Raw genomic sequence first — 455228 nt, 5'->3', positions numbered from 1 at the left:
GAGCCGATCACCACGACCCTCTTGCCGCGATATGCGTCGGGGCCGGGGTGCTGGCTCGAGTGCTGCTGCTCGCCGCGGAACACGTCCTGTCCGGGAAGCACGGGAACGTTCGGCTTCCCGGACATGCCGGTCGCCAGCACGAGGTGCGTCGGGGTCAGCGTCAGCGCCTCGCCCTCGCGCTCGATCTCGACGGTCCATCGTCCGGTCCCCTCGGAGAAGGACGCCGAGGTCGCGACGGTCGAGGACCAGTACGGCACCTCCATGACCTTCGTGTAGGACTCCAGCCAGTCACCGACCTTGTCCTTCGGCGCGAACACGGGCCAGTTGTCGGGGAACTTCAGGTAGGGCAGGTGGTCGTACCAGACCGGGTCGTGGAGGCACAGCGACTTGTAGCGGCTGCGCCACTGGTCCCCCGGCCGGGGGTACTTGTCGATGACCAGGCTCGGGACGCCGAGCTGGCGGAGCCGAGCACCGAGCGCGATGCCGCCCTGGCCGCCGCCGACCACGAGGACGTAGGGCTGCTCGGTGCGTCCGAGTGACGCGTCCTCCGCCTCCCGGCGCTCCGTCCAGGTCGTTCGATCCTTCGTCGCACCGTGCTCGGCGCCCATCGGCCGCCGGGAGCCGCGCGGCTCCTCGTGCCCCTTCAGCTCGTAGAGCGTCGTGAGGAACGTCCAGGCCCTCCAACGGCCCTCCTCCTCACGCAGGCGAACGAGACCACGACCGCGGCCGACCGCCGTCTCGAACACGAACCAGGCGGTGATGACGCCGTCCTCCTCGGTGGCCTGCTCCTCGAGGACGAACCGGCTCGGGTCGGTGCGCTCGAGCGTGTCGGTCAGCAGGCCCTCGACGCCGGATCGATCCTCGACCGTCGTGATGTTCCAGCTGAAGGCGACCAGGTCGCGCCAGAAGCTCTGGGTGGCGAACTGCGCGGCGGCGCGGTGGACGTCGCGCTCGCGCAGGGCGGCCTCGAAGTCGGCGAACCATCCTTCGGCTGCGACGGTGGGATCGGGGTTCGCCGCCTTGTCGACGGGTGGTTCCAGAATCTGGGTCATGATCGCTCCTCGAATCGCTGAGGCCGGTGGGGGACGGACCTCAGGACACCGCCGGGGCAGGTCGGCCGGGTAGCGTTGCACGACGTTGCACGTGACGGGCGTCACACTGGCTGCCTATGCTGGCGACGACCCAGGAGGTGGCGAGGTGAACAGCTTCAGCGCCGTCGCGCCGGGCACGGACCTGCCGCGCCATGCCCGAGACCTGCGCCGGATGCACGACCTGCTGTTCTCCGGCGGGCGCGCACCCGCCCTGCCACGGCCCGTGGTCGCGCGATCGTGGCAGCGGATGCTGGCGCTCGGCCTCAATCCCACGGGCGCGGGCGCGCGCGACCCACTCGGCCGCGACGAGGTCGAGCGGCGCCGCCGCGCCACGCCGCTGCGCTGGGTGATCGACGACCTCCGGCTCGCCCTCACGAGCGTCGCCGACGCGTCCCGCTTCCTGCTCGTGGTGACCGACGCCGACGGGATCATCCTGTGGCGCGAGGGGGCGAGCACCGTGCGACTGCAGGCCGACCGCCTCGGCTTCGGCGAGGGCGCTCTGTGGACCGAGGGCCAGGTCGGGACGAACGCCATCGGCACCGCGATCGCGGAGCAGGCGCCGGTCCAGCTCTTCTCCGCCGAGCACTTCGAGGAGCAGCAGCACCCGTGGTACTGCACCGCCGCGCCGCTGCACGACCCGCGCACGGGCGAGCTGCTCGGCGTGGTCGACGTCAGCGGACCTGCCCTGACGCTGCACCCGGCCATCACCGCCCTCGTCGAGACCGCCGTGCGGCTGGCGGAGGCGCGGCTGTCGCAGGTGCACACCCATCAGCTGGAACGGCTCCGTCGCTCGGTCGAGCACGTGGTCGCGTCCTCGAACGGACCGCTCCTGGTGGTCGATCCCGACGGCTGGGTCGCCGTGCGCTCCGGCATCGCGGTGCGTGACCGGATCGCCGCTCCACGGCCGGACACGTCACTGGCCGTCCCGGGGATGGGTCTGTGCCTGCCCGAGCCCATCGACGGCGGCTGGCTCGTGCGTCCTGCGACCGCCGACCGGCGCGTGCGGGGTCGACTCGACCTCACGGGCGGCGAGCCGGTGCTCGAGGTGACGTCCGCCGACTCGACCCTGCGCCGACCCCTGAGCGCCCGCCATGCCGAGCTCCTGGTCCGGCTCGCGGACGCCGGACCCGCCGGGACGTCCGCCGCCGCCCTCAGCCGGGCGCTGTTCGGCGACAGTGGGCACGAGGTGACCGTGCGCGCCGAGATCTCGCGGCTGCGACGGCAGGTCGGGGCGCTGCTGACGACCTCGCCCTACCGCATCGCCGACGAGGTCGACCTCGTCGTCGTGCGGTGAGGAGGGTCCGACCGGTCAGAGGCCGACGACCGACCGGACGGTGGTGATGACGCCGTTCTCGTGGTTCGGCGGGGCCGTGTAGTTCGCGACGTCGAGGATGTCGGGGTGGGCGTTGCTCATCGCGAACGACCAGTCGGCGGCCTGGAGCATCTCGTAGTCGTTGAGGTAGTCGCCGAACGCCATCGTCTGCGTGGCGTCGATGCCCATCTCGGCCTGCAGCTCGCGGACGGCGAGCCCCTTGTTGACGCCCTCGGCCATGACGTCGACCCAATGCGCCCCCGAGATCGCGACGGGGTTCTGCTCGGCGTGCTCCTTGAGGAACGGCGCGGTGACCGCCTCGAGGTCGCCGAAGTCGTGCACGGCGAGCTTGATGATCGTGTCGTCGACCGAGGTCAGGTCCTCGGTGACCTTCAGGCGGCGGTAGTACGGCTCGACCTGGTCGAGGAACGGCTGGTCGGTGCGGTCGATCCACGCGGACTCGATGCCGCACACGACGATGCCGACGTCGACGCCACGGTCGGCCAGGCCCTGCGTCTTGCGCACGGCGCCCGACACCCACGCGGGATCCAGCGGGTGGGCGGCGACCTCGACGCCGGCGTGGGTCACGTAGGCGCCGTTCTCGGCGATGATGACGAGATCGTCGGCGACCTCGTGGAACATCGACTCGATGGTCGCCCACTGGCGGCCACTGGCGGGGGCGAAGGCGACGCCGGCGGCCTGCAGGTCGCGGATGAGGGCGAACGTCTCGGCGGGCATCTGCTTGCGCTCGTCGAGCAGGGTGCCGTCGAGGTCGGCCACGACGAGGCGGATGTCGGGCGCGGTCATGCCCTCAGTCGATCACACTCCGGTGGAAGTTCGCGTGGGACCGCGATGCCGTGGGACCGCGCTGCCCCTGATAACGGGAGCCGTACTTCGCCGAGCCGTACGGGTTCTCCGCGGCCGAGGTGAGACGGAAGAAGCACAGCTGGCCGATCTTCATGCCCGGGTAGAGCTTGATCGGCAGCGTGGCCACGTTCGCCAGCTCGAGGGTGATGTGGCCCTGGAACCCGGGATCGATGAAGCCGGCGGTGGAGTGCGTCATGAGGCCGAGACGGCCGAGGGACGACTTGCCCTCGAGGCGCGCGGCGACGTCGTCGGGCAGCGTCACGTACTCGTACGTGGAGCCCAGCACGAACTCACCCGGGTGCAGGATGAACGCGTCCTCGCCGGCGACCTCGACCTCGCGCGTCAGGTCCGACTGGTCCTGTGCGGGGTCGATGTGGGGGTACTTGTGGTTGTCGAAGACGCGGAAGAACTTGTCGAGGCGCACGTCGATGCTCGATGGCTGGATCATCGAGGCGTCATAGGGGTCGAGCGCGACCCGCCCGGCGTCGATCTCGGCGAGGATGTCGCGGTCCGAAAGCAGCACAAGGAGAACCTAACGCATCGTCTCTTCGCCCTGCGGTTCCCGACCTCGAGCGCTTGGCCCCTTCGTGTGCCAAGGTGCAGAGAAGGCAACTGTGAGGAGCACCACGTGTACAAGACCATCCTCGTCGGCGTCGACGGCAGCGACACCGCGTCCCGCGCGGCCGAGGTCGCGGCGGAGCTCGCCTCGGCCACCGGCGCCGCCCTCCACATCGTCACCGCGGTCGACGAGAAGGCCACCGCGGCCACCGACCTCCCGCCGGGCATGCACCCGCTGAGCCCCGGCGAGCGGGCCGAGGCGATCGCCCGCCAGGTCGCCGACGGCCTCTCCTACCAGGGCACGGTCGAGTCCAGCCCGGCTCCCGGCAAGCCCGCCGACGCCCTCGTGCACGTGGCCAAGGAGATCGGCGCCGACCTCATCGTCGTGGGCAACCGGCGGGTGCAGGGCATCAGCCGACTGCTCGGCAGCGTCGCCACCGACGTCGCCCACCACGCGCCCTGCGACGTCTACATCGTCAAGACGGTCTGAGAGTCGGGCGCCGGTTCAGTGGAGCCGGTGACGGGAATCGAACCCGCGTATCTTGCTTGGGAAGCAAGCGCTCTGCCATTGAGCTACACCGGCGGTGTGCCCCGATCGTAACGACTCAGACCACGATGATGCATTCGGGTACCGGAGCGGGGCTCAATGCCTCATCGTTCGTCAGAACTGGCGCAGGAAGTCGCGGACGTGGCCGACGAGCTCGGCGGGGCGCTCCTCGGGGATCCAGTGGCCCGTGCCCAAGATCTCGGTGACGGTCACGTTCGGCGGGCCCTCGGCGCGGCGCACGAGCGCGGGCGCGAGGACGAGGTCGCCGGTGCCCGGGAGGAAGAGGAGCGGCACGTCGTCGACCCGGCGGGCGTAGCCGCGGCCCAGCTGCGGGATCTCCTTGAGCAGGAAGGCCCGGTACATCGACTGCCCGGCCCGGGCCCGCGCCGGGTCACGGAACCGCGCCAGGTACTCCTCGCGGACGCCGCGCTCCCAGCGGAACCGCCGCGACGCACCCGCGCGGAAGATCGTCTTCAGCAGCACCTGCCCGGCGCGGCGGTGCAGGAGCGCACCGCCGGGACCGCCCGCGATCGGCTGGTAGGCGAAGCGCCACATCTGGTACCAGGGCACGTCCTCCCACGGCGCCACGATCGCCGCCGCGACGACACCGCGCACCAGACCCTGGTGACGGCTCGCGACGAGGAGCGAGGTCCACGCACCCCAGTCGTGCCCGACCAGCACCGGCCGGTCGAGGCCCAGCACCTCGATCGCTCGGGCGACCTCGTCGGCGATGACGCGCTTGTCGTAGGCCTCGGTGCCCTCGGGGACGTCGCTCCAGCCGGCACCGCGCAGGTCGAGCGCGATCACGTGGTGCGTCTCGGCCAGCGCCGGCATCACGTGTCGCCAGCAGAACCAGTGCTGCGGCCACCCGTGCAGCAGCACGAGGGTGGGGCGGTCGGCCGAGCGGTGCGCCTCCCCCGCCTCGGCCACGTGCAGGCTCACGCCGTCGACGTCGATCCACCGGTGCTCGACGCCAGGCACCACCGGCAGGGTCCGTTCGGTCATGGGCTGATCGTAGGGTGATCCGCATGACACTCGTCGAGCTCACGCGCGAAGACTCCGTCCGCACGATCACGCTGAACGCCCCCGAGCGCCTCAACGCCCTCGACTGGCCGCTGCTGGAGGAGCTGCGCGCCGCCGTCGAGTCGGTCGCCGCCGACGAGGAGGCCCGTGCACTGGTCGTCACCGGCGCTGGCAAGGCCTTCTGCTCGGGCGCGAACCTCGAGAGCCTCTTCGGCGACACCAGTCGTCCCGCCGACGTGCTGCGCGAGCACCTGATGAACGTCTACGCCTCGTTCCTGGGCATCCGGAACCTCACGATCCCCACCGTCGCGGCCGTCCAGGGCGCTGCCGTGGGCGCCGGACTCAACATCGCACTCGCCTGCGACGTCATCATCGCCGGGCCCGAGGGCGGCTTCGGCCCCACCTTCAGCAAGATCGGCCTGCACCCCGGCGGCGGCTGCACGTGGATGCTCACCCAGCGCATCGGCTCGGCGAACACCGCGGCCGCCCTCTTCAACGGCGACATCATCAAGGCCGACACCGCGCTGCGCCTGGGCATCGCCCAGGAGATCGCCGACGATCCGAAGGCCCGCGCCGCCGAGCTGGCCGCCACGTGGGCGAAGCGCAACCCCAAGCTGATGGCCGACATCAAGAAGTCGGTGGGCGTCGCCGCACGGTCCGACCTGCATGAGTCGCTCAACTTCGAGTCCTGGGCGCAGGCCGAGTCGCTCAGCAGCGAGGAGTTCGCCGCGTTCGCGGCCAAGTTCGCCTCCCGCTGACCCGCGCGACGGCCGTCACCGGCCCGTGAGAAGGTCAGGTTCCATGTGGACCCTGCACGGTGACGGCCAGAACGTGAAGCCCGACGCGATCGTCATGCCCGAGGAGCGGCTCTCGTGGCCGCGCACGCTGGGCTTCGGCGCGCAGCACGTGGTCGCGATGTTCGGCGCGACCTTCCTCGTCCCGATCCTCACGGGCATGCCGCCCACGACCACGCTGTTCTTCTCGGGCTTCGGCACCCTGCTGTTCCTGGCGATCACCCGCGGCAGGCTGCCCAGCTACCTCGGCTCCTCGTTCGCCTTCATCGCCCCGGTCCAGGCGCTCGTCGCCGACGGTGACATGGGCGCCGCACTGTTCGGCATCATGTGCACCGGCGTCCTGCTGGCGATCATCGGCTTCGTCGTCCAGGCCACCGGCTCCAGGTGGCTCGATGCGCTCATGCCCCCGGTCGTCACCGGCGCGATCGTCGCCCTGATCGGCTTCGCCCTGGCGGGCGCGGCCACCACCAACTACGCGGTCGCCCCGTGGCTGGCCACGCTGACGCTCGCCGTGATCTGCCTGTCGGCCGTGGTGCTGCGCGGGTTCGCCGCCCGCCTGTCGATCCTGTTCGGCATGGTCGTCGGATACGCGGCCGCGGCCATCAGCGGTCAGCTCGACTTCGGCAACGTCGAGAAGGCGGCCTGCTTCGGCCTCCCCGACTTCCACACCCCGACCGCCGACTGGTCGGTGCTGCCGATGTTCCTGCCGATCGTGCTCGCGCTCGTCGCCGAGAACGTCGGCCACGTGCGCAGCGTCGCCCACCTCACCGGCCGTCCCGCCATCAACGACGAGTCGGGCCGCGCGCTCATCGCCGACGGCCTCGCCACCACGCTGGCGGGCGGCTTCGGCGGCTCGGCCACCACCACGTACGGCGAGAACATCGGCGTCATGACCGCGACGCGCGTCTTCTCCACCGCGGCCTACGTGGTCGCCGGCGTCGTCGCGATGCTGCTGAGCCTCTCGCCGAAGTTCGGTGCCCTGCTCATGACGATCCCCGAGGGCGTCATCGGCGGCGTCACCGTCGCGCTCTACGGCCTCATCGGCCTGATCGGCGTGCGGATCTGGATGGACAACCGGGTCGACTTCGCCAACCCCGTGAACATGTACACGGCCGCGGCCGCCCTGATCATCGGCATCGGCAACCTCACGCTCACCAGCGGAGACGTCTCCGTCGCCGGCATCACGCTGGGCTCGGTCGCCGCGATCGTGATCTACCACGTCATGCGGGTGCTCCAGCGCGATCCCGACGCCGAGCTGTCCAAGGAGACGTTCGACCCCGGCGCCTGACCCTGTAGACATGGGCGGGTGGACCCCGCTCTGGTGCTGCTCGTCGCGGCGTGCGCGTTCGCGACGTCGGCGCTCACCGCGGTCCTGGGCTTCGGTGGCGGCATCGTCCTGCTCGCGGTGCTCGTCGCGTTCCTCGACCCGCTCGTCGCGATCCCGCTGCACGCGGCGATCCAGGTGGTCTCGAACGGCACCCGCACGATCGTCCGCCGGCGCGACGTCGACTGGCGCATCGTCTGGCGCACCTCGCTGCTGCTCCTGCCCGCCGGACTGCTGACCCTCAGCCTGGCCCGCCAGGCGCCCGACGCGGTGCTGCAGATCGCGATCGCCGTCACCGTCCTGGCCGCGACCTGGCTGCCCGTGTGGCTCTCGAGGCCGCTGCCCGCCCCCAGCTCGGGCGGCTGGATCGCGATGGGCGGCGTCCTCGGCGCGCTCAACCCCGTGGTCGGCGCCACCGGTCCGCTCGCCGCGCCCTTCTTCCGCGCGGGAACCCGTGACCGCCTCGGCTTCGTCGGCACGTTCGCCGCGTCCCAGGTGGCCGGGCACCTGGCGAAGCTCGTGCTGTTCGGGGCGATCGGGCTGCTGCCCGCCGCCCAGGCGCCGGCGGCCGCGGCCGGCATCGTCGGCGTGATCGCCGGCACCTGGGTGGGCAGTCGCGTGCTCGACCGCATGCCCGAGCGCCGCTTCGACCGGATCTACCTCGTGGCGATCACGGCCGTCGCGGCCTGGCTGCTGCTCGACGCGCTGGCCTGAGCCTCAGCTGTCGCCGGGGCCGGGAGGCCAGGGGTACGACGTGTCGCCCTTGAGCGCCTTCCAGGTGACCTTCTCGCAGGACGCGTCGACGGTGGCCGTGCCCACGAGCCCCTTGTAGGTCATGAACGTCACGACGTCGTACCCGTCGCCGCAGTCCACCCGGGCGCCGCGCGCCACCTGGCTGATCGTGAACGTGTCATCACCCGGGCCGCCGTAGGCCTGGTCGGAGTCGCTGACCCCGATCCCGTCGTTGCCCTCGTCGCCGCGGATCGTGTCCACGCCGACGTCGCCGGACAGGGTGTCGTTCCCCGGTCCACCGTCGACGATGTCGTCGCCCGAGCCGCCCTTCAGCAGGTCGTGTCCAACCCCGCCGTAGAGCCAGTCGGCACCCTCGTCACCGTCGAGCCAGTCGTCGCCGTCGCCGCCGTCGAGTCGATCATTCTCGGTGCCGCCCGTGAGCGTGTCGGTCCCGAGGGCTCCGTAGAGCTCGTCGGCACCCGCCTCGCCGTGCAGGCTGTCGTCACCGTCCCATCCCTGGAGGATGTCCTGGCCGTCCCCGCCGCTGAGGCTGTCGTTGCCGGCGTCGCCGCGCATCCAGTCGTCGCCCGCCCCGCCGAGGAGCTGGTCGTTGCCGTGCTCCCCTCCGAGGCTGTCGTTCCCGCCCTCGCCGAAGAGCCGGTCGTCCCCGCCGCTGCCGAGCAGGGCGTCGTTCCCGTCACCGCCGTAGAGCCGGTCGACGCCCCCGAGCACGGCGTTGCTGTCGGCGTCGCCGATGAGCGTGTCGCTCCCCGATCCCCCATAGACGATGTCGTCGCCACCGAGCGCGGCCGTGTGGTCGTCGCCGCCGAGCAGCTGGATCGTGTCGGCCTCGTTCGTGCCGTCGAACCAGTCCGGTCCTTCGGTGCCGGTGAGCGAGGCCGCGAAGGCCGGCGCACCCGCGGCGAGCACCACGGCGGCAGCGAGGCCGGCCGGCCAGAGTCGACGACGCCGGCGGCTGGCGGCGTGCATGGCTGAGCTCATCTGATCCCCCGATCGAATGACGCGACCGACTCGCTGCCGGCGCGTGTGAGTGGGCTCAGCGTATGGCCTCGTCGAGGGGGCGCAAGCGGAATCACGGCGCGCCGTGGCGATCGGCCACCGCGCGAGCCTCCTCGCGCAGCGCCTGCACGCAGAACCGCACGCTCGGCCGCTCGAAGCGGTCGGGTCGCAGGACGGCCGTGATCTCGCGCCGGGCGCGGATCCCGACGAGGGGCCGAGTCACGAGTCCGTTGTCGCGCGTCCGGGTGGTGAAGCGCGGAAGGATCGCGATGCCGTGACCCGCAGCGACGACCGCCTCGACCACACCGTTGTCGTCGAAGCGCTGCGCAATGCGCACGGACTCGCCCGTGACCGCGACGAGCTGCTGCAGCACGCGGTCGTAGGGGTAGCCGTGCGGCGCGCCGATCCACGTCTCGCCCACCACGTCCTTGGGCGAGAGGCTCGCCTTGGAGGCCAGGCGGTGGTGCTCGGGCAGCGCCACGTCGAGGGGCTCGCGCATGAGCGAGACCAGCTGGAGGCCGCGCTCGTGCCACTCCTCGGTGGCGGCCGGCGAGTCGGCCACGACGACGTCGAACTGGGCCACCATGTCGAGCACGTCGAACCGCAGCGTGGGGTCGCGGTCAGTGCAGATGAGGTTCACCGCGGGCTCGGCCGTGACGCGCGACAGCAGTCCCGGCAGCAGCATCTCGCCGCCGGTGGGGAAGACCGTGAGCGTGACGTCGCCCGCCGGTCCTCCGAGGTACTCGCGCCACCTGGCCTCGGCGCGCGCCAGGGCGACCGCCACCTCGGTTGCGGTCTCGGCCAGCGCGCGTCCCGCCGCGGTCAGCCGGACCCCGCGCCCGGCGGGCTCGAGGAGCGGCACGCCCGCCTCGGCCTCGAGCAGCTTGAGCTGCTGCGACACCGCCGAGGGTGTGACGTTCATCTCGTCCGCGACGGCGCCGACGGTGCCCCGTTCGGCCAGTTCCCGCAGCATTCCAAGGCGTCGAGGATCCATGTAGACAAACTACACGTTAGTCATAGTTTCGTTGGATTGTGCTTGACAATTGAAGAGTCCACGATGGAGGAAACGAAAGGAGCTGCACCATGACCTTCCTCGCCCTCTCCGGCGCCCTGGCCCTCGTCGCCGGCACGGTCCACACCGCGTACCTCGTGGCCACCGACGGCCTGCAGCGCGTCCCCGCGCGTCGCGCCTGACGCACCCTTCCGAAAGCGACCCGACTCCCCCGCGGAGACGGGTCGTTTCTCTTTTCACCGAACACCTTTTGCCTGCGCGTGACAGCGGGCTACTATGTAGTTACTGACCAGTAGAACCGGCCAGTAACACTGGCAGTCCCCTTTCCCGGAGGTCCCACGGCCCATGAGCCACTACAAGAGCAACCTGCGCGACGTCGAGTTCAACCTCTTCGAGCTGTTCGATCGTCAGTCGATCCTCGGCACCGGCCCCTTCGACGAGGTCGACGTCGACACGGCGAAGAGCATCCTCTCCGAGGTCGAGCGCCTCGCGCGTGAGGACCTCGCCGCGTCCTTCGTCGATGCCGACCGCAACCCGCCGGTCTTCGATCCCGCCACGCACACCATGACGCAGAACCCGGCGTTCAAGGAGAGCTACCAGAAGTGGATCGACGCCGAGTGGTGGCGCCTCCAGCTGCCCACCGAGCTCGGCGGCCAGCCCGCCCCCTCGTCCCTCGTGTGGGCGATGGGCGAGTTCGTGCTCGGCTCCAACCCCGCCATCTGGATGTACGGCGCCGGCCCGGCCTTCAGCCGCGTCGTGTGGGAGAACGGCACCGAGCGCGACCAGAAGATCGCGCAGATCATGATCGACCGCAAGTGGCTGACCACGATGGTCCTCACCGAGCCCGACGCCGGCTCCGACGTCGGCGCCGGCCGCACCAAGGCCTTCCCCAACGAGGACGGCTCGTGGCGCATCGAGGGCGTCAAGCGCTTCATCACCTCCGCCGTGAGCGACCTCGGCGAGAACACGATGCACCTCGTGCTCGCGCGCCCCGTCGGCGTCGAGGGCGTCGGCGGCCCGGGCACCAAGGGCCTGTCGCTCTTCCTCGTGCCCGAGCACCACTTCGACCACGAGACCGGCGAGCTGACGGGCGAGCGCAACGGCGTCTACGTCACCAACGTCGAGAAGAAGATGGGCATCAAGGTCTCGGCCACGTGCGAGGTCACCTTCGGCGACCCGCAGCTCGGCGGCCAGGCCACCGGCTGGCTGCTCGGCGAGGTGCACGACGGCATCAACCAGATGTTCCGCGTCATCGAGAACGCCCGCATGATGGTCGGCTCGAAGGCGATCGCGACGCTGTCGACCGGCTACCTCAACGCGCTCGAGTACGCCAAGGAGCGTGTCCAGGGTGCCGACCTGACGAACCCCGCCAAGGACGCCCCGCGCGTCACGATCACGCACCACCCCGACGTCCGCCGCTCACTGCTCACGCAGAAGGCGTTCGCCGAGGGCCTGCGCTCGCTCATGCTCTACACGGCCACGTTCCAGGACGAGGTCCAGATCAAGAAGGAGTCGGGCGAGGACGCGAGCCTGGCCGCCTCGGTCAACGACCTGCTGCTGCCGATCGTCAAGGGCTACGGCTCCGAGCGGTCGTGGGTCCTGCTGGGCACCGAGTCGCTGCAGACGTTCGGCGGCTCGGGCTTCCTGCAGGAGTACCCGCTCGAGCAGTACGTCCGCGACGCCAAGATCGACACCCTCTACGAGGGCACGACGGCGATCCAGGGCCAGGACCTGTTCTTCCGCAAGATCGTGAAGGATCAGGGCCGCGCGCTGGGCTACCTGTCCGAGCAGATCAAGTCCTTCATCGACAACGAGGCCGGCAACGGTCGCCTCAAGGTCGAGCGCGACCTGCTCGCCCAGGGCCTCGACGACACCACCGCGGTCATCACCGCGATGTTCACCGACCTCATGGCCTCGAACCCGGCCGACGAGAACGGCGACATCCGCAACGTCTACAAGGTCGCGCTGAACACCACGCGCCTCGTGTACGTGCTCGGCGACCTGGTCGTGTCGTGGCTGCTGCTGCGCGGCGCCGAGGTGGCGCAGGCCAAGCTCGACGCCGGCGCCTCGGGCGCGGACAAGTCGTTCTACGAGGGCAAGGTCGCCGCGGCGTCCTTCTTCGCCAAGACGGTCCTGCCGCGCCTCGCGGCCGAGCGTGCGATGGCCGAGACCGTCGACCTCGACGTCATGGAGCTCGACGAAGCGGCCTTCTGAGCCAGCCTCCTCCGCCACCCCTTCCCTACTTTTGGAACGCGATGCACGCTTTCCGGCGCGCGAACGGTGCAACTCGTTCCAAAAGTGGAGAGGGGGAGGGCGCGCGGGGTGACCGGCGCCGCGCGTGAGTCCCTCTAGGCTGGGCGGGTGGAGCTGACCCGACGACGCTGGTACCTCGTGGCGGGCCTGCTCGCCGCGCTGGCGTGGATCGCCGGCACGGCCTTCGCCGCGTCCGCGTGGGACCCGCTGCGCGAGGCGGAGGTCGTCCCCGTGGGCCAGCCCATCCAGGCGAACGGGTCCGACGACCTCGCCGTCCTCACCGACCTGCCGCAGCCCGAGCGCGCGATCTCGTGCGTGGCCCGCAACGGCAAGGAGCGCACCCCGGTTCCGCCGGCCACGGTGGACATCGTGGTCGACAGCGACGGCAGCCGCTGGCACCTCATCGGCGTCCTGTCCGACGCCCCCGACGAGACGCGCATCGTGTGCCGTCCCGACGACAAGCAGACCGACACCGCTCGCTACGGGACCGCCCTGGTGGACCTCGAGAGCCGCGTCGGGACGGGCCGGGCGATCGCCTGGACCGGGCTCATCGCGGGACTGGGGCTGGCCGGTGCCACCCTGACCGCACGCACCCGCAGGATCCTCGCCCATGACTGACCTCAGCCTCTACGTCGCCGCCTGGCGGCAGTCCGCCGCCGCCGTGCTCGCGCTCGAGCCGGCCGACTGGGACGTCCCCACCGACCTGCCCGGCTGGACCGCGAAGGACGTGCTCGCGCACCTGGTCCACCTCGAGCGCGTGATGGTCGAGGGCGAGACCGACGTGATCGGCGGCGGCAGCGTGCCGGCCGACTACACGAACGCCGGCGTCGCCGCCCTGCGCGACGTGCCGGTGGAGCAGCTGCGCGCAGACCTGGCCGACCTCGTCGCCCGGCGCGCGAAGACCCTCGAGGAGCTGCCCGACCCGCAGGCCGCCGCCGTGAACACCCCGGCCGGTGTCGAGTGGACGTGGGACGTCGCGCTGCGCAACCGGGTGATCGACCTGTGGTCGCACGAGCAGGACATCCGTCGCGCCGTGGGACTGCCCGGAGGCCTCGACGCGCTCGGCGCGCAGGTGACCGTGGGCACGTTCGCCGCGGCGCTGCCGTACGTCCTGGGCCGCAAGGCCGGGGCGCCCGTGGGCAGCGTGGTGCGCTGGGTCGTCACCGGTCCGGTCCCGCTGGACTCCACGATCGGCGTGGGCGACGACGGTCGTGCCCGCCGCACCGATGCCGAGCCCACCGCCACCGTGCGGATGGACACCGAGGCGTTCGCGATCCTCGCGGCAGGTCGCCGCGGCCCCGACGGGGTCGAGGTCGAGATCGACGGCGACCGGGAGCTGGCCGAGCGCGTCCTGGGCGCCATGGCCGTCACCACCTGATGCGTCCCGGGCCGGCAGTCCCCGTCGCGCGGCTGGTCCGCCTGGCGCGACGCGGCCTCGCCCGGCTCCAGCGCAGTCCTCGCACACCGCGGAGGTTCGCGGCGGCCCCCGTCCTCGCCCCCGAGTTCGCGCAGCGACTTCGCGAGCGCATCGAGCAGCTGACCCCCGCCGATCGCCGCGCCCTGGATCCCACGAGCCATCCGCGCGACTTCCGCCAGCCCAACGACACGTCGTGCGGCGCGGCGTCGCTCGTCGTGTCGCGGATGCTGCACGACGAGGCCTACGCACTGTGGGTGACCACGGGCCACGACGTCCGCAGCGGCGCCACCGACGCCGCGCCATTCGCCGAGCGCTGGCCCGCGGAGGTCGTGCGGATGCACCGCCGCGTCTCCGGCCTGCGCGACCACGACGGCGACCTCCAGTGGCCGTGGCTGCGCGTCGTCGGCACCTCGCCGTGGGGCGCCGCCCGCCAGATGACCGGCGAGGGAGGCTCGGGACTCCCCTGCCACTCCTACGAGGCGCGCACGCTCGACCCCGACGACCTGGCCTCCGCCTTCGACCTCGTCCTGACGGCCGTCGAGGCCGGTCACACCGTGCCGCTCTACGTGGGCGACGAGGTCCGCCCGGCGCACGTCGTGCTGGCCGTGTCCGCCCGTGACGGCGCGGTGCGCGTCTTCGAGCCGAGCGCGGGCCGCCTCGTGCGCGTCGACCGCGACGCGTTCGCCACCGCAACCCTCCGGCTCGGCGGCTGGTCCGTGCCGTGGTTCGCGGTGCTGCCGCGCTGACTGGGGCACCTTCGGGCACACTCGGGGCCATGACCTGGAGCACCGAGGACATCGGCGACCTGACCGGAAGGCGCGCGCTCGTCACGGGCGCCACGAGCGGCATCGGGACCGAGACCGCACGCGAGCTGCTGCGTCACGGCGCCGACGTCACGATCACGGCGCGGGACGACCGGAAGGCGGCCGCCACCGTGGCCGACCTCGGCGGCGACGTCGAGGTGGTGACGCTCGACCTGGCCGACCTGCCGGGCACGATCGCCGCGGCGCAGGGACTGGTCGACGCCGGCGAGCGCTTCGACGTGCTGGTGAACAACGCCGGCGTCATGGTGCCGCCGTACACGCAGACGATGGACGGCTTCGAGCTGCAGATCGCCACCAACCACCTCGGGCACTTCGCGTGGACCGCCACGCTGTGGCCGCTGCTGCGTGAGGGCGCCACGCGGGTGGTGACCGTGTCGTCGCTGGCGCACGCCTCCACGAAGGGCATCGACCTGCGGTCGCTGGAGCCGAACGGCGACCCGCGCCGCTACAGCCGCTGGCGGTCCTACGCCGAGTCGAAGCTGGCCAACCTGCTGTTCATGAAGGAGCTCGACCGGCGGGTGAAGGCCGTCGGCCTCGGTCTGGTCTCGGTCGGCGCGCACCCGGGTCTGACGTCGACGAACCTGACGAAGACCACCGGGTCGGCGATGCACCACCTCGCCGGTGCCTTCAGCCAGTCGTCGCGAGCCGGGGCGTGGCCGTCGCTGCGCGCCGCGACCGATCCGACCTTCACCGGCGGCGAGTACGTCGGCCCCGCGCGCCTGCGTCAGACCCGCGGACGACCGAAGACCGTGGGGATGACCTCCGCGGCACGCGACCCCCGCCTCGCCGCCGAGGTGTGGTCGGCCAGCGAGTCCGCCACCGGCGTCGTCTTCGAGGTCGCCTAGCCGTCCGCCCCTCCGAGATGTGCTCCGATTTCGACCTTTCAACCGTCTTGAAAGGTCGAAATCGAAGCACATCTCGGCAAGGGGCAGGTCAGCCGAGGCCGGCGTGGCGGGCCCAGCGCTCGGGGTCGTCGCGGACCAGGCGGGCGCGGGTCTTCACCCGGTAGCGCCACACCTGCACGAGCCCGAGTCCCCACAGGACGTACTGGAAGCTCATGGCGGCCTTGTAGTTCTGGTCGGTGTGGTCGAGGATCACGCCCACCGCGACCACGGTGACCAGGCTGGCCAGGAATCCCGCCTGGTTGACGATCCCGGTCGCGGCGGAGAGCCGGTCCACCGGGTTCGAGGTGCGCACGAGGTCGAAGCCGATCATGGCGGCGGGTCCACCGACGCCCACCGCGATCACCAGCACGACGAGCATCCAGCGGGGCGCGTCGCCGGGCCACGCGAGGACCGCCGTCCACGCGGCCATGATCGCCAGGACGATGCCCATGACGAGGGTGGACCGGTGCCACGGATGGCTCGCGATGAAGCGGCCGAGCACGGGTCCGGCGAACATGACGGCGACGACCATCACGGTCAGCAGCGTGCCCGCGAAGTTCTCCGAGGTGTGCTCGCCCTCGACGAAGAACGGGTAGCCCCACAGCAGACCGAGCACGGTCGAGCTGAACTGCGTGACGAAGTGCATCCAGAACCCGAGCCGGGTGCCGGGGTGCTCCCACGAGTCGGCCAGCGACCGCCGGATGTTCGTCCACGACAACGCCGGCCCGCGCACCGAGCGCGAGTGCGGCTCGTCGCGCACGCGCAGCAGCACCGCGAGCGTGATGATCAGGCCGAAGGAGGCGGCCAGGAGGTACGCCCGCGTCCAGCCGAACGTGCTGAGGGCCCAGGTCATCGGCACCGCGGCGATGATCGCGCCCAGCTGCCCGATCGGGCCGGTCATCAGCGTGATCTGCGGGATCTGGCGTGGCGAGAACCACGAGGTCACGAGGCGCAGCAGGCACACGAAGGTCATCGCGTCGCCCATGCCGACGAAGAACCGGGCCACGAGCGCGGTCGGGTAGGACTCGGCGAACGCGAACGCCGTCTGCGACAGCGTGAGGAGCACCGCGCCCGCGAGCATCACGGCGCGTGGGCCGAAGCGGTCGACCGCGAGCCCCACCGGGATCTGCATGCCCGCGTAGACCAGCAGCTGCAGCATCACGAACGCCGAGAGCTGCGCGGCGCCGATGTCGAAGCGCTCGGAGGCGACGAGGCCGGCGACGGCCAGCGAGGAGCGGTGGAAGACCGCGAGCAGGTAGGCGGCCAGCCCGATCAGCCAGACGGTGTAGGCGCCCGGATGGTGTCGGTCCTGGACGCTCACCGATCCAGTGTGCGCCTGCAGCGCTGGGCGTGACGTTTCGGGGGTCGATTCGCGCCTTTCACCCCGCGAACGTCACGCCCAGTGCTTCAGAAGGCCAGCGCCAGGCCCGGGTCCTCGAGGATCGCGGCGATGTCGGCGAGGAAGCGCGAGGCCTGCTCGCCGTCGGCGACGCGGTGGTCGAACGTGACCGCGAGCGTCGTGACCCAGCGCGGGACGACCTCGTCGCCCACGACCCACGGCCGCTTCGCGATCTGGCCGAGCGCGAGGATCCCCGACTGTCCCGGCGGCAGGATCGGCGTGCCGCCGTCGATCCCGAAGACGCCGATGTTCGTCAGCGTGAACGTGCCGCCGGCCATCTGGTCGGGCTGGATCCGCCCGGCGCGCGCGGTGGCGACGAGCTCGTCGATCGCGCGACCGAGGTCGGGCAGCGCCAGGCCGTCGGCCTCGCGCACGACCGGCACCACGAGCCCCCGCTCGGTGGCCGCCGCGATGCCGAGCCCCACCGAGGCGGGGTGCTCGATCGTGGACTCGTTCCACCGGGCGTGGAGGTCGGGTGTGCGACGCAGGGCGAGGCAGACCGCGCGGGCCGTCAGCAGTGTCGTGGTGACCCGGACGCCCTCGAACCGCCGGTCGCGCTTGAGCCGCTCGACGAGGTCGACCGAGGCCGACACGTCGACCGTGACCCACTCGGTGGCCTGGGGGACGGCGACCGAGGCGATCATCGCCTCGGCCGTCGCCCGCCGCACCCCCGAGACCGGAGCCGCGGTGACGGCGTCGGCGCCGTGGCCGCGGGCGAACGCCTCGACCTCCGCACGCGTGACGACCGCACCGCTGGACGGCACCTGGGTCAGGTCGACGCCGAGGTCCTTCGCGAGCTTGCGCACCGGCGGCTTGGCCAGCACGCGCACCGAGGCGCGCGGGGCGCTCTCGGCCGCAGGCGTGGCGCGGTTCCGCCGGCGGCGGCGACCCGTGCTCGGACCGTAGCCGACGAGGACCTCGAGCCTCTTCTCCTCCGGTGCGGGCGCCTCGACGGGCTCCTCCGCGACGGGCGTGGCGGTGGCCTCACCCGACCCGATCCGCACGATCGGCGTGCCGACCGAGACGGTCTGGCCCTCGGAGACCAGCAGCTCCTCGACCCGGCCCGCGAACGGACTGGGCAGCTCGACGATCGACTTCGCCGTCTCGATGTCGACGAGCGGCGCGTTGACCGCGACCTCGTCGCCGACCTTGACGTGCCACGTGACGATCTCGGCCTCGGTGAGGCCCTCGCCGACGTCGGGCAGGCGGAACTCTCCGGACGTGAGCGTGCTCATCAGAACTCCCCCGTGACGTCGACGGCGTCGAGGATCCGCTCGACGCTGGGCAGGTGGTCGTGCTCGACCCGGCAGGGCGGGTAGGGCATGTCGTAGCCCGTGACGCGCTGCACCGGGGCCTCCAGCGAGTAGAAGCACTCCTGCGTGATCCGCGTGGCCAGCTCGGCACCGAGGCCGAGCGTGCGCGCGGCCTCGTGCACCACGACGACGCGACCCGTGCGCTTCACCGAGTCCATCACCGGACCGAGGTCCAGCGGCGACAGCGAGCGCAGGTCGATGACCTCGAGCGACGCCTCGGCCTCGTCGGCCGCGGCCAGGCACGTCTTCACGACCGGGCCGTAGCCCACGACCGTGACGTCGGAGCCCTCGCGGGCGACGCGGCTCTGGTGCAGGCCGATGCCGGCCTCGTCGCCGACCTCGCCGGTGTCCCAGTAGCGCTGCTTCGGCTCCAGGAAGATCACCGGGTCGTCCGACGCGATCGCCTGGCGCATCATCCAGAAGGCGTCGTGCGCGTTCGACGGCGTCACCACCGTGAGCCCAGGCGTCATGACGAACTGCGCCTCGGGGCTCTCGGAGTGGTGCTCGACCGCGCCGATCCCGCCGCCGTAGGGGATCCGGATGACGAGCGGCACCTTCACGGCGCCCTCGCTGCGGAACCGGAGCCGCGCCACCTGGTTCACGATCTGGTCGTAGGCCGGGTAGACGAACCCGTCGAACTGGATCTCCACGACCGGGCGGAAGCCGCGGTAGGCCATGCCGACCGCGGCGCCGACGATGGCGGACTCGGCCAGCGGCGTGTCCATCACCCGCTGGTCGCCGAAGTCCTTCTGCAGGCCGTCGGTGACGCGGAAGACGCCGCCGAGCCGGCCGATGTCCTCGCCCATCAGGACGACCTTCGCGTCGTCGTCCATCGCTGCTCGCAGGCCCGCGTTGAGGGCCTTGCCGATGCTCAGCTCCATGACCGCACCTCCTCGCGCTGGGCCACCAGCTCCGGTGGCAGGTCGGCGTACACGTGCTCGAAGAGCTCCGCGAGATCGGGATCGGGCAGGTTGCGGCAGACGTCGCGCAGGTGGGCGCCGAGCTCGTCGGCCTCGGCCTGCACCCGGGCGTCGAACTCGGCGAAGCCGGGATCGGTCCGCTCGAGCAGGGTCCGGAGCCGCAGCAGCGGGTCGCGCTCGGCCCACGCGTCGGCCTCGTGCGGGTCGCGGTAGCGGCTGGGGTCGTCCGACGTGGTGTGCGCGCCCATCCGGTAGGTGACCGCCTCGATGAGGGTGGGCCCGCCGCCCGAGCGCGCCTTCGCCAGCGCCTCGGAGGTGACCTGGTGCACCGCGAGCACGTCGTTGCCGTCCACCCGGACGCCCTCGAAGCCGAAGCCCGCGGCGCGCTGCGCGATCGGCACGCGGGTCTGGCGCTCCAGCGGGATGCTGATCGCGTAGTGGTTGTTCTGGCAGAAGAAGACGACCGGCGCGTGGTACGACGCGGCCCAGGCGAAGGCCTCGTTCGTGTCGCCCTGACTGGTGGCGCCGTCGCCGAAGTACGTGACGACCGCGTCCTCCTTGCCCTCGAGCGTGAGGCCGATGCCGTAGCCGACCGCGTGCAGCGTCTGGGCGCCGATGATGATCGCCGGCAGCGCGTAGCCGTACTGGGCGGGGTCCCAGCCGCCCAGGCTCGTGCCGCGGAAGAGGCCGAGCAGCAGCGCCGGGTCGAGTCCGCGGCACCACGCGACGGCGTGCTCGCGGTAGGACGGGAAGACGAAGTCGTTCGGCGCGAGGGCGCGGCCGCTGCCGATCTGGGCGGCCTCCTGGCCGAGCATCGGGGCCCACAGCCCCAGCTCGCCGTGCCGCTGCAGGGCGAACGCCTCGGAGTCGATGCGCCGGGCGAGCACGAGGTCTCGGTGGAACCCGCGCAGGTCCTCGGGGGTGAAGTCGTGCGCCGCGACGAGCTCTCCGTCTGGCGCCAGGGTCTGGGAGATGGGTAGGCCCATGACTGCCTCCTTGCCGGGGGCGGGATCACCGCCCTCATGACACGGCCAGCGCTCGATGGTGGTGAGCGCGCGGCCGTCGATGTGACAGGCATCACATCTGTTCCGAGGCTAGCAGGTGCGGCGGTGCCCCCGGCGGGCGACCGAACGAGGTTTCCTGTCACTTCGCGAGGTTCGCGAACCTCGTGAAGTGACAGTTTCCCCGGTTAACCGGGGAAACCGGCGGGGTCGTCAGCGCCGGAACGCGGCGGCGCGCGCGAGGAAGGCGTCGTTGATCTCGGGCGTGCCGATGGTGACGCGGACGCCCTCGGGGAAGGGGCGCACCGAGATCGGGTGGGCGTGCTCGGCGAACTCGGCCGAGCGCTCGCCGAGCGGCAGCCACACGAAGTTGGCGTGGCTCGACGGCACGTCCCAGCCCTGCTCGCGCAGCGCGTCGAACACGCGGGTGCGCTCGGCGACGACTGCCTCGACGCGCTCCTCCAGCTCGGCCTGCGCCTCGAGGGAGGCCAGCGCCGCCGCCTGCGCGATGTCGGTGACGCCGAACGGCGGCAGCGCCTTGCGGATCGCCTCGGTGATCGCGGGGTGGGCCATCGAGTAGCCGATCCGCAGGCCCGCGAGTCCGTACGCCTTCGAGAACGTCCGCAGCACGACGACGTTCGCGTGGCGCGCCAGCGCGGCGGCGCCCGCGAGCGCGTCGGGGTCGCGCACGAACTCCACGTACGCCTCGTCGACGACCACCAGCACGGTGGTCGGCACGCGCGCCATGAACTCCTCGAACTCGGCCTCGGTGACGACCGGGCCCGTCGGGTTGTTCGGGGTGCAGACCAGCACGACCTTCGTGCGCTCGGTGATCGCGTCGGCCATCGCCGGCAGGTCGTGGCGGTGGTCGGCGGTCAGCGGCACCCGCACCGAGGTGGCGCCGGGCAGGTCCACCGCGATCGGGTAGGCCTCGAACGAGCGCCACGGGTAGACGACCTCGTCGCCCGGCCCGCACCACGCGTCGAGCAGGCCGAACAGCACCGAGACCGACCCGGTGCCGAACGCGAAGTGGTCGGTCGACAGCCCGTGGCGCTCGGCGAGCGCCTCGCCCAGCGCGGTCACGCCGGGATCGGGGTAGCGGTTCATCCGTGCGAGCCCCGCGGCGGCGCGCTCGACGACACCGGGCAGCGGGGGGAACGGGTTCTCGTTGCTCGAGAGCTTGTGGCTCTCGTCGAGGGCCGGACGGCCCGGGCGGTAGGCCGGGATGGCGGCCAGGACCTGGCGGGGTCGGGGGTCGGTCATGGCATGACCTTACGACCGCCGGGTCGCCCCCACCGACCGCCCGTCCGGTGCGAGAATCGTCCGGTGTCCCAGCCCCACGTGCGCCTCGGGTTCGCGCTCGTCGTCACCGCGGCGGTGTTCTTCGGCATCAACGCCGGCGTCACCCGCATCCCGATGGAGGCGGGCCTGCCGACCTCGACGTACACGACGATCCGCGTCACCTTCGCGTTCCTGACGTTCCTCGTGCTCGCGGTGGCGTTCGACCGCTCGGCCCTGCGTCCGCCGCGTGGCCGCGACCTGCTGCTGATCGTCGCGCTCGGCGTCGTGGGCGTCGCGTTCGTGCAGTGGACCTACAACGTCGCGATCATGCGACTGCCGATCGGCGTGGCGCTGCTGCTGGAGTACCTCGCGCCCGTGCTGGTGGTGCTCTGGGTGAGGTTCGTCCGCCGCGAGCCCGTGCACCCGCGCGTGTGGCCGGCCATCGGGCTGGCCCTCGTGGGACTCGCGCTCGTCGGCCGTGTCTGGGACGGGCTGAGCCTCGACGGGATCGGCGTGCTGGTGGCGCTCGCGGCCGCCGTCTGCTTCGCCGCCTACTTCCTCATCGGCGAGGAGCTGACCGCCACCTCGGCCGAGCCGCTGACCGCGCTGCGCACCGTGGTCTGGTCGTTCGGCGTCGGCGCGATCGTCATGAACCTGCTGGGCGGCTGGGAGGGCTCGAGCGCCCTCGCTCACGACGCCTCGATGCTCGGCCGCCTCTCCGAGTTCACGATTCCCGCATGGGCCGCGATGGTCTTCGTCGTCGTGTGCGGCACCGTGCTGCCGTTCTTCCTCTACCTCGCGTCGCTGCGCCACCTCTCGAGCTCGAAGGCGTCGGTGACGGCCATGCTCGAGCCCGTCGTCGCGGTGATCGTCGGGTGGCTCTGGTTCTCCGAGACGCTCGACCTGCTGCAGACGATCGGGGTCCTCGCGGTGGTGTCCGGCATCGTGCTCGCGCAGACGGCGCGCCATGTCCCGGCGGAGGAACTGCCTCCACCCCTCTAGGGTGAGACGCATGGAACGCTTCCTGTCCTCCTGGTTCGTCAGCAGCGTCGCGCTCGCCCTCGCAGCCCTCCTGCTCGGCAGCCACATGACGATCGGCGACGCCGACGAGACCACCGTCAACCGCGTCCTGGCGCTCGTGATCGTGGGCCTGGTGTTCACGCTCGTGCACCTGTTCGTCGGCCAGATCGTCAAGCTGCTCACGCTGCCGTTCATCGTGCTGACGCTCGGCCTGCTGCTCGTCGTCATCAATGCGCTGCTCCTGCTGCTGACCGAGTGGATCACCTCGGCGTTCGGCGTGGAGTTCGCCGTCGACGGCTTCTGGTGGGCGTTCCTGGCCGCCATCGTCATCTCGGTCTGCCAGTCGATCCTGTCGGCGATCGTCGACTGATGCCGCGCCGCGTCGCCCTGGTCTGCCTGGGCAACATCTGCCGCTCCCCCATGGCCGACGTCGTGCTGGAGCACCAGCTCGCCGAGGCCGGCGTCGACGACGTCGAGGTGTCCTCCTCGGGCACCGGCGACTGGCACGTGGGACAGCCGATGGACGAGCGCGCCGCCGCCACCCTGACCGCGGCCGGCTACGACGCCTCGCGCCACCGCGCCCGCACGTTCACCGCCGACTGGTTCGACGAGCAGGACCTCATCCTCGTGATGGACTCCTCGAACCAGGCCGACGTGCTGGCCCTCGCGGCCTCGGACGACCACCGCACGAAGGTGCGGATGTACCGATCCTTCGACCCCGAGGCCGACTCGCCCGACGCCGAGGTGCCCGATCCCTGGTACGGCGGACCCGAGGGCTTCGACGAGGTCCTCGCGATGGTCGAGCGCACCACGCGCGAGATCGTCCGTCACCTCGCCGACACCGCGTGACCACGCCCTGCCTGCGGCTCGTCACGCCGGACGACGCCGAGGAGCTCGCCGCGGTCTACGTGGAGAACCGGGAGTTCCTCGCGCCCTGGGAGCCCGTCCGCGAGGACGAGTTCTTCGAGTCCGACAGCCAGCGCGCCGCCATCGAGCGCATGCTCGACGAGCACGCGGCCGACCGGATGGTCCCGTTCGTGATCCTGGGACCCGCCGGCGAGATCGCGGGACGGCTCACCCTCAACAACGTCGTCCGCGGGGCCTTCCAGTCGGCGTCGGTGGGCTACTGGGTGCGCGAGGACCTGAACGGCCACGGCCTGGCCACCCGCGCCGCTCGTGAAGCGGTCGACCACGCCTTCACGGCGCTGGGTCTGCACCGCCTGGAGGCCGGGACCCTCCTGCACAACGTGGCCTCCCAGACGGTCCTGCGACGGGCCGGGTTCGCCCCGTTCGCCGTCGCGCCCGAGTACCTGAGGATCGCCGGACGCTGGCAGGACCACCTGCTGTTCCACGCGTTCGCGCCATCCCCGCGTCCCTGACCGCTGAGGGCTCCGCACTGGTCACCGGGCGGTAAGTTCAGGGCATGGCACGAATGGCGGGAACCGCGGCGTTGGCCGAGCAGCTGCTGGAGGTCGCCGTGGTGTCGACGACCTCGGTGGCCGGCGGCGACATCTGCACCACGACGCGACTGCGACTCACCGACGGGCGCAGCGCCGTCATCAAGACCCGCCCCCAAGCTCCCGCGGGGTTCTTCACCACCGAGGCCGAGGGCCTGCGCCGGCTGCGCACCGCCGGTGGCGCCCCCGTGCCCGAGGTCCTCGCGGCCGACGACGAGTGCATCATCCTGGCCTGGATCGAGCCCACGAAGCCCTCGGTCGACCTCGCCGAGTCGCTCGGGCGCAACCTGGCCGCGACGCACTCCTCCGGCGTGGGCGGCTTCGGCGCTGATCACGACGGCTGGATCGGCCTGGCTCCGCTGCCCAACCGCCCCTCCCCGACGTGGGAGGAGTTCTACGCCGGCCGCCGCGTCATGCCCTACGTGAAGGCCGCCGCCGACCGTGGCTCGCTGTCGCTCGAGCAGGCCGCCGTGATCGAGAAGGCGATGAAACGGCTGCCGTCGCTCACCGCCGATCCCGAGCCCCCGGCGCTGCTGCACGGCGACCTCTGGTCGGGCAACCTCGTGTGGTCGTCCGACGGTGTCCACCTGGTCGACCCGGCCGTCCACGGTGGCCACCGCGAGACCGACCTCGCGATGCTCTCGCTGTTCGGCGCGCCTCACCTGCAGCGGATCCTCGACGCGTACCACGAGGCCGCTCCCCTGCAGGACGGCTGGATGGACCGCGTCCCGCTGCACCAGCTGCACCCCCTGCTCGTGCACGCCGTGATGTTCGGCGGCGCCTACGGGGCGCGAGCCGCGGCTGCCGCCCAGAGCCTGCTCGACGGCCGGGCGTGACGGCATGAGGATCCTCGTCGTCGACGACGACCGCGCGGTGCGCGACTCGCTGCGTCGGTCCCTGGAGTTCAACGGCTACACGGTCGAGGTCGCCGGCGACGGCGCCGAGGCCCTCGCGAAGGTCGCCCAGTCGGGCCCCGACGCGATCGTGATGGACGTGATGATGCCGCGCCTGGGCGGGCTCGACGCCACCAAGGCGCTGCGCGCCGCCGGCAACGACGTGCCGATCCTCGTCCTCACGGCGCGCGACGCCGTGAGCGACCGCGTGGACGGCCTCGACGCGGGCGCCGACGACTACCTGACCAAGCCGTTCGCGCTCGAGGAGCTGCTCGCCCGCGTGCGCGCCCTGCTGCGGCGCGGCGGCCGCGCGCGCGACGACCTCGACGACGAGCCGGCGCTCACCTTCGCCGACCTCACGCTCGACCCGAACACCCGCGAGGTGCGCCGCGGCGAGCGCTCGATCTCGCTCACCCGCACCGAGTTCGCGCTGCTGGAGCTGTTCATGCAGCGGCCCAAGCGCGTGCTCGAGCGCTCGTTCATCCTCGAGGAGGTGTGGGGCTTCGACTTCCCCACCACCGCCAACTCGCTGGAGGTCTACGTCGGCTACGTCCGGCGCAAGCTCGAGGCCGAGGGCGAGTCGCGGCTGCTGCACACCGTCCGCGGCGTCGGGTACGTGCTGCGGGAGACGCCACCGTGACCATCCTCGACCGGGTCCATGCACGCGCCCACACGCTGCTGGAGCCGATCACGAAGCGACTCTCGCTCGCCGGCCGCGTCGCCCTGCTGACCACCGCGGCCGTCGCCACGGTCCTGACGATCATCAGCATCAGCATCTTCGTCCTCGTGCGCCAGGAGGTCGTCGGCGCGCTCGACGACTCGATGATCAAGCGCGCCAACCAGGCCGTGAAGGCCGGCTACACGCCGCAGAACCTCACGGTCGACGAGGCGAACATCCTGGCCATCGCCGGCATCCAGCTGCTGACGATCAAGAGCGGCGGCGGCGAGTTCCTCGTGCACTCCGAGGACGCGTTCCCCTACGACAACCGCGAGCGCGAGGTGGCCCTCGGCATCGCCGAGACCTCGGCCCGCACGGCGCACGTCGACGGCGTCACGTACCGCGTCGTCGCGGTCCAGGCCGGTCCCGGGCAGGCGTTCATGCTGGCGCAGTCGATGGAGTCCACGCGGCGCGCGCTCGAGCGGCTCACGGTCGTGCTGGTGCTGTCCACGCTGTCCGGCATGATCCTGGCCGGTGTCGCGGGCTGGGCCGTCGCCAGCAACGGCCTGCGGCCCGTGCGCCGCCTGACCAGCGCCATCGAGCGCGTCGCCGAGACGCAGGAGCTCACCCCGATCGACGTCCCCGGCAAGGAGGACGAGCTGGCCCGGCTGACCCGCTCGTTCAACGCCATGCTGCTGGCCCTCGACGCCACGCAACGCCGCGAGCGCCAGCTCATCGCCGACGCGGGCCACGAGCTGCGCACGCCGCTGACCAGCCTGCGCACCAACATCGACCTGCTCCGGCAGGCCAGCAGCCAGTCCGAGCGCCGGCTCGACGCCACCGCCTACCGCGAGCTCATCGACGACGTGGGCGCCCAGCTCGACGAGCTCTCCACGCTCGTCAGCGACCTCACCGAGCTGGCCCGCGACGAGCCCCTGCACCGCGACCCCGAGCCGCTCGACCTGGCCGACGTGGTGCGACGGGCGATCGACCGTGTCGAGCTGCGCGCCGCGAGCGCCACGTTCGACGTGCTGCTCGAGCCCACGTGGGTCGTCGGCGACAGCCAGCTGCTCGAGCGCGCGGTCACGAACCTGCTCGACAACGCCGTGAAGTGGAGCCCGCCGGACGGCACCGTGCGGGTGCGGCTGAGCCACGGCACCGTCACCGTGGCCGACGAGGGCCCGGGCATCGCGCCGGAGGACCAGCCGCACGTGTTCGACCGCTTCTACCGCTCCACCGAGGCGCGCACGCTGCCCGGCTCGGGCCTCGGCCTGGCCATCGTGCGACGCGCGGCCGACCGCCACGGCGGCACCGTGAGCGTCACCTCCGTCCCCGGCGAGGGCGCCACGTTCACGTTCCGGATCCCTCCGGACGAGGCGTGACCCCGGGAGCGGTGAGTCCTCAACCGATAGGGACCTCGGTACGGTTGACGACGCACCGCCAGCGCGCGGGAAGGGTTGACAGCTCACCGCTCAGCCAGGGTTTCGGAGCGCGGAGTCTGAAGGTGGCGCCCAGCACGTTCACAAGCAACTCTCAGGTCCTCGCGGGAAGGTTGAACCATGACAGACCAGCGTGATCCGTACGCCGACCGCCCCTACGTGCCCCCGACGGCGCCGCAGGAGCCGCAGCAGCCCGCGCAGCAGGCCGAGACCGGTTGGCCCTTCTCCGAGCCCCGTGCCGACGAGCACCGTGCCGAGGAGACCCGCGTTGAGGAGCCTCGCGCCGACGAGCGCCCCGTCGATCCGTGGGCGACCACGGACGACCACGAGCCGACCGTGTCGGTGAACGAGCCCACCCGCACCTTCGCCGGCGCGCCCGCCGACCCGAACGGCCCCACCGGCCCGGGCGGACCCGGCGGCCCCGCCGCCTTCGGCTACCCCATGGCCTCCCCCGAGCCCCAGCCGCGCAAGAAGCGCCGCGCCGGCCGCCTCGTGGCCGCCGCCACCGGCGTCATCCTGCTGGCCGGTGCGTCCGCCGCCGGCGGCGCCGCGCTCTACGACGCGATGCAGGACGACTCCAGCACCTCGACGAGCGTCACGGGCACGTCCTTGGACCGCCCGGCCTCCTCGACCGGCGCGCAGAGCGACGTCTCGGCGGTCGCCGACGCCGTCCTGCCCGCCACGGTGAAGATCAACGTCACGGGTGGCGGCGAGTCCGGCACCGGCACCGGCGTGGTCATCAGCAAGGACGGCAGCATCCTGACGAACAACCACGTCGTCGAGGCCGCCGCGGACGGCGGTTCGATCACCGTCGCCTTCAACGACGGCCGCATCGCGAAGGCCGAGATCGTCGGCCGCGACGTGGCCACCGACGTCGCGGTCATCAAGGCCGAGGGCGTCAGCGACCTGCCCGCCGCCACGCTGGGCGACTCCAAGCAGGTCAAGGTCGGCCAGACCGTCGTGGCGATCGGCTCCCCGTTCGGCCTCGAGTCCACGGTCACCACCGGCATCGTCTCGGCCCTCAACCGTCCGGTCTCCCCCGGCGACCAGAGCGCTGACGGCCCCAGCACGACGTTCCCCGCGATCCAGACCGACGCCGCGATCAACCCGGGCAACTCGGGTGGCCCGCTGGTCAACCTCGAGGGCCAGGTCATCGGCATCAACTCGGCCATCAACACCGGCGGCCAGGGCAACGGCTCGGTCGGCCTGGGCTTCGCGATCCCGATCAACCTGGTCAACAACGTGGCCACGCAGATCCTCGACGGCGACACCGTGGAGCACGCCCAGATCGGCGTCCAGGTGCGCAGCGCCACCGGCGACGACCAAGTCACGACGATCGGCGCGGAGATCGGCGAGGTCAGCTCGGGCGGCGCCGGCGACAAGGCGGGCCTGAAGGCCGGCGACATCGTCACCAAGGTCGACGGCAACCCGGTCTCCGACAACCAGGCGCTGGTCGCCACGGTGCGCGGCTACAAGCCCGGCGACACGATCGAGCTGACCGTGCTGCGGGGCGACAAGACCCAGGAGATCGAGGTCGAGCTGGGCAGCGACGGCGGAGCCGCCGCCCGCGCCCAGGAGTGACGCTCAGCCCAGCAGCGCCGCGGTGAGGTCGCGCAGGATGGCGTAGCCGTTCTGCGTGAGCACCGACTCGGCGTGGAACTGGATCCCGCGGTAGTGAGGCCCGGCCACCAGGTGGATGTCACCGGTGGCCGGGTCCGTCTGCGCCGTGACCCCCTCGGGCAGGCCCGACTCCGGGACGCGGCCGACGAACGTGTTGTAGAAGCCCACGGTCTCGGTGCGGTCCAGCACCGGCAGCGCGCTCTGCGTGCCCTGGAAGACGATGTCCTTGTAGTCCAGGTCGAGCCCGAGCTCGTGGCACAGCGTCTGGTGGCCCAGGCAGATCGACAGGAACGGCTGCTCCCGCTCGAGCAGGCGGCGGGTGGCACGGCGCAGCACGGCGATCTTCGCGTCGTCGCCGTCGCGCGGGTCGCCCGGACCGGGACCGATCACGACGAGGTCGTGCCCGTCGAGCGCCTCCTCGGTCCACTCGTCGTGGCGGACCACGTCGGTGGTCATGCCCATCACGCCGAAGACGTGCGACAGCATGTTGACGAAGTCGTCCTCGCCGTCGAGCACCACGACCCGCTTGCCCTCGAGCGCGGGTGTGGGCGCCGTGCCCGACTGGTCGCTGAGCCAGAACTGGCTGAGCCGCTGGTTGCGCGAGCCGAGCGCGATGAGCACGTCGTCCTCGCGCGTGAACGCGTCGAAGCCCTCCACGGGCTCGGGCGCGGCCTCGACCAGGCCGAACGCGCTCAGCACGCCCGAGGCCTTGGCCCACGTCTCGTTCGTCTCGTAGTCCGCGTCGGAGTCGCGCACGAGCGTGGCGCCCGCCGTGACCGTGAGGTTGCCGTCGAGGTCGACGTCGGCCGTGCGGATGAGGATGGGGGCGTCGAGCCGGGCCGTGCCGTTCTCGTCACGGCCCACCAGCGCGGCCACGCTGGCGTAGTAGCCGCGACCCTGCGGCTCGTACTGCTTGATGAGGCGGCAGGCGTTCTCCACCGGGCTGCCCGTGACGGTGGCGGCGAACATCGAGTCGCGCAGGATGTCGCGCGGGTCGCGGTCGGTGCGGCCGGCCAGCAGGTACTCGGTGTGCACGAGGTGGCTCATCGGCTTGAGGTACGGCCCCAGCACGAGGCCGCCCTCGTGGCACAGGTCGCACATCATCTTGAGCTCCTCGTCGACGACCATGAAGAGCTCGTAGATCTCCTTCTCGTCGGACAGGAACTTCAGCAGCTCGCGCTTGCGGTCGGCGTGCGTCTCCAGGCCGCGCATGCGGAACGTGCCGCTGATCGGGTTCATCCGCAGCTGGCCGTCGTCGAGGCTGACGTGCCGCTCGGGGCTCGCGCCGATCAGGTAGCGGTCGCCGGTGAAGATGCAGAAGGTCCAGAAGGCTCCGCGCTCGCGCTCCAGCAGGCGCCGGAAGACCGTGAGCGCCTTGGCGTGGTCCCAGTCGGACACGGTCGCTCGGTAGCGGCGGCCGATGACGAGGTTCGCGCCCTCGCCCTGGCCGATCTCGTCGTCGATGATGCGGCGCACCATCGCCGCGTACTCCTCGTCGGAGGTCTCGAATCCCCCGCGGTCGGCCAGGTCGATCGCGCCGTTCGGCAGCACCTCGAGCAGGTCGGCGAGGGCGACGTCGTGGTTCGAGCGTGCCTCGATCACCGACAGCGGCGTGCCGTCCTGGTGGGCCTCGAAGCCGCGCTCGGCGACCTGGGCGAACGGGACGACGACGAGGTGGTCCCAGGCGGGGCCGGGGCCCTCGGCGAGCGGGATGTCGGCCAGCCGCTCGATGTCGGTGCGCGGGCCGCCCAGGAGCGTGACGCGATCGGCCTCGCGCCCGCGGATCAGCGCGAACGCCGGCTGGGCCAGCACGTCGTCGAGGAGCTCTTTCGTCATCGTGGTCTTCTTCCCGCGGTCGGACGAACGACGCCCAGACCGCCATGTGGGGGTCTGGGCGTGGGTACGTCGACAGTCCTCCTCAGCGGAGGGGCCACCAGGTGCTGGTCGTCGACATGCGCACAGCGTAGCGGGCCCCGGGCGTGCCCCGGCGATCGAGTGGCCGGGGCAACACCGGAGTCAGTCGGCGACGGGGACCGGGAGGGTCGTGTAGTCGCCGACGTCGATGACGGCGCCGGGCTTGAAGGTGACGATCTGCAGGCCGACGACGCGGCCGGCCTCGAAGGTCAGCACGGCCACCTGCGCGTCGCGGCGCAGCTTGGTGCCGAGCGCGAACGCGTAGACCGCGCCGCCCGTGGAGCCGATCGACACCTCGGTGGAGGTGCCCTGCGGGCCCTCGGTGCTGGTGGGGCCGACCTGACGGTGCAGGTGCCCGCTGATGGCGAGGTCGACGCAGCCCTCCTGCACGGTGCGCTTGGCCGACGCGGCGCTGTGCGTGACCATGAGCGACACCTCGCCGTCCTCGCACGCGGCCTCGGCCAGCTTCTCGCTCTGCTCGGTGATCGCGGCGATGTTGTCGCCCTCGTTGCCGTTGTAGCCGGCGGTCAGGCCCGAGCTGCGTGGGTCGCTCTCACCGATCATGCGGATGCCCTCGACATCGGTGGGCTCGCCGTCGAACACGAGGAAGTCGTTGCGCTCCATCTCGCGCAGGATGTACTTGCCGGTGTCGTGGTTGCCCGCGACGGCGAGGATCGGCAGGTCCTCGAAGGTCTGGCGCAGCGACTTGATGCTGAACGCCTCCCACGAGGCGCCGTTGGACGTGTCGTCGCCCAGGTCGATCACGAACGACGCGTCGGCGGCGCGGGCCACCTCGCGGGCGACGGGGTCCATGCCGATGTTGTCGTGACGGTCGGTGACGACGAGCGCGGTGGTCTGGCCCGGCTCGGGCGCGCGGACGGGAACGTCCTTGGTCTTCTCGGCGAGCGAGGAGTAGAACGCCAGCGACTCCTCGTAGGTGTCGAGCGCACCCTGGACGATGGCCTTGCTGGTGGCGGTGGCGGCGCCGCGTGAGATCTCCACGTGGGCGAGGCGCGCCTCGTCGGGCAGCTCGGGGAACTCCTGCCGGATCGGCACCCACGCGACCTCGCGCTTCGTGCTGGGGTCGGGCGCGTAGGCCATGACGGCGCCGAGCACCACGATCGCGAGCACGCCGCCGACGAGGGCGGTGCGCGGCTCGGGTGGCCACTGGTCGCGCAGCTCGCGGCGGCGGCGCGGCCCGACGGCCACCCAGCCCACGCCCACGACGACCATCGCGATGACCCCGGCGGCCAGGCCGCGCTGGAGCGCCGCCAGGCCCATCTCGGTGATCTCCGAGGTCATCGCCGCGATCTCGCCCTCGGGCTGGCTGGCGATCGCCGCGTCCTGCGCGAGCACGCTCTCAAGGTCGGTGGCGGGACTGTCGCGCAGGACGACCTCGGCGCCGATCCCCAGGACGGCATCTGACGGCATCCGCAGCTCAGGCAGGAGCGGGCCGGTCACGAGCGTCACGTGCCCGTCGAACGTGGGACGCGCGGTGGCGTTGTGGGCGCCGATCGTGACGGTGCGCTCGGTGTCGACGAACGTGGCGGCCGTGACCGGCACCGCCACCGCGAGGCCGACGCCCAGCAGGGCCAGACCCGCGACGATCCGGTTCACTCGGCCACCCGATCGAGCCACGTGTGGCTGGTGCCGACCGTGACGAGGCGCTGGGTGGCGCGCGTGAGCACGACGTAGAGGGTGCGCCAGCCGGCGGCGGCCTCGGTGACCACGCCGTCGGCGTCGACCAGCACGACGCCGTCGAACTCGAGGCCCTTCGTGTCGAGCGGGTCGAGCACGCGCAGGCGCTCGTCCTGCGGCATCACGGCGCGCAGCCGGTCGAGGCGGCCCGAGGGCGCGACGACCGCGACCGTGCCGTCGACCTGGCCCAGCATCGCGGTGGTCTCGGCGACCGCGCGGTCGAGCAGCTCGTCCGCGGCGACGACCTCGTGGCGGGGGTCGACGCCCGTGCGGCGGACCGCGTCGGCGAGGTCGGGGTGGGCGATCGCGTGGCGGGCGACCTGCGCGGCGAACTCGTAGATCTCGGCGGAGTTGCGGTAGTTCGTCGACAGCCGGAAGCGGTGGACGGCGAGCGTGCCGAGGGCCTCGTCGCGGGCGGCCGCGGACTCGGCGGGGACGGGCCACGAGGACTGCGCCTCGTCGCCGACGATCGTCCAGCTGGCGGTGCGGCCGCGGCGGCCGAGCATCCGCCACTGCATGGGCGACAGGTCCTGCGCCTCGTCGACCAGCACGTGGGCGAAGCCCTCGTCGTCGATGCTGCCGGTGGCCTGGATGCGGTCCTCGCGCTCGCGCTGCTCGAAGCTCATCAGCTGCTTCGGCGACGCCCAGTCGTCCTCGGTGCGCACGGGCGCCTCGCCCAGCAGGTGGCGCAGCTCGTCGATGAGCGGGATGTCCTCGATCGTGGGCTCGTCGGCCCACTCGCGGCGCAGCACCTGCTGCTCGAACGAGGTGAACAGGTCGGAGGCGACCTCGCCCAGACGCGAGGGCACGGTGCGCCACACGTCGACCGGGTCGAGCTCGGGCCACCACGACTCGACGAAGTCCTCGAAGGCCTCGTCACCGTCGAGGTGGTCGCCGAACGCCTCCTCGCCGCGGTCGAGCGCACGGTCGCCGGTGACCTTGTCCCACAGCGCCTTCCCGAGCTCCTCGCGCGCGGAGGACAGGGTGGTGTTGGGCAGGCCGTTCGAGAGGACGCGCTTGCGGATGCGCGCGAGGTCGGAGGCCTCCAGCACGAGCCGGTCGTCGCGGTAGAACAGGTCGAGCCGCTGGGGCGAGCCGGGCTGCGGGGCCTTGGCGATGCGTGCGAGCGCGGTGGCCATCTGGCTCGCGCCGAGCAGCGCGGCGGCCTCGGGCGAGGCGTGCTCGGTGGCGCGGATGCCGTCGACGACCTCGCCGATCGAGCGCAGCACCACGCTGGTCTCGCCGAGGCTGGGCAGCACGCGCTCGATGTAGTTCATGAAGACGCCGGACGGGCCGACGACGAGCACGCCGCCGGACTCGAACCGGCGCCGGTCGGTGTAGAGCAGGTAGGCCGCGCGGTGCAGCGCCACGACCGTCTTGCCGGTGCCGGGGCCGCCGCCGATGATCACGGCGCCGCGGGAGGGCGCGCGGATCGCCTCGTCCTGCTCCTTCTGGATCGTGGCGACGACCGAGTGCATCGAGCTGTCGCGGGCGCGGCTGAGGCTGGCCAGCAGCGCGCCCTCGCCGATCACGACCATGTCGTCGGGCGCGGCGTCGGCGTCGAGCAACTCGTCCTCGATGCCGATCACGCGGTCGCCGCGGCAGCGCAGCACGCGCCGGCGGACGACGCCGGCCGGGTCCTGCGCCGTGGCCTGGTAGAACACCGAGGCCGCCGGGGCGCGCCAGTCGACGAGGATGATCTCGCGGTCGGCGTCGCGCACGCCGATGCGGCCGATGTAGCGGGCCTCACCGCCGTCGAGGTCGAGGCGGCCGAACACCAGGCCGTCGTGGGCCGCGTGCAGGGCACTCAGCCGGCGCGAGGCCTGGTAGACCATGGCGTCGCGCTCGACCAGGCCGCCCTCGTGGCCGATGTGGCCGCGCGCCATCCCCTCGGCGACGAGCGACCGGGCCACCTTGGTGGACTCCTCCAGGCGCTCGTAGACGGTGTCGACGTACGCCTGCTCGTGCGCGAGCTCGCGTTCATCGGGAGAGGGGTTGCTCATCGACGTCCTTCGGTGGCGTGGGGGAACTCTCCATTCTAGGCACCGCGGACCAGCCGTGTGGACGCACCGCCGCGCCGCGGACGCCGTCAGGTTCTCGGGGACCGACGTATCAGCGCGCCGGTGACGGGCTCATGGGAGGCGTCGGCCACTCGGGACCGACGCAAGCGCCGCGCGGACGCCGACCGCCAAACGGGGGTCGGCCGGCGTCCGCGGGCGCGTCACGCGTCATCGCACGCGGTGCGTCACCCGGATCTTCTTCAGGTAGGTGACCTTCGCGCCGTCGAAGCCGCGCACCACGATCGTGCGCTTCGCCGACTTCAGGCCCTTGCCGTAGCGGACCTTCCGGACGACGCGACCGTGCGAGTCGGCCTTGCCGGTCACCATCTGGTGGCGCAGCGAGATCCGGTAGCGCTGACCCGGGGCCAGGCCCTGGGCGCGGACCGTGAACACCTCGCGGTCACGGACGACCGTGCGCGACGTGGAGGCCTTCGCGATCTCCGTGACCCGGCTGGTCCGCAGGGTCGTCGACCACTCGACGTAGCCCGGCGCCGTCACCGTGACCCGCACGCAGACCTCGCGCCCGGCCATCGCCGACGTCACGCGGTAGGAGCCGGCCTTCGTGACGGGACGGCAGTCCTTGCCGGCCTGCGCGAGGCCCCACGTCGTGGTGGTGCTCGCGCCCTCCGGCAGGACACCGGCCATCACCGGCGCCGTGAGCGTCGTGCCGACCTTCGGGGTCCTCGTGCTGAGGATCGCCCGCATCGCCGGCAGCGTGCCCCGGACCACGGCGTGCTCCGGGACGAAGACCCCGGCGAGAGGCTCGTAGCCCTCGGCCGTGACGCCGGCCTCGACGCACAGGGTCTTGCCGACGAGGTCGGCCGTGGGCGTGAACGAGGCTGACGTCGCACCCGAGATGGCGACACAGTCCTCGTCCGCGGCCACGCCCCACTGCCAGTGCGCAGCGGCCTCCTCCGGAGCCTCCGAGAGGTCGATCGGCAGCGAGATCGGCTCGCCCACGCGGGGGCGGTCGCTGCTGGGCTGCGGGCTCGGGACGCGCAGTGTGCCCACGCCCACCTCCACCGCGTCGGAGGTCGTCACGTCGTCCACGAAGCCGCGCGCGGAGGACGTCACGGTCACCGACAGCTCATGACCGCGGTGCGCGCCCTTCGGCGTGAAGGCGGCCTGCGTCGCGCCGTCGATCGGCTCGCCGTCGAGGTTCCACTGGTACGCCCGCTCGGCGTCCGCCGGATCGCCGCCCGTGACGGTGGCCGTGGTCTCGACGCCGGCCTCGACCCAGCCCGGGATCGAGACGGCGGGCGACTCCGCGAAGTCGCCGGCGCCGACCTCGCCGACCGCGTGGGTGGTCGTGGCATCGGCGTGGTGCGGTGCGCTCACCGTGACGGTCACGCACAGCGACTTCTCGAACTCGGCGACCTCCGGGGTGAAGGCGGCCTCGTCCGCGCCCTCGATCACGGCGCAGTCCTCGCCGTCGACCAGGCCCCACTGCCAGGCGGTGACCTCGGCGCCCTCGGGCGCGTCATCGAGGTTCACCGCGGCGGTGACGGTCTCGCCGACCCGAGGCTCCTCGACGTCGGTCGTCGGCGTCGGGGCGGTGAAGGCGCCCACCGCGAGGTCGGACGCCGCGGCGCCCACCACGAGCGTGTCGTAGCCGGTGGCGAGGTACATCAGGCTGACGCAGATCGTCCGTCCCGCGTCGGCGTTGCTCACGTCGTACGTGACCGAGCCGTCGAAGTCGTCGCGCGTCACGCACTCCTGCTCGTCGTCCAGGTGGCCCCACCGGGTCTGGACCCGTCGGCCGCCCTCGGGGATCTTCGACTCGTCGGGCACGACCGTGAGCACGTCACCGGACGTGGGCGGCGTGGTCGGGGTCGAGTCCGTGAGGGTCGCGCCGGCCGTCATGAGGGCCGGCAGGACCTGCTGCTGCGCCACACCGGAGCGGTCGGCGGGCTCGCCGTCCACTCCCTTCGCCGTGACGGTCACCGTGACGAACTCGCCGACATCGGCCAGGGTCGGGGTGAACGTCGCCGCCGTCGAGCGCACCTCGTCGCTGCCGCCGACCGTCCACGCGTACGTCCACGAGGCGGGCTCGGGCGAGGTCGACGCCGTCACGCTCAGCTCGTCCCCGGCGCGGCCCGAGCCCTGGATCGTCGGGGTGAACGTCTTGAACGTGGGCTCCAGCTCGAACTGCTGGATGCTGCGCTGGAAGTCGGCGACGTACACGCGACCGGTGTCGTCGAGCGAGATCCCCGTGGGCTGCTGGAACTGGCCGGCGCCGGTCCCGCGCGAGCCCCACGCGACGAGGGTCCGCCCCTGCGGGTCGAGGACCGCGGCACTGGGGCCGTAGAGCTCGGCGACGGCGATCCGGCCCGCCGAGTCGACGGAGACTCCATAGGGTCCCGCCATCGCCCGGCCGGAGACCTGGGTGAAGTCGGCGACGTGCGTGCCGTTCGTGTCGTACTTGCGAATCGCCCCACCATGGAGGTCGGCGACGTAGACGTAGCCGTCGCGCGTCGCGATGCCGAAGGCGCTGTTGAGCTGGCCGGGGCCGTCCGTGTTCCCCCAGGAGCCGACCTGCTCGCCCTGGAGCGTCAGCTTGAGGACGCGGCCCGTGTTGACGTCGGTGACGAACAGGTGACCTCCTGATGCGGCGATCTGGAACGGGATCGACGCGTCGACGTGGAAGCTCGAGATCAGGGCCCCCTCCGGGTCGAACGTGCTGATCCGGCCGCTCGACTCCGTGACGTGGACGTTGCCGGCGGCGTCCACCGCCGCACCGTAGGGCGAGCTGAGGTGGCCGTGGCCGATCGTCCGGAGGAACTCGCCGTCGGCGCTGTAGACCTTCACCACCGCGGCCGAGTAGTCGGCGGCGTAGACACGGCCATCGGCGTCCTTGGCCAGCGCGTAGAACCAGCCTGTCGCCCCGTCCCCCGATCCGGCTTGCGCGAACGTCCTGACGAAGGTGGCCTCTTCCGCGGCCTGCGCGGGCGTGGCGACCGACACGAGACCGGCGAGGGCGATGACGAGCGCGAGCACGGCGGCGAGCGGCCGTCCGGCGCGGCGCGCAGGAGCTGTGAGACGCGTGGGGAGGGAGTTCACTTCTGCAACGTATGTCGCACTTCTGCGGCCGCGGGGCGTAACGAGCGCATGTCATCCCATGTGACTATGCCTCGGGCCCGCGAGTTCGCTCATTTCCCCTCAGTCACATGCGTCACGGCCCTACGCTGTCGTCGCTGCATCTCCCCACGACGTAAGGAACAACCGCATGCGCGTGCGCGCCATCGCCCTCACCGCGACGACCGGACTGGTCCTCGCTCTCGCCCCCACCGCGGCCCAGGCCGCCCCCAAGCCCACCTACAAGGTCGCCATCGCGATCAACACGACCGCCCCGACCGTCGGCACCACCGTCAAGGTCACCGGCAAGGTCGCCGGCCCGAAGGCCGCGAAGAAGAAGCTGCTCGTCCAGCGCAAGGTCGGCACCGGCGCCTGGAAGACCGTCGCCAAGGTCCGCACCAGCACGAAGCGCACCTACTTCGCCCGCGTCCGGGTGCTGACCGCCGGACAGCAGTACGTGCGCGTCGTCGCGCCCAAGTCCACGAAGGCCAGGGCGGGCTCCAGCTCGCGCCGCGGCTACGTCGGCTACCGCTGGTTGGACCTGACCACGCAGCCGAGCGAGAAGGCGGGCCCCGTCGAGAACGGCCCCGTCACCATCGCCGGCAAGACCTACCCGAAGGCGCTCACGTTCTCGGGCTCGGGCATCTACTTCAACACCGCCGGGAAGTGCACGACGCTCCGTGGCTCGGTCGGCGCCCCCGACGCGGAGGCCGGCGAGCTGCTCGTGATCTCGATCCCGACCAGCGACAGCGAGGAGGCCCAGGAGTTCCGCACCGCCGCGCCCGCCGGTGCCGCCCCGAAGGCCGCGAGCTACGCCATCACGAAGCGCCCGATGATCGCGTTCGGTCACGGTGACGCCGCGGGGCGCGTCTCGTTCGTCGCGCCTCAGGTCCGCTGCTCGGTGAACGCGCTGTCCGCCGTGCCGGAGGATTCGCCCATGGCTCCGTGAGCCACCCACGACGAACGCCCCCTCCCGGCCGGGAGGGGGCGTTCGTCGTTCCGGGTCAGCGCTTGCGGGACAGGAACGCGAGCATCGCCTCGCGCGCCTCGTCGCTGCCGAAGAGGCGCGCCGACTGCTCGGCCAGCCGGTCGCCGAGGCGGTCGATCCGCTCGACGAGGTCGTGGTTGAGCAGCGCCTTCGTCTCGCGGAAGCCCTGCGGGTAGCCCTGGCCCAGGTCGTCCAGGACCGCCTGCAGACCGGTGTCGAGTGCGTCGTCCTCGACGACCCGCGTGACGAGGCCGATCTCGGCCGCCTCGGCGGCGTCGAAGGTGCGGCCGGTGAGGAAGAGGTCGGAGGCGGCCCGCGGGCTCAGCCGCGGCAGCAGCGACAGGCTGATCACCGCGGGGGCGAGCGCGAGTCGGACCTCGGTCAGCGCGAACGTCACCGACCGCGTGGCCAGCACGATGTCGGCCGCCCCGACGAGTCCGAGGCCGCCCGCGCGCACCGGGCCGCCCAGCACGACGACCACGGGCTTGGCGCTCGTGGCAATGCGGCGCTGGAGGCCGATCAGGGTGCTCGCCCCCTCCTGCATCGAGCCCTCGGCGGCCTCGGACAGGTCGGCTCCCGAGCAGAAGACGCGATGCGCCGAGCGCAGCACGATCACCTTCGCGTCGGCGTCGGACTCCGCGCTGTCGAGGTGCGCCCCCAGCTCGGTCACCAGCTGGCGGCTCAGGGCGTTGCGGTTGTGCTCGCTGTCGAGCGTGATCGTCGCGACGCCGTCCGCGACGTCGAGGTGGACGAGTTCGGTCATGGTGCTCCGTTCGGGCTCAGTAGGACTTCGGTAGGCCCAGCGAGAACTGGGCGACGAAGTTGAGGGCCATCTGCTTGCTGACCGGCGCGATGTTGGACAGCCGCGAGGACGCGAGCGCCTGGACGAGACCGTACTCGTTGGCCAGGCCGTTGCCGCCGTGCGTCTGGATCGCGGTGTCGACCGCCTTGGCCGCGGCGTCGCCGGCGGCGACCTTGGCCATGTTGGCGGCCTCGCCGGCGCCCATCAGATCCCCGGCAGCGTAGAGCGCGGCGGCCTTCTGGGTGAGCAGGCGGGTCATCTCGATGTCGATGTGCAGCTGCGCCAGCGGGTGCGCGATCGCCTGGTGCGCGCCGATCGGACGCCCCCACACGTCGCGGTCCTTGGCGTAGGCGACGGCCTTGTTCAGCGCCCAGCGCGCCGTGCCGGTGCCCATCGACGCCGCCATGATCCGCTCGGGGTTCAGCCCGGCGAACAGCTGCTCGAGGCCGGCGTCCTCGCTGCCGACGAGCGCGTCCGCGGGCAGCCGGATGTCGTCGAAGAACAGCGTGAACTGCTTCTCGGGGCTGGTCAGGCCCATGTCGATCTCCTGGGCGTTGAAGCCGTCGGAGTCGGTCGGGACCATGAACAGCGCCGGCTTGAGCTTGCCGCTCTTGGCGTCGGCGGTGCGGCCGACGACCAGCACGTGACTGGCCTCGTCGACGCCCGAGATGTACGTCTTGCCGCCCTTGAGGACCCAGCCGCCGTCCTCGGTCTTCGTCGCCGTCGTGACGAGGTTGTGCGAGTTCGACCCGGCATCCGGCTCGGTGATGCTGAAGGCGTAGGTCTCGGTGCCGTCGGCCAGGCCCGGCAGCCAGCGCTGCTTCTGCTCCTGCGTGCCGTACTGGGCGATGACCGTGCCGACGATCGCGGGCGAGACCACCATGAGCAGCAGCGGGCAGCCGGCGATCGCCAGCTCCTCGCAGACCGCGGCGAGGTCGCCGATGTCACCACCGCCGCCGCCGAACTCCTCGGGGATCGAGACGCCGAGGTAGCCGAGCTTGCCGGCCTCCGACCACAGCTCGGTGGTCTTGCGGCCCTCCTTCGCGGCCTCGTAGAAGTAGTGCTCGCCGTACTTGGCGCCCAGGGCCGCGACGGCCTTGCGCAGCTCGCGCCGCTCCTCGGACTCCGTGAAGTTGCTCATTCGCTCTCCTCCTCGATGACGGCGAGGACCGCTCCGGCCTCGACCTGCTGACCGACGCTCACGGCCAGGCCGCTGACGACGCCGTCGGAGGGCGCCGAGATGGTGTGCTGCATCTTCATCGCCTCGAGGACGACCACGGGGTCGCCCTTCGCGACGCGATCGCCGTCGGCGACCTTGACCGCGGTGACCGCCGCCGGCATCGGCGCCAGCAGCGAGCCCTCGGCCACCACGTCGGCCGGGTCGACGAAGCGCGGCACCGGCGTGAGGCTCGTCGAGCCCTCCGGGCCATCGACGTCCACGCGGCCGTCGGTCACCGCCACGAGGTAGCGGCGGGTCACGCCGTCGACCTCCAGCAGCACCTCGGCGCTCGCGTCACCGGTCTCGATCGAGACGACCGTGGCCCCGTCGACCGCGAGTCGTCCCTGCCGGCTGCCGTAGGCGACGGCCGGGTGGCCCTCGTACTCGCGCGTGAGCGGCTGGCTCGGCACGTTGCGGAACCCGGCCGGGATGCGGCTGAGCACCCGCGCCGAGGTCGCCGCAAGGCTCGCCTCGGCCAGCGCGGCCGCGACGGGGACCAGCGGGTCGCCGGCCTCGTCGCCGAACCATTCGCCGGCGTTCTCCTCCAGCATCGAGGTCCACAAGTCGGCCTCGCGCACCTGCTTCGCCTCGAGGATCTGGCGCAGCGCCGCCGCGTTCGTGGTCACGCCGTGGACGCGCGAGCGGCGCAGCGCGTCGACGAGGGTGCGCAGCGCCGTACCGCGGTCGGGACCGTGCGCGATGACCTTCGCGATCATCGCGTCGTAGTGGATGCCCACGACGCTGCCGACCTCGACGGCCGAGTCCACGCGGACCGAGTCGGGGAGCTCGAACGCGCGGATCGTGCCGGTCTGCGGAGACCAGTCGTCGGCGGGGTCCTCGGCGTAGAGGCGAACCTCGATCGCGTGGCCCCGCGGTGCGGAGACCTCGCCCGTGAGCGGCTGGCCCTCGGCGATCGCGATCTGCGCGGCGACGAGGTCGATGCCGTGCACCTCCTCGGTGACGGGGTGCTCCACCTGCAGGCGGGTGTTCATCTCGAGGAAGAACACGCGGTCGCCGTCGACGAGGAACTCCACCGTGCCGGCGCCGCGGTAGGCCACGGCCTCGGCGGCCTGGCGGGCGGCGGCGTGCAGCGTGGTGCGCGCCGTCTCGGAGAGGTTCGGCGCGGGCGCCTCCTCCACGACCTTCTGGTGGCGGCGCTGGATCGAGCAGTCGCGGTCGCCCACGGCCCAGACGGTGCCGTGCGTGTCGGCCAGGACCTGGACCTCCACGTGGCGGGCTCGCGGCAGGTAGGGCTCGACGAACACGGTGCCGTCGCCGAACGCCGACGCGGCCTCGGCCCTGGCCTTCTCGAGCTCGCCGGGGAGGTCCTCGAGCCGCTCGACGACGCGCATGCCGCGGCCGCCGCCGCCGGCGCTGGCCTTGACCAGCAGCGGCAGGTCGGACTCGGACACCGCGTCGACGTCGACCGAGAGGATCGGGACGTCCGCGGCGGCCATGATCTCCTTCGCGCGGATCTTGCTGCCCATCTGGTCGATGGACTCCGGGCTCGGGCCGATCCAGGTCAGGCCGGCGGCCTCGACGTCGCGGGCGAAGTCGGCGTTCTCCGACAGGAAGCCGTAGCCGGGGTGGATCGCGTCGGCACCGCTGCGGCGCGCGGCCTCGATGACGAGGTCGCCGCGCAGGTACGTGTCCGACGGTGCGCTGCCCGGCAGTCGCACCGCGACGTCAGCCTCGGCCACGAACGGCATGCCGGCGTCGGCGTCCGAGAAGACCGCGACGGTCTCGATCCCGAGCTCACGACACGTGCGGAACACGCGCCGCGCGATCTCGCCACGGTTGGCGACCAGGACCTTGCGAATCGTGCTCAACGGGGGCCTCCTGACGGGGACGGAACGAACGATGATGCATTCGGGTACTGGATCGGGGCCAAGGGCCTCATCGTTCGTCTCACAGGCGGAACACCCCGTAGCCCCGCGCGCCCTCGACGGGCGCGTTGGCGATCGCGGACAGGCAGATGCCGAGGATCGTGCGGGTGTCGCGCGGGTCGATGACGCCGTCGTCGTAGCCCAGGCCGCTCGTGAAGTACGCGAGCGACTGCTCCTCGATCTGCGCCTCGACGAGGTCCTTGATGCCCTGGAACCCCTCGGCGTCGAACACCTGGCCCTTCGACTCGGCCGACTGCCGCGCGACGATCTCCATCACGCCGGCCAGCTGCGCCGGGCCCATCACGGCCGACTTAGCGCCGGTCCAGCTGAACATGAACCGCGGGTCGTACGCGCGTCCGCTCATGCCGTAGTGGCCGGCGCCGTACGACGCGCCCATCACGATCGAGATGTGCGGGACCTTGCTGTTCGAGACCGCGTTGATCATCTGCGCGCCGTGCTTGATGATGCCGCCCTGCTCGTACTCCGCGCCGACCATGTAGCCCGTGGTGTTGTGCAGGAACAGCAGCGGCGTGTCGGTCTGGTTGGCCAGCTGGATGAACTGCGCGGCCTTCTGCGCCTCCTGGCTGAACAGCACGCCCTGGGCGTTGGCCAGGATGCCGATCGGGTAGCCGTGCAGCTGCGCGAAGCCGGTGACCAGGCTCTGGCCGTAGAGCGGCTTGAACTCGTCGAACTCGCTGCCGTCGACGAGGCGCGCGATGACCTCGCGGGGGTCGAACGGCACCTTCAGGTCGGTGGGCACGATGCCCAGCAGCTCCTCGGGGTCGAGCACGGGCTCGGCGTAGACCGAGGCCGGCACGGGGCCGGCCTTGCGCCAGTTGATGCGGCGGATGATCTGGCGACCGAGGCGGATCGCGTCGCGCTCGTCCACGGCGAGGTAGTCGGCCAGGCCGGACTGCTTCGCGTGCATCTGCGCGCCGCCCAGCGACTCGTCGTCGGACTCCTCGCCGGTGGCCATCTTCACCAGCGGCGGGCCGCCGAGGAACACCTTCGCGCCGCCGTCGACCATGACGACGTAGTCGCTCATGCCGGGCACGTAGGCGCCGCCGGCGGTGGAGTTGCCGAACACGAGGGCCACCGTGGGGCGCCGGTCCTCGCTGGCGTTCGTGATGTTGCGGAAGCTGGCGCCGCCGGGGATGAAGATGTCCTTCTGCGTGGGCAGGTCGGCGCCACCGGACTCGACGAGGTTGATCGTCGGCAGCCGGTTCTCCGCGGCGATCTGCGCGGCGCGGAAGCCCTTCTTGACCGTGACGGGGTTCGACGAGCCGCCCTTCACGGTGGGGTCGTTCGCGATGATCATGCACTCGACGCCCTCGACGACGCCGATGCCGGTGATGATCGAGCCGCCCACGGTGAAGTCGGTGCCCCAGCCGGCCAGCGCGCCGAGCTCGAGGAACGGGGAGTCCTGGTCGACGAGCAGCTCGATGCGCTCGCGCGCGGTGAGCTTGCCCCGCTGGTGGTGTCGCGCGACGTACTTCTCGCCGCCACCGGCCAGCGCCTTGGCGTGCTGCTCCCCGAGGTCGGCCACGCGCTCGAGGGCGGCCTCCCGGTTCTCCCGGTAGGCGGCCGTCGTCGGGTCGACGGCGGTCCTGACACTGCTCATGCGGGGTCCTTCCACTGCAGGTCGACAGGGATGTCGAGGTGGTCGATGAAGGCGAGCGCATCGGCGTCGATGCGGTCGCGGTCGGCGCGGGTCAGGGCCCGCACGGGGGTGATCTCGAAGAGGCCGTTGCCGTCCTTGCGCTTGGGCTTGGGCTTGAGGCTGCGCCACGTCGCGGCGACCACGCCGTCGAGCAGGACGAGGTTGCCGCCCCACACGTCGATCGTGCCGCCGCCCGCGATCGGGACCTGGCAGTGCGAGCGGTCCTGGTAGGCGATCACGAGCTCGTCGAAGAGGCTGAGGATGAACGCCGTGCCGTCGGAGGTCGTCGGGGCGACCTCGTCGACCTCGACCTGCTCGAACGCGCGCTTCGCGTCGGTGAGGGTGAGGCCCGCCCACCACGCGAAGTCGCGGGCAGTGGCGGGCGCGTGGCCGGCGAGGTACATCGTCGCGAGGCGGACCAGCGCCTCCTCGCGGTCGAGCTCGACCGTCGGGATGCGCGAGGCGAAGGGGACGAACGTGTCCCAGCTGCCGCGGCGCGGGCCCGTGGTGACGACCTTGTCGAGCTCGGCGCTGACGGTGATGTGTCCGAGCGCCTGGCCCTTGAGCTCGACGCCACGCTCGGCGAGGGCAGCGCCGATCTCCTTGCGGGTCAGCGGCCCCTCGGCCGACTCGACGATCTCGCCGACGAGGCCGACCAGACGGTCGCGGTCGTCGAGTACACCGGTGGCGCGCATCTGCGGCCGCGACTGCGCGCGGATGCGGTCGGCGGTCAGGTCGAGCATCCAGCCGAGGTCCTCGATCCGGACGACGTGCCAGGTCGGGCGCAGCACGTGGTGGCGGACGAGACGGCCCTCGGCGATCTCGGCCGCGATCGCGTCGCGCGCAGGGCGGTCGTGGGTGCGACGCGCGAGCGACCACAGCGAGTCCTCGAACTCCTGGAACTGCACCGCGCCGAGCGTGCCGACGCACGACACGAGGTCGGGGAACGGCTCCCCGACCAGTCGCTGCCGCGCCATCCGCTCCCCGCGGACCTCGGCCGGGCTCACGTCGCCCACCCCTCTGCACTCTTGGAACGGTTTGCACGCTTTCGCGGCGCTAGAGCGTGCAACGCGTTCCAGAAAAGGGTGGCGGGCGGGCGCTCGACGGACACGTCAGTACCCCAGCAGCTTCGCGGCGAGGTCCTTCATGACCTCGGTGGCGCCGCCACCGATGCCCAGGATCCGCGCGTCGCGGTAGTGGCGGTCGATCTCGGACTCGCGCATGTAGCCCATGCCGCCGAAGATCTGGACGGCCTCGTGCACCACGAACTCGACGCAGGCGACGGCCTCGTTCTTGGCCACGACGGCGTCGAGGATCAGGGTCGGGTCGGACTTCGAGGTGTCGACCGCCCGCTCGACGACCCCACGCGTCAGCGCGCGGGCGGCCGCGGTGCGCGAGTGCATCTCGACCAGCTTGTGGCGGATCACCTGCCGCGCGATGAGCGGCTTGCCGAAGGTCTCGCGCTCCTTCGCGTAGGCGACGGCGAGGTCGAGCGCGCGCTGCGCGGTCGCGTACGCCTGCGTGGCGAGGTTGATCCGCTCACCCACGAACTGCTGCGCGATGTAGTAGAAGCCGGCGTTCTCGTCGCCGACGAGGTTCTCCGCCGGCACGCGGACGTCCTCGAAGGAGAGCTCGGCGGTGTCCGAGCAGTGCCAGCCCATCTTGCGCAGGCTGCGGCCCACGGTGAACCCGGGCGTGCCCTTCTCGATGACGAGCAGGCTGATGCCGCCGTGTCCCTCACCGCCGGTGCGGACGGCGGTGGTGACGAAGTCGGCGCGGACGCCGCTCGTGATGAACGTCTTGGCGCCGTTGACGACGAAATGGTCGCCGTCGCGCACGGCCCTCGTGCGGATGCCCGCGACGTCGGAGCCGCCGCCGGGCTCGGTGACGCCGAGCGAGCCGATCATCTCGCCCGCGAGCGTGGGCCGGACGTACCGGTCGATGAGGTCGGTGTTGCCCGAGTCGATGATGTGGGGCGTCGCGATCGAGTGCGTGAAGAGACTCGCCTGCAGGCCGGTGGAGCCGCCCGCGGACATGATCGCCTCGGTGGCGATGCAGGAGTCGATCATGTCGCCGCCGTCGCCGCCGACCTCCTCGGGAAAGCCGATCGCGAGGAAGCCGGCCTTCGCGGTGGTGCGGTGGAGGTCGCGCGGGAGCTCGCCGTCGTCCTCCCACTGCGCGAGGTGCGGCACGATCTCGGCGCGCGTGAAGTCCTCCACGGCGGTGCGGAGCGCGTCGCGCTCGGGGGTGTTCCAGGCGTTCATGCGAGCAGCTCCTCCGGGATGGTGACGACGCGGGCGCGCAGCCACTCGCCGAGCGCCTTGGCCTGCGGGTCGAAGCGGGTCGACGAGGCGACGCCCTCGCCGAGCAGGCCGTGCAGGACGACGTTCAGGCCGGCCAGGTTCGGCAGTGGGTGGACCTCGATCTCCAGGTCCGTTGTTTCCGGGAGGAGCTCGCGGAGGCGGTCCTCGGTGAGGAAGCCCGCGAGCCAGGCGTAGGCCTCGTCGCGGCGCGGGTGCGTCGACGGGATCCACACGCCGACGTTCGCGTTGCCGCCCTTGTCGCCCGACCGGGCGTGCACGAGGCGGCCGAGTGGCGCCCGGGCCCCCTCTCCACTCTTGGAGCGCGTTGCACCGCTCTCGCGCCCAGAAGCGTTCAGATCGTTCCACAAGTAGTCGGCGGGGGCGGCGGTGACGGAGGGCGGCGCGACGTCGGCGCGGGAGCCGTCGGCGTGGACGACGACGTGCGGGACCTCGGCCTGCGGCACGTAGGCAGCGCGGTAGATGCCGTAGGGCGCGCCGCGTCCGGGCGGCGCGGTCATCGTGAAGCCCGGGTACGAGGCCAGCGCGACCTCGACCGCGGCGCCGCTGAACGCGCGGCCGACCTTGTCCTGGTCGGCGTCCTTCACGTGGCAGCGCAGCATCGCGGCGGCCTCGGGCTGGGACGTGGGATCGGTCTTGTCGGTGCGGGCGAGGTCCCAGACCAGCTCGGCCGGCGGGTCGGTGAGCGCGGCCTCGATCTGCGCCTTCACCCACGCGGCCTTGTCCTCGATGTCGAGTCCGGTCAGCACGAACTCGACGCTGTTGCGGAAGCCGCCGAACGCGTTGAGGCAGACCTTCGTGGTCGCCGGGGGCGCGCCGCCGCGGACACCCGAGATCCGCACGCGGTCGTCGCCGTCGGGAGCGAGCTCGATGCTGGTCAGGTCGACGACGACGTCGGGGTTCAGGTAGTGCTGGTCCTGGATCTCGTAGACGAGCTGCGCCGTGACGGTGTCGACCGTGACCGCTCCCCCGGTGTTCGCGTGCTTCGTGATGACGACGACGCCGTCCTCGCCGATCTCGGCGATCGGGAAGCCGAGCGGCCGGCTGGTGTCGATGTCGCGGAAGCCGCTGAAGTTGCCGCCCGTGGCCTGCGCGCCGCACTCGATGACGTGCCCGGCGACGACGGCACCGGCGAGGCGGTCGAAGTCCTCGCGGCCCCAGCCGAGCTCGGCGATCGCGGGGCCGACCACGACGGAGGCGTCGGTGACGCGCCCCGTGACGACGATGTCGGCTCCGGCCTTCAGGGCCTCGGCGATGCCGAACGCGCCGAGGTAGGCGTTGGCGGTGAGCGCGTCGCCGAAGCCGAGCTCGGCCGATCGCGCGAGCAGGTCGTCGCCCTTGACGTGGGCCACCGCGACCTCGAGGCCCTGCTCGGCGGCGACGTCACGAATCGCGGCGGCGAGGCCGGCGGGGTTGAGGCCGCCCGCGTTCGCGACGATCCTCACGCCCTGCTCCTGCGCGAGGGCGAGGTTCTCGGTGAGCTGCTTGAGGAAGGTCTTCGCGTAGCCGAGGTCGGCGCTCTTCATCCGGTCGCGGCCGAGGATCAGCATCGTCAGCTCGGCCAGGTAGTCGCCGGTCAGGTAGTCGAGCTCGCCGCCCTCCAGCATCTCGCGCATCGCCGAGAAGCGATCGCCGTAGAAGCCGGAGCAGTTGCCGACACGAAGGGTGCGCACCCGACCAGTGTCGTGCCTCACATAGAAACAGTCAAGCCTGATTGTAAGTGCCTTTGCCCGCGACCCAGCGCGGTGCATACACTTGGGTATACGTATCGCGAAAGGTGCCCCATGACCGTCCTCCTCTCCTACACCCCGACCCCGCAGGGTGAGGCCGCCGTTCCCGTGGCGATCCGCCAGGCAGAGCTGCGACAGGTGCCGCTCGTCGTGCTGAACGTCGTCCGCGGCGGTGCCCTCGTCGAGTCGACGGCCACTCCCTCGGAGGACCTGGAGAAGATCGTCGCCCGCGCCCGCGAGGCCGGCGTCGAAGCGACGGCCGCTCAGGTCCAGGAGGACGACGTCGTCACCGGCGTGCTCCAGTCGGTCGACGCCCACGACGCCGAGCTCCTCGTCCTCGGCCTCCGCCGCCGCTCCCCCGTGGGCAAGCTGCTCATGGGCAGCATCGCGCAGCGCCTCCTGCTGGAGGCGCCCTGCGAGGTCCTCACCGTCAAGCCCTCCGCCTGACCAACCTCGCGACTTCACGAGGTTTCCTGTCACTTCACGAGGGTTGCGAACCTCGTGAAGTGACAGTTTCCCCGGTTAACCGGGGAAACTGTCACCCTCTAGGCTCGCGCCATGGTGACGACCGCCGCGGCAGCGGCCTGCGTGGTCCTGGCGGCGCTCGCGGTGTTCCAGGTGGCCCTGGCGCTGGGTGCGCCGATCGGTCGGTTCGCGTGGGGCGGCCAGCACGAGGTCCTGCCGACGCGCCTGCGGATCGGAAGCGCGGTGTCCGTCGTGCTCTACGCCGCGATCGGCGCGATCCTGCTCGCCCGCGCGGGCGCGATCTCGATCGGCCTGTCCGACCGCGCGGTGGAGATCGCCGCATGGGTCGTCACGGGCTACTTCGCGCTCGGCGTCCTCATGAACGCGATCTCGCGCAGCAGGCCGGAGCGCCTCCTGATGACGCCGACCTGCGCCGTGCTGGCCGCACTCTCGGCCGTGGTCGCGACCTCGTGACTCAGCGGGCGATGCCCACGTACTGGTGCTCGAGGTACTCGTCGATGCCCTCGCGGCCACCCTCGCGGCCGAGGCCCGAGTGCTTCACGCCGCCGAACGGCGCGGCCGGGTCGGACACGACGCCGGCGTTCACGCCGAGCATGCCGAACTGCAGCCGCGGCGCGACGCGCATGACGCGCTCCAGGTCGGGCGTGTAGACGTAGCCCACGAGTCCGTACTCGGTCGAGTTCGCCAGCGCGACGGCCTCGTCCTCGTCGGAGAACACCTGCACCGGCGCGACCGGGCCGAAGATCTCCTCGGTGACGACCCGCGCCTCGGCGGAGACGCCCGCCAGCACCGTGGCCGGGTAGAAGTGGCCGGGACCGTCGGGCAGGTCGCCGCCCACCACGACCCGCGCGCCGCGCTCGACGGCGTCGGTCACGAGGCCGTGCACGCGCACGCGGCTGCGGTCGTCGATCAGCGGGCCGAGGTCGGTCGACGGCTCGTCGCCGGCGCCCACCCTCAACGCACCCATGCGCGCGGCGAACCTCTCGACGAACTCGTCGTGCACGTCGCGGTGGACGAGGAAGCGGTTGGCCGCCGTGCAGGCCTCGCCGATGTTGCGGGTCTTGGCCGCGATCGCGCCCTCGACGGCCGCGTCCAGGTCGGCGTCCTCGAACACGATGAACGGCGCGCTGCCGCCGAGCTCCATCGAGCAGCGCAGCACGCCCTCGGCGGCCTGCGCCAGCAGCGCCTTGCCCACCGGCGTGGAGCCCGTGAACGAGAGCTTGCGCAGGCGCAGGTCGGACAGCAGCGGACCGGCGGTGGCCGCGGGATCGGTGGTGGTCAGCACGTTGATGACGCCGGCCGGGACGCCGACCTCCTCGAAGACCTTCGCCACGGCGAGGGTGGTCAGGGGCGTCAGCTCGGCGGGCTTCACGATCGTGGTGCAGCCGGCCGCGAGGGCGGGACCGAGCTTGCGGGTGGCCATCGCGAGCGGGAAGTTCCACGGCGTGATGAGCAGCGAGGGGCCCACCGGACGGCGGTCGACCATCATCTGCAGCTTGCCCGACGGCAGCGTGCCGTAGCGCCCGTCGATGCGCACGGCCTCCTCGGAGAACCAGCGCAGGAACTCGGCACCGTACGCGACCTCGCCGCGCGCCTCGGCCAGCGACTTGCCCATCTCGGCCGTGATCAGCCGGGCGAAGTCGTCGGCGTGAGCGGTGATGAGGTCGAACGCGCCGCGCAGGATGTCGGCACGCTCGCGCGGAGTGGTGGCGCCCCACGCGGCCTGGGCGGCATCGGCGGCGGCGAGGGCGGCCTGGCCGTCGGCGGCAGTGCCCTCGGCGACCTCGGTGATGACCTTGCCCGTGGCGGGGTCCTCCACCGCGAACGTGGCGCCACCGGACGCGGGGGTCCAGCGGCCGTCGAGGTAGAGGTCGGCCGTGCGGCCGGCGAGCAGGGAGTCGATGAACTCGGCGACGCTCACGGTCACTCCTGGGTGAAGTCGATGATCTGGCGCAGCTCGGACCCGTCGGCGAGGTCGTCCATGGCGCGGTTGATGTCGTCGAGCGCGATCGTCGAGCTGACGAGGTGCTCCAGCGGCAGCTGGCCGGCGCGCCACATGTCGACGAAGACGGGGATGTCGCGCTTCGGGACGGCCGAGCCGAGGTAGCTGCCGACGAGCGTCTTGCCCTCGGCGACGAGGGCGAGCGGCGACAGCTCGATCGTGTCGTCGGGTGCGGGCAGGCCCACGGTGATCGTCTTGCCGCCCGGCGCGGTGAGGGCGATCGCCGAGGCGAACACCCGGCCGCTGCCGACGGCCTCGATCACGGCGTCGGCCTTGAAACCGGAGGCGGCGGCCTCGTCGGGGGTCAGCGCCTCGTGGACGCCGGCTTGGAGCGCGGCCGCGCGCTTGTGGTCGAGCGGGTCGATGCCGACGACGCGCACGCCCTCGTAGGACAGCGCGGTCAGCGCGGCCGCGAGGCCGACGCCGCCGAGGCCCACGACCGCCACGGTCTGGCCCGGCCTCGGCTTCGCGACGTTGATGACGGCGCCGCCGCCGGTGAGCACGGCGCAGCCGAGGACGGCCGCCACGTTCGGCGGCACGTCGTCCTCGACGGGGACGAGCGAGCGGTGGTCGACCACGGCGTGCGTGGCGAAGCCCGAGACGCCGAGGTGGTGCGTGACGGGCGAGCCGTCGCGGCTCAGCCGGCTGCCACCGGCGAGCAGCTCACCGCCGCCGTTGGCCACCGAGCCCGGCACGCACGGCGCCATGCCGTCGGTGGCGCAGCCGGCGCACTCGCCGCAGCGCGGGAGGAAGGTCATGATGACGCGCTGGCCGACCGCGAGGTCCGTGACCTCGGCGCCCACCTGCTCGATCCGACCGGCGGCCTCGTGGCCGAGCAGCATCGGGACGGGACGCGGTCGCTTGCCGTCGACGACGGAGAGGTCGGAGTGGCACACCCCGGCGGCCTCGACCCGGACCAGCACCTCGGTGGGCCCGGGCTCGGCGAGGTCGAGCTCGGCCACCTGCAGCGGGCGGGACTGGTCGAACGGGCTGGGAGCCCCGATGGACTCCAGGACGGCGCCACGAATCTTCACTTCTGCTCCTCGTCGTTCGGGGGGACGATCAACGGCCGGTGAACACGGCGTCGCGACGCTCGAGGTTCGCACTGATGCCTTCGGCGCAGTCCTCGGTCCGCCACAGCCACGTCTGCTCGCTGATCTCGTGGTCCAGGACCTGGGCCACGTCGTCGGCGAGCGACCCACGCAGGGTCTTGCGCATGGACGCTACCGCGAGCGGCGCCCGGCTGGCGATGGTGTCCGCCAGCGCGATCGCGGCGTCGCGGATCTGGTCCGGCTCGACGAGCTCGTCGACGAGGCCGATCTCGAACGCCTCGGTGCCGGTCAGGCGGGCCGAGGTCAGCAGCAGCCGCGAGGCCTGCTGCTCGCCGACGATGCGCGGCAGCGACACGCTCAGGCCGAAGCCCTGGTGGAAGCCGAGGGCGGAGAAGTTCGCGTGGAAGCGGCTCGTGTCGGCGGCCACGCGGAAGTCGGCTGCGCACGCGAGCCCGAGGCCGCCGCCGACGGCGGACCCCTGCACGGCGGCGACCACGGGGATCGGGATGGTGAACATGCGGGCGGCGGCGGCGTAGATGCGTCGCGAGGACTCCACGCGGGCCTCCGCCATGTCGCCCTCGGCGAAGTTCGCGCCGGCGCAGAAGTGCTTGCCCGCGGAGGCCAGCACGATGGCACGCACGCCCTCCTCGGCCAGTGCGATGCCGGTGTCGGCGAGGAAGGTCAGCACCTCGACGTCGAAGTAGTTCGTCGGCGGTCGGTTCACCTCCAGGATCGCGATGTGGCCCTGGCGGATGACGTTCACGGCGTCGGTCATGCGACGACTCCTTCTTCACGGTGGCGGGCGATCAGCCCGGAGAGGGACGGGGCCTCGAGCGCCCAGCCGGCGACGGCGTCCTCGACGTCGGTCTGCGACTGCCAGCGCTGGCGCCACGCCTGGACACGGCGGGTGAGGAACTGCAGGGCGTACTCGCGCGTCATGCCGATCGCGCCGTGCGCCTGGTGCGCCGAGCGGGCGCCCTGCACGGCGTTCTGCGCGGTGACGGCGGCGGTGGCCAGCACCTCGAACTCGCCACCGCCGATGGACAGCGCGCCGGCGGCGCGGTCGACGCAGACCTGCGACATCTCGGCGGCCTGAGCCAGCGTGACGACGTGCAGCTGCACGGACTGGAACGAGCCGACGGGCTTGCCGAACTGGTGGCGCTCGGCGGTGTAGGACTGCGTGAGCTCGAACATCGCGCGGGTGAGGCCGGCGAGCACGGCGCTGCGCAGCAGGAGGGCGCGACGCCGCACGTCCTCGGCCGTCACCGACAGCGGCGCGACCACGACGGGCGCGTCCGAGGCGACGACGGTCGGGACGGGCGTGCCGTCGATGTCGGCGTGCGGCTCGAGAATGGCGTCGGCGGGACGCAGCACGGCCACGACGTCGGCGCCGTCGGACTCGGCGAGCACCACGACGGCGGAGGCATCGCCCGCGAACGCGACCTCGGGGAGGGTCGCGGTCAGGCGGTCGCCCGAGACCTCGACCGTCTCGGTCAGCCCGGACACGGTCAGCGGACCCTCGATGCGATCGAGGCCGGCCTGCGCCACGAGCCACGCGGCGAGGTGGTGCTCGACGAACGGCGCGGGGGTGGCCCGGCGTGCAGCCTCGGCGACGAGCGCCACGAGGTCGGCCAGCGAGCCGCCGGCACCCCCGCGCTCCTCGTCGATGCCGATCCACGGCAGGTCGAGCGACTCGGCCTTCTTCCACACGTCGGCGGCGTACGTGCCGGCGCGCTCGGCCTCCTCGACGACCACGGGGGTCACCTCGGTGGCGAAGAAGTCCTCCAGCATGTCCCGCAGATCGGGGTCGACTTCGGTGCTCATGCGTTCTTCCTCAATCCCTTGGAGATGACCGAGCGGAGGATCTCGTTCGTGCCGCCGCGGATGGTCCAGGCCGGCGCGACCTGGACGGCCGTCGCGAGCAGGCGCTCGTACGGATCGTCCGAGTCGGGGCGCGGCGTGCGGCCCCATCGGCGCACCATCAGGTCGGTGCAGTCCTGCTCGAAGCGCGTCGCCATCTCCTTGATGAGCGCGGCCTCGGTGACGGGGTACTGCCCGGCGTCGACCATGCGCGCGACGGCGAGCGACATGCCGCGGAACGCCCAGGCGCGGGCGGTCAGCGCGCCGAGCTCGGCCGCGTGGCCGCCCGGACGCTGCGCCTCCTGGCGCACCCAGCGGTCGAGCAGCGCCATGACACTCATCCAGCGGTCGACGCCGCCGCGCTCGAGCGCGAGCTCGCCGGTGTTCTGCGACCAGCCCGCGCCGACCTCGCCGAGGCGGCGGTCGTCGGGCACGAAGACGTCGACGAACGAGAGCTCGCAGAAGTCCTTGGTGCCGTCGATGAACTCGATCGGCGAGACGGTCAGGCCGGGCGTGTGGCGGTCGATGATGAACTGCGTCATGCCGCGGTGGCGGTCCTCCGACGTGCGCAGCAGCGCCACGATGTGCGTGGCCGTGTACGCGCCGGTGGTCCAGATCTTCGTGCCGTTGATGCGCCAGCCGCCGTCGACCTGCTCGGCACGGGTGCGCACCGACGCCAGGTCGGAGCCGGAGTCGGGCTCGCTCATGCCGATGGAGAAGGAGTACTCACCCGACGCGATGCCCGGCAGGAACGTCTCCTTCTGCCACTCGGTGCCGTTCACCGCGATGCCCGGACCGAACTGGCGGTCGGCGATCCAGTGGTAGCCCACCGGGGCGCCGCGAGCCAGCAGCTCCTCGACCACGACGAGGCGGTCCACCGCGGTGCGGCCGTGGCCGCCGTACTCACGGGGCAGGGACATGCCGATCCAGCCCTGCGCGCCGAGGTCGCGCGAGAACTCGGGGTCGACGGCGCCGCCCATGCCCAGGCCCAGCGGGTACGAGCCCTCGGGCAGGCGCTCGTCCAGCCACTCGCGCACCTCCTGCTTGAGCGCGCGCTCGGCGGGCGACAGCTCGGTCGCGGTCAGTCTCATGCCAGCCCCTTGACCGTGTCGGACTCCCCCGCACCGGACGGCCGGCCGGCGACGGAGTGGACGAGCTCGTCCAGGACTTCGGTGGTGTGCTCGCCGATGAGCGGCGCGGGACGCCGCACGCTGGCGGGCGTCTTCGAGAAGTTCGCGAGCTGCGGGATCACGCGCCAGCCTCCGGCGGTGGGGTGCTGCGCGATCTCGAGGTCGTCGATGAGGTCCTGCAGGCTCGCCACGCGGGTGGCGGGGATGCCGACCACGCGGCAGAACTCCAGCCACTCCTCGGTGGTGCGCTGCGGCGCGACCTTGCGGACGTCGCGGTAGAGCGAGTCGGAGTGGATCAGCGTGGCGCGCTGGTCGACGTAGCGGGGATCGGACTCGGCCCCCTCGACGCCGGCCTCGGCGAACAGCTGCGCGTAGTGGCGCGGCAGGTAGGGGAAGAGGTGCACCATCCCGTCCTTGGTCGGGTGCGGGCGGCGCTCGGGCGAGAGCACGCGCGGGTAGCCCGAGGCCGGGCGGCCCTCGTCGTTCACGGGCGGCTCGGCGATCGCGCCGCTGCCGTGCTCGGCGAGCATGAACGCCGCGGTGGCCTGCTGCATCGGCACCTCGATGTGCTGGCCCTCGCCGGTGCGCTCGCGGTGGAAGAGGGCGGCGCTGATGGCCTGCGCCATGACGAGGCCGCACACCTTGTCGGCGAAGATCGTGGGCAGCAGCGAGGGGGTGCCGGTGACGCGCTCGACCATGTCGGCGACGCCGCTGGCGGCCTGGATGATGTCGTCGTACGCAGGCTCCTCGGAGCGGTCGCTGGCCAGCGGGAAGCCCTGGGCCTGGCAGTAGACGAGGTCGGGGCGCAGCTGCTTGAGCGAGTCGTAGTCGAGGCCCAGGCGCGTCAGCACCTGCGGGCGCATCGTGGCGACGACGACGTCGCACTGCGGGACGAGCTCGACGATGATGCGCCGGCCCTCCTCGGACTTGAGGTCGATGTCGATCGAGCGCTTGTTGCGCAGCAGGTTGAGCGCGATGCCCGAGAGCTCCTTGTGGGGGCCGGGGCCCATCACGCGGTTGGTGTCGCCACCGGGCGCCTCGACGAGGATCACGTCGGCGCCCTGGTCGGCCAGCACCTGGGTGGCCAGGGGGCCCATGACGACACGCGTCAGGTCCAGGACACGGACGCCTGAGAAGGGTCCTGAGGGAGGGGTGTCCTCAGCGGCCATCGTGTTCGCCTTTCGTGGGGTACCGAAGTTCATGCATGAATGTATACTATTGTGAATGCTACCCTCGGAACGTCCGAGAGATCAAGGCGGGAGGCCCGATGACCATCGAGGAATCACGATCCCTGGACGCGACCTTCCGGTCGCGGCTCGAGGCCGGAGCGCTGGCGTTCCAGCGGTGTTCGGAGTCGCACGCGGTGTTCCCGCCGCGGCCCGTGTGCCCCTCGTGCGGATCGACCGAGCTGGCCTGGGGCGACAGCGAGGGTCGCGGCACCATCTACTCCGCCACGACGATCTCCCCGCGCGGGGTGGACCCGTACACGGTGGTCGTGGTCGACCTCGACGAGGGATTCCGCATGATGTCGCGTCTCGACGGTGACGACGCGCTGGCCGCGAAGATCGGCGACCGCGTCGAGACCGAGATCCGCCCGCTGGTCGCCGACGGCGAGCTGCTCCCCTTCGTCCGCCTGGAGGCCACGGCATGAGCACCACTGAGAAGGAGCTGCGCGGCAGCACGTCGATCGTCGGTGTCGCCGAGGCCGGTCTGGGCGAGGTCGGCCCGGGCGTCTCGGCCCTGCAGATCGCCGGCGAGGCCTCGCTGGCCGCGCTCGCCGACGCCGGGCTCAAGCCCTCGGACGTCGACGCCGTCTTCTGCCACTCCGCCTTCTTCACGTTCCCCGCGACGACGCTGAGCGAATACCTCGGCCTCACGCCGCGGTACGTCGACACCACCGCCACGGGCGGCAGCTCGTTCGTCGCGCACCTGCGCCACGCGACCGCCGCGATCAACTCGGGCATGGCCGAGGTCGCGCTCATCGCGTACGGCAGCAACCAGCGCTCGCACTCGGGTGGGCTCGCGACCTCCGGCGCGAACCTCGTGCCGTCCTACGAGAATCCGTTCGGCCCGCGGATGCCCGTCTCGGGCTACGCGCTGGCGGCCGCGCGCCACTTCCACGAGTACGGCACGACGCGCGAGCACCTCGCCGAGATCGCCGTGGCCGCCCGCAAGTGGGCGCAGCTGAACCCGGCCGCGTTCATGCGCGACGAGCTCACCCTCGACGAGGTGCTCAGCGCGCGCATGGTCTCAACTCCCCTGTCGGTGCGCGACTGCTGCCTCGTCACCGACGGCGCGGGAGCCGTGATCGTGACCTCCACCGAGCGAGCGCGCGACCTCGGCAAGCCGCTCGTGCCGGTCCTGTCGGTGGCCGAGGCGTCGCGCCACATGAACATCTCGACCACGCCCGACCTGACGACCACGGCGGCCAAGGAGTCGGGCGCTCGCGCGTTCGAGCTGGCCGGACTGGTGCCGTCGGACGTCGACGTCGTCGAGGTCTACGACGCGTTCACGATCAACACGCTGCTGTTCCTCGAGGACCTGGGCTTCTGCGCCAAGGGCGAGGGCGGCGAGTTCGTGTCGGGCGGCGCGATCGCGCCCGGCGGCCGGCTGCCGGTGAACACGAATGGCGGCGGGCTCTCGTACACGCACCCGGGCATGTACGGGATCTTCCTCATCATCGAGGCGGTCCGGCAGCTGCGCGGCGAGGCGGGCGACCGCCAGGTGGCCGACGCGCACGTCGGTCTCGTCCACGGCAACGGCGGCGTGCTGTCGAGCCAGGTGACGGCCCTGCTGGGCGACGCCACCACCCTCTGACCTCTTCCCACTCTGCACTTTTCACACGACGTAGGAGCACATTCATGACTGGAGTTCTGCAGGACCGCGTCGCGGTCATCACCGGCGCCGGCCAGGGCATCGGCCGCGCGATCGCCGAGCGGTACGCCGCCGAGGGCGCGAAGGTCGCCGTCACGGACATCGACGGCGCCCGCGCGCAGGAGGTCGCCGACGCGATCAACGCGAACGGTGGCACGGCCATCGGCGTGGCCAACGACGTGGCGAGCCGCGAGTCGGTCAATGCCGCCGCGGCCGAGATCGCCGAGAAGCTCGGCACCATCACGATCCTGGTGAGCAACGCCGGCGTCACCCGCCCGGCGATGCTGTGGAAGATGACCGACGAGCAGTGGGACATCGTGCAGCAGACGCACGTCAACGGCTCGTTCTACTGGCTGCAGGCCGTGGTGCCGGGGATGCGCGAGCTGAAGCAGGGCCACATCATCCTGACCAGCTCGGCCGCCGGCATCAACGGCACGATCGGCCAGATCAACTACGCCACCGCCAAGGCCGCCCTGCTCGGCATGGCCCGCTCGGCCTCGAAGGAGCTCGCCCCGGCGAACATCATCGTGAACGCGATCGCCCCCGCCGCGTCCACGCCGATGACCGAGACGATCCGCACCGACGAGCGCTTCAAGGACAAGTACCTCGAGTCCATCCCCATGGGCCGCTGGGCCGAGCCCGAGGAGATCGCCGGCGTCTACGTCTTCCTGGCCTCCCCGGACTGCAACTACATGACCGGCCAGACCTTCTCCGTCGACGGCGGCCGCGTCCCCGTCCGCTGACGTTACGTTTCGAAGGGCCCGCGCGTAAGCGCGGGCCCTTCGTGTTTCCGGTGGTCGAGGGCCGGTGTATCGAGACCACTCGAACCCGCGGTCGATCAAGCTCGGCGAAACCTCATGTCCGGTCCGCCGTTAGAAAACGATCAGCTCGCATCCTTATCCAACGGCTGACACTGACTCCGCATCGCCCGACAGGTGTGTCGGCTCACGGGCAACGCCACTCGGCCTACCCCGCCGATTCACATGCGCGCCATTGCAGACACATTCGTCATCAAGCAGTTGCCAAGTTCGGGCGAGCACGAGACGTGACCGCCTGAGGCGCTGGGGCAGATCACTCAACTGCATAGGCCCGCGGCACGCGGTCGCCGTACCCTTACGACGTTCCGTCCGCCGCGGGTCCGCACACAATCGACCTAACGTCTCCGCCCCGACGCCAACCCGCCACCGATAGGACAACAGTCCTGCGCGAGACTCTGCGCGGAATAGGATCCGACGGTGAGCGCGCTTACCCCCCACGAGTTCCTGAGCGACCATCTTCGCCATAGGGCATCGCCGTATCTGTTCGTAGGCTCGGGGCTTTCACGTCGTTATGCTGACCTGCCCGACTGGGAGGGCCTGCTGCGCCACTTCGCAGCGTTCACGGACCAGCCCCTCGAGTACTACCGCGGTCTAGCTTCTGGTCACCTTCCGTTAACGGCGACTCTCCTAGCCGAACGATTCTACAAAGTGTGGTGGGAGGACAAACGCTTTGCGGACTCGCGCGAGATGTACGGGAGTCTCGTCACCACCCCAGCTTCCTCACTCAAGATCGAGACAGCGAAGTTCTTCGAAGATGCCGTCTCTTCGTTCCGAGTACCGAGACGGCACCGGACTGAGTTCGATGCTTTGTCGAGCGCCAACGTAGAGGGCATCGTAACGACGAACTACGACAACCTGTTGTCTGTCGTCTTCCCGGACTATACCGTCTATTCAGGGCAGGACGAGTTGCTTTTTGCGAATCCTCAAGGGATCGCGGAAATCTACATGATTCACGGCTCGTCCCGGGACCCAGGTTCGCTTGTCCTGACACAGGAAGACTATGACGACTTCCGGGACCGCGACGCCTATCTCGCGGCCAAATTGATGACTTTTTTCGCTGAGCACCCCATCATCTTCATCGGTTACGGCATGAACGATGACAACGTCCTCGCGGTCTTGAGGTCACTCGTTCGGGCGCTCCGCGGGAAGAACGCCGAACGATTGAAGGACCAGTTAATTCTGATCAACTGGGATCAGTCATCGAGCGGAGAAGTCCGTTCTCGAACCATTCAAGTCGAGGACGCCTCGATTCAAGCGTGGGAATTGGTCGTTCCCGATTTTCTAGGTATTTTTCAAGCCTTAGCGAGCAAGGACAGAGCACTTCCCGCGCGCGTCCTTCGACAACTCAAGGACCAAATCTATGAATTGGTCAAGAACAATGACCCCGATGGGCGGCTCGTTCAGGTCTCCGATATCAACTCAGGCGATGACCAGCTGGACGTCGTCTTCGGAGTTGGAGCCAAAATGACCGTGAAGGGACTAATCGGCCTATCACGCTGGGACCTCGTTGACGACCTACTCGGCTGTCCTGACAGAGACCTTCCGAGCGAGCAGATCATCCGTGAGGTTTTCGCACGATCATTCGCGAGCAACTGGTACGTGCCTTACTGGAAGCACCTTCGGAAGGGTAACTTTCTCGACGCTCATGGCGGAGTCGGTGACATTGACCGACTCCCAAAGAAAGTCCAGACGTACGTCGAACGTGACCTCGCGAATCTCGGTGCTCGCCGAACTACACGATCAGGAGCGTTCGTGGATGCCTTGGCCGAACTTGGCGAAGAGGCCATGTTGTCTGATCCTTGGATGGTGCTGGAACTGACGAAGGACGCGGACGGCCTTCGGGACTACCTAGTCGCGAACCGGAACCTGAGGCAGCAGAAGAATCTCGGAACGCCGTACGCAAAGCTCGCAATCGTGTTCGATTGGCTGGCGTACGGACCACCCGCTGGAGCCGGCAAATGAAGCAGCGTCCTGAAGCTCGCGCGGCGGCAGCGCTTCTGTCTTCTGCTGTAATTCGCTCGGTGATTTCAGACTCAGAGCCACACGCGAAGGCAGACGCCGCCGTTGCGCGTCTTAACCGGTTTGGAATGACCGCCGGAGTCACGTCGATGCGTTCCTTGGTCTGGCGTTGCGATCGCTACCTCAGGCAGCACTACCGAAGTGATCACGTTTATCGGACGGCCGTGCTGCGGGACGTTTCCGGGCAAGGGAGCGTGGTGTTACCTGAGTTCAGGGCCGGGGAATCTCTTGCCGATATGCTTTGCGTCTCCGATGTCGCCCATGCGATCGAAATAAAGAGCGAACTCGATGGAATCGGACGGCTCAGGAAGCAACTCGATGACTACCGACTTATCGCTCCGAGAGTGACGGTTGTTGGCTCTCGCAGACTAATCGATCGCATCTCGGACGATCCCGAGCTTCGGATGGTAGGGCTTGCGACCCTTACGGACCCGGGAGACGGCCTCGTGCATCTCCGGGTCGCTCGCGATGATCCCACTCGGCTTGATCCAGTCACGATGTTCCGGTCCCTCCGGCGCGCGGAGTACCTCAGCGCGTTGAGCAACATTGGGGTTACTATTCCAGCACTTCCAAACACCGCTGTCTTTTCTTTCGCAAAGCAAGCCGTTTCTACCGTCGATTCAGCTAGATTCAATCGCGAGTTTGTCCGTGCGCTCTCAACCAGGGCACCCAAGCTCACCGTGAGGACGTTCGGACGCGCTCCTCTTCCTCTCAGGCCTGCATTACTGCGACTCAACCCGAGTGGGGAGCAGGTCCGAAGGTTGCACACATGGCTCGAGACGGAGATCCCACATGTACATGCCTAGGCTGCGTGCGTCGCAGCATGAACTCTTCGCCGTACGGACCTGCGCGAAGGCGTTTTCCGCGCGCGGAACGGTGACCCCTGTTCTTGAGCCAGTGAAGAAGCTGGACGCGCTCACGGTGCGGAGAATCAATGCGATCGCTGAGGACGGCCTCAGATGCGCGCTCGTACTCAACCCATCGGTCGGACTCCACAGCCGGGCTGGAGACTGGCGTGACGTGGGGCGGTTCTACCTGGACAACGGCATGCTCGCGACCCACGGAATCGCCGTTCTTTCGAATTCGGCGGCGGAGCACACGGAGATGTCAGGTTGGATCGAGTCCGTTCGGACCAAGCAGAACGACCTGACGCTAGATGTTATTCACGAGCGAGACCTATCGCCGACTCTCCGTGGAAACCTGTACACCGATGTGCGTTACAACATAGCAATCGACCGATCCGTGCCGAGTTCTTATGGATTGCCACTCAGCGGATTACCCGTCATCTGGTTCGACGACCCGTTCCCACTCGTCGAGAAGAACGCTGAGTTCGTCGGGCGCGGCGAGAGCATCTTCTCCGCACGCGTGGCCACCTTCCGTAGCGCAGGGTATGCCGGCGTCTCTGACTTCTTGACAATCGGCGGCCGCTACCAGAAGGGCGGCGGTCCGGCCTACGCGGTCGCTTTGCACCTTACGTACCAAGTCGGAAACGACATTCGAATGCGTCACTTCTGCTCGCACACCAACGATTCCCAAGACGACCCTGCGGGAAAGTTTTTCGAAGCGTTAGACAAGTTGGTGGCGTTCGCCAGCGAACAGACTCTCCCCGCGAATCCTGGGCTGGATGAGTTCCGCGAACTGCACGCGCGAAGGCATTTCCCAGGCCTCGGCAAGGCTAAAGAACATTCGATGGTTAATCACTTGTCAGTCATGGAAGCGGCCATCCGGCGATGAGCGGGTTCAGCCCGCACGAGAATCCCGCAAGCTCAGTTCTGCATGGATGCGAGATCTCAGTGAGTTGACGAGAGCGCGATCGGTTGCGGTCATCGTCGCGCATTTGTTTCGCTCTCACGCTCGCGCGAGTTCCCGCGGGCTCACCCGTTCAGCGACCAGGTTCTACTCAACCCGGAAACATCGCGCTTCCCGATACTGCTTGGCGTCCTCCCTCGGCGAGCTGTCCACTGCGCCGCAGTTCATCTCCTCGCCCTGAGGGGCTCGCAACCGGTCGCCTCGACGGCTCGGTCTCTCAAGTCCCAAAGCGTGACGACTTCCTTTAGTTATTGAACCGGTGAGCATCTGGACGCCACCGGCACCGCGTCCGTCGTAGGCAGGAGACTGCCTTCTGTGGCGACAAGCCATTCGGCGGACGAGTGCACCAGGTGGAACGCATAACCGAAACAGCTTGACAGCCGGTTTCAACGGTACGATCGCCGGGAACAACTGCGTAACAGCGCAGGTCGCCTCGGGTGGAAAGGGTAGGGCGCTTTGAGACCGGGGCGGTGCGACGCCCCCGAGCGATTCGTTGACGCTGGCTGCGAGTCAAGTACCAGCCGACACTCGCCATAGCCCATAAGCCTCTAACACGTCCAGCAGGCCTTCGCGTACTCGGAAAGCGACCCGCGGTCCGGCGCCTAGCTAAGCGCGCGATAGGGCACCGCCGCACTCAGCCGAGCTCGTCCCTGAGGCCATCAATAAGCGAATCGGCTCCTGCCTCGCCTCGCACGATTGCTTCCACTTCAGTTTCGAATCGATCGTCCGCAAGCGGTGTGGACCAATCAATATACTTTTGGGCAAACCGGAGCAGATCACATTGATAGATCGTCTTCTTGCCTTTTACTGTTTTGCCAACATAGACGTGTCCGCTATGGGCGATATGATCGTCATATGCATCAAAGTGTGGATGAATAATGTTGAACGCTTCTGCCTTCGCGGGGTAGGTCTTTCTCTTGGAGTTGACCAGCACGGACGCATCGCCCTTCGCGACGTTGCAGTCGGGACAGCTGGCCACCAGATTCCTTGGCTCGAACGTGAATGCTGGGTGCGTTGAACGAGGCACCACATGGTCAATGTCCCAGACGCGGTGATTTTCTGTGCCCTGATGCCTATCACAGTAAGGACATACCGAACCTTGCTGTTCAATATAGTGAGACTTTATTCGAGCACGTATGGTCTTCAACAGCTCGTCTGACCAATCCCTGTCGACGCCTTTCTCATCGCAACGAATGTTAGAATAGTCTGCGTCGGTGAAGACTATTGATTCCACGAGCCATGCCCCTTCTCCACAGATTGCGCTTGGAGAAGCTCCAAGATCAGGGACCGCACCGGGCTGCTACTCTTCAGGTTTGGCAAGGCGATTTTGAGAGGCGCTAAAGTCGCATCGAATTCGTCCGATGCGATTCGTCCGTCCGCTGCAAGACGGAGAGCTTCAACCAACCGCTGCTTCGCGAACAGGTTTCCGTCGCCCAGGACACCAAACTCTCTGACGAGAACCTCGTCAATTGAGTCACCCGCGTACTGGTCGCCCATCACAGGTCGACCGCTTGGCTGGTCTACTGAGACGACGTTCGACGCCCGCGGCGGAACCCCCGACACGACGAGGGGCGAATGGGTCGCGACGATAAAATGGCAACCTCGGTAATCTCCGAAAGTCTGCATAAGCAGTCGTAGGAAATCTGCCTGCCATTCCGGATGAAGACCCACTTCTGGTTCGTCGATCAACACTAGAGACCCGTCTTCGATCACTGCCGCCAAGCCCAGGAAAGCACTCGCCATCGACAGCTCGCCTGAGCTGGTCTCCCGGAGGTCAATCTTCAACCCGTCGGCCGCCCTCTCGACTTCGACAGCGCGTAGATCGACTAGCCCAGCTCGCTTGAGCAGTTGGATGTCCCGGAATCGCGCGACCTCATCGGTTCCTACCCGCCTAAAGTCCGCCTCCATCTGAATTCTCCCGGCTGCGTCGGTTTGAGACATCACACGGGCCGCCGCATTTCGCACGGCAACTGCCACCGATGGGTCATTCGCGACCATGCGTCGCAGTTTTATCGCCCGGAGCGTCGAAGACCCGCGCGAGACGGAATCGTCGAGAAGCTCATCTAGAGCTTCGAGCCCGCCGGCTGGAATCCGGTACCGCCATCCGTACGTATGCTCGACACGCGGCGCGTACCGAAGAAAGCCAAACACGTCCGCGATCTTCGCGCGGCGTTCCAAAGTGCCTGCAGTTGCGGCGACAAGAACTTCGAGAGCGCGAAAGGCAACGGCGGTCGCCGAGGCCCGCCCCGACCGATCGCGGAGCCCCATGTAGCGGTAGCGAGACTCGTCCGCAATTTCCTCCTGATCCACCCGAGACGGGAGTGGGAATTTATCAGTCGCGGAGGTACTCAGGGCGATGACGCGACGTGGAAGGGGCGCATCGGACTCGAACCCCGACTCGGCTTGAACTGTCCATCCACCATGTTGACGCACGCTCCCCTCGTATATGGCCCCGCCCGAGGCATACCGGAGACGCGCCTCGCCCCCAGGGAGTGTCCGCTTGCGACCGCTGGGTTGGGACCCGTCCGCCACCCAGAAAGCGGCTGCGATAGCAGCTAGGGCCCTGCTCTTTCCGGTGCCGTTTCGTCCTGTGATGACGGTGACCCAGGACAGACCGAGCGAGTCTGCATCAACACCGTCCGGGACAAGACTCAGAGGGAGCGTGTTGGTCAGCGATTGGCCATTGCGTCGGCGCTCCTTCGCGATAGACGCATCGGCGTGGAAATCTAGAAGGCGGAAATCACTCACTCCGGAGCTCCAGACGTTTCACGAAGAGAATGCTAACGACTTCGGTCGCTCACACCTGTCAAACGGGAACTTCCTTGAGCACCGGCACGCACTCACAACGTCAGACGATGTAGCCCACCCGCCGGCCGCTGGTGATCTGCTCGGCGCCGGAGACCATGGGCTCGACGGGCTCGCGGGCCGAGGGGACGTCCTGGACGAGACCCTGGACCATGCCGGCGGACCAGCCACTGGGGTCAAGGTCGCCGGACTCGTAGACCTCGGGGCCGCGGATACCAGCGACGAGCTCGCGAATGTCCTCGAACGGAGCGCCCTCATCGAGCATCGAGACGACCTCTGTGCTGATCTCGTTGCGCGCGCGGGCGCGGTGTTCCGCAGCGGCCGGAAGATCAACAAGGTCTCCCCCTGCGTGGCCTCGACGGATCGGTCTTTGACGTTCTGGTGGATCCTCGACTCCTGCGTGCCCATGGAGCGGGTGCCCATGCTCACGCCGTCGGGCGCTCAGCACTCGACCAGGCACGCGCCTCGCGACGATCGAGACGGGCTGGCTGTTCGGGTACGGAAATTCCATCACGCGGCTCTCCAGTGGCAACCCAGCGGCTCGCCACGGATGGAGAACGTCATGCCCAGTCACCACACTTCGAACACCGAACCCGCCTCCGGGACGAACCGTCGGCGCTGGCGCGGCGTTCTTCTGTCCCTCGCGTTGGTCGTTGGCCTGCTCAGTGCTGCGACGAGCGCCCAGGCACGCGAGGCCACGACAACGGATCCCGCGGGCGGCGGGTCGAGCGCCTTCGACCTCTACAAGGTCAAGGTCGTCAACAACGCCAAGGGCGTGCGGGTCACCGTGAGGATGAAGCCGGTCGACTGGAACGCGGAGTCCACTCCGGTCGGGGAGTTCCGCCTGCTGCTCGACACGAACCACAAGTCGGGGGGTGCCGAGTTTGCCGACGAGGTCGGCATCCCGGGCGACGGTGGCTTCCGCGCGCTCAAGGGATCCACGGCGCACCGCGAGAGCTGGGTGACCTATCCGTTCCCCGGTACGTGCGGCAAGACGGTGCGCGAGCGGTACGACCTCGAGAACGGCGCCGTCGTGGTTCACGTCAAGCCGAAGAAGGGCTGCCTCTACCACCCGAAGTACGTCCGGGTGAACGTGCGGAGCATCCAGTCCGGGTACATCGACGACTCCGGCTACCACGCGTACACGCCGGCGCGCATCGACCACCTCCCGTACAAGAACTCGTTCACCCCGTGGGTGAAGTACTCGAAGAAGTAGCCGAACCCGCGAACAGGCGGCGAGGACGAACCTAGGCTCTCGTGAGTGAAGTCCGTTCTCGCCGCCGTCGCCGTTGCGTCCGCCCTGGTCCTCGCAGCGTGCGGACCCTCCAGCCCGGACGTCGACCCGAAGAAGTACGGGACCGTCGTCGAGGAGGCCCCTCGCAAGCTCCTCTCGGAGGACCAGATCGAGAAGGCGCTGCTCACCGTGAAGGACCTTCCCGACGGATGGAGCGTCGCCCCCGCTCCCGACCCCGCCGGCGGGTCCGACGTGCGGAGGGACTCCTCTCACCCGGCGTGCAAGACGCTGACGCAGACCTTGGACGACGACATCTCGGCGTCCGGCACGGGTGACGTCTACTTCTCGCTGAGCGAGAACGGCCCCTTCCTGAGCCAGTCGGTGCTCTCGCGACCGAAGCGCGAGGTCCTGAAGGAGATGAAGTCGCTCCGGAAGGTGCTCGAGGACTGCCCCTCCTACACCGAGACGGCTCAGGGCATGACCATCACGTACCAACCCTCCAGCATGGCCTTTCCCAAGCTCGGCGACGACACGGTGGCGCTGAAGCTGCGCTCCAGCTCGGGCGGGCAGGTCATCGACGTCCCGATGGTGATCGTCCGGGTCGGCCGAACTCTCGTCATGCTCGCCACGTACGAGATCGGCGGCAGCATGTCGCCTCAGGACTTCGAGGTCGTGGCTCGCAAGGCCGTGAAGAAGGCCCAGGCCGCCGCGAAGTGAGCCCTGCCGGAACGCGCCCCGGATGTCCGCCGACGGCCCTAGCCTTTCCTCATGCTTGATCCGGAACCGTCGCTCGGCGGAAGCCTGAAGTTGGGCCACGTCCTCTCGAGCATCGGCGCTGAGCACGATCCACCGATCGACTTGGAGGACATTCACGTCATCCGGCACAGCTTCAAGCCCGGCGGACATGACGGGCTGCAGGGTCCTGAGGACCTCACACCCGAGCGAGTCCTCGCGTACACGCGGGAACAGGACCTTTCGACCCGACGGTTCCCCGCCGAGCCGCCCCGCTACTGGGTAGTGCTGATAGCCGACGGCAAGCGCAGGTCGAGGCTGTACGGGACGTTCGAGAACTCAGGTGAAGTCCTGTCCGAACGGACCGACACGAACCGCTCCTTCGACCTTCAACCCAGCGAGTTCCTTGCTCCGCTCCGTGATCGGCTGGTCGTCGAATGGAGCAACCCTCGCAACTGGCACCGCCGCGCGTCGAGCGCGGCCGGCCTGCCCGTGTTGGAGATCGCGGACCGCGACAAGGTCGCCTTCCCCGGATTCGACCGCGTGCGGCTCACTTTCCACGAGATGCAAGACATGGTGGACGACCACCGGTACGAGGACTGGCGCGCTGCCCTTAGAGAGGTCCAGGGGATCTACCTGATCACCGACTCGACCAACGGGAAGCACTACGTCGGCAAGGCGGATGGAAGCGAACGCATCCTCGGTCGTTGGACCAGCTACGCGAAGGACGGTCACGGCGGAAACGTCGCGCTGAGGGAGTTGGCTTTCGAGAGCGTCGGCACCGACAGGGTCAGGACGGACCACGCGAGAAACTTCGTCTTCAGCATTCTGCGGGTGTTCGGTCCCAGCACCTCCACCTCCGAGGTTGACGCCGCCGAGTCGCACTACAAGAGGGCACTGCTGACACGCGAGTTCGGACTGAACCGGAACTGATGAACGTGACTCTCAACGCAGATGCACGCGTCGCTCGATGGGAGCGTCGCACGGAGGTCCCGCTCATAGGCCTGGCTCTGGCGTTTCTCGTCGCCTACGCCTGGCCCGTGCTCGACCCCCGCATGGACAACGACCTGCAGGCTTTCTTCACTGTCGTCACGTGGACGGTCTGGGTGGCCTTTGCCGCCGACCTCGCCATCCGCCTCGCCCTGGTGCCCCGCGGCCACCGCGCCGAGTACGCGATCCGCCACTGGTACGACGTCGCCCTGGTCGTGGTCCCGATGCTCAGGCCGCTTCGCATGCTGCGCCTCCTTGCTCTGGTGCGCATTCTCGACCGTTCCGCAGCGAACTCTCTTGCCGGGCGAGTCCTCGTATACGTCTCCGGCGCCGCCGCCGTCTCGGTGGGACTCGGCGCACTCGCTGTCCTCGACGCCGAGCAGGACGCGACCGGCGCCAACATCACCACCTTCGGCGACGCAGTCTGGTGGGCGTGCACGACCGTCACCACGGTGGGCTACGGCGACCACTTCCCGGTGACCCTCGAAGGACGAGTCGTCGCAGTCGTGCTAATGGTCGTGGGAATCGGACTGGTCGGGGCGGTCACCGCCTCGGTGGCCACGTGGCTCATCGGTCGGGCTCAGGCGGAGCGCGAGTCCTCCCTCGATTAGCGTCGTGGCATCGGCACAGGTTCTCCGGCTCGCCTCAAGTCTTCGATGACTTCCCGCACCAAACATTTGAGACCCAGAAGAGCACTCTCCGGCGATGTCGCCGCCCAGGACAGCGACGGGAACTCGGCACACGTTGCGACGAAGGCCGCGTCGTCGGCTGACCATTCCAACCGATAGTCGTAACGGTCTGCGTCATCGTTTGGCAGCGCCGCGACCCAGTTCGTCGCACGCTCCGCCTCCGATGCGTGTTCCTCGGGGACCATCCGCAGTCTGTCGATGAGCACGTCTGCAGCCACCAAGCGCGCGTCAAGAAGCGCCGCCACGAAGTTGAGGTCCTTCTCGCGGTAGGCACAGAGCTTCGAAACGCACAGGTCCTCCTTGTCCAGACACCAGCCCGTGAACTGCGGCTGGCCACCCGGCGCGGCCGTGTTTGCGTTCTGAACCTTGACGAGCCGCTCCCTCCAACCTTGTGGGAGCACGGCCGTGGTCAGGTCGACACCGTCGATGCTGAAGCCGTGCTGTTCCTCGAAGGACGACCACTCTCCGGCCACGCCCTCGATCTGGTCGGCGAGCGCGGCGATCTCTTCGTTGGTCTCCGCGATCGGGAGAGCGTCGACCTCAACCGACATCGTCGCCGCCGCGGGAAGTTCGTCCTCGTTGAAGGTCCCCAGGATCGCCTGGGAACCGACAATGATGATCTCTGAAGTCCCGATGATCTGGCACGCGGTGCGGATCGCGTGCTCCAGCTGATCCCGGCGCATCAGGCTGCAAGCGCCTCCCGGCGCTCCTCCTGGCTCAGGATGCCGCCGAGGGGCGAGACCTCGCGCATCTCGATCGAATCCGTGTCGAGTCCGGTCATCACACGGCGGATCCGTGGCAGGTCCCCTTGGCTCACCAACTCACGCCAGCGCTCCAGATTGCGCTCGTGCGGCTGGCCCTGAACGCTGCCGCTCAAGCGACCAAGGTTGCGTTCGATGACGGGCATCCACTCGTCAAAGGAGTCCCGTGTCAGATGAGTCGAGAGCTGGCGGTGGAGACGCCAAGAACGCTCCGAGGACCGGGTGAGCTCGGGTCGGACAGGACGCCGGACGACCTCGAGCTGATATCCCAAGCAGGACAGCAGGCGATCGAGCATGTCGTCACTCATATCGACCCTCCCCGACAGGAAGCCACTGATGCTGGGTTGGTGCACGCCGGACATTCGCGCGAGACCACTTTGCGTCGTGCGCGTCTCGCGCATCACCCTCCGCAGCGCGTCGCGTCCGTCGCTCATGTCACGAGCATAGCACTTTTTGCTATACCCACCGAGCGAGTCCGTCGCCTTTGCTGTGTGATCGTGCGGCGAACCACTCACGGTGCTCACCACCACCAATTAGCCTCGAACAACACACCGAGCGAGCGGGGACCAACGACCGATGAGCGAACTAGTCGCGTAGTACGAAGACAGACCTGTCGACCTCAAGGGTCGAATGGAGCTGCATCAAGTACCTCTGGACTCCGCGAACGGCATCCGTTCCTCCGAAGGTGTGATTCGCCCCGGGCTCGTCTATGTGCCCGTCCAAAGCGAGGCCGGGCCCTTTCTGGTGCCATTCGGTGAGTACGACGAGTGGTCTCTTCGCGACCGGTACAACGAAGCCATACGCATCATGAACACCCTCGGCGCGTCAACGATCGTCTGCGAGACCTTTCAAGAGGTCGTCGTCCGGCGCGGCGTGCGAGCAAAGGTCTTGCGCAAGGGAGCGGAACTGAAGCAGCGTCGGGTGGAGAACAGCGGATTCGACTTCCGCCATGAGGGCGCTGGAAGCTCGCCGCGTGACCCGCGCCCCCTGCGTAGGCCGAACGAACCCGGCTTTGCAGCAGCGGTCAGCAGTGTCCTGGAGAACGGCGCCAGGGAGATCGTGATCAACATCAGGAACAGCCGCACGCACTCGGTCGACGGAGCGCTCGGCCTGCAGCTCAAGAAGGTCGGATTCGACCTGAGCGGCGGCACCCAGCGTTCCGATGCGACCAGCCTCCACATCCGTGCGGGGTTCCCACCGGCCCGCAAGATGTGGAAGTAGCGCCGGTCCACGAATGATCGACACCACGTTCGACGTGCGGCTCGACGCTGGCGGAAGGGACCCAGACTCCTTCAGCGCGACGTTGCGCGGCTACCACCAGTTGTTGTGGAGCAGGCCGCTCCCCGACGGCACCGCGTTCGACCTGGACATCAGCACGCCTGGCGTCTACCTTCACCACGACTCGGCGATTGGTGAGTTCTGGTTGTCCAGCGATTCGATCATCCCCACGTTCACGACCCAGGCTGCGATGCAGCCAATCGTCGGACAGTGCGAGGAAGCGGACGTCGCGGACTTCGTCCGGCTCGCCTACACGGTGGGCGGCTTCATCGTTTGGCCTGCACATCGTGTCGGCGGGAAGCAGACCCTGAATGGTGCACGCGGATTCCATCCCCGCATCAAGGACCGCATGGATCTCACCCTGGAGTGCATCCGCCGGCATTACCTGGGACTTCCCAGTCCGCTGTCGGACACGTTGAACAGATACGCGGACTTCTTCAATCTCTTCGGTGAGTTCCGCGGCTACGTGGATTCCTTCCTCTTACAAGACTTGGTGTCGCCAACAGGAGCGGTCGAATTCTTCTTCCCATTCGACGACTTCCGAACCCCGGCCCTACCGCGCGACCTTGCTGCCTACACCGCTTACCGCGAACGCACCGTGCTGTTCATCACTGGGAGAAATGCCCGCATAGAAATCGCCGCCCTACAGACGCGAGACCAGCAAGACTGGCGACATGAGTGAGTTCATCGATGTCTGGGAGCGCATCCGGCGCTGCGCCGGCGAGGAGTTCACGACGGCCACCGGGCTGCCGTTCACCTACCGAGTCCCGGGCGACTACCTCCGAGTGACGAGGGACGGGCGCGAGATCAACCGCTCACTCTCACGCACCAACTTCGCGAAGGCCACCGCCGCGATGCCCGCCGACCGTCCGAGCGACATCAAGGACCGCCAGGGATCCGCGTACACCTGGGCGATCCTCATGGACAAGCGGGTTCGCCGTGACGACTGGTAACGGGCGCGACGACTCTCTCAACGCCGAGGCGGATGACCTGTTGAAACACATCATTGACCTCGAGGGCGACTTCGCCGAAGGCGACCCGCGTGAATACGACCCTGTCGAACTCATCAGGTACGCGTTGGCGTGGCCCATGGACTACTGGCCTGCCCACGCCATGAAGTGGCTCGAACAAGGTGTTCCTTCCGAGGCACTCAGCGTTGAGCTCGGCAATATCGCTACGGACGCCCGACGGCCGCAGGCGCTGCGTCATCGCGCTGAGCGACTCCGCAGGTCTCCGCACACGGGTTGAACGACGAAGGGCCCGGCCGTTTCGGCCGGGCCCTTCGTTCGCAGCGTCAGTTGACGAAGCCGGCCAGGCGGCCGTTGATGATCTGCTCGGCGCCGGAGACCATGCGCTCGACGAGCTCGCGGGCCGAGGGGACGTCCTGGATGAGGCCCTGGACCATGCCGACGGACCAGACGCCGGCATCCAGATCACCAGACTCGTAGACCTCGCGGCCGCGGACGCCGGCGACCAGCTCGCGGATGTCCTCGAACTGGGCGCCCTCGTCGAGCATCGAGACGACCTTGGTGCTGATCTCGTTGCGGGCCACGCGCGCGGTGTTGCGCAGCGGGCGGAAGATCAGCGAGGTCTCGCGCTCGGTGGCCTCGACGATGCGGTCCTTGACGTTCTGGTGGATCCACGACTCCTGCGTGCTCATGAAGCGGGTGCCCATGTTCACGCCGTCGGCGCCCAGCGCCAGGGCCGCGACGAGGCCACGCTCGTCCGCGATGCCGCCCGAGGCGATGATCGGGATCGAGAGCTTGTCGGCGGCCGCCGGGATCAGCACGAGGCCGGGGATGTCGTCCTCGCCCGGGTGGCCGGCGCACTCGAAGCCGTCGATGGAGACGCCGTCGACGCCCACCTTCTCGGCGCGCAGCGCGTGCCGGACGCTCGTGCACTTGTGGAGGACCTTGATGCCGTGGTCCTTGAAGAACGGCATGTGCGGCTCGGGGTTCGCGCCCGCGGTCTCCACGATCTTCACGCCCGACTCGGCGATCGCGTGACGGTACTCGTCGTACGGCGGCGGGTTGATCGACGGCAGGATCGTCAGGTTCACGCCGAACGGCTTGTCGGTCAGCTCGCGCGCCTTCGCGATCTCACCGGCCAGCGCCTCCGGGGTCGGCTGCGTCAGCGCCGTGATGATGCCCAGCGCGCCCGCGTCGGAGACGGCGGCGGCCAGCTCGGCGCGCCCCACCCACTGCATCCCGCCCTGGACGATCGGATGGGTGACACCGAACGTCTCGGTGAAACGGGTCTTCAGCATGAGGGCTCCTTCGAGGGGGGATTCAGTCGGCGGCCGGGCGGACCGGCCAGTCGGGAACGGCATCGGGCAGGTCGGTGTCCAACCTGCCGGTGAACACGGCGTCGCGCTTCTCGAGGAACGACGCGACGCCCTCCTTGGCGTCGGGTCCCTGCTTGAGTGCGGCGATCGTCTGGGTCTCCAGCTTGTGGGTCTCCCACAGGTCGTCCTGCGTCAGCTGCGACCACAGCATCCGGCGCGTGGCCGCGACGGCGACGCCCGAGGTGTTGTCGGCGATCTCGCGCGCGATGGAGTGCGCGGTCGGGAGCACGTCCTCGGGCTCCACGACGCGCGACACCAGCCGCCCGCGCAGCGCCTCGTCGGCCTCGAACACGCGACCCGTCAGCGCCCACTCCGAGGCCTGCGAGATCCCGACGACGCGCGGCAGGAACCAGCTCGAGACGGCCTCCGGCGCGATGCCGCGGCGCGCGAACACGAAGCCGAACTTCGCCTTCGTCGACGCGATCCGGATGTCCATCGGCAGGGTCATCGTGATGCCCACGCCGATGGCAGCGCCGTTGATCGCGGCGATGACCGGCTTCGGGAACGAGGCCAGGCGCAGCGTCACCACGCCGCCGCCGTCGCGCGGCAGACCCGCGATCTCGTCGGCGTCCGAGCGGTCGTTGCGCATGCCGTCGCCGCTGTAGGAGAAGGGCTTGTCGCCCGCGCCACCGAGGTCGGCGCCGGCGCAGAACGCCCGCCCCTCCCCCGTGACGATGACGACGCGCACGTCGTCGTTCGCCTCGGCCCAGTCGAGGGCCTCGACCATCTCGGTGCGCATGACCGGCGTGAACGCGTTCATCCGATCGGGCCGGTTGAGGCGCAGCTCCAGGACGCGGTCGGCCAGCGTCAGCGTGATCTGCTCGAACTCGGGAACGCTCACGTGATCGACCACTTCCCGGTGAACTCGGCCTCGGTCTTGTCGGCGAAGGCCTTGAACGCGGCCGGCGCGTCGTCGGTGGCGTAGTTGATCGCCTGCGCGCGGGCCTCGTTGTCGAGCACGTCGCGGAACGACTGGACCACGCCGTTGTGCAGGAGGTCCTTGTTCTGCGCGATCGCGATCGGGGGCATCGCGGCGAGGCGGTCGGCGAGGTCGGCGACGAAGCCGTCGATCTCGTCGGGCTCCTTCACCCAGGTGACGAGGCCGAGCTCCTTCGCCTCCTCCGGGGTGACGAAGTCGGCGAGGAACGCCAGGCGCTTCGCCTGCTGGAGACCCGCGAGCCGCGGCAGCAGCCACGCGCCGCCGAAGTCGAGGCTCAGGCCGCGCTGGGCGAAGATCTCGGAGAACTTCGCGGTCGACGACGCCACGACGAAGTCGCAGCACAGCGCCATGTTGAAGCCCGCGCCGACCGCCGCGCCCTTGACCTTCGCGATCGTCGGCTTGTTCAGGCTGTAGAGCGCCTCGGGCGTGCGGCTGATGTTGCGCACCCGCGTCAGCGGGTGGCCCGCCGCCGGTCCGCCGCCGATGTCCGCGCCCGCGCAGAACGCGTCGCCGGCGCCCGTCAGCACCACGGCGCGGATCGAGTCGTCGTAGGAGATCGTGCGGAGGTGGTCGTGGAGCAGCGCCCAGCCGTCGGCCGTCTGCGCGTTCTTGCGGTGCGGGCGGTTGAGGGTGATCGTCGCGATCTGGTCCTCGACCTCGAGGAGGATGTCGTCGTTGCTCATGCGGTCTTCCTCTCGAACGTGATCTCGATACGACGTCTCGCTGCGCTCGCCGTCACTCGATCGCCGGGGGTCATGCGGTGGCCTTCGCGGAGTCGATGGTGGCGCGGCCGAGGGCCGCGGTGAGCTCGGTGAGGCCGCCGTGGGCCTGCTCGAGCGCCTTGCCGCGCTTGAGCCACAGCTGGAGGTGGTGCTCCCACGTGAAGCCGATGCCGCCGTGCAGCTGGAGCGAGGCGCGGTTGGCCTCGAACTCGGCCTCGACCGCCACGATGCGGGCGGCCAGAGCGGCGGTGAGCGCGTCGGGCGCTCCGTCGGCCACCTTCGCCGCGGCGGCGTGCACCGCGAACGCGGCCAGCTCGACGTTCGCGACCGCGTCCGCCAACTGGTGCTTCACGGCCTGGAACGAGCCGATGACGCGACCGAACTGCTCGCGCACCTTCGCGTAGGCGACGGTCTCGTCGAGCATCCGGCGGCTGAGGCCGATCAGGACGCTTGCCGACGCCGCGGCCTCGTGGGCGAGGACGGCCTCGACGCCGCCACCGGGCAGCACCTGGGCCGCGCCCTCGGGCACGGTCACCGCGAACTGGCGGCGCGACGGGTCCATCGACCGCAGCGGGGTCAGCTCGCACGCGGACGTCTCGACCAGCTTCAGCTCGTCGCCGTCGCGGAAGATCAGCACGTCGCTGACGTGCGCGTCCGGCACCGAGGCCAGTCCACGCAGCGCGACCGTCGCCGTGGCCGAGCCGTCGGCCAGCCTCGGCAGCCAGGCCGCCTGCTGCTCGGGCGAGCCCGCGACGGTCAGCGCGACCGGCGCGGTGACGAGCGACTCGACCATCGCGGCCGGCACCGCGTGGTAGCCGACGCGCTCCAGCACGAGGGCGAGGTCGACGAGCGTGCCGCCGTAGCCCTCGAACTCCTCCGGAACGAGGATCGTGGTCAGGCCGAGCTGCGCGATCGTCGCGCGGAGCTTCTCCGATCGACCGGTCTCGGTGGTCCACAGCGCCCGCAGGGCCTCGACGTCGACCTCGGCCGCCACGGCCTGGTCGAACGACGTCGCGAGGTCCTGCTGCTCGGGTTCGAATGCGATCTTCATCCGCGCGGCTCCTTCGGCAGTCCGAGCATCCGCTCGGAGATGATGTTGCGCTGGATCTCGTTGGACCCGGCGTAGATCTCGGCGCCCCGCCCGTGCCAGTAGTTGCGGCGCATGCCGAACATCTCGCCGTCGGGACCGTGGTCGGTCATGACCTCGGCGTCCGCGCCGAGCACCGCGAGGTGCTGCTCGTGGACCGCCGTGTGGATCTGGGTGTAGAGCATCTTCTGGATGCTGGAGACGTCCGGGCCGGTGCGGCCCGTGGCGATCTCGTGCGTCGCCGCGTACGTGGCCTGCTCGTACGCGAAGGTCCAGGCGGCGAGCCGGCCGAGCTCCTCGACCTGGCCCTCCGAGCCGCGCTCACCCGTGTCGCGGGCGAGGTCGACCAGCGCCTGCTCCAGGCGCGTGTGCGTGCCGCGGCCCGTGCCGCGCTCGAGCTGCAGCGACGTTCCGGCCACGCGCCAGCCGTCGCCGACCTCGCCGATCACGTTCTCCATCGGCACCTCGACGTTCTCGAAGAACACCTCGGCGAAGCCCGGGTTGCCGTGCAGCTGCCCCAGCGGCCGGATCTCCACACCCGGCGAGCGCAGGTCGATGATGACGAACGTCAGGCCCTTGTGGCCCTTGGCGGCGGGATCGGTGCGCACGAGCGCGAACATCGTGGTGGCGATGATGCCCTGCGAGGTCCAGATCTTCTGGCCGTCGACCACCATCGTGTCGCCGTTGATGCGGCCCGTGGTGCGGATCGCGGCCAGGTCGCTGCCCGCGCCGGACTCGGAGAAGCCCTGGCACCAGATGTCCTCGCAGTTGAGGATGCCGGGCAGGAAGCGCTGCTTCTGCTCGTCGGTGCCGTGCGCCTCGACGGTGGGGCCGCCGTGCACGAGGCCCATCTTGTTGAGGCGCTCGGGCAGCCGGAACCGCGCGTACTCCTCGTCGTAGATCAGCTGGTCCCAGGCGTCGGCACCCATGCCGCCGACCTCCTTCGGCCAGCCCGGCGCGGCGTAGCCGGCCTCGAAGAGCGCCTTCTCCCACTCCAGGTGCTGGCTGAATCCGGGCTCGGAGTACGGGCTGTCGAGGCGACCCTTCGGGCCGTTCGCGGCGAACCACTCCTGCAGCTCCGCGCGGAACGCCTGCTGTTCGGGGGTGAAGTTCAGGTCCATGGTTTCAGTCCTCCGCGAGCTGCTTGGTCATGTCGATGATCCCGTTGCCCTGACCGCGGCGACGGCGGATGGCGCCGACGACCGAGGTCACGATGACGAGTGCGACGACGGCGATGATGGTGCCCGAGATCGGGCGGGTGACGAAGATCGACAGCGAGCCGTCCGACATCAGCAGCGACTGGCGGAACGCGATCTCCATGACGCTGCCGAGCACGAACGCCAGCACCAGCGGCGCGGGCTCGAAGCCGGTCTTGCGCATGAGGTAGCCGACGAAGCCGGCGATGATCATGACCCACATGTCGAACTGCGTGTAGCTGATCGTGTAGACGCCGATGAGCGTGATCAGCAGCGCGACGCCGCCGATGATGCCAATGCGCACGCGCAGCAGCTGCACGAACAGGCCGACGAACGGCAGGTTGAGCGCCAGCAGGATCAGGTTGCCGATGAACATCGAGGCGATGACGCCCCAGAACAGCTCGGGGTGCTCGTCGATCATGCCGGGGCCGGGCGTGATGTCCTGCATCATCAGCGCGCCGAGGATCAGCGCGAGGACGGCGTTGGACGGCAGGCCCAGCGTCAGCAGCGGGATGAACGCCGAGATCGACGAGGAGTTGTTCGCGGTCTCGGGACCGGCGACGCCCTCGATCGCGCCCTTCCCGAAGCGGCTCGGGTCCTTCGCGACCTTCTTCTCCACCGCGTACGAGGCGAGCGAGCTCATGACGCCGCCACCGCCGGGCAGGATGCCGATCGGGAAGCCCAGGATCGTGCCGCGGGCGATCGGTCCGCGCGAGTCCTTCCAGTCCTGCTTCGTCGGCAGGATGCGGTCGATCGTGCCGATCGTGCCCGAGCTGGTGAGGCGCTTCTCGAGGTTGTACATGATCTCGCCGATGCCGAACATGCCCATCGCGATGGCGACGAGGTCGAGGCCGGAGATCAGCTCGGGCATGTCGAAGCTGAAGCGCGACGTGCCCTGGATCGGGTCGGGGCCGACGGCGGCGAGCAGCAGGCCGAACAGCGCGGCGATGACGCTCTTCACCGTGGACTTGGTGCCGAGGTAGGTCACCAGCACCAGGCCGAGGATCGTGATGGCCGCGTACTCGGGCGGTCCGAAGCGCAGCGCGGCGGCGGCGACGGCCGGGGCGATGAGCGCCAGACCGATGATGGCGATCGTGCCGCCGATGAAGGAGCCGATCGCGGCGATGCCGAGGGCTGGTCCGCCGCGTCCCTGCTTGGTCATCTCGTAGCCGTCGAGCGCGGTGATCGCGCTCGCGGCCTCGCCCGGGATGCGCAGCAGGACCGAGGTGATCGTGCCGCCGTACATCGAGCCGTAGTAGACGCCCGCGAGCATCATGATCGCGGCCTCGGGCGTGATCGAGTACGTGATCGGCAGCAGCAGTGCGATCGTGGCGGTCGGACCGAGACCCGGCAGCACGCCGATGATCGTGCCGATCGTGACGCCGAGGAAGACGAAGAGCAGGTTCTCCGGGGTGAAGACGACCCCGAAGCCCGACATGAGGTTGGTCAGCGAGTCCATGGGTCAGCGACCTCCCCACAGGCTGGCGACGATGTCCTCGGGCAGGCGGACGCCGAGCGCGGTGACGAAGAGCAGGTAGCTGGCCAGCGGCGCGACGACGGCGATCGCCAGCGACATGCGCCAGCTCTCGCCGTTGAGGCCCTTGAGCCAGAGCATGAGGAAGACGAAGCCCGCCAGGATCGAGCCGGTCTGCTCGAACATCAGCGTGAAGACGACGAGCGTCGCGAAGCCCCCGAGCACGCGCGCCGTGGCGCCGAGCTCGAACGTCTCGATCCCGTCGCTCATGTCCATCACGAAGCCGAGCAGCGAGACGACGATGATGCTGACGATCAGCACGCGGGGCCAGTAGCCGGGGCCGGGCTCGGTGAGCGTGCCGACCTCCATCTCACTGGTCTGCAGGTGGAAGACCACCGCGATCGCGATGGCGACCACCAGCGGCACCTTGGAGGCGAGCCAGCCGGTGCCGCGCGTGGTCGCGGGAGGGCTCTCGGGCACCGCGGCCTGCTCTTCGGTCATGTCGGTCATGTCGAGGTCCTGTCAGGTGGAATCGGGAACGGTGGGCCCGGACCGCGCACGGTCCGGACCCACCACGGCTGATCAGCCGAAGAGCTGCTTCAGGACCGGTGTCAGGTCCTTGACCTCGTCGTCGATCTTCTGCTGGAGCTCCTCCGAGCCGATGAACTCGGAGGGGACGTTGAGCTCGCCGGCGGCCTTGCGGGTCGCGGGATCCTCCAGCGCGGTCTCGAGGGAGTCCTCGAGCTTGGTGACGATCTCCTCCGGCGTGTCCTTCGGCGCGATGATGATGAAGGACGAGATGCCGTAGGTCAGCTTGTCGAAGCCCGACTCGGCCAGCGTGGGCGTGTCGCCGAGGTACTCCTTGCGGTCGGGACCCATGACCGCGAGCGGGCGGATCTTGCCGGCCTCGTGCTGGGCGCGGACCTGCTCGTTGTACGACGGGATGATGACGTCGACGTTGTCGCCGAGCAGACCGGTCAGGGCCGGGGCGTCGCCTTGGAACGGCACGAGCTTGAACTCGGTGTCGTACTCGGTGCCCATGCGCAGCAGCTCGACGGCCTGCGGGGTCTGGGCGCCGGCGGCGCCGACGGTGATCTTGCCCGGACGCTTCTTGGCGTCGGCGAGGAGGTCGTCGAACGTCTTGTAGGGCGAGTCCTCCTTGACGAAGAAGACGCCCGGCGACTCGGTGACGACGCCGATCGGGGTGCCGTCGCCGGCCTCGAAGCCGACCTTCTCGATGGTGGGGACGCGGCTGATGGCCGACGCGGTGGTCGTGCCGAGCGTCAGGCCGTCCGGCTTGCTGTTGATGACCTTCGCCGAGCCGACGGCGCCGGAGGCACCCTCGAGGTTCTCCACGACGACCGAGACGCCCAGGTCCTTCTCGAACTGCTTGGCGACGGCGCGACCGGCGAGGTCGGTCGGGCCACCGGCGGCGTACGCGACGACCATGGTGATGTCACCGGCCGGGTAGTCCTCGGCGTCACCGCTGGAGGCCGAGTCGCCGCACGCGGCCATCGACACCGCCAGCACGCCGGCGAGGGCTGCGAAGCTGAGTTTCTTCATCGTGTTTCTCCTGTGATGGGTGGGGGGATCAAGGTGTCGCCGGATGGCGATCAGGGGGTGACGCGCTCGGTGATGAGGGCGTCGAGGGCTGCAGCGCCGTGGCCCTGCGGACGCACGAGGAAGGGGTTGACCTCGATGCTGTCGAAGCGGCTGCGGTGTTCCGCGGCCACGTTCGAGAGGGCGACGAGTGCGCCCGCCAGCGCGTCGACGTCGGCCGGGGCCGCGCCCCGCACGCCGTCGAGCATCGCCGAGCCGCGGATCTCGCGGATCATCTCGTGTGCGGTCTCCAGACCGAACGGGGCGAGTCGGTAGGTGACGTCCTTGAGGACCTCGACGAAGATGCCGCCGAGCCCGAACATGACGACCGGGCCGAACGTGGGGTCGTCGACGACGCCCAGGATCGTCTCAATGCCGTCGGTGATCATCGGCGCGACGAGCACGCCATCGATGCGGGCGTCGGGCTCGTGGCGGCGGGCCGACTCGAGGATCCGGTCGTGCGCCTCCGCGGCCTCCTCGGGGGTGGCCACGCCGAGGACGACGCCGCCGACCTCGGTCTTGTGCGCGATGTCGGGCGAGACCACCTTGAGCACCACGGGGCCGCCGACGCGCTCCTGCGCCGCGGCGGCCTCGGCGGCCGACGACACGACGACCTCGGGGGCCACGGGCACGCCGGCCTCGGCGATGAACGCCTTGGCGGTGACCTCGGTGAAGACCTCGGGCAGCGCGGGGACGGACGCTGCCGGGGCCTGCGTGGCCTCGGCGGCACGCGACTTCTCGAAGCGCTGGCGGCGCAGCGCGTAGTCGGTGACGCGGCCCATGATCTGCACGGCCTTGGTGATGTCGTCGAAGACGGGGATGTCCAGCTCCTCCACGGCGCGCTTGACCTCGGGGGTCGAGAGCGTGGTGGCGAAGATCGGCGCCTCGGGGTGCGCCTCGCGGGCCAGCCTCAGCGCGCGGACGACGAGGTCGGTCCACGGCTCGAGCAGCCCCATGTAGGTCAGGCCCATGACGATGGAGTCGAACGCGCCGTCCTTGAGGCACGCGTCGACGAACGACGGCAGCAGGTTCTCGTCGTTCATCAGCTGCGCGGTGAGGTCGATCGGGTTGCCGACGCCGGCCGGGGGCCAGATCGCCTTGAGCTCGTCCTGCAGCGCCTGCGACGGCGTGGGGACCTGGAGGCCCTGCTCGGCGGCCTCGTCGGCGGCGATGATGCCGATGCCGCCCGAGCCGGTGAGGATGCCGAGGCGGTCGCCCTGCGGAAGCTTCCCGACCGAGAGGGCGTAGCAGACGTCGAAGAGCTCGGCCATGGAGTCCACGCGGATGACGCCGTACTGGTCGAACAGCGCGTCGAACACCTGGTCGGAGCCGACGAGGGACGCGGTGTGCGATGCGGCGGCGGTGGCGCCGACCTCGGAGCGGCCGACCTTGAGGACGACGACCGGCTTGCCGTTCTCCTGCGCGACCGCGAGGGCCTGGCGCAGCCGCTCGCCGTCGCGGCAGCCCTCGAGGTAGGCGGCGATGATCTCGACGGAGTCGTCGGCGGCCAGGTGCGCGAGCACGTCGGCCAGCTGGATGTCGGCCTCGTTGCCGGTGGACAGCCACGGGTCGAAGTTCAGGCCGGTCTGCTTGCCGTTGACGACCCACTCGCTGGCGATGGCGCCGCTCTGGCTGACGAGCGCGACCTTGGCCAGCGGCTCGACGGCGAACGGGACACCCACCGAGGCGGCGAAGGTGCCGACGGCACCGTTGGCGGCGTTCATGCTGCCGATGCAGTTCGGGCCGAGCACGCGCATGCCGTAACGGCCGGCGATCTCGAGCACCTGGCCCTGCAGGGCGAGACCCTCGGCGCCCATCTCGGCGAAGCCGGCGCTGAAGATCGTGACGACCTTGACGCCCTGCTTGCCGCAGGACTCCACCGAGCTGAGGACGTGCTTGGCGGGGAGGGCGATCACGGCGAGGTCGACGACGCCGTCGACGTCCTCGATCGAGGCGTAGGCCTTGACGCCCTGCACCTCGTCGGACTTCGGGTTGATCGGGTAGATGCCGCCCGTGTACCCGGACTCCTTGATGAAGCGCAGCGGACGGCCGCCGATCTTCGTCGGGTCGGACGAGGCGCCCAGGATCGCCACGCCGCGCGGGTCGAACAGCGCGTCGAGGCCGCGGGTGTTGGCGGCCGTGGCGGGAGCTTCGGCAACAGGATGGGGCACGGGGGACGTCCTTCCGTCACGTCTCGGGGTGTGGCTTGGACCACACGTTCCGCATTCAACCATGAATGCGTAATGACATGCAAGAATGTATATCCTTGACTCCTGGAAGGTGTCCCGAACCCATGTATACGCTTCGGAATGCACTGACCACCGACCGACCCACCTGCTGAGAGGCCGTTCCGATGGCGAAGACCACCCCGACCGCGACGGGAGTGCAGCGCTGCCTGACCGAGATCCGGCAGATGATCATCTCCGGCACTCTCCTGCCCGGACAGAAGGTGCACCAGGGCGAGATCGCGGCGCAGCTCAACGTCAGCCGCATCCCCGTGCGCGAGGCGCTGTCGACCCTGCAGGCCGAGGGCGTCCTGGACTACAAGCCCAACACGGGCTTCACCGTCGCGCGGTTCAGCGGCGAGGACCTCGCCGAGATCTACCTGATGCGTCGCCTGCTGGAGACCGAGGTCGTCCGCACGGTCGACCTCGCGGCCGTCGACGTCGACGAGCTCAAGCGGCTCAACGACCACCTCAAGACTCTCAGCGCGAACACCGACCCCGACGAGTGGCAGTCGACGAACTTCGACTTCCACTTCCTCATCTTCGAGCCGAGCCCGCTCAAGCTGGTCCGCGAGGAGATCCGCCGGCTCTGGTACATGTCGAGCTTCTACCGCTCCCTCTACATCCAGCAGGCCGACTCGCGCCTGCGCGTGCACGAGGACCACGACAAGATCATCGAGGCGGTCAAGGCGCGCGACAACGAGGCGCTCATCAAGCTCTCCGACGAGCACCGCGGCAGCACCGAGCACCTGCTCACGCAGCGGCTCGGCTGGTCGCGTCCTCGCTGACCCCTCAGTCGCGGGTCAGCCGGCGCAGCACCACCGGCAGCGACGCGATCGCGACGGCGCCGACGATCACGGCCATCATCACCATCGCCCAATCGGGGCCGAGGGTGTCCGCGACGATGCCGTTGAGCACCGACGCGAGCGGGCGCGAGCCCATGAACGCGATGACCCACAGCGACATCACGCGACCGCGCATGTGCGTGGGGACGACGTGGTGCAGCATCGCCGTGCAGCCGGAGAACGCCACGGTGAAGCCGATGCCGGCGAGGAAGAACGCCACGCAGACCGCCGTCGGCGAGTCGAGGAACGGCACGGCGAGCGAGCCCAGCGCGAGACCGGTGAGGCCGATGGCGGGGGCGCGCTGCACCCGCAGGCCGCCGTTGAAGAAGGTGGAGACGCCGCTGCCGATGAGCGCGCCGACGCCGAACGCCGACCCGATGTAGCCGACGAAGGCCTCAGGGGCGTCGAGGTCGTGGGCGATCGCGGGCGCCAAGGTCACCACGGGATCGGCGCCGAGGCCGACCGCGGTGACGCCGAGCAGCAGCATCGCGACCACGGGGTTGCGGCGGATGTAGCCCAGGCCGGCGCGGAAGCTGCCGCCCTCGCTCGTCGCGGCGATGGGCTTGTCGCCGCGCGCGATGAGGACCGAGATGACGCCGAAGACCACGTGGCCGCAGGCCGCCACACCCAGAGCGGCTGGCGGTCCGAACGCCGCCGCCAGGAGCGCGCCGATTGCCGGGCCCGCGGCGCGGCCGAACATCGTCGGGACGGAGTCGATCGCGACCGCGCGGCCCACCTCGTTCGGGTGGACGAGGTCGGACACCATCGCCTGCATGGCCGGGCCGCTCACGGCGAAGCCGATACCCGCGATCAGCGAGAAGATCAGGACGCCCGTGATCCCGGTGCCCTCGGCGCCCACGAGCCAGAGCCACAGGCCGAGGCCTCCGGTGCCGGCGATGCAGAACAGGCGGCCGTAGGCCACGAGGCGGCCTCGGCTCGAGCGGTCGGACAGCGGTCCGATCACCGGGGCCAGGACGACCTGCGGGATGAAGTGGACGACGCTGACCGCGGCCACCCACACCGCCGAGTGGGTGAACTGCCAGGCCAGCACCGCCGTGACGACGTGGTGGATCCACACGCCCGTGAACGCCAGGCCCTTGCCCAGCACGAACGGGCCGAACCGGCGGTCGGCCAGCAGCTGCCAGGTCGAGCGGGGGGCCGCGGGGGTGCCCACGCTCAGAAGTAGACGCGGGTGATGTTCTCGGCGATGCAGGCCGGGCGGTCCTCGCCCTCGCGCTCGATCGTGGCGGCCCAGGTCAGCTGGAGCCCGCCGCCCTTGACCTCCTCGGCGTTCGCCAGGGTGAGGCGACCGCGCAGGCGCGAGCCCACGGGGACGGGCGAGGTGAAGCGGACCTTGTTGAGGCCGTAGTTGACCGCGTGCTTGCGGTTCTCGACGCGGTAGACCTCGAGCATGAACGGGACCATGAGGCTGAGCGTCAGGTAGCCGTGCGCGATCGTCGTGCCGAACGGGCCCTCGGCCGCGGCCTCGGGATCGGTGTGGATCCACTGGTGGTCGCCGGTCGCGTCGGCGAAGAGGTTCACGCGCTCCTGCGTGATCTCGAGCCACTCGCTGACGCCGATCTCCTCACCGACCGCCGCCTGGAGCTCCTCGGGACCTGAGAACACGCGCATTAACTCGACCTCCATCTGATACTTTTTTGTATACATCGGACCATAGCAGACGAAACGGGGTTCACGGTGCGCGCGACCGTCCTGACAGCACCCGGCCGGGTCGGCCTCGAGCAGCGGCCCGACCCCGTCGTCCTCGAGCCCACCGACGCCGTCGTCGAGGTCGTCGCAGCCGCGGTGTGCGGCTCGGACCTGTGGTGGTTCCGCGGCGACAACGCCTTCGACGAGCCGCGCCGCATGGGGCACGAGTTCGTCGGTCGCGTGGTGTCCGTCGGGTCGTCGGTGGCGCTGGCACCCGGCGACTTCGTGCTCTCGGCGTTCACGTTCGGCGACAATACGTGCCCGGCGTGCCGCGACGGGTTCACCTCGAACTGCACCCACGGCGGGTACTGGGGCGCGGTCGACGGCGCCGGTCGTCCTCTCGACGGAGGCCAGGGCGAGCGTGTGCGCGTGCCGCTCGCCGACGGCACCCTCGTGCGGGTGGACGCCCCCGTGACCGAGGACCTCCTACCCCACCTGCTCGCGCTCACCGACGTCATGGCGACCGGTGTCCACGCGGCGCGGTGCGCCGGTGTCGTGCCCGGCGCCGACGCGGTCGTGATCGGCGACGGGGCGGTGGGCCTGTGCGCGGTCGCCGCCTGCCGCCGCGAGGGCGCGCGGCACGTGACGATCCTGTCGCGGAACCCCGACCGTCAGCGCCTCGCGCGGCTGCTCGGCGCGGACGAGGTGATCGAGGTCCGCGGCGAGGAGGCCGTGCGGCAGCTGCGCTCGCGCGACGGCGGACCGGCGCACGTCCTCGAGTGCGTCGGCACGTCCGAGAGCCTCGCGACCGCGATCGACGCCGCCCGCGTCGGCGGCCAGATCGGCATGGTCGGCATCCCGCACGGCGACGACTTCCACCCGCGGCAGCTGTTCGCGAAGAACCTCGGCCTGCGCGCGGGCGGCGCCCCGGCCCGCGCCCTGCTGGACGAGCTCCTGCCCGAGGTCCTCGCCGGCACCCTGCGCCCGGGCGTGGTCTTCGACCGGCAGTACGACCTCGCCGACGTCGCGCAGGCCTACGACGACATGGCCGACCGCCGCACCACGAAGGCCCTCCTGCGCGTCTCGCCCCTCGACTGAACGAGGTTTCCTGTCACTTAACGGGGTTCGCGAACCCCGTTAAGTGACGGTTTCCCCGGTTAACCGGGGAAACCGTCAGCGGTCGGCGAGCGGCTTGGGGTCGTTGCCGGGGAGGCCGGCGAAGGCCTGGACGATGTCGAGCCAGTGGTCGGCGGCGGGGCCGGTGGCCGTGACGTCGACGTCGGAGCGGTGGCGGCGGCGCGTGGCGAGCAGCGCGAAGTCCCAGCCGTCCCCGATGACGCGCTCGGCGGCGTCCTCGGGACCCCACGTCCACAGCTCGCCCGACGGGGCGGTCAGCTCGACGCGCACCTCGACGGCAGGCACCTCCTCGCCGCGCATCTGGTGCGTGAACCCGAACGTGCGGACCCCGATGTGGCACACGTGCTTGGCGCGGTCGGTGCGCGGCACCGAGATGTCGAGCGCCTCGGCGACGTCGTGCCCGTGCGCCCAGGTCTCCATCAAGCGGGCGGTCGCCATCGACACGGGGCTCATCGGCGGACCGAACCACGGGATCCTGTTGCCCTCGGGCACGGACTGGAGCGCCTCCACGAGGTTCGTGCGACCTTGGCGCCACGCCGGCAGCAGCGACTCGGGCGGCTCCTGCGCGAGCTCGTCGGTCGCCTCGTCGACGTAGCCCTCGGGGTTCTCCAGCGCCGCCACGATCAGCGCGTCGAACGCCTCCTTGTCGCTGATGGCGTACGTGGAGGTGACGTCGGTCCAGTGCAGGTGCGCGACCTGGTGGGCGACGGTCCAGCCCTCCGGGGTCGTGACCGTGCCCCACTGGTCGGGGGTCAGTCCGGCGACCCAGCCGTCCAGCTGGGCCGACTCGGCGGCGAGGTCGTCGAGGACGGCGTCCAGCTTGTTCATCGTTCCAGCTCCCGGTCGAGGGTGTCGGCCCAGGCGTCGAGGATCGAGGCCCGGCGTGCGGAGTCGTCGGTGAGGGTGGCCGCGAGGCCGAGGCCGCGCAGCAGGTCGAGGGTGGCCTGCACGAGCTGGCGGTTGCGTCCGCGCGACTCGTCCACCTCGAGGAGGGTCACGGCGTGGGCGTGGATCTCGCGGCCCACGCGGCGCTCGAACGGGGCGACCTTGGCCAGCAGGTCGGAGTCGGTGCGCGCCGCCACCCAGAGCTCCAGCGCGGCGAGGAAGACCGGCGACGTGTACTGGCTCACGAGCAGGTCCAGCACCGCGCGCGTGCGGCCCTCCTCGGGCAGGGCGTCGATGTCGACCGCGAGCTCCTCGCGGCGACGCTCGGCGAGGTACTCCACGGCCGCGACCACCAGGTCCTGCTTGCTGGGGAAGTGGTGCAGCTGAGCGCCGCGGCTGACGCCCGCGCGCTGGCTGACCACGGTGGTGGAGGTTCCGGCCCAGCCGACCTCCACGAGCGAGTCGATCGTGGCCTCGAGGAGGCGCTGCCGCATGAGCCGCGTGCGCTCGGGCTGGGGCATCCTCGTCGGGCTCTCGGTCACCGGCCCAGCATGCTGGACCGTGCATTTACAGTCAAGCCTGTTGGTTTTTGCGGACCCGAGCGAACCGCTCACCTAGTCACTTGTGACGGTTGTGAAGCAAAAGCCCGTGTGTGACGGACGTGAAACCTAGTGTCGCTCACGCGGGGTGGAGCGCTCCGTGTCCCCATGCGAGAGCGAACCCCATGTATCGACGCGTCACCTCCATCGCGACCAGCGCGGCCGTCGGCCTCGCCGCCGCGGTGGCCCTCCTCCCCGCCACGGCCCACGCGGCCCCCGAGACCTACAGCGGCCGACTGCAGCTCATCTCCGGCGACACGATCGTCGGCTGTGCGGGCGCGTACGACGGGCAGGGTGTCGCCGGTGCCGCAGCGGTCTCCACCGACCCGGAGTCGGCCCACCGCTTCTCCATTCCCGCCGGGACGCAGCAGGATCTCTCCCTGCAGGACGGCTCCCAGGTGCTGGGAGTCGACGACAACTACTCCGCGGCTCCGATGGGCGGCCGGTACGAGTGGGCGTTCGGTGTGCTGGGTGCTCCCGTAGCCGCCGGCTCGCCCTCGGTGAACCGCCGGCAGACCGCGGTCTGGTCGATCGACCCCGCGACGAAGACACTCTCCACCGTCTACGTCCGCCCCGACAGCACGGTCGTGCCACTGACGCACTTCCTGTACGGGGAGTTCCGCGGCCACTTCCTGATGACCCCCGACCTCGCCCTTGCGGCGAACGGCATGCGGCCGTCGGTGCCCACCGCGCTGACGCTGCGCCTCGGCGAGGCCTGCTCCGGCCCGGTCACGCCGCCGGACGTCGAGCAGACCATCACCTTCACGTCCACCGCACCGGAGACCGTGCACCCCGGTGACACGTACGAGGTCACCGCGACCGGTGGCGAGTCCGGCAACCCCGTGACCTTCTCGTCCTCGACGCGTGACGAGTGCACGATCGAGGGCGCGACCGTGACGTTCCACCGCGCCGGCACCTGCACGATCGTCGCCGACCAGGCGGCCGCCACGGGCTTCCTCGCGGCCGACCCGGTCGAGCAGGACGTCCAGGTCGACGCCTTCGAGACCTCGCTCGACCTCTCGTTCGAGCCGGCGAACCCGGTGACCGGCCAGGGCACGACGGCCACCGCGCAGCTGGGCACCGAGGGCACCCTCGGCGACGCCGGCGGCGTCGTCCAGTTCCGTGTGGACGGCGACATCGTCGACCACGTCGCCTACGACGAGGCCGGCCGCGCGTCCACGGCGCTCGATCTCGGCGTCGGCACGCACCAGGTCGACGCGACCTGGTGGCCCGAGGCGAACTACCAGTACGGCAGCAGCAGCGACAGCGACACGGTCACCGTCTCGGCCGCCGGCACGACCACGAAGGTCTCGGTGAAGCCGCGTGAGCTGTCCGCCACGGTCGCGCCCGTCGCTCCCGGCGCGGGCACGCCCACCGGCGAGGTCACGTTCTTCGTCGACGGCAAGAAGGTCGGCGCCGCCGCCCTCCACCACGGCACCGCGAAGCTCGCGCACTCCGTCCCGACGGACGGCGCGCACGCCGTCTCCGCCGCGTACGCCGGCAGCACCGAGTTCACCGCCTCGTCGGGCTCGACCTCGCGCAGCAACCCCGCGGTCACGGCTCGCGTCATCTCGTCGCAGAAGTCGCGCGGCGGCTGGTACCGCCACCCGGTCACGATCTCGTTCGGCTGCGACGCCAAGGGCGCCGAGCTGACCACCGCGTGCCCGAAGCCGGTCAAGGTCTCGCGTCAGGGCTCCAGCACCGTCACCCGCACGATCCACACGGCCGACGGCGGCATCGCCACCGTCACCGCCGCGGTGAAGATCGACCGCAGCAAGCCCCGCGTCGGCATCCGCGGCGTGAGGTCCGGGCGCAGCTACTTCGACGCACCGAAGCCGACCTGCTCGGCGAAGGACTCGCTCTCGGGCGTGAAGACCTGCAAGGTCACCACGAAGCGCAGCGGCAGCCGGGTCGTCGTCACCGCCAAGGCCACCGACGTCGCGGGCAACGTCCGCACGAAGCGCGTCGCGTACCGCCTCGCGGCCTACAAGATCGAGGGCGCGAAGCTGAAGAACGGCGTCTACCAGGTCCGCCACGGCGAGACCTACACGATCGTCGTCCGCGGCTCGAAGGCCCGCTACGTCTACGCGACGCCGGCGCCCGGCAAGCCGCACCGCGGCTCGGTCCCGTTCAAGAAGGCCGGGAAGGACCGCTGGGCCCTCGGCGTGAAGATGTCGATGACGACGAGCCGCACCCGATCGTGGAACCTCGGCTACACACAGAACGGCAAGCTGCACGTGATCAAGGTGAAGGTCGTCGGCTGACCGCCACTCACTGACGGAGGTTTCCTGTCACTTAGCGAGGTTCGCGAACCTCGCTAAGTGGCGGTTTCCCCGCTTAACCGGGGAAACCGTCAGGCCATCTCGCCCTCGAGGGTCTCGGGCTGGGCGTCGAGGTCCTCGACCTCGACGGCCGGGGGCTCGCCGATGTGCGTGAGGGCGAACTCGGCGGCGAGCTCGATCGCGAGGTCGGCGTCGGGCAGGTGCCCGGCCATGATCGGGAAGGCGTGCAGCTGGCCGCGCCACAGGTGCACGTCGACCTCGACGCCCTTGTCGTCGAGCAGCAGCGCGAGCGCCTCGACCTCGGGACGCAGGAACTCGTCCTCCACGGCCACCAGCTGCGTGGGCGAGTGGATGTAGGCGCTCGCGTGGAGCGGGTCGGCGAAGCCCTCGATCGCGGCGCCGTCCTCAGGCAGCCAGAGCCGACGCAGCGCCGCGACGCGCGCGATCGGCAGCACGGCCTCCCGCACCTTGTCGACGCGCATGACGTTCTTGTCCTGGCGGTCGGGCTCGAGGCTGAGCAGCGGCGAGAACGCGATGAGCGCGGCCGGTGCGGGCAGGCCCCGGCGCGTGGCCAGCTCGGCGACCTTCATCGTCAGGTAGCCGCCGGCGGAGTCGCCCGCGACGACCACCTTCGAGGCGTCGGGCGCCCGGTCGAGCACGCCGGCGTAGGCGGCGATCGCGTCCTGCACCGACTCGGCGATCCCGGCGTCGGGCAGCTGGCGGTAGTCGATCGCGTAGATCGTGCCGCCGGTGGCCCGCACGATCTCCTCGAGCATCGAGCGGTAGGAGTGAACGCTGCCGGTGAAGAAGCCGCCTCCGTGCAGGTAGAGCAGGTGCAGTCCCGTGGTGGGGCCGTCGCCGGGCGTCATCACCTCGCCCGGGACGCCGCCGATCTCGCACACCTCGACGGCGATGTCCTCGGACGCGCCGCGGTTCACGACCTCGGAGAACCGCTGGATGCGTCGGATGGTGCGGACGTCGACCGGAGCCATCCTCAGCAGGGGCTTCACGGTCATCCGCGCGCCGCGCCCGACCATGCGGGCCAGGGGCGTGGGGCTGTCGTGCAGGACCGCCGCGGTGTGCACCGCCCGCATCGGGCGGCGGCGCCCGCGTCCGGATCGGGAGCCGGCCTGCGTGTCCACGTCCCGAGTTTAACGACCGGGTGGACATCCGCGTGCCGATCGCAGATCCTCGGCTCCGATAGCCTGTCACCGTGGTGACGCTCGAGGAACTGCAGGTCCGCACCCTCGGCGAGTGCACGTACGACTCGCCGCTGGCCGACTACGTCGCGGCCCGGAGCACGAACGCCTACTACGTCGCCGAGACCGACCGGGTCCTCATCGACGACACGATCTCGCTGCTGCAGGCCCGCGGCGGCATCCCGCTCGACGAGGTCCCCTCGTTCGAGCCCGGCGGTCCGCGCCGCAAGCTCTTCTTCGACCCGAAGAAGACGAAGGTCGGCATCGTGACGTGCGGCGGCCTGTGCCCCGGCCTCAACGACGTCATCCGCGCCATCGTGCTGGAGCTGTTCGAGCACTACGGCGTCACCGACATCACCGGGTTCAAGAACGGCTACGCGGGCCTCGTTCCCGGCAAGTCGCCCGACCCGATCACCCTGACCCCCTCGTTCGTCGAGACGATCACCGACCGCGGCGGCACGGTGCTGGGCTCCTCCCGAGGCGGCCAGAGCGTCCCGCAGATCGTCGACAATCTCGTGCACCGCGAGATCGACATCCTCTTCGTCATCGGAGGCGACGGCTCGATGCGCGGCGCGCACGCCATCGCCGAGGAGGCGCTCGAGCGCAACCTGCCGATCGCGGTGGTCGGCGTGCCCAAGACGATCGACAACGACATCCCGCTCATCGGCACGAGCTTCGGCTTCCAGACCGCCTACGCGAAGGCCGCCGAGTCGATCAAGGGCGCGCGCGTCGAGGTCGAGGCGGCCATCGGCGGCGTCGGCGTCGTCAAGGTCATGGGCCGCGCCGCCGGCTTCATCGCCTGCTACGCCGCGCTGGCCAACCACGACGCCGACTTCGTGCTGATCCCCGAGGTGCCGTTCAACCTCCAGGGCGAGAACGGCCTGCTCGCCACGCTGCGCAAGCGCGTGAAGGAGCGCGGCAGCGCCGTGATCGTGCTGGCCGAGGGCGCCGGGCAGGACCTGATCCCCGCCAGCCGCCGCACCGACGCGAGCGGCAACACCGTGCTCGGCGACTTCGCCGGCTTCCTGCGCGCCCAGATCGCGCGCGACTTCAAGGACCACGACGAGCCGCTGACCCTGCGCTACTTCGACCCCGGCTACATGATCCGCTCGGTGCCGGCCGACCCCGCCGACTCGGTCTACTGCACGCGCCTCGCGCAGGCCGCCGTGCACGCGGCGATGGCCGGCCGCACCGACATGGTGATCGGGCGTCCGCGCCACCGGTTCGCGCACGTGCCGATCTCGGTGGTCGTGAAGAACACGCAGAACGTGAACCCCGACGGCGACCTGTGGCTCTCGGTGCTCGAGTCCACCGCGCAGCCGTTCGACATGTCCTGAGACCCGCTCTCGCATGGTGAGACTCCCGGAAGGACCCGCCGAACGGTGACAGGCTCGGGCTGACACCCGACGTCGAAGGAGCATCCATGAGCGAGCACTGGTCGTTCGAGACCAAGCAGATCCACGCCGGCCAGACGCCCGACCCCGCCACGGGTGCGCGCGCACTGCCGATCTACCAGACCACCTCGTACCAGTTCCGCGACACGCAGCACGCCGCCGACCTGTTCGGCCTCGCGGAGCCCGGCAACATCTACACCCGCATCATGAACCCGACGCAGGACGTCGTCGAGCAGCGCCTCGCGGCCCTCGAGGGCGGCGTCGGCGCGCTGCTCGTGGCCTCGGGCCAGGCCGCCACCACCGGCGCGCTCACCAACGTGGCCGAGGCCGGCGACCACATCGTCGCGTCCGCCAGCCTCTACGGCGGCACCGACTCGCTGCTGCGCCACACGTTCCCGAAGCTCGGCATCGAGGTCAGCTTCGTCGAGGACAACAACAACCCCGAGGCCTGGCGCGCGGCCGCCCGCGAGAACACGAAGGCGTTCTTCGGCGAGACCATCGGCAACCCCAAGGGCGACATCCTCGACCTCGAGGCCATCAGCGCCGTCGCGAAGGAGGTCGGCGTCCCGTTCATCGTCGACAACACCGTCGCCACGCCGTACCTGCTGAACCCGCTCAAGCACGGCGCCGACACGGTGATCCACTCGGCCACGAAGTACATCGGCGGCCACGGCACCGCGATCGCCGGCGTCGTCATCGACGGCGGCACGTTCGACTACGCCGCCCACGGCGACAAGTACCCGGGCTTCAACACGCCCGACGCGAGCTACCACGGTCTCGTCTTCACCGAGGCCCTCGGCCCGGCGGCGTTCATCGCCAAGCTGCGCGTGCAGTACCTGCGCAACGTCGGCCCGGCCGTCTCGCCGTTCAACGCCTTCCTCATCGCCCAGGGCATCGAGACCCTGAGCCTGCGCGTGGAGCGCCACATCGAGAACGCCCGCAAGGTGGCCGAGTGGCTCCAGGCGCGCGAGGACGTCGCGAAGGTCACCTGGGCCTCGCTCGACGGCAACCCCTACAAGGAGCTCGCCGACAAGTACACGCCCCGCGGCTCCGGCGCGGTGCTGACGTTCGAGCTGCCCGGCGGCGTCGACGCCGGCCGTCGCTTCATCGACGCCCTCGAGCTCTTCAGCCACGTGGCCAACATCGGCGACGTGCGCTCGCTGGCCATCCACCCGGCCAGCACCACGCACTCGCAGGGCACGCCCGAGGAGCACGCCGCCACCGGCGTCACCCCCGGTCTGGTCCGTCTGGCCGTCGGCCTCGAGGGCATCGACGACATCCTCGCCGACCTGGACGCCGGGTTCCGAGCCGCCAAGTGACCACGATCCAGCCGCTGGGAGACCTCACCCTCGAAGGGGGTGAGGTCCTCCCGCGTCTGGAGGTCGCGTACGACACGTGGGGCGAGTTCACCGGCGACAACGCGGTCCTCGTCCTCCACGCCCTCACCGGCGACTCGATCGTCGCCGGACCCGACGGGTGGTGGAACCAGGTCGTCGGCCCCGGACTCGGCATCGACACCGACCGCTTCTTCGTCGTGGCCGCCAACATCCTCGGCGGCTGCAAGGGCACCACGGGTCCGGCCTCGCCCGGACCCGACGGACGCGTGTGGGGCAACCGGTTCCCCGCGATCACCGTCCGCGACCAGGTCGCGGCCGAGCTGATGCTCACCGAGCACCTCGGCATCGACCGCTGGCACGCGGTGATCGGCGGATCCGCCGGCGGCATGCGCGCGGTCGAGTGGGCGGTCACGCACCCCGAGCGCGTCGAGCGGCTGTTCCTGCTCGCCTCGTCGGCCTACGCCTCGGCCGAGCAGATCGCCTGGACCTCGACGCAGGCGGACATCATCCGGGCCGCCGGGCCCGAGGCCGGTCTCGAGCTGGCCCGCCGCATCGCCCACACGACCTACCGCAGCGAGGCCGAGCTGGCCGAGCGGTTCGGTCGCGAGGTGCAGGCCGACGGCCAGTTCGCGGTGCAGTCCTACCTGCAGCACCACGGCGACAAGCTGGTGAAGCGCTTCGACGCGTGGTCGTACATCGTGCTCGGCGATGCGATGAACAGCCACGACGTGGGCCGCGGCCGCGGCGGTCTCGAGTCCGCGCTCGGCCGGGTCACGGCGCGCACGGTCGTCGCCGCGATCGACTCCGACCGGCTCTACCCGCCGTACCAGCAGCAGGAGCTGGCCGACCTCATCCCCACCGCCGAGCCGCTCGCCGTGGTGCACTCGCCGCACGGCCATGACGGCTTCCTCATCGAGCACGAGCAAGTGGGCGCGCTCGCCCGCGCCCTGCTCGAGCACTGACCGTCCGGTCGCGGGGAGCCGCGGGTCGTGGTGTCGTGGGATCGAGAGGAGATCCCATGGCACCGAAGAAGAAGACCCCGTCGAGCATCAAGAACCCCGACCTCTACGAGGAGCTGCGCGACGACGGCGCCTCGAAGTCGAAGGCGGCGCGCATCTCGAACGCCGCGGCCCGCGACGGCAGGAAGACCGTCGGCAAGCGCGGTGGGTCGTCACCCGCCTACGAGGACTGGACCGTCGCCGACCTGCGCCAGCGCGCCAAGGAGATCGGCCTCAGCGGCTACTCCGGCAAGAGGAAGTCCGAGCTGATCGACATGCTGCGGAACTCCTGAAGGCGTCAGCGGAGCATGATCCAGACGTCGGGGCCGGCGCTCTCGACCTGCTCGACGACGCGGAACCCGAGTCGCTCGTAGAGGCGCACGTTCGCCTCCGATGAGGTCTCCAGCAGGACGCGGGCATCGCCGAGGTCGGCCAGCGCCGCCTCGAGGACCGTCGTGCCCAGTCCGCGGCCCTGCTGCGCCGGGTCGACGCCGACGGTGGCGAGCAGCCAGTCCGCCTCGGGACGCCGTGGACCGATCGCGACCTCGTGGTCGACGAGGCGCTGCCAGCCGTCGCCGTGCAGGGCGACGATCCGCTCCCCGACCTCGGGTGACGGGTCCGGCAGCGAAGTCGGGATGAGCACGGCCACGGCGTCGAGTTCCGGCGTCGTCCAGACGCGTCCGCCGTGGGCGGCCGCGTGGGCGAGGTATACGCCCTGGATCTCGGTCAGCCGCGCGAGCCGCCCGTCACCCGGGAGGGTCCAGCGGGTCCACGGGTAGTCGGCGAAAGCCTCGCCGAGGACGGAGGCGAGGGTCGGCAGATCGGCGTCGGTGGCGAGGCGGGTGGGCATCGCGCCACCCTACCCACCGCCCCGGCGCACTTCTGGAACGCGTCGAACCGTTCGCGAGAGGAGAACGGTCTAGCGCGTTCCAGAAGTGGAGTGGCGTCGGGGCCGTCCCCCCAGTCCGGCCCCGACGCCCCGTGCTCACTGGATCCGGTAGTCCGAGATCCCGTTGGTCAGCGACGGGCTCGGGCCCGGGCTGATGAACTGCTCGTAGCGGGTGTCGTCGTCGACGAACCGCTTGAGCCAGGCGATCGTGTACTTCGCGATCGTCGTGTTGCTGGTGTTCGGGGCGAAGTGGCTGGCGCCACGCAGCTCCAGGTACGCGCGCCGCTCGGCGTTCGTCAGCGAGTTGTAGAACGGGATCGCGTGCGAGCCGGGGGGCGCGACCGTGTCGTTCTGGGCACCGATCTCCAGCGACGCCGCCTCGACCTCGGGCCACGTCTTGTCGAGGTTCCAGGGCGTCAGGCCGACCGTGGCCTCGATCGAGCGCCGGGACTTGGCGGCCTCGAGCGTGCCGCCGCCGCCCATCGAGTGACCGACCACGGCCTGGCGCGAGGCGTCGATGCGCGAGCGCACCGTGGTGTCGGCGATCGTCTGGTCGAGCGCCGCGAGCAGCTGCGTGCCGCGCGAGCCCGGCTGGTCGAGTCGCGTGTTGGTGTCGATCGTGATGACCACGAAGCCCTGCGACGCGATGCGCGGGCCGAGCCACTGGATCGTCGACTGCGCCGCCGTGTAGCCGGGCGAGATCGCCACCACGCCGAACGTGCCGTCGGCCGTGGACGTCGGGTAGTAGATCGTGCCTCCCCCGAAGCCACGCGCGGACAGCGACGAGATCGTCTTGGTGCTCACGGCGTACGGACCGCGGGTCGCCTCGATGCTGCTGTTGGTCGGGGCCGGCCCGCGCTCGTACGGGTTCTCGGCCGCGACGACCGGCTGGATCGCCGTGCCTGCGGTGAGGGCCGCGCCGGCGAACGCCATCGCGATCAGTCTGGACAGTTTCATGCTCGTCTCCTTCGACGGTCTGGATCGAACCGCTGGGACGAGCTCGTCCAAACACATCGGCTTGCCCCCCGATGACGGGCCGATCCAAGGTATATGCACAGGTAGTGCACATAGTTGGTGGACCCACCATGCGCGAGGGTCCCCGAGCCTGTCAAGAGGCAGGTGTGATCCAGCCCACATGTCGCTAAGGTGAGTTCACCTTCAGTTACGACGGGAGTCCCCCATGCCCACGATCGACGTCAACGGCACCACGCTCTACTACGAGGACGAGGGGCCGCGCGACGCGCCGGCCCTGCTGATGAGCGCCTCGATGTTCTTCGACGCGCGGATGTTCCAGGCCCAGGCCGACCGGTTCTCCGACCGGTACCGCGTGGTCCGCTACGACCACCGCGGCCAGGGTCGCAGCGCTCGCGCACCGCGGGAGCAGCTCGACTACGACACCCACACGGCCGACGTCGTGGCGCTCATCGAGGCGCTCGACCTCGAGCCCGTCGTGTTCGTCGGCAACTCCATGGGCGGGTTCATCGGCCTGCGGCTGGCCGCCCGCCACGGCGACCTCGTCCGATCGGTCGTCGTCATGGGCACGTCGGCCGACGTCGAGGAGCAGGCCGACCAGATGGACGCGCTGATCGAGGTGCTCGCCGCGCACGGCATGGAGCCGGTGCTCGAGGGCGTCCTGCAGTTCATGATGGGCACCACCACGCTGACCGATCCGTCCCGCGCCGAGGTGTTGAAGGGCGTCCGCGAGCTGCTGCTGAGCCGCGGACCCGAGTACGCCGACGCCGCGTGGAACATCGCGCACCGACCGGGCGTGCTGGACGAGCTCGGCAAGATCCGGGTGCCGCTCGTCGTGGTCGCCGGCACCGAGGACGCGACCTACCCGCCGGAGAAGTCCGAGCAGATCGTCGCCGGGGTCCCCCATGCCGAGCTGGTCGTCATGGAGAACACCGGGCACGTGCACGCCCTCGAGAACCCCGAGGCCGTCAACGACGTGCTGGAGCGCCACCTCGCGGAGGTCGCCCCCGTCTGAGGGTCACCGCGCGTCCCGAGATGTGCTCCTTTTTCGACCTTTCAACGGGTCTGAAAGGTGGAGATTGGAGCACATCTCGGGAGGCGGCGGTCAGTTGCTGCGAGCCGGGGGGCGCGAGCCGCTGCGGCGGTTGCGGTTCCGGTTGCCCTGCGGGCGACCGCCCTGGCCACCACGACTCTGGCCACCACGACTCTGGCCGCCACGGCCCTGGCCGCCACGACCGCCGCGGGCCGGGGCCGAGCCGCCGCGCGAGCGGTTGTCGGCGGGCAGCTCGGGCGCCTCGGTGCCCGAGGTCGCGAGCGACTCCGCGGTCATCGGCGACGGGGCCGACCCGGCCTGGTGGTGGCGGGCGGTGACGCCGGCCTTGCGCTGCAGGACCATGACGTCCTTGAGCGCGTCGGGGGTGGTCATCGTGACGACCGAGCCCGACTCGCCGGCGCGCGCCGTGCGGCCCGAGCGGTGCAGGTACGCCTTGTGCTCGGCGGGAGCGTCGTAGTGGACGACCAGGCCGATGCCGTCGACGTGGATGCCGCGGGCGGCCACGTCGGTCGCGACGATCACGGTGGCGTCGCCGCGCGTGAACTGCGCGAGGTTGCGCTCACGGTGACGCTGCGAGAGGTCGCCGTGCATGTCGACGGCCGTGACGCCCTTCTGGGTCAGCTGCTTCGCCAGGCGCGTGGCGCCGCGGCGGGTGCGGGTGAAGACGATGCTGCGCGGGTTGGCGCTCAGCAGCTCGTAGGCCGTGCGGGTCTTCTCGGTCGGCTCGGTGACGAGCACGTGGTGCTCCATCGTCTCGACCTTGTCCTCGACCTGGTCGACCTCGAACAGCGCGTGGTCGGGCAGGTGGCGGCGGACGAGCTTGTCGACGTCGCCGTCGAGCGTGGCCGACAGCAGCAGCCGCTGGCTGTGCTTCGGGGTGCGCGAGAGCAGGGCGTCGATCGGCTTGAAGAAGCCGAGGTCGCACAGGTGGTCGGCCTCGTCGAGCACCGTGATCTCGATGCCGTCGAGCGTGAGGCAGCGACGGTCGAGCAGGTCGGTGAGGCGGCCGGGCGTCGCGATGACGAGGTCGATCGAGCCCTTGAGGGTGTTGATCTGCTTGTTGATCGGCACGCCGCCGTAGACGGTGGTGTGCTTGAGACCCATCTTCTGCGCGAGCGGCAGCAGGGCGGTGTGCACCTGGATCGCGAGCTCGCGGGTGGGCAGCAGGATCAGCGCGCGCGGCGCCTTCGGGCGGCTGGTGCCGCCGGCGAGGCGGGCCAGCACGGGCAGGCCGAACGCGAGCGTCTTGCCCGAGCCGGTGCGGGCACGGCCGAGGACGTTGCGGCCCTCGAGGGCGGCCGGGATGACGGCCTGCTGGATGGGGCTGGGGTTGACGATCTCCTGCTGCGCGAGCTTGCGCACGAGGCCGTCGGGGAGGGAGAGGTCGTCGAAGGTGGGCAGCGAAACGCCGCGGTCGATCTGGGTCAAGGGGTCTCAATCAGTGGAGGTGCCCGCTTGCCAGGGGCGCGATTCTCCGCGCAACATCGTCGGGCCGGACGGCGCTCGAACGGCGCGTCCACCTGTCGAGCCTAACAGCCGGACGCCCGCGGACCCCCATCGTGACGACGTGACCCCGGACTCCCCCGACGCAGCAGGGCCCCGGTGGTTCGCACCGGGGCCCTGCGCTCTCGAGTGGGAGGATCACTCGAAGTATCGGCGCGGGTTCTTGACCAGCATCGTGTCCACGTCGTCCTCGCTGACGCCCTTCTCCAGGAGCATCGGGACCACGTCGTCGGGGATGTGACGGAAGTTCCAGTTCGGCTGCATCGCGACCTTGTCCTCGGGCGTGAAGTAGTCGATGTAGCACGAGGCGTCGTGCGCCAGCGTGATCTTGTCGACGAAGCCACGGCGCACCAGCTCGACGATCGTGTCGACGCGCTTCTCGGTGCTGAGGTAGACGTCGAGGCCGAAGCGGTCCATGCCCAGCAGCGAGCCGTTCTCGGCCAGCTCGGTCAGGTAGTCGACATCGTCGGAGTCGCCGGAGTGACCGAGCACGATCTTCTCCGGGGCGACGCCCTCCTCGCCGAGGACCTTCTGGGCCACGAGGCCCGAGCGGGTGTGCGGGTTGGTGTGCACCGTGACGGGCGCACCGGTCTGCGAGCTGGTCTGGCCGACGGCGCGCATGACGCGCTCGACGCCCGGCGTCAGGCCCGGCTCCTCGATGACGCACTTCAGGAACGCGGCCTTCACGCCGGTGTCGAGGATGCCCTCGGTGATGTCCTTGACGAACATCTCCACGAGCGGCTCGGGCTGGTCGAACAGCAGGCCGGGGCCGCGGTGCTCGAACTGGTGGGGCAGGTCGTTGTACGTGTAGAGGCCGGTGGCCACGACGATGTTGAGGTCCGTCTGCGCGGCGACCTTCTGGATGCGCGGGATGTACCGGCCGAGCCCGAGGACGGTCGGGTCGAAGATCGTGTCGATCCCGGCGGCCTTGAGGTCGTTGAGGTCGCGGACGGCGTCGGCGACCTTCTGGTCCTCGTCCCACTCGCCGTCGTAGTTGATGCGGAACTCCTCGCCGAGGACGAAGACGTGCTCGTGGACGAGGGTTCGACCCAGCTCGCTGCTGTCGATCGGGCCCTTGACGGTCTGCACGGTGGCCATGGCACTCCTTGGATGCTCAGTTGATGTGGCTTGTGTCACACCCTTAGGATCACAGTACTGAATTTGAGATCGGATTCAACTGCCTTTCGAGAGGATTTTTCGTGACCCACACGAAGCGCATCACCCTGGCCCAGCGACCGACCGGTCTGCCGGACGACTCCACGTGGTCGGCCGAGGAGGTCGACCTGCCGGCGCCCGGCGACGGCGAGCTCCTCGTCAAGGTCGACCACATCTCGCTCGACCCCGCCATGCGCGGCTGGCTGAACGACGTGCGCTCGTACCTGCCGCCCGTGCAGATCGGCGAGGTCATGCGCGCCGCCGGCACCGGAACGGTCGTCGAGTCGAACCACCCCGACTTCGCGGTCGGCGATGCGGTCACCGGCACGCTCGGCGTGACGGAGTACGCCATCTCGAACGGCGAGGGCCTGCAGAAGATCGACACGTCGGTCGCCGGACCGGCCACGTGGCTGGGCGCGCTCGGCATGCCGGGCCTCACGGCCTACCACGGCCTGCACGAGGTCGGTGAGATGAAGGAGGGCGACATCGTCGTCATCTCCGCCGCCGCGGGCGCGGTGGGCAGCGTCGCGGGCCAGCTGGCCAAGGCCAAGGGCTGCACGGTCATCGGCATCGCCGGTGGCGCCGAGAAGTGCGCCTGGCTCAAGGAGATCGGCTTCGACGAGGCGATCGACTACAAGAACGAGAACGTCCTGAAGCGCCTGCGCGAGGTCGCCCCGAAGGGCATCGACATCTACTTCGACAACGTCGGCGGTGACATCCTCGACGCCGCGCTGGCGAACCTGCGCCACGGCGCCCGCGTCATCATCTGCGGCGCCGTCTCGACGTACAACGACGAGAAGCTGGCTCCGGGCCCGAAGCGCTACATGTCGCTGCTGGTCTTCCGCGCCAAGATGCAGGGCTTCCTGGTCTTCGACTACCCCGAGAAGGACGCCGCGGCGATCGCCGACATGTCCGACCTCATCGGCTCGGGCAGGCTCGTCGCGCGCGAGACCGTGGTCGAGGGCGGCGTCGAGGACTTCGGCCAGACGCTGCTGGGCCTGTTCGAGGGCCGCAACACCGGCAAGCTGGTGCTGAAGGTCGCCTGACCCCCGCACGAGAACGGCGCCGGAGCGAGATCGCTCCGGCGCCGTTCGTCGTCTCAGGCGTGCGCGGCGAGGAAGTCGAGCACCTTCGGCTCGACCGTGTCGGGAGCCTCGAGCAGCGGGCTGTGGCCGACCTTCGGCACCATCACGAGCTCGGAGTCCGGCAGGCCGTCGGCCAGCTCGGCCGCCCAGTCCGGCGGCCGCACGGGGCACTCCTCGCCCGAGACCACGAGCGAGGGCACGGCGATCGACGGGAGCAGCGGCGTGGCGTCCTTGCGCCGCATGACCCCGACCATGGCGGGCAGGAGCTCGGCGGGCAGCTCGCTCATCCGCCCGGACCACAGGTCGACGACGTCCTTCTTCTGCGGGTCGGCCAGGGTCGACTGCCCGAGCATGACCTGCTTCAGGAACTCCAGCGTGTCGCCCACGAAGCCGTCCTGCGCGGCGCTCGTCGCGAACGCGACGTACTCCTCGACCTTCTCCGGCGGCTCCGCGCGCACGGACGAGCCGACGAACGCCAGCGCACGGACGAGGTCGGGACGGTAGGCGGCCAGGCGGGCGGCGACGTCGCCGCCCATGGACGAGGCGACGACCAGCGCATCGCTGATCCCGAGCGCGTCGAGCACGGCCGCGGTGTCGCCGGCGGCCTGCTCCATCGTCACCTCGTCGGTCTCGGCGGGGGCACTCGCGCCCTGCCCGCGGAACTCGGGACGGACGAAGCGGAACCGGCCGCGGCCCGCCTCGACGAGGCCGTCGAACATGCGGTGGTCGAGGAACAGGGAGTGGAGGCACACCACCGTGGGGAGGTCGTCCTCCCCCGTGTCCTCGACGTGGAACGTGCTGCCTGCTGCGTGGATGGTCGTCATCTGGGGGGATCCTCTCGTGTGACCTGTGTCACGGCCTTGGGTCACACTAACCTGAAACCGAATATGATTTCGACTATGAGTTCCGAGAGCGCCCTGTCCCCCGCCCGCGCCGGCTCGCTGGAGCAGCAGGCCCTCGGCGCCGGACCGGAGGCGCCGCTCGCCGACCTCCTCCGTGGCCGGCGCAGCGTCCGCGGCTACCGGCCCGATCCCGTCCCGGCCGACGTCATCCGCGACGTCCTCGCCGACGCGATCCTCGCGCCGTCGTCGATGAACACCCAGCCGTGGAAGTTCCACGTCCTCTCGGGCGAGGTCCTCGACCGCATCCGCGAGGAGAACACGCGGCTCATGCTGGCGGGCGCCCCGATCCAGCGCGACGTGACCGTCTCCGAGCGCTACGAGGGCGTGCACCGCGACCGGCAGGTCGACATCGCCAAGCGCCTGTTCGGCGCGATGGGGATCGCCCGCGAGGACCAGGACGCGCGGCTGGACTGGACGATGCGCGGCTTCCGCCAGTTCGACGCGCCGGTGTCGATCGTCATCGCGCACGACCGCAGCCTCGAGGCCGTGAGCCCGATCGCGCACTTCGACCTCGGCGCCGTCGTGCACGCGCTCGTCCTGTCCGCGTGGTCACGCGGGCTCGGCACCGTGATCAACAGCCAGGGCATCATGCAGGGCGCCGCGGTGCGCCGGGAGGCGGGCATCCCCGACGACCACGTCATCTTCACCGCCGTCGCGATGGGCTATCCCGACGAGGACTTCGCCGCCAACCACGTGCGCTCGGCACGCGAGTCGGTCGACGAGGTCGCTCGCTTCGTGGGATTCGACTGAGCGTGGGATTCGAGTAGGCCTCAGGCGCGCTTGGAGCCGTCCAGCGGGACGCCGAGCGCGTCCATCCAGACCCGCGTCGCCGTGCGGACGATCGCGTCCTCGCTCATGCCCGGCTCCTCCAGGGCGAACACGTGGTACGCCATGCGCCCCAGGATGGGCGAGAGCGCGCGTGCCGTCATGTACGGATCGAGCTCGGGGTTGGCGTAGCCGGCGTCCTGGAGCCGCTTGATCCACCGCGCGTTGCGCTCGGCGAACGCCTTGCCGCGCTCGAGGCGCAGCTTGCGGAAGTCCGGGTCGATCGTGGCCACCTGCTCGAGCAGCAGGTTGAGCTTCGCGTTGCGCTTGTACGCCTCGACGTAGGCGCGGTTGCTCGCCTCGAGGATCCCCGCCACGTTGCTCAGGTCGTCGTCGACGCGGGACAGGCCCGGGTGCAGCATGTCGTCGGCGGCCGCCTGCATGACAGCGGTGAAGATCTCCTCCTTGCTGTCGAAGTAGGTGTAGAAGGTGCCGATCGAGCAGTTCGCCCCGGCCGTGATGTCGGCGAGCCGCGAGTTGATGAACCCGTCGCGCTCGAACACCTGGCGGGCGGTGGCCACCAGCGCGGCGCGCGTGCGCACGCCGCGCGCGGTGGTGGGCATCTCGCGGACCCGGGAGGTGTCGACCAGGGTCGGCAGCTCGCGGACGACGTCCTCTGCTTCTGCTTCGCTCATGACACGTCGATCCTACTGTCCGGTAACTGTTTGTCGCCCGGACTCACCGGATCACCACGGGATTGACGGGCGCTCCGGTGCCGCCGACGACCTTCAGCGGGGCCGCCGTGTAGAGGAACGTCCACCGCCCGTCGGCAGCACAGGCGGCCGCCAGGTCGTCGAGCCAGGCGATCTCGGTGAACGTGACGCCGAGGTTGCGCATGAGCGCGCTGTGCAGCGGCAGCACCACGCCGTGGTTCGGGTCCATCGTGACCTCGTTCGCGATGGTGTCGGTGACGAGGTTCGGGATCTCCATCCGCTGGAACCACGAGACGAGCTCGGGCGAGTAGGTCAGGCCGGGCTCGCAGAAGTCGGCGTAGAAGTCCTCGGGCGTCGTCTCGTACCAGTGGCCGATGAAGCCGGTGCGGATGAGGAGGACGTCGCGGGGCTGGATCTCCTGACCCTGCGCCTTCGCCGCCTCGACGAGGTCGACGTGGGTGAACGTCTCGCCCTTGTCGAGGTGGTCCTTGCCGCGGTGGCGGGCCATGTCGATGAGGATGCCGCGGCCGACGATGCCCTTCTGCGCGATGGGCAGGACCGAGGCCTTGCGCATGTGGCCGACCGTCTCGGTGGCGTCGAACCCGTTCCAGATCTTGCCGCCGTACCAGACGTGGCCGAGGGCGTCGTACTGCGTGGACGCCTGCAGGTAGATCGTCGCCTTGTCGTCGGCGTAGTGCGCGCCACCGGGGGTCTCGTCGCCCTCGCCGCGCTGGAAGAAGCCCTCGTCCATGACGTTCTCGCGCTGGATCTGCTCGCGGCCGGGCCACACCGGGTCGCCGTGGCCGGGCGAGCCCATCGGCACCTGGAGGGTGAAGGTCTCGCCCGAGACGATCGCCGCGGCGCCGCGGACGGCCTCCTCGGGACCGAGGTAGTTCAGCGAGCCGACCTCGTCGTCCGGGCCCCACTTGCCCCAGTTGGTGGGCGACTCGGCCAGCACGGCCTCGGTGTCGGGCGCGGTGGTCTCGGTGGTGGCGTTCTCGGTCATGGTCGTCCTCTCGGGGTGGTGAGCCGACGGCCGGCCAGTCCGGTCGTCTCGGCGACGTGCCAGGCGTGGTCGATGATCGCCTGGATGCGTTCGGGGGTGGGCGCTCCGCCCTCGGCCGTGTTGGCCGGGTTGTCGAGGGTGCGCCGGTAGACGCCCTCGCAGATGATCGCGACCTTCCACACGCCCAGGACGTGCCAGAAGGCGAGCGTGTCGCCATCGCGCCCGGAGGCGTCGAGGTAGGCCTGGGCCAGCTCGGCGCGGGTGGGGAACCCTGGCAGGGTCGAGGCCTCGAAGAGACCGCTCGCGGTCTCGCCGGTCTCGGGCCAGTAGGCCAGGGTGCTGCCGATGTCGGCCATCGGGTCGCCGAGGGTGGACAGTTCCCAGTCCAGCACCGTGCGCAGGGCGCCGGTGTCGCCGTCGACGATCACGTTGCGGATGTGGAAGTCGCCGTGGACCAGCGAGAGGTCGCCCGGCGGCGGCACGTGGGCCTGCAGCAGGGCGGTCAGCTCGTCGAGGTCGGGGCGGTCGGCGGTGCGGCTGGCCTCGAACTGACGGGTCCAGCGCTTGAGCTGGCGCTCCGCGTAGGGCGACCGCGACGCGAGGTCGCCCAGGCCGACGGCGTCGACGTCGACGGCGTGGATCGCCGCGAGGGTGCGCGCGATGCCCAGGCCCACCTCACGCCGGACGGACGGGTCGAGGGACTCCGCGATCTCCATGGTGTCCAGCACGATGCCGTCGACGTGCTCCATCACCACGACCGGCACGTCGGAGACGGCGGGGTCCTCGCAGACCCCCACCATCCTCGGCACCGGGACCGGCGTGTCCTGCAGGGCCGACAGGATACGGTGCTCCCGCACCACGTCGTGGGCCGAGGCGAGCAGCTCGCCCAGCGGGGGCCGGCGCGCGATCCACTGCCGGCCCTCCTCGTCCCGGAGCCGGTAGGTCAGGTTGGACTGGCCGCGGCCGACGCGGGTCGCGGAGATCGTCCCGCCCACGTCGATGCCGCGGCCACGCATCCAGCCCGCGAGGGCGTCCAGCTCCAGGGCGACGGTCACCGTCCGCTCCCCCAGCGCTGGCCGCCGTCGATCACGAGGGTCTCCCCCGTGATCCAGCTCGCGGTCGTGCCGGCGAGGAAGGCGACGGCGGACCCGATGTCCTCGGGCTCGCCGATCCGGCGCAGCGGGGTGTTCGCCGCGACGGCCTCCTCGTGCTCCTTCCACAGCTCCTCGGCCAGGCGCGTGCGCACCACGCCGGGAGCCACGGCGTTGACCCGGATGCCCGGGCCCAGCTCCTGCGCCTGGTGGCGCGTCAGGTGCACCAGCGCCGCCTTCGAGGCGTGGTAGACCGCCAGGTTCGGGCCCACGGCGAACGCGCCGAGCGACGCGGTGTGCACCACCGAGCCGCCGTGCTCGCCCATCCAGAGCTCGTGCGCCAGCTGGGTCCACAGCGTGGGACCCCACAGGTTCACGTCGAGCGTCTTGGCGAAGCGCGAGTGCTCCTGCTGCACGAGCGAGCCGAAGGCCGGGTTCGTGCCCGCGTTGTTGACCAGGACGTCGATGCTGCCGAACCGCTCCAGCGTGCGCTCGAGGCACGTGCGGGACGCGGCCTCGTCGACGACGTGGGCGCCGATGCCGATGGCACGCTCACCCACCTCGCGAGCGGCGGACTCGGCGTCCTCCTCCTTCCGCGCGGTGAGGACGACGTTCGCGCCCTCGTCGTGCAGGGCCCGGGCGATCGCGAGGCCGATGCCCCGCGATGCGCCCGTCACCACAGCGGTCTTGCCGGCGAGTCCGAGATCCATCAGGCGTCACGCTCCGAGGCGCGGCGGCGCAGCTCGACCCGGGCCAGGGTGCGCTTGTGCACCTCGTCCGGTCCGTCGGCGATGCGCAGGGTGCGCTGGTGGGCGTAGAAGCTGGCGAGCGGGAAGTCGTCCGTCACGCCGCCGCCGCCGTGCACCTGGATGGCGCGGTCGATGATCTTGAGCGCGATCTCGGGCGCCTTGACCTTGATCGCGGCGATCTCGGTGCGGGCCTTCTGGTTGCCGACCGTGTCCATCAGCCACGCGGTCTTGAGCACGAGCAGGCGGGTGGCCTCGATCTCGATGCGGGCCTCGGCGATCCAGTCCTGGATGTTGGAGCGGTTCGCGACGGGCTCGCCGAACGTGGTGCGCGCCTGCGCCCGGTCGATCATGAGGTCCAGCGCGCGCTCGGCCATGCCGATGGAGCGCATGCAGTGGTGGATGCGGCCGGGGCCGAGGCGGGCCTGGCTGATCATGAAGCCGTCGCCCTCGCCCGCCAGGAGCGCGGTCTTCGGGACCCGCACGTCCTCGAACAGGATCTCGGCGTGGCCCTCACGGTCCATGTAGCCGAACACGGGCAGACCGCGCACCACGGTGACGCCGGGGGTGTCGATCGGGACGACCATCATCGACTGCTGACGGTGCGTCTCGGCCTCGACGTTCGTCTTGCCCATGACGATCAGCACGCGGCAGTTCGCGTGCAGCGCGTTGGAGGCGAACCACTTGCGGCCGTTCAGCACGTACTCGTCGCCGTCGGCCACCATGCGCAGCTCGACGTTCGTCGCGTCCGAGCTGGCCACGGCCGGCTCGGTCATGCAGAACGCCGACGCCATCTCGCCCGCCAGCAGCGGCTTGAGGTACTTCTCCTTGTGCTCGTCGGTGCCGAAGAGCTGGAGGACCTCCATGTTGCCGGTGTCGGGGGCGTTGCAGTTGATCGCCTCGGGCGCCAGGTAGGGGCTGCGACCGGTGATCTCGGCCAACGGCGCGTACTGCAGGTTCGTCAGGCCGGGCGAGCCCCACTCCTCGTTCTTGTGGGGGTGGAACAGGTTCCACAGGCCCAGCGAGCGGGCGGTCTTCTTGAGGTCCTCCAGGACCGGCGGGTGGAAGTTCGGGTTGCCCGACTCCGCCATCTGCTGGTGGTACACCGCCTCGGCCGGGTACACGTGCTCGTCCATGAAGGCGTTGAGCTTGTCCTGGTACTCACGCGTCATCGCATCGGGCTCGAAGTCCATCGATCTGTCTCCTCAGGGTGGGGGTGCGGGGCGCCGGCGTCCGGCGCCCCGCGGGAAGGGTTTCGTGAAGTGGCGACGCTAGGCAGCCGCGCGCCGGCGGGCCAGCGTTCCGACGCCGACGCCGAGGATCAGCAGCAGTCCCTGGAAGAAGTACTGCCAGTAGGTCTCGAGTCCGATCAGGGCGATCGAGTTGAAGCCGACCGAGACGGTGATGACGCCGACGAGCGTGCCCAGGATGTGGAACTGCCCGTCGCGCAGGACGGCCGAGCCGAAGAACGACGCGGCGAACGCGCTCAGCAGGTAGGTGTCGCCGGCCGAGACCGCCGCGCTGCCCGTGCGGGACGCCAGCAGGAAGCCGGTGACCGCCGCGCACATCGAGCAGACGACGAACGCGATGACGCGCACGCGGTCGACCCGGATGCCCGACAGCTCGGCCGCCACGCGGTTGCCGCCGACGGCCTGCATCGACTGGCCCAGCACCGTGCGGTTGAGCAGCCACCACAGCAGCGCCGCGATGACGAGCATGATGTAGACGGGGTAGGGGATGCCCAGGAAGCGGCCGAACGTGATCTCCAGGAACGCGTCCGGATCGCCGAGGGCGACCGGGGCGCCGTCGGAGATCATGTAGTTCACGCCGATGACGATCGTGCCGACGCCCAGGGTCGCCACCAGGGCCGAGACGTTCATGAAGGTGACGACGAACCCGTTGATCAGGCCCACGATGCCGCCGACGACCAGGATGGCCACCAGCGCGAGCGGGATCGAGAAGTCCTGGTTCACCATGAGCCAGCACGCGGCCACGCCGGCGAGGCTCGCCGTGTTGCCGATGCTGAGGTCGAACTCGCCCGTCACCAGCACGAACGTCAGACCCATCGCGATGATGGCCGAGAGCGCGCTCTGGTTCAGGATGTTGATCGCGTTGTCGACCGTGGGGAAGGTGTTCGGCGCCAGGATCGACGTGACGATGATGAGCGCCGCCAGCACGAGCAGCGCGCCGTAGCGGCCGAACCACTCGAAGTAGTGGGACTTCGAGGCCGGCGCCTCCGCGGTCGGCTCGTTCTCCATGAGCGTGGTCATGCTTCCTCCGTTTCGGTGGTGCCGGAGCTCTCGTGGCTTCCGAAGCACAGTGCGGTGAGGTGGTCCTCGTCGAATTCGCTGGCCGGGACCTCGGCGACCAGCTGTCCCCCACGCATCACGAGGACGCGGTCGCAGATCGCGAGCTCCTCGAAGTCACTGGAGATGACCAGGACCGAGGTGCCCTCGGAGGCCAGTCCGGTGATGATCCGGTAGATCTCGGCGCGAGCGCCGACGTCCACCCCCACGGTCGGCTCGTCCAGCACGAGCAGACCGGGACTGGTCCGCACGTACTTGCCGACGACGACCTTCTGCTGGTTGCCACCACTGAGGTGGTGGGCGGTGTCGCGGATCGAGCGGGCCTTCACGGAGAAGCGCTCCATGAGGGCCTGCCCGGTGGCCCGGGACGACTTCGGCCGGAACCGCGAGCGCATGCTCGGCGACGAGCCGTGCTCGGCCATCGCGAGGTTGTTCTCGACCGTGTCGGTCAGGACCAGCCCCTGGCTGCGCCGCTCCTCGGGCACGAGCGCGATGCCCGCGCGCAGTGCCTCGTGCGGCGACTTCGGCGCGTACGGCGCGTCGTTCAGCGTCATCGTGCCGCCGGTGGCCCGGTCGGCGCCGATGAGCAGCCGCGCCAGCTCGGTGCGGCCCGCGCCGACCAGGCCGGCGATGCCCACGATCTCGCCCTCGTGGACGTCGAACGAGGCACCGATCACCCGCGGCGCACGGCTCAGGTTCCGCACCGACAGCCGCACCGGCCGGGTCTCGGCGACGGTCTCGTCGGCCTCGGCCTCGAGTCGCGACACCAGCTTCTCGACCTCGCGGCCGACGATCTGGGTGGTCAGCTCCTGGCGGTCGGTCTGCGCCGAGTCCAGCGTGGCGACCTTCTGCCCGTTGCGGAACACCGTGATCGTGTCGGAGACCTCGAGCACCTCGTCGAGACGGTGGGAGATGTAGAGGATGCCCACGCCGTCGGACGTCAGCTCCTCGATCACCGCCATCAGTCGGCTGGCCTCCTCGTCGGTGAACGAGGCCGTCGGCTCGTCCATCGCGATGAACCGGGCATCGCGCATGAGCGAGCGTCCCAGCGAGACCATCCACCGGTCCGAGACCGACAGCTGCTCGACCTCGACGTCCAGCGGGATGTCGAACCCGAGCCGCTCCTGCACGGCCTTGGCCTCGCGGCGCAGGCGACGCAGGTCGAGGATCCCGAATCGTCCGGGATGACCCGATCCCATCGCCATGTTCCGCAGCACCGAGAACTTCGGCACCAGGTTCAGCTCCTGGTGGATGAAGCTCAGGCCGAGGTCGGCCGCATCGCGCGGATTGGCGACCTCGACGCGCCGGCCGTCGAGGAGGATCTCACCCTCGTCGGCCCGCTCGAGGCCGGCGAGGATCTTGACCAAGGTCGACTTCCCGGCGCCGTTGGCCCCGCACAGGGCGTGGACCGAGCCGGGCTCGACCTCGATCGAGACGCCGTCCAGAGCCCGACTGCCGCCGAACGACTTGGAGATGCCACGCATCTGGAGCAGCCCCGTCGTCGTCGGCTCCGGTCCGGGCCGGACGCTGTCAGTGGCTCCGGTCATCTTCTCCCCCTCGTCGCCCTGCGCGGGCACGTCGAGCTCTGGACGGATCGTCATGTCAACCAGCCCTTCAGGACGCGTCCGCGCCGGGGTTGTCCTTCAGGTACTGGTCGAGCGTCTCCGGCGTGATGATCGGGAAGGGGATCTCCTCGGTCTTCGGCTCGGCGTCCACGCCGCCCTTGATCACGTCGGGCGTCGCGTCGAACAGCATCTGGGCCGAGCCCGCCGTGTCCGGAGCCGCGGTGGCCGCGAGCTGGCCCTCCTTGAGCGCCTTCAGCGCGGGCGGGGTGCCGTCGTAGCCGTAGATCTTCACGTCGTCACGACCGGCCTGCTTGGCCGCCACGATCGCGCCCATCGCCGGGTCGTCGAAGCAGGCCCAGATGGAGAGCGGCTCGGAGCCCTTCGGGTTCTTGGCCAGCCACGTCGTGGCGAACTTCTGGCCCGACTCCAGCTGGCCCGGAATCAGGACCTCCTGGCGGTCGACGGTGATGTCGGTGCCCTCGACGGTCTTGTTGAAGGCATCCTCGCGCAGCTGGCACGGCAGGCCCGGCTTGTAGCCCAGCGCGAGCACGCGGCCCTTGCCGCCCATGTTCTTCACCATGGCCTCGGGGACCTCGGTGCCCGGCGAGACGACCAGGTCGAACGTGACGCCGTCGGCGCCGCCGCCCGCGATCGACGCGACGGGGATGCCCGCGGCCTTGGCGGACTTCAGGCCCGCCGTCAGCGACTTCGACTCGATGACCGAGACGATGATCAGGTCCACGTCCTTCTGCACGAAGTCCTGCATCGCGCCGATGGCCTTGTCGACGGCACCGTCGGGGTTGGCCGTCGTGACCTCCCAGCCCTCGTCCTCGGCGAGCTTCGTGTACTTGTTGATGACGGCCTCGGTCGTGACCTCGCTCGGCGCGAAGCGAACGATGCCGACGGAGTAGCTGTCGTCTCCGCCGTCGGATCCGGAGGACGAGCCTCCACAGGCGGCAGCGGTGCCCAGGGCGAGAGCCATGGTCGCTCCCAGTGCGATGCGTCGGAACTTCATCGAGCCTCCTCAAGCTCTTGACCACCTACGGGGTGGTTCACCGGTCCCCCTGTGGCGAGGCCGGATGCGGTGCATCCGGTCGACGCCCGACGGCCGCGCGTGCGGTCGCCGTCGTGCAGTCGTCCGAGCGGGCGGCTCCACGCATGCCGCGACGCGAGGTCGCGGCGATGTCTGAGATCCCTCGTCACGCGAGGGAGTCCTGATAGCGGCGCATGCCGCGCAGCCAGCGGTCGTAGTCCGACCCCTTGCGGTGGTAGAACTCCAGGACGTCGGGGTGCGGCAGGATCAGGAACTCGTCCGTGCCCAGCGACTCGACGACGATGTCCGCCACCTCGAGTGCCTCCAGGACGAGTCCCGCCTGCGTGACGGCCTTCGCGCCCTGACGCGCCGTCGCGCTGTCGGAGTCGGCGCCGCTGTTGAGCATCGCCGTGTTGACGCCCATGGGGCACAGGCAGCTGACGCCGATGCCGCGCGACCCGTAGGTGACCGACAGCCACTCCGCGAAGGCGACCGCGGCGTGCTTCGTGACCGAGTAGGTCGCCGAGCCGATCTGGGTCAGCAGGCCGGCGGCCGACGCCGTGGACAGGAAGTGGCCGCTGCCGCGCTCGAGCCAGCCCGGGACGAGCAGCTCGGCCGCCCGGACGTGCGCCATGACGTTGACGTCGATCGAGGTCTGCCAGTCCGACGGCGTCGCGTCGAGGTTCTCGCCCAGGCCCACGCCCGCGTTGGCGGCGTAGAGGTCCACGGGGCCGAACGCCGACTCGGCGAGTGCGATCGTGGCCTTGATGTGCTCGACATCCGAGCAGTCGCCCGCGAGCGCTTCGATCGTGCCGGGGTGGTCGGCGGCGATCGCGTCGACCTCCTCCTTGAGGCGGCCCTCGTCGAGGTCGGTGGCGACGACGCGCGCACCGTGCTCCACGAAGCGCCGGCACAGGGCCGCGCCGATGCCGCCACCGGCGCCCGTGACGATCGCGACGCTGCCGTCGAGCCTCATGCGCGGTTCCCCTGCGCGGCCACCGAGCGCAGCTCGTCGCGGTCGATCGCCCGCTTGAGGATCTTGCCCGTGGCGCCCTTCGGGAGGGCGTCCACGAACGCGAACAGGTGCGGCACCTTGTAGGCCGAGAGCCGCTCCTTGGCCCAGGCGCGGATGCTCTCGGTCGTGGCCTCGGAGCCCTCGGTCAGCACGGTGACCGCGGCGATCTCCTCGCCGTAGTGCTCGTCCGGCACGCCCACCACCGCGACCTCGACGATGTCGGGGTGCTCGTACAGCACCTCCTCGACCTCGCGCGGGTAGACGTTGTAGCCACCGCGGATGATGAGGTCCTTCACGCGGTCGACGATGCTGAGGTAGCCGTCGGCGTCGAGCGTGCCGATGTCGCCGGTCTTGAGCCAGCCGTCGCGCAGGTCGGCGGCGGTCGCGTCGGGCCGGTTCCAGTAGCCCTTCATGATCGTCGGGCCCTGGATGTAGACCTCGCCGGGCTGGTCGGCGCCGAGGACGTTGCCCTCGGGGTCGCGGACCTCGATGGTCGAGCCGGGCAGCGCGGGTCCGACCGTTCCGGTCTTCTGCTCGCGGTTGATGTCGTTGAAGGTCGCGGCGCCCGTGGACTCGGTCAGCCCGTAGCCCTCGAGGATCGCGCAGCCGAAGCGGTCCTTGAACGCCCGGATGACCTCGACCGGGAGGCTCGCGCCGCCCGACGTGGCCAGTCGCAGCGCGGTGAAGTCGTCGGCCGTGTAGTCGCCCCCGACGTGCAGCATCGCGTTCCACATCGTCGGCACGCCGGCCAGCGTGGTGAGCTCGTCGGCCACCATCACGTCGAGCATGACCTTCGGGTCGAAGGGGTGCACCAGCGAGAACGAGGCGCCGGTCGACAGCGTCGTGTTCATGCAGACGGCCTGTCCGTAGACGTGGAAGAGCGGGAGCCCGGTGCCGAAGCGGTCGTCGGGATCGATGTTGAGCACCGGCTGGAACGACGTCACCGTGTCGACGAGGTTCGCGGCGGTGAGCTCGGCGCCCTTCGGGCGGCCCGTCGTGCCCGACGTGTAGAGGATCAGCGCGGTGTCCTGGGCCGCGTGCTGGTGCGGCTCGGTGAGCGGCTCGGCGTCGAACGAGAAGCCGGCGTCGATCTGCCAGAAGTCCAGGCCCCTGTCGGCGGCGGCGGCGCGCGCGTTGTCGGCGCACTCGTGCCAGGCGATGACGAGCGAGGCGCCCGAGTCGTCGAGCACGTAGCCGATCTCCGGCTCGGTCGACATCGTGTTCATCGTGATGACCGTGACGCCGGCGGCGTGCAGGCCGTAGTAGATCTCGGGGAACTCCGGGATGCTCGGGGCGATGAACAGCACCCGGTCGAGCGGCGCGGCGCCCGCGGCGCGGACGGCTCCGGCGACCTGCTCGTTCGTCCGGCGCAGCTGGCCGAAGGTGATGGTGCGGGGCGAGCGGATCGCGACGCGATCGGCATCGGACTCGGCGTGAGCCCAGACATCGGCGGCGATGTTGACCATGCGGGGGGACCTTTCGACGCTGCGTGTGACCTATGTCACCGAGCAACGTATGTGAAACCGATCACAGGTTCAATAGGAATCTGAACTCAATTTCAGAAATCTTTTCGGGCCATGGACAGCGACCCTCCAGGCCGCGTCGAACAGCCGGGACACGCGGAAAGGCCCGGCACCGCAGGGCGGTGCCGGGCGCTCCGGCGTGCTCACGGACGGGTGGAAGGACGGTGAGCCGTCACTTCACCTCGTCCGGGTACTTCTGCGCGAACTCGTCGTAGGACTCCTTCGTGACCACGAACGTGGGGATCGGGATGTCCTCCGGCTCGGCGTCGACGCCGCCCTCGATCACCTCGGGCGTGCGCTCGGCCAGCTCGCGGCCGGCGCCGGCGACGTCGATGAACGCCGTCGCACGCATGGCGCCGGACTGGACCGCCGTCACCGCGGCCGGCGTGCCGTTGATGCCGTAGACCTTGACGTCGGTCCGGTCGGCCGACCGCAGGGCGCTGACCGCGCCGAGCGCCGGGTCGTCGAAGCACGCCCAGATCGCGAGGTTGCCGCTGTCCTTCGGATTCTTGGCCAGCCACGCCTGGGTGAACTTCGTGCCGCTCTCGACCTGGCCGGGGATGGCCACCTCCTGGCGCGTGACGGTGATGTCGCTGCCCTCGAGCGCCTCGTTCAGCGCCTCCTCGCGACCGATGCACGGCAGACCGCTCTTGTAGCCCAGGAGCAGCAGCTCGCCCTCGCCGCCCATGTCCTCCACGAGCTGCTTCGACAGGTCGGTGGAGACCAGCGCGCCGGAGTCGGCGTTGAGCGGCACGCCCTCGCCGGAGCCGCCGCTGAACGAGATGATCGGGATGCCGGCCTCGGTGGCGGCACGGACGCCGCCGGTGATCTGGTCGGTCGGGAAGACCGTGACGATGATGAGGTCGACGCCCTTCTGGACGAAGTCGTTGACGGCGCTGATCGCCTTGTCCACCGAGCCCTGCGGGTCGACCTTCGTGACGTTCCAGTCCTGCTCGTCGGCGTAGTCGATGTAGGAGTTGATCGCCTTCTCGGCGGTCTCGTCGGTGGCCGAGAACTGGACGATGCCGATGTCGTAGGAGTCGTCTCCCCCGCCACCGTCACCGTCGCCTGTCGAGTTCCCGCACGCGGCGGCTGTCGCCAGCGCCGCGACCATCGTCGCCCCGAGAGCCATGCGTCGAACGTTCATCGAGCCTCCTCAAGCTCGAGTCCGCTCACCGATGGGCGGACTCATGACCTCCTCCCCGGCGTCTCGGACGAGCCCGATGTGAGGTAGGTCACGCTGAACCTAGGTGAAGTCAAACTCAACTTCAATAGTGCCGACGAGTCATCCAGTTGCCCCTTCCGTCGGGGAGCGCTCAGACGAGCTTGCGCACGACCGACAGCGGAGCGTGCTTCATGACCTGGCCGATCGGCGCCCAGGGCCAGGCGGGGACGGCGGCGTCGACGACCTCCTTCTCGATGTACTTCACCATCGCGGCGGTGCCCGTCTCGGTGTCGACCATCAGCCGCTGCTCCTGCGCCACCTGCTCGTTCATCTCGCTGGCGATGTAGCCGGGGTAGAGCGTCGTGACCTTGATGTCGTGACCCTTGCGGCCGATGAGGTCGGAACGGATGCCCTCCGCGAGGTGGGCCACGCCCGCCTTGGTCGCGGCATAGGTGGTCATCGACGAGGGCATGCCGCGCATCGCCGACATCGACGAGATCAGCACGAGGTGGCCGGCGTTCCGCTCGTAGAAGTGCTGCATCGCGGCCTCGGACTGCGCGAGCGCGGCGACGAAGTTGGTCATCGCGGTCTGCCGGTTGGCCTCGAACTTCCCGGTGCCGATCCGGCCGCCCTTGCCCAGGCCCGCGTTGACGACCACGCGGTCGAGTCCGCCGAGGGCGTCGGCCGCCTCGCCGAAGACGCGGAACACGGCGTCGTGGTCGTTGACGTCGAGCGCGTGCACCGAGACCTCGATCCCGGGGTGCGTGGCGACGAGCGCGTCGCGCAGCGCCTCCAGCCGCTCGACCCGCCGGGCGGTGATGGCCAGGTGGTGTCCCGACGCGGCCAGGTGCCGGGCCATGCCCTCGCCCAGGCCCGAGCTGGCGCCCGTGATCAGCGTGTTCCGTCGCATGTCGCTCCTCGTGGTGTCAGCGGAAGGTGACGTCGGCCGCGGGCAGGTGCCCGTGGTCGTTGAACGTCAGCACCCGCGGGCCGGTCGCGCCCACCATGAGCGTAGTGACACTGCTGTTCACCACGACGTCGTTCAGCTTCTGGAACGCCGAGTCGTCGCCGGTGATGAGCTGCGAGGCGACCATCGCGATGGGTCCGCCGGAGGTGAACACCAGCACGCGGCGGCCCTTGCCCGAGGCGAGCCGGACGGCCTCCTCGAAGCCGGCCAGGACCCGCTCACGGAACAGCTTGTAGGGCTCGGCGAAGTCGCCCTCGCCGCGACGCCACACGTCGATCGCCTCGTTCAGCGCGGCCTGGAACTCCTTGGAGTTCTTGGTCAGCGCACCCGGGTCGAAGGCCGTGGCGACGGCGAGGTGGTCGTACTCGTTCCAGCGCGGGTCGATCTCGTACCCCGACAGGCCCGGGTCGGCGTCCTCCTCGCCCAGGCCACTGGCGTCGATCGCGGCGATCGCCGTCTGGGCGTGCCGCAGCATGCCCCCGGCGATGGCGTCGGTGAACACGACTCCCCCGGCCTCCCAGGCCGAGCCGAGCGCGGCCGACTGGCGCGTGCCCAGCTCGCTGAGGCGGTCGTAGTCGTCGGTGCCGAAGGACGCCTGACCATGACGCACCAGGTGCAGGGTTCCCACGTGCTCAGACCTCCAGCACGAGCTTGCCCGTGGCCTGCGCGCGGTCGAGCGTCAGCAGGGCCTCGGAGGCGTTCTCGAGGGGGAACGACTGACCGACGACCGGCTTGAGCGCTCCCGACGCGAGGTGCTCGGCCATGGCCTCCCACTGCTGCTTGATCAGGCCCGGGCGCTTCATCGCGTAGGCGCCCCAGCCGACGCCGACCGCCGACAGGTTGTTCAACAGCAGGCGGTTCGCGGCGATCTTGGGGATCTCGCCGGCGGTGAAGCCGATGATCAGGATGCGGCCGTCGTCGACGAGGCAGCGCAGCGAGTCGGTGAACCGGTCGCCGCCCGCCGGGTTGCCCACGGGGTCGACGACGATGTCCACGCCGCCGGACGCCTTGACCGCGTCCTTGAAGCCCTCGGACAGCACGTACTCGTCGGCGCCCGCGGCCACGGCGATCTCGCCCTTCGCGTCGGTGGAGGTCACGGCGATCACGTGGCCGGCGCCGAACGCCTTCGCCACCTGGATCGCTGCCGTGCCGATGCCGCCCGAGGCACCGTGCACCAGCACGCGCTCGCCCTCGGCGAGACCGCCGCGGTTGACCAGGGCGAAGTAGACGGTGCCGTAGTTGAAGATGAACGAGGCACCCTCGGCGAACGAGACCGAGTCGGGCAGCGGGAAGGTCAGCAGCACGTCGGCGACGACCTGCTCGGAGAAGCCACCCAGCATCGGCAGCGCGGCCACGCGATCACCCGGGGCGAAGCCGGAGTCGGCCGGGGCCTCGACCACGACGCCCGCCACCTCGGAGCCCGGCGTGAACGGCAGCGGCGGCTTCAGCTGGTACATGCCGCGGCTCTGCAGCAGCTCGGGGAAGGAGACGCCGGCCGCCTTGACGTCGATGAGGACCTGGTCCTCGCCGCGCTTCGGGGCCTCGACCTCGAGGAGTTCGACGGCCTCGGGACCGTCGAGGGACGTGATCTGGATCGCTCGCATGGAGCGAGCGTAGCGGATATCTAAGCGCTTGCTTAGCCCCTCGTCCACAATCTGAGGATATCCTCACGTTATGGCCACCGGAGTCCGCTTCCCCACCGACAGTTCCACCGCCACCGCCCGACAGGTCGTCGCCGACGCGCTCCGGAAGGTCGATCCGGTGGGCGCCCGCGCCGCGGAGCACGAGACCAACTGGCGCCGTGGCTACCTCACCCACTTCTCGCGTCTCGTCGAGGCGGGACTGGGCGAACCGGCCGACGCGGTGACGATCGCGACCGAGGGTCTGCGCAGCATCTCCGAGCAGATGCGCTGCGGCGACGCGAGCCTGGCGGACGCGCTGGTCGCACCGGCCGAGGGCGAGCCCTGGACCACCGTCGAGATCGCCGGCGAGGGCGAGGCCGAGACCGAGCTCAGCGTGCCGTACCACGGGCGCCGGCTGACCGGAGCCGAGCTGGACGCGCAGCTCGACGACTGGGTGGCGCGCGGCGTCGTCGAGCCGACGTTCTCCGACGCGATCCGCGAGGTCGCCGCGCACCCCGAGTGGCTGCGGCTCGAGGGCGACACGGTCGTCGTGCTGGGCGCGGGCGCGGAGATGGGCCCGTACCGCTCACTGCTGCGCTGGGGCGCCGACGTCGTCGCGGTCGACCTCCCGCGCGCCGACATCCAGAAGCGGATCCGCGACCACGCCCGTGAGGGCGCGGGACGCGTGAGGGTGCCGGTGGGCGGCAAGGAGACCGGCGCCGACCTGCTGCACTCGCTGCCCGAGCTGGGCCGCTGGATCGAAGGGATCGACGGCCGCCTCGTCCTCGGCACGTACTGCTACGCCGACGGCGCCACGCACGTGCGCGTGTCGATGGCCGCCGACGCGCTGGCGGCGCGGCTGCTCTCGCAGCGGCCCGACACCGCGCTGGCCTACCTGGCCACGCCGACCGACGTGTTCGCCGTGCCGGCCGGCGCCGTGACGACCTCGAACGAGAACTACGCGAGCGGTCGCAGCCTCGTGCGCGCGCCGTTCCGGATGCTCAGCGGCGGACGACTGCTGCAGCGGAACTATCCGCCGGACGTCGAGATCGGCGTGTGCGACTCGCTCGTGCCGCAGCAGGGACCGAACTACGCGCTGGCGAAGCGCGTGCAGCGGTGGCGCGCCGCGGCCGCCCGCCACGACGGTGCGACGGTCTCGCTCAACGTCGCCCCGGCCACCCGGACGGCCTCGGTCGTGAAGAACCGCGCCCTGGCCGCGGCCTACGCCGGCGCGCACCGGTTCGGGGTCGAGGTGTTCGAGCCCGCCACCAGCAACGTGCTGATGGCGGCGCTGCTGGTTCACGACCTGCGCAGCGGCCACGCGCCCTCGGACGAGCCGTGGCGCGAGGAGGCCTACGCCGCCGCCCACGGCGGACTGTGGACCGCGGCCTACCACCCGCGCTCGGCCCTCGGCCTCGCCGCGGTCCTCGGCTTCGCCGGCTCGCGCGCCTGACTCCGCCCGCTCTCCGTGAGTGGCACTCGCCGGGGCCGAGGAGCCGGAGAGCCGGGACGTGAGGCCGTCGGACCGGTAGAACGGTGGGCATGAGTCGACCTGCGGTCCTGCCCGTCGTCCACCTCGCCGCCGGCACGTGGCTGCTGGTCGACCTGTGGCGCGCGTGGACCCCGACCCTCATCACGATCTTCGGCCAGGCGGCCTCGACGCCGCCCGAGCTGATCGGCGCGTTCGCGCTCGGCTGCCTGCTGGTGCCGGTGGTCGTCGTCGCGATCGCAGCGCGCACCCGCCACGCGTTCGTCGTGGCGACCGCGGCGCTCGTGGTCGCGCTGACCTGCCGGGTCGCGCTCCAGCTCACCGAGGGCGGCCGGCCGCACCTGACCGTCGCGTCGATCGGCACGGTGGCGGCGATGACGTGGCTCGCGCTCGCACTCCCCCGCGTCCGAGACGCCGCCGTCACCGGTGTCGTCACGGGACTCGCACTGTCCGTCACCACCCACGCGGCCCTCGGCACCTGGGGCGCGGTGTGGCGCGACGACGCCTGGGCGTGGGCGCTCCTGGTCGTCCAGGTCGCCGCCTGCCTCGCCACCGCGCGGGTCGATGGCGACGGAACGCGGATCGGTCGCCGCCTCGCGTGGACCCTCCTGCCCGGCCTGTTCCTCGCCGGCGTGATCGTGGCCAACGCCGGTCGCGCGTCGGCCACCCTCGACGAGGCCGGACTCGCCGCCGTGGCGTTCGGGGCGACGGCGGCGATCGCCCTGACCCTCGTCCGGGTCACCCGGTGGTCGTCGATCCTGGCGTCGGTCGTCCTCGTCGCGGCGGTCGCCGCCTCGGCCGTCGTCACCGACGCGGACGGGCTGCTGCCGAGCTGGACGGTCCTCGCGTTTGCCGTCGGCATGCCCGCCCTCGCCCACCTCTGGTGCGCCGCCGATCAGGGCGATCGGGGCACGCCAGTCGTCGTCGCGCTCGGCGGCGTCCTCTGGGGCGCACTGCTCTTCGCCTACTACGCCGGCTACGACCTGGGCTATCGCGCGGACTGGCTACTTGTCGTCCTCGCCGCGGTGATCGGCGTCGCCGCCGCCTCCGCACCAGCACGGAACGGGACCGCGGCGAGTCCGAGGACCCTCGGCGGGATCGGGGCCGCTGCCGTCGCGGCGGCCCTCGCCGCGGCCTTCGCGCCCGCGCTGACGATCCGGACCTTCCACACCGACGGCCCACGCGACGGCGAGCTCCGGGTGGCCGCCTACAACCTGCGCATGGGCTACGGGATGGACGGCGACTTCCGGCCCGAGGCCGTGGCCGCGATCCTCGTCTCCGCTGACGTGGGACTGATCAGCGAGATCGACCGGGGCTGGCTGTTGAACGGCGGCCAGGACCAGCTCGCGATCCTCGAGCGACTCACCGGCCGGACGGCGTGGTTCGGCGCCGCGGCCGACCCGGTCTGGGGTGACGCGGTCCTCCTCGACGCCGAGGCAGCCGACGTCGAGCGCATCGCGCTGCCCTCGCACGGCGCCGTGACCGGAGCGCAGGCGATCGCGGTGCGCCCGAAGGCGCCATGGGACGCCCGCTGGCTCGTCTCCACCCACCTGCAGCCGGTGGGCGACGACGAGGGCGTGACCGAGCAGTCGGCCGACCTCGCCGTCTGGCTGCGTGGGCTCGGCGGCCCGATGGTCGTGGGCGGCGACTTCAACATGCAGGAGGGCAGCGAGGCCCATCGCCACGTCACGGGCATCGGCCTCGTCGACGCCGCTCCGGGCGGCGCGAGCACGAGCGAGGCCGACGACCCCGTGAAGAGGATCGACTACGTGTTCTCGACGGCCGACCTGGTGGCCGTGGACGTCGACGTGCCCGGCCTGCGGGCGTCGGACCACCTGCCGGTGGTCGCGACGCTCAGGCCCCGGTGAACTTGGCCTGACGCTTCTCGCTGAACGCGGCGACGCCCTCGGCGAAGTCGTGCGAGGCGCCCAGGACGCCCTGCTCGACCGTCTCGGTGGCGAGCGTCTCGTCGAGGTGCAGCAGGGCCGCGGCGTTGATCGCGGACTTGATCCGCGCGTACGCCATCGTGGGGCCCGACGCCAGCTTCTCGACGAGGCCGTCCACCGTGGCCTGCCACTCTCCCGCGGGCACGCAGTGCGTGATGAGGCCGGCGGCGTACGCCTCGGGGTTCGGCAGCCGCTCGCCCAGCATGAGCATGCGGGTGGCACGGGCGCGGCCGATGGAGGCGGCGATCAGCTCGTGCGCGGCGCCGTCGCCCATCAGGCCCACGTTGACGAACGCCTGCAGGAAGTAGTCGTCCTCATTGGCCACCTGGAAGTCCGAGGCGAGCGCGAGCGACGAGCCGATGCCCGCCGCGAGGCCGTTCAGCGCCGCGACCACGGGGAACGGCGCGCCCGTGAGCGCGTGGATGAGGCGGTCGGCGGCCTCGAGGATGCCGGTGTTCGTCGCACCCGGCGCCATCACGGCACCCGAGCAGAACGCGCGGCCCTCGCCCGTGAGGACGGCGACGCGGACGCCCTCGGCGTCCTCGAGCGCGTCGCTCATCTGCTCGAACATCTCGGTCGTGACCGAGTTGAGCCGCTGCGGGGCGTTCAGGGTCAGCGTCAGCACGCCGTCCGTGCGGTCGACCAGTAGGTCGGTCATCGATTCCTCCATTGTCCGAGCAGGGTCTGCAGCACCGCGATGAGCGCGGTGGGCTGGTCCAGCATGATGTGGTGTCCCGAGTCGGGGATCACGGTGACGGGCACGTTGCCGCCGAGCCGCGAGCGGATCTCCTCGGTGATGTCGGTGGTGGCCATGCCGCGCTCGCCGCGCAACAGCGCCACCTCGCACGCGCTGCGGGCCACGTCGGCGGGCTCCATGCTCGAGCGCAGGAAGACGCGCGGGTCGAACTTCCAGGTCCAGCCCGAGCCGTCCGCCCGGACGACGTGGTGGATCGAGCCGCGGGCGATGTGGTCGCGGATGTACGGCAGGCACGAGGGGTCCTCGGGCAGCGTGCGGAAGCGTGCGACCATCGTGCGGGCGTCGGGGTAGAGCGGCATCGAGAGGTCGGCGCGGTCGTTGCGCCACGAGCGCGCCTCGGCCGAGACCTCCTTGACCGGCGAGTCGATCGCGGCCGCGCCCAGCATGTCGGCGCCGTGCTCGCGCGCGGCGGTGAGGGCGACGAAGCCGCCCATGCTGTGGCCGAAGACGACGGGCTTGGCGCTGGTCTCGGAGGTGGCCACCGCCATGACCTCGCGGGCCCAGGCCTCGAGCGTGTACGCGTCGCGGCGGCCGCTGTCGCCGTGGCCGCTCAGGTCGAGCGCGAGGACGCGGTGGTCGACCGCGAGGTGCGGGCCGACGTGATCCCACCAGCCGGAATGCGCGGCGCCACCGTGCACGAGGACCACCACCGGTGCGCCGGGCTCGCCCCACGCGCGGTACGCGATCGGGACGTCGTCGACCTCGATCTCGAGGTGCTGGGGCTTCTCGTCGAGCGCCCACGTGAACCACTCGGGAACGGTCACCGATGGAACCTCGTCACTTCGTGCAGGGGGGCCCGGCCGGCCCGGAACGAGTTGGCCGGATGGTCGGGGTCGGCGTGGCCGAAGGAGATGCCGCAGACGATCAGGCGGTCCTCGGGCAGGCCGAGCCACTCGCGCAGGAACTGCGACTTCTGCGCCAGGGCGGCCTGGGCGACGGTGGCGACGCCGCGGGCCTGCGCGGCCAGCAGGAACGACTGCACGAACAGGCCGCAGTCGATCGCGGCGTAGACACCGAGCGGGGCGGGCGCCGAGACCACCGCGACGTGCGGGGCGCCGAAGAACTCGAAGTTCCGCAGCATCTCGCGGGCCGAGCCCTCCCGGTCGCCCTTCGCGACGCCGACGGCCTGGTAGAGCTGCCAGCCGACCTCGCGGCGTCGCTCGGCGTGCACGCCCTCGTAGCCGGGCGGGAAGGGGTAGTCCGAGCCGAGCGAGGCGTCGGCCATGAGGTCGTGGCGGAGCCGGACGAGCGCCTCGCCGGACACGATGTCGACGTGCCACGGCTGGACGTTGCACCACGACGGGGTGCGCGACGCGGAGGCCACGATCGCCTCGATCTCGGCCTCGGCGACGGGCTCGTCGGTGAAGCCGCGGCAGCTGAAGCGCGAGGCCAGCAGCCGCTCCAGGACCTCGGCGTCCGACTCGTCGACCATGGGGACACCGTACCCGCAGCGAACTTCCCGTCAACCGTGACGGTTTGTTCGCGGTGTGGCTGGTGGGGCGGTGAGTCCTCAACCCCTCCCGCTCACGGGCGGTGAGTGGTCAACCGTTCGGGAGGGTCATTCGGTTGACTGGTCACCGCGCCTCATGGGGAAGGGTTGAGGGCTCACCGCTCTCCGCGGGCTCAGGCCTCGGACGTGCGGACCTGCACGACGCGGATGGGCGTCGGCGCCTCGACCGTGCGGCTCACGGTGCACAGCTGCTTGTGGGTGCGCTCGATGGCGTCGGGCACGCGGTCGGCCATCTTCTGACCCATCTCGTCGTGGTCGAACGAGATGTCCACCGTGACGACGAGGTCCTCCATGATGTTGCCGCCCGAGGCGTCCTTGACCTTGTGGCCCTCGACCGAGATGTCGAAGCGCTTCGGCTCGGCGCGCTTGGTCAGCGCCTCGACCGTGACGCCGGTGCAGCCCCCGAGCGCGACCAGCAGCAGCTCGACGGGGGTGAAGTCGGTGTTCTGGCCCTCGCCGATCGAGATGACGCCGCCGCGGCCGTTCTCGGCCCGGTACTCCATCTGTCCGGTGCGGACGAGGTGGACGCTGCGCAGGGTGGTGGACTCATCGCTCATGCCACGACCCTAGGCCGCGACGGGACGACCCGCCGGACAGCACGACCGGCCGCCGGAGACGTGGATTCCGGCGACCGGTCATGCGACCCGGCGGGTCAGGCGTCGAGGTCGGCCTCGACGAGCGCGGAGATCTTCTCCAGGACGGCGGCATCGTCGCTCTCGACGGTGACCTCGGCCCCCTGGCCGGCGCCGAGGGTCATGATCATCAGGGCGGACCCGGCGTCGACGGGCTCGCCGCCGGCGACGGCGAGGGTGACGGGCACCCCGGCCTCGGTGACGGCCGCGGCGATCGTGGCGGCCGGGCGGGCGTGGAGGCCGACGGCCGATCCGACGGTGACGGTCTTGCTGGGCATCTGCTGTCCTCTCAGACGGTGACGGGGTCGTCGGCGGCGAGCGCCGCCTGCTTCTTGTCGTGACCGACCTGCTTGAGGACGGTCACCAGGAATCCTGCCACCAGTGTCCCGATGATCAGGGAGACGAAGAACCACAGGACGTTGTCGACGGCGAAGAACACGAAGATGCCGCCGTGCGGGGCCACGCAGGTGACGCCCATGGCCATCGAGAGCGCACCGGTGACGACACCACCGGCCATCATCGCGGGCAGCACCCGGAACGGGTCGGCCGCGGCGAACGGGATCGCGCCCTCGGAGATGAACGAGGCGCCGAGCAGCCAGGCGGCCTTGCCGTTCTCGCGCTCGGCCGGCGCGTAGAGCTTCGGCCGCAGCGCCGTGGACAGCGCCATCGCGAGCGGCGGCACCATGCCGGCGAGCATGACCGCGGCCATGATCTTGGACTGCGACGAGCCGGCGTCGAGCGCGCCCGCGGTGGACAGGCCCGTGACGGCGAAGACGTAGGCCGCCTTGTTGACCGGGCCGCCGAGGTCGAAGCACATCATCAGTCCGAGCACCGCGCCCAGCACGATCGCCGAGCTGCCGGTCATGCTGTTCAGCCCGTCGACGAGGGCCTCGTTGAGCCAGGCGAGCGGCTTGGCCAGCACGAGGATCATCGCCATGCCGACCACCAGCGTGGAGACCAGCGGGATGACCACGACCGGCATCAGGCCGGCCAGCCAGCGCGGGACGCCGCGGTGCGCGAACCACGCGGCGACGAGGCCCGCCAGGAGGCCGCCGACGATGCCGCCGATGAAGCCGGCGCCGTTCGGGTTGGTCTCGGTGACGCCGATCTGGCCGGCGGCGTAGCCCATCACGAATCCGGGCGCGATGCCCGGACGGTCGGCGATCGCGTAGGCGATGTAGCCCGCGAGCGCCGGGACGAGGAAGCTGAACGCCCACGATCCGAGCAGGAAGACGAGCGCGCCGACGTAGTACAGGAAGGCGCTGCCGAACAGGGCGTGGTCGCCGGCCTCGGGCAGGTTCGTCAGCGAGTTGTTCGCGAGGATGTCTCCGGCCGTGTCCGTGACGTCGTAGCCCGCGAGCAGGAAGCCCAGGGCGATCATCAGGCCGCCGGCCGCGACGAACGGGATCATGTAGCTGACGCCGGTGAGCAGCCAGCGCTGGAGCTTCTTGCCGATGTGCTCGTCGTCGCCGGCCGCATCGGCGGTGGTGGCGTCGGCGTCGCCCTCGACGCGCTGCGCCGACGGGTCGGCCGCCGCGGCGAGGGCCGCGTCGATCATCGCGCGCGGCTCGTTGATGGCGCGCTTCACGCCGCTGCGCACGACGGGCTTGCCGGCGAAGCGGGCCTGGTCCTTGACGCCCACGTCGGTCGCGAAGATCACCGCGTCGGCGCTCGCGATCTGCTCGGAGGTCAGGGGCGTGCTGCCCGAGGAGCCCTGCGGCTCGACGGCGAAGTCGACGCCCGCGTCGGTCGCGGCCTGCGCGAGCGCGTCGGCGGCCATGTAGGTGTGCGCGATGCCCGTGGTGCAGGCGGTGACCGCCACGACGCGCTGGCGCGCCGCCGTCTCGGCCGTGCTCCCGGCGGGCGCCTCGGCGGCGGCCGAGGCGGGGGCCGCGGGCTGCTTCACGTCGACGCCGGAGGTGGCCTCCTCGACGAGCGCGATCACGTCGTCGGCCGACTGCGCGTCGCGCAGCGCCTGCGTGAAGTCCGAGCGCACGAGCGCCCGCGCCAGCGACGAGAGCAGCTTGAGATGGGCGTTCCCGGCGCCCTCGGGTGCCGCGATCATGAAGACGATGTCGGCCGGGCCGTCCGGCGCACCGAAGTCGGCGCGGTTCGACAGCCGCGCGAACGCCAGCGTCGGCGCCGTGACCGTGGCGGTCCGGCAGTGCGGGATCGCGATGCCGCCGGGCACGCCCGTGCCCGCGAGCGCCTCGCGCTCCTTGGCGGCGGCCGCGAGGTCCACGGCCGAGCCGGCGCGTCCGGCGGCCACCACCTGGGCCGCGAGGGCCTCGATGACGCCCCCGGCCTCGGTGCCGAGATCGACGTCGAGCGACACCAGCTCGGGAGTGATGAGCTGTTCCATGTTGTCCTCCATCAGGCGGGATCCACGGCTTCGACGTGGGGTGCTGCGGGTAGGTCGGTGGGGGTCGGCAGCGCCGATCCGGGCAGGGCCGCGGCGGCGGCACCGTGGACGGCGGCGCTGGCCAGGCACTCGGCGGGCGAGGCGCCGGCGGCGTGCGCGACGAGGTAGCCGGCGAGCGAGGAGTCGCCCGCGCCCACGGTGCTGCGCACCGAGATCGGGGCGGGTGGGCAGAACCACGAGCCCTCGTCGGTCGCGAGGACGGCGCCCGCTCCCCCGAGGGTCAGCAGGACGGCGCCGACGCCGTGCTTGTCGCGCAGCTCGTGGGCGCGGGCGGCGGCGTGGCGCGGGTCGCGCTCGATCTCGTCGGGGTCGCAGTCGAGCAGCTCGGCCAGCTCGTCGGAGTTCGGCTTCATGAGGTCGGGAGAGGACTGCTCGACGGTGAGGCCGAGCGCGGCGCCCGAGGTGTCGACGGCGACGCGCGCGCCCGCCTCCTGGAGCCGGCGCGTCGTGGTGGCGTACCAGTCGAAGGGCACGCCGGGCGGCAGCGAGCCGCTCAGCACGGCCCAGTCGCCGGCCGAGACCGCGCCGACGAGGGCGTCGGTCAGGGCCGTCAGCTCGGTCGCGTCGAGGCGCGGTCCGGGCGAGTTGACCTTGGTCGTGGTGCCCTCGGGCTCGGCGAGGGTGAGGTTCACGCGCAGGCGACCGCCGACGGGGACGGCGCGGTAGTCGAGGCCGAGCCCGTCGAGGGCGGAGAGCAGCGGCTCGTCCGCGGCGGCCGGGAGGACGGCGGTGACGGGCACACCGGCGGCGTGCAGCACGCGGGCGACGTTGATGCCCTTGCCGCCGGGATCGTCGTGGGCCGCCTCGCTGCGCACGACGCCGCCGCGCTCGAGCGGCTCGAGCAGGCCGACGAGGCGGTCGATCGCAGGATTCGCGGTGACGGTGACGATCACGACGGCTCCTTCCGGTCCTGGTAACCAGCGTCACACGTCCGGGGTTCGCGTGCGCTGTGGATTCTTGTGGCTTTCAATGTTGTCTTGTATTGATTTATGTCACATCGTGGGACCTTGTCAAGACCCCGGTGTCTCCTGGATCACGTGGGCGTTACCGTCGAGAGGTGAGCACCGTGTACTCCGGAACCGCTGTCGTCCCAGGAATCGGCGTCGGCCCGGTCGTCCGACCGGCCCCCCGCCCGACCGCTCCGGAGCACGAGGACTCCGCCGACGCGTCGGTCACCACCGTCGCCTTCGGAGCCGCCGCGGCCGAGGTCGCACGGCGCCTGCGCGCGCGGTCGCAGTCGGCCAGCGGCGCCGCCTCCGAGGTGCTCGCCGCCACCGCCGGCCTCGCCGAGGACCGCGGACTGGCCACCTTCGTCGCGAAGCACGCGGCCCAGGGCGCCGGCCCCGCCACCGCCACGACGGCCGCGATCGAGGAGCTCGCCGCGATGTTCACCGCGGCCGGCGGCCTCATGGCCGAGCGCGTGACCGACCTCTACGACGTCCGCGACCGCATCGTCGCCGAGCTGCTCGAGCTGCCCGAGCCCGGCATCCCCGTGCCCGACGAGCCCTCGGTGCTGCTGGCCGACGACCTCGCCCCCGCCGACACCGCGGGCCTCGACCCGTCGCGGATCGTCGCGATCGCCACCGAGCTGGGCGGCTCGACCAGCCACACCGCGATCATCGCGCGCCAGCTGGGCATCCCCTGCGTCGTCGCCGTCACCGACCTGGCCGCCGTCGAGGCGGGCGCCCGGGTCGCCGTCGACGGCACCACCGGCACCGTCACCGTCGACCCCGACGAGGCGCAGGTCGCCGAGCTGATCGAGGCCGACCGCCGCACGCGCGAGGCCGCCGCCGGCTGGACCGGCCCGGGCCGCACCTCCGACGGACACGCCGTGCAGATCCTCGCGAACGTGCAGGACGGCGCCGGCGCGCGCGTCGCCGCCGAGCAGCCGATCGAGGGCGTCGGCCTGTTCCGCACCGAGCTGTCGTTCCTCGACCGCGCCACCGAGCCCAGCGTCGACGAGCAGGCCGCGATCTACGCCGAGGTCTTCGAGGCGATGGGCGACAAGAAGGTCATCGTGCGCACGCTCGACGCCGGCTCGGACAAGCCGCTCGCGTTCGCGAACCAGCCCGACGAGCCCAACCCGGCGCTCGGCGTGCGCGGCCTGCGGATCGGTCTGGCGACCCCCGAGATGCTGGACCGCCAGCTCGACGGCATCGCCGCCGCCGCGGGGCGCACCGGCGCCGACGTGCGCGTCATGGCGCCGATGGTCACCACCGAGTCGGAGGCGCAGTGGTTCGCCGAGCGCGTCCGCGCCCGCGGCCTCCAGGCCGGCATCATGATCGAGACGCCGTCCACGGTGCTGCTGGCCGACCGTCTGTTCCGCCACCTCGACTTCGTCTCGATCGGCACGAACGACCTGTCGCAGTACACGTTCGCGGCGGACCGCATGGCGCCCACGCTGAGCGACCTCACCGACCCGTGGCAGCCCGCCCTGCTGGCCTCGATCAAGCTCGTCGCCGACGCGGGCCGCCGGGCGGGCAAGCCGGTGGGCGTGTGCGGCGAGGCCGCTGCGCACCCGCTGCTCGCGTGCGTGCTGACGGGCCTCGGCGTGACCTCGCTGTCGTGCGCGGCCACCGCCGTGCGCCCCGTCGGCGCGAAGCTCGCGCAGGTCACGCTGGCGCAGTGCGAGGAGGCCGCCGAGGCCGCCCTCGCCGCCTTCGACGCCAGCCGCGCCGCCCAGGCCGCCGCCGAGATCCTCGCCTGACCGGTCCGCTCGGGCCACTTCACGAGGTTTCCTGTCACTTCACGAGGTTCGCAAACCTCGCGAAGTGACAGTTTCCCCGGTTAACCGGGGAAACTGTCACGCCCGAACCGCCAAAAGTCGCGAGGGGCCGCGGTGGGCCGTTGACTGTGGGCATGCGCTGTCTGGTCACCGGGTCCACCGGCTACGTCGGGGGACGGCTCGTCCCGCAGCTGCTCGAGGCGGGCCACGAGGTCCGCGTGCTGGTGCGCGACGAGCGCAAGGCGCGGGCGCACCCGTGGGCCGAGGACGTCGAGATCGTCGTCGGCGACGCGACCAGCCGGGACGACGTCCGCCGCGCGTGCGAGGGAGTCGACGTCTTCTACTACCTGCTTCACTCGATCGGCTCGTCCGGCGACCTCGTGCGCACCGAGCACGAGATGGCCTCGACGATCGCCGAGGCCGCGCAGGAGGCCGGGGTCGGCCGGTTCGTCTACCTCTCAGGCATGGTGCCGCAGGACGAGGAGCTGTCCGAGCACCTGAGGTCGCGCGACGAGGTGGCCCGCGTGCTGCTCGACTCGGGCGTGCCCACGGCGGTGCTCCAGGCGGGCATCATCATCGGCTCGGGCTCCGCCTCCTTCGAGATGCTGCGCTACCTGACCGAGCGGCTGCCCGCGATGGTCACGCCGCGCTGGGTCGACTCGCGCACCCAGCCCATCGCGATCCGCGACGTCCTCCACCTGTTGGTCGGCAGCGCGGAGCTGCCGTCCGACGTGAACCGCCGCTTCGACATCGGCGGCCCCGACGTCCTGACGTACCTCGAGATGATGCAGGGCTACGCGAAGGTCGCGGAGCTGCCGCGGCGACGGATCCTGCGCGTCCCGGTCCTGTCGCCGAGCCTCTCGAGCCACTGGGTCGGCCTCATCACCCCCGTGCCGGCGAACCTCGCGCGCCCGCTCGTCGAGAGCCTGCGCAACACCGTGGTCGCGCAGGAGGACGACATCTGGCGGTACGTCGAGCGCCCGCCCGGCGGCCTCACCGGCTTCGAGCGCGCGGTCGAGCTGGCGCTCACCAAGATCCGCGACCTCGACGTGCCCACGCGGTGGACCTCCGCCGCCACGCGCGGCGCCCCGTCGGAGCCGCTGCCCGAGGACCCCGACTGGGCGGGCGGCTCGCTCTACACCGACGAGCGCACGCGCGAGGTCGCCGCGACGCCCGAGGACCTGTGGGCCGTCATCGAGGGCATCGGCGGCGACCACGGCTGGTACTCGTGGCCGCTGGCGTGGGAGGTCCGCGGCCTCATCGACCGGGCGTTCGGCGGACCCGGCCTCCGGCGCGGCCGACGGGACCACAGCAAGCTCGTCGTCGGCGACGCCGTGGACTTCTGGCGCGTCGAGGAGGAGGACGAGGGCTCGTTCCTGCGGCTGCGCGCCGAGATGAAGGTCCCGGGCCTGGCGTGGCTCGAGCTGCGCGTCGGCTCGGACGACGCGGGCACCACCTCGTTCCACCAGCGCGCGCTGTTCCACCCGCGCGGGCTGCTGGGACACCTCTACTGGTGGGCCGTGTGGCCGTTCCACGGCATCGTCTTCGGCGGCATGCAGCGCAACGTGGCGAAGGCGGCCGAGGCGCGCGCCTGAGCGCAGCCGGGGGCAGGACCTCGCACCCGCGGTGTATCAGAACCGCGGCGCCGGGGTCATGGGATGGCGTGCCCGACAGGGCTCCAAGTCACCCCCAAGTCGGGCGCAAGGTCTCGGACCGACAGTCGGTGGCACGGAACGACCCTCCCACCGAAGGAACCGAGACACATGTCCTCCCTCTTGTACCGCTTCGGCCGCACCACGGCCCTGCACCCCTGGCGCACGCTGGTCGGCTGGCTGATCGTCGCCGCCTGCGTGTTCGCCGCCGGCTCCGCGTTCGGGGGCACCACCCAGGACGACTGGAACGTGCCCGGCGCGGAGTCCCAGCGCGGCATCGACCTGCTGCGCGACCACCTCCCCGACGCCGGCAACGCCTCGGCGAACATCGTCGTCCACGACGACACGGCGATCCCCGCGAGCATCCTGGCCTCGCTCGGCGAGCGCCTGCAGGACGTCGCGCACGCCTCCAGCGTGAGCCCGCCCCGGATCAGCGAGGACGGCCGCACCGCGGTGCTGCACCTCGCCTACGACACCGAGGTCACGCACCCCGACCTCATGGGCGACGTCGACCCGCTCGACGAGGCCGTCGAGTCCACGCGCGACGCGGGCTACCAGGTCGAGCTCGGCGGCGACCAGCCGTCGACCGCCTCCGCCCCGATCGAGGGCTACGGCGAGCTCATCGGCGTCGGCGCCGCCCTGCTGATCCTGCTGATCGCGTTCGGCTCGGCCGTCGTCGCGGGCCTGCCCGTGCTGGTGGCGGTGTCCGGCCTCGCGGTCGGCTCGGCCGGCGTCACCCTGCTGGCCGCCACGATGGACGTCTCCACGTCGGCACCGATGGTGGCCACGATGGTCGGCCTGGGCGTCGGCATCGACTACGCCCTGCTGCTGGTGAGCCGGCACGCCGAGTTCCTCGCGCAGGGCCATCCCGTCGAGGAGGCCGCCGGGCGCAGCCTCGCGACCGCCGGCAAGTCGGTCGTGTTCGCCTCGCTCACCGTGCTGATCTCGCTGCTGGGCCTGGGCCTGGCGGGGCTGCCCACGTTCTCGACGTTCGGCTGGGCGACCGCGATCTCCGTCGTGGCCGTCATGCTCACCGCGATGACGCTGGTGCCCGTGCTGTGCCGGTTCGCCGGCCGCAAGGTGCTGGCGCGCGGCCTGCGCCGCGGCGCGGTGCGCACCGAGCGTCCGCTCACCGCCCGCTGGGCCGAGCGTGTCACGCGGCGTCCGCTGCTGTGGGCGCTCGCCGGCACGACGGTCATGATCGCCCTCGCGGCTCCGGTGCTCGACATGCGCACGTGGCCGCAGGACGACGGCAACCAGACGACCGAGGCCACCACCCGGCGCGCGTACGACCTCACGTCCAACGCGTTCGGGCCCGGCGCCACCGGCCCGATCACGGTCGTCGTCGACCACGCGAAGGTGCCCGCAGGCGAGGTGGCCGACGTCCGTGCCGCCCTCGCGTCCAACGACGACCTGGTCGCCGTCTCGCCCGCGACGACCTCGCCCGACGGAGCGGTCAGCGTGCTGACGGCCGAGCCGGCGTTCGGACCCGCCGACGAGCGCACCTCCGGGCTCGTCGAGGAGCTGCGCGCCGACCTGCCGGCGGGCGTCGAGGTCACCGGCCAGACGCCGCTGTTCGCCGACATCGCCGAGATGCTGTCGCACCGCCTGTGGGTGGTCATCGCGTTCGTCGTGGCGGTCTCGGTGCTGCTGCTGATGCTCGTGTTCCGCTCGATCGTGATCCCGCTGAAGGCGGCCGTCATGAACCTGCTGTCGATCGGTGCCGCCTACGGCGTCATGACCGCGGTGTTCCAGTGGGGCTGGGGCGCGAGTCTGCTCGGCATCGATCACGCCGCGCCCGTGTCCAGCTGGGTGCCGATCCTGATCTTCGCGATCCTGTTCGGCCTCTCGATGGACTACGAGGTGTTCCTGCTGAGCCGCATCCGCGAGAAGTGGCTCGACACGGGCGACGCCACCGGCAGCGTGGTGCACGGCCTGTCCGCCTCGGGCAAGGTCATCACCGCGGCCGCGGCGATCATGGTGGTCGTGTTCCTCGGCTTCGCGACCGAGGGCGACCTCGTGGTCAAGATGCTGGGGCTGGGCATGGCGACCGCCGTGTTCCTCGACGCGACGATCGTGCGGATGATCCTGGTCCCCGCCACGATGACGCTGCTCGGGAAGTGGAACTGGTGGCTGCCGGGCTGGCTGGACCGGGCCCTGCCGCAGGTCGACGTCGAGGGCGACGAGCGCGCGCTCGAGCCCACCCGCTGAACGGCTAGAAGCCGAACTGGTCCCGCTGGTCGCGCAGTCGCTGCGCGGCCAGCGGGATCTCCCACTGCTCGCACAGCTCCTCGGCGCGGTCGGCGTGTTCCCTCGCTGCGTCGAGGTCGCCGAGGGCCGCGTGGGCACAGGCGACGTAGTGGTCGACCGGCCCCGAGGCGTTGCCCGACCCGGCCGAGCAGCTGGAGCCGAGGAAGGGCGCGATCCGCTCCAGCGCCGCGGCTGCCAGCACGCGGTCGCCGACGTACATCGCCGCCTCGGCCGCGTTGCACCACGCCAGCATCGAGAACCAGTCGTCGTGGTCGAGGTCCACGGCGTACCGGCGCAGGTGCTCACGGGCGTCGTCGACCCGGCCGGCGCGGCACAGCAGCGCGGCGGTGACCGACGTCAGCGGCAGCGGGTCGGTCTCCTCCATCGCGACGAGCACGTCGACGACCTCGCCCGCGTGGCCGCTCCACACGGTCAGCACGAGCTCGGCGCCGAGGATCGCGACGTCGGACTGCGGCAGCGTCACGGTGCGCTCGACGCGGCGCATCCGGTCGAGCATCGCCGCGCACTCCTCGAAGCGGCCGGCCATCGCGAGCCACGGGATCTCGAGGCCGTCGAGGACGAGCTGCGCGTACGCGAGCCGCAGGCGGTCGGCCTCGGCGCGCGCCCGGGCGATGACCTCGCGCATCTCCAGCGGGCGCCCGGCCTCGCCCAGCGCGACGGCCTGCAGCGTCGCCGAGATCACCACGTCGCGGTCGCGGCCCAGCTCACGGGCCAGGCGCACGGACTCGTGCGCCCACTCGGCCCGCTCGACGGCCGTGTCGGCCTTCCACAGCGCGGCCACGCCGACCTGTGCGACGTCGACCATCAGGCCGGGGTCGCCGAGCTCCTCGGCCATCGCGCGCGCCTTCGCAACCAGCTCGGCGCGCTCGTCGAAGGGCGAGGTGTAGTACTGCTCGCTGGCCAGGGCGACCAGCGCGCGGCAGCGCAGCGCCGACGGCTCGGGCGGCAGGTCGTCGAGGGCGTCCCGCAGCGCCGTGACCACGACGTCGTTGACCTCGCCGTGGTTGGTGGCCTGCCACAGCGCGCCCTGCGTGGTGGCGAGGGCGGCCGCGGCGAGCAGCTCGGGGTCGCCGATCGTCCGGGCCTCGCCGATGGCGGCCGCGACGCCGGCGGCCAGCTCGGTCCAGCGCGCCGACCAGCGATGCGCGTCGGCCAGCTCCATCCGCGCGTCGAAGCGGTCGCGGGCGGTGGCGGCGGGGTCGTCGGACATCGCCTCGAGGGCCGCGGTCAGCAGCTCGGCCCGGTCCTCGTGGGCGTGCAGCGCGCGGGCGTCCTCGGCCGCGCGCTCCGCCGCGCGCCACGCCGTGGCCGCGTGGGCCGGGCCCGCCGCCAGCCAGTGGCGCGCCTCCTCCGACGCCCGGTCGGTGTCGGCGATCGCCGCCGCCACCGCCGCGTGCCGGCGGGCCCGCCGGGAGGCGGAGAGTCCCGCGTAGAGGCTGTCGCGCACGAGCGCGTGGGCGAACGCGTACCGGTCGATGCCCTCCTCGACGACGAGGCCCGCCCCGACCGCCGGCTCCAGCAGGTCGAGCGCGCCGTCCTCGTCCGTGCCGAGGACGGCCGCCAGCGTCGGACCGTCGAACTGGCGACCCACCACGGCCGCCGTCGCCAGCGCGGCGCGGGTCTCCTCGGGCAGCCGCGCGAGGCGCCGCGCCAGCACGTCGTGCACGGCGCGGGGCGTGTCGTCCTCGGCCAGCAGGGTGGCGAGGTCGCCGCGCTCGCCCGCCAGCCGGGCGTACTCGACGAGGAAGAACGGGTTGCCGTCCGTGCGCTCGTGCAGGGCCGCCGCCTCGGCGGGCGACGGCGCCGCCTCGGTGACCCCTCCGACGACCTCCGCGACCTCGTCCGGACCGAGCCCCGTGAGGTGCAGGCGGAGCGCGTGCCGACGGGCCAGCGCCTCGGCCGCGTCGGCCAGCAGCCCCGCGGGCTCGGGGTGGTCGCGCCACGTCGCCAGAACCAGCAGGCGGGCGTCGGTGACGGACTCGGCCAGCAGCAAGAGGCCGCGCAGACTCGCCGGATCGGCCCAGTGCAGGTCCTCGAGGACCACGACGACAGGCTCCTCCCGTGCCTGCGAGCGCAGCGCGGCGAGGATCGCCTCGCGCACCCGGAAGCCGTCGGCCGCGTCGGTCACGTCGGGGAAGTCGAGCCCGAGGGACTCCAGGACCGAGCGCCACGGCCACAGCGGCGGCGCGCCCTCGTCGCTGGAGCACCGGCCCACGGCGACCCGCGCGCCCGCGGCGACCGCCCGCCGTCCCAGCTCGGCGGCGAGCCGGCTCTTCCCGATGCCCGGCTCCCCCGTCACGGCGGCGAACGAGGTGGTCCCGGCGAGCGCCGCGTCGAGTCCGCGGGCGAGCGCGGCGAGCTGCTGGTCGCGACCCACCATCGGCCACGGCGTCGCGACGGCCACCGCGGTCTCGACCGGGTCCTCGGGGGGCGGGGTCCAGTCCAGCTCGGCGTCCTGACGCAGCAGCGCGGTCTGCAGGCGGCGCAGCTCGGGACCCGGCTCGATCCCGAGCTCGTCGTCGAGCACCTCGCGGACGCGCCGGATCACCTCCAGCGCCTCCGCCTGCCGTCCGGACCGCGCGAGCGCGAGGGCGCGCAGCCCCCAGAGCCGCTCCCGCAGCGGGTGGGCCGCGGTCAGCGCCTCGAGCTCGGCGGCGGCCGTCGCGTGACGACCGAGGGCGAGTGCCGCGACCGCACGGTCCTCGAGCGCGACGACCCGCAGCTCCTCCAGCCGGGCCCGCTCGGCCACCGCCGCGGGGGCGTCGCCGAGCTCCGCGTAGGGCGTGCCGCGCCAGCGCGCCAACGCGGCGCCGATCAGCGCGTCGACCGACTCGAGCTCGGCCCGGGTCGGGCTGGGCGCCTCCAGCCGGCGGTGGCCGTCGGCGACCGCCAGCTCGAAGGCGTGCGCGTCGATGTCCTCGGCCGGCACGCGCAGGGCGTAGCCGGCGCCGACCGTGACGAGCACCTCCGCGGGCGCCCGTCGGGCGCGGCCCGGCTCGAGCACCTTGCGCAACCCCGAGACGTAGGCCTGCAGCGTCGTCACGACGCCGGGTGGCGGGGCGTCGCCCCACAGCAGGTCGACGATCGTGTCGACGCCGACGGGCCGGCCGCCGGACAGCGCGAGGGCGGCGACGAGGGTGCGCTGCTTGGGCGTGCCGAGATCGAGCTCGACACCCTCCGCCGAGACCGCCACGGGCCCCAGCACCCTCAGCTCCACAGTCGCAGCATAGGGACGCGCCGGGGCCCCGGACAGATGTTCGGCGCAAGCGGTGCGGGCGACTCCAAGTCAGGTCCCAGTCGGTATCAAGCGGTCCGGCCGATGCTCTCGGGGACCGGAAACACCGACAGAACCAAGGAGCACCACCGTGTCCATCCACGAGACCCTCGACCAGCTCGAGCGCCCGGCCGACCGCCTGCGCGGGCTGATCGGCGGAGCCGTCCACCTGCCCGGCGACCCCGGGTACGACGCGGCACGAATCGCCTGGAACCTCGCCGTCGACCAGCGTCCCGCCGCCGTCGCCCTCCCTCGCGACGCCGACGAGGTCGCCCGGATCGTCCGCGCCGCCCACGCCGCCGGCCTGCGGGTCGCGCCGCAGAGCACGGGCCACAACGCCGGGCCCCTCGTGGCCGGTGGCCTCGACGACGTCGTCATCGTCCGCACGAGCGAGCTGTGCGACGTGAGCGTCGATCCCGAGCGACGCCTCGTCCGCGTCGGCGGCGGCACCGTCTGGCTGCCGGCCGTGAAGGCGGCCGCCGAGCACGGCCTCACCGTCCTGCACGGCTCGTCCGTCGACGTCGGCATCGCCGGCTACAGCCTCGGCGGCGGCATGGGCTGGTACGCCCGCCGGCTGGGCCTGGCGACGAACAGCCTCACGGCCGTCGAGATCGTGCTGGCGAACGGCGACCTCGTGCGCGCCGACGAGCAGACGAACACCGAGCTGTTCTGGGCCGTCCGCGGCGGCGGCGGCAACTTCGGCATCGTCACGGCACTGGAGTTCCGCGCGTACGACTTCAGCACCGCGTACGCCGGGATGATGATGTGGGACGTCGAGATGGCGCCGCGCGTGCTGGACATGTGGCGTGCCTGGGCCCCCGTGGCCCCCGACGAGGTGACGACGTCGTTCCGCATCATGAGGATCCCCCCGATCCCCGAGATGCCCGACTTCGTCCGCGGCCGCACGATCGTCGTGATCGACGGCGCCGTCATGGCCGATGACGAGCGCGCCGCCGACGTCCTCGCGCCCCTGCGGGCGCTGGAGCCCGAGCTCGACACGTTCGGCCGGGTGCCCACCGAGACCCTCGTGCACCTGCACATGGACCCGGAGGAGCCCGCTCCGGGCGTCATGCGCTCGACGATGCTGCGTGAGCTCGACGACGCAGGGGCCGACGCGTTCCTGGCGCTCTTCGGCCCCGGCGTCGAGACGCCGCTCATGGTGGCCGAGCTGCGCCAGCTCGGCGGTGCCGTGGGACGTCCTCACGAGGGCGGCGGCGTGCTGACGCACCTCGAGGGCGAGTTCGCCTTCATCTGCGGCGGCATCGCGCCCACGCCCGAGCTGGCCGCGATGGTGGCCGCGCTCGGCGAGCAGGCGGTGGCGGCCCTCGGGCCGTGGACGAACGGACGGTCGTACCTCAACTTCGCCGAGGAGCCGACCGACGCCCGCACGGGCTACGCCGACGACGCGTGGCTCCGGCTGGCCGCGATCCGCTCGGCGGTCGACCCCGAGGGCGTGTTCGTCGCGAACCACGCGATCCCGCGCCTCTACGAGGACGGCGTACCGACCCGCTGAGCCGTCCCCCGGGCCGAGCCCGCCGAGACCCCCGCGGTCTCGGCGGGCTCGTTCGTCGAGGCCCCACTTGCCGGGCAGCCCGCGCGGGTCCAGAGTCAGGGCCATGAGCCTGTTCCGGACGAAGAGCATCGAGCAGTCGATCGCGGAGACCGACGAGCCGGAGCACCAGCTCCGCCGGGACCTCAGCGCCAAGGACCTCATGGTCTTCGGCGTCGGCGTCATCATCGGCACCGGCATCTTCGTGCTGACCGGCCAGGAGGCCCATAACCACGCGGGTCCCGCGATCGTCATCAGCTTCCTCATCGCGGGAGCGGTGTGCGCCCTCGCCGCCCTCTGCTACGCCGAGTTCGCGGCGACCGTCCCCGTGGCGGGCAGCGCGTACACGTTCAGCTACGCCACCCTCGGCGAGTTCATCGCGTGGATCATCGGCTGGGACCTGCTGCTGGAGCTGGCCCTCGGCGCTGCCGTCGTGGCGCGCGGCTGGTCGGGCTACCTGCAGGAGCTGCTCGAGCTGCCCACGCAGATCGCCGGCGACGAGGCCGTGGTCGACGTCGCCGCCATCGGCATCGTCGTGCTCCTGTCGTTCCTCGTCATCGCGGGCACCAAGCTGTCCAGCTCGGTCACGAGCGTCTTCGTGCTCATCAAGGTCTCGGTCGTGCTGTTCGTCGTGGTCGCGGGACTGTTCTTCATCAAGGCCGCGAACTACACGCCGTTCATCCCCGAGGCGCAGAAGCAGGAGCTGGAGAAGGGCGCCGACCAGCCGCTCATCCAGGCGGTCTTCGGCATGGCGCCCACCGCGTTCGGCGTCATGGGCATCATCGCCGCCGCGTCGGTGGTCTTCTTCAGCTACATCGGCTTCGACGTGGTGGCCACGACCGCCGAGGAGACCAAGAACCCGCAGCGCGACGTGCCGCGCGGCATCCTCGGCTCGCTGCTGATCTGCACCGTGCTCTACATGGCCGTCTCGTTCGTGATCACCGGGATGCTGCCCTACACCGACGACCGCATGAACACCGGCGCTCCACTGGCCGAGGCGTTCTCGGCCAACGGCATCGACTGGGCCGCCAACCTCATCTCGCTGGGCGCCGTCGCCGGCATGACCACGACGATCCTCGTGCTGCTGCTGGGCCAGTCGCGCATCCTCTTCGCGATGTGCCGCGACGGGCTGCTGCCACGCGGACTGGCGAAGGTGCACCCCACCTTCGGGACGCCCTACCGGATCACGATCATCACCACGGCGTTCGTCGCGATCCTCGCGGGCTTCGTGCCCCTGGCCGAGCTGAGCCACCTGGTCAGCATCGGCACGCTGTTCGCGTTCGCCCTGGTCTCGGCGGGCGTGCTGATCCTGCGTCGCACCCGCCCGGACCTGGAGCGCGCGTTCAAGGTGCCCTTCGCGCCGCTCGTCGCGGGCGCGTCGATCCTGACGTGCATCTGGCTGATGCTGAACCTGTCACTGCTGACGTGGGAGCGCTTCCTGATCTGGATGGCGATCGGCGTGGTCATCTACGCCGCGTACGGCCGCCGCCACGCGCGGCTCGGGCAGACCGCCAGGGACGACGCCCGCTGAGGGGTCAGAGCAGCTCGATGGCGTAGGAGAGCTCCTCGCGGCCGCCGGGGGCCACGACGGCGACGCCCGGCTTGCCGGCGAGCTCGCCCACGTAGTCGGCGGGGGCGGGACGGCCGCGCCACGGCTCGATGCAGACGAAGCGGGCGCCCGGCACCGACCACAGCGTGATGCCGGTGAAGCCCGTCCAGGTGAGGCGGACCTGGCGGCCGGCGCCCGAGGAGTAGACGAGGCCGCGGCTGGCGACCTCGGGCAGGATCACGGCGCCCTCGGTGAACCACGAGTCGTTGAGCGTGACGACGCGGTCCCACGCGGGGTTGTCGAAGCGCTCGTCGGTGAGCAGGTTGTCCACGACGCGGCGCGCGGGCGCGGTCTCGGGCTCGTCGAACCGCACCTGATGCATCGACCGCGGCTGGTCGTCCTCGAGCGGCCACACGAACGCGGGGTGCGAGCCGAGGTCGAACGGCATCGGCACGTCGCCCCGGTTCTCGACCGTGTAGTGCACCGAGAGGCTGCGCCCCTCGACCACGTAGGTCACCGCGAGGGCGAAGTCGTACGGGTAGTGCTCGCGGGTCTCGTCGTCGGCGACGAGCACGAGCGAGGCCCGGTCGTGGCCGCTGTCGACGACCGACCACTCGCGGTCGCGGGCGAAGCCGTGCTGCGGCATCGGGTAGGTGCGGTCGCCCACGCGGACACGGTCGTCCGGCACCCGGCAGATCACGGGGAACAGCACGGGGGCGTGGCGCCGCCACGGATCCTCGCCCGACCACAGGTACTCGTGGTCGTCCTCGTCGCGGATCGAGACGGGCTCCGCCCCGTGGAGCGCGACGGCGACGCTGATCTCGCGGTCGCGCAGGACGAGGGAGGCCATGTCACCGACGGTAGACACCCGACCCCTCCTCGCGCATGCCGAACGCGGATGACATCGCGAACGTCACATCATCGGTCCGTGCGGGAGGCGCGGTCCCCCAGCAGCGACCGCCTGCGCGCGCGCCGGGCGGTCTCGGGCTCGTAGCCGTACCCGTAGCCATAGCCGTATCCGTATCCGTAGCCCCGCCGGCGCTTGCGCGGCTTCGGCGACATCGTCACCACCGCACCGCACAGCCGGGCGTCCACGCTGGCGAGCCGGTCCAGGGCGGAGGCGTACTGATCGGTCGTCGTCGAGCCGTGCCTGATCACCATGATCGCGCCGTCGGTGGCGGCGGCGAGCGGCGCCGCGTCGGTGACGGGCAGCAGCGGCGGCGCGTCGACGAGGACCACGTCGTAGTCCAGCCGCAGCCGGTCGAGCAGCTTCAGCATCGCGGCCGAGCCGAGCAGCTCGGCGGGATTCGGGGGGATCCGTCCCGAGGGGAGCAGGTCGAGCGTGCCGCCGACCTTCTGGATCGCGTCCTCGGGCTCGACGCGGCCGAGCAGGATCGTCGTGACGCCGACGCTGCCCTCCAGCTTGAGGTACTCGGCGAGCTTCGGGCGGCGCAGGTCGGCCTCGACCAGCAGCACGCGCTGGCCGTTGTCGGCGATGACCTGGGCGAGGTTGGCCGCCGTGGTCGACTTGCCCTCCGACGGCACGGCGCTGGTGACGACGTAGCACCGGTTGGCGGCGCCGGCGTCGATGAACTGCAGGTTCGTCCGCAGCACGCGGAACGCCTCGACGCGCGGATCGTGTCCCGACCGTCCGCGCACGAGCGGCTGCTTCACGGCGTCGCGCTCGAAGTGGATGTCGCCGAGGACCGGCACCTCGCGACCCGACACGGCGGTGATGTCCTCCTGCGACGTGATGCGGTTGTCCATCAGCTCGCGCAGGACGGCGAGGCCGTACCCGAGCAGCAGGCCCAGCAGCAGCGCGATGCCGAGGTTGCGCGCGGGCTGCGGCGACACGGGCGAGCCCGACACCGTGGCCCGGTCGACGATCGAGGCCTTGACGGGAGCCTCCTGCTGACCGTCGGGCGTCTCCAGCTCGCGGACGTAGCCGGCGAACGCCTCCGCGACCGTCTGGGTCAGCTCCTGGGCGCGCTCGGGCGACGGGTCCGTGACCGAGACCGACAGCACGACCGTGTCGAGCTCGATGCTCGTGTCGATCCGCTCCATGAGGTCCTGCGGCGTCTCGTCCAGGCCGAGCTTCTCGACGACGCGGCTGGCGACCTCCTCGCCCTTGATGAGGGTCGCGTACGACTTCACGCGCTGCTGGCTGAACTGACCGCCCTGCTGCAGCTCGCCGCCGTCGGCGCTCTGGGGCGTCTTGACGAACAGGCGCGCCGTCGACTGGTACTGCGGCGTCACCGAGACCGTGTAGAAGCCTGCCGCCGCGACCGTCAGGACGGCCACGACGGTGATCAGCAGCCACCGCTCCCGCGCGATGCGCAGGTAGTCCTTCAACTCCATGTGGGCCTCCGAGTGGGAAGACGATCGGCAGTAGGCTCCTGCGCGTGAGCCCCCGGATCCTGGTCGTGTGCACGGCGAACGTGTGCCGCTCGCCGGTGATCGAGGCGATGCTGGGCCAGCCGCTCGGGCCCGGCTTCGAGGTGACGAGCGCCGGGGTGCGCGCGCCCGTGGGTCGTCCGATCGACCCCGACTCGGCCGATCAGCTGCGCCGCCGCGGCCTCGACGTGCCGCAGCACGCCGCGCGGCAGCTCACGCGTGAGCTCGTCACGGAGTCCGACCTCGTGCTGACCGCCACGCGGGCGCACCGCGCCGAGGTGCTCGACCTCGACCCGCGGGCGCTGCGCCGCACCTTCACGGCGCTCGAGCTGGCGGGACTGGTCGAGGACGCGGAGGCCGACAGCGTCGCCGAGCTCGTGGCGGACGCCGCCGCACGCCGGTCGCAGGGCCCCGTCGACGTGGACCTCGTCGACCCGATCGGCCGCTCCGAGCAGGTGCACGCCGAGGTCGCCACGCGGATCGAGGCCGCGGTGGCGTCGATCGCGTCCGCGCTCCAGCGCGTCCGTTCCTAGGACCGGCGACATGCGCTCGGCACCCTGACGTCGTTGCTCGAGGTGTCGATCCCCGGCGTCTCGAAGTAGCGGGCGTCGCCGTCGGCGCCCGCTGCGGTCTGCACGCGCCAGGTCACCGAGATCTCGTCGCCCGGCGGGATCGTGAGGGTGCCGTACTGGACCGCGCGACCCTCGTACGTGACGTCGCTCGAGGCCAGCGGACGCTCCTGCCCGTCGATCGTGAAGCCCACGACCCGGCCGCCACGCGGCGCGAGGAGCCGGTACGTCAGCAGCTGGTTGCCCTTGGCGGTGCGGGTGCCGCGCCCGGTGACGTACCAGGGCGACTTCTCGGGATCGCCGCTGAACTGGTTGCGGAACGACGTGGTGACCAGCACGACCTGGCTGCGGTCGGCGCGGCACGTGGTGGCCTTCGCGCGAGTGTCGTAGCGCAGGAACCACTGCATCTTCGACTGCGCCGCGTCGGTGACGTAGAGGCCGATGTGCGGCGTGTCGTCGTCCTGCGCGACCCGGCCGGCCACGGCGGTGTCGGCGATGACCTGCTGGCTGTCGTCCTCGCGGAACCACACCTGCAGACGACGCTCGGAGGCGGCCTCGGACAGGGCCGAGACGATGCGCGTCCAGTCGCCGCGCCCGTTCATGACGGCCTCGAAGGTGCGTCCGGTGGCGGACTCGAAGTAGGCGTCCTGCGCGGACGGGTCCTCGAAGTCGACGTAGACGCCGTGCAGCAGGCGCTGGACGGCGTTGTCGGCCGTGAGGGAGGGTCCACCCTCGACCTTGACCGTGCCGACGCCCCGCAGGACGTAGGACATCGCCACGGCGTCGAGGCTGACGACACCGTCGACGTCCTCGCCGAAGGCCCGCTCGGCGCGGTCGGCCCAGATCCGGGCCACGCGCGGGAAGTCGGGCGAGATGTTCGTCGAGCGCACGTCGTGCCCCATGATCGTGCCGAACGCCGCGCGCTCCTCGCGGGTCAGCCGCGCGTCGGTCTGCCGGGTGCCGTCGGCCGCGAGGTTGAGCTCGCCCGAGGCCGCCTGCGCCGACAGGGTGATCCTGCCGTCCTTCGTGGTGAGCAGGACGAAGACGCCCGCGAGGCCACCGGTCGAGCGGATCTCGGCGTTGGTCTGGAACACCAGCAGCAGGTGCTGCTCCCCGGTGGCGCCCAGCGCGGCGGGCGCCAGGCGCATGACGCGGCCGGCCGCGTCGGCGGCACGGTCGGCGTCGTCGACCTGGCGCTGGAGGTCGAGCACCGGCCGGACGAGCGGGCCCAGCAGGCTCTCGGCGTCGATCGCGCGGATGTCGCCGGCGTTCTCGGCCAGCACCCGGCTCGCCTCGGTGACGGCAGGAGCGAGGGCGGCCAGCGCCTTCACGTCGACCTGGCCGTCGCGCGGCTTGAAGCTCTGCACGGACAGGGTCGACCCGGCCTCCACGAGCGGCGGCAGGCCACGCGTGGCGATGTCGTCGATCGAGGCAGACGTGACCTGCACCGCCTCGACGTTGCGGCCCAGCCACGGCACCTTCGCCGCCGCGTCCCACAGGCCGCCGCTGCTCGTACGGTGCGCGTGCGACGCGCTGGCCTGCAGCCGCTCGAGGGTCGCTGCGGCCGCCTCGGCCTCGCCGGAGGCCATCTGGTCCTTGAGGGCGACCGCCTGGTCCTGGGCGCGCAGCAGGCTCGACGCCACGTCCTTGGCCTCCAGGGCCAGCGGCACCACCGCGAGTCCGGCGACCGCCAGGCCGAAGCCGACGGACAGCCAGACGACGGCCGACCTCCGCGAGGTGCGCCTCATGGCCGCACCGCGAGGTCGGCGCGCCGTCGCGTCCGGCCCGCCGTCCCTCTCACCGCGGTCAGGCGGACGTGCGGCGTCGGGCCGCGACGACGGCGACGCCGCCGCCGATCACGACCAGGGCGCCACCGAGCGCGAGCAGCTGCCAGTTCGAGCCACCGGTGTCGGCCAGGGCGCCGTTGTCGGCGCTGGCCGAGGTCTCGTCGGCCGAGTCGTCGCCCGCGTCGGCGGCATCGCCCGCCACGACGACCGTGAAGGTCTGCCTCGTGGTCTGGTCGCGCGTGGCGGCCCACGTGGCGTCCTCGCTGTAGGAGACCGGTCGGAACGGGCCCTCCGTGGAGTAGCGGCACACGACCCGGCCGGTGTACGTGCCGGGATCGGTGGGCGCCGCGAAGGTGGCGGAGTAGTCGAAGTCGACCGAGCCGGGGGCCGTCGTGCCGTTGAAGCGGGCCGACCAGGCGCACTCGACGTTGGAGGAGAACGACACGGTGAAGTCCTCGCCGGGGACGACCTCGACCGTGGAGTCACCTCCGTCGGGCACGATCACGGGATCGCCGTAGCCCTCCGAGGAGGCGGGGCCGGCGAGGGCGAGCAGGGCGAGCGCCCCGAGGCCGAGCAGGTAGGAGAGTGGGCGAATCAGTCGGGCAGCCATGTCGTGTTTCCCCTCGAAGCGGCCAGCGGAATGGTGACGCACACCAAATGTAAGTGTTTACTTACAGGTCTGTCGAATGGTTTTCTTGGCAGGTGTACCCGGGGAGTCGTCCTCGGATCGGGACGAGGGGGTGCTTCGCGACATGACGACTGATGGTTCTGGTGTGACGGGAGTGACTTTCCGGCGACGTTCCGGACTCGCTCCCGTGGCCCGCGCGGAGGACGCGATCCAGCGCCTCCTGCGGCCCGAGGGACTCAGTGCGACGCGCCGCCAGTACGTCCGCCGCGTGGCGGTCAGCGACCTGCTCGTCCTGCTCGTGGTGATCTTCTCCTCCGAGTACGCCTGGCTCGGTCGCGAGGCCGACCAGATCGACGCGCAGTTCGGCCTGGGCTACACGAAGTTCGGCATCCTCCTCGCGCTCGGCTGGTGGCTCGCGCTGCGCCTCGCCGGCACCCGGGAGCGCCACGTCATGGGCTCCGCCGCGGAGTACCAGCGCATCGTGCACGCCACCGTCACCGTCTTCGGCGTCATCGCGATCGTCGCCGTGCTGCTCGAGTTCAACCTCTCGCGCGGCTACCTCGCGCTCGCGTTCCCCTGCGGCCTGCTGGGACTGCTGCTCACGCGGCGGGCGTGGCGGCGCTGGCGCCGCCGCCAGGTGCTGCGCGGCCGCTTCGTCGAGAACGTCCTCGTGGTCGGACTGCCCGACAACGCCCGCGAGATCGCCGGCTGGTTCTCGCAGCACCCCGCCGAGGGCCTGCGGGTGACCGGCGTGTGGCGACCCGCCGACGCCACCGAGAGCCAGTGGCTGCGCGTGGGCCAGCAGTTCATCCCGGTCATGGGACGGGCGCGCTCGCTGCAGTCGGCCGTCCACCTGTCCGGCGCCGACGCGGTGATCGTGTCGGCCACCGACGAGCTCGGGCACCACGGCCTCCGCGACCTCACGTGGGACCTCGAGGCCGCAGGCATCGAGATGCTGCTGTCCCCCAACCTGCTGGCCGTGGCCGGCTCGCGCATCAGCATGCGCGAGGTGGCGGGGATGCCACTCGTCGCCGTGAAGGAGCCGCAGTACGCCGAGGCCGGCAACTGGCCCAAGCTCGTCTTCGACTGGTGCGGCGCGGCGGCACTGCTGATCGCGACCTCACCGCTCTTCGTGGTGACCGCGCTGGCGGTCAGGCTGTCGAGCCCCGGGCCCGTCTTCTACCGCCAGGAGCGCGTGGGCCGCGACGGCGCGCCCTTCCACATGATCAAGTTCCGCTCGATGCGGGTGGGCGCCGACGCCGAGCTGGCCCGGCTGCTCGAGGAGCAGGGCACCGCCGACCGGCCGCTGTTCAAGGTCGAGGACGATCCCCGGATCACCCGGGTCGGGCGCTTCATCCGTCGCTACTCCATCGACGAGCTGCCCCAGCTGCTCAACGTGATCCGCGGCGACATGAGCCTCGTGGGCCCGCGGCCCCAGCGCGAGGGCGAGGTGGCCCTCTACGACCGTGCCGCCCTGCGCCGCCTGCGCGTGCGCCCCGGCATGACCGGACTGTGGCAGGTCTCGGGCCGCTCGAACCTCTCGTGGGACGAGGCCATCGCGCTCGACATGCACTACGTCGAGAACTGGACCCTCATGGGCGACCTGCAGATCCTCACCCGCACCGTCCGCGCGGTGCTGGCCAAGGACGGCGCGGTCTGACCCCTCCACGACGACGCCCCGGTCCGAGCGGACCGGGGCGTCGTGCGGGCAGGAGGGTCGATCAGGCGATCTTCTCGCCCTTCTCGGCCTTCTCCAGCAGCAGGGCCGGCGGGCTGAAGCGCTCGCCGTACTTCTCGGCCAGCTCCTGCGCGCGCTCGGTGAAGGCCTTGACGCCGATCTCACCGTTCGCGGCCACGTAGCCGTTGACGTACTGCAGCGCGCCACCGTGGACCGGCGGGAAGCCGATCCCGAAGATGGAGCCGATGTTGGCGTCGGCCACCTGGCGGATGACGCCCTCCTCGAAGCAGCGGACCGTCTCGATCGCCATGATGAACGTCAGGCGCTCCTCGATGTCCTCGAGCGGCACGTCGACGTCATCCTTGACGAACAGGTTCCACAGCTCGGGCCACAGGTACTTCTTGCCGCTCTCGGGGTACTCGTAGAAGCCGGCGCCGCCGGCCTTGCCCGGGCGACCGAGCTCGACGAGCTGGTTGACGACCTCGGACGCGGGCGTGACGGGCAGCTCCTTGCCCTCGGCCGCGGCGGCCTTGCGGGCCTCGCCCTCGATCTTCTGCTGCAGCGTGAGCGAGACCTCGTCGGACATCGCGAGCGGCTGGCCCGGGAAGCCCGCGAGCTGCGCGGCACGCTCGATGACGACCGGGTCGACGCCCTCGGCCAGCATCTCGACGCCCTCCATCACGAGCGTGCCGAACACGCGCGAGGTGAAGAAGCCGCGGCTGTCGTTGACGACGATCGGGATCTTGCGGATCTGCTTCGTGAAGTCGATCGCGCGTGCGAGGGCCTCGTCGGAGGTCTTCTCGCCCACGATGATCTCGACGAGCTGCATCTTGTCCACGGGGCTGAAGAAGTGGATGCCGATGAAGTCCTCCGGCCGCTGCACGCCCTCGGCGAGGGTCGTGATGGGCAGCGTGGAGGTGTTCGAGCCCAGGAGCGCGTCGCCGTTGACGATCGGCTCGAGCTCGCCGAACACGCTGTGCTTGAGCTCGACCGACTCGAAGACGGCCTCGACGACGAAGTCGCAGCCGGCGAGATCGGCGTAGTCGGCGGTCGGGTGGATCCGGCCGAGGATCTCGGCCTTCTTCTCCTCGGTGAGGCGACCGCGCTGGACCTGCTTGGCCAGCAGGCCCTCGGAGTAGCCCTTGCCCTTCTCGGCGGCCTCGACGCTGACGTCCTTCAGGACGACCTCGATGCCCGCGCGCGCCGCCTCGTAGGCGATGCCCGCGCCCATCATGCCGGCGCCCAGGATGGCCAGCTTCTCGGCCTTGCGCTCGGCGATGCCGTCGGGGCGCGAGCCACCGGCGTTGATGGCGCCGAGGTCGAAGAAGAATGCCTGCGTCATGTTCTTGAACTGCTGGCCGATGAGCAGGTTGACCAGGTAACGCGACTCGATCCGGCTGGCCGTGTCGAAGTCGACCTGGGCGCCCTCGACGACGGCGCTCATGATGTGGCGCGGCGCGATGTACGGCGCACCCTTGAGCTGCTTCTTCAGGTTCGCCGGGAAGCTGGGCAGGAAGGCCGCCAGCTTCGGGTTGCTGGGCGTGCCGCCGGGGATCTTGTGACCGGGGCGGTCCCACGGCTGCTTGGCCGCGTCCTCGTCGCCGGCGTTCGCCTCGACCCAGGCGCGGGCCTTCGAGATCAGCTCGTCGGCCGGCACGATCTCGTCGATCAGGCCGATCTTGAGCGCCTTCTCGGGCTGGTTGCGCTGGCCCTGCAGCAGGACGTTCATGAGCGCGTCCTGGATGCCGAACATCCGGGTGGTGCGGGTGACGCCGCCACCGCCGGGCAGCAGGCCGAGGGTGACCTCGGGCAGGCCGATCTCGTAGCGGCCCTCGGCCGCGATGCGGTGGTGGCAGGCCAGGGCGATCTCCAGGCCGCCGCCGAGGGCAGCGCCGTTGATCGCCGCGACGACCGGCTTGCCCAGCGTCTCGAGCTTGCGCAGCGTGGCCTTGATCGACTCGACGTTGTCGAACAGCGCCTGCGCGTCGGCCGGGGTGGCCTGGGTCATCAGCTTGAGGTCGCCGCCGGCGAAGAAGGTCTTCTTCGCGCTGGTGACGACGACGCCCTTGATGGCGTCGGCGTCCTGGGCGATCTCGTCGGCGAGACGGTTCACCGCGGCCTCCATGGAAGCGCGGTAGGTCTCGTTCATCGTGTTGGCGCTCTGGCTCGGGTCGTCGATCGTCAGGGTGACGATGCCGTTCTCGACCTCGTAGCGCACCGCGTCGGTTGCAGTCATACGTATTCCTTCTCGGGTCTCGGGTCGGGAGGTCAGATGCGCTCGACGATGGTCGCGATGCCCATGCCGCCGCCGATGCACAGCGTGGCCAGGCCGTAGCGCTTCTCGCGACGCTCGAGCTCGTCGACGAGGGTGCCCAGGATCATCGCGCCGGTGGCACCCAGCGGGTGGCCCATCGCGATCGAGCCGCCGTTGACGTTGGTGCGGTCGTGCGGGAAGTCGTCGAGGTCGCGCATGAGCTTGAGCGCGACGGCGGCGAACGCCTCGTTGATCTCGAGCAGGTCGATGTCCTCGATCGACAGGCCGGCCTTGTCCAGCGCCTTGCGGCAGGCGGGGCCGGGGCCCGTCAGCATGATCGTGGGCTCGGAGCCGATGACGGCGGTCGAGACGATGCGGGCGCGCGGCGTGAGTCCGTGGCGGGCGCCGGCGTTCTCGTTGCCGATCAGGACCAGCGAGGCGCCGTCGACGATGCCCGAGCTGTTGCCGGCGTGGTGGACGTGGTTGATCTGGTCGACGTCGACGTAGCGCTGGAGCGCGACGGCGTCGAAGCCGCCCAGGTCGCCGATGTCGGCGAACGAGGGCTTGAGGCCCGAGAGCGACTCGACGGTGGTGCCCTCGCGGACGAACTCGTCGTGGTCGAGGACGGTCAGGCCGTTGAGGTCGCGGACCGGCACGATCGACCTGTCGAAGTACCCGTTGGCGATCGCCTTCGCGGCACGCGCCTGCGACTCGGCGGCGAACGTGTCGACGTCCTCGCGGCTGTAGCCCTCGATGGTGGCGATCAGGTCGGCGCCGATGCCCTGGGGCGCGAAGCCGGTGTCGAGCGAGGTCTTGGGGTCCATCGCCCAGGCCCCGCCGTCGGAGCCCATGGGCACGCGGCTCATCGACTCGACGCCGCCGGCGATGATGAGGTCCTCCCAGCCGGACTTGACGCGCGAGGCGGCCTGGTTGACCGACTCCAGGCCCGAGGCGCAGAAGCGGTTGAGCTGCACGCCGGCGACCTGCTGGCCGAAGCCGGCGGCCAGCACGGCGGTGCGGGCGATGTCGGCACCCTGGTCGCCGACGGGCGACACGACGCCGAGGACGACGTCGTCGACCTGGTTCGGGTCGAGGTCGGGGTTGCGCACCTTGATCTCGTCGAGCAGGCCGGTGACCAGCGAGATCGGCTTGACCTCGTGGAGCGACCCGTTCTTCTTGCCGCGCCCGCGCGGGGTACGGATGGCGTCGTAGATGAATGCCTCGGTCATGGATGTCCTCACAGCCGGTGGAAGCGTTGGCGATGATTCTGACACCATTACTGTCAGAGTCGCCACATACCCCCAGTATTCCACCCGGGCGAAGATCGATCCATGCCTGACTTCCCGGTCAGGATCCGGACACGACGAGCCCGGTCAGGAGCACCGCGAGGACCCCCACGGTGACCACCGCGAGCGCCCAGGAGCCCGTCCGGGCCAGTCGCGAGCCACCCGCGGCCGCGCGCATCGCGGCGAAGCCGAGCACCGCGCCCACCACGTCGGCGGCCACGTCGAGCACCGAGGCGGTGCGGTCGATCGGTCCCTGCCACTGCGCGATCTCGATGACGAGGGCGACCGCGCCACCGAGCAGGGCGGCCACCAGGATCGAGGCGCGCGGGAGCGCCCACGCGACCAGGACGCCCACCGGAACGAAGAACACGACGTTGGCCAGCACCTCGGCCGCGTCGACGACCCGGTCGGTCGAGATCGAGAGGGCGTCGGCGATCGCGGAGGTCAGTCGCCAGTCCTGGACGGCGAGCCCGGAGTCGACGTGGCGCGGCCACAGCCCGATGGCCGCCAGCAGCAGGACGTAGAGCGCCGCGAGCACGATCACGGCGCGCGTCGGCCTGCGGCGCTGCTGCACCTGCCCGAGCGTAGGGCAGCGCGAGGGCGAGCGGGACTACTCTCGACCACGTGAACGACGCCCCCGAGTCGATCGGCATCGAGCAGCTGGCCGAGCGCGTCGGCATGTCCGTGCGCACCGTGCGCTTCTACGCCGGCCGCGGCCTGATCCCGCCGCCGCGCCGCGAGGGCCGCAACGGCTACTACGGCGCCGACCACATCGTCCGCCTCGAGCTCGTCCGCGAGCTGCAGGCCCACGGCTTCACCCTGCAGGCCATCGAGGGCTACCTCGACAAGATCCCGGGCGACGCGACGCCCGGCCAGGTGGCGCTGCACCGCACGCTGCTCGCGCCGTGGATGCCCGAGCTGCCCGAGACCCTCCAGCGGGCCGAGCTGGAGCGCCGGGCCGGTCGCGAGCTGACCGACGACGCGCTCGAGCTGCTCATCGCCCTCGGCGTCATCGAGCCCACCCCCGACGAGGACGTCTTCAAGCTGGCGCCCGCGCACCTGGCCGTCGGCATCGGGTTCCTCGAGGCCCAGCTGCCGATCGAGGCGGCGCACGCGGCGCGCAAGCTGATCCTCGCCCACGGCACCGCCCTGGCCGACGAGCTGACCGCCCTGTTCCGCACGCAGGTGTGGCCGCACCTCACCTCGTCGGGCCAGCCGCCCGAGATCATCACCTCGATGATCGAGCGCTTCAAGCCGCTCACGATCCAGGCGCTGGTCACGGCGTACGAGCAGGCCGTGGACGAGCAGAAGCGCGAGACGGTGCGTCGCCGGAGCTGATCCACGCGTGGCGGGCGGGGCTTATGGGGCGGGAGTGACTCGCACTATGCTGGCCGCCAGCCCACAGCTCAGGTCGGGGGGACCGTGTCAGCGTCGTTCACCAAGGGACAGGCCGTCCGCCGGGCCGTCCGCCGGCGCTGGGACCTCTACACCGATCCCGCTCGCCGCGAGCGCGTCGCCGCGGTCCGCGCGCTGGGCACCTCCCTCAGCACCGACCCCCGGGCGCGCGTGCCCCACGCCGGCCCGGCCGAGCTGCGCGAGCTGGCGCAGCGGTACCGGCTCGCCGCGGACGCTTTCCTCGTCGACGGCCACGTGCCGCTCGTGTGGTGGAGCCACACCCCCAACTTCGGCGACCTGCTCTCGCCCTGGCTCGTGGGGCTGCTGACCTCGCACCCCGTGACGTACGCCCCGGCGGACGGGCCCTCGTACCTCGCGGTCGGCTCGATCGTCGGCGAGGCCCGCAAGGACTCGGTCGTGTGGGGCTCGGGCGCGTTCGGCTCCGAGGGCAAGTGGGGCATCACGCCCGCCGCGGAGTACCGCGCCGTGCGCGGTCCGCTCACCCGCAGCCGGCTGCGCAACATCGGCCTGCCCGTGCCGCGCGTCTACGGCGACCCGGCGCTGCTCAGCCCTCTCGTCCACTGGCCCGACGTCGAGCCGGACGCCGAGGTCGGCATCGTCGTGCGCTGGTCCGAGAGCCAGTGGGCGCGGGCGCGGGCCGGCGAGGGCGTGCGGATCATCGACCTCGGCAGCAGCGACGTGACCGGCACCCTGCGGGACCTCGTCTCGTGCCGGCGCATCGTGTCGTCCTCGCTGCACGGCCTGATCCTGGCCGACGCGTACGGCATCCCGAACGCGTGGCTGGACTCCGACGACGGTGCCGGCGGCAGCCGCCCGGCCGGCGGGGAGTTCAAGTTCTACGACTACATGGCGTCGGTGGACAAGCTGCGCCACGCGCAGTCGCTCACGCTGGGCGACGAGCCGATCGAGGCCGGGTGGCTGCTCGACCGGCTGGACTTCGCGGACGAGCCGATCGCCTTCGACCACGCCGCCCTGCTGGACGCCTGCCCCTTCCTGGAGCGCATCCCCGCATGACCGTCTCCGATCCGGGCATCGCGCAGATCCAGGTGCTGCTGCGACGGGCGCTGGCCGAGGTCGACCGCGTGCTGGCGCCGTCGGGCTGCCGGTACTTCCTCGCCTACGGCACGGCCCTCGGCGCCCGGCGGCACGGCGACCTCGTCCCGTGGGACGTCGACGCCGACCTCTACGTCCCGTCGGCGGACCAGCCACGCGCGGTCGAGGCGCTGCGGGCGGGCCTGGCCGGCACGGACTTCGCGGTGGAGGCGCCCGGCGACCCGGGCTACGAGTACCTCTTCCCCCGCGTCGTGCTGCGCGGGGTGCACCACACGCTGATCCGGGTCGACCTGTTCCCGCTCGACGTCGCGCCCGACTCCTCGGGCGCGCGCCGGGTGCTGACACCGCTGCTCAAGCTCACGGCGCAGCTGCACATGCTCCGGGTCATGGACCTGGCCGAGCGGCGGCACTACGACCGGCGCAAGGCGACGGTCGCGCGGCTGGCGCGCGCGGTGCTCTCGCTCGTGCCGGCCCGTGCGATCGCCGGCGCCCATCGCGGTCTCGTCGCGAGGGCAGGCCGGCTCGGCAGCGGCGCGCTGTGGGTGAACACCTGCGGTTCGTACGGCGCGCGGGAGTACGTGCCGGCCCGCTGGTTCGCGGGCGGGACCTCGCTCGACCTCGGCGGCCTCGCCCTGCCGGCGCCCAGTCCGGTCGACGAGTACCTGCGGCACGTCTACGGCGACTTCCTCACCCCGCCGCCCGACGACCGGATCGCGCACGAGGTCGCGTTCGCGCGCGAGCACTACGTGGAGCCGCTGCGCTCCGCCGGGGTCCTGGACCGGTAGCCGTGCCCACCCTCACCCAGCTCCGACCGCCGCGCTCCGGCCCGCCGCCCGGCCTCGTCGCCACCGCCGTGGCCGGCGCGATCGGCTGCGGGGTGCTGGCGGCGGCGCTCCCCCGGCTCGGCCTCGCGCTCGCCCTCGCGCTGGTGGCGCTCCTCGCGGTGCGGCTGCTGCGGCTCAGCACCGTCGAGCTCGTCGTCGTCACGATGCCGTTCATGTTCTTCCCGCCGATCGGCTTCCTGCTGAACGTGTCGGTGGCGGACTTCCTGATGCCGGTGCTCGTGGTCGTCACGTGGCCCCGCGTGCGCGACGCGCTCGACCCGTTCCGTCACGGCGTCCTGCGCCGGTTCACCGGGCTCTCCGCCGTCCTGCTGTTCGTCATGGTCCTGTCGGGCCTGGTGGCCGCGCTGACGCTGCCGGTCTTCGACGCGCGCGACGCCGTGCTCGACACGATGAAGCTCGTCGTCGTCCTCGTGTACTTCCTGACCCTGCTCGCGGCGTTCCTGACGCTGCCCGAGCGACGGCTGTTGCGGGTCGCGCGGCTGTGGGTCTGGTGCGCCGTGGCCCAGGCGGCGGCCTCGCTCGCGGGACTCGCGCCGTCCGACGGCACCCGCGCGCTCGGCTGGTTCCAGGACCCGAACCTCTACGCCGGGTACCTGCTGACCTCGGTCGCGGTGGCGTTCTACCTCGTGGCCCGCGACCGGCTCGCGGCCTGGCCGGTGCTCCTGCTGGTCCTGCTGGCCGGCGTGCTGGCGACGGGCTCGCGCGGAGGACTGGTCGCGATGGCCGCGCTGCTCGGGCTCGCGGTCGTCGCGCTGCTGTCCAGCCGGATCGGCACCCTGCTCATGGCCGGCGGCGTGGCGGGCCTCGCCGTGCTGCTGTTCGTCCCCGACATCCTGTCGCGCTCGCTGCTGCCCGGCGTCGAGCGGCTGCTGACGTCGTCGGAGGCCGCCGACACCGACCCGCGCTGGCGGCTGTGGAACCGGGCGTGGGAGCTGTGGACCGACCACCCGCTGCTCGGGGTCGGCATCGGCCAGTACCCCGAGTACTCCGCCGGCCTGACGCCGTTCCGGAACTGGACCGAGGGCCAGGTCGCGCACCACACCTTCCTCAGCTTCGCGGCCGAGGGTGGCATCGCGGGCCTGCTCGCGTTCGGCGCGGTGATCGGCGCGACGGCGCTGCAGGTGCGCCGGGCGGCCCACCTCACTCGGATGCAACGCGCCGCGTTGCTGCTCGGCGTCGTCGTGATCGTCACGATGATGCTGACGCTGAACCTGCAGAACCTGCGCTACGTCTGGGCGTTCTTCGCCTTCGCCGTGGCCGCCGCCGTGACGCGCGACGCCGCGCCGGACGACGTCCCGGAGGAGCAGCGATGACGGCCGAGCGCGCCATCGTCCACCTCGCCCAGCCCACCACGGGTGGGGTCGCCGAGGTCGTCCTGCAGCTGGTCGAGATCGGCGTGGCCGACGGCCGCCGCGTCGTGGTCGGCTGTCCGGCCGACGGCTACCTCGCCGAGCGGGCCAGGGCCCTCGGCGCCGAATGGCTCCCGATCGAGCTGCGGCGCGCGCCCGGGCCGTCCGACGTGGCCGCCCTGCGCCGCACCCGCGCGGCGATGCGCCACGCCGACGCGGTGTTCGCGCACTCCAGCAAGACCGGGGCCCTGGCCCGGCTGGTGCGGCCGCGCGGGACCCGCCTCGTGTTCGTGCCGCACGGCTGGTCGTGGCTCGTCGGCGGCCGGCTCGCCGGGGCCTACCGCACGGTCGAGCGGCTGCTGGCCCGGCGTGCCCACGTCACCGTGGTGGTGGGCCGCGACGAGCTCGCGGAGGGACGCCAGGTCCTCGGCCGACGTCCCGCCCTGGAGGTGATCGAGAACTCCGTCGACCTCGAGCGCTTCCGCCCGCCGGAGGTCCCGCGGCCCACCGACGGGCGCACCGTCGTGTGCGTCGGGCGGCTCACCCGGCAGAAGGGCCAGGACCTGCTGGTCCGCGCCGTCGCGCAGGGCGGCCTCGACGTCTCGGTGCGGCTGGTCGGCCCGGGCGATCCCGCGGAGCGCGAAGACCTCGAGACCCTCGTCCGCGAGCTCGGCATCGCCGAGCGGGTGGAGCTCGTCGGCGCGGACGACCCCGTCCGTCACCTGCAGGAGGCCGACCTCGTGGTCGTCCCGTCGCGCTGGGAGGGCCTGCCGCTCGTCCTGCTGGAGGCGATGGCGTGCGGCGCTCCGGTCGTGGCCAGCTCGGCCGCCGGGGTGGACGCGCTGGCCGACGCCGGCGTGGTCGTCCCGCTCACCGAGGAGGACGCGTTCGTCGAGACGCTCGCGAAGGCGATGCGCGACCTGCTCGCGTCGCCGGAGCGCCGGGTCGAGCTGGGGTGTCGAGCCCGCACCCGCGCCGAGGAGCGCTACGGCCGCGAGCGGATGGCCGAGCAGTACCGCGCCCTTTGGTCCTGACTCAGAGCGCGCGCCGCAGCAGGACCGCCCCGGCGACGGCCCGCGCGGCGACGCCGGCCAGCACGACGTACCCGGCCGAGAGCAGGGTCGCGTCCCCGTACGTGAGGGCGGCGAGCACGAGGGCCGCCGCGAGGCCGACGACCGCGACGCCCACGCGCGAGCGGTAGCGGTTGAGGACGAGCTGCGGCGCGGTGGTCGCGTAGTCGACGCTGAGCGCCACGACGGCCAGCGCGATCGGCAGGAACTCCCAGCGCGTGAGCGTGAACTCCTCGCCGAACACGAGCGGCAGCACGGGCGGGAACGCGAGCAGCGCCAGCAGCGCGACGCCGAGCCCCACGCCGACCTGCCGCAGGCCCACGCCCAGGGAGAGCGCCCGCAGCCGCGCGACCCCGCCGGACTCGAGGCCCGCCCGCAGCGCGCGCAGCTGCGTCTGCTGGATCGAGCTGAGGAAGAGGTTCGCGAACGTGACCACGTACTGGGTGACCGCGAAGACGCCGACGACGGCCGCGGAGGCCGACGCCGCCAGGTAGATCGTGGGCAGGTAGGTCATCGCCGAGGCGAGCCCCTGCGACACCCCGAGGCTCGTCCCGGCACCGAGGATGCGTCGCGCGTCCGCGCGGTTCGCCCGCCACGGAGCCGGGTCGATCGTCCGCAGGCACCACGTGGCCACCGGCACGAGCACGACGACGGAGGCCACGAACGACCCCCAGATCGCGGCCTCGGCCGGAAGCTCGAACGCCAGCGGCACGGCCACCGCGACGACCGTGAGCAGCGTGTTCGTCCACATCCAGCGCGCGACGGCGCCGATGCGCCCGGCGGCCTGGAGGCAGCCGTGGCAGATGTCGAGCAGCGAGTCGGCGGCTCGCAGGCCGAGCAGCGGCACCAGCACGGCGGCGGGCGGGAACGAGTCGGTCCACAGGGCTGCGAGGCCGATGCCCGCGACGGCCAGCGCGACCGCGGCGATCCGCAGCGCCAGGTAGGCCCGGAACGGCGGCCCGCCGCGCAGGGTCTGCAGGACGTTGCGCAGGCCCAGCTCGGCCAGGATGAAGACGGGGAAGGTGACGGCCATCGCGTAGGCGAACTCGCCCGCGCCCTCGGCGCCGCTGAGCCGCGCGAAGCCCCACAGGATCAGCAGGGTGGTGGCGGACTTGCCGGCGTAGCCCGACAGCAGCAGCAGCGAGTTCTTCAATCCACCGGTCCTTCCGGGTCCCGTCCGTAGAACCCTAGAGGCCGGGACCGCTCAGGTCAGCGCGGGCACGCGCAGCCGCGCGAGCAGCAGCATGCTGACGTCCTCGGACGCGAGATGCATCGGCGCGAGGATCGGGCCGGCGGCCGGCGGCAAGTCGCCCAGCAGGAGGGAGTCGCCGTCGGACAGGACGACGCTGCCGCGGGGATCGGCCAGCGCGCACGCCAGCCAGCGGCCGTCGGCGTCGGGGCTGCCGGTGGCGATCGAGCCGATCAGCGCCGCGGCGGCGCGGGCCGGCGGCACGAACGCGAAGCGACGCCAGCCACACTCGTCCACGGTCTCGACGAGCGTCTCGGACCCGGCCGTGGCGTACCAGTGCATCGTGCGGCCGTGCATGAGCGTGATGTCCTCGGCCGAGGTCTCGTAGAGGCTCAGCGGGGTCACGTCGGCGACGGTCGCCAGCACGTCGGCCAGGCGCGGCCACAGGGTCCGGCCCGAGGGACCGGGCTGGACGCGCTCACGGTCGACGAAGCGGGACGCGCGCACCGATCGCGGGCCGAGCTCACCGTCGGGGGCCACGAGGATGTCGGGGTTCGCGGTGTGCCACCAGGACTGCATCCAGATCACCTCTCGTCCGGCGCGGGGTGCGCCGTCAGGGAGGAGACCGGGTTGTGAGTCGGGCGTGACGCGATTCGACTCAGGATTCTCAGGAGTCGCGTGCCGTCACGCGAGTGAGGAAGGCAACCGAGGCGCCCATGACCTTCTCGCCCTCGGGGGTCCTCAGGTCGAACTGGAACTCGTGGCCCAGCTCGGGGAAGAACAGGGGCTCGTGCTCCACGCCCAGCTCGCCGAGGCGGGTCGCGAGGGCGCGGCCCTGCTTCGTCAGCGGGTCCCCGTCGCCGCCGCTGAGCAGCGTGGGCGGGTAGCTCGCCGTGGCGTGACCGACGATCGAGGCCTCGCGCACCCGCGGGTCATCCGCGTCCTTCGTGCCGAGGTAGGCCCACGCCACGGTGCGCACGAACCAGCCGCCGATGCCCTCGTCGTCCATCGCCATCGGCGGGTCGTAGGGGCCGCAGTGCAGCATCGCCCCGCGCAGCTGGCCGGGCCGGAGGGCGGGCTCGATGCCGATCAGGCGCGCGTACGCCGGATCGGCGACGAGAGCCGCGTACTGGGCCGCGATCTGGGCGCCCGCCGAGTCGCCGGCGAGCACGATCCGGTCGGGATCGACGCCCAGCTCGTCCGCGTGCTCGCGGACGAACGTCAGCGCCTCGCCGAGCTGGCGCAGGGGCGTCGGGTAGTGGTGGTCGGGCGCGAGGGAGTAGTCGAGCGAGACGCCGACGTAGCCCTCCTGCGCCAACAACCGCAGGTACGGCGCAGGCTGCTCCTTGTCGCCGCCGATCCACGCGCCACCGTGCACCCACACGACGGCGGGCAGCGGCCCGCTGCGGTCCACCGGCGACCACACGTCGAGGACCTCGTCGGGGCCGTCGCCGTAGGCCACGTCGGTGCGCCCCTCGACGCCCTCGGCCTCGTCGCCGCGGAACTCGCCCGTGTCGGTCAGCGAGAACAGCCAGTTGATGACGTACACCCCCGGTCGTGGGCTGAGCTGCGCCCAGACCACGACCCCGAGGGCGGCCACCAGCACCGCGAGGAGCACCCGCAGGGCCCAGCGCCCGACCGCCCGCACGACTCGCACGCGCCCGAGCCTATGCCTCCCGCGCCGTGCCGGCGGGCGATCCGGTCACTCCCCCGACCAGGTGACCAGCGCGTCGAGCGCCTCGATCCGGTCGGCCGAGGCGCGCAGCGGGTTCACCTCCAGCGCGACCAGCTCGTCGCCGAGGGCGTGCGCGACCGCGCCGATCCGCGTGATGACGCGGGCCAGCTCGTCGAGGTCGACCGCCTCGGTCCCGCGCGCGCCCTGGAGCGCCTGCACGCCGCGCAGTGACCCGATCGCGCGACGGACCTCGTCCTGCGCGACCGGCAGCACCCGCAGGGCGCTCTCCCCGAGCAGCTCGACCCACACGCCGCCGAGGGCGACCGCCATCGTCAGTCCCCATGCCGGGTCGCGCACCACGCCGACCAGCAGCTCCGAGCCGCCGCTGCGGTGCGGCTGCACCAGCACCCGCGCCCCATCGTGGCCGGCAGCCGCCACGGCCCCCAGCACCTCCTCGACGGCCTCGCGGACCTGGTCGGCGGACGCGAGCCCCAGCTTCACGCCGCCGATGTCGCTCTTGTGCTCGAGGCCGTCCACCGCGGCCTTGACCACCACGGGGTAGCCCATCGAGTCGGCCGCCGCGGCCGCCTCCTTGGGGGTCGCCGCCAGCTCGGACGGCACCATCGGCACGCCGTTCGCCGCCAGGAACGTGGCAGCGGGCTGCTCCGCCCACGAGCCGCGACGCTCCGGCAGCCCGTCCGGGAAGACCGGCTCCACGCGCGGCGGCTCCTGGTGACCCTCGCCGTGACGACGCACGACCTCGGACCAGCGCACCGCGTGACCGAGCGCGGTCAGGCCGTGCTCGATGCCGCCCGCGACCTGCGGGTACTGCGACCCGGCCTGGATCATCCGGCCCGTCTCGTTGATGTCCGTCAGGACGTTGCCCACCGGGATGATGGGCGTCGGCGACTCGCGGATCGTCTGCGCGTTGCGCGTGTACAGCTGCAGCGCGAGGTCGGGGTCGGCCGTCTGTCGGGGCAGGTCCTGGAGCATCATGACGAAGTCGATGCCCGGGTCGGCCGCCACGATCCGCAGCGCGTTGCCCATGAGCTCGCGGTCGAGCAGCACGTAGCCGGTGACGTCGAGCGGGTTGTTCGGCGTCGCGAACGACGGCAGCACCTCCGTGAGCTGCGCCATCGTCTCGGGCGTGAACTCGGCCAGGTCGAGGCCCTCGTCCTCCGCGCGGTCGGCGATGATCTCCGACGCGCCGCCCGAGGGGGTCACGACGCCCACCCGGCGACCCGGCAGCGGACCAGTCTCGGCCAGCAGCCCCGCCGTGATGATGAGGTCCTCCAGCGAGACGACGCGGATGACGCCGAGTTGCGCGAACGCCGCGTCGACCGTCTTGTCGTCGCCCACCAGGGCACCGGTGTGCGCCTGCGCGGTGCGCGAGGCCTTCACGCTGCGCCCGATCTTGAGCGCGACGATCGGCTTGCCCGCCGCCAGCGCCATCCGGGCGACCTCGGCGAACTCCTCGGGCCGGCGCACCGACTCGAGGAACAGCGCGATCGCCTTCGTCTTCGGGTCGTCCACCAGCCCGCGCACCACGTCCGTGACGGACATGATCGTCTCGTTGCCCATCGCCACGAGCAGCGAGATGCCGATGTTGCGCGACTGCGCGAACGACAGCACGCTGCTGGCCAGCGCGCCACTCTGCAGCACCACGCCGACCGAGCCGGCGATGAGCGGCTGCGGGATCGGCAGGCCGTACGGCGTGATGCCGTCGGCTGCGTTGATGAAGCCGTTGCCGTTCGGCCCGAGGATCGTCACGTCCAGCTCGGTCGCGAGGTCGAGCAGCTCCTGCTCGCGCACCGCACCCTCGCCGCCCACCTCGCCGTAGCCGGCGGTGAGGACCACGTAGTGCCGCGTGCCCCGCTGCGCCCCGAGCCGGATCACGTCCGGCACGACGTCGATCGGCGTCATGACGTAGACGAGGTCGACCTGGCCGGGGATGTCCGCCAGCGACGCGTACGCCTTGGTCCCGTGGACCTCCGGGGACTTCGGGTTCACCAGGTACACGTCACCGGTGAACCCGTTGACCTGCAGGTTGGCGAACGTGGCGACCGACCAGCCCGACTTGTCGGTGGCGCCCACGAGGGCGACCGACTTCGGGCGGAAGAACGCCAGCGGATCGATGCGCGAGCCGGGATCGGTCATGACAGCGAGGCCCCCACCTTGACGTGACCGCGCAGCAGGTTGCGCGCGATCGTGCGCTTCTGGATCTCGTCGGTGCCCTCGAAGATGCGCAGCAGGCGCAGCTCGCGGTACCAGCGCTCGAGCGGCAGCTCCTTCGTGTAGCCCATGCCGCCGTGGATCTGCAGCACGCGGTCGACCACGCGGTTCGCCATGTTCGTGCCGTAGAGCTTCGCGACCGAGGAGGCGTGGCGCGCGTCGCGGCCCTGCTCGACCTCCCACGCGGCGTGCAGCGTGAGCCAGCGCGCGGCGTCGAGCTCGACCGCGCTGTCGGCGATGTGCCACTGGATCGCCTGGTACTCCGCGATCGGCTTGCCCATCGAGATGCGGCTGTTCGCGTGCTCGACGGCCATCTCGATCATGCGCTCGGCGGCACCGAGGGCGCCGGCCGGGATCATGTAGCGGCCCTGGCCGATCCACTGCATCGCGAGGTCGAAGCCGTGGCCCTCCTCGCCGAGGATGTTGCGGTGCGGCACGCGGACGTCCTGGAAGCTGAGCGAGGCCGGACCCCACTCGCCCATCGTCGGGATCGGGGTGGACTCCCAGCCCATGGCCCGGTCGACGAGGAAGCACGTGACGCCGCCGTTGGCGCCCAGCTCGGGGTTCGTCACCGCGAAGACCATGACGAAGTCGGCCTCGTTGCCGTTTGTGATGAAGATCTTCTCGCCGTTGATGATCCACTCGTCGCCGTCGCGCACCGCACGGGTGCGGATGCTGCGGGCATCGGAGCCGGCACCCGGCTCGGTGATGGCGAAGCAGCTGCGCCGGTCGCCCTCGATGGTCGGCAGCAGGAACTCCTCCTGCTGCTCGCGGGTTCCCGCGTAGAGGATGTTGTCGGCCGAGCCGCCGAAGCGGAACGGGACGAAGGTGCGACCCGCCTCGCCGGCGATGATCGCCGACATCACCGGGCCCACCGCCATGCCGCCGTACTCCTCCGGGGTGTTGATGCCCCAGTAGCCGTGCTTGCGCGCCTTGGCCTGCAGATCGCGGAGGGTCTCGCGGTCGATGCCCGGCCGCCCCTCGCGCTCGTTCAGCAGGACCTGGCTCTCCAGCGGCATGACCTCCTTGGTGATGAACTGGCGCACCGCACTGCGCACCGCGCGCTGTTCCTCGCTGAGCTCGAAGTCGATCATCATCTCTCCTCTGAGAATGTGTTTCTAGAATCGTCCTCTAGAATTGTGTTTAGCATCACGTACGGATGGTGTGCCGTCAAGGGGCGAAAAGGTCCTATGCTGTGTCAGCACCGCAGGCCGAGATCACGAGGAGCCGTCCATGTCCGCCACGGAAGCGCCCCGCCCCCCAGGGCGCCGATGGGCGAAGACGGAGGAGACCCGTCGCCAGGTCCTCGACGCCGCCGCCGAGGTGTTCATCGAGCAGGGCTACACGCGCGCCGGCATCTCCGACGTCGTCGACCGGGCCGGCTCCAGCGTCGGCAGCGTCTACCACCACTTCGGCGGGAAGGCCGAGCTCTACTTCGCCCTCTGGGACGAGTACGTCGGCCGTCTCGCGCGGGCCGCCGCCGACGCGGTCGCCAAGGTGCGCGCCTCGGGCGACGCCGACCCGCTGGTGCAGTTCGAGGCGGGCATGCTGGCCTACCTCGAGGCCGGCTGGCGCGACCGGCGCCTCTACCCCGTCTTCTACTCCGGGGACGCGCCGCCGGAGTTCGAGACCCAGCGGCGCGATCGCAGCCAGGAGTGGATCCGGCGCAACGTGATGATCCTCGGCCTGGGCAACACCGTGGAGGACCGGCTGACGGTCGCCGCGCTCACCAGCGTGGTGGGCGAGGCCGCCCGCGTCGCCGTCGGCTGCGGGACGGCCGCCCAGGCCAAGCGCGTGGCACGGCACGCCGTCGTGCTGGTCCGGCGGCTCTACCCCGACGCCGACTGACGCGCGGGCCTCAGTCCAGCGCGAACCGGGCCCGGCCACGGTCGATCACCACCGTGCCGTCGGCCCGGCGCACGCGGAACGCCACGTCGCCGGTGTCCACGTCCCACAGCTCGACGCTGAGGTCGTCGCCGGGCAGCACGGGCGCGGAGAACCGCCCCGCCATCGAGCGCATCGCGTCGCCGTCGCCCTTCGCCACGGCCGACACCAGCACCCGCGCGGTGATCCCGTAGGTCGCCAGGCCGTGCAGGATCGGTCGCTCGAAGCCGCCACGCGCCGCGAACGAGGGGTCGCTGTGCAGCGGGTTGCGGTCGCCGCTGAGCCGGTAGAGCAGGGCCTGCCCCGGCCACGACCCGGTCGCCACGACCTGGTCGGGCTCGCGGTCGGGCACCGGTGCGAGACCGGGCTCGGCCGCGGTGCCGCCGAAGCCGCCCTCGCCGCGGATGAAGACGCCCGACCGCGCGGTCACGAGCGGCTCGCCCGTGTCCGCCAGCACGGCCTCGGCCTGCGACCGCACGAGCGCGCCACTGCGCTTGTCCTCGATCCCCGTCACCATCGAGGTGATCGAGACGGTCCCCGAGGGCGGCAGCGGCCGGTGCAGCTCGAGCTGCTGCTCGGCGTGCACCAGCATCGCCGGGTCGAAGTCGCCGAGCTTGCGCCCGCGGGCGCCCCACGTGAGCATCACGCCGTACGACGGCATCACCTTCTGACCGTCGCCGCCGGGCTCACCGTGCTCGGTCGTGTACGCCAGGTCCTCCAGCGGGTTGTCGTGGCCGGCTCCCACGCCCAGGGCGTAGAGCAGCGCGTCGGTGCTGGTCCAGGACTTCTCCACCGGCTCGGACAGGACGCCGACGATGTCGTGGTTCAGGCTCATCGGGTCGCCTCCTGGGGAACCTTGCCGTTCATGACCGCGTTGGGCCGGGCCTGCGCGAGCAGGTCGGGGAGGATCCCGTCGAGGTCCTCCACCGTGAGCCGCCGCTCCTCCTCCACGCCGGGGCCGGCGATCCAGCCCTCGGCCACGCTGACGTGGCCGCCGCGGATGTTGAAGACCCGTCCGGTCACGTCGGCGGCCGCCGGGCTGGCGAGCCAGGCCACGAGCGGCGAGACGTTCTCGGGTGCCCCGGGGTCGAACTGGCCCTCGGGGATCTCGGGCCGGTCGGTCCGCAGGCCCTCGGTCATGCGCGTCAACGCGGCGGGCGCGATCGCGTTGACGGTGATGCCGTAGCGGGCCAGCTCGCGCGAGGCGATGATCGTCAACGAGGCGATCCCCGCCTTCGCGGCGCCGTAGTTGCCCTGGCCGGGGTTGCCGTAGATGCCGGACGAGGACGTCGTGTTGATGATGCGCCCGTCGACCTGCTCCCCCGCCTTGGACAGCTCGCGCCAGTGTTTGGCCACCGCGCTCATCGGCGCGAACGTGCCGCGCAGGTGCACCTTGATGACGGCGTCCCACTCCTCGATGGTCATGTTGACGAGCGTCCGGTCGCGCAGGATGCCCGCGTTGTTGACCAGGACGTCGACCCTGCCGAAGGCGTCGAGCGTGGCGGCCAGGAGGCGCTGGGCGCCCTCGGGCTCGCTGATGTCGTCGCCGTTGACGAGCGCGAGTCCGCCACGGGCGCGCACCTCCTCCGCCACCTGCTCGGCGGGGCCGGGCTCGTGACCCGTCCCGTCCAGCGAGGCGCCGAGGTCGTTCACGACGACCGCTGCCCCCCGGTCGGCGAACTCGAGTGCGTGGGCACGCCCGAGCCCGCGCCCCGCTCCCGTGACGATGACGACCTGACGATCTCCTGCAGACATGCGTTCTCCTCTGGTGGTGGGTCGGTGGGCGGTCATCCGCGGGTGAGGACGAGGGTCGCGGCGCTCATGAACATGCCGCCGTTGCCGAGCACGAGGCTCGTCTCGACGTCGTCGACCTGCGCCTCGGCCTGGCCGCGCAGCTGGCGCACGGACTCCTGGATCGCGAACATCCCGTACATGCCCGTGTGGGTGTAGGACAGCCCGCCGCCGTTCGTGTTCATCGGCAGCGAGCCGCCCGGGGAGGTGTTCCCCTCGGCGACGAAGGCCCCGGACTCGCCGCGGCCGACGAAGCCCATGTCCTCGAGTCCGTACAGCGGCACGTGGGCGAAGGCGTCGTAGATCATCAGGTGGTCGATGTCGGACGGGCCCATGCCCGCCTCGCGGAACGCGGCCTGGCTCGACAGCGTGAACTGCCGGCACGTGCTCATGTCCTCCATCTGCGACACCATCGGCGTCGTCGCGGCCTCGCCCGTGCCGGCCACGTTGACCAGCGGGAGGTCGCTGCCGTGGGCCTCGGCGAACTCGCGCGAGGTCACCACCAGCGCGCCGCCGCCGTCGGTGACCAGGCAGCACATCAGCAGCGTGAACGGCCAGGCGACCATGCGGGCGCCGAGCACCTCGTCCACCGTGACCTCGTCGCGGTACATCGCGCGGCTGTTGCGCGACGACCAGCGCCGCTGCGCCACCGCGACCTCGGCGAGGTGCTCCAGCGTGTTGCCGGTCTCCTGCAGGAAACGCAGCGCCGGGATCGTGAACGTGGTGGGCGGGCCCAGGACGCCGTAGGGCATCTCGAACTGCGCCATCGACGAGTCGGGCTGGCGCGCCCACGGGGCGGCGCCGACGCGCGACCGACCGGACTCGCCGTGCGTGATGAGGACGGCGGTCGCGTGACCGGCCCGGATGGCCGCGACGGCGTGCCGCACGTGGAAGAGGAAGGACGAGCCGCCCACCGACGTGCCGTCGACGTAGGTCGGCGTGATGCCGAGCGCGTGGGCCACCGCGACGGGGCCCGGCCCGCCGGTGGAGACCGTGGCGATGCCGTCGATCTGGTGCAGGCCCAGGCCGGCGTCCGCGAGGGCACGCCGCGCCGACTGCACGTGCAGCTCCAGGGTGGAGGTCTCGGGCAGCCGTCCGACCTCCTCGGTCTCGGCGGCGCCGAGGATGACGACGTCGTCCCTCATCGCACGACCTCCGACTCCGACGGCTCGAAGACCGGGATCGCGAGATCGCCGCGCTGCTCGAACGTCACCTGCAGCGGCAGGTCGAGGGGGAGGAACTGCGGCTCCGGCGGGACCCCGACGATGTTCGTCATCATCCGCGGGCCCTCCTCGAGCTCGACGACGGCGATCACGGTGGGCGGCTCGAAGCCCGGGGCCGGTCGCTGCGAGATGACGTAGGAGTACAGGGACGCCCGGCCCGAGCAGGTGATCCACTCCAGCGCCTCTCCCCCGCACCGGGGGCACGACGAGCGCGGGTAGAAGAACGGGCGGTCGCAGTCGGTGCACGACTGGATTCGCAGCTCGCCGGCCTCGGTGCCGTCCCAGAACGGCCGGGTCTCCGGCGAGGCCTTCGGGACGAAGCGGTCGGCGACGTCCGCTCGTGGCTTGGTGTCGGTGATGGGCATCAGCGAGGTGCCTTTCTGGTGGAGGGGCCGACGTCGGCCCGCGAGTCGTCGAGGTAGTGCAGGATCGCCTCGACCGACGCCTGGGCGGCGCGCAGTCGCAGCGAGTTCAGGTGGGGGTGGATCGCGCGGGCGATCTCGGCCGGGCCGCGTCCGGCGGCGGCGTGGGCCGCCACCTGGTCGACCCGGCGCAGCCGGTCGCTCACGCGGTCCTCCAGGTACTGGCGCGGCTCGCGCACCACCGGACCGTGACCGGGCAGGAACACCCAGTCGTCGTCGACCACGTCGGCCAGGCGCCGCATCGACGACAGGATGTCGACGATCGTGCCGTCCGGGTGGCTGATGAACGGGTTCACCCGCGCCAGCACCGTGTCGCCGGTGAGGACGAGCCGGTGGTCCGGCAGGACCAGGCTCACCCCGTCGGCGGTGTGGCCCGGCGTCCGGATGGCCCAGGCCTCGCTGGCGCCGAGGTCGAACCGCGTCCCCTCGGCGATCACCCCCCGCTGGACCCGCGGCCGGATCGGCGCGGACCAGCGCTTCGCGAGGGGCGCGGCCGCCTGCGAGTGGTCGCCGTGGTGGTGGCTGAGCACGACCTCGCGCAGCCGGCTGCCGCTCGCGTGCACGACCTCGTCGATCGCCTCGAGGTGCTCCGGGTCGTCCGGCCCCGGGTCCACCACGATGGCGTCCCCGCCACCGGTGAGCACCCAGGTGTTCGTGCCCTCGAAGGTCCACTCGTTCGCATTCGGCGCGAGCACCAGGTGGATCCCCGGCGCCACCTCGAGGGGCTCGCCCGGCCGTGGTGCGGTGCCATCGACATCCCACATGTCAGTCCTGCTTCAGCCAGATGTTCTCGTACTCGCGGGCCGAGTAGTCCGGGTGCGGGTTCCACGAGCGCACGCGGGGCGAGAGCAGGGTCTGACCGTCGTAGACGTACAGCGGCAGGGGCGTCAGGACGTTCTCGAGGATGTACCGGTCGATCTCCTGGAGCGCCTTCTCGCGCTCGCCCGTGTCGGTGATCGCGCGCTGCGCCTCGATCTTGGCGTCCAGCTCCGGATCGTTCACGTTCGACCAGTTGCGGCTGCCCTTCGAGTGGTACTCGGTGGTGAGGTACTCGTCGGCGGTGAGCATCGGCGTCTGCAGTCCGTAGGCGATGTCGTACTTGCCGTTGGGCCACGTGTCACCGGCGTAGGTGGCGTAGTCCTGGACGTCCAGCTTGACCTTGACGCCGATCTTGGCGAGGTCCTCCTGGACCCACTGCGCCTCGCGCACGATCGTCTCGCCGTAGCCGGTCGTGACGACCATCGTGGCCTCGAAGCCGTCGGGGAAGCCGGCGTCGGCGAGCTGCTTCTTCGCCTCGTCCGGGTCGTACGGGACGAGCTTCTCGACCTCCTCGGTCGGCAGCGCGCCGAAGATCGTCGGGGTGATCGGGCCGGTGACCGTGCCGCCGGCGCGGATGCTGTCGATCATGCCCTGCTTGTCGATCGCCATGGCCACGGCGCGACGCACCTCGACCTGGTCGAACGGCTTCGACTCGGCGTTCATGTAGACGCGGGTCTGCGTCGTGCCGGCCTCCTGGCTCTTCTGCAGTCCCTCGACCTGGCTGAGCAGCTGGTCGACCTGGCGCTTCTCGGTGGAGAGCGTCGTCATCATGTCGATCTTGTTGCTGCGCAGCGCGGCGATCTGCGCCTGCGCGTCGGGCATGATCGTGGTCGTGTAGCCGTCGAGGTACGGCTGGTTCTCCACGAAGTAGTCGGGGTTCTTGACGTAGACGCGCTCCTGGTCGCGCTTCCACGACTCGAGCATGAAGGGCCCGGTGCCGATGGCCTCGGTGGCCGGGTCGAAGCCGCCGTCCTTCGCCTCGCAGGGCAGGATCGCCAGGAACGGGTTGGCGAGCGTCTCGTCGAACGCCGAGAAGCCGGACTTGAGCGTGAACACCACGGTCTGGTCGTCGGGCGCCTCGATCGAGTCGACGTTGCCGATCAGGCCCAGCGCGTGGCCCTGGATGTCCTTCATCCGGTCGAACGTGCAGAGCACGTCCTTCGAGGTGAACGCCCGGCCCGACACCGGGGGCTTGTCGTGCCAGACGACCCCGTCACGGAGCGTGATGGTCCAGGTGCGGTTGTCCTCGCTGGTGTCCCACGACTCGGCGAGGTCGCCCTCGACCTCGTTCGTGCCGTACTCCACGTCCTCGCCGGTCTTGAACGCCAGCAGCCGGCTGTAGACCGCACCGATCGCGGAGTGCACCGAGTACGCCGGCTCCTTCTGCAGGTCCAGCGACGGCGCGTCGGCCGTGCCGGCGATGTGGAACGTGCCGCCCGGCTGGGGCGGGCCGTCGTCCGTGACGAGCGCGCCCTCGGCGGAGGACTCGGACGAGCCGCCGCCGCTGCCGAAGCAGGCGGACGACACGGCCGCCGTCGCGACGAGGATCGCGGCGAGCTTCGCCGGTCTGCGGGTGGTGGTCATGGTGTCTCCTTGGGTCGCGGCACGGGGTGATCGGCGGGAACGGGTGGTCATCGACGTTGCTTGGGGTCGAGGAAGTCGCGCAGCGCGTCGCCCAGCAGGTTGAACGCGAGCACGGAGATGGACAGGGCCAGACCGGGGAACAGCGCCATCCACGGCGCGATCTCCAGCTGGCGCGAGGCCTCGCTGAGCATCCGGCCCCAGGACGGGGTCGGCGGAGGCGTGCCGATGCCCAGGAAGCTCAGGGCCGACTCGGCGATCAGGACGATCGCGAACAGCAGGCTGGTCACGACGAACAGCGGGGCCATGAGGTTCGGCAGGCCGTACTTCACCAGGATCCGCTTCGTGCTGCACCCGACCGCGCGGGCCGCCTCGACGTAGGTCTCCTCGCGGATGCGCAGCATCTCGCCGCGTGCCACGCGGTTGAAGGCGGGGATCACGAGCAGCGCCAGCGCGAGGATCGTGTTGCGGATGCTCGGGCCGAGCAGGGCGGCCACGAACAGCAGCAGGACGATCGACGGGACCGCCATGAGCGAGTCCATGATCCGCTGGATCACGGTGTCGACCCACGTGCCGCCGAAGTAGCCCGACACGATGCCCAGCACCAGGCCGGCGACGCCGCCGATGGCGAGGGTCGCGACCGAGATGAGCAGCGAGGTCCGGGCCCCGTAGAGGACGCGGCTGAGCACGTCGCGCCCGAGGTCGTCGGTGCCCATCAGGTGGTCGGCGTTCGGCGGGACCATGATCGCCGCGCGGTTCTGCGCCAGCGGGTCGTACGGCGAGATCAGCGGCGCGAGGATCGCGAGCGCCACGAACACGAGGATGATCGCGGCCGCGACGGCGCCGAAGGGCTGTTCGCGCAGGTAGCGCCACATCCCGCGGCGCCGGCGGGCGCCACGCGACAGGATCGGTGGGGGCAGCGCGCCCGTGGCGGCGGCGGACGCGAGACGGGGTTCGGTGGTCGTCATGACGAGGGCCTCTCAGTACCGGATCCGCGGGTCGACGACCGCGTAGAGGATGTCGACGAGCAGGTTGACGAGGATGAACAGGCCGCCGTAGACGATCACGCAGCCCAGGACGACGGGGTAGTCGCGGTTCTGCACCGCGTCGAAGATCAGCGAGCCCATGCCGGGGATGCTGAAGATCGACTCGAGGATCACGGTGCCGCCGAGGATCGCGCCGACCTGCAGGCCGAGCAGCGAGAACACGGGGATGAGGCTGTTGCGACCCGCGTGCTTGGCCAGCACGGTGAACTCCGAGGCGCCGCGCGAGCGGACCGTCCGGATGAAGTTCGAGCCGAGGACCTCGAGCATCGAGGAGCGCAGCATGCGGGCCACGCCGGCCATCGACCCCACCGCGAGCGCCAGCGCCGGCAGGGCGAGGTGCGTGAGGTTCTGGGCCAGGTTCTCCCCCGGCCCGACGTAGACCAGCGGTGGCGACCACCCGAACCACTGCGCGAGGTAGGTGATGAGCAGCAGCGCCAGCCAGAAGTTCGGGATCGACATGCCCACGACCGCCAGGACGCGCAGGATCTGGTCGGTCAGGGAGTTCGGCTTCAGCGCCGAGATCACGCCCAGGGGGATGCCCAGGGCGAGGCCGAGGAACAGGGCCAGCAGGCCCAGCTCGAGCGTCGCGGGCAGCCGCTCGGCGATGTGGTCCACGACCGGGCGCCCGTCCTGGAACGAGGTGCCGAAGTCCAGCCGCATCGCGTCGGTCATGAAGGTGAAGAACTGCGAGACCAGCGGCTCGTCGAGACCGAGTTCGGCGGAGCGCTGGGCGACCTGCTCCTCCGTCGCGCCGGGTGCGTCCGCCAGCTGGAGGCGGACGACGTCACCCGGGATGAGCCGCAGCGTGAGGAAGGTGAACGTGGCGACGAGCCCCAGGACGAGGAGTCCGTAGCCCACGCGACGGCCGGCGAAGGTGATCATGCGTCGACGACCTTCCGCTCGTCCACGAGGTGGCAGGCGACCTCACGCTGGCCCAGCTGGAGCAGCTGCGGCTCGTCGTGGTCGCACGGCTCGAACCGGCGCGGGCACCTCGTGTGGAAGTGGCAGCCCGACGGCGGGCGGCTCGGACTCGGGATCTCGCCGGCGAGTGGCGAGCGCAGGTGACCGCGGTTCTCCAGCGACGGCACCGCCTCGACCAGTGCCGCCGTGTACGGGTGCTGCGGCGCGTTCATGAGGTCGTCGGTCGGGCCGGACTCGACGACCTTGCCGAGGTACATCACGCAGATCCGGTCGGACATGTAGCGCACCACGTTGAGGTCGTGCGCGATGAAGAGGTAGCTCAGCCCGAGCTCGCGCTGGACCTCGCGCAGCAGGTTGAGGATCTGCGCCTGCACCGACACGTCGAGCGCGGACACCGCCTCGTCGCACACGATGAGGTCGGGGTCGGTGGTGAGCGCGCGGGCGACGCCGATGCGCTGGGCCTGGCCGCCGGAGAACTGGTGCGGGAACCGCTCGAGCGCCCGCGACGGCAGGCCGACGAGGTCGAGCAGCTCGAGGCAGCGCCGGTGCCGCGACTCCGGGGTGCCGATCCCGTGGACCACCATCGGCTCGGTCAGCACCTCCTCGATCGTCATGCGCGGGCTGAACGAGCTGACGGGGTCCTGGAAGACCAGCTGCATGCGGCGGCGGAGTCGGGCGAGGTCGCGGCGGCCCAGCCTCGAGACGTCGCTGCCGTCGAACGAGACCCGGCCGGAGGTCGGCTCCAGCAGGCTCAGCGCGAGCCGGCCGAGGGTCGACTTGCCCGAGCCGGACTCGCCCACGAGGCCCACGGTCTCGCCGCGGCCCACCGAGAGGCTCACGCCGTCGACGGCGCGCACCGGAGGCTGGCGCTTGCGGCCGGGAAAGTGCTTCACCACGTCGCTCAGCTCGAGGATCGGACCGGTCGACGGCGTCACCTCCGGCACGACGCTGACGGGCGACTCGGTCACCGGCGCGACCGGCGTCCCGGCGCTCATCGCGCCACCCCCGCCGCGAGGGCCGGCTCGTCGGCCTCGGCCACCCGCCAGCACCGGGCGTTGCGCCCGTCGATCTCGAGCAGCTGCTGCGGCTCGTCGCACCGGCCGGCCTCCGACAGCGGGCACCGGGTCGAGAAGCGGCACCCGGTGGGCATCGCCTCGAGCGACGGCACCACGCCGGGAATGGCCGGCATCGGCTCGTCGCGCGGCGTGTCGGGTCGGGGGATCGCTCGCAGCAGGGCCTGCGTGTACGGGTGCTTGGGGTCGGTGAGGATCTCCTCCACCGTCCCGGTCTCCACGACCTCGCCGGCGTAGAACACCGCGACCCGGTCGGCCATCTCGGCGACCACGCCCATGTCGTGGGTGATCAGCATGAGGGCGACGCCCGTCTGCTGCTGCAGGTCGCGGATGAGCCGCAGCACCTGCGCCTCGACGGTCACGTCGAGCGCCGTTGTCGGCTCGTCGGCGATGAGCAGCCGGGGCGAGCACGCCAGGGCGCCGGCGATCATCACGCGCTGGCGCTGGCCGCCCGAGAGCTGGTGGGGGTAGGCGTCGACCTTCGACTCCGGATCGGGGATGCCCACCTCGGAGAGCAGCTCCACCGCGCGGCGCCGGGCCTGCTTCTTCGACATCCTCTGGTGCATCCGCAGCGCCTCGGACAGCTGGTTGCCGACCGAGAACAGCGGGTCCAGGGCCGTCATCGGGTCCTGGAAGACGATCGAGACCTCATTGCCGCGCAGCTGGCGCAACCGCTTCTTCGACGCGTGGGTGATGTCCTCGCCGTCCCAGCGCACCGTGCCGCCGCTGATCCGCCCGTTGCCGAGCAGTCCGAGCATCGCGAGCGCGGTCACGCTCTTGCCCGATCCGGACTCGCCCACGACGGCGACGGTCTCCCCGGCCCGGATGTCGAGGCTCACGCCACTGATCGCCTCGACCTGCCGGCCGCCGGTGCTGAACTCCACGTGCAGGTCGTCCACCCGGACGAGCCGCTCACCTGAGGTGGTCACAATTCCGTACCCCAATCTAGAATCTCACTCTAGGATGGCTTGATCATCCAGTGCGGGCACGGATGTGTCAAGGGTCACATCCCGCGCTGCGCGACCTACCCGGCGTGTGACTCGGAGTGACACCACGGACGGGTGGTGCAAAGAACGTGATTTTAGAATATGGTTCTATTCGGGAGGTGCCGTGAGGAGCCAACGACCACGTGCCGGCGCCGCTGCCTGGTCCACGCTCTGCGTCGTGTGCCTGGTCAGCATGCTGATCGGTCTCAACTCGAGCACCGTCAACGTCGCGCTGCCCGCCCTGACGCGGCACTTCGACGCGACCCAGCTGCAGGCCAGCTGGCTGATCCTGGGCTACATGGTCGCCAGCACGGCGTGCCTGCTGCTGTTCGGACGGATCAGCGACATCGTCGACCAGCGGCGCTTCTACCTCGGCGCGCTCGCGCTCTACACCATCTGCAGCCTCGCGTGCGGCTTCGCGCCCACGGTCGACTGGCTGATCTGGCTGCGGATCGTGGCCGCGCTGGGCGGCGCGATCCTGCTGGGCAACGGCGCCACCTTGATCCACGCGATCTTCCCGCGTGACTCCCTCGGCAGCGCCATGGGCCTGTACGCCGCGTCGTTCCCGATCGCGAGCCTCATCGGCCCGATCGCCGCCGGCATGATCCTCGAGGTCACCGACTGGCGGTGGGTGTTCTGGATGAACGTCCCGATCGGCCTGGTCGCCTTCACCACGGGCTGGTTCCTGCTGCGGCGCAAGGACGAGCGCGAGGAGAAGACCTCGCTCGACCTGCCCGGGAACGTGCTCGTGATCGCCGTCATCACGCTCACGACCGTGGGCATCTCGCTCGTCACCGAGTTCACGTGGAGCAGCCCGTGGGTCTGGGGCAGCCTGCTGCTCGCCCTCGCGCTGCTGCCCGCCCTGGCGTTCGCCGAGCGCCGCAGCCGCCACCCCGTCATCGACGTCGAGACACTGCGCACCCACGGCATCGGCCTGCTCCTGCTGGCGGGGTTCTTCCTGAGCGCGGGCCGGTTCCCGGCCATCGTCCTGATGAGCCTCTACCTGCAGGGCCCGCTGGGCTTCCGGCCCAGCGAGACGGCCCTGCTCCTGCTGCCGATGCCGATCGGCAGCATCCTCGGATCGCTGTGCGTGGGGCGGCTGTCCCGGCGGTGGCGATCGCGGCAGATCTCCTCGTTCGGCGCGATCGTCGGCCAGCTCGGCGTGTTCGCCCTGGCCGGGGGCGTGTTCACGCAGAACACGTGGGTGCTGGGTGTCGGGCTCGTCCTCATGGGCATGGGCACGGGCCTGTTCATCGGCTCGAACGCGACCTCGCTGCTCGAGGCGACGCCCGAGTCCAGCCTCGGCGTCGTGAACGGCATGCGGCTCGCGGTGCAGAACACCGGCAACGTGCTGAGCCTCGCGGTGGCCCTGACGCTCATGACGATCGGCCTCAGCCCGGCGCTGAGCGACGCGGTGCTGCAGGCGTCGATCCCCGGCGATCCGCCCGCCGAGGTCATCGCGGGCTTCGGCTACGCCCTCCTGCTGCTGTGCATCCTCGGGCTCATCGGCATGACGCTCTCCATCGTCGCGGCGCTGAAGCCGTCGCCGGAGATCCTCCAGGAGCACGACGCGGTGGCCCTGCAGGGCGCCGCCGAGCCCACCTGAACCGTCAGTCCGCCTCGATCCCGAGGTGCACGACGAAGCCGCCGGGGTCGCGCACCTGCGCGACGCGCTCGCCCCACGGCATCGGCGCCGGCTCGGCGATGCTCGTCGCGCCCGCCCCGAGGGCCGCCCGGTAGGCGTCGTCGAGGTCGTCGACGTAGAGCCACAGCGCCATCCCGATCGGCTCGGTCCCCAGGTCGTCGTCGACGGCGATGCCGATCGACGAGCCGCCCAGCGCGAGCGCGACGTAGACGTCGCGACCGCCGACGTCGAACGCGTAGGTGCGCTCCGCGCCGAAGGCGTCGCGGTAGAACGACTCGAGCCTCGGCAGGTCTCGCGTCGCCAGGATCGGGAAGCCGCCCGTCACCCCCATGGGGGCAGCCTACGAAGGGCGCGGGGTCAGATGCCCAGGGAGCGCCCGACGATCTCCTTCATGATCTCGGTGGTGCCGCCGTAGATCGTCTGGATGCGCGTGTCGCGGTACGCCTTGCTGATCGGGTACTCGCTCATGTAGCCGTAGCCGCCGTGCAGCTGCAGGCACGAGTCGACGGTCCTCTTCTGCAGCTCGGTGGTCCACCACTTGCCGGCCGCGGCGTCGTCGATCGAGAGCTTGCCCTCGTTGAGCGCCTCGACGCTGCGGTCGACGAAGACCTGGGCGATGCGCTGCTCGGTCTCGAGCTCGGCCAGCACGAAGCGGGTGTTCTGGAACGAGCCGATCGGCTTGCCGAACGCCTTGCGGCTCTTCACGTACTCCAGCGTCATGTCGATGACCTGGCGGCACGCGGCCGCCGCGACGACCGAGATCGTGAGGCGCTCCTGCGGCAGCTTCTCCATGAGGTAGACGAAGCCGCGGCCCTCCTCGCCCAGCAGGTTCTCCACCGGCACGCGGACGTTGTCGAAGAAGAGCTCGGCGGTGTCCTGCGCCTTGAGGCCCAGCTTGTCGAGGTTGCGGCCGCGCTCGAAGCCCTCCATGCCGCGCTCGAGCACGATCAGCGACACGCCCATCGCGCCCGCATCGGGATCGGTCTTGCACGCCACGATGACGAAGTCGGCGTTGATGCCGTTCGTGATGAAGGTCTTCGCGCCGTTGACGACGTAGTGGTCGCCCTCGCGCACGGCCGTGGTGCGGATGCCCTGGAGGTCGGACCCGGTGCCGGGCTCGGTCATGGCGATCGCGGTGATCATCTCGCCCGACACGAACTTCGGGAACCAGCGCTGCCTCTGCTCGTCGTTCGTGTAGCTGAGCAGGTAGCCCGAGACGAGGTCGGTGTGCAGCGCGAAGCCGACGCCGCTCGCGCCGACGCGGGTGAGCTCCTCCTGAAGCACGACGTTGTAGCGGAAGTCCGAGACCCCGCCGCCGCCGAACTCCTCGGGCATCATGAAGCCGAGCAGGCCCAGCTCACCGGCCTTCGTCCAGACCTCGCGCGGCACGATGCCCTCGCGCTCCCACTCCTCGTGGTGGGGCACGACCTCCTTCTCCAGGAAGGTGCGCACGGTGTCGCGGAACGACTCGTGCTCGGGCTCGAACAGGGTGCGCTCCATCAGTTCTCCTCGTTCTCGACGGCGACCTTGTTCTCGATCAGGTCGTCCACGTCCTCGATGCCCCACGCGGTCAGCGCCTCGCGGGTGCTGGCGCCCGGCCGGTCGGGCGCCCGGTGGATGCCGGTGCCGGTGGCCGAGAAGCGGGGGGCGGGTGCGGGCTGGGTGACGCCGTACTCCTCGACGTACGTGCCCCGCGCGACGTGGTGGGGGTGCTCGAACGCCTCCTCGAGGGGCACGACGGGGGCGACGCAGGCGTCGGTGCCGGCGAAGAGCGCCGTCCACTCCTCCTGCGTCCGGCTGAGGAACCAGGTGCGCAGCGTCTCGCGCAGCTCGGCCCAGTTCTTGGGGTCGTTCCGGTCGGGCAGGTCGCCCAGGCCGACCGAGGCGAACACCTCCTGCATGGCGTACCAGAACCGCGGCTCGAGGCCGCCGACGCTCATCCAGTAGCCGTCCGAGGTCTCGTAGACGTCGTAGAACGGGGCTCCGGTGTCGAGCAGGTTCGTGCCGCGGCGGGGGCTCCACGCGCCGGACTGCTGCATGCTCACGGTCATCGCCATGAGGTGCGCGACGCCGTCGGTGATCGCGGCGTCGACGACCTGCCCCTCACCCGTGCCGCGGGCGTGGGTGAGCGCGGCGAGCACGCCGGTGACGAGGTACATCGACCCGCCGGCGAAGTCGCCCAGGAGGTTGAGCGGCACCTGGGGCGGACCGCCGGCGCGGCCGATCGGGTCGAGGCCTCCGGCGACGGCGATGTAGTTGACGTCGTGGCCGGCGGAGGAGGCCAGCGGGCCGGTCTGGCCCCAGCCCGTCATCCGGCCGTAGACCAGGCGCGGGTTCCGCTCCAGCGCGACCTCGGGGCCGAGCCCGAGACGCTCCATGACGCCGGGACGGAAGCCCTCGAGGAGGATGTCGGCGCGCTCGACCAGCTGGAGCACGAGCTCGACGCCCTCCGAGGTCTTGAGGTCGACGGCGGCGCTGGGCCGGTTGCGGCCCAGGATGTCGCGCTCGGGAGGCGCGACCTGCAGGGCGTTGCCGCCCGGACGGTCGATGCGGATGACGTCGGCACCGAGGTCGGCGAGCAGCATCGCCGCGAACGGCCCGGGCCCGATCCCGACCATCTCGACGACGCGCACACCACTCAGGGGTCCTGTGCTCTGGGTCACGCCGTGATTCTGACACCAACGCTGTCACAGTGGCAACCGACTCCCGTGTGGCCCGGTTCACAGCGCGCGCGAACTGTGCGATGCTGCATGCGACATCGTGAGTGTCACATCGGTCGTGCCGGTGTGCGATCCCCCGAGGAGTCCCATGAAGTGCGAGCTGGCGTACACGCGACGCGGGCAGGGCGAGCCGCTCGTCCTCCTGCACGGCATCGGCCACCGGCGGGCCGCGTTCGACCCGGTGATCGACGAGCTGGCGCAGGACTACGACGTCATCGCGGTCGACCTGCCGGGCCTGGGCGACTCCCCCGCCCTGCCCGCCGGCACCGGCTACAGCGCCGAGAACGTCGTCTCGGTGCTCGCCGAGAACTTCGAGCGCTGGGGCGTGGACCGGCCGCACGTCGCGGGCAACTCACTCGGTGGCCTGATCTCGATCGCGCTCGCCCAGCACGGGCAGGTGCGCTCGGCCACCGGCCTGTCGCCGGCCGGCTACTTCCGGCCGTGGAGCCTGCTGCAGGCCACGCTGACGCTGCTGCCGCTCAAGCTCGGCTCGTACCTGCCGAAGCCGGTGCTGCGCCTCGCGGCGAGCGTCGCGATCGGACGCTTCCTCATCGGCTTCGTGCTCTACCGCCACCCGGGCCGGTACTCCGCCGAGCGCGTCTACGGCGACGCGCTGGCGATGAGGAGCGGCAAGGGCTTCTGGCGCTACTTCCTCCGGTGCGTCCCGCTGGGGTTCACCTCGCCCGCGGCGTTCCGCGGCTCGGCGAAGGTCCCGATCACGATCGCCTGGGGCGACCACGACCTCATCCTGCACCAGTCCCAGGCCAAGCTGGCCGCCAAGCGGATGCGAGGCGCCGAGTTCGTGACCCTCAAGGACTGCGGCCACGTCCCCATGGGCGACTCCCCCGAGCAGGTCGTGGCGGCCATCCGCCACACCACCGCCCGCGCCACCGCCGCCTGACTCACGCCTCCGGCGCGCGAGATCTGTAGCGGTATCCACCGTTCTTCCGGTGGATCCGCCGAAAAGGCGTGGACAGCGCTACACATCTGACGCCCCGGAGGGGCGGTCAGCGGTGACGGGCGAGGAAGGCCGCGGTCCGCGGGTCCTGCGGCGCGGTGAAGAGCTGCTCGGGCGGCCCGGCCTCCACGATGCGGCCCTCGGCGAGGAACACGATCCGGTCGGCGCACTCGCGGGCGAAGTCCATCTCGTGGGTGGCCATGACGATGGTGCGGCCCTCGTCCTTGAGCTGGCGGATGACGTCGAGCACCTCGGCCACGAGCAGCGGGTCGAGCGCCGACGTCACCTCGTCGAGGAGCAGCAACTCGGGGTCCATCGCGACCGCGCGCACCAGCGCGACCCGCTGCTGCTGACCGCCGGACAGCGAGTCGGGGTAGGACCCCGCCTTCGCCTCCAGCCCCACGCGGGCGAGCAGCTCGTGGGCACGGCGCACGGCCTCGGCCTTCGAGACGCCCTTGACCCGGCGCGGCCCCAGCGTGAGGTTCTGCAGCACGCTCAGGTGCGGGAACAGGTTGAAGGCCTGGAACACCATCGCGATCCGGGCGCGGGTGGCGTTCTCGTCGATGGCCGGATCGGTCAGCTCGAGGTCGCCCAGGAAGATGTCGCCGTCGTCGGTCTGCTCGAGCAGGTCGATGCAGCGCAGCAGCGTGGACTTGCCCGAACCGGACGCGCCGATGAGGCAGACGACCTCACCCGGCTCGACGGTCAGGTCGATGCCGTCGAGGACGACGTGGTCGCCGAACGACTTGCGGACTCCTGCGACGCGCAGCATCAGCTGCCTCCCTGCCGGCGCATGGAGCGGATCGTGAGCCAGTCGGTGAACCGCGCCAGCGGGATCGTCACGACGATGAAGAACAGGGCGGCCACGCACAGCGAGGTCACGTTGAAGGTGCTGGCCTGGTAGACCGAGGCCGCGCGCAGCGCCTCGACGAGACCGATCGTGGACACCAGCGCGGTGTCCTTCTGCAAGGACACGAAGTCGTTCATCAGCGGCGGGGTCACGTTGCGGACGGCCTGCGGCAGGATCACGCGGGTCAGGGTCTGGCCGTAGCCGAGGCCGAGGGCGCGCCCGGCGGCCCACTGGGTGGGGTGCACCGAGAGGATGCCGGCACGGATGACCTCGGCGACGTAGGCGCCGTAGCTCAGGGTCAGCGCGATGACGCCCAGCCAGAACAGGCTCGTGGGCACGCCCGCCAGGCCCAGCGCCGGGAAGCCGAAGCCGACGAGCATCACGACGAGGATGGTGGGGATGCCGCGGAACACGTCGGTGTACGCGGCGGCGAGGATCTTGAACGGCGCCATCGCGGGCGACGGGATGACGCGGACCACCGCGACCAGCAGCGCCAGCGGCAGCACGAGGGCCTCGACCGTGAGGAACAGCCGCACGTTGAGCCAGAAGGCGTCCCAGATCGCGGGGAAGGACTCGCGGGCGTGGTACCCGCTGAAGAAGGTCTCGCGGACGCGCGGCCAGCCGGGCGCCGACGTGATCACCCAGGCCAGCAGGCCGAGGACGACGAGGCTCGAGACGGTTCCCACCGCCGCGCGGCGCAGCGTGCGACGACGCCGGACGGCGTTGCGCTGCTGCTGCCGCGCGGACAGCGGGGGTGGGCCGAGGGGCCCGGGGTCGGCGTGGGTCACCGGGTCACTTCAGGACGGGGACGTCCTGCGACTCGGCCAGCCACTCCTGCTCGAGGTCGGCGAGCGTGCCGTCCTCGGTCAGGGCCGTGACGGCCTCGTCGACACAGGAGGTCAGCTCGCTGCCCTTCTCCAGCAGGAGGCCGAACTGCTCGGGCTCGCCGCCGTCGAAGTCGAACTGACCCGCGATCGTCGCGTCCTCGAGCTCGGCGGCGACGAGGTAGAAGGCGCTGGGCAGGTCGGCCACGATGCCGTCGACCTGGCCGTTGGCCAGCGCGAGCGCGGCCTTGGTGGTGTCGTCGTAGACCAGCGGGGCGTCCTGCGTCTCGAGCGACTCGATCGCCTTGAGCGACGTGGTGCCGATCTGTGCGCCCAGGCTCGCGGTGCGGAAGTCGTCGAGGCTCTTGGCATCGGCGAACTTCGAGTCCGAGCGCACGATGATCGCCTGCGCGGCCGAGTAGTACGGCTTGCTGAAGTCGACGGCCTGCTGGCGGTCCTTCGTGATCGAGATCTGGTTGATGTCGAAGTCGAAGGCCTTCTTGCCGGGCTGGTACGAGGTGTTGAAGGGCACCTTGGTCCACGCGACCTGGTCGCGCTCGAAGCCCATCTGCTCGGCCACGGCGTAGGCGACGGCGGACTCGAAGCCCTTGCCGTTGCTGGGGTCGTTGTCGACGAACCACGGCTCGAAGGCGGGGTCGTCGGTGGCGATCGTGAGGGTGCCGGACTTGACGAGCGGCAGCTGGTCGACCGCGCAGTCGGCGGTCGCGCCGGCGGTGGAGTCCGAGGACGCGTCGTCGGAGTCGTCGGCCGGGCCGCAGGCGGCCGCGACGGAGAGGAGGAGCGCCAGGGGGACGGCGAGCAGGGAACGCTTCATGGTGCCCATCGTAATGTGCGTGAGACCCGGTCTTGCCCAGCGGACTCTTATGAACCTCGTTGCATATGGGCGTCGGGCGCCCTAGGCTCCCGCCCATGGCCCTGGACCACGCGATCCTCGTGTCGCTCACCGAGCGCGCCGCGAGCGGCTACGACCTCGCCCGGCGCTTCGACGCGTCCATCGGCTTCTTCTGGCCCGCCAGCCACCAGCAGATCTACAAGGTGCTGGCGCGGATGCAGGAGGCTGGCTGGGTCGAGGGCACGCTCCAGGAGCAGGACGGCCGGCCCGACAAGCGCACCTACGCGATCACCGCCGCCGGCGAGGCCGAGCTCGACCGCTGGGCCGCCGAGCGCAGCGGTCGCGAAGCCCTCCGCAGCGACTTCGCCGTCAAGCTGCGCGCCTTCCGCGACCCCGAGGCGATCCTGGCCGACACCCGCGACCGCCGCGCCGCCCACGTGGAGCGGCTCGCCGAGTACGAGGCGAGCGAGGCCCGCTTCTACCCCGACCCCTCCGCCCTCGAGGGCGCCGACCTCGGCTCCTGGCTCGCGCTGCGCGGCGGCATCGTCGGCGAGCACCAGGGCATCGCGTGGTGCGACGAGATCCTCACTGCCCTCGAAGGGCGCGAATCCCGATGACCAGCACGATCACGCCCAGCGTCATCGCCGTGCCGATCAGCACGAGGTGCACCCAGAAGAACGACGTCGGCTCCTGCCACCTCGCCCCGCCCCACGCACGGTCGTCGTCGACGATCGCCTTGAAGAACCGGGGCCAGATGACGACGTTGAAGACGCCGGCCGCGATGAGCAGCCAGGACGCGAGCTTTCCGATCACCACCCCATCCTCCCAACCGAAGGGAAACCGCCCATGAAGGCCTTCCGCGAGCTCGTCGAGAGCAGCATCGAGTCCGGCTCACTGGCCGGCGTCGAGGACCTGCTGGCCGACGACGTCGTCTTCCGCAGCCCTGTCGCGCACAAGCCGTACCCCGGCAAGGCGATCACCACGGCGATCCTGAACGGGGTCGCGCGGGTCTTCGAGGACCTCCACTACGTCAGCTCCATCGAGGAGGGCAACCGCAGCGCCCTCGTCTTCGAGACGCGGATCGGCGACACCACGATCAACGGGTGCGACTTCATCACGACGAACGACGAGGGCCTCATCACCGAGTTCACCGTGATGGTCCGCCCGATGAAGGGCGCCACCGCCCTCATGGAGGCGATGGCCGCGCAGTTCCCGCAGATCGAGGCCGACGCGATCGCGTTCACGGAGCGGCAGCGGTGAGTGAGTTCCCGCACCTGCTGAGCCCGCTCGACCTGGGTTTCACCACGCTGCGCAACCGCGTGGTCATGGGCTCGATGCACACGGGCCTGGAGGACCACGCGAAGGACATCCCGAAGCTCGCGGCCTACTTCGCCGAGCGCGCCAAGGGCGGCGTCGCGCTGTCGGTCACGGGCGGCTTCGCGCCCAGCTGGCGAGGCTGGCTGCTGCCGTTCGGCTCGGAGATGTCGCGCAAGCGCCATGCCGACAAGCACCGGCTCGTCACCGACTCGGTGCACGAGCACGGCGGCAAGATCGCGCTGCAGGTCCTGCACGCCGGGCGCTACGGCTACTCCCCCTTCAAGAAGGGCGTGTCGTCGGTGAAGTCGCCGATCACGCCGTTCAAGGTCTCACCGATGTCGACACGCGAGGTCGACCGCACCGTCAGCGACTTCGCTCGGACGGCGGCGCTGGCCCAGCGCGCCGGCTACGACGGCGTCGAGATCATGGGCTCCGAGGGCTACCTCATCAACCAGTTCCTCACCGCGCGCACGAACGACCGCACCGACGCGTGGGGCGGTTCGGCCGCGAAGCGCATGCGCTTCCCGATCGAGATCGTGCGCCGCACGCGCGAGCTCGTCGGCGAGGACTTCATCGTGCAGTACCGCATCAGCCTGCTTGACCTCGTCGACCAGGCGCAGACGTGGGAGGAGACCGTCGAGCTCGCGCAGGCGCTGGAGGCCGAGGGCGTCACGATCTTCAACACCGGCATCGGCTGGCACGAGGCGCGCATCCCCACGATCGTCACGAGCGTCCCGCGCGGCGCCTTCACGTGGGTCACGGCGAAGCTGCGGGCCGAGGTGGGCGTGCCCGTCGTGGCGTCCAACCGGATCAACACCCCCGAGCAGGCCGAGGCGATCCTGGCCGCCGGCGAGGCCGACCTCATCTCGATGGCGCGGCCGCTGCTCGCCGACGCCGACTTCGTCAACAAGGCCGCCGAGGGCCGCTCCGACGAGATCATCACGTGCATCGCCTGCAACCAGGCCTGCCTGGACCACACGTTCAAGAACCAGCGCGCGAGCTGCATGCTCAACCCGCGCGCCGGCCACGAGACCGAGCTCGTGCTGCTCCCGACGCGCAGCGCCAAGCGCGTGGCGGTCGTCGGCGCGGGTCCGGCCGGGCTCGCCGCCGCGGTCGAGCTCGCGGGTCGCGGTCACGAGGTCGAGCTGTTCGAGGCGCTGCCCGAGATCGGCGGCCAGTTCCGGCTCGCGATGCAGATCCCCGGCAAGGAGGACTTCGCCGAGACCGTCCGCTACTACTCGGTGATGCTCGAGCGCCGCGGCGTGACGGTGCACCTGGGCCGATGGGCGTCCGTCGAGGACCTCAGCGGCTTCGACGAGGTCGTCCTCGCCACCGGTGTCGAGCCGCGCGTTCCCGAGATCCCGGGCGTCGACCACCCCTCGGTGGTGACGTACCAGCAGCTGATCCGCGAGCAGGTCGTCGCGGGCGAGCGCGTGGCGGTCCTCGGCGCCGGAGGCATCGGCTACGACGTCTCGGAGTTCCTGCTGCACGAGCCCGGCGAGTCGCTCGAGCACTGGATGGGCCGCTGGGGCGTCACCGATCCCGCCCTCGAGCGCGGCGGCCTGGCCACGAAGACGGCGGCCCCGCCGCGGCGCGCCGTCACCCTGCTGCAGCGCAAGAGCAGCACGTTCGGCAAGGACCTGGGCAAGACGACCGGCTGGGTGCACCGCACGACGCTGAAGGACTCCGGCGTCGAGTTCGTCGGCGGCGTCCGGTACGACCGGATCGACGACGAGGGCCTCCACGTGACGATCGGCGCCGACGGGGACTCCCCCGCGTCGCGCGTCATCCCCGCCGACACGATCGTGCTGTGCACCGGGCAGGAGTCCGTGCGCGACCTCGTCGAGCCCCTCGAGGCCGCCGGCGTCACCGTCCACGTCATCGGCGGCGCCGACGTCGCCGCCGAGCTCGACGCCAAGCGGGCCATCAAGCAGGCCACCGAGCTGGCGGCCCGGGTCTGACGGCTTCCTGGGGAATCTGTCCACCGCCGACGGCACACTGAAGGCATGACGAGGCGCGTGGTGCTGCTGCGGGCGGTGAACGTCGGGGGCGCGAAGCTGCCGATGGCCGAGCTGCGTGAGGTCGCCGAGGGGCTCGGGGCGCGCGACGTCTCCACCTACATCGCCTCGGGGAACCTGCTGGTCGACGTCGAGGACCCGGCGGCGTTCGACCGCGCGCTCGAGCAGGCCGTCGAGGAGCGCTTCGGGTTCTTCCGCGAGGCGATCAGCCGTTCGCCCGCGGAGCTGCGCGCGGCTCTGGAGGCGCATCCGTTCGAGGTGGTCGAGAAGCGGTTCTCCTACGTCACGTTCCTCGCCGCAGAGCCGACGGCCGCCGCGATCGCGAAGGCACGGACCTTCGAGACCGGTGACGACCGGTGGGAGGTCATCGGCCGCGAGCTGCACATCCGGTACGCCGACGGCGCCGGGCGACCCCAGATGAAGGACGCCTCCATCGGGCGCGCGCTCGCCGTGCCCGGCACCGCCCGCAACCTCAACACCGTGGAGAGGCTGCTCGGGCTCGCCGAGGGCTGATCCTGTGGACGACGGGATGCGCCGGGCCCTCGCGGCTGACATCGTCACCGGCACCCGTCACACTGGAGGAGTGCCCGTCATGGACCTGGAGTCGACCATCACCCTGGTGGGATTCGCCGCGTTCGCCGTCGCGCTGTTCGGCTACCTCGCCACGATGAAGCGCGACCTGCGGGCCGAGATGGTCACGATCGCGCAGGGGCTCGAGGTGCGGACCGACACCCGCTTCACGGCGGCCGACCGTCGTCTCGACGACGTCGTGGCACGGTTCGACGCGCGGTTCGATGCCTCCGACACCCGATTCGACCGGCTTGAGAACAGGTTCGACCGCCTGGAGATTAGGTTCGACGGCCTGGAGGAGCGCTTCGACCACCTCGAGAACAGGTTCGACCGGTTCGAGGAGCGGTTCGATGCCTCGGAGGCGCGTGCCGACACCCGCTTCGCGGGGATGGACGCGCGGTTCGACGCGCTCGACCGGCGCGTGTCCGACCTGCGCGACGACGTGCGCGCCGGGTTCGCGGCCACCGACCTGCGGCTCACGACGCTCGAGCAGCGCACCTTCGACATCGGTGCCCGGCGCCGCCCGGGGGCCGGGTGAGCGACTGGTTCGACCGACGCTGGCTGGTGCTGACCGGGGCCGGCGTCAGCACCGACTCGGGCATCCCGGACTACCGGGGTCCCGACGCCGTCCCGCGCCAGCCGATGACCTACCAGGACTTCATCGCCACGCCCGCCCATCGCCAGCGCTACTGGGCGCGCGCCCACCTCGGCTGGAGCCGGATGGGCGGCGCCGAGCCGAACGTCACGCACCGCTTCCTCGCCGAGCACCAGGACCGCCTGGTCGGCCTCATCACCCAGAACGTCGACGGCCTGCACGAGAAGGCGGGCTCGCTCGACGTCGTCGACCTGCACGGCCGGCTCGACCGGGTGATCTGCCTCGACTGCGGCGACGTCACCAGCCGAGCCGAGGTGCAGGCCCGGCTCGACGCCCTCAACCCCGGCTGGACCGATCAGGAGGTCACGATCGCGCCCGACGGCGACGTCGACCTCGAGGACACGGCCGGGTTCGTCGTCGCCGACTGCACCCAGTGCGGCGGCCGGCTCAAGCCCGACGTCGTCTTCTTCGGCGAGTCGGTGCCCAAGCCCAAGGTCAACCACTGCTTCGACCTCGTCGAGCGCGCCGGTCGCGAGGGCGCCGCGCTCGTGGTGCTGGGCTCGTCGCTGCAAGTGATGAGCGGGCTGCGGTTCGTCCGGCGCGCGGCGAAGGACGGCACCGAGATCGTCATCATCAACCGCGGCCCCACCCGGGGCGACGAGCTCGCTGACGTGCGCATCGACGACGGCGTCGCCGAGACGCTGCAGCGGCTGTCGCTCCGGGCCGGGGAGCGGCTCAGCTGAGCTGGCGCAGGCGCACGGTCTCGGGCAGCGCGGCGAGCTCCTTGAGCACGTCGGCGCCGACCTCGGCCGAGACGTCGGTGACCACGTAGCCGAGCTCGCCGCGGGTGGCGAGCTGCTGGCCCTCGATGTTGACGCCGTGGTCTCCCAGGATCGTGTTGATCGTGGCGAGCACGCCGGGCGCGTTGTGGTGCACGTGCGCGAGGCGGTGACGGGCCGGGTCGCTCGGCAGGTTGAGCTCGGGGAACGTCACCGACAGGTTCGTCGTGCCGGCCTTGGCGTAGGCGCGCAGCTTCGAGGCGACGAAGCGGCCGATGTCCTGCTGCGCCTCCTCGGTGGAGCCGCCGACGTGCGGCGTGAGGATGACGTTCGGGACGCCCCGCAGCTCGCTCTCGAACGGGTCGCCCTGGGCCTTCGGCTCGACCGGGAACACGTCGAGCGCGGCGCCCGCGATGTGGCCCGACTCGAGGTGCTGGCGCAGGGCCGCGGTGTCGACCGCGATGCCGCGCGACAGGTTGAGGAACAGCGAGCGCGGCTTCATCGCGCGCATCTGCTCGTCGCCGAACAGGCCCGCGTTGCCGGGACGGCCGTCGACGTGCAGCGAGACCACGTCGGCGATCGCCAGCAGCTCGTCGATCGTCGCGCACTTCTTGGCGTTGCCGAGCGCGAGCTTGTCGTCGATGTCGTAGAACACGACCGACAGGCCGAGGGCCTCGGCGATCACCGAGAGCTGGCTGCCGATGTTGCCGTAGCCGACGATGCCGAGCGTGCGGCCGCGCACCTCGTGGCTGCCCGCGGCCGACTTGTTCCAGACGCCGTGGTGCATGGCGGTGGACTTCTCGTGCAGGCGGCGGGCGAGCGAGATGATCTCGGCGATCGCCAGCTCGACGACGCTGCGCGTGTTGGAGTACGGCGCGTTGAAGACGGCGACGCCGTGGCGCTTCGTGGCCGCGAGGTCGATCTGATTGGTGCCGATGCAGAAGGCGCCGATCGCGAGCAGGTCGGGAGCGTTCTCCAGGACCTTCTCGGTGATGTAGGTCGTCGAGCGGATGCCGAGCAGGTGGACGCCCTTGATCGCCTCGATGAGCTCGTCCTCGGTGAGCGCGGCGCTGCGCGTCTCGACCTGGTAGCCCTTGTTGCGCAGGAAGTCCGCGCCGTCGGCGTGGATGTTCTCGAGGAGCAGGACCTTGACGTCCTGGTCGTCGATCGTGGTCAGCGGTTCGTGAACGTCGAAGCTCATGCTCATCATCGTCATCGTGTGTGGCCTCCGGGTCAGCGGTCGATCGGGCTGACGCGGGGCCCAGGCGAACGGTCCCGTAAGTCGTGCTGCCCGCGGCTCCCTGGTGGTAGCCACCTCAACGCCAGTCGCGCGCGGACCCCTCCATCCTAGCGGCTCGGGCCAGTCGGCCCGATCGCGTCCGGGAGGCGGTCAGTCCTTCAGGTTGCCCTGCATCGCCGCGACGGCCTCCGGCGGGACCTCTTGGTCGAGGTTCGCCAGGCGGACCTGCCCCTGCGCGATCAGCCTCCCGTCCTGGTTGACCGAGTCCAGGTGCCACAGCTGCTGCGTGCGGCCGCGGTGGATCGGCGTGGCGGTGGTGGTGATCGTGTCGCCGTTGCGGGCCTGGCGCAGGAAGTCGGTGGAGTTGTTCGTGCCGACGACGACGCCCTTCGTGCCCAGCCAGATCTGGCCGGCCATGCTGGCGGTGGACTCGTGCACCGCGCAGTAGATGCCGCCGTGCGGGATGCCGAACGGCTGCAGGTGGTCGTCGGTGATCGTGAAGCGGACGACCACCTTGTCGGGGGTCAGCTCGACGTGCTCGACGCCGAGCACTCCGTCCAGGCCGGGGATGTCGCTCATGGTCCGGACTCTAGCCAGACCCTCTCGCGCCGCGTCACCGAGTAGCGCGCAATCGGACTTGATACGGGTACCCCCTAGGGGTATGTTGAAGCCATGAGCCACGAGCACCCCGGGTACGCCGACGACAAGGCGGCCGTCCTCAAGCGACTGGCGCGGATCGAGGGACAGGTCCGCGGCATCAACCGGATGGTCGAGTCCGACACCTACTGCATCGACGTGCTGACCCAGATCAGCGCGACCACGAAGGCCCTCGAGGCCGTCGCCCTGAAGCTGCTCGACGAGCACCTCGCCCACTGCGTCGCGGACGCCGCGGCCAAGGGCGGACCCGAGGCCGACCAGAAGATCAAGGAAGCATCCGACGCCATCGCGCGTCTGGTGAGGAGCTGAGAGCCATGACCACCACCACCTACACCGTCACCGGCATGACCTGCGGCCACTGCGCCGCGGCCGTCACGCAGGAGATCACCGCGCTCGACGGCGTCGAGGACGTCGCGGTCGACGTGGCCTCGGGCGCCGTCACGGTCACCAGCCAGGGTCCGCTCGACGAGGCGCAGGTCGCGTCCGCGGTGGACGAGGCCGGCTACGCACTGGCGGGTCCGCGCGACCTGCCGCTGGTCTGATGACCACGCACGAGACCGAGGCGGACCCCACCACCACCTACCGCCTCGACATCGGCGGAATGAGCTGCACCTCGTGCGCGATGCGCATCGAGAAGAAGCTGAACCGCCTCGAGGGCGTGGAGGCGAGCGTCAACTACGCCACCGAGAAGGCCACGGTGCACGCCCACCACGGGGTCGACCCGCAGGCGCTCGTCGAGACCGTGGAGAAGACCGGCTACACCGCGCAGGTCCACGACCCGCACGCCGGCCACGAGGGTCACGCCGCCCACGGCGGCCTCCACTCGGCCGAGTCGATGCGGGAGCGCCTCCTGGTCGCGACGATCCTGAGCGTGCCCGTGACGGCCATCTCGATGATCCCGGCGCTGCAGTTCGCCGGCTGGCCGTGGGTCGTGCTGGCGCTGACCACGCCAGTGGTGCTGTGGGCCGCCTACCCGTTCCACTGGTCGGCCGCGCTGAACGCGCGCCACGGCGCCGCCACGATGGACACCCTCGTCAGCATCGGCGTGGGCGCGGCCTACGTGTGGTCGCTCGTCCAGCTGTGGCTCGGCGTGACCGGCCACGGGGTCGAGCACGGCCACTACTACTTCGAGACCGCGGCGGTCGTGACGACGTTCATCCTCGCCGGCCACTACCTCGAGGCGAACGCGAAGCGCCGCTCGAGCGCCGCCCTGCGCACCCTGATGGACCTCGGTGCGAAGCACGTCGCGGTGCTGCGCGACGGCCGTGAGGTCGAGGTCCCGATCGAGGAGCTGCACGCCGGCGACGTGTTCGTCGTGCGTCCCGGCGAGAAGGTCGCCACCGACGGCGAGGTCGTCGAGGGCGGGTCGGCCGTGGACGAGTCGATGCTCACCGGCGAGTCGGTGCCCGTCGACGTCACGGTCGGCGACACCGTCACGGGCGCCACGGTGAACCAGTCCGGACGACTCGTCGTGCGCGCCACAGCCGTCGGCCAGGACACGCAGCTGGCCCAGATGGCCCGCCTCGTCGAGGAGGCCCAGGAGGGCAAGGCGGAGGTGCAGCGGCTGGCCGACCGCATCTCGGCGTGGTTCGTGCCGGGCGTCCTCGTCCTGGCCGCGCTGACGCTGCTGGTGTGGCTGCTGGTCGCGCCGGGCATCGCCGCGTTCGAGGCCGCCGTCGCGGTGCTGATCATCGCCTGCCCGTGTGCCCTCGGCCTGGCCACGCCCACCGCGCTCATGGTGGGCACGGGCCGCGGCGCCCAGCTGGGCATCCTGATCAAGGGGCCGCAGATCCTCGAGTCCACGCGGACGATCGACACGATCGTGCTGGACAAGACGGGCACCATCACGACCGGCACGATGAGCGTCGCGCACGTCGATCCCGAGCCCGGGGTCGAGGCCGACGAGCTGCGCCGTCTGGCCGCCTCGGTCGAGTCCGCCTCGGAGCACCCGGTGGCACGCGCGATCGCGACGCTGGCCGACCCGCTCCCGGTGTCGGAGTTCCGCAACCACGCGGGCCAGGGCGTCGAGGGCACCGTCGACGGACACGTCGTCCGCGCGGGCCGTCCCGCCTGGGTGGGCGCCGCCGACCGTCCCGACCGCACCGGCACCGTCATCGCGGTCTCGCGCGACGGGCAGGTGCTCGGCACGATCACCGTGGCCGACCGGGTGAAGGACTCGTCGCGGCAGGCCGTCGCCGACCTGCGCCGCCTCGGCCTCGAGCCGATCCTGCTGACGGGCGACAACGAGCGCGTGGCCACGGCGGTCGCCACCGAGGTGGGCATCGACCGGGTGCACGCCGAGGTGACGCCCGAGGACAAGCTCGACGTCGTCCGCGAGCTGCGCGAGCAGGGCCGCGTCGTGGCGATGGTCGGCGACGGGGTGAACGACGCCGCCGCGCTGGCCGGTGCCGACCTCGGCATCGCGATGGGCACCGGCACCGACGTGGCGATCGCCGCGAGCGACCTCACGCTCGTGCACGGCGACCTGGCCACCGCGGTGACCGCCGTCGAGCTGTCGCGCGCGACGCTGCGCACGATCAAGGGCAACCTGTTCTGGGCCTTCGCCTACAACGTGGCCGCGATCCCGCTCGCCGCACTGGGCTTCCTCAGCCCGATGATCGCGGGCTTCGCGATGGCCGCCAGCTCGGTGTTCGTGGTGACGAACTCGCTGCGGCTGCGGCGCTTCGCGCGCTGAGCCGCTCCCCCGCCGCCACCCCCCCCGGTTCCGGGGGGATGGTGGCGTTTCGGGCAGGCCCACGGCGCGCCCGTGCGCCGCGCATGAAACGATCGTCGGTGAAACGCGGCCGCCGCATCGGGTCGGTGCCGCACCGACGAGGGGGACACATGAACGTTCGCAAGCCTGCCGCCGCACTCGCCGCCGCGGTCCTGACCCTGGGACTCTCCGCCTGTGGTGGCGGCCAGTCCGTCGAGGACGCCTGCAAGGTGGCCGAGAAGGAGGTCAAGGACGCGATGGGTGACCTGAGCGGCATCGACCCCACCGACAGCGACAAGGCGACCGACACGATCGCCTCGATGGCCGACGCGCTGAAGAAGACGCAGAAGGACCTGGAGAACAAGGAGGTCAAGGACGCCATCGGCGATCTGTCGGCCGAGTTCGACAAGCTCGAGGGCGCCTTCGCCGACCTCAAGGCCGCCGGCCAGGACACCGAGAAGCTGCAGGAGGTCTCGCAGGAGATGAGCACGCTCTCCACCGACATCCAGGCCAAGGGCGAGAAGCTCGACGAGCTCTGCGGCTGAGCAGCACCAGACGACGAAGGAGCCCGGTCGACCTGAGGGTCGACCGGGCTCTCTCGTCTCCACTGCCCGTCAGGCGGCGTCGGACCTGCGGCGTCGCGCGGCCGCCACGGCGACTCCGCCGCCGATCAGGCTGAGCAGGCCCAGGCCCACCGCCACCGTCGAGACGCCCGAGCCGGTGTCCGAGAGCGACCCGTCGCCACCGGAGCCGTCGCCCGACGTCTCGTCCTCGCGCTCCGCGCCGCCGGAGTCGATGCTCCAGACGTCCTCGTCGAACACGTTCGTCACGGCGATCTCGATCTGCGACGTCGTGTCCACCGAGGCGACGGTCGCGCCGGTCTCGAAGTCGGCGTGGCTGATCTTGACCTCGGACGCACCGCCGGCGTCGGTCTCCTCGGCGAAGCAGCGGGTCCCGGTCGGCAGCAGCAGCGGAGCGCCGTCGCCGTCCGTGAACGTCCGCGTGCGGCCGGCCTTGAGCGTGAAGTCCGACTCGAACACCGTGCCGCGGACGGTCGCGCCGTCCGGACCGGTCGTCTCGAGCTGGCAGGTCAGCGTGATCGGGAACGCGGCACGACGCACCTCGCGGTGATCGGCGAAGGCGCCCTCGACCTGCTTGGTCACCGAGACCTCGCCGGCGCCGTAGGTGTTGGTGATCGTCGCGACGACCGCCTCCTCCTGCGTGCCCGCGCCGATCACGACCGTGGCCTCGCGCGTGGTGCCGTCGGCCTTGCCGTCCTCGGTCTCCACGACGTGGCACGAGGTGCCCGTCGGGAGCGGGCCGATGGCGTCGGACCACAGCGACGTGGCCCTGCCCTCGCGCGCCAGCGTCACCTGCTGCTCCAGCACCGTCTCGTCCGCGAGCGTGCACGCCACGTCGAAGGCGTAGGCCGCGTCGGCGTGCAGGCCCTCGCCGGGTCCGTCGACGACCTTGTTGACCTTCAGGAAGCCGGCGTCGAACCGGTTGTCCACGACGACCTCGACGGGCTCCGCGGTCTCGGTGTCGCTCACCACGACCTCGCCGTCCTCCGGCGTCATCGTGACGCCCTGCGACTGCGGCGTGCTGGACTTCTCGCTCACCGTGCACGAGGCTCCGGTCGGCAGACGGTCCCACTCGGCCGTCCCTGCGCCGGTGATGGTGCGGTCGGCGCCGTCCGGGATCGCGACGGCGGTGGTGGTGCCGTCCACCTCGCGCGCGCACTCGAGCGACATGACGTAGGTTCCGTCGGTCACGACCGGGAAGGCCGCGCCCTCGCCGGACAGCGTCTTGCGCACGCGCACGACGCCCTGCTCGAAGTGGTTCTCGACGCCGACCTCGACGACCTGGTCACCCGAGCGGACCGTGAAGTCCTGCGGGTCGATCGTCGTGTGGTTGGCGCCGCCGTTGCGGGGCTCGGTCACCGTGCAGGCGGCGCCGGTCGGCAGGTCGTCCACCCGCCAGGCCAGCTCGTCCGGTGCGGTCAGGACGGCGGAGTCGTCGAAGACGGTCTCCGCGGCGCCCGCGCCGTCCAGATCCAGGGTGCACACGAGACGCACCTCGAACTCCTGGTCGTCCCAGCGGTCCTTGCCCGGTCCGGTGATCTGCTTCGTGATGCTCACCGCGCCCACCGTGTAGGTGTTGAGGTGGGCGACCTCGACGTTCGTGCCGTCGCCGATCGTGAACTCGGCCGGGTTCTCGGCGTCCTCGCCGTCGACCTGCACCGTGACGGTCGCCCCCGCGGCGTCGGTCTCCTCGACCGCGCACGTGGACCCGGTGGGCAGGCCCGAGTAGGCCTTGCTGCCGCCGTCACGGAGCTCGACCTGCTCGGCGAGGATCGTCGACCCGAGGTAGGCGCACGTCACGTCGAACCCGTAGGTCCGGTCGTAGACGATCGGCTCGCCGTCCTGATCGACCGCACCGCCGGCGTCGACGCTCTTGGCGACCGAGAAGCCGCCGGCGGAGTAGGCGTTCGTGGCGGTCACGGTCGGGCCGCTGGTCGCGCCGACGTACGGGTGGCTGATCTGCGAGACCGAGCGCAGGCTCGCGTCGGCCACGACGGTCCGGTCGGCGGGCGACCACGAGACCTCGACCCCGGCCGGGATCGCGACCTCGGCGACGGCGCAGCTGGCGAACAGCGGGATCGACACCGGCGTCGTGGCCGTGTTCACCACGGTGCTGCCGCCCTCGTCGTCGACGGTGACGACGACCGTGCCGTCGACCGCCGTGCCCGCGGCGTTGCGCAGGACGACGTCCGTCCCGTCGAGCGTGCACGACACCCGGAACGAGTACGTGCCGGGCAGGTCGACCGGCACCGAGAACTCGGGCGCCTCGACGACCTTGTCGATCGTCAGCCGGCCCTGGGCCGTGGCGATGCCGACCCGGGTGGGCTCGAGGACGATCTCGGCCCGCTCGGGCTGGGTGACCGTGGCCACCGACCGCGACGAGCCGGCGAAGGAGTTGTACGCCACCGGCAGGGTCGTGGACTGGTCGAAGGCGCGCGGCAGGTTGATCGGGGTCCGCGTGCTGAACGCTACGCCCGCCGTCTCGCCCGGGCGCAGGCCGGCGCCCTGGCCGGCCGAGGTCCAGTCGAGCACGAACTTGACCGACTGCGCGGCCGTCAGCTGGGAGTCCGGCGTGCTCGCGTCGTACTCGGTCCAGCCGAACGCACAGCCCGCGCTGGGGGCCGCGTTCGCCGTGTGGACCTGGACGGCGTTGGTGTTGCACGCCGTGCTCAGCCGCTGCGTCGAGTAGTACGCGCGCAGCGTCGCGCCCTGGTGCTGCGCCTCCGCGAGGTCCGCGGACACCGTGTTCAGCAGCCGGACGCCGAACTGCGACCCGCGCGCCGCGGACGTGATCACGCCGCGGTCGCCGACGGCCGGGAGCGTGTCGACGAGGGCGACGAGCTTGGCGTTCGTGTTGCCGGTGTTGCGGAAGGAGAGCTTCCACGACGCCTCGCCACCCGGTCGGGTGACCGGGAGGCAGGTGCCGCGGTAGTAGCCGTCGGACTGCGGCTCCGCGCACGCGGCCGCGGCCCCGGCGGTGTTCATGACACCGAGGTCGTCGTCGCCCGAGCCGGGCTCGCCCGCCTCGACGCCCTTGACGCCCTTCGCCATCGCCAGCGTGGCGCTCGACCGGGGCTGGACGTGCGTCGTCGCGGTGCAGCTGTCGACGTTCGTCCGGTTCGCCTGAGTCACGGAGTCGACCGTGTACTGGCACACCTCGAAGTCGCGGTCGGACGTGGCGGTCACGGAGTTGGCGATGATCTGGTCGGCGTCGACACCCGGCTCGAGCAGCAGCGGTGCCTGGACGGTGAGCACCCACCCCGGCCGGAACACGAATCCGTCCGGCATCGTGACGGCGAGCCGGCCCGTCTCGGCGTCGAGGCCGGCCGCGAAGCTCGGCGTCGGCGACGGCACCGGGTTGCTCGGGTTGGTCGTGGTCAGCGTGAAGGCGTAGCCGGTCGGGTCGGGCTCACGGACGGGCACCTCCCCGTCGACGAGCTCGATCTGGTCGACGACCTCGAACCCGGTCATCGGCCACTGGCCCGTATTCGTCACCCGCAGGACGTAGGGAACCGTCCCGTTGGGGGTGTACTGCGGCGGGGTGGTGGCATTGCCCGGCGTCTTCTCGACCCGGATCCGGTTCGGGCGGTGCAGCACCTGCGTGGTGTCCGCGGCGGTCCGGTCGTCGGTGAACGTCTGGTTCGCGCCGAACTGCGCGTCGCCGTGCACCTGGAGGTCGTCGGAGATCAGGCCCGGCGTGCCCTCGCCCTCGTTCGGGCCCACGCCGGGCAGCGTGGTCGACACGGGCTCGCCGTTGCCGCGCTGCGTGTCGCGGCGCTCGGTCTTGAGACTCACGACGATGTTCGGGTTGTACGGCCGCTCCCACTGCACGACGGTGCCGGTGACCGTGAGCTGGCGGAAGCTGAAGCGCACGCCCTCGACCACCGTCGGATCGGTCACGCCCGGAGGCAGCACGAAGGTGACGTTGCCCGCGGGCAGCGCGTTGACCCAGAAGCCCTCGACCCACACGTCGCCGACCTTGGCGTCCATGCGGACGCTGTTGAGCGGTCGCGGCAGGTTGATGGAGGCCGAGGTGAAGTTCATGGCGTTCCAGAACGTCTCGGTCTCGTCGGTGAGCCGCATGAGGGTCGTGCGGGCCGAGCCGAGCGGCTGACCCCGCAGCGACGTCGTGTAGGTCCGGGCCTGGTCCTCATAGACCGTGTCGCCACTGGGGTTGGCGTCGGGACGGATGACCTTCTGGGCCGTGATGGCGTAGCTCGCGGTGACGATGTTGAACTCGTCGTCCGCGGCGTCGTAGCCGGTCGAGCACGCCGCGGCCGGGCACGCGATGCGGCCGGGGCTGTCGATCTGGACCGAGGCCTCGTTGAGGATCGGCGTCCCGCCGGGGGACGTCGCCTCCACCGGACCGCCGCTGCGCTTCTCGGCGCGCAGCTGCCACGTGAGGGTCACCGCGGCGGTCGCCCCGCTGCGGATGACCGGGGCGCCGTCCGCGCCGACGAACGACACCGTGACGCCCGTGACGTCCTCGAGCTCGGCCGCGGTGAGGGCGAGCGCCTCCGCGTAGGTGTGGTCGGTCGTCGTGCCCGAGCGGTCCAGCGTCACCGTGACGCCGGCCTGGGTGGCACCCGACGGGAGCGTGATGCTGTCGATGTCGTGCAGGTCCGCCACGTCGTACGTGGTGGTGTCGTCCGACTCCACTCCCGGATCGCTGATGACGAGCGACGACAGCTTGGAGGCCGAGGTGTTCGTGGCGCGCAGCGTGGCCGAGATGAGCGGGAAGGCGTCGGGGGCGACGCCGTTGCCGGGGCTCGGCAGGCCCAGCTGCGTCTGGTCGAACTCCTTGGTCAGGTCGACGTTCAAGGGCGCGTCGAGGATCGTGATCCGGTCGCCGTCGTTCGAGGAGAACTCGCCCGACCGACCGCCCGAGCCACGGACGTTCACGGTGTTCTCGACGACACCCTCGTCGCTCGTGTTGTAGGTGTGGTCGTGGTAGTTGCCCAGGACGTACTCGTCGGGATCGCTGCGCAGGGTGTCGCGCACCGCGAAGTCGAGGTCGAGGGGACGCCGGTCGACGCTCGAGCCGACTCCCTCGCCGGCCTGGCGCTCGGTGTACGTGAGGCGCACGCCCGTCGTGCCGCTGCGCTGCGCGGCGGTCAGGGTGTAGCCGGGGAACCGGCCCGCGCACACGCCCGCCGTCGGGCAGGCCTGCGCGGTGACGTCGGTCCACGTGCCGTTCAGGTACAGCTCGACCCGGCTGATCACGTCCTCGACGATCAGCGGGTCGGTGGACGGGGTGATCGGCTTGATCGCGACGAGGTCGAACGCGTCGTAGACCGAGGTCTCGATGCCGGGCGTGCCCGGGCCCAGCTCGGCCGGCGACGCCGGGTCGGTGAGCGTGACGTTCGCGAAGTTCAGGCCCTGCGTGCTCCAGTGGATCCGCGCGGTCCGCGTCTGCCCGGACAGGGCCGGGACGGTGGACTGCAGCCACTCCTTGTCGACCAGGTCGGGGCCCTCGCCGTCGATCGGGCGAAGCGTGACGTCGTCGCGAGCCTGCGCCATGTCGCCCTTGTCGATCTGCCGGTTGAAGACCTCGGACTGCACGTCGTTGTCGACGACGACCTCGTCGTCGATGTCGACGCCGGACTGGACCTCGACCTCGAAGCTGGGGATCACGTTGAAGCCCGGGGGCAGCAGCTGCGGGCAGCCGTTGACCGCCAACGGCGTGAACTCGAACTGCAGGCCGCCGATCTCGTCCCGCAGCGCGGCCGGGATCGTGAGGTCGAAGCTCGCGACGCTGCCGGCGACGTTCTCGGCGCCCGGCAGGACCACCCAGGAGTCGCCGTCCCAGAACCGGACGGTCAGCTGGGTGCAGCCCGGGATCTCGGTGTGGGAGATCGCGGTCGGATCGAAGTGGTCGAAGAACTCGCTGCCCGCGGCGGGATCCGCCGGGTCCTGGATGACGAGCCGGTCGGAGCCGATGGTGGACTCGCTCGACACGCTCGCCGGCACCGAGACGGTGGCCTCGGCACCGGGCACGCCGAAGATCGCGCTGGGCGTGATCCGCTTGTCGACCTCGGTGAGGACCTCCAGCGGCCGCACCTGGAACGCGGCCTCGGCCTCGTCGGTGCCACGGGCGCCGTCGACGTTCGTGACGACGGCGTCGACCTCGTTCGTCGAGCTCAGCGTCTCGTCCAGGTCGGTCAGCGCCGTGAGCTCCAGCTCGAGACCGGCGTAGGAAGAGGCCTGGATGCCGTCGGTGCCGCCGGCGGACGAGTACGTGACGGTGAAGCCCTCCACCGTGCACCCGGACTGCGCCGCGGGAAGGGTGTCCTCGGTGGTGGTCGAGCTCGTCGTGGACGCGCAGTCGGCGTAGACGTAGGTGATCTCGGCGGACGTGGCGTCGACCGGCCACTCGATGTCGCCGAAGCCGGTGAACCGCAGCCCCTGCTCGGTGAACGTGGCCGCGCCCGCGGAGGGCTCGGCGATGACGAGCTCGTGCACGTCCAGCTCGCCGACCGTGGCCGTCACGGTGGCGGTGACGGCCTGCCCGACGACGAGCGTCGTGTCGTTCAGGCTCTTCTCGATCGTGACGGTGGGGTCGGACGCCCGGATCCGGGCGGTCGCGTCGTCGGTGGCGGGGTCGCTCACGTCGTCGCCGACCTCGACGGTCGCCGTCGTCTCGTTCTCGACGGAGACGGTGGTGCCGGGCTCGATCTGCGAGACCGATGCGTTGGTCACGGTCGCGACGCCCACCCGGGCCTCGGCGCCCGGCGCGTAGGAGCCCTCGTAGGTCACCCGCACGCCCTCGACGGTGGAGAGGTCGCCGGGCTCCTCCTGCGTCCACGTGCCGCCGACGAGGTACTCGACGGTGGTGTCGTCCGTGGAGTCGGGAGCGGGATCGGTCGTGATCCCGGCGAAGTCGAGGTGGTTCCAACCCGCGCCGTCGAACCGGTCCTCGACCACGATGCGGTCGACGGTCTGGTTGGACTGGTTGCTCGGGGTCAGGGTCCAGCTCACCCGCTTGCCGGGGGTGGCGGGAACGGCACCGGGGGCGACGGACTTGGCCACGCCGGCCTCGAGCGTGGTCTCGACCTCGAGCGTGACGGCCGCCGTCGACTGCTGCTCCTCGGCGTTCTCGCCGACGACCGCGGCGGTGTTGACGATCTCGTCGCCGTTGAAGTCCGCCGACACGGTGGTGGGCACGCGCACCTGCACCGTGACCGTCATCGAGCTGCCCGCGCGGAGCCCGACGCGACCGTCGATGGGGTGCTGCGGCGCGACCGTGAAGGAGTCGCCGTCGACCGAGACCGCGGCCGGTCCCGTGGGGGAGAGCACGGCCGTCACCGGGTTGGCGAAGGCCGGATCGAGCTCCAGCGGCTCCGGCAGGCTGTCGGACAGCACCGTGTCGAAGCAGCCCGCCTCGTTCGTCGAGGAGCACCCGACGACGATCGTGTAGGCGAACGTGTCACCGGGACCGTAGGGCCCGGGCGAGTCGACCGACTTCTGGATCTGGAGGTCGGCCGAGACGGCGGCGACGGCCGGCACTCCCCCGGAGAGCACCGCGGTCAGGGACAGCAGCAGGGCGGACAGGACGACGAGCGCGCGGCGCATCGTTCACCTTTCGTCGGGTGCGAGGGACCGGACGTCACTGTCTGGCCGCACGAGACGCGCGCCGAGATTCGAAGCCCGAGATTAAACTTCAACCGTCGACGGTAGCAACGAAGATGAGGTTGGTCTCACGTTTGCTACAACGGGTGGTGTGACCTCGGTCGCACCGCCCGGAGCTCTCGCGCGCGGTGGCTGTCGCGGCTCCGGACTACGCTGGCGGCATGCCCCTGCTGACCGTCTCCGGTTCCCTGTCCGTGCGCGAGAAGATCGCCATCCCGCCCGGCGGGGTCGCCACGGTCAAGGTCGTCGACGCCGACGGCGAGGTGCTGGCCGCCACGGCGCTCGAGGCCGAGCAGGTGCCGCTGGGCTTCGAGGTCGCGATCGACCCCGAGGTCGTCTCGGGCGACCTGTTCGTGTGGGCGCTGCTGCGCACCGACGTGGGCGCCTGGGGCACCCTCGAGCTCGTCCCGGCCGACCTGGAGACCATCGACCTGACCCGGATCGGGGACTGACGCCGTGCCCCGACCGGGCCCGGCCGTCACGCATCTGAGCGATGCCGAGATCGCCGCGAACAACCGCCCGGTCCTGCGCCGCATCGCCGCCCTGCTGCGGCCCTACCGCCCCAAGATGGCCGCCGTCGCGGTCATCGTCGTCCTGTCGGCGCTGCTGACCTCGATCGTCCCGTTCCTGACCCAGGCGGTCTTCGACGACGCCCTGTTCGGCGAGGGCGGCCCCGACCTCGGCCTGCTCGGCTGGCTCGTCGCCGGCATGTGCGCCCTGCCGATCCTGGCCTCCACGCTCAACATCGCGCAGAACTGGCTGACCTCCACGATCGGCAACTCGGCGATGGCCGACCTGCGCAGCGAGCTCTTCGCGCACCTGCAGAAGATGGAGCTGGCGTTCTTCACCACCACGAAGACCGGCGCCATCCAGTCGCGCCTGGCCAACGACGTGGCCGGCGTCCGCACGGTGCTCACCGACACCGCCACCTCGATCCTGCAGAACACCGTCACCGTCACGGCGGCGTTCATCTCGATGGTGATCCTGTCGTGGGAGCTGACGATCCTCACGCTGATCCTCATGCCGCTGTTCGTGTGGCTGCAGCTGAAGGTCGGCCGGCGCCGCCAGCAGCTGGCCCGACGCACGCAGGAGTCGCTCTCGGAGATGACCGCGATCACCGAGGAGTCGCTCAGCGTCTCGGGCATCCTGCTGGCCAAGGTGTTCAACCGCAGCCGCTCCGAGGCCGAGCGCTACCGCGAGGCCAACCTCGAGCAGACCCGCCTGCAGGTCGAGCAGGCGATGACCGGCCGGCTGTTCTTCGCCACCGTGCAGACGTTCTTCGCCATCACCCCGGCGATCATCTACCTCTTCGCCGGCTTCATCATCGCGGGTCGGATCCCCGGCGACTCCGCGTCGCTCACCGCCGGCACCCTCGTCGCCTTCACCACGGTGCAGGCGCGCCTGCAGATGCCCTTGCTCCAGCTGATGCGGGTCTCGCTCGACGTCCAGACCTCGCTGGCGCTGTTCCGCCGCATCTTCGAGTACCTCGACCTCGAGCCCGCCATCGTCGACCGGCCCGGCGCGCGCGACGTGAAGCCGTCCGAGCTGGAGGGCCGGATCGAGTTCCGCGACGTGTGGTTCCGCTACCCCGAGCCGCGCGCGCTCACCGGCGAGACGGCCAAGGACCGCTTCGGCGACTCCTCCGGCGAGATCGAGGCCACGTCCACGGCGCAGGCCGACGCGTGGGCGCTGTCCGCGCTGTCGCTCACGATCGAGGGCGGTCAGCTGGCCGCGATCGTGGGGCCCTCGGGGTCGGGCAAGACCACCGCCACGTACCTCGTGCCGCGCTTCTACGACGTCGACCGCGGCCAGGTGCTGGTCGACGGGATCGACGTCCGCGACATCACGCTGTCGTCGCTGGCCGACTGCGTGGGCATGGTGACGCAGGAGCCCTACCTGTTCCACGGCACGATCCGCGAGAACATCGCCTACGCCAAGCCCGGGGCCACGCCCGACGAGATCGTCGCGGCCGCCACCGACGCCAACATCCACGACCGGATCATGGGCTTCCCGGACGGCTACGACACCGTCACGGGCGAGCGCGGCTACCGGCTGTCCGGCGGCGAGAAGCAGCGCATCGCGATCGCGCGCGTGCTGCTCAAGAACCCGCGCATCCTCATCCTCGACGAGGCCACCAGCGCCCTCGACAACGAGACCGAGCGGCTCGTGCAGGAGGCGCTGGAGCGCGCCACCACGGGCCGCACCACGCTCGCGATCGCGCACCGGCTCAGCACGATCCAGAACGCCGACGTGATCTTCGGCCTCGTCGACGGCCAGGTCGTCGAGCGGGGCACCCACGCCGAGCTGGTCGACGACGAGGCCGGACTGTACGGCCGGCTCTACCGCGAGCAGTTCTCCACGCACCGTCCCGCACCCGCCGCGGCACGTCCGCTGGGAGCCGTGGGGCACCTGCGTGCGGATGTCTCCCTCTGATTCCAGCGGGACGGACCAAAGTCGTGGCCACGGCCACCGCGGACTGCCAGAATCCACTCCATGACCGCCACCTACCTGGTGACCTCGGCACTGCTGGTGCTGTCGGTCCTGGCGGTACGGCACCACCGGCCGTCGGTGTCGGTGCCGGTGGTCGTCCTCGTGCTGGCGACGGCCGCGTGGAACGTGCTGCGGGCGATGCGCGGCCCCGGCGACACCGATCCGAGCGTCCTCGTAGCCGTCAACATCGTCGTCGTGCAGGTCTGCGCCGTGGCCTTCTACGTCGCGTGCCGGCGCCTGGTCCAGGGCCGGTGGCTGGTCTCGCCGTGGCTGTGGATCGGTGCCGTGTGGATCGCGGCGGTGAGCTTCATCGGCATGGTGCCGGCAGTCGGCATCACCGACGGTGACCACTACTACGACAGCCCGGTCTACGTCGTCCACCTGGCGTACTCGTTCACCCTGCTCGGCGGCGGCGTGCTCACGCTCAGCACCCGCCAGCACGACCCGTCGCGGCACGTCCGCCGGGTCGTCGTGGCCGCCGAGGTCGCGGCCGTCCTGATCATCACCTTCCAGGTCCTCCGTCCCACCCTCACGCCGCTGGCGATCTCGGGCCTGGCGTTCGTGATGGTCTGGACGACGGGCCACATCGCCGCGTGGTCACGGTCGGCGTCGCGCGCCGACCGCCTGATGGACTCGATCGGCGTCTTCATCTTCGTGATCGACCGTGCCGGGATGCTCCAGGACTGGAACGGCCCCGCCGCGAGCCTGCTGCGCCTCATGGGCCGCACCGCCTCGCACGGGATGGACCTCGCCCAGGCGCTGTCGATGCCCTCGCACTTCTCCGACGGATCCACGGTGTCGCTGCACGTGCAGGGCGCCGAGCTGCGCACGGCGCTGTCGGTCCACGCGGTCGACCCGCTCGCCCGCGGCGGCGACCTCGTCCTGATGTTCCGGCCCGTGCGCTCGTCGCTGGAGAGCTCGTCGTTCCCCACCGTGTCCGGCGCGCTCAAGGGCCACGACCCGGCCACGCAGACGCTCGGCCGCAAGGCGGCCCTCGAAGCCGTCCGGGCGGCCGCCGTCGACGCCACCCCGGTGATCCGGGTCGTCGTCGTGCCGCGCGGCCCGCGACGCGCCGACGAGGCGATGTTCCTCATCGCGCGCCGCCTGGAGGCGCGCGCCGCCGATCGCGGCTTCCCCGATGTCGAGTGGGCCCGCCTCGACACGTGGACCTTCGTCTCGCCGCTCATCGACGAGAGCTTCGAGGTGCTGACGGTGACGGTGCCCGTCGACGACCTCGGGCTCGACATGGAGGTCTCCCTCCACGAGCCGGTGCCCGGCGAGTCCCCCGCCGCATTCGTGCGCCGCGTGTCCGACGCCTACGGCCACGACACCGCCCAGGGCAGCTGAGTCCCCCGCACACGACGGAGCCCGCCACGACCGAGGTCGTGACGGGCTCCGTGGAGCTCAGGCGGACTCGCCCCTGCGGCGGCGGGCGGCGCCCGTGAGGCCGAGGCCCAGCCCCAGCGCGACGACGCCGAGGGCAACGATCGCGGCGGCGGGACCACCGGTGTCGGCCAGCGCGTCGCCGTCGCGGTCGGAGGCGGCGCCGTCCTCGTCACCGTCGTCGTCACCGCGGGTGTCGTCCCCACCGTCGGCCGCGCCGTCGGTGTCGGTGCCGTCGCCGTCCTGGTCGATGGCGTCGGGATCGGCGGTGACGTCGACCGTGACGGTCGCCGTGTCGCAGACCGGCGTCGGGGTGGAGTCGTCGCAGCGCTCGTACTCGAAGGAGTCCGTGCCGACGAAGCCCTTGGCCGGCGTGTAGCGCACCGTGCCGTCCGCCAGGACCTCCGCGACGCCGTGCTCGGGCTGCGTGGTGATCCGCGCGGCCGTGAGCGGGCGACCCGTCCGGCTGGTGTCGTTGTCCTCGACCGCGATGACGACCGGGCGACCCGTGATGGTCGTGGCCTTGTCGTCACCCGTCTCGACGGCGTTGACCCGGACGGTCACGGGGATCGTGACCGTGTGGCACTGCGTGGGACGCGAGGCGTCGCACACCTCCAGGTCGAACGCGTCGCTGCCGGAGTAGCTGTCGTTCGGCGTGTAGGTCACGGCACCGGTCTCCGGGTCGACGGCGACCTCACCGTGGGCCGGACGCCCGACGACACCCACCGAGCGGGGATCCAGCGCCGCGCCCTCGGAGGTCACGATGTCGGCCAGCGGGACCGTCAGCGCCTCGTCCTGGTCGGTCTCGGCTCCCTCGGCGGCGACCGGCTGGTTGGTGAACGCGTTCGTGACGGTCACCGTCACCGTGGCGGTGTCGCACACGGCGGTCGGCGTGGACGTGTCGCACACCCGGTACTCGAACGTGTCCTCGCCCGAGAAGCCGCGCTCCGGCGTGTAGGCGATGCGGCCGTCGGCCTCGACGCGCGTCTCGCCGTGGGCCGGGGCCGTGATGACCACCGGGTCCGCGAGCGCCTGGCCGGAGGCCGAGTCGTCGTTCTCCTTCACGTCGACGAGCACCTCGGTGGCGAGCGTCGTCGTGGCCGAGTCGTTCGCCGCGGCGACCGCGTTCTCGGACACCTCGACCACGATGGTCACGGTGGTGCACTGGGCCGGGACCGAGGTGTCGCAGACGCGGACCTCGAACTCGTCCGTGCCCGAGTAGCCCGGGTCCGGCGTGTAGGTCAGCTCGCCCGTGGTCGGGTCGACCGTCACGTCACCGTGCTCGGGATCCTTCGGGATCGTGACCGTGGTCGGGTCGAGCGGCTTGCCCGAGGGATCCACGACGTCGCCCAGCGGGATGTCCTTCGGCGTGTTCTGCGGCGTGGCGACGCCGTCCTCGACCGCGGTCTCCGGGGCGAAGACGTTGTCGACCGTGACCGTCACCGTGGCGGTGTCGCACACCGCAGTCGGCGTGGACGTGTCGCAGACCCGGTACTCGAATGTGTCCTCGCCCGAGAAGCCGTTCTCCGGCGTGTAGGTGATCCGGCCGTCGGACTCCACCACGGTCGAGCCGTGGGCCGGCTCGGTGACCACGGTCGGCGCCGCGAGCGACTGGCCCGACTCGCTGTCGTCGTTCGACCGGACGTCGATCGTGCGGGGTGTCTCGACGGACGTCGAGGCCTCGTCGTCGTCGGCCGTGACCGTGTTCGCGCCGACCGTCACCGTGACGGTGACCAGCGTGCACTGCACCGGGCTCGAGGTGTCGCACACGCGGACCTCGAACTCGTCGGCACCGGTGTAGCCGGCGGCCGGCGTGTAGGTGAGCTCGCCCGTCGTCGGGTCGACCGTGACGGTCCCGTGCGAGGGAGCGCCGGGGACGGTCACGCGCGTCGGGTCCAGCGGACGGCCCGAGCTGGAGGCGACGTCGTCCAGGTCGATCTTCTTCGCGGTGTTGTGCGGCGTCGAGACGCCGTCCTCGGCCGCGGTCCCGTCGGTGAAGACGTTGTCGACGGTCACCGTGACGGTGGCGGTGTCGCACACGGCGGTCGGCGTGGACGTGTCGCAGACGCGGTACTCGAAGGTGTCCTCGCCCGAGAAGCCGTCGGCCGGCGTGTAGGTGATCCGGCCGTCGGACTCCACCACGGCCGAGCCGTGGGCGGGATCCGTCGTCACGGTCGGCGCCGCGAGCGACTGGCCCGAGGCGGTGGTGTCGTTGCTGCGGACGTTGATCGTCCGCGGCGTCTCGACCGTCGTCCTGGCGGTGTCGTCGTCGGCGGTGACCGTGTTCGCGCCCACCGTGACGGAGATCGTGACGGTGGTGCACTGGACGGGGTCGGACGTGTCGCACACGCGGACGTCGAACGCGTCGTCGCCGGTGTAGCCGTCGTCCGGCGTGTAGGTCAGCTCGCCCGTGGTCGGGTCGACCGTGACCTCACCGTGGGACGGCTCGTCCGAGACGGTGACCTTGGTCGGGTCGAGCGGCTGGCCGGTCGCGGAGAGCACGTCGGCCAGTGGGATGTCCTTGGCCGTGTTATGCGGCGTGGTCACGCCGTCCTCGACGGCCGTCTCGCCGGCGAACACGTTCGTGACCGTGACCGTGACCGAAGCGGTGTCGCACACCGCGGTCGGGGTCGAGGTGTCGCACACGCGGTACTCGAACGTGTCCTCGCCCGAGAAGCCGGCGTCCGGGGTGTAGACGACGCGGCCGTCGATCGTGACCGAGGTCGTGCCGTGCTCGGGCTCCGAGGTCACGGACGGCAGGGCGAGCGCCTGGCCCGAGGCCGAGGTGTCGTTCTGGCGCACCAGCACCGGCACGGAGGTCCCGACCGACGTGGTCGCGGTGTCGTCGACCGCGCCCACGGTGTTGGCCGAGACCGTCACCGTGATCGTGACCGTGGTGCACTGCGAGGGGCTCGACGTGTCGCACACGCGGACGTCGAACTCGTCGTCACCGGAGTAGCCCGGATCCGGGGTGTAGGTCAGCTCGCCCGTGGTCGGGTCGACCGTCACGTCACCGTGCGCGGGGGCGCCGGGGACGGTGACCTTGGTCGGGTCCAGGGGACGGCCCGTCGCCGACGCGACGTCGTCGAGCGGGATGTCCTTGGCGGTGTTCTGCGGCGTGGTCACGCCGTCCTCGACGGCGGTCTCGTCCACGAAGACGTTGTCGACCGTGACGGTCACCGTGGCCGTGTCGCAGGCGGCGGTCGGCGTCGTGGTGTCGCAGACGCGGTACTCGAACGTGTCCACGCCGGAGAAGCCGGCGGCCGGCGTGTACGTGATCCGGCCGTCGGACTCCACCACCGCGGAGCCGTGGCCCGGCGCGGTCGTGACCGTCGGCGCCGCGAACGGCTGGCCCGAGGCGCTCGTGTCGTTGGTCCGGACGTTGATCGTCCGCGGCGTCTCGACGGACGTCGTGGCCTCGTCGTCGACGGCCGTCACCGTGTTGGCGGTGACCGTGACGGAGATCGTGACGGTGGTGCACTGCGCGGGGTCCGAGGTGTCGCAGACGCGCACCCGGAACTCGTCGGCACCGACGTAGCCGGGCTCCGGCGTGTAGGTCAGCTCGCCCGTGGTCTCGTCGACCGTCACCTCGCCGCGGGCGGGCTGGTTCGCGACGGTGACCGTCGTCGGGTCGATCGGCTTGCCGGTCGCGGAGACCACGTCGTCGAGCGGGATGTCCTTCGGCGTGTTCTGGCGCGTCGTGACGCCGTCCTCGGCCGCGGTCTCCTCGGCGAAGACGTTCGTCACCGTGACGGTCACCGTGGCGGTGTCACAGATCGCCGTCGGGGTCGACGTGTCGCAGACGCGGTACTCGAAGGTGTCCACACCCGAGAAGCCGTCGGCGGGCGTGTAGGTGATCCGGCCGTCGGACTCCACCACGGCCGACCCGTGGGCGGGATCCGTCGTCACGGTCGGCGCCGCGAAGGGCTGGCCCGAGGCGCTGGTGTCGTTGGTCCGGACGTTGATCGTCCGCGGCGTCTCGACGGACGTCGAGGCCTCGTCGTCCTCGGCGGTCACGACGTTCGGGGTCACCGTGACGGCGATCGTGACGGTGGTGCACTGGACGGGGTCGGACGTGTCGCACACGCGGACCTCGAACGCGTCGTCGCCGATGAAGCCGGCGGTGGGCGTGTAGGTGAGCTCGCCCGTCGTCGGGTTCACGCTGACGGTGCCGTGCGCCGGACCGCTGGGGATCGTCACGCGGGTCGGGTCGAGCGGGCGGCCCGACGCGGAGACCAGGTCGGCCAGCGGGATCCGCTTCGGCGTGTTCTGCGGCGTCGTGACGCCGTCCTCGACCGCGCTCTCGTCGCTGAAGACGTTCGCGACCGTGATGGTGATCGTCTGGGTGACGTCCTGGCCGGAGGCGTCGCGGAGCGTGTACGTGAAGCTGCCGGTGCCGGAGAACCCGGCGGTCGGGCGGAAGGTCACGACGCCCGCGTCGAGGCTGACGGTGCCGTTCTGGGCGCCGCCCACGGCGTGCAGCGTGAGGCCCGAGCCCTGGCCGAGCGCCTCGAGGGCGCCCGCCGTGATCGTCACCGGGGTGCCGACGGTCGTGGACCGGCTGTCCGGGTCCGCCTCGGGCGTGACGTTGATGATGACGGTCACGAGCGTGCCGTCCGAGGTCCGGTAGGTGAAGGAGTCGGGTCCGGAGTAGCCCGCCGGGGGCGTGTACGTGTAGCGACCGCCGGCGTAGGCGATCGTGCCGCCCTGGACCGAGGTGCGGTCGTACGTGCCGTTCGAGCTGTCGGTGACCGTGGCCGGGACGTCGACCTGCGTCGCGATGACGACCTGGGTCTCGGCCGAGGTCGGCGGCGCGGGATCGGGATCCTCGTTGCCGATCGCGTAGGCGCGGTTGATCAGCGGGCCGGGGGTCGAGGGCGCGGTGGCGCGCACGGTGACGACCGCCTCCTGGCCGACCTCGAGGTAGCCGCCGTTGCAGGTCGCGATCTTCTGCGTCGTGCCGGTCACGACGCACGACGTGTCCGTGCTGGTGACGGAGAGGTTGGCGAGGTCGTTCGGGAGGATGTCGTTGAGGACGAAGCCCGACGTGTTGCCCGGGCCCTCGTTCTTCACGACGACGCGCCACGTGATCGGGTTGCCGACGACGACCGTGGCCGGGCCGGTCTTCGTCACGCTGAGCTTGGACGGGAGCGCGGTGGAGCAGTTCGTCGCGTCGCTGCGCTGGTTGGCCGGCGCGGTGACGCGGCTGATCAGCTCGAAGGTGGGCGACGCCTGGTCGGCGTTCCGGATCGCGATCTGGTACATGGAGCCGTTGGTCGCGATGAGGGCGAGGTTGCCGTTCGTCATCGTGAACGCCGAGCCGTAGGAGTTCGTCGGCATGACCGCGGTCGGGACGGCGAAGCTCGTGACCGCGCCCGTGGTCGGGTTGATCCGGTAGAGCGTGGAGGACTGGCCGTAGTTCGCGGCCCACAGGTAGCCCTTGAGGAACGTCAGGTCGGCGAAGCGGATGCTCTGCGACAGCGTGATCGTGGTGCGCGTCGGGCGCGGGGTGCTCGTGGCGCTCGTGACGTTCTTCAGACCGGCGATCTTCTGGATCGTGGTGGTGCCGGCGTTGCCCGAGGCCACGTAGTAGTTGCCGTCGGCGTCGAACTCGCCGCTGTCCCACAGGGTGCTGGGAGGTGCGCCCAGGGCGGTGTTCGCATCGCCGAGCGGCGTCACGACGCCCGAGCGGTTGATGCGCGCGAACGAGCCGCGGATGTTGGTGCCCGAGGTCTGGCCGTAGAACGTGCCGTAGAGGTATTCATCGGTGGGGTTGAACGCCAGACCGTTGAACACGTTCTGACCGGTGAAGTTCGACCCGATCTGGGTCCACTGCGAGCCGCCGGTGGTCGTGTACGAGCCGGAGTTGAGCTTCACCGTGCCGACCGGCTCCTCCGCCTGGGCGAAGAAGCGCGGGACCGTGCAGTCGAACGCCGGCGCCGGCGCCGCCTCCGCGGCCGGTGCGGGCGCCAGGACCGTCATGGTTCCGGCGAGGCTGAGGGCGATCAGCATGAAGGCTGAGGCACAGGTGAGCAGTCGGCTGCGCAGGCGGAACGCCATGGACATACGAGACCTCTCGGGCGGGAGATGCAGAGCACGCAGGAAGGCGCGAGATCGCACCGTCCGGCGCGACCTGGACCGTCATTGCCGCGGCCCCGAAGGAGCGCGATCCGACTCCCTCAGGATCCGCTCGCCCGGGACGCTACCTGTGACAGAGGGTGCTGATGGTGTTTTCGGGGCGCGGTCGGCGAAGACCATCCTCAAAGGGTCCCAAAGAACTACACCATCAGGACCAAAGTGTCATGACGCACACCACACGAGTCACAGGAGGCGCACTCAGAACCACCCGTCGCGTGTCGGCGACGCTGGCGGCTACGGCGCGAGACCCACGTACTTCGTCTCGAGGTACTCCTCGATGCCCTCGTCGCCACCCTCGCGACCGAAGCCCGAGGCCTTCATCCCGCCGAACGGCGCGGCCGGGTTCGACACGACGCCCTGGTTGATCCCGACCATGCCGGTCTCGAGGCCCTCGTAGACCTTGATGGCGCGCGAGTAGCTCTGCGTGAACGCGTAGGCCACGAGGCCGAACTCGGTGTCGTTCGCCATCCGCAGCGCCTCGTCGTCGTCGGTGAACGTGAAGATCGGCGCGACCGGGCCGAAGATCTCCTCGCGCCAGACGCGGGCCTCGGTCGGGACGCCGGTGAGCACCGTCGGCGGGTAGAAGTAGCCCGCGCCGGCCGGCACCTCGCCGCCCGTGAGCACCTGCGCACCGTGCTCCTTCGCGTCGTCGACGAGCTCGGCCACCTTGTCGCGCTGCTTCGCCTCGACCAGCGGACCGACCTCGGCCTGCTCCATCCGCTCGGCGAAGCGCCGCGAGAACTCCTCGGCGAGCGACTCGTGCACGATGAAGCGGTTGGCCGCGGTGCAGGCCTCGCCGATGTTGCGCATCTTGGCCAGCATCGCGCCGTCGACCGCCTTCTCCAGGTCGGCGTCCTCGAAGACCAGGAACGGGGCGTTGCCGCCGAGCTCCATCGAGACGCGCAGCACGCCCTCGGCCGCCTGCTCGATCAGGGTGCGGCCCACCTCGGTGGAGCCGGTGAAGGTCAGCTTGCGCAGCCGCGGGTCACGGATGATCGGCTCCATCACCTCGCCCGTGCTCTTCGTGGTGACGATGTTGAGGACGCCGTCGGGCAGGCCCGCCTCGGTGAGGATCTCGCCCAGGGTCAGCATCGTGAGCGGCGTGAGCGACGCCGGCTTGACCACCATCGTGCAGCCGGCCGCGATCGCCGGGCCGATCTTGCGGGTGCCCATCGCCAGCGGGAAGTTCCACGGCGTGATCATGAGGCACGGCCCGACCGGCTGCTTGAGCGTGAGCAGGCGGGTGGCGCCGTTCGGCGCGACCGAGTGCCGGCCCGCGATCCGCACGGACTCCTCGGCGAACCAGCGGAAGAACTCGGCGCCGTAGGCGATCTCGGCCTTGGACTCGCTGACCGGCTTGCCCATCTCGGCGGTCATCTGCTCGGCCAGCTCGTCGGTGCGCTCGGTGATGATCTCGAACGCCCGCCGCAGGATCTCGCCACGATCACGCGGGGCCGTGCGCGCCCAGTCGGCCTGCGCGGCCACGGCGGCGTCGAGCGCGGCCCGGCCGTCGGCGGCCGAGGCGTCGGCCACCGTGGCCAGCGTCTCCCCCGTCGCCGGGTTCTCGACCTCGAACGTCGCGCCGCCCTCGGCGTCGCGCCACTGTCCTGCGATGAAGAGCTGGTGGGTCATGTGTCGACGCTACCCCGCACGCGAGAACCCTTCGACCTGTCAGAATGCGGACCGTGCTCGACACCTTGCGGGGGGTGCTGCGTCCGACCCTCCCGGGTCTGGTCGGCGCCCTCGTCTTCGCCCTGCTCTCGCTGACCCCTTCGCTGCTGCCTCGCCCGGCGCTGTTCCAGGGGCTCGTCACCGGCATCACGGCGGTGATCGGCTACGGGCTGGCGGTCGCCCTGGCGTGGGTCTGGCGCGCGTTCGCCGACCGCGAGGCGCGCCGGCCGTCGCGACGTGCGTGGCTCTGGACCGTGGGCGTCGGCGTGGTCGCCCTCGGCGTCGCCGACATCGTCAGCGTCCGCCAGCAGGACCGGGTGCGCGAGCTCATGGGCATGGGCGAGGCGAGCGCCTGGCGGTTCGTGACCGTGCCGCTCGTGGCGGTCGTCGTGTTCTGCCTGCTGCTCGCCGCCGGACGTGGCCTGCGCCGTGCCGCCCGGTGGCTGTCGGACCTGCTCGCCCGGCGCATCGGTGCGCAGGCCGCGCGGGCCACCGGCTTCGTGGTGGTGGCCGCCCTGACGTTCTTCACGCTGAGCGGCGTCGTCTACGACAACGTCATCGCCGCCGTGGACTCCTCGTTCGCGCTCGGCGACCAGCAGGTCTCCTCGCGCCTCGACCCGCCCGAGAGCCCGCTGCGGTCGGGCAGCCCGGAGTCCGAGCTGGCATGGGAGGACCTCGGCCGGCAGGGTCGTCGCTTCGTGGCGCGGGGGCCCAGCGGCGACGAGATCGCCGCGTTCACCGGCCGGCCGGCGCTCGACCCCATCCGCGCGTACGCCGGCACCGCGAACGCCGAGGACGTCGAGGAGCGGGCGCGGCTCGCCGTGGACGACCTCGAGCGGGCCGGCGGCTTCGAGCGGGCGAACCTGCTGGTGGCCGGCACGACCGGCTCGGGCTTCATCGAGCCGAGCGCCTCGAACTCCTTCGAGTACCTGACCGGCGGCGACTCCGCGATCGTGTCGATGCAGTACTCGCACCTGCCGTCGTGGGTGTCCTTCCTGGTCGACCAGCGCGCCGCGCGCAACGCCGGGCGCGCGCTGTTCGACGCGGTCTACGAGCGCTGGAGCGCGCTGCCCGCCGACTCCCGGCCGCGGCTGTACCTGTTCGGCGAGAGCCTCGGCTCGTTCGCGCTCGAGACCGCATTCAGCGGCGAGGCCGACCTGCGCAACCGCACCTCGGGCGGCCTGTTCGTCGGACCGCCCGGATTCAACTCGCTCTACACCGAGTTCCGCGAGCAGCGCGATCCCGGCAGCCGCGAGATCGAGCCGATCTTCCGCGACGGCCGCACTGTGCGGTTCACGAACGACCCGTGGGGGCCGACGATCCCGCTGACGCGACCGTGGGACGGGCCGCACGTGCTGTACCTCGTGCACGCGTCGGACCCGATCACGTGGTGGAGCCCCGACCTGATCTGGAGCAAGCCGGACTGGCTGTCCGAGCCGCGCGGCTCGGACGTCGCGAGCGCGATGCGCTGGTACCCGATCATCACGTTCTGGCAGACCTCGGCGGACATGGCCGTGGGGATGGCCGTGCCGTCGGGCCACGGTCACGACTTCGTCGGCGAGCACGTCGCCGGCTGGGCCTCGGTGCTCCAGCCCGAGGGCTGGACCTCGGCCGACCTGCGCCGCCTCCAGCAGCAGATCGTCGACGCCGACACCGAGAACGCGGGCGTCCCCCCGTCGCTGCGCGACTGAACGAGGTTTCCTGTCACTTCACGTGGTTCGCAAACCTCGTGAAGTGACAGTTTCCCCGGTTAACCGGGGAAACTGTCAGCGCTCGCGCGGGTCGCGGAGCTCACGGACGCGCGTGACGACGAACCAGCCGCAGACGACGAGGACCGCGAGGATCACGAGGCGCTGGAACCAGTCGGCGTAGGGCTCGATGACGTGCCAGTTCTCGCCGAGGGTGTAGCCGGCGCCGACGAAGATCGAGTTCCAGAGGAGGCTGCCGAGCGTGGTCAGCAGGAAGAAGATGCCGAAGGGCATCCGCTCGACGCCGGCCGGGATCGAGATGAGGCTGCGGAAGATCGGCACCATCCGGCCGAAGAAGACCGCCTTCGTGCCGTGCTTGGCGAACCAGGCCTCGGTGACCTCGAGGTCGCGGACCTTCAGCAGCGGCGTCTTGGCGAACACCAGGGCCGTGCGGTCGCGGCCGAAGGCCCGCCCGAGCCAGTACATGATGCACGCGCCGATGACCGATCCCGCCGTGGTGGCGAAGAGCGCGCCCGCGAGCGTGAAGCGACCCTGGCTGGCCGCGAGGCCCGCCATCGGCAGCACGATCTCGCTGGGAATCGGGGGGAAGAGGTTGTCCAGACCCACGGCGAGGGCGGCTCCGAGCAGGCCCATGCGGTCCATCAGGTCGACCATGAACCCTGCCAGTCCATCGATCTGCTGGTCGCCCGCCTGCGTCATCACCCGGCAGAGCATAACGAGCGGTGCACAGCGTGTCGCCGTTCAGACGCGGCGGGTACCGTCGCCCGGGTGCACCTGATCCGCAGAGCCCTCGCCACCGCCGGTGCGGCGGTCCTGCTGACCACCGTGCTGGCCGCCTGCGAGGGCGGCGAGGACGGACCTCCCGACGCCGAGCAGGTGACCGCCGCGGAGCCCGACGGACTCACCGCCGCCTCGGCCGACGACGTCGTCGCCGTCTCCCGCTTCCTGCTCGATTCCGCGTCCGCCGTCGTCCTCGTGCCCGAGCAGGAGTCCGACGAGGCGTTCGCGCGCGCCCGCGATCTGGGCGTCCCGGCGCTGCCCGACACCGAGGAGGGCCGCGCGGAGGCCGAGCGCCTCGGCGCCCGGATCCTCGGCCCGGACGAGGACGCCGGCGACGAGGCCGAGCCGGTGCAGCGCTCGGAGGCCGTCACCGTCGCCACCACCCGCAGCCCGTCGCGCGCGCTGGTCGACCTCGTCGCACTCGGTGACGCGACGCTCGTCCGGATCGCCCCCGACCCCCGCCGCCACGCGCCGTCCGCGCAGCTGCTCCGGAGCGACCCCGACGGACCGCTGCTGACCCTCGGCGCCTCGGGCTACGCGGTCCGCGTCGTCCGCGCGAACGCCGAGGCGGTCGGCGGCGGCTGGTTCGCCACGCGCGGCAAGCACCTGCTGGCGATGTACGGCCATCCCTCGGGCCCGGCGCTCGGCGTGCTGGGCGAGCAGGGCACGAAGGCGTCGGTGGCGCGCGTCGAGCGACTCGTGCGCAAGTACCGCAAGGTCGCACCGGACGAGCACTTCGTGCCCGCCTTCGAGATCATCACCACCGTCGCGGCCGGCGAGAAGGGCCCGCACGGCGACTACTCCGCCCGCACGTCCGTGAAGGACCTCGAGCCGCTCGTCGACGCCGCCGAGAAGGCCGGCATCGTGGTGATCCTCGACCTCCAGCCCGGCCGCTCCGACTTCCTCTCGCAGGCCAAGGAGTACGAGTCCCTGCTGCGCCGGCCGCACGTCGGCCTCGCCCTCGACCCGGAGTGGAGGCTCGGCCCGAAGGGCAAGCCGCTGCAGCGGATCGGCCACGTGCAGGCCCGCGAGATCAACCGCACGTCGGCGTGGCTGGCCGAGCTGACCCGCCGACACACGCTGCCGCAGAAGGTCTTCGTACTGCACCAGTTCCAGACCCAGATGATCCGCGACCGCGAGAAGGTCCGCACCGACCACCCCGAGCTCTCGACCGTGATCCACGTCGACGGCCAGGGCAGTCCGGGCGCCAAGTTCGGCACGTGGAACGTCATCCGCAGCGACGCGCCGAAGAACGTCTCGTGGGGCTGGAAGAACTTCGTCGACGAGGACGAGCCGATGCTCGACGTCGCGCAGACCTGGCGCCGCGTGCTCCCGCACCCGGCGCTCATCACGTACCAGTGACGGTCAGAGCGTCGAGGCGATCCGCGCGAGGACCTGCGCGAGACGCTCGGGACTCGTGCCGAAGTTGAGCCGCGCGTACGTCGAGGAGTCCAGCGGCGTGTGCGCCGTGAAGTCGGGCCCGGCCGAGAGCCGCACCCGTCCGCGCTCGAGGATCGCGCCCGCCGGGTCCGCGGCGACCGACGTGCCCGCGAAGTCCAGCCACGCGAGGTAGGTGGCCTCGGCAGGCACGACGCCGACACCCACCTCGCCGGCCCACGCGGTGATCGTGTCGCGGTTGCGCTCCAGCACCTCGACGAGGTCGGCGAGCCACGGGTCGCCCTCGGTCCAGGCCGCCACCGCGGCCGCGCGCGACAGGGTGCTCACGCCGCCGAGGTAGGCGAACGGCAGCGCCGCGAGCGGCTCGCGCACCCGCGCCGGGCCGAGGTGGGCGACGGCGCAGTGCAGGCCGGCGAGGTTGAACGCCTTCGACGCCGAGGTCACCGTGACGGTGCGGTCCTCGACGTCGGTGCCGAGCGACGCGAACGGCACGTGCCGCCGGCGGTCGAAGGCGAGGTCGGCGTGGATCTCGTCGGCGAGGACGACGAGGTCGAGCTCGGCCGCCGCATCCGCGACGGGCCGCAGCTCGTCGGCGTCGAGCATCCGGCCCAGCGGGTTGTGGGGGTTGACCACGACCACCAGCCGGACGCGCTCGCGCCGCCAGGTCTCGACGAGCTCGTCGGCGGTGGCGCCGAACGGGATCGGCACGACGCGACGGCCCGTGTCGTGGACCGACTCGAGGAACACCGGGTACGTCGGCACGTGCAGCGCGATCCCGTCACCGGGCTCGGTGAGGAGGTCGGTCAGCACCTGGAACGCCTGGATCACGTCCGTGAACAGCCGACCGCGGCCGCCGGCGGGCGTCCAGCCATGGCGCTCGGCCATCCGCGTCTCGAAGGCCGCCACGAGGGGGTCGGGCGCCTCGAAGTCGGGGTAGCCGACGTCGCCGCGGGCCAGCTGCTCGTGGACGCGTCGCGTCACCACCTCGGGGACCGCCACGTCCATGTCGGCGACCCACGCGGGGATCACCCCGGCGGGGGTCGTCGTCCACTTCAGGTTGTCGCGGTCGCGCAGCGCCTCGTCAGTCCGGTCGAACACGGCTCGAGTCTGCCTGACGTCAGTCGGCGAGGGCGCGCTTGGACTGCCATACCGTCTGCACCACCAGCAGCACGATCGCGACGATCGCGATCACGAGTGCCGGGGTCGACTCGCCCGCGACGGACGCGATGATCCCGATCAGCGCCCACACGACCGCAGCCGCGTAGAAGGGGCTGCGCGGCAGCTGAGCGTTCACGCCCAGGGCGAAGAGCGCGGCGCCGGCGAGCAGTGCCAACTGCCAGCCGTGCTGGGCGGGCTGGGCGAGGTCGAGCTCGATCACGCCGGTGCCGAGGTTGAGGAACACCGCCGCGCTCACCCAGCCGGCGTAGACGCCCGACGTCGCGCGGGCGAGCCACGTGGTCCAAGCGGGGTCGTGCAGTCGGGCGCGAGCCGCCAGGCGTGCGGCGTCGATCGCGACGACCGTCATGAACGCCAGGACGAGGAACGTGGCCCAGCTGATCCCCGCCGCCGAGACGGCGATCCACACCGCCGCGCCGAAGTACAGCGCGATGAGGTCGCCGACGAAGCGGCGGCTGCCCACCCCGTCGCCCTTCCACAGCGTGACGACGGCGTGCGCCAGGGCGAGTCCGTAGATCAGGCTCCAGATCGAGAAGGCCCAGCCCGCGGGGGTGATGAGCAGGTCGTCGCTGCCGTCGCCGGGCTGCGACACGTCGGCCAGCGCCTGCACGACCGGGGCGGCGATCTGCGCGATGGCCGCCGCGAGCAGTGCCCAGCCGAGGCGTCGGTCGGTGTGCACGTCCGTGGAGGTCATGCCCTCCACGCTAGGCGCGGCCCACCGGCCCCGCATGGTGGCGAGGAGCGGCTCAGTCCTTCGGGAAGAGCACGTCGGCGACGTCCCGCGGCGCGAAGCGCTCCTCGAAGTCGCGCTCGTTGGGCTCCCAGACCTCGGACCACACGCGGTCGTGGTCGTTGCCCTCGGCGCGGTCGCGCAGGATCCCCCGCTGGGTCGCGGTCCACAGGTCGAGGTCGCACCAGACGGTCAGGTCCAGCAGCGGCAGCGTGACGGGGTGGAAGAGCCCCACGAGGTCCACCACCAGCACGTCGGCGCGCGGTACCGGCTCGGGATCGGACAGCCGGCCGAGGTTCCAGTCGTAGCGCCGGAACTCGCCCGGCACGCCGTCGCGGAAGGGACGCAGCACGTCCTCGACGAGCCGCTCCCGCTCGACGCCGTCCCAGTCCGGCGAGCGCCGATGGACGCGGGCGGGGTCGAGGAAGTCGTCGCCGCGCAGCCGCACGGCGTCGGGCAGGGCCGAGACGAGGGTGCGCGCCAGCGTGGACTTCCCGGAGCCGCCGTAGCCGGAGATGCCGACCACGATCGGCCGGGCGAGCTCTCGCCGTCGCTGCAGCACGACGTGGGCCAGCTCGTCCAGATCGCTCATCGTCGTCCAGCCTCACCGGGCCGGTCGGACGGCGCAACCTCGGGCACGCATCGGCCGGGACGTGCAGCGCGCGTCCCGGTCGATGCGTCCCCCCGAGTAGGTCCCTCCCGAAGATTCGGGCGTGCCGCGGAGTGGTCCGACACCATGCAAGGTCGTTCCGACCGGAGCGAGCCCCGGCGTCTCCACAGACCCGGTTCCATCCTCACCGGGTCCCACCGTGCGCGAAACCCCCGGAACCGGGGGGTCACTCCTCGTCGAGGACGTCTCCCGGGGCCAGGCCCACGGCACGCTCGATGTCGCCGGGGCTCGTGTGCTGGAGGTAGTCGCGCAGCTTGCGGCAGGCCACCCGGTAGTGCTCGCGGGCCGTGTCCTCGGTGATGTAGAGGGTCGAGGCGATGTCCGCCCAGTGCCGGCCGCGGGCGCGACCCGAGATCACCTGGCGCTGGCGCGCGCTGAGGTCGAGCTTGGCGCCGCGACGGTCGAGCAGCTCGGTGAGCCCGACGAGCGACTGCGTGACCACGACACGGTCGGCGTGCACGTCCTGCACCGCCTGCATCGTCACGTGGGGCGGGTCGGCCTTGTGGACCACGCCCTGCGCGCCGGCCCGCAGGCACAGCGCCAGCACGATCGGTCGCCGCTCGTCGGTGTAGAGGCAGACCTTGAGGCCCCGCTCGCGCAGCGCCCGGATCGCCGCGCGGCCCTGCTTGGTCGTGGTCGAGGTCGCGCGCTGCGGTCCGCGCAGCAGCAGGTCGAGCACGACGACGTCGCAGTCGACGCCGGAGGCCTCGAAGTCCTCCACGGTCGGGAACGTCGCGACGACGTCGAGGTCGGGGTGCACCGTGGCGAAGCCGCCCCGGATCACCGTGCTGTCGTCGATCACGACCACGCGGATCCGCTCGGTCATCGGTCCTCCTCGTGCACCGGGCCGGTGATGGTCACCGAGGTCCCGCGGCCGGGCGCCGAGCGCAGGTCGACCGAGACGCCGACGTCGCGCAGCGCCTGTCCCACCTGCGTGTCGAGGCCGAAGCCGAGTGGCTGGCTGTCCTGGTCGAAGCCCACCCCGTCGTCGGACACGACGACCTCCCACGTCTCGCCGTCGGTGTCGGCGTGCACGACCACCTGGTGCGCCCGGGCGTGCAGGCGGACGTTGTGCAGGACCGTCGTGACGGCGCGGCCGGCGGCGACCCAGACGTCCTCGTCCAGCTCGACGTGGGCGCCGAGCGCGACCGCCGGCTCGAGAGGGAGGTCGTCGAAGCCCTCGAGCGCCGTGGCCAGCATCGCGCCCACCGAACGCACGGCGGGGTGCGCGGGTGCGGACTCGGCGCCGAGGTAGTTGCGCAGCCGCTTCGCCTCGCGATCGGCCTGCACGCGCAGCCCCGGCAGCACCTCGGCGGGCGTGTCCTCGTCGGACAGCAGGCGCAGGATGCTCGAGGCGTCGTGGACGGTGAGCTGGTAGCGCTCCAGCTCCAGCGCGCGGGTCGCCGCCACGGCGTCCTCGCGCGAGCGGTCGGCGTCGCGGGCGAGCGCGCGCAGGTAGTAGGTCAGCAGCGCGACGACCGCGGCGTAGCCGGGCACCGTCAGGGCGTTGCTGAGGTTGGTCTCCCACGAGGTCGTCCCGGCCGCGGAGGTCCAGACCAGGTACCAGCCGCCGAGCGCGAGGCCGTGCCCCACCGCCACGGCGGGTCGCATCCAGGCTGCGGCGAGCGCGGCGACGTTGATCGCGAAGCCCGACGCCCACGCCTCCCACGTGCCCACGACGTGCGAGCTGGGCAGCAGCAGGTTCATCGCCGGGATCGCGATCCACGCGAGCAGCACGTCGGGCCAGTGCCACAGGCCGCGACGGACCGTTCCGGTGACGAGGCACTGGGTCATCAGCAGCACCGAGACGGCGATGACGCACAGGGACAGCACCCAGTACGCCACCGCGTGCACCGAGATGCTCGCGCCGGACGTGACGCTGAGCAGGATCTGCACCACCACGATCGCCCGCATCGTGGGCGCGACGAGCGCGATGCCCCACTCCGCACGGCGCGCGGAGGATCGTGACGACGCGCGGCTCAGCGCCTCGGATCGACTGCCCACGCCTGCCATCGTCGCAGACCGGCACGGCGCGGTCGTTCACTCCCGTCCCACCCGTAGCCTGTTGCGGTGCGACTGACCTCCCTGCACCGCTACCCCGTGAAGTCAGCCCGGGTCGAGGACCTGGCGACGGCCGAGGTCGAGCCGTGGGGCCTGGCCGGCGACCGGCGTTGGATGGTGGTGGACGAGCGCGGCCACTTCATCTCGGCGCGCGAGTCGCACCGGCTGCTGACCGTGCACCCGCGTCTGGACGGTTCCGGCCTGCACCTCAGCGCGCCCGGGGTGGAGTCGATCGAGGTCGCGCCGCCCGACCCGGCGCGTCAGGTCCCGGTCACGCTGTGGAAGACCTCCTTCACGGCCGCGGAGGCCACCGACGCGACCGTGTGGCTCAGTGAGCTCCTCGGCGGCGCCGTGCGACTGGTGCACCTCGACGACCCGACGCGCCGGCCGATCACCGGCTTCGGCCGACCCGACGACCGGGTCAGCCTCGCCGACGGCTATCCGCTCCTCGTCACCACCGAGGCCTCGCTGACCGCGCTGAACGAGGCGATCGTCGACGGCGGCGGCGAGCCCGTGCCGATGGAGCGCATGCGCCCGAACCTCGTCGTCGACGGCGACCTGTCGTGGGCGGAGGACGACTGGCGCGTGCTGCGCGTCGGCGACGCGGTCTTCCGCGCGGTCAAGGGCTGCGCGCGCTGCGTCATCACGACCCTCGAGGCCGACCACGCGTCCGGTGCCGTCGCCGGCGGCAAGGAGCCGCTGCGCACGCTCGCCCGGATCCGCCGCTTCGACCGCAAGGCCTGGTTCGGGGTCAACCTCATCCCGGACACCCCCGGCGCCGTCGTCCGCGTGGGCGACGAGGTCGAGGTGCTCGAGGCCGCCCCGCCCGGCGGCGGCCCCCTCCGCGCCTGACCGCGTCCCTGGGTCTCCCGCCTCCGGCGGGCGAGATGTGTAGCGGTATCCACCCTTTTTCCGGTGGATCGGCCGAAAAACGGTGGAGAGCGCTACAGATCTGGCGCTCGGAGAGCGACCCCGGCGGAGGCCTAGGAGAGCAGGTGGTCGACCCAGCGCGGGACGACCTCGGTGGCGGGGCCCTCGTAGACCGTGTGGAAGTCGCCCTGCGGCGTGGGCACGAGGTTGAGCTCGACCGTGGTGGCGCCGGAGGCGTGCGCGTAGTCGACGAACCCGGCCGCCGGGTAGACCACGCCCGAGGTGCCGATCGCGGCGAACACGTCCACCTCGCTGAGCGCCTCGTGGATCTCGTCCATGCCGTGCGGGTACTCGCCGAACCAGACGATGTCGGGGCGCAGCGCACGGCGACGGTTGCAGGCCGGGCAGCGCGGCTCGTCGGCGAGGGTGCCGGTCCACTCGTGCCGCACGTCGCACTTCAGGCAGCGGACGCGGCGCAGCTCGCCGTGCATGTGCAGCACGCGCCGCGAGCCGCCGCGCTCGTGCAGGTCGTCGACGTTCTGGGTGACCAGCAGGAGGTCGTCGCCGAGCGCCTCCTCCAGCCGGGCGAGCGCCTCGTGCGCGGCGTTCGGGCGCACCCGGGCGAGCGAGGCGCGGCGCTCGTCGTAGAACCGCTGCACGAGCGAGCGGTCGCGCCGGAACGCCTCCGGGGTGGCGACGTCCTCGGGCCGGTGCCCCTCCCACAGTCCGTCGGCGTCGCGGAAGGTCGCCAGCCCGCTCTCGGCGGAGATGCCGGCGCCGGTGAGGACGACGACCTTCATGCCTCGCCCCTCAGGGCGACGCTCAGCTCGCGCACGGCGGTGGGCGGGCCGGCCACCGACCACGTCAGTCCGTGGGCGTCGAGGCGCTCCGCGGCACCACCGAGGCCGGCCACGAGCGCCGTGCCGGGCAGCCAGTCCCAGTCGGGCGTCGAGTGCTGGAACCAGCAGCCGAGCCGTCCGGTGGCGACGCCGACGAGGTCCATCGAGCCCGAGCCGAGCATCCGGATCGTGGCGGGCAGGGAGGCGGCGCGGGCCCACGCGTCGTAGCCGGGACCGCTGCCGATGAAGGCCGGGTGGGCGTACGTGGCGGCGCCGAGGCCGGCCAGCGGCGCGTCGGCGATCGGCGCGAGCGGTTCGCCGTTGCGGGTCGTGGGAACGTCTGGCCCGCCCACCAGCACGGTGCCGGAGGCGTGGTGAGCGACCGCGCCCAGCAGGACCTCGTCCCCCTCGGCCAGCGCGATCGCCGAGCACCAGTAGTCCGAGCCCGTGGCGAAGTTGTAGGTGCCGTCGACGGGGTCGATCACCCAGCGGCGCCCCGACGTGCCCTCGCGCGCCGTGCCCTCCTCGCCCAGCAGCCCGTCCCCGGGGCGGTCCCGGTCGAGCCGCTCCACCACGAGGGCCTCGGCGGCGAGGTCGGCCTCGGTGACGACGTCGGACACGTTGGTCTTGGCGCGGGTCGCGAGGTCGCCGGTGTCACGGATCCGGGCGGCGAGCGCCGCGGCCTCCACGACGAGGTCTCGGGCCAGGGTCACGTCGTCGGGTGTCACGCTCACGCCTCCACCGTAGGAGGTCGTCCGAGGCCCGCGCCCCGTCAGGCCTCGGCCACCGGCTGGCGCAGGATCGTGCGGAGCCTCTCGGGCGCGGCCCGCCGCGGATCGCTGAGGTAGATCTCGTGGTGCCGGCCGGTGCGCACGAGCCCACGAGCCGGGATGACCTCGTCGTGCATCCGCTCCAGCACCGGACCCTCGGCGTCGTACGGGCCGAGGTGCAGCGTCTGCACGCACAGGCCCTCGTCGAGCGTCTCGACCCGCAGCGCGTCGAGCCTCGGTGCGCCCTTGCGCGCCACCACGGCACGCGCGGCCTCCACGTGCGCGTCCTCGATCCACTCCGGGACGAGGCTCAGCACGGTCCAGTCCCACTGCGACGTGTCGCGCGCCGTGGTGAACGCCGCCATGTCGTCGGCCCACCAGAGCGCCTCGAGCGGCGGCACCATGTAGTCGCGCTCGAGCTCCTTCTTGCTGAGGAACTTCAGCGCGTAGGCCATCGGGTAGAGCGTCGCCAGCGAGTCCTCGTACTCAGCGGCCACGTTGGGGTCGCCGTGGCCGTCGATCATCAGGTAGCGCATGGGCGGCACGGTGACGACCTCGAACTCGCCGTGCCGCGCGGAGTACGTGGGAATCTGCCTCGTGAGGTCGACCTTCATGCGTCCCCCCGTGCGCCGGCGCCCGCCGCCATCAGCGCGGTCTGGAAGACGTAGCGGTTCCACGGGTCACGCGGATCGCGCCCGGTCGCCTCGGCGAGGCGGCGGAGCCGGTAGCGCACGGTCTGCGGGTGCAGATGCAGTCGGGTGGCAGCCGGGGCGGCGCCACCGGCCTGCAGCACCGCGTCGAGGGTGGCCAGCGCGTCCGCGTCGGTGGCCACCGAGCCCAGCACCGAGGCGGCGACGCGCGCCGGGTCGGCGTCGGCGTGGCCGGCCGCGAGGGCAATGACCTCGAGGTCGCCGTCGTTCAGGACCGGGCGCGTCCAGGCGAACTCGGGCGCGTGCGAGACGGCGTGCAGGGCGAGACGGTGCGCCCGGGGCGCGAGGCGCGGGGAGACGCCGCGCTGGTGGGCGGCCCGCAGGCCGTGGCGCTCCAGCTCCGCGCGCAGGTCGGCGTCGTCCGCGTGCGCCAGCAGCACCACCCCGACCCCGTCCATCACGGTGTGGATCGAGGAGACCAGCGGGCCGTCGGCCTGCTCGCGCACGCCCGCGATCGCGGCGGCGGCCTCCGCGGCATCGAGGCCGCCGGGGCGGACGACGAGGAGGTCGAACGTGGGCGGCAGCTGCGCCTCGAGCTCGCGCAGCCGGCCCGCGAGCGTGCCCGCATGGCTCTGCCGGCCGAGCAGCAGGTCGGACAGCAGCTGGCGCAGCGAGCTCTCGCGGTCGGCGCCCAGCACCCGACCGGTGGCCTCGTACCCGTCGTAGATCGCCTCGGACAGCTCGTCGAGGACCGCGAACCAGACCCGCACGAGCGAGGTCACGTCGTCGATCGACACGTCGTCGCGGAAGTGGTCGGAGACCTGGTCGAGGAAGACGGTGGCGGCCACGCGGTAGGCCCGCAGCACGGCCGAGAGCGGGCGCCCGTCGCGCGCGCGGACCGCGCCGACACCGCGGAACAGCCGGATGTCCTCCTCGGTGAGCGAGCCCTCCTCGGCCCAGAGGTCCAGCACGCGACGCAGCGTCCACACGATGATCGAGCGGACCTCCTGCAGCTGCCGCTCGTCGAGCGTGGCGTACGCCGGGATCTCGCGCGAGATCGTGGCGAGGAAGGTCTCGGCCAGCGGGCCCTCGTCCTCCATGAGGACGGCCGCGATCGCGCGGCGTCGGTCGGTGGACGGTGGCATGGCTCCTCGACGGTCCTGACAACGTTCGTTGTCACCTGGGCACAAACGTACTGGTCTCGTGGCGCTCCGTGGGCGACCGTGTTCCCATGTCCTTCACGCCCGATGTCATCGTCGTCGGCGCCGGCCTCGCCGGTCTCGTCGCCACCCACGAGCTCGCCCAGGCCGGCAAGCGCGTCCTGGTCGTCGAGCAGGAGAACCGCAAGAACCTCGGCGGCCAGGCGTTCTGGTCGCTCGGTGGACTGTTCTTCGTCGACAGCCCCGAGCAGCGCCGCACGGGCATCAAGGACTCCCCCGAGCTGGCGATCCAGGACTGGCTCGGCTCGGCCGGCTTCGACCGCCTCGACGACGAGGACGTGTGGGGCCGCCGCTGGGCCGAGGCCTACGTGGCCTGGGCCGCGGGCGGCAAGCGCGAGTACCTGCGCGAGCTCGGCCACCGCGTCATGCCGATGGTCGGCTGGGCCGAGCGCGGCGACGGCTCCGCCACCGGCCACGGCAACTCGGTGCCGCGCTTCCACATCACGTGGGGCACGGGCCCGCGCCTGGTCGAGACGTTCGCCGACCCCGTGCTCGCGGCCGAGACCGGCGGCCTCGTGCAGTTCGCGTTCCGCCACCAGGTCGACGAGCTGGTCGTCGAGGACGGTGCGGTCGTCGGCATCCGCGGCTCGGTCCTCGAGCCCGACGAGTCCGAGCGGGGCGTGAAGTCCTCGCGCACCGTCGTGGGCGAGTTCGAGCACCGCGCCGGCGCCGTCGTGGTGACCTCGGGCGGCATCGGCCACAACCACGACCTCATGCGCGCCAACTGGCCGACCGAGCGGATCGGCGCCGCCCCCGACCACCTGATCTCGGGCGTGCCCGCGCACGTCGACGGCCGCATGCTGCAGATCTCCGAGCAGGCCGGCGGCCGCATCGTGAACCGCGACCGCCTCTGGTCGTACACCGAGGGCATCACCAACTGGGACCCGATCTGGCCCGACCACGGCATCCGCATCCTGCCCGGCCCGTCGTCGATGTGGTTCGACGCGAACGGCCGGCGCCTGCAGGGCATGTCGGGCGTGCCTGGCGCCGACACGAACGGCGCGATGAAGCAGATCCTCGCGACCGGCCACGACTACTCGTGGTTCGTGCTGACGCAGTCGATCATCGAGAAGGAGTTCGCGCTCTCGGGCTCGGAGCAGAACCCCGACATGACCGGCCGTGACATCAAGTTCCTGCTCAAGAGCCGTCTCGCGAAGGGCGCCCCCGGCCCGGTCGAGAAGTTCAAGCAGCACGGCGTGGACTTCGTGGTGGCGTCGTCGCTCGACGACCTCGTCGTGGGCATGAACGAGATCGCCCGCGGACCGCAGCTCGACCCGACGCTCCTCGAGCGGCAGATCGTGGCCCGCGACCGCGAGTTCGACAACCCGTTCACCAAGGACGTGCAGGTCATGGCGATCCACAACGCGCGGCGCTCGCGGATGGACAGGATCGTGCGCGTGGCCAAGCCGCACCGGATCCTCGACCCCACGAAGGGTCCGCTCATCGCCGTGCGGCTCAACATCCTGTCGCGCAAGACCCTCGGCGGCCTCCAGACCAACCTCGACTCGCAGGTCCTCGGCCAGGACGGCGCTCCGGTGCCCGGGCTCTACGCGGCGGGCGAGGTCGCCGGCTTCGGCGGTGGCGGCGTGCACGGCTACAACGCCCTCGGGGGCACGTTCCGGGGCGGCTGCATCTTCTCCGGCCGCGCGGCCGGGCTCGCGCTCGCCCGCGGCTGACCCTTCGGGGTCCCCCGAACCAGATGTGTAGCGGTATCCACGGAAATCCGGCCATTCCGGAGACGAGAGGGTGGATACCGCTACACATCTTGCGCCGTGCCTCCGGTGCCTCCCCGCGCGCGGAGCGGCGACCGCGGGCCCGGGGCGTGCCACCCTGAGGGCGGGAGGTCCCATGCGCGCTCGGTTCGTCGTCGTCCTCGCCCTCGCGGCGCTGGTGCTCGGCGCCGCGCCGGCCCTCGCCGAGGACCCGCCGCGCCTGTCGAGCATCGCCGCGGCCGAGCGCGACATCGCGCCCGGCACCCGGGCCTGCTTCTCGGGCGCCGAGTCGGGCCAGACCAAGGCGCTCACCTGCCACTACGGCCGGAAGGGCCCACGCCTGCTGCTCATCGGCGACTCGCACATGCGCGCGCTCTCGCCCGCGTTCCGACGACTCGCCGAGGCAGGCACGATCCGCGTCACCCTCCTCATCCGGTCGCGGTGCGGATGGTCGTCGCGCCCGATCAAGAACCTCAAGGCCTGGGTCCGTGACGACTGCCAGAGCTGGCGGGCGAACGTGACCCGCTACGTCCGGCGCCAGAAGAACGTCAGCGCGATCGTCACGCACCATCGCGCCTCGACGATGCCCGGCACGAAGGCCCAGCGCGGACCGGACACGGTGCGGTCGTGGAAGGTCGCGCTCGACCGGCGCATCCCCGTGATCGCCGTGTCCGACTCGCCGAACTGGGTCCTCACGCGTCCCTCCCCCACCCAGTGCCTGCGCAAGAACTCCGCGCCCCGCGAGTGGCGCCGGTGCTCCGCCGACGTCGGCGACGTCATGTGGTTCGACTGGACCGTGCCGTCGGTGCAGCTCGCGCGGAAGAGGTACGGGGCACGCGCGGCGTTCCGGATCTCGATGAAGGAGTCCTTCTGCCCGAAGCGCCGCTGCCGCGTGGTCACGCCGCGCGGTCAGATCATGTTCCGCGACCACCAGCACCTCACCGCGACGTACACGCGCTGGCTGGCGCCCCTGTTCGAGCGACGGCTGCGCAGCCTCGGCGTGCTGCCGTCATAGGAGCAGCTGACCGAGGACCCCGGCCGCCACGACCGCGAGCCAGATGGGGACGCGGCCCCACCACTGGGAGGCGAACACCGCCACGGCCACCGCGAGCGTGCCCCACGAGATGATCCCCTGGGTGATCACCGGGTCGTAGAGGGCGGCCGCGAGGATCCCGACGACGGCCGCGTTGACGCCCATCACCACGCGTCGCGCAGTGGGTGCCTGGCGCAGCCGGTCCCAGAACGGCAGCACGCCCACCACCAGCAGGCCGGCCGGGAGGAAGACGGCGACCAGCGCGATCGATGCGCCCAGCACGCCGCTCGGTCCGGACTCCATGCTGGCGCCGAGGTAGGCCGAGAAGGTGAACAGCGGGCCCGGGACCGCCTGGGCCGCGCCGTACCCCGCGAGGAACGTGTCGGCGTCGACGAGTCCGGCCTGCACGGTCTGCGCCTCCAGCAGCGGCAGGACCACGTGGCCGCCGCCGAACACCAGCGCGCCGGTCCGGTAGAAGATGTCCGCGAGCCGCAGGGTCGGGTCGTTCGTGAGCGCGACGAGGATCGGCAGCGCGACCAGCAGCACCGTGAACACGACGAGGGCGACGATGCCGCCGCGGTGCGAGACGCGGGCGAGATCGCGCACCGTCCCGGGCTGATCGGCCCGCAGCCAGAGCCAGCCGATGAGGCCGCCCAGCACGATCACGCCGACCTGCGCCACCGGGCTCGCGACGACCAGCAGGACCGCCGCGCCCACCGCGGCGATCACGATGCGCTTGAGGTCGGGGGTCAGCGTGCGCGCCATCTGGATCACGGCCTGCGCGACCACCGCGACCGCCGCGGCCTTGACGCCGTGCAGCCAGCCCGCGTCCGCGACGTCGCCGAACGCCGCGACCCCGTAGGCGAACGCGACCAGCAGGATCGCCGAGGGCAGCGTGAAGGCGACCCACGCGGCGAGCAGGCCGCCGGGCCCCGCGCGCCGCAGACCGATCACCATGCCGACCTGACTGGACCCGGGACCGGGCAGGAACTGGCACAGGGCGACGAGGTCGGCGTAGGCCTCGTCGGTCAGCCAGCGGCGACGCTCGACGAACGCCTCACGGAAGTACGCCAGGTGCGCCACGGGCCCGCCGAACGAGGTCAGTCCCAGGCGCAGGAACACCCAGAACACCTCGGCGACCGAGCCGCCGCGCGCCGTCCCCGTTCCGGTCATCGCGACCATCATGACCGGTCGCGGCGACGGACCGCGCGCCGAGGGCGAGCCGACACGGGTCCGGCCCGCGTTCAGCCCCCGTTTGCGGGGGTATTCGCCGGATCCGTCCGGCCCGATCGTGGGGTCATCGGGTCCTCGACGACGCGGGCCCTCGGCGGAAGGACCCACCATGACCACCTCCCGAACCCTGCGCGGCGGCGCCATCGCCGGCGCGACGGCCGTGCTCGGCCTGACGATGCTCGCCGCCCCACCGAGCCAGGCCGCGGCCTCGTCCTCCCTGTGCTCGAACGTCATCACGGTCGTCGTCCGCGGCAGCGACGAGGCCGCCGGCACGACCAACACGGCCACCACCAACACCGCGCTGTACGCCTACCGCACCGGCATGGGCCGGCCCGGCCCCGTGGCGGGTGACCTCCAGACGGTGAGCAAGAAGACCGTCTACATCTCCGGGTTGAAGTACGCGGCGGCCATCGGCTGGGTCGGGCTGGCGTACAACAACAGCCGGCACGGCGGGGTGGTCGCCCTGCAGAAGTCCCTCAACTACCTCGCCACGCAGTGCCCGAACTCCAAGACCGCACTGATCGGGTTCTCCCAGGGTGCGCACGTCATCGGCGACGCCCTCTCTGCCAGCAGCGGGGTCCGCCCGAACGCCACCGCACGCGGCAAGATCGCCGCGGTCGTGCTCTACGGCGACCCGATGTACAACCCCACCGAGCCGTTCGTCGCCACCAAGGGACTGACGAAGTTCGGCATGCTCGGCACGCGGGCGACGGGCGACCTCAAGGCCTTCGAGGGTCGCCTCAAGTCGTACTGCTACTCCGGCGACCCGGCCTGCCAGGGCTCGACCAAGCGCGGCGGCCAGAACCTGACGGCCCTCAACAACAACCCGACGGGCCTGACGATCCACCGCTCGTACTTCACCGCGCGCTCGACCCCGCGGGTCGGCGGGGTCAACTTCATCGCCGGCAAGACCGGCTGAGCCGGGGAGCCGGCCCGGTCACCCGGGCCGGCTCTCCTCAGGCGGGCTCGGCGAGGACGACGGTGTTCCTCGCGTAGGCACCGAGGCGATAGTGGCTGCACGTCACCAGCGCGAGCCGCCCGTCGGAGTCCTGGGAGAACAGCTCGTGGGCGTCCTTCCCGACCTGCTCCTTCGTCAGGTCGGAGACCTCCGTGACGCGGTACGCGACCCATCCCTCCGACGTCCTCACCCGGACGACGTCGCCGGCCTCGAGCTGGTCGAGGTCGTCGAAGACCCCACCGCCGGCGTGGACCGTGTGACCCGCGATGAGCGTCGTCCCTGCCGTGCTGCCAGGGAGCGCGCTTCTGGACCACCAGCCGGTCTGCGTGACGTCGGCCGGCGGGACCAGCGTCTCGTCGGCGCTCAGGGAGATCGGCACGACGGTCGCATCGACGTCGATCGACGGAATCACGAGGCGCACCGGCTCGCCCCGAGCGGGGTCCGGCGTCGGGCTCGCGGCTTCCTCGGTGCACGTCATCGGCTCGGTGGTGACGGTGACCGTCGGCTGGGCCGTCACGGACGAGGGGGCCGGGTCGGGCCCGCCCACGACGCAGGCACCCAGCAGCGCGAGCAGCACCAGCGCGAGGAACGCCGCGAGGGTCCGGCGCTGAGGTGCCGGACCCCGCGTGCGCGGGACGCGCGTCATGTCAGCGGTCCTCGAACCGCCTGGCGCCCACGACGATGCCGCCCGAGCTCAGGACGAGCGCGCTGCCGCCGCCGACCAGGCCCGCGCCCCACAGCGTGGACGCGTCCGTGGTGACACCGGCGTCGATGCGGCGCGGCACCGCTTCGGTGGACGGGCTCGCGGTGGCGTCGTCGGCGTCCTGGTCAGGAGCCTGCTCCTGCCCGTCGGTGTCGTCCCGCGACTCGTTCGACGGATCGTGGGTGACATCGTCGCTCGGCTGGCTCGGCTCGTCCGAGGGCTCGGTGCCCGGGTCCGTCGGCTCGTCCGTGGGCTCCTCGGTCGGCGGAGTCGTCGGATCCTCGGTCGGCTCCTCGGTCGGCGGGGTCGTCGGATCCTCGGTGGGCGGAGTCGTCGGGTCCTCGGTCGGCGTGCTCGTGTCGAGACACTGCCGCGCGGCGATCTCGTCCTCGTGCGCGTAGTAGTCGAGCCTCAGGTCGCCGGCGGCGTGGGCGACGCCTCGCCAGCTGCCCTCGCTCTTCCAGGTGACCTGCTGGTGGTGCTGCGACCCGGTCCCGGTGATGTGCCCGTTGGCCTCGGCGGCCGGCACCTCGAGATAGACGTAGGGGTTCGACTCCGACGCCGTGCGGTGGCAGACGCCGATCTTCTCCTGACCGTTGCCGGGAGTGGCGCTGGCCGTCTCCCCACTGACCAGGACGACGCCGCCGGCGCCGGCGGTCAGCACTCCGACGACCGCCAGGGACGTGGCCAGTCGAAGCCATTTGCGTGTGGTGTTCCCTCCCGATGCCTGCGTGGACATGGCCCTCCTTCGCCTCGTGTCCTACGGCCGGCACTCGCCGCCCGCATCATCCACGTTATGTCGCGTCCGAGCGGCACCGAAGGGGCGAGGACTGTGAAGATGCAGACAGCGACGAAACTGGAATCGGTCTGCGATGCGAGCGAAAATGGAGGAATGCGCACGCCGCCACGGACGGGGTTCGTGCGATGCGGTGCGACGGCCTCGCGTCAGGCGAAGTCGGCCCCCGAGGCGCCGCCGGAGGCGCTCTCGGGCTCGCGCGCCATCGGCGTGAAGCGCGAGTAGTGACCCTGGAACGAGACGGCCACCTTGTTGACCGGGCCCGAGCGGTTCTTGGCCACGATGATGTCGGCCTCGCCGGGACGCTCGGACTCGCCGGCGCCGTGGGCGTCGGGGCGGTTGAGCAGCAGGACGATGTCGGCGTCCTGCTCGATCGAGCCGGACTCGCGCAGGTCGGAGATCTGCGGCGTCTTGTCGGTGCGCTGCTCCGAGCCTCGGTTCAGCTGGCTGATCGCGACGACCGGGACGCCGAGCTCCTTCGCCAGCAGCTTGATCTGACGGGAGAACTCCGAGACCTCGACCTGACGGTTCTCGACCTTCTTGCCCGAGGTCATCAGCTGCAGGTAGTCGAGGACGACGAAGTCGAGGCCGTGTTGCTTCTTGATGCGGCGGGCCTTCGAGCGGATCTCGGGCATCGTCATGTTGGGGCTGTCGTCGATCACGATCGGCGCGGCCTGCACCGTGGCCATGGCGCGACCGATCGCGTCCCAGTCGCGGCTGGACATCGAGCCGGCACGCATGTGGTGGATCGCGACCTTCGCCTCGGCCGACAGCAGACGCATCGCGATCTCCGAGCCGGTCATCTCCAGGCTGAAGATCGCCGAGGTCATGCCCTGGCGGATCGAGGCGTTGCGCACGAAGTCGAGCCCCAGCGTGGACTTGCCGACACCGGGTCGGGCCGCGACGACGATCATTTGACCCGGCTTGAAGCCCGTGGTGAGACGGTCGAGGTCGGGGAAGCCCGACATGACGCCGTGCACCTCGCCGGAGCGCGTCTCGAGCTCCTCCAGCTCGTCGATCGTGGAGGACATGAGGTCGGACAGGACGTTGTAGTCCTCGCCCGACTTGGTGCCGTCGACGTCGAGGACGGCCTTCTGGGCGCGGTCGACGATGTCCTGGATCTCGCCGGTGCCCGCCTGGCCCAGCTGGGCGACCTGCTGGCCGACCTCGACGAGGCGCCGCAGCACGGCCTTCTCGTGGACGATCTCGGCGTAGTAGTCGACGTTGGCCGCGATCGGCACGCCCTGGACGAGGTCGTGCAGATAGGCGGCGCCGCCGATGCGGCCGATCTCGCCGCGGCGGGTGAGCTCGGCCGCGACGGTGATCGCGTCGGCCGGCTCGCCGCGTCCGGACAGGTCGGTGATGACGTCGAAGATCAGCTCGTGGGCGGGACGGTAGAAGTCGCGGCTCTCGAGCAGGTCGGTGGCCGGGTCGATCGCGTTCTTCGACAGCAGCATCGCGCCGAGGACGCTCTGCTCGGCCGCCATGTCCTGGGGCGGAACGTAGCCCGACGCCGCGGAGTCCGAAGGTCGCTCGGACTCGTACAGATCGGTAACGCTCACGGCACTCCTCGACGTGATCGGCAGCTGGATTGGAGGCTACGCAGTCCCACCGACAGTCCTGCCGATCACCGGCTCCCCCCGGCGCGGGACATCCACCTCGGGTGACCTTACGGGCCGGTAGGAGCAGGGTCGAGACAGCGGTGCACAGGGGGTGTGAAGAACTGCGGCAAAGCTGTGGAAAACGCCGGGGGCGAGTGTGCACAGTCGGTGGACGACTCTGTGGAAAGACGTGTGTGGCACGCGTCACACAGGGCTCTGACCTGCGGAAACGTGAGTCACACGGTGTGGAGCGAGGAATCCGGGGTGTGATTTTCACGGCCGAGGTTTTCCACGGGCGCTAGCACGCAGAGCACCGACATGTCGATAAATCCACCACATTCGTCACAGGAGTATCGTCGCCCGCGTGCCGATCCCCTCTCTCGACCGCCGGATCCTGGCCATCACCCTCCCCGCCTTCGCCGCGCTGATCTGCGAGCCCCTCATGCTGATGGCCGACACGGCCATCGTCGGACACCTCGGACGGGCCGAGCTGGCGGCCCTCGGAGCGGCCTCCACGATCCTGACGACCATCGTCGGACTGTGCGTCTTCCTGGCCTACGGCAGCACCGCGACGGTCGCGCGGCACCAGGGCGCCGGCGAGCCGCGGCGGGCTCTCGAGTCCGCGCTCGGCGGCGTCTGGCTGGCTCTGCTCATCGGCGTCGTCCTGGGCGTCCTCGCCGCGCTCACCGCCGGGCCGCTCGGCGGGGCGCTGGCCAGCTCGGCGCAGGTCGCCGACCTCACCACCCAGTACCTGACGATCGCCGCCGCGAGCATCCCCGCCGTGCTGCTCGTTCTGGCCGCCACGGGCGCGCTGCGCGGCGTGCTGGACCTGCGCACCCCGCTCGTGGTGATGATCGCCGCGAACGTCCTCAACGTCATGCTGACCGTGGCGCTGGTCTACGGCGCCGACCTCGGCATCCGCGGCGCGGCACTCGGCCTCGTGCTGGCGCAGTGGGCGGCGGCACTCGCCCTGGTGGGACAGGTCGTCCGGCGCAGCCGTGCCGCCCAGGCCTCTGCGCGGCTGCAGTGGGCCGACGTCGTCCGCGCCGGCCACGACGGGGTGCCACTGCTGCTGCGCACCCTCAGCCTGCGCGCCGTGCTGCTCCTCGCGACCCTCGTGGCCGCCGGCTTCGGCGACGCCTCCCTGGCCGCCCACCAGATCGCGACCACGATCGTCATGCTGCTGGCGTTCGCCCTCGACGCGTTCGCGATCGCGGCCCAGACCCTCACGGGCCACTCCCTCGGCGCGGGCGACGCGGAGGGCACCCGCCACGTCACCCGCCGCGTGATCGCGTGGGGTCTCGGCTTCGGCATCGTGTCGGGCGTGCTGCTGGCCGTCACCTCACCGTGGGTCGCTCGCGCCTTCACCCCCGACGCCGACGTGCGCGCGGCCGCGATCCCCGCCCTGCTCATCGTGGCGCTCATCCAGCCCGTGTCCGGCGTCGTCTTCGTCCTCGACGGCGTGCTGATCGGCGCGGGCGACGGCGTCTACCTCGCGTGGGCCGGACTCGTCACGCTGCTCGTCTACACGCCGGTGGCCCTGCTGATCCGCGAGACCGAGGCCGGATTCACGTGGCTGTGGGCGGCCTACGCGCTGTTCCAGGCCACGCGCTGGGTGACCCTCTGGCTGCGCCAGCGCGGCGACCGGTGGCTCGTCCTCGGCGCGCGCTGAGATCACGCCGAACGTTCACCTGCGTTTCAGCCCACTGACAGGTTCGCCCGCTGAGGTGGAGACATGAGCCTTCCCGTCATCGACGCCCTCCGGGGCCCGCGCTCACGTCGCGACCGCATCGGCCGCGTCTACGTCGTCTCCACCTCCGAGCTCGACTCGGTGCTGCGGCACCTCGGGCCGCACGAGGTCGTCTCGCACGAGGGACTGGCCAGCCACGTTGTCCGCGGGACCACACGACCCGTCGGCTGGCTGCGTCTCGTCGGGCGTCCGCGTCACGTGCCGTGCGGCGATGTCGACCGCACCGAGATCGACCTCCCGAACGGCCGCGCCTGGATCGACCGCGAGCTCGGCACCCAGCGGGTCGTCGTGCGCACGTGGGCCCCGCGCGACGGCTCCGAGCTCGACCACACGCTGTGGTGGCAGGGCCACCCGGTGGCCGCCCGTCAGCTCCACGCGGCCTGACTGAACGAGGTTTCCTGTCACTTCACGTGGTTCGCGAACCTCGCGAAGTGACAGTTTCCCCGGTTAACCGGGGAAACCGTCAGCGCCGCCAGTACCCCGTGGCATCGAGGCAGTCGCGCGGGACGGCGCGGTCGTCGGCGAGGTGGCGGCGCACCTGGCGCACGGCCCCGGACTCGCCCGCGACCCAGCAGAACGTGGGCACGTCGGACCACGGCAGGTCGCGCACGGCCTCTACCCAGGCGTCGGCGCCGTGCACCCACCGCACCGTGACGCCGGGCCGCTCGGGCAGGTCCTGGATGCCGGCGGGCGAGGCGACCTCGACCACGACGTCGGCGGTCATCGTGCCCGGCCAGGCGTCGAGCAGCCGAGCGATGGCCGGCAGCGCGGTCTCGTCGCCCGCCAGCACCATCCGCTCGACCCCCTCGGGCAGCAGCAGCGACCGGGTGGGGCCGACGATCCACGCCGGGTCGCCCGGAGCGGCCCGACGCGCCCAGCCCGCCGCGAAGCCGCCCTCGTGCAGCACGAAGTCGAGGTCGAGCTCGCCGTCGGCGAACCGTCGCGGTGTGTAGTCCTTGGCCACGGGACGGCCGCCCGCACCACCCCACTCGAGACGATCGGGGCCCTGCACCGGCAGCGGCGGGCGATCGGTGCCCTCGAGCGGCACGAGCAGCTTCACGTGGTCGTCGAAGCCCTCGGAGCGAAACGGCGCGGCGGTGCCGCCGGCGACCTCGAACTCCTCCAGCTGCTCGCCGGCCAGGGTGACTCGGCGCGTGGACTCGGTGACGTCGGCGACCCGCACGACACGCAGCTCGCGCAGGATCGTGGGCCAGGCCACCGCCCGGCGCCGGGTGCGGGCCATCAGTCGCCCTTCTTCTTCGCCGCGAACCCGACCTCGGTCCAGTCCGTGTCGGCCAGCGCCGCGGGGCCGTAGTTGCGCACCGTGGGGTCGACCGCCAGCACCTGCGGGACGACCGCGAGCGGCATGATCGACGCCTGCGCCCGCGCGACCTCGTCGATCTCGGCCACCTGGCGAGCCCGGGCGTAATCGTCGAGCTCGGCGATCGCGTCGTCGAACGCCTGGCCGATCGCCTTGGACGCCTTGCCGGTGAAGTTCATCGGGCTGTCGATGGGGGTGAACAGGCGCCGCGTGTCGGCGAGGTCGAACGGCCGCACGCCCCACGCGAACGTGGTGAGGTCGAAGTCCAGCGGGATGACGACCTTCTCGAAGAACGTGGGGCCCGGCACCGTGGTGACCTTCACGCGGATGCCGATCTCGGCGAGGTCCTCGGCGATCGCCTCGGCCCGCTGCACGGCGCCCGAACGGGTGTCGGGCACGGGCAGGCTGAGGGTGAGCGGCTTGCCCTTGCGCAGCGCGGGTCCGGCACCGTCCTTGCGCCGCCAGCCGGCCTTGGCCAGCAGCTTCTCGGCACGGGCGAGGTCACGGGTGACCGGCTTGCCTGCCGGGTGGCCGACCTGGCCCGGCAGCAGCACGACCGAGTCCATCGGCACCGCCTCGACGCCGTAGCGCTTCGAGGTGTCGGCGACGATGCCCTCGGCGTCGACCGCGAGCATGACCGCGCGCCGGACGTCGGCGTCGGCGAGCGCACCGGTGCCGCCGTTGATCGTGAGGTGCGACCACTCCGAGCCGAGTGCCGCCCGCACGTCGGCCTTCGCGAGGGCCTCACGGTTCGCGGGGGTGACCGGCGCGGACTCGAGCTCGCCGGCGGTGAACGCCTGGGCCAGCACGTCCTCGTCGCCGATCCGCCACACGATGGAGTCGAGGCGGCCCGGCTCGCCCCACCAGCGCGGGTTGCGCTCGAGCGTGATCGTGCCGGTGCGGCGCTCGATCTCGGTGACCACGTACGGGCCGTTCGCCGACGGCGCCTTCGCGACGAGGCCGCGGTTGAACGTCTTGACCGACTTCGTGTACGCCTTCGGCAGCGTGGGGTAGACCGCGGCCGGCCAGTCGGCGGTGGGCTCCTCGAACTCGACCTCGTACGCGAACTTCCCGTCGGGCTCGACGGAGTCGACGAGGTCGTAGACGGGCGACGGCGCCGCGGCGAAATCGTCGTCCTGCATCGCGTCGACCCAGGCGACCATGTCGGCCGAGGTGATGGGGGTGCCGCCCTGCCAGACGGCGCGGCGGTTGAGCTCGACGCGGACGGTCAACGGGTCCTTGTCGACGACCTCGACGCTGCTGGCGTAGTCGGTGTCGACCGTCCACGAGCCGTCGGGGCCCACTCGCACGGCACTGCCGAGCGTGGGCTCGAGGATCTGGGGGGCGGTGCTGGCGACGCCGTCGGTGTGCACCGGGTTGAACTGCGCGGGGAACGAGGTGATGCCCAGGCGCAGCGTGCCGCCGTCGCGGACGTCGGCCCGCTCGGCCGCGTGCACGTCGGCCATCGGCAGCGACGTGTCCTCCTTCGCGGCCTGCTTCTCGCCGGAGGCGTCATCGCCCCCGCCGCCGAGGCAGCCGGCGAGCAGCAGGCCCGCCAGCGCCCCGACAGCAAGGCGCCGGGCCCCGCGTGAAGCGGGACCCGGCGTCTTGAGGATCACTTGGAGGCGACGACGTTCAGCTTGACCGTCGCGACGACCTCGGGGTGCACGCGGACGGAGACCGTGTGCGCGCCGAGGCTCTTGATCGGGTTGCCGACCTCGATACGACGCTTGTCGACCTTCGCGCCGGCCTGGGCCAGCGCGTCGGCGATGTCGGTGACGGTGACGGCGCCGAACAGGCGGCCGCCCTCACCGGCGTGGGCCGGGACGTTGATCGGCGACGACTCGAGGTTGCCCTTGATCGACTGGGCGGTCTCGAGGTCGTGCACGGCGCGCGCGTCACGCGCGGCCTTGATCGACTCGACCTGCTTGGCCGCGCCCTTCGTCCAACGGATGGCGAAGTTGCGGGGCAGCAGGAAGTTGCGGCCGTAGCCGTCCTTGACCTCGACGATGTCGCCGGGCTGGCCGAGGTTGCTGACCTCGTGCGTGAGGATGAGCTTCATCTGTCTCGTGCTCCTGACTCAGCGACCGCTGGACGTGTAGGGCAGCAGCGCCATCTCGCGCGCGTTCTTGATCGCCTTGGCGATCTGGCGCTGCTCCTGGACGGAGACGCCGGTGACGCGACGGGCGCGGATCTTGCCGCGGTCGGAGATGAACTTGCGCAGCAGCGCAGTGTCCTTGTAGTCGATGGTGGTGACGCCGGCGGCCGCGAGCGGGTTGCTCTTCTTCTTCGGCTTCCGGACAACGGGCTTGGCCATGATGCTCCTGGAAATGTTCTTGCTACGTGTGATGGATCAGAAGGGAGGCTCGTCGCTGGAGCCGGATCCGCCGCCCCAGGGGTCGTTGCCCCCGGAAGGCGCCTGCGGCGCCGAGGGCTGGGCCCACGCGCTCGCATCGGACTGCTGACCGGGCTGCTGGCCACCGAAGCCGCCGGAGTTGCCACCGGCGTTGCCGCCGAAGCCTCCGGAGTTGCCCCCGCCGAAGCCGCCCTGGCCACCGCCGCCACCCGACGTGCGGGTGACCTGTGCGGTGGCGTTGCGCAGCGACGGGCCGACCTCGTCGACCGTCATCTCGACGCTCGTGCCGCGGCCGCCGTCCTGGCGCTCGTACTCACGGACCTTCAGGGCGCCGGTCACGATGACGCGGGTGCCCTTGGTCAGCGAGCCGGCGACGTTCTCGGCCAGCTGGCGCCAGGCCGAGCAGCGGATGAACAGCGTGTCGCCGTCCTTCCACTCGTTCGTCTGACGGTCGAACGTGCGCGCGGTGGACGCGACGGTGAAGTCGGCGACGGCCGCGCCCGACGGCGTGAACCGCAGTTCGGGATCGCGGGTCAGGTTGCCGACGAGGGTGATGGTGGTTTCGCCTGCCATGGATCAGCCTTCTCTCGAGGTGCTCTTCGCGACGAGTCTGTCGGATTCGGGGGACGGAATCACTCCGTCCACAGAATCACTTCGCGTCGGGACGCGTGACCTTCGTGCGGACGACGGACTCGTTCAGCGAGAGCTGGCGATCCAGCTCCTTGACCGAGTCGGGACCGGCGGACAGACCGATGACGGCGTAGATGCCCTCGGACTTCTTGTTGATCTCGTAGGCAAGACGGCGCTTGCCCCAGACGTCGATGTTGTCGACCGAGCCACCGTCGGCGACGATCGTGTTGTTGAGGTAGGTCGAGAGGCTCTTCTCGACGGAACGCTCATCGATGTCGGCATCGAGGATGACCATGACTTCGTACTTGCGCAGTGCCACTGCGGGTTCTCCTTTGGACTGAGCGGTGACGGGCTTTCCGTCACAGGAGGGTGTCGCCTCGAACGGCAACCTCACGAGTCTAGCAGCGGGCCGTCGTTCCGGACGAATCCGCCGATGCCCGGCTACTCGCCCGTGATCGCGCGCAGCACGTCGAGCCGCGCCGCGCGCCGGGCGGGCAGCACCGCGGCGAGCACGCCCACGAACGCCGAGACCACGACGAACACGGCGAGCGAGCCCGCCGGGATCGCGAGGTCGCTGATGCCGTCGTCGGCGAAGGAGCGCTGCAGCGCGACCCCGAACAGCAGGCCCGCCCCGATGCCCAGCACGGCGCCGAGGATCGCGATGGCGACCGACTCCAGGCGCACCATCCGACGCAGCTGCGGCCGGGTGAGACCGACCGCGCGCAGCAGGCCGATCTCGCGGGTGCGCTCGATGACGCTCAGCGCGAGCGTGTTCACGATGCCCAGCACCGCGATCACGATGGCCAGGCCCAGGAGCGCGTAGATGAGGTAGAGCAGCGTGTTCACCTGGGCCCGCTGCGCCTCGGCGTAGCTCTCCTTGTCCTGCACGACGATCGTGGGGTTGTCGCCGACGGCGCGCTCGAGGTTGGCGCGCACCGTGCCCGTGCCGGTGCCGGGGGCGGCGTTGACGGCCAGCGTGGTGTCGCCGCGCTGGATGCCGGCGGTGGTGACCGTGGACAGCGGCACCACCGCCTGCCCGACGATGTTGCTGTCGGCGAAGACGCCCGTGACCGTGGCCGGCACCTTGCCGGTGGTGAACGAGAGCTCGACCGTGTCGCCGGTGGTCTTGCCGAGGGACTCGGCCAGCGACTCGCTCAGCGCGATCGTGTCGTCCGCGGCGGGTGCCTGACCGGAGACGTAGTCGAGGTCGAAGACCTCGCCGAACCGCGCCGGGTCGGTGGCCGACCCGAACACCTGGCTGCCGTCGGCGCGGAACACGATCGCCTGGACCGGCGACACCGCGGCCACGCCAGGGACCTCGCTGACGCTCTTCGAGATGCCCGGCGAGAAGGCCTGACCGCTGACGTTCTGGATGACGAAGTCCGCCGAGAACTCGCGCTCGACCCCGGCGTCGATCGACTTGTTGATGGAGGCGCCCAGGATCGACATCGTCGTGACCAGCGCGAGGCCGATCATGAGGGCGGAGGCGGTGGCGGCCGTGCGACGCGGGTTGCGGCGCGCGTTCTGGGCCGCGAGCAGGCCCACCGAGCGGTAGACCGTGCGGTAGAGCGCGCCGAAGACCGCGAGCACGGGCGTGGCGATGATCGGGCTGCCCAGCGCCACGGCCATCAGCACGCCGAAGATGCCGGCGCCCACCCAGATGATCGGTCGCGGCACGTCGAGCCACGACCCGGCGGCCATCGCGCCGGCACCGACGAGGCCGAACAGCAGTGCGATCACGAGGCGCCAGCGCAGCGAGGACTCCGGCATCGCGACCTCGTCGCGCATCGCGGCCACCGGCGGGACCCGCGCGGCACGCCGGGCGGGGATCCACGCCGCGAGCATCGTCACCAGCACGCCCACGACGTAGGACAGCACGACGGTGCGCAGGCGGAAGACCAACGACGTGCCCGACAGGTCGAGGCCGAAGTTGCTGAACAGCACCTTCAGCAGCATCGCCAGGCCGAAGCCCAGCGCCAGGCCGAGCGTGGACCCGATGACGCCGATGACGAAGGCCTCGGTGAGCACCGAGCGGCTGACCTGGCGGCGCGAGGCACCGAGGGCCCGCAGCAGCGCGAGCTCGCGGCTGCGCTGGGCCACCAGGATCGAGAACGTGTTGACGATGAGGAACGTGCCCACCACGAGCGCGATCCCGGCGAAGACCAGCAGGAACGTGTTGAGGAAGCCGAGCAGTTGGTCGAAGAGGTCCTTGGACTCCTCGGCGACGGCGTCGCCCGTGACCGCCTCGGTCCCCTCGGGGATGACCTTCGCGACCTCGTCGGCGACCTGCTGCTGCGTCGCGCCGGGTGCGGCCTCGACCTGGATGACGCTGTACGCGTCCTCTCCGCCGAGGAAGTACTGCTGCGCGCTCGCGTCGTCGAACATCACGAGGGTCGCGCCGGCGAGTCCACCGGAGGTGAAGTCGAAGAGGCCGACGAGCTTGGCCTTGAGGATCGGCGGGTCCGCCGGCAGCGCGATCTTGACGGTGTCGCCGACCCGGTAGCCCGCGACCTCGGCCGAGCGCGTGTCGAGCGCGACCTCGCCCTCCGCCGCCGGGGGACGGCCGCGCTCCCAGCTCAGCATCTGCTGGCCTGCGGCGTTGGGGATCGGGTCGGCAGGCCCGGCGTTGAGTGCGATCGTCGGGGCGCCGGTGCCGCCGAGCAGCTTGTTGTTCTTCTTCACCACGAAGAGGCCACCGCCGTTGACGGCACCCTCGGCACGCGCCACGTCGGGCAGCGCCGCGACGTCGTCCACGACGGAAGCCGGGATCGTGCGCGCCTCGCGGTTGACGCTCATCGCGATGGCGTCGCCGTCTCCGGTGACCGGCCGCACGGCGACGTCGGTGACCGTGCCGTACGCGATCTGGTCGAAGCTCCGGCCGATCGTGTCGGTGAACACCAGCGAGCCGGACAGGAACGCGATCCCCAGCACGATCGCGAAGGCGCTCAGGAGCAGGCGGACCTTGCGGGCGACGAGGTTGCGCCAGGTGACCCGTCGCACGTCACGCGCCGATCCGGCGCTGCACCGCGCTCATGCGCTCGAGGACCTTCTCGGCGGTGGGCTCGCGCAGCTCGGACACGACGCGGCCGTCGGCGAGGTAGACGACCCGGTCGGTGTAGCTCGCGGCGTGGGGGTCGTGGGTGACCATCACGATCGTCTGGCCGAACTCGTCCACGCTGCGGCGCAGGAACGAGAGGACCTCGGCGCCCGAGGTGGAGTCGAGGTTGCCGGTGGGCTCGTCGGCGAACACGATCGACGGCCGACTGACCAGCGCCCGCGCGCACGCGACGCGCTGCTGCTGCCCGCCCGACATCTCGTTCGGGCGGTGCTTGAGGCGGTCGGCGAGGCCGACGGCGTCGATGACGTTGCGGTACCAGGTGGGGTCGGGCTTGCGGTTCGCGATCGACAGCGGCAGCAGGATGTTCTCCTCGGCCGTCAGGGTGGGCACGAGGTTGAACGCCTGGAAGACGAACCCGATCTTCTCGCGGCGCATCACCGTGAGCGCCTTGTCGTCGAGCTTGGCCAGGGTGGTGGGGCCGATCGTGACCCGGCCGGAGTCGGGGGTGTCCAGCGCAGCCATGCAGTGCATGAGCGTGGACTTGCCCGAGCCGGACGGTCCCATCACGGCGGTGAACTCGCCCTCGTAGATCTCGAGCGAGACGCCGTCCAGCGCTCGGACCTGGGCGTCGCCCTTGCCGTAGGTCTTCGTGAGCTCGTGCGCGTGCGCCGCGACGGTCTTCTCCATGGCGGAGAGCCTAGGCGAGAAACGCCCAGAATCCATGCGGTGTCACTCAGAGTTACACGATGTGAGCAGAACCACCCCAGAGGTCGACCCGCGCATCGGCGTCGTGGCCGACCAGCTCGTCGATCCTCTCGAGCTCCTCGGCGGTGAAGTCCGTGCTGCTCGCGGCGGCCACGTTCTCGTCGAGCTGGCGGGTGCTGGAGGCGCCGATCAGGGCTGACGTGGCCGCGCCCGGACGCAGCACCCAGGCGATCGCGAGCTGGGCCAGGGTCTGACCACGCTCGCGCGCCACGTCGGCCAGACCGCGCAGCCGGTCGCGGTTGCCCTCGACCACCGAGACGTCGAACGACGACCGCCCCCCGGACCGCTCGACCGGCTCGTCGCCGAGGTAGCGGTCGGTGAGCAAGCCCTGCGCGAGCGGCGTGAAGGCGATCGAGCCCATGCCGGTGTCCTCCAGGGTGGCGAACAGCTCGTCCTCGACCCAGCGGTTGACCATCGAGTACGCGGGCTGGTGGATCACCAGCGGCGTGCCGAGGTCGGCCGCCACCTCGGCCGCGCGCCGCGTGCGCTCGGCCGAGTACGAGGAGATGCCCACGTAGAGGGCCTTGCCCTGGCGCACCGCGGTGTCGAGCGCGCCCACGGTCTCCTCGACGGGCGTGTCCGGATCGGCACGGTGCGAGTAGAAGATGTCGACGTGGTCGAGGCTCATCCGCTGCAGCGACGCGTCGAGGCTCGACAGCAGGTACTTGCGCGACCCGAGGAAGCCGTACGGGCCCGGCCACATGTCCCAGCCGGCCTTCGTGGAGATGACGAGCTCGTCGCGGTAGGGCGCGAAGTCACCGCGCATCATGCGGCCGAAGTTCTCCTCGGCGGAGCCGTAGGGCGGGCCGTAGTTGTTGGCCAGGTCAAAGTGCGAGATGCCGAGGTCGAACGCGTGGCGCAGCACCTCGCGCTGGGTGTCGAACGTGCGGTTGTCGCCGAAGTTCCACCACAGTCCGAGGCTGATCGGGGGCAGCAGCAGGCCCGACCGGCCCACGCGGCGGTACTCCAGGCCCTGGTAGCGGTCGGCGTCGGCCTGCCACGGCTGATGGGTCTCGGGAACGCGGTTGCGGGTCCAGTCGGTGCTCATGGCTCCACCGTAGGGCGCGCCGCGGACACCGGCGACCGGCACGGGAGCCAACCGTCCGGCGCTCAGGCCAGGCGAGTGATCTCGACCTCGACGGCGGTGCTGAACTCACCGCTGGTGGAGTAGATGCCGCGCAGGTTCGGGTTGTCGTCGAAGTCGCGGCCGCGGGAGACCACGATGTGGCGCTCGCCCGGGGCCTCGCCGTGCGTGACGTCCCAGCCCACCCAGCGGCCGTCCCACCACTCGAGCCAGGCGTGCGGCTCGGACGCCACGGGAGCGTCGACCTCCGGGTCGGCCTCGGGGTGCACGTAGCCGGCCACGAAGCGCGCCGGGACCTGCGCGTGGCGGAGCGCGCCGATCGCGACGTGGGTGATGTCGTGCGTGACGCCCTTGCCGGACTCCCAGGTCTCCTCGGCGGTCGCGCTGACGTGGGTGGCCGCGACGAGGCGCTTGACGCGACCGCGGATCAGCTCGACGACCCGCTCCACGTAGGCGCTCGGGGCGGCGGACTCGGCGCGGATCGCATCGAGCTCGGCCACGAGGGACTCGGCGGGGCGCACCTTGTCCTGCTGGTGCACGAACTCGCAGTACCGGTCGAGGGTGTTGGCGTCGAGAGCGTCCCAGCCGATCGACTCGCCGGGCTCGGCCGGGTCGGCGGTGTCGACCACCGACGTGGCCACGACGGTGAGCTCGTCGTGCGGGTCGGTGACCTCGAACGCGGTGACCGTGGCGCCCCAGTAGTCGCGGTACTCCTGCGACCACGCGGTCGGCGCGATCTCCAGGCGCGTGCGGCGGACGTACTGGTCGGCGGTGGTCTGCGGCGTCAGGCGGGCCTCGCTGTACGAGGCCACCGTCGGCTCGGAGTAGGTGTAGGTCGTCGCGTGACGCACCCGCATACGCATGCTCACGCCGCCACCTCGTTCACTCGCTGACGCTCGCTCACAGTGACACCCTCCCCGTCCAGCTGTGCCAGTCCTCCTGCGCGAAGTACCGCGCCGTGATCGCGTCGCTCGCGGCGGCGCAGGCGCGCTGCAGGCGCTCCATCTCGAACGGCATCGTCTCGAGGATCTCGTTCAGGGGGCGGTACTCGATCTCGGTGCGCGCCCGGCCCAGCAGCCGCAGGCCCTCGTCGGAGAAGCCCGCGCGACGGCCGGCGACGTCGAGCCGGGTCAGCGCCCGCTCGGCCTCGCTCAGGCTCGACACGATCGAGCGCGGGAACCACCGGTCGAGCAGCAGGTACTCGGCGGCGGCGGTGTCGCGCTCGATGCCGCGGTAGGTCCGCAGGAAGCTCTCGTAGCCGCCGCAGGCGCGCAGCGTGTTCTGCCACGCGATTCCCGAGGCGCCGGCGCTGGCCGCGGTGGACAGCAGCCGGGCGGTCATGTCGGTGCGCTCGATGCTGCGGCCCAGGACGTAGAAGTACCAGCCCTGGTCGCGCGGCATGGAGTCGTCGGCGGTGCCCGAGATCATCGCGGTGCGGCGACGCACCCAGTTGAACATCTCCGCCGGGCGCATCGACGTGGCGGCCGGGACGCCCTGCCACGTGGTGTTGATCGCCGACCAGACATCGGTGGAGAGGGTCTCGCGGGCGCTGCGGGCGGCCTCGCGCATCGAGCCGATCACCGAGGCGATCGCGCTCGGCGACTTCTGGTCGTAGGCCAGCAGGTCGAGCATCGACCAACGGTTGGGCACGCCCTCGAAGTCCTCGATGCCCATGACGGCGAACAGCTGCTGGCAGCTGGTGACCTCGTCGGTGGCGGGGTCCTCCACGAGCATCTGCATCTGCACGTCGAGCAGGCGCGCGGTGTCGTCGGCTCGCTCCAGGTAGCGGCCGATCCAGAAGAGCGACTCGGCGATGCGGCTGAGCATCAGGCCTCCCCCCTCAGCGGAGCGGTGATTGGGGCCATGGTCTGCGTCGTGGTGACGGGGTCGAGGTCGTCGTCGGGCTCCTCGATCGGCTCGGTGGGCCGGGCCAGCACCCACGTGTCCTTCGAGCCGCCGCCGCGGCTGGAGTTCACGATCAGCTCGCCCTCGGGCAGCGCCACGCGGGTGAGGCCGCCGGGCAGGACCCACACGTCGTCGCCGTCGTTGACCGCGAACGGGCGCAGGTCGACGTGACGCGGACGGATGCCGTCCTCCACGAGCGTGGGCACGGTGGACAGCGAGATCACCGGCTGGGCGATCCAGTCGCGCGGCGCCGCGATGACCTTGGCGCGCAGCTCGTCGAGCTCCTCGCCGGTGGCCGACGGGCCGATCACGATGCCCTTGCCGCCCGAGCCGTCGACCGGCTTGAGCACGAGCTCGTCGAGGCGGTCGAGCACCTCCTCGCGCTGGTCGGCGTCGCCGCAGCGCCACGTGTCGACGTTGCGCAGGATCGGCTCCTCGTGCAGGTAGTACCGGATCAGGTCGGGCACGTAGGTGTAGAGCAGCTTGTCGTCGGCGACGCCGTTGCCGACCGCGTTGGCGATCGTCACGTTGCCGGCGCGCGCGGCGTTGATGAGGCCGGGGACGCCCAGCGCGGAGTCGGCGCGGAACGACAGCGGGTCGAGGAAGTCGTCGTCGATGCGGCGGTAGATGACGTGCACCGGCGCGAGGCCGTCGGTGGTGCGCATCATGACGCGGCCGCCGTGGCACACCAGGTCGCGGCCCTCGACGAGCTCGACGCCCATCGTGCGCGCCAGCAGCGTGTGCTCGAAGTACGCGGAGTTGTAGACGCCGGGGGTCAGGACGACGACGGTCGGGTCGCTCACGCCGGCGGGCGCCGCGGCGCGCAGGGCCGAGAGCAGCTGGCGCGAGTAGCGCGCGACGGGCCGGATGCGGTGGTCGGCGAAGACCTCGGGCAGGCCGCTGGACATCGCGCGGCGGTTCGTCATGACGTAGGAGACGCCCGACGGCACGCGCGCGTTGTCCTCCAGCACGCGGAAGTCGCCGTTCCCGTCGCGGATCAGGTCGATGCCCGAGACGTGGATCCGCACGCCGTTCGCGGGGTCGATGCCGGCGACGACGCGGTGGTAGTGGCTCGAGGTCACGACGGTCTCGCGCGGGACGACGCCGTCGCGGAAGAGCTCTCCGGCGCCGTACGCGTCGGCCAGGAACGCCTCGAGCGCCTCGACCCGCTGCTTGACGCCGGCCTCGACCTCGTCCCAGGCGTCGGCCTCGATGATGCGCGGCACGATGTCGAGCGGGAAGGGTCGCTCCTCGCCCGCGACGCCGAACGTGATGCCCTGCTCGAGGTAGGACGAGGCAAGCCCGTCGGCCCGCTGACGGACCTCCTCGGGCGGCATCTTGCCGAAGGCCGCGTGCACGGCGGTGTAGAGGTCGCGGACGCCCGACTCGCCGTACATCTCGTCGTAGCCCGCGACGGGTCCGTATCCCTCGAACAGCTGCGCCTCGGTCACGAGACCACCTTAGGGGCGGTTTGTCACTTGCACGTTTCGGCGAGCGTTCACCCCGGAATGACCGCGTTCTGGTTACGCTTCGTAGCGGAAAGGGGCGCGCCCATGACCGCTGGTGACGTCTTGGTGCTCAACGCGAGCTACGAACCTCTGCAGCGCGTGTCGCTGCGCCACGCGATCAAGATGCTGGTGCGCGAGGTGGCGGTCATCGAGGAGGCGGCCGACGACTCGTTCGGCCCCTTCCCCCGGCCCCGGGTGCTGCGCCTGGTCCGCTACGTCGTCGCGCGGTGGATGCACCGCCGGTCGCACCTGTGCACGAAGAGCGCCATCAAGGCCCGCGACCGCTCGTGCGCCTACTGCGGCGGCCTGGCCGAGACCGTCGACCACGTGATCCCGCGCTCGCGCGGCGGGGCGCTCACGTGGGAGAACGCCGTCGCGGCCTGCCTGCGCTGCAACCACAAGAAGGGGAACCGCACCCCGGCCGAGGCCGGCATGCCCCTGCTCATCACCCCGTCGCGCCCGGCCTCGTTCGTCGCCTGATCCGCCTGCTGGACGGCCGGGTGACCCCGCTCGCCACGTCGGTTAGGCTCGCCTAACTCGACGGAGGAGGAGCCATGGCGAAGGCGAGCGAGCTGGTCAAGCCGGACCGTCAGCAGCTGATTCGGCTGGAGGTCCTGCGGAGCGAGCGGATCTCGCCGCACTTCCAGCGCGTCACGGTCGGCGGCGGGTCGATCGAGCAGTTCACGCCGATGGGCTGGGACCAGTGGTTCCGCATGTTCATCCCCACCGCTGGCGAGACCGGACTCGACCAGCTGCCCGACCGGGTCAACCTGCTCGGCTACCTGCGCTACCTGCGGATCGACAAGGGCGAGCGGCCCGTGCTGCGGAACTACACGGTGCGGGCGTTCCGGTCCGTCGGCGTCGACGGGCCCGAACTGGACATCGACTTCGTCCTGCACGGCAACGTCGAGGACGGCACCGCCGGCCCCGCCTCGACGTGGGCGCAGACCTGCCGGCCGGGCGACCCGATCGGCATCGTCGACGAGGGCATCGCGTTCAACCCCGGCCGCGGGACCGACCGCGTGCTGCTGCTGGCCGACGAGACCGGCGTGCCCGCGGTGGCGGGCGTCCTGTCCAGCCTGCCGGACTCCGCGACCGGCACCGCCATCCTCGAGGTGCCGACGCAGGAGGACCGGTTCGACCTGTCCCACCCGCCGGGCGTCGACGTGTGGTGGCTCAGCCGTCCGCCGGAGGCGCACGCAGGCGACATCGCCCTGCCGGCCCTGGTCACCGTCCCACCCGGCACCGACGTGCACGCGTTCCTCGTCGGCGAGCAGTCGATGGTGCAGGGGGCCCGCCGCCACCTCGTCGCCGCCGGCGTCCCCAAGGACCGGATCAGCTTCGTCGGCTACTGGCGCCGCGGCGCCGCCGGCCACTGACCGCGCCTCCGGCGCGCGAGATCTGTAGCCGTAACCACCGTTTCTCCGGCAGATCGGCCGAAAAAGGGTGGACAGCGCTACACATCTGGCCCGCCGGAGGCGGGACTCAAAGGCCGACGGACTCGTAGATCGTGTCGAGCTCGTCGAGGTAGGCGCCCTCGTCCTCGCCGGCGCGCTGGTAGGCCTCCATGGCCTGGGCCTGCACCTGCTCGGCGACCTGCTGGTAGCGCGCGTTCCACTTCTCGGCCTCGATCTGCCAGTAGCCGCAGGTGTAGAACGACGTCTGCGGCCAGCCGAGCTCGCGCCGCAGGTGCTTGCGGGTGGCGCGTCCGGCGCGGGCCTCGCCGGCCACCCAGACGTAGCGACCGGACGGGTCGGCGGGCAGGTCGCGTCCGCGGACGACGGCCTCGATCGCATCGGGGATGTCGTGGTCGTTCTCGACGACCTGCCACGTCACCGTGACGTCGGCGACGGACGGCAGCGGGACCTCGTCGGCGGCATCGGTGAGGACGACGTGCACGTCAGCGCGGACCTCGGGCTCGAGACCACGCAGGATGCGCGCGAGCGCGGGCACGCCGGTGAGGTCGCATACGAGCAGCTGGTCGGTGGCGTCCGCCGCGGGGCGGTAGAGGCCGTGCGGCTCGAGGATGCCGACACGGTCGCCAGGCTCGCACGTGCGGGCCCAGTCGGAGCCGACGCCGTGGTCGTGCAGAGCGACGTCGATGTCCACGCGCACGCGGCCGTCGACGATGCGGTGGTCGGAGATCGTGTAGACGCGGGGCACGAGCTCCTCGGCGCCCTCGGGGTACGTGATCGACCAGTCCTCACCGATCTCGGGCAGCACCACCGGTGCACCGGGACGCGGCGGCAGCAGCAGGCGGACGTACTCGTCCGGGATGCCCGTGGACTCCCACGCGTCGATGTCACCCAGGGTGATCGAGACGAGGTGGGGGGTCAGGACACGGCGACCGAGCACGGTCGCGACAAAGGTCTTCACGAGGATTCCTCCGATGTTTCGGCCGCGAGGCCGACGGCCCGGAACGACGGTCGGGCCCGTCCGGGGTGCTTCGTTAGGAGAGCCTAACAAACGTTGTTGGATAGCCTCGAGCCGTGAGCTTGCACGTACGGACCATCGGACCCGATCAGCACCTGGCGTTCGTCGCCTCGCGCGGTTCCGCGAGTTTCCTGCAGACCCCCGCGTGGGCGGCGGTCAAGGGCGAATGGCGCGGGGAGTCGATCGGCTGGTTCCGGCGCGACGAGCTCGTCGGCGTCGGCCTCGTCCTCTACCGCCAGGTGCCGAAGCTGAAGCGCTACCTGGCCTACCTGCCCGAGGGTCCGGTCCTCGACTGGAGCGGCGACGTCGCCGAGGCGCTCGACGCGATGCGCACCCACCTCAAGGCGAACGGCGCGTTCGGCATTCGCATGGGTCCCGCGCTGGTGACCCGCCGCTGGGGCGCCGCCACGCTCAAGGCCGCGCTGGCCGACGACGTCCTCACCCGGCTCGGCGACGTCCCCGCCGACCACACCGACGACGCCGCGCTCGCGGTGGCCGCCCAGCTGCGCTCGCTGGGCTGGAAGGAGCAGGCCGCCGAGGGCGGCTTCTCCGCCGGGCAGCCGAAGTACAACTTCCAGGTGCCGCTGGCCGGCCGCTCGGAGGACGACGTCCTCGCCGGCATGAACCAGCTGTGGCGCCGCAACATTCGCAAGGCCGCGAAGCAGGGCGTCGAGGTCACCACGGGTATCCGCGAGGACCTCGCCGAGTTCCACCGCGTGTACGTCGAGACCGCCGAGCGCGACCACTTCACGCCGCGGCCGCTGTCGTACTTCGAGACGATGTGGGACGCGATGACCGCCGAGGACCCGCAGCGGCTGCGGCTCTACCTCGCCCGCCACGAGGGCGACCTCGTCGCCGCCACCACGCTCGTGCAGGTGGGCACGCACGCCTGGTACTCCTACGGCGCGTCCACCACTGCGAAGCGCGAGGTCCGCGGCTCGAACGCGGTGCAGTGGCAGATGATGCGCGACTCGCTCGCGGGCGGCGCCGAGGTCTACGACCTGCGCGGCATCACCGACACGCTCGACACCGACGACTCCCACGTGGGCCTGCTGCAGTTCAAGGTCGGCACGGGCGGCGAGGCCGTGGAGTACCTCGGCGAGTGGGACCTGCCCATCAACAAGCCGCTGTATGCCGCCTTCACCGCCTACATGAAGCGCCGCGGCTGACCTCGTCCTGACGGCACGCGGGCCCGCCCGCGCCAGATCTGTAGCGGTAACCACCGTTTTTCGGCCGATCCGCCTGAGAAAGGGTGGATACCGCTACACATCTCGCCCGCCGGAGGCGGGACCTCGGGAGCGGTCCGGAATGATGGAGCCATGGCGTTCGACCTCGAGATCCGTGCCGCCGACTGGCGGGCCCACCTGGCCGCGACCCACGCCGCCCTGCCGGGGCTCGTGCCGGTCGTCAAGGGCAACGGCTACGGCCTCGGGCGCCAGCGACTCGCGCACGAGGCGAGCCGGCTCGGCGCCGACCTGATCGCCGTCGGCACCTACGAGGAGGCCCACGAGCTGCTCGGCTCGTTCCTCGGCGACGTGCAGGTGCTGACGCCGTGGCGCCCGTTCCTGCCGCGCGTGGCCGACCCCCGGCTCGTGCACACGCTCGGCCGCCTCGCGGACATCCCCGCCCTCGCCCAGCAGCAGCCCGGCGCGCGCGTGGTCGTCGAGATCGAGACGTCGATGGCACGCCACGGCTTCGACCGCCACCACCTCGCCGAGGCCGCCCGCGCGATCGCGGAGGCCGGCCTCAAGGTCGAGGGCTTCGCGATGCACCTGCCGATGACCGGCGGCAACCTCGACGAGGCCCGCCTGTGGTGCGCCGTCCTGGAGGCGTCGGCCCTCGAGACCACCACCGTCTTCTGCTCGCACCTGACCCTGACCGAGCTCGAGCAGCTGCGCGGCGAGCGTCCGACCCTCACGCTGCGCCCCCGCGTGGGCACGCAGCTGTGGCTGGGCCGGCTGGACACCCTCGCCGTGCGCGCCACCGTGATGGACGTCCACACCGTGCAGCGTGGCGAGCGGATCGGGTACCGCCAGGGCCGCGTGCCCCGCGCCGGCCACGTGCTCGTGATCGCCGGCGGCACCAGCCACGGCATCGGTCTCGAGGCGCCGCGCGCGGTCGCCGGGGTCGCGGGTCGCGGCAAGGCCGCCGCCAAGGGAGGCCTCGCGGCCGCCGGGCTCGCCCTCTCGCCGTTCACGATCGACGGCAAGCTGCGCTGGTTCGCCGAGCCCCCGCACATGCAGGCCAGCATGGTGCTGCTGCCCGAGGGCGCGAAGCTGCCCGCCGTCGGCGACACCGTGACGGCGCAGGTGCGCTACACGATCGCGAGCTTCGACACCGTCCGCGAGATCTGAGAGGGCCCGCCCACCCCGAGGGGTGAGCGGGCCCCGGCTCAGTCCTGACCGGCTCCGTCGCCGGGCGCCGGGATCGACGGCTCGGTCGGATCCGGCGACGGCGGAGGCGTCGTGACCGGCGGCGGCGTCGTCGGCGCCGGGGTGGTGGGCGCCGGCGTCGTCGGCTTGGGCGCCGGCGTGGTCGGACGCTTCGTGGGCTCGGTCTTCTTCTTCTCCGGCTCCTTCTTCTTCGGAGCCTGGTTGAAGATCTTCGTGCCCTTCTCGCCCTTGATGTTCGCCCGCGCCGGGAACGAGCCGCACTCCGATCCCTCGAGCGCGCTGTTCATGTACGCGCGGAACGTCTGCGCCGGGTACGTGCCGCCGAAGAACGGGTTGAGGTAGCCCTCGAGCTCCTCGTTGCCCTTGCCGCGGTTGTACATGACGGCCGTGGCCATCTTCGGCGTCGCGCCGACGAACCACGAGGACGAGACGCGCTCGTTGTCGCCGTCGCCGTCGGTGGCCGTGGCCGTTCCGGTCTTGCCGGCCGTGGGGCAGAACGTCCGGGCCTGGACGCCGGAGCCGCTGCGGACCACGGTCTGCATCGCCGCGAGCGTGTCGGCCGCGACGTCCTCGTCGATCGCCTGTGTGGTGGCGACCTTGTGCTCGAAGACCCGGGTGCCGCGCGCGTCGTTCACCCGGTCGATGACGAACCAGTCGGCGCGCTTGCCGTCGGCCGCGAGCGTCGCGTACGCGTTGGCCATGTCGATCGGCGACACCGGGGCGTAGCCCAGCGAGACGCCGATGACGGGCTCGATGCGGTCGATCGTGGACTCGGGGATGCCGGCTTCGCGGGCGGCCTCGATGATCTTCTCCGGACCGTCCTCCATCTGGTCGGTCAGGTCGACGAACGCGGTGTTCACCGAGAACTCGGTGGCGCGCTCGAGGTTGATCTGGCCGTACGAGCGACCGCCGGAATCACCCTGGTTCTGGATCTCGGCGTCGCCGATCCGCAGCGGCGCGTTGCCGTTCAGGCTGGTCTGCAGGCTGTAGCCGTTCTCCAGCGCCGCGACCACCGCGAACACCTTGAACGTCGAACCCGGCTGCGTGCCGAGCGTGGCCCAGTTCAGCTGGTTCTTCAGGTAGTCGGGGCCGCCGTACAGCGAGCGGACCGCGCCGGTGCCCGGCTCCACCGAGACGAGCGCGGTGTTGAGCTCGTCGAGGCCGTCGGGACGAACCTCCTTGACGGCGGCCACGGCGTCGTCCTGCATGTCCTTGTCGATCGTGGTGACGACCCGCAGGCCGCCGCCCTCGATCTCGGAGTCGAGGAAGCCCTCGGTGCGCATCTGCTTGCGGACCAGGTCGAGCACGTGACCCTTCGGACCCTCGAACCGCTGGTTGGCGCGCTGCTTCTTGAACTTGGGGAACTTGCCCTTGTGCGCGGCGGCCTGCTCGGCGGTGATCGAGCCCTGCTTGACCATGCCGTCGAGCACGTAGTTGTAGCGCGGCAGCACACGGTCGGCGGCGCCCTCGGCGTACGGGTCGAAGTACGAGGGGTTGTTGATGACGGTGGCCAGGAACGCGGCCTGCCCGACGTTGAGCTTCGCGGCCGGCTTGCCGAAGTAGGTGCGCGACGCGACCTCGACCCCGTACGAGCCGTTGCCGTAGTAGATCGTGTTGAGGTAGCCCTCGAGGATCTCGGACTTGGTCAGCTGGTTGTGGATCTTGACCGAGAGGATGGCCTCCTTGATCTTGCGCGTGTACGAGCGCTCCTGGTTCAGGTACAGGATCTTCACGTACTGCTGCGTGATCGTGGAGCCGCCGCCGGTGATCTGGCCGCTCGTGGCGTTGTTGCGCGCGGCGCGGACGATGCCCTTGACGTCGATGCCCTGGTTCTCCCAGAACGTGCGGTCCTCGGCGGCCACGACGGCGTCGCGCATGACCTCGGGGATCTCGTCGAAGTCGAGGCTCTCGCGGTTCTGGGTCGCGAAGCTGCCGAGCTTCGTCTTGCCGTCGGAGTAGTAGACGTTCGTCGTCTCGGTCTGGAAGTCCGCGTTGGGGTCGGGGATCTTCGTGGTGGCGTACAGGATCGCCACGGCGAGCGCGCCGAGGACGAATCCGATCACACCGAGGAACAGCAACCACCGCAGGACGCGCACGGGCCACGACCCGGTGCCGCCGATCCTGCGGGCGAACCGCGAGAGCGGTCCTTTCTTCTGCTTCGTGCGAGTTGACGCCACGAATCGGTTCCTTTCGGAGGACGACTACCAACGAGCCAGTCTGACGGAGATTCCTGAGAAACGAATGACCGGCCGGGCCGGGGTCTCGATATTCGCCCGACTCGATGTATCGTACCGATATAGCCATTCGTGGCATCGAATGGAACCGTGCGGGGAAGGGGGCGACACATGGCACGACGCGGAGCAGCTCTGGAGCTGGCCGTCCTCGGCCTGCTCGCCGACTCGCCCATGCACGGCTACGAGCTGCGCAAGCACGTCAACGGCCTGCTGGGCTGGACCCGGCTGCTGTCCTACGGCACGCTCTACCCCTGCCTCAAGCAGCTCACCCGAGGCGGCTTCATCGCCGCCGACAGCGAGACGTCGCCTCGCGGCAAGCGTCCGCGGATCGTCTACCGGCTCACCGCCGAGGGCAAGGAGTACTTCACCTCCCTGCTCGAGGACGGCGGCCCGTCGGCGTGGGACGACGAGAACTTCGGGGTGCGGTTCGCCCTGTTCGCCCGCACCAGCTCCCCCACCCGGGTTCGCATCCTCGAGGGACGTCGGTCCCGCCTCGAGGAACGCCTCGAGAACGTCCGTTCGGCCGCGGTCCAGCGCCGCGAGCGGATGGACGCCTACACCCGAGAACTCCAGCGACACGGCCTCGAGTCCGTGGAGCGCGAGATCAACTGGTTGACCGAGTTGATCGACCGTGAGCGCGCCGACGCGTTCACGGAGCAGGAAGAAACCAGTACGACAGACAAGGAAAAGTGAGGTCTCCATGAGTTCGGAGAACAAGGTCCGCGTGGCCATCGTCGGCGTTGGAAACTGCGCCACGTCCCTGATCCAGGGCGTCGAGTTCTACAAGGACGCCGACCCGGAGGGCACCGTCCCCGGGCTCATGCACGTCTCGTTCGGCCCGTACCACGTCGGTGACGTGGAGTTCGTCGCCGCGTTCGACGTCGACGCCAAGAAGGTCGGCTTCGACCTGTCCGAGGCCACGCAGGCCAGCGAGAACAACACCATCAAGATCACCGACGTCCCGCCGCTCGGCGTGACCGTGCAGCGTGGTCCGACGCTCGACGGCCTGGGCAAGTACTACCGCCAGACCATCGAGGAGTCCGACGCCGAGGCCGTCGACGTCGTCCAGGTCCTCAAGGACACCCAGGCCGACGTGCTGGTCTCGTACCTGCCCGTGGGCTCGGAGGAGGCCGACAAGTTCTACGCGCAGTGCGCCATCGACGCGAAAGTCGCGTTCGTCAACGCCCTGCCCGTGTTCATCGCGTCCGACCCCGAGTGGGCCAAGAAGTTCGAGGACGCCGGCGTCCCGATCATCGGCGACGACATCAAGAGCCAGGTCGGCGCCACCATCACGCACCGCGTCATGGCGAAGCTGTTCGAGGACCGGGGCGTCGCCCTGGACCGCACGTACCAGCTGAACGTCGGCGGCAACATGGACTTCAAGAACATGCTCGAGCGCGAGCGCCTGGAGTCCAAGAAGGTGTCGAAGACGCAGGCCGTCACGTCCAACCTGCACGGCTCGCTGGCCGGAAAGGTCGACGACAAGAACGTCCACATCGGTCCCTCGGACTACGTGGCGTGGCTCGACGACCGCAAGTGGGCCTACGTGCGCCTCGAGGGCCGCGCGTTCGGCGACGCGCCCCTGAACCTGGAGTACAAGCTCGAGGTCTGGGACTCGCCGAACTCGGCCGGCATCATCATCGACGCCATCCGCGCGGCGAAGATCGCCAAGGACCGTGGCGTCTCGGGCGCCCTGCTCTCGGCCTCGTCCTACCTGATGAAGTCGCCGCCGGAGCAGCGCCCCGACGAGGAGGGCCGCGCCCGCCTCGAGGCCTTCATCGAGGGCACCGAGGAGCGCTGAGCCAGCCTCACCCCCTGTAGTGAGCGACGCACCGGATCCTTCGGGATCCGGTGCGTCTCTCGTCTCGGGCGGCCGTAGCATGCGGTCGTGACGACCTACCTGTCCTTCCTGCTGTTCGCGACGCTGCTGGCGGTCGCCCCGGGACCGGACACCTTCCTGACCCTGCGCGCCTCCGTGGTCGGCGGCCGCCGCCGCGGCCTGTTCACCGCCGCCGGCATCACGCTGGCCTGCGCCGTGCAGGGCATCCTCGCCGCCTCGGGCCTGGGCGCGGTCATCGCGCACGCCGAGCCGGTGTTCCAGGCGATCCGCTGGGCGGGCGTGGCGTACCTGACGTGGCTGGGCTTCACGGCCCTGCGCTCGGCGCTGCGTCGCGACTCCAGCGTGTGGGCCGTCGGTCAGTCCGGCCCGAGCGTGAGCGCGCGCGCCGCCTTCCGTCAGGGCTTCGTCTGCAACATCACCAACCCGAAGGTGCTGGCGTTCAACCTGGCCGTGCTGCCCCAGTTCGTCAGCCCGGGCCAGGGCCTACCGGCGCTGCTGGCCTACGCCCTGACCCTGGTCGCGGTGGGCGCCGTCGTGCTGCTCGTCGTGATCGAGATCGCGAACGCCGCGGCCAACAAGCTGGTGCGGCCCACGTTCCGCCGCGTGGTGGACGGCTCGACGGGCGCGGTCATGCTCGGCTTCGCCACCGCGCTCGCCGTGGAGTCCTGAGACTCCCGCTCAGTGCGCCGCGGAGGCCTTGCCGCGGCGAAGGCGCTTGACGCCGTTGACCAGCAGCACCACCACGGCGCCGATCAGCAGGCCGAGGACGGCGGAGGCCGCGGTGTTGGCGACCCACTCGAAGGCGCCGTCCGCGAAGGGCATGACGTCGGCGATCCAGTGCTCGAGGTCGTGCACCCAGCCGTAGATCGTGTGCCAGCCGAGGTCGTCGGTGCCGACGAGGATGATGTGCCCGCCGACCCACAGCATCGCCGCGATGCCGATCACCGCGAGCGCCGAGAGGACCTTGGGCATCGCCTTGACGAGTAGGGTGCCGGTGCGCTGGGCGAGCGTGGAGGTGCGGCCGGCGAGGCTGACGCCCACGTCGTCCATCCGCACGATCAGCGCCACGACGCCGTAGACCAGCGCGGTGATGCCCAGCGCCACGAGCACCAGGATCACGGCCCGCGAGAGGAAGGGCTCGTCCGCGACCTCGTTGAGCGAGATGACCATGATCTCGGTCGAGAGGATGAAGTCGGTGCGGATCGCGCCGGAGACTACGTGCTGCTCGGCCTCGGGGCCCTGCGCACTGGAGGGCTCCTCCTTCTTCTCGTGGTGCGGGTGCAGCACGTGCCAGATCTTCTCGGCGCCCTCGAAGCACAGGTAGGCGCCACCGACCATGAGCAGCGGGGTCAGCACCCACGGCAGGAACTGGCTGAGCAGCAGCAGTCCGGGAAGGATGAAGAGCAGCTTGTTGCGCAGCGAGCCCTTGGCGATCCGGCCGATGATGCTGAGCTCGCGCTTCGGGTCGACGCCGTGCACGTAGCGGGGCGTCACGGCCGCGTCGTCGACGACGACACCGGCCGCCTTCGCGCTCGCCTTGCCGGCCGCCGCAGCGACGTCGTCGACCGACGCCGCCGCGAGTCGGGCGAGCGCAGCCACGTCGTCGAGCAGGGCGACAAGTCCTCCAGCCATGCGCTCAGCGTAAGGCCGGGCGTTGACACCCACGAGCGGACGCCGAGAGGATGACCCCCATTGTCCGCGATCTCGGGGGAGCCTCTCCATGTCCGCACGCCGCCACCTGCTCGTTCGACGGTCGCTGGCGACCACCGGAGCCGTCGCGTTGGCGGTGAGCCTGCTGTCCACCACGGCCACGGGCGCCGTCGCGGATCCCGGCCCGGTCGACCTCGGCGGGGCCCCGCGGTCCGCTGCCGCGGCTCCCGGTGAGGCCAGCAAGGCCGCTCGCACGCCGGCCTCCTCGAGCACGGACTACTCCCAGGGCGCCATCAACCGCTCCGCCCGGATCGCCGCCCCGCTGCCCTCGCCGAACGACGGCACCGTGGTGCGCACCGACGTGGTCCAGGACCTCGCCGCGCAGCGACTCAAGGCGACCGTGACCTTCCGCGGCACCCCCGCAGCCAACGCGGCGGTGCTGGTCTACTTCGGCGAGCTCAGCGGGTCGAGCTGCGTCCGCCGGGCCGCCATCGGCGGCGCAGCGAGAACCTCGGAGACGGACGGGCAGTTCCTCGAGGACGGCGCGAAGTTCGCGGTGAGCCGCTCGCGCTCGGGCTCCGTCCTCACCCTCACCTCGCAGGCACTCTCGACGTTCCGCACCGCTGAGTACGACTGCGCCTACGTCTACGTCACCGATGGCGCCAGCACGGTCACCCAGGCGTTCTACGCCGAGAGTCTCGTGACCCGCTGGACGCCGCGACTCTCGATCGCCGGCGGTCACCCGGTCAAGGCCGCCCAGAAGGGCAAGTGGGTCCGCGTGCGGCTCGAGGTCAACAACTCCGGCCGCGCCGCGGCCGCGAACACCCGGATCGTCGCGAGCGGGGCCGGTCTGAAGATCTCGCCGCGCAGCCGCAGCCTGGGCACGATCGGCGCCCGCTCCACGAAGTACGGCGTGACGTTCAAGGTGCGCGTCGCGAAGGGCGCGAAGACCCGCAACCTGCGCTTCACCGCCACGGCGGGCGGCGCCCGGGCCACCAAGGCCTACAAGGTCGGCGTGGCACCCAAGCCGCGCACGTACAAGAGCCTCAGCGGCCGGTACTTCTGGGGCTTCGCCACCACCTCGCTGTCCGACAGCCGAGGCTGGGACACCCAGACCGTCTGGTTCCTCAACAAGCGCTGGGCGTACGTCGGCGAGGTCAGGAACGGCGTCGTGCCGAAGTGCCGCAAGACCACGAGGACCTGCAAGAAGTACTCCTACAACGCCAAGAAGGGCATCGCGCGCATCGGCGGCCAGAAGTTCAAGGTGAACACCTACGGCTTCACGTACCGCGCCAACCGCAAGGACGAGCGGCGCTCCTACGAGCCCGCGACCTTCCCGCGCAAGGGCGCCCGCATCGGCGCGAGCCTGACGAACCGCGACTGGAGCGGCAACTGCCTCATCTCCTGCACGGCGACCACGACGAACCTCACCCTCGACCGCGCCGGTCGGTTCGTCCGCAGCAGCGTGTCGATCGGCTCGTGGCCGGGCCTCGGCTCGTCGTGGGCCTCGTTCCCGCCCGACCAGCGCGGCACCTACCGGATCATCAGCAAGGGCCGCATCGAGCTGCGGTTCGCCAACCGCAAGATCGAGCGTCACCGCATCGGCCTGCTGCACGACGCGCTCAACCGTCCGTCGGCCACGACGGGCCTCGTCCTGGGCACCACGAACTACTACTTCGAGGACTGAGCGGACGCCGCGACACCCGGAAGCGTCGCCGAGCGACCTCGCGCCGCTAGGGTTCTGGCATGGCCATGGGGTTCGGGATCGACATCGGCGGCACGGGCACGAAGGGGGCACCGGTCGACCTCGACCAGGGCACCCTCGTGGGTGAGCGGTTCCGCATCCCCACACCGAAGCCCGCCACCCCGCGCGCCGTCGCCGAGGTCGCGGCGCAGATCGTCGACCACTTCCCCGACGCGGCCGACGTGCCGCAGATCGGCGTCGCCATCCCGGCGGTCGTGCAGCGCGGCGTGGCCCGGTCGGCGGCCAACATCGACCCCTCGTGGATCGACACCGACGTCGACGCGCTCTTCACCGAGGTGCTCGGGCGCAACGTGCACGTGGTCAACGACGCCGACGCCGCGGGCGTCGCCGAGAACGACCACGGCGCAGCCCTCGAGGAGCACGGCCTGGTCTGCGTGATCACCCTCGGCACGGGCATCGGCTCGGCGCTCATCAACGCCGGCACGCTGGTGCCGAACACCGAGTTCGGCCACCTCGAGGTCGCGGGGCACCCGAACGCGGAGAAGTGGTGCGCCACGAGCGCCCGCGAGCGCGAGGACCTCACGTGGGAGGAGTGGGCCGAGCGCCTGCAGGTCTACTTCAGCCACCTCGAGAAGATCCTGTCGCCCGACCTGTTCGTCGTGGGCGGAGGCGTCAGCAAGAACAGCGAGAAGTTCCTGCCGCTGCTCAACCTGCGCACCCCGATCGTCCCGGCGACGCACCGCAACAACGCGGGCATCATCGGCGCTGCCGCCCTCGGCGCCCGGGGCTGACTGAACGAGGTTTCCTGTCACTTCACGTGGTTCGCGAACCTCGTGAAGTGACAGTTTCCCCGGTTAACCGGGGAAACCGTCAGACCGAGGCCAGCAGGGTGCGCACGGCGCGCTCCATCACCCGACGGCAGCGCTCGGCGGGGTAGCCGTGGTCGTCGAAGAGCAGCGACCAGGCGTTCCAGCTGACGGCGACCGTGAGCGAGTCCACGAGCTGCACGGGGTCGTCGGCGCGGGCGAGCTCGGTGGCGAAGGCCCGTTCGATGTCGGCGCGCACCCGGGCGATGTGCCCCTGACGGCTCGCACGCAGCGCCTCGTACTCCGGCTCGCCCAGCACGGCGGCCCGCGCGGCGGGCGCGATGTTGACCAGCCGGCGCTGGCGCTCGGCGCAGAACCGGTCGATCCGCTCCTCCAAGGGCGCGGACGGATCGATCTCGGCCCGCAGCTCGTCATCGAGACGGAACCAGTGCGCCACGGTGCTGCCGAGCAGGTTCTCCATGTCGTGGAAGTTGGTCCACAGCGTGCGCCGCGACACGCCCGCGCGCTCGGAGATCTGCGCGGCCGTGGGCTTGAGGACGCCCTCGCGCAGCAGGTCGACGTGCGCCTGCACGATCAACGCACGGGTGCGCTCGCTGCGCTGCATCCGTCCGTCGGTCTGCCGATATTCCATTGCTCCCACCGCTCCATGGTCGTGCAGGGACCTTCCCGCACGACTTTCGACACACCGAGTGTAGATAGGTAGTGACTTGACTCACAACGTATGTGAGGATGTCGTCACCTTCATTTGAGGGGCTGCCGAACGAATCGAGGGAGTGAAGGTTTGCTGACGGTCAAGAACCTGGAGGTCGTCTACAACGACGTCATCCTGGTCCTGCGCGGCGTGAGCCTGACGGTGCCGCAGGGTCAGATCGTGGCCCTGCTGGGTGCCAACGGCGCCGGCAAGACGACATTGCTGCGCGCGCTATCGGGCCTGCTGGACATCCACGACGGCGAGATCACCAAGGGTGAGATCACCCTGCGCGACACCCCGATCCAGTCGGCCGACGCGCCCAAGATCGTCGCCGCCGGCCTCGGCCAGGTGCTCGAGGGTCGCCGCGTGTTCGGCGAGTTCACGGTGGAGGAGAACCTGCGCGTCGGCGGCCACACCCGTCGCGGCAGCCTCGCCGAGGGCATCGAGGAGGTCTACGAGCTCTTCCCCGTGCTGAAGGAGCGCCGCAAGAAGACCGCGGGCTACCTCTCCGGCGGCGAGCAGCAGATGCTCGCCATGGGTCGCGCTCTCGTCGCCCAGCCCGAGATCCTGCTGCTCGACGAGCCGAGCCTGGGCCTCGCGCCCCGCATCGTCTCGCAGATCAAGGACATCGTCGTCCAGATCAACGAGCGCGGCACCACCGTGCTGCTGGTGGAGCAGAACGCCACGATGGCGCTCTCGATCGCCCAGCACGGCTACGTGATGGAGCACGGGAAGATCGTGATGGACAAGCCCGCCGCCGAGCTGCTCGACGACGAGGACATCCGCGACTTCTACCTCGGCCGCGGCGACATGGCCACGAGCTACCGCGACGTCAAGCACTACAAGCGCAGGAAGCGCTGGCTGTCGTGACCCCTGCGTCCCCCCACGTCCCCCTTCCCACACCGTCCCGTCCCGGAGGGTTCCCTTGTCACAACCAGTCGTGAGTGTCCGAGACGTCAACCTGTCGTTCAGCGGGGTCAAGGCCCTGCAGGGCGTCGACTTCGACGTCTTCGACAACGAGCTGTTCGCCGTGATCGGCCCGAACGGCGCCGGAAAGACCTCGATCTTCAACGTCCTGTCGGGGGTCTACCGTCCGCAGCAGGGCTCGGTCGAGTTCGCCGGCGCCGACATCCGCGGCATGCGGCCGCACCGCATCGCGAACCTCGGCATGGCCCGCACGTTCCAGAACATCGAGCTCTTCGAGAACCTCGACGTCGTCGACAACCTCATGCTCGGCCGCCACGCCCACCTGGGCTACGGCTGGCCCGCCGCGGTGGCCTGGCTCGGCAAGGCCAAGCACGCCGAGGTCGCCAACCGCCGTCGCGTGGAGGAGATCATCGACTTCCTCGAGATCGAGGGCTACCGCCAGCTGCCCGTCGGGATGCTGCCCTACGGCATCCAGAAGCGGATCGAGCTGGGCCGCGCGCTGGCGATGGAGCCGAAGCTGCTGCTGCTCGACGAGCCCGTCGCCGGCATGAACGGGGAGGAGACCGAGGACATGGCCCGGTTCATCCTCGACATCCGCAACGAGCTGCACATCCCGATGATCCTCGTCGAGCACGACATGGGCCTGGTCATGGACCTGGCCGATCGCGTCATGGCGATGGACTTCGGCAAGCCGGTCGCCACCGGCACCCCGCACGAGGTGCAGTCCCATCCCGACGTCATCCGCGCCTACCTCGGGCCCGTCGACGACGCCACGCTGGCCGAGGTGCAGGGGGAGCTGGCATGACCACGCTGCCGCAGCGCATCCGCACGCGCGCCCAGGAGACACCCGACCGCATCGCGATGCGCGAGAAGAACTACGGCCTGTGGGACGAGATCACGTGGGCCGACTACTGGGAGCGCTCCTCCCTCGTCGGTCACGCGCTGCTCGCCCTCGGCGTCGAGGTCGGCGACCGCGTCGCCGTCCACAGCGAGAACCGCTGCGAGTGGCTGTTCTCCGACATCGGCATCACCGCCGTCCGTGCCGGCACGGTGGGGCTCTACCCGACCAACCCGGCGCCCGAGGTGCTGCACGTCCTGCGCGACTCCGGCTCGTGCGTCCTCATCGCCGAGGACCAGGAGCAGGTCGACAAGTACCTCGAGATCGCCGACGAGCTGCCGGATCTGCGCACGGTCGTCTACATCGACCCGCGCGGCATCCACGACCGCTACACCGACGAGCGGCTCATGTCGTGGGACGCGTTCCTCGCGCTCGGCGAGCAGCACCGCACCGACCACCCGAACGCCGTCACCGAGCGGCTCGAGGCCGCCCGCCCCGAGGACCTCGCCACGCTCGTCTACACATCGGGCACCACGGGTCCGCCCAAGGGCGCGATGCTCTCGATGGACAACGTCGAGTTCGTCATCGAGACGCTGCAGAGCGGCGGCGCGTTCGTCGACCCGCCGGCCAGCGACCGCGACCTCGTCGTGTCCTACCTGCCGCTGTGCCACGTGGCCGAGCGCGTGTTCACCACGTGGTTCAACGCCGCCGTCGGCTCGCAGGTGAACTTCGCCGAGTCGATCGAGACGGTGCAGCAGGCGCTGCGCGAGGTGCAGCCCACGCTGCTGTTCGGCGTGCCGCGCATCTGGGAGAAGATCGCGGCCGGCGTGCACATCCGCATGAGTGGCGCGTCGTGGTTCAAGCGCAAGAACTTCGAGTTCTGGATGAAGCGCGCCGAGTGGATCGGCCGCACCCTCGTGGAGAACCAGGGCAACCACACGGCCTCCACCAAGGCGGTCTACGCGCTCGGCTGGCTGTGCCTCTACCGCCCGTTGCGCGAGCGACTCGGCCTGGCCAAGGTCCGCTACGCGGCCTCGGGCGCCGCGCCGATCGCGCCGGAGGTGCTCGAGTTCTTCATGGGCATCGGCATCCCGATGCACGAGGTCTACGGCATGACCGAGAACTCGGCGATCGCCACGGCCAACATGGCCGGACGCGTCAAGGTCGGCACGGTCGGCGAGCCCCAGGTGGGCGCCGAGGTGCGGATCGACGACGAGACCGGCGAGATCCTCACCCGCCACCGCGGCACGTTCGTCGGCTACTGGAACAACCCGGAGGCCACGGCGCGCACGATCGACGCCGACGGCTGGCTGCACACCGGCGACGTCGGCGAGTGGGTCGACGGCTCGCACATCAAGATCACGGACCGGATCAAGGACATCATCATCACCGCGGGCGGCAAGAACATCAGCCCCAGCGAGATCGAGAACAGCCTGAAGTCCTCCCCGTACATCAAGGAGGCCATCGTCATCGGCGACCGCCGCAAGTACCTGACGGCCCTCATCGGCATCGAGCTCGACACCGTGGGCAACTGGGCCCAGGAGCGCAAGCTCGGCTTCACCACCTACCGCGACCTGTCGCAGAAGCCCGAGGTCATCGCACTCGTGCAGTCCATCGTCGACGAGACCAACCGCAAGTTCGCCAGCGTCGAGACCATCAAGCGCTTCGCGATGCTGCCGAAGGAGCTCGATCACGAGGAGGGCGAGCTGACCGCCACCCAGAAGATCAAGCGCTCGGCCATCAACGAGCGGTTCGCCGAGGCGATCGAAGGCCTCTACTCCGACTCGAGCCAGGAGGTGAAGGCATGAGCGAGCGACAGCGAGTGACCATGAGATCGGTCATGCCGGCACCTACCTACCGTGCCCTTTCCCAGGAGGTGGCGGCATGACCACGTTTCTGCAATCGCTGCTGAACGGCCTGGCGCAGGGCTCCATCTACGCGCTGCTGGCCCTGGGCTACGTGATGATCTACAAGGCCACCCACGTCATCAGCTTCGCCCAGCCGGCGCTCATGGTGTGCGGCGGACTCTTCGCCTACCACGCGACGAGCGAGTGGGGCCTGGGCTTCTGGCCCGCGCTCGTCGTCGCCGTCATCCTCGGCGCGCTGCTGGGCATGCTGGTCGAGCGGCTCGCGCTGCGCCCCATGGTGGGCAAGCCGGTGTTCACGCTGGCGATCATCACGATCGGCGTCGACATCGTGCTGCGCATCTTCGCCAACCGGTACATGGGCCCCGACCCGCGGTCGGTGCCCTACCCGGGCGGCAGCGAGCGCTACGAGTTCTGGGGCCTGTCGATCTCGCACCAGCGGCTCGGCCTGATCGCCGTCACCACCGTCACCGTCATCGCGTTGGCGCTGTTCTTCCGGTACGCCAAGACCGGCCTGGCGATGCGCGCCACCGCGCTCAGCCAGGAGACGGCGCTCGCGCAGGGCATCCGGGTGGGCGCGATCTTCGCCCTCGCCTGGGCGATCGCGGGCGGCCTCGCCGCCATCGCGGGCACCTTCGTCGCCGCGACCGGCGCCGGCCTGGAGCAGAACACCTGGATCATCGCGCTGAAGGCGCTGCCGGCCATCATCATCGGCGGCCTCGACAGCATCCCCGGCGCCGTCATCGGCGGTCTGGCCGTGGGCGTGGTCGAGTCGGTCACCGCCGTCTACCAGCCCGACGTCGCGCCGTGGCTCGGCAACAACTTCGCCCTCGTGGCGCCCTACGCCCTCATGTTCGTGGTGCTGCTCGTCAGACCGTACGGACTCTTCGGCACGAAGGAGGTGGAGCGGGTATGACCACGATGCTGCGCTCGACGCCCTCGAAGCACGCTCGCAAGGCCACCGGACTCCGGGGCCGCCCCCTGCTGCGGACCAGCTACGACCAGGACCTCACCCTGGCGAACACCCCGGCCAAGCGCCGCAGTGTCGTCGCCTTGGTGATCGCCTCGTTCGTGGTGCCCTTCCTGCTCACCGACGACCTGCTGCAGGTCCTGACCCTCGGCATGATCTCGGCCGTCGGCGCGATCGGCCTCAACCTGGTCACCGGCTACGCCGGCCAGGTCTCGCTGGGTCACGCCTTCTTCATCGGCGTCGGCGCCTACACCGGTGCGGTGCTCGGCGGTGACCCCGACGGGGCGCTGCTCGGCTACGGCCTGCCGATGTGGATCTGGCTGCCGGCCGCCGGCGTCGTCGCCGCGGTCGCGGGCCTGCTGGTCGGACCGCTCGCGGTGCGACTGCGCGGCCTCTACCTCGCGATCGTCACCCTCGGACTGGTGTTCCTGGGCGACCACATCTTCCGCGAGGCGCGGAACATCACCGGTGGTCCCGGCGTGGGCCGCCGCGGCGCCGAGCTCGAGCTGTTCGGGATCGACTTCGCGTCCATGGAGCCCATCTCGGGCCTCTCGCGCGGACAGGCCCAGTTCTTCCTCGGGCTGGTGTTCCTCATCGTCTTCGCGATCCTGGGCCGCAACATCGCCCGCTCGGGCGTGGGCCGTGCCTTCGGCGCCGTCCGCGACCGCGACGTGGCCGCCGCCGTCATCGGCGTCGACCTCACGAAGTACAAGGTCATGGCGTTCGCGATGTCGTCGTTCTTCGCCGGCGTCACCGGCGCCCTCTACTACGCCGTGATCGGCGTGTTCGAGCCCGGCGCGTTCAGCCTGCTGCTGTCGATCCAGTACCTCGCCATGGTGCTGATCGGCGGCGTCGCCACCATCAGCGGATCGATCATGGGCGCGCTGTTCATCGCGCTGCTGCCGCGGATCAGCCAGTTCATCGCGCACTACGTGCCCGGCGAGCTGCTGACCGTGTTCCAGCTCGAGGCGATCCTCTACGGCCTGCTGATCATGGGCTTCCTGATCTTCGAGCCGCGCGGACTCTTCGGGATCTGGACCCGAATCCGCAACTACTGGAAGGGCTGGCCCTTCTCCTACTAGACCCCGGCCGCGAGGCCGTGGCGGTGCGTCCGCACCGTCGAACCACCCAGGAGGAAAACAATGAAGCAACACCGCAAGTTGGCCCGCGTGGTCGCCGGTGCGGCGGTGGCGGCCCTCGTGCTGACGGGCTGCCGCGGCGGCGGGGACGATGACAGTGCGTCGGGCCCCGGCATCACCGAGGAGGCGTGTCCCGACGCCGTGAACGAGGACAACGGCTGCATCTACCTGGGTGCGATCTCCGACCTCACCAAGGGCCCGTTCGCTCCGCTCGCCGTGCCGATCACCGAGGCGCAGAAGGCGTTCTGGGACAAGGTCAACCAGGACGGCGGCGTCGGTGGCTTCGACGTCAACATCGACAAGTACGTCGCGGACGCCGAGTACAACCCCGAGATCCACAACAAGAAGTACCAGGAGATGCGCAACGACATCCTGGCGCTCGGCCAGACCCTGGGCTCCTCCCAGACCTTGGCGATCCTCGAGGACATGAAGGCAGACAACGTCATCGGCGTCCCGGCCTCGTGGAACTCGGCGTGGGACTTCGAGGACCAGATCCTCCAGTCCGGTGCGAACTACTGCTTCGAGGCCATGAACGGCGTCGACTGGGCCGTGGCCAACCGGGGCGTCAAGGGCAAGGTCCTGGCGATCCACTACCCGAACGACTACGGCGGAGACGCGGCCGCGGGCGTCGAGGCGGCCGCGAAGGCCAACAACCTCGACTTCAAGGCCATCGAGACCGCCACGGGCCAGGACAACCAGGCCGGTGCCGTCGCGGCGGTGCTGAAGGAGAAGCCGTCGATGCTCTACATCACCACGGGTCCGGCCGAGATGGCCACGATCCTCGGTGGCGCGGCCGCTCAGGGCTGGAAGGGCACCGTCGTGGGCTCGAGCCCCACGTGGAACCCGGCGCTGCTGCAGACCGAGGCCGCTCCGGCGCTCGAGGCGATGTACTTCCAGGCGGGGCCGTGGGGTCCGTGGGGCACCGAGTCGGACGGTCACGCGGCCATGCGTGACGCGCTCGCCGACGTCGACTCGCCCAGCGACGGCTACACGGCCGGCTGGGTGTGGGAGTACCCGCTGCTGGCCGCGCTGAAGTCGGCGGCCGACATGGACGGCGGCATCACCCGCGAGAACGTCGTCAAGGCGGCCACCGAGCTCGACAGCGTCGACTACGAGGGCATGCTTCCCGACGAGGCGTTCAACCAGACCGGCGAGCCGAACGACGTCGCCTGGCGTCAGAGCGTGATCTCGAAGGTCGACAAGGAGGCGCCCACCGGCGTCTCGATCGAGCAGGAGATGCAGGCCGGCCCGACGGCCGAGGGCTACGACTACACCGAGCCCTGCTTCGCCCTGGGCTGATCCAGCACCACGTGAAGGGGGCCGACCCGGCTGGGTCGGCCCCCTTTCGCGTGTCCCGACGTTTCCCCGGTCAACCGGGTCTTCTGTCACAGAGCGGGGGAAACTTCACCCCACCTCGAGCCTGCGGTCGAGGGCGAGATCGGCCAGGAAGGGCTCGTCGTGGCTGACGACGAGCAGGGCGCCGCGATAGGCCTCGAGCACCTCGGTGAGGTGGGCGACGCTCGCGAGGTCGAGGTTGTTGGTCGGCTCGTCGAGCACCAGCAGCTGGGGCGCCGGCGTGGCGAGCAGCAGGCTCGCGAGGGTGGCACGCCAGCGCTCGCCACCCGAGAGCGTGCCGGTCACCTGGTCGACCGCATTGCCTCGGAACAGGAACCGCGCGAGCTGCGCACGCACGGCGTGGGGCTCGGCCTCGGGAGCGGCCCGGCGCACGTTCTCCAGGACCGTCAGCTCGGGGTCGAGCAGGTCCACCCCCTGCGGGAGGTAGCGCCACGGCACGTGGACCGTGACCTGTCCGGCCCGCGGCTCCTGCCGTCCCAGCATCGCCCGCAGTAGCGACGACTTCCCGGCGCCGTTGCGGCCCACGAGTGCGATCCGCTCGGGCCCGCGCAGGTCGAGGTCCATCGGTCGCGCGGTGCCGAACGCCGGCACGAGGCCCTCGGCGCGCAGCACCTCGCGGCGCGGCGGCACCTCGGTGTCCGGCAGGTCCACGCGGATCCTCCGGTCGTCGCGCACGCGGTCCTCCGCGGCCGCCAGGACCGAGCGCGAGCTCTCCAGCCGGTCCTCGTGCATCCCGCGGAGCCGCCCGGCGCTGACCTCGGCCTTGCGCTGGTAGGCGCCGGCCACGATCCTCGGCAGGCTGCCGGCGTTGGCGCGTCCCTGGCGGTCGCGCCGCGCCTGCTTGGTCTGCTGGTCGACGAGGTCCTGGCGCTGCCGGCGCACGTCGGCCTTCGCGGCGGACACCGCACGCAGCGCGGCCTCCTGCTCGGCCTCGACCGCGGACGCGTAGTCGCTGAACGCGCCACCGAACCAGCGCACCGCGCCGGCGCGCACCTCGCCGATGTGGTCCATCCGCTCGAGCAGCCGACGATCGTGGCTGACCACGACGAGCACGCCGGTGAACGCGTCGACGATGTCCTCGAGCCGCTCGCGCGCCGGGCCGTCGAGGTCGTTCGTCGGCTCGTCGAGCAGCAGGATCTCGGGCTCGGCGAGCATCAACCCGGCCAGTCGCAGCAGGGTCGCCTCGCCGCCCGACACCGAGCTCACGGGTCGGGAGGGCTCGATCCCGGCGAGGCCGACGCGGTCGAGCCAGCGCTCGATGCGGTCGGGCAGGTCCCAGCCGTCGCCGACGAGGTCGTAGTCGGCGGGGTCGACCGATCCGCCCTCGATGCGGGCCAGCGCGGCGAGTGCCGCGGCCACCCCGAGCACGTCGGCGACGGTGGCACCGGCGGCCGCCCGCGCCTGCGGCAGGTACGCCAGCCGGCCGTGGACGTCGATCGTGCCCGCCGTGGGCGCCAGCTCGCCGGCCATCAGCCGCAACAGAGTGGACTTGCCGCTGCCGTTGTCACCGACGAGTCCGTGACGACCCGGCGCGAGGCCGAACGTGAGGTCATGGAGGATCGTGCGCCCCGCGGGCAGCACGAACGAGGCATGGGAAAGAGAGAGGAAGGATGACATGAGATCTCCGGGGTCGCGGGTGGGCGTGGCGGGATCTCAGTTCTCCATGTGCGCCAGCATACGTGACGTCACGGCGTCACCGATAGACTCGACCCTCGTGGCTGAGCTGACTGCGCACGAGACGACGCGCCTCGACGAGCTGCGGGCGAACCACCCCGTGCTCACCGAGCTGGGCGCCCGATTCTCGGACGCCGGTCAGGAGATCGCCCTCGTCGGCGGACCCGTCCGCGACGCCCTGCTGGGCCGCGCCGTCACCGACCTGGACTTCACCACCTCGGCCTCGCCCGAGCAGATCGAGGCGATCGTCGAGGGCTGGGCCGACACCACGTGGGACGTGGGACGCGCCTTCGGCACGATCGGCGTGCGCAAGGGCGCCGAGATGCTCGAGATCACCACGTACCGCGCCGACGAGTACGACCCCGAGTCCCGCAAGCCCGTCGTCGCGTTCGGCACGAACCTGTCCGACGACCTCGCCCGCCGCGACTTCACCGTCAACGCGATGGCCGTGCGGCTGCCCGACCTCGAGTTCGTCGACGTCCACGGCGGCCTCGACGACCTCGCCGACCGCACCCTGCGCACGCCGATCGGGCCCGACGTCTCCTTCGGCGACGACCCGCTCCGGATGATGCGCGCCGCGCGCTTCGTGGGCCAGCTCGGCTTCCTCTGCGCGCCCGACGTCACCGAGGCGATGGTCGCGATGGCCGACCGCATCGAGATCGTCTCGGCCGAGCGCGTCCGCGACGAGCTCAACAAGCTGCTGCTGTCCGACCACCCCGTGCAGGGCCTGCGCGTGCTCGTCGACACCGGACTGGCCGAGCGGGTGCTGCCCGAGCTGCCGGCGCTGCAGCTCGAGCGCGACGAGCACCACCGCCACAAGGACGTCTACGAGCACTCGCTCACCGTCCTGGAGCAGGCGATCGAGCTGGAGCACCGGCTCGACGAGCGTCCCGACCTCACGATCCGGCTGGCGGCGCTGCTGCACGACATCGGCAAGCCGAGGACGCGCCGCTTCACCGGCGACGGCCAGGTGACGTTCCACCACCACGACGTGGTCGGCGCGAAGCTCGCCCGCAAGCGGATGCGCGCCCTGCGGTACCCGAACGAGATCACCGACGACGTCTCCACCCTCGTCGAGCTGCACCTGCGGTTCCACGGCTACGGGTCGGGCGAGTGGACCGACTCGGCGGTGCGCCGCTACGTGCGCGACGCCGGCCCGCTGCTCGAGCGGCTGCACATCCTCACCCGCGCCGACAGCACCACGCGCAACCAGCGCAAGGCGCTGCGGCTCCAGCGCACCTACGACGACCTCGAGACCCGGATCGCCCAGCTCGAGGCGCAGGAGGAGCTCCAGTCCATCCGGCCCGACCTCGACGGCAACCGGATCATGGAGGTGCTGGGGATCGGACCCGGCCGCGAGGTGGGCGAGGCGTACCGCTTCCTGCTCGACCTGCGCATGGATCGCGGCCCCCTGCCCGAGGACCAGGCGATCGAGGCGCTGCGCGCGTGGTGGGCCGCGCGCTGAGTCGCAGCCGCGGAAGCCGTCGCCCGTCCCACTACGATGACGTGGTGACGTTCCGCGCCTGGCTGACCGCCTTCGTGGTCGCGGTGTCACTGCTGGTGGGCTCGCCGAGCCCCACGGCCACCGCCTCCGACGGCTCGCTGGGGGTGCGGATCGACGGTCTGACGCCCACGCGGCTGTCCGCGAAGGCCACCATCACGATGAGCGGCATCGTCCGCAACACCGGCTCCACGCCGTGGACCTCGGTGCAGGCCTACCTGGTCATCCCGCGCAGCCCGTTCGAGTCGCGCGCGCAGATCGAGGCGGCGATCGAGGACGGCCAGTCCTACACGGGCGAGCGCGTGGTCGACGCCGGCTCGTTCGCCGAGCTGGGCGACATCGCGCCGGGCTCGTTCCGTCGCTTCCGCATCGAGGTGCCGGTGTCGAAGCTGGGCCTCTCCGGCGCCGGCGGCGTCTATCCCGTCGGCGTGCAGGTGCTGGCCACCGACGAGGAGGGCCAGCGCTCAAACGATGCGGTGGCGCGCGCCACCACCTTCCTGCCGTGGGTGCCGAACCCCGCCACGCCGATCCCCGCCGGCCTCGTCTGGCCGTTCACCCCCACGTGGACGCCCGAGGAGGCCGAGCCCGAGGAGATCCTCGCCTCCGTGCAGGACGGACAGCTGCGCCACTACCTCGACGCCGCCGCCGCGACGCCGCGCGAGGGTCGAACCGTGGTGCTCGACCCCTCCCTGCTCGACGAGCTCGCGCCGCTGACCGACGCGGAGAGTCCGCCGAAGGACGTCGAGCTCACCACCGACCAGGCCGCGGCGGTGGTCGACTGGCTGGCCGACCTGCGCGAGCTCGCCCTCGGCTCCACCACGTGGATCGTCTCCTACGCCCGGCCCGACGAGCTGGCGCTCAACCGCTACCCCGAGAACGCCGAGACGCTGTGGAACGTCGTCGACGACGCGACGGCCGACGCGCTCGCCGACCACGCGCTCACCGGGCCGCGCGCGTCGTGGCCCACCATCGCGGGCACCACGCTGCCCATGCTCGAGGACATCCGCAGCCGCGGCGAGGGCCCCACCGTGGTGTCGCGCCAGAGCGTGCCCGGGTGGGAGCCGCGGCTGGGCTCGGTCGTGAGCCTCGAGACGCGCAACGGCCCGCTGCCGCTGCTGGTCAACGGCGCCCTCCCCGACGTTCCCGGCAGCGAGACCGCCGTGACCCTGCGCCAGCGAATCCTCACCGACGCCGCACTGGGAGCGCTCGAGCGCGAGAGCGACCCGAAGTCGCGCGCCGACGCGATGACGATCGTCGATCCCAGCTGGGATCCCGGCACCACGGGCGGCCAGGTGGTCGCGCGCGTGATCACCACGCGCGGCTCGGGCGGCCTGACCCGGCCGGCCACCGCCACCGAGCTGGTCCGCTCCGCGCCCGTCAGCTACAGCGGCGCCGTGCTGGAGGAGGTCGACACCACCTCGCTCGGCGCCTCCACGCTCGACCGCATCGCCAACCTGTCGAAGGTCGCCGACCTCCACGACGCGATCGTGGTGGACCCCAGCCGGCCCGACCACGACCGCGACCTCGCCTCGCTGCTGTCCGTGCGCTGGCGCACCGACCAGGCCGCCCTCGACGCGAGGATCGCCGCCGAGACCGAGGCGCTCGAGTCCGAGCTCGACGACATCTCCATCGACAGTCCCTCCACCATCACGCTGTCGAGCAGCCGCGGCGGGTTCCCGCTCACGCTCTCCAACGAGACCGACAGCACTGTGCGCGTGGGGCTCGAGCTCGTCGCCGACAACCCCGGGTTGAGCGTCGACGACATCGAGCCCGTCGAGATCGACGCCGGCGAGCGGCACACGTTCACCGTCCAGGTCGATCTCGGCGACCAGACCTCCAGCACCGTGAGCGCCCGCCTGGCCACCGAGGCCGGCGTGACCTTCGGCGAGCCCGCCGTCTTCAACATCCGCACCAGCAACGTCGGCCTGATCGTGTGGGCCACGATGGCCGCCGCCGGACTCCTCGTGATCTTCACCTGGGCCCGCCGGTTCCTCGGCCGCCGGCGCCGCCGGGGTGCCGAGGCCGCCGCCCCCGCGACCGACGCCGAGGACCTCGATGACTGACCCGAACCTCGCGCGCGCCAGCGCCTGGATGGCGCTCGGGACGATCGTCTCGCGCATCACGGGCCTGCTGCGCTCGCTCGTGCTGCTGGCCGTGGTCGGCTCCGCGCTGAACGGCTCGCTGTTCAACGTCGCGAACTCGATCCCGAACTCGCTCTACATCCTCGTCGCGGGCGGCATCTTCAACGTCGTCCTCGTACCGCAGCTGGTGCGCGCGATGAAGAACGATCCCGACGGCGGCGACGCGTACGCCAACCGGATCATCACCCTCGGCCTGCTCGTCCTGGGCATCGCCACGGTCGTGCTGATGCTCGCGGTGCCGGTGCTGCTGCGGCTGCTGTTCGGTCCCGACCTGTTCACCGACGACTTCACGCGCCAGCGCGAGTCGGCCCAGCTGCTGATGCTGCTGTGCATGCCGCAGGTGTTCTTCTACGGCGCCTTCGTGCTGGTGGGCCAGATCCTGAACTCGCGCCAGCGGTTCGGCCCGATGATGTGGGCGCCGATCGTCAACAACCTCGTCGCCCTCGGCGTGCTGGGCGCGTACGCCGTGGTCTTCGGGGTCGCCACCCCGGGCGCCGCCGACGGCTTCAGCACGGGTGAGGCCTGGCTGCTCGGCCTGGGCTCCACGCTCGGCATCGCGGTGCAGGCGCTCGTGCTCGTGCCGTACCTGCGTCAGGTGGGCTTCCGCTTCCGCCCGCGCTTCGACTTTCGCGGGGTCGGCCTCGGGCACACCCTGCGCCTCGGCGCGTGGACCCTCGCGTTCATCGTGGTCAACCAGATCTCGTACTTCGTCATCGTGCGCCTGGCGTCCAGCGCTGACATCGAGGGCAAGAAGGAGGGCGTCCCGAGTGCGGGCCAGGTCGTCTACGACGTCGGCTTCCTCATCAGCCAGGTGCCGCACGGCGTCATCACGGTGTCGCTGGCGACGGCGATCATCCCCACGCTGGCGGCCCGAGCGGCCGAGCACGACTACGCCCGGATGCGCCTCGAGCTGAGCCGCACCCTGCGGCTGGCCCTCATGCTGATCGCGCCGATCGCGGTCGCGGTGGCGTGCCTGGGCTCGCCCGTGGCCTCGGTGCTCGCCGGCTTCGGCGCCGCACGCGGCAACACCGACGCGATCGGCACCACGATCTCGGCCTTCGCCCTCGCGCTCGTGATGTTCAGCCTGCACTACGTCGTGCTGCGCGGCTTCTACGCACTCGAGGACACGCGCACCCCGTTCTTCATCCAGACCGTGATCGCCGTGGCCAACATCGCTCTGGCCGTCGCGGTCACCACCGGCGCCCCGCCGATCGAGGTCTCCACGCGCCTCGCCCTGGCGTACGGCCTGGCCTACACGATCGGCCTCGCCGTCTCGGCCACCGTGCTGTCGCGCCGCATCGGCACCCTGGCCGATCCCGAGACCGTCCGCTTCGTGGTGCGGCTCGTCCTCGTGTGCGCCGTCGCGGCCGTCGTGATGCTGCTCGGGCGCTGGGGCTGGGAGCGGTTCCTGGTGACCGGGAACCCCTCTCCCGCCTGGGCTCTCGGCGAGCTCGTCGTCGTCGGAGCGGCCGGTGCCGCGGCCACCGTGCTGGCCGCGCGACTGCTGCGCGTCGAGGAGCTGCGCTATGTCGTCTCCAGCGTCCTGCGTCGAGGCTGACGCACGTACGATGGTCGGAGGTGCGCCCGCACCGGCCGAGGAGGACTGATGAGCGACCGGAGACCGCACGTCTCCGGCGACGTGCTCGCCTCGCGGTACGAGCTGGCCGACCTCGTCAGCGAGAGCCTCGGTGCCTCCAACTGGCGCGCGGTCGACCGGGTGCTGCACCGCAACGTGCGGGTCGAGCTGCTGCCGTCCGACGACCCTCGCGGCGCCAACTTCCTCGAGGCTGCCCGCCGCTCCACCAGCGTCACCGACCACCGCTTCCTGCGGGTCCTCGACCTGCTGCAGGACGAGGACGGCGTGCACGTGGTGGTGCGCGAGTGGGCCAAGGCCACGCCGCTGAGCCGGCTGCTGGCCCAGTCGCCGCTGCCCAACCGTCGTGCCGCCGCGATCGTGGCGGAGGTGGCCGAATCCCTCGCGCACGCCCACGACCGGGGCCTCGTGCACCGGCGCCTCACGCCGCACCAGATCCTCCTCAAGGAGTCCGGCGCGGTGCGCATCGTGGGTCTGGGCGTCGCCACCGCGCTGGCTCCTGCCGACCACCAGGACTCCGACGACGACCTCGCCTCGTACCGTGCGGCTGATGTGGTCGCGCTGGGCAAGGTCCTCTACGCCTGCCTCGTCAGCCGGTGGCCGGGCGGCCACGTCGACGGCCTGCGCGCCGCCCCCACCGAGCACGGGCACCTGCTGCGCCCCCGTCAAGTGCGCGCCGGGGTGCTGCGCGACGTCGACGAGATCTGCGACCGCATCCTCGAGCCGTCGCGGCACCCCTACGACGCCCTGACGTCGGCCGAGGAGATCGCGCGGGCGCTCTACGAGGCCGGCGAGGGCGACGAGGACCTCTTCGACGAACCGCTCGGATACGACGTGACCTCGCCCGACCTGCTGCGCCTCGACCCCGTGGTGGAGCCGTCGGGCCCGCCCCCCGGTCTCGAGCCTCCGAGGCGCCGGCCCAAGGCGTACGAGCCGAAGCCGCCCACGCGTCGCGAGCGGTTCACCGCGCGCATGCAGATGATGACGCACGGCGACCGTGCCCTGATCCTGCTGGGACTCATCACCGCGATCGTGCTGTCGGGCGTGCTGGCGTTCCTCGTCGGGCGTGAAGCCGGCCAGGTGGGCGACCCGTACGCCCAGTCGGCGCCCGAGACGCCCGTGCGGGTGCTGCCGCTGGCACGGGTCGTCGACTTCGACCCGCAGGGCGAGGACCGCCGCGAGAACCCCGAGCTCACCCAGGCGATCCTCGACGACGACCCCGAGACCGGCTGGCGCACCTCCACGTACTACGGACGCGCCGACCTCGGCGGTCTCAAGGACGGCGTCGGGCTGATCCTCGACCTCGGCACCGTGCGCCAGGTGGAGCAGGTCCGGCTGCGCCTCGCGGGCACCCCGACCGACCTGTCGATCCTCACGGCGCCCTCCTCGATCTCGGAGCTGCCGCGGAACCTCGACGACCTGCGCGAGGTCGCCACCCTCAACAGCGCGGCCGAGGACCTCTCGGTCGCCCTGCCACGCGACGTGCGCACCCGCTACGTCGTCGTGTGGCTCCGCGAGCTGCCCCAGATCGGCGACGGCGAGTACCGCGGGGAGATCCGCCGCGCGATCGTCCGCGGCCGGTGAGCCGACCGCGACGCCGGGGAACATTCACCGCCTAGAATCCGTTGAAGCACGTGAACCCGATCGAAAGCGCTCCTTCATGACCGACGTCCGCAGTCTCATCATCATCGGCTCCGGCCCCTCCGGGTACACCGCTGCCATCTACGCCGCACGTGCCAACCTCAAGCCGCTCGTCTTCGAGGGCTCCGTGACGGCCGGTGGTGCCCTGATGAACACCACCGACGTGGAGAACTTCCCCGGCTTCCCCGACGGCATCATGGGCCCGGCGCTCATGGACAACCTCCGCGCCCAGGCCGAGCGCTTCGGTGCCGACCTCGTCGCCGACGACGTCACCTCGGTCGACCTCACGGGCGACGTCAAGACCGTGAAGCTCGCCGACGGCTCCACCTTCCAGGCGCACGCGGTGATCCTGGCGATGGGCTCGGGCTACCGCAAGCTCGGCATCGAGGGCGAGGACGCGCTGTCCGGTCACGGTGTCAGCTGGTGCGCCACGTGCGACGGCTTCTTCTTCCGCGGCAAGGACATCGCCGTGGTCGGCGGTGGCGACTCCGCCGTCGAGGAGGCCCTGTTCCTCACCCGCTTCGCCGACAAGGTCACCCTCGTGCACCGCCGCGACGAGCTGCGCGCCAGCAAGATCATGGCCGACCGTGCCTTCGCGAACGACAAGCTCGAGTTCGCGTGGAACAGCGAGGTCGCCGAGATCCACGGCGATGGCATCCTCGAGGGCGTCACCCTGCGCGACACCACGAACGGCGAGACGCGCCGCCTCGACATCAGCGGTCTGTTCATCGCGATCGGCCACGACCCGCGCTCGGAGCTGCTGGTCGGCCAGGTCGACCTCGACGACGAGGGCTACGTGCTGACGCAGGCCGGCTCCACCGCCACGAACCTGCGCGGCGTCTTCGCGGCCGGCGACCTCGTCGACCACACCTACCGCCAGGCGATCACCGCCGCCGGCACCGGCTGCCAGGCCGCCCTGGACGCCGAGCGCTTCCTGGCCGACATCGAGCATGCCGGCCTCCCCGAGCCCGCGGTCGCTCTGACCGACTGACCACCACACCACCCCTGAGGAGAATCCATGGCTGACATCGCCGCCGTCACCGACGCCGACTTCGAGTCCACCGTCCTGAAGGCCGAGGGCCCCGTGCTCGTCGACTTCTGGGCGTCCTGGTGCGGCCCGTGCCGCCAGCTCGCCCCCATTCTCGAGGAGATCGCGAACGAGAAGGAGGGCGCGCTGACCGTCGTCAAGATGGACGCCGACGCCAACCCCGTCACGCCCGCGCAGTACCGGGTCACCGGCCTGCCGACGATCAACCTGTACTACCAGGGCGAGCTCGTCCGCTCCATCGTGGGCGTGCGTCCGAAGTCCGCGATCCTCACCGAGATCTCGGAGTTCGTCGCCTGACACACCACCAACAACAAAGCCACTTGTCGATTTGTCGACAAGTGGCTTTGTTGTTTTGTGGACTAGTGGACCGTCAGTCCGGCTTCGGAAGGGGGTCCATGAGGTCGACGATGCGCTCCAGGTCGCCGATCGTGGCGAACTCGACCACGATCTTGCCCTTGGACTTGCCGAAGTCGACCTTCACCCGGGTGTCGAAACGCTCGGAGAGCCGGTGCGCCAGCTCGCCCACGCGGGGCGAGGTGGGACGGGTGTTGAGCTTGCGAGCCGAGGGCGTGGCCTCCTCGTCGCCGAAGCGGACGATCTCCTCCAGCTGACGCACCGAGATGCCCTCGGCGACCACGCGCGAGGCGAGTCGGTCCTGCAGCTCGGGGTTCGGCACCGCCAGGAGCGCCCGGGCGTGGCCCGCCGACAGGACCCCGGCCGCCACGCGGCGCTGGACCGCCGGGGGGAGCTTCAGGAGCCGGATCGTGTTGGTGATCTGCGGGCGGGAGCGGCCAATGCGCTCGGAGAGCTCCTCCTGCGTGCAGCCGAAGTCCTCCAGCAGCTGCTGGTAGGCGGCCGCCTCCTCCAAGGGGTTCAGCTCGGACCGGTGGAGGTTCTCCAGCAGTGCGTCGCGCAGCAGGTCCTCGTCGGTGGTCTCACGGACGACCGCGGTGATGGCGTCGAGTCCGGCCTTCTGGTGGGCGCGCCAGCGCCGCTCCCCCATGATCAGCTCGTAGGCCTCGGGACCGGTCTGCCGCACCACGATGGGCTGGAGCAGTCCGATCTCCTTGATGGAGTGCACCAGCTCGGCCATGGCCTCCTCGTCGAAGACCGAGCGCGGCTGGCGCGGATTCGGCGAGATATGACCCACCGGGATGTCGCGCAGGCGCGCTCCCGTGACCTCCGCCAGACCGGTCTCCTTCGCCTGCGCCGGCGACGTGGGGATCAGGGCGGACAGCCCACGGCCGAGGCCGGGTCGGGGGTTGCTCATGACGATGCTCCTTGGTCGGCCGGCGCCGCGCCGCGCTGGGTGATCTCGCGGGCGGCCTCCAGGTAGGACAGCGCTCCCGTCGAGTTGGGATCGTACGTGATGATCGTCTGCTGATAGCCCGGTGCCTCGCTGATGCGGACCGAGCGCGGGATCGCCGTGGAGAGCACGCGATCGCCGAAATGCCCTCGAACCTCAGCAGCGACGCTGGACGAGAGGTTGGTGCGCGCGTCGTGCATCGTCAGCAGGATCGTGGAGACGTCGAGATCGGAGTTCAGGTGCTGCTGCACCAGCTCGATGTTGCCGAGCAGCTGGCTCAGGCCCTCCAGCGCGTAGTACTCGCACTGGATCGGGATCAGTACTTCACGGGCGGCGACCATGGCGTTGACGGTCAGCAGGCCGAGCGACGGGGGACAGTCGATGAAGACGTAGTCGACATCGCGACCCGGCCCGGCGAGGTAGGTGTCGATGGCCTTGCGGAGCCGACGCTCGCGCTGCTCGAGCATCACCAGCTCGATCTCGGCGCCGGCGAGGTCGATCGTGGCCGGCACCACGCGTAGTCCCGGCACGTCCGGGCTCGTCTGGACCGCGTGGTCGATCGGCAGCTCGTCGAGGAGCACCTCGTAGGTGCCCGGCGTGCCCGATGCGTGCGGGATCGCCGCCGCGGTGGAGGCATTGCCTTGGGGGTCGAGATCGATGAGCAGCACGGACAGTCCGCGGGCCGCCATCGCCGCGGCGAGGTTCACCGACGTGGTGGTCTTGCCGACGCCACCCTTCTGGTTGGCGACGACGAACACCCGCGTCTGGCGCGGTCGCTCGTAGCGACCAGTGGAGGCAAGGCGCTCCATGAGTTGGACGTGATAGCCGGCCTGGTCGGCGAGGGGGGTGGACGCTGACGTCCCCAGCGGCTCCTCGGCGAAGTCAGCGGCGGTCGGAATCGTCACTACGGCTCCTGTCATGTTTCACGTGGAACATTCGCTGTTCCACGGCGTGTCATCGGCGCTGGACTTCGACGAGCGTGGTCGGAACCTCGAGGTCCCACCGGTGCCCGTACGTCGCCACCACGATATCGCCGGCCTTCAGCCGAGCGAGGGTGGCGCGCGCAGCCTCCACCTCTTCTGCTGCACTGCGTCCCTTGAGGGCGAGCAGCAATCCTCCGGGGCGAACCAGCGGCATGCACCAGCGCGCAAGCTTGTCGAGCGCCGCGACGGCGCGGGCCGTCACCACATCGAAGGTCTGATCGACATCCTCGGCGCGGGACCGCAGCACGGTCACCTGGCTCTCGAGACCCAGGTCGGCGACGACTTCCTCCAGCCACGTCGTGCGGCGGAGGAGGGGTTCGATCAGCGTCACGTGCAGATCGGGACGAGAGATCGCCCAGACCATGCCGGGGAGCCCGGCGCCCGCACCGACATCGGCGACGGACGCACCCTCAGGCACGCGGGCGACCGGGGCAGCGCAGTTGAAGAGGTGGCGCTCCCACAGGCGGTCGACCTCGCGAGGGCCGATCAGGCCGCGCTCAACGCCCGACGTCGCCAGGAGTTCGGCGTAGCGCTCGGCGAGCGGAAGCCGCTCGCCGAACACTGTTTCACGTGAAACGGTCACTCGGCCGGAAGCACGACGACATGGCGACCAGCGCCCGCACCGTCGGACTCGCTGCGCAGGCCGGCGTCGGCGACCGCGTCGTGGATGACCTTGCGCTCGAAGGGGGACATGGCGTCGAGGGCCACGGACTCGCCCTCGGCCTGCACGCGCTCGATGGCCTCCGCGGCGATCTTGACGAGCTCGGCCTTGCGGGCGGCGCGGTGGCCGTCGACGTCGAGCATCAGACGGCTGCGCACACCGGTCTCGCGGTACACGGCCAGGCGAGTGAGCTCCTGCAGGGCGTCGAGAACCTCGCCGTCGCGACCCACGAGGTGGCTCAGGTTGCCCCCGATGATCTCCACGGCGGCACGGTCGCCGTCCACATCGATGTCGATGTCGCCGTCCAGGTCGGCGATGTCGAGCAGCTCCTCCAGGAAGTCGGCGGCGATGTCGCCCTCGCGCTCCAGATCGGTCTCACTCATCGGAATCCTCCTTGCGGGGCTGGGACTGCTTGGGCGGCGTGCCGCCCTTGCGACGCTGGTCGCGGGACTTCTTCTTGGGCTGCTGACGCTTGGCCTTCTGCTCCTCGGCCGCCTGCTTCGCCTCGACGACGGGGTCAGCCTGGACGATCTTGCCCTTGGCCGCGTCGCGCTTCTGCTTCGCCGCGAAGGCCGGAGTGCCGGGGGCGGGGTTGTTGCGGATGACCCAGAACTGCTGGCCCATGGTCCACAGGTTCGAGGTGGTCCAGTAGACCAGCACGCCGAGGGGGAACGCCACACCCGACACCGCGAAGACGACGGGGAGCACGTACAGCAGGATCTTCTGCTGCTGGGCGAACGGGCCGTTGAGCGCCTCCGGCGGCATGTTCTTGGCCATCAGCTGCTTCTGCGTGAAGAACTGCGTGGCGCACATCGCCACGACCATGACCATCGCGATGATCTTGGTCTCGAGGTGCTCGCTGGAGATGAACGTGTCGGCGATCTTGCCACCGAGCCACTGCGCGTTGGCGATGGACTCGGCCTGATCACCGGAGAGGAAGCCCTTCGCGCCCTCGGCACCCTTGCGCGACGCCTGGTCGATCACACGGAACAGGGCGAAGAAGATCGGCATCTGCAGCAGCAGCGGCATGCAGGACGAGAACGGGTTCGTGCCCGTCTCCTGGAACAGCTTCATCTGCTCCTGGGCGAAGCGCTCGCGGTCGTGACCGTACTTCTTGCGCAGCTCCTGCAATTGCGGCTGGATCAGCTGCATGTTGCGGCTGGAGTTGATCTGCTTGACGAAGAGCGGGATCAGCATCGCGCGGATCGTGATGGTCAGACCGACGATGGACAGGACCCAGGTCCAGCCGCCGTCGGGGTCCATGCCGATCTGCTCGAAGAGCCAGTGCCACGCCAGGATGATTCCCGACACGAAGTAGTACAGCGGCGTCATGATGGCGCTGCCGATGGTGCCTAGGAAGTCGAACATGCTTCTCCTCGATCACGGCCCGGAACGGGGTCGAACCCGCCCGCGGCCCAGGGGTGACAGCGGCCCAGTCGACGGATCGCGAGCCAGCAGCCCTTGAGGGCGCCGTGCGTCTCGACCGCCTCGAGGGCGTATGCCGAACAGCTGGGGTGGTAGCGGCACACCTGCCCGTACATCGGGCTGATGACCAGTCGGTAGGCGCGCAGCAGGCTCGCCACGATCCGGCGCATCATGGCCGGATCCGCGACGACGCCGTGTGCAGCGCCTGGTCGAGTTGGGGTCCGAGGTCTGCCGCGCGTCGGTGGGCCGAGCCGGGAAGGGCACGGATCACCACGCGTGAGCCCGTGGGGACGGCCTCGATGCGCTCGCGCATGAGGTGACGGAGCCGGCGCTTCACGCGATTGCGATCGTGCGCCGGACCGACCTTCTTCGACACGACGAAACCGACGGACGTGACGTCCGTCGGTTCGACAGGTCCACCCACGTGGACGACGAGGTCGGGCTGGACGCCCTTGCCACCGCGGCGGATCGCCTGGCGGAACACCTCACCGTCGCGCATGCGGTGCACGCGCGGCAGCACGCGGAATCAGGCCGACAGCTTGTCGCGGCCCTTGCGGCGGCGCGCGGCCAGGATCGAGCGGCCGGCACGCGTGCGCATGCGGAGGCGGAAGCCGTGCTTCTTGGCGCGGCGACGGTTGTTCGGCTGGTAGGTGCGCTTGCTCACAGGAGGTCCTTCGGTACGGATTCGTGGCCGGTTGGAGTGGCCACCGCTCGCCCATGACCGGAACTGTTCATGGGCACGCGGCGGACGTCGTTCGAGACGACCCCTCAACGGTACGCGGGGCGGCCTGACGTGGTCAAACCGACCCAAAGCGGCCAGTCTTATCCTGAACCGCGGAAGGCGTCCACGCGACACGCCGAAGCGTCCCCACAAATCGCCGAACCCGCTTGTGACGGGTCGGCACCGGCTGCTAGCGTCACCGGATATCCACAGGACACCTCCCCTGAACGGACGTGTCGTCCACCCGATTCATACACAACGTGTGGACAACAGTGTGAACAACCGTCGTCGGTCGACCTCGATGCCGGGAAGAACTCGGGAAACGTCCTGCCATGGGTGGGAAGGAAGGCTGTGCGGTGCGCGACGAGGCTGAGCTGGAGCTGGAGACCGTCTGGCGCGATTCCGTCGCCACCTTGTCCCCCGGAGCCAAGGTCTTCGTCTACGCGGCCAAGCCGCTCTCGCTGCACAACGGCATCCTCATCGTCGCCGTCCACGACGACCTCTCGCGCGCCCAGCTCGAGTCGCGCGTGCGTCCGGCCCTCGAGCAGGCGCTGACGACCCAGGCCGGCGAGGACATCCGCCTCGTGGTCACGATCGATCCCGACGTCGTCGACGAGGCGCCCGACCTGGTGTCCGGGCCCATCACCGTCGAGGAGGAACAAGAAGGCGACAAGTCGACAAATCGTCTTGTCGACCGCGACGAGGACTTCGAGGACGACGACGACTCACTGACCCCCAGCTGGGTCAGCCGCCCGACCGCACGACAGGGCGGCCCCGGCCCCACCCACCGCGCGAACATCGCCGAGGCCCGGCTCAACTCGCGCTACCAGTTCGAGAACTTCGTCATCGGCTCCTCGAACCGCTTCGCCCACGCGGCCGCCGTCGCCGCGGCCGAGGCGCCGGGCAAGGCCTACAACCCGCTCGTCATCCACGGCGACTCCGGCTTGGGCAAGACCCACCTGCTGCACGCCATCGGTCACTACGTGATCAACCTCTACCCCTCGTCGCGCGTCCGCTACGTCAGCTCCGAGGAGTTCGTGAACGACGTCATCAACGCGATCGGCGAGAACCGCACCCCCGCGCTGCGCCGCAAGTACCGCGAGATCGACGTCCTGCTCGTCGACGACATCCAGTTCATCGAGAACAAGGACGCGACGCAGGAGGAGTTCTTCCACACCTTCAACGCGCTGCACAACGAGAACAAGCAGATCGTGATGACGTCCGACCGGCCGCCGGCCGAGCTGCGCACCCTCGAGGAGCGCCTGCGCAACCGGTTCAGCTGGGGACTGCAGACCGAGATGCTGCCGCCCGACCTCGAGACCCGCATCGCGATCCTGCGCAAGAAGGCCGCCACCGAGAAGCTCACGGCGCCGGCCGACGTGCTCGAGTTCATCGCCAGCAAGGTGCAGACCAACATCCGTGAGCTCGAGGGCGCGCTGATCCGCGCCACGGCCTTCGCCAACCTCAACGGCACCACGGTCGACCTGCAGCTCGCCCAGATCGTGCTGAAGGACCTGATCGCCGAGGGCGACGACCCCGAGATCACCGCCGGCATGATCATGGCCCAGACCGCGGCCTACTCCGAGTACACGATCGAGGAGCTGTGCGGACCCAACCGCTCGCGCAACCTCGTCCTGGCCCGCCAGATCGCGATGTACCTGTGCCGCGAGCTGACCGAGATGTCCCTGCCGCAGATCGGCAGCGAGTTCGGCGGCCGCGACCACACCACGGTGATGCACGCCGAGCGCAAGATCCGCAAGCTCATGGCCGAGAAGCACGCCGTCTACAACCAGGTCACCGAGCTGACGGCACGCATCCGCCAGCAGGCTCGCCAGTCTTGACATGCTCCGGCGCCCACACCTGGGGAAACGCCTGTGCATGAACGGCCCTCATCGGTGCATCCGGGCGATCTGCATGTGAATCACATGTGAACACGCGATGATCGTCCACAGCCCGGACGAGTCCCCCCACTGCACGAACCACAACTTCATCCACCGACGGATTTCCCGCAGCGCAGCACAAACGAGGGTTGTCCACCGAATCCACAGCCCCTACTACGACGACGGAAAGTACAAAGACCGAAACCCGAGTCGAAGTCACGTGCACCCATGGGTGTGGAAGAACGCTCACCGTGGCAGGATTCGACTGACGAATGAGAGGCCTCCGAACGTGAAGTTCCGCATCGATCGCGACACCCTCGCCGACGCCGTCGGCTGGACCGCCCGCAGCCTGCCGACCCGCCCGAGCGTCCCGGTGCTCACGGGCCTGCTGCTGGAGACGGTCGGCGACGAGCTGCACCTCTCGGGCTTCGACTACGACACCTCCACGCGCGCCACGCTGCCCGCCGAGGTCAGCGACGAGGGCAAGGCGCTCGTCTCGGGCCGCCTCCTCGCCGAGATCGTCCGCGCGCTGCCTGCCGGCAAGCCCGTCGACCTCGTCCACGACGGCACCAAGGTCCAGGTCACGTGCGGCAGCTCGCGCTTCAGCCTGCAGACGATGCCGGTCGACGAGTACCCCCAGCTCCCCGCGATGCCCACCTCGTCCGGCACGGTCAAGGCCGAGGACTTCGCCACCGCCGTCGGCCAGGCCAGCGCCGCCGCCTCGCGCGACGAGATGCTGCCGCTGCTCACCGGCATCCGCCTCGAGCTCGAGGGCTCGACGATCTCCCTCATGGCCACCGACCGGTTCCGCGCCAGCCTGCGCGACCTCGCCTGGTACCCCGAGGCCTCCGACATCTCGGCGCGTGCACTCGTGCCCGCCCGCGTGCTGTCCGACACCGCCAAGGCGCTCACCGCCGGCGGCGACATCACGATCGCGGTCTCCACCAGCGAGTCCGGCGACGGCCTCATCGGCTTCGAGGGCACGGTTGGCGGCGGCGTCCGCCGCACCACCACCCGTCTGCTCGAGGGCGACTTCCCGCGCGTGCGCCAGCTGTTCACGGCGCAGGCCGAGACGGTCGCCTACGTCGGCACCCAGACGCTCGTCGACGCCGTGAAGCGCGTGGCCCTCGTGGCCGAGCGCAACACGCCCGTGCGGCTGTCGTTCTCCGAGGGCCAGGTGCTCCTCGAGGCCGGCAGCGGCGACGAGGCCCAGGCCTCCGAGAGCGTCGAGGCCACGATCGAGGGCAACGACATCTCGATCGGCTTCAACCCGAACTACATGCTGGAAGGGCTGTCCGTCATGACCGAGCCGGTCGTGCACCTGTCCTTCACGCAGCACACCAAGCCCGCCGCGATGTCCGGAGTCGCGGAGGTGGGAGCGGATCCCGATGGCGCGTTCCGCTACCTGATCATGCCGGTTCGTCTTCAGAACTGAACGCGCCACGACGTCGGGAGGCGCCCATGCACATCGGACTCGTCGGATTGGGAAAGATGGGCGGCAACATGCGCGAACGCATGCGCAATGCCGGCCTCACGGTCATCGGCTACGACCGCGATCCCGAGCTGAGCGACGTGACATCGCTCGCCGAGCTGGTCGACCAGCTGCCCAGCCCCAAGGTGGTGTGGGTGATGGTCCCGCACGGGGACCCCACGCACAGCACGATCACCGAGCTCAAGGAGCTGCTCTCCGAGGGCGACGTGGTCGTCGACGGCGGCAACTCGCGCTGGACCGATGACGAGATCCACGCGGCGCAGCTGGCCGAGAAGAACATCGGCTACGTCGACTGCGGCGTGAGCGGCGGCGTCTGGGGACTGGAGAACGGCTACGCGCTGATGGCCGGCGGCGACGCCGACGACATCGCGAAGGTCCAGCCCGCGTTCGACGCACTGCGTCCCGATGCCGAGAACGGCTTCGTGCACGCGGGCCGTGTGGGCGCCGGCCACTTCAGCAAGATGGTCCACAACGGCATCGAGTACGCGATGATGCAGGCCTACGCCGAGGGCTACGAGCTGCTCGAGGCCGTGGACATGGTCGAGAACGTCACCGAGGTGCTCGACTCCTGGCGCGTCGGCACAGTCGTGCGCTCGTGGCTGCTCGACCTGCTGGTCAAGGCGCTCGAGGAGGATCCGGGCCTGTCGAAGGTCCGCGGCTACGCCGAGGACTCGGGCGAGGGTCGCTGGACCGTCGAGGCCGCGATCGCCAACGCGGTGCCCGCCCCCACGATCGCCGCCTCGCTCTTCGCGCGCTTCGTCTCGCGCCAGGACGAGTCGGCCGCGATGCAGGCCGTCGCCGCGATGCGGCAGCAGTTCGGCGGCCACGCGGTCCGCGCCGCCCAGGAGAGCCCCGACGTCCCGCCGGCCTGATCCTGTCGCTCCCGCGACCCAGATCTGTAGCGGTATCCACCCTTTCAGCGCCGAAATCGGCTGAAACAGGTGTACACCGCTACAGATCTCGCCGGCCGTAGGCTGGGCGCATGCACGTGACCCGGCTCGAGCTGACCGACTTCCGGTCCTACGGCTCGGTCGCGATCGAGCTGGCCGCGGGTCCGGTGGCCTTCATCGGCGCCAACGGCCAGGGCAAGACCAATCTCGTGGAGGCGATCGACTACCTCGCCACGCTGGACTCGCACCGCGTCTCCTCCGACACTCCGCTCGTGCGCGCCGGCGCCGACCGCGCGATCGTGCGCGCGCAGCTGCAGCGCGAGGACCGCTCCGCGCTGCTCGAGCTCGAGATCACGCCGGGCAAGTCGAACCGCGCGCGGGTGAACGGCAACCCGCTGCCGCGTGTGCGCGACCTCGTCGGGATCGCGCGCACCGTGCTGTTCTCCCCCGAGGACCTGGCCCTCGTGAAGGGCGACCCGTCCGACCGCCGCCGCTTCCTCGACCACCTCATCGTCATGCGCACGCCGCGCCTGGCCGGTGCGAAGGCCGACTACGACCGGGTGCTCAAGCAGCGCAACACCCTGCTGAAGACCGCCGGCCGCCGCAGCAACATCGAGATCTCCACGCTGGACATCTGGGACGAGAACCTCGCGCGGGTCGGCGGCCAGCTGGTCGCGGCGCGGCTCGCGCTCCTCGACGCCCTGGCCCCGCACGCCACCGACGCGTACCGCGACGTCGCGGCCGGCGCTGCCGCGGACCGGCAGGTCGTTGCGCTGGACTACAAGCCCTCGGTCGAGGGGGTGCAGGACCTGCGCGATCCCGACGACATCGCCAAGGCGCTGCTCGACGAGATCGGTCGCCGCCGGCGCGAGGAGCTCGAGCGCGGCATCAGCCTCGTCGGTCCGCACCGCGACGACGTGCTGCTCTCGATCGGCGCGCTTCCCGCGAAGGGATATGCGAGCCACGGTGAGTCGTGGTCGCTCGCGCTGGCCCTGCGACTGGCGGCGTTCGCGCTGCTGCGCGAGGAGGGCGACGACCCGATCCTCATCCTCGACGACGTGTTCGCCGAGCTCGACAGCGATCGACGCTCGCGGCTGGCCGCGCGGGTGGCCGCGGCCGAGCAGGTCCTGGTGACGGCGGCGGTCGAGGGCGACGTGCCGCCCGAGCTGGTGGGCCAGTCGTTCGACGTCGCGGCCGCGGTGGTGACCCCGCGTGGCTGACGACGACGTCCTGCGCCTCGCGCGCGAGATCGCCGACGCCTACCGCAACGGCAACGCGCCGCCCGCTCGCACCCGCCGGCCGATGCGCCGCAACGCCCCACCGCGTCGCGGCGGCCGCGAGGACGCCGTCGCACTCGGCGACGTCCTCGGCGAGATGGTGCAGAACCAGGGCTGGAACGACCGGCTCGCCGCCTCGCGGGTGTTCTCCGACTGGGCCGCGATCGTGGGCCCCGAGGTGGCGCAGCACTGCAGGGTCGACAGCTTCTCCGACGGTGTCGTGCACCTCGAGACCTCCTCGACCGCGTGGGCCAAGGAGCTCAAGCTGCTCGCCCCGCGCCTGGTGGCCAAGCTCAACGAGGAGCTCGGCGACGGCCAGGTGCTGCGGATCGACGTCCGGGGTCCGCAGGCGCCGAGCTGGAAGAAGGGCCGCCGCTCGGTGAAGGGCCGCGGTCCGCGCGACACCTACGGGTGAGCACGCAGGATGAGGCATTCGGGCACCCCAGCGGGGCGCAATGCCTCATCGTTCGTCACCCCGGAGGGGCGGGCTCAGGCGTCGGGCGCGATCCAGGCCATCGCCGACACCGTGACAGCGGTGACCGAGGCGACGGCGCCGAGCACCAGGGAGGCGTCGACGAAGCCGTCCATACCTTCCACCGGACGCACGCCGATCAGCACGATCGCGATCAGGGCGGCGACGGCGCCGACCAGCGCAGTGGGCAGCACGGCCCGAGCCCTCGCCCGACGACCGCCCTGCACCACGACGGCCACCGCGAACCAGCCGAGCGCGACCACGAGCGCAGCGACGACATCGGCGGGCCGGTGCCACCCCGCGACGATCGTCGAGAGGCCGGTCAGCCCGACGGCGAACGTGCCGAGTCCCGCCACGGCGGCCCGCGCCCCCGCCGGCACGACCAGCATCAGCGCGGCGACGACCGACGCGGCCACCGTGACGTGCCCGCTCGGCAGCGAGTTGTGGAAGCCGTACCCGAGGTCGGGCCGCTCGAGGACACCCTGCTTGAGGACCTGCGTGGTGACGTTCGCGCCCACGATCACGACCGCCGCGCCGATGACGGCGCGCCAGTGGTGGCGCCGGGCGGCCAGCAGCAGGCACACGACCGCGAGCGTCGCGGCGGACCAGATCGGCACGCGTCCCAGGATCGACAGCAGGGTCAGCTCGGCCTCGCGCCCGGCTGCCACCGTGAGCATCGCGTGCTCGTCGGCGGCCTGGCCGCGCTCGGACATCAGGGCGACGCGCACGAGCACGACGAACGCGGTGACGGCGGCGGCGCCGACCACCAGCGCCGGCCCCGACACCCGTGACGGGACGCGGGTCGTGGAGCTCACCCCTCCACTTTCCCAGACCGCGGGTGACAGCCAGGTTGCGGAGAGCCTCGCGGACGCCCCAGGAGGCTCGTGGACGATGGGAACCTTGATCGACCCCCTCGTCGTGACTCCCAGCGGCCTTCTAGCGCCGTTCAGCGGCACATGTGGATGAAGGATCAACGCTCCACAGAAGGTGTCGTGCCGTGAGACGCACAGAATGGCCCCGTATACTGGTTCAGTGACCCAGGCGCCCGAGACACCCAGCACGTACGACGCGAGCAACATCCAGGTCCTGGAAGGGCTGGAGGCGGTCCGCAAGCGACCCGGCATGTACATCGGCTCCACCGGTGAGCGTGGCCTGCACCACCTCGTCTACGAGGTCGTCGACAACTCGGTCGACGAGGCCCTCGCCGGCTACGCCACCAACATCCAGGTGGTGCTGCAGGCCGACGGCGGCGTCAAGGTCGTCGACGACGGCCGTGGCATCCCGGTCGACGAGCACCCCGAGGAGAAGATCCCCGCGGTCACGCTGGTGCTCACCTCGCTGCACGCCGGCGGCAAGTTCGGCGGCGGCGGCTACAAGGTGTCCGGTGGTCTGCACGGCGTCGGCGTCTCGGTCGTGAACGCGCTCTCCACGAAGATGCACGTCGAGGTCAAGCGCGACGGCTACCGCTGGACCCAGTCGTTCACGTACGGAGTCCCGGACGCTCCCCTCGAGCGCGGCGAGGCCACCGACGAGACCGGCACCACCACCACGTTCTACGCCTCGGCCGACATCTTCGAGACCACCACCTACGAGTACGAGACGCTCAAGACGCGCTTCCGTGAGATGGCGTTCCTCAACAAGGGCCTCGAGATCACGCTGCGCGACGAGCGCCACGAGGGCGAGGACGACCCCAACGGCGTCGCCGACGACGTCGAGCGCGAGGTCACGTTCCGCTACGACGGCGGCCTGGTCGACTACGTCAACCACATCAACGTCGGCAGCAAGGCGCCGATCCACCGCGACGTCATCAACCTCGAGCGCGAGGACGAGGCGAACGGCCTGTCGCTCGAGCTCGCGATGCAGTGGAACGACAGCTTCAGCGAGTCGGTCCACACCTTCGCCAACACGATCAACACGCACGAGGGCGGCACGCACGAGGAGGGCTTCCGCGCGGCGCTGACCACCACGGTCAACCGCTTCGCCGAGACCAACAACCTCATCAAGAAGAAGGAAGACCGCCTCACCGGCGACGACATCCGCGAGGGCCTCACCGCGATCATCTCGGTCAAGCTCGCCGAGCCGCAGTTCGAGGGCCAGACCAAGACCAAGCTCGGCAACACCGAGGCCAAGGGCTTCGTCCAGCAGGTGCTGAACGACGAGCTCGGCGCCTGGTTCGAGCGCAACCCCGCCGAGGGCAAGAACATCGTCCGCAAGTCGATCGACGCCGCCGCGGCGCGCGTGGCCGCCCGCAAGGCGCGCGACCTCGCCCGCAACCGCAAGGGCTTCGGCTCCGGCGGCGGCCTCCCGGGCAAGCTGGTCGACTGCTCCAGCCGCAACCCGGAGGAGTGCGAGATCTTCGTGGTGGAGGGCAACTCCGCCGGCGGCTCGGCGCGCAACGGCCGCGATCCCGCGACCCAGGCGATCCTGCCCCTGCGCGGCAAGATCCTCAACGTCGAGAAGGCGCGGATCGACAAGATCCTGCAGAACACCGAGGTCCAGGCGATCATCAGCGCCCTCGGCACCGGCGTCCACGAGGACTTCGACATCGCCAAGCTGCGCTATCACAAGATCGTGCTGATGGCCGACGCCGACGTCGACGGCCAGCACATCACCACGCTGCTGCTGACCCTGCTGTTCCGGTTCATGAAGCCGCTCATCGACGCCGGCCACGTGTTCCTCGCGCAGCCCCCGCTGTACAAGGTCAAGTGGACGAACCACGCGCACGAGCTGGCGTACTCCGACGCCGAGCGCGACGCGGTGGTCGCCGCGGGCACCGAGGCCGGCTACCGCCTGCCCAAGGAGGCCCCGGTGCAGCGCTACAAGGGTCTCGGCGAAATGAACGCCAGCGAGCTGTGGGAGACCACGATGGATCCCGACGGCCGCCTGCTGCGCCAGGTCACCCTCGCCGACGCCGCCGTGGCCGACGAGATCTTCACGATCCTCATGGGCGAGGACGTCGACCAGCGACGCTCGTTCATCCAGCGGAACGCCAAGGACGTCCGCTTCCTCGACATCTGACCTCCACCTCCCCGGTGGTCGGCGGCGCGCTGCGTAGCCCGGCCACAGACAGAAGGACACAGAAGTGACCGACACCCCGATCGAGCGCGACCGCATCGAACCGGTCGAGCTGCAGGACGAGATGCAGCGTTCGTACATCGACTACGCGATGAGCGTGATCGTGGCGCGAGCGCTGCCCGACGTGCGCGACGGCCTCAAGCCGGTGCACCGTCGTGTCCTGTACGCGATGTACGACGGCGGCTACCGCCCCGACCGCGGCTTCAACAAGTGCAGCCGCATCGTCGGTGACGTCATGGGTCAGTACCACCCGCACGGCGACTCGGCGATCTACGACACCCTCGTGCGTCTGGCGCAGCCGTGGTCGATGCGCGCGCCGATGATCAGCGGCCAGGGCAACTTCGGCTCGCCGGGCGACGACCCGGCCGCCGCGATGCGGTACACCGAGTGCAAGCTCGCGCCCATCGCGATGGAGATGCTCCGCGACATCGAGCAGGAGACCGTCGACTTCAAGCCGAACTACGACGGCCGCTCGCAGGAGCCCACCGTCCTGCCGGCGCGCATCCCGAACCTGCTGGTCAACGGCTCGGCCGGCATCGCCGTCGGCATGGCCACCAACATCCCGCCGCACAACCTCCGCGAGGTCGCCGAGGGCGTGCAGTGGGCCCTCGAGCACCCCGACGCGTCTCGCGAAGAGCTCCTCGAGGCGCTGCTGGCCCGCATCAAGGGCCCCGACTTCCCCACCGACGGCCTCATCGTCGGAACCCACGGCATCGAGGAGATGTACCGCACGGGCCGTGGCTCAGTGCCGATGCGCGCCGTGGTGAACATCGAGGAGGACACGAAGGGCCGTATCCAGCTCGTCGTCTCCGAGCTGCCGTACCAGGTGAACCCGGACGCTCTGATGCGCAAGATCGCCGACCTGGCGCAGACGGGCCGCGTGCAGGGCATCTCCGACCTGCGCGACGAGTCCAGCGACCGCGCCGGCCGCCGCATCGTCATCGAGGTGCGCCGCGACGCCGTGGCCCGGGTCGTGCTGAACAACCTCTACAAGCACACCGACCTGCAGACGAACTTCAGCGCGAACATGCTCGCGATCGTCGACGACGTCCCGCGCACGCTGACCCTCGACGGCTTCATCTCGCACTGGATCCGCCACCAGGTCGACGTCATCCGTCGTCGCACCGAGTACCGACTGCGCAAGGCCGAGGAGCGCGCCCACATCCTGCGTGGCCTCGTGAAGGCCCTCGACCAGCTCGACGACGTGATCGCGCTGATCCGTCGCAGCCCCACGGTCGACGAGGCCCGCCACGGCCTGATGGAGCTGCTCGACATCGACGAGCTCCAGGCCACCGCGATCCTCGACATGCAGCTGCGTCGCCTGGCCGCGCTCGAGCGTCAGAAGATCATCGACGAGCTCGGCGAGATCGAGGCCGAGATCGCCGAGTACAAGGCGATCCTGGCCAGCGAGAAGCGTCAGCGCGAGATCGTCGGCGAGGAGCTGGCCGAGATCGTCGCGAAGTACGGCGAGGACCGCCGCTCGCGCATCATCGCGGCCGACGGCGACCTCTCGGACGAGGACCTGATCCCCGACGAGGAGCTCGTCGTCACGATCACCAAGGGCGGCTACGCCAAGCGCACGAAGACCGAGCTCTACCGCGTGCAGAACCGCGGCGGCAAGGGCGTGCGGGGTGCGTCGCTGCGCGGCGAGGACGTCGTCGAGCACGTGTTCTCCACGACCGCGCACCACTGGATCCTGTTCTTCACCACGGCGGGCCGGGTCTACCGCGCGAAGGCGTACCACCTTCCCGAGGGCGGTCGCGACGCGCGCGGCGGTCACGTGGCCGGTCTGCTGGCGTTCCTGCCCGACGAGGAGATCGCCCAGGTGCTGGCGGTCCGCGACTACGAGCAGGCGCCCTACCTGGTGCTCGCCACGAAGCGCGGCCTCGTGAAGAAGACGCGCCTCACGGACTACAACAGCCCGCGCCAGGCCGGCGTCATCGCGATCAACTTCCGCGACGAGGACGACGAGCTGGTCGGGGCCGAGCTGGTCTCGCCCGAGGACGACATCCTGCTGATCAGCCGCAAGGCGCAGTCGATCCGCTTCCGCGCCGACGACGAGCAGCTGCGTCCCATGGGCCGCGCCACCTCCGGCGTCACGGGCATGAAGTTCCGCGACGACGACTCCCTGCTGTCGATGACGGTCATCAAGGCCGGCGCCGACGAGGAGGGCGAGGGCGAGGACGACGGCAGCCAGAAGCTCTACGTCTTCACCGTCACCGACGGCGGCTACGCCAAGAAGACGCGCATCGACGAGTACCGCGTCCAGGGCCGCGGCGGCCTGGGCATCAAGGCCATGCAGATCACCGAGTCGCGCGGCGAGCTGGTGGGCGGTCTGGTGCTTCGTGACACCGACGACGTCATCAGCGTGACCGAGTCCGGACAGATCACACGCAGCCTCGTGTCCGGCGTTCCTGTGAAGGGCCGTGGCACGATGGGAGTGAGTTTCGTGAAGTTCAAGGGCAACGACCGCGTGGTCACCATCGCCCGGAACACCGAGGTCACCACCCCGGAGAGCACGGACGAGAACGACGAGACGGCCGAGCAGTCGAACGCGAGCGGGGACGACAGTGAGTGAGCAGAAGCCGGAGAACGGTCAGCAGAACGGCATGCCTGCCAAGAACGCCAAGGCGAACGGGACGACCCCTTCGGTCACCGCGCGCCGACCGCTGAGCAAGGCGGAGTACGCGCGCACCACCCAGGCGTCGCCCGACACGACCTCGGTGATCCCGGCGGTCCGTGACGACCAGCCGGCGCCGCCGAAGGCGCCCGCGCCGTCGGCCGACGACCGTCCCACCCAGACGATGAAGGCCGTGCCGGCCCAGCCGGCGGCGAAGCCTGAGCCGAAGAAGGCCGAGCCGAAGAAGGCGCCCTCGCGTCCTGAGGCCAAGGCCGCTCCGGCGCCGAAGGGTGCGGGTGCTGCTGTGGGTGCGGCTGCCGGTGGCGCGGCCGCCGCTGCGGCGGCGTCCACCCAGGCTGCTGCCGCTCCGGCTGCTGCGCCGGCCGCGGCTCCTGCGACGGCTCCCGCCGCGAAGCCTCAGCAGAAGGCCGAGCCGAAGCCGGCTCCGGCCAAGAAGCAGAAGCCCGAGTCCAAGAAGGCGCCGAAGCAGGCCGAGTCCGCAGGTGAGGTCACCAAGACCGCCCCGGCGGCCACGGGTCGCTCCGCGCGCCTCAAGCTCAGCCACGTCGAGCCGTGGAGCGTCACGAAGATGGCGTTCGTCGTCTCGGTGGCGCTCATGGTCGTCAGCGTCGTCGCGGTCACGGTGTTCTGGCTGGTCATGCAGATCACCGGCGTCTGGGGCGCCCTGAACGACAGCGTCTCCAACGTGCTCGCCGACGACGCCTCCGGCTTCGACATCACCGAGTACCTGGGCTTCGGCCGGGTCGTCGGCCTGACGCTCCTCGTGTCGAGCCTCAACGTCATCTTCATGACGGCCCTCGCCACGATCGCCGCCCACCTCTACAACCTCGCCTCCGGCATCCTCGGCGGCATCGAGATGACGTTCGGCGAGCGCCAGTAACGCCTGCAGCCGCACCTCCCCGCGAGTGGCGCGAAACGGCCCGCCACTCGACGAGTGGCGGGCCGTTCTGCGCCACCGGACGGCACGTGACCGACCACTCGCCGACCCGATTGGAACTCGCCGGGGACCTTCGGGTAATCTCTTCTATTGCTGCCCGGGGCCTATAGCTCAGCTCGGTTAGAGCGCTTCCCTGATAAGGAAGAGGTCGATGGTTCAAGTCCATCTAGGCCCACCGAAGGAGGAATCGACGTGAAGAAGATCCTCACCCTGGCACTCGCGGTCGCAGGAGCCGTCTGGTTCTCCAGCCGCCGCAAGGCCGCTGCGCAGCCCGATCCCTGGGCGCAGCACAGCGACTCCGTCTGACACACCCACCACGGGGCCTTGGCGCAATTGGTAGCGCACCTGCTTTGCAAGCAGGGGGTTAGGGGTTCGAGTCCCCTAGGCTCCACGACTTTCCGAAACCGGCGGCACTCGTTCCCGGCCGTCTTCCTGATGCTGCAGAGCCCGTGGCGAAGGGCGTCCCCAGACCTCGCCGAGAGCCCTTCGGTTCAGATCATCGTGGATCACCCTCCTAGGAGTGCGCGGTCGCCGCAAACTACGACCGGCACCTCCGTGCCTGAGAGCCTGGTGTGTTCTCCGTCAGAGTGAGCGCATCGGTCCGACGTGTCAGCGGCTTCTTGCGCTAGACCCGGGCTGGGAGATCGATCGACTTCGAGTAGATCAGGAAGTTGTCGATGTCCCTCTTCTTGATCATGACCTTGCCGTTTCGTGGCTTGCCGTCGGGTTGCCTGAAGTCCTTCTGAAAGTCCCCGAGCACGATGTTGACATTCGCGGCGTTGACCTCAAGGATCTTCACGCCCACGAACCGAACCGCTTCCTTGAAGCGAGAGGCGTACGAGAGCGGGTCGTAGACCGCCTTTCGACCGACGTGGCCTACTGACCGGCGCCAGTCGTTCCAAGCGATCGTCGCGCGGTTCTCATTGTCGCGCGCATGCCAGGTCTGGTGCTCGTACACGACGTACCAGAAGCGCCCGAACTCATTGAGGCAGCGGAAAAACGTCGCAGCGTCATTCCCAGGGCTATCGGCGACATCGACGTTCGAAGCCTTCAGATCCCCGTAGTACTCGACCGAACCGTTGCCGAGGAACTGCAGGTCGTAGTCGAACGAGCCTCTACGCTTCTCCTTCTGAACCCTGATACTTCGGACACCATGCCCAGCGAGGTACTTGCTCAGTCGAAACTCAACGTAGAAGCCCGCCCATTCGTTCTGGAACGCGTCCGGCCAACCATCCGCGTGCATCTCCTGGACCGCGTCGAGCGCCTCAATTCTCGAGCCGTTAAGCAGTGAGGCACTGAAGCCATCGAGAGTCACGACGTAAGGATCCTGTTCTTCGTAGCCCTTCAGCAGGTACGCGGCGAACTCGTCAGCTCGCACGCTCGTAAGTCGGTTGCCATTTCGGTCCTGACGAGAGAACTGCCCGAGTGTCTGGGCCTGGAACAGGTCATTGGTGGATACGTGGGCGGACGAGTTGTTTGCCTTCCCCAGGACATAGGTCACGGGGTCGAAGTCGACGAAGATCGTCGTAGAGCCGTAGTGGTAAGTGCCGATGAAGCGTGGCGTGAGGCCCTCGGTCACCGCCGCCCGATGAACATCAAGCCAGTAGCCAGGAATCTGGATCCGCTTCTTGAACGTCTGCCATGGCCGTCCGAGATAAGTGACCTGCTTGCTGAGAATCACCTGATCCTCGAAGCGAACCACCCAGACGCCTGCGAATCGTTCAAGCGTTGCGCCGGGAATCGCTTTGAGGAGCAACTCGTGCCGCACCCGTTGGGGAAGGGTCGTGTCGACGTCGTGCGTGAGACGGCCGTCAGGCCAAATCTGATCGACTGCGACTCGTCCCATGCCCCATAGATACCAGTTGGTCTCACCGGGGGTGCGAACGTTGGACGGATCGTTCCGCTAGTTAGTTGCCTCCGCGATGCAGAGCGGGGACGTGACCCTCCAGCATCGCTGCAGGATGATTGGGTGACGCCTCCACCACAGAGACGAGCACACGACCGATGTCACTCGCCCGAAGCAGCGCTCGATCCCGGAGGACGTGCTGCTTGAACACATGCCACACAGCACCGACGTTCACGCCGTTGCCCATCTGCTTGTAGGTCGCCGAGTCGGGCTGGTCCGGGAAGATGAAGCTGTCCGGCAGGCCCTGCAGGCGCGCGGTCTCCCTCGGCGAGATTCGTCGCTCGCGACTGCCGATGATTGACGTCTGAGTGATCGCGACGAGTGCCGGCAGGTAGTTGGGCTTCTTGGCGCGAAGGCCGGACGGGCGCAGGTGCATCACGGTCTCCCAGAGGGACTTGCTGTCCTGCGCCTGCCACTCGAGCTTGCGCCGAGACGGCGGGAACACGTCGCTGTAGAGCTTCCACTGGTGAGCCCACGGGATGATGTCCCTGAAGTGGCGCTCGAAGAGGTCGTAGTTCTTGCGGAGGTGGCTCTGCTTCCACGCCGGGAGGGATGGGTCGATGGCGGGCGTCGTCACTGCCGCAGGGATCTTGATCGACTTGGCCGACCAGTTGATATGGGCCATCTCCGGGAAGTCGAGCCAGGCGTCGGCCCAGATTGGGAAGCCGGGCAGGTGCCTGCCGCCCATGAGCGGCCGCATGATCTGCACGAACTCGTCCCAGGCGTTGATCCAATGCATCTCGGTGTCGGTGAGCTCGCAGCCGGGCACGTTGTGCGTGTCGTCGAGTAGATCTTCGATGTGCCAGTCGCGCTTGGGCTCGAAGCCTTCGAACCGATCCGCCATGGTCACGGCCGGCAGCGGCCCACCATGCTCGAGGTCCATCCGTACTCGGTCCGGGGCATAGGTTGCCGTGATGAACACGCGCTCGCGCACCTGAGGCGCACCCCCGAGCGCCGGCGGGAGTAGATGCGGAGAGAACACGGTCGGCACGTCCGAGACGTGGTAGCCCAGATCCCGAAGCGTCTCGATGATCACGTCGTACTCGTGCTCGTGGCGCGGCCCGATGAGGTTACGGACGTTCTCGAGCATCACGACTGAGGGACGGTGGGCCTTGATGATCGACGCGATGTTGAAGAAGAGAGTCCCTCGCGTCTCGTCCATGCCGCGCTGGGCGCCCGACTTCGAGAAGGGCTGGCACGGGAAGCCCGCACACAAGACGTCGTGGGGCGGCACGTTCATCACGCCGAGGTCGTCATCGGCGTCCTCGGTAATGTCGCCGAGTGCGGGATGACCCCAGTTGGCCTCGTAGACACGCGCGGCCTGCTTGTCGATCTCGACCGCGTAGACGCACTCCCCGCCGAGCGCCTTCATCGCCGCGTGAAATCCTCCGATTCCCGCGAAGAGATCGATGAAGGTGAATGCAGGCGAGCTCGAACGCATGTTCGTCAGCTTAGCATCCGGGACACCACGAAATCGAACTGATTTGGTGGTGTTGAGACGATGTCTCCCGGATCACCTCGCGGGCGTGACGTGGTCTGAGATCGACTCGGCGACCGTGTGCGGATCCTCGTGCTCCCAGAAGCGGAGAACCGTCCATCCGAGCTCGGAGAGTCGAGCGTTCGTGTCAGCGTCCCGCGCCACGTTCCTGGCGAGCTTCTCCGACCAGTAGGCCGCGTTGGCGCGAGCCTGGGTTCCGTGCTCGGGACACGCGTGCCAATAGCAGCCGTCGATGAAGACAGCGACGCGCTGACGAGTGAACACGATGTCGGCGGTCCGTCGGAGAGATGGCTCGGGACGGTGCGCGACGCGGTACCGGAGACCGGCAGCGTGAAGCAGACGGCGAACCGCCAGCTCTGGTGCGGTGTCGCGCGCTCGGTTGGCCTGCATGACCTTGCGAGATGCGTCGCTGCTGGCCCAGCTCTCGTACGCCGGCACCCCTCCATGATCTCCGGGCGCGGTCGAACCCGCACTCCCGCAGATCGGCGGTTGTCCCCATCTGTGAACAGTCCTGTGGAACAAATGACACTTATGTAATTTGCGCGCGAATCTACGATCGTCAGCATGCTGAGACTGATCGCGAACGCCCGATGACCGCCGGAATCGACACGCCGGACCGCCGGGGGCGCACTGGCCTGCACCTCACGGGACGCGACTTGGACCGCAACCCCGACGTCGTCGTGAAAGACGTCGAGGTGCTCGCGAACGACTGGTACGTCCTGCGGGCGACGACGTTCGAGCAGCGGATGTCCGACGGCACGTGGCGCACCGAGCGACGCGAGACCTACGACCGTGGGGACGGCGCGACGATCCTGCTCTACGACCCGGACGCCAGGACCGTCCTGTTGACGCGGCAGTTCCGCTTCCCCGTCTACGTCAACGGCCACCCCGATGGGATGCTGATCGAGACCGCTGCGGGACTGCTCGACGAGGACGACGCCGAGGCCGCGATCCGACGCGAGGCCGCGGAGGAGACGGGCATCGAGGTCGGGCCCGTGCAGCACGTCTTCGACGTGTTCATGAGCCCCGGCTCCGTCACGGAGCGGCTCCACTTCTTCGCCGCGCCCTACCGCTCGGACGACGCGCACGAGACCCGCCACGGCGTCGCCCACGAGGGCGAGGACATCGAGATCGTCGAGCTCGGCATCGACGAGGCGCGCGCCGCGATCGGGACTGACATCGTCGACGCCAAGACGATCATGCTGATTCAGTGGGCGCTCCTCGACGGTCCCTTCGCCTGAGGCGCTGTCCGACCCGCGTGCCAAGCTCATGGCGTCTCCTCAGGCACTCAGCGAGTCCGACCGACGTCTCGTCGCGCTCTGGGCCGCGGACTGCGCCGAGCGCGTCCTGCCGCTCTTCGTGGCCGAGGCCCCGGACGACGACCGAGCGCGCGACGGGATCGCTCGCGCTCGGGCTTTCGGACGGGGCGAGCTCGACGCCGCCTCGCAGATCCGGGATCGCTTCGTCGCCAATCGAGCGTCCAAGTCGGCCCGCAGCCCCGCCGCCGTCGCGGCCGCCTACGCCGCCGGCCAGGCCTCGGGCGTTGCCCACATGGGGGCGCATGCCCTGGGTGCGGCTGCCTATGCGGCGAAGGCAGCGTCCTTGGCCGCGAGCGATCCCGAGGCCGCACGCCAGGACGAGGTCCGCTGGCAGCTCGACCACATGACGGCCGAGGTCCGCATCGCGCTGGCGAGCCTCCCACTCCTCGGCGAGGACTCCTCCGGACCACTCGGGGCCGGGCTCCTCGCCTCCGGGGTGCTGGCCGCCACGATCCGCGACCTCCAGGCGGCACTCGCAGCCGACTCTCCCGCCGTCTGAGCCCGAATCGTCCGACGAGCGCCTTGGTCTCGACTGCGGTACCAAGGAATGAGAGGGCCCGGCGCACCAGCGTCGACCGACGCAGCCGCGGCCCGCGGACGGAGAAGTGCGATGGACAACGTCGACACCTGGGTCTGGATCCTGATCGCCGTCGTGGCGGTCCTGCTGCTGCTGGCGCTCGTGGCCGCGCTGGCGAAGAGGGGGAGCAAGGCCAAGGAGGAGCGCCGACTGGAGCAGGAGCGCCGTCACCGCGAGGAGGCCGCGCAGCTGCGCGACGAGGCTCGGGAGGCCTCGGTCACCGCGAACCAGACCGCGGCGGGCGCCGCCGCGGCTCGGGCCGACGCCGATCAGGCGCGCCTCGACGCCGAGCGACTCGAGCGTCAGGCGAAGGACCTCGAGCACGAGGCCAACGAGACCAAGCAGCACGCCGATCACCGCCTGTCGAAGGCGGACGAGATCGACCCGGACGTCACCACCGACAAGGACGGCAACGTGGTGCACCGGAACGATACCGCCGATCGACCGCTGGCCGGGGAGCAGCACGAGCACCACGTCGGCGAGCGCGCCGTGACGGACGAGAACGGCAACGTGCAGTACGGCGACACGCCGGGCGACCAGCACGGCGACGCGCGGTACGACGAGACCCGCGAGGACGTGCTCCGCTCGGAGCCCGACACCGGACCGGACACGCCGCGCCGCTGACGGTGACCGCCCGCTCTCGGTCCTGAATCGGCTCCTCGCGGCTCTCCATCCACACGGACGAGCACGACGGAGGACGACATGAGCGAGAGCGAGGCGTGAGCCGTGGTCGCCCTGGTGCTCGCGTTCCTGTGCGGCATGGCCTTCACCGTGTCGGTGGCCGTCCTGTTGGCCACCGGCATGGTGACCCGGGCCGTCGCCTCGTTCTCGCTCGCCGAGGAGGACCAGGAGTGGACGACTTCGCCCACCTCCGATGACCGCGGCAGACGCCCGGTTTGTCCCCAGCTGTGCACAGACGTGTGGACAAACTACGCCGATGTGATTCCTGCGATTCCGGGCGATTTCGCGTGTCGACCCGCCCGGCCACCATCCGCGACGCTCCGTCCTCAGTAGGATGGTCGAATGCCGCTGATCGCCCCTGACGCCCTGCGCGCGGCGGGCATCGTGAGCGTCGTCGCGGCGACGATCGAGGGCGGCTGGATGGGGTTCGCCCTGTTCTTCCTCGTGCTCGGCGGCCTGTTCATCCCGCGGGCGATCGGCACCGGCCCCGCGCTCGACGTCGCCTACTGCGGCACCCTCCTGCTCGGCGGCTGGGCAGCGCAGCTCGACTGGTACCTCGCGGTCCCGGAGCTCGACATCGTGGTCCACGCCGCGGCCACCGGCCTCATCGCCGCGCTCACGTGGCAGGTCCTGGTCAAGGTCGGCGCGCTGCCGGCCCACGACGACCCGCGCATCGCGCGACCCCGTCTCGGCGCGTTCATCGTCACGATCACCACCGCCGTCGCCCTCGCCGTCGTGTGGGAGTTCCTCGAGTGGATGGGCCACACGTGGCTCGACGACCGCATCCAGGTGGGCTACGACGACACCGTCGGCGACCTGGCCGCCGGCGCCATCGGGGCGGTCGTCGCGGCACTCGTCGTCAGCCGCACCTCCGCCGCGGAGCCGCGATGACAGCGCCCACCGTCTCGGTCGTCATCCCCGTCCACGACGACGCCGCCGAGCTGGCTGAGTGCCTGCGCCTCCTGGCGGCCCAGACCGTCACACCGCTCGAGGTCGTCGTGGTCGACAACGCGAGCGCCGACGACTCGGCTGCCGTCGCCGAGGCCGCGGGAGCCCGCGTGGTCCCCGAGCCGCGCCTGGGGATCCCGCCCGCCGCGGCCATCGGCTACGACGCCGCCCGCGGCGAGGTGATCGCGCGGCTCGACGCCGACTCGCGGCCCGGCCCGGACTGGGTCGCGCAGGTCACTCGCGCGATGGCCGATCGCCGCGTCGACGCGGTCACCGGCGCCGGCTACTTCCACGACCTCCCGCCCGTCCTGCGGCAGATCGCCACGGTGGTCTACCTCGGCGCCTATTACGTGCTGACCTACCTCGCGCTCGCTCATCACCCGTTGTGGGGATCGAGCATGGCCGTCCGCCGCACCACGTGGGAGCGGGTGCGCGACCGGGTGCACCGGTTCGACGACGTCCACGACGACATGGACCTCGCCTTCGTGCTGGGACCGGAGTCCGTCATCCGCTACGACCGTTCGCTGCGGCTGGCGGTGTCGGGCCGCTCGGTGCGCGGCCGCGCCCAGCTGGCGCGCCGGATGGACCGCGCCGTCACCACCCTGCGGCTCAACTGGGCCGAGCGACCGCCGTGGGTGCGCTGGCAGGACCGCTTCCGCGCCGTCAGGTGAGGGTGATCCAGATCAGCAGTTGCGTGACGAGGAAGCCGGTCAGGAAGTTCAGCCACAGGAAGCGCCGCCACGCGACGTTGGCCTCCTCGCAGGTGGCGTCGGTGATCGAGCGGTACGGCCAGATGTTCGCCACGTACGGCAGCACCAGCAGCGCGGCCAGCGTGCCGGGCCACGGCAGCAGCAGCAGGCAGACGCCGCCGAGCAGGTAGGCGCCGAGCGCGAACCACGTGGTGTTGCGGGCGCCCAGCGCCGTGCCGATCGAGCCGATGCCCGCGGCGCGGTCGGCCATGACGTCCTGCACCGCGCCGAACGCGTGCGAGCCGATGCCCCACGCGAAGAACCCGAGGAGCGCGGCCACGACGGGCACGGTGACCTCGACGTCACTGCCGCGGGCCGCGGCCAGGGCGAGGCCGAAGACCGCAGGGCTCACGAAGTGCGTGCTCGAGGTGATCGAGTCCAGGAACGGCCGCTCCTTGAACCGCAGCACCGGCGCCGAGTACGCGATGACCGCGAAGATGCTGATCGCCAGCACGAGGTTCGAGACCGCCGAGCCCATCGCGGCGAGGACGACCACGAACGGCACGTTCGTGACCACGGACGACCAGATCGTCAGCCGGTGCGCGCGCCGGTCGAGCACGATCCCCTCGACCCCGCCTTTGCGCGGGTTGCGCAGGTCCGACTCGTAGTCGAAGACGTCGTTGATTCCGTACATCATCAGGTTGTAGGGGATGAGGAACCAGATGCAGCCGATCCAGAACGCCGCGTCGAGCCCGCCGTCGGCGAGCAGGTACGCCGCGCCGAACGGGAACGCCGTGTTGATCCAGGACAGCGGGCGCGACGAGGCCAGGACCTGCCCGGCGCGACTCACGACCTGTCCTCGGCCGGCTCGCGCGCAGGCGCCAGGAGCAGCAGCAGCGAGGAGACGAGGATCGTGGCGGCGATCGGCCACGCGAAGTCCTCGATCGGGGCCAGCCCGACGTGGATCCCGGTGAGCGACTCCTCGTCGAAGCGGAACAGGTCGGCGGCGATCATGATGCTGTCGAAGACCGCGGTCAGCACGACCAGCGCGAGCGCCGTGAGCCCGGTGGCGGCCCACCAGCGCCGGTCGGGGCGGCGCCTCACCACGGCGACGGCCAGCACCGGCACGGTGACGGCCGTGAACACGGCGGCCAGTCCGAGGTACGTCATCGCGCGGCTCCCTCGCGGGCGAGGACTCGCGTGAACAGGCCGTGCAGCACGCCCGTGACGTAGCAGAGGAACGCGATGAAGAAGAGCTCCTCGAGCGGCAGCTCGCGCGCGACCTCGACGCCCGTCATCGCCGGCGACTCGCCGCGGCTGTAGACCTCGAGCTGGATGGCCACGAGGTCCCACACCAGGAAGAACACGAACCCGATGGCCAGGACGACCAGCGCTCGGCGCGGCCACCGGAACAGGAACAGCCGCCAGCGGTGATCGACCAGACCCATGCAGAAGCCCGCCCCGACGACCGAGGCGAGGTAGAGCCAGCTCACGCGTCCACCGTAGTGCCGGTGGGCTCCGCGATCGGGCCGGCCGACCGGTCGCCACGCAGGCGCTTCAGCACGAGCTCGGCGCTGATGAGGCACATCGGCAGGCCGATGCCCGGGATCGTGCTGGATCCGGCGTACAGGAGGCCGTCCACGTGACGCGACGCGTTGCGGGCGCGGAGGAAGGCGCTCTGTCGCAGCGTGTGCGCGGGCCCGAGCGCGCCGCCCGACCACGCGTTGAGGTCGGCGGCGAAGTCGCCGGGGCCGACGGTCCGGCGGACCTTGATGCGCGAGGCCAGGTCGGGAACGCCAGCCCAAGCGGAGATCTGTGCGATGGCGGCGTCCGCGGTCTTCTCGATCACGGGGTCGCCCGCGCCGTCGATGCCGCCGCGCCCGAGTCCGACGTCGGCCGGGACGGGCACGAGGACGAACACGTTCTCGTCACCCGGGGGCGCGACCGTGGGGTCGGTGGCCGACGGCTTGCAGACGTAGGAGGACGCCGGGTCGGGCACGCGGCCGGGCCGCCCGAGGACGTCGTCGAAGTTCGAGGCCCAGTCCTGCGTGAAGAACATGGTGTGGTGGGCCAACTGCGGCAGCTCGCCCTCCACGCCGAGGTACGCGAGCACGGCTCCGGGGCCGGGGTCGCGGCGGCGCCACCAGGACTCGGGGTAGGTGCGCAGGTGCTCGGGCAGCAGCCGCGTCTCGAGGTGGTGCAGATCGGCCGCGCCGACGACGACGTCGGCGCCGATCCACTCGATGCGCTCCGCGGTGCGGAACGTGACGCCCTCGACGCGCGCCCGCGCACCCGGCACGAAGGGCAGTCGGTCGGTCGCCACGGTGTCGATGCCGATGACGGTGGCGCCGGTGTGGATCCGCACCCCGCGCGCCCGCGCGAGGGCGGCGATCGCGTCGATCAGCGTGGAGAAGCCGCCCTGGGGGTAGAGCACCCCGCCGGCAAGGTCCATGCCGCTCATCAGGTGGTACATGCTCGGCGCCCGCGACGGGGACGAGCCGAGGAAGACCGCGGGATAGCCCAGGATCTGGCGCAGCCGGACGTCGTCGAATCGTGAGGCGACGTGCGACTCCAGCGACCGGCCGAGCAGGCCCGCCAGCTGCGGCGCCCGGCGCAGCACGTCGGCATGCGCGAGGTTCGCCGGTCGGTCGAAGCTCGTGTAGAGGAAGTGGTCCACCGCCATCGCGAGCGCGTCGTCGGCCGAGTCCAGGTACTGCTCGAGGCGCTGCCCGGCGCCCGGTTCGATCGCGTCGAACAGGGCTACGTTCCGGGCGCGCGTGGTGAGCACGTCGACCGGATCGGCGTGGCCCTCGAAGAAGACGCGGTACGCCGGATCGAGCTGCACGAGATCGAGCTGCTCCGCGGCTGAGGTGCCGAGCAGGCGGAAGAAGTGGTCGAAGACCTCGGGCATCAGGTACCAGGAGGGCCCGGTGTCGAACCGGAAGCCGTCCTGCTCCCACGTTCCGGCGCGCCCACCGACCTCGTCGCGCTGCTCCAGCAGGTCGACCGACCAGCCGTCGGCGGCGAGCAGTGCGGCGGTGGCGAGCCCCGAGATCCCGCCGCCGATGACCGTGACGCGCCCCATCAGACGCCCACCGTGACGGCGCGCGCGACGACCCGGGCCTTGACCGGCCCGGGCACGCGGATGCGCTCGGACCGGATCCGCTCGGGCGAGGCGTGGCGCAGCCGGCGCGAGAGCTCGGCGAACAGTGCGTGCGCGGCGGCCACCGCCCGGCGGCTGCCGGCAGGCAGCTGGGGGATCACGGCCGCGGCGGCCGCGAGGTCGGCGTCGATGTCGTCCAGCAGGCGGTCGCGCATGGCCACGTCGAAGTGCTCCGGGTCGAGGCCGGGCACGTAGCTGCGGCCGAGGTTGTCGCGATCGTCGCCGAGGTCGCGCAGGAAGTTCACCTTCTGGAAGGCGGCGCCGAGCCGTCGCGCGCCCGGGGCCAGCGCCTCGTACGCGCCGTTGACGTCGGGCTGGTCGAGCAGGAAGGCCTTGAGGCACATGAGCCCGACGACCTCGGCCGAGCCGTAGACGTAGGTCGCGAAGCTGGCCTTGTCGTGCTCGGTCCGGAACAGGTCGGTGCGCATCGAGTCGAAGAACGGGTCCACGAGGTCGGTGCCGATCCCGCAGGCGCGGGCGGTACGCGCGAAGGCGTGCACGACGAGGTTCGCGCTGTGCCCCGTGCGCATCGCCTCGTGGACCTCGGCCTGGAGCGAGTCGAGCAGGCGCAGCTGCTGGTCGTGGTCGCCCTCGGGCCGCGGTGCGTCGACGATCTCGTCGGCCACCCGCACGAGCGCGTAGATGTTGCAGACGCGCGTGCGCACGGGCTCGGCGAGCAGCCGCGACGCCAGCGAGAACGAGGTGGAGTACCGCTTGATGACCAGCGCGGCGGCGTCCTCGGCCACCTCGTCGTACAGCGCGTAGGCCTCGGTGGCGGCGGTGGAGCCGGACTTCCCGTGGTCGTCCGGGTGCAGGACGCTCATGCCGCCCCGACCTGGGCGGCCCGCGTGAGCGCCGTGGGCGTCATCCGCCACGCCTGCTCGACCAGCGGTTCGAGCAGCGAGCACTCGAGACCGAGCGAGCGCGCGTGCTCGCGGGCGACGGTCAGGTGGCCCTCGGCGAGGTCCTCGATGTGGTGGCGCGAGCCGCACTCCTGGAGCGCCTCGCGCACGGCGGACGCCGCGGCCTCCGTGAGCTCGGGGTCGCCCAGGTGAGGGGCGATCCTGGCCCACGCGTCGGTCTGGGAGGCATGCACCATGAGCGGCGTGCGCTTGCCCTCGCGCAGGTCGCCGAGCGGGTCCTTGCCGGTCTCGGCGGGGTCGCCGAAGATCGCCATCACGTCGTCGTGCAGCTGGAACGCGATGCCGAGGCACCGACCGATCTCGCCCAGCGCGCGGACCGCGGCGTCGTCGGCGCCCGCCAGCACGGCTCCGGCCTGCAGCGGCAGCACGAACGAGTAGACCGCGGTCTTGTGCTCCGTGACCGCGATGGCCTCCTCGGCGCCCGGCATCTCGGGGCTGAGGGCGAGCCGCACGTCGGCCAGCTCGCCCGCTGCCGACGCGTGCAGCGTGGCGTCGAGGAGGTCGAGCAGGCGGTGCGTGGTGGCAGCGTCCGCGCCGCACGTGGCCACGGCGCGGATCGCGGCGGCGAGCGCGAGGTCGCCGGCGAGGATCGCACCGGCGCGGGAGTAGGTGTCGCGGTCGTCGGGCGCGGTGCCCAGCTCGGCCGCGTCGCTGCGGAACAGCCCCGGCACGCTCGAGCGTCCTCGGCGGGTGTCGTCGTTGTCGATCACGTCGTCGTGGATGACGAAGGCCGTGTGCAGCAGCTCGGTGGCGGCGGCCACGGCATCGACCACCGGCTCGGGCTGTTCGCCGTCGAACGCGGCATGGACGGTGGTGACGAGCCAGGGCCGGAATCGCTTGCCGCCCGAGCTGCCGAGGTCGAGGGCGTCGAGCAGAGCCGCGTGGTCGCGGGCGAGGCCGGGCACCCGGGCGGAGTGCAGCAGCGAGTCGAGCTCGGACTGGAGGGTCATGGGCGGGTCTCCGTCTCGTCCGGTGCCAGCACGTGCCACGCGTCGGCCTCCTCCATCGCCGCGGCCTGCTCCACGAGCCACGGGCTGAGCGCCCACGGCGCCACCCGCACGGTCTCGCGCAGGTCGGACACGTCGACCCAGCGGTGCTCCTCGACCTCGTCGGGGTGCGGCTCGACGTCATCGCTGGTGCGGGCCACGAACACGGGGCAGACCTCGTTCTCCACCACGCCGGAGGCGTCGACCGCACGGTAGGCGAAGTCGGGCAGGACGGGACGGATCGCCTCGGGCTCGAGCCCCAGCTCGCCGCGCCCGTGCCGGCTCACCGCGTCGACGAGGTCCTCGCCGGGTCGCGGGTGGCCGCAGAAGGAGTTGGTCCAGACGCCGGGCCACGAGCGCTTGCCCAAGGCGCGTCGGGTGAGCAGCACGCGGCCCTTTCCGTCCACCAGATAGCAGGAGAACGCGAGGTGCAAGGGGGTGTCGGTTCCGTGCACGCCGTGGCGCGGAGCGGTGCCGATGGGCTGGTGGTCGTCGTCCAGCAGGACGACCAGATCGTCGGGGTCGTCGTGGGGGAGGCGGTCGGGCAGGTCCGCGCGCACGGCAGCGGCCGAGGCAGCGGCATCCACTGCACCGGGCGAGAGATCGAGCACGGGTTCCACGGTTCCTCCTGGGGACACTTGAAACCGTATTGCTAAGCAGTCTAGATATCAACTTGTAGAAATAAGGGATAGAGTCGTGCCGTGCCCCTGACTCCACGTACCCCAGTGGCGCCCGCCTACACCGACGACGAGCGCGGCCTGCTGCGTGCGGTGCGCGAGCTCGTCCGCGCGGATCGCGAGATGCGGAACCGCCTCAGCGACTCGATGCGCGTCAACCCCACCGACCTCCGCTCGCTGCGCCACGTCATCCGGACCGTCGAGCAGGCCGAGGCCGGGGTCGTGCAGGGGGCGCTCCCGGGAGTCACGCCGCGCCGCCTGGCGGACCATCTCGGCATCAGCACCGCCGCGGTCACCACGCTCGTCGATCGACTGGTCGCCTCGGGGCACCTCGAGCGGACGCCGCACCCCACCGACCGCCGCTCGGTGCTCCTCGTGCCCACCGAGCAGGCCCGCCGCGAGATGTCGGCGCACCTGGCCGACATGCACGACCGGATGAAGGCGATCGCGGCGAAGGTGCCGCACGACGCGCGGCCGGCGATCATCGACTTCCTGCAGGCCCTGACGTGGGAGATGGAGCGCGGGACGCTGGAGGTCGGACCGCCGTCCTGAGGATGAGTTGTCCCCACGTGGGGACAATGCTGTGGGTAAATCACACCGGTGTCATTCGCCCTGCCCAAGGGCCAGAACGACGAGGCACCCGGCCGCCGCAGCGGTCCGGGTGCCTCGTCGTCTCGGAGCTCTCGAGCGATCACACGTGGGGCATGATCTCCTCGGCCACGAGCGCCAGGTGGTCCAGATCGGACAGGTCGAGCACCTGCAGGTAGATCCGCTCGGTGCCGGCCTCGGCGAACGCGCCGATCCGGTCGACGATCTCGGCGGGGGTGCCGGCCAGGCCGTTCTCCCGCAGCTCGTCGACGTCGCGACCGATCGCCGCGGCGCGGCGCGCGATCTCGGCCTCGTCCGCGCCCGCGCACACCACGAGCGCATTGGACCAGGCCAGCGTCGACGGATCGCGCTCGGCCTTCTCGCAGGCCTCGCGGACCCGCGTGAACAGCGTGCGCGTCTCCTCCACCGAGACGAACGGCACGTTGAACTCGTCCGCGAACCGGGCGGCGAGCGCCGGAGTGCGGCGCTTGCCCTTGCCGCCGACGATCACCGGGATCCGCTCCTGCGCCGGCTTGGGGAGGGCCGGCGAGTCGCTGATCGTGTAGTGCTCACCGTCGAACGAGTACGAGCCGGTGGTGTCCGCCCACAGACCCGTGATGACCTCGAGCTGCTCCTCCAGGCGGTCGAAGCGCTCCGGGGTGTCGGGGAACCCGATCCCGTACGCGCGGTGCTCGGCGTCGAACCAGCCCGCGCCGAGGCCGAACTCCACGCGGCCCCGGCTCATCTGGTCGACGCCGGCCACCGTCACCGCGAGCGGTCCGGGCAGCCGGAACGTCGCGCTCGTGACCAGCGTGCCGAGCCGGATCGTGGACGTCTCGCGGGCGAGACCCGCCAGCGTGGTCCACGCGTCGGTCGGTCCGGGCAGGCCGTCGCCGCCCATCGCGAGGTAGTGGTCCGAGCGGAAGAAGGCGTCGAAGCCGAGCCGCTCGGCCTCCTGCGCGACCGCGAGGAGGTCGTCGTACGAGGCGCCCTGCTGGGGCTCGGTGAAGATCCTCAGCCGCATCAGGCGCGCGAGTCCGGGTCGTCGGTGCCGAGCGGGTTCGGGGACGCGAGGTCATCGGAGCCGGCCTCGTCGATGTCGAACGGCGCCTTCTCGTCGGCCTTGCTCGCGTCGGCGCGCAGGCCCTCCGAGCTGGTGCTGTAGGCGAGCGACGTGGCGTCGGCCTGGGGCGCCGCGGAGTCCTCCGAGCCGGTGTCGGAGGTCGACGTGGTGCCGGAGGGCGTGCTCGTGGTCGGCGTGGCGGAGCCGAAGGTGGCGGCGGCGACGGTGGCCGGGCCCGGGGCGGGCGTCGGCGTGGCCTGGCTCGGCGACGAGTCGTCGTCCTTCGAGAAGTCGGCGGCGGTCTTGACCTTCTCGGTCGCGGTGTCGGACGCGTCCTTGGCCTTGCCGGCCACGTCCTTGGCCTTCTCCGCGACGGTACCCGAGACGTCCTTCGCGGTCTCGGCGACGCGGTGGCCGGCCTCGGACGCGGCGGCCTTGGCGGTGTCCTGGGCCTTGTGGGCGGTCGTCTGCACCGGCTCGGTGTGCCACACCTTCTCGGCCTGGCGCTTGATCTGCTCGTAGCGGCCGCGGCCGGCGCGGGTTCCGAGGACGTATCCGACGGCAGCGGCCGTCAGCAGCGCAAGCTTCTTCACGAGGAATCACTCCTAGGTGTCGGGTGGGGACTCGTCCATTGTGTCGTGCTTCGGTCCGATCCTCATGTCGTGGAACGCGCGGGCGGGGCCATCGCCCAGCCGATCGCGCGGGTGACGGCGACGCCGCCGGCACGCACCGCGGTCGCCTCGGTCACCGGCAGCCACGGGAGTCCCAGGGGCCGCCGGGCGAAGCGCGGCAGCAGTCCCACCGCGGCCGCGGCGAGCATCCCGTACGGGGCGCGAACCGTCCACGGAACGGGCGGGTGGATCAGCATGAACCGGGCGGCCGCGCGGGCGGCGGGCGTGCTCTCGAGCTCGGGTCGGTAGGCCCGGAGCGTCTCACGCAGCTGCTCGACGTCCTCGGGCACGTCGGTGGCGCCGAGCAGGCGTGCGGTGACCGCGGCCTGGGCCACGTAGCGGTCGCGCTCGGCCGGGGTCAGCGGTGTGGAGCCGTAGCGGTCGTGCGCCCGCAGGAAGGAGTCGATCTCGGCGACGTGCACCCAGCGCAGCAGGTGCGGGTCGGACGCGGCGTAGGGCCGGCCGTCGGGCGCGGTGCCGGTGACGCGCTCGTGGATGCCCCGCACGGCGGCGATCGTGCGGTCGGCGTGCTCGATCGTGCCGAAGGTGGTCATCGCGATGAAGCCGCTCGTGCGCTGCAGCCGTCCCCACGGGTCGCCGCGGAAGCCCGAGTGCTGGTCGACGCCGGCCATCGCGAGGGGGTGCAGCGACTGGAGCAGCAGTGCGCGGATCCCGCCGACGAACATCGAGGCGTCACCGTGGACGCGCCACACGGGGTCGCCCGGCGCGAACCGCCGGGGGCCGGGCGTGCCGTGGATGCGGTCGCGACGGCCCTCGCCCTCGGGTCCGGCCACGCGGGCGAAGATCGCCGCACCAGCCTGGCCACGGACGCGCTCGATCATGACGCCAACGTAGCCCCGGCGGCGTGGGGTCGCCGCCGGGACTGCGGGTGGGAGGGCCTCCGGGGATCGAGGCCTCCGGGTCGGCCGGCGCCCGAGAAGAGGAGCGCGGGCCGGGAGGGCGGCCGCTGGTGCGGCCGGCCGCCGTGACTCAGTGCTCGACGAGCTCGTCTGCCGACTCCACGTCGACGGTCTCCGCCGTGGAGGTGGTCGGCACGGCGACGACGACGCACTGCGCGTGGGTGAGGCAGTAGTGGCTCACCGAGCCGAACAGGACCCGGCTGATGCCGGTGTGCACGCGGGTCCCGACGACGAGCATGGCCGCGTCGCGGGAGGCGTCGACGAGGGTCGGCCCGGGGGCACCCTGCACGACGTCGATGCGGCGGGGACGGCCCTGCGCGTCCTCCGCGCCGATCGTGTCGGCCACCCAGCGGGCGGCGTTCGACCGGGCATCGGTCTCGTAGGCCAGCCACGGCACCTCGGCGCCGGCCATCGCAACGGCCGCGTCGATCTGCCAGACGTGCACGATCTTGAGGTCGGCGCCGCGCAGCTCCGCCTCACGGGCGGCCCAGCTCAGGGCGGCCGTTCCGGCGGGGGTCTCGTCGACACCGACGACGATGGTGTTGGTGCTCATGGACTCGTTCCTTTCTGACACCTCCATCGTGCCGCGCGCGCCGGCGCCGGGGCAGGGCCGAAGGTCACGAGTTCTCGGGACCTCGGGCCCGTCGCCCTCGGTACGGTGAGCGCGTGGACGAACAGGACCGGAAGCGCTGGGAGCACATCGTCGAGGCGGCCGTCGCGGTCACGTCCGACCTCGATCTCGACAGCCTGCTGGCCCGCATCATCGAGCTGGCCCGCGACCTGACGGGCGCCCGCTACGGCGCCCTCGGTGTCCTCGGGAGCGACCCGGAGGAGGGCCTCGTCGAGTTCCTGACGCAGGGCATCGACGACGAGACAGCCGCCGAGATCGGCGCCCTGCCGCGCGGCGCCGGAGTGCTCGGGGTGGTCCTGCGGGACGGCGTGCCGCTGCGGCTCGACGACGTCGCCTCGCACCCGGACTCGGTCGGCTTCCCGCCCCACCACCCGCCGATGGGCGCCTTCCTCGGCGTCCCGATCCGGATCGACGGCCGCGTGTTCGGCGACCTCTACCTGACCGAGAAGGCGGGCGGCTTCAGCGAGGACGACGAGCGGCTGGTCACCGGCCTGGCCGCCGTCGCGGGCACCGCCATCGCGAACGCGCGACTGTTCGACGAGCTCGCCGGCACGCGTGCCGAGCTGGCGCGGATGGCCGTGGTGGAGGACCGCAACCGCATCGCGCGCGACCTGCACGACCTCGTCATCGGGCGCCTGTTCGCGGTGGGCCTGTCGCTCGACCGGATCGCCCGTCACGTGGACGAGCCCTGGGCCGGCCGGGCCTCGCAGGCCGTGGACGACGTCGACCGCGCCATCGCCGACCTGCGCGGCGCGATCTTCGCCCTCGGCTCGGACGCCGCCACCGACGAGGCGCGGCTGGTCCGGCTGCTCAAGGCCACCGCGGCGCCGCTGGGCTTCGCGCCGTCGATCGACATCGAGGGCGACCTCGGCCTGCTCGACATCGGCCGGCGCAGTGACGTGCACGCCGTGATGAACGAGGCGCTGGCCAACGTCATCAGGCACGCGAGCGCGACCTCGGTGCGGCTGCACCTCGTCGTCGCGCCCGAGGGCGTCGTCGCGACGATCACCGACGACGGCATCGGGATGGCAGACCAGCAGCCCGCGAGCGGTCTGGCCAACCTCCGAGAGCGCGCCGAGCGGTCGGGCGGATCCCTGCTGATCGAGCCAGGTCCGGGCGGTCGCGGCACGCGGGTGACGTGGCGGGTCCCGCTCGAGAGCACCGAGCCCGCGGTCGACCTTCCGTAGGCTGACCCCGTGAGCGAACCCATCCGCGTCTTCCTGCTGGACGACCACGAGGTCGTGCGGCGCGGCGTCGGCGACCTGCTCGAGGACTCGGGCGCCATCACGGTGGTCGGCCAGGCCGGCACCGTCGGCGAGGCCGCCACGCAGATCGAGAGCCTCCAGCCCGACGTCGCCGTCCTCGACGCGCGCCTGCCCGACGGCTCGGGCATCGAGCTGTGCCGCCGCGTGCGGATCATGGCGCCGCGCACCTCGGTGCTGATCCTGACCTCGTACGAGGACGACGAGGCGCTCTTCGACGCGATCATGGCGGGCGCCTCGGGATTCCTGCTCAAGCAGGTGCGCGGCAACGACCTGGTCGACGCGGTGCAGCGGGTCGCCGCCGGACAGTCGCTGCTCGACCCCGCCATGACCCGCGCGGTGCTCGACCGGCTGCGCCGCCAGGACGAGCCCGACCCGCTCGCCGAGCTCACCGCGCAGGAGCGCAAGGTCTTCGACGAGCTGCGCCTCGGCCGCTCCAACCGCGAGATCGCCGAGACCCTCTTCCTCTCGGAGAAGACGGTGAAGAACTACGTCTCCACCGTCCTGTCCAAGCTCGGCCTCGAGCGCCGCGCCCAGGTCGCCGCCTGGGATCGCTGAGACGGAAGACCCCGCTCGGTCCGGTCGTCAGGCCCCGGTGAGGAGGTCGCCGCGCTCGGCGCGACGACGGCGCTGCTCCACCGGGTCAGGCACGGGCACGGCCGCGATGAGGCTGCGCGTGTAGTCCTCGGTCGGCCGGCGCAGCACCTGGTCGCGGGGGCCGAGCTCCACCAGTCGCCCGCGCTGCATGACCGCCACCCGGTTCGCGAGCCGGTCCACCACGGCGAGGTCGTGCGTGATGAACAGGCACGCGAACTGCAGGCGCTGCTGCAGGTCGAGGAACAGCTCCAGCACGCGCGCCTGCACCGAGACGTCGAGCGCCGAGGTCGGCTCGTCCGCGATGAGCAGGTCGGGCTCGAGTGCCAGGGCGCGGGCCAGGCTGATGCGCTGGCGCTGACCACCCGAGAGCTCGTGCGGGTAGCGCTGGGCGAAGTCGCGCGGCAGCTCCACCGAGTCGAGCAGGCCCTGGACCTTCTCCCTCACCTGCGCGTCGGAGAGGTCGGTGTGCACCCGCAGCGGCTCGGCGATGCAGTCGAGGATCGACATCCGCGGGTTCAGCGACGAGGCCGGGTCCTGGAACACGAACCCGAACCGCTTGCGGAACGGCCGGAGCTCGGCGTCGCTCAGCCCCGAGATCTGCTCGCCGCCCACGCGCACGATGCCCGAAGTCGGCTGCTGCAGGCCCACGGCGGTGCGGCCCAGCGTGGACTTGCCCGATCCGGACTCGCCCACGAGACCGAGCACCTCTCCGCGGTGCACCTGCAGGCTCACGTGGTCGACGGCGCGGAAGGTGGGCTCGCCCCAGCCGCCCGGGAACTCCACCACGATGTCCTCGAGGTCGAGCACGACGGGCGCGTTCTCCAGCGGCGCCGGGCCCGTCTCGCCCTCGACGACCTTCGGCCGGCCGAGGTGAGGGACCGACTCCAGCAGCGCCCGCGTGTACGGGTGCTCCGGCGCGGAGAACAGCCGGTCGACCGGTGCCTGCTCGACGATCTTGCCGCGGTACATGACCACGACGCGGTCGGCGATGTCGGCGACGACGCCCATGTTGTGCGTGATCAGCACGATCGCGGTGCCCAGCCGGTTCCGCAGGTCCAGCAGCAGCTCGAGGATCGCGGCCTGCACCGTCACGTCGAGGGCCGTGGTGGGCTCGTCGGCGACGATCACGTCGGGCTCGCAGGCGATCGCGATCGCGATGACCACGCGCTGCTTCTGCCCGCCGGACAGCTGGTGCGGGTAGTAGTCGACGCGCCGCTCGGGGTCGGGGAGGCCGACCAGCTCGAGCAGCTCGATCGCACGCTTCTTCGCCTCCGACTTGCTGGTCTCGCGGTGGGCGCGGATCGCCTCGATGATCTGCCAGCCCACGGTGCGCACGGGGTCGAGCGCGGTCGAGGGCTCCTGGAACACCATGGAGATCTCGTCGCCGCGGATCGGCCGCAGCGCCTGCGGGCTCATGCCGATGAGCTCGCGCTCGCCGTCGCCACCCGTGCGCAGGACCGCCGAGCCATCGACCTTGGCCGTGCCGGGCAGCAGACCCATGACGGCACGCGAGGTGACCGACTTGCCCGAGCCGGACTCGCCGACCACGGCGACGACCTCGCCCGGCTCGACGTCGAAGCCGACGCCGTCCACCGCGACCACGCGTCCTGCGTCCGTGCCGAAGCTGACGCGGAGGTCGGACAGCGACAGGACCGCCGTCCGGTGGGGCGGCTCCGCGCCGGCGGAGGTCCCGGCCAGGTCGTCGCCCAGCTCGGGCGCGGCCGAGACGTCCTCGGCCAGCTCGACCTCGAGCTCGCCCTCGGCCTTGTCGGCGGCGCGGGTGCGCAGCAGCGGGTTGGTGATGTCGTTGAGGCTCTCGCCGAGCAGCGTCACCCCGAGGACGACCAGCACGATCGCCAGGCCCGGGTAGAGGCCCGTCCACCAGATGTCGTTGGTCGCGTCGGGCATCGCCTTGTTGAGGTCGTAGCCCCACTCGGCCGCGGCCGACGGCTCGATGCCGAAGCCCAGGAAGCCCAGGGCCGCGAGGGTCAGGATGGCCTCCGACGCGTTCAGGGTGGCGATGACCGGCAGCGTCTGCGCGACGTTGGACAGGATGTGGCGGAACAGGACCCGCGGGGTGCGCACGCCCACGACCTTCGCGGCGTCGACGTACGGCTCGGTCTTCACCGAGACGGTCGCGTTGCGGATCACGCGGTAGTACTGCGGGATGAAGATGACGGTGATCGAGATCGCCGCCGACGCGATGCCGCCGAGCGCGCCGCTCGAGCCGCCCGAGACCACGATCGACACGACGATCGCCAGCAGCAGCGACGGGAACGAGTACAGCGCGTCCATGATCAGCACGAGCGTCTTGTCGAGCCAGCCGCCCAGGTAGCCCGAGACGAGGCCGAGCGGCACGCCGATCACGCTCGAGACGATCACGGCCAGGACGATGACCTCCATCGCCGTGCGGGCGCCGTAGACCACGCGCGACAGCACGTCGGCGCCGCCGACTGTGGTGCCGAACAGGTGGTCGGCGCTCGGCGGCTGCTGCGTGCCGAACAGGACGCCGTCGTCGCCGCGCACCTGGTTGAAGTCGTAGGGCGCGATCCACGGCGCGAAGATCGCGAGCACGAGGAAGAACAGGATCAGCCCGACGCCGAGCAGCAGCATGAACCGCTGCAGGCCGTGGGACTGCTGGATGACGGAGCGACCGGGGTAGCGCATCAGAACCTCACTCGGGGGTCGACGAGCGCCACGATGGCGTCGATGAGGAAGCTCGCGATGCACACGATGAACGCGATCGCGGTGACGATGCCCTGCACCGCGAGGAAGTCGCGCCGGATCAGGTACTGCGCCAGCTCGTAGCCGATGCCCTTCCACTCGAACGTGGTCTCGGTCAGCACCGCGCCACCCAGCAGGATCGCGATCTGCATGCCCATCACCGTCACGACGGGGACGAGCGCGTTGCGGAAGGCGTGCTTGCGCTCGACCTGCCGCTCCGAGACGCCGCGCGCGCGGGCCGCGGTGACGTAGTCCGCGCGCAGCGTCTGCAGCAGGTTCACCCGCACGAGGCGCAGGAAGATGCCGCCGGTGAGCAGGCCCAGGGCGATCGCCGGCAGCACGGCGTGCTGCAGGACGTCCCAGATGTACTCGGGCTCGCCCCACAGGATGGCGTCGATGATCATGATGTTCGTCTGCGGCTCGACCTTGGCGAGCGTCAGCTCGGTGGCCGTCGAGGCCCGGCCCGAGGTGGGCCAGCCGAACGGCGCGACGGCGAGCTTGAGCAGCAGGCCGACGAAGAAGACGGGAGCGGCGTAGGCGACGATCGCGAAGAGCCGCAGCAGCACGTCGGGCCCGCGGTCGCGGTGCCGCGCGGCGATGCGACCCAGCGGGATGCCCACTGAGAACGCCACGAGCAGCGCCCAGAACGTGAGCTCCAGCGTGGCCGCGCCGTTGACGATGAGGATGTCGGTGACCTCGCGGTTGTCCGTGAGGGTCGTGCCGAAGTCGCCGCGCAGGATGTTGCCGAGGTACTCGACGTACTGCACGAGGATCGGCCGGTCGAGGCCCGCCTCGGCCTTGCGCTCGGCAATCTGCTCGGGAGTGAGGCGGCCGCCCTGCGCCGCGGTGATCGGGTCGCCGATCACGCGCATCAGGAAGAACACGACGGTGACGAGCACCCACAGCATGGGGACGATGAGCGCCAGCCGGATCAACAGGTACCGCGCGAGCGGGCTGAGGCCGCCGCGGCGACCGGGGGGTTCGGCCGACGGTGTGTCGGCGGCGACGAGGACGTCTGTGGTCACGCTGCACTCCTCCTACGTGGAAGCGGGGCCCCGGCACGCGCTGGGCGTGCCGGGACCCCGGTTCCGGGTGTCCGTTACTTCGACAGTGCCGTGAACCGGAACTTGAACGACGGGTCGAGCGTGTCGCTCACGCCCTTCACGTCCTTGCCGGCGACGGCCACCTGGGCGCCCGTGAGCAGTGGCAGGATCGGGACCTGGTCGGCCACCATCTCCTGCGCCTTCGCGAGCGTCGCGTCACGCGAGGCCTCGTCGGCGTCCACGCGCTCGGCGTCGAGCAGCTTGGTCATCGCGTCGTCCTCGTAGTGCGACTGGAGGAAGTTGTTCGGCGCGAAGAACGGCGTCAGGTAGTTGTCGGGATCCGGGAAGTCCGGGAACCAGCCCAGCTGGAACGCCGGGTAGGCGTCCTTCACGCGCTCCTCGGAGTAGGTGTTCCACTCCGTCGACTGCAGGTTGACCGTGAACAGTCCGCCTTCCTCCAGCTGGCGCTTGACCGCCTGGTACTCCTGGTCGGAGCTGCCGCCGTAGTGGTCGGGGTTCCACTGGAGGTTGAGCTCGACGGGCGTCGAGACGCCGGCGTCGTCGAGGGTCTTCTTCGCGGCGGCCTGGTCGGGCGCGTCGCCGTACTTGTCCTTGAACGCCTCGGTGGCGCCCTTCTGGCCCTCGGGGACGGCCGAGTAGGCCGGCGTGTAGGTGCCCTTGTAGACCTCCGAGGCGATCTCCTCGCGGTTCACGAGGTAGGCCGCGGCCTGGCGGACGGCCTGCTTCTGCGCGTCGTCGTCGCCGGGCATCGTCTTGAGGTTGAACACGATGTAGCGGAGCTCGCCGCCGGGTCCGGTGTGGACCGTGACGTCGTCGGACTTCTTGAGGCTGTCGATGTCGGTCGGCGTCAGCGAGCGGTACGCGACGTCGATGTCGCCCTTCTCCACGTCGAGCTTGAGGTTGTTCGAGTCGGCGTAGTAGCGCATCGTCACGTCGGACTTGGCCTCGCCGTACGTGCCGTCGTAGTCCGGGTTGACCGTGAACTCGGCCAGCTCGTTCTTCTTGTACTCGCCGATCGTGTACGGACCGGAGAATGCGTTGGCCTCGACCGCGGCGTCGTCGTCCAGCAGGCCGTCGGCGGGGTACGTGTCCTCGTCGACGATCGGGCCGGCCGAGGTCACGAGCACCTGGGCGAAGGTCTGGTCGTTGGGCGCCTTGAGGGTGAACGCGACGGTCTTGTCGTCACGCGCCTCCACCGACTCCATCGCGCCGAGCAGCGAGGCCGGGCCGTTGGGGTCGTTGATGTCCACGACCCGCTTGAACGAGAAGGCCACGTCGGAGGCGGTCAGCTCGTTGCCGTTGGCGAACTTCAGTCCGTCCTTCATGGTGCAGACGTAGACCGTCGGCTCCTCGAAGTCGCACTTCTCGGCCGCGTCGGGGGTCAGCTCGGTGCTGCCCGCCGGGAAGTTGAGCAGGTACTGGTAGACCTGCGTCTGCACCGCCATGGAGCCGTTGTCGTACGAGCCGGCGGGGTCGATCGAGACCACCTTGTCGGTCGTGCCCACGATCAGGGCCGCATCGCTGTCGTCGTCGTTCTGTCCCGCTCCGCAGGCCGCCAGCACGGAGCCGGCCAGTGCCGCGGTCGCCAGGACGGTGACGCGTCGCCGCATCGAGTTCATCTGTTTCCTCCCCGGAGTTGTGTCCACCATCCGGACACTCGCTGCGACGCTACTCCCGTCGCGGAGTCGCGGCCATCCACAGGACGGTTGCGTTTTGGTTACGCTCCCGAGGGGCGCGCGGATCTGGGCTCGCGGAGCGGGCGATATCCTCGGACCATGAGCCACGACCAGCATCTCGCCGATTTCGATCCCGACATCGCCGCGCTCCTCGACGCCGAGCTGGTCCGCCAGCAGACGACGCTCGAGATGATCGCTTCGGAGAACTTCGCTCCCGTCGCCGCCCTCGAGGCGCAGGGCAGCGTGCTCACGAACAAGTACGCCGAGGGCTACCCCGGCAAGCGCTACTACGGCGGCTGCGAGTTCGTCGACCAGGTCGAGCAGCTGGCCATCGACCGGCTCAAGCAGCTCTTCGACGCGGACTACGCCAACGTGCAGCCCCACTCGGGCGCCTCGGCCAACGCCGCCGCCCTGCACGCCATCGCCACCGCGGGCGACACGATCCTGGGCCTCGACCTGGCCAACGGCGGTCACCTCACGCACGGCATGAAGCTCAACTTCTCCGGGCGCCTCTACAACCCGATCCCGTACCACGTGATCCCCGAGACCGGTCTGGTCGACATGGACGAGGTGCGCGCGCTCGCGATCGAGCACCGCCCCCGTGTCATCATCGCCGGCTGGTCGGCGTACCCCCGTCAGCTCGACTTCGCCGCGTTCCGCGCGATCGCCGATGAGGTCGACGCGATCCTGTGGGTCGACATGGCGCACTTCGCCGGCCTCGTGGCCACGGGCCTGCACCCCAGCCCGCTGCCGCACGCGCACATCGTCACCACCACCACGCACAAGACCCTCGGCGGCCCGCGTGGCGGCGCGATCCTCACGAACGACGAGACGATCGCCAAGAAGATGCGCTCGGCCGTGTTCCCCGGCCAGCAGGGCGGCCCGCTCGAGCACGTCATCGCCGCCAAGGCCGTGGCGTTCAAGATGGCGCTCCAGCCCGAGTTCGCCGAGCGTCAGCAGCGCACGATCGAGGGTGCGCGCATCCTCGCCGACCGCCTGCTCGCTGACGACGCGGTGGCCGCGGGCATCCAGGTCCTCAGCGGTGGCACCGACGTGCACCTCGTGCTCGTCGACCTGCGCAACTCCGAGCTCGACGGTCAGCAGGCCGAGGACCGCCTCCACGAGGTCGGCATCACGGTCAACCGCAACGCGGTCCCGAACGACCCGCGTCCCCCGATGGTGACCTCGGGTCTGCGCATCGGCACGCCGGCCCTGGCCACGCGTGGCTTCGGCGCCGACGAGTTCCGCGAGGTCGCCGAGATCATCGCCGCGGCGCTCCAGCCGGGCGAGGTCGACATCGAGGGTCTGCGCAAGCGCACCCACGTGCTCGCCGAGCGCTTCCCGCTCTACCCCGGCCTCAAGCCGTTCACGTCGTGAACGACCGGCCGGGGGTGGGTGCGTGGTTCCGCCCGGCCGTCCTCGGCCTGCACCTGTTCGCCATCGCGGCGATCGGGTTCTGCCTGTTCATGGGTACGTGGCAGCTCGGCGCGTACGACCAGCGGCAGGAGGACGAGCGCGCCGAGCAGGGTGAGACCGCCGCGGCGGTCCCCCTCGAGTCGGTGTGGGCACCCGGAGACGTCTTCACCACCGACCAGGACCAGCGCCCGGTCACGGTGACCGGCACGTTCCGTCCCGCGGCCGAGCAGCTCTGGGTCACCGACCGCGAACAGGGTGGTGCCACCGGCGTGTGGCTGCTGGCGCCCGTCACGGTGGGAGACGCCCAGCTGATGGTCGTGCGCGGCTGGGCGCCCGAGGCCCCCGCGACGTTCCCCGACGTCCCGATCGGCGAGGTCTCGTTCGAGGCCGTGCTGCAGCCGGGCGAGGAGTCCGCCTCCGGCTGGGACCCCGCCGCGCGCACGATCGGATCGGTCCGCATCCCCACGCTGCTCAACGAGCTCGGCTACGCGGACCTGTGGTCGGGCTTCGCGATCTCCACCGACCCGGCCGTGGCCGGCGGCCTCGACGTGGCCGAGGTCCCGGAGGCCGACGTGTCGTGGACCGCCGGCGGCCGCAACCTCGGATACGGCCTGCAATGGTGGGTCTTCGCGGCCTTCGCGCTGTTCATGTGGTGGCGCATGGCGCGTGAGATGGTGCTTGGCCGAGATCGATAGGCTGGGGCGGTGAACGACCGACTTCTGCGCGCCTACCAGGTCATGGCGACCATCGTGGGACTCAACCTCCTCATCGTGATGGCCGGCTTCCTGGGCAAGATCGCCACCGACGAGGGCTCGTGGTGGAACCGCCACCAGGACACCTTCCTGGTGATCGACCAGCTGCACGGCTTCCTCTTCATGGTGCTGATCGTCCTGGTCGCCCGCCTGACCCTGCGCGAGAAGTGGTCGTGGGGCTACATGCTCAGCGTCATCGTCCTGGCGTGCATCCCGCTCGTGTCGTTCTGGTCCGAGCGCCGCACCACCCACCGCGTGCACGCCGCGCAGGCCTCCGCGCCCGCCACCGCCTGACCCGCCCCGGGGAGCGGTGAGTGGTCAACCGCATCCGACCTCGATGCGGTTGACACGCCACCGCTGACCCCTGGGAAGGGTTGGCAGCTCACCGCCCCCGCAGGAGCCGGCTCACCGCCCGACGAACGTGGCGTTCCCGGGGCCGTCGGCGAGGAAGGAGGCCATGCCGTGCTGGAGGTCCTCGGTGTCGAAGAGCTCGGCGGCGATCTCGGTGGTGCGGGCGATGGAGCCCGGGACGCCGGAGGCCTCGAACTCGCGCAGGATCTGCTTCGCGGCGCCGAACGCGCGGGTCGGGCCGGAGGCCAGGTCGGCGGCGAAGGCCGCGACGCCGGCGTCGAGCTCGTCGGGAGCGAAGACCCGGTTGACCACGTTCCAGCGCTCGAGCGTGGCGGCGTCGAACGGCGCGCCCGTGAACACGAACTCCTTGGCGCGCGCGACGCCCGCACGGCCGGCGAGCCGCTGCGTTCCGCCCATGGTCGGCGTCAGCCCGATGACCCGCTCGACGAGGCCGAACTTCGCCCTCTCCGAGGCCAGCAGCACGTCGCACGCCAGCGCGACCTCGAACGCCCACGTCAGCGTCAGGCCGTGCGCGACGAAGATCGTGGGAACGTCCAGCGCCGCGAACCGCTCGGGCAGCTCGATCATCCGGTCGTAGAGCTCGCGCGTGGCGGCCTTGGTGGTGCGGGCGTGGAACTGCGCCACGTCGACGCCGCCGGACACGAGCTTGCCCTCGGCGCGCACCACCAGCACGCGGGGCGGCTCGGCCTCCACGCGATCCAGGGCCGCGTCGAACTCATCGTGGAACTCCAGCGAGTACAGGTTCACGGGCGGGGCGGAGAAGGTGAGCGTTGTCACACCACCCTCGGAGTGCAGGTCGACGGTCACCGATCGATCCTCGGATCGTAGGAGCCGCCGCGCTCGGCGGTGGCCTTGCGGACGACCACGACGGCCGCCGCGGCAGCGATCAGGAGCAACACCAGTCTCGACATGCCCCCACGCTAGCGGGAGACGTTCGGCGTCTCGTGCAAGGATGGAACCAACCCCTGAAAGGACGTGAAGTGCCCACCATCGCCACGCTCCACACCAACCGTGGAGACATCAAGATCGAGCTGTTCGACCACCAGGCACCCAAGACGGTGGCGAACTTCGTCGGCTTGGCCGAGGGCACCAAGGAATGGGTCGACCCCGCCACCGGCTCGGTGTCGACGAAGCCCTTCTACGACGGCCTCACGTTCCACCGGGTGATCTCCAACTTCATGCTGCAGGGCGGCGACCCGCTCGGCGACGGCCGCGGTGGCCCGGGCTACGAGTTCGACGACGAGTTCCACCCCGAGCTCCAGTTCGACCGTCCCTACCTGCTCGCCATGGCCAACGCGGGCACCAAGCCCAACGGCGCCGGCACGAACGGCTCGCAGTTCTTCATCACGGTCGCGAAGACCGACTGGCTCAACCGGAAGCACTCGATCTTCGGTGAGGTCAAGGACGCCGACAGCCGCGCTGTCGTCGACGCGATCGCCGCGGTCGAGACCGATCGCTTCGATCGTCCGACCCAGCCCGTCGTGATCGAGTCCGTCACCATCGAGAAGTGACCGACCAGAACGCCGGCCAGACCTGCTACCGCCATCCGGGTCGGCCTGCGTTCATCCAGTGCCAGCGCTGCTCGCGCTACATCTGTCCTGAGGACATGCGCGAGGCCAGCGTCGGCTTCCAGTGCCCCGAGTGCGTGAAGCAGGGGCAGGCGTCGGTGCGTCAGCCGCGCACGCTGGCCGGAGGCGCCATCTCCACCAACGCCGGCGCGGTCACGATGGTGATCATCGCTCTCAACGTCGCGGCCCAGCTGATCGTCATGGTCACCGGCGGCACGAGCGGCCGCTTCTTCCAGGACGGCGCGATGCTGGGCCTGGGCGTCTACGACGGCGAGGTCCACGGCGTCGCCCACGGCGAGTACTGGCGTCTCGTGACCGCGGCCTTCCTGCACGGCGGACTGCTGCACCTCGCGTTCAACATGTACGCGCTGTACCTGTTCGGCCCGTTCGTCGAGCACACCCTCGGGCGCGTCCGGTTCATTCTCACGTACCTGACGCTCGCCGTGGGCTCGTCGGTGCTGGTCTACCTGCTCACCGACTTCCGCACCCTGACGATCGGCGCCTCCGGTGCCGTCTTCGGCCTGTTCGGACTGGCGCTGGTCTTCCTCGTGCGCACGCGCCAGAACATCACCGGCATGCTCGTCCTGCTGGCGATCAACGGCCTGATCAGCCTGCAGTCGGGCATCAGCTGGCAGGGCCACCTCGGCGGCTTCCTCACCGGCCTCGTGCTCGGTCTGGTGTTCGCCTATGCGCCGCGGGAGCGCCGCATGCTCGTGCAGGTCGCGACGTTCGTGGTGCTCTGGGCGGCCTTCGTCGCCGCCGTGTTCTGGCGCACGAGCGACCTCGCCGGGCGCTTCATGATCCTCAGCTGAAGCGCCCGCGTCCACACCTTGTCCACAGCTGTGTGCACAGCCTGTGGGGAATCACAGGAGTGTGATTCACTCCCACTTCATCGCGAAGCCGAACGCGGCGAGGATGAAGCCCATGCCGATCATGAGGTTCCAGCCACCGAGGTCGCTGTACCAGGGGATCGTCACGTCGGTGTTGGAGATCGTGTAGAAGACGACGATCCAGGCCAGGCCGATGACCGCGCACGCGACCATCAGGGGAGCCGCCCAGCGGTTGCCGATGCGCACCGGCTTGGGGCCGTTGTCGTCGACGGACTTGCGCTTGAACCTGTTGAACACGAGCATCTCCCGGTCGGGCGGCTGGGACGGCCGCTGTGTGTCGTACCCCGCTAGCCTAGTCGTCGTGCCGGAAACTCCACGCGAGGAGGGGAAGATCAAGGTCGTCAGCAGGTGGAGCCTGCTCGGCCTCGTCCTCGCCTGCGTGTGCGGCATCGTCCTGGTGGCGGCCGCGGTGACCTCCGATGGCTCCGACCTGAGGCCCGCCGGCGGCGACCTGAACTCGGTGGTGCGCGACCGCGCCCACGAGGTGGAGAATCGTCGTGGTGAGGCCGCGCGGCTGCAGCGCGAGGTCGACGATCTCACCGGCCGCGCCGACGACGCGGACCTGCGCCGCGAGGCGCGTCGCGTCACGCGGCTCTCCGACCCGGCCGGCCTGACGCCCGTCGAGGGGCCGGGTCTGCGCATCGCCCTGGAGGACGCTCCGCGCTCGGTGGAGGTCCCCGGGCTCGATCCCAACCTGCTCGTCGTTCACCAGCAGGACATCCAGGCGTTCGTGAACGCCCTGTGGGCCGGCGGCGCCGAGGCGATCACCCTGCAGGGGCAGCGGCTGATCTCCACCACGGGCATCAAGTGCGTCGGCAACACCGTGGTGCTCGACGGCGTGCCCTACTCGCCGCCCTACGTGATCGAGGCGATCGGCGACCGGAGCCGCCTGCGCGGCGCGATGACCGAGTCGCCCGAGGTCACCACCTACACGCAGTACGCGCAGAAGTACGGCCTCGGCCTCGACCAGCGCGAGGTGGACGTCGTGAAGGCGCCCGCCTACGGCGGCAGCGTGTCGATGAGCCACGCCACCGTCGTGGACTGAGTCCCCTCAGGGGGTGGGCAGCGTGGTCGGCGGACCGTTCGGGTCGGGCGTCGGCTCGGTCTCGGGCTCCGGCGGACGCGACACCGTGAGGGTGATCGTCGTGCCCGGCGCGACCATCGAGCCCGGCTCGCGGCTCTGCGCGGTGACGGTGCCGTCGGGCGCCGTGCCGTTCGGGTCGTCCTGCACCGACACCTTCAGGCCGGCGTCCTCCAGCGTCTTCGTGGCCGCGTCGACGGACTGACCGACGACGTTGGGCACGTCGACCTGACCACGGGACACGATGAGTGTGACGGTGCTGCCGCGCTCGACCTGGGTGCCCGGGGGCGGGTTGCTGTTCAGGACGCGGCCCTTGGGCTGGTCGCTGTCGGTGTTCTGGCGTTCGACCTTGAGGCCGTACCGGTCGCCCTCGAGCAGGTCCTTCGCCTCGTCGTACGAGTAGCTCGTGAGGTTCGGGATGTCGACGAGCTCGGGCCCGGCGCTGACGACCAGGTCGACCGTGGTGCCCTCGTCGACGGTGGTGCCGGCCTCGGGGTCGGTGGACATGACCTGGCCCTCGGGAATGTCGGCACTGGTCTGCTCGCTGGTGTCGCCCACCACGAGGTTCTTCGACTCGAGCCGGTTGGTGGCGGTCTCGACGTCGAGGCCTTCCACGCGCGGCACGTCCACCTGCGGCGTGTTCACCTCGGGGTCCTTGTCGTTGAGCATCAGCGCGATGCCCACCGCAGCCGCGATCGCCAGCAGCACGAGCGCGAGCGCCCACCACTTGCCGGCGCCCTTCTTCTTCTCCTCCTCCTCGGAGGCGGGCGGCAGCACGGGCGCGGCGACGGCGGGCGCGACCTGGGTGGCCCCGGCGGCGCCGACGGCCGTGACGGCCTGCGTGGGCGCGTCGACCGAGCCGCCGGCCAGCACACGCTCGATGTCCTTGCGCATGTCGCCGGCGCTGGAGTAGCGGTCGTCGACGCGCTTGGCGAGCGCCTTCGCGACGACGTGGTCGACCTCGACCGAGACGTCGGGGTTCAGCTGCGACGGGGGACGGGCCTCCTCGCGCACGTGCTGGTAGGCCACCGAGACGGGGCTGTCGCCCACGAACGGCGGACGGCCGGTGAGCAGCTCGTAGAGCACGCAGCCGGTGGAGTAGATGTCGCTGCGGGCATCGACGGTCTCGCCGCGCGCCTGCTCGGGCGAGAGGTACTGCGCGGTGCCGATGACGGCCGCGGTCTGGGTCATGGCGCTGGAGGTGTCGGCGATCGCGCGGGCGATGCCGAAGTCCATCACCTTGACCTTGCCCTCGGGCGTCAGCATGACGTTGGCGGGCTTGATGTCGCGGTGGATGATGCCGGCGCGGTGGCTGTAGTCCAGGGCGGCCAGGATGTCGGCGGTGATCGACAGGGCGCGCTCGGGCAGGATCTTGCGGCCGTCGCGCAGGACGTCGCGCAGCGTGCGGCCCTCGACGAGCTCCATCACGATGTACGGCACGTGGGCGCCGGACGCGTCGGTGGCCTCGCCGGTGTCGTAGACGGCGACGATCGAGGGGTGGTTCAGCGAGGCCGCGGACTGCGCCTCGCGGCGGAAGCGCTCCTGGAACGTCTCGTCGGCGGCCAGGTCGGCGCGCAGCAGCTTGATGGCGACCGGGCGGCCCAGGCGCATGTCGTGTCCGGCCCTGACATCGGCCATGCCTCCACGGCCGACCAGCTCGCCGACCTGGTAGCGGTCGCCGAGCGGGCTCATGTACGCGTCAGTCTCGGTCATGGTGTCCAGTCTCCCAAAGGGTGGATGGTGGTCATCGCAGCACCGCCTCCATCACGGAGCGGGCGATCGGGCCGCCGAGGCGGCCTCCGCCGATGTCGCTGGTGTTCTGTGCGGACTCGACCAGCACCGCCACGGCGACCTGCGGGTCGTCCGCCGGGGCGAAGCTGATGAACCAGGCGTAGGGCGGGCGGTCGGGCGCCGACTCGGCGGTGCCGGTCTTGCCGCCGACCTTCACGCCGGGGATGGCCGCGGGCGAGCCGGTGCCGTCGTCGACGACCGCGACCATCATGTCGTTGAGCTCGCGGGCGTCGCCCGCGGACATCGCCCGCTCCAGCTCCTGCGGCTCGGGCTGCTCGAGGATCGACAGGTTCGGCGCGCGGACGGTGCGCACGACGCGGGGCTTCATCAGCACGCCGTCGTTGGCCACCGTGCCGGCGACCATGGCCATCTGCAGCGGCGTGGCGGCGACCTCGTACTGGCCGATGCCGGACTGGGCCAGCTGCGGCGCCTCGAGCTCGGCGTCGGGGTCGGCGGTGAAGCGGCTGGCGGCCGAGGCGAGGTCGTCCAGCGGGCGCGAGCCGAAGCCGAACTTCGTGGCCTGCTCGGCGAGCTTGTCCTGGCCGACCTTGCCGGCCATCCAGCCGAACGAGACGTTGCACGAGACCTCGAGGGCCCGCTCGAACGTGATCGGGTTGCCGCCGCAGTCGCTGCCGCCCTGGTTGGTGAGCTTGTAGTCGATGCCGGGGAAGCCGAGGGTGGCGCCGCCGCGGACGTCGTCGTCGGCCTTCAGCCCGAGGTCCTCGATGCCGGCAGCCGCCGTGACGGCCTTGAAGGTCGAGCCCGGGGGCAGCGTGGTCTGCGTGCCGCGGTTGATGAGCGGTTGGTTCTCGTCGTTCTCCAGGCGCCGCATCGCCGTGGTGACCTTGTCGAGGTCGTGGCTGGCGAGCGCGTTGGGGTTGTACGTGGGCTGGCTGACCATCGCGAGGATGTCGCCGTTCTGCGGGTTGAGCGCCACGACGGCGCCGCGCGTCTTCTCGCCGAGGTCGGCCAGGCCGTCGAACGCGGCCTTCTGGGCCGCCGGGTCGAGCGTGAGCTCCACGCTGCCGCCCTGCGGCTGGTCGTTGGAGATGACATCGATGACGCGGTTGACGAACAGGCGGTCGTCACTGCCGGACAGGATGTCGTTGTACGACTGCTCGATGCCCTCGCGGCCGTAGATGTAGGAGAAGTAGCCGGTGACCGGCGCGTACAGCTTCGGGTCGGTGTACTTGCGCTGGAACTGCCACTTGTCCTTTACCGGCACGGACTGCGCGATGGGCTCGCCGTCGACGATGATCGCGCCGCGCTCGCGGCTGAACTGCTCGTCGATGACGCGGCGGTTGCCCTCTTTGGCGTTCAGGTCGTCGGCCTGGACGAACTGCACGACGTTGGCGTTGAGCAGCAGGGCCAGGAACATCAGGAGGCACACGATGGCCATGGCGCGCACGGGCTTGTTCACGAGAGCTTCACCACCTGCGTCTGGTCGTCCCCGCTGATCGTGGAGACCTCGGGGGCGGGACGGCGGGTCTGGTCGCTGATGCGCAGCAGCAGCGCGACGATGATCCAGTTCATGATGATCGACGAGCCGCCGGCGGCCAGGAACGGCGCCGTCAGGCCGGTCAGCGGGATGAGGCGCATGACGCCGCCGGCGACGACGAACACCTGCAGCGCGAACGAGACCGACAGGCCCACTGCGAGCAGCTTGCCGAACGCGTCACGGCAGGTCAGCGCGATGCGCAGACCGCGCTCGACGATGAGGCCGTAGGCCACGAGCACCGCCATGAGGCCGGTGAGGCCGAGCTCCTCGCCGATGGAGGACAGGATGAAGTCGGAGAAGCCGAAGGGCGTCATCTCGGGGCTGCCCTGGCCCCAGCCGCGACCCAGCAGGCCGCCGTGCGCGAGGCCGTAGAGCGCCGTGATGATCTGGTAGTTCTTGTCCGGGTCGGCCCACGGGTCGAGCCAGGCGTCGAAGCGGTCGCGCACGTGCCCGAAGGCCGCGTAGCCGAACCAGGCGCCCGCCGCGAACAGCAGGCCGCCGACGACGAGCCAGCCCGGCCGCTCGGTGGCGACGTAGAGCATCACGACGAAGAGGCCGAAGAACAGCAGTGACGAGCCGAGGTCGCGCTGGAAGACGAGGATGCCGACGCTGACGAGCCAGCCCAGCAGGATGGGGCCGAGATCGCGGCCGCGCGGGAGGTCGACGCCGAGCACCCGGCGGCCGGCCAGGGCGAGCGCGTCGCGCTTGGCCACGAGGTAGCCGGCGAAGAAGATCGCCAGCGCGATCTTGGCGGCCTCGGCGGGCTGGAAGCTGAACGGGCCGAGCTGGATCCAGATCTGTGCGCCGCGCTTCGCGTTGCCGATGACGGGCAGGATCGGCAGCACCAGCAGCACGATCGCGCCGAGGCCGAACGTGTAGGTGTACTGCTGCAGGCGGCGGTGGTCGCGAATGAGCGCGAGCACCGCGACGAACATGAGGACGCCCAGGATCGTCCAGCGCAGCTGGCCCTGCGCGAACGGGCCGAAGCCCGATCCGTTGGCCTCGAGGCCGAGGTCGATCCGGTAGATCATCGTCAGGCCGATGCCGTTGAGCGCCACGACGACCGGCAACAGCACGGGATCGGCGTAGCCGGCGAAGCGGCGCACGGCGAGGTGGGCACCGAGCGCGACGACGGCGTAGACCGCGCCGACCGTGTAGATGCCCGCGGGAACGGTGCCGTCGATGCCCAGGCCGACGGCGGCGTAGGACCCGATGCCGATCGCGATCGCCAGGAGCAGCAGTCCGAGCTCGGCGGTGCGGCGCTTGCGGGGGATCCAGGCGGGGGTGGCGCCCGGGGAACTCATGGTGCCTCCGTCGGCGCGGACGTGGCCGGGGTGCGACGCGGCGAGGCCGTGGCGGTGGGGGTCGGCGTCGGCGTGGGGGTCGGTTCGGTGACCTGGATGCTGAGGTTGGTGACGATGCGCTTGGCCTCGGCGTGATCGGCGGCGGCGATGCCCGCGGCGACGCGGTCGCGCTGGTACGGCGGCAGCGTGTCGATCTGGATGCGGGTGACCTCGTCGACCGTCTTGAGGGTCAGTCCGGGGATGTCGACGTCGACGCCGCGGTAGATCGCGACCTGGTCGCCCGACGGCGCGACGAAGTACTGGCGCTGCGACCAGTCGTAGGCGTAGGCGCCGGCCCCGCCGACGAGGCCCAGGATGACGAGGATCGCGAGCAGCCACGTGAGGCCGCGGCGGCGGGGCGCGGCACGCGGCGCGTAGCGGAGCTCCTCGGGGTCGGGCTCGACGGCGTCGTCGGCTCCGGCCGGGAGCGTGGCCGGAGCGGTGGCGGCCCGGACCGAGCCCGTGCGCGGGCGGGGCTGCGTGGTGGCGGCGCCCACGATCTGGGGCCGGCCGTCGGCGCAGACGAGGCTCTCGTCGACCGGCTCGTCGCCGTCGACGAACTCGGCCAGCACGACGGTGACGTTGTCGTAGCCGCCGCCCTCGAGCGCGAGCCGGACCAGCTCGGTGGCGGCCGCGTCGATCGTCTCGAGCTTCATCGTCCGCTCGATCGTCTCGTCGTCGACCATGTCGGTGAGGCCGTCGCTGCACAGCAGGTAGCGGTCGCCGGCGGCGGGCTGGAGCCACGTGAAGTCGGGCTCGAAGTCGTCGCGTCCCAGGATCGCCTTGAGCAGCAGCGAGCGGTGTGGGTGGACGCGCGCCTCCTCGGGCGTGATGCGTCCCTCGTCGACGAGGCTCTGCACGAAGGTGTGGTCGATGCTCAGCTGGCTGAGGCGTCCCTGGCGCAGGCGGTAGGCGCGCGAGTCGCCGATGTGGGCGACGGCCAGCTTCTCGCCGTCCCACAGCATCGCCTCGAGCGTGGTGCCCATGCCCTCGACAGAGGGGTCGTCGGCGATCAGCGGGGCGAGCCGGTGGTTCGCGGTGGCCACCGCGGTGCGCAGGGCCTCGAGCGCGTCGCCGTCGTCCTCGGGGTCGAGGTCGCGGTCGAGCTCGCGGATCTCGGCGAGCGTGGCCGAGGAGGCGAGGTCGCCGGCCGCGGCGCCGCCCATGCCGTCGGCGATGACCAGCAGGCGCGGGCTGGCGTAGCCCGAGTCCTGGTTGTTCGAACGTCGCAGACCGACGTCGGTCAGCGCCACGTAGCGGTAGGTCAGCGGCGCCATCTACTTGCGCAACTCCACGATCGTCTTGCCCAGTCGCACGGACGTGCCGAGCGCGACCGGCACGGGGGAGGTGACGCGCTGGCTGCCGATGTAGGTGCCGTTCGTGGAGCCGAGGTCCTCGACGAACCACTGCTCGCCGTTGGTGGCGAAGCGGGCGTGACGGGTGGACACGTAGTCGTCGTCGAGGCGGATCGCGGCGTCGGTGCCGCGGCCGAGCAGGATCGGCTCGGTGCCCAGCGGCACGCTCTGGCCGGCGTTGGGACCGTCGACGACCTGCAGCATGCTGGGCGCACCCCGCAGCTTGCGGTTGCGACGGGCCTTCTCGGGCTTCGCCTGCTTCTGGGCCTTCTGCCCCTTGGGCGCCTTCGCCGCCTGGACCTTCGTGCCGAAGATGTCGGTGCGGATGACCGAGACGGCCGACAGCACGAACAGCCACAGCACGGCCAGGAAGCCGAGCTTGATCAGGGTCAGGGTCAGCTCGCTCACACGACCTCCTCGCTGATCTGCACGGAGATCGTCGTGTTGCCGAGACGGATGGAGGAGCCGTTGCGCAGGAACGCGGCGTCGACCCGGCGACCGTCGACGATGACGCCGTTGGTGGACCCGAGGTCGCGGATCTCCACGCCCGTGCCCAGGAACGAGATCTCGGCGTGGTTGCGGCTGATGCCCGGGTCGTCGATCTTGAGGTCCACCGAGGAGCCGCGGCCGATCGTGATGCCGGGCGGGTTCACGGGGTGACGCAGGCCGCCGATGTCGAGCACGACCTTGGCGCGGCGGACGGCGGTGTCGGTGATCGGCTCGCCGCGCACCGGCGTGACCGACGCGTTCGAGGCGCTGACGATCGTGAAGCGACCGGTGTGCAGGGCCTCGTCGAGGGCGAACTCGATGTGCAGCGGGCCGGCGGCGGTGTAGTGCTGCTCGGCGAGGTGCTCCTTGAGCAGCGTGGCCAGCTCGGTGGCCAGCGTGGCGCCGTAGGGGGCCAGGCGGTCGTGGTCGGCCGGCGAGAGCTCCACGGTGAAGTCGTTGGGCACGAGCGTGCGCTCGCGGCTGAGGACCGACGCGTTCTGGTCGACTTCGCGCTGGAGGGCCGCCGCGATCTCGACGGGCTGCACCGCGCTGCGGAAGGCACGCGCGAACGCCCCGGTGACGGCACCCTCGAGGCGCTTCTCGAAGCGCTGCAGGACTCCGGCCACAGGTGCTCACCTCCTCGGGCATGCCACATCGACGACGGTCGGTCCTGTCGATCGTATCGACACGGGGCCAGAACGGCGTCCTCCGTGGCTGCGACCCGCCGCACACGCCCGGGATCGCGGGAGGGGGACCCGCCGAGTTCGCGTCCCCGACGCTGCCTGTTAGACTCTGACGTCGGTCCGGTTCACCGGATCAACGCGCGAGTGGCGGAATGGTAGACGCGCTGGCTTCAGGTGCCAGTGTCCGCAAGGGCGTGGGGGTTCAAATCCCCCCTCGCGCACAGCAGAAGGGCCGGATCCCACGGGATCCGGCCCTTTCTCTTGTCCGCCAGGCGGGCTCAGGCGGTCGGGTCGACGAGGACCTTCGCGTGGCGCGACTGTCCCGAGTCGAGCTCGTCCATGAGCCGCGGCAGGTCGGCGAGGCCGATGGTGCCCGTGTGCAGGGAAGCGACGTCGACCGAGCCGTCGGCGATCGCGCGCATCGCTCCGAGGAAGTCCTCGTGGTTGTACGCGAGCGAGCCGATGATCGTGAGCTCACGCACCTGCCAGTCCCCGTAGCTCACGGTCGAGTCGGTCATCGGGAATCCGAGAAGCGCCAGGGTGCCGCCCCGACGAACGAGCTCGCCGGACGGCTTGAGGAGCGCGGCGACGCCGGAGCACTCGTAGAGGACATCGGCGCCGAGGCCGTCCGTCGCGTCGAGCAGCAGCTGGGCGAACTCCTCGCCCGGCGCGTGCACGTCGGTGAACCCGAGGGAGGTTGCGGCGGCCCGGCGGTCAGCGTTCGGCTCGACGACGAAGATCCGGCCGGCGCCGGCGTGGCGCGCGTGCTGGGCGGCGAGGAGTCCGATGGGACCGGCGCCCTGGACGACGACGATCGCGCCGAGGGGCTGGCGCGTGCGCTTGACCGCGTGGAACGTCACGGCCGTCGGCTCGACGAGGGCGGCCTCGACGTCGCTGAGACCGTCGAGCACCGGCATGACCCGACGCTCCGAGACGACGAGCGAGGTGGCGAAGCCGCCGTGGTCGGGAGAGTCGGGCGTGACGCCGTTCGCCTCGGCGAACGCGGTGTCGCAGTGCTGGGGGTGGCCCGCCGTGCACTGCGCACAGGTGCCGCACGCGGGTCCGACCGAGGCGACGACTCTGGTTCCGGGCTCCACCGTCGACACGCCCGCGCCGACACGTCGCACCGTGCCGGTCCACTCGTGACCGAACGTCGCGGGCGGGATCTGGCCGCCCGACGTGTAGTTGTGGGTGTCGGTCGCGCAGATGCCGCACAGCGTCACGTCGACCTCCACCATGCCGGGGTCGATCTCGTCCGGCCGGCCTCGCTTCCGCAGCTCGAGGGCGGACGGGGCGGTAACGGCGGCGAACGTAGTAGTCACATCTTCAACTATTCCACGGCCGGCGAAACCGGGCCGATGCACCGACCCCGGACATGACGATGGCCGCGGGGTGGAGTCCCGCGGCCATCATCGGTGTGCGTCGACCGGCAGGAGGAGGACCCGGTCGGTCGCGGGGTCGTGCGCTCAGTCGCCGGGCCACTCGCCCGTCGCCTTGGCGAACGCGCGGGCGCCCTGTCGCTGGACGAGCGCGCGAACACCGGAGAAGATCGCGCCCTGGATGACGGCGGCGAGCAAGATCTCCTTGAGCGGGAACTCGGACTGCGTCGGGTTGGGCGGATCGCCCTCGCTGTTCGGGCTGGCCCGCTTCCAGACCTGCTTGAACACCGCCGACGCGATGAGTCCCGCGAGGATCGACGAGATGAGCCCGACCGGCTGGTACAGGATCTTCGCCGACGTGCTGGACTTCGCGGGCTTGGACGCGGCCATCAGCCGACGGCCACCTGACGGCCCGCGAGGATCTCGGTGCGCTCGGACTCGGTGAGACCGCCCCAGACGCCGTACGGCTCCTGGACCGCGAGCGCGTGCTCACGGCACCGGTCGATGACCGGGCACGTGGCGCAGACGGCCTTGGCGTTCTCCTCACGGCGGTGCCGCTTCATCCCACGCTCGGCCTCGGGCGAGAAGAAGACCGAGGAGTCGGCACCCATGCAGGCGCCCTCCCACTGCCATTCGTAGGACTCGATGATGGGCGACGGAAGTCGCTTGATGTTGACCATGGAACTGCCCCTTCCCCAGGGGTGTGTACTGACGCGAGCTGGTGTGCACAACTCGGTGAGTAGTTCGACCGTACTACTCAACCTATTCACTAGGCAAGCGACTTGAATAGGTTTTATGATCGACCCATGCACCGCCGCTGGACCGTGGGGACTCTCTCCGAGATGTTGGGCATCGCCGCCCCCACTCTTCGCACGTGGGAGCGCCGCTACGGCGTGGGTCCCACGTTCCGTACGGCCGGCGGTCACCGCCGCTACACGATCGTCGACGCGGACCGCGTCGCCACGATGGCACGCTTCATCGAATCGGGGATTCCGGCGCATGACGCGGCCGAGCGGGTCAAGCGCCTGTCGCCCCACGAGCTCGCCGCAATCGTCGGCGCCGGACCGGCCGGCTTGCGGGCCTCGGCCCACGAGCAGGCGGTCTTCGACATCATCGAGGGCGCCAAGGAGCTCGACGCCGCGCGGGTCCAAGAGGCGGCCGAGAAGGCGATCGACCGCTTCGGGATCGAGGAGGCCTGGGACGCCGCCATCGCGCCGGCCATGATCGAGATCGGCCTGCACTGGGAGGACGGACGGATCGGCGTCGCGGCGGAGCACCTCGTCACCGCGTGCGTGCTCAGTGCCCTGCGCGCCGCCGCGCACCAGTACCCGACGAAGGGCCCGGCGCGTGTGGTGCTGGCCAGCGTCGAGGACGAGCAGCACAAGCTGCCCGTCGTCGCGCTCGGTGCGGCCCTGGCCCGTCACGGTCACGCCTGGACCGAGCTCGGCGCGCGGCTGCCCATGGAGTCGCTGGAGCAGTTCGTCGAGAGCAGCGAGCCCGACGTCGTCTTCCTGTGGTCCTCGGTCATCGTCCCGGGCGAGGAGGAGCTGGAGCGGTTCGCCGCCCTGGGCAAGCGCACGCACCTCTTCCTCGGCGGCACGGGCTGGCCGCACGGCGTCGCCACGTCGCACTCGCTGACCGAGACGGTGCAGCAGTTGCGGCGCGCTCTCGGCGACCCCCTACCCTGAGCCCCATGAGCGAACAGCACGTCGTCACCGAGATCGAGGGGCCCATCGCCCGCGTCTGGCTCAACCGCCCGGACAAGCTGAACGGCATCACGTTCGGCGTGCTGGACGGCCTGCTCGAGGCGGCCGACCGCATCGAGGCCGACCCGAACGTGCGCGCCGTGCTGCTCGAGGGCCGCGGCCCGTCCTTCTGCGCGGGCCTGGACTTCGGGCAGGTCATGACCGACAAGAAGCGCGTCGCCAAGTACTTCCTGCCCAACCCCCTCAAGGGCACGAACAAGTTCCAGCAGCCGCTGTGGGCCTGGCGTGAGCTCTCGGTGCCGGTCATCGCCGTCACGCGCGGCCACGTCTTCGGCGGCGGCATCCAGCTGGCGCTCGCCGCCGACTTCCGCTTCACCACGCCCGACTGCCAGTGGTCGATCCTCGAGGCCAAGTGGGGCCTGGTCCCCGACATGAGCGGCACGGTCGCCCTGGCCGAGCTGGTCAACGCCGACCTCGCCAAGCGTCTCGTGATGACCGGTGAGGTCTTCTCCGGCGAGCAGGCCGTCGAGTACGGCATCGCCTCGGGCGTGGCCGAGGACCCGACCAAGCCCGCGCTCGAGCTGATCGACCAGCTGCTGACGCGCTCCCCCGACTCGGTCGCGGCCTCCAAGAGGCTCCTCAACGAGACGCGTCGCGCCACCCCGCGCCGCGCGTTCGCCCTCGAGCGCAAGCTGCAGAAGGCCATGTTCAAGGCGCCCAACACGGCCGCTGCGCGCAAGGCGGGCATGGAGAAGACCGAGCCCGAGTTCGGCCCGCGCACCTTCGGTCGCTGAAGCCGTCGCGCGATTCGGGACGTGGGGTCCGGATTGCTAGGGTTTGCCCGGTGAGCGAGGACAACAAGCCCAGCAAGAAGGTCGCCGACCAGTACGACCGGGGGTACGACTACACCCAGTACTGGAACAACCGCGACTACGAGAACGCCGCCGAGCAGGTCGCGATCCGTCGTCTGCTCCAGGGCCGCCGATTCGCCAAGGCCGCCGACGTGGGCGGTGGCTTCGGCCGCCTCGCCCTGCTGCTGCGCGAGTACGCCGACCGCGTGACGCTCGCCGAGCCCAGCCAGACCCAGCTCGACGCCGCCGAGAAGTTCCTCGAGGGCACCGACGTCATCAAGGCGCGCCAGCAGGCCGACGCGCTGCAGTTCGAGGACGGCGAGCTCGACCTCATCACGATGGTGCGCGTCATGCACCACATCCCCGAGCCCACCGACGAGTTCGCCGAGATCGCGCGCGTCCTCGCGCCGGGCGGCACCGCGATCATCGAGGTCGCGAACTACGGACACTTCAAGAACCGTCGTGCGTTCAAGAAGGCCGGCAAGGCGCTCCCGAAGGAGCCCGTCAGCATCCGCACCGTCGCGGCCGACGAGCCCGACGCGATCGCCTTCGTGAACCACAACATCGACACCGTCGTGAGCCAGCTGGCCGCCGCCGGCCTCGTGCTGGAGCGCAAGCTCTCGGTCTCGAACCTGCGCAGCCAGAAGCTCAAGCGGATCGTGCCCACCAAGGCCCTCGTCGCGGTCGAGCGCGTGCTGCAGAAGCCGCTCGCGGCCAGCGACTTCGGTCCCTCGATCTTCCTGGAACTGCGCAAGCGCTGAGGTGTCGTACCGCACGATCGACCGGCCCGTCGGCGGCTTCGCCGAGGCCGAGATCGTCGTGCTGCGGTCGCGGTTCCTGGCGCGGGTGGGCCGGGTCGAGGACGAGGCGTCGGCGCGGGCGCTGATCGCCGAGGTGCGGTCGACGCACCACGACGCCCGGCACCACTGCACCGCGTTCGTCATCGGTCCCGACGGTGCGCTGCGGCGCAGCAACGACGACGGCGAGCCCTCCGGGACCGCCGGCCGGCCGATGCTCGAGGTCCTCGCCGGGCGTGAGGTCAGCGACGTCGTCGCCGTCGTCACGCGGTGGTTCGGCGGCACGCTGCTCGGCACCGGCGGTCTCGCCCGGGCGTACGCCGACGCCACGGCCGCCGCGCTCGACGTCGCCGGCACGCGCCAGCGCGTCCTGTGGCAGCGGGCGCGCGTGACCGTCCCGGTCACCGAGGTCGGCGCGATGGAGAGCCGGCTGCGCCGCGACACCGACGTCCTCGCCGTCGCCTACGGCGCGGCCGAGGTCTCCTACGAGGTCGCCACCGCCGACCTCGCCGTCCTCGACCGGCTGCCCTTCGAGACCCTCGAGCCCGTCTGGCGCGATTCGTAGGGGAGGTTTCCCCGGTTAACCGGGGAAACTGTCACTTCACGAGGTTTGCGAACCACGTGAAGTGACAGGAAACCTCGTTCAGTCACTGGCCGAGGCGGCCCAGGACCTCGCGCACGTGGCCGAGGGCGTCGGGGCTGCCCAGGCCGGTGGTGTCGTCGAAGTAGAGCCCGTCGCCGATCAGCTGGATCGTGCGCGCGAGCGCCTCGTCGGCGAGGTGGTCGTTGAGCACGCCGAACCAGGCGTCGCGGATGTCGGCGAGGGCCGTACGGGCGCCGTGGTCGTGCTCCTGGGCGATGCGCGAGGCCGCGATGAGGGCGCGGTCGAAGTCGCTGCCGGTGTCCACCGAGGTCTCGAGGTAGAACGCGACCGGACCCTGAGGGGCGGAGCGCATCTGCTCGACGTCGCGCGCCGCCTGCTCGCGCAGCCGCTCGACCATCCCATCGACGAGGGCCTCGCGGCTGTGGAAGTGGTAGAGCAGACCACCCTTGGAGACGCCGGCCTCGGCCGCGACGGCGTCGAGCGTGGCCGCCCGGCTGCCCGCGCCGACCAGCAGTCGCTCGAAGGCGTCGAGGACGCGGTCACGGGTGCTGCGTTCCTCGGCCATGCGGCCCAGCCTAGTGATCGTCGAGCCGGCGAGGGCGAAACACGACGATCACGTGACCCCGATCACCGGAAAGCGCTGTGATCAGAGTCATTTTGGAACTGTACCGTCTGGACGGTACAGTTGCGTTCATGACGACGTACACGCCCGCCACGCACCGTGCCGGCCGACGCGAGTGGTTCGCGTTGGCCGTGCTGATGCTGCCCGTGCTGCTCGTCTCCGTCGACAACACGGTGCTCTCCTTCGCACTGCCCGAGATCAGCCGCGAGCTGCGCCCCAGCGGCAACCAGCTCATGTGGATCGTGGACGTCTACGCCCTCATGCTGGCCGGCCTGCTCATCGCGATGGGCAGCCTCGGCGACCGCGTGGGCCGGCGCCGCCTGCTCGTCGTGGGCGCCGTCGGCTTCGGCGTGGCCTCGGCGATCGCCGCGTTCAGCACGACCCCCGAGATGCTGATCGCCGGCCGCGCGCTGCTCGGCTTCTTCGGCGCGACGCTCATGCCGTCGACGCTGTCGTTGATCCGCAACATCTTCGAGGACGCGCGCGACCGCCGCACCGCCATCGCCGCGTGGGCCGCGATGTTCTCCGGCGGAGCCGTCCTGGGTCCCGTCGTCGGCGGCTACCTGCTCGAGCACTTCTGGTGGGGCTCGGTCTTCCTGCTGAACGTCCCGCTGATCATCGTGTTCGTGCCGCTGGCGCTCGCCGTGATCCCCGAGTCGCGCGACCCGCAGCCGGGCCCGTTCGACCCGATCTCGGTGCTGCTGTCGCTGCTGGCGATGGTGCCGCTGGTCTACGCGATCAAGCACGGCGCCAGCGCAGGTCTCGACGACGTCACCCTCGCGGCGCTCGCCCTCGGCATGTCCTCGGGCTGGCTGTTCGTCCGCCGCCAGCAGCGCAGCGCGAACCCGATGCTCGACCTTTCGCTGTTCCGGAACCCGGTCTTCAGCGGCGCCCTGGCCGCGAACGCGCTGAGCCTCATGGCGCTCGCGGGCTTCCTGTACTTCGGCGCGCAGCTGCTGCAGCTCGTGCTGGGCATGTCGCCGCTGGAGTCGGCGCTCGTCCTGGTGCCGGGCTCGGTGGCCACGATGGTGGCCGGCTTCGCCGCCGTGCGCCTCGTCGAGCGGGTGCCGGTGCGCACGCTGGTGCCGCTGAGCTTCATGCTCTCGTCGAGCGGCTACGCGATCGCCGCGTTCACCGGTCACCCGACGGTCCTGTCGGTCGCCGTGGCGTTCACGGTGCTCGGCATCGGCATCGGCCTGGCCGAGACGATCACGAACGACCTCATCCTGTCGAGCGTCCCCCCGCAGAAGGCCGGTGCCGCGTCGGCGATCTCCGAGACCGCCTACGAGATCGGCGCCGTGCTGGGCACGGCCGTGCTCGGCAGCGTGCTGACCGCGACCTTCCGCTCGCACCTCACGGTGCCCGCGGTGGCGAAGTTCGGCGAGCAGGAGAACGCGTTCGAGACCCTCGGCAGCACCCTGCAGTTCGCGGAGCAGTTCGGCGCGCCGGTCGAGGGCTGGATCCACGCGTCGGCCGCCTCGGCGTTCGACCTCGGCGTGCAGTTCACCGCCGGCGCCGCGATCTTCGTCGCGCTGGCCGCGGCGCTGGTCTCGCGACGCACCCTGCGGCACGGCTGAGCGGACCTACACTCGGCCCATGCGGGGTCGGATCGCGCTCGTCGCAGCTCTTCTGGTGGCTGCCGGGTGCTCCGGCGCGCCCGAGCCGAGCGATCCGCCGGACGGCTTCACCGCCCAGGTGATGCAGTACCGCGGCAAGCGGCTGACCCGCGACATCGCGGTGGCGATCCGCAACGACACGCGGCGCGACCTCACGATCTCGGCGATGCGGCTGGAGTCGAACCGCTGGCCCGAGGCCGTCGAGTGGGACGGCGAGGAGGAGATCGGACCCGGATTCGGCACGGGCATCGACGTCGATCCGCCCGCCGGCACCTGCCCCGAGGGGAAGGAGCTGGAGGCGGTCGCGGACTTCACCTACCGGTACGGCGACGAGGAGCGGCGCTCGAAGGTGCCCGTCGCTGATCCGTACGGCGTGCTGCGCGACCTCGTCGACGGCGACTGCGGCGAGCAGGCGTTCGCCGAGGCCACGACCGTCACCGTCGGCACGCCCGAGGTCATCGGCGACACGTGGTCGGCGCCGCTGGACCTCGAGCCGCGCGGGCCGAACGAGGTCGTCCTCCTGGGCCTCGCGCCGACCCTGCGGTTCGCGTTCGGGCCCGCCACGCCCACCGAGGTGGAGCTGCCGCTCGACCGGCCCCAGCGGCTGCGGCTCGAGGTCGTCATGGGGCGCTGCGATCCCCACGTCGTGGCCGAGGACAAGGTCGGCTCGCGCTTCGGCGTGCGCGTGAGGACCGCCGAGATCGAGCACGCCTACTTCACGCTGGACCTGGCCGACGACGTGCGCGCCTCCCTCGAGGACTTCTACCGCGAGCGGTGTCGGCCGTGAGTGACACACTGGCGCGATGACCGAGCACTACCCGCTGGACGACCACGCCGACTCCCGCTCGCTGCTCGTCGCCGCCGCCTACGTGGTGCTGCGCCGCGGCGACGAGGTCTTCGTGCAGCGGCGGCACGGCACGGGCTACCGCGACGGCTACTGGGCCGTGATCGCCGGCCACGTCGACCCGGGCGAGTCCGTGCACGAGGCCGCCGTCCGCGAGGCCGAGGAGGAGGCCGGCGTCTCGATCGCGCCCGACGATCTCCACCCGCTCACCGCGATCCACCGCTTCGAGCGCGGGGGCCCCCAGGTGGAGCAGCGGATCGACCTCTTCTTCGAGGTCACGCAGTGGGGCGGCGACGCCGAGCTGCGCGAGGCCGACAAGGCCTCCGACATGGGCTGGTACCCGCTGTCGGCGCTGCCCGAGCCGTTCGTCCCGCACGAGCGCGACGTGCTCGACCTCCTCGCGACGGGCACCCCGGTGCCCGCGGTGATCTCGCTGCCCCTGTGACCCACCGCCCCGTGGCGCGATCTTGACGCAACCTGGCGGGCCCTTCCGCTGTGCGGCGCGTGGCGCCCTGCGAGCATGGTCCGGTGACCCGACGCGACAGTCTTCTCGCGGTGCTCGTCGCGGTGCTGTGGGGCTGCAACTTCGTGGCCATCCACGTCGGCCTGCAGGGCGTGCCGCCGTTCCTCTTCCTCGCGATCCGGTTCACCCTCGTCGCGTTCCCGCTCGTGTTCTTCGTGGCCCGGCCGCAGGCACCGCTGCGCTCGGTCCTCGGCATCGGCCTGTTCATGAGCCTGGGCCAGTTCGGCCTGCTCTACCTGGCGATGGCGATCGGGATGCCCGCCGGCCTGGCGGCCCTGGTGTTGCAGGCCCAGGTCATCTTCACGATCCTCATCGCCGCCGCAGTCCTGGGCGAGCGCGCCTCGCGTCGCCAGGCGATCGGCGCCACCATCGGCACCGCCGGTCTCGCGATCGTCGCGTGGGGCTTCCACCAGGACGCGCCGCTCGTGCCGCTGCTCGTCACCGTCGGCGCGGCGCTCTCGTGGGCGATCGGCAACGTCATCGCCCGGGCGGCCAAGGTGCCCTCGGGCCTGTCGCTCGTGGTCTGGTCGGCGCTCGTCGTGCCGCTGCCCTGCCTGGCGATGTCGCTGCTGTTCGAGGGTCCCGCCGAGATCGGAGACGCGCTGGGGAACTTCGGCCTCGCCGCCTGGGGCAGCACGCTCTACACGGTCGTGCTGGCGTCGCTGGTCGGCTACACGATCTTCAACCGCCTCATGGCGTCCTACCCCGCGGCCAGCGTGGTGCCCTACATCCTGCTGGTGCCGCCGGTGGGGGTCGCCGCGGCGTGGGCTGCGTTGGGCGAGGTGCCCAGCACGCTCGAGTGGGTGGGCGGCGTCGTGATGATGGTGGGCGTCGCGGTCGCGACGGTCACGCTCCGGAGGCGAGAAGCGCGTCCCGCGCCATCGTCGCCAGCAGTCGTGCCATCGAGTCCGAGCTGATCCGCGCCGAGTGCGGCGTGGAGTTGATCAGGCCGAACACCGCCTGGGTGGCGGCTCGGGCCGTGCCTCGGTCGAGGTCGGGCCGCAGCTCGCGCAGCGTCTCGACCCACGCGTCGATGTAGGCCAGCTGCAGCTCGCGCACGGCGGCCTGCGCCTGCTCGGGCAGGTTCGACCACTCGCGGTCCTGGATCACGATGAGCGCCGGGTGCGTCAGGGCGAACTCGACGTGCCAGGCGACGAGGGCGTCGAGCGCGGCGGAGGCGTCGGGGGCCTCGGCCCGGCGGCGGCGCCCCTCCGACAGCAAGCGCTCGCTGATCGAGGTCAGCGACTGCGCCAGCAGGTCCTCCTTGCCGGCGAAGTGCTTGTAGAGGGCGGGGCCGGAGATGCCGCACGCCTCACCGATGTCGTTGACCGAGACGCCGTGGTAGCCGCGCTCGGCGAACAGTCCGGCCGCGGTCTCGAGGATCTGCTCGCGCCGGCTCACGCAAGGAGCATAGCAGCGCAGGTTAATGAGTGTTAACCTTCGAGCCGTGAACATGCGAGAGCTCGTCGCCGAGCTGCGGGAGCGCACCGCGACCGCACGCCTGGGCGGCTCCGAGAAGGCCCGCGACCGCCACGTCGGGCGCGGCAAGCTGCTGCCGCGCGACCGGGTCGACCGGCTGCTCGACCCCGGGTCGCCCTTCCTCGAGGTCGGCGCGCTGGCCGCCTACGGGATGTACGGCGACGACCCGTTCGCCGTGCCGAGCGCGGGCATCATCACCGGCATCGGCCGCGTCTCGGGCCGCGACTGCGTGATCGTGGCGAACGACGCCACCGTCAAGGGCGGCACGTACTACCCGCTCACGGTGAAGAAGCACCTGCGCGCGCAGACGATCGCGGCCGACAACCACCTGCCGTGCCTCTACCTGGTCGACTCCGGCGGCGCGTTCCTGCCGATGCAGGACGAGGTCTTCCCCGACCGCGACCACTTCGGCCGGATCTTCTTCCACCAGGCGCAGATGTCGTCGCGCGGCATCCCCCAGGTCGCGGCCGTCCTCGGCTCGTGCACCGCCGGCGGCGCCTACGTGCCCGCCATGAGCGACGAGACCGTGATCGTCCGCGACCAGGGCACGATCTTCCTGGGCGGCCCGCCGCTGGTGAAGGCCGCGACGGGCGAGGTCGTCACGGCCGAGGAGCTCGGGGGCGGCGAGGTCCACGCCAAGGTCTCGGGCGTGGTCGACCATCTCGCCGACGACGACGACCACGCGCTGCAGCTGGTCCGCTCGATCGTCGACACGTTCGCCCGTCCGCAGCAGTCCACGATCACCCGCCGCGAGGCGCTCCCGCCGCGTGAGGACCCCGACGGCCTCTACGACGTGGTCCCCGTCGACTCGCGCACGCCGTACGACGTCCGCGAGGTCATCAGCCGCATCGTCGACGACTCGCGCCTGCACGAGTTCAAGCCGCTCTACGGCGACACGCTGGTCTGCGGCTTCGCGCACATCGACGGCTGGCCCGTGGCGATCATCGCCAACAACGGCATCCTGTTCAGCGAGTCGGCGCTCAAGGGCGCGCACTTCATCGAGCTGGCCAACCAGCGCGGCATCCCGCTGGTGTTCCTGCAGAACATCACCGGCTTCATGGTCGGCAAGGAGTACGAGAACGGCGGCATCGCGAAGGACGGCGCCAAGCTCGTCACGGCCGTCGCCTCGAGCGTCGTCCCGAAGTTCACCGTCGTCATCGGCGGCTCGTTCGGCGCCGGCAACTACGGCATGTGCGGCCGCGCCTACGACCCGCGCTTCCTGTGGATGTGGCCGAACGCGCGCATCTCGGTGATGGGCGGCGAGCAGGCCGCATCGGTGCTCGCCACCGTGCGCGGCGACTTCGAGTCGCCCGAGGCCGAGGAGGCGTTCAAGGCGCCGATCCGCGACCAGTACGAGACGCAGGGCTCGCCCTACTACTCCACCGCGCGGCTGTGGGACGACGGGATCATCGATCCCGGCGACACCCGCCGCGTCCTCGCGCTCGGCCTCGCCGCCGCCGCGCACGCCCCCGTTCCCGCGCCGAATTTCGGCGTCTTCCGGATGTGAGAGACATGGCCCTGGACTCCGTGCTCGTCGCCAACCGCGGCGAGATCGCCGCCCGCGTGCTGCGGGCCTGCCGTGAGCTCGGCATCCGCGGGATCGCGGTGCACGTCCCCGGCGACACCGCGCACCTCGCCCTCGCCGACGACGCGGTCGAGGTGTCGGGCTACCTCGACGGCGCCGCGATCGTCGAGGCCGCACGGGGGGCCGGCGCGACCGCCGTGCACCCGGGCTACGGCTTCCTCTCCGAGAACGCGCCGTTCGCGCGGGCCGTGGCCGAGGCCGGTCTGGTGTTCGTCGGTCCGGACGCCGACGTCATCGAGCTGATGGGACGCAAGGACCGTGCCCGCGAGGTCGCCGAGCGCGCCGGGGTGCCGGTCATGCCACGCTACGAGCCCGACGCGGTGCCCGCCGACGCCTATCCCGTGCTGGTCAAGGCCGCGGCCGGCGGCGGCGGCAAGGGCATGCACGTCGTCCGCCGGCCCGAGCAGCTCGCCGACGCGCTCGCCACCGCCGCCCGCGAGGCGCGCGCCGCGTTCGGCGACGACACCCTGCTGATCGAGCGCTTCGTCGAGGGCGGCCGTCACGTGGAGGTCCAGGTCTTCGGCGACCGGCACGGCCACGTGGTGCACCTGCTCGACCGCGACTGCTCCGTGCAGCGCCGCCACCAGAAGGTCGTCGAGGAGGCCCCGGCGCCCGGCCTCGACCCGCGCGTCCGTGAGCGGATCCGCTCCGCCGCCGTGTCCCTGTGTCGCGAGGTCGGCTACGTCAACGCGGGCACGGTGGAGTACCTCGTCCACGGCGACGAGGCGTACTTCCTCGAGATGAACACGCGCCTGCAGGTGGAGCACCCGGTCACCGAGGAGGTCACCGGCACCGATCTCGTCCACTGGCAGCTGGCGGTCGCCGCGGGCGAGCCGCTGCCGCTGGAGCAGGAGGACGTCGTCGAGGTGGGCCACGCGGTCGAGGTGCGCGTCTACGCCGAGGACCCCTACGCCGGCTTCCTCCCGCAGGCCGGCCGGATCCGCGAGGTCTGGTGGCCCGGCGCCCGCATCGAGTCGGTCATCGAGGACTTCGGCGGCGCCGACGTGAGCTCCTCGTTCGACCCGATGATCGCGAAGATCATCACGATCGGCGACGACCGCGACGAGGCCGTCGACGCGATGGTCGAGGCGCTGGACGCGACCGCGGTCTTCGGCATCCGCTCGAACGTCGGCTTCCTGCGCCGGATCGTCGACTCGGCCACGTTCCGCGACGCCGCGATGGACACCGGCTGGCTGGACGCCGAGCCCGAGGACCTGCTCGCACCGCCCGAGGTGCCCGGGAGCGCGGCCGCCGCGGCGGCACGTCTGCTCTGGCCCGCGCCCGACGACGGCTGGCGCGTCGCCGGTCCCGCCGCGCCGCTCGTCCTGCCCGTCGTCGACGAGGAGGGCGTCCGCCACGAGGTCAGCGCGTGGCCCGACCACGTCGTCCCGAACACCACCGACGGCGCCCGCGCGTGGGTGGCGATCGAGGGTGAGACGCACGTCTTCGAGCGGCCCGACGGCACGCGTCGGCCACGCACGCTGCACGCCGGCGACGCCGAGGTGACCGCGCCGATGCCCGGCACCGTCATCGCCGTCGAGGTCGAGCCGGGCCAGCGCGTCGAGGCCGGTCAGCGGCTCGGGGCGGTCGAGGCCATGAAGATGGAGCTGGCGCTCACCGCCGCCCACGCGGGCGTCGTCACCGAGGTGGCCGCCACGGTCGGGCGCCAGGTGAAGATGGGCGACCTGCTGTTCCACGTCGAGGCGCAGGAGGACTGATGGCACTGCCGATGGTCGAGCGCGACCCCAGCCTGCCCGCGCGCGTGACGATCTACGAGGTCGGCCCGCGCGACGGCCTGCAGAACGAGTCCGGGATCGTTCCGGTGGGCGCGAAGGTCGCGTTCATCGAGGACCTCGTGGCCGCGGGGCTGCCGGTCGTCGAGGCCACCAGCTTCGTGCACCCGAAGTGGGTGCCCCAGCTCGCCGACGCCGGCGAGGTCGTGGCGCGGCTCCCCGTGGCGGGAAGCGTTCCGCTGCCGGTCCTGGTCCCGAACGAGCGCGGTCTCGACCGTGCCCTGGAGGCCGGCGTGCGGCACATCGCGATCTTCGCCAGCGCCACCGAGACCTTCGCGGCCAAGAACCTCAACAGCTCGGTCGAGGGCCAGTTCGCGATGTTCGAGCCCGTCGTCCGCCGCGCGCTCGACGCGGGAGTCGACGTCCGCGCGTACGTCTCGATGTGCTTCGGCGACCCGTGGGAGGGCGCCGTCGACCCGGCCCAGGTCGTGGGCGTCGGACGGCGCCTGCTCGACCTCGGCGCGACCCAGCTCTCGATCGGCGACACGATCGGCGTCGGCACCGCCGCGCACGTGGCCCGGCTCGTCGGCGACTTCGCCGACGCGGGCGTGCCGGCCGACCGGCTCGCGATGCACTTCCACGACACCTACGGGCAGGCGCTCGCGAATGCCCTCGCGGCGCTGCGCTGCGGGATCACCACGTTCGACGCCTCGGCCGGCGGTCTCGGTGGCTGCCCCTACGCCGAGAGCGCGACGGGCAACCTGGCCACCGAGGACCTCGTCTGGATGCTCACCGGCCTCGGCATCGAGCACGGCGTCGACCTGCCGGCGCTCGTCCGCGCCAGCGTGCGGATGGCCGAGGTCCTCGGTCGCGAGAGCCCCTCGGCCGTCGTCCGCGCCCTCGCCTGACCGCCCTGACCCGAGATTTGCTCCATTTTCGACGTTTCAGAGGTGTTGAAAGGTCGAAAATGGAGCAAATCTCGGGACGGGCGGAGGTCAGCGGCGACGGAGGCGGCGGTCCTTGAGCTCGGACTGTGCGTAGCGGCCGACCTGCCAGGTGCCGAAGCCGTCGGCACCGGCGCCGACCGCGCCTCCGAGCAGCGGGATCTTCTTGCCGGCCAGCATCAGCGCGCGGCGGCCGATCGTGCGGCCGACCAGCTCGCCGGTGACCTCCTTGGCGATGCGGTCGTCGAGCACGGGGTCGTGCACCGGGGAGGTCGCGAGCGCCATCGGCGACGAGGGCAGCGTGCGCTTCTTGATCATCTCCTTGACCGTGTCCTCGCCGAGCATCACCGCGAGCACGGCGTTGCGCACGCGCGGGTCCTCGATGTCGTAGCCGCGCAGGTGGGCGATGCTCGCGACGAGGTGGCACTGCACGATCGTGACGCCGACGACGTTGGCCGGGACCGTGGCGGGCGCCAGTGCGACGCCGCCGAGGTTCGTGACGAACCCCTGCAGGCCCGCGAGGCTCGTGTGCGAGCGGACGAGCGAGGCGACGGCCTTCTCCACGTCACCGGCGTTCGCGGCGAGCTTGGCCCCGGCCGTCTCCACGACGGGGCGCAGCGGCCCGATGCCGTCGATGGCCTTGTCGAGGACCGTGCGGACGTAGCCCGAGGCCACGGAGGGCACCACCCGGGTGCCCGCCTCCTTCGCGATCCGGTCCTTCATTCCCATGCCGCAAGCATAGGAAGACGGCGCGAATGCGCTCGTTCGCCGCACGCGCAACGGCCCCGGGCCCCCTAGGGTGGGCCCATGGCGCAGGAGCCGTTCTCGACGCAGGTGGCGACTCCCCAGTGGCGCGCCCTCGCCGAGGAGTGGACCGCGGAGGCGCTCGCGCGTCACGGCATCGCGGTCACGGGCCCGAGCGAGCAGCCGCGCATCCGCGCCTGGTCGACCCAGCTCACCGTGCCGACCGACGCCGGACTCGTGTGGTTCAAGGCCACGTGCCCGGCGATGGCGTTCGAGCCGGCGCTGCAGCAGGAGATGGCCAGGCTCGTGCCCGGCGCCGTCCAGGAGCCGCTCGCGATCGACGCCGAGCAGGGCTGGATGCTCACCCGCGACCACGGCCCCACGGTCGGCGACCAGCGCACGCCCACCGCGCAGGACTGGCGGCTCGCGGTCGCCGAGGCCGCGCGGGTCCAGCGGGCGCTCGTCGACCACCGCGAGGAGCTGCTCGCCACCGGACTGCCCGACGCGGCGCCGGAGACCGTCGTCGACCGCTTCGACCGCATGCTCGAGATCCACGAGCAGACGCCGGCCGAGGAGGGTCCGCACGTCGCGCCGGGCACGATCGAGGCGCTGCGCTCGCGGCGCTCCGAGCTCGTGGACGCCTGCGCCGAGCTCGCGGAGTCCACCGTGCCCTCCACGTGGCAGCACGGCGACCTGCACCCGTGGAACCTCTACGGCACCGACGGCCACGTCGCCCTGTTCGACCTCGGCGACGGCATGTGGGCCCACGCGGTCGAGCTGCTCTGCGTCCCCTACGGCGTGGTCACGTCGTCCGACGACGTGGCCTGGGCCGACGTCGTCCCCGCGTGGCGCGAGGTCTGGGAGGTCGAGCCCGAGGAGTTCGACCGGCTGTGGCGCGCCACCGGCTTCACGCACGCGGTGAACCGGGCCGTCACGTGGCACCGGGCCCTGCTGACCGCCACCGCCGCCGAGGTCGCCGAGTGGGGGAGCGCGGTCGAGCACCACCTGGCCTCCATGCTGGACGCATGACGCCGGTCCCCCTGCCGCCCTCGCCCTGGGCGTTCGAGCCCGCGGAGTGGCCCGACGACGACTGCGTCGCCTCCGGCGCCGACCTCGAGCCCTCCACGCTCTTCGAGGCGTACCGCCGCGGCGCGTTCCCGATGCCCGACCGCCGCCGGCTGCTGTGGTGGTCGCCGACGCAGCGCGGCGTGCTCGGCCCGGGCGACCTGAGGGTCTCGCGGTCGCTGCGGCGCTCGATGCGGTCGTTCACGATCACCGTCGACACCGACTTCGAGGCCGTCATCGACGCGTGCGCCGACCCGCGCCGTCCCGGGGCCTGGATCGACGCCTCGATCCGCCGCGCGTACGTGCGGCTCTTCGAGCTCGGCCACGCGCACAGCGTCGAGACCCGCGACGAGGAAGGACGGCTGGTCGGCGGGCTCTACGGAGTCGGGATCGGCGCTCTGTTCGCGGGCGAATCCATGTTCCACCGCCGCACCGACGCGTCGAAGGCCGCGCTGGTCGGGCTGGTCGAGCGGATGTCGGTCCTGCCGGACTGGCTGATCGACACCCAGTGGCAGACCCCGCACCTGGCCACGCTGGGCGTCCGCGAGGTCCCGCGGGCGACCTACCTGGCCGCGATCGAGGCCCTCGTGGACCTCCCCGCACCCGATTGGGACTGAAATCTCGCGACACGCCGGGGGCCCCCGGGAGGCGGACCCCTCCGCGTGCTCCCTAGACTGCACGCGTACCCATTTCATCCATTTCAGGAGCAGAATCGTGGCACTTTCCCGCAACGATCTCGTGGCCGAGCTGGCCAACAAGACCGGCAGCACCAAGAAGGACGTCGACGAGTTCGTCACCGCCTTCGCCGAGCTCGTCATCGACTCGGTCGCCAAGGGCGAGAAGATCTCGATCCCGGGTGTTCTCTCGGTCGAGCTCGTCGAGCGCGCCGCCCGCACGGGTCGCAACCCCGCCACTGGTGAGACCATCGACATCCCCGCCGGCAAGGGCGTGAAGGTCAGCGCCGGCTCGCGCCTCAAGGCTGCCGCCAAGTCCGCGAAGTAATTCCTTGCGCGTTCCGACGCCCCCGCCCCTGTGGACACAGGGCCGGGGGCGTCGCGCGTCGTGTGTGAGGATGCGGCGATGACCACCTCGACGCCGTACCACCGGCTCGCCCGCGAGTCACCCGACTTCGCCCACTGGCGGCTGCCGGTCGCGGCCGTCGCGGGCACCGGTCTCTACCTGGCGCTCACGATCGTCCTGGTCGTCGTCGCCGCCCTGGTCGTGGTGGGCAGCGGCGCCAGCTTCGACGCGTGGCTGGACTCGATCGGCGCCACCGTCGACACCGACGAGCCGGGCGCCCTGCTGTTCCAGCTGCTCTCGATCGTCCTGCTGCTGCCGTGCGTCCTGGTGTCCGTCGCGGTGATCTGGCGCCGCCACGTGGGCTACCTCCACTCGGTGGTGGGTCACGTGCGCTGGCGCTGGCTGGGCTGGTGCGCGGTCCTGGCCTTCGTCGTCGTCGGCACCGCGCTGGGCCTCTCGATCGTCCTGGCCGCCGCGTCGGGCGAGTCCCTCGGCTTCGACGCCCCCGGCGGCCGAGCGCTGCTCGTGCTGCTCATCGTGCTGCTGGTCGTCCCGTTCCAGGCCGCCGCCGAGGAGTACGTGTTCCGCGGCGCGCTGATGCAGCTGATCGGGTCGTGGACGCGATTCGCGGCCGTCCCGGTGATCGCCACCAGTCTGCTGTTCGCGGCCGGGCACCTCTACAACATCTGGGGCCTGGTCTCGGTCTTCCTCTTCGGCGTGGTCGCGGCCCTGATCACGATCCGCACCGGTGGCCTCGAGGCCGCGGTCGCGCTGCACGTCGCGAACAACATGGTGCTGCTGACCCTCGACGTCCTCGGCCTGATCGACTCCAGCGGCGAGGGCGCGGGCATGTGGAACGAGGTCGTCCCGTCCACGGTCATGTGCCTGGTCTTCTGGGGGCTCGTCGAGCTCTCGGCGCGGCGCCGCGGACTGCAGCGCCGGCGCCCGCCGCTGCCGGCACCCGCTCCCGCTCCCGCCTACGTCGTCGTGCCCCCGCCGCCGTACGTGCCCGGCCCGTCGGACCACGCGCCGATCCCGGCAGCCCCGGTCCAGCCTGCCGCTCCGGTGCCACCGCAGTCGCTCGTGCCGCCGAACGCGCCGTCCTACCCGGGCGACCCGGGCGTCTGGGGACGCTGAGCCGCTACGACACCACCGGGCGCCCGGCAGCCTCCCACGCGTCCATCCCGCCCTCGAGGTTCACCGCGTGGTGACCCATCGAGGTCAGCCACGCCGTCGCGTGCGCTGATCGCTGCCCGAGGTGGCAGACCACCAGCATCGGGCGTTGCGGATCCAGCCGCTCCACCTGCAGGGGCAGCTGCCCGAGCGGGACGTGGACCGCCCCGTCGATGTGTCCCGCCTCCCATTCGAAGGGCTCGCGGACGTCCAGCACGACCCAGTCCTCGGGCAGCGGGTCGGGCACCTCGGACACGGACACCTGGGGCAGACCGGAGTCACTCATGGGGCGGGGGACCTCCTGTGGGTCTTGAAACCGGGAGAGTTGAATGGTTAATTGTTACTAGTCATGGCTGCGTGGCGCCCATTCGCGCGCCCCGTGATGCGTGCGGAGCGACCGCCGGCTGCGAGAGAGGAGGGACACATGGTGCAGAGCCGCGACCTCGTGCGACTGCCCTTCGAGTCCTCCACCCCGGGCATCGCCAGGACCAAGCTCGCGGCCTTCCTCACCCGCAACCGCACCGACCTCGCCGCGATCGACAACGCGTTGATCGTGCTGAGCGAGATGATCGCCAACGCCGTCGCGCACGGCACCCCCGACCAGGACGGCACGATGGAGATCGGCTGGGCCATCGAGGAGGGGCACCTCCTCCTCAGCGTCCGCGACTCCGGCCACGGCGTCGACATGGTGCCGCGCCCCTTCGACGAGGACTCCCTCGGCGGCCGCGGCCTCTCGATCATCAGCCGGGTCGCCGACAAGTGGTCGGTCGACCTCAGCGAAGGCACGTGCGTGCGTGCCGAGCTCACGCTGGCCTGAGCGACCGCCGTCGGCAGCCGACGGATACCGTGTCGGCCATGGGCAAGAAGTCGAGGCGTACCAAGCCGGCCAAGCAGCGCATGCCGTTCGTGGCGCGCACCTTCGAAGGACTCCCCGCCGAGGGCGACTGGGTCGCGATGCGCGAGTTCGTCCCGTCGGCCACCGCCGTGGTGGGCCTGCGCGACGGCGGCACCGTCCGCGTCTGCTCGCTGCTCCCCGGTGCCGGCGCGGGCCTGGTCCGTCCTGACGGCGAGATCTGGGTGGCCCTGCAGGTGCTGCACAACCACGGCGACATCAGCCGCGACCTCGCGCACGTCATCGAGGTGGCGCGGGACACCGAGCCCGGCACCCCGATCCGGATGACGCCTCCCGGTGTCGGCGACCGCCTGCAGGACCTCATCGCGCCCGACGCGTCGTTCGAGCTCGAGCTGCACGACGGCTTCGACTGGTGGCTCGTCGAGGAGGACCGCGGCTCGTCCGCCGCCGCGTCCGCGCTCGAGGAGGCCAACGCCACCGTCGCGCCCACCACGCGCCTCACCGCGACCGACTCGGCCTACGTCACCGACATGGGCGACCACGCGTTCCTGCGCTGGATCATGCTCGACGAGGAGGGCCCGCTGCTCGACGCGTTCGCGCGGCTGCGCGCCGCGGGCACCGACGCGATCACCGAGGGCACCACGCTCATCGGCATCTTCCGCGCGCACGGCCTGCTGGTCCCGGTCTGGGAGCTGGAGGGCGTCGGGGCCGAGGAGCTCGACGCGGCCCTCCCGGCGTTCGTCGCCTCGCTCGACGAGGCGAAGGCGCAGACGGCCGAGCTGTCCGCGGCCGAGCGCACCGCACGCCGCGACCTGGTCAGCCGACAGGTCACCATCCGCTGACACGGCAGCCACGATCGACGTGCCGTCGGTCACGGGGTTCGTGGTCACCGGCACCGAGCCCCTAGGCTGATTGCGTGGACTGGAACGACTACGACGCCGCGTTGTTCGACCTCGACGGAGTGATCACGCCCACCGCCGAGGTCCACGAGATGGCCTGGGGCCGGATGTTCACGGACTTCCTGGCCGGTCACCCCGACGCCGACCCCTACACCGACGCCGACTACTTCGCGTACGTCGACGGCAAGCCACGGTACGAGGGCGTCCGGTCGTTCTTGGAGTCCCGCGGCATCGACCTGCCGTACGGCGACCCGTCGGACGATCCCGCCGCCGAGACCGTCTGCGCGCTCGGCAACCGCAAGAACGACTACTTCTCCGAGGTGCTGCGCACCGAGGGCGTCGAGGCCTACCCCGGCTCGGTGCGGCTGCTCGACGCGCTGGAGGAGCGTGGCGTCAAGGCCGCGCTGGTCTCCAGCTCGCGCAACGCGAAGCTCGTGCTCGAGGCCGCGGGCCTCACCGAGCGCTTCGAGGTGATCATCGACGGCGAGGTCGCCGCGAGCGAGCAGATCGCCGGCAAGCCGGAGCCCGACACCTACGCCGCCGCGGCCGAGCGCCTCGGTGTGCCCACGCAGCGCTCTGTCGTGCTGGAGGACGCCGTCTCGGGTGTCCAGGCCGGCGCGGCGGGCGACTTCGGCCTCGTCGTCGGCGTCGACCGCGGTGCGGGCGCCGACGTCCTGCGCGAGAACGGTGCCGACGTGGTGGTCTCGGATCTCGCGGAGCTGCTGGCATGAGCTCGCACGAGGCGCCGCTGGCGGAGGACTTCCTGGACCGCGACCGCTGGCCCGCCGATCCGTGGCGGCTGGTGGAGACGCACCCCGACCAGACCGACCTCGGCGTCACCGAGACGCTGTTCGCAGTGGGCAACGGCTACCTGGGCATGCGCGGCAACGTCACCGAGGGCCGCGACTCGCACACCCACGGCACGTTCATCAACGGCTTCCACGAGACGTGGCGGATCCACCACGCCGAGGAGGCCTACGGCTTCGCCCGCGTCGGCCAGACGATCGTCAACGCCCCCGACGCGAAGGTCATCCGCCTCTACGTCGACGACGAGCCGCTGCTGCTGAGCGTGGCCGACCTGCTCGAGTACGAGCGCTCGATCGACTTCCGCGACGGCGTCCTGCGCCGCGAGATCCTGTGGCGCACTCCTTCGAACAAGCTCGTGCGCGTCGTGGCCAACCGCATGGTCTCGTTCGCCGAGCGCCACCTCGCGGTGCTCGAGTTCGAGGTGGAGATGGTCGACGACCACGCGCCGATCGCGATCTCGTCGCAGATCCTCAACCGCCAGGACGGCGAGGACGAGTACCACGTCCGCTCCAAGGCGATGGGCGAGGGACACGACCCCCGTAAGTCCGACGGATTCGACCGCCGCGTGCTCGAGCCCAAGCACCAGTGGGGCGACGCCGACCAGGGCCGCGTCGAGCTGGGCTTCCGGTGCGCCGACAGCGGCATGACCCTGGCCGTGGCGGCCGAGCACATCCTCGAGACCGACAACGAGTACACGACCCGCGTGCAGGTCGAGGACGACCTTGCGAAGGTGACCTACCGGATCAACGCCGAGCCCGGCCAGAAGGTCCGCCTGACGAAGCTGGTCTCGTACCACACGTCGCGCGGCGTCCCGGTGCGCGAGCTCGTCGACCGCTGCCGCCGCACCCTCGACCGCGCCTGCTCCGAGGGCGTCGCCCACCAGCGCGAGGCGCAGGTCGCCTGGCTCGCCGAGTTCTGGGAGCGCTCCGACGTCGAGGTGCCCGGGCACGACAGCATCCAGCAGGCGATCCGCTGGAACCTGTTCCAGGTGGCCCAGGCCAGCGCCCGCGCCGAGGGCGCCGGCATCCCCGCCAAGGGCGTCACGGGGTCGGGCTACAGCGGCCACTACTTCTGGGACACCGAGGTCTACGTCCTGCCGTTCCTGACCTACACGAATCCCGACCATGCCCGGAACGCCCTGCGGTTCCGGCACAGCCTCCTCGAGGCCGGACGCAAGCGCGCTCGTGAGATGTCGCAGTCGGGCGCGCTGTTCCCGTGGCGCACGATCAACGGCGAGGAGGCCTCGGCCTTCTACGCCGCGGGCACCGCGCAGTACCACATCGATGCGGACATCGCGTATGCCGTGACGCAGTACTACCTCGCCACCGACGACGAGGACTTCATGATCCGCCAGGGCATCGACATCCTCGTCGAGACGGCGCGGATGTGGGTGGACCTCGGCTTCTGGCGCGACGAGGAGGTGGGCACGTTCCACATCCACGGCGTCACCGGACCCGACGAGTACACGACCGTCGTCAACGACAACCTCTTCACGAACGTCATGGCCCGGTTCAACCTGAGCGCCGCCGCGCTCGCGGTGAAGCAGTTGGAGAAGCGCGCTCCTGACGCCCACCGCCGGATGGTCACCCGCCTGGCGCTCCAGGAGCACGAGATCACCGACTGGGAGCGCGCCGCCCGCAACATGGCGATCCCCTACGACGAGGCGCTCGGCGTGCACCCGCAGGACCAGCACTTCCTCGAGCGCGAGGTCTGGGACCTCGACCACACGCCGCTGGACAAGCGGCCGCTGCTGCTGAACTACCACCCGCTGGTGATCTACCGCTTCCAGGTGATCAAGCAGGCCGACGTCGTGCTGGCGCTGTACCTGCAGGGCAACCACTTCACGGCGGAGCAGAAGCGCGCGAACTTCGAGTACTACGACCCGATCACGACGGGCGACTCCACGCTCTCGGCCGTGGTCCAGTCGATCATCGCGGCCGAGGTGGGCTACCGCGACCTCGCGTACCGCTACTTCCTCGGCGCGCTGTTCGTCGACCTCGCCGACCGGCACAAGAACGCCACCGACGGCGTCCACGTCGCCTCGACCGGCGGTGTCTGGAGCGTGCTGGCCGGAGGCTTCGGCGGGTTCCGCGACCACCAGGGCGAGTTCACGATCGACCCGCGGCTGCCCGACGACTGGGACGAGCTGGTCTACCGCGTCACGGTGCACGGCACCCGCGTGCGCGTCACGGTGCGCCGCGACCAGCTCGAGCTCGTCGTCGAGGACCAGCTGCCCGACGCCCGCGGCCGGGTGGTCGACCCGCAGTTCTTCGTCCGCAAGCGCACGGTGACCGTGCGGCCGGGCGAGCCCGTCGTGGTGCCGCTCGAGGGTCAGGGACCGCAGATCGAGGGCACGCCGCCGTCGGTCTCGGGACGCCGCCGCGCCGACGGCACGGTCATCACCGCCATCGTCCCCGGCAGCTGAGCGTCACTCGGCGGGCGCCAGCGTCGCCGGCACGCGCACGAGCACCACGCCGGGGTGCACCTCGGCGGTGATCTCGCGGCCCTCGCCGGCCGGGTCGCCGTCGAGCTGCATCGGCACGGGCTTCTCGGCCTTCACGTGCACGCGCTGCGCGCACAGCCGGGTGAGGCGGGCGTCGTTGGTCTTGCGGCGCGTGATGACGCGGGCCACGATCGACAGCCAGCCGATGAAGCGCTTCGGCGCGACGATGACCACGTCGAGCAGGCCGTCGTCGATCTGCGCGTCGGGCAGCAGCGGGATGCCGCCCTGCAGGAAGCCCACGTTGCCGATGACGACGGTGCGCGCGCGGAAGTGGCGCGGCTCCTCGTCGTCGAGGGTGATCTCGACCTTGGTGCGCGGGAAGGTGATGGCCTTGACGCCCGAGACGAAGTACGCGAGGTAGCCGACGCGCTTCTTCAGGTCCTCGTTGACGCCGGTCATGATCATCGCGTCCATGCCCAGGCCCGCCATCACCAGGAAGGACGTCTCGGTGCCGCCGTCGGTCGTGAAGGTGGCGAGGTCGATCGCGCGGTCCTGGCCGCCGAACACCACGTCGAGCGCGTCGCGGGTGTTCACGGGGATGTCGAGGTTGCGCGCCAGCAGGTTGCCGGTGCCGTGGGGCAGCACGCCGACGGCGACACCCGAGCGGGTGGCCTCCTCGCACACCGCGCGCACCGTGCCGTCGCCGCCCGCGGCGATGACCAGGTCGACGTCGGCGTCCAGCGCCGCGCGGGTCTGACCGTGGCCCGGGTCCTCGATCGTGGTCTCGAACCACTGCGGCTCGTCCCAGCCGTGCGAGGCGCCGACCTGGCGCACCTTGGCCTTGAAGTCCTCGACGTCGCCGACCTTGACGGGATTGAGGACCACCGCGGCGCGACGTCGACCGGAGCCCGTGACGACGGCGAGGTCGGACGGCAGGCGGCCGCTGCCGCGCACCATGACGTGCCACAGGATCAGCGTGACGGCGCTGCCGAAGCACACGCCCGCGGTGACGTCGCTGAGGAAGTGCACACCGAGGAACACGCGGTCGGCGGCCACCAGCAGCGTGAGGACGACCCACAGGGTCAGCAGCAGCCGGCGCCGCAGGCCGCGGCCGGTGGCCACGATCGTCAGCAGCGCCATGACGGTGAAGAACAGGCCCGCGCCGGCCGAGTGGCCGCTCGGGAACGACCAGCCGCCGATCTCGTGCAGCGGAAGGTCCCACACCGGCCGCTCGCGGCGGACGGCCAGCTTGATCAGGGCGTTCCCGCCCAGCACCACGACGCCGGACGCGACGACCCACAGCGCGAGGATGCGCTCCTGGCGCCACCACAGCAGCCCGGCCAGCACCGCCAGGACGATCCCGACCGACCAGTTGCTGGTCACGATCGCGGTGATGTCGAGCAGGCTGACGAGCCACGCACGCGGCTCGGACACGTCGTACGCCCACTCCGCGACCGACTGGTCGAGGTCCATCAGGGGCTGCCAGCGCATCGACACGAGCACGGCCAGGGTGAGGAACAGGACGCACTCGACCGCCAGGAGAGCGTTCGGGATGAGCGGCCGGTCACCGTCGGCACGGCGCAGGTCGATCGTCACAACAGTCCTCTCGTCCGGAATGGGGCTGCCCCAGCGTAACCGCGCCGCGACACGTCGGCCGGTCACGCCTCGCTAGGCTGGCGGGGTGATCGATCCTCGACTGTTGCGTGACGAACCCGACCTGCTGCGTGCCGCTCAGGAGCGCCGCGGCGAGTCGCCCGAGGTCGTCGACGAGCTGATCGCGGCCGACGAGGCCCGTCGCGCCGCCATCGTGCGGTTCGAGGCGGTGCGCGCGGAGCAGAAGCAGCTCGGCAAGCAGATCCCGAAGGCGCAGGGCGAGGAGAAGCAGGCGCTGCTCGCCCGCACGAAGGACCTCAGCGCCGAGGTCAAGACCTCCGAGGCGGCGCAGGGCGCCACCGCCCAGGCGTTCGAGGAGCTCCTCAAGACCCTCCCGAACCCCACGGTCGACGCGCCTCCCGGCGGCGAGGACGACTTCGTCGTGCTCGAGGAGGTCGGCACGCCGCGCGACTTCGCGGCCGAGGGCTTCGAGCCGCGCGACCACCTCGAGCTCGGCGAGATGCTCGGCGCCATCGACATGGAGCGGGGGGCGAAGGTCAGCGGCTCGCGCTTCTACTACCTCACCGGCGTGGGCGCCCAGCTCGAGCTCGCGCTCGTGCAGCTGGCGATGTCGACCGCCGCCGAGTGGGGCTTCACGCCGATGATCCCGCCCGCGCTGGTCAAGCCGCAGGCGATGGACGGCACCGGCTTCCTCGGTCAGGCGGCCGACGACGTCTACCACCTGGAGAAGGACGACCTGTACCTCGTCGGCACGTCCGAGGTGCCCCTCGCGGCCTACCACGGTGGCGAGATCCTCCCCACCGAGTCGCTGCCGCGCCGCTACGCCGCCTTCAGCCCGTGCTTCCGCCGCGAGGCCGGCTCGTACGGCAAGGACACCCGCGGCATCTTCCGCGTGCACTGGTTCGACAAGGTCGAGATGTTCGTCTACACGACGCTCGACCAGGCCGCCGCCGAGCACGAGCGCCTGCTGGGCTGGGAGAAGGCCTGGCTGCAGAAGCTGGAGCTGCCGTTCCGCGTCATCGACGTGGCCGCGGGCGACCTCGGCCTCTCGGCCGTGCGCAAGTTCGACTGCGAGGCGTGGATCCCCACGCAGGGCAAGTACCGCGAGCTCTCGTCGGCCTCGAACTGCACCGAGTTCCAGGCCCGCCGCCTCGACGTCCGCACGCGCGGCGCCGCGGACGACGGCACCAGCCACGTCGCCACCCTCAACGGCACGCTCTGCGCCATGACGCGCACGATCGTCGCGCTGCTCGAGAACGGCCAGCAGGAGGACGGCTCGGTGCGTCTGCCCGCCGCGCTGCACCCGTACCTCGGTGAGGTGCTGCGACCCCTCGGTCAGGCGTCCGCGTGAGCTGGCGTCCCCGGCTCGTCGCCCTCGACGTCGACGGCACGATCGTCGACCACCGCAACACGCTGAGCCCTGCCGTGCGCGACGCCGTGCTGGGCCTGCGCGAGCAGGGGATCCCCGTCGTCATCGCCACGGGCCGCGCCGTGCCGGGCGTGTACGACGTGCTGGAGAAGCTCGGCTTCCGCGAGGGGCTCGGCGTGGCCAGCAACGGCTCGGTCGTCTTCAACGTCGACCCGTTCGAGGTCGTCCACACCACCACGTTCGACGCCAGCGAGGCGGTCAAGCGCGTGCTCGAGCGGGTGCCCGAGGCACTCGTGGCGGTGGAGGAGGTCGGGGTCGGCTACCGCGTGAACCGTGCGTTCCCCAAGGGCGAGATCACCGGCGAGATCATCCTCGACGAGGTCAACCGGATGGTCTCGCAGCCCGTCACCCGTGTCGTGGTCCGCGCGCCCGACCACGACCGCGACGAGTTCTCCGCGCTCGTGGAGGACCTCGGCCTCGACGGCACGAACTACTACATCGGCTACACCGCATGGCTCGACCTCGCGCCCGAGGGCGTCTCGAAGGCCTCGGGCCTCGAGGTCGTGTGCGCGTCGATGGGCGTCACCGCGGCCGACGTGCTCGCCGTCGGCGACGGCAGCAACGACGTCGAGATGGTCCGCTGGGCGGGCCGCGGCGTCGCCATGGGCCAGGCGCCCGACGAGCTCAAGCAGGTCGCCGACCACGTCACCGGCTCCGTCGAGGACGACGGCCTCGCGGCCGAGCTCACCCGCTGGCTCGACTGACCGGGGAATCGGTCACCCTCGCGCCGTTCGTCGCAGCGCACCCGCCGCTCGTCGGTGTGCGCTGGCGCACACCCGAGTCGGTGGGGCACCGTAAAGTCGTCACCAGTTGTGACCTGCGACACCCCCGAACCCGCCAGGAGGCCCACCCGTGACTCAGACCGGCATCGACAACCTCGCGAACGAGGACCGCAGCTTCGAGCCGCCGTCCGACCTGGCGGCGCACGCCAACGTCACCGCCGAGGCCTACGACCGCGCCGCCTCCGACCGGCTCGGCTTCTGGGCGGAGCAGGCCGAGCGCCTGACCTGGGACACCCCCTTCACCGAGGTGCTCGACTGGTCCAACCCGCCGTTCGCGAAGTGGTTCGTCGGCGGCAGGCTCAACGTCGCCTACAACTGCGTGGACCGCCACGTCGAGGAGGGCCGCGGCGACAAGGTGGCCTTCCACTTCGTCGGCGAGCCCGGCGACACCCGCGACATCACCTACTCCCAGCTCAAGGACGAGGTCAGCAAGGCCGCCAACGCGATCACCGAGCTCGGCATCGAGGCCGGCGACCGGGTCGCGATCTACCTGCCGATGATCCCCGAGGCCGTCATCGCGATGCTGGCCTGCGCGCGCCTGGGCGCCCCGCACACCGTCGTCTTCGGCGGCTTCAGCTCCGACGCCCTCGCCAGCCGCGTGGAGGACTGCGAGGCCAAGCTCGTCATCACCGCCGACGGCGGCTACCGCCGCGGCAACCCGTCGGCGCTCAAGCCCGCCGTCGACGAGGCCCTCGTCAAGCTCGGCGACCGGAGCCCCGTGGAGCACGTGCTGGTCGTGCGCCGCACGGAGCAGGACACCGAGGTCACCGAGGGCCGCGACGTCTGGTGGCACGACGTCGTCGACAGCGCCTCGCCCGAGCACACGCCCGAGGCGTTCGACGCCGAGCACCCGCTCTACGTCATGTACACGTCCGGCACCACGGGCAAGCCCAAGGGCATCCTGCACACCAGCGGTGGCTACCTCACGCAGTGCGCCTACACGTTCAACGCCGTCTTCGACCACAAGCGCGACACCGACGTCTTCTGGTGCACGGCCGACGTCGGCTGGGTCACCGGCCACTCGTACATCGTCTACGGGCCCACGGCCGAGGGCGCCACGCAGGTGCTCTACGAGGGCACGCCCGACAGCCCGCACAAGGGCCGCTGGTGGGAGATCATCCAGGACAAGAAGGTCACGCTCTTCTACACCGCGCCCACCGCGATCCGCACGTTCATGAAGTGGGGCGACGACATCCCCGCGCAGTACGACCTGTCCACGCTGCGCATCCTCGGTTCGGTCGGCGAGTCCATCAACCCCGAGGCCTACGTCTGGTACCGCACGAACATCGGCGGCGACCGCACCCCGATCGTCGACACCTGGTGGCAGACCGAGACCGGCGCGCACATGCTCAGCCCGCTGCCGGGCGTCACCACCGCGAAGCCGGGCTCCGCCATGGGCCCGCTGCCGGGCATCAGCGCCGAGGTCGTGAACGACGAGGGCCAGCCCGTGGGCAACGGCGAGGGCGGCTACCTGGTCCTCACCGAGCCGTGGCCGTCGATGCTGCGCACGATCTGGGGCGACGACCAGCGCTTCAAGGACACGTACTGGTCGCGCTTCAAGGACATGTACTTCGCCGGTGACGGCGCCAAGAAGGACTCCGACGGCGCGATCTGGCTGCTCGGCCGCGTGGACGACGTCATGAACGTCTCGGGCCACCGCCTGTCCACCACCGAGATCGAGTCCGCGCTGGTCTCGCACCCCACCGTCGCCGAGGCGGCCGTGGTCGGCGCCGCCGACGACACCACCGGCCAGGCGGTCGTGGCGTTCGTGATCCTGCGCGAGTCGGCGGGTGAGGCGGGCGGCACCGAGGAGGCGATCGTCGCGCTGCGCAACCACGTCGCGAAGGAGATCGGCCCGATCGCCAAGCCGCGCCAGATCATGGTCGTGCCCGAGCTGCCCAAGACGCGCTCCGGCAAGATCATGCGTCGCCTGCTGCGCGACGTGGCCGAGAACCGCGAGGTCGGCGACGCGACCACGCTGGCCGACTCGTCGGTGATGGACCTCATCACGGCCGGCCTGAAGAAGCCCGCGGCCGACCAGGAGTGACCCCGGGTCGGGGGTGCGGCGGTCACGACGGGCTGCCGCGCCCCGACTTGGGTACGCTCGCACCATGACGAAGCCCACGGACGACCCCACGATCGGACGACTCGTCGCAGATGTGACCCGCGATCTCTCCTCGATCGTCCAGCACGAGATCGCGCTGGCGAAGTCGGAGCTGCGCGTCAGCGTGAAGGCGGGTGGCCTGGGCATCGCGCTCGTGGCCGTCGCCGCGTTCCTGCTGCTGCTGGTGCTCATCCTCGGGTCGGTCACGATCGCGTACTTCCTGACGATGACCGGTCTGCACCCCGCGTGGGCGTTCCTGATCGTGACGGGCTTCTACCTGCTGCTCGCCGTGGTGCTCGTGCTGATCGCCTGGAGCCGCTTCAAGAAGGTGCGCGCCCCCGAGAAGTCGATCGGTACCGCCCGTCAGATCCCGTCGGCGCTCAAGCCCGGCGGCCCCGCCGGCACCCGCGTCAAGACCGTCGCGCGGAGCTGACCAGCCCCACCGCGGCGATCACCGCTCCGGCGACCGCCACCCACAGCAGGGTGGTGTCGAGCGACTCCACGATGCGTGCCGTCAGCACGTGGTTGAGCTCGCGGCCGGAAGCCGTCCCGGTCGACTGCTGCTCGACGACGCGCGGCACGCCCTCCCGCCCGATGACCCACCACGCGGCGGCCGCCAGCACCACGCCGACGCCCAGGGCGGCGAGCGTGGTGGAGCGGCGCCGCGACACGACGAGGGCGAGCAGCGCGGCGCCCAGCGCCACGGCGGCGGCGACCACCGCGAGCCCGGGCGAGCGCTCGGCCGCGGCCACGAGATCGCTCGGGTCCTCCTCGCTGAGGGTGACCACGAGCTCTTCCGGGCCGGTCAGGGGGATCGGCAGGTCGACCTCGCCCAGGGCGAGGCGCACCAGCGGCGCGACGTCGGCGCGGACGGACGTGGGGGTCGGCTCGGCGAAGAGCTCCTGATGAGCGCTGCGCGTCGTCTCGCGCCACGCCTCGCTCCAGTCGGGCGACTCGGTGAGGCGCACGATGGCGTCGCTGACGCCCGCTGCGATGCGGTCGTGCAGGGCGATGGGCAGGCCGGTCTGGTCGGCGAACGCCTCGCCCGCGAGGTCGGCCGCCCGCTCCTGCACCTCGCGGTCGTCGCCCACCCGGGACGTGAGGTCGACGAACCCGTCCTCGCTCTGCAGGTGCGTGGCGCTCCAGCCGGCGCCGATCGCGACGAAGGTGGCCACGGTGGCGACGCACCACAGCAGCGCGGCGGCCAGCGCGCGCATCAGGCGCAGCCTCCCGTGGAGACGGTGCGGTTCGCGCGCAGGGCCGCGGTGGCGACCGGCACGGTCTCGGCGGCCGTGACCGCGTAGCCGGTCTCGGCGTCGGACACCGAGGCCGCGAAGATGACGCCGATGACGTCGCCGTCGGCCGAGATCAGCGGGCCACCGGAGTTGCCCGAGCGCACCAGCGAGCGGATCGAGAAGACGTCGCGCGAGACGCGCCCCTGGCCGTAGATGTCGGGGCCGCGCAGGTCGAGCCGGCCACGCACGCGCGCCGCGCGGGCGTCGAAGGGACCGTTCTCGGGGAAGCCGAGGACGGCCGCCGGATCGCCCTGCTGCGCCCCGGTGTCGAAGCGGAGCGGGTCGCCGTCGAGACCCGGCACGTCGACGACGGCCAGGTCGAGCTCGGCGTCGAACCACACGGGACGGGCGTCGAGGCGGCGGTCGCCCAGCGTGACGGTGGGACGGGAGACGCCGGCGATCACGTGCGCGTTCGTCATGACCCGCTCGGGCGCGATGACGAAGCCCGAGCCCTCGATCGTGCGGCGGCACTCGGCCTCGCCGAGGATCCGCACGACGCTGCCGCGGGCGTCGCGGACCGACTTCAGCGCGAGCGTGTCCTGGTCCGGCGGATCCGTCTGCGGGATGATCTCGGTCTCGAACGGGTCCAGGTACCGCGGGAACACGTCGCCGGTGAGGGTGTCGGTGAACGACCGCAGCGCCGCGCCGGCCCGCTCGGGCATGAGCGTGTCGACCCGCGCCAGCACGGTGGAGTCGCGCACGGCCGAGCTGACGTAGGGCAGCGTGGAGGCGCTCACCGCGTAGCCGAGCGCCCACGAGGCCGCCATCACGACGACGGTGCCGAACGCCGCACCGAACACGGCGTCGATCGCCCGCCCGGGCCCGCGACCGATCCGCAGCGACCGCCCGATCAACGTCCCCAGGAAGTTACCGATCCCCGCGATGACGAAGACGAAGACGATCGACATGACGGCCTTGAGTGGGTCGCCCTCGCCCTGGGCGAAGAACTTCGGCGCGAGCGCGATGCCGAGCAGGAAGCCCAGCAGAAGGCCGCCGCCGGAGAACACGTTGGAGACGAAGCCGTGCACCCACCCCGCGTAGGCGTAGACGATGAACGTCACGACCAGGACGATGTCGAGCCAGTTCATGCTCACTCCGGGATGGGTCGGGTCCGGGAGGCGTCCCACGGGCGCTCCCACCCGAGGCGCTCGAACAGTCGGGCGATGATGCCGGCGGTGAAGCCCCACAGCGGGACGTTCGTGCCGATGTCGAAGGCGGGCCCGGTCCAGCCCGAGGGGTGCACGACGCTGAAGCGGCGCTCGGGGTCGAGCAGCAGGTCGAGCGGGGTCGGCAGGACGCGCTCGACCTCGTCGGGGCTGTGCGCGTGCAGGGTGCGCGGGCTCGTCCAGTAGCCCAGCACCGGGGTCACGGCGTGGTTGCTCGGCGGCAGCCACAGCGTGGGCAGGCTGCCGAACACGATCACCTCGCGGGGGTCGAGCCCGACCTCTTCCTCGGCCTCTCGCAGCGCGGTGTGGACCGCGTCGCGGTCGGTCGCGTCCTGGCGGCCGCCGGGGAACGAGATCTGTCGCGCATGGCTGCGCAGGGTGGCGGCGCGCTCGGTGAGCAGCAGCTCGCGGCCGTTCTCGCCGTCGGAGAAGAGCATCAGCACGGCCGCCGGGCGGGCCTCGGCCGGCGGGTGCGGGAAGCGAGGTGCGAGGTGCTCGGCCTCGACCGAGTCCAGCATCTCGGCCAGCGGGTGCAGCCACTCGGGCAGCGCGGCAACGTCGGTCATGCCGGCACCGCCTTCGGAAGGGCACAGTCTGGCAGTGCCGGCATTCCCCACCTCATCGCCGCTCGCTGGCGCTCGCTCATGCCGGCCCCTGCGTGGTGACGAGGGCCTCGGCGACCTCGGGGTCGGTGGGCCCGAGGCCGTACGAGGGGCACCACTGCGCCACGGGGCAGGCGCCGCACGCGGGCGTGCGCGCGTGGCAGCGACGGCGGCCGTGCCAGATCACGTGGTGGCACAGCATGGTCCAGTCGCTCTTCGGGAACAGGGCGCCGACGGCGTGCTCGGTCTTGACGGGGTCCTTCGCGGTGGCCTCGTCCACCCACTCCCAGCGCTTCACGAGGCGGGCGAAGTGGGTGTCGACGGTGATGCCGGGGACGTCGAACGCGTTGCCCAGGACGACGTTGGCGGTCTTGCGGCCGACGCCGGGCAGGCTCACGAGGTCCTTCAGCCGGCCCGGCACCTCGCCGCCGAAGTCCTCGACGAGGGCGGCCGAGAGGCGCAGCACGCTGTCGGTCTTGGCGCGGAAGAAGCCGGTGGGCCGGACGATCTCCTCGACCGCCGTGCGGTCGGCGGCGGCCAGGGCCGCGGCGTCGGGATAGGCGGCGAAGAGGGTGGGCGTGATCGCGTTGACGCGACGGTCCGTGGTCTGCGCGGAGAGCACCGTGGCGACGAGCAGCTGGAACGGATCGGCGAAGTCGAGCTCGCACCGGGCGTCGGGGTACGTCTGCGCGAGCACCCGGTTGATCTTGCGTGCGCGCCGCACGAGGGACGTCGCCGGACGTGTCGTCGGGGGCGTCGAATCGGCTGGCACGTTAACACCGTATCCGGACTCTTCACACACGCACGGGCCCAAGGTGGGTGTGATCTGGGTTGCATGTGGGAAACTAGCGCTGTGACCGATGATGTTCTGCGCCAAGCCCCTCTGTTCAACGGCCTCGACGACGACGCCTCCGGCGCGCTCGAGTCCTCCATGTCCACGGTGACGCTGCGCCGTGGCGAGGTCCTGTTCGCCGAGGGTGACGAGGGCGACCAGCTCTACGTCGTCATCGAGGGCAAGATCAAGCTCGGTCGTCGTTCGGTCGACGGCCGCGAGAACCTCATCGCGATCCTGGGCCCGGGCCAGATGTTCGGCGAGCTGTCGTTCTTCGATCCCGGCCCCCGCTCGGCCACGGCCACGGCCGTCACCGACACCGAGCTGCGCAGCCTCGGCCACGGCGCGCTCAACCCGGTCCTGCAGTCGCACCCCGACGTGGCCTACGCCCTGCTGAACCAGCTGGCGGGCCGCCTGCGCCGCACCAACGAGGTCGTCGGCGACCTCGTCTTCTCCGACGTCCCGGGCCGCGTCTCCAAGGCGCTGCTCGACCTCGCCGCCCGCTTCGGCCGCGAGGCCGACGACGGCATCCACGTCAACCACGACCTCACCCAGGAGGAGCTGGCGCAGCTCGTCGGCGCCTCCCGCGAGACCGTGAACAAGGCGCTCGCCGACTTCGCCTCGCGCGGCTGGCTGCGCCTCGAGCCCCGCTCGGTCATCATCCTCGACCTCGAGCGCCTCAAGCGCCGCTCGCGCTGAGTTGGTGGACGCCGCAGCGGTCCAGGAGCTCAGCCACGGGGAACGCCGCCGGCTGGTCGAGATCCTCGACCGGCTGACCCCCGAGCAGTGGGAGGCGACCTCGGCGTGCCCCCGCTGGTCCGTCGAGGACGTCGTCGCCCACCTGAGCGCCGCCGCCAGCACCACCACGCGGCAGTGGATCGGCAGCATCGTCCGCTCGAGGTTCGATCCGGACCGGCACAACGACCGCCTCATCGCCCGTCATCGCGGCGCCACGCCGGGCGAGACGCTGGAGACCTTCCGCGGACTCGTCGCCAGCCGCACCGCCGCCGCCGGCGCCCACGTCGCCATGCTCGGCGAGGTCGTGGTGCACGCGCAGGACATCGTGCGGCCCCTCGGCCTCGAGCTCGTGCCGGATCAGACCGCGGTTCTCGAGGTCGCCCGCTTCTTCGCCACGAAGGACTTCGCGGTCAACAGCCGCACGCTCGTGCGCGGCCTGTCGCTCAAGGCGGACGACGCGCCCTTCGACGTGGGCTCGGGTCCCCTCGTCACCGGCGAGCTGCTGACGCTCACCCTGGCGATGGCCGGGCGCGCGGACGCGGCCGCCGAGTTGGCCGGCTCCGGTGCGGAGGAGCTGCTCCACCGCATCGAGATCGCCTGACCCGCGTCGCGCCGTCCGCGGGTCAGGTCGTCTCGAGGTACTCCAGCTGGGCGCGGACCGAGAGCTCGGCGGCGTCCCACAGGACCGGGTCGACGTCGGCGTAGACCAGCTCGACGACCTCGCGCGCCGTGGTGGCGCCGCGCTCGACGGCGGCGCGCACCTGCTCGAGCCGCTCCTCGCGGTGGGCCAGGTAGTAGTCCAGGACGGCCGCCGGGTCCTCCACGACCGGACCGTGGGCGGGCAGGATCGTGGTGGCGCGGCCCTCCTCGACGATCGCCCGGAACTTCCGGATCGAGTCGAGGTAGGGCCCGAGGGCGCCGTCGGGGTGTGCCACCACGGTGGTGCCGCGGCCCAGCACCATGTCGCCGCTGAGCAGCGCCCGGTCCTGGGGCAGCAGGAACGCCACCGAGTCGCGCGTGTGCCCCGGCGCGGCCACGACGTCGATCTGCAGGCCGTCGACCTCGATCCGCTCGCCGTCGACCAGCGGGTCGGCCTCGCGGGTGTAGTCCGGCGAGATCGCGCGCGTGGGCGCGCCCGTGGCCTTCACGAACGACGCGAGCGCATCGGTGTGGTCCCAGTGGTGGTGCGTGAACAGCACGAGCGCCACCTCGCCCGCCGCCGCGGCGACCGCCTCGACGTGCTCGGCGATGTCGGGACCGGGGTCGACCACGACCGAGCGCGCGGCGCCCGGCTCGCGCAGGATCCACGTGTTGGTGCCGTCGAGCGTCATGATCCCGGGGTTGTCCGCCAGGATGAACGACGCGCGGTCGGTGATCCGCTGGTCACTCACGCCGACCTCCCCGAGATGAGTCGACGGTACGGGGAAGCCGGCGTGACATCCCCTCGGTTCGCTCGCTGGCGCTCGCTCACAGGTGCTCCTCACGCTCGGTCTCGAGCCACCACTCGCCGTCCTTGCGGACGAAGTGCGGCTCGATGGCACGGATGCGGCGCTCGGCCGCGGCGTCCAGCACCTCGGTGGCCGCCAGGGTCGAGAGCTCGCGACAGGTGACCGCGGTGGGCGGCATCATCGCGGCCTGCTTCGCGTCGACGAGTGCGAGCACCTCCGACAGTGGCGCCCACAGCGACTTGTCGGCCTCGGTGCTCACGGTGCCGATGCGCTGGCCCGCGGGGAGCGCGGCGACGAAGAACCGGGTGTCATAGCGCCGCGGTTCGAGGGCCGGGGTGATCCAGTGCGCCCACGCACCGAGCAGGTCGGCACGCAGCACCAGGCCCTGGTCGGCCAGGAAGCGCGCGAACGACATCTTCTTCGCCTCGAGGTCCTCGCGCGCCCACGCCAGGTCGGTGGTGTCGCCGACGACGGAGTGCTCGTCGGGCCCGGCCAGCAGCACGCCGGTCTCCTCGAACGTCTCGCGCACGGCAGCCACGACGAGCCGGGCCGCGCGGTCGGGTTCGCAGTGGAAGCGCTCGGCCCAGACCTCGGGGGCGGGGCCCACCCAGGTCATCGGCTCGCCGTCGTCGTCCTGCACGCCGCCGCCCGGGAACACGTACATGCCCGCGGCGAACGCCATGGCGGAGTGACGGCGCATGAGGAACGCCTCGATGCCGTCCTCGCCGTCGCGGACGACGGCGATCGTGGCCGCGTCCTTCGGGGTGACGGCCGTCTCGGGGTCGAAGTCCTTCAGCCGCTCCTGCATCCGGGCCGGGACCGGGACCAGCACGTCAGCGGACCTCGACGACCGCGTCGATCTCGACGGGCGTGTCGAGGGGCAGCACGGCGACGCCGACGGCGCTGCGGGCGTGCGATCCGGCGGCGCCGAACGCGGCGGCCATGAGGTCGCTCGCGCCGTTGGCCACGGCGGGCTGGCCCGTGAACGACGGGTCGCTCGCGACGAACACGGTCAGCTTCACGACACGGACGACCGAGTCGAGGTCGACCACCGAGCTGATCGCGGCGATGACGTTGAGCGCGCACAGCCGCGCGTACTCCCGCGCGTCCTCGGGCGTGACCTCGGCGCCGACCTTGCCGGTGCCGGGCAGGACGCCGTCGACGAACGGCAGCTGGCCGGACGTGAACACGTGCGAGCCGCTGCGCAGGGCCGGGACGTAGGACGCGACGGGCGCCGCGACCTCGGGGACCGTGAGCCCCATCGAGGCCAGGCGGTCGACGACGGCGCCCATGTCAGGCCACCGGGCGCTTGAAATAGGCGACGAGGTTCTCGGGGTTCATGCCGGGCACGATCTGGACCAGCTCCCAGCCGTCGCGCCCGAAGTTGTCGAGGATCTGCTTGGTCGCGTGGACGAGCACGGGGGCCGTCAGGTATTCCCACTTGGTCATGGCCCCGACTGTATCCCCGCGCGGGCGGGTGCGGTTCTCGCCCGACGTTCCGGCCCGACCCTCGGTAGTCTCGACGCGTGGCCAACTCGACTCCACTGCACGTCGTGACGGGCAAGGGCGGCACCGGCAAGACCACGGTGGCGGCCGCGCTCGCACTGGCGCTCGCCGGCAAGGGACTGAAGGTCCTGCTGTGCGAGGTCGAGGGCCGCCAGGGCATCGCTCAGCTCTTCGACGTCCCACCGCTGCCGTACGAGGAGCGCAGGATCGCCACGAGCGACGCCGGAGGCCACGTGCACGCGCTCGCGATCGATCCCGAGGCCGCGCTGCTGGAGTACCTGCAGATGTACTACCGCCTCGGTCGGGCCGGCCGGGCCCTCGACAAGTTCGGCGTCATCGACTTCGCCACGACGATCGCGCCGGGCGTCCGCGACGTGCTGCTCACCGGCAAGGTCTACGAGGCCGCCCGTCGCCGCACGGGCGACAAGTCCTCGCGATTCGTCTACGACGCGGTCGTGGTGGACGCACCGCCCACGGGCCGGATCGCGCGGTTCCTGGGCGTCAACGACGACGTGGCGGGTCTGGCGAAGGTCGGCCCGATCCAGACGCAGTCCGAGTCGATCATGAGCATGATGCGCAGCCCGCAGACAGCGGTGCACCTGGTCACCGTGCTGGAGGAGATGCCCGTGCAGGAGACCCTCGACGGCATCGACGAGCTCAGCCGCGAGGGGCTGCCCGTGGGGCACGTCGTGGTGAACCTCGTGCGACCGTCCCTGCTGTCCGACGACACCGTCGAGGCGCTCGAGGCGGGTCGCCTCGACGCGAAGGCCGTCGCGCCGGTGCTGGAGAAGGCCGGGCTGCCGCGCGACGCCGCCGCCACGCTGGTCGCCGACGGGTTCGGGCACATCGAGCGCCAGCAGCTGCAGAACGAGCAGCGCACGATCATCGAGGAGTGCGGTCGGCCGCACGTCACGCTCCCGCTGCTGACGGGCGGGATCGACCTGGGCGCGCTGCAGGACCTCGCCGCCGAGCTCGCGCCGCTCGTGGAGGACGCCCGATGACCGCCCGCGTGACCACCACCCCGCGCGAGCGCCGGCCCCGCACCGAGCGCCGGCTCTCCGCCACCGAGCAGCCGGCGCGGATCGACGTCGACGGCCTGATCGCCGACCCGACCACCCGCATCGTCGTGTGCTGCGGCTCCGGAGGCGTCGGCAAGACCACCACCGCCGCGGCGCTCGCCCTGCGCGCGGCCGAGCAGGGCCGCACGGTGTGCGTGCTGACGATCGACCCGGCGCGACGCCTGGCCCAGTCGCTCGGCCTGCTCGAGCTCGACAACACCCCGCGTCCGGTCAAGGGCATCGACACCGAGCTCGGCGGCTCGCTCGACGCGATGATGCTCGACATGAAGACGACCTTCGACGAGGTCGTCGAGGCGCACGCCTCGCCCGAGAAGGCCGCCGAGATCCTCGCCAACCCCTTCTACGTCGCGCTGTCGAGCTCGTTCGCGGGAACGCAGGAGTACATGGCGATGGAGAAGCTGGGCCAGCTGCACGCCGAGGACCGGTGGGACCTCATCGTCGTGGACACGCCGCCGTCACGGTCGGCGCTGGACTTCCTCGATGCTCCCGAGCGGCTCTCGTCGCTGCTCGACGGCCGGTTCATCCGGCTCATGCTGGCGCCGGCGCGCGGCCCGGCCAAGCTGCTGTCGGCGGGCCTGGGCATCGTGACGGGCGCGCTCAACAAGGTGCTGGGCGCGCAGGTCCTCACCGACATGCAGACGTTCATCGCCGCGTTCGACACGCTCTTCGGCGGGTTCCGCCAGCGGGCCGAGGCGACGTTCTCGCTGCTGCAGGCCGACGGCACGGCGTTCCTGGTGATCGCGGCGCCCGAGGCGGCGGCGATGCGCGAGGCGGCCTACTTCGTGGAGCGGCTGGCGGCCGACGACATGCCGCTGGCGGGCCTCGTGGTGAATCGCGTCCACGACGAGTCGGCGGCCGGCGTCACGGCGGCCGACGCCGAGTCGGCCTCGCCCCGCCTGGCGGACGGGCGGGCGGCGGAGCGCCGGACCGCGGAGCTGCTCGACGTCCATGCCGAGCGGATGCGGCTGGCGGAGCGGGAGAACCGCCTGCGCGAGCGGTTCAGTGCGGCACACCGCAACGTGGAGGTGGTGCCCGTGCCGGCACTGGACACGGACGTCCACGACCTCGGTGGCCTGAGGGTGATCGGTGATCACCTCGGCGCCCCGCAGGGCGCCTGAGGTCAGGTCAGCTGGCGGGAACGAGCAGCTCGCGCCACTTGCGGACGTTGGGCTTGCGACGCAGCAGGGCGCGGCGCTCACGCTCGGTCATGCCACCCCAGACGCCCCACTCGATCCGGTTGTCGAGCGCCTCGGCGAGGCACTCGGCGCGGACGCCGCAGCCGTTGCAGACGAGCTTGGCGCGGTTCTGCTCCGCGCCCTTCACGAAGAGATCATCCGACTTGCCGAGGCAAGCCGCGTTCTGAGACCAGTTGTCGTTCCACATGCGCAGAGACCCTTTCCCGAGATCCTCCGGGTCCCCGTGACCGAGAGGTGAACTTGTTTCTGCTGAGAAAGAGCCTAGGGATTTCCGCGGTAACCGGACAGATTCCTCCGGGTAGTTGATACATAGTCCCAAATAGTCATGTCGCTCCCGGGCCGCGCTGGTCTCGCCGGTGCCGGGGCGGGTTGCCGATCTCCCGTATCCTCGTGCCCATGGCGTGGCAGGACATGGGTGACTCGATCAAGAAGGTCGCCGAGAGCGAACCGCGGCCGACGTCGAAGCTGGGGGCGATCGGCTCGATCGCGTGGCTCTCGGTGCTGGCCGGAGTGATCGTCGCGGCGATCTTCGTGCCCGGCACGGCCTTCCTGGCCAGCACGTCGAACAAGGTCAGCAAGGACGTCGTCGACCTGCCGCTCGCGCTGCAGGACCTGCCGAATCCGCAGACCACCCGCCTGATCGCCTCCAACGGCAAGCGCGTCGCGTACTTCTACCAGGAGAACCGCCAGGACGTGCCGCTGAAGAAGATCGCGCCGGTCATGCAGACCGCGATCATCTCGATCGAGGACTACCGCTTCTACGAGCACGGCGCCCTCGACCTCAAGGGCACGCTGCGCGCCCTGATGAACAACGCCTCCGACGGCAACACGCAGGGTGGCTCGTCGATCACCCAGCAGCTCGTCAAGCTCACGCTCGTGCAGCAGGCCACGACCAAGGAGCAGCGCGCCGCCGCCACCGAGGTGTCCACGGCCCGCAAGATCCGCGAGCTCAAGCTGGCGATCAACTACGAGAAGAAGTACTCCAAGGACGAGATCCTGGAGCACTACCTCAACATCGCCTACTTCGGCGACGGCGCGTACGGCATCCGCGCCGCGGCCTACCACTACTTCTCGGTCAGCCCCGACAAGCTGTCCACCGCGCAGGCCGCCACGCTGGCCGGCCTCGTGCAGAACCCCGAGCAGTTCAACCCGCGCATCTACCCCGAGCGCGCGCTCCAGCGCCGCAACACGGTGCTCGGCGTCATGGCCCGCCTCGGCAAGATCCCCGAGGCCGAGGCCGAGGAGCTCAGCGCCACCCCGATCGGCCTGAAGATCACGTCGTTCCCCAACGGCTGCGTCGACTCCGAGGCCGCGTTCTCGTGCGACTACATCCGCCGCTACCTGCTGCAGGAGCCGGCGCTGGGCGAGACCGTCAAGGAGCGTCAGGCGATGCTCGAGCGCGGCGGCCTCACCATCAAGACCAACATCGACCTGTCGATGCAGAAGGCCGTCAACAAGGCGGTCACGAAGTACGTCGGCGACACCGACAAGGCGATCGGCTCGCTGGCCCTCGTCGAGCCCGGCACCGGCAAGGTGCGCGCGATCGGCCAGTCGCGCTCGATGGGCAAGGGCAAGGGCGAGACGTACATCAACTTCTCGGTGCCCCGCCGGTACGGCGACTCGAACGGCTTCCAGGCCGGCTCGACCTTCAAGATGTTCACCGCGGCCGCCGCCCTCGAGGACGGCATCCCCGCGAGCAAGTCCTACAACTCGCCGCAGACGATGAGGATCCCCACGGGCACCTACTTCGACTGCGACGGCAACGGCACCGGCCAGTGGGAGGTCAAGAACTCCACGGGTGCGGGCGGCTTCAACATGGTCACCGGCCTGCGCCGCTCGGTGAACACCTACTTCGCCCAGCTCGAGCGCGACGCGGGCCTGTGCGAGACGGTGAAGATGGCCAAGCGGATGGGCATCCCCACCGCCGAGCCCGACATCGACAAGGGCAGCCCCGGCAGCTACATCCCGTCGTTCACGCTGGGCCCGATCGACGTCAGCCCGCTCGACATGGCCGCCGCCTACGCCACGCCCGCCGCCGGGGGCATGTACTGCGAGCCCGCCCCGGTCGCCGAGATCCTCGACCGCAGCGGCAAGACGATCAAGAAGTACAAGCCCGAGTGCAAGCGCGCCATGAGCAAGAAGACCGCCGCCACGATCAACGCGATCCTCGTCGGCCTGCAGCAGCCCGGCGGCTTCGGCTACAGCAACGGCACCGGCCTGAGCATCCCGTCGGCCGCCAAGACCGGTACCACCAACGACAGCAAGGCCGTCTGGTACACCGGCTACACGCCCGAGATCTCGGCGGCGTCGATGATCGCGGGCATCAACAAGAAGGGCCAGCCGGCCGGACTCGTCGGCACCACGCTGCGCGGCACTCCGGTGTCGTTCTCCCAGGCCGGCGGCTCCTCGCTGGCGGGTCCGCAGTGGAAGGCGGCCATGGGCGAGATCGAGAAGTCGCTCACCCCGGCCAAGTTCGACTCGGTGACGCTGCCGTCGGCGCCCCGCGCCACGAAGAAGGGCGGCGGGGGCGACGACGATCGCCCGGGCCGCGGACGCGGCCGCGGCGGGGACGACGACTGAGCGAGGGGCTCAGGCGCCCAGCTGGCGCCTGACCTCGGCGGCCACGGCGCCGCCGTCGGCACGGCCCTTGGTCCGTGCCGAGACGGCGCCCATGACCTTGCCCATCGCCTTCATGCCCTCGCCGGCGGCGCCGGTCCGGTCGATGACGTCCGAGACGATCGCGGCGATCTCCTCGTCGCTGAGGGGCTCGGGCAGGTAGTCGGCCAGGATGGCGGCCTCGGCGCGCTCCTTCTCGGCGAGCTCGGGGCGGTTGCCCTCGTCGAACGCGGTGGCCGACTCGCGGCGCTTCTTGGCCTCCGACGACAGCACGGTGAGGACGTCGTCGTCGGTCAGCTCGCGCGCCTCCTTGCCGGCGACCTCCGCGTTGGTGATCGCGGCGAGCGCCATGCGGATCACGGAGGTGCGCAGGGCGTCACGGGACTTCAGGGCGGTGTTGAGGTCGTCGCGCAGGCGGTCCTTGAGAGCTGACATGTCGCCATTCTCCCACCGCCTGCGCGACGAGCGATCTCAGTGCCGCGGCTCCCAGCGGAACAGGCGCTTCGACAGGTCGTACCCGAAGTACGTCCACAGGGCGAGGCCCGCGACGGCCACGCCGACGTTGCCGTAGACGTCCATCTCGTAGGCGGCGCGCACCAGCGTCACGAGCGCGCCGCCGGGCGTGAGGTCGAGCCAGCGGTTCTCGGTCATCGGCGAGGCGATGAGGGTGCCGAGCGCGAGAGCGACGTAGGGCATGCTCGAGATCTGCGCGGCGCTGGCGTTGGGGGTCAGCGCGGCGGTCGCGGTGGCGGCGGTGACCGACGAGGCCAGCAGCCCGACGAGCGCCGCCAGCAGCCACCACCAGGCACCCGGCATCCCGTTGCCCAGCGCCACCATGGCGACCAGGACCAGCACGGTCTGGCCCAGGCACAGCAGGACCGGCGGCACGAGCAGGCCCGTCAGGATCACGAGGTCGGAGGACTCACCCGAGCGCAGCCGCTTGAGGAACAGGTCCTGGCGCCGGGTCACGAGGGTCGTCGTGGCGGTGATGTAGACGGTGAACATCACGAAGAACATGACGACCATCGAGACCATGCCGACCGATGCGGTGGTGTCGTCGGACGCCTCGACGGCGGTCTCGCGCTGGACGAACAGGAACGCGGCGAACATCAGCGGCAGCGCGGTGGCGCTGAACAGGACGGCCTTGGAACGTGCGATGAGCCGGAACTCCGATCCCGCGATCGCGCGGACGCGGGCGAGGGCGGTCGGCGAGGTGGGCGTGGTCGTGGTGCTCATGAGGCATCCTCCAGACGGTTGCTGCTGTGGCTGACGCGGGTGAAGATCTCGGCGAGACTGGCCTCCGAGGCGTTGAGCCGCTCGAGACGGTGGCCGTGCTGGTCGGCCCAGCGCAGCAGGCGGCCCAGCGAGGACTGCAGGTCGGCGACGTCGAGGCGGACGCGGTCCGCCGTGATGCGCAGCGAGACGGGGTCGACGACGGTGCGCAGCTCGCGGTCGAGGTCGGCGCCGGCCAGGCCGACGGTGGTGAACTCGATCGCGGCGGGTGCGGTGCCCACGACGTCCGAGACGCTGCCCTCGGTGGCGACGCGGCCCTCGTGCATGATCGCGACGTGGTCGGCCAGCGCCTCGGCCTCCTCCAGGTAGTGCGTGGTCAGCACGACCGTGGTGCCGCCGGCCTTCAGGTCGGCGACGAAGCGCCAGGCGGCCTCGCGGGACTCGGGGTCCAGCCCGGCCGACGGCTCGTCGAGGAACAGCACCTCGGGGTTGTTGAGCGTCGCGAGGATGAGGTCGAGCCGGCGGCGCTGACCGCCGGACAGCTGGACCACGCGGGTCCCGGCGCGGTCGGCCAGGCCGAGCCGCTCCAGCGCCTCGTCGGTGCGGCGGGGGTTGGTCGTGAGCGAGGCCCACAGGTCCACGGTCTCGCGCACCGTGAGGTCGCCGGCGAATCCCGACTCCTGCAGCATGATGCCGAGCCGGGGCCGCAGCCGGGCGCGGTCGGCGACCGGGTCCATCCCCAGGACGCGGACCCTCCCAGCGTCCGCGGCCCGATGTCCCTCCAGGGTCTCCATCGTGGTGGTCTTTCCCGCGCCGTTCGTGCCCAGCAGGGCGAACAGCTCGCCGCGCCGGACCGTCAGGTCGAGGTCGCGCACGGCGGTGAAGTCACCGTACGTGCAGGTCAGGCCGCGAACGTCGATCACGGCGTTGTCGGTGGTCTCCATGTCTCCACCCTCGCGGCCGGGGACCGGTGCCCACCAGCGCGTGGAGTCACCAGATCCGATGACATCTGTCATGCGCCTCCTCGGCTACGGTCGGGACCGTGAGCTCGAACCCCGACGGCTTCGTCGCGACCTGGCGCTACACCGCCTCGAGCCTGTGGATCTACGTCGTGTTCGGGACGATCGGCCCGGCGGCGCGGGCGACGGGCGACCTGGTCCAGGGCACCGCGGTCGTGCGCAGCGTCCTGCTGCTCGTGGTGATCGCCGCGGTCGTGTGGCTCTCCTGCCGGCCCCTCATCGCCGCGGCGCGCCACGGACTGGGGCATGAGCAGATCGCGTGGTCGCAGCGGGCGAAGTACCTCGCGCCGGCCCTGCTGGTCTACCCGCTGGCCTGGCTGCCGCCGACCTTCCCGCCGGGGATCGTCCTCGTGCCGTGGCTCGTCGTCTCGCTGCTGGCGATCGACGTGTCGCCACGGCGACGCAACACCCTGCTGGTGCTGGCGGTGCCGGTGCTGCTCGGCCTCTACGCCGTCGCGGGCTGGGACCAGCTGCTCGACCTGGACTTCCAGGGCGCGTACGTCATCGGCTTCATGGCCCTCTTCCTGCCGGCCGTCTCGGTGTTCCAGGTGTGGCTGTGGCAGCTCATGCTCCAGGTGCGGTCCGCGGGCGAGGCCGAGGCCGACCTCGCGGCGGTGCGCGAGCGGCTGCGCCTCGCGGCCGACCTGCACGACGTCCAGGGTCACCACCTGCAGGTGATCGCGCTCAAGGCCGAGCTCGCCGAGCGCCAGCTCGACCGCGATCCCGCCGCCGCGAGGGCGTCGATGGGCGAGGTCCAGCAGATTGCGCGCGATGCGATGACCGAGACCAAGGAGATCGTGCGCGGCTACCGGCGCACGAGCCTGCGCGAGGAGATGGCCAACGCGGCCGCCGTCCTCGAGGCGGCCGGCGCCGACGTCACCGTGGAGTGCGACGAGGGCCTCGACCAGCCGCTGTTCGCGCTGGCGCTGCGCGAGGCGACGACGAACATCCTGCGCCACAGCGCCGCGACCACCGTGCGGATCGAGGCGTCACCGGAGCGCCTGGCCATCACGAACGACGGCGCCCGCGAGGCCACGGGGTCGCCCGGCTCGGGCCTGGCGTCGCTGACCGAGCGGGTCGCGGCGGGCGGCGGCCGCTTGGCGGTCCGGCGCGAGGACGACCGCTTCACCGTCGAGGTGGTCCTGTGATCCGGGTCGTGGTCGTCGACGACGAGGAGATGATCCGCAGCGCGATCGTGGCCCTGCTCGCCCTGGAGGAGGACCTCGAGGTCGTGGGCGAGGCCGGCAACGGCGCCGACGGGCTCGACCTGGTGCGGACGCACGCGCCCGACGTCGTGCTGCTCGACCTGGAGATGCCGCCGACGGACGGGATCGAGGTCGCGACCCAGATCGACGGTCTCGCGCGGTCGGTCCTCATGACCCGCCACGCCCGCCCGGGCGTGCTCCGGCGCGCCATGGCCGCCGGGATCGCGGGCTTCGTGCCCAAGTCGAGCCCCGTGTCGGCCCTCGCGCAGGTCATCCGCGAGGTCGCGGCGGGCCGGCGCTACGTCGACTCCGAGGTCGCTGCAGCCGCACTGAACGCCGAGGCCTCGCCGCTCTCGGACCGCGAGCTGGACGCGCTGCGGCTGACCCGGCGCCACCTCTCGGTGGCCGAGATCGCGGGCACCCTGCACCTCGCCGAGGGCACGGTCCGCAACTACCTGTCGAGCGCGATGACCAAGACCGACACGTCCTCGCGGTACGAGGCAGCCGAGCACGCGTACGAGCACGGCTGGATCTGACGGCGGTCGGTGGCGGCCACTAGGCTTCCGGCATGCGACTGACCCGGCTGCTGGGAGCGACCACGGCGCTCGGACTGGGCACGCTCGCGTACTCCTACGTCGAGGCCACGCGCCGCTTCGTGGTGCGCGAGTTCACGGCGCCGGTGCTGCCCGCGGGGCACGAGCCGATCCGCGTGCTGCACCTGTCGGACATCCACCTCACGCCGGGCCAGCACGCGAAGCAGGAGTGGCTCGAGTCCCTCGCCGGGCTGCGGCCGGACCTCGTCGTGGACACGGGCGACAACCTCGCCCACCGCGACTCGGTCGTGCCTCTCGTGACCGCCCTCTCCGACCTCCTGCAGGTGCCCGGCGTCTTCGTCTTCGGGTCCAACGACTACTACTCGCCGAAGCTCAAGAACCCGGCCACCTACCTCACCGGTGGCACGGGCGTCGACACCGGCGGCGACTGGGAGCGCCCTCGCGACCTGCCGTACGAGGAGCTGCGCGCCGTGCTCTCCCACCAGGGGTGGCGCGACCTCAACAACCGGCGGGACGAGCTCACGGTCAAGGGCACCCGCATCGCCTTCACCGGCGTCGACGACCCGCACCTGCGGTTCGACCGGCTCGACCACCAGCCCGCCGACGCCACCGCCGACCTGCGCATCGGCGTCGCGCACGCGCCCTACCTGCGCGTGCTCGACTCGTTCAACGCCGCGGGCAACGAGCTGATCCTCGCGGGGCACACGCACGGCGGTCAGCTGCAGGTTCCGGGGTTCGGCGCGCTGGTCACGAACTGCGACATCGATCGGGCCCGCGCGAACGGCCTCCACACGCACCGGACCCCGGGTCACGACCGCTCGTGGCTGCACGTCTCGGCGGGCTGCGGGACCTCGCCGTTCACCCCGTTCCGGTTCTGTTGCCGCCCCGAGGCGACAGTCCTCACCCTGACCGGGTAGAATTTCTGAGGTTGCACACGGGGTGTGGCGCAGCTTGGTAGCGCGCGTCGTTCGGGACGACGAGGCCGCAGGTTCAAATCCTGTCACCCCGACCCACTCACGAAGCCCGGACTCCCTCGGAGTCCGGGCTTCGTGCCGTTCTGGGGTGCATCGGCCCACGCCCTCCCGATTGGCGCGTAACTCGCAGTTAGGGCACACTGACCGGGTGCCCGGATCGGTCCGGGCGCTCGGCAGCTCCGGTGAGCGGGTTCTCCCGCGTGTGTGCACCGGGGCGGGAAGGCCGAGGAGCCGCCCCGCGGGTGTTCCACCGTGCGGGGTGCGCCGGCGTGCTGGGGGGCATGCCGGCGCGAGCGAGGCGGTCGTCGGTCTGGTGGGGAAGCCACGGCCGGCGGCCGCCTCGCGACCTGCCCGGTCCCGACTCTCGTGCGTCGTGCGTCACACCTAGACTGCCGACATGCCTGCCGACGTCCTCTGGGAGCCCGCCCTCTCCGGCACCTCCGCGATCGAGCGCTTCGCCGCCTGGGTCGCCCGCACGAAGGGAGTGGACGTCCCCGACTACGACGCGCTGTGGCAGTGGTCGGTGGACGATCTCGCCGGGTTCTGGGGCGCCTGGGTGGAGTACCTCGACCTGCCGCACGACGGCACCGCCGAGCCCGTGCTCCCCGATGCCTCGATGCCCGGAGCGCGCTGGTTCCCCGAGCTGCGGCTCAACTACGCCGAGGCGATGCTGCGCATCCCGGGGCGCGCCGACGACGACGTCGTGGTGATCGCGCGGTCGCAGAGCCGCGACGAGGTCACGCTGACCGCCGCCGGGCTGCGCGAGCAGGTGGCGCGGGCACGACAGGGACTTCTCGCGGCCGGCGTCAGCCCCGGCGACCGGGTGGCGGCCTACGCGCCGAACATCCCCGAGACGCTCGTGCTGCTGCTGGCGTCGGCCAGCCTCGGCGCGATCTTCTCCTCGTGCGCGCCCGAGTTCGGCACGCAGAGCGTCATCGACCGGTGGCAGCAGATCGAGCCTGTGGTTCTGCTCGCCGTCGACGGCTACCGCTACGGCGACAAGGGGATCGACCGGCGCGACCAGGTGGCCACGATCACCGAGGCGCTGCCGTCACTGCGCCAGGTCGTCTGGCTGCCGTACCTGGACCCCGAGGCGCCCGCTCCCGAAGGCGCCACGACCTGGCGGGAGTTCACCGCCACCAGCGGCCCGCTCGAGTTCGCGCGGCTGCCGTTCGACGCACCGCTCTACGTCTTGTTCTCCTCGGGCACCACGGGCCTGCCGAAGCCGATCGTGCACGGACACGGCGGCATCACGATCGAGCACCTCAAGGCGCTCAGCCTGCAGAGCGACCTCGGCCCCGAGGACCGCTTCTTCTGGTTCTCCACCACCGGCTGGATGATGTGGAACTACCTCGTCTCCGGCATCGGCGCGGGCACCACCGTGGTGATGTTCGACGGCAACCCGGCCCATCCGGGCCTCGAGGCGCTCTGGCAGATGGCCGCAGAGGTCGGCGTGACGTACTTCGGCACCAGCGCCCCGTTCCTGCTCCAGTGCCGCAAGGAGGAGCTGCACCCCGCGCAGGTCGCCGACCTCTCGGCGCTGCGCGCGCTCGGCTCCACCGGCGCCCCGCTGCCCGAGGCAGGATTCCGCTGGGTCTACGACGAGTTCGACCCGCAGGTGCAGCTGGCCTCGGTCTCGGGCGGCACGGACACCTGTGCGGCGTTCGTCGGGGCGGCGCCCACGGTGCCGGTCTACGCGGGCGAGATCTCGTGCCGGTCGCTGGGCTGCGACGTGGACTCGTTCGACGAGCAGGGCCGGCCGGTGCGCGACCAGCTGGGTGAGCTCGTCATCAAGCAGCCGATGCCGTCCATGCCCGTCGGCTTCTGGGGCGACGACGACGGCTCGCGCTACCGCGCCGCCTACTTCGAGGACTTCCCGGGCGTCTGGCGCCACGGCGACTGGATCAACCTGACCTCGTACGGCTCGTGCACGATCACCGGCCGCAGCGACGCCACGCTCAACCGCGGTGGCGTGAGGCTGGGCACCTCGGAGTTCTACTCGGTCGTCGAGTCGATGCCCGAGGTCGCCGACAGCATCGTGGTTCACCTCGAGGACTCCGAGGGCGGCGCCGGGCGCCTGCTGCTGTTCGTGGCGCTCGTCGAGGGCGCGGTGCTCGACGACGACCTCACGAAGCGGATCGCCACCGAGCTGCGCTCGAAGCTGTCGCCTCGCCACGTGCCCGACGAGGTGCACCAGGTGCGCGGCATGCCGCGCACGCTCTCGGGCAAGAAGCTCGAGGTACCCGTCAAGAAGATCCTGCGCGGCACGCCCGTGGACGACGCGGCGGCCAAGGGCGCGCTGCAGAACCCCGAGGTCCTCGACGACTTCCTCGCCTTCCGCCCTTGACGAGATTTGCTCCCATTTCCACCTTTCAAGCCCTCTGAAAGGTGGAAATGGGAGCACATCTTGGGCGGGCTGGCAGATCAGACCAGCAGCTCGGCGATCTGGATCGTGTTGAGCGCGGCACCCTTGCGCAGGTTGTCGCCCGACACGAACAGCACGAGGCCCTTGTTGCCCTCGAGCGACTGGTCCTGGCGGATGCGGCCGACGAGGCTCTCGTCGCGCCCGGCCGCCTCGAGCGGGGTGGGCACGTCGGTGAGCGTCACGCCGGGCGCCGAGCCGAGGATCTCCTCGGCCTGCTCAGGCGTGATGTCGTTCGCGAACTCGGCGTGGATCGACAGCGAGTGGCCCGTGAACACCGGGACGCGCACGCACGTGCCCGCGACCCGCAGGTCGGGCAGGCCGAGGATCTTGCGCGACTCGTTGCGGAGCTTCTGCTCCTCGTCGGTCTCGTGCGAGCCGTCGTCGACGATCGCGCCCGCCAGCGCGATCACGTTGAACGCGATCGGCGCGACGTACTTGACCGGCTCGGGGAACTCGAGCGCGCGACCGTCGTGGGTGAGCGCGTCGGCCTTCTCGACCGTGGCGAGGGCCTGCGAGTGCAGCTCCTCGACGCCGGCCAAGCCCGAGCCCGAGACCGCCTGGTAGCTGCTGACGGTGAGCCGGACGAGACCGGCGGCGTCGTGCAGCGGCTTGAGCACCGGCATCGCGGCCATGGTGGTGCAGTTCGGGTTCGCGATGATGCCGCGGCCGCGGGGGCCGTCGCCTGCGGGGATGTCGCCGGGGTTCACCTCGCTGACGACCAGCGGGATGCTCGGGTCCTTGCGCCACGCCGACGAGTTGTCGATGACGGTCACGCCGGCCTCGGCGAAGCGCGGGGCCTGGACCTTGCTCATCGTGGCGCCGGCGCTGAACAGCGCGATGTCGAGGTCGGAGACGTCCGCCGTGGCGGTGTCCTCGACGACGATCTCCTCGCCGCGGAACGGCAGGGTCTTGCCCGCCGAGCGGGCCGAGGCGAAGAAGCGCACCGACTCCGCGGGGAAGTTCCGGTCCTCGAGCAACTGACGCATGACGGCGCCGACCTGGCCGGTCGCGCCGACGACTCCGATCTTGGTCATCGCCCGGTCCCTCCGTACACGACGGCCTCGGTGTCCTCGTTGCCCAGGCCGAAGGCCTCGTGGGCGGCGTTGACCGCAGCGTCGACCTCGTTCTCGCCCACGACGACCGAGATGCGGATCTCGGAGGTGGAGATCATGCCGATGTTGACGCCGGCCGCGGCCAGCGCCTCGAAGAACGTGGCGGTGATGCCGGGCTGCGAGCGCATGCCGGCGCCGACGATCGAGACCTTGCCGACGCTGTCGTCGTACTGCAGGCGCTCGAAGCCGATCTGGTCCTTGAGGCGGGCCAGCGCGGTCATCGCGGTCTGGCCGTCGTCGCGCGGCAGCGTGAAGGAGATGTCGGTGAGCGCCGTCGCGGCGGCCGACACGTTCTGGACGATCATGTCGATGTTGATCCGGGCCTCGGCCAGGGCGCGCAGGACGGCGGCGGCGTAGCCCACCTTGTCGGGCACCCCGACGACGGTGATCTTGGCCTCGCTGCGGTCGTGGGCGACCCCGGAGATGATGGCGTGCTCCATCGCCTGTCCTTCTTCCGTGTACTTGCTGACGTCTTCGGCGGCCACGACCCACGTGCCCGTCTTGTCGCTGAACGACGACCGCACGTGGATGGGCATGGTGTTGCGGCGGGCGTACTCGACGCACCGCAGGTGCAGGATCTTCGCACCGCTGGCGGCCATCTCGAGCGTCTCCTCGTAGGAGATCGCGGGGATGCGCGTGGCCGTGGGGACGATGCGCGGGTCGGCGGTGAAGATGCCGTCGACGTCGGTGTAGATCTCGCACACGTCGGCCTTGAGCGCCGACGCCAGCGCGACGGCGGTGGTGTCCGAGCCGCCGCGGCCGAGCGTGGTGATGTCCTTGGTGGTCTGCGAGACGCCCTGGAAGCCCGCCACGATGACGATCGCGCCGTCGGCGATCGCCGACTGGAGGCGGCCGGGCGTGACGTCGATGATCTTGGCCTTGCCGTGGACGTCGTCGGTGAGGACGCCGGCCTGCGAGCCGGTGAAGCTGCGCGCCTCCTGGCCCAGGGTCTCGATCGCCATCGCCAGCAGCGCCATCGAGATGCGCTCACCTGCGGTGAGGAGCATGTCGAGCTCGCGGCCCGGCGGGAGGGGAGAGACCTGGTTGGCCAGGTCGATCAGCTCGTCGGTCGTGTCACCCATCGCGGACACGACGACGACCACGTCGTGACCGGCCTTCTTGGTCGCCACGATGCGTTGGGCGACTCGCTTGATGCTGGTGGCGTCCGCCACCGACGAGCCGCCGTACTTCTGCACGACGATGCCCATGGACATTTCCTTGCTCTGGGGGTTGCTGGCACAGGGAGATGACGCCACGTTGCGCCTCGGCCAGTCTAGCCCCTGCGCTTCCAGCCTCCGGCCCGCCGTCCGGGCGCTGGACGAGAGCGAAGTTTTCCCCGGTTGACCGGGTTCGGCCATCAGCCGACGGCGGTGCGGCCCTCGAACGCGCGCCCGAGGGTGACCTCGTCGGCGTACTCGAGGTCGCCGCCCACGGGCAGGCCGCTGGCGAGCTTGGTGACCTTCAGGCCGATCGGCACGAGCATCCGCATGAGGTACGTGGCCGTGGCCTCGCCCTCGAGGTTCGGATCGGTGGCGATGATGACCTCGGTGACGGCGCCGTCCTGCAGGCGGCCGAGCAGCTCCTTGATGCGCAGCTGGTCGGGACCGATGCCCGCGATGGGGCTGATCGCGCCGCCCAGCACGTGGTAGCGGCCGCGGAACTCACGGGTGCGCTCGATCGCGATGACGTCCTTGCTCTCCTCGACCACGCACAGCACCGAGTCGTCGCGGCGCGGGTCGGAGCAGATGCGGCACGTGGTGTCGACCGTGACGTTGCCGCAGACCGAGCAGAACAGGACCTTGGTCTTGGCGTCGACGAGGGTCTGCGCGAAGCGCTTGACGTCCTCGGGGTCGGCGTCGAGGAGGTGGAACGCGATCCGCTGGGCGCTCTTCGGGCCGATGCCCGGCAGTCGTCCGAGCTCGTCGATGAGGTCCTGGATCACGCTTTCGTACACGACGACAGCCTAGTCGGCCGGGCCAGCCGCGGCGGGCGGCGCGGGCGCGAGTCCGCGCCCGGTCAGTGCGCCATCTTCAGGCCGATGATGCAGCCGACCAGTCCGCCGATCAGCAGGACCTTGGTGAGGGACACCGGCTCGGCGCCGGTCAGCATCGCGAAGCCCACGGTGCCGACGGCGCCGATGCCCACCCACACGGCGTACGAGGTGCCGATGGGCAGGTCGCGCATCGCCCAGGCGAGTCCGCCCATGCTCACGACGAGGGCACCGAGGAAGACCAGCGACGGGACGAGCCGGGTGAAGCCTTCGCTGCGGCCCAGGGCGGTGGCCCACACGGCCTCGAACAGACCCGAGACGACCAGAACGATCCACGACATGACGCACTCCTTCGTGGCCGTCTTGTCGCGCTCCGGGTACGACTCCACTCGTCCGGTGGCCGGGGATCCCGGCTCGGATTCCAGCCTTTCACGTCCGGGGTCGGGGGCCAAATCGGATGCAACGTCGGTGACACCTTCGCGGACTAGCGTCGGTGGTGGAGAGGACGAAACATGACCGACATCCCGCGCACGATGCGCGCCGCCGTCAGCGCCGAGGCCGGCGCCCCCCTGACCATCGACGAGGTGCCGGTGCCGACGCCCGGCCCGGGCCAGGCGCTCGTCCGGCTGATCACCTCGGGCGTCTGCCACACCGACCTGCACGCCGTGAACGGCGACTGGCCGGTGCCGCCGAAGCGCCCGCTCATCCCCGGCCACGAGGGCTTCGGCGAGGTGGTCGCGCTCGGCGAGGGCGTCACGCAGCTCGCGGTCGGCGACCGGGTCGGCAACGCCTGGCTGTGGTCGGCGTGCGGCGCCTGCGAGTACTGCCGCCAGGGCTGGGAGACGCTGTGCGAGCAGCAGCAGAACGGCGGCTACGGCGTCGACGGCTCGTTCGGCGAGTACATGCTCGTGGACGAGCGCTTCGCCGCACGCGTGCCCGACGGGGTCGACGACGTCGAGGTCGCGCCGATCCTGTGCGCGGGCGTCACGGTCTACAAGGGCCTCAAGGTCGCGAACACGCACCCGGGGCAGTGGATGGTCATCAGCGGCATCGGCGGCCTCGGCCACATCGCGGTCCAGTACGCGGTGGCGATGGGCATGCGCGTGATCGGCGTGGACGTCGACGACGCGAAGCTCGAGCTGGCGCGCAAGCACGGCGCCGAGCACGTCGTGAACGCGGCCAAGGACGACCCGGTCGCCTTCGTGCAGGAGACGGTGGGAGGGGCGCACGGCGTCCTGGTCACGGCCGTGCACCGCGAGGCGTTCGGTCAGGCCACCGGCATGACCCGCCGCGGCGGCACGATCGTGTTCGTCGGGCTGCCGCCGGGCGACTTCCCTGCCAACATCTTCGACATCGTGCTGCGCGGGCTGACCGTGCGCGGCTCGATCGTGGGCACCCGTCAGGACATGGTCGAGGCGCTCGAGTTCTTCGCGGCGGGCCGGATCCACCCGACCGTGTCGACGAGGTCGCTGGACGAGATCAACGACATCTTCGACGAGATGGAGCACGGCCGGATCGACGGCCGCGTGGTCATGCGGTACTGAGTCCCAGGAAGCGCGCGAGCAGGTCGTGCCCGCGCGCGGTGAGGATGGACTCGGGGTGCACCTGGACGCCCTCGATCGGCAGCTCGCGGTGGCGCAGGCCCATGACGATGCCCGAGCCGGTGCGGGCCGTGACCTCGAGGACCGGCGGGACGTCCTCGACGACGAGCGAGTGGTAGCGCGCGCAGACCAGCGGTGAGGGAAGGCCGGCGAACACGCCCACCCCGGCGTGGTGGACGAGCGAGGACTTGCCGTGCACCACGCGGTCGGCGCGGACGACGCGCGCGCCGAAGACCTCGCCGATCACCTGGTGGCCGAGGCAGACGCCGAGGACGGGCGTGTGGGCGCCGAACCTGCGGACGACCTCGGCGCTGATGCCGGCGTCGGCGGGGGTGCCGGGCCCAGGCGAGACGATCACATGGGTGAAGTCGCCGGCGAGCAGCTCGTCGACCCTCGCGGCGTCGTGGCGCACGACCTCGGTGCTGCCGCCGAGCTCGCCCACGTACTGCGCGAGGTTGAACACGAACGAGTCGTAGTTGTCGATGAACAGCACCCGCGGCCGTCCGGAGGGGGACGGATCTTTCGACCGTCGGGTCGCTGGGGCGACATCTTGGTACCAAGATCCGTCCCCCCGCAGGGCGTCGGCGAGGCGGGCGGTGAGGGGGCCGGGGGGCCAGGCCCCGATGCCCTCGCACGAGGTGACCGGGACGATGCCGCGCAGCGCGTTGGTGACGAAGACCTCGGTGGCGGCCGCGAGGTCGGCGGTGGTGAGCCGGTGCTGGAATACGGGGATGCCGAGGCCGAGCGCCAGCTCGACCACGCGCGCACGGGTGGTGCCGGGCAGGAGGCGACCGTCGAGGGCGGGCGTGTGGAGGCCGTCGTCGAGGACCGCGAAGACATTGGCGCGCTCGGTCTCCAGAACCGATCCGTCGGCGTCGAGCAGCAGCGGCTCGGCGGCGGCGGGCGCGACCCGCGAGCGGTCGGCCCACTTGTGCTCGCCGAGACCGCCCGGGAGCACCTGCGGCACGAGCGCCCACGCGGCCGGGGCGGCATCGAGCGGTGACGTGGTCATCGAGACCCGGACGTCGTGGCCGCGCGGGACCGCGTCGAGCCGCAGCCGGTGCCGGCCGTGCAGACCCGCGATGCGCTGGTGCACCGCCTCCTCGAGCCCGGCCCGGACGGTGGTGCCGTAGACGGACCGGACGCTGGCGTCGAGCCGCGCGAGGTGGGCGTCGAGGTCGTCGGCGTGCCCGTCCACGACGAGGACGGTCTCGAAGATCCCGCGGGACGCGTCGACGGGGCGACCGAGGTCGCCGACGGGAGTGGTCGCCACCGCCGGCGCGCCCGAGGGAACGGCCTCGAGGTCGAGCCGCCCCCCGATCGCCCGGATCAGCGGCCGCGCCTTGACGAGGCACTCGGCGTACTCGTCGTCGGGGTCGGAGTCGGCCACGATGCCGCCGCCGAGGCCCAGCCAGACCCGCTGACTGCCCTCGGCGTCGCGCGCGAACTCGAACGTGCGGATGACGACGTTGAGCTCCATCCCGGCCGTGGCGCTGACGTGCCCGATCGCGCCCGTGTACGCCTCGCGGCCGGTGGTCTCGAGCTCGGCGATGATCTCCATCGCGCGCACCTTCGGCGCGCCCGTGACCGAGCCGGGCGGGAAGGTGGCGCGCAGCAGGTCGCCGTCGCCGACCTCGGCGGGCAGGTGCCCCACGACGTCGGAGACCAGGTGCCACACGCTGTGCCGCTCGAGCCGGTTGAGCGCCGGGACCCGCACCGATCCGGGCAGCGCCACGCGACCGAGGTCGTTGCGCATGAGGTCGACGATCATGACGTTCTCGGCGCGGTTCTTCGCCGAGGCCTCGAGCTCGCGGGGGTCGGCGGTCAGCGGTGCCGTGCCCTTGATGGGCGAGGTGAGCACCTCGTCGCCGGTGCGGCGCAGGAACAGCTCGGGCGAGAGGCTGGCCAGCGCTCCCTCGGGCGACGAGACGTAGGCCGCGTAGGCGGGGCGCAGCGACTCGACGCCCCTGCAGAACGCGTCGAGCGGGTCGCCCTCGAACGCCGCTTCGAGCCGTGCGCACAGGTTGACCTGGAAGATGTCGCCCGCCTCGATGTGGTCGAGGGCTCGTCGCACGGCCGCGCGGTGCACATCGGGACCGGGCGTCAGCTCGAACGTGCCGGCGGTGAACGGCTGGGCCGGCGCGGGCATCGCGACGGCCTCGAGGAGCGAGTCGACGCGGGCCGGATCGGGCTCACCGAGGGACTCGAGCCACCACGTGCCGCGGACCCGGCGCAGCACGAGGTCGTAGAGGCCGACCCGGTGGTCGGGCTGAGGAATCGGTCGCGACGGGCCGTCGGGGAGCTGCTCCACGTGGCGGCCGAGGCGGTAGCCCCACGCGCCGATCCAGCCACCGCCGAAGCCGTCGTCGTCCTGGCGGGGCAGGTCGACGTCGTCCCACGCCTCCAGCAGGCGTACGGGCTCGCAGGCGATGAGCGCCTCGCCCTGGTGCCACGCGCCGACGAGGGCGACCAGCCGGTCGCGGCCGCGCAGGCGCCGCAGGACCTCGGTGGGCGACGCGTCGAGGTCGAGTCGCCGCCGCACCGGCGGGGCAGGGTCAGCCGTGGGTGGTCTCGTCAATGATCTCGGCTCCGAGGTGCTCGGCCAGCAGTGCCTCGGCGTCCTGCGTGCCGTCGTCGACGACCGGGTCGTCGGGGTCGACGCCCGCGTCGGGATCGAGCCGCTCGATGGGCACGGGACCCTGGCGGAGGGCATCGCGGACCGACTCGGGCACGCGCGACTCCTGCGGCGCGGGCGGGGACGGCGCACTCGCGGCGGGGGCCGGCGCGGTGCCGGTGGGCGTGGCCGAGGGGTCGACGATCGCCTCGATGCGCCACTGCACCGCCATGACGTCGGACAGCGCCTGCTGGACGATCTGGTCGGAGCCGCTCTTGACGAACGAGTCGCGGGCGCCGGTGTTGACCAGCGCGAGGGTGAGGGTGGAGCCGTCGAGCGCCGCCACCTGGGCGTTCTGGCTGAGCATGACCCACGTGAAGCGGCGCAGCTGCTGCACCCGCTCGAGGACCTGCGGCCACATCCGGCGGACGTCGGCCGTGGTCAGCTGACCGGGTGCCGCGGGGGCCGGCTGGGAGATCTCGGGCTCGGGAGCCGAGGGCGGCTGCACCCGGGGCGCCACCGGGGCGGGCTGGGGCGCGGGCTCCGGGGCCGGCTGGGGCGTCGGCGTCTGGGGCTCAGGAGTCCGGGGTTCGGGAGCCTGGGGCTCGGGGGACTGCGGCTCGGGAGCCTGCTGTGCGGGAGTCGGGGACTCGGTCTCCCACGTGGTCTCCGGGACGGCGGCGGACGCGGGTGCCGCAGCGGTCGGGGGCGCCGGGGCGTCGGCGGCCGCAGGAACGGGAGCCGGCGCGGCACCGGAGAGCCGCCGCTCGAGCCGGTCGAGGCGCGCGTGGAAGCCCTCGACGGAGTTGTCGGCGCCAGGCACGAGGATCCGCGCGCACATCAGCTCGAGCATGAGGCGCGGAGCGGTGGCGCCGCGGAACTCGGTGAGCGCCTCGCTGACGAGGTCGGCCGCACGGGTGAGCTCGGTGGGCTCGAAGCCCGCGACCTGGCGCTGCAGCACGGCCGTGCGGTCGGCGGGCGTCTCGAGGAGGCCGTTCTCGACGGCGCTGGGGACGGCCTTGAGGATGACGAGGTCGCGGAATCGCTGGAGCAGGTCCTCGGCGAAGCGGCGGGGGTCCTGGCCGGACTCGATCACCTTGTCGACGACCCCGAACACGGTGGCGGCGTCGTCGGCCGCGAACGCCTCGACCGCCTCGTCGAGCAGCGAGTCGGGCGTGTAGCCCAGCAGCTGGACGGCGAGGTCGTAGGTGATGCCATCGGGACCCGAGCCGGCCAGCAGCTGGTCGAGGACGCTGAGCGAGTCACGGACCGAGCCGCCGCCGGCGCGCACGACGAGCGGCAGCGCGGTGGGCTCGAGGCCGACGTCCTCGCTGCGGCACAGCTGGAGCATGTAGTCGCTGAGCAGCTTCGGCGGGACGAGCCGGAACGGGTAGTGGTGCGTGCGCGAGCGGATCGTGCCGATGACCTTGTCGGGCTCGGTCGTGGCGAAGATGAACTTGAGGTGCGGCGGCGGCTCCTCGACGAGCTTGAGCAGCGCGTTGAAGCCCTGCGGCGAGACCATGTGGGCCTCGTCGATGATGTAGACCTTGTAGCGGCTGCTGACGGGCGCGAAGAACGCGCGCTCGCGCAGGTCGCGCGCGTCGTCGACGCCGCCGTGGCTGGCCGCGTCGATCTCGATGACGTCGATGCTGCCCGGGCCGCCGCGCGCGAGATCGCGGCAGCTCTGGCACTCGCCGCACGGGTCCGAGATCGGCGCGCGCTCGCAGTTGAGCGCGCGCGCCAGGATCCGGGCGCTGGTGGTCTTGCCGCAGCCGCGCGGTCCGCTGAACAGGTAGGCGTGGTTGACCCGGTTGTTCGACAGGGCGTGGCGCAGCGGCTGGGTGACGTGATCCTGGCCGATGACCTCGGCGAACGTCTCGGGCCGATAGCGGCGGTAAAGCGCCAGGGGTGCGTCCACGGAGACCACCCTAGACGCCTGCCCCGACAGCGGTCACCGTCGCCGCACGCGCCCGACCAGCAGGCCTCCGGCGACCAGCATCCCGAGTCCGGAGGCGAGCCACCAGGCCGACATGCTGCCACCGGTCCGGGCCAGCGCCGACTCCTTCTTCGCCGCGTCCTGCGAGGTCTCCTGCTCCTCCAACGGGTCGTCGGCGTCCGTCTCGTCGTCCACGGGCGTCTCGTCGACCGGGGTCTCGTCGACCGGGGTCTCGTCGACCGGGGACTCGGCGGCCGGCTCGACCTCGACGACGAGCGTCGCCGTGGTGCCGTTCGCGTGGGTCGCCGTGATGGTGTGCGGCGAGGCGTGGGGGAACGTGATCTCGTTGCCCTCGATCACGTCGGTGGCCACCGAACTCGTGAACGTCACGTCCTCCGTGACGTCGCCGAGGTCGTTCCCGGACGCGTCGGCGCCCGTCGCGGTCACCGTGATGGTGCCGCCCTCGGTCGCGTCGCCGGTGCGGGTCAGGGTCATCGAGTCGACCGCGCCGGTGCGGGAGGTGACCTCGAGCGTCGCGGTGTAGGTGCGCGAGCCCTGCTCGACCGAGGCCGTCACGGTGCCCGAGCCGGGCGCCGTGCTGCGCAGCCGCCAGGCCTCGCCGTCGTGCTCGAGCTCGACACCCTCGGGGACGGACACGTCCCAGGCTGCGGGGTCGACGCCCACCGGATCGCCGCCGCCGTCGGTCAGGCTGAGGGTGACCGTGGTCGGCTCGGCGTTCGGGACGAGCGTGACGGAGTCGCCGATGTCGAAGGCCGCGACGCCCTCGTCCCAGGTGGCCTCCAGCTCGACGCGCACGGCCGAGCCGTCGGTGCTCGAGCCCGGCAGGGTCGTCGCGGCGGTGAAGGCGTCGCCGCCGAGGGACCATCCGGTGAACACGTCGATGCCGCGCGTGGGCTCCGCCGGCAGGGTGCGGAAGCCGCCCTGCACCGAGGGTCCGTAGACGGTCACGGTGTCGGTGGACGCGACGACGTCGTAGTGGTGGCCGGTGACCTCGACGCTCTCGGCGACGTCCGTCAGGGCGATCACGCCACCGTTCGCGATGGTGCCGTCGCCGGTGATCGAGGCGCCGACGGTCGGATCGGCCGTGGTGCCGACGAGGCGACCGGTCGCACCGATCGTGAGGTCGTTGCGGGAGACGTCGATCGTGCCGGACGGCACGCGGACGACGCCGTCGATCGTGACTTCGCCTCGGGCGCCCGACTCAGGGTGACCGATGACCGTGGCGGCGCCGGATCCGCCGATGGAGGTGACGTCCGCGCCGGCGCCGATCTCGACGTTCGACGCGGCGGAGGTCGACTGACCCGAGCCAAGGCCGGGGGCCCAACGGCCACCCGTCGCCGACACGGTGCCGCCGAGGACCTCGACGGACGTGGCTCCCGTGGCGTTGCGACCGGATCCGATGCCGGCGCCACCGTCGGCGGCAGTCGACGTCACCGTCCCTCCGGTGATGCGGACGGTGCCGCCCTGGCTCATCCAGGCTCCGCCGATGCCGGAGCCGACGCCCTCGGACGTGGTCGCGGTGACGTCGCCGCCGTTGATCGTGACGAGTCCGACGGAGCCGCTCGTACCGCCGCCGATGGCCGCACCGTCGAACGAGCTGCGCGCGTCGATCACGCCGCCGTTGATGACGATCGTGCCGCCTCCGCCACTGTGCCCGCCACCGATGCCCGCGGAGCCGACGCCGCGTCCGACCGCCTCGACGGTGCCGTCGTTGATCGTGGTCGTGCCGCCGGACTGGCTCATCCCACCGCCGATTCCCGCGGCGTTGGAGCCACCGGTGGCGCGGACGGTGCCGCCGTCGATCACGAGGGCGGCACCGGTGGTGCGAATGCCCGCCGTGTCGGGAGACGTCGAGACGAGCGTGCCGTCGCCCTCGGAGTCGTCGATCGTGAGCGTCTGGTCGGCGTCGATCGTGAGGCCGGCGACCGTGAGGTCGTGTCCCGCGAGGTCGAGGGTGACGTCGCAGGCGACGTTCACCGAGGAGCCGACGGTGAGGTCCGCGCCCAGGGCGATGGTCTCGTCGGGGCACGTGCCGAGGGCGGTGCCCAGGTCGGTCGTGGTGCGCACGACCCAGCGCGCGGTGAGCGCGACCGTGACGGGCATGCCGTCGGCGGTTCCGTCGCCCAGGCTGGTGGTGGCGTCGAACGGCTCACCGTCGCGCTGCCACCCGGCGAAGCTCAGACCGGTCTTCGAGGGCTCGGGCAGGGCCGCGAGCCCGTCCTCGACGGTCGGCGCCATGACGGTCAGGGGCTGGAGCTCGTCCGCGCCGGCGAAGGTCAGTCGGTAGTGGTGGCCGGCCACGCGCACGCCCTCGGCGAGGCTGCCGGCGACGAGGACGCCCTCGTTGTCGATGCGTCCGCTGCCGATGATCGCGGGGCCGTCGGCCGGCGTGGCCTCCGACCCCAGCACCGCTCCCGTCGCGCCGATGCGGAACGACGAGAACGTGGTGGCGTCGAGGTGACCGGAGGCGACGTGCAGCGTGCCGTCGACGGTCAACGGGCCCACGTTGTAGCCGGCCAGGGGCAGCCCGACGGCCGAGGACGACGAGCCGGCCGTCACGCTCACGTGGGCGCCGGCTCCGATCGCGATGGGCGAGCCCCCGAAGTAGCCGTCGCGCGCGGCTCCGATCGCGGAGGCCTCGCTGCCGGCGCGGGCGTCGACGGTGCCGCCGGTGATCGAGATCGACGTGAAGCCCCGGTTGTATCCGCTGCCGATGCCCGCACCGAACTCGCCTCCGGTGGCGGTGATGGTGCCGCCGTTGATGGCGATGGTGCCGCCGGCACCCCAGCCGGCGCCACCGATGCCCGCGGCCCAGCTGCCTCCGGTGGCGGTGATGGTGCCGCCGTTGATGACGATGGTGCCTCCGTTGCCTCCGTTGCGACCGTCGTTGAGACCGCCTCCGATGCCGGCTCCGGCGTGTCCGCCCGTGGCGGTGATGGTGCCGCCGTCGATCGTCAGTTGGGCGTCGGTGGAGCGGATGCCGGCCTCGTTGCTGCCGGTGCGGGAGGTGACGATCGAGCCGCCGGTGGCGGAGTCGTCGATCCTCAGGTGGCGTCCGATGCCGATCTCGATGCCGAAGGCGCGCAGCGCGCGTCCGGCCAGGTCGAGGGTGAGGTCGCACGGGACGGCCAGCGTGCTCGAGGTGGTGATGTCCGCGCCGAGGGTGATCGTGTCACCGGTCTCGCACGCGGCGAGCGCGTCGGTCAGCTCGGTCGCGGTGGTGACGGTGCTCGGCGCCTCGACGACGGCCCGGCGGGCCTGCTGGGGCGCGGCCGTGGGCTCGACCTCCGGCTCCGGGGCGGGGGTGGCCTGCGTCGTGGGCTCGACCTCGGGCTCGGCCGTGGGCTCCGCCGTCGGCTCGGGGTTGGTCGTCGGCTCCTCGGCCGGCTCGGCCTCGGGCGTCGGCTCGGCGGAGGGCTCGACGGTCGCGTCGACGACGGGGTCGGCCGTGACCGTCTCCTCGGCGAACGCGGGAGCCGAGGCTCCGATCAGCAGGGCGGTGAGGAACGGCACGAGAAGGCGCGAGGGCGTGGGCACGCGGGGGCTCCAGGGGGAAAGAGGAGGAGGGGCGGGCTCACCCCGAACGCTCGCACTTTATGTCACATCAGGAACATGCGTCCCGGAAATTGAACGGTTCCTCAGGTTCGAAGCAGGGCGGGGACCTCGACCAGCGACGCCACCACGTGCCGCGCGCCGGCCGCCTGGAGCTCCTCGGCCGAGCAGGGGCCTGTGGTCACGGCGAGCCCCTGCACCGCCGCGATCTGCGCCGCGTCCATGTCGTGCACGTGGTCGCCGACGTAGGTGTCGGCGGACTCGCGCACGAGGACCTCCGCCTTCTGCTCGCGCCAGGCGTCGCCCACCACCGCATCGTGGGGCAGCCCGAGGTGCTCGAGATGCAGGACGGCGTTGGGCCCGGCCTTTGCGGTGATGACGATGGCGCGGCCGAGCTCGCGGGCGGCGGCGAGCGCCTCGGCCGCGCCCGGCATCGCGAGCACGCGCGGGATCGCGATCTCGGGGTACATCGCGCGGTACCGCGTGAACATCTCGGGCACGGCCTCGGCGGGGAACCAGTGCTCGAGCTCCCACGTGAGCGGCGGCCCGAGGCGCGACACCGCCAGCTCGGCGTCGATCGGCACGCCCGTCTGGCGCGACAGCTCCTCGTAGACCGCGCGGATCCCCGGGCGCGAGTCGATCAGCGTCATGTCCAGGTCGAACCCGATCGTGCGCGTCACGGGATCCAGCGGTCGAGCCACTCGCCGGTGAGCCGGTAGGCCTCGGCGCGCGGGTCGTCGTTCGAGAGGTAGACGTCGTGGCGGGCGTTCCGCACCTGCAGCGAGGTGACGTCGTCGCCGAGGCAGCCCGACCACCGCGCGATCTGGCGGACGTCGAGCACGGCGTCGGACGTGTCGGTCTTCTCGTGGTGCTTGAAGCTGAACCACGACCGGTGCGACCGGAGCACGAGCGAGGGCACGCCGACGTCGAGGCCTCGGTGCAGGACCGCGTGGCCGCGCCGGACCGCCGTGAGCCAGCCGTAGGTCACGGGGAAGCCGGCGAGCGGCTTCCAGGCGAGGTCGTAGTCCCACAGGCCGCCGTGCTCGCGGTAGAGGCTGACGCCGTAGGCCTCCGCGAGCGGCAGCCGCATGCGGTCCTTCGGACGCACCTTGGCGAACGCGCGGATCGCCTGCGTGCCGATCGAGCGCATCCACGGGGCGCCCTGCAGGTCGAACCACGGGCTGTTGAGCACCAGGCCGGCGATGCCGCGCCCGCGCGCGCCGCCGGGCTCGAGGTTGAGCCGGTCGAGCCACAGCGGCAGCACGAGGCCGCCCGTGGAGTGCGCCGAGAGCACGATCGGCACGTCGGGCACCTCGGCGCGCACGGTGCGCAGGGTCTCGTCGAGCTCGCGGTCGTACAGCGCGAGGTCCGAGACGTAGTGCGGGGTGTGGCCCTGGCCCAGCGACCGGCCGCACTTGCGCAGGTCGAGGGAGTAGAAGGCGAAGCCGCGGTCGGCGTAGAACTCGGCGAGCTCGGTCTGGAAGAAGTAGTCGCTGAAGCCGTGCACGTAGACCAGTGCGCCGCGCGGCTCGCCCTCGAACCGGCGCCGGACGAGGGTCGCGGTGATCTCGCCCTCGCCGTCGGGATCGGTGCCCAGGTCGATCGTCCGTCGCTCGTACGGGTCGCCCAGCATGTCCTCGGTCCAGCCGGTCATCGGTCCTCCTCGCGCTGCTCGGACCCCCACCCTAGGCCCAGGCGACGGCTCGGTCCGGGGGTACGCGGCATCCTCCCGGGCCATCAGGAAAGGTGGAGTCATGAGCACCTCGGCGCCGGAGACTCTCCGCATCATGGACCTCGCCCTGCGCGCGGGGGAGATGCTGCTGTCCAACGGCGCGGGCACGGCCGACGTGTCGGCGACGATGTCGTCGATCGCCCGCCATCTCGGCCTGCGCGGCACCTACGTCGACGTCACGCACATCATGCTGACGATGGTCCACGACCAGCAGCTCGACGAGCCGCCGCTGATCCTGCGTCGGAACGTGGTCCGGCGCGAGACCGACTTCGAGGACGTCACCGCGATCGACCGCCTCGTGAGCGACCTGCTGAACGACGAGATCGGCCTCGACGAGGCCCGCTCGCGGCTGGCCGCGATCGCCACGAGCGGCCACGCGCGTCCTCGCTGGGTCGTGATCGCGGCGGCGGGCGCGGTCGGCGCGGGCGTCGCCCTCATGCTCGGCGGCGGCGTGCTGGTCACGGCGATCGCGTTCCTGGCCGCCGTCGTGATCGAGGTGGTCCGGCGGCCGCTCGAGGTACGACGGCTCCCCGACTTCTACATCCAGGTGGTGGGCGGACTGTGCGCCTCGCTCATCGCCGTGTCCGCCGCCGCGCTGCAGGTGCCGTCGCCGCCCTCGCTCGTCATCGCCGCCAACATCGTCGTGCTGCTCGCCGGTCTGGGCCTCATGGGCGCGATCCAGGACGCGCTCACCGGCTACCAGCTGACCGCCGTGGCGCGGCTGCTCGAGGTCGTGCTCGCCACGGGCGGCATCGTCGCCGGCGTCTCGGGCGGCCTCATGGTCGGTCGGATGCTCGGCGTCGACCTCGGCTCGGGCACGAGCTGGCCCGACCTGTCGCACCTGCCGTTCGTCACGATCGGCGCGGCCGTCGCGGCCGCCGGCTTCGCGGTGCAGTCGTACGCGCCGTGGACCTCGGTGCCGGTCATCGCGGCGATCGGCGCGGGCGCCGGCGCGTTCTCGTCCGCCATGTTCCAGAACGGGCTCGACCGGCCCTGGGCCGCCGGGATGGCCGCCTTCCTCATCGGTGTCGTCAGCTACCCGGCCTCGCGCGGCCTGCGCATCCCGGCGCTGGTCATGGTGGTGCCCGCGATCGTCCCGCTGCTGCCCGGCCTGACGATCTACCGCTCGCTCGCGCAGCTGGCAGAGGAGAGCCTCTCGGGCATCTTCGCGGGCATCACCGCGATGGCGGTGGCGGTGGCGCTGGCCGCAGGGGTCATCCTCGGTGAGTATGCTGCTCAACCGCTCGGACGCGAGACCAAGCGGCTCGAGCGCCGGCTGTCCGGACCACGTCTGGTGGGCCCCTTCCGAGCCAAGTCGAAGCGGAAGTGACTCACTGGTGTCAACGGCAGTTGCACAGTATTCTCGATGCTAAGCAAGCGCTTAGTGCGAAGGGGCACTTCATGAGACTTCAGTTGTCAGCCGAGGACCAGGCATTCCGCGAGGAGATGCGTGAGTTCTTCACCACCCAGGTTCCGCAGGACATCCGCGACGCCGTGATCAACCGCGGCGAGCTCACGCGCGACCAGATCGTGCGCTCGCAGCAGGCGCTCAACGCCGGCGGACTGGCCGTTCCCGGGTGGCCCGTCGAGTGGGGCGGCAAGGACTGGACCCAGCTCCAGCGCCACATCTGGCACGAGGAGATGCAGCTGGCCGGCGTCATGCCGCCGCTGGCTTTCAACGCCTCGATGGTCGGCCCGGTCATCGCGACCTTCGGCTCGCAGGAGCTCAAGGAGCGCTTCCTGCCCGCCACCGCCAACCTCGACATCTGGTGGAGCCAGGGCTTCTCCGAGCCCGACGCCGGCTCCGACCTCGCCGGCCTGCGCACCACCGCCGTGCGCGACGGTGACGAGTACGTCGTCAACGGCCAGAAGACGTGGACCACGCTCGGCCAGTACGGCGACTGGATCTTCACCCTGGTTCGCACCGATCCCGATGCGCCCAAGAAGCAGATGGGCATCAGCTTCCTGCTGATCGACATGAAGTCCGAGGGCCTCACGGTCCGCCCGATCGAGCTGATCGACGGCGGCCACGAGGTCAACGAGGTCTTCTTCGACAACGTGCGCGTCCCCGCCGAGAACCTCGTCGGCGAGGAGAACAAGGGCTGGACGTACGCCAAGTTCCTCCTCGGCAACGAGCGCGTCGGCATCGCCCGCGTCGGCGACAGCCAGCTGCACCTGGCCTCGGCCAAGAAGAAGGCCAAGGAGCAGGGCGTCTTCGACCAGTACGCGTCGCGGATCGCCGACATCGAGAACCAGCTCACCGCGCTCGAGCTCACCGCCCTGCGCGTGGCCGCCGGCTCCTCCGGCGACAAGCCGCACCCGGCCTCGAGCGTGCTCAAGATCAAGGGCTCGCAGCTGACGCAGGCCGTCTCGGACCTGCTCGTCGACCTCGAGGGTCCCGCGGCCATCACCAGCCGCGACACCCGCGTCTTCCTCAACAACCGCAAGGTGTCGATCTACGGCGGATCCAACGAGATCCAGCGCCAGATCATCGCCGGCACGATCCTGGGACTGTGACATGGACTTCACCATCGATTCGGAGCAGAAGGCTCTCGTCAAGGCCGTCCGTGGCCTGATCACCAACGTCTACGAGTCCTCCGAGGCCCGTCGTGAGGTCACCAAGACCGAGCCCGGCTTCGCCGCGTGGGACAAGCTCGCCGAGATGGGCGTGCTGAGCCTGCCGTTCGAGGCCTCGCCCGTCGAGGTCTCGCTGGCCGCCGAGGAGCTCGGCAAGGTCATCGCCCCCGACCCGTTCGTCGAGGCGATCGTGCTGGCCGGCGGCCTCATCGAGGCGCTCGGCACCGACGAGCAGAAGAAGCAGTACGTCGACGCCATCGCCGGCGGCGAGGTCCTGCCGATCCTGGCGTGGCTCGAGCCCGGCAAGCGCTGGTCGACGCAGGCGTCGGTCACGTTCGCCGACGGCAAGCTCAACGGCGTGAAGGCCCCTGTGGTCCAGGCCGAGCGTGCCGACCTGCTGCTGGTCACGGCCGCGCTGCCCGAGGGCGGCACCGGCGTGTTCCTCGTCGAGGGCGCCACGGCGGTCGAGACGGCCGTCACCAACGACGGCAGCCGCGCCGCCACCGTCACGTTCGGCGACACCCCCGCGGTGCAGCTGGGCGAGGGTGGCGACCAGACCGCCGCGCTCGAGGTCGCCCTCGACCGCGCCCGCATCGCCTACGCCCACGAGGCGCTCGGTGCGATGGAGACGGCACTGACCACCACGGTCGGCTACCTCAAGACGCGCAAGCAGTTCGGCGTCACGCTCAACACGTTCCAGGCGCTCAACCACCGCGCCGCGGACATGTACGTCGCGCTCGAGCTGGCCCGCAGCACGATCACGTGGGCCACGATCGTGGCGGCCGACGAGGACACCACGCCCGAGCAGCTGGCCACGGCCGCCTCGCACGCGGCGCTGCAGGTCAGCGTGGCCGGTCGCCACATCGGCCTCGACGCGATCCAGCTGCACGGCGGCATCGGCATGACCGCCGAGTACTCGGTCGGCCACTACGCCAGCCGCCTGCTCGCGATCGAGCACCTGATCGGCGACGGCGAGTTCCACCGGGCGCGCCTGGCCGCCACGGTCGGCGACCACGACGTCTTCGACCCGATCGGCTGATCCAGCCTTTCAACGACGAGACCCGCCGAGCGCTGCTCGGCGGGTCTCGTCGTCTGCGTGGTCGCCGCTCCACAAGTGGAGCGGGGGCGGGGCCACCCCGCGGCTCAGGGCACGCGGTGGGTCCACTCGCGCGTCGAGAACTTCTCGTCGACGAGGCGCTTGGCCTCGCTGAGCTCGGCCTCGGTGTACTCCGAGTCGCGCGTGGCGTACCGGCGGCGGAACGTCTCGAGGAAGCTGTCGAGGATCGCCTCGCGCGTGAGGCCGGTCTGCGAGCGCATCGGGTCGACGCGCTTGTTGGCCGAGCGGGTCCCCTTGTCGCTCATCTTCTCGCGACCGATGCGCAGCACCTCGGTCATCTTGTCGGCGTCGATGTCGTAGGCCATCGTCACGTGGTGCAGCACCGAGCCGCCGGCGAAGCGCTTCTGGGCGGCGCCGCCGATCTTGCCCGCCTCGCTGGCGATGTCGTTGAGCGGCACGAACCGCGCGTTCACGCCGACCTCGGCGAGCGCCTCGATCACCCAGTCGTCGAGGAACGAGTAGGAGCGCTCGAAGCTCAGCCCCTCGACCAGTGAGCCGGGGACGACGAGCGAGTAGGTGATGCAGTTGCCCGGCTCCATGAACATCGCCCCGCCGCCGGAGACGCGTCGCACGACGTCGATGCCGTGCTTCGCGGCGCCCTCGGCGTCGATCTCGTTGACGTAGCTCTGGAAGGAGCCGATCACGACGAGCGGGCTGTCCCAGTCCCAGATGCGGAACGTGGGCGGGCGAGTGCCGTCGGCGACCTCACGGCCGATGATCTCGTCGAGGGCGACGTGCATCGCCGGGTCCATCGTGACGGGACCGATCACGTCGAAGGTGTGGTCATGCCAGCCGGTGGCCTTGCCGAGCGCCCGGCGGACGGCGATGCCGACGGCCTCGGGCGTGAAGCCGATGAAGGCGGTCTCGGGGCCGACGGCCCCGGTGATGGAGGAGGTGAGCTGGTCGACGGACGCGTCGACCGAGAGGCCGGTCAGCGCCGCGTTGACGTCGAGGAGGGCCTCCTCGGGCTCGAGGAAGAAGTCCCCCGAGACGCTCACGTCGACGAGCCGGTCGTTCTGGACTTCGAGGTCGACCGCGACGAGCTTGCCGCCCGGGACCTTGTATTCACCGCGCATGTCCGGTTCAACACCCCCTGGCGGCAGATGCTTCCGCCAGATGAACCGGACGTGCGACGTGGGTGACTCAGCGCGCCGGCGGCAGGTCGTCGCGACGGGCGTCGCGGACGGCGTGGTCGCGGCGGCTGTTGACGATCAGGCTGAGCACGATGCCCAGGGCACCGGCCGCCATGCAGATGTAGCCGACCATGGTCAGGTCGATGCCGTTGATGGCATCGGTCACCGCGAACGCAAGGATCGCGCCGATGGCGATCAGGGCGATGGATCCACCGAAGTACATGTCAGGTCCCTTTCCCTCGATGACGGCCGGAGCGGGTGCGCCGACCGTTTCGGTCTGCAAAACGGTGGCACGGATCGTGGGTGTCCGCATTCTGAGCAGGCGAGAGGGTCCGGGAACCAGCGAAGCCGGCCCTCGGGATCTCGGTGAGATTCCCTGAGCCGGCTTCGAGTGGCGGAGGATAGGGGATTCGAACCCCTGAGAGCTTTCACTCAACCCGCTTTCCAAGCGAGCGCACTAGGCCACTATGCGAATCCTCCGCCGAGGAGTCTACGTGGACCCGGCCGCGAGCGGCGAATCGGGCCGGGACCGGCGGATCTCAGCCTTCCGTCTGGCCCGTGCAGGCGTCAGTGGTGAAGTCCGCAGCGCTCGTCTCCAGTCCCAGCGACTCGGCCCGCTGACGGCCCAGGTTCCACTCCAGCCACGACGCCGAATCGCGCCGATCGCCCGACAGGGCGCAGGTCTGGTCCGCCTCGGACAGGCGCGACTCCATCGTGGGCACGGCGTCGTCCGAGAGCTGTGACAGGAAGTACCAGTCGACCTTGCCGGTGGTCTCGTAGCGGTCGAGGTTGTGGTCGGCGATCCAGGCGTCAGGGTTGATCGCGGCGATGCCCAGCAGCAGCACCGCGCCGCTGATCAGGCCGAACCGCGGCAGCCAGGTGCCGCGCAGTCGCCAGCCGGCGGCGATCGTGGCGAGCACCAGCAGGCCGAGCCAGCCCTCGAAGACGTCGACCAGCAGTCGCAGCTGGGTGAAGCCGTAGGCCTCCTGGTAGAGCGCCATCCGGTTGAGCGCCGACGCCACCACGAGCAGCGTCATGACGCACAACAGGCCGAGCGCGACGCGCAGCCACGTCCGGTCCGCGACGGTCTCGCGGGAGGCCTTGCGGGACGCGGCCCAGACCACGAACAGCGTCAGCGCCGTGGCGACCGTCAGCTGGCCGAAGCCCTGGTGCACGTACTCCGCGTAGGTCAGCCCGGTCGTGCGCTCGAAGTAGTCGCGCCCGCCGAAGATGGCCGCGGCCTGGGCCACGAGGAAGGCGACGAACACCGCGTCCACGACCAGCACGGGCACGAGCCACTCGAACCGCTTCGCGACCGGAGAGGACTCCCAGCGCACCGTGTCGACCTCCGGCGGGTTGAGCGCCAGGTAGGTGCCCGCCAGCGCGATGCCGCCGACGGCGATGGCGACGAACACTTGGACCGCGAAGTCGGCGGAGCCGAAGTCGGGCACGAGGCCGCTGAACCACTCGGCGAACAGCGCGTCGGCCGACATGAACAGGAAGGCGAAGATCGTCAGGCCGAGGACCGACCAGAGCACGGTGCGCACCACGGCGATGCCGTGACCGGTGCCCGTGAGCATCCGCATCGTGCGGCCGAGCCACGGGATGCCGCGCAGGCCCGCGAGCGGCCACGAGATCGCCGAGATCACGAAGCCCGGCACGTTCCTCGCGTCCGTGAGCGCCATGGTGGCGATCGCACCGCCGGCCAAGAGGCACAGGATCACGATCCACTCGGCGTCGCGGATCAGCGCCGTGGAGGCCAGGAGGGTGCACAGGACGGCGCACGCGATGGTGAACGGCCGGCGCCGGCGCGGGCTGGCCGCGAACAGCAGCAGGCCCGCCGCCATCAGCACGAGGAACGTGCCGAGGCCGAGGTCGTGGAACGGCAGCGCGATGCCGGCGAGCACGCCGACCCCGACCGCCCAGGCGAGCAGGCGCGGTCGTCCGGGCTCGCCCCGGTCGGGCCACAGCCCGCCGAACAGCGAGTCCGTCATGGACGGGAGCGGTGGCGGGGTCGCCGAGGGCGGGGTCGGTGCGGAGGTGTCGGGCACGGGGATCTCCTTCGGTGCGGCCACGGGGGCGCGGTCACGGGTCGGGGGCGCGGTGAGCGGCAGGACGGCGTGGACGCGCGCGCCGGCGTGGCCGGCCTCGGGGTCGACGAAGCGGATCGTCCCGCCGTGCAGGTCGGTGACCCAGCGGGCGATGGCCAGGCCGAGGCCCGTGCCGCCGCCGCCCTCGGTCTCGGCGAGGGTGCCGAAGCGCTCGAAGGCGCGGGCGCGCGAGTCCGGCGCGACGCCGGGACCCTCGTCGGCGACCTCGAGCAGCCAGCCGTCGTCGACGCGTCGCGCCCGGATCGACACCGTCCCGCCCGCCGGCGAGTGCCGGGTGGCGTTGTCGACGAGGTTCGCCACGAGCTGGCGCAGCCGGGCCGCGTCAGCCTCGACGGTGAGGTCGGCGGGCTCGACGGCCACCGTGACCTCGACGTCGCGGTCGCCGTACTGGAACTCGTCGGCGGCGGACGCGAGCAGCTCGCCGACGAGGACGGGCTCCACGTGCAGGGGCACGGCGCCGGCGTCCACGCGGGACAGGTCCAGGAGGTCGGCCACGAGGTCCGAGAGCCGCTCGGCCTGCGCCAGCGCGCTGCGCAGGGTGGCCGGGTCGGGCTCGCTCACGCCGTCGGCGAGGTTCTCCAGCAGGGCGCACATGGCGGTGAGGGGCGTGCGCAGCTCGTGGCTGACGTTCGCGATGAGGTCGCGACGCTGGCGGTCGACCTGCTCGAGGTCGGCGGCCATGCGGTTGAAGGCACGGGCCAGCTCGCCGATCTCGTCGCGCGAGGTGTCGGTGATGCGGGTGCTGTGGTCGCCGCGCGCCATCCGTGCCGCCGCCGCCGTCATCTGGCGCAGTGGCGAGGTCATGCCCGACGCCAGCAGCTGGGTCACGGCGAGGGCCAGCGCGATCGTCACGGGGATGCTCAGCCAGATCGGCACGCCGCCCGCGGCGCCCACGGTGGCCACGATCGAGGCCACCAAGACGCTCGCCGCGACCAGCAGGCCGAGCTTGACCTTCACCGACCCGACGGGGTCCAGAGGCCGCGTCATGGGGTGACCTCGAGCGCGTAGCCGACACCGTGCACGGTGCGGATCCGGTCGGCGCCGATCTTGGCGCGCAGGCCCTTCACGTGGCTGTCGACGGTGCGGGTGCCTGAGGCCTCGGCCCAGCCCCAGACCTCGGCCAGCAGTCGCTCGCGCGAGAGCACGTCGCCGGGCGCGGCGGCGAGGCACACGAGCAGGTCGAACTCCGTGGGCGTCAGGTGGATCTCCTCGTCCGCGACCCAGACGCGCCGAGCGCCGACGTCGAGCCGCAGGTCGTCCCACTCGCGCACCGAGCCCTGGGTGGAGGCCGCGAGCTCGGCGGCCCGGTCGACCCGCCGGAGCAGGGCGGACACCCGCGCCACCAGCTCGCGCATCCGGAACGGCTTGGTGAGGTAGTCGTCGGCGCCGACGGCGAGGCCCACCAGGACGTCGGCCTCGTCGTCGCGCGCCGTGAGCATGAGGACCGGGACGGGCCGCACGGCCTGGATGCGGCGGCACACCTCGTGGCCGTCGAAGCCCGGGAGCATCACGTCCAGCACCACGAGATCGGGGTCGTGCTGCTCGAACGCCGCCACCGCGCCGGGCCCGTCCCACGCCCGCACGACCTCGTGACCGTGGGCGGTCAGCCGGTCGGTCACGGCGGTGCCGATGGTGGGCTCGTCCTCGACGAGCAGGATGCGGCGAGCGGTCATGCCTCCAACCTAGGAGCCCGGGTCGCCGGATCGTGGGGACGAATCGTGAAGATCCTGTGCAGATCGTCCCGGCGAGTTCGGGCTCCCGCTTCGGACGCCCACGTCCGGCCTCGTATAGTGGTGACCAGCCCCTCGCGTGGCGGCACATCACCCAACTCCCCCAGGGCAGGAATGCAGCAAGGGTCAGTGGTCCCTGCCGGGTACGCGAGGGGTCCTTGCGTTCCTAGGGGTGCACGCGCGCCGCGCGCATGATCGCGCGGCTGGCCCCCTTCACGTAGCCCGAGGACGGCTTCGCCCCGTACTCCACCGTGATCGCCGTGCCGTGCTTCGCGAGGTAGCGGTTGTACCAGCCGGTGAGCGTGGGCGAGGTGCCCTTGCCCTGCGCGACGCCGAAGTGCTTGCGCTTGAGCTTCAGCTCCTTCGCGAGCCGCTTCTCGAAGGCCACGTCCTTCCCGGACGTGCCGACGCCGTGCAGCGGCTGGTGCAGCGACACGATGTAGTCGGGCCGCTGGCTCTTGAGGAACTTCATCATCGTGCGTGTCTCGCGCTCACTGGCCTTCTTCGGGCCTCCGTAGGTGCGGGAGCCCTTGGTGCCGCGGATCCAGCCGCTCGTCGGCCAGTTGCGGTTGAGGTCCACCCCGCGCGCGTTCGTGCGCGTCTTGCGGGCGGCGCCGTCGGGGTTCATCGTCGGGATGATCCACAGGCCCGTGCCCGCCTTCGGCTTCACGCGCTTGACCGCGTGCTGGGCGGTCTTGCGGCCGGCCGGCTCGTCACCGTGCATCTGCCCGAGGATCAGCAGGACCCGCTTCGGCTTCTTCGCGCCGCGGTAGAAGGCCACGATGCTGCGGCCCTGGTGGCTCGTGCCGATGACGACCTTGCGCGTCGTGTAGTCCGAGTCCGCCGCCTGCGCCGGCACGCTGACCAGCGCCGGGGCGACGAGCCCCATCGACAGGACGACTCCCGCTGCTGCCTTCACTGCCCCCGACATGGGATCACCGCTTCTTCTTGAAGATCGCCTTGATGAGTTCGCGGGCGGCGGTGCGACTCGCCTCCCCGATCGCCCGGTCCATGGGCGACATCCGGTTCGAGCCGCGGCTGCGGCTCTTCGTGCGCGTGCCCGTCGGGCGCTCGCGGGCCAGGTCCTTCTCGAGTCTCTCGGCCTCCTCGGCCGCGCGCTTGCGCTCGGCCTCGGCGGTGGCGGCCTCCGTGGCCGCGCGGGTGCGCTCGGCCATCGCCTCGGCCGCGCCCCCGGTGGAGGCGACGGCCGCGTACTTCGCGGCGAGGGGCGAGGCGGCCACGGCGGCGGTCATCGCGGCGGCGTCGGTGGGCTCCATCGACCCCTGAGGGGCGCGGACGCGCGTCCACGCGACGGGCGACGGCGCGCCCTTCTCGTTCATGACGGTCACGATCGCCTCGCCCGTCGCCAGCTGGGTCAGGACCTCCTCGAGGTCGTAGCCCGAGTGCGGGTAGGTCGAGACGGTCGCCTTGAGCGCCTTCGCGTCCTGCGGCGTGTGGGCGCGCAGCTGGTGCTGGACGCGCGAGCCCAGCTGGGCCAGCACGTCGTCGGGCACGTCCTTCGGCGTCTGGGTGACGAAGAAGATGCCGACGCCCTTCGACCGGATGAGCCGCACGGTCTGGACGACGATCTCGAGGAAGTCCTTCGACGCACCCTTGAACAGCAGGTGGGCCTCGTCGAAGAAGAAGACGAGCTTCGGGCGGTCGGTGTCGCCGACCTCGGGGAGCGTCGAGAACAGCTCGCGCAGCAGGTACATGAGGAAGGTCGAGAACAGCTGCGGCTGGTCCTGCACGCCCGGGACCTCGAGCAGCGAGACGATGCCGCGGCCGTCGGCATCGGTGCGCAGCACGTCGGCGACCTCGAACGCGGGCTCGCCGAAGAACACGTCGGCGCCGGAGTCGGCGAACGTGACCAGCTCGCGCAGGATCACGCCGACCGTGGCGCTCGAGAGCCCGCCGATCGCCTTGAGCTCGGGCTTGCCCTCGGCGCTGTCGAGGAACGCCACGACGGCACGCAGGTCCTCCAGGGTCACGAGGCGCAGCCCGGCCTTGCGCGCGTAGTGGAAGACCAGTGAGAGCGAGGACTCCTGCGTGGTGTTGAGGTCGAGGACCTTCGACAGCAGGATCGGCCCGAACGCCTCGACCGTGGCGCGGATCGGCACGCCCGTGCCCTTCGCGCCGAGGGCGTAGAACTCGGTGGGGAAGGCCGTGGCCTGCCAGTCCTGGCCGATGCTCGCGGTGCGCGCGAGCAGCTTCTCGTTCGAGGCACCGGGGGTCGCGATGCCCGAGAGGTCGCCCTTGATGTCGGCCGCGAAGACCGGGACGCCGCCGGCCGAGACCTGCTCGGCCAGCACCTGCAGGGTCTTCGTCTTGCCGGTGCCCGTGGCGCCAGCGACGAGGCCGTGGCGGTTGAGCATGCCGAAGGGGATGCGCACCGGGACGTCGGCGCGCGGCTCGCCGCTCTCGACCAGCGCGCCGATCTCCAGCGCCGGGCCCTCGAACGCGTAGCCGGCGCGGATCTGAGCCACCTGCTCGCTGTCCGCGGCCGGAGCCTCGGCCGCGGGGGCCTCCGTCCGATCGGCGGCCCTCGCCTGCGCCGCCTCGGCCGCGGCGGCCAGCTCGTCGGCGCGGCGCTGGGCCTCCTCGGCGGCGGCCTTGGCCTCGGCGGCGGCCCGGGCGGCCGCGGCGACCTCGTCGGCGGAGGGATCGGTCTCGGTCATGTGCTCAGGCTAGTTCCCCCCGGCCGTCGCGCCAGGGGCTCCGCGTCGTTCGGGGAGGCACACCATGGATCCCGTGGTCATCGAGCGGCTGTGAGCCGCCCCTTAGACTGATCGGGTGATCTTTCGCCGCGTGGGGGACGGGCGGCCGTACCCCGACCATGGACTGACCCAGAGTGACTGGGCTGCCATCGCGCCGACCCAGGTGCGCCTGGACGATCTCACCACCACCAAGACCACCCTCGACCTCGAGACGCTGCTCGACACCGACTCGACGTACTTCGGCGACCTGTTCGCCCACGTCGTCGGCTGGAAGGGCGAGCTGTTCCTCGAGGACGGGCTGCACCGGGCCCTGCGAGCAGCCCTGCAGCAGCGCACCATGGTCCACGCGCGCGTCTTCACGATCGGGAAGCAGTCATGAGCAAGGCCGTGGAGCGTCTCGTCGTCCTGGGCACCGCGGGCGTGTTCGTCGCGGGCACCGCGCTCGGGCTGAACCTCGCGTTCTCCAAGCCCGATCCCGTGGCCGCCGAGCCCACGTGCGAGATCAAGAAGATCGCGAAGGGCGAGGTGCTCAGCAGCAACCTCGTCATGGTGCACGTCTACAACGCCAGCCAGCGTGCCGGCGTCGCCAACCGCGTGAAGATCAACCTCGAGCGCCGTGGCTTCCTCGGCGGCGTCGCCCAGAACAACCCCGGCCAGCTCAAGCCGAAGAACGTCATGGTGCTGAGCCAGGACCCGGCCGACCCCCGCGCGCGGCTCGTCGCCCGGCAGTTCAAGGGCAAGGTCGAGCGCGTCCAGGCCGACTTCGAGACCGAGGACGGCATCTCGGTGCTGATCGGTCCGGACTACCAGGGCCTCAAGAAGGCGGGCACGAAGCTCAAGGCCTCGCAGGACGTCACCGTGTGCGTCCCCACGATCACCCTGCCGTAGTCACGCGTCGCGGCGGCGCGGGTCGAGGTCCCACCCGGCCAGGCGGCCGTGCCGGGCCACCGACCGGAGCCGTCGCTCCACGCCCTCGCGCAGGTCGCGCGTGGTCACGATGAGCAGCTCGTCGCCCACGCGGATGCGCGTGGTGCGGTGCGGCACGAGCGTCGAGTCGCCGCGGACCACCATCGTCACCGAGGCGCCCTCGGGCAGCCGGAGCTCGCCCACCTCCACGCCGGCCAGGCGCGACGTGGACGGCACGTGGATCTGGAGCAGGTCGGCCGAGATCCGCTCGAGGGGTGCCGCGTCGATCTCGACGTCGCGGCCCCGGTCGCTCTCGACGCCGCACCAGCGCGCGAGGCGGTGCAGCGGCGCGGCCTGCACGATCGTGTAGACGACGACGGCCACGAAGGTGATGTTGAACAGGTCGATGGACTGGGTGACGCCGTTCGCGAGCGGGATCGTCGCCAGCACGATCGGCACCGCGCCGCGCAGGCCGGCCCAGCCGATGAACAGCTGCTCGCGCCAGCCGACGCGGAACCACGCGGCGCAGGCGGCGACGGACGCCGGCCGCGCCACGAAGGTCAGCAGCGCGCCGATCCCAACGCCCGCGCCGATGTGCCAGAGCTGGATGTCGCTCGGGTGCACGAGCAGGCCGAGCATCACGAACAGGCCGATCTGGGCGAGCCAGCCGATCCCCTCGACGAACGAGCGGGTGGCCGAGCGGTGCGGCAGCTCGGTGTTGCCCAGCACGACGGCCGCCACGTAGACCGCCGCGAAGCCGCTCGCGTGGATCAGGGCGGCCGAGGCGTACGCGAGCACCGTCACGGCGAAGACGACGAGCGGATAGAGGCCCGCCGCGGGCAGCGCCGCCCGCCGCAGCAGCCGGGCCCCGCCCCACCCGACCAGCAGGCCCAGCAGGGCGCCGATCACGAGCTCGAAGACGACCAGGGCCAGGAACCCGCCGACGCCGTGGTCGTTGATCTCGCCCACGCTGATCGCCGTGACGAGGACGACGATGGGCGCGTCGTTGAGGCCGGACTCGGTCTCCAGCACGCCGGACACCCGTGACTTCAGCGGCACCGAGCGCAGGACCGAGAAGACCGCGGCGGCGTCGGTGGGCGAGAGGACGGCCGCGATCAGGACGGCCAGCTGCCAGTCGAGGCCGAACAGGTAGTGCGCGCCGGCGGCGACGATCCCCACGCTGATCGACGTGCCCACCGTCGCCAGCAGGACGCCGAGGCCCAGCGCGGGCCGCATCGTCGACCAGTTCGTGGTCAGGCCGCCCTCGGCGAGGATGAGGATCAGGGCGGAGAGGCCCAGCACCAGGGCGATGTTCGCGTCGGCGAACTGGACGCCGGCGCCGTCGTAGCCGATGAGGATGCCCAGCCCGAGGTACATGAGCAGCGAGGGCAGCCCGATGCCCACGGACAGGCGCACGGCCAGGACGGCCAGGATGAGGACTCCGGACCCCGTCAGGAGGATGACGTCGAGGTCATGGGAGGTCACACCATCCCCTTCCCTCGCGCCGGTGGGGTGATCCTATCGGCCCTCGACGTGGTCGATCAGCCGATCCGTGGCGGCGCGGTAGCCGGGGACGCCCTCGCCGATCACGTGAACGACGGCCACGTCGGCGACGTACGAGTGGTGGCGGAACGGCTCGCGCGCCATGACGTCGGAGATGTGCACCTCGGCCACGGGCAGCGCCACGCCCGAGAGCGCGTCGCGCAGCACGACCGAGGTGTGGGTGAGCCCGCCGGGGTTGATGACGATGCCGGCGCAGTCGTGGCGGGCCTCGTGGATCGCGTCGAGGAGGACGCCCTCGTGGTTGCTCTGCACGGCGCGCACCTCGTAGCCGCGGGCGGTGGCGGCCTCGGCGACGAGCGCCTCGACGTCGGCGAGCGTCTCGGAGCCGTAGATGTCGGGCTCGCGCGTGCCGAGGAGGTTGAGGTTGGGCCCGTTGACGAGCAGCAGCCGGCGGGTGGTCACGCGGCCAACCTACCGTCGCGAGCGCCAGCCCGAGGCGTGCAGGCGCTCCACCCCGTCGAGCAGCAGGTCGAGCGCGAAGTCGAACTCGAGGTCGGCGTCGCACCGGCCGCCGTCGCGCGTGGTCTCGCGCACGACCGCCACGATGTGCGGGAACGTCCGCGCGAAGGCGTCGAGCGCCTCGGGGGAGGGCGTGTCGTCGCCGGGCTCGTCGAAGGCCTCGGGGCTGAAGCCCCAGATGCGGTGGCCCAGGGCGTGCATGACGTGGTGCGCGAGGTCCACCGAGAGGCCGCCGTCGATCATCTCGCCGGTCACCGCGTCCATGTGGGTGAGCACGGCGGGCGTGCGCGCCGTGCGGCTCTCGATCGCCTGGCGCAGCCACGGGTGGCGCACCAGCTCGGCCCGGGCGGCGAGGACGCGGGCGCGCACGCGATCGGGCCAGGATCCGCCCGGCGCGGGCTGCTCGTAGCCGGCCACGATCGTCTCGACCATCCCGTCGAGGAGGTCCTCCTTGTTCGCGACGTGCTTGTAGAGCGCCATGGGGACGACGTCGAGGCGGGCGGCCACCTGGCGCATGCTGACCGCCGTCAGTCCCTGCTCGTCGGCGAGCGTGATCGCGGCGGCGAGGGTGCGCTCGCGACTCACGGTGGGTCGGTCGGCTGCGGCCACGTCGCTCCTCCTGCTTGACGGGTGTACGCCGTAAGCCTAGTGTCAGGCACGAGGTGTACGCCGTACACCAGCGAAGGAGCGAGCCATGACCGCGCGCCGGACGGCCTTCTGGGCCGGCGTCCTCTACCTGCTGACGTTCGTGACGTCGATCCCCGCCGTCGCGCTCAAGGGCGGCCTGCTCGACGACCCGGGATCCGCGTCCGCGATCGGGCCGGCCCGGACCGGTGCCGCGCTCGAGCTGGTGCTCGCCGCGGCGTGCGTCGGCACCGCGGTCGTCCTGTACCCCGTCGTGCGCGCCCACGGCGAGCGCGCGGCGCTCGGGTTCGTCGCGGCGCGCGTGCTCGAGGCCTCGATGATCCTCGTGGGTGTCCTGGTCGTGCTGACGTTCGCCGAGGGAGTGGTGGGCGAGGAGGTCGCGCCGGCTCTCGTCGGACTCCACGACGCGGCGTTCCTCGTCGGACCCGGCGCGGTGCCCGCCCTCAACGCGCTGCTGCTCGCACCCCTGCTGCTGCGCGGGGGACTCGTCCCGCGCGCCATCCCGTTGATCGGGCTGGTCGGTGCGCCCCTGCTGCTGGTCTCGGCGCTGGGCGCGGTGGCCGGCTGGATCGACCAGGTCTCGGTGCTCGCGGGGCTGCTCGCGCTGCCCATCGCGGCGTGGGAGCTGTCGCTCGGCCTGTGGCTGCTGGTCAGGGGCTTCTCGACCGCCCGGGTGACCCCCGTCGGGGCCTAGCCTCGGGGCGTGCCTCTCGTCGTCCACGCCTCCAAGTACGGGTCCGCCGAGCTCTACGCGAGCTGGATCGGGGAGGCGCTCGGCGCGCCCGTGGCCGCCGCCGACGAGGTCACCCCGGAGCAGCTGGTCGGGAGCGACGTGGTCGTGCTGTGCGGCGCGATCTACGGCCCGACCCTGCGGGGCAGCAGCCTGCTGCGGAAGGCCATGGAGCTGGGCACGGCGACGCGGTTCGTCCTGGTCACGGTGGGGCTCAGCGACCCCGCGCTCACGACGAAGCGCGACGAGCTGGTCGCGTCGAAGCTCCCCGCCGAGCTGCGCGAGCGGCTGGAGGTCGTCCACGTGCGCGGCGCGATGGACCGGTCGCGGCTGAGCCTGGTGGAGAGGTCGATGATGTCGACGATCCGCCGCGGGCTCGCGGTGAAGCGGGACCGCACGGCCGAGGAGCAGGCCATGCTGGAGGCGCTCACCCCGGACTCGATCGACCTCACCGACCGCGCTGCGGTCGCCACGGTCGTCGAGGCGTGCCTAGGCTGAGGCATGCGCTTCAGCGTCCACGTCTACAACTTCACGATCCCCGGCGAGCCGCAGGCGCTCGCCCCGACCCTCGCCGAGACGGCGCGCCGGGCCGAGCAGGCCGGCGCCGATGCCGTCACCCTGATGGATCACTACTTCCAGATGGAGACCGTCGGCCGCTCCGAGGACCCCATGCTGGAGGGCTACACGGCCCTGGGCTACCTCGCCGCCGTCACCGAGCGGGTCAAGCTGGGCCTGCTGGTCACCGGCGTGACCTACCGCCACCCCGGCCTGCTGGCCAAGATCGCCACGACCCTCGACGTGCTGTCGGGTGGTCGCGCGATCCTGGGCCTCGGCGCCGCCTGGTACGAGCGCGAGCACCTCGGCCTCGGCGTTCCGTACCCGTCGATGAAGGAGCGGTTCGAGCGGCTCGAGGAGACGCTGCAGATCGTCCACCAGATGTGGAGCGACGACGACGGCGCCTACGAGGGCAAGCACTACCAGCTGGCCGAGACGATCTGCCATCCCGCGCCGATCCAGCAGCCGCACCCGCCGATCCTGCTCGGCGGCATGGGCGAGAAGAAGACGCTGCGGTTCGTGGCCGAGTACGGCGACGCCTGCAACCTCTTCCCCGCCGGCGTCGACGTCATCCGGCACAAGCTCGAGGTCCTCGACCAGCACTGCGCCGACGTGGGTCGCGACCCCGCCGACATCCTGCGCACCCTGCAGTCGCCCGGCGACGCCGTGAAGGACCCCGAGAAGTTCCTCGAGGACGTCGCGGCCTACGCCGAGCTGGGCATCCAGTCGGTGTCCGTCTCGCCGCACGGTCCCGACCCGGTGGCCTGGGTCAGCGAGTTCGCCGAGAGGACCGCGCCGCGTCTCGCCGAGATCTGACGCGCGGGACCGACCCACTTTTGGATGCGTTGCACCTTTTCGGCGACCGAAAGGGTGCAACGCGTTCCAGAAGTGGCAGATGGCTGAGCGAGCGGGCCGCCATCGTCGCCACCCACGACGAAGGCCCCGGGGATCGCCCGGGGCCTGCGTCGTTCAGGGCCGGCTCAGCGCTTGACCACCCGCAGGGTGACCGCGGTGTTGCGAGCGCCGACCCGGTCGTTGCCGAGGTAGCTGATCACGAGGCGGTGCTTGCCCGCCTTCAGCTTCGGCAGCCGGACGGTGAGCCTGCCGTTCCGCACCGTGCCGTCGGCGACGACGCGGCCCTTGACCTTCACCAGGACCTTGGCGTTGGCCTGGGCCGGAGCGGCGACCCGGACCCGCACCGCTGCGCGCTGCGAGGTCTTGATCCGCTTCTTCGCCAGCGAGGCGCGGACCGTGGCCTTGGCCTTCGCGACGCGCGAGGCCATCGACGTGGCGGTCACCGGCTGGTGCCCGACGGTCGTGGCCGTCACGCGCACGCTGATCGACCGGCCGATGTCGGCCGACGTCACCCGGTAGTCGCCGCCCGTGGCGCCCCGGATCGGCTGACCGTCCCGCAGCCACTGCGCCTGCAGGGTGGCGGCCTCGGTGTTCGACCACGTGCCGATGCTGGCCCGCAGGATCGAGCCGACGCGCATCGCGCCGCTCACCTTCGGGCGGACCGTGTTGACCGGCGCCTTCGCGCCCTTGACCTCGACGACCCGGGTGACCATCGACTGGTTGCCGTTGGCGTCCGCGACCGAGTAGGTCAGCGCGTACGTGCCGGGCTTGGCCGTGTCGACCTCGCCGAGCACCTGGACCTTCTCGGTGACGTCGCCGTCGACCGCGTCCTGCGCCGAGACGCCGGCCATCGGGTCGAACACCCCATTGAGCTCGACCGAGCCGTTCTTCGGGACGGTCAGGACCGGCGCGGTCGTGTCCGTCCCGCTCGAGCCCGCCGTGAAGAGCGAGATCTGGCTGACCTCCCCGGGCAGCTCCTCGCCCGAGGCGGCGTCGACGCTGGTGGCGTGCCAGGCGTACGTGCGACCCGCCTCGAGGCCGTTCCAGGTGACCGTGGCCGGCCAGCCCGAGCGCACGGTCTCCTCGCCGATCACGCGGTCGGTCGGATCCACCACGACGAGGCCGTCCGAGCTGAAGCTCGTCTTGCGGGTCGTCAGGTTGATCGGCAGGCGCGTGTCGTCCTCGGTGCCGTTGTAGCGGAAGCGGTCGTCGTACTCGGTGGCGCCGAAGTTCTCCAGCAGCGGCGAGTAGGTGTCGACCGCGACCTCGCCCTTGTCGAGATCGAACTGCAGCAGGCGGAAGAACGACGAGCCGAACTGCAGCGGCGTGTTGCTGTCGTAGCCGACGCCCGTCAGCCCCAGCTCGTCCGAGCTCACCTTGTAGAACTGGTAGTCCGCGAGCAGCTCGACCACGTGGTGACCCTTGCGGGCGACGTCGCGCCGCAGCTCGATGCTGACGCCGTGCTCGTGGCCCGACAGGACGAGGGCGACGTTCGGGTTCTTCTTGATGACGTCGTCCAGCACCTGGCGGCCGTCGTAGGAGAAGCCGCTGCCGCGACCGTCCGGATTGACGCTCGGCGTCAGGTAGGCGTGCGTCAGGACGATCGCGTTGCGGTCGGAGAACTGCTTGAGAACCCCGTCGGCCCAGGCAGCCTCCTCGGCATCGACGCCGAAGCCGAGCGAGACGACGACGAAGTCGAGGTCGCCCTCGCTGAACAGCACGTAGTTGTTGCTGTTGTCGCCCTCCTTCCACGGCGTGAACTCCGCCTTCGCGTCCTGCCAGGCCTGGCTCTGCTCGAGCGTGGCGTAGCGGTCCGGACCGAAGTAGTCGTTGTAGAGGGCGTCCGGGCCGGTGTCTGCGCCGTAGAGGTTGTCGTGGTTGCCGGGCAGGACCGTGTTGACCATGCCGGCGTCGTCGAGGACCTTCTGCGCCTCCGACGCCACCTCGAACTCGGCGCGCGCGTTCGGCTCGTCCGAGCCGACGTTGTGCCAGTTCTCGATGATGTCGCCGGTGTGGGCCGTGAACGCGATCTTGCGCTCGTCGGCGTTCGCCGCGATCCACTCGGTGATGCCGCGGTAGGCGTTACGCCAGACCTCGCGCTCCTGCTCGGTCTCCTGCTCCACCGCGCCCTCGGACAGGTACTGCGTGTCGGTGACGTGGGCGATCGAGAAGTCGTAGTCGTCCGGGTTCTCGAACGAGTTCTTGACCTCGTTGGGCAGGTCGTCGGCGAACGGGTCCTCGCCGGTCACCAGGACCGGGACGGAGCCGCCGTGGCGGTGACGGCTGCGCAGATCGCCGGTCAGCTGGACCTGTCCCTCGGCGTTGCCGCGCGAGCGGGCGAGCTCCTCCCAGGCGCCGCCGTCCCAGACGCGCAGCACGACCTCGCGCGCAGGATCGACGCGACCGCTCCAGATCACCTGCTGGTCCGAGCTGCCGGTGACCGGCACGTCGAACTGCTGGAACGGCAGCTCGGACGTCGACGGCGAGTCGAGGAACGTCTCGTCGCCCGGCGCGGCCGCGTCGGCGATCGGCTTCTCGTCGGTGCCGGTGAAGTCGCGCTCCTTCGGGATGCCCGTCAGGACGCCCTGGCGGCCCTGCTGCGCGACGACCACGTCGGCCTCGCGGAACGTGGTGCGCACGCGGTCGCCCGACGGGTTCGTGGCGTTGGCCGAGAGGCGCACGGAGCCGCCGCCCTGCTCGGTCTCGGTGCCGCCCGCGGACGGCACGTTGGCAGTCGTGAAGGTTGTCGTGTGGTCGATCGGCGTGCCGAAGACGTCGTGACCCTCCACCGTGATCTCGTGCTCGCCGGCCTTGAGCCCGGCGCCGATCTCGTCGCCCGGCTCGATCGGGTCGCCGTCGAGTGCGTAGCGGACGTCGCGACCGACGCCCTCGGGGTTCGTGAACTCGACGCCGAAGCGGGTGCGCTTCGTGAGTCGCTCGTCCGCCGCAGGCGTGGTCGAGCTGACCTTGACGTTGTAGTTCGCGGGGCGGCCCGCGAAGGCGTCGCGACCCAGGGCGAGCACGCCCTCGGCGTCGACGGCCTCGCTGAAGACCCGCACGCGGCTGATCGTCGAGGGGGAGAAGAACGCGGGACGGTCGCGTCCGCTCGCGTCTCCTCCGATCACGAGGTTGCGGGCGCCGGCGCTCGGCGAGCTGAGCGTGCCGGTCGCGGGCGTGCTGGCCGCCAGGACGCCGTTGACGTAGAGGCGGACCATCTCGCCGTCGTACGTTCCGACCGCGTGGTACCAGCGCCCGCTCTCGATCTGCGTGCTCGTGTTGCGGTAGGCGCCACCGATGTGGGGGTTGAACGAGAGGCGGTCGCCGTACATGACGACGCCGAAGCCGCCCGCCTCCTTCGCGCCACACAGGTTGCCGCGCGTCTCGACGCCGCTGGCCTGGAAGTCGTCGTCGTACTTGAACACGCACTCGACGGTCATCTGGTTGGCGAGCTTCGGGAACTGCGCCTCGAACGGGTAGAGGTAGGCCGAGCCCGCACCGTCGAACTGCGCGACCTTGGTGCCCATCGGGGCGTCGTCGCGCACCTCGGGCGAGCCGAAGGTGCGCGGGGTCAGGCCCTGCGCGCCGTCGACCGGGGCGCCGGAGGAGAAGTCGAGGTCGAGGACATCGGCCTTCGGGGCGGCGGGACCCTCGCGGTCGGCGTCGGCGAGCGCCGACACCTGCTCGGCGGTGAGCGGATCGCTGTAGATGCGGCTCGTGCGCAGCGTGGTCTGCGCGAAGAACTGGGGCTTGTTCGAGGCGTTGACGTCACCCGCCAGCATCATCGAGTCGGCGCCGGCGGTCGAGTGCTTGAAGGCACCCGCGGCGGCGACGTCGCGGACCAGCTCACCGTCCAGGTAGAGCTTCAGTCGGGTGCCGTCCCACGTCGCGACCGTGTGGTGCCACGTGCCGGTGGTGATCGGGACGCGGACGCTCTTGTAGCCGCCGCCGACGTGGATCATGAAGTGCACGTCGTTGCCCGACATGACCGTGGCGAAGCCGCCCGACTCCTTCGACGAGCACAGCGCCGCCTCGGTGCTGGCGGACGTGCGCGGCCCGTCGAAGCGGAACGAGCACTCCAGCGACATGCCCTGCTCGAGCTTGGCGAACTCCGAGCGGATCGGGTAGCCGATCGCGTCGTCGGTGCCGTCGAAGCTCAGGACCGAGCGCCCGGTGCCGAGGTCGGCGCCCGCGGTCGGCTCGCCGTGCACGGTGGGCTCGAGGCCCTGCGCGTGCTCGGTGAGCTGGCCGCCCTTGAAGTCGACGTCGAAGACGTCGGCGGTCGGGAGGTCGACGGCCTGGCGCAGCGCCGAAGCTGCGGCCGGCGGTGCGGCGATGCTCGACATCGAGCTCACCGCCGCATCGGCCAGTCGGGGCGACGCGAGGGCGGGCGTGGTGGTGAAGGTGCCGAACCCGACCGCCGCGGCGAGCGCGAGGCTGGAGGTGGTGCGAAGGGATCGCATGGGCAGTGTGCTCCTACGGGGAAAGCCATCAGGACGCCCTGAGACTCTCGGCGAGAGGTTCTTCCCGGTGAACGCCGGGTGAGCGCCCGGAGCACGATGCGTGAGCACTCGGTGCGTTCGGGGTCCGTTCGCCGTCCGTTCGCCGGGGGCGGCTCCGGGGCCCGCGTCACGACTACTGCGCGGGCGTCCAGCCCGGGGGAGGGTCCTCGCCCACGCGGCCGTCGACGGCCTCGCGGAGGAGGTCGGCGTGGCCCGTGTGCCGGGCGTACTCCTCGAGCAGGTCGAACAGCAGGCGACGCAGGCTCGGATGCGCGCCGTCGTCGTCGCTCACGGCGACGGACTGGTCCAGCCCTCCGTCTGCCAAGGTCTCGGCGTACCGCTGCCGGGCGCGAGCGACGGCGTCGTCGTAGAGCGCGTAGAGCTCCTGCGCGGTTCCCGTGACGGTGAAGGAGGCGTCGTCGCTGCCGTCCCAGTCGAGCTCGGCCCACAGGTCGCCGGGTGAGCGTCCGGCCAGCTTCGTGGCGGACGTGAAGTCCTCGACGAAGGCCAGGTGGGACAGCAGCCCCGCCAAGGTCAGGGTCGACGAGGGGAACGTGGCGTGCAACGACGCGGTGTCGAGGCCGTCGACCTTCCAGCGGAAGGTGGCGCGCTGGCGGTCCAGTGCGCCCAGGAGGTGCTCGACCTCCGAGGCGGCCATCGGGGGCTCCCACCAGGATCCGTCGACCATGGCACGACGGTACGTCGCACGCGGCCCGATCGCACCGGTCTCGACGACCCCATGTCGTGCTTGACTCCGATCATGACCTTCGCCGTCGTCTCGGTGCACTCGCCCAAGCCCGAGCACCGTGCCGCCGTGATCGACTCGATGCAGCGCTACAGCCGGGTCGCGCGCGAGCAGCCCGGGCTGGAGTGGACGGGCGTCGTGGACGACGCGAGCGGCCGTCTCGTGGGCATCGCGCTGTGGGAGTCCGAGGAGGCCGCGGCCGCCGCGCGCCCGGCACTCATGGCCGAGGTCGGCGATGATCCCTTCGCCGACTGGGACGAGCAGCCGATCGACGGGCTGCGCGGCCTCGTGCGCTGACTCGGAAGGCGAGAACCCCGCCGAGCTCGCGCTCGACGGGGTCCTGATCCTGCTGGCGGTGGCGGTGGGATTTGAACCCACGGTGGGCGTGAACCCACACACGCTTTCGAGGCGTGCTCCTTAGGCCGCTCGGACACGCCACCGCCGAGGAGTTTACGTCAGTCACCCCGCCGCGGCCCAATCGGGGCGGTCAAGGGGTCGGGGGCCTAGGGTTCAGGCGTGGGGTGGGCTCTCGTCGCGCTGCTGGCGCTCGCGGCCGGAGTGACTGCGTGGCAGGACCCGCGTCGGCTCCGCATCGGCGTCTACCTCACGCTCGCGATCGGTCTGGCGGTCGTGGGTCTGCTCGGCCGGCTCGCGCTCCTGATCGCCGGATCCGACGATCCGCTGCGGCTCGCGTGGGCGCTGCTGATCGCCCTCGGCGTCGCGTTCTCGGCCGTGGTCGTCCTCGGCCTGGCCAGTGTCGCGAACGGAATCCTCATGATCCGGCGGGAGGGCCGGCGCCCGGCCAATCTGCTCTCGCTCGTGTTCGGGCTCGGCGTGCTGGGCTACTGCGCGCTGATCGTCGTCATGTGGTGGGTCGACCGGAACCACACGGACGTGGCCCTCGAGCTGTTCTTCTGGATCGTCGCGATCGGCGTCCCGTTGGGCTACCTGGCGTTCGTGTTCGTGGCGTTCGTCGGCTACGGGCTGCTGTACGGCTGGGCCGCCGATCGCTGGGCCAGGCCGGTCGACGCGGTCATCGTCCTCGGCGCCGGGCTGAGCGGCGAGCGGGTGACGCCGCTGCTGGCCTCGCGGCTCGACCGCGGCAGGCAGGCGCTCGAGCGATCGCGGTCGCGCGGGAAGGACACCCATCTCATCTGCTCGGGCGGGCAGGGGCCGGACGAGGTCGTGCCGGAGGCGGTCGCGATGGCGAACCACCTCGCCGAGCAGGGAGTCGACCGCGACCTGCTGTGGCTGGAGGACGCCTCGACCTCGACGGAGGAGAACCTGCGGTTCAGCGCCCGCGTCGCCGCCGAGCACGGCGTGGAGTCCGGTCGGTTCGCCGTCGTCACGAACGACTTCCACGTGCTGCGCGCGGCGCTGCTGCTGCATCGGATGGGGCTCGAGGGCCACGGCCTCGGCGCGCGCACCGCGCGCTACTTCTGGCCCAGCGCGATCCTGCGCGAGTACGCCGCGATCCTGTGGGAGCACCGCCGCCTCAACACGGTCCTGCTGGCGCTCTCCTGCGTCCCGATGGCGCTGCTCCTCGTGCGCACCGTCGCCTCCTGGACCTGAGACGCCGCCGCCCGCCCCTCCGACTCCACTTTCGGAACGGCTTGCACGCTTTCCTGCGGCGGAAAGGTGCATCCCATTCCAGAAGTGGGCAGGGGGCCGGCGGCGGAGCGTCCGGAGGTCAGCCGGGCTGGCTGATCGACAGCATCGTCTCGCTGAAGAGGTCGATCTCGTCGTCCTTCGAGCGGCCCGAGCCGGCGCCGGCGAGCAGGCTGGCGAGCTCGCCAGCCGCCCGCTCGATGCGCGACTGGAGGGTGCCCTCGCCGGCCGAGCCCCAGTCGTGCGGGCTGGCGAAGACGCCCGTCGGCACGACCACGGCCTGCAGGTAGGCGAACAGCGGCCGCAGTGCGAAGTCGATCACGAGCGAGTGGCGAGCCGTGCCACCCGTTGCGGCGAGCAGCACGACCTTGCCGATCAGCGCGTCGTTCTCGAGCGCGTCGACGAACGACTTGAACAGGCCCGGGTAGGAGGCCTTGAACGTCGGCACCACGACGATCAGCGCGTCGGCCTCGCCGACCTGGTCGTACACGTGCTGCAGGCGCGGGGCCGCGAAGCCGGTGAGCGCCGCATCGGTGATCTCGTGCGCGAAGTCGCGCAGGTTGACGACCTCGATGCTGGCGCCGCCGAGGGCGGAGCCGGAGGCGGCGGCCAGCCGGTCGGCCAGCATGCGCGTGGTCGACGGCTCGCCGACACCGGCGGACAGGGCGACGATGCGGGTCATGCGGGCACTTCCTCTTCGATCGCCGCGTCGCGGGCGGCGACACGGGCGGCGTGGGTGGGGGCGTCCGGCACATCGGCCGGTCGGCGCGCGTCGAACTCGGCGCGCATGGTGGGCAGGATCTCGCCGAGCAGGTCGAGCTGCTCGAGCACCGTCTTCAGCGGCAGGCCCGCGTGGTCGACGAGGAACAGCTGGCGCTGGTAGTCGCCGAAGTAGTCCGCGAACGCGAGCGTGCGCTCGAGGACCTGCTGCGGGCTGCCGACCGTGAGGGGCGTCTGCTCGGTGAAGTCCTCCATGCTCGGCCCGTGTCCGTAGACGGGGGCGTTGTCGAAGTACGGCCGGAACTCGTTGACCGCGTCCTGGCTGTTCTTGCGCATGAAGAACTGACCGCCGAGACCGACGATCGCCTGCTCCGGGGTGCCATGCCCGTAGTGGGCGTAGCGCTGCCGGTAGAAGTTGATCAGCCGGATGTAGTGCTCCTTGGGCCAGAAGATGTTGTTGGCGAAGTAGCCGTCGCCGTAGAACGCGGCCAGCTCGGCCACCTCGGGCGTGCGGATCGAGCCGTGCCACACGAACGGCGCGACGCCGTCGAGCGGCGCGGGGGTCGAGGTGTAGCCCTGCAGCGGGGTGCGGAACTTGCCCTCCCAGTTGACGACCGGCTCGCTCCAGAGCTTCTGCAGCAGCTGGTAGTTCTCGATCGTCAGCTCGACGGCCTTGCTGATGTCCTTGCCGAACCACGGGTAGACCGGGGCGGTGTTGCCGCGGCCGAGCATGAGGTCCATGCGGCCGTCGACGAGGTGCTGCAGCGTCGCGTAGTCCTCGGCGATCTTGACCGGGTCGTTGGTCGTGATCAGCGTCGTCGAGGTCGACAGGATGATCTTCTCGGTCTGCGCGCCGATGTAGGCCAGCGTCGTCGTGGGGCTGGAGGGCACGAACGGCGGGTTGTGGTGCTCGCCGGTGGCGAAGACGTCCAGCCCGACCTCCTCGGCCTTCTTGGCGATCTCGACCGTGGCCTTGATGCGCTCGTGCTCGGTCGGGGTCGAGCCGTTCGTGGGGTCGGTGGTGACGTCGCCGACGGTGAAGATGCCGATCTGCATGCTGCTCATGTCCTCAGTCTCCCAGAAGATAGTTAAACATTCAACTAGTGGAACGCAGGAGTGTCGGGACTATTCCCGGCGAGGTCACTGAACGAGGTTTCCTGTCACTTCACGAGGTTCGCAAACCTCGTGAAGTGACGGTTTCCCCGGTTAACCGGGGAAACTGCGGACTCGTCAGCGCCCGAAGAAGGAGCGCAGCAGCACGGAGGAGTCGTCGGGCAGGACGTCGGCGAGGACCTCGGGCCGGTGGTTGAGGCGCCGGTCGCGCACCACGTCCCACAGCGAGCCCACGGCGCCGGCCTTCTCGTCCCAGGCGCCGAACACGAGTCGGTCGACGCGCGAGGAGACCACCGCGCCGGCGCACATCGTGCAGGGCTCGAGCGTGACGACGAGCGTGCAGCCGTCGAGGCGCCAGCGCCCGAGGGCGGCCGCAGCCGCACGCAGCGCCACGATCTCGGCGTGCCCGGTGGGGTCGGCGTCGCGCTCGCGGGTGTTGCGGCCCTCGCCGACGATCTCGCCCTCGTGCACCACCACGGCGCCCACGGGCACGTCGCCCTCGGCCGCGGCCTCGCGCGCCAGCTCGAGCGCCCGCCGCATGTACGGGTCCCAGGTCACCCGACGATCGCCTCGAACTGGTCGCCGAACCCGAGCTTCTCGGCGAGGTCGGCCAGCGCCTCGTCGGGGAACAGGTCGTCGTCGTCGCACAGCAGGCTCAGCTCGACGGACGCCAGACCGAGGTCGCTCACGATGTCGAGGTCGCCCACGGGCAGGGGCTCCTCGTCGCCGTCGGGAGCGTTCACCAGCTCGGCCAGATCGGCGGCGATGGGCCAGTCCCACACGGCCGTCGCGTCGGACAGCAGCGCCCGCACGTGCTCGCCGCTGCGGCGCACGATCACGAAGAAGTCGTCGTTGACCGAGGCCAGCCCGAGCACCCCCACCTCGGAGGGGAATCGCGCGAGCGCGGCGGTGAGTCCGTCGAAGTCCTCACCCAGCCGGGGCGGGAGTTCGACGACGGTCCACGCACCCTCGTCGCGGTACGCGGCGATCACGAAGTCGACGTCGTCCTCGGCCACTCTGCGATGGTGACAGACGCCCGCGACCGGCCGCTACCCTCGAGGCATGCGTGTTCACGTCGCCGACCATCCCCTGATCTCCCACAAGCTCTCCGTGCTGCGCGACGCGAGCACCGACTCGCCCACGTTCCGGCGCCTCACCGAGGAGCTCGTGACCCTGCTGGCGTACGAGGCCACGCGCGAGGTCAGCGTCGAGCCCGTCGAGGTGACCACCCCGCTCACGACCACCGAGGGCGTCCGGCTCACCAGCCCCGGCCCGCTGGTCGTGCCGATCCTGCGCGCCGGGCTCGGCATGCTCGAGGGCATGCAGCGGCTGCTGCCCACGGCCGAGGTCGGCTTCCTGGGCATGATCCGCAACGAGACCACCTTCGAGGCCGAGACCTACGCCGAGCGCCTGCCCGACCGCCTCGACGGCCGCCAGTGCTACGTGCTCGACCCGATGCTGGCCACCGGCGGCACCCTCGCGATGGCGATCGACTTCCTGGTGAAGCGCGGTGCCCGCGAGATCACCGCGATCACACTGCTGTCGGCGCCCGAGGGCATCGAGCGGCTCGAGCGCGACACCGCCCACATCGACGCCCCGCTCAACCTGTTCTCCGCCGGCCTCGACGAGCGCCTCGACGAGAACGGCTACATCGTGCCGGGCCTGGGCGACGCCGGCGACCGCCTCTACGGCGTCGTGGACTGATGCACGAGTTCATCGCGGCGCTGCCGAAGGCCGAGCTCCACGTCCACCACGTCGGCTCCGCCTCGCCCGAGACCGTCGCCGAGCTCGCCTCGCGCCACACCGACTCGCCCGTCCCCGCCGATCCCGGGGCACTGGCCGAGTACTTCACCTTCACCGACTTCGCGCACTTCATCGAGGTCTACCTGTCGGTGGTCGACCTGCTGCGCACGCCCGAGGACATCTGGACGCTGACCCACGAGGTCGGCCGTGACCTCGCCGCGCAGAACGTCCGGTACGCCGAGCTGACGATGACGCCCTACACCTCGATCGTGCGCGGCATCCCCGCCGAGGCGTACGTCGAGGCCATCGAGGACGCCCGCCAGGCCGCCGAGCGTGACTTCGGCGTGGCCCTGCAGTGGATCTTCGACATCCCCGGCGAGTCCGGCATCCCGGCCGCCGACGTCACCCTCGACACGGCGCTGCGGCTCGGCCCCGGCTCGCTCGTCGGCTTCGGCCTGGGCGGCCCCGAGATCGGCGTGCCGCGTCCACAGTTCGCCCCGCACTTCGAGCGCGCGAGGGCCGCCGGCCTGCACAGCGTGCCGCACGCCGGCGAGTCCACCGGTCCCGAGTCGATCCGCGACAGCCTCGACCACCTCGGCGCCGAGCGGATCGGCCACGGCATCGCCGCCGCGCAGGACCCCGCGCTGATGGAGCGACTCGTCGCCGAGGGCGTCGCGCTCGAGGTGTGCCCCACGTCGAACGTCCGCACGCGCTCGGTGCCGTCGCTGGAGGAGCACCCGCTGCCCGTCCTCGTCGAGGCCGGCGTCACGGTGACGATCAACTCCGACGACCCGCCGATGTTCGGCACCACGCTGAACGCCGAGTACGCGGTCGCGGCCGACCTGCTGGGCCTCGACGAGGAGGGCCTGCGCGCGCTGGCCACCGCCGCCGTCGACGCCAGCTTCGCGTCCGACTCGATGAAGGCGCACCTGCGCGAGGAGATCTCCGCGGCGGGTCGCTGACCCCGCCGGCCGCTCGACAGGACAGGCGGCGCGCTCACCGGCACAGTGGTCGGGTGGGTGACCGAACGACGCGCGGGGGAGCCGATCCCCTCGCCGTCGACGAGCCCGATCCGCGGCGCTGGCACATCCTCGCGGTGACCCTCGTCGTCGGCTTCATGACCCTGCTCGACGTGACGGTCGTGAACGTCGCGGTGCCGTCGATCCGCGAGGGACTGGACGCCTCCGCCGGGACGGTGCAGTGGGTGGTCTCGGGCTACGCGCTGACCTTCGGCCTCGTGCTGGTGGCCGGCGGGCACCTCGGCGACGCGTACGGCCGGCGCCGGATCATGACGATCGGTCTCATCGCGTTCATCGTCGCCAGCGCCGCCGTCGGACTGGCGCCTGGTGCGGGCTGGATGATCGCGGCGCGGCTGGCCCAGGGCGCCGCCGCGGGCCTGCTCACGCCGCAGAACGCGGGACTGATCCAGGAGCTGTTCACCGGGCCGGAGCGCGGTCGCGCCTTCGGCTACTTCGGCCTGACGGTCGCGGTCGCATCCGGCATCGGGCCGGTCCTCGGCGGCGGCATCATCGCGCTGGCCGGCACCGACCTGGGCTGGCGGCTGATCTTCCTCGTCAATGTGCCCATCGGCCTCGTGGCACTCGTCGCGATCCGCCGCCTCGTGCCGGTGCCGCGCGGTGACGCCGACCGCGAGCACATCGACGTCGTGGGCGCGCTCATCCTCGGCCTGAGCGTGCTGTGCCTGCTGTACCCGCTCATCGCGGCCGAGTCCGGCGAGCGGCTGCCGCTGCTGCTCGTGCTGGCGGTGCTGCCGCTGGCGGTGGCGTTCGTGCGCTGGGAGCGCTCCGTGCGGGCCCGCGACCGGCAGCCGCTGCTCGACGTCGGGATGCTCTCCGAGCTGCCCACCTACGGCAGCGGCATCGTGATCGGCACCCTGTACTTCGCGGGCTTCACGGGCGTGTTCCTGACGTCGTCGGTGTGGCTGCAGGAGGTGCGCGACCTGAGCGCCCTGCAGAGCGGCCTGCTGCTGACCCCGTTCGCGGTCGGCGCCGCGATCACCTCGACCCCGGCGGGCCGACTGGTCAGTCGCGCCGGGCGCCTGGTGACGATCGCCGCGCTCGTCGTGATCATGGTCGGCTTCAGCGCGCTGGCGTGGATGACGCCCGGGCAGACCGACCAGGCCCTGTGGTGGACCTTCGCGCCGCTGCTGCTGTTCGCCGGGCTCGGCGGCGGCGGCGTCGTCGCGCCCAACCAGACGCTCACGCTCCAGGACGTGCCGCCGAGCGTGGGAGGAGCCGCCGGCGGAGCCCTGCAGACCGGCCAGCGGATCGGGTCGGCACTCGGCACCGCGGCGCTGATGACCGTCTACGGGCTGACCGCATCGGCGCACGACGGCGACACGGCGCTGCGGGTCTCGCTGCTCGTCTCGGTCGTGGTGCTCGGCCTCGCGCTGGCGGTCGCGGTGGGCTCGCACGTGCAGGCCGGCCGGCGCGAGGCCGCGCCCGACTGACCTCCGACATGTGTAGCGCTCCCCACCCTTCTCAGCCCGCGAGTGCCGAGAAACGGTGGAGAGCGCTACACATCTGGCCCGCCGGGGGCGGGGCCGGGACTCAGAGAGCCTTGATGATGTCCTCGACGCGGTCCTTGGCGTCGCCGAACAGCATCTGGCTGTTCTCGCGGAAGAACAGCGGGTTCTGCACGCCCGCGTAGCCGGCGGCCATCGAGCGCTTGAACACGATGACGTTCTTGGCCTCCCACACGTGCAGGACGGGCATGCCGGCGATGGGGCTGGACGGGTCCTCGGCGGCGGCCGGGTTGACCGTGTCGTTGGCGCCGATGACGAGCACGACGTCGGTGTCCTTGAGGTCGTCGTTGATCTCGTCCATCTCGAGGACGATGTCGTAGGGGACCTTGGCCTCGGCCAGGAGCACGTTCATGTGACCGGGCAGCCGACCGGCGACGGGGTGGATGCCGAAGCGGACGTCGACGCCCTTCTCGCGCAGGCGCGCGGTGAGGTCGGCGACCGGGTACTGCGCCTGCGCGACGGCCATGCCGTAGCCGGGCGTGATGACGACGCTCTTGGCGGACGAGAGCAGCTCGGCGGCGGCCTCGGCGTTGATCTCGCGGTGGTCGCCGTAGTCGGTGTCGTCGCCGGGGCCGGCCTCGATGCCGAAGCCGCCGGCGATGACGGAGATGAACGAGCGGTTCATCGCCTTGCACATGATGTAGGACAGGTAGGCACCGGAGGAGCCCACGAGCGCGCCGGTGATGATCAGCAGGTCGTTGCCGAGCAGGAAGCCCGAGGCGGCCGCGGCCCAGCCCGAGTAGCTGTTGAGCATCGACACGACGACCGGCATGTCGCCGCCGCCGATGGAGGCGACCAGGTGCCAGCCCAGGCCGAGCGCGACCAGCGTGACCAGGATCAGCAGCCACAGCGCGGGGTCGACGACGAACCAGATGGTCAGGATCACGAACAGCGCGAGCGCGCCGAGGTTGATCCAGTTCTTGCCCGGCAGCACGAGCGGGGCGGACTTCATCTTGGCGCTCAGCTTGAGGTAGGCCACGATCGAGCCGGTCAGGGTGACCGCGCCGATGAACACGCCGATGAAGACCTCGGCGTTGTGGATGTCGAGCAGCGTCCCGGCGTCGCCGGGCAGGTCGTGCGGGAGGTCGCGGTAGCCCAGGTAGCCGTTCCAGCCGACCAGGACGGCCGCGAGGCCGACGAACGAGTGCAGCAGCGCGATGAGCTCGGGCATGCCGGTCATCTCGACGATCTTGGCGCGCCACAGGCCGATCGCGGCGCCGATGACCATCGCGATGATCAGCAGGGCCAAGCCGATGCCGGGCTCGTTGTCGATCACGAGGACGAACGTCGCGGCGAGCGCGATCGTCATGCCGGAGATGCCGAAGGCGACACCCCGGCGGGCGGTCTCGTGCTTGCTCAGCCCCGCGAGGCTGAGGATGAACAGCAGGGCGGCGACGAGGTACGCAGCGTTGGCCAGGGAGGAGGCAGTCACAGGTCAGCCCTTCACTTCGAGAACATGCTGAGCATGCGACGGGTCACGGCGAAGCCGCCGAAGACGTTGATGCTGGCGAAGAGGACGGCCACGAACGCCAGCGCCCGGATGACGTTGTCGTCGGCACCGATCTGGAGCATGGCGCCGACCACGATGATGCCGCTGATCGCGTTGGTGACGCTCATGAGCGGCGTGTGCAGCGCGTGGTGCACGTGGCCGATCACGTAGTAGCCGATCACGATCGACAGCGCGAGCACGGTGAAGTGCTGCGGCAGCTGACCCGGCGCGGTGGCCAGGACCCACAGGAAGATCAGGACGCCCGCGGCGAGCGCGCCGATCTTGACACCGGGGTTGACCGGCTTCTTCGGCTCGGGGGCCGGGGCGGGCTCCTTCGGCGCGGCGGCCGGGGCCGGCGCGGCCGAGACCTGCACCGGCGGCGGCGGCCAGGTCTTCTCGCCGTCGCGCACGACGGTGACGCCGCGCTGGACGACGTCGTCGAAGTCAAGGACGATCTGGCCGTCCTTGCCCGGTGTCAGCAGCTTGATGAGGTTCACCAGGTTGGTGCCGTACAGCTGCGAGGCCTGGGTGGGCAGGCGGCCCGCGAGGTCGGTGTAGCCCAGGATCGTGACGCCGTTGGCGGTGACGACCTTCTGGCCGGCGACCGAGCCCTCGACGTTGCCGCCCTGCGCGGCGGCCATGTCCACGATCACGCTGCCGGGCTTCATCGAGGCCACGTCGGCGGCGGTGATGAGGCGAGGCGCGGCGCGTCCCGGGATCAGGGCGGTGGTGACGATGATGTCGACGTCGGCGGCCTGCTCCGAGTAGATCTCCGCGGCGCGCTTGTCGTACGCCTCGCTGGTGGCCTTGGCGTAGCCGTCGGAGGAGACCTCCTTGGCCTCCTCGGGCACGACGACCTCGAGGTACTCCCCACCGATCGACTTGACCTGGTCGGCGACCTCCGGACGCGGGTCGGTGGCACGCACGATCGCACCGAGGCTCGACGCGGCGCCGATGGCCGCCAGGCCCGCGACTCCGGCGCCGGCGACCAGGACCTTGGCCGGCGGCACCTTGCCCGCGGCGGTGACCTGGCCGGTGAAGAACCGGCCGAACTCGTGGGCGGCCTCGACGACGGCGCGGTAGCCGGCGATGTTGGCCATGGAGGAGAGCACGTCCATGGACTGGGCGCGCGAGATGCGCGGCACCGCGTCCATCGCCAGCACCGTGATCGGTCGCGATGCCAGCTTCTCCACCAGGTCGGGGTTCAGGCCGGGGCTGATCATGCTGATCAGCGTCGCGCCGTCCAGCATCAGGGCGATCTCGATCTCGGTCGGCGCGTTGACCTTGAAGATCACGTCGCTGGCCCACGCGTCGGGCTTGTCGCTGATCGTGGCCCCGGCCGCCGCGTAGGCGTCGTCGCTGAAGCTCGAGGCCGCTCCGGCCCCGCTCTCCACCGTCACCAGATAGCCGAGATCGATCAGCTGCTTCACCGTCGCCGGAGTCGCGGCGACGCGAGTCTCGCCGGGCGCGGACTCCTTCACGACGCCGATCCGCATCGAGCCCAGATCGGGCAGGGGGGTGCTCATCCCGCAGACAATAGCCGGGTGTCTGCGGACCCGGCGCATGAGGTGTGTCACGTTACGGACAGGTAACACAGGGCCGGCGTGGCAATCGGTGCATGTGACATCGCCAGTGGCACATTTCACATACCGCCGGTATCTTGGCCGGCATGTCGTCTCTGAAGCCCCAGCAATTCCGCGGCAAGGTCGCGCTCATCACGGGTGCCGCGCGTGGCATCGGCGCCGCGGTGGCCCGGGCCTACGTCGCCCACGGCGGTCGCGTCGCCCTCGTCGGCCTCGAGCCCGACCTGCTGGAGGAGCTGAGCACCGAGCTCGGCGAGTCGGCCGCGTGGTGGCAGGCCGACGTCCGCAGCAGCGACCAGCTGCGCACCGCGATCGACGAGGCCGCGGCGTACTTCGGACGCCTCGACCACGTGGTGGCCAACGCGGGCATCGCGTCCTACGGCACCGTCCGCCAGATCGAGGACGACGCCTTCGAGCGCGTCATCGACGTCAACCTCAACGGCGTCTTCCGCACGGCCAAGTACGCGATCCCGCACCTGCGGGCCTCGAAGGGCTACCTGCTCGTCGTGTCGTCGCTGGCCGCCTTCTCCAACATCGCCGGACTCAGCTCCTACAGCGCCAGCAAGGCCGGCAACGAGGCGCTCGCCGTCGCGCTGCGCCAGGAGGTCGCGCACCTCGGGATCAAGGTGGGCATCTGCCACCCCTCGTGGATCGACACCGACATCGTCCGCAACGCCGAGGCCGACCTGCCCACCTTCAAGGCGATCCGTCGCAAGCTGCCGTACCCGGCGAACACCACCACCGACGTCGAGACCTGCGCGGAGAGGATCCTCGTGGGGCTGGCGAAGCGCAAGAGCCGTGTCTACGTCCCTCAGGCCGTGCTGCTGGCGAACTGGACGAAGGCGTTCGTGAACTCGCCGGCCACGTGGCCCTACGTGCGGCTGCTGACCCGCCGCACGGTGCCGGCGCTGGAGCAGGAGGTCACGGCGCTCGGCCGCTTCCACCACGCGCACACGCCGGTGACGCCGCAGCAGTAGGTCAGTCGCCCTCGGTCTGCACCGAGGCGGCGAGCGAGACCATGTGGCCGAGGCGCGCGATCTCGGAGGGCAGGAACTCCGGACCTCCGTGGCGGCCGACGGCGACGAAGAACTCGGTGCCCGAGCGGGTGGTGCCGGGGGAGCCGGCCAGCACGGTGGAGTCCCAGGCCGCCACCTCGGGCAGCGCGCGGGCGCTCTCCACCTTCAGCCAGCCGTCGCAGTCGGGCACGACGCGCGGGGCCGCCGACGAGCCGAACATGAACGCCGCGCCCTCCTCGCCGGGGCCCACCGCCATCGCCCAGTCGGTGCGGAACGTGGAGGGGATGACCTCGACGAGCCGCTCGATCGCGAGGTCGGGCTCGTCGGTGAAGGCCTCGACCGCCTCGAGGTCCATGCTGAGGTTGGCGCCGGCGGTGTAGCGGCTGATCCAGTGGACGTGCACGCCCTCGAGCGCCTGGCAGGCCGTGATGAGGGCGTCGGGCATGACGGTGTGCGGCAGCTCGAGCAGCACGTCGTCGACCGCGATGCCGTCGGAGCGGTGCTCGACGATCTCGATCGCCTCGATGTCGGCGCCGGCGCCACCGAGGGCCGTCGCGAGGGCGCCGAGGGAGCCCGGCACGTCGGGGAGCTCCACGCGCAACAGAAACGCCATGGCAGCCATTGTCGCGCGTCCCGATTGCAGGGAGGTAAACGCGGCGCTGGCGAGTCGCGTCCGGGCGCAGCCCCTAGGCTGGCGCCGTGGTGGAGCACGCACGCGGGACCGAGGGCCTGCGACTCGTCGGCTCGTCGCAGCTGGTGGCCGAGCCGCCGATCCGGATGCTGGGCGACCTGCTGGTCCGCGGCGGCACGACGCACGTCGGCGCGTTCACGAGCCTGGCCCACGGCGTCGAGACCCAGGGGGCCACGATCGGCCGCTACTGCGAGTTCGCCCCCGACATCCTGATCGGCGCCACCGGCCACCCGCTGACGTGGCTCGGCGTCAACTCCTTCCAGTACAAGAAGGCCACGTGGGGCTGGCACCCCTCGGCGTCGGAGTCCGAGGTCATCGACCCCGAGGCCGACGGGCGCCCCTCGTTCCGCGGCGAGCCGTCGGTGGTCGGGAACGACGTGTGGATCGGCGCGAAGGTCGTGGTCCTGCGCGGCGTCACGATCGGCGACGGCGCGGTCGTGGCCGCCGGCGCGGTGGTCACCGAGGACGTGGCGCCCTACTCGATCGTCGGCGGCATCCCGGCCCGACCGATCCGCGACCGCGTCGACCCCGCCACCCGCGAACGACTGCTCGAGCTGGCCTGGTGGCGGTTCTCGCCCAACCAGCTGGCCGGCGTGACCTTCGACGACCTGCCGCGCGCGATCGCGGAGCTCGAGGAGCGGGTGCCCGGCCTCGAGCCGTACGAGCCCGGGTTCGTGCCCGTCGAGCGCCCGCAGCGCACCGACGCCAAGCGGTCGCGCTGGAGGCGCTGAAGGCGGATACTGGCTGGATGCGAGCCATCTGGAAGGGCGCGATCAGCTTCGGGCTGGTCCATGTGCCGGTGAAGGTGTACTCCGCCACCGAGAGCCACGACGTGTCGCTGCACCAGGTCCACGACGAGGACGGCGGGCGCATCCGCTACGAGCGCCGCTGCGAGATCTGCAAGGAAGTCGTTCCCTACAAGAACATCGACAAGGCCTACGACGACGGCGAGAAGACGATCGTCCTCACGGACGAGGACCTCAAGTCGCTGCCCGCCGAGCGCAGCCACGAGATCGACGTCGTCGAGTTCGTGCCCGACGACCAGATCGACGTCCTGCGCCTGGGCAACCCCTACTTCCTCGAGCCCGAGGAGAAGGCGCTCAAGCCCTACACGCTGCTGCGCCGCGCGCTCGAGGACACCGAGCGCACCGCCGTGGTCACGTTCGCGCTGCGCCAGCGCACCCGCCTGGGCGCCCTGCGCGTACGCGATGGTGTGCTCGTGCTGCAGACCCTGCTGTGGGACGACGAGGTCCGCACCGCGGACTTCCCCGTGCTGGAGAACACCGCGAAGGTCACCGACAAGGAGCTCGCGATGGCGGGCCAGCTGATCGAGTCGCTCGCGGGCGACTTCGACGCCAGCCAGTTCACCGACGACTACCAGGAGCAGCTCAAGACCCTCATCGAGGCCAAGCGCAAGGCGGGCGAGGGCATCGAGACCGAGGCCACCTTCGGCGAGCAGGAGGAGGAGGGCGGCGAGGTCGTCGACCTCATGGAGGCGCTGCGACGCAGTGTCGAAGCGCGCAAGGGCGACGCGAAGTCCGACGACAAGCCCAAGAAGAAGGCGGCGAAGAAGAAGTCGTCGGCCTGAGTCAGGCCGGCTGCGGGTCGCCGTTCTCGGGAGCGTTCTTCGGAGGATCGGCCATGAGGGACTCCGGCACGTCCACGCGAATGGTGCCGGGGAACTCCGACACGGGACGCTTGCGGTTCTCCACGACCCAGGTCGCCACGGCGTGCAGCTTCTGGTTGTGGTTCTGGGAGTAGCGACGCAGCACGTCGAACGCGCGGTCGGCCTCGATGTCGAAGCGCTCCATCAGTATTCCCTGGGCCTGCCCTATGACCTTGCGGGCATCGATCGCGTGGAGCAGTCCCTGCTCGTGGTGCGCGTTGGCCAGGGCGACCGAGGCGTGGCGGGCGAAGATCAGCGCGGTGGCCAGATCGTTCCCGTCGAACGCGTCGGGCCGGTCGGCGTACAGGTTGAGCGATCCGTAGCGGCGCTCGCGGGTCTCCAGCAGCACGCTCATCGCACTGCGGATGCCCAGGTCGCCGGCGGCCCGGCCCCACTTGGGCCAGCGCGGGTCGAGGCTGACGTCGTTCGAGACGAAGCTGCCGCCGGCCTCGAGCGCGTCCAGGCAGGGGCCCTCGTCGAGCTCGCGCTGGAGCTCGTGCGACCGGATCACCCGCTCGGAGGTCGTCGACGCCGTCTCGATGCGCGTGCGCGAGTGGACCAGCATGATGCCGGCGTCGTCACACTCGGCGGCCTTGCGGGCATATTCGGTGATGCGTTCCACGGTCTTCTCCGTGGTCGGCTGCTCGTGCAGGTCGAGCGCCACCTCGGAGAAGAAGTCAAGCACGGACACGGCCGCTCCTTCACACTGGTGACTACGAACAGTACGCGGAGGGGGTCAAGGTCGTGGCAGGCGCGTCCACCCAAACCGTCTCGGTGGACGGACGGCTGTTGAGGCTGACGAACAGCGACAAGCCGATGTACCCGGCGACGGGCACCACCAAGGCCGACGTCATCTCCTACTACGCCCAGGTCGCGCCGTGGCTGCTGCCGCACCTCGCGGGGCGTCCGGTCACTCGCAAGCGCTGGGTGAACGGCACCGGCCCGGGGGCCGAGGTCTTCTTCGAGAAGAACCTGCCGGACTCCGCGCCCGACTGGATCCGCCGGGTCACGATCAAGCACAAGTCGCGCACGAACGTCTACCCGATCTTCGAGTCCGTGGCCGACCTCGCCTGGGCCGGACAGGTCGCCGCGCTGGAGCTGCACGTGCCGCAGTGGCAGGTCGACGCCACCGGCGTGCCGCAGAACCCGGACCGTCTCGTGATCGACCTCGACCCCGGCCCGGGAACGGGGCTACCGGAGTGCGTCGAGGTCGCGCACGCGGCGCGCGAGCTGCTGGCCGACATCGGGGTCGAGTGCTTCCCGGTCACCAGCGGCAGCAAGGGCATCCACCTGTTCGCGCACCTCGACGGCACGCACGACTCCGACTACGTCAACGCCTTCGCGAAGCAGGTCGCTCAGGCGCTCGAGGCGTCGATGCCCGAGCTCGTCGTGAGCGACATGAGCAAGGCGAAGCGCTCGGGCAAGGTCCTGGTGGACTGGAGCCAGAACAACGGCGCGAAGACCACGATCTCGCCGTACTCCCTGCGCGGCCGCGACGAGCCCACCGTGGCGGTGCCGCGCGACTGGGACGAGCTCGACGAGGACCTGCGCCACCTCACGATCGACGAGGTGCCGGCGCGGCTGGCCGAGCGGGGCGACCCGATGGCCGCGCTCGCCGGACCCGTGGCCGACAGGCTCTCCACCTACCGGTCGATGCGCGACGCCAGCCGGACCCCGGAGCCCGTGCCCGACTCGGTGGTGCGCGGCCGCGACGGCGACCCGATCTTCGTCATCCAGGAGCACCACGCGCGCCGGCTGCACTGGGACTTCCGGCTCGAGCGCGACGGCGTGCTGGTCTCGTGGGCGCTGCCGAAGGGCGTGCCGGACTCCACCAGCGGCAACCACCTCGCGGTCCAGACCGAGGACCACCCGATGGAGTACGCGACCTTCGCGGGGAGCATCCCGAAGGGCGAGTACGGCGCGGGCGACGTCACGATCTGGGACCACGGCCACTTCGACCTCGAGAAGTGGAACGACCACGAGGTGATCGCGACGCTGCACGGCACGCAGGAGGGCGGGCTCGGTGGCTCGAAGCGGCTCGCCCTCATCAAGACGGGCGAGAACTGGCTGATCCACCTCATGAAGGACCAGCAGCCCGGGGCGCCGTCCGCGACCTCGCGACCGAAGGCGACGAAGGGCACGAAGCCGGCGAAGAAGAAGGCGCCGGCGGGACGCTCGGGCTTCGTCCCGCCGATGCTCGCGGTGCTCGCGGGCGGCCGCGACGCCTCCGGTGACGGGTGGGCCTACGAGCTGAAGTGGGACGGCATCCGGTGCGTCGCGGTGGTCTCGGGCGAGGACGTGCGGCTGTACTCGCGCAACCACAACGACGTCAGCGCCAGCTATCCCGAGCTCGTCGAGGAGCTCGCCGCGATGGGGCTCGACGCGGTCCTCGACGGCGAGATCGTCGCGATGGACGAGCGTGGCATCCCCTCCTTCGGCCGGCTGCAGCAGCGGATGGGCGTCACCAAGCCGGGTGACGTGGAGCGACTCCGGCGCACGACGCCCGTGCAGCTGATGCTGTTCGACCTCCTCGAGCGCGACGGCACCTCGCTGCGCGACCTCCCCTACGACGACCGCCGAGACGCGCTGGAGGAGCTCGACCTCGAGTCCGAGCTGGTGCACGCGCCGCCCGCCCACGGCGGCACGATCGACGAGGCCGTGGCGCTGAGCCGGAGCCACCAGCTGGAGGGCATCGTGGCCAAGCGGCGCGCGTCCACGTACGACCCCGGTGCGCGCTCCACCGACTGGCTCAAGATCAAGAACCAGGACACGCAGGAGATCGTCATCGGCGGCTGGCGCCCGAGCAGTGGCGGGCGCGGGATCGGATCGCTGCTCGTGGGCGTGCCCGTGGAGGGAGGCCTGCGCTACCTCGGCCGTGTCGGCACGGGCTACAGCAACGCCGAGCGGCTCAAGCTCCGCTCGCTCCTCGACCCGCTCGAGCGGAAGACCTCGCCGTTCGTCGACGAGGTCGAGTCCGCGGCCTCCCGCGACGCCACCTGGGTGACGCCGCGGCTGGTCGGCGAGGTCGTCTACGGCGACTGGTCGCCCGCGGGGCACCTGCGACACGCCAGCTGGCGCGGCCTGCGACCGGACAAGGACGCGGCCGACGTGGTGCTCGAGTCGGCTGCCGAGGTGCGACTGACCCCGCCGTGAGACACGATGGAGGTCCGACGACATCTGTGCGAAGGAGCCATTGTGGGCAAGAAGAGCGTGAAGGATCACGTCGACACCGTCGTGGAGCAGCTGCCGGACGCGTCCGAGCTGCGCGACCTCCGGGACCAGCTGGTGGAGCGTCTTCCCGACCGAGCCGAGTGGCTGGCGCTGCGCGACGATCTCATGGAGAAGCTCCCGGACAAGACCGAGCTGCTCGACCTGCGTGACAACCTGGTCGACAAGCTGCCCGACGAGGTCAGCGACAAGCTGCCGATCGAGAAGCGCCAGCGCTTCCGCGGCCTGCGGAAGGTCGCGTTCGTGGGCCTGCTGACCGCCGGCATCGCGGGCGTCGTGGCCTTCTTCAAGGCCCGCTCCGCCGACCAGCCGACGTACACGGCCTCGACCTACACGACGCCGGGCCGGCCGACGACCTCCACGACGCCGACCACGCCCACGGGCGACGTCGGTGCCACGGGCACGGTCACGCCGCCGCCGACCGTCTGACCGACACACGAGCGAGGGCCCCGGGAATCTCTTCCCGGGGCCCTCGTCGTTGGTTCGGTGATCAGTGCTTGAACGCGTCCTTCACGTTCTCGCCGGCCTGCTTGACGTCGGACTTGGCCTGGTCGCCCTTGCCCTCGGCCTCGAGGCGCTCGTTGTCCGTCGCCTTGCCGGTGGCCTCCTTGGCCTTGCCCTTGACGTCCTCGGCGGCGTTCTTCAGCTTGTCGTCAAGTCCCATGATCTCCACCTTCGCTCGGGGGTCTGTTCTTGTCTCCATGCCACCACGGACGCACGGTGTCCGCATCTTCAGAGGGACGCGCCACGCGTGTTGCGGGCATGTGAAACCTCTGGCGTTCCAGTGACGCGCGCCACGTCCGTCGGACAGGATGAGCGGAACCTCCTCCGACGAAAGAGCACCGATGTCCCTCTCCCCACCCCTCGCCCGCCCCGCCAGGGCCGTCGCGGCCGCGTTCCTGAGCGGAGCCCTGTGCCTGGGCACGCTCGGCGCGACCGCCACGAGCGCCTCGGCAGCCGAGCCGGTCGCCGGCGCCCGCACCTCCGGCGACTCCCTGTTCCCGAACGTGGGCAACGGCGGCTACGACGTGAAGCACTACGACCTCGACATCGCCTGGACGCCGGGCGCGCCCGTCGCGACCGCGAGCACGATCGCCGCCACCGCGAAGATCACGGCGACCGCCGACGCGCCGCTGTCGGAGTTCTCGCTGGACTTCGAGGGCCTCACGGTCGAGTCGATCACCGTGAACGGCGCACCCGCCACGTGGACGCGCGACGTCGACGCCGCGGCCACGAAGTACAAGCTCATCATCACGCCGGCGACGCCCGTCGAGGGCGAGTTCACGACCGTGATCACGTACTCCGGCTCGCCCGTCACCCACATCGACCCCGACGGCTCGCGTGAGGGCTGGATCGCCGGCGACGACGGCGCCACCGCCGTGAACGAGCCCGTCGGCGCGATGACCTGGTACCCCGTCAACAACTCGCTGAAGGACAAGGCGAAGTACGACATCAAGCTGACGATCCCGCGGCTGATGGACGGCGAGACCATGGCCGCGGCCAGCAACGGCACGCTGCACTCCAAGACGCGCAACGGCGCCCTGGAGACCTGGCACTGGCGCCAGCCGAACCAGATGGTGCCCTACCTGTCGATGGTCTCGATCGGCAAGTACGAGGTGCGCGAGTCGGTGGTCGAGCTCGAGAGCGGCACGTACCGCGACTGGACGTTCCTCGACTCCGCCATGACGACGACCCAGCGGAACACGACGCTGGCGAGCCTGGCGCAGACGCAGGACATCATGCGCTGGATGGAGTCGAGGTTCGGCCCCTACCCGGGCGTGGCCACCGGCGCGGTCGTCGACCGCATCAACGTGGGCTACGCGCTGGAGACGCAGGACCGCTCGTTCTACCAGAACTCGGTCAGCCGCGGCACGCTCATCCACGAGATCGCCCACCAGTGGTTCGGCAACGCGGTGTCACCGACGGACTGGAGCGACCTGTGGCTCAACGAGGGCATGGGCGACTACGCCCCGCGGGCCTACAACCTCGCGAGCGGCACCACCACGACCACGCCCGAGACGGCCTACTTCAACTCGTGGAACGCCAGCGCCCCGACGTCGGCCCAGTGGCAGGTGCCGCTGGCCGGCTTCACCGACCCGGCCATCCTCTTCAACTACGTCTACGGGCGTGGCGGCATGACGTTCGAGGCGCTGCGCACCATCGTGGGCGACGAGGCGTGGTTCGAGATCCTGCGCACGTGGGTCGCGGAGAACAACGGCTCGGACGCCTCGACGGCCGACTTCGTCGCGCTCGCGAACCGGGTCTCCGGCAAGGACGTGCGACCGGTGCTGAACCCGTGGCTCTACGGCACGGTGAAGCCGGCGTGGCCGTCGAAGTGGAACCTGTCGGCGGCTGCCGACGCCACGGGCCCGGTCGCCGCGGGTGACACCGTCGTGCACACCCTGACGGCGCAGAACACGGGCAAGGTCGCCCTCGGCGGCCAGACCGTGACGGTCGACGTCGCCGACCTTGTCGACGACGCGCGCCTCGGCGCGCTCCCGGCGGAGCTGGCGAACCTCGGCGGCACGCTGCGGTGGACGATCCCGGCCACGGCGGCCGGCGCGTCCGCGACCGTCTCGTTCCCCGCCACCGTCAAGGAGTCCTCGTCCGGCGGCACCGTCGGCCTCACGACGAGCTCCAGCGCGCTGGGCTCGTTCTGCCTCACCTGCAGCGTGTCGACGGCGATCGCCGACCAGGACGACGCGTGGACGCTCGGCCTGTCGGCGGACCCGCTGCCGGGCGACGTCGAGACCGGTGACGAGATCACCTACAGCGTGGCCGCGAAGAACACGGCGGTCCACCCGCTGCGCGACGCGACGGCCGAGATCGACCTGTCCGACGTGCTGGACGACGCCTCCGTGGTCTCGCTGGGCGACGGGCTCGAGCTCGACGGCACGACGCTGCGCTGGTCCGTGCCCCGCGTCTCGAGCGGCCAGACCGCCCGCGCGGACTTCACGGTCCTGGTCGAGGCGGAGTCCGACGCGTCGTTGCGGATCTCCGCCGCACCCGGCACCGCAGGCGGCAGCGGTGAGCCCACGCTGACCCACACGGTCGGCCTCAAGCCGCTCGGTCCGGCCCCCGTGCCGGTCGTGAGCGGCACCGGACGCGTCGGCACGGTCCTGACGGCCTCGGCCGGCACGTGGCCCGCCGGTACGGCGCTGACGTACCAGTGGTCGGTCGGTGGCGCGCCCGTCGCCGGTGCCACCGGGTCGACCTACCGCCTCGCGCCGAAGGACGTGGGACGGGTCGTGACCGTCGCCGTCACCGGTGCGAAGGCCGGCTGGGCGCCCGTGACGAAGGTCAGCAAGCCGCTCAAGGTGGCCCCGGGGCTGCTGACGCGCACGCCGCGACCGCTCCAGAGCGGCCTGCCGAAGGTCGGCCGGACGCTGAAGGTCAACCCGGGCCGCTGGGACTCCGGCGTCACGCTGTCGTACCGCTGGTACCGCGGCAGCAAGGCCATCAAGGGCGCGACGAAGAGGTCGTACAAGCTCACGAAGGCGGACCGCGGCCAGCGGATCCGGGTCAAGGTCACGGCGCGCAAGACCGGCTACGCGACCGTCGTGAAGTACACGCCCCGCTCGGCGAAGGTCATCAAGTAGGTCCTGAGCCCGGCGTCGCGAGCGCCCCGGTCCGCCACGGCGGGCCGGGGCGCTCTCGTCTGCCCCGCCCCACCCCCTCCGTCCGTCCCACCCGTCCACCGTTCCCCGGTTACGTGGGTTCCTGACCACGTCCCGGGGTTCGCGATCCCCGGTCGGTGACAGCAAACCCACGTAAACGGGGAACCTGCACCAGATCGGACCGCCGAGGCCGGACACACGACGAGGCCCCGGCAGCGGGTGCTGCCGGGGCCTCGTGTGACGGTGTCAGCGCAGGCGCACCGACTTCGAGCTCGTGCTCGACCCGTAGTTGGCGTCACCGGAGTAGACGACCTTGACCCGCAGGCCCTGGCGCTTCTTCGGCGTCTTCACCGTGAAGGACGCCTTGCCGGTCGACGTGACGCGCACGGTCCGGGCCAGCTTGTAGCCGCCCTTCGCCTGCTTCACGTAGACCTTGACCGTGCCGGTCGGAGCGACCTTCGCGACGCCGCCACGGACGGCGAACTTGCCACGCAGGGTCTTCCCGGCCTTGACCGACGACTGCGCCGAGAGGCTGGTCGTCGTGGCCTTCTTCGTCACCGTGAGCATCGACGAGATGCCCACCCCGCCCTCGGTGAGGTCGGTGCCGTCGTAGGACGCGGCGACCGTGTAGCGACCCGGCTTCAGGGTGGCCGGCAGCGTGAGCGAGGCCGAGCCGTCCTTGGCCAGCGCGACCTTCTTCGTCACGGTGCCGTAGCGGAAGGTGACGTTGCCGCCGTCCGCGCCGCCGACGACCGCGGACAGCGTCGCGGCCTTGCCGAACACGGTGGTGGCGCTCGAGAGCGACATCACCAGGGTCGGCTTGCCCTTCACGAGGGTGAAGGTGACCGCACCGGACGTCGAGCCGGCGGTGACCCCGGTCTCGGCGAAGGTCGCCACGATCTCGTGCTTGCCGGCCTTGAAGCCCGGGACGTCGAGGGTGGCCACACCGTCCACGATCTCCGCGGTGCCGAGCGAGCGGTCGCCGTCGAAGAACTCGACGCTGCCGGTGGTGTCGCCACCGCCGACCGTCGCCGAGAGCGTGACCGCCTCGTTGATCTGCGGCGCCTCGGGCGAGATCGACAGGGTCGTCGTGCTCGCGTCGAGGATGGCCACCGAGGTGGTGCCCGTACGGCCCGTGCCGCTGCCCGTGACCGTGACGTCCGCGGCACCGCGGGTGGCGGTCTCCGGGATCGTCACGGCGGCGCTGACGGCACCGGAGCCGTCGGCGACGGCGACGACCGGGTCGACCCCGGCGATCGTCACGGTGACGCCCTCACCGGAGCGGAAGCCGCCCGCCGTGACGGTGACCGACGAGCCCGGCTGGGGCTTGTCGTCGCTGACCGAGACGTCGGCCTTCTCGTCCTTCGCGGCCAGCTCGGCGCACGCGTCGCCCTGGACGCCCGCCGGCGGCAGCGCCGTCGCCGAGCCTGTCACGCCGTCGTCCTCGCGGACGATCATCCAGTCCAGGGCGTTCGTGCCCATGACCGCGCCGGCCGTGTTGATGACCGAGGCCTTCACTGACGTGGAGGCCGTCGTGCTGGCCAGCTGGTCGCCGAGCACCGGAGCAGTGACGACCTTGCAGGTCTCGCCCGGGGCGAAGGTGACCTTCTCCATCGCGATGCCCGCGCGGCCCGTGGCCGAGCCGAGCGCCGACACGTAGCCGGTGACCGGGATCGTGGCCGCCTCGTCGAGGTAGACCGCGATGTCTGCCGTGCCCGGCCCGTTGCCCTCGTCCACGACGGGGGCCTTCACGTTGAGCGTCGGCAGGGACTTGCTGTCGGCCGTGCCGACCGCCGAGCTCTCGAACGCGAGGTCCGACAGGAACACGCCGCCGGTGGCCAGCGCGTCCGGACCGGCGAGGGCGCCGAAGCGGACCTCACGGATGTCCGAGACGTTCAGGCCCGCGTCCGCCAGCGTGGCGACCGGGAGGTCGACCTGCTGCAGCACGATCTTCTTCAGGATCGTGCTGGTCGAGGCGGGCAGTCGCGTGGTGGCCAGCGGGTTGAGGTCCGCGACGGGCGTCGTGAACGTCCGGCCCGCGTTGTCGACCACGGTCAGCGAGATCGCGGTGCTGGTGGCGACGGTGTCGTCCGCGGCGACCTTGAACGACAGGCGCTCGAGGTCCGACGCGTTGCGCGCCTTCGCGGGGACGCTGACGCGCACCTCGCTGGGCGTCACGGTGGTGGTGCCGGTGCCGAGGGCCGTCCACGAGAACTTCGTGACCGGCGTCGCCGGGACGTTGCCGCCGTTGCTGGCGGGCGTCCAGTGCGGCAGCGCGCTGGTGCTGATCGTCGAGGGCGTGCAGGCCGGCAGCGGCTGCGACACCGTGCGACCCGCGGCGCTCGCGCAGACCGTGGCCGTGGCCGCGCCCTGGACGCGGACCAGCGAGCTGGTCTCCTCGAACGTCGTGATCGTCTGGCGAGCCGAGGCCGGAGCCGTCGACATGCTGCGGATGTCGGCCGAGCCGAGCACCTCGGGCACCTGGGCGGAGCCGTCGAACATGGGCAGGAACTGCTTCTCGTCACCCATCGTCAGGCGGAACCAGCCGGCCATGTAGGCGGTGCCGGCGTCGTACTGCGCGTCGGCGCTCAGCCGGATGTTCGTCTCCGAGCGGGGACCGCAGACGGCATCGGTCGAGGTCGCTCCCCAGTCGTCGGAGACGCTGTACGCGTACTTCCCGGGGGTCCAGACCGTGTTGTAGAAGTTGTGGTTCGCGCCCATCATCCACACGCCGCTGCGCAGCACGTCGTCGTCGAACGCGTAGCGCGAGTCGTCGAGCATGTGCTGGCCCTGCTGGTTCGAGACGTCGCCGTCGCAGTAGGGCAGGACCACGTTCATCGGCACGTTCGGCACCGTCATGCGCGCGAAGTCGACCGGCGCGAGCGGCAGGATCGACGTGATCTTCCACGGCTTCTCGAGGCCCTGGTTGAGCGTCGCGGCCGAGGTGACGCCCTCGCCGCCCCGCGAGTGGCCCATCATGCCGATGTTCGAGAAGTCGAAGCGACCCACGAAGTCGGCGGGGGCGAGACCCGCGGTGCCCTCGGTCAGGCCCGGCAGCGGGGCCTGGTTGGCGAGCGCCTGCTCGAGCGTGACGTCGGCGTCGGTCTGCTGGTCGTAGTAGCTGACCGCGGCGCCCTCGTTCGCCTTCTTGAGCATCGTGAGCGTGTCCAGCAGCAGCTGGCCGCGCGCCTGGGCGCCCTGGTCCAGCGCGAGCTGGTTGTCGTTGGAGTTGATCGCGTTGGCCGAGATCGACACGACCGCGTAGCCGTGGCTGGCCAGCGCGCGTGCCGTGCCGTCGTAGCCGGCGAAGCTCGGGATGTTGATCTGGTTCGGTCCACACGGCCAGCGGTTCGGGTTGGCGGTGCCGGTGGAGCACGAGGTGTGGCGGCCGTGCAGCAGCAGCACGACGGGGCGGGCGCCACCGATCTTGGGCAGGTAGACCTTGCCCTGCAGCTCACCGCGGATGCCGCCGATCGCCGCGAGGGGGATCGACTGCGCGCCGAAGTTGTAGACGGCCTCGGTGTGCTCGAACTCGCCGAGCGACGCGGGGTTCGCGTCGAGGGCCTCGGGGTCGGCCTCCGCGATCTCCTCGACGCTCGTGACCTGGGCCGGGGCGCCGGAGGGCTTGCTGAACCAGCCCGCCTCGATGTCGTCGGCCTTCAGCACGGACGCGTCGGCGGTGAAGACGCTCAGGCTCTTGCCGTCGGCGGACTCCGTGGCGATGCCGATCGGCTCGCCGTCGACCTCGATGGTCGGGGCGTCGGAGACGACCGGCAGCTTCTTCGCCAGGTCGACCGTGACCAGGTAGCCGCCGGCGGCGCGCGAGACCGTCCAGTCGCTGCCGGAGGCCAGTTCGCCGTCGTCGGCGTGGGCGGGCACCGCAGCCAGTGGCAGCGCGAGCAGCGCTCCCACGGTGGCGAGCCGCCATCCTCGTTGTGTGAACACGTGATCCCTCTCGGGTGGGGGAGCTCGCAGGTGGGGACGCGAGCGGGGACCGTCCGAGTCTGGGAGGGCCTCGTTTCGCCGATGTGACGAGAAGCGCTCATCCAGATGTGCTGACGGCGTGTCACGTAACAAGTGCGCGACCGTGGCGCGTCGTCGTGTCCACGGACGGAACGCGGCGCACCTTGGTACCCAAGTGTCGCGGGGGCGACCCGAAGGTCGAAGGATCGGGCGCGGCGGTTGCCGGTGTGTCAGCCGGCGTTGAGGACGGCCCAGCCGATGAGCTGGTCGAGGCGACGCACGTCGATCTTCTTGTCCAGCTTGATCTTGATGTGGCCGGCGCGCGTCCAGAGCTCGAGCTCGGCGTTGAAGTCGAGGAACTTGCCGGCGTTCTCGGACGACCACATGTCGATGCGGCTGTACGGAAGTGAGTAGACCTCGATCTTCTTGCCGGTCATGCCCTGCGCGTCGCGCACGATCAGGCGCTTGGTCGTGAAGATCGCGGAGTCCCGGAAGGTCTTGAACGCCGCGACTGCCTGCTCGCCCTCGACGAGGAGGTCGGTGACGTCAGCGGGAATCGGGATCTCCTGGACGAGGGTCCAGGCGGTGATGGGGGCGGTTTCCATGACGGGAGGGTGGCACAGGAGCCAACTCTGCGTGGGCGAAACGCGGCAGGAGGAGACGGAGACCCCCGAGCGACGCATCTTGGTACCCAGATGTCGCGGGGGCGACCCGAAGGTCGAAGGATCGGTCACCCCGGGGAACGAGAAACCCCCGGCGACCTGGTGGTCGACCGGGGGTGTCTGGCGCGCCCGTAGGGATTCGAACCCCAAACCTTCTGATCCGTAGTCAGATGCTCTATCCGTTGAGCTACGGGCGCACGCCCTTGCGGGCCTCGACGAGTCTAGCGGGTGTTCCCTCGAGGTGCGAAATCGGGGCAACGGACGGCCCGAAATCCCGTAAGTTGGCTTCGATGTCAGATTCCCCCCGCGTTCCGCAGCGCCGCGACGCCGTGGCGAACCGCGAGCGCATCATCGACACCGCCGAGGCCTACTTCGCCGCGAACGGCCTCGACGCGCCCCTGCACGGCCTCGCGGAGGCCGCGAAGGTGGGCACCGGCACGCTCTACCGCAACTTCGCCTCGCAGGAGGAGCTGTGGCGGGCCCTCTACGACCGGCACATCGCGATCTTCGACGAGATCGCAGAGCGCGCGATGGAGGCGTCGACGGGCTGGGAGGGCATCGAGCTCGTGGTCGACGAGGCCACCCAGGTGATGATCGACCGGCGCATCGTCGCCGAGGTGATGCGTCGTCAGGCGATCAACGACCCGGACTACCGGCCCACCGACCGGTGGGTGGGCACGCTGGCGATCCTCGTGCAGCGTGCGGTCGCCGAGGGCTCGGCGCGCGACGACCTCGCGGTGGCCGACCTCAGCGCCGCGCCGCTGATGCTCGGGGCGGTCCACACGGCCGCGCCGGAGAACCGCGAGTGGCTCGCGCGCCGCATGCGCACGCTGCTGCTGGACGGGATGCGGGCCCATCCGCACGAGCCCACGCCGCTCGCCGAGCTGCCGCCGGACTTCTACGAGCGCGGTGCCTCGATCGTCAAGCGCACGACCTGATTCGGCGGCTGGGGGTCGGGGTGGGTATCCTGATCCGGTTGTCTGGAGATGTCGCATAGTGGCCTAGTGCGCCCGCCTGCTAAGCGGGTTGAGGTTTAAACCTCTTGCGGGTTCAACTCCCGCCATCTCCGCCATGGGGAAGTGGGAGCAGGCTCAGCCTGCTCCCACTTTCGCTTCTCCGGAGGTCTCAGAGCCCTTCGGTGGGGTCGAACCGTCGGTAGCCGTTGGCGGTGTTGAGCCGGTCGTAGACCTCGCGGACGAGCTCGGCCCGGCGCGTGCGGTCGACGAGGCTCAGCGGGAACGCGGTGATCGCGCCGGTGCCGTCGGTGAAGCGCAGCAGGCCCTCACTGATCTCGACTGACTCGACCTGCTTCCACGTGACGTCGCCGTGGCGCCCGCGGGCGCGGAACCCGGCCTGGTCGAGGGTCAGCACGACCGGCGGCCGCAGGTTCATCACGGCGGCCACGAGGAGCGCGATCACGGCCACGCCGGCGGCGAGGACGGTCACGGTGGTGCGCAGGGCGCTGTCGGTCCCGGTCAGGAACGCGACCAGCACGCCCACGGCAGCGACGATGAAGCACACCCCCGCGAGCACCATGAGGTGCGCGCGATCGAGTCGGTAACGGTTCACGCAGAGGGGACGGGATTCGAACCCGTGGCTGACATCTCTGCCAGCGACCGCTTTCAAGGCGGTTCCGATCGGCCACTCCGGCACCCCTCCAGGCCCGTCGTCGAAGCGGCGGGACCTGCGTCGATTCTCGCATTCCGCACGCACAGCGCCCCGACGCGGCACCCCTGCCCACTTTTGGAACGCTCTGCACCCTTTCGGCCGCGGAAGGGGTGTAACCCGTTCCAGAAGTGGAGAGGGGCGAGCGGTAGAGGGTCAGCGCAGGGGCGAGAGGCGCCCGGGCTCGGTGCGCTCGGCGTGCTGCACGGCGCGCGCGGAGCGGCGCGACTGCGGCCGGAAGAACACGGCCCGGATCACGAGGCCGATGACCAGGCCGATGGCCGCGCTGTAGAGCGTGGAGAGCGCGAAGTACGACGGGTAGGCGCGCGGGTCGATGAGCGAGTTCGCGACGATCACGGTGCCGACGACGGCGAAGACGCACACCCACCAGCCCTCGCGGTAGCGCGAGCGCATCGAGACGCCCACGATGAGCGCGGGGAAGCCGATGAGGAACTCGTAGGGCCGCGGCACGCCGCCGATGTTCTGGCGCAGCCACACGATCGTGTCGTCCAGCAGGTTGGTCAGAGCGGGCGATCCGGCGGTGCGCACGAAGCTGCCGTAGAAGAAGAGCCCGACCGCGATGACGGCCACGACCACGAGCAGCTTGAGGTGGCGGCGGCCGAAGCCGTGCAGGCTGGAGCCGAGGCGCCACACGATCGAGACGGCTAGCGTCACCGACACGGCCATGACCATGAGGCCGAAGGGCCGCACGTCGACCGAGGCGTTCCACGCCGCGACGCCCACGGCGCCGCTGACGGACAGGACCAGCATCACGGCGTACTCGCGCAGCACCTGCAGCACGTTCGCGGCGGGACGCGTGAAGACCACGGCGGTCACTGCCGAGAGCACCGCCGTCGCACCGGCTGCCGCGGCGAGCAGCGAGTTGAGGTCGGTGAGCACCGCGGCCGCCGCCAGCAGCGCCGACAGCGTCACCCAGATGCGCATGTAGCCGCCGACCCGGTGGGTCAGGATCACGGCGAACACCACGAGCAGCGCGGCGGCGGAGGGCCGCCAGAGCCACGAGGGCGCACCGACGTCGGAGATCGACGTGGCCGCGCCGAGGGTGCTCGCGAGCCAGACCAGGAAGGTGCCGAGCATCAGCAGGCGCGCCCAACGGGGTGACGCGACTCGTGGCTCACGGGTCGCGACCTCGTACGGGGTCGGGACCGACGTGTCCAGTCGTCGTCGGCCCGGCGTGGCGGTCGTCACTGCGTCTACATCCTCCGGTTGGCAAGCGACGGGTTCACGTCGCGAGAGTGCTGCACGGCGTCCACCGCGATCTGCGCGGTGATGAGCTCGTCCCCCCCGGCGGCCTCCTCCACGATAGTTCCCCACGGATCGGCGACCAAGGAATGACCGCTGTAACGCTCGCCGCCCTGGCCCGCCGCGGCCACCCAGACGGTGTTCTCGATGGCCCGTGCGCGCAGCAGCGTGCGCCAGTGGTCGACCTTGTGCTCACCTGCGACCCACGCGGCCGGCACGACGAACGCGTCGGCCCCGGCGTCGACCAGACGGCGCGCGAGCTCGGGGAACCGCAGGTCGTAGCAGGTCATGAGGCCGACCGTGAGGTCCTCGACGGTCACCGTGACGGGCTCGATCTCGCCGGCACGCAGGCGATCGGACTCGCGGTAGCCGAAGGAGTCGTAGAGGTGGATCTTGCGGTAGGTCGCGGCGAGGTCGCCGTCGGGACCGACCACGACGAGCGTGTTGAACGGCAGTCCGTCGGTGTGCTCGAACATGCCTGCGACGATCGTCGAGCCGAGGCGCCGCGCCTCCCGCGCGAGGAGGTCCACGAACGGCCCGTCGAGCGGCTCGGCGACGGCCGCGAGGTCGTGGTCGGGGGCGCCGAAGTCGTGCATCGCGCCCTCGGGCAGCACGACGAGCCCGCCGCCCTCGACGTCGCGGAGCCGCGCCGCCACCTGGTCGCGGTTGGCGGCCGAGTCGAGGGTCGCGGCCAGTTGCACGAGCGTCACCTGCATGTGGACCAGTGTGCCGGTCACTACGGTGGTTCACATGCGAGCCGTCATCGTCGAAGAGCCCGGGGGCCCCGAGAGCCTCCACGTCGCCGAGCTTCCCGATCCCGAGCCGGGGCCGGGCGAGGTCGTGATCGCCGTGGCCGCCGCCGGCGTCAACCGCGCCGACCTGCTGCAGCGAGAGGGCCACTACCCGCCGCCGCCCGGCACCACCGACGTCATCGGCCTCGAGTGCTCGGGCGTCGTCCACGCGATCGGCGAGGGCGTCACGGGCCTCTCCGTCGGCGACGAGGTCTGCGCGCTGCTCAGCGGCGGCGGCTACGCCGAGCGTGTGGTCGTGCCGGCCGGTCAGGTGGTGCCGGTGCCCGCGGGCGTCGACCTCACGACCGCGGCCGCGATCCCCGAGACCTACGCCACCGTCTGGTCGAACGTCTCCATGCTCGCCGGCCTGCGCGAGGGCCAGAAGGTGCTCGTGCACGGCGGCGCCAGCGGCATCGGCACCACCGCGATCCAGCTGGCCAAGGCCTTCGGCGCCACCGTCGTCACCACGGTCGGCAGTGCCGAGAAGGCCGAGGTCGTGCGCGGCCTCGGCGCCGACGCGGTCGTGAACTACCGCGAGGACGACTTCGCCGAGACCTGCCAGGACCTCGGCGGCGTCGACGTCGTGCTCGACATCATCGGCGGCAAGTACCTCGCCCAGAACGTCGCCTCCCTCGCCCGCGGCGGCCGCATCGTCGTGATCGGCATGCAGGGCGGCCGCAAGGGAGAGCTCAACCTCGGCGCCCTGCTGGCGAAGCAGGGGAGCGTCTCGGCGACGTCCCTGCGCTTCCGCCCGGTGGAGGAGAAGGCCGCGATCATGACCGAGCTCGTCGAGAAGGTCTGGCCGCTCATCGAGGACGGCACGTTGGGCCCCGTGGTGCACGAGACCGTGCCGCTGGCGCGGGTCGCCGACGCCCACCGGATCCTCGAGGAGTCCTCGCACGTGGGCAAGGTCGTCCTCGACATGGGCGCCTGAGCCCGCAGCGCCGTGCGAGGCACCTCGGCCTAGGCTGGAGCGCATGACCGACGACCGGATCATCGACCCCCAGGGCCAGCCCGTGGCCTCCTCCGAGCCCGCGCGCACGCCGCTGACCGACCTGGTCGAGCAGCCCGCGAAGGTCATGCGCATCGGCGGCATGATCCGCCAGCTGCTCGAGGAGGTGAAGTCCGCGCCGCTCGACGACGCGAGCCGGGCCCGCCTGCGCGAGATCCACCACCAGTCGATCGACGAGCTGAAGGACGGTCTCGCGCCCGAGCTCGTCGACGAGCTCGAGCGGCTCAGCCTGCCGTTCGACGCCGAGTCGCCGAGCGACGCCGAGCTGCGCGTCGCCCAGGCCCAGCTGGTGGGCTGGCTCGAGGGTCTCTTCCACGGCATCCAGGCCGCCCTCTACGCCCAGCAGGTGCAGGCGCAGAACCAGCTGCAGAACATGCGTCTGGCCCTCCCGGGGGCCGGCGGCGAGGATGGTACCTCGGACGATCGCGTCACACCTTCCGAAACCGGGGGAATGTACCTCTAGACTGGTGTCATTCGCATGATCGGAGATGGCAATGAGGCCGACACTCCCGCCGTGTGCCATGGCACCCGAGATGTACCAGGACGAGATCCTGCTGTCCCCGCCCGCTCGACGCGACGTCTCGGTCGAGCAGTGGCGTGACTACGTGACCAAGCGCGCTGCCGCCCACCGCCGATGTGCGGGCTGCAGCGTCCTCGACGACTGCCTCTACCGGGCCGTGGTCGACGTCGACGTGTCGGGCTTCGTCGCCTGCACCAGCGAGGCCGAGCGCCGCACCATGCGCCGCGATCTCGGCATCGAGGTGCGGGTCGACTCCAGCCCCTACGGCACGGCGCGCGTCGGGGGCGGTCCCGTCGACCACGCCGAGGTGATCGGCGCTCGCAAGGCGCACCCCGACGAGACCTGTCGCGAGCTGGCGCAGCGGCTCGGCTGCTCGACCTCCACGGTCAAGCGTCACCTGCGCCAGGAGCGCGAGGGACGCGCGGCGGCGGTCACCACGATCGCCAAGCCGTCGATGGGCGAGGTGCTCGACTCGTTCGACCGCCTCGACACCTCGCGTCGGGTCTGATCAGAACCGCCGGTCCACCTGCACCCGCTCCGGTGTGTGCAGGCGGACCATGGTGCGCCCGACCGTGGCCGGGACGCGCGACCGGGTGGCCAGCGAGATGCCCACCATGAGGCCGAAGCCCACGGGCACCGACCACACGGCCGGCTGGCTCATGAGCGTGCCCCACCAGCCCTCGACGTCGAGGGCGAGCGTGACGAAGGGCGCCGCGCCCGCGCAGATGCCGCCGCCGATGAGGCCCGCGATCGCCCCGGCCGACGTCAGTCCGCGCCACCAGATGCCCAGCACGAGCAGCGGGCAGAAGGTGGAGGCCGCCAGCGCGAACGCGAACACCACCGAGCTGGCCACGGGGATCGGCTCGGCGACGAAGGCCAGCACGAGCGGCACCGCCACGCACACGGCGGCGGCGATCCGCAGTGCCGCGATGGACGAGAGCCGGCTGCCCCACGGCGCGTGGTTGCTCAGGCCCTGACCCACCACGCCCGCGAGCGCCATCGTCACGCCGGACGAGGTCGACAGGAACGCCGCGAAGGCGCCGGCGGTGACGAGCGCCGTCAGCAGCTCCCCGGCGGTCCCCGCGATCACGCGGCTCGGCAGCTCGAGCGCCACCGTGTCGGCGCGGCCGGCGGCGATGAGGTCGGACGCGTAGACCCGCCCGAGCACGCCGTAGAACGTCGGGAGCAGGTAGAACGCCGAGACGAGGCCGAGCACGATCAGGGTGGTCCGCCGCGCGGCGTGCCCGTCGGGGTTCGTGTAGAACCGCACCACCACGTGCGGCAGGCCCATCGTGCCGAGGAACGTCGCCACGATCACGGCGTACGTGGAGTAGACGGTCTGCGGGTTGGCGTCGCCGAGGGGGATCCACCAGTCGCTGCCGGCCTGCGCGGCCGGCTGGCCGTCGCGCGACCACGCCAGCAGCAGGAACATGAGCGGCACCAGCAGGGCCGTCAGCTTGAGCCAGTACTGGAACGCCTGCACGAAGGTGATCGACCGCATGCCGCCCAGCACCACGTTGAGGGTCACGATGATCGCGACGAGCACGGTGCCCACCCACCGGGGAGCGTCGAGGACGGCCTCGAGGGTCAGTCCCGCGCCCTGGAACTGCGGCAGCAGGTACAGCCAGCCGACCGCCACGACGAGAGCGGTGCAGACGCGCCGCACCGCCACCGACTGCAGGCGCACCTGGGCGAAGTCGGGGATCGTGTAGGCGCCCGAGCGGCGCAGGGGAGCCGCCACGAACACCAGCAGGAGCAGGTAGCCGGCCGTCCAGCCGATCGGGTACCAGAGCATGTCGGCGCCGTAGACGAGCACGAGGCCGGCGATGCCGAGGTAGGAGGCGGCCGAGAGGTACTCGCCGCTGATCGCCGAGCCGTTGAGGGCCGGGGAGACCGACCGGGAGGCCACGTAGAAGTCACTCGTCGTACGGCTGATCCGCAGGCCGAACGCCCCGATCGCGAGGGTCGCGATCGAGACGAGGGAGACGGCGACGATGCCCCAGGTCGGGCTCATGGTCGGGTGTCGTCCGGCTCGACCAGCAGGGTGAACAGGCGCTCCGCGCGCTCGACGTGGCGCACGTAGAGCCAGCCCAGCACGATGACGCCCGCGTGCACGCCACCGCCCAGGACGAGCCACGGCAGCGGGATGCCCAGGACGCGCAGGTCGTTCAGGCCCGGCACCCACGAGAACACGAGCGGCAGGCTGACCACTGTGAGCAGGAGCGTGATCGCCACGGTCATCGCGGCGCGCAGCTGCGAGCGGATGAGCGACTGCATGTAGACCTCGCCGACCCCGGTGGCCTCGTCGATCTCCTGACCCACCGTGCTGCGCACGTGCGCGGGCGCCGTGGAGAGGGGGCTGGTGATGCGGACCCGGCCGGACGGCTCGGGCAGGGCCTCGTCGGTCACGGGGTGTGCTCGCCGATCAGCTCGCGCAGCGCCCGCGTGTGGCGGCGGGCGACCTGCAACTCGAGCGTGTTCCCGCCCGCGGCCGGCACGACCACGCTGGCGCGGCCCGACGACATGCGGACCTCGAGGATGTGCGCGCGGTTCACCACGAGGCTGCGGTGGATGCGCAGGAAGCCGGCGTCGGCCCAGTCGTCGGCCAGTGAGCCGAGGGGCGTGCGGATGAGGTGGCTCGAGCCCTCCAGGGTGTGCAGCCGGACGTAGTCGCCCTGCGCCTCGGCGTGGGTGACCTTCGACCGCGAGACGAAGCGCGTGACGCCCGCCAGCTCGACGGCGATCGTGTCGTCGGACTCGGTGCCGCCGTGGTCGGAGTCGGCCACGGCCCGGCGCACGCTCTCGCGCAGGCGCTCCTCGCGGATCGGCTTGAGCAGGTAGTCCACGGCGTTGAGGTCGAACGCCTCCACGGCGTGCGCGTCGTGCGCGGTCACGAAGATGATCTGCGGCGGCGACTTGAACTTGCCCAGCAGGCGCGCGATGTCGATGCCGGTCAGTCCGGGCATGGCGATGTCGAGGAACAGCAGGTCGATGTCACCGGCGTCGAGGCGACGCAGCGCCTCGGTGCCGGACCGAGCCGTGTCGATCGTGCCGATCCGGTCGTCGCGGCCGAGCAGCCAGACCAGCTCGTCCAGCACCGGTTGCTCGTCGTCGACCACCAGCGTCCGCAGTGCGCGCGCCATGGGAGTGAGCCTAGTCACTGTCGAGGGATGCGGCGTCGAACCGGGTCAGTCCAGGACGCCGCGGGCGTGCAGCGCGTCGCCGGTGTCGCGGGCGCGCGCGACCACGCGCAGCACCAGCGGGATCGTGCGGGCGCGGATGCTGCGCTCGAGCCCGCGCGCCCGGGCCGCGTCGCGCGTCTCGGCCGCCAGCTCGATCGTGCCGGGCAGTGCACGCAGCATGAGCGAGAACGTGAGGCCGACGCGGTCGGGGTCGACGCCGAGGCGGCGGAAGGGCCGCAGGCTGCGCACGATCGTGTCGAGCAGGTCGTTGACGGCGGTCGTGGCCGTCAGGACGGTCGCGGCCAAGATGAGCGCGGTCAGGTCGGCGACCACCTCGACAGCCCGCGGCCACCCGTTCTGCCACGCGTTGAAGGCCAGCAGGAGCACCGCGACGATCAGGAAGGGCCGCAGCGCCCGCAGCAGGGATCGGGGCGAGAGGCTGCCGAGCGCGGCGAGGACGAGGGCGAGCGCGACGAACGCGACGCCTGTCCAGGGGCCCTTGGCGACGAGCACGGCCACGGCGAGCAGGAACAGTCCCACCAGCTTCGGGCCGGGCGTCAGCCGGTGCAGCGGCGACGTCCCCGGCTGGTAGAGCCCGAGCGGAGAGCTCATGACACGAGAGCCCGGTAGTGGTCGACGGCGGTCGCGGCGGGCCCGTCGAACGCGACGCGTCCGGCGTGCACCACCAGCGCGCGGTCGCACCGTGCGGCGAGGTCGAGGTCGTGGGTCACCAGGACGACCTGCTGGGGCAGACCGAGCAGCACGTCGCCGACGCGGCGGGTGTTCGCGAGGTCGAGCAGCGTGGTCGGCTCATCGGCGACCAGGACGTCGGGATCGGTGGCCAGCACCGTCGCGATCGCGAGCAGCTGCCGCTGCCCGCCCGAGAGCGCGTGCACGCTGCGCTCGGCCAGGTCGGCGAGGCCGAACCGCTCGAGCACGGCGAGGACGGCCGCCTCGCGCTCGGCCTTGTCGCGGTGCCTCTTGCGCAGCGACAGCGCGACGTCCTCCGCGACGGTGGGCATCACCAGCTGCGCCGCCGGGTCGGTGAACACGAAGCCGACGCGGCGGCGGACCTCGCGACCGTGCCGACGCGTGTCGAGACCGTCGACCAGGACCTGGCCGCTCGTGGGCTCGACGAGGCCGTTCACCAGTCGTGCGAGGGTGGACTTGCCCGAGCCGTTCGAGCCGACGATCGCGATGCGACGCTCCTCGAGCCGGAGGGTGGTGGGCTCGAGCCGTCCCGCGACGGCCGCCTCGCCGAGCTCGATCACTTCCGGCGGGCCGGCAGCAGGTCCGGGAACGCGCGGTGGACGGCGGTGGCGACCGTGGCCATCGCGAGGTTCTTGATGACGTCGCCGGGCCAGAAGGCCAGGTCGATCTTGGCCGCCGCCGCGAGGCTCATGTCGGCGCGCCAGGCCAGTCCGAGGATGCCGAGCGTGTGGATCAGCAGAGCGCTGGAGAACAGGCCCGCGGCGAAGATCAGCGGAATGCTCGTGGCGACCTTCTCGCGCGGGAGGCGCTCGACGATGAACCCGCACAGCGCGGCCGCGAGCGGGAAGCCGATGAGGTAGCCGGCGGTGGGGCCGGCGAAGACGGCCAGGCCGGCGGCGCCGCCGGAGAACACCGGGACGCCCGCGGCGCCGACCGCGAGGTAGAGCAGGACGGCCAGGAAGCCGCGCTTCGCGCCGAGGACGGCGCCCGAGAGCAGCACGGCGAACGTCTGCAGCGTGATCGGCACGAGGCCGGCGCCCACGTTGATGGCCGGGAGCAGTGCGCAGACGGCGATCAGCGCGGCGAAGGCGGCGATCAGTGCGAGGTCGGTGGAGGTGAGGCGACGGCTCGCCGAGGTGGTCGTGGTCATGAGGTCTCCTGAACGGTGTTCACCTGAACGGTGTTCAGGCTAGCCGATAGAGTGGCCTCGTGGCCAACACCCTCGAAGACGTCGTCTCCGGCGCCCTGCGCGTGCTCGACGCGTACGGGCTCGAGTTCTGCTCGATGCGCCGGGTCGCGAGCGAGCTCGGCGTGCAGCCCAGTGCGCTCTACCACCACGTGCCGGACAAGCAGACGCTCCTGGCGCTGATGGCCGACCGGATCGTCGCGAACGTCGAGGTCGGCGACGATCCCGCCAAGGCTGCCCACGCGCTGCGCGAGGCACTGCTGTCCACCCGCGACGGGGCCGACGTCGTGGCCACCGCCTCGGCCTTCCGGCTGGGCGACTCGCGCATCGAGACCGAGCTGGCGGCGCTGACCTCGCCCGACGTCGCGCGCACCCTGCTGCTCTACGTCTTCGGCCACACCCAGGCCACCCAGATGCACCGCCAGGCCGCGCAGATCGGCATCCTCGCCGAGGATCCCGACCTCGATGCGTCGTTCGCGCGCGGCCTCGACCTCATCCTGCGCTGACGCGTCTCCCGGCACCCCGTGGCATCGCGTGGACGCGCTGTCGTACTCTTTCGGGAATGACATTCATTCTCAACAAGGAGCGACGATGACGAGATGGCGACACGTCCGCCTGGCGGTGGCGGCCCTGGTGGCGGGGTCGGCGCTGGCCGCGTGCGGTGAGACGGCGAGCGAGTCCGGGCACGACGACGACCACGGTGGTGCCGAGGTCTCCGGACCCCGGCTCGTGGTGACGACCGACGACGGGCTGCTCGTGCTGGAGCGCGACACCCTCGAGCCGGTGAAGACGCTGCCCGCCGAGGGGTTCGTGCGGGTCAACGCCGCCGGCGACGCACGGCACGTGTTCGTGTCGAACGAGGAGGGCTTCCGCCTGCTCGACACCGGCGTCGAGGCCGAGGCGCACGGCGACCACGCGCACTACCGGACGAAGGGCGAGCCCGCGTTCGGGGAGACCTACGAGGCCGCAGAGCCGGGCCACGTCACCATCAGCGACGGCCGCACCGTGCTGTTCGGCGACGGTGACGGCTCGATCCGGGTCCTGGACTCGGAGGACCCGACGAAGGTGGTGGAGACCACCGAGACCCCCGATCCGCACCACGGCGTGGCGGTGAACCTCGGCGGCGACCTCATGCACACCGAGGGCACGTCGGACGCCCGCTCGACCGTCGTCCTGCGCGACGGCGTCGACGGTGACGAGAAGGCCCGCACCGACGACTGCCCCGGTGTCCACGGCGAGGCGACCGCCGCCGACGGCCGTGCCGTCGTGGGCTGCGAGGACGGCGTCGTCGTGGTGGACCACGGCACGATCACCAAGGTCTCGAGCCCCGACACGTACGGCCGCATCGGCAACCAGGCGGGAAGCCCGGAGTCGTCGGTCGTCCTCGGCGACTACAAGGTCGACGCCGACGCCGAGC

General features: G+C 71.1%; 417 protein-coding genes, 10 tRNA genes, 1 other RNA gene, 2 pseudogenes and 1 riboswitch (2 of these 431 cut by a window edge). Of the genes and pseudogenes, 191 read left to right on the top strand and 239 right to left on the bottom strand.

Annotated elements, in window-relative coordinates; genetic code table 11:
* Positions 1-1052: the 5' portion of a flavin-containing monooxygenase gene (locus ACGWYL_RS07205; protein ID WP_395486811.1), read on the bottom strand. It extends 787 nt beyond the left edge of the window; the window shows 1052 of its 1839 coding nt (coding positions 1-1052); its start codon is at positions 1050-1052; its stop codon lies beyond the left edge, outside the window.
* Positions 1053-1197: 145 nt separating this feature from the next.
* On the opposite strand from ACGWYL_RS07205, the gene ACGWYL_RS07200 reads away from it, so the two are divergent.
* Positions 1198-2385 (top strand): GAF domain-containing protein, encoded by a 1188-nt coding sequence (locus tag ACGWYL_RS07200; RefSeq protein ID WP_395486810.1) that lies wholly within the window; start codon positions 1198-1200, stop codon positions 2383-2385.
* A gap of 15 nt (positions 2386-2400) precedes the next feature.
* Here ACGWYL_RS07200 and ACGWYL_RS07195 read toward each other — a convergent pair whose 3' ends face one another.
* Both ACGWYL_RS07195 and dcd read right to left on the bottom strand, forming a co-directional pair.
* Complete coding sequence (locus ACGWYL_RS07195) at positions 2401-3210, bottom strand: HAD family hydrolase (protein WP_395486809.1); 810 nt, start codon at positions 3208-3210, stop codon at positions 2401-2403.
* Between the two features lie 4 nt (positions 3211-3214).
* Positions 3215-3793, bottom strand: a complete 579-nt coding sequence (dcd, locus tag ACGWYL_RS07190; RefSeq protein ID WP_269304961.1) for a dCTP deaminase — start codon at positions 3791-3793, stop codon at positions 3215-3217.
* 105 nt (positions 3794-3898) lie between these two features.
* Here dcd and ACGWYL_RS07185 point away from each other — a divergent pair, with 105 nt between their 5' ends.
* Positions 3899-4318, top strand: a complete 420-nt coding sequence (locus tag ACGWYL_RS07185) for a universal stress protein (protein ID WP_179426903.1) — start codon at positions 3899-3901, stop codon at positions 4316-4318.
* Positions 4319-4337: 19 nt separating this feature from the next.
* Here the strand turns inward: ACGWYL_RS07185 and ACGWYL_RS07180 are convergent.
* Both ACGWYL_RS07180 and ACGWYL_RS07175 read right to left on the bottom strand, forming a co-directional pair.
* Positions 4338-4411, bottom strand: a tRNA-Gly gene (locus ACGWYL_RS07180).
* A 78-nt stretch (positions 4412-4489) separates the two neighbouring features.
* Positions 4490-5380, bottom strand: coding sequence for an alpha/beta fold hydrolase (locus tag ACGWYL_RS07175; RefSeq protein WP_395486808.1), 891 nt, complete (start codon positions 5378-5380; stop codon positions 4490-4492).
* 23 nt (positions 5381-5403) lie between these two features.
* Between ACGWYL_RS07175 and ACGWYL_RS07170 the strand changes: the two genes are divergently transcribed.
* From ACGWYL_RS07170 to ACGWYL_RS07160, 3 genes are read left to right on the top strand one after another with little or no spacing between them, the layout of a single operon-like run.
* Complete coding sequence (locus ACGWYL_RS07170) at positions 5404-6156, top strand: enoyl-CoA hydratase (protein WP_179426909.1); 753 nt, start codon at positions 5404-5406, stop codon at positions 6154-6156.
* A gap of 43 nt (positions 6157-6199) precedes the next feature.
* Positions 6200-7480 carry a uracil-xanthine permease family protein gene (locus ACGWYL_RS07165; RefSeq protein WP_395486807.1) on the top strand — a complete coding sequence of 427 codons (1281 nt, stop codon included), beginning with the start codon at positions 6200-6202 and terminating at the stop codon, positions 7478-7480.
* Between the two features lie 18 nt (positions 7481-7498).
* Complete coding sequence (locus ACGWYL_RS07160; protein WP_179426913.1) at positions 7499-8230, top strand: sulfite exporter TauE/SafE family protein; 732 nt, start codon at positions 7499-7501, stop codon at positions 8228-8230.
* A 3-nt stretch (positions 8231-8233) separates the two neighbouring features.
* On the opposite strand, the gene ACGWYL_RS07155 is transcribed toward ACGWYL_RS07160, so the two are convergent.
* Together ACGWYL_RS07155 and ACGWYL_RS07150 are read right to left on the bottom strand one after the other, a co-directional pair.
* Complete coding sequence (locus tag ACGWYL_RS07155; RefSeq protein WP_395486806.1) at positions 8234-9250, bottom strand: calcium-binding protein; 1017 nt, start codon at positions 9248-9250, stop codon at positions 8234-8236.
* A gap of 91 nt (positions 9251-9341) precedes the next feature.
* The gene (locus ACGWYL_RS07150; protein ID WP_395486805.1) at positions 9342-10262 is read right to left on the bottom strand and encodes a LysR family transcriptional regulator; all 921 of its coding nucleotides are present in this window, start codon (positions 10260-10262) and stop codon (positions 9342-9344) included.
* A gap of 363 nt (positions 10263-10625) precedes the next feature.
* Here ACGWYL_RS07150 and ACGWYL_RS07145 point away from each other — a divergent pair, with 363 nt between their 5' ends.
* From ACGWYL_RS07145 to ACGWYL_RS07125, 5 genes are all read left to right on the top strand, one after another.
* Entirely contained in the window at positions 10626-12494 is a 1869-nt protein-coding gene (locus ACGWYL_RS07145; RefSeq protein WP_395486804.1) for an acyl-CoA dehydrogenase, read from the top strand.
* Between the two features lie 147 nt (positions 12495-12641).
* Positions 12642-13151, top strand: coding sequence for a hypothetical protein (locus ACGWYL_RS07140; RefSeq protein WP_179426921.1), 510 nt, complete (start codon positions 12642-12644; stop codon positions 13149-13151).
* A complete protein-coding gene (locus ACGWYL_RS07135; RefSeq protein WP_395486803.1) occupies positions 13144-13911 on the top strand; it encodes a maleylpyruvate isomerase family mycothiol-dependent enzyme in 768 nt (255 codons plus the stop codon). Before ACGWYL_RS07140 ends, ACGWYL_RS07135 begins: the two co-directional genes overlap by 8 nt.
* Complete coding sequence (locus ACGWYL_RS07130; RefSeq protein WP_395486802.1) at positions 13911-14696, top strand: hypothetical protein; 786 nt, start codon at positions 13911-13913, stop codon at positions 14694-14696. The genes ACGWYL_RS07135 and ACGWYL_RS07130 overlap by 1 nt, the downstream gene beginning before the upstream one ends.
* Positions 14697-14725: 29 nt before the next feature.
* The gene (locus tag ACGWYL_RS07125; protein ID WP_179426927.1) at positions 14726-15619 is read left to right on the top strand and encodes an oxidoreductase; all 894 of its coding nucleotides are present in this window, start codon (positions 14726-14728) and stop codon (positions 15617-15619) included.
* Between the two features lie 88 nt (positions 15620-15707).
* On the opposite strand, the gene ACGWYL_RS07120 is transcribed toward ACGWYL_RS07125, so the two are convergent.
* The 5 genes from ACGWYL_RS07120 to hisC all read right to left on the bottom strand — a co-directional run bounded on the left by ACGWYL_RS07120 (position 15708) and on the right by hisC (position 21554).
* The gene (locus tag ACGWYL_RS07120) at positions 15708-16979 is read right to left on the bottom strand and encodes a nitrate/nitrite transporter (RefSeq protein WP_179426929.1); all 1272 of its coding nucleotides are present in this window, start codon (positions 16977-16979) and stop codon (positions 15708-15710) included.
* A gap of 86 nt (positions 16980-17065) precedes the next feature.
* Positions 17066-18292 carry a dihydrolipoamide acetyltransferase family protein gene (locus ACGWYL_RS07115; RefSeq protein WP_395486801.1) on the bottom strand — a complete coding sequence of 409 codons (1227 nt, stop codon included), beginning with the start codon at positions 18290-18292 and terminating at the stop codon, positions 17066-17068.
* Positions 18292-19251 (bottom strand): alpha-ketoacid dehydrogenase subunit beta, encoded by a 960-nt coding sequence (locus tag ACGWYL_RS07110; RefSeq protein WP_179426933.1) that lies wholly within the window; start codon positions 19249-19251, stop codon positions 18292-18294. The genes ACGWYL_RS07115 and ACGWYL_RS07110 overlap by 1 nt, the downstream gene beginning before the upstream one ends.
* Complete coding sequence (gene pdhA / locus ACGWYL_RS07105; protein ID WP_179426935.1) at positions 19242-20276, bottom strand: pyruvate dehydrogenase (acetyl-transferring) E1 component subunit alpha; 1035 nt, start codon at positions 20274-20276, stop codon at positions 19242-19244. Before pdhA ends, ACGWYL_RS07110 begins: the two co-directional genes overlap by 10 nt.
* A 228-nt stretch (positions 20277-20504) precedes the next feature.
* A complete protein-coding gene (hisC, locus tag ACGWYL_RS07100; protein ID WP_395486800.1) occupies positions 20505-21554 on the bottom strand; it encodes a histidinol-phosphate transaminase in 1050 nt (349 codons plus the stop codon).
* Between the two features lie 63 nt (positions 21555-21617).
* Between hisC and ACGWYL_RS07095 the strand changes: the two genes are divergently transcribed.
* From ACGWYL_RS07095 to ACGWYL_RS07060, 8 genes are all read left to right on the top strand, one after another.
* Complete coding sequence (locus ACGWYL_RS07095; RefSeq protein ID WP_179426939.1) at positions 21618-22574, top strand: DMT family transporter; 957 nt, start codon at positions 21618-21620, stop codon at positions 22572-22574.
* Positions 22575-22584: 10 nt separating this feature from the next.
* Positions 22585-22962, top strand: a complete 378-nt coding sequence (locus ACGWYL_RS07090) for a phage holin family protein (RefSeq protein WP_179426941.1) — start codon at positions 22585-22587, stop codon at positions 22960-22962.
* On the top strand, positions 22962-23441 hold the full coding sequence (locus tag ACGWYL_RS07085) for a low molecular weight protein-tyrosine-phosphatase (protein WP_179426943.1): 480 nt from the start codon (positions 22962-22964) through the stop codon (positions 23439-23441). The genes ACGWYL_RS07090 and ACGWYL_RS07085 overlap by 1 nt, the downstream gene beginning before the upstream one ends.
* Positions 23438-23971: a GNAT family N-acetyltransferase gene (locus ACGWYL_RS07080; RefSeq protein ID WP_395486799.1), complete on the top strand. Its 534-nt coding sequence runs from the start codon at positions 23438-23440 to the stop codon at positions 23969-23971. Before ACGWYL_RS07085 ends, ACGWYL_RS07080 begins: the two co-directional genes overlap by 4 nt.
* A 44-nt stretch (positions 23972-24015) precedes the next feature.
* Positions 24016-24885, top strand: a complete 870-nt coding sequence (locus ACGWYL_RS07075) for a fructosamine kinase family protein (RefSeq protein ID WP_179426945.1) — start codon at positions 24016-24018, stop codon at positions 24883-24885.
* Between the two features lie 4 nt (positions 24886-24889).
* Positions 24890-25582 (top strand): response regulator transcription factor, encoded by a 693-nt coding sequence (locus ACGWYL_RS07070; protein WP_179426947.1) that lies wholly within the window; start codon positions 24890-24892, stop codon positions 25580-25582.
* Positions 25579-26982, top strand: a complete 1404-nt coding sequence (locus ACGWYL_RS07065) for a sensor histidine kinase (RefSeq protein WP_395486798.1) — start codon at positions 25579-25581, stop codon at positions 26980-26982. The genes ACGWYL_RS07070 and ACGWYL_RS07065 overlap by 4 nt, the downstream gene beginning before the upstream one ends.
* Positions 26983-27159: 177 nt before the next feature.
* Positions 27160-28620, top strand: coding sequence for a S1C family serine protease (locus ACGWYL_RS07060; RefSeq protein ID WP_395486797.1), 1461 nt, complete (start codon positions 27160-27162; stop codon positions 28618-28620).
* A gap of 3 nt (positions 28621-28623) precedes the next feature.
* Here the strand turns inward: ACGWYL_RS07060 and ACGWYL_RS07055 are convergent, their stop codons facing one another.
* The 4 genes from ACGWYL_RS07055 to ACGWYL_RS07040 form a co-directional block, all read right to left on the bottom strand.
* A complete protein-coding gene (locus ACGWYL_RS07055) occupies positions 28624-30495 on the bottom strand; it encodes an anthranilate synthase family protein (RefSeq protein ID WP_395486796.1) in 1872 nt (623 codons plus the stop codon).
* Between the two features lie 180 nt (positions 30496-30675).
* Positions 30676-32190, bottom strand: a complete 1515-nt coding sequence (locus tag ACGWYL_RS07050) for a metallophosphoesterase family protein (protein WP_395486795.1) — start codon at positions 32188-32190, stop codon at positions 30676-30678.
* A complete protein-coding gene (locus ACGWYL_RS07045; RefSeq protein WP_395486794.1) occupies positions 32187-34274 on the bottom strand; it encodes a HelD family protein in 2088 nt (695 codons plus the stop codon). The genes ACGWYL_RS07050 and ACGWYL_RS07045 overlap by 4 nt, the downstream gene beginning before the upstream one ends.
* Before the next feature lie 225 nt (positions 34275-34499).
* Positions 34500-37391, bottom strand: a complete 2892-nt coding sequence (locus tag ACGWYL_RS07040; RefSeq protein ID WP_395486793.1) for a hypothetical protein — start codon at positions 37389-37391, stop codon at positions 34500-34502.
* A gap of 166 nt (positions 37392-37557) precedes the next feature.
* On the opposite strand from ACGWYL_RS07040, the gene ACGWYL_RS07035 reads away from it, so the two are divergent.
* Positions 37558-38355, top strand: coding sequence for a hypothetical protein (locus ACGWYL_RS07035; protein WP_395486792.1), 798 nt, complete (start codon positions 37558-37560; stop codon positions 38353-38355).
* Positions 38356-38410: 55 nt separating this feature from the next.
* Here ACGWYL_RS07035 and ACGWYL_RS07030 read toward each other — a convergent pair whose 3' ends face one another.
* The 7 genes from ACGWYL_RS07030 to ACGWYL_RS07000 form a co-directional block, all read right to left on the bottom strand.
* The gene (locus tag ACGWYL_RS07030; protein ID WP_395486791.1) at positions 38411-39157 is read right to left on the bottom strand and encodes an enoyl-CoA hydratase-related protein; all 747 of its coding nucleotides are present in this window, start codon (positions 39155-39157) and stop codon (positions 38411-38413) included.
* Between the two features lie 16 nt (positions 39158-39173).
* The gene (locus tag ACGWYL_RS07025) at positions 39174-40337 is read right to left on the bottom strand and encodes an acyl-CoA dehydrogenase family protein (RefSeq protein WP_179426963.1); all 1164 of its coding nucleotides are present in this window, start codon (positions 40335-40337) and stop codon (positions 39174-39176) included.
* On the bottom strand, positions 40334-42244 hold the full coding sequence (locus ACGWYL_RS07020; RefSeq protein ID WP_395486790.1) for a biotin carboxylase N-terminal domain-containing protein: 1911 nt from the start codon (positions 42242-42244) through the stop codon (positions 40334-40336). The genes ACGWYL_RS07025 and ACGWYL_RS07020 overlap by 4 nt, the downstream gene beginning before the upstream one ends.
* 79 nt (positions 42245-42323) lie before the next feature.
* Positions 42324-43922, bottom strand: a complete 1599-nt coding sequence (locus tag ACGWYL_RS07015) for an acyl-CoA carboxylase subunit beta (protein ID WP_179426966.1) — start codon at positions 43920-43922, stop codon at positions 42324-42326.
* Positions 43919-44977 (bottom strand): winged helix DNA-binding domain-containing protein, encoded by a 1059-nt coding sequence (locus tag ACGWYL_RS07010; protein WP_395486789.1) that lies wholly within the window; start codon positions 44975-44977, stop codon positions 43919-43921. Before ACGWYL_RS07010 ends, ACGWYL_RS07015 begins: the two co-directional genes overlap by 4 nt.
* A gap of 96 nt (positions 44978-45073) precedes the next feature.
* On the bottom strand, positions 45074-46225 hold the full coding sequence (locus ACGWYL_RS07005; protein WP_395486788.1) for an acyl-CoA dehydrogenase family protein: 1152 nt from the start codon (positions 46223-46225) through the stop codon (positions 45074-45076).
* Positions 46222-47955, bottom strand: coding sequence for an acyclic terpene utilization AtuA family protein (locus tag ACGWYL_RS07000; RefSeq protein ID WP_395486787.1), 1734 nt, complete (start codon positions 47953-47955; stop codon positions 46222-46224). The genes ACGWYL_RS07005 and ACGWYL_RS07000 overlap by 4 nt, the downstream gene beginning before the upstream one ends.
* Positions 47956-48066: 111 nt before the next feature.
* Here ACGWYL_RS07000 and ACGWYL_RS06995 point away from each other — a divergent pair, with 111 nt between their 5' ends.
* The gene (locus ACGWYL_RS06995; RefSeq protein ID WP_269304762.1) at positions 48067-48459 is read left to right on the top strand and encodes a universal stress protein; all 393 of its coding nucleotides are present in this window, start codon (positions 48067-48069) and stop codon (positions 48457-48459) included.
* 111 nt (positions 48460-48570) lie between these two features.
* Positions 48571-48951, top strand: coding sequence for a hypothetical protein (locus ACGWYL_RS06990; protein WP_395486786.1), 381 nt, complete (start codon positions 48571-48573; stop codon positions 48949-48951).
* 1 nt (position 48952) lies between these two features.
* On the opposite strand, the gene ACGWYL_RS06985 is transcribed toward ACGWYL_RS06990, so the two are convergent.
* Genes ACGWYL_RS06985 through ACGWYL_RS06960 form a run of 6 tightly spaced genes read right to left on the bottom strand, consistent with a single transcriptional unit; the run spans position 48953 to position 55711 of the window.
* Positions 48953-50419, bottom strand: a complete 1467-nt coding sequence (locus ACGWYL_RS06985; protein ID WP_395486785.1) for an NAD-dependent succinate-semialdehyde dehydrogenase — start codon at positions 50417-50419, stop codon at positions 48953-48955.
* A gap of 2 nt (positions 50420-50421) precedes the next feature.
* Positions 50422-51534 (bottom strand): alcohol dehydrogenase catalytic domain-containing protein, encoded by a 1113-nt coding sequence (locus ACGWYL_RS06980; protein WP_395486784.1) that lies wholly within the window; start codon positions 51532-51534, stop codon positions 50422-50424.
* Positions 51535-51562: 28 nt separating this feature from the next.
* Entirely contained in the window at positions 51563-52327 is a 765-nt protein-coding gene (locus tag ACGWYL_RS06975; RefSeq protein WP_395486783.1) for an enoyl-CoA hydratase/isomerase family protein, read from the bottom strand.
* Positions 52324-53376: an acyl-CoA dehydrogenase family protein gene (locus tag ACGWYL_RS06970; RefSeq protein ID WP_395486782.1), complete on the bottom strand. Its 1053-nt coding sequence runs from the start codon at positions 53374-53376 to the stop codon at positions 52324-52326. The genes ACGWYL_RS06975 and ACGWYL_RS06970 overlap by 4 nt, the downstream gene beginning before the upstream one ends.
* Positions 53373-54503 (bottom strand): acyl-CoA dehydrogenase family protein, encoded by a 1131-nt coding sequence (locus ACGWYL_RS06965; protein WP_395486781.1) that lies wholly within the window; start codon positions 54501-54503, stop codon positions 53373-53375. The genes ACGWYL_RS06970 and ACGWYL_RS06965 overlap by 4 nt, the downstream gene beginning before the upstream one ends.
* Entirely contained in the window at positions 54500-55711 is a 1212-nt protein-coding gene (locus tag ACGWYL_RS06960) for a CaiB/BaiF CoA transferase family protein (protein ID WP_395486780.1), read from the bottom strand. Before ACGWYL_RS06960 ends, ACGWYL_RS06965 begins: the two co-directional genes overlap by 4 nt.
* Before the next feature lie 98 nt (positions 55712-55809).
* Here ACGWYL_RS06960 and ACGWYL_RS06955 point away from each other — a divergent pair, with 98 nt between their 5' ends.
* The 6 genes from ACGWYL_RS06955 (at position 55810) to ACGWYL_RS06930 (ending at position 61987) form a co-directional block, all read left to right on the top strand.
* Complete coding sequence (locus ACGWYL_RS06955; RefSeq protein ID WP_269304746.1) at positions 55810-56193, top strand: Zn-ribbon domain-containing OB-fold protein; 384 nt, start codon at positions 55810-55812, stop codon at positions 56191-56193.
* Complete coding sequence (locus tag ACGWYL_RS06950; RefSeq protein ID WP_395486779.1) at positions 56190-57359, top strand: acetyl-CoA acetyltransferase; 1170 nt, start codon at positions 56190-56192, stop codon at positions 57357-57359. Before ACGWYL_RS06955 ends, ACGWYL_RS06950 begins: the two co-directional genes overlap by 4 nt.
* 44 nt (positions 57360-57403) lie before the next feature.
* On the top strand, positions 57404-58159 hold the full coding sequence (locus ACGWYL_RS06945; protein ID WP_269304742.1) for an SDR family NAD(P)-dependent oxidoreductase: 756 nt from the start codon (positions 57404-57406) through the stop codon (positions 58157-58159).
* A gap of 492 nt (positions 58160-58651) precedes the next feature.
* Complete coding sequence (locus ACGWYL_RS06940; RefSeq protein ID WP_395486778.1) at positions 58652-60196, top strand: SIR2 family protein; 1545 nt, start codon at positions 58652-58654, stop codon at positions 60194-60196.
* Entirely contained in the window at positions 60193-61059 is an 867-nt protein-coding gene (locus tag ACGWYL_RS06935; protein WP_395486777.1) for a sce7726 family protein, read from the top strand. Before ACGWYL_RS06940 ends, ACGWYL_RS06935 begins: the two co-directional genes overlap by 4 nt.
* On the top strand, positions 61046-61987 hold the full coding sequence (locus ACGWYL_RS06930) for a sce7725 family protein (protein ID WP_395486776.1): 942 nt from the start codon (positions 61046-61048) through the stop codon (positions 61985-61987). The genes ACGWYL_RS06935 and ACGWYL_RS06930 overlap by 14 nt, the downstream gene beginning before the upstream one ends.
* Before the next feature lie 709 nt (positions 61988-62696).
* Here ACGWYL_RS06930 and ACGWYL_RS06925 read toward each other — a convergent pair.
* From ACGWYL_RS06925 to ACGWYL_RS06915, 3 genes are all read right to left on the bottom strand, one after another.
* Entirely contained in the window at positions 62697-63296 is a 600-nt protein-coding gene (locus ACGWYL_RS06925; protein WP_395486775.1) for an HNH endonuclease, read from the bottom strand.
* Positions 63284-64810, bottom strand: coding sequence for an AAA family ATPase (locus ACGWYL_RS06920; RefSeq protein WP_395486774.1), 1527 nt, complete (start codon positions 64808-64810; stop codon positions 63284-63286). Before ACGWYL_RS06920 ends, ACGWYL_RS06925 begins: the two co-directional genes overlap by 13 nt.
* A 100-nt stretch (positions 64811-64910) precedes the next feature.
* A complete protein-coding gene (locus ACGWYL_RS06915) occupies positions 64911-65132 on the bottom strand; it encodes a hypothetical protein (RefSeq protein WP_395486773.1) in 222 nt (73 codons plus the stop codon).
* Positions 65133-65513: 381 nt separating this feature from the next.
* On the opposite strand from ACGWYL_RS06915, the gene ACGWYL_RS06910 reads away from it, so the two are divergent.
* From ACGWYL_RS06910 to ACGWYL_RS06895, 4 genes are all read left to right on the top strand, one after another.
* A complete protein-coding gene (locus ACGWYL_RS06910) occupies positions 65514-66083 on the top strand; it encodes a hypothetical protein (protein ID WP_395486772.1) in 570 nt (189 codons plus the stop codon).
* A gap of 45 nt (positions 66084-66128) precedes the next feature.
* Complete coding sequence (locus ACGWYL_RS06905) at positions 66129-66818, top strand: hypothetical protein (RefSeq protein ID WP_395486771.1); 690 nt, start codon at positions 66129-66131, stop codon at positions 66816-66818.
* A gap of 51 nt (positions 66819-66869) precedes the next feature.
* A complete protein-coding gene (locus tag ACGWYL_RS06900) occupies positions 66870-67766 on the top strand; it encodes a GIY-YIG nuclease family protein (RefSeq protein WP_395486770.1) in 897 nt (298 codons plus the stop codon).
* Positions 67767-67873: 107 nt separating this feature from the next.
* Complete coding sequence (locus ACGWYL_RS06895) at positions 67874-68434, top strand: potassium channel family protein (protein ID WP_395486769.1); 561 nt, start codon at positions 67874-67876, stop codon at positions 68432-68434.
* Here ACGWYL_RS06895 and ACGWYL_RS06890 read toward each other — a convergent pair.
* Together ACGWYL_RS06890 and ACGWYL_RS06885 are read right to left on the bottom strand one after the other, a co-directional pair.
* Complete coding sequence (locus ACGWYL_RS06890) at positions 68431-69195, bottom strand: DUF6036 family nucleotidyltransferase (protein ID WP_395486768.1); 765 nt, start codon at positions 69193-69195, stop codon at positions 68431-68433. The genes ACGWYL_RS06895 and ACGWYL_RS06890 overlap by 4 nt on opposite strands.
* Entirely contained in the window at positions 69195-69707 is a 513-nt protein-coding gene (locus ACGWYL_RS06885) for a helix-turn-helix domain-containing protein (RefSeq protein ID WP_395486767.1), read from the bottom strand. The genes ACGWYL_RS06890 and ACGWYL_RS06885 overlap by 1 nt, the downstream gene beginning before the upstream one ends.
* Positions 69708-69903: 196 nt before the next feature.
* Here ACGWYL_RS06885 and ACGWYL_RS06880 point away from each other — a divergent pair, with 196 nt between their 5' ends.
* From ACGWYL_RS06880 to ACGWYL_RS06865, 4 genes are read left to right on the top strand one after another with little or no spacing between them, the layout of a single operon-like run.
* Positions 69904-70494, top strand: a complete 591-nt coding sequence (locus ACGWYL_RS06880; protein WP_395486766.1) for a hypothetical protein — start codon at positions 69904-69906, stop codon at positions 70492-70494.
* Positions 70495-70507: 13 nt separating this feature from the next.
* The gene (locus ACGWYL_RS06875) at positions 70508-71233 is read left to right on the top strand and encodes a DUF6994 family protein (protein WP_395486765.1); all 726 of its coding nucleotides are present in this window, start codon (positions 70508-70510) and stop codon (positions 71231-71233) included.
* The gene (locus tag ACGWYL_RS06870) at positions 71226-71504 is read left to right on the top strand and encodes a hypothetical protein (RefSeq protein WP_395486764.1); all 279 of its coding nucleotides are present in this window, start codon (positions 71226-71228) and stop codon (positions 71502-71504) included. Before ACGWYL_RS06875 ends, ACGWYL_RS06870 begins: the two co-directional genes overlap by 8 nt.
* Positions 71491-71799, top strand: a complete 309-nt coding sequence (locus tag ACGWYL_RS06865) for a hypothetical protein (protein WP_395486763.1) — start codon at positions 71491-71493, stop codon at positions 71797-71799. The genes ACGWYL_RS06870 and ACGWYL_RS06865 overlap by 14 nt, the downstream gene beginning before the upstream one ends.
* Before the next feature lie 46 nt (positions 71800-71845).
* Here the strand turns inward: ACGWYL_RS06865 and ACGWYL_RS06860 are convergent, their stop codons facing one another.
* The 9 genes from ACGWYL_RS06860 to ACGWYL_RS06820 form a co-directional block, all read right to left on the bottom strand.
* Entirely contained in the window at positions 71846-72817 is a 972-nt protein-coding gene (locus tag ACGWYL_RS06860; protein ID WP_395486762.1) for an NAD(P)H-dependent flavin oxidoreductase, read from the bottom strand.
* Between the two features lie 22 nt (positions 72818-72839).
* Complete coding sequence (locus tag ACGWYL_RS06855) at positions 72840-73736, bottom strand: enoyl-CoA hydratase-related protein (RefSeq protein ID WP_395486761.1); 897 nt, start codon at positions 73734-73736, stop codon at positions 72840-72842.
* A complete protein-coding gene (locus ACGWYL_RS06850; protein WP_395486760.1) occupies positions 73733-74518 on the bottom strand; it encodes an enoyl-CoA hydratase/isomerase family protein in 786 nt (261 codons plus the stop codon). The genes ACGWYL_RS06855 and ACGWYL_RS06850 overlap by 4 nt, the downstream gene beginning before the upstream one ends.
* A gap of 70 nt (positions 74519-74588) precedes the next feature.
* The gene (locus tag ACGWYL_RS06845) at positions 74589-75608 is read right to left on the bottom strand and encodes an acyl-CoA dehydrogenase family protein (RefSeq protein WP_395486759.1); all 1020 of its coding nucleotides are present in this window, start codon (positions 75606-75608) and stop codon (positions 74589-74591) included.
* The gene (locus ACGWYL_RS06840) at positions 75605-76765 is read right to left on the bottom strand and encodes an acyl-CoA dehydrogenase family protein (protein ID WP_395486758.1); all 1161 of its coding nucleotides are present in this window, start codon (positions 76763-76765) and stop codon (positions 75605-75607) included. Before ACGWYL_RS06840 ends, ACGWYL_RS06845 begins: the two co-directional genes overlap by 4 nt.
* Before the next feature lie 4 nt (positions 76766-76769).
* Positions 76770-78299 (bottom strand): tripartite tricarboxylate transporter permease, encoded by a 1530-nt coding sequence (locus ACGWYL_RS06835; RefSeq protein ID WP_179427038.1) that lies wholly within the window; start codon positions 78297-78299, stop codon positions 76770-76772.
* Positions 78300-78302: 3 nt separating this feature from the next.
* Positions 78303-78824, bottom strand: coding sequence for a tripartite tricarboxylate transporter TctB family protein (locus tag ACGWYL_RS06830; RefSeq protein WP_395486757.1), 522 nt, complete (start codon positions 78822-78824; stop codon positions 78303-78305).
* Positions 78825-78896: 72 nt separating this feature from the next.
* Positions 78897-79877 carry a Bug family tripartite tricarboxylate transporter substrate binding protein gene (locus tag ACGWYL_RS06825; RefSeq protein ID WP_395486756.1) on the bottom strand — a complete coding sequence of 327 codons (981 nt, stop codon included), beginning with the start codon at positions 79875-79877 and terminating at the stop codon, positions 78897-78899.
* 50 nt (positions 79878-79927) lie between these two features.
* Complete coding sequence (locus ACGWYL_RS06820) at positions 79928-82084, bottom strand: acetate--CoA ligase family protein (protein ID WP_395486755.1); 2157 nt, start codon at positions 82082-82084, stop codon at positions 79928-79930.
* A gap of 182 nt (positions 82085-82266) precedes the next feature.
* Here ACGWYL_RS06820 and ACGWYL_RS06815 point away from each other — a divergent pair, with 182 nt between their 5' ends.
* Positions 82267-82926 (top strand): GntR family transcriptional regulator, encoded by a 660-nt coding sequence (locus tag ACGWYL_RS06815; protein WP_179427046.1) that lies wholly within the window; start codon positions 82267-82269, stop codon positions 82924-82926.
* Between the two features lie 4 nt (positions 82927-82930).
* On the opposite strand, the gene ACGWYL_RS06810 is transcribed toward ACGWYL_RS06815, so the two are convergent.
* Both ACGWYL_RS06810 and ACGWYL_RS06805 read right to left on the bottom strand, forming a co-directional pair.
* Positions 82931-84157, bottom strand: coding sequence for an MFS transporter (locus ACGWYL_RS06810; protein ID WP_395486754.1), 1227 nt, complete (start codon positions 84155-84157; stop codon positions 82931-82933).
* 2 nt (positions 84158-84159) lie between these two features.
* Positions 84160-84630 carry a MaoC family dehydratase gene (locus ACGWYL_RS06805; RefSeq protein WP_395486753.1) on the bottom strand — a complete coding sequence of 157 codons (471 nt, stop codon included), beginning with the start codon at positions 84628-84630 and terminating at the stop codon, positions 84160-84162.
* Between the two features lie 51 nt (positions 84631-84681).
* On the opposite strand from ACGWYL_RS06805, the gene ACGWYL_RS06800 reads away from it, so the two are divergent.
* Positions 84682-85731, top strand: a complete 1050-nt coding sequence (locus ACGWYL_RS06800) for a zinc-binding dehydrogenase (RefSeq protein ID WP_395486752.1) — start codon at positions 84682-84684, stop codon at positions 85729-85731.
* Between the two features lie 75 nt (positions 85732-85806).
* On the opposite strand, the gene ACGWYL_RS06795 is transcribed toward ACGWYL_RS06800, so the two are convergent.
* Positions 85807-86598: a TIGR03084 family metal-binding protein gene (locus ACGWYL_RS06795; RefSeq protein ID WP_395486751.1), complete on the bottom strand. Its 792-nt coding sequence runs from the start codon at positions 86596-86598 to the stop codon at positions 85807-85809.
* Positions 86595-87197, bottom strand: a complete 603-nt coding sequence (locus tag ACGWYL_RS06790; protein ID WP_395486750.1) for a TetR/AcrR family transcriptional regulator — start codon at positions 87195-87197, stop codon at positions 86595-86597. Before ACGWYL_RS06790 ends, ACGWYL_RS06795 begins: the two co-directional genes overlap by 4 nt.
* A 182-nt stretch (positions 87198-87379) precedes the next feature.
* On the opposite strand from ACGWYL_RS06790, the gene ACGWYL_RS06785 reads away from it, so the two are divergent.
* Positions 87380-89518, top strand: a complete 2139-nt coding sequence (locus ACGWYL_RS06785; protein ID WP_395486749.1) for an Ig-like domain-containing protein — start codon at positions 87380-87382, stop codon at positions 89516-89518.
* 89 nt (positions 89519-89607) lie between these two features.
* Here ACGWYL_RS06785 and ACGWYL_RS06780 read toward each other — a convergent pair whose 3' ends face one another.
* Positions 89608-90678, bottom strand: coding sequence for an alpha/beta hydrolase (locus ACGWYL_RS06780; RefSeq protein WP_269304682.1), 1071 nt, complete (start codon positions 90676-90678; stop codon positions 89608-89610).
* Between the two features lie 71 nt (positions 90679-90749).
* Here ACGWYL_RS06780 and ACGWYL_RS06775 point away from each other — a divergent pair, with 71 nt between their 5' ends.
* The 4 genes from ACGWYL_RS06775 to ACGWYL_RS06760 all read left to right on the top strand — a co-directional run bounded on the left by ACGWYL_RS06775 (position 90750) and on the right by ACGWYL_RS06760 (position 94757).
* Complete coding sequence (locus ACGWYL_RS06775) at positions 90750-92072, top strand: ATP-dependent 6-phosphofructokinase (RefSeq protein WP_179427060.1); 1323 nt, start codon at positions 90750-90752, stop codon at positions 92070-92072.
* Between the two features lie 86 nt (positions 92073-92158).
* The gene (locus ACGWYL_RS06770) at positions 92159-93448 is read left to right on the top strand and encodes a bifunctional o-acetylhomoserine/o-acetylserine sulfhydrylase (RefSeq protein WP_395486748.1); all 1290 of its coding nucleotides are present in this window, start codon (positions 92159-92161) and stop codon (positions 93446-93448) included.
* Positions 93445-94428, top strand: coding sequence for a homoserine O-acetyltransferase (locus ACGWYL_RS06765; protein ID WP_395486747.1), 984 nt, complete (start codon positions 93445-93447; stop codon positions 94426-94428). Before ACGWYL_RS06770 ends, ACGWYL_RS06765 begins: the two co-directional genes overlap by 4 nt.
* Before the next feature lie 56 nt (positions 94429-94484).
* Entirely contained in the window at positions 94485-94757 is a 273-nt protein-coding gene (locus ACGWYL_RS06760) for a Rho termination factor N-terminal domain-containing protein (protein ID WP_395486746.1), read from the top strand.
* A 5-nt stretch (positions 94758-94762) separates the two neighbouring features.
* Here ACGWYL_RS06760 and ACGWYL_RS06755 read toward each other — a convergent pair whose 3' ends face one another.
* Both ACGWYL_RS06755 and ACGWYL_RS06750 read right to left on the bottom strand, forming a co-directional pair.
* Positions 94763-95314: a GNAT family N-acetyltransferase gene (locus ACGWYL_RS06755; protein ID WP_269304674.1), complete on the bottom strand. Its 552-nt coding sequence runs from the start codon at positions 95312-95314 to the stop codon at positions 94763-94765.
* Between the two features lie 135 nt (positions 95315-95449).
* The gene (locus ACGWYL_RS06750) at positions 95450-96310 is read right to left on the bottom strand and encodes an alpha/beta hydrolase (protein ID WP_395486745.1); all 861 of its coding nucleotides are present in this window, start codon (positions 96308-96310) and stop codon (positions 95450-95452) included.
* A 223-nt stretch (positions 96311-96533) separates the two neighbouring features.
* Here ACGWYL_RS06750 and ACGWYL_RS06745 point away from each other — a divergent pair, with 223 nt between their 5' ends.
* Positions 96534-97340, top strand: a complete 807-nt coding sequence (locus ACGWYL_RS06745; RefSeq protein WP_179427071.1) for an alpha/beta fold hydrolase — start codon at positions 96534-96536, stop codon at positions 97338-97340.
* Between the two features lie 90 nt (positions 97341-97430).
* Here the strand turns inward: ACGWYL_RS06745 and ACGWYL_RS06740 are convergent, their stop codons facing one another.
* Both ACGWYL_RS06740 and ACGWYL_RS06735 read right to left on the bottom strand, forming a co-directional pair.
* Positions 97431-98807: a DEAD/DEAH box helicase gene (locus tag ACGWYL_RS06740; RefSeq protein WP_395486744.1), complete on the bottom strand. Its 1377-nt coding sequence runs from the start codon at positions 98805-98807 to the stop codon at positions 97431-97433.
* Between the two features lie 213 nt (positions 98808-99020).
* Positions 99021-99980, bottom strand: a complete 960-nt coding sequence (locus tag ACGWYL_RS06735; protein WP_179427072.1) for a phosphotriesterase — start codon at positions 99978-99980, stop codon at positions 99021-99023.
* Positions 99981-100081: 101 nt separating this feature from the next.
* Between ACGWYL_RS06735 and ACGWYL_RS06730 the strand changes: the two genes are divergently transcribed.
* Complete coding sequence (locus ACGWYL_RS06730; protein WP_269304667.1) at positions 100082-101083, top strand: NADP-dependent oxidoreductase; 1002 nt, start codon at positions 100082-100084, stop codon at positions 101081-101083.
* Between the two features lie 53 nt (positions 101084-101136).
* On the opposite strand, the gene ACGWYL_RS06725 is transcribed toward ACGWYL_RS06730, so the two are convergent.
* Entirely contained in the window at positions 101137-101946 is an 810-nt protein-coding gene (locus ACGWYL_RS06725; protein WP_179427074.1) for an alpha/beta fold hydrolase, read from the bottom strand.
* Between the two features lie 75 nt (positions 101947-102021).
* Here ACGWYL_RS06725 and ACGWYL_RS06720 point away from each other — a divergent pair, with 75 nt between their 5' ends.
* Positions 102022-102774: a nitroreductase gene (locus ACGWYL_RS06720; protein WP_395486743.1), complete on the top strand. Its 753-nt coding sequence runs from the start codon at positions 102022-102024 to the stop codon at positions 102772-102774.
* Positions 102775-102794: 20 nt separating this feature from the next.
* Here ACGWYL_RS06720 and ACGWYL_RS06715 read toward each other — a convergent pair whose 3' ends face one another.
* The 14 genes from ACGWYL_RS06715 to ACGWYL_RS06650 all read right to left on the bottom strand — a co-directional run bounded on the left by ACGWYL_RS06715 (position 102795) and on the right by ACGWYL_RS06650 (position 117523).
* A complete protein-coding gene (locus ACGWYL_RS06715) occupies positions 102795-103484 on the bottom strand; it encodes a TetR/AcrR family transcriptional regulator (protein WP_179427076.1) in 690 nt (229 codons plus the stop codon).
* Between the two features lie 43 nt (positions 103485-103527).
* Positions 103528-104508, bottom strand: a complete 981-nt coding sequence (locus tag ACGWYL_RS06710; RefSeq protein WP_179427078.1) for a cyclase family protein — start codon at positions 104506-104508, stop codon at positions 103528-103530.
* Positions 104505-105563: a phosphotransferase family protein gene (locus ACGWYL_RS06705; RefSeq protein ID WP_269304662.1), complete on the bottom strand. Its 1059-nt coding sequence runs from the start codon at positions 105561-105563 to the stop codon at positions 104505-104507. The genes ACGWYL_RS06710 and ACGWYL_RS06705 overlap by 4 nt, the downstream gene beginning before the upstream one ends.
* Positions 105560-106309, bottom strand: coding sequence for an SDR family oxidoreductase (locus ACGWYL_RS06700; protein ID WP_218845948.1), 750 nt, complete (start codon positions 106307-106309; stop codon positions 105560-105562). Before ACGWYL_RS06700 ends, ACGWYL_RS06705 begins: the two co-directional genes overlap by 4 nt.
* Positions 106309-107538, bottom strand: a complete 1230-nt coding sequence (locus ACGWYL_RS06695; protein WP_269304659.1) for an acyl-CoA dehydrogenase family protein — start codon at positions 107536-107538, stop codon at positions 106309-106311. The genes ACGWYL_RS06700 and ACGWYL_RS06695 overlap by 1 nt, the downstream gene beginning before the upstream one ends.
* Positions 107539-107616: 78 nt before the next feature.
* Positions 107617-108615 carry an ABC transporter permease gene (locus ACGWYL_RS06690; protein ID WP_179427082.1) on the bottom strand — a complete coding sequence of 333 codons (999 nt, stop codon included), beginning with the start codon at positions 108613-108615 and terminating at the stop codon, positions 107617-107619.
* A complete protein-coding gene (locus ACGWYL_RS06685; protein ID WP_179427084.1) occupies positions 108612-110252 on the bottom strand; it encodes a sugar ABC transporter ATP-binding protein in 1641 nt (546 codons plus the stop codon). The genes ACGWYL_RS06690 and ACGWYL_RS06685 overlap by 4 nt, the downstream gene beginning before the upstream one ends.
* A gap of 13 nt (positions 110253-110265) precedes the next feature.
* Positions 110266-111231 (bottom strand): sugar ABC transporter substrate-binding protein, encoded by a 966-nt coding sequence (locus tag ACGWYL_RS06680; protein WP_179427086.1) that lies wholly within the window; start codon positions 111229-111231, stop codon positions 110266-110268.
* Positions 111232-111415: 184 nt separating this feature from the next.
* Entirely contained in the window at positions 111416-112225 is an 810-nt protein-coding gene (locus ACGWYL_RS06675) for an SDR family oxidoreductase (RefSeq protein WP_395486742.1), read from the bottom strand.
* Positions 112222-113730: an AMP-binding protein gene (locus ACGWYL_RS06670; RefSeq protein ID WP_179427090.1), complete on the bottom strand. Its 1509-nt coding sequence runs from the start codon at positions 113728-113730 to the stop codon at positions 112222-112224. The genes ACGWYL_RS06675 and ACGWYL_RS06670 overlap by 4 nt, the downstream gene beginning before the upstream one ends.
* A 229-nt stretch (positions 113731-113959) precedes the next feature.
* Positions 113960-114934 (bottom strand): sugar ABC transporter substrate-binding protein, encoded by a 975-nt coding sequence (locus ACGWYL_RS06665; RefSeq protein ID WP_179427092.1) that lies wholly within the window; start codon positions 114932-114934, stop codon positions 113960-113962.
* Between the two features lie 169 nt (positions 114935-115103).
* Positions 115104-115862, bottom strand: a complete 759-nt coding sequence (locus tag ACGWYL_RS06660) for an SDR family oxidoreductase (protein WP_395486741.1) — start codon at positions 115860-115862, stop codon at positions 115104-115106.
* Between the two features lie 16 nt (positions 115863-115878).
* On the bottom strand, positions 115879-116547 hold the full coding sequence (locus tag ACGWYL_RS06655; protein WP_269304649.1) for a histidine phosphatase family protein: 669 nt from the start codon (positions 116545-116547) through the stop codon (positions 115879-115881).
* Between the two features lie 4 nt (positions 116548-116551).
* Complete coding sequence (locus tag ACGWYL_RS06650; protein WP_179427098.1) at positions 116552-117523, bottom strand: NADPH:quinone oxidoreductase family protein; 972 nt, start codon at positions 117521-117523, stop codon at positions 116552-116554.
* A gap of 70 nt (positions 117524-117593) precedes the next feature.
* Between ACGWYL_RS06650 and ACGWYL_RS06645 the strand changes: the two genes are divergently transcribed.
* Both ACGWYL_RS06645 and ACGWYL_RS06640 read left to right on the top strand, forming a co-directional pair.
* On the top strand, positions 117594-118994 hold the full coding sequence (locus ACGWYL_RS06645; RefSeq protein WP_395486740.1) for a hypothetical protein: 1401 nt from the start codon (positions 117594-117596) through the stop codon (positions 118992-118994).
* 89 nt (positions 118995-119083) lie between these two features.
* Positions 119084-120898, top strand: a complete 1815-nt coding sequence (locus tag ACGWYL_RS06640; protein WP_395486739.1) for an endonuclease/exonuclease/phosphatase family protein — start codon at positions 119084-119086, stop codon at positions 120896-120898.
* Here the strand turns inward: ACGWYL_RS06640 and ACGWYL_RS06635 are convergent.
* The 7 genes from ACGWYL_RS06635 to ACGWYL_RS06605 all read right to left on the bottom strand — a co-directional run bounded on the left by ACGWYL_RS06635 (position 120885) and on the right by ACGWYL_RS06605 (position 127190).
* Positions 120885-121634 (bottom strand): enoyl-CoA hydratase-related protein, encoded by a 750-nt coding sequence (locus tag ACGWYL_RS06635; protein WP_395486738.1) that lies wholly within the window; start codon positions 121632-121634, stop codon positions 120885-120887. The two genes, ACGWYL_RS06640 and ACGWYL_RS06635, sit on opposite strands and share 14 nt — an antisense overlap.
* The gene (locus ACGWYL_RS06630) at positions 121631-122497 is read right to left on the bottom strand and encodes an alpha/beta fold hydrolase (RefSeq protein ID WP_179427106.1); all 867 of its coding nucleotides are present in this window, start codon (positions 122495-122497) and stop codon (positions 121631-121633) included. Before ACGWYL_RS06630 ends, ACGWYL_RS06635 begins: the two co-directional genes overlap by 4 nt.
* On the bottom strand, positions 122494-123165 hold the full coding sequence (locus tag ACGWYL_RS06625) for a nitroreductase (protein WP_179427108.1): 672 nt from the start codon (positions 123163-123165) through the stop codon (positions 122494-122496). Before ACGWYL_RS06625 ends, ACGWYL_RS06630 begins: the two co-directional genes overlap by 4 nt.
* 191 nt (positions 123166-123356) lie before the next feature.
* Positions 123357-123800 carry an OsmC family protein gene (locus ACGWYL_RS06620; protein WP_395486737.1) on the bottom strand — a complete coding sequence of 148 codons (444 nt, stop codon included), beginning with the start codon at positions 123798-123800 and terminating at the stop codon, positions 123357-123359.
* 95 nt (positions 123801-123895) lie between these two features.
* Positions 123896-124153, bottom strand: coding sequence for an HPr family phosphocarrier protein (locus ACGWYL_RS06615; RefSeq protein ID WP_179427112.1), 258 nt, complete (start codon positions 124151-124153; stop codon positions 123896-123898).
* A gap of 11 nt (positions 124154-124164) precedes the next feature.
* Complete coding sequence (locus ACGWYL_RS06610) at positions 124165-126237, bottom strand: fructose-specific PTS transporter subunit EIIC (RefSeq protein WP_395486736.1); 2073 nt, start codon at positions 126235-126237, stop codon at positions 124165-124167.
* An 11-nt stretch (positions 126238-126248) separates the two neighbouring features.
* Positions 126249-127190: a 1-phosphofructokinase family hexose kinase gene (locus tag ACGWYL_RS06605; RefSeq protein WP_395486735.1), complete on the bottom strand. Its 942-nt coding sequence runs from the start codon at positions 127188-127190 to the stop codon at positions 126249-126251.
* Positions 127191-127354: 164 nt separating this feature from the next.
* Between ACGWYL_RS06605 and ACGWYL_RS06600 the strand changes: the two genes are divergently transcribed.
* The 3 genes from ACGWYL_RS06600 to ACGWYL_RS06590 all read left to right on the top strand — a co-directional run bounded on the left by ACGWYL_RS06600 (position 127355) and on the right by ACGWYL_RS06590 (position 132885).
* The gene (locus tag ACGWYL_RS06600) at positions 127355-129004 is read left to right on the top strand and encodes a putative PEP-binding protein (RefSeq protein WP_317628263.1); all 1650 of its coding nucleotides are present in this window, start codon (positions 127355-127357) and stop codon (positions 129002-129004) included.
* 152 nt (positions 129005-129156) lie between these two features.
* Positions 129157-130617 (top strand): SDR family oxidoreductase, encoded by a 1461-nt coding sequence (locus ACGWYL_RS06595; protein WP_395486734.1) that lies wholly within the window; start codon positions 129157-129159, stop codon positions 130615-130617.
* 168 nt (positions 130618-130785) lie between these two features.
* On the top strand, positions 130786-132885 hold the full coding sequence (locus ACGWYL_RS06590; RefSeq protein WP_395486733.1) for an MMPL family transporter: 2100 nt from the start codon (positions 130786-130788) through the stop codon (positions 132883-132885).
* A 4-nt stretch (positions 132886-132889) separates the two neighbouring features.
* Here ACGWYL_RS06590 and ACGWYL_RS06585 read toward each other — a convergent pair whose 3' ends face one another.
* A complete protein-coding gene (locus ACGWYL_RS06585) occupies positions 132890-136162 on the bottom strand; it encodes a BTAD domain-containing putative transcriptional regulator (protein WP_395486732.1) in 3273 nt (1090 codons plus the stop codon).
* Between the two features lie 148 nt (positions 136163-136310).
* On the opposite strand from ACGWYL_RS06585, the gene ACGWYL_RS06580 reads away from it, so the two are divergent.
* Positions 136311-137732, top strand: a complete 1422-nt coding sequence (locus ACGWYL_RS06580; protein WP_395486731.1) for an FAD-binding oxidoreductase — start codon at positions 136311-136313, stop codon at positions 137730-137732.
* Between the two features lie 103 nt (positions 137733-137835).
* Positions 137836-139299 carry an amino acid permease gene (locus tag ACGWYL_RS06575; protein ID WP_395486730.1) on the top strand — a complete coding sequence of 488 codons (1464 nt, stop codon included), beginning with the start codon at positions 137836-137838 and terminating at the stop codon, positions 139297-139299.
* Positions 139300-139303: 4 nt separating this feature from the next.
* Here ACGWYL_RS06575 and ACGWYL_RS06570 read toward each other — a convergent pair whose 3' ends face one another.
* Both ACGWYL_RS06570 and ACGWYL_RS06565 read right to left on the bottom strand, forming a co-directional pair.
* A complete protein-coding gene (locus ACGWYL_RS06570; protein ID WP_395486729.1) occupies positions 139304-140167 on the bottom strand; it encodes an aldose 1-epimerase family protein in 864 nt (287 codons plus the stop codon).
* Positions 140168-140235: 68 nt separating this feature from the next.
* Positions 140236-141675: a polysaccharide biosynthesis tyrosine autokinase gene (locus ACGWYL_RS06565; RefSeq protein WP_179427148.1), complete on the bottom strand. Its 1440-nt coding sequence runs from the start codon at positions 141673-141675 to the stop codon at positions 140236-140238.
* Between the two features lie 44 nt (positions 141676-141719).
* On the opposite strand from ACGWYL_RS06565, the gene ACGWYL_RS06560 reads away from it, so the two are divergent.
* On the top strand, positions 141720-142244 hold the full coding sequence (locus tag ACGWYL_RS06560) for a hypothetical protein (protein ID WP_395486728.1): 525 nt from the start codon (positions 141720-141722) through the stop codon (positions 142242-142244).
* On the opposite strand, the gene ACGWYL_RS06555 is transcribed toward ACGWYL_RS06560, so the two are convergent.
* Both ACGWYL_RS06555 and ACGWYL_RS06550 read right to left on the bottom strand, forming a co-directional pair.
* The gene (locus ACGWYL_RS06555) at positions 142241-144028 is read right to left on the bottom strand and encodes a DUF4012 domain-containing protein (protein WP_395486727.1); all 1788 of its coding nucleotides are present in this window, start codon (positions 144026-144028) and stop codon (positions 142241-142243) included. The two genes, ACGWYL_RS06560 and ACGWYL_RS06555, sit on opposite strands and share 4 nt — an antisense overlap.
* A 58-nt stretch (positions 144029-144086) precedes the next feature.
* Positions 144087-144677 (bottom strand): LPXTG cell wall anchor domain-containing protein, encoded by a 591-nt coding sequence (locus ACGWYL_RS06550; protein ID WP_395486726.1) that lies wholly within the window; start codon positions 144675-144677, stop codon positions 144087-144089.
* Positions 144678-144882: 205 nt separating this feature from the next.
* Between ACGWYL_RS06550 and ACGWYL_RS06545 the strand changes: the two genes are divergently transcribed.
* A complete protein-coding gene (locus ACGWYL_RS06545; RefSeq protein WP_395486725.1) occupies positions 144883-146355 on the top strand; it encodes a sugar transferase in 1473 nt (490 codons plus the stop codon).
* Positions 146356-146416: 61 nt separating this feature from the next.
* Here the strand turns inward: ACGWYL_RS06545 and ACGWYL_RS06540 are convergent, their stop codons facing one another.
* The 3 genes from ACGWYL_RS06540 to ACGWYL_RS06530 all read right to left on the bottom strand — a co-directional run bounded on the left by ACGWYL_RS06540 (position 146417) and on the right by ACGWYL_RS06530 (position 150487).
* Entirely contained in the window at positions 146417-148609 is a 2193-nt protein-coding gene (locus tag ACGWYL_RS06540) for a 3-hydroxyacyl-CoA dehydrogenase NAD-binding domain-containing protein (RefSeq protein WP_395486724.1), read from the bottom strand.
* Between the two features lie 32 nt (positions 148610-148641).
* Positions 148642-149856 (bottom strand): acetyl-CoA C-acetyltransferase, encoded by a 1215-nt coding sequence (locus ACGWYL_RS06535; protein ID WP_395486723.1) that lies wholly within the window; start codon positions 149854-149856, stop codon positions 148642-148644.
* 118 nt (positions 149857-149974) lie between these two features.
* Complete coding sequence (locus ACGWYL_RS06530; protein WP_395486722.1) at positions 149975-150487, bottom strand: VanZ family protein; 513 nt, start codon at positions 150485-150487, stop codon at positions 149975-149977.
* Positions 150488-150537: 50 nt separating this feature from the next.
* On the opposite strand from ACGWYL_RS06530, the gene ACGWYL_RS06525 reads away from it, so the two are divergent.
* The 5 genes from ACGWYL_RS06525 to ACGWYL_RS06505 all read left to right on the top strand — a co-directional run bounded on the left by ACGWYL_RS06525 (position 150538) and on the right by ACGWYL_RS06505 (position 155610).
* Positions 150538-151251: a MerR family transcriptional regulator gene (locus ACGWYL_RS06525; RefSeq protein WP_269304608.1), complete on the top strand. Its 714-nt coding sequence runs from the start codon at positions 150538-150540 to the stop codon at positions 151249-151251.
* An 84-nt stretch (positions 151252-151335) separates the two neighbouring features.
* On the top strand, positions 151336-152343 hold the full coding sequence (locus tag ACGWYL_RS06520; protein WP_179427165.1) for a polysaccharide pyruvyl transferase family protein: 1008 nt from the start codon (positions 151336-151338) through the stop codon (positions 152341-152343).
* Positions 152340-153167 carry a LicD family protein gene (locus ACGWYL_RS06515; protein ID WP_395486721.1) on the top strand — a complete coding sequence of 276 codons (828 nt, stop codon included), beginning with the start codon at positions 152340-152342 and terminating at the stop codon, positions 153165-153167. Before ACGWYL_RS06520 ends, ACGWYL_RS06515 begins: the two co-directional genes overlap by 4 nt.
* A gap of 2 nt (positions 153168-153169) precedes the next feature.
* Positions 153170-154540: an O-antigen ligase family protein gene (locus ACGWYL_RS06510; RefSeq protein WP_395486720.1), complete on the top strand. Its 1371-nt coding sequence runs from the start codon at positions 153170-153172 to the stop codon at positions 154538-154540.
* Positions 154537-155610: a glycosyltransferase gene (locus tag ACGWYL_RS06505; protein WP_395486719.1), complete on the top strand. Its 1074-nt coding sequence runs from the start codon at positions 154537-154539 to the stop codon at positions 155608-155610. Before ACGWYL_RS06510 ends, ACGWYL_RS06505 begins: the two co-directional genes overlap by 4 nt.
* 1 nt (position 155611) lies before the next feature.
* On the opposite strand, the gene ACGWYL_RS06500 is transcribed toward ACGWYL_RS06505, so the two are convergent.
* The 5 genes from ACGWYL_RS06500 to ACGWYL_RS06480 form a co-directional block, all read right to left on the bottom strand.
* Positions 155612-156799: a lipopolysaccharide biosynthesis protein gene (locus tag ACGWYL_RS06500; protein WP_395486718.1), complete on the bottom strand. Its 1188-nt coding sequence runs from the start codon at positions 156797-156799 to the stop codon at positions 155612-155614.
* Between the two features lie 51 nt (positions 156800-156850).
* Positions 156851-157414 carry a hypothetical protein gene (locus ACGWYL_RS06495; protein WP_395486717.1) on the bottom strand — a complete coding sequence of 188 codons (564 nt, stop codon included), beginning with the start codon at positions 157412-157414 and terminating at the stop codon, positions 156851-156853.
* 88 nt (positions 157415-157502) lie between these two features.
* Positions 157503-158492: an alpha/beta hydrolase gene (locus ACGWYL_RS06490; RefSeq protein ID WP_395486716.1), complete on the bottom strand. Its 990-nt coding sequence runs from the start codon at positions 158490-158492 to the stop codon at positions 157503-157505.
* A 45-nt stretch (positions 158493-158537) separates the two neighbouring features.
* Positions 158538-160667: an acetate--CoA ligase family protein gene (locus ACGWYL_RS06485; protein ID WP_395486715.1), complete on the bottom strand. Its 2130-nt coding sequence runs from the start codon at positions 160665-160667 to the stop codon at positions 158538-158540.
* Positions 160664-161836, bottom strand: a complete 1173-nt coding sequence (locus ACGWYL_RS06480) for an acyl-CoA dehydrogenase family protein (RefSeq protein WP_269304592.1) — start codon at positions 161834-161836, stop codon at positions 160664-160666. Before ACGWYL_RS06480 ends, ACGWYL_RS06485 begins: the two co-directional genes overlap by 4 nt.
* A 139-nt stretch (positions 161837-161975) precedes the next feature.
* Between ACGWYL_RS06480 and ACGWYL_RS06475 the strand changes: the two genes are divergently transcribed.
* The gene (locus ACGWYL_RS06475) at positions 161976-162590 is read left to right on the top strand and encodes a TetR/AcrR family transcriptional regulator (protein ID WP_179427184.1); all 615 of its coding nucleotides are present in this window, start codon (positions 161976-161978) and stop codon (positions 162588-162590) included.
* Positions 162591-162600: 10 nt separating this feature from the next.
* Here the strand turns inward: ACGWYL_RS06475 and ACGWYL_RS06470 are convergent, their stop codons facing one another.
* Genes ACGWYL_RS06470 through ACGWYL_RS06425 form a run of 10 tightly spaced genes read right to left on the bottom strand, consistent with a single transcriptional unit; the run spans position 162601 to position 172431 of the window.
* Positions 162601-163461, bottom strand: a complete 861-nt coding sequence (locus tag ACGWYL_RS06470; RefSeq protein WP_395486714.1) for a MaoC/PaaZ C-terminal domain-containing protein — start codon at positions 163459-163461, stop codon at positions 162601-162603.
* A complete protein-coding gene (locus ACGWYL_RS06465) occupies positions 163458-164381 on the bottom strand; it encodes an SDR family oxidoreductase (protein ID WP_179427188.1) in 924 nt (307 codons plus the stop codon). The genes ACGWYL_RS06470 and ACGWYL_RS06465 overlap by 4 nt, the downstream gene beginning before the upstream one ends.
* Positions 164382-164413: 32 nt before the next feature.
* On the bottom strand, positions 164414-165562 hold the full coding sequence (locus ACGWYL_RS06460) for a thiolase (protein ID WP_179427190.1): 1149 nt from the start codon (positions 165560-165562) through the stop codon (positions 164414-164416).
* Positions 165559-166005: a Zn-ribbon domain-containing OB-fold protein gene (locus tag ACGWYL_RS06455; protein WP_395486713.1), complete on the bottom strand. Its 447-nt coding sequence runs from the start codon at positions 166003-166005 to the stop codon at positions 165559-165561. Before ACGWYL_RS06455 ends, ACGWYL_RS06460 begins: the two co-directional genes overlap by 4 nt.
* Complete coding sequence (locus ACGWYL_RS06450; RefSeq protein WP_179427194.1) at positions 166005-166826, bottom strand: MBL fold metallo-hydrolase; 822 nt, start codon at positions 166824-166826, stop codon at positions 166005-166007. The genes ACGWYL_RS06455 and ACGWYL_RS06450 overlap by 1 nt, the downstream gene beginning before the upstream one ends.
* A 1-nt stretch (position 166827) precedes the next feature.
* The gene (locus tag ACGWYL_RS06445; protein ID WP_269304583.1) at positions 166828-168465 is read right to left on the bottom strand and encodes an ABC transporter substrate-binding protein; all 1638 of its coding nucleotides are present in this window, start codon (positions 168463-168465) and stop codon (positions 166828-166830) included.
* Positions 168466-168512: 47 nt separating this feature from the next.
* The gene (locus tag ACGWYL_RS06440) at positions 168513-169430 is read right to left on the bottom strand and encodes an ABC transporter permease (RefSeq protein ID WP_395486712.1); all 918 of its coding nucleotides are present in this window, start codon (positions 169428-169430) and stop codon (positions 168513-168515) included.
* A 12-nt stretch (positions 169431-169442) separates the two neighbouring features.
* Positions 169443-170390 carry an ABC transporter permease gene (locus tag ACGWYL_RS06435; protein ID WP_179427200.1) on the bottom strand — a complete coding sequence of 316 codons (948 nt, stop codon included), beginning with the start codon at positions 170388-170390 and terminating at the stop codon, positions 169443-169445.
* Positions 170387-171424, bottom strand: coding sequence for an ABC transporter ATP-binding protein (locus ACGWYL_RS06430; RefSeq protein ID WP_269304576.1), 1038 nt, complete (start codon positions 171422-171424; stop codon positions 170387-170389). Before ACGWYL_RS06430 ends, ACGWYL_RS06435 begins: the two co-directional genes overlap by 4 nt.
* Entirely contained in the window at positions 171421-172431 is a 1011-nt protein-coding gene (locus ACGWYL_RS06425; RefSeq protein ID WP_179427204.1) for an ABC transporter ATP-binding protein, read from the bottom strand. The genes ACGWYL_RS06430 and ACGWYL_RS06425 overlap by 4 nt, the downstream gene beginning before the upstream one ends.
* A gap of 235 nt (positions 172432-172666) precedes the next feature.
* On the opposite strand from ACGWYL_RS06425, the gene ACGWYL_RS06420 reads away from it, so the two are divergent.
* Positions 172667-174094 (top strand): MFS transporter, encoded by a 1428-nt coding sequence (locus tag ACGWYL_RS06420; protein ID WP_269304574.1) that lies wholly within the window; start codon positions 172667-172669, stop codon positions 174092-174094.
* 4 nt (positions 174095-174098) lie between these two features.
* Here the strand turns inward: ACGWYL_RS06420 and ACGWYL_RS06415 are convergent, their stop codons facing one another.
* The 3 genes from ACGWYL_RS06415 to ACGWYL_RS06405 are packed head-to-tail and all read right to left on the bottom strand — an operon-like array spanning position 174099 to position 176796.
* Positions 174099-174464, bottom strand: coding sequence for a VOC family protein (locus ACGWYL_RS06415; RefSeq protein ID WP_395486710.1), 366 nt, complete (start codon positions 174462-174464; stop codon positions 174099-174101).
* Positions 174465-174490: 26 nt separating this feature from the next.
* On the bottom strand, positions 174491-175633 hold the full coding sequence (locus ACGWYL_RS06410; RefSeq protein WP_395486709.1) for an acyl-CoA dehydrogenase family protein: 1143 nt from the start codon (positions 175631-175633) through the stop codon (positions 174491-174493).
* Entirely contained in the window at positions 175633-176796 is a 1164-nt protein-coding gene (locus tag ACGWYL_RS06405; RefSeq protein WP_395486708.1) for a CaiB/BaiF CoA transferase family protein, read from the bottom strand. The genes ACGWYL_RS06410 and ACGWYL_RS06405 overlap by 1 nt, the downstream gene beginning before the upstream one ends.
* 145 nt (positions 176797-176941) lie before the next feature.
* Here ACGWYL_RS06405 and ACGWYL_RS06400 point away from each other — a divergent pair, with 145 nt between their 5' ends.
* Entirely contained in the window at positions 176942-177754 is an 813-nt protein-coding gene (locus tag ACGWYL_RS06400; protein ID WP_395486707.1) for an alpha/beta fold hydrolase, read from the top strand.
* 106 nt (positions 177755-177860) lie between these two features.
* Here the strand turns inward: ACGWYL_RS06400 and ACGWYL_RS06395 are convergent, their stop codons facing one another.
* The 3 genes from ACGWYL_RS06395 to ACGWYL_RS06385 are packed head-to-tail and all read right to left on the bottom strand — an operon-like array spanning position 177861 to position 180320.
* Complete coding sequence (locus ACGWYL_RS06395; RefSeq protein ID WP_179427214.1) at positions 177861-178583, bottom strand: amino acid ABC transporter ATP-binding protein; 723 nt, start codon at positions 178581-178583, stop codon at positions 177861-177863.
* Positions 178583-179449 (bottom strand): amino acid ABC transporter permease, encoded by an 867-nt coding sequence (locus ACGWYL_RS06390; protein ID WP_395486706.1) that lies wholly within the window; start codon positions 179447-179449, stop codon positions 178583-178585. Before ACGWYL_RS06390 ends, ACGWYL_RS06395 begins: the two co-directional genes overlap by 1 nt.
* Positions 179450-179453: 4 nt before the next feature.
* Entirely contained in the window at positions 179454-180320 is an 867-nt protein-coding gene (locus ACGWYL_RS06385; protein ID WP_269304567.1) for a transporter substrate-binding domain-containing protein, read from the bottom strand.
* Positions 180321-180415: 95 nt separating this feature from the next.
* Between ACGWYL_RS06385 and ACGWYL_RS06380 the strand changes: the two genes are divergently transcribed.
* On the top strand, positions 180416-180955 hold the full coding sequence (locus ACGWYL_RS06380; RefSeq protein ID WP_179427218.1) for a PadR family transcriptional regulator: 540 nt from the start codon (positions 180416-180418) through the stop codon (positions 180953-180955).
* Here the strand turns inward: ACGWYL_RS06380 and ACGWYL_RS06375 are convergent.
* The gene (locus tag ACGWYL_RS06375) at positions 180924-181151 is read right to left on the bottom strand and encodes an SCO4848 family membrane protein (protein WP_218845954.1); all 228 of its coding nucleotides are present in this window, start codon (positions 181149-181151) and stop codon (positions 180924-180926) included. The two genes, ACGWYL_RS06380 and ACGWYL_RS06375, sit on opposite strands and share 32 nt — an antisense overlap.
* Positions 181152-181184: 33 nt before the next feature.
* Here ACGWYL_RS06375 and ACGWYL_RS06370 point away from each other — a divergent pair, with 33 nt between their 5' ends.
* The 5 genes from ACGWYL_RS06370 (at position 181185) to ACGWYL_RS06350 (ending at position 185581) form a co-directional block, all read left to right on the top strand.
* Positions 181185-181598 carry a nuclear transport factor 2 family protein gene (locus ACGWYL_RS06370; RefSeq protein ID WP_179427222.1) on the top strand — a complete coding sequence of 138 codons (414 nt, stop codon included), beginning with the start codon at positions 181185-181187 and terminating at the stop codon, positions 181596-181598.
* On the top strand, positions 181595-183616 hold the full coding sequence (locus tag ACGWYL_RS06365; RefSeq protein WP_395486705.1) for an FAD-dependent oxidoreductase: 2022 nt from the start codon (positions 181595-181597) through the stop codon (positions 183614-183616). The genes ACGWYL_RS06370 and ACGWYL_RS06365 overlap by 4 nt, the downstream gene beginning before the upstream one ends.
* Positions 183617-183661: 45 nt before the next feature.
* Positions 183662-184186, top strand: coding sequence for a DUF1697 domain-containing protein (locus tag ACGWYL_RS06360; RefSeq protein WP_269304561.1), 525 nt, complete (start codon positions 183662-183664; stop codon positions 184184-184186).
* 70 nt (positions 184187-184256) lie between these two features.
* Positions 184257-184781: a hypothetical protein gene (locus ACGWYL_RS06355; RefSeq protein WP_395486704.1), complete on the top strand. Its 525-nt coding sequence runs from the start codon at positions 184257-184259 to the stop codon at positions 184779-184781.
* On the top strand, positions 184778-185581 hold the full coding sequence (locus ACGWYL_RS06350; RefSeq protein ID WP_179427230.1) for a Sir2 family NAD-dependent protein deacetylase: 804 nt from the start codon (positions 184778-184780) through the stop codon (positions 185579-185581). Before ACGWYL_RS06355 ends, ACGWYL_RS06350 begins: the two co-directional genes overlap by 4 nt.
* Here the strand turns inward: ACGWYL_RS06350 and serA are convergent.
* The gene (gene serA / locus ACGWYL_RS06345; protein WP_179427233.1) at positions 185574-186818 is read right to left on the bottom strand and encodes a phosphoglycerate dehydrogenase; all 1245 of its coding nucleotides are present in this window, start codon (positions 186816-186818) and stop codon (positions 185574-185576) included. The two genes, ACGWYL_RS06350 and serA, sit on opposite strands and share 8 nt — an antisense overlap.
* Before the next feature lie 189 nt (positions 186819-187007).
* Positions 187008-187436: a PaaI family thioesterase gene (locus tag ACGWYL_RS06340; protein ID WP_179427235.1), complete on the bottom strand. Its 429-nt coding sequence runs from the start codon at positions 187434-187436 to the stop codon at positions 187008-187010.
* 93 nt (positions 187437-187529) lie between these two features.
* Between ACGWYL_RS06340 and ACGWYL_RS06335 the strand changes: the two genes are divergently transcribed.
* From ACGWYL_RS06335 to ACGWYL_RS06320, 4 genes are all read left to right on the top strand, one after another.
* Positions 187530-187823 (top strand): metal-sensitive transcriptional regulator, encoded by a 294-nt coding sequence (locus ACGWYL_RS06335; protein ID WP_179427237.1) that lies wholly within the window; start codon positions 187530-187532, stop codon positions 187821-187823.
* Positions 187824-187828: 5 nt separating this feature from the next.
* Complete coding sequence (locus ACGWYL_RS06330; RefSeq protein WP_179427239.1) at positions 187829-188056, top strand: heavy-metal-associated domain-containing protein; 228 nt, start codon at positions 187829-187831, stop codon at positions 188054-188056.
* Entirely contained in the window at positions 188056-190209 is a 2154-nt protein-coding gene (locus tag ACGWYL_RS06325) for a heavy metal translocating P-type ATPase (protein ID WP_395486703.1), read from the top strand. The genes ACGWYL_RS06330 and ACGWYL_RS06325 overlap by 1 nt, the downstream gene beginning before the upstream one ends.
* A gap of 149 nt (positions 190210-190358) precedes the next feature.
* Entirely contained in the window at positions 190359-190772 is a 414-nt protein-coding gene (locus ACGWYL_RS06320; protein WP_179427243.1) for a hypothetical protein, read from the top strand.
* A 69-nt stretch (positions 190773-190841) separates the two neighbouring features.
* On the opposite strand, the gene ACGWYL_RS06315 is transcribed toward ACGWYL_RS06320, so the two are convergent.
* Positions 190842-198380, bottom strand: a complete 7539-nt coding sequence (locus ACGWYL_RS06315; RefSeq protein WP_395486702.1) for a DUF5979 domain-containing protein — start codon at positions 198378-198380, stop codon at positions 190842-190844.
* A gap of 218 nt (positions 198381-198598) precedes the next feature.
* Between ACGWYL_RS06315 and ACGWYL_RS06310 the strand changes: the two genes are divergently transcribed.
* From ACGWYL_RS06310 to ACGWYL_RS06300, 3 genes are read left to right on the top strand one after another with little or no spacing between them, the layout of a single operon-like run.
* Positions 198599-198889: a YbaY family lipoprotein gene (locus tag ACGWYL_RS06310; RefSeq protein WP_269304550.1), complete on the top strand. Its 291-nt coding sequence runs from the start codon at positions 198599-198601 to the stop codon at positions 198887-198889.
* Between the two features lie 4 nt (positions 198890-198893).
* The gene (locus tag ACGWYL_RS06305; protein WP_395486701.1) at positions 198894-200870 is read left to right on the top strand and encodes an ABC transporter ATP-binding protein; all 1977 of its coding nucleotides are present in this window, start codon (positions 198894-198896) and stop codon (positions 200868-200870) included.
* Between the two features lie 60 nt (positions 200871-200930).
* On the top strand, positions 200931-202274 hold the full coding sequence (locus ACGWYL_RS06300) for a hypothetical protein (protein WP_395486700.1): 1344 nt from the start codon (positions 200931-200933) through the stop codon (positions 202272-202274).
* A 57-nt stretch (positions 202275-202331) separates the two neighbouring features.
* Here ACGWYL_RS06300 and ACGWYL_RS06295 read toward each other — a convergent pair whose 3' ends face one another.
* On the bottom strand, positions 202332-208370 hold the full coding sequence (locus ACGWYL_RS06295) for an Ig-like domain-containing protein (RefSeq protein ID WP_395486699.1): 6039 nt from the start codon (positions 208368-208370) through the stop codon (positions 202332-202334).
* A 312-nt stretch (positions 208371-208682) separates the two neighbouring features.
* Positions 208683-210080 (bottom strand): NAD-dependent succinate-semialdehyde dehydrogenase, encoded by a 1398-nt coding sequence (locus ACGWYL_RS06290; protein ID WP_179427251.1) that lies wholly within the window; start codon positions 210078-210080, stop codon positions 208683-208685.
* A gap of 53 nt (positions 210081-210133) precedes the next feature.
* Here ACGWYL_RS06290 and ACGWYL_RS06285 point away from each other — a divergent pair, with 53 nt between their 5' ends.
* On the top strand, positions 210134-211810 hold the full coding sequence (locus ACGWYL_RS06285; protein ID WP_395486698.1) for an alpha/beta hydrolase: 1677 nt from the start codon (positions 210134-210136) through the stop codon (positions 211808-211810).
* A gap of 75 nt (positions 211811-211885) precedes the next feature.
* On the opposite strand, the gene ACGWYL_RS06280 is transcribed toward ACGWYL_RS06285, so the two are convergent.
* Positions 211886-212527 (bottom strand): DedA family protein, encoded by a 642-nt coding sequence (locus tag ACGWYL_RS06280; protein WP_223303165.1) that lies wholly within the window; start codon positions 212525-212527, stop codon positions 211886-211888.
* Between the two features lie 69 nt (positions 212528-212596).
* Between ACGWYL_RS06280 and ACGWYL_RS06275 the strand changes: the two genes are divergently transcribed.
* Complete coding sequence (locus ACGWYL_RS06275; RefSeq protein WP_395486697.1) at positions 212597-213970, top strand: hypothetical protein; 1374 nt, start codon at positions 212597-212599, stop codon at positions 213968-213970.
* A gap of 3 nt (positions 213971-213973) precedes the next feature.
* Here the strand turns inward: ACGWYL_RS06275 and ACGWYL_RS06270 are convergent, their stop codons facing one another.
* The 5 genes from ACGWYL_RS06270 to ACGWYL_RS06250 form a co-directional block, all read right to left on the bottom strand.
* The gene (locus ACGWYL_RS06270) at positions 213974-215104 is read right to left on the bottom strand and encodes a MalY/PatB family protein (protein ID WP_395486696.1); all 1131 of its coding nucleotides are present in this window, start codon (positions 215102-215104) and stop codon (positions 213974-213976) included.
* 19 nt (positions 215105-215123) lie between these two features.
* Positions 215124-215876, bottom strand: coding sequence for a hypothetical protein (locus ACGWYL_RS06265; protein ID WP_395486695.1), 753 nt, complete (start codon positions 215874-215876; stop codon positions 215124-215126).
* A 52-nt stretch (positions 215877-215928) separates the two neighbouring features.
* Entirely contained in the window at positions 215929-216504 is a 576-nt protein-coding gene (locus ACGWYL_RS06260) for a uridine kinase (RefSeq protein ID WP_269304535.1), read from the bottom strand.
* Positions 216505-216748: 244 nt separating this feature from the next.
* On the bottom strand, positions 216749-217408 hold the full coding sequence (locus tag ACGWYL_RS06255; protein ID WP_179427263.1) for a response regulator transcription factor: 660 nt from the start codon (positions 217406-217408) through the stop codon (positions 216749-216751).
* Complete coding sequence (locus tag ACGWYL_RS06250) at positions 217405-218586, bottom strand: sensor histidine kinase (RefSeq protein WP_395486694.1); 1182 nt, start codon at positions 218584-218586, stop codon at positions 217405-217407. Before ACGWYL_RS06250 ends, ACGWYL_RS06255 begins: the two co-directional genes overlap by 4 nt.
* A 66-nt stretch (positions 218587-218652) precedes the next feature.
* Here ACGWYL_RS06250 and ACGWYL_RS06245 point away from each other — a divergent pair, with 66 nt between their 5' ends.
* Complete coding sequence (locus ACGWYL_RS06245; protein WP_395486693.1) at positions 218653-219495, top strand: MOSC domain-containing protein; 843 nt, start codon at positions 218653-218655, stop codon at positions 219493-219495.
* Between the two features lie 131 nt (positions 219496-219626).
* On the opposite strand, the gene ACGWYL_RS06240 is transcribed toward ACGWYL_RS06245, so the two are convergent.
* Genes ACGWYL_RS06240 through ACGWYL_RS06225 form a run of 4 tightly spaced genes read right to left on the bottom strand, consistent with a single transcriptional unit; the run spans position 219627 to position 222917 of the window.
* Complete coding sequence (locus ACGWYL_RS06240; RefSeq protein ID WP_395486692.1) at positions 219627-220313, bottom strand: NAD-dependent deacylase; 687 nt, start codon at positions 220311-220313, stop codon at positions 219627-219629.
* The gene (locus ACGWYL_RS06235) at positions 220310-221086 is read right to left on the bottom strand and encodes an inositol monophosphatase family protein (protein WP_395486690.1); all 777 of its coding nucleotides are present in this window, start codon (positions 221084-221086) and stop codon (positions 220310-220312) included. Before ACGWYL_RS06235 ends, ACGWYL_RS06240 begins: the two co-directional genes overlap by 4 nt.
* Before the next feature lie 38 nt (positions 221087-221124).
* Positions 221125-221736 (bottom strand): GyrI-like domain-containing protein, encoded by a 612-nt coding sequence (locus ACGWYL_RS06230; protein ID WP_395486689.1) that lies wholly within the window; start codon positions 221734-221736, stop codon positions 221125-221127.
* Entirely contained in the window at positions 221733-222917 is a 1185-nt protein-coding gene (locus ACGWYL_RS06225) for a helix-turn-helix domain-containing protein (RefSeq protein ID WP_395486688.1), read from the bottom strand. The genes ACGWYL_RS06230 and ACGWYL_RS06225 overlap by 4 nt, the downstream gene beginning before the upstream one ends.
* 86 nt (positions 222918-223003) lie before the next feature.
* Here ACGWYL_RS06225 and ACGWYL_RS06220 point away from each other — a divergent pair, with 86 nt between their 5' ends.
* Positions 223004-224668: an FAD-binding dehydrogenase gene (locus ACGWYL_RS06220; protein ID WP_395486687.1), complete on the top strand. Its 1665-nt coding sequence runs from the start codon at positions 223004-223006 to the stop codon at positions 224666-224668.
* A 172-nt stretch (positions 224669-224840) separates the two neighbouring features.
* Entirely contained in the window at positions 224841-225719 is an 879-nt protein-coding gene (locus ACGWYL_RS06215; RefSeq protein ID WP_395486686.1) for an SGNH hydrolase domain-containing protein, read from the top strand.
* On the opposite strand, the gene chrA is transcribed toward ACGWYL_RS06215, so the two are convergent.
* A complete protein-coding gene (gene chrA, locus ACGWYL_RS06210; RefSeq protein WP_395486685.1) occupies positions 225714-226910 on the bottom strand; it encodes a chromate efflux transporter in 1197 nt (398 codons plus the stop codon). The two genes, ACGWYL_RS06215 and chrA, sit on opposite strands and share 6 nt — an antisense overlap.
* Before the next feature lie 169 nt (positions 226911-227079).
* On the opposite strand from chrA, the gene ACGWYL_RS06205 reads away from it, so the two are divergent.
* Complete coding sequence (locus ACGWYL_RS06205; RefSeq protein WP_269304515.1) at positions 227080-227889, top strand: cutinase family protein; 810 nt, start codon at positions 227080-227082, stop codon at positions 227887-227889.
* Positions 227890-227926: 37 nt separating this feature from the next.
* Here the strand turns inward: ACGWYL_RS06205 and ACGWYL_RS06200 are convergent, their stop codons facing one another.
* The 3 genes from ACGWYL_RS06200 to dnaB all read right to left on the bottom strand — a co-directional run bounded on the left by ACGWYL_RS06200 (position 227927) and on the right by dnaB (position 230914).
* Positions 227927-228574 carry a class F sortase gene (locus tag ACGWYL_RS06200; RefSeq protein WP_179427285.1) on the bottom strand — a complete coding sequence of 216 codons (648 nt, stop codon included), beginning with the start codon at positions 228572-228574 and terminating at the stop codon, positions 227927-227929.
* Position 228575: 1 nt separating this feature from the next.
* Entirely contained in the window at positions 228576-229370 is a 795-nt protein-coding gene (locus ACGWYL_RS06195) for a hypothetical protein (protein WP_179427287.1), read from the bottom strand.
* Positions 229371-229576: 206 nt separating this feature from the next.
* On the bottom strand, positions 229577-230914 hold the full coding sequence (gene dnaB, locus ACGWYL_RS06190; RefSeq protein ID WP_179428345.1) for a replicative DNA helicase: 1338 nt from the start codon (positions 230912-230914) through the stop codon (positions 229577-229579).
* A 478-nt stretch (positions 230915-231392) separates the two neighbouring features.
* Here dnaB and ACGWYL_RS06185 point away from each other — a divergent pair, with 478 nt between their 5' ends.
* The gene (locus ACGWYL_RS06185) at positions 231393-232700 is read left to right on the top strand and encodes an MATE family efflux transporter (RefSeq protein WP_269304511.1); all 1308 of its coding nucleotides are present in this window, start codon (positions 231393-231395) and stop codon (positions 232698-232700) included.
* Between the two features lie 63 nt (positions 232701-232763).
* Positions 232764-233162, top strand: a complete 399-nt coding sequence (locus ACGWYL_RS06180; protein WP_269304509.1) for a hypothetical protein — start codon at positions 232764-232766, stop codon at positions 233160-233162.
* 79 nt (positions 233163-233241) lie between these two features.
* Here ACGWYL_RS06180 and ACGWYL_RS06175 read toward each other — a convergent pair whose 3' ends face one another.
* The 12 genes from ACGWYL_RS06175 to ACGWYL_RS06120 all read right to left on the bottom strand — a co-directional run bounded on the left by ACGWYL_RS06175 (position 233242) and on the right by ACGWYL_RS06120 (position 245294).
* Positions 233242-234021 (bottom strand): siderophore-interacting protein, encoded by a 780-nt coding sequence (locus ACGWYL_RS06175; RefSeq protein ID WP_395486684.1) that lies wholly within the window; start codon positions 234019-234021, stop codon positions 233242-233244.
* Positions 234021-235718, bottom strand: coding sequence for an ABC transporter family substrate-binding protein (locus tag ACGWYL_RS06170; RefSeq protein WP_395486683.1), 1698 nt, complete (start codon positions 235716-235718; stop codon positions 234021-234023). Before ACGWYL_RS06170 ends, ACGWYL_RS06175 begins: the two co-directional genes overlap by 1 nt.
* Positions 235715-236161 carry a 50S ribosomal protein L9 gene (rplI, locus tag ACGWYL_RS06165; protein WP_179427295.1) on the bottom strand — a complete coding sequence of 149 codons (447 nt, stop codon included), beginning with the start codon at positions 236159-236161 and terminating at the stop codon, positions 235715-235717. Before rplI ends, ACGWYL_RS06170 begins: the two co-directional genes overlap by 4 nt.
* Positions 236162-236179: 18 nt before the next feature.
* Positions 236180-236416 carry a 30S ribosomal protein S18 gene (rpsR, locus tag ACGWYL_RS06160; protein WP_067861076.1) on the bottom strand — a complete coding sequence of 79 codons (237 nt, stop codon included), beginning with the start codon at positions 236414-236416 and terminating at the stop codon, positions 236180-236182.
* A 36-nt stretch (positions 236417-236452) separates the two neighbouring features.
* A complete protein-coding gene (locus tag ACGWYL_RS06155) occupies positions 236453-237028 on the bottom strand; it encodes a single-stranded DNA-binding protein (protein ID WP_179427297.1) in 576 nt (191 codons plus the stop codon).
* A 76-nt stretch (positions 237029-237104) separates the two neighbouring features.
* On the bottom strand, positions 237105-237398 hold the full coding sequence (gene rpsF / locus ACGWYL_RS06150) for a 30S ribosomal protein S6 (RefSeq protein ID WP_179428349.1): 294 nt from the start codon (positions 237396-237398) through the stop codon (positions 237105-237107).
* Between the two features lie 128 nt (positions 237399-237526).
* Complete coding sequence (locus tag ACGWYL_RS06145; RefSeq protein WP_179427299.1) at positions 237527-240085, bottom strand: ABC transporter permease; 2559 nt, start codon at positions 240083-240085, stop codon at positions 237527-237529.
* Position 240086: 1 nt separating this feature from the next.
* Positions 240087-240830: an ABC transporter ATP-binding protein gene (locus tag ACGWYL_RS06140; RefSeq protein WP_179427302.1), complete on the bottom strand. Its 744-nt coding sequence runs from the start codon at positions 240828-240830 to the stop codon at positions 240087-240089.
* A 52-nt stretch (positions 240831-240882) separates the two neighbouring features.
* Positions 240883-241956 carry an aldo/keto reductase gene (locus ACGWYL_RS06135; protein ID WP_269304495.1) on the bottom strand — a complete coding sequence of 358 codons (1074 nt, stop codon included), beginning with the start codon at positions 241954-241956 and terminating at the stop codon, positions 240883-240885.
* Between the two features lie 62 nt (positions 241957-242018).
* Positions 242019-242855 (bottom strand): transglutaminase family protein, encoded by an 837-nt coding sequence (locus ACGWYL_RS06130; protein ID WP_223303159.1) that lies wholly within the window; start codon positions 242853-242855, stop codon positions 242019-242021.
* Positions 242856-242892: 37 nt separating this feature from the next.
* Positions 242893-243819, bottom strand: a complete 927-nt coding sequence (locus ACGWYL_RS06125; RefSeq protein WP_395486682.1) for an alpha-E domain-containing protein — start codon at positions 243817-243819, stop codon at positions 242893-242895.
* Positions 243819-245294, bottom strand: coding sequence for a circularly permuted type 2 ATP-grasp protein (locus ACGWYL_RS06120; protein WP_395487238.1), 1476 nt, complete (start codon positions 245292-245294; stop codon positions 243819-243821). Before ACGWYL_RS06120 ends, ACGWYL_RS06125 begins: the two co-directional genes overlap by 1 nt.
* A gap of 156 nt (positions 245295-245450) precedes the next feature.
* Here ACGWYL_RS06120 and ACGWYL_RS06115 point away from each other — a divergent pair, with 156 nt between their 5' ends.
* Both ACGWYL_RS06115 and ACGWYL_RS06110 read left to right on the top strand, forming a co-directional pair.
* Positions 245451-245885, top strand: a complete 435-nt coding sequence (locus ACGWYL_RS06115) for an HNH endonuclease (protein WP_179427310.1) — start codon at positions 245451-245453, stop codon at positions 245883-245885.
* A gap of 74 nt (positions 245886-245959) precedes the next feature.
* A complete protein-coding gene (locus tag ACGWYL_RS06110) occupies positions 245960-246784 on the top strand; it encodes a siderophore-interacting protein (RefSeq protein ID WP_179427312.1) in 825 nt (274 codons plus the stop codon).
* Positions 246785-246890: 106 nt separating this feature from the next.
* On the opposite strand, the gene ACGWYL_RS06105 is transcribed toward ACGWYL_RS06110, so the two are convergent.
* Positions 246891-247781, bottom strand: a complete 891-nt coding sequence (locus ACGWYL_RS06105; protein WP_269304485.1) for a siderophore-interacting protein — start codon at positions 247779-247781, stop codon at positions 246891-246893.
* A gap of 113 nt (positions 247782-247894) precedes the next feature.
* On the opposite strand from ACGWYL_RS06105, the gene ACGWYL_RS06100 reads away from it, so the two are divergent.
* Both ACGWYL_RS06100 and ACGWYL_RS06095 read left to right on the top strand, forming a co-directional pair.
* The gene (locus ACGWYL_RS06100) at positions 247895-249007 is read left to right on the top strand and encodes a lipid II:glycine glycyltransferase FemX (RefSeq protein ID WP_395486681.1); all 1113 of its coding nucleotides are present in this window, start codon (positions 247895-247897) and stop codon (positions 249005-249007) included.
* A gap of 150 nt (positions 249008-249157) precedes the next feature.
* On the top strand, positions 249158-250192 hold the full coding sequence (locus ACGWYL_RS06095; protein WP_395486680.1) for an alanine racemase: 1035 nt from the start codon (positions 249158-249160) through the stop codon (positions 250190-250192).
* 38 nt (positions 250193-250230) lie between these two features.
* On the opposite strand, the gene ACGWYL_RS06090 is transcribed toward ACGWYL_RS06095, so the two are convergent.
* On the bottom strand, positions 250231-252408 hold the full coding sequence (locus ACGWYL_RS06090) for a transglycosylase domain-containing protein (protein ID WP_179427320.1): 2178 nt from the start codon (positions 252406-252408) through the stop codon (positions 250231-250233).
* A 168-nt stretch (positions 252409-252576) separates the two neighbouring features.
* Here ACGWYL_RS06090 and ACGWYL_RS06085 point away from each other — a divergent pair, with 168 nt between their 5' ends.
* The 3 genes from ACGWYL_RS06085 to ACGWYL_RS06075 all read left to right on the top strand — a co-directional run bounded on the left by ACGWYL_RS06085 (position 252577) and on the right by ACGWYL_RS06075 (position 254974).
* On the top strand, positions 252577-253158 hold the full coding sequence (locus tag ACGWYL_RS06085; protein ID WP_179427322.1) for a PadR family transcriptional regulator: 582 nt from the start codon (positions 252577-252579) through the stop codon (positions 253156-253158).
* 7 nt (positions 253159-253165) lie between these two features.
* Positions 253166-254266 (top strand): inositol-3-phosphate synthase, encoded by a 1101-nt coding sequence (locus ACGWYL_RS06080; RefSeq protein WP_179427324.1) that lies wholly within the window; start codon positions 253166-253168, stop codon positions 254264-254266.
* Between the two features lie 87 nt (positions 254267-254353).
* Positions 254354-254974: a LysE family translocator gene (locus ACGWYL_RS06075; RefSeq protein ID WP_179427327.1), complete on the top strand. Its 621-nt coding sequence runs from the start codon at positions 254354-254356 to the stop codon at positions 254972-254974.
* A gap of 9 nt (positions 254975-254983) precedes the next feature.
* Here ACGWYL_RS06075 and ACGWYL_RS06070 read toward each other — a convergent pair whose 3' ends face one another.
* Positions 254984-255937 carry a DUF808 domain-containing protein gene (locus ACGWYL_RS06070; protein WP_179427329.1) on the bottom strand — a complete coding sequence of 318 codons (954 nt, stop codon included), beginning with the start codon at positions 255935-255937 and terminating at the stop codon, positions 254984-254986.
* A gap of 88 nt (positions 255938-256025) precedes the next feature.
* Here ACGWYL_RS06070 and ACGWYL_RS06065 point away from each other — a divergent pair, with 88 nt between their 5' ends.
* Both ACGWYL_RS06065 and ppgK read left to right on the top strand, forming a co-directional pair.
* Positions 256026-257642 carry a hypothetical protein gene (locus tag ACGWYL_RS06065; protein WP_395486679.1) on the top strand — a complete coding sequence of 539 codons (1617 nt, stop codon included), beginning with the start codon at positions 256026-256028 and terminating at the stop codon, positions 257640-257642.
* Between the two features lie 59 nt (positions 257643-257701).
* Positions 257702-258451, top strand: coding sequence for a polyphosphate--glucose phosphotransferase (gene ppgK / locus ACGWYL_RS06060; protein ID WP_179427333.1), 750 nt, complete (start codon positions 257702-257704; stop codon positions 258449-258451).
* Between the two features lie 79 nt (positions 258452-258530).
* On the opposite strand, the gene ACGWYL_RS06055 is transcribed toward ppgK, so the two are convergent.
* Positions 258531-259118, bottom strand: a complete 588-nt coding sequence (locus tag ACGWYL_RS06055) for a TetR/AcrR family transcriptional regulator (RefSeq protein ID WP_395486678.1) — start codon at positions 259116-259118, stop codon at positions 258531-258533.
* 150 nt (positions 259119-259268) lie between these two features.
* On the opposite strand from ACGWYL_RS06055, the gene ACGWYL_RS06050 reads away from it, so the two are divergent.
* The 6 genes from ACGWYL_RS06050 to ACGWYL_RS06025 all read left to right on the top strand — a co-directional run bounded on the left by ACGWYL_RS06050 (position 259269) and on the right by ACGWYL_RS06025 (position 266216).
* Positions 259269-260048 carry an ABC transporter ATP-binding protein gene (locus tag ACGWYL_RS06050; protein WP_179427337.1) on the top strand — a complete coding sequence of 260 codons (780 nt, stop codon included), beginning with the start codon at positions 259269-259271 and terminating at the stop codon, positions 260046-260048.
* Positions 260049-260118: 70 nt separating this feature from the next.
* Complete coding sequence (locus ACGWYL_RS06045) at positions 260119-260910, top strand: ABC transporter ATP-binding protein (RefSeq protein WP_317628256.1); 792 nt, start codon at positions 260119-260121, stop codon at positions 260908-260910.
* Positions 260907-262751: a long-chain fatty acid--CoA ligase gene (locus ACGWYL_RS06040; protein WP_179427342.1), complete on the top strand. Its 1845-nt coding sequence runs from the start codon at positions 260907-260909 to the stop codon at positions 262749-262751. Before ACGWYL_RS06045 ends, ACGWYL_RS06040 begins: the two co-directional genes overlap by 4 nt.
* A 76-nt stretch (positions 262752-262827) precedes the next feature.
* The gene (locus ACGWYL_RS06035) at positions 262828-263724 is read left to right on the top strand and encodes a branched-chain amino acid ABC transporter permease (protein ID WP_179427344.1); all 897 of its coding nucleotides are present in this window, start codon (positions 262828-262830) and stop codon (positions 263722-263724) included.
* On the top strand, positions 263721-264860 hold the full coding sequence (locus ACGWYL_RS06030) for a branched-chain amino acid ABC transporter permease (RefSeq protein ID WP_223302983.1): 1140 nt from the start codon (positions 263721-263723) through the stop codon (positions 264858-264860). The genes ACGWYL_RS06035 and ACGWYL_RS06030 overlap by 4 nt, the downstream gene beginning before the upstream one ends.
* A gap of 60 nt (positions 264861-264920) precedes the next feature.
* A complete protein-coding gene (locus ACGWYL_RS06025; protein WP_179427346.1) occupies positions 264921-266216 on the top strand; it encodes an ABC transporter substrate-binding protein in 1296 nt (431 codons plus the stop codon).
* 105 nt (positions 266217-266321) lie between these two features.
* On the opposite strand, the gene ACGWYL_RS06020 is transcribed toward ACGWYL_RS06025, so the two are convergent.
* The gene (locus tag ACGWYL_RS06020; protein WP_269304468.1) at positions 266322-267890 is read right to left on the bottom strand and encodes an ABC-F family ATP-binding cassette domain-containing protein; all 1569 of its coding nucleotides are present in this window, start codon (positions 267888-267890) and stop codon (positions 266322-266324) included.
* Positions 267891-267936: 46 nt separating this feature from the next.
* On the opposite strand from ACGWYL_RS06020, the gene ACGWYL_RS06015 reads away from it, so the two are divergent.
* The 6 genes from ACGWYL_RS06015 to trxA all read left to right on the top strand — a co-directional run bounded on the left by ACGWYL_RS06015 (position 267937) and on the right by trxA (position 276169).
* Positions 267937-269412, top strand: a complete 1476-nt coding sequence (locus ACGWYL_RS06015; protein WP_395487237.1) for a CCA tRNA nucleotidyltransferase — start codon at positions 267937-267939, stop codon at positions 269410-269412.
* A gap of 44 nt (positions 269413-269456) precedes the next feature.
* The gene (locus tag ACGWYL_RS06010) at positions 269457-271511 is read left to right on the top strand and encodes a DUF6049 family protein (RefSeq protein ID WP_269304464.1); all 2055 of its coding nucleotides are present in this window, start codon (positions 269457-269459) and stop codon (positions 271509-271511) included.
* Complete coding sequence (gene murJ, locus ACGWYL_RS06005; protein WP_269304461.1) at positions 271504-273147, top strand: murein biosynthesis integral membrane protein MurJ; 1644 nt, start codon at positions 271504-271506, stop codon at positions 273145-273147. Before ACGWYL_RS06010 ends, murJ begins: the two co-directional genes overlap by 8 nt.
* A 48-nt stretch (positions 273148-273195) precedes the next feature.
* Entirely contained in the window at positions 273196-274767 is a 1572-nt protein-coding gene (locus tag ACGWYL_RS06000; protein ID WP_395486677.1) for a protein kinase, read from the top strand.
* A gap of 76 nt (positions 274768-274843) precedes the next feature.
* Entirely contained in the window at positions 274844-275815 is a 972-nt protein-coding gene (gene trxB, locus ACGWYL_RS05995; RefSeq protein WP_179427357.1) for a thioredoxin-disulfide reductase, read from the top strand.
* 27 nt (positions 275816-275842) lie between these two features.
* Positions 275843-276169: a thioredoxin gene (gene trxA / locus ACGWYL_RS05990; RefSeq protein WP_179427359.1), complete on the top strand. Its 327-nt coding sequence runs from the start codon at positions 275843-275845 to the stop codon at positions 276167-276169.
* Between the two features lie 73 nt (positions 276170-276242).
* Here the strand turns inward: trxA and ACGWYL_RS05985 are convergent, their stop codons facing one another.
* The 8 genes from ACGWYL_RS05985 to rpmH all read right to left on the bottom strand — a co-directional run bounded on the left by ACGWYL_RS05985 (position 276243) and on the right by rpmH (position 280911).
* Entirely contained in the window at positions 276243-277142 is a 900-nt protein-coding gene (locus ACGWYL_RS05985) for a ParB/RepB/Spo0J family partition protein (protein ID WP_395486676.1), read from the bottom strand.
* A complete protein-coding gene (locus ACGWYL_RS05980) occupies positions 277139-277987 on the bottom strand; it encodes a ParA family protein (RefSeq protein ID WP_269307081.1) in 849 nt (282 codons plus the stop codon). The genes ACGWYL_RS05985 and ACGWYL_RS05980 overlap by 4 nt, the downstream gene beginning before the upstream one ends.
* Before the next feature lie 145 nt (positions 277988-278132).
* On the bottom strand, positions 278133-278744 hold the full coding sequence (rsmG, locus tag ACGWYL_RS05975) for a 16S rRNA (guanine(527)-N(7))-methyltransferase RsmG (RefSeq protein WP_179427365.1): 612 nt from the start codon (positions 278742-278744) through the stop codon (positions 278133-278135).
* Positions 278741-279205: a R3H domain-containing nucleic acid-binding protein gene (locus ACGWYL_RS05970; protein WP_179427367.1), complete on the bottom strand. Its 465-nt coding sequence runs from the start codon at positions 279203-279205 to the stop codon at positions 278741-278743. Before ACGWYL_RS05970 ends, rsmG begins: the two co-directional genes overlap by 4 nt.
* On the bottom strand, positions 279198-280190 hold the full coding sequence (gene yidC / locus ACGWYL_RS05965; RefSeq protein ID WP_269304452.1) for a membrane protein insertase YidC: 993 nt from the start codon (positions 280188-280190) through the stop codon (positions 279198-279200). The genes ACGWYL_RS05970 and yidC overlap by 8 nt, the downstream gene beginning before the upstream one ends.
* Positions 280175-280420 (bottom strand): membrane protein insertion efficiency factor YidD, encoded by a 246-nt coding sequence (gene yidD, locus ACGWYL_RS05960; protein WP_395486675.1) that lies wholly within the window; start codon positions 280418-280420, stop codon positions 280175-280177. Before yidD ends, yidC begins: the two co-directional genes overlap by 16 nt.
* On the bottom strand, positions 280417-280767 hold the full coding sequence (gene rnpA / locus ACGWYL_RS05955; protein ID WP_395486674.1) for a ribonuclease P protein component: 351 nt from the start codon (positions 280765-280767) through the stop codon (positions 280417-280419). Before rnpA ends, yidD begins: the two co-directional genes overlap by 4 nt.
* 6 nt (positions 280768-280773) lie before the next feature.
* Entirely contained in the window at positions 280774-280911 is a 138-nt protein-coding gene (gene rpmH / locus ACGWYL_RS05950; RefSeq protein ID WP_078699619.1) for a 50S ribosomal protein L34, read from the bottom strand.
* Between the two features lie 389 nt (positions 280912-281300).
* On the opposite strand from rpmH, the gene dnaA reads away from it, so the two are divergent.
* From dnaA to ACGWYL_RS05925, 5 genes are all read left to right on the top strand, one after another.
* Positions 281301-282809, top strand: a complete 1509-nt coding sequence (gene dnaA, locus ACGWYL_RS05945) for a chromosomal replication initiator protein DnaA (RefSeq protein WP_395486673.1) — start codon at positions 281301-281303, stop codon at positions 282807-282809.
* A 328-nt stretch (positions 282810-283137) separates the two neighbouring features.
* Complete coding sequence (dnaN, locus tag ACGWYL_RS05940; RefSeq protein WP_179427376.1) at positions 283138-284283, top strand: DNA polymerase III subunit beta; 1146 nt, start codon at positions 283138-283140, stop codon at positions 284281-284283.
* Between the two features lie 26 nt (positions 284284-284309).
* Positions 284310-285212 (top strand): phosphogluconate dehydrogenase (NAD(+)-dependent, decarboxylating), encoded by a 903-nt coding sequence (gene gnd, locus ACGWYL_RS05935; protein WP_179427378.1) that lies wholly within the window; start codon positions 284310-284312, stop codon positions 285210-285212.
* A 110-nt stretch (positions 285213-285322) separates the two neighbouring features.
* Positions 285323-286450, top strand: a complete 1128-nt coding sequence (gene recF, locus ACGWYL_RS05930; RefSeq protein WP_395486672.1) for a DNA replication/repair protein RecF — start codon at positions 285323-285325, stop codon at positions 286448-286450.
* A complete protein-coding gene (locus ACGWYL_RS05925) occupies positions 286443-286922 on the top strand; it encodes a DUF721 domain-containing protein (protein WP_395486671.1) in 480 nt (159 codons plus the stop codon). The genes recF and ACGWYL_RS05925 overlap by 8 nt, the downstream gene beginning before the upstream one ends.
* 74 nt (positions 286923-286996) lie before the next feature.
* Here ACGWYL_RS05925 and ACGWYL_RS05920 read toward each other — a convergent pair whose 3' ends face one another.
* Positions 286997-287794 carry a phosphatase PAP2 family protein gene (locus ACGWYL_RS05920; protein WP_269304440.1) on the bottom strand — a complete coding sequence of 266 codons (798 nt, stop codon included), beginning with the start codon at positions 287792-287794 and terminating at the stop codon, positions 286997-286999.
* A gap of 196 nt (positions 287795-287990) precedes the next feature.
* Here ACGWYL_RS05920 and gyrB point away from each other — a divergent pair, with 196 nt between their 5' ends.
* The 5 genes from gyrB (at position 287991) to ACGWYL_RS05895 (ending at position 294023) form a co-directional block, all read left to right on the top strand.
* Positions 287991-289997 carry a DNA topoisomerase (ATP-hydrolyzing) subunit B gene (gyrB, locus tag ACGWYL_RS05915; RefSeq protein ID WP_179427384.1) on the top strand — a complete coding sequence of 669 codons (2007 nt, stop codon included), beginning with the start codon at positions 287991-287993 and terminating at the stop codon, positions 289995-289997.
* A 64-nt stretch (positions 289998-290061) separates the two neighbouring features.
* A complete protein-coding gene (gene gyrA, locus ACGWYL_RS05910) occupies positions 290062-292632 on the top strand; it encodes a DNA gyrase subunit A (protein ID WP_395486670.1) in 2571 nt (856 codons plus the stop codon).
* Between the two features lie 31 nt (positions 292633-292663).
* Positions 292664-293575, top strand: coding sequence for a DUF3566 domain-containing protein (locus ACGWYL_RS05905; RefSeq protein ID WP_395486669.1), 912 nt, complete (start codon positions 292664-292666; stop codon positions 293573-293575).
* Between the two features lie 157 nt (positions 293576-293732).
* Positions 293733-293807, top strand: a tRNA-Ile gene (locus ACGWYL_RS05900).
* Between the two features lie 143 nt (positions 293808-293950).
* Positions 293951-294023, top strand: a tRNA-Ala gene (locus ACGWYL_RS05895).
* Between the two features lie 234 nt (positions 294024-294257).
* On the opposite strand, the gene ACGWYL_RS05890 is transcribed toward ACGWYL_RS05895, so the two are convergent.
* From ACGWYL_RS05890 to ACGWYL_RS05880, 3 genes are all read right to left on the bottom strand, one after another.
* Entirely contained in the window at positions 294258-295478 is a 1221-nt protein-coding gene (locus ACGWYL_RS05890; RefSeq protein ID WP_269304432.1) for a hypothetical protein, read from the bottom strand.
* A 61-nt stretch (positions 295479-295539) separates the two neighbouring features.
* Complete coding sequence (locus ACGWYL_RS05885) at positions 295540-296979, bottom strand: DNA cytosine methyltransferase (RefSeq protein WP_395486668.1); 1440 nt, start codon at positions 296977-296979, stop codon at positions 295540-295542.
* A 72-nt stretch (positions 296980-297051) separates the two neighbouring features.
* On the bottom strand, positions 297052-297474 hold the full coding sequence (locus tag ACGWYL_RS05880) for a very short patch repair endonuclease (RefSeq protein ID WP_395486667.1): 423 nt from the start codon (positions 297472-297474) through the stop codon (positions 297052-297054).
* Between the two features lie 218 nt (positions 297475-297692).
* Here ACGWYL_RS05880 and ACGWYL_RS05875 point away from each other — a divergent pair, with 218 nt between their 5' ends.
* From ACGWYL_RS05875 to ACGWYL_RS05850, 6 genes are all read left to right on the top strand, one after another.
* Positions 297693-298277 (top strand): NUDIX domain-containing protein, encoded by a 585-nt coding sequence (locus ACGWYL_RS05875; protein WP_395486666.1) that lies wholly within the window; start codon positions 297693-297695, stop codon positions 298275-298277.
* A gap of 28 nt (positions 298278-298305) precedes the next feature.
* Complete coding sequence (locus ACGWYL_RS05870) at positions 298306-298854, top strand: putative immunity protein (RefSeq protein WP_395486665.1); 549 nt, start codon at positions 298306-298308, stop codon at positions 298852-298854.
* Between the two features lie 111 nt (positions 298855-298965).
* On the top strand, positions 298966-299556 hold the full coding sequence (locus ACGWYL_RS05865) for a hypothetical protein (RefSeq protein ID WP_395486664.1): 591 nt from the start codon (positions 298966-298968) through the stop codon (positions 299554-299556).
* Between the two features lie 102 nt (positions 299557-299658).
* Positions 299659-299946, top strand: coding sequence for a hypothetical protein (locus tag ACGWYL_RS05860; RefSeq protein ID WP_395486663.1), 288 nt, complete (start codon positions 299659-299661; stop codon positions 299944-299946).
* 9 nt (positions 299947-299955) lie between these two features.
* Entirely contained in the window at positions 299956-300504 is a 549-nt protein-coding gene (locus tag ACGWYL_RS05855) for a hypothetical protein (protein WP_395486662.1), read from the top strand.
* Positions 300501-301232 carry a glycosyltransferase gene (locus tag ACGWYL_RS05850; RefSeq protein WP_395486661.1) on the top strand — a complete coding sequence of 244 codons (732 nt, stop codon included), beginning with the start codon at positions 300501-300503 and terminating at the stop codon, positions 301230-301232. The genes ACGWYL_RS05855 and ACGWYL_RS05850 overlap by 4 nt, the downstream gene beginning before the upstream one ends.
* Here ACGWYL_RS05850 and ACGWYL_RS05845 read toward each other — a convergent pair.
* From ACGWYL_RS05845 to idi, 7 genes are read right to left on the bottom strand one after another with little or no spacing between them, the layout of a single operon-like run.
* Complete coding sequence (locus ACGWYL_RS05845) at positions 301225-302100, bottom strand: prenyltransferase (RefSeq protein WP_395486660.1); 876 nt, start codon at positions 302098-302100, stop codon at positions 301225-301227. The genes ACGWYL_RS05850 and ACGWYL_RS05845 overlap by 8 nt on opposite strands.
* Positions 302097-302420, bottom strand: coding sequence for a lycopene cyclase domain-containing protein (locus ACGWYL_RS05840; protein ID WP_179427402.1), 324 nt, complete (start codon positions 302418-302420; stop codon positions 302097-302099). The genes ACGWYL_RS05845 and ACGWYL_RS05840 overlap by 4 nt, the downstream gene beginning before the upstream one ends.
* Complete coding sequence (locus ACGWYL_RS05835; RefSeq protein WP_395486659.1) at positions 302417-302743, bottom strand: lycopene cyclase domain-containing protein; 327 nt, start codon at positions 302741-302743, stop codon at positions 302417-302419. Before ACGWYL_RS05835 ends, ACGWYL_RS05840 begins: the two co-directional genes overlap by 4 nt.
* Positions 302740-304335: a phytoene desaturase family protein gene (crtI, locus tag ACGWYL_RS05830; RefSeq protein ID WP_395486658.1), complete on the bottom strand. Its 1596-nt coding sequence runs from the start codon at positions 304333-304335 to the stop codon at positions 302740-302742. Before crtI ends, ACGWYL_RS05835 begins: the two co-directional genes overlap by 4 nt.
* On the bottom strand, positions 304335-305237 hold the full coding sequence (locus ACGWYL_RS05825; RefSeq protein ID WP_395486657.1) for a phytoene/squalene synthase family protein: 903 nt from the start codon (positions 305235-305237) through the stop codon (positions 304335-304337). Before ACGWYL_RS05825 ends, crtI begins: the two co-directional genes overlap by 1 nt.
* On the bottom strand, positions 305234-306286 hold the full coding sequence (locus ACGWYL_RS05820; RefSeq protein WP_395486656.1) for a polyprenyl synthetase family protein: 1053 nt from the start codon (positions 306284-306286) through the stop codon (positions 305234-305236). The genes ACGWYL_RS05825 and ACGWYL_RS05820 overlap by 4 nt, the downstream gene beginning before the upstream one ends.
* Positions 306283-306882, bottom strand: a complete 600-nt coding sequence (gene idi / locus ACGWYL_RS05815) for an isopentenyl-diphosphate Delta-isomerase (protein WP_269307079.1) — start codon at positions 306880-306882, stop codon at positions 306283-306285. The genes ACGWYL_RS05820 and idi overlap by 4 nt, the downstream gene beginning before the upstream one ends.
* Positions 306883-307023: 141 nt before the next feature.
* Between idi and ACGWYL_RS05810 the strand changes: the two genes are divergently transcribed.
* Complete coding sequence (locus tag ACGWYL_RS05810) at positions 307024-307551, top strand: MarR family winged helix-turn-helix transcriptional regulator (protein WP_179427412.1); 528 nt, start codon at positions 307024-307026, stop codon at positions 307549-307551.
* A gap of 139 nt (positions 307552-307690) precedes the next feature.
* Here ACGWYL_RS05810 and ACGWYL_RS05805 read toward each other — a convergent pair whose 3' ends face one another.
* The 4 genes from ACGWYL_RS05805 to ACGWYL_RS05790 all read right to left on the bottom strand — a co-directional run bounded on the left by ACGWYL_RS05805 (position 307691) and on the right by ACGWYL_RS05790 (position 310794).
* Positions 307691-308611 (bottom strand): LLM class F420-dependent oxidoreductase, encoded by a 921-nt coding sequence (locus tag ACGWYL_RS05805; RefSeq protein WP_395486655.1) that lies wholly within the window; start codon positions 308609-308611, stop codon positions 307691-307693.
* Complete coding sequence (locus ACGWYL_RS05800; protein WP_395486654.1) at positions 308611-309243, bottom strand: hypothetical protein; 633 nt, start codon at positions 309241-309243, stop codon at positions 308611-308613. The genes ACGWYL_RS05805 and ACGWYL_RS05800 overlap by 1 nt, the downstream gene beginning before the upstream one ends.
* A 62-nt stretch (positions 309244-309305) precedes the next feature.
* A complete protein-coding gene (locus ACGWYL_RS05795; RefSeq protein WP_269304401.1) occupies positions 309306-310163 on the bottom strand; it encodes an oxygenase MpaB family protein in 858 nt (285 codons plus the stop codon).
* A gap of 148 nt (positions 310164-310311) precedes the next feature.
* Positions 310312-310794 carry a universal stress protein gene (locus ACGWYL_RS05790; protein WP_179427420.1) on the bottom strand — a complete coding sequence of 161 codons (483 nt, stop codon included), beginning with the start codon at positions 310792-310794 and terminating at the stop codon, positions 310312-310314.
* Positions 310795-310907: 113 nt separating this feature from the next.
* On the opposite strand from ACGWYL_RS05790, the gene ACGWYL_RS05785 reads away from it, so the two are divergent.
* Complete coding sequence (locus ACGWYL_RS05785) at positions 310908-312059, top strand: GAF domain-containing protein (RefSeq protein ID WP_395486653.1); 1152 nt, start codon at positions 310908-310910, stop codon at positions 312057-312059.
* 9 nt (positions 312060-312068) lie between these two features.
* Positions 312069-312692 (top strand): response regulator transcription factor, encoded by a 624-nt coding sequence (locus ACGWYL_RS05780; protein WP_317628250.1) that lies wholly within the window; start codon positions 312069-312071, stop codon positions 312690-312692.
* A gap of 27 nt (positions 312693-312719) precedes the next feature.
* On the opposite strand, the gene ACGWYL_RS05775 is transcribed toward ACGWYL_RS05780, so the two are convergent.
* The 3 genes from ACGWYL_RS05775 to ACGWYL_RS05765 form a co-directional block, all read right to left on the bottom strand.
* The gene (locus ACGWYL_RS05775; protein ID WP_395486652.1) at positions 312720-315398 is read right to left on the bottom strand and encodes a dipeptide ABC transporter ATP-binding protein; all 2679 of its coding nucleotides are present in this window, start codon (positions 315396-315398) and stop codon (positions 312720-312722) included.
* Positions 315398-316480 carry an ABC transporter permease gene (locus tag ACGWYL_RS05770; protein ID WP_269304390.1) on the bottom strand — a complete coding sequence of 361 codons (1083 nt, stop codon included), beginning with the start codon at positions 316478-316480 and terminating at the stop codon, positions 315398-315400. The genes ACGWYL_RS05775 and ACGWYL_RS05770 overlap by 1 nt, the downstream gene beginning before the upstream one ends.
* Before the next feature lie 74 nt (positions 316481-316554).
* A complete protein-coding gene (locus tag ACGWYL_RS05765) occupies positions 316555-318129 on the bottom strand; it encodes an ABC transporter substrate-binding protein (RefSeq protein ID WP_269304388.1) in 1575 nt (524 codons plus the stop codon).
* A 165-nt stretch (positions 318130-318294) separates the two neighbouring features.
* On the opposite strand from ACGWYL_RS05765, the gene glyA reads away from it, so the two are divergent.
* The 3 genes from glyA to ACGWYL_RS05750 are packed head-to-tail and all read left to right on the top strand — an operon-like array spanning position 318295 to position 320657.
* Entirely contained in the window at positions 318295-319572 is a 1278-nt protein-coding gene (gene glyA / locus ACGWYL_RS05760; RefSeq protein ID WP_269304386.1) for a serine hydroxymethyltransferase, read from the top strand.
* Positions 319569-320306 (top strand): SURF1 family protein, encoded by a 738-nt coding sequence (locus ACGWYL_RS05755; RefSeq protein ID WP_395486651.1) that lies wholly within the window; start codon positions 319569-319571, stop codon positions 320304-320306. Before glyA ends, ACGWYL_RS05755 begins: the two co-directional genes overlap by 4 nt.
* 9 nt (positions 320307-320315) lie before the next feature.
* Complete coding sequence (locus tag ACGWYL_RS05750; protein ID WP_395486650.1) at positions 320316-320657, top strand: DUF3817 domain-containing protein; 342 nt, start codon at positions 320316-320318, stop codon at positions 320655-320657.
* 111 nt (positions 320658-320768) lie between these two features.
* Here the strand turns inward: ACGWYL_RS05750 and ACGWYL_RS05745 are convergent, their stop codons facing one another.
* Positions 320769-321542 carry an enoyl-CoA hydratase/isomerase family protein gene (locus ACGWYL_RS05745; protein WP_395486649.1) on the bottom strand — a complete coding sequence of 258 codons (774 nt, stop codon included), beginning with the start codon at positions 321540-321542 and terminating at the stop codon, positions 320769-320771.
* A 173-nt stretch (positions 321543-321715) separates the two neighbouring features.
* Here ACGWYL_RS05745 and ACGWYL_RS05740 point away from each other — a divergent pair, with 173 nt between their 5' ends.
* Together ACGWYL_RS05740 and ACGWYL_RS05735 are read left to right on the top strand one after the other, a co-directional pair.
* Positions 321716-322246, top strand: coding sequence for a peptidylprolyl isomerase (locus ACGWYL_RS05740; protein ID WP_269304375.1), 531 nt, complete (start codon positions 321716-321718; stop codon positions 322244-322246).
* Positions 322243-323115, top strand: coding sequence for a rhomboid family intramembrane serine protease (locus tag ACGWYL_RS05735; RefSeq protein WP_395486648.1), 873 nt, complete (start codon positions 322243-322245; stop codon positions 323113-323115). Before ACGWYL_RS05740 ends, ACGWYL_RS05735 begins: the two co-directional genes overlap by 4 nt.
* A 66-nt stretch (positions 323116-323181) precedes the next feature.
* Here the strand turns inward: ACGWYL_RS05735 and ACGWYL_RS05730 are convergent, their stop codons facing one another.
* On the bottom strand, positions 323182-323430 hold the full coding sequence (locus ACGWYL_RS05730) for a cell division protein CrgA (protein WP_269304371.1): 249 nt from the start codon (positions 323428-323430) through the stop codon (positions 323182-323184).
* A 64-nt stretch (positions 323431-323494) separates the two neighbouring features.
* Between ACGWYL_RS05730 and ACGWYL_RS05725 the strand changes: the two genes are divergently transcribed.
* Positions 323495-324238 (top strand): DUF881 domain-containing protein, encoded by a 744-nt coding sequence (locus ACGWYL_RS05725; RefSeq protein WP_395486647.1) that lies wholly within the window; start codon positions 323495-323497, stop codon positions 324236-324238.
* A gap of 6 nt (positions 324239-324244) precedes the next feature.
* On the opposite strand, the gene pknB is transcribed toward ACGWYL_RS05725, so the two are convergent.
* From pknB to ACGWYL_RS05695, 6 genes are read right to left on the bottom strand one after another with little or no spacing between them, the layout of a single operon-like run.
* A complete protein-coding gene (gene pknB / locus ACGWYL_RS05720) occupies positions 324245-325987 on the bottom strand; it encodes a Stk1 family PASTA domain-containing Ser/Thr kinase (protein WP_179427446.1) in 1743 nt (580 codons plus the stop codon).
* A gap of 31 nt (positions 325988-326018) precedes the next feature.
* Complete coding sequence (locus ACGWYL_RS05715; RefSeq protein ID WP_269304369.1) at positions 326019-327485, bottom strand: penicillin-binding protein 2; 1467 nt, start codon at positions 327483-327485, stop codon at positions 326019-326021.
* Positions 327482-328867, bottom strand: coding sequence for an FtsW/RodA/SpoVE family cell cycle protein (locus ACGWYL_RS05710; protein WP_269304368.1), 1386 nt, complete (start codon positions 328865-328867; stop codon positions 327482-327484). Before ACGWYL_RS05710 ends, ACGWYL_RS05715 begins: the two co-directional genes overlap by 4 nt.
* Complete coding sequence (locus ACGWYL_RS05705) at positions 328864-330183, bottom strand: protein phosphatase 2C domain-containing protein (RefSeq protein WP_395486646.1); 1320 nt, start codon at positions 330181-330183, stop codon at positions 328864-328866. The genes ACGWYL_RS05710 and ACGWYL_RS05705 overlap by 4 nt, the downstream gene beginning before the upstream one ends.
* Positions 330184-330669 carry an FHA domain-containing protein gene (locus ACGWYL_RS05700; protein ID WP_179427454.1) on the bottom strand — a complete coding sequence of 162 codons (486 nt, stop codon included), beginning with the start codon at positions 330667-330669 and terminating at the stop codon, positions 330184-330186. It abuts the gene before it with no gap.
* On the bottom strand, positions 330666-331376 hold the full coding sequence (locus ACGWYL_RS05695; RefSeq protein WP_179427456.1) for an FhaA domain-containing protein: 711 nt from the start codon (positions 331374-331376) through the stop codon (positions 330666-330668). Before ACGWYL_RS05695 ends, ACGWYL_RS05700 begins: the two co-directional genes overlap by 4 nt.
* 195 nt (positions 331377-331571) lie before the next feature.
* Between ACGWYL_RS05695 and ACGWYL_RS05690 the strand changes: the two genes are divergently transcribed.
* Positions 331572-331654 (top strand) — tRNA-Leu (locus tag ACGWYL_RS05690).
* Positions 331655-331711: 57 nt separating this feature from the next.
* On the opposite strand, the gene ACGWYL_RS05685 is transcribed toward ACGWYL_RS05690, so the two are convergent.
* From ACGWYL_RS05685 to ACGWYL_RS05675, 3 genes are all read right to left on the bottom strand, one after another.
* Positions 331712-332755: a zinc-binding dehydrogenase gene (locus ACGWYL_RS05685; protein WP_395486645.1), complete on the bottom strand. Its 1044-nt coding sequence runs from the start codon at positions 332753-332755 to the stop codon at positions 331712-331714.
* A 144-nt stretch (positions 332756-332899) separates the two neighbouring features.
* Positions 332900-333202 (bottom strand): DUF4235 domain-containing protein, encoded by a 303-nt coding sequence (locus tag ACGWYL_RS05680; RefSeq protein ID WP_269304364.1) that lies wholly within the window; start codon positions 333200-333202, stop codon positions 332900-332902.
* The gene (locus ACGWYL_RS05675; RefSeq protein WP_179424212.1) at positions 333202-333492 is read right to left on the bottom strand and encodes a WhiB family transcriptional regulator; all 291 of its coding nucleotides are present in this window, start codon (positions 333490-333492) and stop codon (positions 333202-333204) included. The genes ACGWYL_RS05680 and ACGWYL_RS05675 overlap by 1 nt, the downstream gene beginning before the upstream one ends.
* Before the next feature lie 126 nt (positions 333493-333618).
* Between ACGWYL_RS05675 and ACGWYL_RS05670 the strand changes: the two genes are divergently transcribed.
* Genes ACGWYL_RS05670 through ACGWYL_RS05655 form a run of 4 tightly spaced genes read left to right on the top strand, consistent with a single transcriptional unit; the run spans position 333619 to position 336731 of the window.
* Entirely contained in the window at positions 333619-334500 is an 882-nt protein-coding gene (locus ACGWYL_RS05670; RefSeq protein ID WP_179427460.1) for a B12-binding domain-containing protein, read from the top strand.
* A 5-nt stretch (positions 334501-334505) separates the two neighbouring features.
* Complete coding sequence (locus ACGWYL_RS05665) at positions 334506-335312, top strand: crotonase/enoyl-CoA hydratase family protein (RefSeq protein WP_395486644.1); 807 nt, start codon at positions 334506-334508, stop codon at positions 335310-335312.
* Between the two features lie 50 nt (positions 335313-335362).
* Positions 335363-336130 (top strand): class I SAM-dependent methyltransferase, encoded by a 768-nt coding sequence (locus ACGWYL_RS05660; RefSeq protein WP_395486643.1) that lies wholly within the window; start codon positions 335363-335365, stop codon positions 336128-336130.
* Position 336131: 1 nt separating this feature from the next.
* Complete coding sequence (locus ACGWYL_RS05655; RefSeq protein ID WP_269304356.1) at positions 336132-336731, top strand: YigZ family protein; 600 nt, start codon at positions 336132-336134, stop codon at positions 336729-336731.
* 82 nt (positions 336732-336813) lie between these two features.
* Here the strand turns inward: ACGWYL_RS05655 and ACGWYL_RS05650 are convergent, their stop codons facing one another.
* Positions 336814-337335 (bottom strand): TetR/AcrR family transcriptional regulator, encoded by a 522-nt coding sequence (locus ACGWYL_RS05650; RefSeq protein ID WP_179427466.1) that lies wholly within the window; start codon positions 337333-337335, stop codon positions 336814-336816.
* Positions 337336-337463: 128 nt separating this feature from the next.
* Between ACGWYL_RS05650 and ACGWYL_RS05645 the strand changes: the two genes are divergently transcribed.
* The 4 genes from ACGWYL_RS05645 to ACGWYL_RS05630 all read left to right on the top strand — a co-directional run bounded on the left by ACGWYL_RS05645 (position 337464) and on the right by ACGWYL_RS05630 (position 341292).
* A complete protein-coding gene (locus ACGWYL_RS05645; RefSeq protein ID WP_395486642.1) occupies positions 337464-338969 on the top strand; it encodes an MFS transporter in 1506 nt (501 codons plus the stop codon).
* Between the two features lie 19 nt (positions 338970-338988).
* A complete protein-coding gene (locus ACGWYL_RS05640) occupies positions 338989-339795 on the top strand; it encodes a hypothetical protein (RefSeq protein ID WP_269304352.1) in 807 nt (268 codons plus the stop codon).
* A gap of 16 nt (positions 339796-339811) precedes the next feature.
* Positions 339812-340297 carry an NUDIX domain-containing protein gene (locus ACGWYL_RS05635; RefSeq protein ID WP_179427472.1) on the top strand — a complete coding sequence of 162 codons (486 nt, stop codon included), beginning with the start codon at positions 339812-339814 and terminating at the stop codon, positions 340295-340297.
* Between the two features lie 83 nt (positions 340298-340380).
* A complete protein-coding gene (locus tag ACGWYL_RS05630) occupies positions 340381-341292 on the top strand; it encodes an EamA family transporter (protein ID WP_179427474.1) in 912 nt (303 codons plus the stop codon).
* Here the strand turns inward: ACGWYL_RS05630 and ACGWYL_RS05625 are convergent.
* Positions 341222-341776 (bottom strand): TetR/AcrR family transcriptional regulator, encoded by a 555-nt coding sequence (locus tag ACGWYL_RS05625; protein WP_269304347.1) that lies wholly within the window; start codon positions 341774-341776, stop codon positions 341222-341224. The genes ACGWYL_RS05630 and ACGWYL_RS05625 overlap by 71 nt on opposite strands.
* A gap of 52 nt (positions 341777-341828) precedes the next feature.
* Between ACGWYL_RS05625 and ACGWYL_RS05620 the strand changes: the two genes are divergently transcribed.
* From ACGWYL_RS05620 to ACGWYL_RS05610, 3 genes are read left to right on the top strand one after another with little or no spacing between them, the layout of a single operon-like run.
* Positions 341829-343361: a carboxyl transferase domain-containing protein gene (locus ACGWYL_RS05620; RefSeq protein WP_269307078.1), complete on the top strand. Its 1533-nt coding sequence runs from the start codon at positions 341829-341831 to the stop codon at positions 343359-343361.
* A 5-nt stretch (positions 343362-343366) separates the two neighbouring features.
* Complete coding sequence (locus tag ACGWYL_RS05615; RefSeq protein WP_395486641.1) at positions 343367-345157, top strand: biotin carboxylase N-terminal domain-containing protein; 1791 nt, start codon at positions 343367-343369, stop codon at positions 345155-345157.
* Positions 345157-346080: a hydroxymethylglutaryl-CoA lyase gene (locus tag ACGWYL_RS05610; RefSeq protein WP_395486640.1), complete on the top strand. Its 924-nt coding sequence runs from the start codon at positions 345157-345159 to the stop codon at positions 346078-346080. The genes ACGWYL_RS05615 and ACGWYL_RS05610 overlap by 1 nt, the downstream gene beginning before the upstream one ends.
* 87 nt (positions 346081-346167) lie before the next feature.
* Here ACGWYL_RS05610 and ACGWYL_RS05605 read toward each other — a convergent pair whose 3' ends face one another.
* A complete protein-coding gene (locus tag ACGWYL_RS05605) occupies positions 346168-346845 on the bottom strand; it encodes an EcsC family protein (RefSeq protein ID WP_179427482.1) in 678 nt (225 codons plus the stop codon).
* 78 nt (positions 346846-346923) lie between these two features.
* Between ACGWYL_RS05605 and ACGWYL_RS05600 the strand changes: the two genes are divergently transcribed.
* From ACGWYL_RS05600 to ACGWYL_RS05585, 4 genes are all read left to right on the top strand, one after another.
* Positions 346924-347889 (top strand): phosphotransferase, encoded by a 966-nt coding sequence (locus tag ACGWYL_RS05600; protein ID WP_395486639.1) that lies wholly within the window; start codon positions 346924-346926, stop codon positions 347887-347889.
* A complete protein-coding gene (gene aat, locus ACGWYL_RS05595; RefSeq protein WP_179427486.1) occupies positions 347886-348542 on the top strand; it encodes a leucyl/phenylalanyl-tRNA--protein transferase in 657 nt (218 codons plus the stop codon). The genes ACGWYL_RS05600 and aat overlap by 4 nt, the downstream gene beginning before the upstream one ends.
* Positions 348543-348639: 97 nt before the next feature.
* Positions 348640-348927, top strand: a complete 288-nt coding sequence (locus tag ACGWYL_RS05590; RefSeq protein ID WP_179427488.1) for an HU family DNA-binding protein — start codon at positions 348640-348642, stop codon at positions 348925-348927.
* A 78-nt stretch (positions 348928-349005) separates the two neighbouring features.
* Complete coding sequence (locus ACGWYL_RS05585; RefSeq protein ID WP_395486638.1) at positions 349006-350082, top strand: lysostaphin resistance A-like protein; 1077 nt, start codon at positions 349006-349008, stop codon at positions 350080-350082.
* A 4-nt stretch (positions 350083-350086) separates the two neighbouring features.
* Here the strand turns inward: ACGWYL_RS05585 and ACGWYL_RS05580 are convergent, their stop codons facing one another.
* On the bottom strand, positions 350087-350404 hold the full coding sequence (locus ACGWYL_RS05580) for a rhodanese-like domain-containing protein (protein ID WP_269304334.1): 318 nt from the start codon (positions 350402-350404) through the stop codon (positions 350087-350089).
* 138 nt (positions 350405-350542) lie between these two features.
* Here ACGWYL_RS05580 and ACGWYL_RS05575 point away from each other — a divergent pair, with 138 nt between their 5' ends.
* The 4 genes from ACGWYL_RS05575 (at position 350543) to ACGWYL_RS05560 (ending at position 355102) form a co-directional block, all read left to right on the top strand.
* Complete coding sequence (locus tag ACGWYL_RS05575; RefSeq protein WP_179427493.1) at positions 350543-350935, top strand: ATP-binding protein; 393 nt, start codon at positions 350543-350545, stop codon at positions 350933-350935.
* A 38-nt stretch (positions 350936-350973) separates the two neighbouring features.
* A complete protein-coding gene (locus ACGWYL_RS05570) occupies positions 350974-351813 on the top strand; it encodes a DUF5926 family protein (RefSeq protein WP_179427495.1) in 840 nt (279 codons plus the stop codon).
* 74 nt (positions 351814-351887) lie between these two features.
* Positions 351888-352601 (top strand): HAD family phosphatase, encoded by a 714-nt coding sequence (locus ACGWYL_RS05565; protein ID WP_269304331.1) that lies wholly within the window; start codon positions 351888-351890, stop codon positions 352599-352601.
* Complete coding sequence (locus tag ACGWYL_RS05560) at positions 352598-355102, top strand: glycoside hydrolase family 65 protein (protein ID WP_179427499.1); 2505 nt, start codon at positions 352598-352600, stop codon at positions 355100-355102. Before ACGWYL_RS05565 ends, ACGWYL_RS05560 begins: the two co-directional genes overlap by 4 nt.
* Positions 355103-355105: 3 nt before the next feature.
* Here the strand turns inward: ACGWYL_RS05560 and ACGWYL_RS05555 are convergent, their stop codons facing one another.
* Positions 355106-356716 (bottom strand): YegS/Rv2252/BmrU family lipid kinase, encoded by a 1611-nt coding sequence (locus ACGWYL_RS05555; protein ID WP_395486637.1) that lies wholly within the window; start codon positions 356714-356716, stop codon positions 355106-355108.
* 85 nt (positions 356717-356801) lie between these two features.
* On the opposite strand from ACGWYL_RS05555, the gene serS reads away from it, so the two are divergent.
* The 4 genes from serS (at position 356802) to ACGWYL_RS05535 (ending at position 361482) form a co-directional block, all read left to right on the top strand.
* Positions 356802-358085, top strand: a complete 1284-nt coding sequence (serS, locus tag ACGWYL_RS05550) for a serine--tRNA ligase (protein ID WP_179427503.1) — start codon at positions 356802-356804, stop codon at positions 358083-358085.
* Positions 358082-358867: an HAD family hydrolase gene (locus ACGWYL_RS05545; RefSeq protein ID WP_179427505.1), complete on the top strand. Its 786-nt coding sequence runs from the start codon at positions 358082-358084 to the stop codon at positions 358865-358867. The genes serS and ACGWYL_RS05545 overlap by 4 nt, the downstream gene beginning before the upstream one ends.
* Positions 358868-359015: 148 nt before the next feature.
* Positions 359016-360992 (top strand): acetate--CoA ligase, encoded by a 1977-nt coding sequence (gene acs / locus ACGWYL_RS05540; RefSeq protein ID WP_179427507.1) that lies wholly within the window; start codon positions 359016-359018, stop codon positions 360990-360992.
* 64 nt (positions 360993-361056) lie between these two features.
* On the top strand, positions 361057-361482 hold the full coding sequence (locus tag ACGWYL_RS05535; RefSeq protein ID WP_179427509.1) for a phage holin family protein: 426 nt from the start codon (positions 361057-361059) through the stop codon (positions 361480-361482).
* Here ACGWYL_RS05535 and ACGWYL_RS05530 read toward each other — a convergent pair.
* The 4 genes from ACGWYL_RS05530 to nth form a co-directional block, all read right to left on the bottom strand.
* The gene (locus ACGWYL_RS05530) at positions 361460-362266 is read right to left on the bottom strand and encodes a hypothetical protein (protein WP_269304322.1); all 807 of its coding nucleotides are present in this window, start codon (positions 362264-362266) and stop codon (positions 361460-361462) included. The two genes, ACGWYL_RS05535 and ACGWYL_RS05530, sit on opposite strands and share 23 nt — an antisense overlap.
* Positions 362266-363432, bottom strand: a complete 1167-nt coding sequence (locus ACGWYL_RS05525) for a MarP family serine protease (RefSeq protein WP_395486636.1) — start codon at positions 363430-363432, stop codon at positions 362266-362268. Before ACGWYL_RS05525 ends, ACGWYL_RS05530 begins: the two co-directional genes overlap by 1 nt.
* A 2-nt stretch (positions 363433-363434) precedes the next feature.
* Entirely contained in the window at positions 363435-364076 is a 642-nt protein-coding gene (locus ACGWYL_RS05520) for a CoA pyrophosphatase (RefSeq protein ID WP_179427515.1), read from the bottom strand.
* A 76-nt stretch (positions 364077-364152) separates the two neighbouring features.
* On the bottom strand, positions 364153-364884 hold the full coding sequence (gene nth / locus ACGWYL_RS05515) for an endonuclease III (RefSeq protein WP_395486635.1): 732 nt from the start codon (positions 364882-364884) through the stop codon (positions 364153-364155).
* Positions 364885-364965: 81 nt separating this feature from the next.
* Here nth and ACGWYL_RS05510 point away from each other — a divergent pair, with 81 nt between their 5' ends.
* Together ACGWYL_RS05510 and ACGWYL_RS05505 are read left to right on the top strand one after the other, a co-directional pair.
* Positions 364966-365643, top strand: coding sequence for a Crp/Fnr family transcriptional regulator (locus ACGWYL_RS05510; protein ID WP_269304316.1), 678 nt, complete (start codon positions 364966-364968; stop codon positions 365641-365643).
* Between the two features lie 4 nt (positions 365644-365647).
* A complete protein-coding gene (locus tag ACGWYL_RS05505; protein ID WP_395486634.1) occupies positions 365648-366283 on the top strand; it encodes a maleylpyruvate isomerase family mycothiol-dependent enzyme in 636 nt (211 codons plus the stop codon).
* A 22-nt stretch (positions 366284-366305) separates the two neighbouring features.
* Here ACGWYL_RS05505 and ACGWYL_RS05500 read toward each other — a convergent pair whose 3' ends face one another.
* The 4 genes from ACGWYL_RS05500 to ACGWYL_RS05485 form a co-directional block, all read right to left on the bottom strand.
* The gene (locus ACGWYL_RS05500) at positions 366306-367073 is read right to left on the bottom strand and encodes an MBL fold metallo-hydrolase (protein ID WP_269304313.1); all 768 of its coding nucleotides are present in this window, start codon (positions 367071-367073) and stop codon (positions 366306-366308) included.
* A 76-nt stretch (positions 367074-367149) separates the two neighbouring features.
* Positions 367150-367962, bottom strand: a complete 813-nt coding sequence (locus ACGWYL_RS05495) for an NUDIX hydrolase (protein ID WP_395486633.1) — start codon at positions 367960-367962, stop codon at positions 367150-367152.
* A 1-nt stretch (position 367963) separates the two neighbouring features.
* Positions 367964-368422: a RidA family protein gene (locus tag ACGWYL_RS05490; RefSeq protein ID WP_395486632.1), complete on the bottom strand. Its 459-nt coding sequence runs from the start codon at positions 368420-368422 to the stop codon at positions 367964-367966.
* Position 368423: 1 nt separating this feature from the next.
* Positions 368424-368579, bottom strand: coding sequence for a DUF4177 domain-containing protein (locus tag ACGWYL_RS05485; protein ID WP_153302903.1), 156 nt, complete (start codon positions 368577-368579; stop codon positions 368424-368426).
* A gap of 77 nt (positions 368580-368656) precedes the next feature.
* Here ACGWYL_RS05485 and ACGWYL_RS05480 point away from each other — a divergent pair, with 77 nt between their 5' ends.
* Together ACGWYL_RS05480 and ACGWYL_RS05475 are read left to right on the top strand one after the other, a co-directional pair.
* On the top strand, positions 368657-369637 hold the full coding sequence (locus ACGWYL_RS05480; RefSeq protein WP_395486631.1) for an ArsA-related P-loop ATPase: 981 nt from the start codon (positions 368657-368659) through the stop codon (positions 369635-369637).
* A complete protein-coding gene (locus tag ACGWYL_RS05475; RefSeq protein WP_179427529.1) occupies positions 369634-370833 on the top strand; it encodes an ArsA-related P-loop ATPase in 1200 nt (399 codons plus the stop codon). The genes ACGWYL_RS05480 and ACGWYL_RS05475 overlap by 4 nt, the downstream gene beginning before the upstream one ends.
* Positions 370834-370840: 7 nt before the next feature.
* On the opposite strand, the gene ACGWYL_RS05470 is transcribed toward ACGWYL_RS05475, so the two are convergent.
* The gene (locus ACGWYL_RS05470; RefSeq protein ID WP_269304303.1) at positions 370841-371098 is read right to left on the bottom strand and encodes a WhiB family transcriptional regulator; all 258 of its coding nucleotides are present in this window, start codon (positions 371096-371098) and stop codon (positions 370841-370843) included.
* Between the two features lie 209 nt (positions 371099-371307).
* On the opposite strand from ACGWYL_RS05470, the gene ACGWYL_RS05465 reads away from it, so the two are divergent.
* Positions 371308-373491 carry a transglycosylase domain-containing protein gene (locus ACGWYL_RS05465; protein WP_395486630.1) on the top strand — a complete coding sequence of 728 codons (2184 nt, stop codon included), beginning with the start codon at positions 371308-371310 and terminating at the stop codon, positions 373489-373491.
* Between the two features lie 9 nt (positions 373492-373500).
* Here ACGWYL_RS05465 and ACGWYL_RS05460 read toward each other — a convergent pair whose 3' ends face one another.
* Genes ACGWYL_RS05460 through ACGWYL_RS05450 form a run of 3 tightly spaced genes read right to left on the bottom strand, consistent with a single transcriptional unit; the run spans position 373501 to position 375704 of the window.
* Positions 373501-373962 (bottom strand): GatB/YqeY domain-containing protein, encoded by a 462-nt coding sequence (locus tag ACGWYL_RS05460; RefSeq protein WP_395486629.1) that lies wholly within the window; start codon positions 373960-373962, stop codon positions 373501-373503.
* Positions 373963-373998: 36 nt separating this feature from the next.
* Positions 373999-374763 carry a hypothetical protein gene (locus tag ACGWYL_RS05455; RefSeq protein WP_395486628.1) on the bottom strand — a complete coding sequence of 255 codons (765 nt, stop codon included), beginning with the start codon at positions 374761-374763 and terminating at the stop codon, positions 373999-374001.
* Positions 374760-375704 (bottom strand): ABC transporter ATP-binding protein, encoded by a 945-nt coding sequence (locus ACGWYL_RS05450; RefSeq protein WP_395486627.1) that lies wholly within the window; start codon positions 375702-375704, stop codon positions 374760-374762. The genes ACGWYL_RS05455 and ACGWYL_RS05450 overlap by 4 nt, the downstream gene beginning before the upstream one ends.
* 98 nt (positions 375705-375802) lie before the next feature.
* Between ACGWYL_RS05450 and ACGWYL_RS05445 the strand changes: the two genes are divergently transcribed.
* From ACGWYL_RS05445 to ACGWYL_RS05425, 5 genes are all read left to right on the top strand, one after another.
* Positions 375803-376927 carry a sensor histidine kinase gene (locus ACGWYL_RS05445; protein WP_179427541.1) on the top strand — a complete coding sequence of 375 codons (1125 nt, stop codon included), beginning with the start codon at positions 375803-375805 and terminating at the stop codon, positions 376925-376927.
* Complete coding sequence (locus tag ACGWYL_RS05440) at positions 376924-377520, top strand: response regulator transcription factor (RefSeq protein ID WP_179427544.1); 597 nt, start codon at positions 376924-376926, stop codon at positions 377518-377520. Before ACGWYL_RS05445 ends, ACGWYL_RS05440 begins: the two co-directional genes overlap by 4 nt.
* A 32-nt stretch (positions 377521-377552) precedes the next feature.
* The gene (locus ACGWYL_RS05435; protein ID WP_395486626.1) at positions 377553-378455 is read left to right on the top strand and encodes a metallophosphoesterase; all 903 of its coding nucleotides are present in this window, start codon (positions 377553-377555) and stop codon (positions 378453-378455) included.
* A gap of 18 nt (positions 378456-378473) precedes the next feature.
* Positions 378474-378547, top strand: a tRNA-Pro gene (locus ACGWYL_RS05430).
* A gap of 362 nt (positions 378548-378909) precedes the next feature.
* A complete protein-coding gene (locus tag ACGWYL_RS05425; RefSeq protein WP_395486625.1) occupies positions 378910-380859 on the top strand; it encodes an acetoacetate--CoA ligase in 1950 nt (649 codons plus the stop codon).
* Between the two features lie 77 nt (positions 380860-380936).
* Here the strand turns inward: ACGWYL_RS05425 and ACGWYL_RS05420 are convergent, their stop codons facing one another.
* From ACGWYL_RS05420 to ACGWYL_RS05405, 4 genes are all read right to left on the bottom strand, one after another.
* On the bottom strand, positions 380937-381971 hold the full coding sequence (locus ACGWYL_RS05420; RefSeq protein ID WP_395486624.1) for an aspartate-semialdehyde dehydrogenase: 1035 nt from the start codon (positions 381969-381971) through the stop codon (positions 380937-380939).
* Positions 381968-383257: an aspartate kinase gene (locus tag ACGWYL_RS05415; RefSeq protein ID WP_269304290.1), complete on the bottom strand. Its 1290-nt coding sequence runs from the start codon at positions 383255-383257 to the stop codon at positions 381968-381970. The genes ACGWYL_RS05420 and ACGWYL_RS05415 overlap by 4 nt, the downstream gene beginning before the upstream one ends.
* A gap of 149 nt (positions 383258-383406) precedes the next feature.
* Positions 383407-384003: a recombination mediator RecR gene (gene recR / locus ACGWYL_RS05410; RefSeq protein WP_179427562.1), complete on the bottom strand. Its 597-nt coding sequence runs from the start codon at positions 384001-384003 to the stop codon at positions 383407-383409.
* Between the two features lie 62 nt (positions 384004-384065).
* Complete coding sequence (locus tag ACGWYL_RS05405) at positions 384066-384380, bottom strand: DMT family transporter (protein WP_395486623.1); 315 nt, start codon at positions 384378-384380, stop codon at positions 384066-384068.
* Between the two features lie 10 nt (positions 384381-384390).
* Positions 384391-384458: riboswitch (guanidine-III (ykkC-III) riboswitch) on the bottom strand.
* Positions 384459-384551: 93 nt separating this feature from the next.
* Here ACGWYL_RS05405 and adhP point away from each other — a divergent pair.
* Complete coding sequence (adhP, locus tag ACGWYL_RS05400) at positions 384552-385583, top strand: alcohol dehydrogenase AdhP (protein WP_223302979.1); 1032 nt, start codon at positions 384552-384554, stop codon at positions 385581-385583.
* Here adhP and ACGWYL_RS05395 read toward each other — a convergent pair.
* The 6 genes and pseudogenes from ACGWYL_RS05395 to ACGWYL_RS05370 all read right to left on the bottom strand — a co-directional run bounded on the left by ACGWYL_RS05395 (position 385570) and on the right by ACGWYL_RS05370 (position 395417).
* Positions 385570-386133 carry an anthranilate synthase component II gene (locus ACGWYL_RS05395; RefSeq protein WP_395487236.1) on the bottom strand — a complete coding sequence of 188 codons (564 nt, stop codon included), beginning with the start codon at positions 386131-386133 and terminating at the stop codon, positions 385570-385572. The two genes, adhP and ACGWYL_RS05395, sit on opposite strands and share 14 nt — an antisense overlap.
* A 150-nt stretch (positions 386134-386283) precedes the next feature.
* Positions 386284-388353 (bottom strand): annotated as a pseudogene (locus ACGWYL_RS05390) (aminodeoxychorismate synthase component I); the annotation flags it as partial.
* A 181-nt stretch (positions 388354-388534) separates the two neighbouring features.
* Positions 388535-390169 (bottom strand): annotated as a pseudogene (locus tag ACGWYL_RS05385) (DNA polymerase III subunit gamma and tau); the annotation flags it as partial.
* A 36-nt stretch (positions 390170-390205) separates the two neighbouring features.
* Positions 390206-393748, bottom strand: a complete 3543-nt coding sequence (locus tag ACGWYL_RS05380; RefSeq protein ID WP_395486622.1) for an LPXTG cell wall anchor domain-containing protein — start codon at positions 393746-393748, stop codon at positions 390206-390208.
* A 101-nt stretch (positions 393749-393849) separates the two neighbouring features.
* Positions 393850-394443: an HAD family hydrolase gene (locus ACGWYL_RS05375; RefSeq protein WP_395486621.1), complete on the bottom strand. Its 594-nt coding sequence runs from the start codon at positions 394441-394443 to the stop codon at positions 393850-393852.
* A complete protein-coding gene (locus ACGWYL_RS05370; RefSeq protein WP_395486620.1) occupies positions 394440-395417 on the bottom strand; it encodes an alpha/beta hydrolase in 978 nt (325 codons plus the stop codon). Before ACGWYL_RS05370 ends, ACGWYL_RS05375 begins: the two co-directional genes overlap by 4 nt.
* 100 nt (positions 395418-395517) lie before the next feature.
* On the opposite strand from ACGWYL_RS05370, the gene ACGWYL_RS05365 reads away from it, so the two are divergent.
* From ACGWYL_RS05365 to ACGWYL_RS05355, 3 genes are all read left to right on the top strand, one after another.
* Entirely contained in the window at positions 395518-396825 is a 1308-nt protein-coding gene (locus ACGWYL_RS05365; protein WP_269304275.1) for a threonine/serine exporter ThrE family protein, read from the top strand.
* 71 nt (positions 396826-396896) lie between these two features.
* A complete protein-coding gene (locus tag ACGWYL_RS05360) occupies positions 396897-398012 on the top strand; it encodes an acyl-CoA dehydrogenase family protein (protein ID WP_269304273.1) in 1116 nt (371 codons plus the stop codon).
* A gap of 1 nt (position 398013) precedes the next feature.
* Positions 398014-399111: an acyl-CoA dehydrogenase family protein gene (locus tag ACGWYL_RS05355; RefSeq protein ID WP_395486619.1), complete on the top strand. Its 1098-nt coding sequence runs from the start codon at positions 398014-398016 to the stop codon at positions 399109-399111.
* A 104-nt stretch (positions 399112-399215) separates the two neighbouring features.
* Here ACGWYL_RS05355 and ACGWYL_RS05350 read toward each other — a convergent pair whose 3' ends face one another.
* From ACGWYL_RS05350 to ACGWYL_RS05330, 5 genes are all read right to left on the bottom strand, one after another.
* Complete coding sequence (locus tag ACGWYL_RS05350; protein ID WP_269304269.1) at positions 399216-400265, bottom strand: biotin/lipoate A/B protein ligase family protein; 1050 nt, start codon at positions 400263-400265, stop codon at positions 399216-399218.
* A gap of 67 nt (positions 400266-400332) precedes the next feature.
* Positions 400333-400635 (bottom strand): DUF6458 family protein, encoded by a 303-nt coding sequence (locus tag ACGWYL_RS05345; protein WP_395486618.1) that lies wholly within the window; start codon positions 400633-400635, stop codon positions 400333-400335.
* Positions 400636-400714: 79 nt separating this feature from the next.
* Positions 400715-400802 (bottom strand) — tRNA-Ser (locus ACGWYL_RS05340).
* 59 nt (positions 400803-400861) lie between these two features.
* The gene (locus ACGWYL_RS05335) at positions 400862-403420 is read right to left on the bottom strand and encodes a DUF4153 domain-containing protein (protein WP_395486617.1); all 2559 of its coding nucleotides are present in this window, start codon (positions 403418-403420) and stop codon (positions 400862-400864) included.
* On the bottom strand, positions 403417-404106 hold the full coding sequence (locus ACGWYL_RS05330) for a response regulator transcription factor (protein ID WP_395486616.1): 690 nt from the start codon (positions 404104-404106) through the stop codon (positions 403417-403419). The genes ACGWYL_RS05335 and ACGWYL_RS05330 overlap by 4 nt, the downstream gene beginning before the upstream one ends.
* A gap of 126 nt (positions 404107-404232) precedes the next feature.
* Between ACGWYL_RS05330 and ffs the strand changes: the two genes are divergently transcribed.
* An RNA gene (gene ffs / locus ACGWYL_RS05325) (signal recognition particle sRNA small type) lies at positions 404233-404323 on the top strand.
* 6 nt (positions 404324-404329) lie between these two features.
* Here ffs and ACGWYL_RS05320 read toward each other — a convergent pair.
* Positions 404330-405094 carry a M14 family zinc carboxypeptidase gene (locus ACGWYL_RS05320; RefSeq protein ID WP_179427586.1) on the bottom strand — a complete coding sequence of 255 codons (765 nt, stop codon included), beginning with the start codon at positions 405092-405094 and terminating at the stop codon, positions 404330-404332.
* A gap of 4 nt (positions 405095-405098) precedes the next feature.
* Positions 405099-406841 (bottom strand): helicase HerA-like domain-containing protein, encoded by a 1743-nt coding sequence (locus ACGWYL_RS05315; protein ID WP_179427588.1) that lies wholly within the window; start codon positions 406839-406841, stop codon positions 405099-405101.
* Between the two features lie 115 nt (positions 406842-406956).
* On the opposite strand from ACGWYL_RS05315, the gene ACGWYL_RS05310 reads away from it, so the two are divergent.
* Together ACGWYL_RS05310 and ACGWYL_RS05305 are read left to right on the top strand one after the other, a co-directional pair.
* Positions 406957-407259 (top strand): type II toxin-antitoxin system VapB family antitoxin, encoded by a 303-nt coding sequence (locus ACGWYL_RS05310; protein ID WP_179427590.1) that lies wholly within the window; start codon positions 406957-406959, stop codon positions 407257-407259.
* A complete protein-coding gene (locus ACGWYL_RS05305) occupies positions 407256-407768 on the top strand; it encodes a LytR C-terminal domain-containing protein (protein ID WP_179427592.1) in 513 nt (170 codons plus the stop codon). Before ACGWYL_RS05310 ends, ACGWYL_RS05305 begins: the two co-directional genes overlap by 4 nt.
* Here ACGWYL_RS05305 and ACGWYL_RS05300 read toward each other — a convergent pair whose 3' ends face one another.
* Genes ACGWYL_RS05300 through ACGWYL_RS05290 form a run of 3 tightly spaced genes read right to left on the bottom strand, consistent with a single transcriptional unit; the run spans position 407769 to position 410417 of the window.
* Positions 407769-409271, bottom strand: coding sequence for a potassium/proton antiporter (locus ACGWYL_RS05300; RefSeq protein ID WP_395486614.1), 1503 nt, complete (start codon positions 409269-409271; stop codon positions 407769-407771). It abuts the gene before it with no gap.
* Positions 409272-409304: 33 nt separating this feature from the next.
* Entirely contained in the window at positions 409305-409751 is a 447-nt protein-coding gene (gene aroQ, locus ACGWYL_RS05295; RefSeq protein WP_395486613.1) for a type II 3-dehydroquinate dehydratase, read from the bottom strand.
* A 9-nt stretch (positions 409752-409760) separates the two neighbouring features.
* Positions 409761-410417 (bottom strand): TetR/AcrR family transcriptional regulator, encoded by a 657-nt coding sequence (locus ACGWYL_RS05290; protein ID WP_269304254.1) that lies wholly within the window; start codon positions 410415-410417, stop codon positions 409761-409763.
* A gap of 85 nt (positions 410418-410502) precedes the next feature.
* On the opposite strand from ACGWYL_RS05290, the gene ACGWYL_RS05285 reads away from it, so the two are divergent.
* From ACGWYL_RS05285 to ACGWYL_RS05275, 3 genes are read left to right on the top strand one after another with little or no spacing between them, the layout of a single operon-like run.
* Positions 410503-411147, top strand: a complete 645-nt coding sequence (locus ACGWYL_RS05285) for a DUF4386 domain-containing protein (protein ID WP_395486612.1) — start codon at positions 410503-410505, stop codon at positions 411145-411147.
* 9 nt (positions 411148-411156) lie between these two features.
* Entirely contained in the window at positions 411157-411681 is a 525-nt protein-coding gene (locus tag ACGWYL_RS05280) for a flavodoxin domain-containing protein (RefSeq protein WP_395486611.1), read from the top strand.
* 3 nt (positions 411682-411684) lie between these two features.
* Positions 411685-412554, top strand: coding sequence for an LLM class F420-dependent oxidoreductase (locus ACGWYL_RS05275; RefSeq protein WP_395486610.1), 870 nt, complete (start codon positions 411685-411687; stop codon positions 412552-412554).
* A gap of 164 nt (positions 412555-412718) precedes the next feature.
* On the opposite strand, the gene ACGWYL_RS05270 is transcribed toward ACGWYL_RS05275, so the two are convergent.
* Both ACGWYL_RS05270 and ACGWYL_RS05265 read right to left on the bottom strand, forming a co-directional pair.
* Positions 412719-417053: a LamG-like jellyroll fold domain-containing protein gene (locus ACGWYL_RS05270; RefSeq protein ID WP_395486609.1), complete on the bottom strand. Its 4335-nt coding sequence runs from the start codon at positions 417051-417053 to the stop codon at positions 412719-412721.
* A gap of 172 nt (positions 417054-417225) precedes the next feature.
* Entirely contained in the window at positions 417226-417780 is a 555-nt protein-coding gene (locus ACGWYL_RS05265) for a DUF664 domain-containing protein (protein WP_395486608.1), read from the bottom strand.
* A gap of 72 nt (positions 417781-417852) precedes the next feature.
* On the opposite strand from ACGWYL_RS05265, the gene ACGWYL_RS05260 reads away from it, so the two are divergent.
* The gene (locus ACGWYL_RS05260; RefSeq protein ID WP_179427608.1) at positions 417853-418134 is read left to right on the top strand and encodes an antibiotic biosynthesis monooxygenase; all 282 of its coding nucleotides are present in this window, start codon (positions 417853-417855) and stop codon (positions 418132-418134) included.
* A gap of 53 nt (positions 418135-418187) precedes the next feature.
* Here the strand turns inward: ACGWYL_RS05260 and ACGWYL_RS05255 are convergent.
* Positions 418188-418277 (bottom strand) — tRNA-Ser (locus ACGWYL_RS05255).
* Between the two features lie 76 nt (positions 418278-418353).
* Between ACGWYL_RS05255 and ACGWYL_RS05250 the strand changes: the two genes are divergently transcribed.
* A complete protein-coding gene (locus ACGWYL_RS05250) occupies positions 418354-419409 on the top strand; it encodes a YdcF family protein (protein ID WP_395486607.1) in 1056 nt (351 codons plus the stop codon).
* A gap of 118 nt (positions 419410-419527) precedes the next feature.
* Here ACGWYL_RS05250 and ACGWYL_RS05245 read toward each other — a convergent pair whose 3' ends face one another.
* From ACGWYL_RS05245 to ACGWYL_RS05230, 4 genes are all read right to left on the bottom strand, one after another.
* Positions 419528-420127: a CE1759 family FMN reductase gene (locus ACGWYL_RS05245; RefSeq protein ID WP_395486606.1), complete on the bottom strand. Its 600-nt coding sequence runs from the start codon at positions 420125-420127 to the stop codon at positions 419528-419530.
* On the bottom strand, positions 420124-421221 hold the full coding sequence (locus ACGWYL_RS05240; RefSeq protein ID WP_179428384.1) for an LLM class flavin-dependent oxidoreductase: 1098 nt from the start codon (positions 421219-421221) through the stop codon (positions 420124-420126). The genes ACGWYL_RS05245 and ACGWYL_RS05240 overlap by 4 nt, the downstream gene beginning before the upstream one ends.
* Positions 421222-421395: 174 nt before the next feature.
* Complete coding sequence (tadA, locus tag ACGWYL_RS05235) at positions 421396-421818, bottom strand: tRNA adenosine(34) deaminase TadA (protein ID WP_179428386.1); 423 nt, start codon at positions 421816-421818, stop codon at positions 421396-421398.
* A gap of 14 nt (positions 421819-421832) precedes the next feature.
* Complete coding sequence (locus ACGWYL_RS05230; protein ID WP_395486605.1) at positions 421833-422294, bottom strand: tRNA adenosine deaminase-associated protein; 462 nt, start codon at positions 422292-422294, stop codon at positions 421833-421835.
* 46 nt (positions 422295-422340) lie between these two features.
* Here ACGWYL_RS05230 and upp point away from each other — a divergent pair, with 46 nt between their 5' ends.
* The 3 genes from upp to ACGWYL_RS05215 are packed head-to-tail and all read left to right on the top strand — an operon-like array spanning position 422341 to position 425491.
* Complete coding sequence (upp, locus tag ACGWYL_RS05225) at positions 422341-422982, top strand: uracil phosphoribosyltransferase (protein ID WP_179427616.1); 642 nt, start codon at positions 422341-422343, stop codon at positions 422980-422982.
* A complete protein-coding gene (locus ACGWYL_RS05220; protein ID WP_179427618.1) occupies positions 422982-423983 on the top strand; it encodes an adenosine deaminase in 1002 nt (333 codons plus the stop codon). The genes upp and ACGWYL_RS05220 overlap by 1 nt, the downstream gene beginning before the upstream one ends.
* Before the next feature lie 53 nt (positions 423984-424036).
* Complete coding sequence (locus ACGWYL_RS05215; protein ID WP_395486604.1) at positions 424037-425491, top strand: MFS transporter; 1455 nt, start codon at positions 424037-424039, stop codon at positions 425489-425491.
* Positions 425492-425591: 100 nt separating this feature from the next.
* Here the strand turns inward: ACGWYL_RS05215 and pntB are convergent, their stop codons facing one another.
* Both pntB and ACGWYL_RS05205 read right to left on the bottom strand, forming a co-directional pair.
* The gene (gene pntB, locus ACGWYL_RS05210; RefSeq protein WP_395486603.1) at positions 425592-426998 is read right to left on the bottom strand and encodes a Re/Si-specific NAD(P)(+) transhydrogenase subunit beta; all 1407 of its coding nucleotides are present in this window, start codon (positions 426996-426998) and stop codon (positions 425592-425594) included.
* 11 nt (positions 426999-427009) lie between these two features.
* A complete protein-coding gene (locus ACGWYL_RS05205) occupies positions 427010-428551 on the bottom strand; it encodes a Re/Si-specific NAD(P)(+) transhydrogenase subunit alpha (RefSeq protein WP_395487235.1) in 1542 nt (513 codons plus the stop codon).
* Between the two features lie 173 nt (positions 428552-428724).
* Here ACGWYL_RS05205 and ACGWYL_RS05200 point away from each other — a divergent pair, with 173 nt between their 5' ends.
* Entirely contained in the window at positions 428725-429615 is an 891-nt protein-coding gene (locus ACGWYL_RS05200) for an SDR family oxidoreductase (RefSeq protein WP_269304165.1), read from the top strand.
* A 1-nt stretch (position 429616) separates the two neighbouring features.
* Here ACGWYL_RS05200 and ACGWYL_RS05195 read toward each other — a convergent pair whose 3' ends face one another.
* Positions 429617-430267, bottom strand: coding sequence for an amino acid-binding protein (locus ACGWYL_RS05195; RefSeq protein ID WP_179427626.1), 651 nt, complete (start codon positions 430265-430267; stop codon positions 429617-429619).
* Between the two features lie 86 nt (positions 430268-430353).
* Here ACGWYL_RS05195 and ACGWYL_RS05190 point away from each other — a divergent pair, with 86 nt between their 5' ends.
* Together ACGWYL_RS05190 and ACGWYL_RS05185 are read left to right on the top strand one after the other, a co-directional pair.
* Entirely contained in the window at positions 430354-431076 is a 723-nt protein-coding gene (locus ACGWYL_RS05190) for a DapH/DapD/GlmU-related protein (RefSeq protein ID WP_395486602.1), read from the top strand.
* Positions 431077-431093: 17 nt separating this feature from the next.
* The gene (locus tag ACGWYL_RS05185) at positions 431094-431933 is read left to right on the top strand and encodes a Ku protein (protein WP_269304162.1); all 840 of its coding nucleotides are present in this window, start codon (positions 431094-431096) and stop codon (positions 431931-431933) included.
* 1 nt (position 431934) lies between these two features.
* On the opposite strand, the gene ACGWYL_RS05180 is transcribed toward ACGWYL_RS05185, so the two are convergent.
* Complete coding sequence (locus ACGWYL_RS05180) at positions 431935-432702, bottom strand: GAF and ANTAR domain-containing protein (protein ID WP_179427632.1); 768 nt, start codon at positions 432700-432702, stop codon at positions 431935-431937.
* 53 nt (positions 432703-432755) lie between these two features.
* On the opposite strand from ACGWYL_RS05180, the gene ACGWYL_RS05175 reads away from it, so the two are divergent.
* Both ACGWYL_RS05175 and ACGWYL_RS05170 read left to right on the top strand, forming a co-directional pair.
* A complete protein-coding gene (locus ACGWYL_RS05175) occupies positions 432756-435164 on the top strand; it encodes an ATP-dependent DNA ligase (RefSeq protein WP_395486601.1) in 2409 nt (802 codons plus the stop codon).
* 42 nt (positions 435165-435206) lie between these two features.
* Entirely contained in the window at positions 435207-435668 is a 462-nt protein-coding gene (locus tag ACGWYL_RS05170) for a hypothetical protein (RefSeq protein WP_179427636.1), read from the top strand.
* Positions 435669-435729: 61 nt separating this feature from the next.
* Here the strand turns inward: ACGWYL_RS05170 and ACGWYL_RS05165 are convergent, their stop codons facing one another.
* Positions 435730-435903, bottom strand: a complete 174-nt coding sequence (locus ACGWYL_RS05165; RefSeq protein WP_179427638.1) for a CsbD family protein — start codon at positions 435901-435903, stop codon at positions 435730-435732.
* Positions 435904-436084: 181 nt separating this feature from the next.
* Here ACGWYL_RS05165 and ACGWYL_RS05160 point away from each other — a divergent pair, with 181 nt between their 5' ends.
* Entirely contained in the window at positions 436085-438838 is a 2754-nt protein-coding gene (locus ACGWYL_RS05160) for a M1 family aminopeptidase (protein WP_395486600.1), read from the top strand.
* 264 nt (positions 438839-439102) lie between these two features.
* On the opposite strand, the gene ACGWYL_RS05155 is transcribed toward ACGWYL_RS05160, so the two are convergent.
* From ACGWYL_RS05155 to ACGWYL_RS05145, 3 genes are all read right to left on the bottom strand, one after another.
* Positions 439103-442801, bottom strand: a complete 3699-nt coding sequence (locus ACGWYL_RS05155) for an Ig-like domain repeat protein (RefSeq protein WP_395486599.1) — start codon at positions 442799-442801, stop codon at positions 439103-439105.
* A gap of 248 nt (positions 442802-443049) precedes the next feature.
* Positions 443050-443424 (bottom strand): PH domain-containing protein, encoded by a 375-nt coding sequence (locus ACGWYL_RS05150; protein ID WP_395486598.1) that lies wholly within the window; start codon positions 443422-443424, stop codon positions 443050-443052.
* 178 nt (positions 443425-443602) lie between these two features.
* Positions 443603-443678: transfer RNA gene (locus ACGWYL_RS05145), tRNA-Arg, on the bottom strand.
* 93 nt (positions 443679-443771) lie between these two features.
* Here ACGWYL_RS05145 and ACGWYL_RS05140 point away from each other — a divergent pair.
* Positions 443772-444419 (top strand): TetR/AcrR family transcriptional regulator, encoded by a 648-nt coding sequence (locus ACGWYL_RS05140; protein WP_179427644.1) that lies wholly within the window; start codon positions 443772-443774, stop codon positions 444417-444419.
* 44 nt (positions 444420-444463) lie between these two features.
* Positions 444464-444553: transfer RNA gene (locus ACGWYL_RS05135), tRNA-Ser, on the top strand.
* Between the two features lie 53 nt (positions 444554-444606).
* Here the strand turns inward: ACGWYL_RS05135 and ACGWYL_RS05130 are convergent.
* The 4 genes from ACGWYL_RS05130 to ACGWYL_RS05115 form a co-directional block, all read right to left on the bottom strand.
* Positions 444607-445050, bottom strand: a complete 444-nt coding sequence (locus ACGWYL_RS05130; RefSeq protein WP_269304150.1) for a hypothetical protein — start codon at positions 445048-445050, stop codon at positions 444607-444609.
* A 1-nt stretch (position 445051) separates the two neighbouring features.
* Positions 445052-445140, bottom strand: a tRNA-Ser gene (locus ACGWYL_RS05125).
* A 162-nt stretch (positions 445141-445302) separates the two neighbouring features.
* Positions 445303-446355: a hypothetical protein gene (locus ACGWYL_RS05120; protein WP_179427648.1), complete on the bottom strand. Its 1053-nt coding sequence runs from the start codon at positions 446353-446355 to the stop codon at positions 445303-445305.
* A gap of 5 nt (positions 446356-446360) precedes the next feature.
* Complete coding sequence (locus ACGWYL_RS05115; protein WP_395486596.1) at positions 446361-447125, bottom strand: carbon-nitrogen hydrolase family protein; 765 nt, start codon at positions 447123-447125, stop codon at positions 446361-446363.
* 34 nt (positions 447126-447159) lie between these two features.
* Here ACGWYL_RS05115 and ACGWYL_RS05110 point away from each other — a divergent pair, with 34 nt between their 5' ends.
* Genes ACGWYL_RS05110 through ACGWYL_RS05100 form a run of 3 tightly spaced genes read left to right on the top strand, consistent with a single transcriptional unit; the run spans position 447160 to position 449240 of the window.
* Positions 447160-448134 (top strand): NAD(P)H-quinone oxidoreductase, encoded by a 975-nt coding sequence (locus ACGWYL_RS05110; RefSeq protein WP_395486595.1) that lies wholly within the window; start codon positions 447160-447162, stop codon positions 448132-448134.
* Positions 448135-448177: 43 nt separating this feature from the next.
* A complete protein-coding gene (locus ACGWYL_RS05105; protein WP_179427654.1) occupies positions 448178-448675 on the top strand; it encodes a bacterial proteasome activator family protein in 498 nt (165 codons plus the stop codon).
* Between the two features lie 58 nt (positions 448676-448733).
* Positions 448734-449240: a winged helix-turn-helix domain-containing protein gene (locus ACGWYL_RS05100; protein ID WP_269304144.1), complete on the top strand. Its 507-nt coding sequence runs from the start codon at positions 448734-448736 to the stop codon at positions 449238-449240.
* On the opposite strand, the gene ACGWYL_RS05095 is transcribed toward ACGWYL_RS05100, so the two are convergent.
* The 6 genes from ACGWYL_RS05095 to ACGWYL_RS05070 are packed head-to-tail and all read right to left on the bottom strand — an operon-like array spanning position 449241 to position 453775.
* Entirely contained in the window at positions 449241-450746 is a 1506-nt protein-coding gene (locus tag ACGWYL_RS05095) for a cation acetate symporter (RefSeq protein ID WP_269304142.1), read from the bottom strand.
* Entirely contained in the window at positions 450743-451141 is a 399-nt protein-coding gene (locus tag ACGWYL_RS05090) for a hypothetical protein (protein WP_179427660.1), read from the bottom strand. Before ACGWYL_RS05090 ends, ACGWYL_RS05095 begins: the two co-directional genes overlap by 4 nt.
* The gene (locus tag ACGWYL_RS05085; RefSeq protein ID WP_395486594.1) at positions 451138-451875 is read right to left on the bottom strand and encodes a LytR/AlgR family response regulator transcription factor; all 738 of its coding nucleotides are present in this window, start codon (positions 451873-451875) and stop codon (positions 451138-451140) included. The genes ACGWYL_RS05090 and ACGWYL_RS05085 overlap by 4 nt, the downstream gene beginning before the upstream one ends.
* A gap of 45 nt (positions 451876-451920) precedes the next feature.
* Positions 451921-452526, bottom strand: a complete 606-nt coding sequence (locus ACGWYL_RS05080; RefSeq protein WP_395486593.1) for an energy-coupling factor transporter transmembrane component T family protein — start codon at positions 452524-452526, stop codon at positions 451921-451923.
* Entirely contained in the window at positions 452523-453185 is a 663-nt protein-coding gene (locus ACGWYL_RS05075) for an energy-coupling factor ABC transporter ATP-binding protein (protein WP_395486592.1), read from the bottom strand. The genes ACGWYL_RS05080 and ACGWYL_RS05075 overlap by 4 nt, the downstream gene beginning before the upstream one ends.
* The gene (locus ACGWYL_RS05070; RefSeq protein WP_269304134.1) at positions 453182-453775 is read right to left on the bottom strand and encodes a biotin transporter BioY; all 594 of its coding nucleotides are present in this window, start codon (positions 453773-453775) and stop codon (positions 453182-453184) included. The genes ACGWYL_RS05075 and ACGWYL_RS05070 overlap by 4 nt, the downstream gene beginning before the upstream one ends.
* A 59-nt stretch (positions 453776-453834) precedes the next feature.
* Here ACGWYL_RS05070 and ACGWYL_RS05065 point away from each other — a divergent pair, with 59 nt between their 5' ends.
* Together ACGWYL_RS05065 and ACGWYL_RS05060 are read left to right on the top strand one after the other, a co-directional pair.
* Positions 453835-454317, top strand: coding sequence for a TetR family transcriptional regulator (locus ACGWYL_RS05065; protein WP_395486591.1), 483 nt, complete (start codon positions 453835-453837; stop codon positions 454315-454317).
* A gap of 85 nt (positions 454318-454402) precedes the next feature.
* Positions 454403-455228, top strand: partial view of a hypothetical protein gene (locus tag ACGWYL_RS05060; protein WP_395486590.1) — the 5' portion only. The gene runs 383 nt beyond the window's last position; the window shows 826 of its 1209 coding nt (coding positions 1-826); it begins with the start codon at positions 454403-454405; the stop codon falls past the right edge of the window.

It is taken from the genome of Aeromicrobium sp. JJY06 (assembly GCF_044069275.1).
Lineage (GTDB): Bacteria > Actinomycetota > Actinomycetes > Propionibacteriales > Nocardioidaceae > Aeromicrobium > Aeromicrobium tamlense.
The sequence above is the reverse complement of the archived record's forward strand: the minus strand, read 5'-3'. Positions and strand labels throughout refer to the sequence as shown.

Bases quoted from the DNA above. Each gene is read 5' to 3' on its own strand.
- ACGWYL_RS06700 (WP_218845948.1), bottom strand. From the start codon at position 106,309: ATGGATCTCGGACTCGCCGGCAAGACCGCTGTGGTGACGGGCGCATCG.
- ACGWYL_RS06565 (WP_179427148.1), bottom strand. From the start codon at position 141,675: ATGGAGTTGAAGGACTACCTGCGCATCGCGCGGGAGCGGTGGCTGCTG.
- dnaA (WP_395486673.1), top strand. From the start codon at position 281,301: ATGGGTGGGAAGGAAGGCTGTGCGGTGCGCGACGAGGCTGAGCTGGAG.
- ACGWYL_RS06760 (WP_395486746.1), top strand. From the start codon at position 94,485: ATGGCACCGAAGAAGAAGACCCCGTCGAGCATCAAGAACCCCGACCTC.
- ACGWYL_RS05850 (WP_395486661.1), top strand. From the start codon at position 300,501: ATGACAGCGCCCACCGTCTCGGTCGTCATCCCCGTCCACGACGACGCC.
- ACGWYL_RS07030 (WP_395486791.1), bottom strand. From the start codon at position 39,157: ATGACCGAACTCGTCCACCTCGACGTCGCGGACGGCGTCGCGACGATC.
- ACGWYL_RS06240 (WP_395486692.1), bottom strand. From the start codon at position 220,313: ATGAAGGTCGTCGTCCTCACCGGCGCCGGCATCTCCGCCGAGAGCGGG.
- ACGWYL_RS05315 (WP_179427588.1), bottom strand. From the start codon at position 406,841: ATGACCGAGACCGATCCCTCCGCCGACGAGGTCGCCGCGGCCGCCCGG.
- ACGWYL_RS05275 (WP_395486610.1), top strand. From the start codon at position 411,685: ATGCGCTTCAGCGTCCACGTCTACAACTTCACGATCCCCGGCGAGCCG.
- ACGWYL_RS07075 (WP_179426945.1), top strand. From the start codon at position 24,016: ATGGCACGAATGGCGGGAACCGCGGCGTTGGCCGAGCAGCTGCTGGAG.
- ACGWYL_RS05345 (WP_395486618.1), bottom strand. From the start codon at position 400,635: ATGCGGACACCCACGATCCGTGCCACCGTTTTGCAGACCGAAACGGTC.
- upp (WP_179427616.1), top strand. From the start codon at position 422,341: ATGCGTGTTCACGTCGCCGACCATCCCCTGATCTCCCACAAGCTCTCC.
- ACGWYL_RS06950 (WP_395486779.1), top strand. From the start codon at position 56,190: ATGAGCACCACTGAGAAGGAGCTGCGCGGCAGCACGTCGATCGTCGGT.
- ACGWYL_RS06115 (WP_179427310.1), top strand. From the start codon at position 245,451: ATGACCGCTGGTGACGTCTTGGTGCTCAACGCGAGCTACGAACCTCTG.
- ACGWYL_RS05355 (WP_395486619.1), top strand. From the start codon at position 398,014: ATGGACTTCACCATCGATTCGGAGCAGAAGGCTCTCGTCAAGGCCGTC.
- ACGWYL_RS05245 (WP_395486606.1), bottom strand. From the start codon at position 420,127: ATGACCCGCATCGTCGCCCTGTCCGCCGGTGTCGGCGAGCCGTCGACC.
- trxB (WP_179427357.1), top strand. From the start codon at position 274,844: ATGACCGACGTCCGCAGTCTCATCATCATCGGCTCCGGCCCCTCCGGG.
- ACGWYL_RS06435 (WP_179427200.1), bottom strand. From the start codon at position 170,390: ATGATCACCTTCGCCGGCCGTCGCGTGGGCTACGGACTCCTCGTCCTG.
- ACGWYL_RS06470 (WP_395486714.1), bottom strand. From the start codon at position 163,461: ATGAGCCTGAACCACGACATCGTCGGCGTCCTGTCCGAGCCGGTGGAG.
- ACGWYL_RS06710 (WP_179427078.1), bottom strand. From the start codon at position 104,508: ATGACCGAGAACGCCACCACCGAGACCACCGCGCCCGACACCGAGGCC.
- ACGWYL_RS05165 (WP_179427638.1), bottom strand. From the start codon at position 435,903: ATGGGACTTGACGACAAGCTGAAGAACGCCGCCGAGGACGTCAAGGGC.
- pdhA (WP_179426935.1), bottom strand. From the start codon at position 20,276: ATGGGCCTACCCATCTCCCAGACCCTGGCGCCAGACGGAGAGCTCGTC.
- ACGWYL_RS06310 (WP_269304550.1), top strand. From the start codon at position 198,599: ATGCCCCTGCTGACCGTCTCCGGTTCCCTGTCCGTGCGCGAGAAGATC.
- ACGWYL_RS06450 (WP_179427194.1), bottom strand. From the start codon at position 166,826: ATGTGGGATGTCGATGGCACCGCACCACGGCCGGGCGAGCCCCTCGAG.
- ACGWYL_RS05110 (WP_395486595.1), top strand. From the start codon at position 447,160: ATGCGAGCCGTCATCGTCGAAGAGCCCGGGGGCCCCGAGAGCCTCCAC.
- ACGWYL_RS06590 (WP_395486733.1), top strand. From the start codon at position 130,786: ATGTCCTCCCTCTTGTACCGCTTCGGCCGCACCACGGCCCTGCACCCC.
- ACGWYL_RS05775 (WP_395486652.1), bottom strand. From the start codon at position 315,398: ATGCGCTACCCCGGTCGCTCCGTCATCCAGCAGTCCCACGGCCTGCAG.
- ACGWYL_RS06130 (WP_223303159.1), bottom strand. From the start codon at position 242,855: ATGCGTATGCGGGTGCGTCACGCGACGACCTACACCTACTCCGAGCCG.
- ACGWYL_RS05825 (WP_395486657.1), bottom strand. From the start codon at position 305,237: ATGAGCGTCCTGCACCCGGACGACCACGGGAAGTCCGGCTCCACCGCC.
- ACGWYL_RS05350 (WP_269304269.1), bottom strand. From the start codon at position 400,265: ATGCGCGGTGAATACAAGGTCCCGGGCGGCAAGCTCGTCGCGGTCGAC.
- ACGWYL_RS05790 (WP_179427420.1), bottom strand. From the start codon at position 310,794: ATGAGCACCAACACCATCGTCGTCGGTGTCGACGAGACCCCCGCCGGA.
- ACGWYL_RS05485 (WP_153302903.1), bottom strand. From the start codon at position 368,579: ATGACCAAGTGGGAATACCTGACGGCCCCCGTGCTCGTCCACGCGACC.
- rpsR (WP_067861076.1), bottom strand. From the start codon at position 236,416: ATGGCCAAGCCCGTTGTCCGGAAGCCGAAGAAGAAGAGCAACCCGCTC.
- ACGWYL_RS06125 (WP_395486682.1), bottom strand. From the start codon at position 243,819: ATGCTCAGCCGCATCGCCGAGTCGCTCTTCTGGATCGGCCGCTACCTG.
- ACGWYL_RS05070 (WP_269304134.1), bottom strand. From the start codon at position 453,775: ATGACCACGACCACCTCGGCGAGCCGTCGCCTCACCTCCACCGACCTC.
- ACGWYL_RS06860 (WP_395486762.1), bottom strand. From the start codon at position 72,817: ATGCTGAAGACCCGTTTCACCGAGACGTTCGGTGTCACCCATCCGATC.
- crtI (WP_395486658.1), bottom strand. From the start codon at position 304,335: ATGGGGCGCGTCACGGTCATCGGCGGCGGGATCTCGGGGCTCGCCACC.
- ACGWYL_RS06505 (WP_395486719.1), top strand. From the start codon at position 154,537: ATGACGGCCGAGCGCGCCATCGTCCACCTCGCCCAGCCCACCACGGGT.
- ACGWYL_RS06475 (WP_179427184.1), top strand. From the start codon at position 161,976: ATGTCCGCCACGGAAGCGCCCCGCCCCCCAGGGCGCCGATGGGCGAAG.
- ACGWYL_RS05435 (WP_395486626.1), top strand. From the start codon at position 377,553: ATGCGACTGACCCGGCTGCTGGGAGCGACCACGGCGCTCGGACTGGGC.
- ACGWYL_RS06745 (WP_179427071.1), top strand. From the start codon at position 96,534: ATGCCCACGATCGACGTCAACGGCACCACGCTCTACTACGAGGACGAG.
- ACGWYL_RS05640 (WP_269304352.1), top strand. From the start codon at position 338,989: ATGCGGGGTCGGATCGCGCTCGTCGCAGCTCTTCTGGTGGCTGCCGGG.
- gyrB (WP_179427384.1), top strand. From the start codon at position 287,991: ATGGCCCCGTATACTGGTTCAGTGACCCAGGCGCCCGAGACACCCAGC.
- ACGWYL_RS05160 (WP_395486600.1), top strand. From the start codon at position 436,085: ATGTCCCTCTCCCCACCCCTCGCCCGCCCCGCCAGGGCCGTCGCGGCC.
- ACGWYL_RS06230 (WP_395486689.1), bottom strand. From the start codon at position 221,736: ATGAAGGTCGACCTCACGAGGCAGATTCCCACGTACTCCGCGCGGCAC.
- ACGWYL_RS06380 (WP_179427218.1), top strand. From the start codon at position 180,416: ATGGCCCTGGACCACGCGATCCTCGTGTCGCTCACCGAGCGCGCCGCG.
- ACGWYL_RS06935 (WP_395486777.1), top strand. From the start codon at position 60,193: ATGAAGCAGCGTCCTGAAGCTCGCGCGGCGGCAGCGCTTCTGTCTTCT.
- ACGWYL_RS05200 (WP_269304165.1), top strand. From the start codon at position 428,725: ATGTCGTCTCTGAAGCCCCAGCAATTCCGCGGCAAGGTCGCGCTCATC.
- ACGWYL_RS07135 (WP_395486803.1), top strand. From the start codon at position 13,144: ATGACTGACCTCAGCCTCTACGTCGCCGCCTGGCGGCAGTCCGCCGCC.
- ACGWYL_RS06960 (WP_395486780.1), bottom strand. From the start codon at position 55,711: ATGGCCGCTGAGGACACCCCTCCCTCAGGACCCTTCTCAGGCGTCCGT.
- ACGWYL_RS05600 (WP_395486639.1), top strand. From the start codon at position 346,924: ATGGCGCAGGAGCCGTTCTCGACGCAGGTGGCGACTCCCCAGTGGCGC.
- yidC (WP_269304452.1), bottom strand. From the start codon at position 280,190: ATGTTCGACTTCCTAGGCACCATCGGCAGCGCCATCATGACGCCGCTG.
- ACGWYL_RS06890 (WP_395486768.1), bottom strand. From the start codon at position 69,195: ATGCGCCGGGATCAGCTGGAGCACGCGATCCGCACCGCGTGCCAGATC.
- ACGWYL_RS06030 (WP_223302983.1), top strand. From the start codon at position 263,721: ATGACCACGATGCTGCGCTCGACGCCCTCGAAGCACGCTCGCAAGGCC.
- ACGWYL_RS06290 (WP_179427251.1), bottom strand. From the start codon at position 210,080: ATGACCCACCAGCTCTTCATCGCAGGACAGTGGCGCGACGCCGAGGGC.
- ACGWYL_RS05635 (WP_179427472.1), top strand. From the start codon at position 339,812: ATGACCGAGCACTACCCGCTGGACGACCACGCCGACTCCCGCTCGCTG.
- ACGWYL_RS06715 (WP_179427076.1), bottom strand. From the start codon at position 103,484: ATGAGCGAAGCAGAAGCAGAGGACGTCGTCCGCGAGCTGCCGACCCTG.
- ACGWYL_RS06640 (WP_395486739.1), top strand. From the start codon at position 119,084: ATGAGTCGACCTGCGGTCCTGCCCGTCGTCCACCTCGCCGCCGGCACG.
- trxA (WP_179427359.1), top strand. From the start codon at position 275,843: ATGGCTGACATCGCCGCCGTCACCGACGCCGACTTCGAGTCCACCGTC.
- ACGWYL_RS06685 (WP_179427084.1), bottom strand. From the start codon at position 110,252: ATGACGATCCGTCCAGAGCTCGACGTGCCCGCGCAGGGCGACGAGGGG.
- ACGWYL_RS06330 (WP_179427239.1), top strand. From the start codon at position 187,829: ATGACCACCACCACCTACACCGTCACCGGCATGACCTGCGGCCACTGC.
- ACGWYL_RS07055 (WP_395486796.1), bottom strand. From the start codon at position 30,495: ATGACGAAAGAGCTCCTCGACGACGTGCTGGCCCAGCCGGCGTTCGCG.
- ACGWYL_RS06260 (WP_269304535.1), bottom strand. From the start codon at position 216,504: ATGAGCGATCTGGACGAGCTGGCCCACGTCGTGCTGCAGCGACGGCGA.
- ACGWYL_RS05185 (WP_269304162.1), top strand. From the start codon at position 431,094: ATGCGAGCCATCTGGAAGGGCGCGATCAGCTTCGGGCTGGTCCATGTG.
- ACGWYL_RS05100 (WP_269304144.1), top strand. From the start codon at position 448,734: ATGGCACCCGAGATGTACCAGGACGAGATCCTGCTGTCCCCGCCCGCT.
- ACGWYL_RS06830 (WP_395486757.1), bottom strand. From the start codon at position 78,824: ATGACCGACATGACCGAAGAGCAGGCCGCGGTGCCCGAGAGCCCTCCC.
- ACGWYL_RS06215 (WP_395486686.1), top strand. From the start codon at position 224,841: ATGCGCGCTCGGTTCGTCGTCGTCCTCGCCCTCGCGGCGCTGGTGCTC.
- ACGWYL_RS06430 (WP_269304576.1), bottom strand. From the start codon at position 171,424: ATGAGCGCCGGGACGCCGGTCGCGCCGGTGACCGAGTCGCCCGTCAGC.
- ACGWYL_RS07110 (WP_179426933.1), bottom strand. From the start codon at position 19,251: ATGGAGCTGAGCATCGGCAAGGCCCTCAACGCGGGCCTGCGAGCAGCG.
- ACGWYL_RS06445 (WP_269304583.1), bottom strand. From the start codon at position 168,465: ATGACCACCACCCGCAGACCGGCGAAGCTCGCCGCGATCCTCGTCGCG.
- ACGWYL_RS06575 (WP_395486730.1), top strand. From the start codon at position 137,836: ATGAGCCTGTTCCGGACGAAGAGCATCGAGCAGTCGATCGCGGAGACC.
- ACGWYL_RS05620 (WP_269307078.1), top strand. From the start codon at position 341,829: ATGCGAGAGCTCGTCGCCGAGCTGCGGGAGCGCACCGCGACCGCACGC.
- ACGWYL_RS05665 (WP_395486644.1), top strand. From the start codon at position 334,506: ATGAGCGAACAGCACGTCGTCACCGAGATCGAGGGGCCCATCGCCCGC.
- tadA (WP_179428386.1), bottom strand. From the start codon at position 421,818: ATGCGGCGGGCGCTCGAGCTGGCGCGCGAGGCCGCGGCCGAGGGCGAC.
- ACGWYL_RS07130 (WP_395486802.1), top strand. From the start codon at position 13,911: ATGCGTCCCGGGCCGGCAGTCCCCGTCGCGCGGCTGGTCCGCCTGGCG.
- ACGWYL_RS06870 (WP_395486764.1), top strand. From the start codon at position 71,226: ATGAGTGAGTTCATCGATGTCTGGGAGCGCATCCGGCGCTGCGCCGGC.
- ACGWYL_RS05265 (WP_395486608.1), bottom strand. From the start codon at position 417,780: ATGGTCGACGGATCCTGGTGGGAGCCCCCGATGGCCGCCTCGGAGGTC.
- ACGWYL_RS06095 (WP_395486680.1), top strand. From the start codon at position 249,158: ATGGCGTTCGACCTCGAGATCCGTGCCGCCGACTGGCGGGCCCACCTG.
- ACGWYL_RS06625 (WP_179427108.1), bottom strand. From the start codon at position 123,165: ATGGTCGACGAGTCGGACGCCGAGGTCCTGGAGCGGCTGCTGGCCTCG.
- ACGWYL_RS06885 (WP_395486767.1), bottom strand. From the start codon at position 69,707: ATGAGCGACGGACGCGACGCGCTGCGGAGGGTGATGCGCGAGACGCGC.
- ACGWYL_RS05415 (WP_269304290.1), bottom strand. From the start codon at position 383,257: ATGGGCATCGTCGTGCAGAAGTACGGCGGCTCGTCGGTGGCGGACGCC.
- ACGWYL_RS05710 (WP_269304368.1), bottom strand. From the start codon at position 328,867: ATGAGTTCCCCGGGCGCCACCCCCGCCTGGATCCCCCGCAAGCGCCGC.
- ACGWYL_RS05365 (WP_269304275.1), top strand. From the start codon at position 395,518: ATGAGCACCTCGGCGCCGGAGACTCTCCGCATCATGGACCTCGCCCTG.
- ACGWYL_RS05520 (WP_179427515.1), bottom strand. From the start codon at position 364,076: ATGACCGACGTTGCCGCGCTGCCCGAGTGGCTGCACCCGCTGGCCGAG.
- ACGWYL_RS06665 (WP_179427092.1), bottom strand. From the start codon at position 114,934: ATGAACGTTCGACGCATGGCTCTCGGGGCGACGATGGTCGCGGCGCTG.
- ACGWYL_RS05650 (WP_179427466.1), bottom strand. From the start codon at position 337,335: ATGGCCGAGGAACGCAGCACCCGTGACCGCGTCCTCGACGCCTTCGAG.
- ACGWYL_RS05105 (WP_179427654.1), top strand. From the start codon at position 448,178: ATGACCGACGACCGGATCATCGACCCCCAGGGCCAGCCCGTGGCCTCC.
- ACGWYL_RS05865 (WP_395486664.1), top strand. From the start codon at position 298,966: ATGGACAACGTCGACACCTGGGTCTGGATCCTGATCGCCGTCGTGGCG.
- ACGWYL_RS05470 (WP_269304303.1), bottom strand. From the start codon at position 371,098: ATGTGGAACGACAACTGGTCTCAGAACGCGGCTTGCCTCGGCAAGTCG.
- ACGWYL_RS06000 (WP_395486677.1), top strand. From the start codon at position 273,196: ATGAGCGACCGGAGACCGCACGTCTCCGGCGACGTGCTCGCCTCGCGG.
- ACGWYL_RS06515 (WP_395486721.1), top strand. From the start codon at position 152,340: ATGACCGTCTCCGATCCGGGCATCGCGCAGATCCAGGTGCTGCTGCGA.
- ACGWYL_RS06595 (WP_395486734.1), top strand. From the start codon at position 129,157: ATGCGCTGTCTGGTCACCGGGTCCACCGGCTACGTCGGGGGACGGCTC.
- ACGWYL_RS05150 (WP_395486598.1), bottom strand. From the start codon at position 443,424: ATGGAAACCGCCCCCATCACCGCCTGGACCCTCGTCCAGGAGATCCCG.
- ACGWYL_RS05605 (WP_179427482.1), bottom strand. From the start codon at position 346,845: ATGGGAATGAAGGACCGGATCGCGAAGGAGGCGGGCACCCGGGTGGTG.
- ACGWYL_RS05840 (WP_179427402.1), bottom strand. From the start codon at position 302,420: ATGACGTACCTCGGACTGGCCGCCGTGTTCACGGCCGTCACCGTGCCG.
- ACGWYL_RS06205 (WP_269304515.1), top strand. From the start codon at position 227,080: ATGACCACCTCCCGAACCCTGCGCGGCGGCGCCATCGCCGGCGCGACG.
- ACGWYL_RS06410 (WP_395486709.1), bottom strand. From the start codon at position 175,633: ATGGAGCGCACCCTGTTCGAGCCCGAGCACGAGTCGTTCCGCGACACC.
- dnaB (WP_179428345.1), bottom strand. From the start codon at position 230,914: ATGGCGGCCGAGCAGAGCGTCCTCGGCGCGATGCTGCTGTCGAAGAAC.
- ACGWYL_RS06135 (WP_269304495.1), bottom strand. From the start codon at position 241,956: ATGAGCACCGACTGGACCCGCAACCGCGTTCCCGAGACCCATCAGCCG.
- ACGWYL_RS05670 (WP_179427460.1), top strand. From the start codon at position 333,619: ATGCACCGCCGCTGGACCGTGGGGACTCTCTCCGAGATGTTGGGCATC.
- ACGWYL_RS05080 (WP_395486593.1), bottom strand. From the start codon at position 452,526: ATGAGCTCTCCGCTCGGGCTCTACCAGCCGGGGACGTCGCCGCTGCAC.
- ACGWYL_RS05980 (WP_269307081.1), bottom strand. From the start codon at position 277,987: ATGGAGCGCCTTGCCTCCACTGGTCGCTACGAGCGACCGCGCCAGACG.
- ACGWYL_RS05405 (WP_395486623.1), bottom strand. From the start codon at position 384,380: ATGTCGTGGATCGTTCTGGTCGTCTCGGGTCTGTTCGAGGCCGTGTGG.
- ACGWYL_RS06085 (WP_179427322.1), top strand. From the start codon at position 252,577: ATGGCACGACGCGGAGCAGCTCTGGAGCTGGCCGTCCTCGGCCTGCTC.
- ACGWYL_RS06930 (WP_395486776.1), top strand. From the start codon at position 61,046: ATGTACATGCCTAGGCTGCGTGCGTCGCAGCATGAACTCTTCGCCGTA.
- ACGWYL_RS06040 (WP_179427342.1), top strand. From the start codon at position 260,907: ATGACCACGCTGCCGCAGCGCATCCGCACGCGCGCCCAGGAGACACCC.
- aat (WP_179427486.1), top strand. From the start codon at position 347,886: ATGACGCCGGTCCCCCTGCCGCCCTCGCCCTGGGCGTTCGAGCCCGCG.
- ACGWYL_RS07015 (WP_179426966.1), bottom strand. From the start codon at position 43,922: ATGAGCAGTGTCAGGACCGCCGTCGACCCGACGACGGCCGCCTACCGG.
- ACGWYL_RS06845 (WP_395486759.1), bottom strand. From the start codon at position 75,608: ATGAAGATCGCATTCGAACCCGAGCAGCAGGACCTCGCGACGTCGTTC.
- ACGWYL_RS06650 (WP_179427098.1), bottom strand. From the start codon at position 117,523: ATGCGAGCGATCCAGATCACGTCCCTCGACGGTCCCGAGGCCGTCGAA.
- ACGWYL_RS05970 (WP_179427367.1), bottom strand. From the start codon at position 279,205: ATGAGTGAGACCGATCTGGAGCGCGAGGGCGACATCGCCGCCGACTTC.
- ACGWYL_RS05585 (WP_395486638.1), top strand. From the start codon at position 349,006: ATGACCACCTCGACGCCGTACCACCGGCTCGCCCGCGAGTCACCCGAC.
- ACGWYL_RS07125 (WP_179426927.1), top strand. From the start codon at position 14,726: ATGACCTGGAGCACCGAGGACATCGGCGACCTGACCGGAAGGCGCGCG.
- ACGWYL_RS05085 (WP_395486594.1), bottom strand. From the start codon at position 451,875: ATGGCGCGCGCACTGCGGACGCTGGTGGTCGACGACGAGCAACCGGTG.
- ACGWYL_RS06690 (WP_179427082.1), bottom strand. From the start codon at position 108,615: ATGACCACGCTCATGGAGAACGAGCCGACCGCGGAGGCGCCGGCCTCG.
- ACGWYL_RS06485 (WP_395486715.1), bottom strand. From the start codon at position 160,667: ATGACCGATCCCGGCTCGCGCATCGATCCGCTGGCGTTCTTCCGCCCG.
- ACGWYL_RS05475 (WP_179427529.1), top strand. From the start codon at position 369,634: ATGACCGCCCGCGTGACCACCACCCCGCGCGAGCGCCGGCCCCGCACC.
- ACGWYL_RS05570 (WP_179427495.1), top strand. From the start codon at position 350,974: ATGGGCAAGAAGTCGAGGCGTACCAAGCCGGCCAAGCAGCGCATGCCG.
- ACGWYL_RS05765 (WP_269304388.1), bottom strand. From the start codon at position 318,129: ATGCGGCGACGCGTCACCGTCCTGGCGACCGCGGCACTGGCCGGCTCC.
- ACGWYL_RS06850 (WP_395486760.1), bottom strand. From the start codon at position 74,518: ATGAGCAACGACGACATCCTCCTCGAGGTCGAGGACCAGATCGCGACG.
- ACGWYL_RS06770 (WP_395486748.1), top strand. From the start codon at position 92,159: ATGAGCGAGCACTGGTCGTTCGAGACCAAGCAGATCCACGCCGGCCAG.
- ACGWYL_RS06015 (WP_395487237.1), top strand. From the start codon at position 267,937: ATGTGCGCCAGCATACGTGACGTCACGGCGTCACCGATAGACTCGACC.
- ACGWYL_RS07005 (WP_395486788.1), bottom strand. From the start codon at position 46,225: ATGAACGCCTGGAACACCCCCGAGCGCGACGCGCTCCGCACCGCCGTG.
- ACGWYL_RS05580 (WP_269304334.1), bottom strand. From the start codon at position 350,404: ATGAGTGACTCCGGTCTGCCCCAGGTGTCCGTGTCCGAGGTGCCCGAC.
- ACGWYL_RS06280 (WP_223303165.1), bottom strand. From the start codon at position 212,527: ATGACGCAGGCGGGCGACCAGCAGATCGATGGACTGGCAGGGTTCATG.
- ACGWYL_RS06695 (WP_269304659.1), bottom strand. From the start codon at position 107,538: ATGGACTTCGAGCCCGATGCGATGACGCGTGAGTACCAGGACAAGCTC.
- ACGWYL_RS05465 (WP_395486630.1), top strand. From the start codon at position 371,308: ATGGCGTGGCAGGACATGGGTGACTCGATCAAGAAGGTCGCCGAGAGC.
- ACGWYL_RS05885 (WP_395486668.1), bottom strand. From the start codon at position 296,979: ATGCGTTCGAGCTCGCCTGCATTCACCTTCATCGATCTCTTCGCGGGA.
- ACGWYL_RS05870 (WP_395486665.1), top strand. From the start codon at position 298,306: ATGGCGTCTCCTCAGGCACTCAGCGAGTCCGACCGACGTCTCGTCGCG.
- ACGWYL_RS07150 (WP_395486805.1), bottom strand. From the start codon at position 10,262: ATGGATCCTCGACGCCTTGGAATGCTGCGGGAACTGGCCGAACGGGGC.
- hisC (WP_395486800.1), bottom strand. From the start codon at position 21,554: ATGACCGACCCCCGACCCCGCCAGGTCCTGGCCGCCATCCCGGCCTAC.
- ACGWYL_RS07070 (WP_179426947.1), top strand. From the start codon at position 24,890: ATGAGGATCCTCGTCGTCGACGACGACCGCGCGGTGCGCGACTCGCTG.
- ACGWYL_RS06725 (WP_179427074.1), bottom strand. From the start codon at position 101,946: ATGACGACCATCCACGCAGCAGGCAGCACGTTCCACGTCGAGGACACG.
- ACGWYL_RS07025 (WP_179426963.1), bottom strand. From the start codon at position 40,337: ATGAGCAACTTCACGGAGTCCGAGGAGCGGCGCGAGCTGCGCAAGGCC.
- ACGWYL_RS06805 (WP_395486753.1), bottom strand. From the start codon at position 84,630: ATGGAGGTCGAGTTAATGCGCGTGTTCTCAGGTCCCGAGGAGCTCCAG.
- ACGWYL_RS05525 (WP_395486636.1), bottom strand. From the start codon at position 363,432: ATGAACTGGCTCGACATCGTCCTGGTCGTGACGTTCATCGTCTACGCC.
- ACGWYL_RS06025 (WP_179427346.1), top strand. From the start codon at position 264,921: ATGAAGCAACACCGCAAGTTGGCCCGCGTGGTCGCCGGTGCGGCGGTG.
- ACGWYL_RS06220 (WP_395486687.1), top strand. From the start codon at position 223,004: ATGTCCTTCACGCCCGATGTCATCGTCGTCGGCGCCGGCCTCGCCGGT.
- ACGWYL_RS05220 (WP_179427618.1), top strand. From the start codon at position 422,982: ATGCACGAGTTCATCGCGGCGCTGCCGAAGGCCGAGCTCCACGTCCAC.
- ACGWYL_RS06070 (WP_179427329.1), bottom strand. From the start codon at position 255,937: ATGGCTGGAGGACTTGTCGCCCTGCTCGACGACGTGGCTGCGCTCGCC.
- ACGWYL_RS06645 (WP_395486740.1), top strand. From the start codon at position 117,594: ATGGCCACCGGAGTCCGCTTCCCCACCGACAGTTCCACCGCCACCGCC.
- ACGWYL_RS07170 (WP_179426909.1), top strand. From the start codon at position 5,404: ATGACACTCGTCGAGCTCACGCGCGAAGACTCCGTCCGCACGATCACG.
- ACGWYL_RS07090 (WP_179426941.1), top strand. From the start codon at position 22,585: ATGGAACGCTTCCTGTCCTCCTGGTTCGTCAGCAGCGTCGCGCTCGCC.
- ACGWYL_RS06460 (WP_179427190.1), bottom strand. From the start codon at position 165,562: ATGAGGGACGACGTCGTCATCCTCGGCGCCGCCGAGACCGAGGAGGTC.
- ACGWYL_RS05610 (WP_395486640.1), top strand. From the start codon at position 345,157: ATGGCACTGCCGATGGTCGAGCGCGACCCCAGCCTGCCCGCGCGCGTG.
- ACGWYL_RS06385 (WP_269304567.1), bottom strand. From the start codon at position 180,320: ATGAAGCGTTCCCTGCTCGCCGTCCCCCTGGCGCTCCTCCTCTCCGTC.
- ACGWYL_RS06955 (WP_269304746.1), top strand. From the start codon at position 55,810: ATGACCATCGAGGAATCACGATCCCTGGACGCGACCTTCCGGTCGCGG.
- ACGWYL_RS05115 (WP_395486596.1), bottom strand. From the start codon at position 447,125: ATGCAGGTGACGCTCGTGCAACTGGCCGCGACCCTCGACTCGGCCGCC.
- ACGWYL_RS06340 (WP_179427235.1), bottom strand. From the start codon at position 187,436: ATGAGCGACATCCCCGGCCTGGACGGAGTGCTCGGCGTCGAGCACGTC.
- yidD (WP_395486675.1), bottom strand. From the start codon at position 280,420: ATGATGCGCCGGATCGTGGCGAGCCTGCTGCGCGCCTACCGACTGGTC.
- ACGWYL_RS06335 (WP_179427237.1), top strand. From the start codon at position 187,530: ATGAGCCACGAGCACCCCGGGTACGCCGACGACAAGGCGGCCGTCCTC.
- ACGWYL_RS06670 (WP_179427090.1), bottom strand. From the start codon at position 113,730: ATGGTCAACATCGCCGCCGATGTCTGGGCTCACGCCGAGTCCGATGCC.
- ACGWYL_RS06035 (WP_179427344.1), top strand. From the start codon at position 262,828: ATGACCACGTTTCTGCAATCGCTGCTGAACGGCCTGGCGCAGGGCTCC.
- ACGWYL_RS06120 (WP_395487238.1), bottom strand. From the start codon at position 245,294: ATGTACGGCGAGTCGGGCGTCCGCGACCTCTACACCGCCGTGCACGCG.
- ACGWYL_RS06680 (WP_179427086.1), bottom strand. From the start codon at position 111,231: ATGAAGTTCCGACGCATCGCACTGGGAGCGACCATGGCTCTCGCCCTG.
- ACGWYL_RS05285 (WP_395486612.1), top strand. From the start codon at position 410,503: ATGACCGCGCGCCGGACGGCCTTCTGGGCCGGCGTCCTCTACCTGCTG.
- ACGWYL_RS06140 (WP_179427302.1), bottom strand. From the start codon at position 240,830: ATGGAGAAGACCGTCGCGGCGCACGCGCACGAGCTCACGAAGACCTAC.
- ACGWYL_RS06265 (WP_395486695.1), bottom strand. From the start codon at position 215,876: ATGACCTCCACGGACGTGCACACCGACCGACGCCTCGGCTGGGCACTG.
- ACGWYL_RS06880 (WP_395486766.1), top strand. From the start codon at position 69,904: ATGGAGCTGCATCAAGTACCTCTGGACTCCGCGAACGGCATCCGTTCC.
- ACGWYL_RS05535 (WP_179427509.1), top strand. From the start codon at position 361,057: ATGACGAAGCCCACGGACGACCCCACGATCGGACGACTCGTCGCAGAT.
- ACGWYL_RS07195 (WP_395486809.1), bottom strand. From the start codon at position 3,210: ATGACCGCGCCCGACATCCGCCTCGTCGTGGCCGACCTCGACGGCACC.
- ACGWYL_RS06995 (WP_269304762.1), top strand. From the start codon at position 48,067: ATGACCGTCCTCCTCTCCTACACCCCGACCCCGCAGGGTGAGGCCGCC.
- ACGWYL_RS05370 (WP_395486620.1), bottom strand. From the start codon at position 395,417: ATGACCGGCTGGACCGAGGACATGCTGGGCGACCCGTACGAGCGACGG.
- ACGWYL_RS06720 (WP_395486743.1), top strand. From the start codon at position 102,022: ATGAGTTCCGAGAGCGCCCTGTCCCCCGCCCGCGCCGGCTCGCTGGAG.
- ACGWYL_RS06550 (WP_395486726.1), bottom strand. From the start codon at position 144,677: ATGGCTGCCCGACTGATTCGCCCACTCTCCTACCTGCTCGGCCTCGGG.
- ACGWYL_RS05675 (WP_179424212.1), bottom strand. From the start codon at position 333,492: ATGGTCAACATCAAGCGACTTCCGTCGCCCATCATCGAGTCCTACGAA.
- ACGWYL_RS06295 (WP_395486699.1), bottom strand. From the start codon at position 208,370: ATGGCGTTCCGCCTGCGCAGCCGACTGCTCACCTGTGCCTCAGCCTTC.
- ACGWYL_RS07175 (WP_395486808.1), bottom strand. From the start codon at position 5,380: ATGACCGAACGGACCCTGCCGGTGGTGCCTGGCGTCGAGCACCGGTGG.
- ACGWYL_RS06400 (WP_395486707.1), top strand. From the start codon at position 176,942: ATGAAGTGCGAGCTGGCGTACACGCGACGCGGGCAGGGCGAGCCGCTC.
- ACGWYL_RS05260 (WP_179427608.1), top strand. From the start codon at position 417,853: ATGACCTTCGCCGTCGTCTCGGTGCACTCGCCCAAGCCCGAGCACCGT.
- ACGWYL_RS07155 (WP_395486806.1), bottom strand. From the start codon at position 9,250: ATGAGCTCAGCCATGCACGCCGCCAGCCGCCGGCGTCGTCGACTCTGG.
- ACGWYL_RS05335 (WP_395486617.1), bottom strand. From the start codon at position 403,420: ATGACGCGGCCTCTGGACCCCGTCGGGTCGGTGAAGGTCAAGCTCGGC.
- ACGWYL_RS06795 (WP_395486751.1), bottom strand. From the start codon at position 86,598: ATGAACAAGCTGGACGCCGTCCTCGACGACCTCGCCGCCGAGTCGGCC.
- ACGWYL_RS05330 (WP_395486616.1), bottom strand. From the start codon at position 404,106: ATGACCGCTCGCCGCATCCTGCTCGTCGAGGACGAGCCCACCATCGGC.
- ACGWYL_RS06415 (WP_395486710.1), bottom strand. From the start codon at position 174,464: ATGGGGGTGACGGGCGGCTTCCCGATCCTGGCGACGCGAGACCTGCCG.
- ACGWYL_RS06325 (WP_395486703.1), top strand. From the start codon at position 188,056: ATGACCACGCACGAGACCGAGGCGGACCCCACCACCACCTACCGCCTC.
- ACGWYL_RS06155 (WP_179427297.1), bottom strand. From the start codon at position 237,028: ATGGCAGGCGAAACCACCATCACCCTCGTCGGCAACCTGACCCGCGAT.
- ACGWYL_RS06360 (WP_269304561.1), top strand. From the start codon at position 183,662: ATGACGAGGCGCGTGGTGCTGCTGCGGGCGGTGAACGTCGGGGGCGCG.
- ACGWYL_RS06180 (WP_269304509.1), top strand. From the start codon at position 232,764: ATGAGCCTTCCCGTCATCGACGCCCTCCGGGGCCCGCGCTCACGTCGC.
- ACGWYL_RS05360 (WP_269304273.1), top strand. From the start codon at position 396,897: ATGAGACTTCAGTTGTCAGCCGAGGACCAGGCATTCCGCGAGGAGATG.
- ACGWYL_RS06975 (WP_395486783.1), bottom strand. From the start codon at position 52,327: ATGACCGACGCCGTGAACGTCATCCGCCAGGGCCACATCGCGATCCTG.
- ACGWYL_RS05305 (WP_179427592.1), top strand. From the start codon at position 407,256: ATGAGCAAGGCCGTGGAGCGTCTCGTCGTCCTGGGCACCGCGGGCGTG.
- ACGWYL_RS06620 (WP_395486737.1), bottom strand. From the start codon at position 123,800: ATGAGCGATGAGTCCACCACCCTGCGCAGCGTCCACCTCGTCCGCACC.
- ACGWYL_RS06440 (WP_395486712.1), bottom strand. From the start codon at position 169,430: ATGACGACCACCGAACCCCGTCTCGCGTCCGCCGCCGCCACGGGCGCG.
- ACGWYL_RS06970 (WP_395486782.1), bottom strand. From the start codon at position 53,376: ATGAGCACCGAAGTCGACCCCGATCTGCGGGACATGCTGGAGGACTTC.
- ACGWYL_RS05460 (WP_395486629.1), bottom strand. From the start codon at position 373,962: ATGTCAGCTCTCAAGGACCGCCTGCGCGACGACCTCAACACCGCCCTG.
- ACGWYL_RS06225 (WP_395486688.1), bottom strand. From the start codon at position 222,917: ATGCCACCGTCCACCGACCGACGCCGCGCGATCGCGGCCGTCCTCATG.
- ACGWYL_RS07035 (WP_395486792.1), top strand. From the start codon at position 37,558: ATGCGCGTGCGCGCCATCGCCCTCACCGCGACGACCGGACTGGTCCTC.
- ACGWYL_RS05490 (WP_395486632.1), bottom strand. From the start codon at position 368,422: ATGGGCGCCGTCGTCGACCGCCTGGCCTCGATGGGGCTCACGGTCCCC.
- ACGWYL_RS05805 (WP_395486655.1), bottom strand. From the start codon at position 308,611: ATGCGGCTGAGGATCTTCACCGAGCCCCAGCAGGGCGCCTCGTACGAC.
- ACGWYL_RS06875 (WP_395486765.1), top strand. From the start codon at position 70,508: ATGATCGACACCACGTTCGACGTGCGGCTCGACGCTGGCGGAAGGGAC.
- ACGWYL_RS06660 (WP_395486741.1), bottom strand. From the start codon at position 115,862: ATGCGACGGAACACGCTGATCACGGGCGCCAGCTCGGGCCTGGGCGAG.
- chrA (WP_395486685.1), bottom strand. From the start codon at position 226,910: ATGACCGGAACGGGGACGGCGCGCGGCGGCTCGGTCGCCGAGGTGTTC.
- ACGWYL_RS05560 (WP_179427499.1), top strand. From the start codon at position 352,598: ATGAGCTCGCACGAGGCGCCGCTGGCGGAGGACTTCCTGGACCGCGAC.
- ACGWYL_RS06370 (WP_179427222.1), top strand. From the start codon at position 181,185: ATGAAGGCCTTCCGCGAGCTCGTCGAGAGCAGCATCGAGTCCGGCTCA.
- ACGWYL_RS06480 (WP_269304592.1), bottom strand. From the start codon at position 161,836: ATGATCGACTTCGAGCTCAGCGAGGAACAGCGCGCGGTGCGCAGTGCG.
- ACGWYL_RS05890 (WP_269304432.1), bottom strand. From the start codon at position 295,478: ATGGGACGAGTCGCAGTCGATCAGATTTGGCCTGACGGCCGTCTCACG.
- ACGWYL_RS06395 (WP_179427214.1), bottom strand. From the start codon at position 178,583: ATGCTGCGCGTCGCAGGAGTCCGCAAGTCGTTCGGCGACCACGTCGTC.
- ACGWYL_RS05905 (WP_395486669.1), top strand. From the start codon at position 292,664: ATGCCTGCCAAGAACGCCAAGGCGAACGGGACGACCCCTTCGGTCACC.
- ACGWYL_RS05205 (WP_395487235.1), bottom strand. From the start codon at position 428,551: ATGCGGATCGGCGTCGTGAAGGAGTCCGCGCCCGGCGAGACTCGCGTC.
- ACGWYL_RS07045 (WP_395486794.1), bottom strand. From the start codon at position 34,274: ATGAGCAACCCCTCTCCCGATGAACGCGAGCTCGCGCACGAGCAGGCG.
- ACGWYL_RS06080 (WP_179427324.1), top strand. From the start codon at position 253,166: ATGAGTTCGGAGAACAAGGTCCGCGTGGCCATCGTCGGCGTTGGAAAC.
- ACGWYL_RS07085 (WP_179426943.1), top strand. From the start codon at position 22,962: ATGCCGCGCCGCGTCGCCCTGGTCTGCCTGGGCAACATCTGCCGCTCC.
- ACGWYL_RS06465 (WP_179427188.1), bottom strand. From the start codon at position 164,381: ATGTCTGCAGGAGATCGTCAGGTCGTCATCGTCACGGGAGCGGGGCGC.
- ACGWYL_RS06055 (WP_395486678.1), bottom strand. From the start codon at position 259,118: ATGGAATATCGGCAGACCGACGGACGGATGCAGCGCAGCGAGCGCACC.
- ACGWYL_RS06320 (WP_179427243.1), top strand. From the start codon at position 190,359: ATGAACGTTCGCAAGCCTGCCGCCGCACTCGCCGCCGCGGTCCTGACC.
- ACGWYL_RS06200 (WP_179427285.1), bottom strand. From the start codon at position 228,574: ATGACGCGCGTCCCGCGCACGCGGGGTCCGGCACCTCAGCGCCGGACC.
- ACGWYL_RS06540 (WP_395486724.1), bottom strand. From the start codon at position 148,609: ATGACTGCAACCGACGCGGTGCGCTACGAGGTCGAGAACGGCATCGTC.
- ACGWYL_RS05820 (WP_395486656.1), bottom strand. From the start codon at position 306,286: ATGACCCTCCAGTCCGAGCTCGACTCGCTGCTGCACTCCGCCCGGGTG.
- ppgK (WP_179427333.1), top strand. From the start codon at position 257,702: ATGGCCATGGGGTTCGGGATCGACATCGGCGGCACGGGCACGAAGGGG.
- ACGWYL_RS06020 (WP_269304468.1), bottom strand. From the start codon at position 267,890: ATGTCATCCTTCCTCTCTCTTTCCCATGCCTCGTTCGTGCTGCCCGCG.
- ACGWYL_RS06455 (WP_395486713.1), bottom strand. From the start codon at position 166,005: ATGCCCATCACCGACACCAAGCCACGAGCGGACGTCGCCGACCGCTTC.
- ACGWYL_RS06315 (WP_395486702.1), bottom strand. From the start codon at position 198,380: ATGCGCCGCGCGCTCGTCGTCCTGTCCGCCCTGCTGCTGTCCCTGACC.
- ACGWYL_RS05195 (WP_179427626.1), bottom strand. From the start codon at position 430,267: ATGGCGTTTCTGTTGCGCGTGGAGCTCCCCGACGTGCCGGGCTCCCTC.
- ACGWYL_RS06615 (WP_179427112.1), bottom strand. From the start codon at position 124,153: ATGCCCAGCAAGACCGTCACCGTCGGATCGGCCGTCGGCCTCCACGCC.
- ACGWYL_RS05455 (WP_395486628.1), bottom strand. From the start codon at position 374,763: ATGAGCACCACGACCACGCCCACCTCGCCGACCGCCCTCGCCCGCGTC.
- ACGWYL_RS05985 (WP_395486676.1), bottom strand. From the start codon at position 277,142: ATGAGCAACCCCCGACCCGGCCTCGGCCGTGGGCTGTCCGCCCTGATC.
- murJ (WP_269304461.1), top strand. From the start codon at position 271,504: ATGACTGACCCGAACCTCGCGCGCGCCAGCGCCTGGATGGCGCTCGGG.
- ACGWYL_RS06065 (WP_395486679.1), top strand. From the start codon at position 256,026: ATGTCCGCACGCCGCCACCTGCTCGTTCGACGGTCGCTGGCGACCACC.
- ACGWYL_RS06755 (WP_269304674.1), bottom strand. From the start codon at position 95,314: ATGCCCACCCGCCTCGCCACCGACGCCGATCTGCCGACCCTCGCCTCC.
- ACGWYL_RS06535 (WP_395486723.1), bottom strand. From the start codon at position 149,856: ATGACCGAGGCATTCATCTACGACGCCATCCGTACCCCGCGCGGGCGC.
- ACGWYL_RS05140 (WP_179427644.1), top strand. From the start codon at position 443,772: ATGTCAGATTCCCCCCGCGTTCCGCAGCGCCGCGACGCCGTGGCGAAC.
- ACGWYL_RS05645 (WP_395486642.1), top strand. From the start codon at position 337,464: ATGACGACGTACACGCCCGCCACGCACCGTGCCGGCCGACGCGAGTGG.
- ACGWYL_RS06175 (WP_395486684.1), bottom strand. From the start codon at position 234,021: ATGGCCCGCACCCGGCGCCGGGCGGTGGCCTGGCCCACGATCCTGCGC.
- ACGWYL_RS05240 (WP_179428384.1), bottom strand. From the start codon at position 421,221: ATGCAGATCGGCATCTTCACCGTCGGCGACGTCACCACCGACCCCACG.
- ACGWYL_RS06815 (WP_179427046.1), top strand. From the start codon at position 82,267: ATGGCGAAGACCACCCCGACCGCGACGGGAGTGCAGCGCTGCCTGACC.
- ACGWYL_RS05705 (WP_395486646.1), bottom strand. From the start codon at position 330,183: ATGGCGCCGCTGACCTACCGCTACGTGGCGCTGACCGACGTCGGTCTG.
- pknB (WP_179427446.1), bottom strand. From the start codon at position 325,987: ATGACCGAGACTGACGCGTACATGAGCCCGCTCGGCGACCGCTACCAG.
- ACGWYL_RS06675 (WP_395486742.1), bottom strand. From the start codon at position 112,225: ATGAGGCTCGACGGCAGCGTCGCGATCGTCACGGGCGCCGGTGGCGGC.
- ACGWYL_RS07115 (WP_395486801.1), bottom strand. From the start codon at position 18,292: ATGAGCACGCTCACGTCCGGAGAGTTCCGCCTGCCCGACGTCGGCGAG.
- ACGWYL_RS06195 (WP_179427287.1), bottom strand. From the start codon at position 229,370: ATGTCCACGCAGGCATCGGGAGGGAACACCACACGCAAATGGCTTCGA.
- ACGWYL_RS06635 (WP_395486738.1), bottom strand. From the start codon at position 121,634: ATGACCGACCTACTGGTCGACCGCACGGACGGCGTGCTGACGCTGACC.
- ACGWYL_RS06915 (WP_395486773.1), bottom strand. From the start codon at position 65,132: ATGCTCGATGAGGGCGCTCCGTTCGAGGACATTCGCGAGCTCGTCGCT.
- ACGWYL_RS06300 (WP_395486700.1), top strand. From the start codon at position 200,931: ATGACCGCCACCTACCTGGTGACCTCGGCACTGCTGGTGCTGTCGGTC.
- ACGWYL_RS06495 (WP_395486717.1), bottom strand. From the start codon at position 157,414: ATGCAGTCCTGGTGGCACACCGCGAACCCCGACATCCTCGTGGCCCCC.
- serA (WP_179427233.1), bottom strand. From the start codon at position 186,818: ATGAGCTTCGACGTTCACGAACCGCTGACCACGATCGACGACCAGGAC.
- adhP (WP_223302979.1), top strand. From the start codon at position 384,552: ATGACCGACATCCCGCGCACGATGCGCGCCGCCGTCAGCGCCGAGGCC.
- ACGWYL_RS05270 (WP_395486609.1), bottom strand. From the start codon at position 417,053: ATGCGATCCCTTCGCACCACCTCCAGCCTCGCGCTCGCCGCGGCGGTC.
- ACGWYL_RS07060 (WP_395486797.1), top strand. From the start codon at position 27,160: ATGACAGACCAGCGTGATCCGTACGCCGACCGCCCCTACGTGCCCCCG.
- ACGWYL_RS06945 (WP_269304742.1), top strand. From the start codon at position 57,404: ATGACTGGAGTTCTGCAGGACCGCGTCGCGGTCATCACCGGCGCCGGC.
- ACGWYL_RS06735 (WP_179427072.1), bottom strand. From the start codon at position 99,980: ATGGCCACCGTGCAGACCGTCAAGGGCCCGATCGACAGCAGCGAGCTG.
- ACGWYL_RS05320 (WP_179427586.1), bottom strand. From the start codon at position 405,094: ATGTCGGGGGCAGTGAAGGCAGCAGCGGGAGTCGTCCTGTCGATGGGG.
- ACGWYL_RS05425 (WP_395486625.1), top strand. From the start codon at position 378,910: ATGCCTGCCGACGTCCTCTGGGAGCCCGCCCTCTCCGGCACCTCCGCG.
- ACGWYL_RS05680 (WP_269304364.1), bottom strand. From the start codon at position 333,202: ATGGCCGCGTCCAAGCCCGCGAAGTCCAGCACGTCGGCGAAGATCCTG.
- ACGWYL_RS05615 (WP_395486641.1), top strand. From the start codon at position 343,367: ATGGCCCTGGACTCCGTGCTCGTCGCCAACCGCGGCGAGATCGCCGCC.
- ACGWYL_RS06990 (WP_395486786.1), top strand. From the start codon at position 48,571: ATGGTGACGACCGCCGCGGCAGCGGCCTGCGTGGTCCTGGCGGCGCTC.
- ACGWYL_RS05855 (WP_395486662.1), top strand. From the start codon at position 299,956: ATGCCGCTGATCGCCCCTGACGCCCTGCGCGCGGCGGGCATCGTGAGC.
- gnd (WP_179427378.1), top strand. From the start codon at position 284,310: ATGCACATCGGACTCGTCGGATTGGGAAAGATGGGCGGCAACATGCGC.
- ACGWYL_RS06840 (WP_395486758.1), bottom strand. From the start codon at position 76,765: ATGGACCTGAACTTCACCCCCGAACAGCAGGCGTTCCGCGCGGAGCTG.
- ACGWYL_RS05795 (WP_269304401.1), bottom strand. From the start codon at position 310,163: ATGATCGAGCGCGTCCGTGGCCAGGCTGGTGCGGCGATCTTCGCCCGC.
- ACGWYL_RS05450 (WP_395486627.1), bottom strand. From the start codon at position 375,704: ATGGAGACCACCGACAACGCCGTGATCGACGTTCGCGGCCTGACCTGC.
- ACGWYL_RS06785 (WP_395486749.1), top strand. From the start codon at position 87,380: ATGTATCGACGCGTCACCTCCATCGCGACCAGCGCGGCCGTCGGCCTC.
- ACGWYL_RS07165 (WP_395486807.1), top strand. From the start codon at position 6,200: ATGTGGACCCTGCACGGTGACGGCCAGAACGTGAAGCCCGACGCGATC.
- ACGWYL_RS06255 (WP_179427263.1), bottom strand. From the start codon at position 217,408: ATGACCGAGCGGATCCGCGTGGTCGTGATCGACGACAGCACGGTGATC.
- ACGWYL_RS06900 (WP_395486770.1), top strand. From the start codon at position 66,870: ATGCTTGATCCGGAACCGTCGCTCGGCGGAAGCCTGAAGTTGGGCCAC.
- ACGWYL_RS06610 (WP_395486736.1), bottom strand. From the start codon at position 126,237: ATGGAACAGCTCATCACTCCCGAGCTGGTGTCGCTCGACGTCGATCTC.
- glyA (WP_269304386.1), top strand. From the start codon at position 318,295: ATGAGCCACGACCAGCATCTCGCCGATTTCGATCCCGACATCGCCGCG.
- ACGWYL_RS06110 (WP_179427312.1), top strand. From the start codon at position 245,960: ATGGCGAAGGCGAGCGAGCTGGTCAAGCCGGACCGTCAGCAGCTGATT.
- ACGWYL_RS05095 (WP_269304142.1), bottom strand. From the start codon at position 450,746: ATGAGCCCGACCTGGGGCATCGTCGCCGTCTCCCTCGTCTCGATCGCG.
- recF (WP_395486672.1), top strand. From the start codon at position 285,323: ATGCACGTGACCCGGCTCGAGCTGACCGACTTCCGGTCCTACGGCTCG.
- rplI (WP_179427295.1), bottom strand. From the start codon at position 236,161: ATGAAGCTCATCCTCACGCACGAGGTCAGCAACCTCGGCCAGCCCGGC.
- ACGWYL_RS06750 (WP_395486745.1), bottom strand. From the start codon at position 96,310: ATGAAACTGTCCAGACTGATCGCGATGGCGTTCGCCGGCGCGGCCCTC.
- ACGWYL_RS06825 (WP_395486756.1), bottom strand. From the start codon at position 79,877: ATGAAGAAACTCAGCTTCGCAGCCCTCGCCGGCGTGCTGGCGGTGTCG.
- ACGWYL_RS05420 (WP_395486624.1), bottom strand. From the start codon at position 381,971: ATGACCAAGATCGGAGTCGTCGGCGCGACCGGCCAGGTCGGCGCCGTC.
- ACGWYL_RS05530 (WP_269304322.1), bottom strand. From the start codon at position 362,266: ATGCGCGCGCTGGCCGCCGCGCTGCTGTGGTGCGTCGCCACCGTGGCC.
- ACGWYL_RS06835 (WP_179427038.1), bottom strand. From the start codon at position 78,299: ATGGACTCGCTGACCAACCTCATGTCGGGCTTCGGGGTCGTCTTCACC.
- ACGWYL_RS06570 (WP_395486729.1), bottom strand. From the start codon at position 140,167: ATGGCCTCCCTCGTCCTGCGCGACCGCGAGATCAGCGTCGCCGTCGCG.
- ACGWYL_RS06965 (WP_395486781.1), bottom strand. From the start codon at position 54,503: ATGAGACTGACCGCGACCGAGCTGTCGCCCGCCGAGCGCGCGCTCAAG.
- ACGWYL_RS07145 (WP_395486804.1), top strand. From the start codon at position 10,626: ATGAGCCACTACAAGAGCAACCTGCGCGACGTCGAGTTCAACCTCTTC.
- ACGWYL_RS06555 (WP_395486727.1), bottom strand. From the start codon at position 144,028: ATGAGGCGCACCTCGCGGAGGTCGGCCGTCGTCTGGCTGTCCGTCGGC.
- ACGWYL_RS05575 (WP_179427493.1), top strand. From the start codon at position 350,543: ATGGTGCAGAGCCGCGACCTCGTGCGACTGCCCTTCGAGTCCTCCACC.